We start from the raw sequence: 437324 nt of genomic DNA on the forward strand, positions 1-437324 counted from the left end.
GCCGCGGCGACCGAGGGCAAAAAACAGCAGGCGGGGTCAGTCGTCGCTCAGTCGTCGCCGCGGGCGGCCTCGAACATCGAAATCGCGCGCTCGCGGCGCTCGGCGTGGTCCACGATGGGCTCCGGGTAGTCGGGCGCGAGCCGCTCGCGTTCGAGGTCGGTCAGTTCGTGCCACTCGTGGATGGTGTTGGCCGTCACGTCCGAGAGCTCGGGGACGTACCGCTTGATGTACTCGCCGTCGGGGTCGTAACGCTCGCCCTGCGTCATCGGGTTGAAGATGCGGAAGTACGGCTGGGCGTCGGTCCCCGTCGAGGCGGCCCACTGCCAGCCGCCGTTGTCGTTTGCGGTGTCGTGGTCCGCGAGGTGCTCGCGGAAGTGCGCGTAGCCGTGTCGCCAGTCGCACAGCAGGTCCTTCGTGAGGAACGACGCGACGATCATCCGGACGCGGTTGTGCATGTACGCCTCCTCGCGGAGCTGTCGCATCCCGGCGTCGACGATGGGGTAGCCGGTTTCGCCCGCCTTCCACGCCGCGAGTTCCTCGTCGTCGTCGCGCCACGCGATGTCCTCCTCGTACTCCTTGTAGTTCTCCGTGACGACGTTCGGATGCTCTCGGAGGACGTGGGCGTAGAACTCCCGCCACGCCAACTGCGACTGGAACTCCTCGACGGACTCGTCTCTCTCGCCGCCGACGCCCTCGCGGGCCGCGGCGGTCGCCGCGTACACCTCGCGGATGCCGATGGTCCCGAACTTGAGGTCCGTCGAGAGCCGCGACGTGGCGTCCCGCGTCGGGTAGTCGCGGTCGTCGGCGTAGCGGTAGATGGCGTCCGCGCAGAACGCCGAGAGGCGCTCGCGGGCCGCCTCGGTCCCCGCCGACTGGACCGATGCCGACGGCTCCTCGAAGCCGAGGTCCGAGATGGTCGGGAGGCCGCCGACGGCGATGTCGAACTCTGCGTCGCCGTTGGTGAGGTCTTCGGCCGCGGATTCGAGCGTGGCGGCGTCGACGAGGTCGTCGGCGTCCGGCTCCGGGTACGGGTCGGGCTTGTCGCGGTCGCGCCACTTCTTCCAGAAGTAGGTGTAGACGGAGTAGGTGTCGCCAGCGTTTGTCGTGATGCTCCCCGGCGGGTGGAAGATGGCGTCGTGGACCGGCTCGCGGGCGACGCCGGCCTCGTCGAGGGCGAGCCGCACGTCCGCGTCGCGCTCGCGGGCGAGCCCGGAGTAGTCGATACCCCACACGGCCCGCTCGGCGTCGAGCGCCGCCGCCACCGCCGGCACGACCGTCCGGGGGTCGCCGCGGGCGACGAGCAGGTCGCTCCCGCGCTCTCGGTAGGCGTCGCGGAGCTCGGAAAGCGCGTCGAGCAGGTACCTGACGCGGGGCGCGCCGGCGTGGTCGAGCACGTCCCGGTCGAAGACGAAAAGCGGGGCGACGGGGCCCGCCTCCGCGGCCGTCGCGAGGCCGCGGTTGTCCGCGACGCGCAGGTCCCGGCGGTGCCAGTGCAGTTGCATGTGCGCGCCTCAGGACGGCGGCTATGTGAATGTAGCGGCAGTCGGACGCCGACGGGCCGAAAAATCGGCCGACCGGCTCGTTCGACTGAACTTAATCGCTCGCTGTCGCTGGAAACGGTGTCCTACCGCGTCTCGCGGCGGCAGTCGCTCGTGTTCGGACACCCGTTGGCATGGATGTGGTACGATAGTCGACACTCGCGGCGGCGCGACTGTCGCGGGTAATGTGATGTTATCGACCGAAGTCCGGCACGGGAGCACGTTTACGTTCTTGCTATCTGGTGTACCCGGTTCATACCTATACGGCGTCGTACCCACGGTTCTGGTATGTCCGGGCATCGCTGCCTTCCTGACTCCGGGGTCCGACAGCCGCGTCTCCGGTCTCCGCTCGTGTTTCCGCTCCTCCTCTTGACGTTCGTCTGCGGGACGCTCGGGTGGCTCGTCTGGGTCCCCTACGGCGCGTTCCTCGGCGTGCTCCCGCCCGTCGTCGTCTTCAGCTTCGCGTTCCTCGAACTCTCGTCGGCCTCGCCGTCGCCCCCGCAACTCCCGTCGGCGCGGCCGTCGCCGCCGCTCTCGCTCGACGGCCGGGTCGACCTCGCCGCCGCGTTGCACGGCGCGGGCGTCTTCGCGACCGACGCGGACGACAACCTCTCGCTGTCGCCACAGTTCGCCGACGACTGGCGAGCCCGAATGCTCGAAGCCGACGGGCGAGACGGCGACCGCGAGGCGCTCGCGGCGCTTCTCGGCGTCGACTCGGACAGAATCGAGATGGGGTGGAACGAGCGGGGGCTGTTCGCGCGACTCGACCACGGAACCGTCGGTCGGTGGTCCTCCCGCGCCGCGTTCGTCGCCGACCGCACGGCGGTCGCGACGTTCCGCCGGTACTACCCCGAGTGGTGGCGGCTCTCGACGGCCGACCGGAACCGCGTCCTCGGGGCGCTTCGGTTGTGTCTCCGGACGTGCCCGACCTGTGACGGCGCGGTCGCGGTCGAAACCGAACGGTTGCGGACCTCCGACGGGACGAAACGGCACGTCTCGGCCGTCTGCCGGGGCTGTGACGCGACGCTGTTCGACGGCGTGGTCGAGCAGTCGGCGGCCGAACAGTCCGGGTCCGACGAGGGTGCCGGCGTGCACCCGCAGAACACGCGGTAAGCGAGGCGAGAGCGCGAGGCACGCCGCGCCCGGCGAGCGCCGACGGGTCGGCGCGAGCGCGGGCCTCTCAGGGGAGCGAGTCGATGCCGTCGCGCCGCCCGTCGAGCACCGAAAAGCGCTCGTCGCGGCGTCGTTCGAGCCACCGGAGCAGGCGCTCCGCCCACCGAAGTTTCCGCGCTTTCATCGCGTCCACGGTCGGGTCGTCGAAGTCCCAGCCGGCGAAGACGAGCCGCTTTGCCCCGAGTTCGTCGGCGATGAAGACCGCCCGGTCGCCGTCGGTGAAGCCGCCCCAGTTGACGACGGGGCCGACGGGAGCCGCCTGCGTCGTCCCGAGGACGTGGTCGGCGTCGAACTGTGGAACCCACTCGCGGACCGCGGGAAGGTTGTCGCCGTGGGCGTGGGCCGCGACGGGCACGCCCGATTCGGTTAGTTCGACCGCCGTCTCGGGATTCTTGTCGAGGTCCGTCACCATCAAATCGAGGTCGAACCCGGCGTCTCGCACCGCGTCGGCTGCGGTGGAGGCGGCGACGACCACGTCCACGTCGGGGTCGTCGAGTCGGTCGAGTTCGGCGTCGAGCGTCGGGGCCGCCCCGCAGACGGCGACGGTCGCGCCCGCCCAGTTCAGCCGGTCGCGGTCGAACGGTTTCACGAGGTCCGCGAGCGCGTCTCTGGCGCGCTCGTCGCCGGTTCGGTCGAAGCCGAAGTCGTCGAGAATCCGCCCGTAGACGGGTTCCCACGTGGTGAAATCCATGGTATAGCTGTCGCTCAGAATGTAACTGTATGGGCCGGAACGGCACTCGTGTACCCCTACCCGCGTGCCCTTCCGGCGTCCACAGGACCGTTTTAGAGTCGGATGGTATAAGTTTTCTCTTAGTAGAACGGTCAACGTCTGCCGAACGTCAGACGGCGAGACGGGTCTGTGAGGGGTTCACGCACCAGTTATCGCGTCGCCCGCTCGACCGTTTCGAGGGCGGCTTCGAGGGCGTCGGAGGCGTCCGTGACGAGCGTCGAAAGCCGGGCGAGCGCGGCGGGCGTCCCGACCAGCAGCGCCCCGGTGTCGCCGGCGGCCAAGACGGCTCCCGCGTCGCCGGCGGCGGCTTCGAGGGCCTCGCGGTCGTCGACTCCGAGTCCTTCCAGTTCGAAGACGCGCGTGACGCTCTCGGCCGCGAGGTTGCGGTTCGCGCCGACCCGGTCGAGGTGTCTGGCGGCCTCGCCGGTCGTCGTCACGTCGAGTTCCTCGACCGACACGTCGCCGGGGTCGCGGACGCGGCGGCGCGCGAACTCGTGACCGATGAGGGCCGCGTCGCGGGTCTCTTTCACGTCGTGGGTCCGGACGACGTGGGCACCGCGCTCGACCGCCATCGACGTGGCGGCGAGGCTGACGGGCAGAGCCTCCTCGGTCGAGCGGCCGGCCACGTCGCGGAGGAAGTTCTTGCGGTTGATGGAGACCAGGATGGGATAGCCGTAGCCGCGGAACTCCCGCAGGCGGTCGAACGTCTCGCGGTCGTGTTCGAGCGTCTTCGCCTCCGACCAGCCGCCGAAAGCGGGGTCGAGGATGGTCTTGTCGGTGAAGCCGTTCAGTTCGAGGGCGTCGTAGATGTCGTCGACCTCCTCGATTGCACCGGGGCGGGTGAGGTCCGGGGGGCTCGCCATCTTGGCGACGGCGGCGTCGAACTCCTCGCAGACGCGAGGCATCTCCGGGTCGGCGAAGCCGCAGATATCGTTGACCATGTCGAACCCACCGTCGAGCGCCGCCTCCGCGACCTCGTGGTAGCGCGTCTCGATGGAGAAGACGGCGTCGCCGGAGACGCTGTCGAGGACCGAAAGCGCCGTGTCGAGGCGGTCGAGTTCGTCTTCGGCCGACAGCACGTCGAGGCGCTTGTTCGCGGATTCGAGGCCGATATCGACGATGTCGGCCCCCTCGTCGATGAGTTCGCGGTCGACGTACTCGGCGGCCTCGCTCGGGTCGTTGAACACGCTCGGCTTGTACGGGGACTCCTTGGAGACGTTCAGCACGCCCATGATTCGGGGCGGGTGGTCGTCGCCAATTTCGAGTCCTGCCGCATCGACGGTGCGCATACCCGTCGGTTGGACCACACGACTATATGCCGACCGGTCGCGGAAGGCGGGCAGCCAGCCCTGCGGCGCTCGTTCGCCGTCGCTCGCGGACGACTGACCGGCATCACGCCACTTTTATCCGCCGCTCGGCTACCTCGGACCATGGCGAAGGTCAGCGTCGGACTCCGCGGATGGCGCTTCGAAGAGTCCGAGATATTCACCGACGAGGGCGAGTTCAAACCGCTCGACGAGATTCCCGAGGACCCACGGGAGCGTCTCATGCGCCTCGTCTCGCTCGTCGAGGAGCCGTGCGACGCCTGCTATCTAATCCACGGCGACGAGGAGATACAGCAGTGCCGACAGGCCGCCATCGTCTACGGCGAGCCCCGCGAGGAGGTGCTTCTCTGCGAGCACCACGAGCCGGACTTCCTCTACTGGTTCCGCGAGGAGGACGGCCGCGACCTCGTCGGCGACGCGGTGTTCGCCGACGCCTTCCACGAGTGGTTCGCCGCCGGCGGCCGCGCGCCCGACGGCTACGGCGGGCTGGAGTACGTCGACACCGAACCCGACGAACTCCCGTCGCCGCCGGACGCCAACGAGATACAGCGCCGGCTGGAGGAGAACTTCGTCGAGGGCGAGCGTATCAACCTCCGCGACTACGGCCCCGGCGCGGACGACGAGGACGGGACGCCCCTGACCGAAGACGACCTCGACGGCGTCGACCTCGACACGGACTACCCGACGAAATGAGCGACGACCCAGACGCCGACGCCGTCGATGTTGTCGACGCCGCCGATACCGCCGATACCGCCAACGCCGCCACCGGTGACGCCGGGGACCGCGAGTTCGTCGTCGTCGTCGTCGAACCCGAGACGCCCGGCAACGTCGGGACCATCGCGCGGGCGATGAAGAACTTCGGCATCTACGACCTCCGCCTCGTCGACCCGCCGCCGCTCGACCCCGACGGCGAGGCCTACGGCTTCGCCGGCCACGCCCGCGAGGACGTGCTTCCGAACGCCACCGAGACGACCCTAGAGGAGGTCGTCGAGGAGTTCCACACCGTCGGGACGACCGCGGTCTCCCACGAGGACTCCACCCGGCACGTCCGCTACCCGTTCAAGACGCCGGTCGAAATCGCCGACTCGCTGGAGTCGGTGGAGACGAAGACCGCGCTCGTCTTCGGCCGCGAGGGAACCGGCCTCGACAACGAGGAGTTGGCGATGCTCGACGAGGTCTGTTGTATCCCCGCCGACGACCGCTATCCCGTGCTCAACCTCGGGCAGGCGGCGACGCTTCTCATGTACGAACTTCGCCGGTTTACGGTCGAGGAGACGCAGCTACCGGATGTGGAGCGCGAGCGCGCCTCAGAGGCGGAAATCGAGGTCGTCTACCGCTTTTTCGACGAGTTGCTCGACGCCGTGGACTACCGCGAACACAAGCGAACCAAGACCTCGCGGATGATGCGCCGACTGCTCGGCCGCGCCCACCCGACCGAGCGCGAGGCCGCGACGCTGACGGGCGTGTTCCGCCGGGCCGCCGAGGCCGTCCGCGACCCGGACCGCTTCCGCGACGACGAGAGCTGACGCGTCCGCGCTACTCCGCGTCGTCGTCCCGGCGGGCGAACATCACGTAGCTCACGAACGAACAGACTTTCTCGACCTCGCCGGACTCGCGCGCCGCGCGGGTCGTCGTCCGAATCTCCACGAGGCCGCGGCTGTCGGTCTCGACGGTCGTCTCCAGCACCTCGTTTTCCACGACGAGCGTGTCCCCCGGATACACCGGTTTCCACCAGCGAAGCTCGTCGACGCCTTTCGCGCCGAGGGCGGCCGAGTCACCGAGGAAGCCGTCAACGAGCAGGCGCATCGTCATCGCCGTGGTGTGCCAACCGCTGGCGATGACGCCGCCGTACATCGACTCGGACTCGGCGCGCTCCGGGTCGGTGTGGAACCACTGCGGGTCGTACTGTTCGGCGAACTCCAGCACCTCCGCTTCGGTCACGTCGTACGCGCCGAACTCGTGGGTGTCGCCGGCCGCGAAATCCTCGAAGAACTGCATGACTCCCCTTCGGCCGGCCCCGTGGAGAAAGTAGCGGTGTCGGCGGTCCGGGCGGCGCACGCGGCCGAGCGCACCCCGTTTTCGTTCCCCCGCCCCTGAGCGCCAGACAGCTTTTGCGGTCCGACCCCGTATCCCCACGCGAGATGGCAACGTCCCCGCGCCGCTCTCGCCTCCCGATGGTCGTCGTCGGCGTCGTCGTCCTCGCGTTCTACCTCTCGCTCAGCGCGCTCAGCGCGTTCGCGGTGGTGACGCTCTGGCGGCTTCGCCCCGACCCCCTGACCGCCGCCGTCGTCGGCGTCGCAGTCGCCGTCGTCCTCGGCTATCTGAGCTTCCGCTTCGGCACGGTGCGCCTGCTCAGCCAACTCGACGCGCGGGATATGTCGCCCGCGGAGTCGCCGTCGGTCCACCGCCTCCGCGACCGCCTCGCCGAGCGGATGGACCTCGACCCGCCGACGCTGAAGCTCGCGCGTTTCGCCGCGCCGAACGCGATGGCGCTCGACCCGATGGGCCGCGACGTGGTCGTCCTCGACGCCTCGCTGTTCCGCCTCCTCGACGCCGACGAGTTCGAGGCGCTGCTCGCGCACGAACTCGCGCACCTCGAACGGAAAGACGGGCTGGTCCAGTCGCTCGTGGCGAGCGTCCTCCAGACGGTCGTCGGCGTCGGCTACCTGTTCGTCTCGCCGGTGACGTTCCTGACGACGGGCGTCGCCCTCGGCTCGGCGTGGATGCGCGGCCGGCCGGGGTCGTGGACCGAGACGCTCGCCGGGCGGATTCGCCTCCGACTGGACGAGTTCGTCGGGCTGTTCGGCTTCGGCCTCACCGTGTTCGTCCGGTCGCAGTCGAGAAAACGGGAGTTCGCGGCCGACGCGCGGGCCGCCGAGGTGACGGACAAGCCGATGGCGCTCGCGTCGGCCCTGCGGAAGTTAGAGCGGGCCGCCCGGCCGCAACACGGCCTGTCGCCGCTGTGGGTGTACGGCGAGGTCGAGGTCGAAGACTCGGTGTCGGACCTGCTTTCGACCCACCCCTCGACCGACGAGCGCGTGGAGCGACTGGCAGCGATGGCCGACGAGTCGATGACGCGAATCGAGGTGCGCTGAGATGCCCGGCTCGCCCGACCCGGTGCTCGGTAACTGGCTTCTCACCCACATCGTCGCCGTCGCCGCCGCGCTCGGCACCGTCGCCGTCGTCTACGTGACCCGCGCCCGGAGCGCCCGAAGCTTCCTGACGCCCGCGCTCGTCGGCGGCGGCTACGCCCTCGCCACGCTCGCCGTCTGGACCGCGGCCCGACTCGTCACCGACGCGTTCCCCTCGGGGCTGGTCGAAGACCCGCTGACCGCGGCGGGCTTCCTCGGCGTTTCGTTCCTCCTGCTCGCCGGGTTCGTCGCCGTTTCGGCCCTGCTGTTCGCTCGCCGCGGGCTGGTCGCGCCGCTCGTCGGCCTGTTCGGCGTCACGGAACTCGTCTGGTGGGCGTTCCTCCACGTCCGCGGCGAGACCGATGCGCTGGGGATGTTCCTCATCTTCGGGCCGGTGCTGTTGGTGCTTCTCGTCGTCGCGGCCGGCGTCGAGTTCGCGGGGCGGTGGGGCTGGCGGCGGTTCGTCCGCCAGAGCGGGCGATCGGCGTCGTGAGAACGGAGAACGGAGAAAACGGGATGCGGTCCGAGGCCTCGGCGGTCAGGCCCGCTTTTGAATCTCCTCGCGGAGCACGTCGCTGACGACGCCGCCGTCGGCCTTGCCGCGGAGCGCGCCCATCGCCTCGCCCATGAGGGCGGAGAACGCGCCCATGCCCTGCTGTTCGACTTGGTCGGCGTTGCGCTCGACGACCTCCGCGATGGCCTCGCGGACCTCCTCTTCGGAGACGCCGGAGAGGCCGGCCTCCTCGACGGCTTCCTCGGCCGTGAGGCTCGGGTCCTCGGCGATGGTGGCGAGCACGTCGTTGACGCCCTCCTTGGCGAGGTCGCCGTCCTCGACGAGCTGCATGACCGCGAGCAGGTGGTCGTCGGTGAGTTCGGAGACGGCCACGTCGTCGCGGCGGAGTTCGGTCAGCGTCGATTCGAGCAGCCCCGCCGCGAACGTCGCGTCGATGCCGGCGTCCACGGCCTCCTCGAACAGCGGCATCGTCCGGCCGTAGGCGACCTGCTCCGCGAGGCCGGCGTCGAGGCCGAACTCGGCTTGGTAGCGGTCGACCTTCTCGGTCAGGAGTTCGGGCGTCTCCACGTCGCTCGGGTCGAGGTCGACGGGGGGTACGTCCGTCTCGGGGTACATCCGGGCCGCGCCGGGGAGCGGGCGGAGGTAGCGCGTCGTGCCGTCGTCGTTGGCCCCGCGGGTCTCCTCGGGGACCTCCTCGATGGCGACTTCGGCGCGTTCTGCGACCGCGTCGATGGCGAGGTCGGCCGTCTCGGGGTCGTCGGCGACGATGGCGACCGCGTCCTCGGGGCCGGCGTCGACCGCCTCGCGGAGCGATTCGACCTCGGCCTCGGTGACGCCGTAGGCCGGGAGTTCGTCGGTGTGGAAGATGCCGCCCGCGCCGTGGCGCTTGGCGTGGTCGGACAGTTCCGTGCCGAGGCGGCGGTCGGGCTGGAGTTCGCGGCCGACGAGGCCGTCGAAGCCGTACAGCGGGACGGCCGTGACCTTCCCGCCGGCGTCGAGCGCGCCGCGGATGACGCCGGAGTCCGAGTCCTCGAACACGTCGGTCACGTCGGCCACGCCGCCGACGGAGGCGTCGCGCGACTGGAGTTCGTCACGAATCTCGACGAGTTCCGCCTGTCGGCCGACCTCGAAGCGGACGATTTCGTCGATTTGGTCGAGCGCCTGCACGCCCTTGATTTCGACGCGCGCGCCGTCGGCGATGGAGACGTTCACGTCCTGCCGGATGGTACCGAGGCCGCGTTTGACCTTCCCGGTCGAGCGCAGGAGCATCCCGATGGTCTGGGCCGCCTCGCGCGCCTGTTCGGGCGAGGAGATGTCCGGGCCGGTGCCGATTTCGACGAGCGGGATGCCGAGGCGGTCGAGGCTGTATAGGACGCCGTCGTCTCGCTCTTCGACGCGCTGGGCGGACTCCTCTTCGAGCATGAGGTCCACGACGGAGACGGGGCCGTCTTCGGTCTGAATCTCGCCTTCCTGCGCGATGAGCGACGAGCGCTGGAACCCCGAGGTGTTCGAGCCGTCGATGACGAGCTTGCGCATGACGTGCGCCTCGTCGACGACGTTCATGTCGAGCAGTTCGGCAATCTGCATGGCGACCGTCCGCGCCTCGTGGTCGAGTTCGTGCGGCGGCTCGTCGTCCTCCTCGACCAGACAGGTCGAGTCGTAGGCGAGATACTCGAACTCGCGTTCGACGCGGCTCTCTTCGAGCGCGGCGTCGTCGAGTTCGCCCAGTTCGCTCTTGGTCGGATGGAGGAAGCGCGTGAACGTGCGCGTCGCCTCGTCGGGCTCGCGGAGGTCGGTCGGACACCCGCAGAACAGCTTCGTCTCGGTGTCGAGTTGCTGGTGAATCTCCAGCCCAGCCACGAGGCCGAGGTCCTCGTAGTCGTAGTCGTACTCGGTCATTGGTACTCCCTGCGTTCGGGGGGAGTAAAAAAGGATTCAGTCTGCCGTCAGAGGCGACGAAGCCCCTCGCCGATACCTTCGACCTGTTCACACTCGGGACAGACGTACGTCCACCCGTCGTTCGTCGCTCGTCCCTCCGGGAATACGGCCCCACAACCTCGACACTCCAACATGTCTCGCCCGCGGGCCCGCTGCTGTTGCAGTCCGGCCATACTGGTATAATCGTCAAAATCAAGCTTCAAAATACCGATTTTCGAGATTTCGTGACAGTTCTTCACTCGGGGGTGACTGTCACGGCAGCGCCGGAGTGCGATTGCTACCGCGAACCGAGTAAATATAACCGTCTTCGCGGCTGAACTGACCGAAATCGACGCGAACGCGACCCGAACCGAGCGGGTCGCCCGCTCGACTCAACGTATCAAAAAGTGGACTGTTTTTCGCCGGGGCTCAGTCGTCGCCGAGGATGCCGCGATGGGTCATCTTCTCGGGGTCGAGCACCTCGTCGGCTTCCGCCTCGGTGAGGTAGCCCTCGTCGACGGCGACCTGTCGGACGCTTTTGTCCTCAGCGAGCGCCTTCTTCGCCACCTTCGAGGCCTTGTCGTAGCCGATTGCGGGGTTGAGCGCCGTCGCCAGCGCCATCGACTGTTCGACCCGCGTCTCGCAGTGTTCCTCGTTAGCTTCGAGTTTGGCGACGAACCGCTCGGCGAAGACCTCCGAGGAGTTCGCCAGCAGCTTCGCTGATTCGAGGAAGTTGTGCGCGAGCACGGGCTTGTAGAGGTTGAGGTCGATTTGGCCCTCCGCGGCACCGGCGGAGACGGCGGCGTCGTTGCCGACGACCTGCTTGTGGACCTGATTGACCGCCTCCGCGACGACCGGGTTGATTTTCCCGGGCATGATGGAGGAGCCGGGCTGGTTCTCCGGCTGTTCGAGTTCGCCGAGCCCGTTGCGCGGGCCGGACGCGAGCAGGCGGAGGTCGTTTGCGATTTTGTTCAGGGAGCCGGCGACGGTGCGGAGCGCGCCGTGGGCCTCGCTCATCGCGTCGTGGGCCGCCTGCGCCTCGAAGTGGTTGTCGGCCTCGCGGAACTCGACGCCGGTCTCCTCGGTCATGTACTCGGCTGCCTTCGCCGGGAACTCGGGGTGCGTGTTGAGTCCCGTGCCGACCGCGGTGCCGCCGAGCGCGAGTTCGCCGAGGTGCTCGCGCACGTTCTCGACGCGGCGGATGCCCTTTTCGACCTGCGTGCGGTAGCCGCCGAACTCCTGTCCGAGGCGGACGGGCGTGGCGTCCTGCAAGTGGGTTCGGCCGGTCTTGACGACGCCGTCGAACTCGGCTTCCTTGTCGCCGAGCGCCGCGGCGAGCGTCTCCAGCGCGGGAAGCAGGTCCTTCTCGACGGCTTCGAGGGAGGCGACGTGCATGGCCGTCGGAATCACGTCGTTGGAGGACTGGCCGAAGTTGACGTGGTCGTTCGGGTGGACGACGCGGTCACCGATGCCCTCGCCCATAATCTCCGCGGCGCGGTTGGCGATGACCTCGTTGGCGTTCATGTTCGAGGACGTGCCCGAACCGGTCTGGAACACGTCGACGGGGAACTGGTCGTCGAGCTCGCCGGCGATGACCTCGTCGGCGGCCTCGACGATGGCGGCCGCGACGTCCTCGTCTATCATGCCGAGGTCGCGGTTGGCCTGCGCGGCGGCCTTCTTCACCACGCCGAGCGCGCGGACGAACCGCCGCCCGAAGGTGATGCCGGAGATGGGGAAGTTCTCGACCGCCCGCTGGGTCTGTGCGCCCCAGTAGGCGTCGACAGGCACTTCCATCTCGCCGAGACTGTCCCGCTCGATTCGATAATCATCGTCGCCCATGATTCGGGGGTCGTTTTGGCAGGAGGTAAAATCCATTGGTCCGTGCGCCTCACTGACAGCCGCGACTGTCGGCGGTCGCGCGGCGCGTCAGTCGGCGCGTCGGCTGACATGCCAACCGCGACGGCCGCGGCGACCGCGGCGGTTCGGTCACTCCTCGCGCGCCGCGTACTCCTCGGGCGTGTACGTCTTCAGCTCCATCGCGTGGATGTCCGTCGTCATGTGGTCGCCGAGGGCGTCGTAGACGAGTTGGTGCTGTTGGACGAGCGACTTCCCCTCGAAGGCGGGCGAGACGACGACGGCGGCGTAGTGGTCGTCCTCGTGGTCCTGGTCGACCGTTCGCGGCCGCGAGACCGTCGCGTCGGCGTCCTCGATGTGCGATTCGATGAGGTCCTCGATGGCGGCGAGTTCCATGTGCGTACTGGCGGCCCGCGCCGGGAAAAAGCGTCCGGGAGGTGGCGACCGCGCTCGCGGAGGTTTTTATTCGGGGACGACACACCTCGGGTCGTGACTGACGCGACACCCACCGCCGGGCCCGAGGAGGCCGTCCGCGTGCTCCGCGACGACCACGAGCGACTGCTGACCGTCGTCGGCCAGTGCGCCACCGCCGTCACCGCGGAGTGGGACGGCGATTCCGTGACGGACCGCGAGCGCGTCGTGCCCCCGTTCAGGCGCGCGCTCGACGGCTCCGGCGCGCTGTCTCGCCTGCCGCGGGCGCTCGCTGACGCGGTGACGGCTACCGGTCGACCGATGGCCGCGCCGCCCGTCGCGGCCCCGCCCTACGTGGTCGTCACCGGCGAGGGCGTCGTCCTCCGCGCCAACCTCGGTGACGGCCGACTGGTGGTGCTCCTCCGGGCGTTCGAGGTCGACCGTGGCGGCGATGGCGACGGCGACAGTGACGGCGACGGCGGCGACGGCGGCGACAGCGAACCCCACCGCTACCGCCGCATCGACGGCGTCGAAATCGAAGCCGAAATCGTCTGAGTCGGGTCTGGTCGGAGCGGGGCGGGTCGCTCTCGGCCGCGTTTACATCTGATAGCGGCGCACGTCGTCCCGCGGCGGGGCCTGCGACTGCCCGGTCATCTCGTCGTAGGTCATCCCCGCGAGGTACTCGTCGTAGGTCACGTCGTAGCCCTGCCGGAGGTGGAAGTCGAGCTGGCCGCGGTCGAGTTCCGACTGGAACAGCGCGTGGACCGCCCGGCGGACGAGTTCGTCCGCGTCGTCGGGGTCGAACAGGGCGACGAGCATGGCGAGTTCGTGTCGCGTCTCGCGGTCGAGCGACACGTCGAGGCTGTCTCCGAGGTCTCCGTAAGCCGCGTCAACGTCGTCTGTGAGTTCGTCGAGCGTCATCGCCCGGCGATGGGGCCGTCACGGGGATACGCGTTTCGACCGCGCGGGAAGGACCGCGCTCCGGCATCGCCACGGCTAAACGCCGGCCGTCCCAAGCCGGGGCGATGAGCGACGCGTCGTCCGAACTCCCCGCCGACCTCGACCGCGAAGCAGTCCAGTCCGCGCTCACCGAGTGGTACGAGGCCGACCACCGGGACTTCCCGTGGCGGCGCACCGACGACCCCTACGAGATTCTCGTCTCCGAGGTGATGAGCCAGCAGACCCAACTCGGCCGCGTGGTCGAGGCGTGGGAGGCGTTCCTCGACGAGTGGCCGACGACGGCCGACCTCGCGGCGGCCGACCGCGCCGACGTGGTCGGCTTCTGGACGGACCACCGACTGGGCTACAACAACCGCGCGAAGTACCTCCACGAGGCCGCTCGGCAGGTCGAAGAGGACCACGGCGGCAAGTTCCCCCGGACGCCCGACGGCCTCTCCGAGCTGATGGGCGTCGGCCCCTACACCGCCAACGCGGTCGCCTCCTTCGCGTTCAACAACGGCGACGCGGTGGTCGACACCAACGTCAAGCGGGTGCTGCACCGCGCCTTCGCGGTCCCCGACGACGACGCGGCGTTCGAAGCCGCCGCCTCGGAACTCATGCCCGACGGCGAGTCCCGCGTCTGGAACAACGCCATCATGGAATTGGGGGGCGTGGCCTGCGGGAAGACGCCCACCTGCGACGAGTCCGGCTGTCCGTGGCGGCGGTTCTGCCACGCCTACGAGACCGGCGACTTCACCGCGCCCGACGTGCCGACCCAGCCGAGTTTCGAGGGGAGCAGGCGGCAGTTCCGCGGGCGGGTCGTCAGAGTTCTCGGCGAGTACGACGACCTCGGCCTCTCGGAGTTAGGACCCCGAGTCCGCGTCGACTACGGCGGCGACACGGGTGCGGAGTGGCTCCGCGGCCTCGTGGACGACCTCGAATCCGACGGCCTCGTCGATGTCGCGGAGGGCGACGACGGCGTCCGCGTCTCGCTGGCGAAGTAGCGCCACCTCCGGGCGATTTCCATTACGGCACTTTCAGATAGGCGTCGCCGGCCGCCTGTCGCGTCACGAGTTCACCGACGCCCGAGGGGACCACCTCGACGCCGTCGGCCAGGCGGTCGGCGTCGAACCCGCGGCCGTCGAGGGAGTTCCGACAGGCGCAACAGCGGACGCCGGCCTCGAACAGCGAGTCGAGGCGGTCGCGGACGGGCGAGTCATCGAGAAACAGGAGCGCCGCGTCGCCGTTGGCAAGAAGGGTGACAGTGTCCGTCTCGACCGTCTCGTCGTCGAGCAGGTTTCGGACGTTGCGGATGGCGTGTCGCCAGTCACCGAGGTCGGCGCTGGAGACGTGGAAGACGACGTTCACGGTTGGTTTTCGCCCCCCGGCTCCCTGTGTGTTGCGCCCGTCCGACACGCCCGGAGGCGGCCGACGGGGTTTTCACGCAGTCACGGAGACACAGGATATGACGCAGCCACACGTGGTCGCCATCTGCGGCAGTCTCCGCGACCACAGCTACACCCGACTGGCGCTCGAACACGTCCTCGCAGGCGCGTCCGCCGCCGGCGGAACGACGGAACTCGTGGACCTCCGCGAGTACGACCTCCCGCCGCTCGACGCCGACTTCGACGAGCAGGGCGGCTCGGCCGAACTCGTCCGCGTCGTCGACGGCGCGGACGCGGTCATCCTCGGGACGCCGGTCTACCACGGCTCGTACTCCGGAATCCTCAAGAACGCCCTCGACTACTGCGGCTTCGACGAGTTCGGAGAGAAGACCGTCGGCCTACTCGCCGTCGCCGGTGGTTCCTTCCCCGTGATCGCCCTCGAACATCTCCGGTCGGTCTGCCGGTCGCTGAACTCGTGGGTGCTTCCCCATCAGGTCGCGATTCCCCGCGTCTCCTCGTCGTTCGACGGCGACGACATCACCGACGAGGACCTGCGCGAGCGGGTCGAACGACTCGGCCGCGACGCGGTCGTCTACGCCAACATCGAGCCGGAGCCGCCGACGTTCGAAAGCGGCGAAAACGTCGGCGCTGACGACTGACTCGCCGTCACGGGCCATCCGTCCACCCCGCCTGTCAGCGGCGTCGAACCGCGGAGCCGACCCGTCTCGACGCCCGACGGTCGCCGCAGATGAACAACCGTTTTGACCCTCCTCGTCCCCCTGTCAGGATATGCACGCCATCACGCAGAGCGGATGGATAGAGGTCATCTCCGGCTCTATGTTCTCGGGGAAGACGGAGGAACTCCTCCGACGCCTCCGCCGGGCCGAAATCGCCGGGCAGGAGATTTCGGTGTTCAAGCCCCAACTCGACGACCGCTACGGCGAGACGACGGTCGGCTCGCACGCCGGCCGGTCGTGGGAGGCGAGCGTCGTCCCCTCCGAGGGCGAGGGCGTCTGGCAAATCGCGGAGGAACTCAACGGCGAGGACGTGGTCGCCATCGACGAGGCCAACTTCTTCTCGGCCGAACTGGTCGACGTGTGCGAGGCGCTGGCCGCCGACGGTAAGCGCGTCGTCGTCTCGGGGACCGACCAGACGTTCCGCGCCGAGCCGTTCGACCCGCTTCCGCAACTGATGGCGCTCGCCGAGTACGTCGACAAGCTTCAGGCCATCTGCACCGTCTGCGGTGAGCCGGCGACCCGGAACCAGCGGCTCATCGACGGCGAGCCGGCTCACGTCGACGACCCGACCATCCTCGTCGGCGCGGAGGAGTCCTACGAGGCGCGGTGCCGGAACTGTCATACCCTCCGGCGGGACTAGAGGCTAGCGTGACTACTTGGGTCGAAACCCCACGGGAGGGCCGCGACCGCGGGCTGGCCGGCCTCCTCCGCGCGTGGGTCGCCGTGGTCGCTCGCCCCCGCCAGTTCTTCCGGGACGGCGTCGCTCCCGGCGACCAAGCGCCCGGGCTGGTGTTCGCCATCGCGGTGGCGCTCGTCTATCAGGGCCTCGGGTACGCCCTCGCGCCGGCGACGATTCCGGCCATCGAGGGCGGCCCGCTCGTCTCGGCGCTCGTCGCCCTGCTCGTCGTCGCGCTGTTCGTCGCGCCGGCGTTGCTCCACCTGACGGCGGCCATGCAGACGGCGCTTCTCATCCCGCTTCTGTCCCGCCGCGCGGGGGTGAGCGAGACGGTGCAGGTCATCGCCTACGCCGCCGCGCCCTGTGCCTTCGCCAGCCTCCCGATTCCCGGCGTTCGCGCCCTCTGTGCGGTCTACGGGGCGGTACTCCTCGTCGTCGGCATCAGCGAGGTCCACCAGACGACGGTGCCGAAAGCCGCGGTCGCGGCGGCCGTCCCCGCCGGCGTGGTGTTCGGCTACGCCTTCGGGGGCTTCCGCGCCCTCGGTGAACTCGCCGCCGCGCTCGCGCTCGTCTGAGCCGAACCGGCCCGTATTTCGCCCGCTTCGACCGACCGAGCGGCGATTTCTCGCCCGCGAACGCGCGAATCTTCTCTGAGCGTTTTTCGACAATCGTTTTAGTTAGGGGTTGTTTGCTCAACGCAATGGATTGGATTACGCACGAGGAGGACGTCTGGTTCGAATTCCGGGGCAATAGCCCCCACCAGCTCGTCCCCGGCCGATTTTACAAAGGCACCGTCGACGGCTACGCCGACTTCGGTGTCTTCGTCGACCTCGCTTCGAACGTGACTGGCTTACTGCACCGCAGCGAACTCGACCGCCGCCTCGAATCCCTCGACTGGGAGCCGGGCGACGAGGTGTTCGTTCAGGTGAAGAACGTCCGCGACAACGGCAATATCGACCTCGGCTGGTCGATTCGCCAGTCCGACTCCGAGTTCCGCGGCGCTCGCATCCACGACCCCGACGGCGACGCCGACGGCCAGCCCGTCGAGCAGGAAGCCGAGAGCGGCGGTCCGACGACCGTCAAGACGCGCCCGAAGACGGGCAAGACGACGAAGCCCGCCGGCGTGAGCACGTCGTCCGAGACCGCCGACTCCGAGTCCGACGCAGACTCGCAGTCCGAGCAGGAAGCCGAACCCGAAGCCGAACCCGAGCAGGACGCCGCGTCCGAGCCTGAGTCCGAGTCCGACGCCGGAGACGAGGACCGCGCGCCGACCGCCGGCGACGTCGTCGACGACATCGCCGCAAACGGCGAGTCCGAGCAGGAAGCCGACGCGGAGCCGGAGAGTGAGCCCGAGAGCGACTCGGAGTCCGAAGAGGACGCCGAAGTCGACGCCGAGCAGGAAGTCGAGACCGACGCTGACGACGCCGACGAGGCGGAGCGCGTGACGCTCGCCAGCATCGACGACCGCGTCGGCGACGTGATTCGCGTCGAGGGCGAAATCGCCAGCGTCCGCCAGACCGGCGGCCCGACGGTGTTCGAACTCCGCGACGAGACGGCCATCGCAGACTGCGCGGCGTTCGTCGAGGCCGGCGTCCGCGCGTACCCCGAAGTCGAAGTGGGCGACTACGTCCGCATCGACGGCGAGGTCGAGCGCCGCCGCGGCGAACTCCAAATCGAGACCGAGGAGCTGACGATTCTCGACGGCGACGAGGCCGACACCGTGGCCCAGCGCCTCGCGGACGCCCTCTCGGACGAGGCCCGCCCGGACGCCGTCGCGCCCCTCGCGGCCCACGAGCCGGTCGCCGCCGTCGGCAAGTCGCTGCTCGACGCCGCGGAGGCCATCCGCCGCGCCGTCCTCGAATCGCGCCCCATCGTCGTCCGCCACACGGCCACCGCCGACGGCTACGTCGCCGGCGCGGCCGTCGAGCGCGCCGTGCTCCCGCTCATCCGTGAGGAGCACCCCCGCGACGACGCCGAGTACCACTACTTCACCCGTCGCCCGCTCGAAGAAGCCGTCTACGGCATGGACGCCGCCACGAACGACGTGACGCGGATGCTCGAAGACCGCGACCGCCACGACGAGAAGCTCCCGCTCGTGCTTCTCCTCGGTGCCGGTTCGACCGCCGAGTCCCTCGACGGTCTCGGCCTGCTCGGCGTCTACGGCTCCGAGCGCGTCGTCGTCGACGCCGCGCCCGCCGACGACGAGGTCGCCGCGGAAGTCGACGTGCTTGTCAACCCCGCCCGCGAGGGGGCCGACGCCCGCGACCTCTCGGTTGGCGCGCTCGCCTCCACGCTTTCCGTCGCCGTCAACGACGACGTGCGCGACGACGTGTCGCACCTCCCCGCGGTCAGCTACTGGGAGAACTGCCCGCAGCAGTACCTCGACCTCGCGGAATCGCACGGCTTCGACGCCGACCGCGTCCGCGAACTCCGCGAGGCCGTCGCGCTGGAGGCCTACTACCAGTCGTATCAGGACAAGCGCGAACTCATCGCAGACCTGCTGTTCGACGCCGACGAGGGCCTCGCCGGCCACGTCTCCGAGCAGTTCCGCATCAAGCTCGAAGACGAAATCGAGACGGCGCAGGCGAACCTCGAACGCCGCGAGGTCGGTGCCATCTCCGCGGCCGTCCTCGACTCCGACGCTTACAGTCACCGCTTCGACTTCCCGCCGACGGGCCTGCTCGTGGACGAACTCCACCGCCGAACCCGTGAGGGCGACGCCTTCGTGACCGTCGCGCTCGGCATGGACGAACTCTACCTCCGCGCCACGGGCGACCTCGACCTCCGCGCAGTCGTCGAGTCGGCCGCCGAGAAAGCGCCCGCCGCCGGCCTCGCCGCCGCGGGCATCCGCGAAGGTCGCATCGAGTTCCTGACCGGCGCGCGCGACGAGGCGCTCGAAGCCGTCCTCGACGCCGCCGCCGAGCAGTTCTAAGCCGCAATCCAGACTCCTCCTCGCGCGGTTCGACGGAGGGCCCTATTCTAGCCTCCCGAGCGACACGCTTATCCACGAAACGACCCGATTCGCGCCCATGAACCGCCACCACGTCGCTGAACGGGAGGTGTGGCCGTGAGCGCCGAGACCGAGACGGAGTCCGAGGCGTTCGAGCGGACCTGCGAGGCGCTCGTCGAGCGCATCCTCGCGGGCGACGTCGACCGCGACGACCTCGAATCCGCAAAGCTCGACGCCTGTTCGGAACACTCCTCGCCGAAGGTCCCGAAGAACGCCGAGATTCTGCAGTACGCCCCGGAGGACCGCCGCGAGGAGGTCAAGGAGGTCGTCCAGCGCAAGCCCGTCCGCACCGCCTCCGGCGTCTCGCCGGTCGCCATCATGACCTCGCCGCACATGTGCCCCCACGGGAAGTGCCTCTACTGTCCCGGCGGACCCGCCAGCGAGTTCTCCTCGTCGCAGTCGTACACGGGCCACGAGCCCGCGGCCGCCCGCGGCGTCCAGAACGACTACGACCCCTACGGGCAGGTCACGCTCCGCCTCGAACAGCTTCGACACATCGGCCACCCCGTGGACAAGGTCGAACTCATCCTCATGGGCGGGACGATGACCGCCCGGAGCCACGACTACCAGGAGTGGTTCGTCAAGCGGGCGCTCGAAGCCATGAACGACTACGACCTCGACAAGGAGCCGGAACCGGCCGAAGACCGGTCGTTCAAGCCCGACCCCGAGGATGTCGAGTTCGAGTACATCGAGGACGTCATCGCGGAAAACGAGACGAACGACATCCGCAACATCGGGACGACGTTCGAGACGAAGCCCGACTGGTGCGACCCCGAGCAAATCGACCGGATGCTCGATTTGGGCGCGACGAAGGTCGAAGTCGGCGTCCAGACGACCTACGAGCGCATCAACCGCGAGATGCACCGCGGCCACGGCGTGCAGGCCTCCATCGACGCCAACCGCCGGCTCCGCGACTCGGCGTTCAAGGTCGGCTTCCACATGATGCCCGGTCAGCCCGGCATGACCAAGGAGATGTGTCTGGAGGACTTCCGTCAGCTGTTCGAAAACAGCGACTGGCGGCCCGACTATCTCAAAATCTACCCGACGCTCATCGTCCGCGACACCGTCACCTACGACATGTGGCGGCGCGACGAGTACGAGCCGCTGAACAACGAGGAGGCAGCCGACATCGTCGCGGAGGTCATGGGCATGATTCCGAAGTACACACGCCTCCAGCGCGTCCAGCGGGACATCCCCGCGGACTTCATCGACGCCGGCGTCTGGAAGTCCAACCTCCGCCAACTGGCCGCCCAGCGCGCCGAGGAACGCGGCATCGTCCAGCGGGACATCCGCGCCCGCGAGGTCGGCATGAACGAGGCCGACCCGGACCCGGAACGCATCGAACTCGACGTGATGACCTACGAGGTCGCCGGCGGGACCGAGCACTTCATCTCGTTCGAAGACCCCGTCGAGGACCTGCTGGTCGGCTTCTGTCGGCTCCGATTCCCCGGCAATCCGGTCCGCCGCGAGCTTCAGGACGCGGCGCTCGTCCGCGAACTCCACGTCTACGGCTCCGAGGCGGGCATCGGTGCCGACGGCGACTGGCAGCACAAGGGCTACGGGAAGAAGCTCCTCGCCCACGCCGAGGAACTGTCCCGCGACGCCGGCTACGACAAGATTTCGGTCATCTCGGGTATCGGCGTCCGGCAGTACTACAAGCAGAAGCTCGGCTACCATCAGGACGGGCCGTACGTGTCGAAGCGGCTGTAGGGAATAGTTGGATTTTTGGTCCAGATTTTTGCGAGACGAGCGAAGCGAGTCTCGGAAAAAGGTGGGACTGGGCCGTACGTGTCGAAGCGGCTGTAGGGAATAGTTGGATTTTTGGTCCAGATTTTTGCGAGACGAGCGAAGCGAGTCTCGGAAAATGGTGGGACTGGGCCGTACGTGTCGAAGCGGTTGTAGCCGACGAGCGCTCTCCTGCCGATTCTCATTCCTGAGTGTCGCTCCGTCACGCTTTTACTGTCTGACCCACCGCACACGGTAGGATGGCACCACAGGGGGGTGCGGCGGGTTCGGGGCAGGCGGCGACGTGGCTTCAGGACCTCCGCTCGACGCTCGCACAGTTCGTTTCGACAGAAGAGCGACTCGGTATCTCGGCGGCGCTCGTCGCGCTCGCGCTCGGTATCGCGGTCTTTCTCGCGCCGCGGCTCGTCTCGCGGGCGACCGCCGAACTCCGAACGCGGGTGTTGGCCCACCCGCGCGTTCCCGATGCCGTCACCGACGCGGCGTGGCTGTTTCCCGCGACGGTCGTCGTCCGGACGCTCCAACTCGCGGTGTTCGTCGGCGCTGCGCTCTCGCTGTTGCTCCTCTGGGGCTACACCGGCCTCGCCGCGGACCTCACCGAACTGCTCGCCGTCGCGGTGCCGAACGCCGCCAAACTCGGGGCCACGGTCGCGCTGTTCGCCGGGGCGCTCGTCGGGACGAACGTCCTCGAAGAGAAACTAGACTCGTACGCAACCGCATCGGACAACATCAACGCCCACCAGCAGGGCATCGTCTTCCGCGTCCTCCAACTGGTCGTCCTCCTCGCGGTCGGGATGGCGGCGCTCACGGTCTGGCAGGTCAGAATCGGCGGCCTGCTCGTCGGTGCTGGCTTCCTCGGTATCGTGGTCGGGATGGCCGCGAGACAGACCCTCGGGTCGCTCATCGCGGGCTTCGTGCTGATGTTCTCCCGACCGTTCGAACTGGGTGACTGGGTCGAAATCGACGACGCCGAGGGCATCGTCACCGACATCACCATCATCAACACCCGCCTGAGCAACGCCGACGGCGAGACGGTCGTCTTCCCAAACGACCGCGTGACCAACGCGAAGATAACGAACCGGACGAAGCGCAACCGCCTCCGGCTCCGCCTCGACGTGGGCATCGACTACGAGGCCGACATCGAACGCGCCGAGTCGGTGGCCGAGGAGGCGCTTTCCGACCTCAAGTTCGTCGAGGGGGTACCGAAGCCGCAGGTGATGCCGACGACGTTCGGTGACTCCGCCATCGGCCTCCAACTGCGTTTTTGGATTACGAGCCCCTCGGCCCCGCGCCGTGCGCAGGCGAAAGCCGAGGTGCTTCGGAGCGTGAAACTCGCCTTCGACCGCGAGGGAATCAAGATACCCTACCCGCAGCGCGAGCTGCTCGCCCGCGAGGAGGCCGACGGCTTCCAGTTACGGGAGGACCGCCGCAGTCAGCCGGTCGAGACGTCGGTTTCGGAGGATTAGGCGTCGTTACAGCGACTTCCGCATCTCGACGTGCGGGATGCCGGCCTCGTCGAACTCGTCGCTCGTCGTCTCGTAGCCGAGGCCGCGGTAGAACCCCTCGGCGGTCGTCTGGCCGTGGAGGAGAAGCGAGTCGAAGCCGCGCTCGCGCGCCTCGGCTTCGAGCGCCTCCATGAGTCGCCGCCCCCAGCCCTCGCCGCGGGCCGATTCGAGGACGGCGACGCGCTCGACTTTGCCGACGCCGGGTTCGTACTCGCGCAGTCGGGCCGCGCCGACCGCGTCGCCGTCGCGGGAGGCGACGAAGTGGACCGCCTCGGCGTCGGGGTCGTCGTGTTCGTCCCACTCCAGTTCCTCGTCGACGCCCTGTTCGTCCACGAAGACGGCCTTGCGGACGCCGAAGGCGTCGTCGCGTTCTGCGTCGCCGGTGGCGACGCGAACGTCACTGTTGGTCATCGTCGGACGTTTCGTGGGGTGCTACCTGACGATTTCGGAGCGGCCGCGCGAACTGACGCCCGACCGGGGTGCGTCACACTGGGACGGTCAGTCTGCCGACGACACGATATCCCGGAGCCCGTCTGCCGACCGTGCCCACACCCCGTCGTCGAAGTCGACTGCGTCGTTCCACTTCGCGACGACGCTCGAAACGGCCAAATCGCCGGTGACGTTGTTCATCGTCGCGATTCGGCCGAGAATCGGGTCGACACCGGCGACGAACCCGACGACCTCCAGCGGCAGCCCCACCTGCGTGAGGACGACAGTCAACATCACGAGCCCCGCACCGGGGACGCCCGCGGTCCCGATGCTAATCAACACCGCCACCAGAAGGACGAGCACCTGCTCGGAGAGCACGAGCGGTTGTCCGACGACGTTTGCGGCGAACACGACGGTTATCGCCTGTCGTATCGCAGCCCCGTCCATATTTGCGGTTGCTCCGACCGGGAGCGCAAACGAGTAGACACGCTCGTCGATTCGAAGGTCCTCCTCTGCGTTCTGCATCGTGACGGGGAGCGTCCCGCTCGACGAACGGGTGGCGAACGCCGTCACCATCGCGTCTTTCGCGCCGGCGAGGAACGCGACCGGCGAGACGTTCATCACCAGTCCCATCAGCAAGAACAGATACGTGATGACGATGTGCGCGACGACGGCGACAGCGACGGCCAGCACCAACTCACCGAGCGAGGAGAACACGCCGATGCCCTCGGTGCCGATACCGGACGCCATCAGCGCGAAGATACCGACGACACCGTATTCGAGGACACCGCGGACGATGACGAACAGCGCTTCCGTGCCGACTTCGAAGGCAGCGAAAATCGAATCGACAGTCTCGGCGAGGTCATCCTGCCGTGCTCGGACGTACGTGAGCGCGATGCCGAAGGTGATGACGAAGAAGACTGTCGCCAACAGGTTCCCCTCGGCCAGCGCAGTCACGGGGTTACTGGGGACGATTCCCAGGAGAACGTCTGTCAGCGACGGTGGCGCTTGCGATCTGGCTTCCGCATCGAGAAACTCGACTCCTCGCCCCGGTTGCAGGATGTTCGCGACGGCGAGGCCGATGAGACCGGCGATGGTCGTCGTCACCGCGTAGAGCCCGACCGTCGAGCCGCCGATTTTCCCCAGCTGAGCGGGCGAAAGTTGGCGAATCCCCGAGAGAAGTGTGAAGACGATGATGGGGATGATGAGCATGTTGAGCAACCGGATGAACAGCTCGCCCAACGGGCTGACCACGGCCATCCGTTCCCCGAAGAGGATACCCGCCGCCGACCCGGCGACGAACGCAACGAAGATACGATAGATGAGTGGGACCGAGCGATACTCGTCCCACACGGTTCGTACTGTCCCGAACATACCCCAGCAACGGCTTCCCTTTTCAAAAACGCAGTTCTCCCCATCGCTCCTGCGCCTATCTACAACGGTCACCGACCGTCGCGTTACTGCCCGTACACTGACGTTTCAGGGGCGAGACCGCCGATAGACGGGTGGTTCCGCGTCGCCCCGGTTCGCATCGAAACCTCCACCGTCGGTATCGGATACGACTACGCTTCGTAGCTATGCACAAAATTTGCTGCTTCGCCCGGCGATTCGCTGGGGGGAGCACCCAGTACGCGACCCCGTCGGACCGTGACACCACCGCCAGTCACGTCGCCGCGTCGGTGGTCCCACCGGACGGCCGACGGTCGCCGGTCCGTCCGCCGAGCGCCCAGCCGAGTCGGTAGACGAGCGACCCGGTTGCGAGCGTCACCAGCACCCAGACGACGAGCAGCACGCCGACGAACAGGACGCCGTAGCCGCCGACGGGGACCATCGGAAGCGCGAACGCCGTGGGTGCGGCGACGATGGCGAGCGACAGCAAACGCGTGCTCCCGCCGCGCCGGGCCGCGTAGCCGAGGGGCAGAAACAACACGATGGCGGTTGCCAACGCGAACGCGCTGAACGAGACCCACGGGTTCGCCCCCGGCATCGAAATCGCGGTGGCGACCGCGAGCGCGACCTGCGGGCCGACGGCGGCGGCGACGAGGCGGCGGAACCCGAGCGCCTCGGGGCGGGCCGCCGAGACGACGCCGAGCGCGACCAGTTGGAGGGCGAGGAGCCACGCCACCGCGGCGGCGCTCCCGGAGAAGGCTTGGACGACGAGGAGACAGAGCCCCCACATGACACCGAGTGCCGCGACGGGGGGTCCGAAGCGCCGCGCGCCGCGCTCGTCGTCGAACCGGCGGTCGAACTGCCGGACGAGGAGCACGCCGACGATGAGCACGAGCGTCGGGACGACCGCGACCCACGCGAGGTTCGTGAGGACGCCGGGGCCGGAGTCGGCGGCGAGGCTGGCGTAGGCCGCGGCCGTGGTGGCAAGCCCCGCGTCGGGGCCGAACGTGAGGTACGTCTGGCTCCCGATGCTCGACGCGCCCTCGTCGGCGGCGCTCCAGACGGCGGCCGTCCCGTTGGTCCGCGTCTCGGCGGGCGCGGTGAGGAGCGACGACCCCTCGGGACCGGTCACAGTGAACCGGTCGGCGTCGACGTAGACGGTGCCCCTGACCCCGTCGTCGTGGAAGTAGTCCACGACCAGCACGTCGCCGTAGCCGCGGGACGCCATCTCGGGCACCTCGAAGGTCACGACCGCGGTGTCGCCGTCCATCCGGGTTTCGAGGCGTCTGCGGTCGTCGGTGAACACGCGGTAGTCGTCGAACGTCCCGCGGACGACGCGGTCGAGTTGTTCGGGGTTCTCGCGGAACGTCGCGGCCGAGTCGTCGTCGAGTTCGACGCGGGCGGTCCACGTGCCGACGCCGTCGTCGCCGACGCGGACTCGGAGCGTGCTCGATTCGACCGTGAGCGGGACGCCGGCGGCGTCGCCCGCTTCTTCGAACGCCTCGCCGCAGACGCCGCAGACGGCCTCTGGCGGGGGTCGCGCTTCGGCCGGGGCGTTTCCGACCGGGAGTCCGGCCAGCGCGACGAGGAGGGCGAGGGTGACGAGCGCGAGGGTGCGAGAGCGCATTCACCGACAATATTCAGGGTTATTGATAAGTATCTTCTCCCCGAGTCGGGGAGGCGTCGCATTCGCGGAAACGACACCCCTTTTCGTTCGCCGCCAAAAAGCGAGTCCATGGATCCGAAGCGGGAACTCACGAGCGTCGACCTCGCGGCCCTCGTCACCGAGTTGAACCGGTACGAGGGCGCGAAGGTCGACAAGGCGTACCTCTACGGCGACGACCTGCTTCGCCTCAAGATGCGGGACTTCGACCGCGGACGGCTCGAACTCCTCCTCGAAGTGGGCGAGATAAAGCGCGCGCACCTCGCCGCACAGGAGCACGTACCGGACGCCCCCGGTCGGCCGCCGAACTTCGCGATGATGCTCAGAAACCGGCTCAGCGGGGCCGACTTCGCGGGCGTCGAGCAGTACGAGTTCGACCGCATCCTCACCTTCACGTTCGAGCGGGGCGACGAGAACACGAAAATCGTCGTCGAGCTGTTCGGACAGGGCAACATCGCGGTGCTCGACGAGACGGGCGAAGTCGTCCGCAGTCTGGAGACGGTGCGACTCAAGTCGCGGACGGTCGCGCCGGGGTCGCAGTACGAGTACCCCGCTTCGCGGCTCGACCCCCTCACCGTCAGCCGCGACGCCCTCGGCCGGAACATGGAGCAGTCCGACACCGACGTGGTGCGGACGCTCGCCACCCAGTTGAACCTCGGCGGCCTCTACGCCGAGGAGCTGTGTACCCGCGCCGGCGTGGAGAAGACCCTCGACATCGCCGACGCCACCGACGACGACTACGACGACATCTACGACGCCATCGTCGACCTCCGCGAGCAGGTGCGCGCCGGGGAGTTCGACCCGCGGCTCTACCTCGACGACGACGGCGAAGTCGTGGACGTGACGCCCTTCCCGCTGCGCGAACACCAGAACGCCGGGCTCGACGAGGAGGCCTACGACACGTTCAACGACGCGCTCGACGAGTACTTCTTCCGGCTCGATTTGACCGCCGACGAGCAGGAGGCGACCTCCGACCGCCCGGACTTCGAGGAGCAAATCGCCAAACAGCAGCGCATCATCGACCAGCAGGAGGGCGCAATCGAGGGCTTCGAACAGCAGGCCCAAGACGAGCGCGAGCGCGCCGAACTGCTGTACGCCAACTACGACCTCGTCGACGACGTGCTGTCGACCGTCCGCGGCGCGCGCGAGGAGGGCGTCCCGTGGGACGACATCGCCGCGACGCTGGAAGAGGGTGCCGAACAGGGCATCCCCGAGGCCGAGGCCGTCACGAACGTCGACGGCGCGAACGGCACGGTCACCGTCGACCTCGACGACGCGACCGTCACCCTCGACGTGTCGATGGGCGTCGAGAAGAACGCAGACCGCCTCTACACCGAGGCAAAACGCATCGAGGAGAAAAAGGAGGGCGCGCTGGCGGCCATCGAGGACACCCGCGAGGAGTTAGCGGCCGTAAAGAAGCGCCGCGACGAGTGGGAGGCCGACGACGGCGACGACGACGAAGACGACGAGGACGAAGAACCCGAGGAGACCGACTGGCTCGCGCTCGACTCGGTGCCCGTCAAGTCCACGGAACACTGGTTCGAGCGGTTCCGTTGGTTCCACACCTCCACGGGCTACCTCGTCGTCGGCGGCCGCAACGCCGACCAAAACGAGGAGTTAGTGAAGAAGTACATGAGCAAGCACGACCGCTTCTTCCACACGCAGGCCCACGGGGGGCCGGTCACGCTCCTGAAGGCGACGGGGCCGAGCGAGCCCGCCCAAGCGGTCGACTTCTCCGAGGAGACGCTCCGCGAGGCCGCGCAGTTCGCCGTCTCGTACTCCTCCATCTGGAAGGAGGGCCGCTTCGCCGACGACGCCTACATGGTCGAGCCGTCGCAGGTGTCGAAGACGCCCGAATCCGGCGAGTACATCGAAAAGGGGAGCTTCGTCGTCCGCGGCGACCGCGAGTACTTCGAGGACGTGCCCGCGAAGGTCGCGGTCGGCATCCAGTGCGAAGACGAGACGCGCGTCATCGGCGGCCCGCCGTCGGCAATCGAGACGCGCGCGGAGACGACGCTGACGCTCACCCCGGGGCAGTACGCCCAGAACGACGCCGCGAAACTGTGTTATCGTCGGCTCCGCGAGCGCTTCGCAGACAAGTCGTTCGTCAGAAAAATCGCGTCACCCGACCAGATTCAGGAGTTCCTCCCGCCGGGCGGGAGCGATATCGTCGACGAGTGAACGTCGCCGCCGCCTTCGGGTAATCGGGCGTTAGACGGCTTAATAGTCAATTATTCGGACACCTCGGGTACAAGATTATATACTTTCTCGTCGTAATGTTGCATCGAGCGCGCGTGTCAACCCGCGGTTCTCACGCGGCCGAACGGCCGGTGAGTGGGTGGTGGCGCTCGGTGAAACATCATGATTTCAGAATCACTCAATTACCTTCGAAACGGTGAGGACTGGGTAAAGACGGTCCTCATCGGCGGCGTCCTCGGCCTGTTGAGCGTCCTCATCGTCCCGACGTTCCTCGTCATCGGCTATCTCCTTCGGGTCGTTCGCGCGACCATGAAGGGCGACGAGGAGCCCCCGGTGTTCGACGACTGGGGTGAGATGGCGATAGACGGCGTGAAAGGCTTCGCAATCGCGTTCGTCTACGCGCTCGTCCCGGCCATCATCGCGGGCGTGTTCGGCTTCGCCGGCATCGTCGGCGCGGCGGCCGGCGGCTCCGACGCCGCGGGCGCGGTCGGCGGCATCGTGGCGCTCGTGGGCCTCCTGCTCGCGTTCGTCCTCGGCCTGCTCGCCGCGTACCTCATCCCGGCGGCGCTGTCGAACTACGCCGAGACCGACCGCATGGGCGCGGCGTTCGACATCGGCACGCTCCGTCCCATCCTGACCTCGGGCAAGTACGCCACCGCGTGGCTCATGTCCTTCGCGGTGCTGTTCGCGTCGTCTATCGTGGTCGGCGTCCTGAACGTCATCCCGCTTCTCGGCTTCGTCGTCGGGGCGTTCGTGACGTTCTACGCGGCCGTCGCCGCCTACTACATCATCGGCAAGACGTGGGGCGAACTCCACGAGGTCGAGATGATGGACGAAGGCCAGACGCCGGGCGAGCAGCCCGCCGTCTGAACTATCAGCGAGAATTCGAATTTTCGACGGAATATCTAAGCCGATAGCGCCGCGACACCCCAACGGTATGCTCTCCGACGCGCTGTGGTTTCTCAAACGAAGCGACGACTGGGTTGCGACGACCATTATCGGCGGGGTTCTCTGGCTGCTCTCTGTGTTGATATTCCCAGGGATTATCCTCCAAGGCTACTTCGTCAGGGCGATGCGGGCGGCCGCGAACGGCGAGCGGGCCGCGCCCTCGTTCACGGACTGGGGCGAACTGTTCGTCGACGGCCTGAAGCTGTTCGTGGTGACGTTCGTCTGGGCGTTAGTGGCCATCGTCCCGGCGATACTCCTCTCGGTCATCATCGGCATCGGCACGTTCACCGTCTCCGAGGCGGCGACGGGGAGTGCGGCGGCGTCCTCCGCTGGCGGCGTCGGGCTCGGTATCGCCTCGCTCGTCCTCGGCCTCCTCGTGTTCGTGCTCGGACTCCTCGCGGCCTACATCGGGCCGGCCGCCGGAGCGAACTTCGCCATCGAAGGCAACCTCGGGGCCGGCTTCGACGTGCGCACTATCCTCTCCGGCGCGTTCACCGGCGAGTACGCCGTCGCGTGGTTGCTCGCGCTCGTCGTCACGGTCGTGCTCGGCTTCATCGGTGGTCTCCTCTCGGCCATCGTCGTCGGCTTCTTCGTCCTGTTCTACGTGCAGGTGATGACGTACTACCTGTGGGCGCGCGGCTTCGCCGACGCCACCGGTAAGGGCCGGCAGTCGACCGGATGGTAGGGTAGCTCGGTTGCGATTGCGGGGGCCCGCGATAGCAGGACTCTTTTCCGTTCCCCGACGACCGGACGTGTATGCGCATTTCGAGCCGCGGTCGCGGCGAGGAGGGGCGCGAGCGAATCACGCTCGTCCCCGAGAACGTCGACGACCTCTGGCACCTCTCGTACGTCCTCGAACCGGGTGACCTCGTCTCCGGCGACACCACCCGGCGCATCCAGCGCGACGACGAGCAGATGCGGGACACCGGCGGCGAGCGCGAGCACCTCAACGTCACCATCGAGATCGACGACGTGGAGTTCGCCCGCTTCGCCAACCGCCTGCGCGTCGGCGGCGTCATCGTCTCCTGTTCCCGCGAGGACCAACTCGGCCACCACCACACCCTCAACGTCGAGGAGCGCGCCGAGATAACCATCGAGAAACAGTTCAAGGCCGACCAGATAGACCGCATCGAGACGGCCGAACAGGCCGCGGAAAACCCCGACGTGGCCATCGCCACCGTCGAGGAGGGCGCGGCCTACATCCACACCGTCGCCCAGTACGGCACCGAGGAGTACGCCTCGCTCACGAAGCCGACCGGGAAAGGCGAGTACGCCCGCCCGCGGTCCGAACTGTTCGACGAACTCGGGTCCGCGCTGTCGCACCTCGAGGTGGACGCCATCATCCTCGCCGGGCCGGGCTTCACGAAGAACGACGCGATGGACTACTTCGAGAACAACTTCCCCGCGGTCGCGGAGACCATCGTCACGACCGTCGACACCGCCGGCGTCGGCGACCGCGGCGTCCACGAGGTGCTCAAGCGCGGCGCGGTCGACGACGTGCAGAAACAGACCCGCATCGCCGAGGAGGCCAACCTCATCGACGAACTGATGGAGAACATCTCGACGGGCGCGAAGGCGGCCTACGGCGTCGAACAGGTCGCGGAGGCCGCGGAGTTCGGCGCGGTCGAACACCTGCTGCTTCTGGACTCGCGGCTCCGCGCGGAGCGACAGGGCGACGGCGACTGGGACGTTGACGTCAACGACATCATCGACTCGGTCGAACAGAAGGGCGGCGAGGTCACCGTGTTCTCCGCGGAGTTCCAGCCCGGCGAGCAGTTGAAGAACCTCGGGGGCATCGCGGCGGTCCTCCGGTACCGATTGCAGTAGCCGCACGCCGGAGAAACCGTTTAGCCGTCCGAAACCCACGTCTAGTCGTGATTCGGAGCGGGCTCTCGGAGGCGACGAAGCGGGTCGACAGCTGGCTCGACCGGGTGTTTTTCGCCGCGTGGGAGGTGTCGGTACTGGCGATTCCGACCCTCTGGTTTCTGCTTTTCGCGACGCCCAGAGCCGCGGTGTCGCTGTCCGGCCTCACCGCCCTCGCGGCGAGCGCCGTCGGCGTCGGCGCGCTGGCGTCCGCCTCGGTCGTCCTCGCCGGGACCGAGCGGGTCGCACGCCTGAGATGTGACCGGCCCGCGGACGCTTACTGCCCGGTGAGCGACTCGCTCGCCGGCGAGAAGTCGATGGTCGTCCCGAGTCCCTCGTCGCGCGCCTTCTCGTAGAGCATGTGGGCCGCGGCGACCGTCTCGATGCCCGTGCCGCCGCTGTCGAAGACGGTTATCTCTTCTCTGTCCTCGCGCCCGGCGGCGACGCCCGCGACGACCTCACCGAGTTCGGCGTGAATGTGGTCTTCGTCGACGACGCCGGCCTCGACGGCGGCGAGGAACGACCCGGCGTCCATCGTCGCGCGCTCGCGGAGGTCGGGGACGTACGTCGCGCGCTCGATGGTCGTCTCGTCGAGTTCGCGCTTTTCGGGGTGGTACTGGCCCATCGCGGTGACGTGCGTGCCGGGTTCGAGCAGGTCGCCGTCGAACACCGGGTCCGTGGCGGTCGTGGCCGTGACGACGATGTCCGCGCCCTCGACGGCCGCGGCGCTGGAGGCGACGGCCGCGACGCTGGCGTCGAGCGTGCGGTCCATCTCGCCCGCGAACGACTCGCGGCTCTCCTTGGTGGGCGAGTAGACCCAGACGCTGTCGAGGTCGCGGACGGCCGCGGCGGCCCGAAGCTGACCGCGGGCCTGCGCGCCGCTCCCGATGAGCGCGAGCGTCGAGGCGTCGTCGCGGGCGAGCGAGTCGACGGCGACGCCGCCGGCCGCGCCGGTCTTGAAGGGGTTCATGCTCGCGCCGTCGAGGAGCGCCAGCGGCTCGCCGCTCTCGGCGTCGAAAAGCGGCGTCATGAACCACGCGTCCTCCGCGCCGAAGCCGGCGGAGTACATGTAACCGCCCATCGCGCCCGTCTCGGGCAACACGGCCGCGTAGGAGGTGAGCATGCCCGGCGGCTCGCGGTTGAACAGCTTGGTCCGCGGCTCGGCCGGCGCGCCCTCGCCGCGCTGTCGGTAGCCCTCGCGGACGGCCTCGACGTACTCGGCCGGCGTCGCCAGTCCGCTAATCTCGTCGCTCGTGAGGAACAACGTCGCTGTCATGGTCGGAAAAACGAGACCTGCGGTCAAAACCCTGCGGGCCGGCGAACCGGCCGGGCGGGCGTGCGATGGGGGTTAGTCGGCGTCGAGGACCGACGGAGAAGGCGCGTCAGCGGCGTTGGGACCGGCGTGTTCGTTGAGGCGGGACGGAGACGGCGACGAGGGCCCGTTCACGAAGAGCGCGTGGCCGGTGAGGAGCGCGGCCACGCCCGCAGCCATCGGCACTGCCGTGGTCAACTGCAACCCGGCGACGGTAAGCGTGCCGGTGATGCCGAGGAGTGCGAGCGGGATGAGCCCAAGAATGTAGTCGTAATATCCGGTCATAATATATACCATACTACGGACGTAAGTGGTATAATTCTTTCCCATAGATGACTGATATTCTCCTTGTGGCTTCTCAATAACGTTCTTATAACTTATGAACAGATAATCGCATGACTGCGTCGGATTGGTTCCTTCGGAGAATATCACAAATCCGATACTGTGGGTTGTGCTTCCCGGTCGAACAGCCGGCTCGGTGCGCGCGTCGCCTGCCGGAACTCCACACGGTTATGGGAGTCGGTACCGTGGCCGGAGACGTGAACCGTAACGACCGCTCCATCGTCGCGTTGGTGATGCTCGCCCACGGGATGGTCCACACGTACGAACTGTCCATCCCCATCTTCGTGGCCATCTGGCTCGGGGAGTTCGCGAGTATCGACCTCGGTCTCGCGACGGTGCCAGTCACGACCGCCTCGCTGGGCGTGATGACGGGCCTCGGCTTCGCGCTGTTCGGGCTCGGGGCGCTCCCCGGCGGCATCCTCGTCGACCGCGTCGGCTCCAAGCGCCTCATCGTCGCCTGCCTCCTCGGGATGGCCGGGTCGTTCGTCCTGCTCGCGCTGTCACCGAACCTCGTCGTCGTCGCGCTCGCGCTCCTCGTCTGGGGCGCGGCGGCCAGCGTCTACCACCCCGCCGGACTCCGCCTCATCAGCACCGGCGTCGAGGAACGCGGGACCGGCTTCGCCTACCACGGCATCGCCGGCAACATCGGCATCGGATTCGGTCCGTTCCTCACCGCGCTCCTCTTGCTGTTCTTCGACTGGCATCTCGTCGCCGGCGTGCTCGCGCTCCCGGCGCTCGCGGCCGCCGCGCTCGCCACCCGCGCCAACTTCGAAGAACAGGCCGCGGTCGCCGCGGCCGACGGCGGTGAGGGGGGTGACGCCGGCGATAGCGACACCGGCGGCGACGGCAAAGCCGGCGCGGGCGTCGAGTCGTCCGCGGAACTGGTCTCGCAGTCGAAGCACCTTTTCGCCGGCGGCTTCGCGCTCGTCTTCGCGCTCGTGATGTTCTCGGGGCTCTACTACCGCGGCGTCACGACGTTCCTGCCGGACCTCCTCGGCTCGGTCATCGGCATCGAGCCGATTCCGGTGTCGGCGCTCCTGCCCGCCGGCCTCGTCTCCGGGTCGGCCGGCCGCGCGCCGACGCTCGACGTGGAACTGTTCGTCTACGCCGGCCTCCTGACGGTCGGCGTCTTCGGGCAGTACGTCGGCGGCAAGCTCACCGACCGCATCAGGACCGAGCGCGGCATCGTCGCCGGCTTCGGCGCGCTCGCCGTCATCGCCATCGCCTTCCTCCCCGTGGCGAATCTCGGCGTCGGCCCGCTTCTCGCCATCTGTGCACTGCTCGGCTTCTTCCTGTTTATGGTCCAGCCGTTCTACCAAGCGACCGTCGCGGAGTACACGCCCGCCGGGCTTCGAGGGCTCTCCTACGGCTTTACCTACCTCGGCGTGTTCGGCGTCGGCGCGCTCGGCGGCGCTATCGCCGGTTACATCCTCACGGTCGCTGATTCGACGGCGTTGTTCGCGGTCCTCGCGGGGTTCGCGGCGGCCGCGACGCTCCTGGGCGTGACGCTGTTGCGACGGCGGCCGACGCCCGCCTGACACCGGGTCGAGCGGGAGGCCCTCCGGGTCGGGGGGGACGGCCGGCAGAAAATACGGTTTCGGTCGGTTCTCCGGTGCGGTTCGAGGGGTCCGAACTCGGCGCTCGGCGTTCGACGCTCAGACGAGCTTGAAGTACAGCGTCCGCCAGACGCCGAGGGCGACGGAGCCGAGCACCAGCATGACCGCGACGAACGTGAGTTCGACGCCGCCTTCGAAAAGCGGCGTCCAGCGAATCGCCATGCCGACGACGGTCGCCGCGAGCCACGAGCGGACGCCGAGCGGGACGGCCGATTTCGCTGATTCCGCCGCGCCGGGCGAGTACGCGCCCAACAGCGGGGCGGTGACGAACCATCCGATGAGGAACGGGACCGCGGTGAGCACCCAGCCGACCGGGTCGGCCGAGAGGTACGACACTCCGTTGTGCTGAATCACGCCGACGGTGACGAGGAGGAAGATGGCGAGCACGTCGCCCACGGCGATGGGTAACGCCCCGGCATCGAGTCGCTCCTCTAAGAACGACGTCGAGGTTGCCATAGGCGTGGATTCGTCGCCCCCCTAATGGCTCTCCCGCTTTTTTCCGACCACCGTGTACTCGAAGCCGCGTTCGACCACGGCGGCCTCGAACCCGACGCGTTCGAGAAAGCGCACGAGTTCGTCGGGCGCGGCGAACGCCGACCCGAAGCCGACGACCCGCTCGGCGGCGACCAGCCCCCGGCCGAGGAGCGTCTCGGGGTCGAACTCGTTGACGGCGAACACCCCGCCGGGCGCGAGCACGCGGAAGACCTCCTCGGCGACGCCCCGTTGGTTCGGCATGTGGTGGAAGGCGTCCACGACGGTCACGGCGTCGAGGGCGTCGTCAGCGAAGGGGAGTCCCCGTGCGTCGCCGCGGACGCAGTCGAGGCCCCGCCCGCGCGCCCGGCGGAGCATCCCGACCGAGCGGTCGAGGACGATTCGCTCGGGCACGTCGAGTGCGAGAGTCGCCCGTCCGGAGCCGCCGCCGATGTCGACGACGCGCTCGACATCCCGGTCGGCGCGGTCGAGCGCCGTTTCGAGCGCGCCGGGGTCGGCCGGCGGCATCACGAGGTCGTAGACGGGTGCGAAGCGGTCGAAGAACCGAACGTCGCCAGCGCCGTGCATGGCAGACGCCACGGCCCCGCCGGGGAAGGTTCTTGCGCGCGGCGGCCCCAGTTCGGCCATGGAGTTTGACCTGCTCGGCTGGCCCGAAGACGGGCCGCGACTCCGCCTCGACTACCGGCGGTTCGCCTACGCGGGGAAGTTCGTCACCGCGGCGACGGGCAAGACGGTGCTCCGCGACCCCGACGAGTCCCTGCCGCCCCTCGACGACGACCGACCCGCGCCGACCGGCGGCCCCGACTCCCTGCCGCCGCTGGTCGAGGACGTGGTCGCCGCGGTCGCGTTCAACGAGGACCGGACGGACCCGACGACGCTCTGGTTCCGGTACGTCACGGTTCGGCGGGACCGCCGGGGCGACGGACTCGGTCCCGACCTCCTCCGCCGGACCTGCGACGCCGCCGCCGACCGCGGCTACGAGACGGTCCGCATCGCCGCGAACAACCCCTTCGCCTACGAGGCGTGCCACAAGGCCGGGTTCGGCTTCACGGGCCGCGAAACGGGCGTCGCCGAGTTGGTGCTGGAGCGCCCCGCCGGCGCGCCCGCGGCGGTCTCCCGCGAGGCGTACCAGTCCGGTCTCGACCGCTATCGCGCCCGCGACCTCGACGACCCGGAGCGGGCGTTTCTCGCGGCGCGCGAAGGAGTTGAACCCCCCGAAATCGACGCCGGTCACTCGGACGATTGAAACCCTCGGCCCCCGAAAGCCGAGCAAATGGGAAACGCAGATCTGCGGACGCTCGCCGCGCTCTCCGAGGTGTCGTTCGACGAGGTGTCCGGGAGCGTCGTCGCCGTCGACGCCCACAACTGGCTGTACCGCTATCTCACGACGACGGTCAAGTGGACGAGTTCGGAGACGTACACGACGAGCGAGGGCGAGGAGGTCGCCAACCTCGTCGGCATCGTCCAGGGACTCCCCAAGTTCTTCGAACACGACCTGACGCCCGTCTTCGTCTTCGACGGCGGCGTCACCGAGATGAAAGACGACGAGGTGGCCAAGCGCCGCGAGCAGCGCGAGAAGGCCGAAGAACGCCTCGAAGCGGCCCGCGAAGCGGGTGACTCGGTCGAGGCCGCCCGGATGGAAGCCCGGACCCAGCGGCTCACCGAGACGATTCAGGACACCAGCCGCGAACTCCTCTCGCTTTTCGACGTGCCGGTGGTCGAAGCGCCCGCCGAGGGCGAGGCGCAGGCGTCCTACATGGCCCGCACGGGCGATGCCGACTACGTGGGCAGCGAGGACTACGACACCCTCTTGTTCGGCGCACCCTACACGCTCCGACAGCTCACGAGCAAGGGCGACCCCGAGCTGATGGACCTCGACGCGACGCTCGACAAACACGACATCACCCACGGGCAACTCGTCGACATCGCCATGCTCTGCGGGACCGACTTCAACGAGGGCATCACGGGAATCGGCCCGAAGACGGCCGTGAAACTCGTCACGGAACACGGCGACCTCTGGTCGGTCCTCGAAGCCCGCGGCGACACCATCCCCAACGCCGACCGGGTGCGCGAGTTCTTCTTGGACCCGCCGGTCACCGACGACTACGACTACGACACCGACATCGACCCCGACGTGGCCGCCGCCCGCGAGTTCGTCACCGAGACGTGGGAGGTCGACCCCGAGGAGGTCCGCCGCGGCTTCGAGCGCATCGAGGAATCGGTCACGCAGACCGGTCTCGACCGCTGGACGTAGGCCGCGTTCGACCCGAGCAGACAGCCAGCCGACACGTTTACACGGGGCGGTTCGGAACTCCGGCGTGTGTCCCCCGACGACGCCCCTCCCGCGGACGACTCTCCCTCCGATGAACGCTCCTCGCTCTCGCGTCGCCAACTGCTCGGCCTCGTCGGCGGCGCGGGCGCGGTCGGCGGTATCGGCTGGTTCAGGCCGACGTGGCTTCCGGACCCGATTACCGACTGGCTGACGACGGTGTATCCAGACCCGTCGAGTAACTACGTCTGGCGGCCGCCGGTGAGCGACGAACACGCCGACGCGGCGGTGGCGAACCTCGAATCTGTGGTCGAACGTGCCGAGGAGTTGCGCTCGCAGGTCGACCTCGACTCGGTAGACGAGGATATGCGGTTTCACCTCCGCGGGTCGCCCGCCGGCGGCCACCTCGAATCCGCGAAAGAGGAACGGAACGCTCGCCACCGACTCAGGTCTGCGACCACCGGACTTCAGTACGCCGGTGAGACGGTCGGCTACGCGACCATCGCGCTCGGAGACGACGACCCCGAGTTCCTCGTCGAGCGCGGCCGCGAACTGGAACAGGAGATTGACGACCTCGCCGCGTCAGTCTCCGAGTACCGCGTTTCCGACCCCGGCCGCGACCTCGCGTTTCTCTACTCAATCGAGCGACTCCTCTCAGTCACGCGATTGACCGTCGGCTGGGGCGACTCGGACGGCGGCGAGTCGATGAACTACTCGGCACACGACTTCGCCGGCGAGTGGGGCTCGCAGTTGCAGGCACAACAGCGCCTCCGGACCGCCCGCTACCACCGCGAGCAGTACCGATCGAACCTCGGTGCCGACACGATTCCATACCGGGACCGACTCGCTGACGCCATCGACGCGTTCTGGACTCGAATCGACGAGTACCCGCGCCGAAGCGAGGTGCGGACCACGATCGAAGAAGAGCGCGACCTTGACCAATCGACGCCCTACGGGGCCGCCCGGTGGGAGTTGTTCACGCTCTGTTTCGACAACGACGCCAGATACGTCGGAGAGTACGAGCGCGGACTGACCGCGAAGCAGTTCGTCGACACCGCCCGTGCCCTCCTCGCGCGGCGTGCCCACGACTTCGCGCTCGACGCCCTCGACGTGGACCCCGGCGACACCGACTACGACTCCGGTCGGTCGTTCCGGGCGAAACGCCGTGCGATGCGCAACTTTCGGGCGACGCGCGACGAATACGACTCACCCATCGCGGGCATCGTCGCCAGCGAGGCGGCGAGTCGAATCCGCGCCGGCGACGTGAGTCTCGAAATGGGCGACGGTCCCGCGTGGAAAGAGCGCGTCGAATCGGCGGTGTACTACCTCGTCGGTGCCGGGATGATGCGCGAACTCGGGAACGTGGTCGAACCCGTCGTCAACCGCGACGCGACCTGACCGGCCGCGTTACGACACGTCCTCGATGGCGTCTACCAGCATCGTCACGCCGAGGTCGATTTCGCGGGCGGTCACGTCGAGCGGCGGGAGGATTCGGAGCACCTTGTAGCCGCACGAGAGGGTGAGGAGGCCGCGCTTGAGGGCCGCTTCCTGCACGGCGTCGCGGCGTTCGTTGGTGTCGAACTCGACGGCGAGCAGCAGGCCCTTGCCGCGCACGTCGACGACGGTGTCGGGCGCGTCGTCGCGCAGTCGCTCGATGAACTGCCGGCCGCGGGCGACGGCGTTGTCGAGCAGGTCGTACTCCTCGATGGCGTCGAGCGTGAACACGCCCTGCATCGAGGAGACGATGTCGCCAGCGCCCCACGTCGATGAGAGCCGCGAGGTCTCGTCGGGGAATATCTCGTCGTTCGAGATTGTCGCGCCGACGCGGAGGCCCTTCGCGCCGGTGATGATGTCGGGTTCGATGGGGTAGTGGTCGGAGCCCCACAGCTCGCCGGTGCGGCCGACGCCGGTCTGAATCTCGTCGGCGATGAGCGTCAGGTCGTAGTCGTCGACGACGGCGGCGAGTTCCTCGACGAAGGCGTCGGAGGGGAAGCGGTAGCCGCCCTCGCCTTGTATCGGTTCGACGATGACGTAGGCGACCTCGTCGGCGTCGATGTGGCCCGTCTTCGGGTGGAGCTTCTGTCGGAGTTTGGAGACGGCGGAGTCGGCGTCGGGGAAGAAGCCGCAGGAACACGTCTCGGGCGAGCAGGTCCGGTCGTCGCAGAACGGCACGTCGAGGACGCCCGAAATCTCGGGGAACTTGCGGCGATAGACGGACTTCGAGCGGTTGAGCGAGAGCGCGCCGAGGGTGCGGCCGTGGAACGCGCCCTCGAAGGTGACGCCGTACTTCGCGCCGTCGGCGTGGTCGTAGGCGATTTTGATGGCGTTCTCGACGGCTTCGGCCCCGGAGTTCGACAGGAACACCGTGTCCATCCCGTAGTGGCTCGTGAGGTCGGTCAGTCTGTCCATGAGCGCGGCGGGACCGGGGAGTCGCTCCTCGCCGGGCGCGGAGCCGTCGCTGACGTAGAAGTCCTGGCCGGCGATTTTCGTCGGGTCCACGAGGTCGAACTCGGCCATGCGGTCCGTGAGTTTCGGGTTGTTGTAGCCGAGCGGCGCGGCCGCGACGTGGCTCGTGAAATCGAGGAGGACGTTGCCGTCGACGTCGGTGCAGAAGGGGCCTTCCGACTCCGCGGTGATGTCCCAGACGAAGTCGTAGACGTACGTGCTCGGCGCGGCGTGTTCGTGGTGGTACGCGACCCACTCGCGCGCTTTCTCGCCGGGCATCGAATCGACGCGTGGCACCGCCGTCTCTCGGTCCATGCGACTCGGTACGGCGACACATAAGTTAAGATGTTCGTTATTATTGATGCAATATCGGCCGCCCCTCGGTCGAGTCGGTCGGTTTTCGCCGCGCGAACCGACGGCTTCGGCGGCCGGTCGTGACGGCGTTCCGTCGTGACCTGTCGCTCCCGCGATAGGCTTTTGATGCCTCCGCGTCCGTGGTTGGGTATGGCTCTCCCTGACATCCAGCGCTCCCGCGCGATGTGGTGGTCGCTCGCGTTGGTCCTCGCGGGCGCGCTCACCTACGTCGTCTACTCTTTTATCGGGACGTTCGTCTTCGGGCTCTTCATCTACTACGCCACGCGGCCCATCTACCGGCGGATTCGTCGCCGGGTGAGGCCTCCGAGCCTCGCGGCCGCCGTGGCGCTTTTCGCCCTCGCACTTCCCGTGCTCGGCCTCGTCGTCTACGCCGCGACCATCGCCCTCCGCGAGTTCCTGCGGTACGCCGACCGGCTCTCGACGGACGAGGTGCCCATCGACCTCGAAGCCTACGGCATCGACCCGACGCTGTTGGAGGGAATCGCCAGCCCGCAGGCGCTGTTGGAGTACGACTTCCGGTCGGTGCTGACGCCCGAGGCGCTCGGCTCGGTGTTCGACTCGCTGAGCGTCGCCGCCAACACGTTCGCTTTCCTCGGCGTCGGTGCGATTCACCTGTTCGTCATGATTGCGTTCGCGTTCTACCTCCTCCGCGACGGCCACCGCCTGCGACGGTGGGGCCAGTCGATGTTCGCCGACGACCACGGCATCCTCGAAGCCTACATGCGCGGCGTGGACCGCGACTTCAACAACATCTTCTTCGGCAACATCCTCAACGCCATCCTCACGGGCACCATCGGCGTCATCGCGTACTCGCTTTTGAACGTCCTCGCGCCGACTGGCGTCCGCATCCCCGCGCCGGCGCTCATCGGACTGCTCGCGGGCGTGGCGAGCCTCATCCCCGTCGTCGGCATGAAGCTCGTCTACGTCCCCATCGCGGGCTACATGGGACTCGAAGCGGCGATTGCGAACCCGCCCGGACTCTGGTTCGTCCTGCTTTTCGCCGCCGTCTCGTTCGTCATCGTGGACACGATTCCGGACCTCGTGCTCCGGCCGTACGTCTCCGGTCGGAGCCTCCACGTCGGAGCCGTGATGCTCGCGTACACGTTCGGCCCGCTGCTTTTCGGCTGGTACGGCATCTTCCTCATGCCGATGATACTCGTGTTGTTCGTGAACTTCGCCCGACTCGTCCTGCCGGAGCTCTTGGCTGGAAAACCGATTCGGCCGTACATGGTTGACCCGGGGCACTTGGTCGACGGCCCGCCGGTCGAGGAGCTAACCGCTGACGAGGCGGACGACACGCAGCGAGAGCCAGCCGAAACCGAACGGTCGTCGGAGGGCGAGTCGGACGTTCCGGAGACGTTTACCGACCGGGACGAGACGAGGTCAGGCCGAGACTCGCGGTCTCCGTCCGACGCCGGCGTCGACGGGTAGCTCGGGTCGTTCGCTCACGCCTCGAAGTCTTCGGGGACGTACTCCGCTTCCCACTCGTCGCGGGCCTTGATTTCGCGGCGACCGCGGCGGGTGAGCGTGTAGTAGTTGGTTCGGCGGTCGCGCTGGCCCTTGTCGACCAGCCCCTTCTCGACGAGCGTGTCGAGGTTGGGATAGAGCCGCCCGTGGTGAATCTCCTTTTCGTAGTAGGCTTCGAGTTCTTCTTTGATGGCGAGTCCGTGCGGCTCTTCGAGACCAGCGATGACGTACAGCAGGTCTCGCTGGAATCCTGTCAGGTCGTACATCGGTAAATTCGACTCGTATGTTACTGTCTAATTCAGATAAGCATATCGGCCTCGACCGACGATTCACCCTCGAAACCGCGCCAGTCTCCGAAATCTTCTGGACGCGATTATGTTATTCATCTTACTAATATTCCGGAGTGTCCGTTTCGAGGACTGGATATGTCCACAACTGGACGGCTCTCGCGATTTGCGCGACAATATTGTTAATTGTTATCAATGAACACGCTATGGCTGTTCGGAACGAAAATCCCGCCGGTCGAGGGAACTCCTCGACAGTTCCGGGGAGACGGTCGGCCGACTCGGAATCAGGAGTTCGTTTTCGGACGGCGAGTGAGACGGACCTGCCGGTCTCAGGTCGTAGTTTCGCGCAGAAGGAAAGCAAGCCGTGCCGGAAATCTCCGGCACGGCATGCCGCCCTGAATTGGTCCCCGCTGACGCTTCGGCCCTCCAAAGCGAAGCGTCACTTACGGCTACTGTTCGGTTTCACTTAAAGATAACGACGCGTGCCAATCGTTGACAACGATGCTAACTGTCCATCTGAGTGGTACGTACGCGCCGAATTCCGGCGTTCGTCGATTTCGTTCTGTTCGAAGAGTTATGTTTGGTTAGTCACATATGCTCTTCTTCCAACACCCAGCCGAGCGCCCGCTTGTAGTGCGTCATGAGCTTTCTGACACCTTCGTGTCGCATCTCCTCGGAGTCGAGTTCGTCCTTCAGGAACTCGTACTGCTCTCGAACTTCGGATTCGCTTCGCATACGCCGACGGTGGGCGGCCGGACGTATGTAGCCCGGCGGTCGTCTCGACTGGCGACCGCTCGCGGCCGCGTCGACTCGCCTCACTCCTGATGCTCTCCGCGTCGGGTCGCCGTGCTTTTGCGCCGTCGGAGCCAACCCGGTCGCATGGAGATACGCGGCGAGCGCGAGTGCAAGGAGTGCGACCACCGATGGTCGTACTACGAGACGGGAAGCGTATCGTGCCCGCAGTGCGGGAGCCTCCGGAGCGTCGGCGTCGGCGGCAGGGAGCGCCACACCGCCACGCAGACCGACCTCGACCTCTCGGCGCACCGCTCCGCCGTCGGCGACGGGTCGATTCGAGACGCCGCGCCGGCGTTGAAATCCGACCTCCGCGACTACGTCCGGCAGACGGGCTACATCCGCGGGGGCGAACTGCTCCCCCTCGGAGACACCCCGCTCGCGGCCCACGAACTCCTCCACGCGGTCGACGTGGTCGCCCGGTCGAACCGACCCACCGACGACGAACAGCTTTACGTCATCAGCCTGCTCCGCCGCGCCGACGAGGGCGAACGCCTCGCGCCGGACGCCGTGCCCGACTCGATGACCGACGCCCGCGGTCTCGCCTACGCCGAGGCCATCGACGCCTACTGTCGCGACCTCTCGACGTGGCTCGACGACAACCCGAACCCCGAGGTCAGGACGACGCTCGAAACCCTCTCGAACCACCGCAAACGCGTCGAGGCGCTCGACGGGGCCGTCTCGCTGTCGGAGTCCGAGGCGCTCGTCGAGGCCGCCCGCGAGATTCACACCGCGCTCGTCGACGACGACCTCGACGCGCTCGCGTCGGCCCGCGACACGCTCGCGGCGCTGTTCTGAGGCCGTCGACCGCCGCGTTCACCGAACGTTTTTGCCCCGCGGCGACCCTTCGCAGACGATGACTGCCGGATTCGACATCCACGAGGTTCGCCACCGGGTGAAACTACTCCGCGACGACGGCGACACGATGCTCGTCGAGAACCGCGACGGCGTGGCCTGTCCGGCCTGCGGCGACGACTTCTCGCAACTGCTCATCTCCGACCGAACCGCGCACAGCTTCGACGTGGACGCCGACACCCGATTCTGCGTCCGGCGGGACGGCGACCGACTGCTCGTGGCGACTCACGAGTGAGAAAAATCGGTTGGGCGGGCGTCAGCGCCCGACCGAGAGCCGAATCGGCCTGTGGACGCGGGCTCGCGTTCCGCTCCGAACTCAGGGGAGGTCGACGTCGATGCCCTCGGCCTTGGCGGCCGCCTTCACGGTGTTCCAGAGGAGCATCGCGCGGGTCATCGGGCCGACGCCGCCGGGGACCGGCGTGATGGCGCTGGCCTTCTCCTTCGCGGAGTCGAACTCCACGTCGCCGACGAGTTCGTAGCCCTTCTCGTTGTCCGCGTCGACGCGGTTGACGCCCACGTCGATGACGACGACGCCCTCCGAGAGCATGTCGCCGGTGACGAGTTCGGGGACGCCCGCGGCCGCGACGACGATGTCGGCCTCGCGGGTCTTCGCGGCGAGGTCGTCGGTGCGGGAGTGGCAGACCGTGACCGTGGCGTTGCCGCCCTCGGCCTTCTGGATGAGCAGGTTCGCCATCGGCTTGCCGACGATGTCCGAGCGGCCGACGACGACCACGTCCGCTCCCTCGGTCTCCACGTCGGCGGCGGCGAGGAGCTTCTGGACGCCGTGGGGCGTACAGGGCTTGAAGCGGGCGTCGCCGGCGACGAGGCGGCCCACGTTCTCGGGGTGGAAGCCGTCGACGTCCTTGGCGGGGTCGATGCGGCGGAGGACCGTCCGGTCGTCGACGTGGTCGGGGACGGGCATCTGGACGAGGATGCCGTGGACCTCGTCGTCGTCGTTGAGGTCGTCGACGAGCGAGTACAGCTCGTCGGCGGGCGTCTCGGGGTCGAGTTCGTAGTCGAACGCCTCGATGCCGACCTCCTCGCAGTCGCGCTGTTTCATCGAGACGTACGTCTCGCTGGCGGGGTCGTCGCTCATCAGCACGGTGGCGAGCCCCGGCTTCACGCCGGCCTCGTCGAGCGCGTCGATGGCGTCGGCCAGCCCGTCGCGAATCTCCTCGGCGACGGCGTTGCCGTCGATGATGGTCGTCATTGTCTCAGACAGCGCGCTCCGGGCATTTCAAAGATTCGAATTCGTGCGTATTCTTGGAGACGAGAGAAGCAAAATATACACGTCTGTGGCCATCTGCGGTCACCCGAACAGCAGATTCACGGCGGCCACCGCGACGCCCGCCAGCGCCATCCGCAGGCCGGCGACGTACCACCGCTGTTCCGATATCGACCCCATGTACGCGCCGAATGCAAAGAGGATGGCCGTTCCGAGGCCGACCGAGGCGAGCGTCGCCCACGTCATCGTCAGCAGCGTGCCGACCACGAGAAACGGGAGGAGCGGGACGACGATGCCGACGAGCGGGCCGAGTCCGCTTGCGGCCGCGTTGATTCCCCGCGCCGCGACTTGGTCGCGTTCGACCGCGGTCCCGCCGAGGTCGGCCAGCATGGCGTCTTCGATGCGCCCGAGTTCGGCCCGCTTTTCAGCGCGCTCTATCTCCCAGACGCTCCAGACGCCGGAGGTCGTCAGCCCCACCGCCGCGCCGACGCCGATTTCGACGACCGTCACCCCGTCCGTGACGCCGGTGAGGTATGCGCCGATGACGAGACCGATGCAGGTCAGCGCGCCGTCGAAGCCGTTCGAGACGAAGTACCGCCGGGAGATGGCGCGGACGCGGTCGTCGCGCAGGAGCGCGCCGAGTCGACCGAACATCACGACGGTGACGGGTCCTGCGGCTGGTTTCGGTACTCCACCAGCGTCTCGCCGGCGACGACTTCGTCCACCGAGTGGACCGTCCCGCCGAGGTCGCGGACGCGGCGTTCGACCTCGTCGGCGTCGATGGCCTCGCCCTCCACGACGAGCCTGAGGTTCTGCACCTCGCGGTCGGTTTCGAGGAGCGTCGCGTTCACGCCGGCCACGCCGGCCGCGTCCGCGACCTCGCGGGCGACCTCCACCGTCGAGGGGCTGTGCGGTTTCAACACGTCGAGAACGAGCCGACGAATCGGAGCCATATCGGACGGTGATACGGCGGCGCGGCTAATAGTGTTACTCGGGAGAGGGGTTTGAAAAGCCGAACGTCGGGCCGCAGTGGCCGCCTGCGAGCGTCGCTTACTCGTACAGCGGGTTGGCGTCGCAGAGTTCCTGCACGCGCTCGGAGACCTCCGCGAGCACGTCGTCGTCCTCGGGGGCGTCGACGACCTTCACGATGAGTTCGCCGACTTCGCGAATCTCGTCTTCACCGAAGCCGCGGGTGGTGAGCCCGGGCGTGCCGGCGCGGATACCGCTGGGGTTGAACGCCGAGCGCGTCTCGCCGGGGACGGTGTTCGCGTTGAGGACGATGCCCGTCGATTCGAGCGCCTCCTCGGCGGTGCCGCCGGTGAGGTCGGGGTGCGAGTCGCGGAGGTCGACGAGCACGAGGTGCGTGTCGGTGCCGCCGGAGACGACGCTGAGACCGTGGTCTTCGAACGTCTCGGCGAGAGCCTTCGCGTTGTCGACGACCTGCTGGGCGTACTCCTCGAACTCGGGTTCGAGCGCCTCTTTGAAGCCGACGGCCTTGCCGGCGATGTTGTGCATGAGGGGGCCGCCCTGCGCGCCGGGGAAGACGGCGCTGTCGATGTCGGAGGCGTACTCCTCGTCGCACATGATGATGCCGCCGCGACCGGCGCGGATGGTCTTGTGGGTCGAGCCGGTGACGAAGTCCGCGACGCCGACCGGCGAGGGGTGGACGCCGGCCGCGACGAGGCCCGTGATGTGGGCGATGTCGGCGAGGTGGAGCGCGTCAACGTCGTCTGCGACCTCCTGAATCGTCTCCCACTCGACGGCCCGCGGATACGCGGAGTAGCCGGAGACGATGATGTCCGGCTCGAACGCCGCGGCCTTCTCCGCGAGCTGGTCGTAGTCGATGTAGCCGGTTTCGGCGTCGACTTCGTACTGTTCGACGTCGTAGAGCTTGCCCGTGAAGTTCGCGGGGTGACCGTGGCTCAGGTGGCCGCCGTGGGTCAGGTCCAAGGAGAGAATCTTGTCGCCGGGGTCGAGCATGGCGAGGTAGACGCCCATGTTGGCCTGCGTGCCGGAGTGGGGCTGCACGTTGACGTGCTCCGCGCCCCAGAGTTCCTTCGCGCGCTCGACGGCGAGGGTCTCCACGTCGTCGGCGTACTCACAGCCAGCGTAGTAGCGCTTGCCGGGGTAGCCCTCGGCGTACTTGTTCGTCAGCGCGCTCCCTTGGGCTTCGAGGACCGCTTCGCTGACGTGGTTCTCCGAGGCGATCATCGCGAGCGTGTCGCGCTGGCGTTCGACCTCGCCGTCGAGGGCGTCTGCCACGGCGGGGTCGACGTCGCGGACGTGGCTGTAGTCCATACGTAGTATCCGGTCCAATCACGGCATAAATGTGTCCCATTTGGCTACGCCTGCCGGTGTTGTGTTGCACACCCATGTATATTCTGTGGCGTGCTACCGCGAACAGATACACGAACGCGCGAGACCCGCCTCTGTCGTCGTGTCTCCGGGCCGAACAGACGACTCGGGTCAGACCCCGCGGGTGACGACGACGCTCCGACCGAGTCCCTCGGTTCGGAACCGATTTTCCCACCCCACGATAGACGTAAAATTTCTGAAACTAGCAGCTCAATTCGCTCGATACAGCGTTGGTACAACTCGATTTCGAATACGTTCTGCCGGTCGTCTTGCGTTAATATTAAATATATTACCGGCGATATTCAAGCTATGGCTATTCGTTCTAATCTACTCGCTGAGGGGGTAGAAGACATCATCCAGTCCGTCCTCTCCTCGTCGGAAGACGAGGTGTTGGTCGCGAACCCGACCGCCGAGGTCATCGAGGGGCTCGTCGCCGTGGCGACAGACATCGACGGCGACCTCCCGGAAATTCGGCTCGTCGCCGACGAGGGCGTCCTGAAGGACGTGCTCGACGACTTCATCGTCGCCTCGAACGCCGCGAACCTCGTCGCCGACGGCGCGCTCTCGATGCGAACCGCCGCCGACGAAGTCGAGAACACGCTGTTCGTCACGCCGAACTCGGTCGTCGCGCTCGTCGCCGCCGGGGACAAGGTCGCCGGCCTCGTCACCGACGACGAGGCGTTCGTCGAGACGGCGTTCGAAGCTCATCAGGCCCACTGGGAGGACGCTCCCGAGTTCAAGCTCCGGACGCCGCCGCTCGCGCGCGTTCGCGAGACGCTCGGCGAGGACATCAGCGAAGAGACGCTCGCCGACTTCGACGCCGTGCTCGGCTCGCTGTCGTCGGCCCGCGGCGACGGCGACGGCCTCGACGAGGTGACCATCTCGCTGCTCGTCGCCGCCCGCAACGAGGTCCTCCTCTACGATATCTCGAAGTGGGGCGAGGACGTGGGCATCGCCAGCAAGGCGACGTTCTCCCGGACGAAGACGAAGCTCGAAGAGCTCGGCCTCATCGACACCGAGAAAGTTCCTATCGACGTCGGCCGCCCGCGACTCCGCCTGAAGCTCGGCGCGGACGAACTCGTCGCCGCCGGCGCGGACGAACTGGCCGACGAGGCCCAGAAACTGCTCGACGCGTAGCCGACCGCGACCCCCTCGCTTTTTCCCTCCGTCTCCCCTCGTCGCGCGCATGGACATCGGACTCGTCGGGAGCGGCCCCGCCGCCGAGTCGATTCGCGCGGCGTGCGCCGACATCGATGCGACGGTCGCGGAGACGACCCCCGACTCGCTCGGTTCGTTCGACCTCGGATTCGTCGTCGCCGCGGCCGGAAGCGACGCCTTCGACGCGGCCGACGAAACCGCTTCGCGGTGGCTCGCGGTCGAAATCGGCGGCGTCGGCGGACACGCCGTCCCCGACCTCGACGCGGCCGTCTCGGCGTTCGACCCCGAAAGCGCCGACTTCGCGGCCCTCCGGGCGCGGGTCGCGTCTACCACGGAGTCTGAGGGTCGCCCCGGCGGCGACCGTGCGGCCGTTCGACTCGCCGGCGCGGTGGCCGGGCAGCGCGGCATCGCGCTCCTCTCGGGCGACGACGTGGCCGGGACCGTCGTCGAAGTCCCCGGCCCCGAGCGGTCGTTTCTCCCGACTCCGTCGCCGACGGAGCGGGACCGAACTCTCGACCGCGACTTCCGCGCCGTCGAGCTAGACGACGCGCTCGCGCGGGCCGAATCGGCCGTTGACGACCGCGTCGGCATCGTCAGGCAGGTCGGGGAGCGCGAGTCGTTCCCGCTGCCGTACTACGTCGCGCAGACGGCGGACACGACGGTGTACGCCGACGCTCGGGCGGCCGAACTCGCCGGCGGCGCGGCCGCCGGCTGGGACGAGGCCTACATGAAGGCGCTCGGCGAGGCGCTCGAACGCTACTCGGCGGGCGTCTACCGAACCAGCGAGTTCGCCGTCGCGCCCGCGGCGTCCCGGCCGGCCGCGGTGCCGCCGAGTCGCTTCGTCAGACCCGACTCCTTCCGCGACCCCGACCCCGACGAACCGATTCAGTGGGTCGAAGGCGAGGACCTCGCGACCGGGGCGACCGTCTCGCTCCCGGCGGAGTTCGTCCACTATCCGCCGCCGTCGGAGCGACACAAGCCGTCGATTACGACCGGTCTCGGCCTCGGTAACTCCGGGACCGAGGCGATTCTCTCGGGGCTCTACGAGGTCGTCGAGCGCGACGCGACGATGCTCGCGTGGTACTCGACGTTCGACCCGCTCGGGCTGGACGTGACGGACGAGACGTTCGAGACGCTGGCGGCCCGCGCCCGCTCTGAGTCCCTCGAGGTGACTGCGCTCCTCGTGACGCAGGACGTGGACGTGCCGGTCGTGGCGGTGGCGGTCCACCGCGACGGCGAGTGGCCGAAGTTCGCCATGGGCTCCGGCGCGGACCTCGACGCGAACCGCGCCGCTCGGTCGGCGCTGGCCGAGGCGCTTCAGAACTGGACCGAACTGCGCGGCATGGGGCCAGAGCAGGCCGCGACGCAGGGCGGCGCGATTGCGACCTACGCCGACTTCCCGAAGCCCGCACGGACGTTCGTCTCGCCGGACACGACCATCCCCGCGGACTCGGTCGGTCCCGACGAAACCCCCGAAGGCGCGGCCGAACTCGACGCGGTCGTCTCGGCGGTCACAGACGCCGGTCTCGACGCCTACGCGGCGCGGACCACCCCGCGAGACGTGGCGCGCCTCGGCTTCGAGGCGGTCCGCGTGGTCGTGCCGGCGGCGCAACCGCTGTTTATCGGCGAGCCGTACTTCGCTGACCGCGCCGAGTCGGTGCCGCGAGACCTCGGCTTCGAGCCGCGACTGGACCGCGAGTTCCACCCGTTCCCGTAGTTGGCGGGTCACGGGGGTCGTGGGCTTCGTGGCTGACAGCCGGCACGGGCGGCCGCGCGGCAGGCGGGCCGAATCGAGTCCGCGCGGCGGTGTGCCGGACACCCGCAGGCCGCCGCGCGGCGTGCGTCACAGAATAGCGGCGGTGGCCGCGGCTCGGTACTTGAAGCTTCGCGGGAGAGAGAACGAGGGGTCGGAGAGGAAAGACAGCGGGTCGATTAGACGCCGAACGTCGCGCGGAGCATGTCGCGGCTCCCCGGTCCGAGTCCGACCGCGAGGACGGCGATGAGAAGCAAGATTGCGTAGCGCGGACTGTCCTCGAATATCTGCTCGTCGAACACCCAGACGACGGCCGTCGCGGCCACGAGTTTGACGAGCAGGAACGGCCACGCGTCGCCCGTGACGGCCAGCACCGACTCGGGGAGCGTGGAGGAGGTGAAATCGACGACCGCCTGATTCACCGGGTGCTTCGGGACGAGGTTGTGCCCCGCGCCGAGGTCGGTCATCCAGTTGAGGCCGATGACGTTCGCCACGCCGTCGATGGCGTGGCCCCAGATGACGACGAGGCCGATGTATCCCGTCCCCTCGTTGACTTCGGGGGCGAAGCGCTCGACGAGCCACCACGTCGCCGCGGCGGTGAGCGTCGCGCCGACGAGGATGACGACGAGCACCTGCGGGTAGAACGTCGCGCCCTGCGCGCCGGTGAGACCGGCCCACAGGAGGTAGCCGAGCGTGACCGCGAGCACAGCGAGACCCGCCCCGAACAGGGGTTTCACGTAGTCGTCGACCAGCCCCCGTCGCTCGGCGAGGACGCTCCCGACGACGGCGACGAGGGTGATTGCGAAGACGGTCACGTAGATGACCGGGCTGATGACGAGCGTGTTCAGCGGGTAGGTGATGAGGGCGTCGGCGACGCCGGGGGCGTCGTTGGCGTCCTCGACCACGCGGAACGCGCCGCCGAACAGCATGAACGGGAAGAGGGCGTAGAAGAACCGCGGGCGCTCACCGATGTCGAGGCGGCGGAGGAGGAACACGACGCCCGAGAGGGCGATGACGAGCGTGACCATGTAGCCGACCTCGGAGACGAGCGTGTAGCCGGGGTACGCGACGGGTTCGGCCGCGGCGGTGCACGCCGACGCCGTGTCGAGGTACTGGGTGACGCCGTCCGCGCGAACCGCGCAGACGGCCGAGTTCGCGTCGGCTTGGACGGGTCCCCAGAAGTAGTGCCAGATGAAGCCGTCGTAGACGACGCGAGGGAACGCGAGCGACCCGCCGACGAGGGCGACGAGGATGGCCGCGACGCCGAGCCCCCAGAGGCGCTCGGAGTCGAGACCCATTCGCTCTGCTACCGTTGCCATAGCCGATACCCCGACGGCGGGCCTGTTGAGGGTTCCGGTCTCTCGCACTCCCGGCGCACGCCTCGGCGGGGTGAGTCAGTTCCCGTCGCTGCGAGTCGCCCCCGCGGTGGGGTTCAGTCCTCGTCGTCCGGCTCGCGAATCGGCAACACCGGGTCGTCGTACTCAGTCCCGAGGATGACCATCGTCTGGGACCGCGAGAAGCCGTCGAGTTCGGCGATGTGGTCGAACATGAGCTCGCGCAGGGCGTCGGTGTCCTCGGCGTACACCCGGAGCATCACGTCCCACTCGCCGGTGGTGAGGTTAATCTCTTGGACGCCGTCGATGTCGCGGAGTTGCTGGAGCGCCTCCTTCTCGCGGCCCTGTTTCACCCGGAAGCCGACCAGCGCGGAGGTTCCCAGCCCGACCTGCCGCGGGTCGACGTGGGCGTGGTAGCCCTCGATGACGCCGGCGTCTTCCATCCGGCCGACCCGGTCGTGAACCGTCGCGCTCGACATATCGATTCTGCGGGCGATTTCGCTGAACGGGGTCCGCGCGTCCTCCATCAGAATCCGGAGAATCGCCCGGTCCGTCGCGTCGAGGTCCATGCTATCCTTTCTGATGGGGGGTAACTTCGCACTTGCGGATGGGAATCCGCCCGCGTCGGCGGCGGCGTTCGGCGGCCTCGGCTCGCCGGAATCGGCCGCCCGCTTCGCGCCGGTGCTACCGCCCGTCGATTTCGCGGGCCGCCTCCAGCACCGCGTCGTGGACGTGGCCGTTCGAGGCGACGAGGCCCTCCGAGTCGTGTCGCCACTCGTTGCCGTCGAGGTCGGTGACCGTGCCTCCGGCCATCCGGACGAGGTGCGCGCCGGCGACCGAGTCCCACGGGTTCGCCCGTTTGTTCGTGATAACGCCGTCGAGCGAACCGTCGGCGACGTACGAGAGCACGACCTGCATGCTCCCGTAGCGCCGCAGGTCGCCGAAGCGCGTGACGATGGCGCGGGCCGCGGCGGCGTACTCGTCGCGGGCGTCGTAGTCCCACCAGAACGTCGGACAGACCGTACACGTCTCGGGGTCGTCGCGCTGGCTCACCGAGATTTCCTCGCCGTTTCGGGAGGCCGTCTCGTCGTCGGCCGCGTAGCAGTCGTCCAGCGCGGGCAGGTAGTTGGCCGCCGCGACCGGCTCCCCGTCGCGGACGGCGGCGACCGCGGTCGCCCAGACCGGGACGTTGCGGACGAAGTTGTTCGTGCCGTCGATGGGGTCGACGACCCACGCCGGCCCCGACTCGGGAACCGATTTGCGTTCGTCTTCTTCCTCGCCGACGATGGGTTCGTCGGGGAACGCGCCGCGGATTCGCTCGACGACGCGGCGCTGGGCGTCCTTGTCGGCCTGCGTGACCACGTCCGTCTTCCCGCCTTTCGTCTCGACGGCGATGCCGGTTCTGAAGGCGCGCCGCGCGACTGCGCCGCCGTCGCGGGCCGCGCGCTGTGCCCGGTCCGCCCGGGCGTCGAGTTCGTTCATGGGCGTGACAGAACCGGCAGGTGCCTATATCCACCGACCCGGAGGCGACGCGGCCCGGTGGCTTATGTCGATGGGCGGTTTAGCTCGTGGCGTGTCAGACGCTATCGACCTCCCGGCGCGGGTCCGCGAGTCGCTCGCGGACTCGTTCGACGACGCCAGAGCGGCGGTCAGAGCCGGTGACGCCGAAACCGCGCTGGAACACGTCGAGGAAGCGTCTCGGGTGCTCGGCCACAAGGTGCCGCCGAGCCCGCTCAAGGAGAAACTGAAACACGGCGTGGCGGCCGTCGAGCGGACCGCGGCCGACGAACCGCTCGTCGCCTCGGAGTATCTCCGGCTGATGAGTCAGTTGGTGCAGCCGTAATCCGGGCGGAACGTCGCTCCCGTAACGCCGACCCGATGCGTCGCGTCGTCGTGTCGTAAACTGCGCCGCCGCGCGGGACGGCTCGCCCGCTCAGAGGGCGAACAACGGAAAAGCCAGAATCCGCAATTAGAACCCGGACGGAAGACGTTTTCCACAGCCCTCACGACCGTATTCGGCTTGCGCCGACTTCCCGAACTCCGATTCCTCGTGGTCCGGTACTTGGTCTTCCCGCCGCTCGCTCGCAGAGCGGTTACGGGGCTGTTTCGGTTCCTCTTCGGCACTTTGACCTCGTCTTCCTGTTACGAAAGACTCGGTGTTCGCGTCGATTCCATTCCTCCGCACCTTGCGATGCGTACCATCGTCGACGCCTTTCACGTCGCCCGACGGATTCGGTTTGGTCGTCCGGTACGCCCTTGCGCTTCCGGCAACACTACCGTAGGTTCGATAACATAATGAATGTTTCTGATATTTTCTGAATAGTCGGGGAACGACGATAGTCAGACCGTCCGATAGGTCAGTTGAAGCCGCCGTCAAATGTTGTCATCGGTCGGCTCTCTCCCGGCTATTTTCACCGGAAACGTGGTCTGTTCATGATGAATTGTTCGGGATGTCTCTAGAGACGCGTGGCGTCCCTGCCGCGGCGGCGTGGCCGAACAACTCACCGGAGTAGCAAAGACGGCGTCGGCGGTCGCCCGACCGGGTTTATATGGAACGGCGACCCACCTCGGCGTCCGTGTGCTCGCCCGCGGAAGGTGGGCCGCGACTTCACGGCGGCCGCTTACACGCCCGGATTCGAATCCCGCAGGACGCACCCACCGCTCATCGCGTCGCGTTTCGACAGAAGTGCGAGGGGAGGGATTTGAACCCACGGACCCCTACGGGAGCGGATCTTGAGTCCGCCGCTTTTTCCTGACTTAGCTACCCTCGCGCGTACTCAAGTACGACAGGGGGACCGCTAAAACGTTGCGAAACGTCAGACGAGGCCGCCGAACTGCTCGACGACGAGTCCGTGGTGTCGCCACCGATGGAGTTACCGGCCTTCCGGTCGCCCTGACTCACATGGACGAACACACCCGCGACCCGAGCGTCGCCCCGCCGCTCGGCAACCCGACGGGGTGGGACGACGACCTGCGGATGTGGGAGCACGCGACGCTCCGGCGGGCGGTCGAACACGGCGTCCGCCTGTTCAACGCCGGCGACTTCCACGAGAGCCACGACTGCTTCGAAGACGAGTGGTACAACTACGGCGCGGGGACCGCCGAAAGCGCCTTCCTCCACGGGATGGTGCAGGTCGCCGCCGGCGCGTACAAACACTTCGACTTCGAGAACGACGTCGGGATGCGGTCGCTGTTCGAGACGGCGCTGGAGTATCTCAGCGGCGTCCCGAGCGACTTCTACGGCGTCGACGTGGACGACGTGCGCGCGACCCTCCGGGCGGCGCTGGACGACCCGACGGCGCTCCACGGCTGGCAGATCGCCCTCGACGGACACCGCGCGACCGCCTACCCCGCCGACTACGACTACGTCGAGGGACTCGACCACTAATCGCGTCAGACCGGAGGTACCGAAGTTCCGAGGCGACCGTCTCGGCTGACACGTCCGCGAAAGCGGCGCGAACCGGGAGAATCTAAAGGTCCATTAGCGTCCAGTTCTAGGAACCGGCAATGCGAATCTACGAACTCGGTGACGGCACGCCGGAAGTCTCCGTCGTCGGGTCCATCCACGGCGACGAGCCCTGTGGTGCTCGCGCCATCGAGCGATTCGTCGCGGAGGACCCCGACGTCGAACGGCCGGTGAAGCTCATCGTCGCCAACGAAGAGGCGCTGGCGGCCGACGAGCGCTACCTCGACGATGACCTCAACCGGGCGTTCCCCGGCGACCCCAACGCCGAGAGCCACGAACGACGCCTCGCCCACGACCTCGGCCGCGAGGTCCGCGGCACCACGGCCTTCTCGATTCACTCCACCCAGTCGTACGCCGAACCGTTCGCCATCGTGGACGCCGTCGACGCCATCTCCCGGTCGATTCTTCCCCGGCTCCCGGTCGACGTGGCCGTCGAGACGAACCACTTCGCGGAGGGTCGCCTCATCGAACACGCCCACACCATCGAGGTCGAAGCCGGCCTCCAGAAGTCCGACGAGGCCGCCGACAACGCCTACTGGCTCATCCGGGCGTTCCTCACCGCGACCAACGTCCTCCCCGCGCCCGCGATTGCGAGCGACGGGGGCAGCGACGGCGGCGCACCCGACGAAACCGAGTCGCAGACCGAAGACGACCGGCTGAAACTCGGCATCCCCGAGGAACACAGCCTCGACGTGTTCCGCCTGCTCGAACGGCTTCCCAAGCCGCCGGCCGACCAGTACGAGGTCCACGCGACCAACTTCGAACCCGTCGTCGCCGGCGAGACGTTCGCCCGCGCCGACGCCGAGCAGTTCGTCGCCGACCGCGACTTCTACCCCATTCTCCTTTCGGCGTACGGCTACGCGGACATCTTCGGCTACGCCGGCGAGAAAGTCGGCACGCTCCCGTAGTCGGTCGGTTCTCTCGTTTTCCCCGTCTGTTCGTCGTCCTCCCCGCGAATCAGCGACCGCGTCGGTGGCGCGAACCGCAACGAACGCCTACTCGTCGGCGGGTTCGAACTCGACGAGCGTCAGGTTCCGGTCGAGGTGGCAGTGGTCGTGCGGGGGGTCGCCCAGCACGTCGTGGATGCGGTACTCCTGGTCGAACTCCGCCCCCTCGGGGACGCAGTACTCGTGGCTCGGGCACTCGGTGTGCGGGCAGGGACCTTGCAGGCTGGCCTTGCTCCCGGCGTACGCGCCCTTCGAGGGGACGTTCGCCGTGACCGGGGCCGGCTCGACCTCGACGGCGCGGACACCCTCGTCGTGGACGGCGCAGTCGAGGACCTGCGTGTTTTCGCGCACGTCGAGGACGCGGTAGCGGACGCCCTCGGTGAGATTGAGACACTGGCGGCGATACGGACAGCCCTCGCAGGCGCTCGATTCACCGTGGTAGACGAACTCGGTGCCGGGGTCGGTCAGGCGGGCACCGACGAGAGTGACGGAGGTCATAGCGGGGATTCTCCTGCGAGGCGGTTAAGGCTCCCGCCCGGTCAGTTCGTCGAGCTTCTCGAAGTAGTCCTCGCGGGGGACCTGGTAGGCGCTCCGGTAGTCTATCTCGCCGTCGGCAAAGCGCCCGGCGATGTCGGTCGCGCCGTCGACGGCCGCCTCGCGGGAGTCGAACTCCTCGACGACGGCCTCGATTTCGGGTTCGAGATAGAGCACCGCGTGCCACGTCTCGGTTCGTATCTGCGTCGCGCCCGGGCGGTTCGCCCGCGACCCGTTCCACACGAACACGGTCGGCATACACTCGGCGGGAAAGGCGCTCTCGTTGAACACGTCCGGGCGAAACGCGAGGATGCGCCGCCCCTCGGGTTCGTCGTTCCAGAGCGTCCACCCGTCGGGCAGGTCGGTCATGAGCGTGCTAGTCCGCCGCGCGTCCTAAGCCTTCCCGCTTCCGTCGCCACCGCCGCTCGGGCTCGACGAGTCGGTCGAGTCGGTCGCCGCGACGCCGGTTCGACGACCGTGGTTCACCTCTCGAACGTGACCGGGCGGCGACGACATGAATCCCAGCCGACCCGATTAACGGGACCGCCAACGGACTGAATCGCTGATTAAATCGCTACACTCCGGGTCGGATTCGGTTGAGAGAGACCGGTACGCATCTGGAAATCCCTGGATTCGAGACAATCAGTTGACCACTTCGGAGAAAGCGTTATATGCTAACGTCTCTCAAACACTATTAGTCTCGGTCCCCGGGCCGAGCGAGCCGTCGCGCATCGCCTGCAAATCGCCGATTCTGTTGCCCGTCGCCGACCCGTCGTGAGCGCGTAGCGGCGGCGACGCACTTCGATTCACCGCCCGCGGTCTGTCGCCGCGGGTCCGTGGCTCTGGGTGTGTCGTCTGCGACCCGCGAACGCGGGCGCGTCGCCCTCGGTCGTCTCCGGACGGCTGGTCCGACGAGGCTCCACGAACAATGACCGGCGAAATTGAAACACTCGCAGACCTGAGCAAGCACTACAAAGACTCCGTGCCCGCGGACCTCCGCGAGGCCAAGAGCTTCGAGTGGTACTTGGAAGAGGTCTACGCCCACCCAAAGATCGCTCGCAACGCCCACCAGCGCGTGGCGGACATGTTCGACTTCTACGGCACCCGTTACGACGAGGACGCGGGCGTCGTGGAGTACCTCATGGCCTCCGAAGACCCCCTTCACGACGGGGAGAACGTCTTCTACGGCCGCGAAGTGCACGAGTCGATACACGAGTTCGTCAACAAGGTGAAATCGGGGGCCCGCGGCCTCGGCCCCGAAAAACGCATCAAACTCCTGTTGGGCCCCGTCGGCTCCGGGAAGTCGCACTTCGACTGGATTGCCCGCCGCTACTTCGAGGACTACACCATGTCCGACGAAGGGCGGATGTACACCTTCCGATGGACGAACCTCGGCGACGTCATCCGCGACCAGGACCCGTCCGACGACGTGGTCAAGTCACCGATGAATCAGGACCCGCTCGTGTTGCTCCCGCAGGAACAGCGCAACGTGGTCATAGAGCAGTTGAACGAGAACCTCGACGCGCCCTACACCATCCGGAACGACCAGGCGTTAGACCCCGCCTCGGAGTTCTACATGGACCGACTGCTGGCCCACTACGACGACGACTTAGAGGAGGTCGTCGAGAACCACATCGAAATCGTCCGGCTCGTCGCCTCCGAGAACAAACGCCAGTGCATCGAGACGTTCGAGCCGAAGGACAAGAAGAACCAAGACGAGACGGAACTCACCGGCGACGTCAACTACTCGAAGCTCGCGGTGTACGGCGAGTCCGACCCGCGGGCGTTCGACTACGCCGGCGCGTTCTGTAACGCGAACCGCGGCATCTTCTCCGGCGAGGAACTGCTGAAGCTCCAGCGAGAGTTCCTCTACGACTTCCTGCACGCCTCGCAGGAACAGACCATCAAGCCGAAGAACAACCCCCGAATCGACATCGACCAAGTCATCGTCGGGCGGACGAACATGCCGGAGTACCGAGAGAAGAAGGGCGACGAGAAGATGGAGGCGTTCAACGACCGGACCAAGCGCATCGACTTCCCGTACGTCCTCGAGTACGAACAGGAGGCCGAAATCTACCGGAAGATGCTCCGCAACGCCGACGTGCCTGACATCCACGTCGAGCCGCACACGCTGGAGATGTCCGGGCTGTTCGGCGTCCTGACCCGCATCGTCGAACCCGACTCCGACACCATCTCGCTCGTCCAGAAGGCGAAGGCCTACAACGGCGAGCTGGACGACGGCGACGACGTGGACGTGCGCAAACTCCGCGAGGAGGGCGAGAAGAAAGCCGACATCGCAGAGGGCATGGACGGCGTCTCCGCCCGGTTCATCGGCGACGAAATCGCCGAAGCCATCATGGACGCGACCCACCGCGGCCGGGGCTACCTCTCGCCGCTGTCATCCTTCACCCACCTCGAAGAGAATCTCGAGAACCACGGGTCGATTCCCGAGGAGAACCTCGAACGCTACCACCGCTACCTCGAAATGGTCCGCGAGGAGTACAAAGAGCGCGCCATCGAGGACGTGCGCCACGCGCTCGCCTACGACATCGACGAGATTCGCCGGCAGGGCGAGAAGTACATGGACCACGTCATGGCCTACATCGACGACGCGACGGTCGAAGACGAACTGACGGGTCGCGACCAGGACCCCGACGAGAAGTTCCTCCGCGCGGTCGAAGAGAAGCTCAACATCCCCGAGGACCGCAAGGACGACTTCCGACAGGAGGTCTCCAACTGGGTCTCCCGGCGCGCCCGCGAGGGCACGTCGTTCAATCCGCAGGACAACGACCGCCTCCGCCGCGCCCTCGAACGCAAGCTCTGGGAGGACAAGAAACACAACATCAACTTCTCGGCGCTCGTGAGCGCGAACGAGCTGGACGACGACGAGCGCAACGCGTGGATCGACGCGCTCGTCGACCAGGGCTACTCGCGCGACGGCGCACGGGAGGTGCTCGAGTTCGCCGGTGCGGAGGTGGCGAAGACCGAACTCGAAGGGTGACCATGCGAGACTACATCCGCGAGGCGGACGAGGCGCTCCGCGGCACCTACGAGGAGCCGATGAGCCTCGGCGAGTACGTCGACGCCGCGTTCGAGTCGCCGTCTATCGCCTCCCACGCGTCGAAGTACCTCCTGGAAGCCATCGAGTCGATGGGGACCAGACAGGTGGTCGAACAGGGCGAGGAGAAACAGCGCTACCGCTTTTTCGACGACCCCGCCAACGACGGCGAGCACGCGGTCCTCGGCAACACGGAGGTGCTGAACGCCTTCGTCGACGACCTGCGGACCATCGCCGCCGACCGCGGCAAGGCCGAGAAAATCGTCTGGTTCGACGGCCCGACGGCCACGGGTAAATCCGAGTTGAAACGCTGTCTCATCAACGGCCTCCGGGAGTACTCGAAGACCGACGCGGGGCGGCGCTACACCGTCGAGTGGAACGTCGCCAACGCCGACGACACCCGCGGGCTGTCCTACGGCGGCGAGGTCGACGCCGCCGACGAGGACTGGTACGAGAGCCCGGTCCAGTCGCACCCGCTTTCGGTGTTCCCCGCCGACGTGCGCAAGCGACTGCTGTCCGACCTCAACAGCAGGAACGGCGACCACATCCCCGTCGACGTGGACGAGGACCTCGACCCGTTCTGTCTGGAGGCGTACACCTACCTCGAAGAGGAGTTCCGCCGGGCGGGGAAAACCGACCTCTTCAGCGCCGTCACCGACCCGAAACACCTCCGGGTGAAGAACTACGTCGTCGACGTCGGCCGCGGCGTCGGCGTCCTCCACTCGGAGGACGACGGCTCGCCCAAGGAGCGACTGGTGGGGTCGTGGATGCCGAGCATGCTCCGCGAGCTGAACTCCCGCGGGCGGAAGAACCCGCAGGCGTTCAGCTACGACGGCGTGCTCTCGCAGGGCAACGGCCTCCTCACCATCGTCGAGGACGCCACCCAGCACGCCGACCTGCTCCAGAAGCTCCTGAACGTCCCCGACGAGGGGCACGTCAAACTGGACAAGGGTATCGGGATGGACATCGACACCCAGCTCGTCATCATCTCGAACCCGGACCTCGACGCCGAACTCGACAAGTACGCCGACAGGAACGGCCGCGACCCGCTGAAGGCGCTCAAGCGCCGGCTCAACAAACACGAGTTCCGCTACCTGACGAACCTCTCGCTGGAGGCCGAACTCATCCGCCGCGAACTGACCAACGAGACGAGCGTCTGGACCGACGACCCCGAGGCGATGGCCGACCGCGTCGCCGAGGCCGTCGCATTGGACGTCCGCGAGGGACCGGGCGAGGTCCGCACCCGCGAACTCGCGCCCCACACCGTCGAGGCCGCCGCGCTATACAGCGTCGTAACCCGCCTCGACGACGACGACGTGCCGCGCGACCCGGACCTCGAATTCGACCTCGTGGACAAGGCGCTGTTGTTCGACCGCGGCTACCTGCAAGTCGGTGACCAGCGCCGCGAGGTGTCCGCGTTCGAGTTCGTCGGCGACGCCGAGGGAACCCACGGGATTCCCGTGACGTTCACCCGCGATGTCATCGCTGACTTGCTCCACGACCGCATCGACCGCAGACACCCCGACCTCGACGTGTCGTCGGTGGTGATGCCGACCGACGTGCTCGACGAGATGGTCGCAGAACTCTCGGACGCGCCCGTGTTCTCGCGGGCGGAGTCCTCGGAGTACGAGGGCCGCATCGCGGCCGTCAAATCGTACATCTTCGACCAGCAGGAGGCCGACGTGCTCGACGCGCTCCTCGCGGACAAAGGGGTCGAGCGCGAGACGGTCGAGGAGTACGTCGAACACGTCTACGCGTGGGCGTCCGACGGACAGATAGAGACCGAACGCGGGCCGGTCGACCCCGACCCGCTTCTGATGAAACTGTTCGAGACCGAGCACCTCGGGCGCTTCTCGCCGGACGACTACGAGGGCAACGAGCCCTCCGAGTCGGTCGAGGAGTTCCGAAACGAGAAGGTCATCACCGCGCTCAACCGCTACGCGTGGGAGAACCGCGACGAGGGCTTTACCGTCTCCGACGTGGACCTCACCGAGATTCCGGTCATCCGGACGGTGCTCGAAACCCACGACTGGGAGGACGTGCGCCGGCTGTTTGCCGACCTCGACCCCCGCCAGTGGGACGACCCGCCGGCGAACACCGAGACGGCGCGGGTGAAAGCCCGCACCATCGACGAACTGGTCGACCGCGGCTACACCGCCGCGTCGGCCGAACTGACCAGCCGTGCCGTGATGAAGGAGGTGAGCCACACATGGGACTGAGAGACGACCTCGAACGATTCCGCGAAGTGGGCGAAGAGCGCCGCGAAGACCTCAAGGAGTTCATCTCCTACGGCGACCTCGGCGCGTCCGGGTCGAAAGACATCAAGATACCAATCAAGGTCGTGGACCTGCCGGAGTTCAAGTACGACCGCCTCGACATGGGCGGCGTCGGACAGGGCAAAGGCGGCACGCCCGACGTGGGCCAGCCGCTCGGCCAGCCCGAGCCCGGCGACGGCGAGGGCGAAGACGGCGACCCCGGCGAGGAGGGGGCCGAACACGAGTACTACGAGATGGACCCCGAGCAGTTCGCGGAGGCGTTAGACGAGGAACTCGGCCTCGAACTCGAACCGAAGGGCAAGGAGGTCGTAGAGGAGGTCGAAGGCGACTTCACCGACATCACCCGGAGCGGCCCCCACAGCACCCTCGACTTCGAGCGCCTGTTCAAGGAGGGCCTGAAGCGCAAGCTGGCGATGGACTTCGACGAGGAGTTCGTCCGCGAGGCGATGAAGGTCGAGGGCACCACCGCCCGCGAGGTGTTCGAATGGTGCCGCGAGAACAACATCCTCGTCTCGATGGCGTGGATAGAAGACGAGTGGAGCCGCATCCCGGACGACGAACGCGGGGCGTGGGCCTCCTTCGCGGAGATGGAGGAGAACGTCGAGCGGACGACGGCCATCCAGCGCATCCGCCGGGAAGGGCTCCGCGAGATTCCGTTCCGCCGCGAGGACGAGCGCTACCGCCACCCCGAAGTCATCGAGAAGAAGCAGTCGAACGTCGTGGTCGTCAACATCCGCGACGTGTCGGGGTCGATGCGGGAGACGAAGCGCGAACTCGTCGAGCGCACGTTCACGCCGCTGGACTGGTATCTCACGGGCAAGTACGACCACGCCGAGTTCGTCTACATCGCCCACGACGCCGAGGCGTGGGAGGTCGAACGCGACGAGTTCTTCGGCATCCGCTCGGGCGGCGGGACGCGAATCTCGTCGGCCTACGAGCTGGCCAAGGAGGTCTTAGACGAGCGCTACCCGTGGCGCGAGTGGAACCGCTACGTCTTCGCCGCGGGCGACTCCGAGAACTCCTCGAACGACACGAAAGAGCGGGTCGTCCCGCTCATGCAGGAGATAGACGCGAACCTCCACGCCTACGTGGAGACCCAGCCCGGCGGGACCGCAATCAACGCAACCCACGCAGAAGAGGTCGAACGGAGCCTCGGAGAGCAGGGTAACGTCGTGGTCGCGTACGTCTCGGAGCCCGACGACGTCATCGACGCCATCTACACCATCCTCAGCACGGAGGCGACAGCAGAATGAGTTTCAGACGACACCGCAGAGACGCACAGCGCGAGGCCGCCAGACTCGACGAGCCCGTCCGGGAGGCCGGCGCGCTCGCCAAGAAGCTCGGACTCGACCCCTACCCGGTGAACTACTGGGTGGTCAACTACGACGAGATGAACCAGCTCATCGCCTACGGCGGCTTCCAAGAGCGGTATCCGCACTGGCGGTGGGGGATGACCTACGACCGCCAGCGGAAGACCGACCAGTTCGGCATGGGCAAGGCGTTCGAAATCGTCAACAACGACGACCCCGCGAACGCCTTCCTCCAGGAGTCGAACTCGCTGGCCGACCAGAAGGCCGTCATCACCCACGTCGAGGCGCACTCGGACTTCTTCAAGAACAACCAGTGGTTCGGGCTGTTCTCCGACGAGGGGCAGTTCGCCGCGGCCGCGATGCTCGAACGCCACGCCCAGACCATCGAGCGGTACGTCCAGAACCCCGACATCAGCCGGGACGACGTGGAGAAGTTCATCGACGCCGTGCTCTGTCTGGAAGACACCATCGACCAGCACCGGACCATCCGCGAGGCCGCCGCCGACGAGGACGGCCGCATCCCCGAGGACATCCGCGCCCAGTTGGACAGCCTCGACATCTCCGACGACGTGCGCCGCGAGGTGTTCGACGACGCGTGGCTCGAACAGGTCGAGGAGGCCGAACGCGAGGCCGCGAAGCTCACCGACCCCCGGAAGGACGTGCTCGCGTACGTCCGCGAACACGGCATGCGGTACGACGAGGAGACGGGCAAGGCCGAGGAGATGGAGCCGTGGCAGAAGGACGTCCTCGACATGCTCCGCGAGGAGGCGTACTACTTCGCCGCCCAGAAGATGACGAAGGTGATGAACGAGGGCTGGGCGGCCTACTGGGAGTCGCTCATGATGGGCGACGAGCGCTTCGCGGGCACGGACGAGTTCATCACCTACGCCGACCACCAGTCGCGCGTCCTCGGCTCGCCCGGACTCAACCCCTACAAGCTCGGCAAGGAGCTGTGGGAGTACATCGAGAACTCGACGAACCGCGCGGAGGTCGCAGACAAACTCCTGCGCGTGACGGGCGTCACGTGGCGCAACTTCCACGAGACGGTCGACTTCGACGAGGTGCAGGAACACCTCCGGGCGGACCCAGCTATCGACGGCGTCAGCGCCGACTCGCTCGACGAACTGTCCGAACTCGGCCCCGACGACCCGAGAGTCGACCACGAGACGCTCGACAGGGCGCTGTCGGGCGACGACTCGCTCGACCTCGATGCGTACCCGTGGAAGCTCCTCACCTACGAGGGGCTCGCGGAGCGACACTACTCGCTCGTCAAGTCGCAGAACCGCGGGTTCCTCAGCCGGATTCGGCGCTCCGAACTCGAACAGCTCTCGCGGTATATGTTCGACGACGAGGTGTACGACAGCGTCGAAGACGCCCTCGCCGACGTGGACAAGACCGCCGGCTGGGACCGGATGCGCGAGATTCGCGAGAGCCACAACGACGTGACGTTCCTCGACGCATTCCTCTCCGAGGAGTTCGTCCGCGCGAACCACTACTTCGCCTACGAGTACTCCCAGTCGTCCCAGCAGTTCCGCGTCTCGTCGTCGGAGTACCGCGACGTGAAAAAGAAGCTCCTGTTCCAGTTCACCAACTTCGGGAAGCCGACCATCGCGGTGTACGACGGGAACTTCGACAACCGCGGGGAACTCCTCTTGGGCCACCAGTACAACGGCGTCATCCTCGACATGAAGCAGGCCAAGGGCGTCTTAGAGCGCGTCTACCACCTCTGGGGCCGGCCGGTGAATCTGATGACCATCACGAAGGAGTTCGACGAACACGAGGTCGAAGTCGCCCGGCGACGGGGGCGCGAGCCGACGCCCGAAGAGCGAGCCATCCGGATTCGGTACGACGGCGAGTCGTTCGAGGAACACGACCTCGACCCCGAACTGGAAGCCCGCATCGCCGCCGGCGAGGTCGACTACGACACGAAGCCCGATGACTGGCTCTGAGCGGAGCGATGGACGACGCTGACTCGTCGACTCCGCCCGGAGACGAAGAGCAGGCGGACGACTCGCTCGACGAGGCCGACATCCACGACGTGCTCAGAAACGAGCGGCGACGGCTCGCGCTCGAACGGCTGCGCGACGGTGACGGGCCGGAGTCGGTCGGTGACCTCGCGGAGCACATCGCCGAGATAGAGTCCGGCGAGTCGCCGCCCCCGAAGAACGTTCGCCAGAGCGTCTACATCTCGCTGCACCAGACCCACCTCCCTAAACTCGACTCGCTCCGCATCGTCGCGTACGACTCGCGGGCGAAGACCGTCTCGCTGGGGTCGAGCGCGGCGGAACTCGACTACTTCCTGGACGACGCGGAGCCGACGCAAGCTCCCTTCGCGCTCCTGTCGCTCGCGACCTGTCTGGCTGGACTCGCGCTCCTCGTCGCCGGCTGGATGGGCGTCCCCGTCATCGACCGCGTGGACCCGCGGCTCGTCGCCGGCCTCGCGCTCACCGCCGTCGCCGTCGTCGCCGGCGCGGAGCTCGGATTGCGGACGCGAAGCCGAACGTAGCTCGGAGACACGGTCGCGGTCCGTCCTATTCCACCCGCCCCGATTCCATCAGCCCCGAATCCGCCGTTCGACTCAAGTCACCCCCATCCTAAGCGCCGCCGATGATGTCCGAGTCAACTTCGCTCGCGTGGTTCCGCCGCGACCTCCGTCTGCACGACAACGCGGCGTTCGCGGCCGCCTGCGACGCCGACCGCGTGGTTCCCGTCTACTGCGTGGACCCGCGCGAGTACGGCGACCGACCGTTCGGCGGCCCCGACTCCTTCGACTTCGAGAAGACCGGCGCGCACCGCGCCCGCTTCCGCCTCGAATCGCTGGCCGACCTGCGGGCGTCGCTCCGCGACCGCGGAAGCGACCTCGTCGTCCGCGAGGGTCGCCCCGAGTCCGTCCTCCCCGAGGTGGCCGCCACCGTCGACGCCGACTTCGTGACGGTCCACACGCGCCCGACACCCGAGGAGTCGCGCGTCGAATCGGCGGTCGAAACGGAACTTCGAGACGGCGGCGTCGAACTCCGGCGCTTCTGGGGGCACACGCTCACCCACCTCGACGACCTCCCGATGGCGCTTTCCGACCTCCCGGACACGTACACGACGTTTCGGAAGGCGGTCGAATCGGCCGCCGAAGACGCCGGGACGGGCGATGCAGCAGCCGGCGACGAGCACGCGAGCGACGGCGACCCCGGCGGCCGCGACCCGCTTCCCGAACCGACCGTCCCGCCGCTTCCCGACGACGCGCCCGACGCGGGCGACCTCCCCGCGGTCTCCGACCTCGTCGGAACCGCGGACGCGAACGCCGACCGCGCTCCCGACGACCGCGGCGTCCTCCCCTTCGACGGCGGCGAGACGGCCGCGCTCGACCGCGTTGAGTCGTACATCTGGGCGGGCGACCACCTCCGCGAGTACAAGGAGACGCGGAACGGGCTGCTCGGAGCCGACTACTCCTCGAAGTTCTCGCCGTGGCTGAACGAGGGCTGTCTCTCGCCGCGGTACGTCAAGGCCGAGGTGGACCGCTACGAGGCCCGCCGAGTCGAAAACGACTCGACGTACTGGCTCGTATTCGAACTCCGCTGGCGCGACTTCTTCCAGTTCCAGTTCGCCAAACACGGGAGCGACTGCTTCCGCCGCGAGGGCATCCGCGAACGGACCGATATCGACTGGCGACGCGACGACGCAAAGTTCGAGCGCTGGGCGGCGGGGAAAACTGGTATCCCCTTCGTCGACGCGAACATGCGAGAACTGAACGCGACGGGTTACATGTCGAACCGCGGGCGACAGAACGCCGCGTCGTTCCTCGCGAACGACCTCCGACTGGACTGGCGACGCGGCGCGGCCTACTTCGAGACGCGACTCGTCGACTACGACCCCGCGTCGAACTACGGCAACTGGGCCTACATCGCGGGCGTCGGCAACGACTCGCGGGACCGCTCGTTCGACGTGCGCTGGCAGGCGACGCGCTACGACGAGGACGCCGAGTACGTGAAGACGTGGCTCCCCCAACTCGACGCGTTACCCGCCGAATACGCTCACGAACCGTGGCAACTCAGCGGGGCCGAACAGGCGTCCTACGGCGTCGAGTTGGGCGTGGACTACCCCGAACCGATGGTCGATTTCTCCGATTAGATGCCCCACGCGTCGTCGGTCTCGCCGCCGACACGGGCCACGGCGACCGCGAGAACCGTCACGAGCGCGAACCCGATGAACGCGAGTCGGGGAATCGTCAGGAGGCCGCCGAGCATCGAATACTGGATGGACGTACACGGGCCGCCGACGGTACAGGTCGCTCCGGGCGCGACTTGCAGGTACGAATGGTAGCCCGAAAGCGCGAGGCCGCCGAGCGAGAGGGGGAGCACCGTCTTCCAGACGTCGGGTCGGTCCTCGACCGCGGCGACCCCGAGCACCACGACGAGCGGGTACATCAGGATGCGCTGGTACCAACAGAGGTCGCAGGGCGTCAGTCCGAGGCCGAGGCTGAAGTAGAGGCTCCCGCTCGTCGCGGCGAGCGCGACGAGCGTTCCCGCGGCGAGCGTGGCGCGCGTCGCGTCCGACACGGTCAGGCGCTCCCGCGACGAGGCGCGCGCCTCGCTCCGCTCGGTCCGTTCGGCTTCGGAGCCGACTGCTGTCGCTCCTCGGGCGGTTCGCCACGGTCTCGTCGAGTCGAGTTGCGTATCATCGCTCGTTGGTCGTGGCGCGACGATAGCCCTCGGCGTACCTCAAGCCATCGGCTCGCCCGGCGAGCCGTCGTCGCTCCGGTCGCACGCCCGCGGCGGTCGCTGGCTGCTCGCGTTGGGGCCGCCAGTCCCGCTCACGGCTGAAAGCCGACGGTAGTGACGATGACGACGCCGACGACGCCGGCGACCACGAGGAGCGCGCTTCGCCGGGCCACCGGCCCGAGAAGCTCCCGGTCGACGCTCGCCGCGAGCGCGACCTTGACCGCGATGCTCGCGGCGGTGCCGGCGAGGACGCCGACGACCGCGGTCGTCCCGCCGATAGTGCCGCCGTCGTAGAGCGTGACGGCGGTCGTAACGACCGAGCCGCTCGACACGAGTCCGCCGAGGAAGCTCGTCACGACGAACCCGGTCGCGCCGAAGTACTCCTGTGCCGCCGCGGAGGCGAGCAACACGAGGAGGAAGAAGACGCCGAATCGGAGGGCGCTTTCGAGGCTGAACGGCGACTCGAACGCCACGTCGAGGTCGACGTTCCACTCGCGGGAGTGCAGCGCGTAGCCCACTCCGGCGAGCGCGACGAGACCGAGTGGAACCCCCACCTCGACCGCGAGTTCCGGGACGAACACGGCGACAAGCGAGAGGTTCCGCAGCGCCATCGCCGCGTCGGCCATCAGAATCGCGGCGGCCGCGAGCGGCCGAATCGACGGGTTTCGACTGGTCCGCCCGGCTATCTCACCGATGACGGCCGTGGAGTTCACCAACCCGCCGAAAAACCCCGTGATGGCGATGCCGCGCTCGCCGTACCGGCGGATGATGACGTAGTTGACGAAGCCGATTGCGCTCACCGCGACGACGAGCAGCCAGACGGTTCGGGGGCTGACGGCGTCCCACGGACCGACCTGCCCTTCGGGGAGCAACGGGTAGACGACGAACGCGATGATGGCGAACTCGACGGCGCTTCGGACCTCGTCGGTCGTCAGTCGCCGCGCGAATCCGTGGAGTTCTCGCCGCAGAACCAACAGGAGCGACGAGGTGAGCGCGACGACGACCCCCTCGATGACGAAGCCGCTTACGACCGCCGCGCCGACCGCGTAGGCGACCAGAAGCGACGTGGACGTGGTGAGCGAGAGGCTCACGCCGAGGTCGTCTAATCGAGCGGCGCTGTCAGCGGTGCTGTCGTCGTCGCGGCGGGCATCGGACTCGTCGCCGCCTTCGGTTTCGGCGTCGTCCTGCGAGTCGGCTCCGTCGCCCCGCCCGTTCGGCCCGCGGTCGAACAGCCCGCGACTCCCGAGCAACACCGCCTGGACGACCACCAACAGGCCCCCGACCGCCAGAAGGATGTCGCTCCCGACTGCGACGGCGATGCCGCCGAGGAGGCTCGTCAGGGTGAACGTTCGAACGCCGGCGCTCTTTTTCGACCGCTCGCGCTCCAAGCCGAGGAACATCCCTAACGCCGCCGCGACGAACAGGCGGACGATGACGGGGTCGACCTGCGAGGTTAACTCTTCGACCATCACCGAACCCCTGTATCCCCGTGTTCCATGCTATCGTGTGTATTTTAATTGCTATCGTTAAAAACGTGTAAGCTAATTGGATGTGGAGATGGCGGTCGTTCACTCGCCCAACTCCGCTTGCCCCACGCAGTCACGGGGCCGAGGGACACGGACAGCTCTCGGTGGTCGGGTTCGACAGCAGCGCTCAGTGGGCGATTCCACCGACGTGGGCGCACCTCCCGCGCCGGAGAGCACCGTCGTTGACGCGAGCCAGTCCGGGCATCAGTCGAACGCGTCTGGAACGTGGTCGTCTCCCGGCGGCATTTCCGACGGAGAAACACTGCTCTCGGTTGTTTACGCTTTCCAAGCGAAGCACCGTGTAGGCATGGCCGATTCAAACCCTGAGGAGCACTGTGGTATCGGAATCCGAGGCGTCGCGATTGGAATCGATTCGTTCGTGTGGATTGCGCTGCTATTCGTTTCGATTTTGGTCGCAGGAGTGTTCACCGGACAGGTCGAGACAAGCGCACGAGGGCTGAACACGGATTTAGAAGGGGGCTCTGCGTCGATGGCGCTGGGACTGTGGCTCGTTTTGGCGCTCGGCTATCACACCGTCATGGAGTGGCAGTTCGGGAAGACGATCGGGAAGGCGCTCGTGAACATCCGCGTGACGAGTACCGGTGGGGCCGGCCTTACGCTCGGCACCGCCTCGATACGGAACGTGTTACGGCTCGTCGATTGGTTCCCCGGTTTGTACCTCGTCGGCGTCGTCGGGATTGCGGTGTCGGACCGGCAGCAGCGCCTCGGTGACAGGCTGGCGGGGACCACGGTCGTCAGTGCGTGACACGCTACGTGACCCCGTCGTAGAGGCGAATCGTAACGATACTTCCGTCCGGAGTGTTCGGCTGGAACCGAAGCTCGCCCCCCATCTGGGTGACGGCCCAGTTGACGAACCAGAGCCCGATTCCCTGACCGTGTTTGAGTTGCGTCTCGGTCCCAGCAGCGAGAATCTCCTGTTCCCGTTCGGGAAGTCCCGGCCCGTCGTCCGCCACGACGAGTTCAGCCGATGCGTCCGAACGCTCTCGAACCCGGAGTTCGACGGCCGGCGAGTCCTTGTCCGAGTGAATGATTGCGTTTTCGACTAGCTCAGTGAGCACCTGCTGAAGTACCGTTCGGTGAGCGGTGACCGAGACATCGTCGGGGGAGTCAAGCGTTATTTCGGCCGGATTGTCACCGGTTCGGAACTGGTCGGCCACCGATTTCGCAACGCCCGTAAGAGCGACCGATTCCGGTGGTTCGGTACTTGCTGACATGAGTTCCTCGGCCTCTCTGACTTTCTCACTCAGTTCGAGCAGGTCCGTCGTACTGTCTCGGATACCGGTTCGTATCTCTTCGTCATCGACGTGGTCGGCGTAGGCGAGGACGACATCCAAGTCGTTTCGCACGTTGTGACGGAGGATTCGGTTGAGGACTGTGAGCCGCTGTTCACGGGTTCGCCGGTCTGTCACGTCTCGGAAGAGGGCCGTTCTGGCGACCGGGTTGTCCTCCTCATCCGTCGCGGATTCGGTGACCGCGGAGACGCTGTATTGGAACTGTCGGCGGCCCTTCGAGGTCTGGAGTGCGACCGTTCCGCTGGCACCCACGGAGAGGTCCGCCCGTTCGAGCCCGTCGACGACCGAACGAATCGGCGCTCCGATTATCGTCGCTGCCGACCTGTCGAACAACGCCGCGGTCGTCTCGTTCACGTCGAGAACGTGGTCGTCCCAATCGAGGACGAAAATCGCCTCCTGTAAGGTTTCTACCACACGCGTCCGTGCGACGTAATCGGCTTTCGGGAAGCCGGTCATGACGGGATACCGTCGCACGGCAACCGCGAGGAGGACGCCGGCCACGAGCAGGCCAACCGTCGTACTGCCGGGGAGCGTGGCACTGTTCCCCGCGAGGCTGGGCAGGTAGGGCGCTGAAACGCCGCCGGTGAGGATTGCGACGTGTGTGTTCGACACCCTGGCGTGGTTGCCACCGAGGTCAACCAAGAGGTACGTCGCGTACAGGTACAGTGCGAACAGGTACAGGACTTCCGTGCCGATTAGCGAGGCGATCATGTATTCGACGGCCGTCTCCGACGGCCCGACCACGATGGTAAGCCCGCTCAAGAGAACCGGGAGTGCGATTCCGGCGAGCAGCGCGACTCGCTTCCACGTCAGACCGGTTCCACGACCGGTGTAGCTGAGCGCGTACACGACCCAGATACCCGGGATGACCAGTGCGGCCCCGATTTGGCCAAACGACAACAGCGTCGAAAGCACAGCGACGGACGATGCGCCCGGGAGGTCGGACCCGAAGGCGAATACGGCCCACAGCGTCAGCGCAGCGAGGAGCGAGATGAACGGTTCCGCACTGGGTTGCTCCCGAGACTGGAACGCCGTCCATGTGGTCCGGCCAAGGAGAACGACCGCCGCGGCGTTGAGAGCGAGCGCACCTAGTGTCGATTGGAACGCCATTGATTGGGAGTCTCGTGTCAATCTATCGTACAGTATTATGAACTCGGTGATGACGCGTCTCGAACTGCCCGGTGAGCAGTCTCGTTGCGGGTTCACGCGCGGTCGAATCGGACGGATTCCAAGATGCGGTTCGGAAGTGAACTCGCAGTCTGTCTTCGAAGCGAGGCCGATACGCGTTGCGGGACGAGCAGGGAGGGAGAGAGGTGGAGGCCATCCAGTCACCCGTCCGGGGGATGACGGGCAGGTAGGCCGTGTCGCCCGTTGATGATAAGAGGTTTTTCTGCGTTTCTCCGTCTGAAACAGGTGCAAATCGGCTTCTCAGCTACCCCGAGACACTAACCATCGCATCGATGCCGTTCTCGTCGAGGGAGACCGAAAGCGAGGTGGGGACGGCCTCGAACCGCTCTCGATGGTGTCCGTCCTCACAGATGGACATCTCGGTTCGCACGAGCCCTGCGTCGCGAAGGGCGTTGAGGCGGCGGTACGCCGTCGGCCGTGAGACGTCGGCGGCTTCGGCGACATCCCTGCCACACCGGGGTTGCTCGGCGACGGCTTCGTAGACGCGGCGGGTGTACTTGTCACCGAAGAGGTCGAAGAGCTCCGCCGTCGTGAGGTCGTCGGTCTCGGTGCGTTCGAGCGGCTGCTTTGACCTGGATGCTTCGGGGTGGGCGGTCATACGATTGGGGATGGCCCGTGACCTACTGGAGGGATGTGCTAGGAGTGCAGACCGCTCCACGCGGCCGACTCTAGGAGTCCAGACGAGCCTGCGAAGAGAAGGCCATCAGTTATGGGGGCTCAGTCACGACGCCCACGGTAGATAGCGAGACAGATGCCCGGAACTGATGGTGCGGCGGACGTTCGCGCGCTCATCGTGGACGACGAGCGGGAAGTAGCGGACGCGTACGCGTTGCGCTTGCGAGGCTACTGCGAGGTCGAAACCGCATACGGCGGTGAGGAGGCGCTCTCGGTTATCCGCGATTCACCGGTCGACATCGTCCTCTTAGATCGTCATATGCCGGGACTGTCCGGTGACGACGTGTTGACCGAACTCGACGAACGCGACTTCTCTGGCCGTGTCGTCATGGTGACCGCGGTCGACCCCGGAGTGGAAGTCCTGGATATGCCGTTCGACGACTACCTGTGCAAGCCCGTCGACCGGGAGGACGTGCGCGCCGTAATCGACCAGCAGCAACGGATTCTCGCCTACGAGACGCTCGGAGAATTCTTTCGCGTCGAGGCCAAGCGCGCGGTACTCGAAGCGGAACTGAGCCCGGAGCGACGCCGTGAACACGAGGGATACGATGAGACCGCAGCGCGGGCGCGACGGCTCGAACGACGAACGCGGCGGCTGTTGCCGGACGACAGCATTCTCGACCAGTTCGACGAAATCGAGCGCGAAGGCGTCTGACACTCGTCTGTTCCCGCGGAGCCCCTCTCTACGGACCCGCGTGCTGACCCCAGAGACTGAACAGACGCCACAGAGACGACGTCACATCGGCAGGTTCGCAAACGTAACCACGAGTCCGATGAGGACGAACCCAACAGACGTAACGATTCCGTACCAGACAACGCCAATTCCGAGGGCCAGTCGGGGACTCTGCCCATCCCCGGTGGGCGTCCGATGGCAACGTTCTGGCAGGACCCGGAGAACGACGAGCGCGAGGGTACTCGGGAAGAGGAGATTGACAGCGAGAACACCACCAACGATGCCGACGGCATCACCCCCCGTTACCGTCCCCGTTCCCGCGGTGAGTAACATCACGACGAGATACGAGAGAGACTGCGCCGCGAGTAGCACGCTCCCGATTAGCGGATAGTTCACGACGAGCCGGTTGGTCGGCCACCGGAACAGTTCACGGAGCCGTGTAATGGCCAGAAGCGGGGACCAAAACAGGAGAGTAACGACTGTGAAGCCGGCGACGACGCTTAGTGCTGCTCGGACCATACCCATCCACGTGCGCTTGCGACTGTATCTTTCCGGGCTGTGTTTCCATCGCTGAAGCACGAACGGACCAATATCGCACGGCTCAGACGGATGACAGCAGAGGCGTTCAACGCGTCTCGGAGGACCGCGAACTCTCGTTGAGATACGCGTCGAGGAGCTTCCGTTGTCCCGCTCGGAGGTGGTAGAGGAGCGTCGAGCCGGTGATATCGAGGGAGGCAGCGACTTCTTCGGCTGTGCTTCCACGGGGTGATTCGAAGTAGTCCGCGAAGTACGCGGTCTGAAGTGCGGTTCGTTGTCGCTCCGTCAAGGCGTCGTGCAACGCGTCTCTGAATTCACGAGCGGTGGTCACGGAGCGCTCTCGTTCCTCTTTGGCGACGAACTCCATGTTGTAGTCGCGGCTGACCGCGTCTGCGATACGCCGCACGTCGCCGTCTGGTGGCAGCTCTACGACGATTCGGCCGGTACCACTGTCGAAGTTCGCACGGCGAACAGTCCCACCGAGAGACGAGATGGCGAGCAACGGAGTGGACCCCCTGACGGTGAGTTCCACGGACCCCCCCGACTCAGACTCGCGAATGGCTCTCAAATCGTCGATACCGGCGATGTCAGCGGCAGCCCCCTCGACCGCCTGCATAGTCGAGCCCTCGACCGAGACGAAACAAAGTAGTGCGTCATCTCCGTGCGGTACGACTCCCTCCAGTCGCAACGTCGAATCCAGAGCCTTACTCAATCGAGATACGACCGACCCGTCACCAACTTCGAAGGTGAGCTCCGCGACGCTATCTGAGAGCAGTAGATTCCGGTTCCGAGCGGCGGTGACCGCGAAGCCGGCGACATCACCTAACGTCTCGAAACTGGTGTACGCTCGGTCCGAGAACGCCTCGGTTCCGCTGGCGTAGATGCCGACCACACCGTGTACGTTCGAGCCGTACACGAGCGGAACCGCGAGCGCTGATTGGACGCCGTCCGCAAATCCGGCGGTTCCGACCGACTCCGGGACTTGAGAGTCATCGACGAGCGGTTGCGCCGCTTGCAGACGCCCGGTCTCTACCGCACGCTCTTCCAGCGTCGTGGTCGTCTCGTCGTCGAGCGCGTCGCGGACGGCTGCAACGGTCTCGCCGGTGTCGCCAGCGGCGGCGTGAAGGACGAGACTGTCGCTCCCGATTTCGCGCTCACCGACCCAGGCGAACTCGTAAATATCCGTCTCTCCGAGGCTGCGGCAGATGGTCTCGGCGATTTCCGCGCGAGACGTTGCTCCGACGAGTTCTGTGAGGATTTCCGAAAGCACGGTTTCGATGACGGCCGTCCGCTTGTGCTCGATCCGCAGTTTCTCGACCGACTGCTCGTGGCGTCTCCGCTCCGTCACATCTTCGACGTAGATGGCGACCCCGTCGTCAGTAGACGCGACGGAGACGCCGAGCCAGCGTTCCAACTCGGGATAGTACTCCTCAAAGGACGTTTCCGTAATGGAACTCCCCTCGAATGCGAGCAGCAGCGAATCCTCGACGGACCGGGGGAACACCTCGGCGAGTGGGGCACCGACTACGTCTCCCGCGGCACCGATGCGCGACCGCGCGACCTCGTTGATATCGTTCACGGTCCCATCCGCCGAGACGGCGAGGACGCCGACGGGTGCGTGCCGGAGTCGGTCATCCATAGTTAGTGACTGCGTTCGTCCGACAATGGTCTATTGGTTCCGAGCCCCGCCTCGGACATCAGTGTTAGAACCATACCTCAACGCGCGTCCCGCCGTTCGCTGCGGTCGTGAGGGTCAGCTCCCATCCGTGTGCGACGACGATTCGCTCGACAATTGCGAGACCGAGGCCGGTCCCCCCCTCCCGAGTCGAGTATCCCGGTTCGAAGACGACCGCTCGCTCACCCGCGGGAATGCCCGGCCCGTCATCTGCGACGTAGAAGCCGTTTTCCAACGCGCCTACTGTGACGGTCACCGCGCGCGCCGAGTTCGCCGCCCGACTGCTCGTGGAGTCGCTCCCCGCGCTGTCATCGGACAGTGTCTGGTCGGCCGTGGCACCATGTTTCACGGCGTTCCGGAACAGATTCTCGAACAGTCGCTGGACGCGTCCAGAGTCGGCAGTCGCAGTCGGGAGTGTGTCCGCCACATCCAGCGTGGCGTACTCGGTATCGACGGATTGCCACGCATCCTTCGCGGCGGCTTCTATCGAGACGTTGCCGGTCGGGTCCAACACGGTTCGGTCCCGCGAGATAGTCAGTACGTCGCGGATGATACGTTCCATTCGCTCGTGCGCGTCGGCTACTGCGTCGAAGTGCTCGGTGTCACCTGTCTCCCGTGCTGCTCGGAGGTGGGCCTTGGCGACGTCCAGCGGGTTACGGAGGTCGTGGCTGATCACACTGCTCACGGGGTCTACGGCCGGAGTGCCCGCGATACCGGGGAACTCGTTCGCGTCTCGAAACACAACGTAGCCGGTGTCACCGTCAGAAGAGAGTATCCGAGCGAAGAACGGCCCACCCGAACCGCCCCCGTCGAGGTACATCCCGACACTGTCGCCACGAATGAGGTGCGTGACCGGGTTCTCGTCACCGGTCGAGTTGACGAGACTGAATCGCTCGAATATCGCCGTTACGGGCGTTTCGGGCGAGGGACTCTCGAACACCGACTCGAAAGCCCCGTTCGTTGCAGTGATACGAGGCTCGCCGTTCGTCACGGCGTAGGCGACGACTGGCACCCGAAATTCGTCGAGCGGGATTGCCATGGAGGTTCCGTCTGTCATCGATTCCCTACGCTCCTGCACCGTTCCAGACGCGGTTTCTCCCGACCGATGGGGGTTGGGTTGACCCATCGACGGAGAGCGTTCAGGAACCCGTGCATGCGTCATCGTTGGACTGTGGATACGTATAGTGTTTCCCGCCCGTTCTGACACAGAAACGCAGCCGGATAATCTGCCAGACCCTCAGTTTCGAAGGACCGAAACGAGCGTGCCAAGCACGAGAGCAGCACCAAACCCGGTTATGTAGAGCGGCTTAGTGCTGCTCTCATGTATCAGGAACGCGTCACCGGGGGAATTCGATGGTACGTAGGCGGTCACGGTCGCTCCTTGCTCGTAACCCCCTAACTGCGATTGAGCGTCTTCCTTCGTCTCGAATTCGCGCGAAACACCTCCGGGATACATATGTGTTGACGTATAGCGTTCGCCTTCGTAGGTGTATCTGAAAGTCGCTTGCGGTCTGTAATCGTCCGTCCCTCGTCGCTGGTTGACCTGTTCGATTGCGGTCGAAACGACAGTCGCGTCAACCGTCTCCGTGGCGTCCAACGCCGAAGATTGGGCCAAGTAACTGTACCCCCCGTACCCCATAACGCCCAGTCCTAAGATAAGGAGGAGTGCGACCCCGAGCGGTCCAGATGGGCCATTGAACTTGAATTCCATGTCCGAGGGCATGAGATGTTGAACGGTAAATGGGTAATCAGTGTTTCGCGTCCTGTAACACCGGAGCGAGCCCACCGTTCGACTGTGAGTTCAGCGGGGCTCTCATGAACGCCTCCCCCAGCGGCCGCACCTACGGTTCCGCGTGAATCCGGCGACGCTACTTGGTGGGACACAAGAGCTATCGCAGACTGCGGTAGAATGGGATGTCTGGAGGGGAGTTGAACTCCACTCGCAACACGGTGCTCGCTAGTTCTAATTCCCTGTGTCGCATTCCTGCTCCACAGTCGAAGCGACACGCAAAGCGGTCGCTTCGAAGATCGTTCAGCAAAGAAGTGCTCGGTAGGGATTTGAACCTCAGTCGCTCGCTCTGTTCGCTCCCTGTTTCAAATCCCCTACGCTCCGCTCTCTCTTCGTCACGTTGTTCCTCAGAGAAGTGCTCGGTCAGGGATTTGAACCCTGGTCCTCGGCTCGAAAGGCCAAGATGATTGGCCGGACTACACCAACCGAGCGTCTGCATTCACGAGTGGTCGTTGGACTATTTTAAGCGTTGCGTTCCATCGTGGGTGAGTGAGAGGAACCCACCCACGACGGCCGGTTACTCGCCCGTGAACTCGGGGTCGCGGTCGCTCGTGAAGGCGGCGACGCCCTCCATCAAGTCCGAGGTGGTGAACAGCAGACCGAACGCCTGCGCTTCGACTTCCAGTCCCGAATCAGTGTCTTCCCAGCCGTTGTGCATGGCGCGCTTGGTGTAGCGCTGGGCGACCGGCGGACCCTGTGCGAACCGCTTCGCGTACTCGAAGGCCCGTTCTTCGAAGTCGTCGTCGTTCTCGACGACCTCGTTGACGAAGCCGTAGTCGGCCATCGTCTCGGCGTCGTAGCGGTCGGCGCTGAAGATAATCTCCTTCGCGCGGCCGGTGCCGACGATGCGCTGGAGGCGGACCGTGCCGCCCCAGCCGGGAAGGAGGCCGAGGTCGTGCTCGGGCTGGCCGAGTTCGGAGCGCTCCGTGGCGATGCGGAGGTCGGCGCACATTGCGAGTTCCATCCCGCCGCCGAGACAGAAGCCGTCGATGCCGGCGACGACCGGCTTGTCGAGTTCCTCGAGCTTTCCGAACGTCTGTTGGCCCTTCCGCGAGATTTCGACGCCCTCGACGGGGTCACCGCCGCCCGCGGCGATGCTGGTCACGTCGGCACCGGCGGAGAACGCGCGGTCGCCGGCTCCCGTGAGGAGCACGGTTCGAACCTCGTCGTCGTCGGCACACAGGTCGATTGCCTCCGAGAGTTCGTCCATCAGTTCGACGCTGATGGTGTTGAGTCGGTGCGGCCGGTCGAGGGTGATGTGGCCGACACCGTCGCGCACCTCGACGGCGATGGCGTCGAACGCGGGAGCGTCGCCGGATTCGTCCTCGCCGCCGTCGCCGTAGAAGCCCTCGTCCGACTGGGCGAGGTCGCGGAGGTACTCGACGGCTTCGTAGCGCGCTTCGCCGGTCTCGTCGTGGAGTTCGTCGAGGGCGTCGACGAGGGCGGCGATGCCGGCGCTGTCGGCCATCTTCGCCGGGCCGTCGGGGAAGCGCCCGCCGAGTTTGACCGCGCGGTCGATGGCGGCCGGGTCGGCCACGTCGTTGCCGACGAGACCGGCGACCTCGTTCGCCATGACGCCGAGGAGTCGGTTCTTGACCGCTTCGCTCCCCTCGTCGTGGGGAATTTCAGCGCCCGCGCCGTCCTCGTAGTCGTAGAAGCCCGCACCGGTCTTCTGGCCGAGGTCGCCTTCTTCGACCTTCTCCGAGAGGAGCGGACACGGTTCGTAGGCGTCGCCGAGCACCTCGTGCATGTATTCGAGGACGTGGTAGCCCACGTCGATGCCGACGTAGTCGGCGAGTTCGAAGCTCCCCATCGGGAGGCCCATGTCGTACTTCGTCGTGGAGTCGACTTCGGCCATCGTCGCGTCGCCGGCGTGGACAATCCACGCCGCCTCGTTCATCAGCGGGACGAGGATGCGGTTCACGATGAAGCCGGGGCTGTCCTTGCGGACGCGGACGGGCGTCTTGCCCATCGACTCGGCGAGGTCTTCGACGAGGTCGAGCGTCTCGTCGGCGGTGTGCGCGCCGGAGATGACCTCGACGAGGTCCATGCGGACCGGGGGGTTGAAAAAGTGCATCCCGCAGAAGCGCTCGGGGCGCTCGGTGACCTCGGAGAGTTCGGTGATAGAGAGACTGGAGGTGTTGGTGGCGAACACCGCGTGGTCGGGGGCGTACTCCTCCAACTCGGCGTACACCTCCTTTTTGATGGCCATCTTCTCGGGGACGGCCTCGATGACCACGTCGGCGTCGGTGACGGCCTCGCCGAGGTCCACCGCGGTCGAAACGCGGGCGAGCGCGGCGTCGGCGTCGTCCTGCGACAGTCGGTCCTTCTCGGCGAGTTTGTTCAGCGACCACTCGATTTTGTCGTAGCCCTGCTGGACGAACTCGTCTTCGATGTCGCGCAGGACGACGTCGTAGCCGGCGAGGGCCGCGACCTCCGCGATGCCGTGGCCCATGTTGCCCGCTCCGAGCACGGTGATACTGTCGACGTCATCTACGTTCATGGAAGAACGTTACACTGCGTCGCGGTTTCAACGTTTCCCTCGCGTGAAATGTAAACTCAGATTGTGTTTATTCGATTGGCGGTCTACGTGGGTGCAGTCTATCGATTACTCGGACTAGACTCCGTTTCCACCCTGTCGAAGTTAGTCCACGCACCGCCAGAGATACCGACTGGCGTAGCTTCGATAGGGTGCCCATCGCTCGGCGCGCTCGCGCATCTCGCCGCGGGAGACGGCGTCCTGTTCGAACCCGAAGACGTGTTCCATCCCGCGACGAATCCCGAGGTCCTCGACCGGGAACACGTCCTCGCGGGCGAGCACGAAGATGAGGAACATCTTGGCGGTCCAGTCACCGACGCCGCGAATCTCGGTGAGCGCCGCGACGACCTCGCCGTCGTCCATCTCTCGTAACGACTCGGCCGACAGGCCGTCTCGGAACGCGTCGGCGACGTTGCGGACGTAGCCGACCTTCTGGTTCGAGAGGCCGCAGTCGCGCAGGACGTCCTCGTCGGCGGCCAGTATCCCCTCGGGCGTGACCTCGACGCGGTCGAACAGGCGGTCCCGAATCGTCGCCGCCGCGGTCGTCGAGAGCTGTTGGTTGACAATCGAGACGACCAGTCGCTCGAAGGGGTCGTCGGCGGGGTCGAGCGAGAGCGGGCCGTGTTCGTCGACCACATCGCCGAGGTGCGGGTCCGCACGGAGTTCGCGGTAGGCGTCGTCGCTCATCGACTCGTGGTTGGGTCGTCGGGGAGAAAAGTGCGCGTGTCTCGGGTGCTCGGATGCGGTCGCCCGTCGTTCGACGGCGGTGACCGCGCTGGTGGCCCGGTGTGGCGGGCCGACTTACTCTTCGAGGAGCTCTTCTTCCTCGTCGTCGCTGTCGTTTCGGTCGGCGTTGGCGCGGCGGCGCACGTCGACGCGGTAGTGTTCGAGGATGTCGCGACCGAGCAGCAGCGGGTAGTCCATGTGCGAGCGGTCCTCGACGCTGGCGGTCACGGTGTGCTGGGTGCCGCCGATACCGATGACGAGGTCGACTACGGGGCGGGCCTTCCCGCTCTTGAGGCTCCCGGACTTCACGCGCGTCATGCTCTTGATGGGCCCCGCGCCGATTTCGGCGGCGAGGCTCGTGTCGATGCTCGTTCGGGTCGCGCCGGTGTCGGACTTCGCGAGGGTCTGCTGGGAGCCGCTGGTCCCGTTGACGACGACCTCCTCGATGTAGCCGATGAGGGGCGCTTCGCCGTCGATGATGGGTGACTCGTTGGGGGCACACGAGGGGACGGAGTCGTCGAGCGTCGCCGACAACTCCTCGACGCGCGTCTCGTCGACCTCGCCGCCCGCGCGCTCGATTGCGAGCTTCGCGATGTGCGGCGCGGGGCTCTTGCCCGTCGCCTGATAGAGGCCCTTGAAGCCGGCCGTCGGGTTGGCTTCGAGGACGAACCAGCCGTCGTCGCCCTCGACGAGGTCGACGCCGACGTAGTCCATCTCCATCACTTCGGCGGCGTAGAGCGCCGTCTCCTTGGCCTCATCGGGCATCTCGTCGGTCGCGTCGAGCACGTCGCCGCCGAGGGCGACGTTGGTCCGCCAGTCGCCCTCCGGGGCGTAGCGGTACATCGCGCCGACGATGTCGCCGTCGACGATGTAGACGCGCAGGTCGCGGTGGCGGTCGCCGTCGCGGTCGATGAGCTTCTGGAGGAACGCCTGCCGGTTGCCGACCTTCGGGTTGACGGGCTCTGTCAGGTCGACCTTCCACGTCCCGCCGCCGTGGGTGCCGATGGCGGACTTGTAGACGCCCACGTCGCCGAAGCGCTCGCGGCCCTTGTTGAGCCGGTCGTTCGAGAGCGCGAGCAGCGCGTCGGGTACCTGGATGTTCCAGTTGGCGAGCGTCGCGGCCGTGGCGAACTTGTGGATGGCCGCGAGAACCGCGTCCGGCTCGTTGAGCATCGGTCGGATGCGGTTGAACGTCGTCGCCAGCCCGAGCAGTTCGGCGGGTTCCTCGGTGTTCGACAGGAGCAGTCGGTTCGCGATGATGTCCACCTCAGGCTCGACTGTCACCTCGCCGTCTTCGATGCTGACCGCCGCGTTCTCTCGACGGAGCCACACCGGCTCGTGACCGAGGTCTTCGACCGCGTTGAGGATTGCCTTCGTCTCCTTACTGTTGTGCAGAGAAAGCACGCCGACACGCACGGCGTCGTCTGTGGTGGACATACTCAGTTGATATCCTCCCGGTTTCAAAGACATGACGGTCGAGAGTTGGAGGCCTTCGGTTCGCAGCCGCGAGGACGGCGTCGGGCGGTCCGTCGCGACCGTTTATAACCCCGGCCCTCCCATCGCATCACATGGCCGACAACGAGGCCTTCACCTACAACGGCGGGAAGGTCGAGCCGGGCGAGACACAGGACATCCGGTACGGCATCTCCGAGACGTATCTCGGGGACCCGGTTCGCATCCCCGTCACCATCATCAACGGGGAGCAGCCGGGGCCGACCGTGTTCCTCTCCGCCGCCGCCCACGGCGACGAACTGAACGGTATCGAGGTCGTCCGCGAGGTGGCCTACGAGTGGGACCTCGCGGACCTCGCGGGCACGCTCGTCTGCATGCCGGTGATGAACGTCCCGGCCTTTCTCGCCCAACAGCGGTATCTCCCCATCTACGACCGCGACCTGAACCGGTCGTTTCCGGGCTCCGAGACCTCGACGGGGGCCAAGCGGATGGCCCACCGCATCTACCAGAACTTCATCGCGCCCTGCGACCTCGGCATCGACTTCCATACCTCGACGCGGGGGCGGACCAACATGCTCCACGTCCGCGCCGATATGTCCGACCCCGCGGTCGCGCGCCTCGCCAACGCCTTCGGCTCGCACGTCATCATCGACAGCTCCGGGTCCAGCGGGATGCTCCGAACCGAGTCGTCCGCGAACGGGACGCCGGCTATCACCGTCGAGATGGGCGAGGCCCACCGCTTCCAGCGCGAACTCATCGACGAGGCGCTGGCGGGCGTCGAGAGCGTCTTCGCCGAGTACGGCCTCCGAGGAACCTCGACGGTCAACTGGCCGGGCTGGCGCACCGTCATCTCCGACGAAAACGAGAAGACGTGGCTCCGCGCCGACGCGGGCGGCATCGTCGACATGCACCACGACCGCGGCGCGCTCGTCCACGAGGGCGACCGCATCTGCACGATTACGAACCCGTTCAAGGACGACAACGTGACGGTCGTCGCCCCCTTCACGGGCCTGCTCGTCGGCGTCCTCGAAAACCCGGTCGTCTACCCCGGCAACCCGCTTTGCCACCTCGTCGAACTCAAAGACAAGGTGCGGCGCGTCGTCGAGCGCGAGCAGTCCGGCTCCCCCGAAACGACGCGCTGAGACCGTTCGGCTCGACCCGAGACGCCCGGGGGCGGCGATTTTTGCCGACCCTCACGAAACACCATACACGTAAGTTCTATACCCTCCCCTTCCCGACACTCACAAGAGCATGAGTCAGTCTTACAATCGGGGCCTCATCGAGGACTTCAGCAGATGGCGGGAGTTCTCGGCCGGCATGTGGGCCTGGATATTCCACAAGTTCACCGGCTGGGTGCTTGTGGGCTATCTCTTCACCCACATCGCCGTGTTATCGACGGCCCTCTCGGGCGCGACGGCGTACACGAACACGATTCAGGCGCTGGAGAGCCTCCTGGTCGTGCGTATTCTCGAAGTCGGGCTGCTCGCGGTGGCGGTGTTCCACATCCTCAACGGGCTGCGGCTGCTGTTCGTCGACCTGGGCGTCGGGCTGGAAGCACAGGACAAGAGCTTCTACGCGTCGCTCATCCTCACGGGTGTCATCGTCGTTGCGAGCGTCCCCACGTTCCTCTCGGGGGTGAGCATCTAATGGCAGAACGATACACGTCCTTCGAGCCCGGCGGCCGGCGGTGGCTCTGGCAGCGGCTGACCGCCGCCTTCCTCGTCGTGGTGCTGGCGTTCCACTTCTTCCTGCTCCACTTCGTCAACCACGCCGACGAAGTGACGTTCGCCCTCTCGCAGGCGCGCATGGAGCAGCTGACGTACTTCTCGCTGATGATCCTGTTCCTCGTAACCGCGACGTTCCACGGGGTCAACGGCGTCTACAACGCCCTCGTCAACCAGGGTCTCTCTGGAACCCGGAAGACGGCGGTCAAGGCGATTCTCGGTCTCGCGAGCGTCCTGCTCATCGTGCAGGGCGTCCGCACGGCCCTCGAGTGGGCCGGAGGTGTTCCCATCTAATGAGCACGCAAGTTCCCGAAACTGTCGAGGAGGAATCGGCCACGGAGACGGCGTCCGCCGGCAAGCAGAAGCGCGACGCCAAAAAGCGCGAGCGCGCCGAGCGCGTCCAAGAGCAGCGCGAGGCCGAGGCGGCCGAGAAAGCGCGCTCCGCGGACGACACCTACCACCTCAAGGTCTTCCGCTACGACCCCGAGGTGCCGGAGAAACAGGAGCCCCGCTTCGACGACTTCCACGTCCCGTACAAACAGGGCATGACGATTCTCGACGCGCTCATGTGGGCACGGGACCACTACGACTCCTCGCTTACCTTCCGGCACTCCTGCCGGCAGGCAATCTGTGGGTCCGACGCGCTGTTCGTCAACGGGTCGCAGCGACTCGGCTGTAAGACCCAGCTGTCGGACCTCTCGGAGCCGATTCGGGTCGAACCGCTCCCGCACTCCGACGTGGTCAAAGACCTCGTCGTCGACATGGAGCACTTCTACGACCAGATGGAGTCGGTCGAGCCGTACTTCCAGACGAACTCGCTTCCGGACGGCGAACTCGACGAGCAGCGCCAGACGCGCGAGAACCGCGAGAAGGTCAAGATGTCCACCCGCTGCATCTGGTGTAGCGCGTGTATGTCCTCGTGTAACATCGCCGCCGGCGACAACGAGTATCTCGGTCCCGCGGCCATCAACAAGGCCTACCGCTTCGCCATGGACGAACGCGAAGGCGAGGACATGAAGCAGCGCCGCCTCGAAATCCTCGAACAGGAACACGGTGTCTGGCGCTGTCAGACCCAGTTCTCCTGTACCGAGGTGTGCCCGAAGGACATCCCCCTCACGGAGCATATCCAGGAGCTCAAGCGCGAGGCGATTAAGAACAACCTGAAGTTCTGGTGAACTTCCCGGTGAAACCCTGAAGTTCGACCAACCCTACGACACACCCAAACACACCATGTACGAACACGACGTTATCGTAGTCGGCGCGGGCGGGGCGGGCCTGCGCGCGGCGATTGCGGCACACGAGGAAGGGGCCGACGTGGCCATCGTGTCGAAGCTCCATCCGGTCCGAAGTCACACGGGCGCGGCGGAGGGCGGCATCAACGCCGCGCTCCGCGAAGGCGACTCGTGGGAGGACCACGCGTACGACACGATGAAGGGCTCGGACTATCTGGCCGACGCGCCGGCGGCCGAGACCCTCTGTAAGGACAGCCCGAAAGAGACCATCCAGCTCGAACACTGGGGAATGGCGTTCTCCCGCGACGACGACGGTCGCGTCAGCCAGCGACCGTTCGGCGGGCTCTCGTTCCCGCGGACCACCTACGCGGGCGCGGAGACGGGCCACCAGCTGCTCCACACGATGTACGAGCAGCTCGTCAAGCGCGGCATCAAGGTGTACGACGAGTGGCACGTCACCCGACTGGCCGTCACCGACGAGGAGAAGCCGGAGGACCGAACCTGTCACGGCATCGTCGCCTACGACGTCCAGACCGGCCAGGTCGAGGGCTTCCGCGCCCGCAACGGCGTCATCCTCGCCACCGGCGGTCTCGGACAGGTCTACGACCACACGACGAACGCGGTCGCCAACACCGGCGACGGCGTCGCGATGGCCTACCGCGCGGGCGCGCCGATGGAGGACATGGAGTTCATCCAGTTCCACCCGACGACGCTCCCCTCGACGGGCGTCCTCATCACCGAGGGCGTCCGCGGCGAGGGCGGCATCCTCTACAACGAAAACGGCGAGCGCTTCATGTTCGAGTACGGCTACGCGAACAACCTCGGCGAACTCGCCTCCCGCGACGTGGTCTCCCGGGCCGAACTGACGGAGGTCAACGAGGGCCGCGGCATCGAAGACGAGTACGTCCACCTCGATATGCGCCACCTCGGCGAGGAGCGCATCATCGACCGCCTCGAAAACATCGTCCACCTCTCGGAGGACTTCGAGGGCGTCAACCCCCTCGAAGCGCCGATGCCGGTCAAGCCCGGCCAGCACTACGCGATGGGCGGCATCGAGACCGACGAGAACGGCGAGACGTGCATCTCCGGCCTCTACGCGGCCGGCGAGTGCGCCTGCGCCTCCGTCCACGGCGGCAACCGCCTCGGCGGCAACGCGCTCCCCGAACTCATCGTCTTCGGCAAGCGCGCCGGCCACCACGCCGCGGGCAAGGACATGGAGGAGGCCCAAATCACGACCGGCAAGGAAGGCGAGTACGAACTCGGTGAAGTCGATTCGCCGGTCGAACTCGGTGAAGCCGGTATCGGTGAAGACGCCGTCGCGGACGGCGGGACGGCGGCGGACGCCGGCGCGTCCGTCTCCGGGGCCGACCTCGTCCAGCGCGCCGTCGAAGACGAGCGCGAGACCATCGACACCCTCCTGGAGCGCGAAGACGGCATCCAGCAGGCCGAGATTCGCGAGCGCGTCCAGAAGTCGATGACGCGAAACGTGAACGTCTTCCGCGAGGAGTCGGCGCTCAAGGACGCGCTCCGCGACATCCGCGAGGCGCGCGAACTCTACCAGCAGGTGTTCGTGGGCGACAAGTCGCGGACGTTCAACACGGACCTCCTCCAGACGCTGGAGATGCGCAACATCCTCGACATCGCGGAAGCCATCACGCTCGGCGCACTCGCGCGCAACGAGTTCCGCGGAGCCCACTGGCGCAAGGAGTACCAAGAGCGCCGCGACGAGGAGTGGCTCAAGCACACGATGCTCTCGTGGAACGACGGCCGCCCGGAACTCTGGTACAAGCCGGTCATCCTCGAAGGCGAGAACAAGACGTACGAGCCGAAGACGCGGAGCTACTGACCCGACTGCGCCCCGTCCGAGTCGCGACCAATCTCTTTCGTCGCCGCTTTCGAGCGGTGCATCACATGGAACCCAACGCCCCACAGCCGAGGGCTTCGGCCGAGTCCACCAACGCCTATTTGCCCGCTCGACCCCTACGCGCGACCGGAAGGGTGGCTCAGTGGTAGAGCACACCGGCACAGACCCTCGCGGTCGGTCCGGTGGTTTTCAATGGCTTCGCGTGGTTCGACTCCCGCCCCTTCCGTCGCTTCGGGACGGCGTCCTCCGAGAACCCGAGACGAGCGTCCTTCGACGACAGTCGAAGTTAGCGCCGTCGAACGCCGCAGCGAATCGGATATACGTTCGTGAGGGATGCGACGATTCTCCAGAATTCGTGACGTTCGCGGCCTCACTCCCGACCACCGAACTTCGACGATTGTTGTAAGAGAGTTTTATTATCGTCGAAGCAAAGAGGATGACAACGACCATGCAACAGACGGTTCCGACCATCGAAGTCCCCGGCGAACTCGAATCGCCCTCGGCCAAGCTCGTGTACCTCTATCTCACCACGCACGACGGCGCGTCCATCTCCGACTTGCAGAACGGGTTGGAGATGAAGAAAATCGCCCTTTACAGCATCCTCAGCACGCTCTCGAAGCGCGGCTTCGTCCGACAGGACGCCGAACACTACCACGTCGCTCAGTGACGGCCCGGCGAGTCAGTGATTTCTCGGTGAGCGCGCCGCCCGCACCTGCGCGCCGTCGCGGACCATATCCTCGCAGTTCGGGCAAACGCGCGGGTTCTCCATGCCATCGGGAGTGAATACTCGGGCGTATGCGGGCGTCACGAACGAACCACAGTTCTGACATTCCGGCATGGTAGCTAGTATCCTCCATGAATATCACATAAGTTTTCTCCCTATACGAGTGCGAGAAGCAGGCCGGCGACGAGGAGCGCGAAGATGAGAAGCGACACGGCGAGCATGAATTGGTCGGAGCCGTTCATACCGAACATGACGTTCCCGATAAAGATAAAATTCCGTCTCGACGCCGCGGCCCGTCGCTCTCGGCGGTGTTGTCTAATTTTCGGCCGCGATAACGAGGGGGGTAGAACTAAATTCCTCGCACCCGTCGGTCCCCTAACGGTCCCCCAATGGAGTTCGTGTACGCGCTGTCTGGGTTGTTCGCCGGGCTCTTTCTCGGAGCGGTGGCAGTCGTCACTGCGCTCACGTACACGCCCTACGGCGCGTCGCTGTTCGACACCGCGATAACGGCGCTGACCGGCGTCACGCTCCAACTGGGCAATCTGCTTTTCATCTCGGCGCTCACGGCCCTCGCGTTCGAGGGGCTGGCGATGGGCGGGATTCGGTATCCGGTCGTCGTCCCCGCGGCGTTCGCGTACGTGCTGACCCACGTCACGGTCTACTACTCGTGTATCCGAATCACCGACCTCCAGTCGGAGCCGCTCGATCCCGACGTTATCATCAAGCATAACCCGTTCCGCGCGCTCGTCCTCGGCGTTCCGGGGTCGTTGCTCCTCATCCGGGTTCGGTCTCCCACTCGACGGAACTGACGACGGTCCGGAAAACGTGAGTAAACGGCGAGAGAAGCCAGGAGTGGGATTTGAACCCACGAAGTCTCGATTACAAGTCGAGTGCATGAACCGCCCATGCTCTCCTGGCGCGTCTGTCGATTACCCGTCCTCCTTTGAGTGTGTATCGCTTCGCATCGATTTCTCCAGTTCGACGCGGTGGGGCCGATAGCCGTGTCGCCGGTAGAACCGACGGGCGGCCTCGTTGTCCGCCAGCACGTCCAACGCGACGGCGTCGACGCCGGCGTCGGCCAGCGCGTTCTCCGCCGCCGCCAGCAACCGCGTTCCGACGCCGGCGTCTCGGTACGCCGGGCGGACGAACAGATTCCGAACCATTCCGCGAGTCGCGTCCTGTTCGTACGCTCCCGCCTCGATGTCGAACATGACGAACCCGACGAGGCCGTCGGCGTCCGCGTCCTCTGCGCTGCTTCCGACCTCCGTGCCGCCATTGCTCACATCGCCCTCGCGGGCGACGAGGACGCCGTCGGCGGCGACGTGTCGAGCCAGCGCCTCCCGTATCGGTGTTCGGTTGGCCTCGGCTCGGAGGTGCGAGCCGGACGCCCGCTGGTCCGCGGCGAGTTCGACCCACAGCTCGACGAGGTCGTCGAGCTCGGAAAACGCCGCCGAACTGACGCGCATGGTCCCTGTCGGGACTCTACCCGCTTTTAAGTGTCGACGATTCGGACCGAATTCGAGTAATCGAGGTCCTGCGGGGTGTCAAGCGGGGTCAGTAAAGACGACCGATGAAGAAAGATTTATCTATGTTTATCGTCCGCACATATCATGAGGATAGTTATCAATGGGTATTGCCGAAACCTACTCCCGTGGAAGGCGGTTCGCCATCGAGCGTCCGTTCGCGCTCGTCTTGGCGGTCATCGTAGTCGTACTACTCGGTGACTTACTTCGCGGGTTAGCAACGGGGCAGACGCAGTTTGCCGACATTGGCACGCTCGTCTGGGATGGTCTGATGCGGGGGCTCGTAATCGGCCTCGCGGGCATCGGGTTGTCGATGACGTACAGCATTCTAAACTTCGCTAACTTCTCCCACGGCGACTACATCACGGCCGGGGCGTTCTCGGGGTGGGCGACGACGTACCTCATCGCCGGGTTGGGACGCGCCGATATCGGCGCGCTCCTGCTCGTCGGGGCCGGGGGGTCGGTCTACGGCGGGACGCTCGGCATCGGGATGCTCTCGACGCCGCTCGCGGTCGTCGCCGGCATCGTCGTCTCCGGCGGCTTCGCCATCGCGCTGTCGCTCGCGGTCGACCGCACCATCTTCAAACCGATTCGAAACGAGGACGGTATCACGCTTCTCATCACGAGCGTCGGCGTCGCGTTCGCGCTTCGCTACCTGATGCAGTTCGTCTTCGGCTCCGACGTGCGCGGCACGACCGCCCAACCGCCCTCGCTGTCGCTGTACTTCATCGACGGCACGGTGTTCATCAACGCCCACGACATCACGCTCCTCGTGGTCGCGTCGGCGCTGATGCTCGGCGTCCACGTGCTCTTACAGCGGACGAAACTCGGCAAGGCGATGCGCGCGATGGCCGACAACAAGGACCTCGCGCTCATCACCGGCATCTCGACCGAGCGCGTCGTCCGCGCGACGTGGATTATCGGCGGCGGACTGACCGGCGTCGCGGGCTACATGTTCATCCTCTGGAAAGGGACCCTCGGGTTCAACGACGGGTGGCTGCTGTTGCTTCTCATCTTCGCCGCGGTCATCCTCGGCGGCATCGGCTCCATCTACGGGGCCATCGCCGGCGGCCTCGTCATCGGGCTGACGGCGTCGATGTCGGTGCTGTGGATTCCCTCGGCGTTCTCGCGGGCCGCCGCCTTCGTCGTCATGATCGTCATTCTCCTCGTGAAACCGTCCGGGCTGTTCAGCGGGAGGGCGACCGCATGAGCGTCCGCGACGACTTCACCGCCCGCATCCCGGGCGGCGACGCGGGCCTCATCGTGTTGATTCTCCTCGGGACGTACCTCGCGTACGTCCTCGCGGGGCTCGTCCTCGGGTACACGCTCCGCGGACAGCTCAACTCCATCGCGACGCTGACGTTCTACATCGGCGTCTTCGCCATGCTGTCGCTCGCGCTCAACCTCCATTGGGGGTACACCGGGCTGTTCAACATCGGCATCGTCGGCTTCATGGCCGTCGGCGTCTACGTCACCGCAATCGTGACGAAGCCGACGTACGTCGCCGGCGGCGCGGCGCAGGTCGGCGGCCTCGGCCTCCCGCTTTGGGTCGGCATCCTCGCCGGGATGCTCGCGGCTGCGCTCTTGGGGCTCGTGGTCGCGCTCCCGGCGCTCCGGTTGCGGGCCGACTACTTGGCCATCGTCACCATCGCCATGTCGGAAATCGTCCGGTTCAGCTTCCTCTCGGGCGAACTCCAGCAGTTCCAGCTGTTCGGCAACCGCGTCGGCTTCGGCGGCGGGTCGGGGCTCATCCTCGACTTCGCCCCGCCGCTGGAGGCACTGCTTCGCGGCCTCGGCCTCTGGAACGCCTATCTCGGCTTCGTCGACGCCTCACAAGTGCTGATTCCGACGAACCCCAAACCCGTCGTCGACGGTCTCGTCTACGGGCTGTTGCTGCTCGGGTTCGTCGCGGCGTTCTACTGGCTGCTCAAGCGCACCGGCGAGTCGCCGTTCGGTCGCGTGCTGAAGGCCATCCGCGAGGACGAGGACGTGGCCAACGCCCTCGGCAAGAACACCGACCGGTTCAAAATCAAGTCGTTCATGCTCGGCTGCGCGCTCATGGGGCTCGCCGGCATCCTCTGGCTCGTCCCGCAGGGCGCGGTGACGCCGAACTTCTTCCGGCCGCGCGTGACGTTCTTCGTCTGGATTGCGCTCATCATCGGCGGGGCCGGCTCGAACACGGGGAGCGTCCTCGGCGGGGCCGTCTTCGCCGCGGTGCTCTACCAGGGGCCGCGGTACTTCCAGAACCTCGTGACGGCGGTGTTCCCCAACTTCGACTCGCCGTCCGGCTTCGGACAGGCCATCTCGCCGCTCATCTCGCAGTTCGACCCCGTGCCGTTCCTCCTGTACACGGTCGACAGCATCCGACAGCTCCAGTTGGTCGTGATGGGCCTCGTGCTCATCTGGCTGATGCACAACCGGCCGGAGGGGATGCTCGGCTACCGCAAGGAGACGGCGTCGGTTATCCCGCTGTCGCGGCCGCAGTCGATGGCCGCGGACGGCGGCGACGACGACTCGGTCCGCACCGACGGCGGCGTCGACGCCGCGGCCGAAGGAGGTGAGACCGATGAGTGACGCCGCCGACCAGCCCGTCGAAGACGTGGCGAACAAGGTCGACGAGGGCGCGCTCGGCGCGTTCGCCTCCGGCGTCGACACGTCGGTCGACTACCCGCTTCAGGTCGAGGGACTGGAGAAGTCCTTCGGCGGCATCACCGCCGTCGACGGCGCGACCTTCGAGGTGGAGTCCGGGACGCTCACGGGACTTATCGGGCCGAACGGGGCCGGCAAGTCGACGACGTTCAACCTCATCACGGGCATGCTCAAGCCCGACGCCGGCACGGTCACGTTCAACGGCGAGGACATCACCGGCGAGGAACCCCACCAAATCGCCAACCGCGGGATGGTCCGGACGTTCCAAATCGCCCGCGAACTGAGCGAGATGACCGTCCTCGAAAACATGATGCTCGCGCCGAAACACCAGCGCGGCGAGGCGCTGTGGCGCTCGGTCATGCCGGGCGTCCGCGACGACGTCCGCGAACAGGAAGCGGAACTGCTCGAACGCGTCTGGGAGGTGCTCGACTTCTTCGACATCGCCCACATCGCAGAGGAGTACGCGGGCAACCTCTCCGGCGGGCAGCGCAAACTGCTCGAGATGGCGCGGGCGCTCCTGACCGACCCCGACATGCTGCTGTTGGACGAGCCGTTCGCCGGGGTCAACCCGACGCTGGAGAAGAAGTTGCTCGAACACGTACACGAACTCCGCGAGCAGGGCTACACGTTCCTGCTCGTCGAACACGACATGGACCTCATCATGGACAACTGTGAACACGTCATCGTCCTCCACCAGGGCTCGGTACTCACGGAGGGGACGCCCGACGAGATTCGGAGCAACGAAGAGGTCATCGAGGCCTACCTCGGAGGCAACGTATGAGCGTCGACGCCAACACCGACGCGACGAGCGGCGCGGGCGTCGAGGGCCGCGACGACGTGCTCTTGCGCGTCCGCGACCTCGACGCCGGCTACGGCGACCTCCAGATTCTCACCGACGTCGACATGGACGTGTTCGACGGCGAGTACGTCACCATCGTCGGACCGAACGGGGCCGGCAAATCGACGACGATGAAGTCCGTCTTCGGCCTGACCGCCCACATGGGCGGCACCGTCCGGTTCAAAGACGAGGACATCACCGGCCGCCGACCCGAGGACATCATCCACGTCGGCATCGGCTACGTCCCGCAGAACGACAACATCTTCCCGACGCTGACGGTCGAAGAGAACCTCGAGATGGGCGCGTACATCCTCGACGAGGTGCCGCAGGACGCCATGGAGGCGGTCTACGAGCGGTTCCCCATCCTCAGAGAGCGGAAAGACCAGAAGGCCGGCACCATGTCCGGCGGCCAACAGCAGATGCTCGCGATGGGTCGCGCGCTCATGCTCGACCCCGACCTCCTGCTCTTAGACGAGCCGTCGGCGGGGCTCGCGCCCGACCTCGTCGAGGAGATGTTCGACAAAATCGACGAAATCAACGAGGCCGGCACGGCCATCCTGATGGTCGAACAGAACGCCAAGGAGGCGCTCCGGCGCTGTGACCGCGGCTACGTCCTCGCCAACGGACAGAACCGCTACATGGACTCCGGGACGGCGCTCCTCGACGACGAGCAGGTCCGACAGGACTTCCTCGGCGGCTAGTCCGTCTCGGCGGGCCACGCTCTTTTTCGGCGCTCATTCGCAGACGTACTGGAACGACTCGACTGAGAGACCGGAATCTCCACCGTCACCGTCGCCGCCTTCGTCCCCGTCGCCGCCACCGTCACCGCCTGAACTCCCACTGAGCGTCACCGTCGTGTTCGTGTTCCAGCAGTAGCACGCCGCGTAGGCGACTGTTTCGGACGCCGTGGCCGTTTCGATAGTGAGTTCGTACACGTCGCCGATAGGGACCCCGAATCCGACGGTCGACTCGCCGGGCGGGACAGTCCGGGCCGTCTCCGAGACGACCGCGTCACCAGAGCGAGTCCCATCCACGTCGTCACTGTCGGCGCCCGCGCCGTCGGGCCGAACGAGCGTCAGCGTCAGGTCGCGCTCCGCCTCGCTCTCGTTTTCGACGTGAACCGAGACCGTCTTGGGCCAACCGGAGCCGACCCGGAGCGAGCCATCTGCCGCGACGAGCACCGCGAGGGTCGGCCACCCCCATTTCTCCGGGATGTCCCACTCGTGGGTCGCGGTGCGGCCGTCTTCGGTCTCCACGACGACCTCGTAGGTCCCGTGGGACGCCACGAGCGGCGGCGTCGAAACCTCGCGGTCGGTCGCCGCGTCGAAGGTGCGTTCGAAAACGCGCCCCCCGTCGTGGTCGATGGCGACGGTGAGCCGAGCGTCGGCGTCGCTCCGGTTCCGAATCGTCGCCCCCGGCGGCGCGAAGATGTCCGCCGCGCCCGGAACGGTGTACGGGAGGTCGGCGTCGTCGAGTACCGGCGTCACGCGCTGCCGCGCTTCGAGGTCGGCGTCGGACGTGACGACGAGTTCGAGGCGGCGCGCCTCGTTCGTGACCGTCCACCCGTAGTCGAGCGTCGCCCCCGTTTCGAGTTCCGCGACGACGCGGTAGCTGCCGTCGCCGACGAGGTCGTTCGCGACGTTCCGGCCGTATCCGGGTCCGGCCCCGACGTCGAGCGACCCGTCGAAGTGTGTCTCGTCGCCGTCGGTCACTCGGACCGACAGCGTGTGCGGTTCGTCGTCCTCGTTGACGACTGAGAGGCCGACGCCGGGGTTCGGCTTCGGTCCCGACGTGTTCGTCTCGGTCGTCGAATCGGCCGTCGAGTCGGTCGTTGTCGTGGTCGTCCGTGGGTTCGTTGGGGTCTCGACTGACTCGTCCGAGTCGGTGAGACAGCCGGCTGCGAGCCCGAGTGCCGAACAGGCGACCGTCGAGAGGAGGGCGCGGCGCTTCATCGACGCATAGCTGTCAGCGGTCGTATGAGTGTCTTGTGTCGGCCGAGTCGTGCGCGACAGCCGAGCGCGGCCGCTCGCGTCGGCGGCGACGAAGAAAAAATCGGGTCTGTCGGGTCGGTCTTAGCTATCCGGGCCGGAGAGCGCCGTCTCGATGACGGAGGAGTACGACGACTCGCCGATGTTGAACGCGACCTGGTTGTACACTTCGCCGTCGAACGAGTCGCTGAACACGCTCGCGAAGCGCTCCGAGAGCTGCTGGCCGTAGTCGTTGTTGACGTACAGCGTCGAGACCGAACTGGCTTCGAGGCGCTCGGCCATGACCTGCGCCATGACGCGGCCCTGCAAGAAGTCCGAAGGCGCGGTCCGGAAGATGAAGTCGTTGTCGTCGAGGTTCGAGACGGACAGCGCCGTCGAGGACGGCGAGCAGCCGACGATTTCGTTCGGGATGAACGCCTGCTGCGAGACGGGGACGTTCACGCCGGACGACGCGGACCCACAGACGGACGGAACGCCCGCGGAGACGAGCGACTGCGCGGCGGAGACACCGGCGTCCGGGGACGTCTGGGTGTCTTCGATTTGGGCGTTGACCGAGAGTCCGGCCGGGTTGGCGTCGTTGACCTGCATGACCGGAATCTGACCGGCCTGAATCATCGGCGCACCGACGGCCGCGAGGTCGCCGGTCTCGGGCAGGAGGATACCGATCGACATCTCGCGGTCGGAACCGCCGGGGCCGCTGTCGGCCGCCGGTCCGGAGCCGTCAGGACTGTCGCCTTCGAAGCTCTGGACGTCCTCTTGGCTCGTCGCGTTGTTGTCGGCGTCGAACGTCCAGATGGCGTACGCGGCTTCCGCCGGGTCGCCGTTCTCGTCGAAGTTGACGGACGACGACGCGCCCTGGTAGTCGATGTCTTCGCCGTTCGCGGCGGCCTCGACGCCCTCGACGAGGTTGTCGGGGCCGACGGTCATCCCGCCGGGGTTCGCCATCCGCCGCATCTGGTCTTTGATGGCCGGCCCGGAGTTTTCCCCCGCGGCGGCGTTCGCGAGAAGCTGAATCGCGACCGAGTCGTACGTCTGCGACGTGAAGACGCCCGGCGCAGCGTCGTACTCGTCTTCGAACAGTTGATTGAACGTGTCTTGGTTCGGGCCGCCCGCTGCGGGTGCCGTCCCGGTCACGTTCGCCATGTCGTTGCCGACCTGCCCGGGCATCGACCCGGAGCGCATCCCGTCGGGAACGAGTATCTCCTCGCTCCCGTCGGACGCGCTGTAATAGTCGCGGAACAGCTGAATACCGCTTTCGGGGTAGCCGATGACGACGAGCCCTTCGGGGCCGCCGCCACCGCCACCGCCGCCACCGATGCATCCGGATAAGCCAGTCAAGCCTGCCGCGCCCGCGGCTCCCACTCCCTTGAGGAAGTCGCGGCGTACGATATCACGTACCATGTGAAAGCCAATGGCAACTCCCGCTTATAAAACTTACTTCCTGCGTTTGAAAAGCCATGATAATTGCGACCGACGGCGGCGCGAGAATCGGTTGTGTGAAACTGCCTGTCAATGTGTTTTATATACTCGTCAGTCGAAGCCGGCGAACCGCTGCGTTCAAACCCGTTCGCGGGCGTCTTTGGGACAATGACCATCCCGTCGTTCGTCATCGGTATCGCCGGGGGCAGCGGTGCCGGAAAGACGACCGTGGCTCGACTCATCACGGAGAACGTCGGTGAGTCCGTGACCCGGATTCCGATTGACAACTACTACAAAGACCAGAGTCACCTCGATATGGCCGAACGCGAGCAGTTGAACTACGACCACCCCTCCGCGTTCGAGTGGGACCTGCTGTACGAACAGCTCTCGGAGCTCATGGAGGGACGGGCGGTCGAGATGCCGCAGTACGACTTCGAGATTCACAACCGAAAGTCCGAGCGTGAGACCGTCGAGCCGACCGACGTCATCATTCTCGAAGGGATTCTCGCGCTCTACGACGAGGACGTAAACGAGATGCTCGACCTTCGGCTCTACGTCGAGACCGACGCCGACGTTCGCATCCTCCGGCGCATCCAGCGCGACGCCATCGACCGCGGGCGCGACCTCCAGGGCGTCATCGACCAGTACCTCTCGACGGTCAAGCCGATGCACGAGCAGTTCATCGAACCGACGAAGAAACACGCCGACCTCATCATCCCCGAAGGGGCAAACAGCGTCGCCGTCACGCTGCTCGAAGAGAAGGTGCAAGCCGAAGTCGAGGGCGACGAGACGCGCACCTGGGAGCGCGACGCTATCGAGCGGGAAGTCCAAGAGCGGACCTCGTTCCGCGGGTCCGGAAACTAACTCGCCGTCGCGGGTCGAACGTTCGAGCTTCGAAGACTACGCTTTCTTGCCGGTGACGAACTGGTCTGCGCCCTCGTAGAACCAGAAGTCGTTTTCGCGCATCGCCTTGCCGACGGCCTTGTGTAGTTCGACGAAGTCGCCGAACTCCTCGCCTTCGACGTGTTCGAAGATGTCCGAAAGCGAGACGACGCGCTCGGAGTCGAGTCGGATGGGGTGGTCGCCGTACTCCTCGACGAACGCCGCTTTGTTCAGCGGGAAGTCCTCGTCTTCGTCGACCTTCTTCGCGATGACCGCCTGGCCGTACTTGCGTCCGCCTTCGCTCCCCTCTTCGCCGTCCGGGTCGTGTGGCCAATCCATACCCGAGTGTTGGCAGGCCGATTCAAAGCCGTTACGCATCTGTTGATATCTGTCATGCGGAACGCCGCGTGGTCACGGTGTTTGCTACCGATGAACAAGAAATATACGCGTGGCACGCCATGGTTCTTGGAGTCATGCGAGCGACCGAGCGCCCGACGTTCGAATCCGAGGCGAGCAAGGTTATCTACGAGTACGTCGAGCGGCACGGCACCGCCAAGCGAAACGTCCTCCTCGACGTCGCGCCCGTGCCGTCCGACGAGTTCCGAACCGAACTCGACCGACTGAAATCGCGCGGCTACCTCGAAGAAGACGGCGGCACGCTCCAGTTGGCGCTCGACGTAGGCACCATCGAGGAACACGACACCGACGCCGGCATCGTCACTATCCGGCCCGGCCGTCAACGCGATTTCGAGGGCCTCATCGACGCGATTCGAGACGTGACCTCCGAGGAGACGTACGTCGTCGCCGAGACCATCGCCGAACAACTCCTCTACGACGAGGCGGTCACGCGCCACAACCGCGTCGAGTCCCGCGTGTTCTTCGTCGCGACGCTCGGCGAGGAGGTCGTCGGCTGGACGCACCTCGACCTCCCGCAGGTGTCGCGCATCCGCGAGACCGCCCAGCAGACCGTCGGCGTCAAGGAGGACTACCGCGGGGCGGGCATCGGCAGCCTCCTGTTGCGCCGCGGCCTCGACTGGGCCGAAGCCAACGGCTTCCGGAAAGTGTACAACAGCGTCCCGATGACGAACGACCGCGCGCTGGAGTTCCTCGGCGACCACGACTGGGAGACCGAAGCGATTCGCAGAGACCACTACACCATCGGTGACGAACACGTCGACGAGGTGATGATGGCGTACCGGTTCTGAACGGGTCGAGGGCTGTGGGTCGCTTTTTCGGGGTCGTTGGTGTCGCTTGGAGTGGATGCGGTGGGACTGGGAGTTGAACCTCACTCGCTCCGCTCACGGCGTTCGCTCCGCTCCCTGCTTCAAATCCCAGTCCGTCTCCGATGTCCACTCACAGAGCCGCGCAGATGCCACTGCGCGGCGTAGGGTTCGTGGAAAATGCGGTGGGACTGGGATTTGAACCCAGGATTCCGTGAGGAAACCTGCTTTCAAGGCAGGCGCGTTAGGCCACTCCGCCATCCCACCTTCACACGGGGATTTTGAGTCGGATACCTAAGAGTTGTCGCTTCGCTCAGTCGCGGACGAGTTCCAGCACGCCGTCGGTCGACTCGACCCGGAGTCCCTTCTCGAAGACGAACGTCGTCGTGTGCTCGGGGACGAGCCGCTCGGATTCGACCCGCGACCGGAGCATCGGCACGACCGTGGCGAGGTCCGCGCCGGTTTCGAGGACCGGAAGCATCGGGACGTAGTCGAGGCCGTGACCCGCGTCGTCGGCGCGGCGAGCGAGCGTCTCGACTTCCGGCTCCGCGTAGGCGTCGGTGAAGTCGATGGGGTCGAGGAAGCCCGAGAAGTAGACGCGGCCCTCCGTCGAGGGGCCGAGGACGACCGGCGTGCTCCGGAGCTTCATCGCCGCGCTGTCGAGGTGCGTGCGGCCGAGCAGCGGCGCGATGGGTCGAACGACTGCCGCCGAGTGGACCTCCTCCTCGTTGAGCAGATGCGAGACGGTGTTACCCGCGCGGGCGGAGAACGTCGAGCCGACCTGCGGTTCGAACCGCGCGTCGTCGGTGCCGCCGAGGGCGTCGGCGACGACGCTCCGAATCTCGGCTTCCGAGTCGTGGTCCCCGGCGAACTCGTCGGGGAGGTCGTCCTCGGCGCGGTAGTTGACGAGGAGGTCGCCGCCCGACCGCTCGACGGCGATACAGACGTCTTTGAGCATCGCGGCGTAGAGGTCCGCGGCTTCGGCCTCCGAGAGCGGACTCGTCTCCGCGAGTTCCGAAAGCACCAGTCCCGGCCGCGGCGGTTCGGCGAGTACGGCGATGACCGTCATACCCTCCCCTCGCGCCGGGGAACCCTTGAACCCGCCGCTTGCGGGACGCGGCCCCGGACGCGACGGGAATCGTCCGCCCGACTCAGCGACTCTGCCGTCCCTTCGTCTGCCGGTAGTCCCGGCCGAACACGGACTCGCGGACGTGTTCGACGAACGCCTCGGCGTCGGCGTCGGTCAGGCGCTCCGGCTCCTTCATCGGGACGAGTTCGAAGCCGCGGCCGCGGATGGTCGTCGCGTGCTCCGCGTCGACGTCGAAGCTGTCGGCCGCGCGCGTGGTGTAATCGAACGCGAGTGCCTCCAGCGCGGCCTGTCCGACGGGGACGATGATGTGCGGGTTTATCATCCGAATCTCCGCGTTCAGGTAGGGCTCGCAGGTCGCCACTTCGTCGTCAGTCGGCCCGCGGTCGGGGTGTCGACAGCGCGTGAGATACGTGAAAAAGACGTTCTGTACGTCCGGCTCGTCGGCGTCCGGGTCGGACCGCACGAACCCGAGGTCGCCGAGGATGCGCTGGACGCGCTTTCCGGCCTCGTCGCCGGTAAAGGGCACGCCGGTCCGCTCCGCGGCCGCGGTCGGGGCCTCGCCGACGAACAGGAACTCCGCGCCCACGTCGCCGTAGCCGTGGACGACCTGCTCGCGCGTCTCGCAGAGCCCCGAGCAGTTCGTGCAGTCGGTGTCCATCGAGAAGGGGTTCCGGAACTGGCGTTGGTGTGCGTCCACACCCTCGAATTCGGCTCCGGGACCAAAACCCGCCCGGTCCGTGCAGATAGTCCATCACTCTCGACCCCGCCCCTGCACCGTCCGTCCACCTCTCGCTGACGGGCTTCGGCCGAGCCGGCGGTGGTGCGTGGTGAAAGTGAACGCGGGACGAACAGGCGGACTCGTGGGTGAAGACGACGCTGTCGCTCGAATCGCGGAATCGGGAAAAGCGGAAGTGAACCGAGCGGAGGCGAACGCGAGTCGGTCGGCGGCAGTTCGGTGGTCAGAGCGGTTCAGCGGTCGATGCCGCCCTGCGCCTTGATGTCCATGATGTGGCGGACGTTCAGGTAAATCTCCTCGGGCGAGGTGTCGCCGTCGGGGTCGTAGAGGTCGCTGACGCGGTAGAGGATGGCCGACACCTGCCGGCTCTCGGAGGACTCGCCGTAGATGTCGTCGGCGATTTCGCGGAGGAACGCGACGCGCTCGGGGTCCGCGGGGAAGTCGGCGTCGGAGTCCGGGGCCATCTCCCAGTCGACCTCCTCGGCATCGCCGTCGGTGTCCGCCCCGGCGTCAGCGTCGGTGTCCACGTCCGCGTCAGCGTCGGTGTCCACGTCGTCGCTCATCGCTCGCTGACGCTCCGCCGCTGGACGACGCCGACCATGTCGGCGATGTTCTCGGTCATCACGCGGAACGCGTCGGCCGTCTCGTCGTCGTCTTCGAGGACGATGGGCTTGCCGCCGTCGCCGCCCTCGCGGACGGCCGGGTCGAGCGGGAGCGCCCCGAGGAACGGCAGGTCGTTCGAGGCGGCGAACTCGCGGCCGCCGCCCGCGCCGAAGATGTCGTGGCGGTTGCCGCAGTCGGGACACCGGAACGTGCTCATGTTCTCGACGATGCCGAGGACGTTCGTGTCGTGCTTGCCGAACATCCGGAGGCCCTTGTTGGCGTCGTCGAGGGCGACGTTCTGCGGGGTCGTGACGATGACCGCGCCCGTGAGCGGGAGCGTCTGGAGGATTGATAGCTGGGTGTCGCCCGTGCCCGGCGGCAGGTCGAGCACGAGGTAGTCGAGGCTGCCCCACTCCACGTCCTCGACGAGTTGGGTGAGCAGCTGGTGGACCATCGGGCCGCGCCAGATGACCGGGTCGTCGTCTCCGACGAGGAACGCCATCGACATGAGCTTCATCCCGTACTTCTCGGGCGGGACGATGGTCTGGTCTTGGGTCGCCTGCGGCGCTTCCTCGGCGGCGACCATCCGCGGGACGTTCGGCCCGTAGATGTCGGCGTCGAACAGGCCGACGCGCGCGCCGAGCTTCGAGAGGCCGGCCGCGAGGTTCACGGCGACCGTCGATTTGCCGACGCCGCCCTTCCCGGAGGCGACGGCGATGATGTTCTTCACGCCGGGGAGCACCTCCTCGTCGGGGTCGCGGTCGGTCGGCACTTTGGCGGTGAGGTCGACCTCCAGCCCGTCCTCGGCGAGCACCTCGCGGATTCGGCGGCCGATGTCCGTCTCCGCCGGGGAGTACGGCGCACCGAGCGCGAGCGAGATACGGACGGTGTCGCCGTCCACCTCGACGGCGTTCACCAGTCCGAGCGAGACGACGTCATCTCCGAGGTCGGGGTCCTCGACCGCACGCAAGCGGTCGCGTACGTCGGCTTCGTCCATGTCCGTCACTCCGGCGGTGCGGCCGATAAGGGTTTTGTAAGGTCTCGTCGCGCGGTGACGGTCGCAGGCGACGACCCGACCGACACCGGCTTCGAGACGCCGAGAGCGTAACGGATTCCAGTTACCACGCCACGGTCATCGACAGCGAATTTATCAACGTACGCTCCCAGGATTCGGTATATGGTGCTGGTGGACGACTTCGGCCGCGAGGTAACCGGCGTTCGAATCTCTCTGACCGACCGGTGTAACTTCGACTGCGTCTACTGCCACAACGAGGGGCTGGGCGACACCCGCGGGCCGATGGACGCCTCGGACGAGGAGATGAGCGCCGACGACGTGGTCCGGTTTCTCGAAGTCGTCGAGGAGTACGGCGTCGAGAAGGTGAAGTTCACCGGCGGCGAGCCGATGCTCCGCGCGGACCTCGAAGAGATTATCCGGCGGACGCCGGACTCGATGGAGACCTCGCTCACCACCAACGGGACGTTCCTCGGCGACCGCGCCGAGGACCTCGTCGCGGCCGGCCTCGACCGGGTGAACGTCTCGCAGGACGCCCTCGACCCCGAGGCGTTCGCGCAAATCACGAAGTCCGGCGCGTACGACAAGGTGATGGAGGGCGTCAAGGCCGCCGTCGACGCCGGCCTCACGCCCGTGAAGCTCAACATGGTCGTGTTCACGAAGACCGCGGGCCACGTCGAGGAGATGGTCGAGTACGTCGCAGAAAACCCGGGGTTACAGCTCCAACTCATCCAGTACATGCCCGAACTGACGGGCAAGCCGGAGTGGAACATCGACATCGAGCGCGTCCACCGGTGGCTGACCGACCTCGCCGACGAGGTGGAGGTCCGCGATATGCACCACCGCCGCCGCTACTACGTCGGCGAGGGCATGGTCGAAATCGTCGACCCCGTCGAGAACCCCGAGTTCTGCGCCAACTGCCATCGCGTGCGCGTGACGCACGAAGGATACCTGAAGGGCTGTCTCAACCGCAACGACGACCTACGCCCGATGGGCGAGATGACCCGCGAGGACATCCGCGAGACGTTCGAAGCGGTCGTCGAAAACCGCGTGCCGTACTACGGCGAGTACCTCGTCCGCGACGGCGACGACGGCTGGACGATAAACGAAGAGTACATCGGGGCCTGAGAACGCCCCTCCGACGCGCGAGTTTTTCTCCTCCGACGACCTCTCGGGGCGCATGACTGTCACCGTCGAGCGAGTGGTTCTCGCGACGGACGGAAGCGCCTCCGCGGCGACCGCCGCGGCCCACGCGCTGTTTCTCGCCCGCGTCCTCGACGCGTCGCTCCACGCCGTCTCCGCGACCGGCACGCCGCAGTCCTCCGCGACCGGCACGCCGCAGTCCTCCGCGACCGAGACGACCGAAACCGAAACCGAAACCGCCGGAGCGTCCGCCAGCGCCGCCTTCGAAGCGGAGGAAGCCGTCGGCGCGGTCACGCGTCGGGCGCTCCTCGCGGGCGTTCGTCTGACTTCGGAAGTCGTCGGCGGGCCGGCCGCGACAGCGGTCGAACGCGTCGTCGGTGACGGCGACCTCCTCGTCCTCGGCCGCCACGGCCGCTCGGGTCCCGGTCGGTTCCTCGTCGGGTCGGTCGCGGAGCGCGTCCTCGACGCGCCGCCGGTTCCGACGCTCGTCGTCCCGTCGGCATCACCCCGGCCGACGTACCGGCGGGTGGCGCTCCTCGCCGCCGACGGAGCGCCGTCCGCGTCGGCCGAGACGCTGGCTCGTCGCATCGCTGCGGCGACCCGCGGGGTTCTCGAACCGCTCGCGGTCGTCGACGAGCGCGGTGCCGAAACCGCGTCGCGCGAGGCGTGCAGGACGCTCGAAAACGAGGCGAGAGCCCGCGTGAACGCCGTCGCCGCCGCGGCCGCGAGAGACGCAGTCGAGTCAGGCGGAACCGTCCGAACCGGCGTCCCCGCGACCGAGCTGCTGGCGCACGTCAAACGGACGGGAGCCGACGCGGTCGTCCTCGGCGTCGGTGGGGACGACGAGGCTCGGCTTGCGGGGTACCGTGCCGCCGGAACCGTCGCCGGTCGCGTCGTCCGCCACGCCGAGGTTCCGACACTCGTCGTCCCACCGAGCGTGGGCGACGGCGAGACTTCCGGGCCGCGCGGGCGACGATGAAACGCCGAATCCGTTTGTAGTTCTGTTCAATTTATACGTGCGCACCACGAACCGTCGCGTGTTGCTCGGGCGTGCGGGCGGCCGCAACGGACCGCCCGAACCTCCACAAGCCGACCCGTCGAATCCGTTTACTGCTCCCCGGCCGCTGCATCGCACGCGAACTGGCTTCGGCTTCCGACCCCGACCCCACCGACGCTTTACGAACGGAACTCTCATGAGCGAATCCCAATCGAGTCCACGTATGTCCGCACTCACGAAACTCCGCCCCTGGCTCGCCGCGATACTCGGCCTCGTCATCACGGGTCTCGGGCATCTGTATCTACGACGCTGGCGGCGGGCCGCGTTCTGGGTGCTTCTCACGTTCGCGGTGTCCGCGCTGTTCGTTCCGGCGGAGGCGTTCGACCCGCTGACAGGCGGTGCGGTCATCCCACCGTCGGAGTTCGCCGCGGTGCTCAGGGAACTGGTCCCCATCCTCGTGGTGAGTTTCGCGAGCGTCCTCGACGCCTTCTTCCTCGGCTTGCGGCAGGCCGCGGCGCGGGCGGACCGCTCCGCCGTCGAAGACGCCGAGGAGTCGGCGGCCACCGTCACCGACCCCGTCGCCGACCCCGACGCGGCCACCGTTACGTGCCCCGAATGCGGTCGCGAGGTCGACGCCGACATCGACTTCTGCCACTGGTGTACGACCCCTCTCGACGACCCGGCCGACCGCTGAGATGCCACCGCGGGGTCGCAAGAGTGCCCCCGTCCGAACCCCCGACGGAGTCCACGCCGAACTGACGCGACCCGACCTTACCGCTCTTTCTCGACGAAGTCGACGACCGCCTGCGCCCCTTGGAAGCCGTCGGCGAGGCGGTCGACGAGTTCGCCGTCTTCGAACAGGAGGAGCGTCGGGACGCTCCGAATCGTGTACCGCTCTGCGACCGACATATCCGTCTGCGGGTTCAGCATCGCGACGACCACGTCGGTTGCTTTCGAGACGTTGCCGAGGACGGGTTCGATGCTCTGACACAGCGTACAGCCCTTCGTGTAGATGTCGAGGAGGACGCGGTCGTGTTCGGCCACGAGGGCGTCGAGTTCCTCGACGGTGTCGATTCGAACGGGCTTCGTCGGCGCAGTCGCGGACTCTGTCGAACTCATTGATGGAAATACGTAACCAGAGTTCTTATGATTTTGGAGAGGTGGTGTACCATACCACGATTCGGCGGCGAGCGGCGGTGACTCGGGCTGTCACGCGAGGTCCCTTTCGTGATGTTTAAGTAATGCCCCCGTCTCGTAACGGATGCAATCGATGTAGGGGAATGTCGTCCCCGAGTCCGGAAGGGCGAAACTAACACGACCGAAGTGTTGCGGTAGCCAAGCCTGGCCCAAGGCGCTGGGTTGCTAACTCAGTGGCGTCAAGCCCCCGGGGTTCGAATCCCCGCCGCAACGCTCACAACACGACTTCCAAAGTCATGAGTGCAGAAGAACCACAGGACGGCTCTCCGGAGGAGGAAGAGGACCTCCGTTACTTCATCCGAATTGGTCAGACCGACCTTGACGGAACGAAGACGGTAGAGCGCAGTCTGACGGACATGAAGGGTATCGGCAAGCGCACAGCGCGCATCATCGCCGACGCCGCGGAAGTGGACCGAACGGCGCTGTTCGGTAAGCTCCCCGAAGGCGAGATCGACTCCGTTGTCGATGTCGTCGAGAACTTCGAGGACCACGCCCCCGAGTGGATGGCAAACCGACGGAAGGACTTCTTCTCCGGTGACACCGACCACATCACGGGTTCGGACCTCGAAGAGAAGCGGCGGCATGATATCAACCGCATGAAGATGATCAGCTCCTACAAGGGCGTTCGACACCAGCGCGGCCAGAAGGTTCGCGGCCAGCGGACGAAGTCCACTGGACGTACCGAAGGCACCATCGGTGTCAACGTCGAGGAGATCAAGGAGGCGCAGGCTGAAGAATGACGACGGGTAACAACACCAAGTTCTACGAGACCCCGAACCACCCGTTCCAGGGCGAGCGCATCGCACAGGAATCGGACCTCCTCTCTCGGTACGGTCTCAAGAACAAGGAAGAGCTCTGGCGCGCGCAGTCCGAACTGCGCAACCTCCGCCGCGAGGCGCGACGCCTCCTCGGCGAGGCCCAGGGCGACGTCGAAGAAGCCGAGTCGCTCGGTGCCGAGTTCATGGCGCGCATGCGCCGCTACGGCATCCTCTCTGCGGAGGACGACATCTCCCAGACGCTGCGTCTCGACGTGACCGACATCCTCGAACGTCGGTTCCAGACGGTCGCCTACCGCAAGGGGCTCGCACAGACGCCCCAGCAGGCCCGTCAGTTCATCGTCCACGGTCACGTGACCGTCGACGGTGCGCGGACGACCGTCCCCTCCCGCAAGGTCGAGGTCGACGAAGAGGACACCGTGGCGTTCGACGAGACGTCGAAGCTCGCGGACGAACTGCACCCTGAGCGCGCGGAGGCCCAAGAATGAGCGAATCCGAAACCGGTGACAAGTGGGGCATCGCCCACGTTCACGCATCGTTCAACAACACGCTCATCACGGTGACTGACATCACGGGCGCCGAGACGATCGTCAAGTCGTCCGGTGGTTCCGTCGTCAAGCAGAACCGTGACGAGGCATCTCCGTACGCGGCCATGCAGATGGCAGAGAGCGTCGCCGACCAGATCAAGGCGGCCGGTATCGCCGGTCTGCACGTCCGCGTTCGCGGTCCCGGTGGCAACGGTAACAAAAGCCCCGGACCCGGCGCACAGGCAACGATTCGCGCCCTCGCTCGCGCCGGTCTCGAAATCGGTCGCATCGAGGACGTGACGCCGATTCCGCACGACGGAACTCGCGCGCCGAAAAACAGCCGACTCTAACACACCATGGTAAACGACTTCCAGGTCGAGTTCATCGAACGCGAAGACCGACGCGCCCGTTTCGTCGCGCGCGGTCTGACCCCGGCGCTAGCCAACGGCATTCGCCGGGCGATGGTCGCCGACGTGCCGACGTTCTCCATCGACACCGTTCGGTTCGTGGAGAACACCTCGGTCATGTTCGACGAGATGATCGGGCTTCGTCTCGGTCTGGTTCCGTTGACCACGCCTCTCGACGACTTCGAACCCGGTGACACCGTCACCGTCGCGCTCGAAGTCGACGGGCCGGCAACCGCCTACTCCGGGGATATCGAATCCGCGGACGACATGGTCGTCCCGGCGGACGAGAACATCCCCATCATCGAGCTGAAGGAGGGCCAGCGCCTCGAGTTCGAGGCCGACGCCGTCCTCGGCTACGGAAAAGACCACGCCAAGAACCAAGGCGGGGTCGCCGTCGGCTACCGACACCTCCAGCGCGTGGAGGTCGTCGGCGACGCCGGCGAGTTCGATGAACAGGAGCCGAACATCCTCCGCGGCGTCATCGAAGAGGCCGCGGCGGAGCACGCCGAGGGGGACGCCGAAGACGGCGACCTCGTCGCGACGGAGACGTTCGGCAACGACCTGACGGAGCGGTACCCCGGAAAAGAGGTCGAAGTACACGACGTGCCCGGCGCGTTCGTCTTCAGTGTGGAGACGGACGGGTCGTTCGACGTCGACGAGCTCGTGACGCGCGCCGTCGCCTCCTTGGGTGACCGCGCGGCCGAACTCGAAGAGAAGGTCGCACTGTAAGAATGAACACTGCCCCGTCTCAACACCGGCGTTCGCCCGCCCCACGAGGGGTTGCAGCCACCGATAGCGTGGCGTGTGACTCCCTCACGGCGGCGGGTCGGACCGAAGGTGTTTTTACGGGGCATGAAGTACAGCGGAATGCTTGCAGGGATAGCCAAGTCTGGCCAACGGCGCAGCGTTCAGGGCGCTGTCTCATAGGAGTCCGCAGGTTCAAATCCTGCTCCCTGCACTCCGCTTTCTCTCTGGAGGTAGACAATGAGTAAGACGAACCCGAGACTCAACAGTCTCATCGCCGAGCTGAAGGCGGTCTCGCGTGAGTCCGGTGCCAACGTCTGGCAGGATGTCGCGGACCGTCTCGAAAAGCCACGGCGCACCCACGCGGAAGTCAACCTTGGTCGTATCGAACGATACGCTCAGGAAGACGAGACCGTCGTCGTGCCCGGCAAGGTGCTGGGTAGCGGTGTGCTGCAGAAGAACGTCACAGTCGCGGCCGTGGACTTCTCGTCCACCGCTCGAAAGAAGATCGAGCAGGTCGGCGACACCGTGACGCTAGAACAACTCGCTGAACAGAACCCCGACGGGTCCAACGTACGGGTGATCCGATGAGCCTCGCAGAATTCGACGCAGACGTCGTCGTCGACGCTCGAAACTGCATCGTCGGCCGCGTCGCCTCGGAGGTCGCACAGCGCGCCCTCGCAGGCGAGACGGTCGCCGTCGTCAACGCGGAAGACGCCGTCATCACGGGCTCGGAAGAGGACGTGATGGCCAAGTACAGAAAGCGCGTCGAAGTCGGTTCGGACCAGGGTCCGTACTACCCGAAGCGTCCCGATCGCATCTTCAAGCGTGCCATCCGCGGCATGCTTCCGTACAAGAAGCCCCGCGGCCGCGAGGCGCTCTCGAACGTCCGCGTCTACGTCGGCAATCCGTACGACGAAGACGGCGAGATGCTCGAAGACACCTCGCTGGACCGCCTTTCGAACATCAAGTTCATCTCGCTCGGAGAGGTCTCCGAGAAGCTGGGTGCTAACGTCACATGGTAACGAACACGTCCGGTAAGAAGAAGACCGCAATCGCCCGCGCCACCGTGCGTGAAGGCGAGGGTCGAGTCCGAATCAACTCCCAGCCGGTCGAGCTGGTCGAGCCGGAGATGGCCCGCCTCAAGATGCTGGAGCCGTTCCGCATCGCAGGCGAGGACCTCCGCTCGCAGGTCGACATCGACGTGCGCGTCAACGGCGGCGGCGTGGCCGGTCAGGCCGACGCAGTCCGCACCGCGCTCGCTCGTGGGCTGGTGCAGTACCTGAACGACGCGGAGCTTCGCGACGCGTACATGGAGTTCGACCGCTCGCTTCTGGTCAACGACGTTCGCCAGTCCGAACCCAAGAAGTGGGGCGGACCGGGCGCGCGCGCTCGTTACCAGAAGTCCTACCGCTGAGGTGATTTAACCATGATGATTCCCGTCCGGTGTTTCACCTGCGGCACAGTGATCGGCGAACACTGGGACGAGTTCAAAGCCCGTGCTCGCGAGGGAGACGAGGACCCCGCTGACGTCCTCGACGACCTCGGGGTCACGCGTGCCTGCTGCCGGCGGATGATGGTGTCGCACAAGGACCTCGTGGACGTCGTATCCCCCTACCAATGATGCAACGGTACAACCGATACGAGAAGGCACGCATCCTCGGCGCGCGAGCGCTGCAGGTCTCCTACGGGGCCCCGGTTCTCGTCGATTCGGAACAGACAGAACCGATATTAATCGCCGCTGAGGAGTACGACGCAGGTGTACTTCCGTTCACCGTCAAACGAGAGGGTAAGTGACAACATGACTCGAATCACATCCGTAGCTCTGCGCCGCGTGCTCGACTCCCGTGGAAACCCGACGGTCGAAGCCGACGTGCTCACCGAATCCGGTGGGTTCGGTCGCGCTGCGGCCCCCAGCGGGGCATCCACCGGCGAGTACGAGGCGATCGAACTGCCGCCGACCGAAGCAATCGCCGCCGCGCGGCGACACGCGGTTCCCCGACTCGTGGACGAGGTCCACGCGGGCAACCAGCGCGAGGTCGACGCGACGCTCCGCGCCGCCGACGGCTCCGAGAACTTCTCGGAAATCGGCGCGAACAGCGCGGTCGCCATCTCGATGGCGGCGGCCAAGGCCGGTGCCGACGTGCTCGGTGCGCCCCTGTACCAGCATCTCGGCGGCGCGTTCCGCGGCGACAACTTCCCGACGCCGCTCGGGAACGTCATCGGTGGCGGTGAACACGCCAAGGAAGCGACGAACATCCAGGAGTTCCTCGCCGCGCCGGTCGGCGCGCCGAGCGTCTCCGAAGCCGTCTTCGCCAACGCGAAGGTCCACGCCCGCGCGTCCGAGATTCTCGACGAGCGCGGCGTACCCGCCGCGAAGGGCGACGAGGGTGCGTGGGCACCGCCGGTCTCCGACGCCGAGGCGTTCGAAATCATGGGCGAAGCGGTCTCCGACGTCGAGGACGAACTCGGCTTCGAGATCGGCTTCGGTCTCGACATCGCCGCCTCGGAGATGTTCGAAGACGGCGTCTACCACTACGGTGACGAGACGAAGACGACCGACGAGCAGATCGACTACGTCGCCGAGATGGTCGACGAGTACGACCTCGTCTACGTCGAAGACCCCCTCGACGAGAACGACTACGAGGGCTTCGCGGAACTCACAGAGCGCGTGGGCGACCGCACGCTCATCTGCGGTGACGACCTGTTCGTCACCAACGTTGACCGTCTGCAGGACGGCATCGACGTGGGCGCCGCGAACTCCATCCTCATCAAGCCGAACCAGATCGGGACGCTGACCGACGCGTTCGACGCCGTCGAACTGGCCTCCCGAAACGGGATGGACGCCGTCATCTCTCACCGCTCCGGTGAGACGGAAGACGCGACCATCGCACACCTCGCCGTCGCAACCGACGCGCCGTTCATCAAGACTGGCACGGTGCAGGGCGAGCGAACCGCCAAACTGAACGAACTCATCCGCATCGCGGACGACGCAGTATGAGCGACAACGAAAACGACGCGGTGGAGGTCGCAGACGAGGAACCCGAGACGGAGACCGAAGCGGTCGCCGAGACGGAACCCGCCGAGGCCGCCACCGAAGACGAGACAGCAGAGACCGCCGAGGCGGCCGACGACGCCGCCGAGGCCGAAGAAGCAGAGCCGGAACCGGCCTTCGACGAGGACGTCATGCCCGACGAAGACGCCGACCTGCTCATCCCGGTCGAGGACTACCTGGCCGCCGGTGTCCACATCGGTACCCAGCAGAAGACCAAGGACATGGTCCGGTTCATCCACCGTGTCCGCGACGACGGGCTCTACGTGCTCGACGTCAGCCAGACTGACTCGCGAATCCGCACCGCCGCGGACTTCCTCGCGAATTACAGTCCGGAGCAGATTCTGGTCACGTCCTCCCGCCAGTACGGTCGCTTCCCGGCCGAGAAGTTCGCCGACGCCGTCGGCGCTCGCGCCCGCACGGGCCGCTTCATTCCGGGTACACTGACGAACCCGGACTACGCCGGCTACATCGAACCCGACGTGGTCGTCGTCACCGACCCGATTGGTGACGCGCAGGCCGTCAAGGAGGCCATCACGGTCGGCATCCCGGTCATCGCGATGTGCGACTCCAACAACCAGACGTCGAACGTCGACCTCGTCGTCCCGACGAACAACAAGGGTCGACGCGCGCTGTCGGTCGTCTACTGGCTGCTGGCCAACGAGACGCTCGACCGCCGCGGCTCCGACACCGTCTACGCCCTCGAAGACTTCGAGGCCGAACTGTAGTTCGGGACGACCTTCCGATTCGACTTTTCTGACGCTCGCCCGGTGAGCGGCGGCGTTGTCGCTCAGTTCGGTGCAGCCACGACGACGCCGACGCGAGTCGAGTCGACGCCACGCGAGACCGCGGCCCCGAATCCGCCACAAACGGTTTTGTGCGCCGTTCCCATAGCTAAACACATGAGCAAACTCCTTCACCAGCTCACCGTGGGCGAACTCGCAGACAGGGTGGACGCGGGAGAGTCGTTCACCGTGGTCGACACGCGGCCGCCCGAGAGCTTCGAGTCGTGGCACATCGAGGGCGCGGTCAACGTCCCTTTCCACCCCGTCGACGGCCTCGGCGGCGACTGGGACTGGGACCGCGTCGGCGACCTCGTCGGTGAGGGGCCGGTCGTCGCCATCTGCGGGAAAGGGCTGTCTTCGACGTCGTTCGGGTTCGAACTGGCCGAACGCGGCTACGACGACGTGGAGGTCGTCAAAGGCGGCATGGAAGACTGGAGCAAGCTGTACGAGGTAGTCGAACTCGACACCGGCGACGACGATCTGTTCGTCGCGCAGGTCCAGCGCCGCGCAAAGGGCTGTCTCGGCTACGTCGTCGGCTCGCGGTCGGCCCGCGAGGCGGTCGTCGTGGACGCCACCCGGCAGATTCACGAGTTCGAACTCGTCGCCGCCGACGCCGGGATGACGGTCGCTGGTGTGCTCGACACGCACGTCCACGCCGACCACGTCTCGGGCGGGCGAGCCCTCGCTGACCGCCTCGGCGTGCCGTACTACCTCGGGGCGGAGGCGACCGACCGCGACGTGGCCCACGAGTTCACCGCGCTGGACGACGGGGAGACGCTGGCCGTCGGCGACTACGATATCGAGGCGATGCACGCGCCGGGGCACACCTCGGACATGACGAACTACCTCGTCGACGGTCGGTTCCTCCTCACCGGCGACACGCTGTTCGTCGAATCGGTCGGCCGGACGGAACTCCAGTTCGGTGATTCGGACGCCGCGACGGGGGCGGAACTCCTCTACGAGACGCTTCACGACACGCTGTTGTCGCTGCCCGACGAGACGCGCGTCCTCCCCGGCCACGTCTCCGTCGGGGCGGACGGGCGCTACGGCGTCGCCGCGCCGGGCGAACTCGTGAGCGCGACGCTCGGCGACCTGCGCGAGGGACTCGACTTGCTGTCGATGGACGAGTCGGCGTTCGTCGCCCGCGTCACCGAGGACACGCCCGAGAAGCCCGCGAACTACGAGCGCGTCATCGACATCAACACCGGGCGGGCCTCGGTCGGCGGCGAGGAGGAGGCGACCGAACTCGAACTCGGACCGAACAACTGCGCCGCCTGAGCCGACCGTCCGGCATCGGTCGGTGATTCGAGGCTTTTCAGGACGGAATCGGTCGGGTCAGGACAGTTCGACCGCGCCTAACCGACCGTCGAACAGGTCGTGGTCGAACCACGCCATGCGCCGGTCGCTGTATCGAATCTCGGGACCGAGCGACAGCGCGGTGCGCGCGCGGTCGAGGTCGGTGACGCCGACGAGGAACGCACACGGCCCCTCTCCGACCTCGTCGATGCGCGCGTCGAGCGCGCCGTCGCCGGGTTCGCACAGGGCGAGCGGCGTGCCCGGAAGCGTGGCGAACTCGGGAAACGGGCCGTTGATATCGACCGGCGAGGGGTACCGGTGTCGCCGGGCGAACAGCGCCGCGGTCGCCTCGCGGTCGCGGGTGGCGACGACGACGGTCTGGAGGCCGCGAAGCGACGCGTTCGGCGCGGCCTCCGGGACGCGGTAGCCCCGCGGGGTGCGGTCGTGAATGAAAAAGGGGAGTCGCTGGTCCGACCCCTCGAAACACATGTCCCACTCGACGAGGCGGCCGTCCGGTCGGGCGCGAGAGGCCTCGTGGGGGCCGTCGACGGGGAGGCCGGCGTCGATGGCGGTCTTGGCGCTGGCGGCGGCGTCGTCGGTCTCCAGACACCACGCCGCGGGGCCGGCGTCGGCAGCGAGGTAGTCGGGCCAGAAGCCGGCGTCCGTGGCGTCGGTCCCGAGCGTCGGCGCGATGAGTTCGAGGTACGATCCGTCGGGGAACGGCACGACGGCCATGTGGGTCGTCCCGGTCCCGTGTTCGCCGCCGTACGTCGGCGTCAGTCCGACCTCGCTCGCGGCCGCCCGGAGTTCGTACAGTTCGGTCCCACCGAACGCGACGTGGTCGATGGTTCGGTCCATACGCCTTCCACGTTCGACTCGGTATAGTGCTTAGGGGCGGTCCTGTCTGCGAGTTAGCGAGTCGGACCCCCCCGACCGAAGCGTTTTGCGTCCGGCCCACCACGATACGGTATGAACCTCTTTCGGAGCGTCAGAGCGGTCGCGGACGCTTCGGCAACCGGCTCCGGAACCATCGACTGGGACGCCGTCGCCGAGGCCGCGAAGTCCGCGACCGACCCCGGCTCGCTCGACCTCACGGACGCCGAGCGCGCGGGCTACGCGGCAGACGTTCGCGACGCGCGCGACCGCCTCGCGGCCGTCGCCGAGGTGGAGTTCGACGTGCCCGAGGTCGTCGAAGTCCAGAACCGACACCACTGGATCGACGCGAACGTGGCGACGTTCCGCCGGGTGATGGTCCCGTTCGAGGAACACGGCCCCACCGTGCTCCCCGGGTTCACGCGCGCCGTCAACACCGGGTCGTTCGCCTTCGTCCTCTCGTTTCTCGGCAACAACGTCCTCGGCCAGTACGACCCGCTGCTCCTCGCCGACGGCGACGACGACCACGGACTGTACTTCGTCCACCCGAACATCCGCCGGGTCGCCGACAGCCTCGACGTGGACTACCCGCGGTTCCGCCGCTGGATTGCATTCCACGAGGTGTCGCACGCCGCGGAGTTCGGCGCGGCCCCGTGGCTTTCGACGCATCTCGAATCGCGGATGCAACGCGGGGTCGACGCCCTCGTCGACGGCGACCTCGACCGCGACGCCTTCCGCGAACTCGACACGGCGATGACCGCCGTCGAGGGCTACGCGGAACTGCTGATGGACCGGGCGTTCGACGACGACTACGAGGACCTCCGCCGGAAGCTCGACGAGCGTCGGCAGGGCGGCGGCCCGGTCGCCAAACTCGCGCGTCGGCTCCTCGGACTCGGCCTCAAGCGCCGGCAGTACGAACGCGGCGCTCGCTTCTTCGAGCACGTCGCCGACGAGCGCGGCGTCGTCGCCGCGTCGCGGGTGTGGGACCATCCGGAGAACTTACCGACCGACGCGGAACTGGACGCGCCCGAGCGATGGGTCGCCCGGGTGTCGCCCTGAGGGCGGCGTCGCTACCGGCGGTTCACCGCGGTGAACTCGCGGCTCCACCGCCGCAGATACCACGTGAGGAGCCCCCCGATGACCACCCCACAGAGCAGCGCGACTGCGGCCTGAACGAGCGTCGCCCCCGCCTGCACGGCGACGAGCGCGGCCGACGCGCCGACCAGCAGGATGAAGCCGATTTTGAGTCGGTTGTTGGCGAGTCGCGTCTCCTCGTCGCTCATGCTCGAACCGACCATCGTCCCTCCGAAGTCGCGCCGTGCGGGGAGTGTCGCGACCGCCCGCCGAGCCTATCGTCCATATCCGTGTATTGGATGCCGAGGGTTTGAAACCGAGGTTCTCACTGGAAGCCGCGGTCGACGCCGTCGGACTCGATGAGGTCGTCGAGGTCCGACGAGAGCAGTTCGTCGGCGTCCGTGAACTCCTCCGTGAGGTCGTCGAGGCGGTCGGGCCGGGCGTCGAACTCGTAGTCCATCGGGCCGAACGCCGGACTGTCGAGCGCCTCCATCACGTCGGTGAAGAAGTCGTCGGCGGTGGTCGGCGCGTCGGCGTGGACCTTCACGGTCTCTTCGAGCCGCCGCGCCATCGACTCGGCCTGCGACTCGTCTTCGGGCGGGTTCTGGACGGCGAACCGGCCGGGGGTGGCCTCGCCGTCGCCGTCGTCGCGCCGACGCGGGAACAGCGGGTCGAGGTCGTCGTCGATGCGGCGGGCGACGCGAGCGCCGACGCCGCGGACCTCGTAGGGGTTCTTCGCGTACGTCTTCAGCTGGTAGACGCCGGCGTCGGGGTGGGCGAGAAAGAGGTCCTCGCCGAGGCTTCGGCGGCGATTCCCCGCGACGGCCCGCCACGCGTCGGGGTCGCGGTCGCGGTCGCGGCCCGCGTCGACGACCTCCGAGAGGATGTCCTGCCAATCTCTGACGCGCATGGATGTGCGTACCGCGCGGGAGAGAAAGAGCGTGACGGTCGCGGGGGGTTCGGGCGCGCCCCGCCCCGTCGCGGGCGCACGTCCGGTCCCCGGGTTCCACCGACGGCTATTTGCCCGCGCCTCACCGACGGTTTCGACGTGAACCTTCGCGGTCCGCTCGTCGAGGTCGGCGAGCCGCGCGACGTCGAAACGAAGTACGGCGAGCGCTCGCTGGCGGAGGTGACGCTCCGCCCCGAGCGCGGGACCGGAGAGCCAGTCACCGTCACCCTCTGGGGGAAGTGGACCCACGCCGCCGAACACGCCGAGCCGGGCATGGACATCCTCGTCACCGACGCCGAGGAGTCGGAGTACCGCGGCGAGACGACGTACTCGACGGGCTCCGAGTCGTTCGTCGTCGTCGAACCCGACTTCCTCGTCGACGTGACCGACATCCGCTCGTGGGTGCAGTGCTCGCGGATGTACTACCTGAACAAGCTCTCGGGCATCCCGCTGAACTACCCGGTGGTGAAGGGGACCATCGTCCACGACGTGTTCGGCGACCTCCTCCGCGGCCGCGACCTCGACTCGTCCATCGACGAGCGCATCGACGAGCGCGGCCTCGAACTCGGCCTGCTCGGCCGCGAGGTAGACGAAGTCGCGGACGAGGTGCGCCGCAACGCCGCCGCCATCGAGGGGTGGCTCTCGCAGGGCGTCCTCACCGACGAAGACGAGTGGCGCTCGGAGTACACCCTCATCTCACCGACGTTCGGCATCAAAGGCCGCGCCGACGCCCTCCGCCGGGGGTCGCCCGTCGAACTCAAGACCGGCAAGAACCTCAACCGCGACCCGCGGTTTCAGGACAAGATTCAGGCCGCCTCCTACGCGCTCATCCTCGACGAGCGGGGCGTCCCGGTCGACACGGGGACGCTCCTCTACACGAAGAACACGACGCTCGACCGCACCGAGGAGTCCGGCGACCTCTCGCCGGCGAAGGACTTCTCCATCGGCCGCGGCCTGCTCGAATTCGTCGTCCGCACCCGCAACGAAATCGCGGCGATGGAACACGACGCGTCGGTGCCGACCGGCTACGAGGTGAACTCGAAGTGCGAGTACTGCTTCGAGAAAGACACCTGCATGGTCGTCTCCGGCAGGCTCGACCAGGAGTCGAAAGCCGGCGCAGTCGGGAAACCGGTGCCCGAAGACGAACGCGACTACTTCGACCGGTTCTACCGCGCCGTCGAGGAGGAGCGCCGGTCGGTCCACAACGAGTACCGCAAACTCTGGGACCAGAGCGCCGAGGAGCGCGCGGACGACGACCGGGCGCTCATCGGCCTCGAACCCCTCGGCCAGACCGAGCGCGCCGACGGCACGTGGGAACTCCGGGCGAAGCAGACCGACGACGCGGTGTCGAAGCTCCGCGCCGGCGACGTGGCGCTCGCCAGCGACGGCCACCCCGTCGAGGGGCACGCCGAACTCGCGCGCATCGTCGAACTCGGCGACGAAATCGTCGTCACGACCGACGAACCCGTGCCGCTCCGCCGCCTCGACGTGTACCCGTCCGAACTCACCGTCGACCGCCTGCTCACCGCCCTCCACGACGCGGTGCTCAAGGGCTCGCCCGACCGCAAGGACGTGCTGTTCGGCCGCCGCGACCCCGACGTTTCGGACCGCTCTGCGGGCCGCACGTTCATCGACAACAACGACGCCCAGGACGACGCGGTGCGCCTCGCGGTCGACGCCGACGACCTCGCGCTCATCCACGGGCCGCCGGGGACGGGCAAGACCTACACCATCGCCCGGACCATCCGCGCGCTCGTCGAAGACGGCAACCGCGTCCTGCTGTCGGCCTTCACGAACCGCGCGGTCGACAACGCGCTCGAAGCCCTGCGCGACCAAGGATTCGAAGACATCGTCCGCGTCGGAACCGAATCGGGCGTCCGAGAGGACATGCAGGACGTGCGCCTCTCGCGGAGCGGCGACCCGAACGCGCTCGCCGCCGCCCTCCGCGACGCGCCGGTCGTCGCCGCGACCACCGCCTCCTGCGGGTCGCGCGTGATGCGCGAGCAGTCGTTCGACGCCGCGCTCGTCGACGAGGCGTCGCAGATAACCGAACCGGGGACGCTCGCCGCGGTCAACCTCGCGGACCGGTTCGTCCTCGTCGGCGACCACAAACAGCTTCCGCCGGTCGTCCGCGCCGAAAACGACCTCCAGACATCGCTCTTCCAGCGACTCATCGAGACGTACCCCGACGCCTCGGTCATGCTCGACCGCCAGTACCGCATGTCCCAGCGGATTCAGGCCTTTGCCTCGAAGGAGTTCTACGACGGCGCGCTCCGCCCGGCGACGGGCGCGGTCGCCGCCCAGCATCTCCGAGACCTCGGCGTCGACACCGCGGACCTCCCCGCCGAACTCGCGGACCAAGTCGCCTTCGTCGACCCGGGCGGCCGGCGCGTCGGCAACACCAACCCCACGGAGGCCGACCGCGTCGCGGAGGTCGTCGCCGCCTACGAGGCCGCCGGCGTCGACGCCGACGACATCGGCGTCATCGCTCCGTTCCGGGCGCAGGTCGCGGAAATCTCCCGCCGAACCGACGCCACCGTCGACACGGTCGACCGATTCCAGGGCTCCTCGAAGGAGGTCATCGTCGTCTCGTTCGTCGCCACCGGCGAGTTGGACGGCCCGCTGTTCGAGGACCACCGCCGCATCAACGTCGCGCTGACGCGGGCGAAGAAGGCGCTGTGTCTCGTCGCCGACGCCGACGCGCTCGCATCCGACCCGTTCTACGACCGGATGCTCGCGTGGGCGCGGCGGTAGGCGTCTCCGCGGCGCACCGACCGTCGAACCGCTATCCTATCAGTTGTCAGTTCACGTCGATGCCGAGGTCCGCTTGGTCGTCACCGATTTCGGCCTTGACGCGCTCGTGGAACTCCCGGAGCGCCGCGCTCTCGTCTTCGGCGAGGACCACGTCGCTCGCGGTCAGCGTGGCGAGGCCGAACGCCCGCGGCGTCGGCGACGAGACCTGCTGGCCGACCACGTCCACGTCGCCCGCCCGAATCGCCGCTATCGCGTCCTCGATGGCGGCGAGGTTCAGTTTGTCTTCGAGAATCTCGCGGTAGGTCTCCTCCATCACGGCGAACTCGTCGAGGTCCTGCGCGAACGACAGCAGCATCTCGGAGGAGACCTGCTGTTGGGCGGCGGACTTCTCGTAGCCCTTGTAGCGCTTGAGAATCATGAGCGAGCGCGTCGCGTTGATGCGGAAGTAGCGCTTCAGGAGGTCGGTCCCGTCGAGGGCGGCCCGGAGGTCGGCTTCGACTGCCTCGGGGTCGAGGTCGCGGAGGACGCCCGCGAGGTCGACTTTGCGGTTGAGCGGCATCGACAGCGAGAAGCCGTTGTCGGCAACGGCGACCCGCACGTTCGCGTTCGTCCGGCGGGCCGCGTGGTACGCGAGGAGCCGCGAGAGGCCGTCGTTGAACCGCCGGCCGTAGGTGCAGTGGACGTAGAACTGTCGGCGGTAGGCCTCGCGGTCGAGTTCGGTCTCCACGACGAGCCTGTCGGGCGTCGCCACGCTCTCGGGGCCGGCGTATCTGACCTGCTCGTCGAACATCCGGGTGACGGCGCGGACGCTGTTCTCGTCGAGCGGGAACTCCCGGAGCCACGACCTGACGGCGGGCGCGCCGCCGGCGTCGAGTCGGTCGACGAGGTCGGCCTGAAACGCCGCGAGTTCGCGGCCGAGGTCGTACGAAAGCGGCAGGCGCTCGGAGAACCACGAGGGGACCGTCGGCCGCTGTGAGGTGCGGTCCACGTACACCTTCGACCCGCGGCGGTAGCGGTAGGCGAAGTGGTCGCCGCCGAGGACGAACACGTCGCCTTTCTCCAGCGTGTCGAGGTAGCCCTCGTCGAGCGTGCCGACCCACTGGTCGGCCCCGCGGACCAGCACGTCGCAGGTGAAGGAGTCGGGAATCGTGCCGATGTTGGTCATGTAGATGACGCGGGCCATCCGGCCGCGTTTGCCGATGAGGGGTTCGCCCACGGGATACTCCTCGTAGTGGTGTTCGCCGTCCGGCGGGTCGTTGGTGTCCCGCCAGATTTTCGCGTAGACGTTCTTGTCTTCGAGGCCGTCGTAGTCGGCGGTGAGATAGCGGAACAGGCGCTCGAAGTCGTCGTCCGAGAAGTTCCGGTACGGGTAGGCCCGCCGGAGCGTCTCGCGGAGTTCCGACTCGGGGCGAATCGCGTTGATTGCCATCCCGTACACCTGCTGGGCGGCCACGTCGAAGGCGTTCTCGGGGATGAACACCCGGTCGACGAACCCTGACTCGGCCTTCGAGAGCATCACCGCGCACTCGACGAGTTCGTCTCTGTCGAGAGCGATGACGCGGCCCTCGACCGTCTGGCCGAGCTGGTGGCCCGCGCGGCCGACCCGCTGGAGGAGCGCGGCGACCGACTTGGGCGAGCCGACCTGCACCACGAGGTCGATGTGGGGCATGTCGATGCCGAGTTCGAGGCTCGTGGAGGTGGTGACGACGCGCAACTCGCCCGCCTTCAGCTTCGATTCTATCTCCTGTCTGCGCTCTTTCGAGAGGCTCCCGTGGTGACAGCCGGAGTTCGACTCGTCGATGTCGTCGAACTCCTCACGGAGGTTGTGGAGGACGCGCTCCGCGCCCGACCGCGTGTTGGTGAACACGAGCGTGTTCGTGTGCGAGGCCACGAGGTCGTGCAGGCGGTCGTAAAACCGGCTCTGGACCTCGCTTCGGGGCGTCCGAATCAGGTCGTCTGTCGGACACTCCAGTCGCACGTCGAAGTCGCGGACGAACCGCGTGTCCACGAGTTCGTAGTCGCGGGGCTCGCCGTCCTCGCGGCCGACGAGGAACTCCGCGACCGTGTCGAGCGGTTCGACGGTGGCCGAACAGCCGATGCGCGTCGGCGACGACGTGGCGAGGTCCTCCAGTCGCTCCAGCGACACCGACAGGTGGGTGCCGCGTTTGTTCTCCGCGAGGCTGTGAATCTCGTCGACGACGACGTACTCGACGGTTCGGAGCTTCTCTTTGAACTTCGGTGAGTTGAGCAGAATCGCCAGCGTCTCGGGCGTCGTGTTGAGGATGTGCGGCGTCTCCGAGAGCATCTTCTGGCGGTCCGCCGAGGAGGTGTCGCCGTGCCGGATGGCGTGTCTGATGTCCACGGTCTCGCCGCGGTCGGCGGCGATGTCGGCGATGCCCGACAGCGGCTCGGTCAGGTTCCGGTGGATGTCGTTGGCGAGCGACTTCAGCGGCGAGACGTAGAGGCAGTACACCGAGTTGTCGAGGCCGTCGGGGGATTCGCGCTCCCGGCGGAACAGCTCGTTGATGATGGCCGTGAAGGAGGCGAGCGTCTTGCCCGACCCCGTCGGCGCGCAGATGAGGGCGTTGTCGCCGTCGTGGATGCGCGGGATGGCCCCACGCTGTGGCGGGGTGAAAAAGCCGCCGTTGCCGGGGACGAACTCCCCGAACCGGTCGACCCACCACTCCTGCACGGCGGGCTCCAACAGGTCGAGCACGTCCTCGTCGGCGACCGACACCGACTCGGGGTCGAACTCGTAGTCGCCGCCTCTCGACGCGAGAAGCGAGCGGCCGCGCCGGGTCATTACCTCGGGGTTAGCCTGCGCGGGTATGAGGGTTGTGCCTGTCCCCGCGGTGGTCGGACCCGCCGCCGGGAACGAGGATTGACTCGTTTATGCGAGCACAAGGACTAACGCCGCCGCCGTGGTAGCTCTGCGCATGCGAGTCACGTTCCTCGGAACCGGTAGTGCGATGCCAGTCACCGGCCGCGCCCAGACCGGGCTCCTCCTCGAATCGGACGGTAACGCCCTCCTCGTGGACTGCGGGTCGGGCGTCCTCGCCCGACTGGCCGAGACGGAAGTCGGCTACGAGGGCGTCTCGTCGGTCCTCCTCACGCACCACCACCTCGACCACGTCTCGGACCTCATGGCGCTCGTGAAAGCCCGGTGGCTCGCCGGCGCTGACAGCCTCGAAATCGTCGGCCCGGAGGGGACCGAGAAACTCGTCGAGGGGCTGTTCGACGTCCACGACTACCTCCGAGGCCGCCTCGACATCCAGATTCGGGAGGTCGGCCCGACCGAGTTCGGCATCGCCGGCTTCGACGTGATGGGGTTCGAAGTCCGCCACTCGATGCCGACGCTCGCCTACCGCTTCAGCAACGAGCGCGGCGAGGCCGACTTCGTCTTCTCGGGGGACACCGAGGCGTTCTCCGCCCTCGGCGACTTCGCCGACGGCGCGAGCGTCCTCGCGCACGACTGCTCGTTCCCGGACGACGTGGACGTGTCGAACCACCCGACGCCGTCGCAGGTGGGCGAGGCGCTCGCCGGGCGGGACATCGACTCGGTCTACCTGACGCATCTCTACCCGCACGCCGACCGCGTCACCGACGACCTCCGGGCGAGCGTGAGCGAACAGTTCGACGGCGAGGTCCGGGTCGCAGAAGACGGGCTGGTCGTCGAACTCTGAGTCTGAGTCTGAGTCTGACTCCGAGTCTGAATCCGATCCCGACTCCTCTCACTCTCCGCGGATGACGGTTCCCGGCGACTCGCCGGCGACGAACGCCGACAGTCCCTCGGGGCCGAAGACGTGCGCCGGCGCGCCGAGCGCGAGCAGTTTTCGCACCTTCGCGGCCATCCCGCCGGTCACGTCGGTTGAGTCCGACCCGCCGAGCGCGTCGGCCGCGTCCGCGAACGCCGTAATCTCGGGAATCACGTCGCCGTCGGCGTCGAGCACGCCGGGGACGGTCGAACAGAGGCCGACGCGGTCCGCGCCGAGGCCGGACGCGAGCGACACCACGAGGTCGTCGCCGCTGACGATGGTCGCGCCCTTGCCCGCGTGCGCGATGACATCTCCGTGGAGGACCGGGACGAAGCCCTCGTCGAGCATCGTCTCGGTCGCCGCGAGCGGAAGCGACAGCGAGCCGTCGGCCTCGCGCGCGCCGGCCGAAAGCGGGTGGACCGGCAGGGCCGCGACGCCGCGCTCTTCGAGGGCGTCGAGGACGGCGTCGTTGAGGCACTTCATCGCGTCGTGGATGGCGCGCACGCCGCGGGCGTCGTGGCTCCCGGACTCCGAGGAGACGCCGTGTTCGGCGGCGTGGTGGTGGCCGAAGCTCCCGCCGCCGTGGACGACGACGACGCGGCCCGATTCAGCGAGGGTCGCAACCGCGTCCGCGGCGGCCGCCAGTCCCGCCTCGTCGACCGTCTCCGGTTCGTCCTTGTCGGTGACGACGCTCCCGCCGAGTTTGAGGACGACGAGGCTCACGACGAGTCCGCCCCCGTCTCCGTCCCGTTCCCGTCGTCGGGGTCGCGCTCGCGCTCGCCCTCGCCCTCGGCGTCCGCATCCGCGTCCGGCGGCACCTCGACTCTGACGCCCTCGGTGGCGAGTTCGGCGCGGAAGGCGTCCTCGCAACCGGGGGTGAACCGGAGCGCGGTCTGCGTCTCGGGCGTCGGGTCCAAGGAGACGATACAGCCGCCGCCGCCCGCGCCGGTCAGTTTCGCGCCGTACGCGCCGGCCTCGCGGGCGGCCCACACCATCGAATCGAGCGAGCGCGAGGAGACGCCGAGGGCTTCCAAGAGGCCGTGATTGAAGTCCATGAAGCGGCCGAGTTCGGAGAGGAGTTCTTCGGGCGGGTCGTCGGCGTCGGGGTCCGCCTCGGCCAGCAGTTCCTCGCCCCGGCGGACGATGTCACCGACGGTCGAGACGGTGTCGGCGGCGAAGTCGTACTCCTCGCGGAGCGCGCGGACGCCGGAGACGAGCGCGCCGGTGTCGCCCGCGCCGCCGTCGAAGCCGATGACGAACGGGAGGGGCGGCGCGTCGATGGTCCGGCAGTCGTCGCCCTCGACGCGGACGGCCCCGCCCATCGCGGAGCAGAAGGTGTCGGCGCGGGAGGCCTGTCCGTCTTGGACCTCGTGTTCGGCCTGGTAGGCGCGTTCCGCGAGTTCGCGCGGTTCGAGTTCGACGCCGAGTTCGCGGGTCGCGGCGTCGATGCCGGCGACGACGACCGCCGCGGAGGAGCCGAGGCCGGCCCCAAGCGGGATGTCGCTTTCGACGGTGATGTCGAAGCCGGCGTCGGGCGCGTCGGCGGCGGCGCGGGCCTGGTCGACCGCGGCGTCGATGTAGCCCATCGCGGCCTCCACGAGCGGTGCCGGAACGTCCACGTCGGGCCGGTCGCCGGTCGAGCCGCGGTACTCGACGGTGAAGCCGTTGAGACTCAGGTCCTCGGCGCGGACGCGGACGTGGTCGTCGTCGCGGGCGGAGACGGTGACGGTCGCCCGGCGCTCGACCGCGCAGGGGACCGCCGGCTCGCCGTAGACGACTGCGTGCTCCCCGAACAGATACACCTTGCCGGGAGCGCTCGAAACGGTCATACCCCGGAGTTGCTACGGGATTCGCTTAAGGGTATCCGACTGCGGTCGAACCCGGCCGCGGGCGTCGAGGGGAGCAGTCGGTGGAAACGGTCGGGAGAACCGGTCAGTGGAAACGCTCGGTGGAAACGGCCGCGGAAAAACGGTGTTCGGGATGCCGGCTCAGGCGTCGACTTCGACTTCGTCGCGCTCCTCGTCGTCGGCGTCGTCGAGGTCGGCCAGTTCGTCGAGGTCGTCGTCGCCGCGGATGTAGCGGACCGCCGCCGCGATGCCGACGAGCAGAACCAGCCCGACGAGAAGCCCCAGTCCGGGGCGGCCGCCCGACTCGGCGTCGTCGGCCTCGTCGAACTCGTCGCTTTCGTCGGCGTCGAACTCGGCGTCGTAGTCGTCGCGCGATTCGTCGTCGGCGTCGGTGAGGGCGTCGACGCCCTTGGAGAGGAGCGGCGCGCTGTTGGTCGGACTGAACTCGAAGCCGTCGTGCAGGTGAACCTCGAAGAGGGTGAAGTCGGCCATACTCATCAGTACGTTCACAAGATGGATATGCCTTGTGGCGACGGACTGATAGGGCCGTCTCGGGCCGCCGCGGGACGCTGCGAGCCACGACGCTCTGCTCGGCTTCCGGTGTGGTGTGCTGGAGTCGCTGTGTTCTTGTTTCGCCGCCCCCGAACGTCCCGTATGGACGACGACCGACGCGCCTTCCTCGAAGACCTGCTCACCACACCCAGTCCGTCCGGCTACGAGGTCGCCGGCCAGCGCGTGTGGGTGGACTACGTCTCGCAGTTCGCCGACGACGTGACGGTCGACGACTACGGCAACGCCGTCGCGGTCCACGAGGGCACCGGCGAGGGCCCCGAAATCGCCTTCACCGGCCACGCGGACCAAATCGGCTACATCGTCCGCGACATCGACGACGACGGCTTCGTCCGCATCGGCCCCATCGGCGGCGCGGACCGAACCGTCTCGAAGGGCCAGCACGTGACGGTCCACGGCGACGACGGCGACGTGGCGGGCGTCATCGGCCAGACCGCCATCCACCTCCGCGACGTGGGAAGCGAGGAGTACGACGACCTCGAAGAGCAGTTCGTCGACATCGGCGCGACGAGCAAGGGCGACGCGAAGGACCACGTCGAAGTGGGCGACCCCGTGACGGTCGAAGCGCGGGTCCGCGACCTCGCGGGCGACCGCGTCGCGGCCAACGGGATGGACAACCGCGTGGGCACGTGGTCGGCCGCCGAGGGACTGCGCGCCGCCGTCGAGGCCGACGTGGATGCGACGGTGTACGCCGTCAGCACCGTCCAGGAGGAAGTCGGCGTGCAGGGCGCGAAGATGGTCGGCTACGACCTCGACCCCGACGCGATGGTCGCCGTCGACGTGACCCACGCCACGGACAACCCCGACGTGCCCGGCAAGCGCAAAGGGCCGGTCGAACTCGGTGAGGGACCGGTCGTCTCCCGCGGGAGCGCGAACCACCCGAACGTCGTCGCGCTCGCCCGCGACGCGGCCGGAGAGGCCGACATCGGCGTGCAGTTGCAGGCCGCCGGCATCCGCACGGGCACCGACGCCGACGCCTTCTACACGAGTCGCTCCGGCATCCCCTCGCTCAACATCGGCATCCCGAACCGCTACATGCACACGCCCGTGGAGGTCGTCTCCACGAGCGACCTCGACGACGTGGCCGAACTCCTCGGGTCGATGGCCGCGCTCGCGGGCGACGTGGAGTCGTTCGGCGTCGAACTGTGAGCGTCCCCGTCGACCCGTCGGCTGGCGGGCGGTGACTCCGCCACCTGTGCGTAGTTGTCGCACACGCCTCCGGCCGAAAGAAAACCGTTAAAAGTCGCCACACGGTGTTTCCACGTATGGCTGGAACTATCGAAGTACTCGTTCCCGGCGGGAAGGCGAACCCCGGTCCGCCGCTCGGCCCGGAACTCGGCCCGACCCCCGTCGACGTGCAGGACGTCGTCAACGACATCAACGACCAGACGGCTGCCTTCGACGGCATGGAAGTCCCCGTCACCGTCGAGTACGACGACGACGGCTCGTTCAGCATCGAAGTCGGCGTCCCGCCGACGGCGGCGCTCATCAAGGACGAAGTCGGATTCGACACCGGCAGCGGCGAACCCCAGGAGAACTTCGTCGCCGACATGTCCATCGAACAGCTGAAGAAGGTCGCAGAGCAGAAGTCCTCTGACCTGCTCTCGTACGACCTCAAGAACGCCTCGAAGGAAGTCGCCGGGACGTGTGCGTCCCTCGGCGTCACCATCGAGGGCGAAGACGCCCGCACGTTCAAACAGCGCATCGACGGCGGCGACTTCGACGACTACTTCGACGACGAGTAATCGTCTCGGAACCGTCTCGGCGGTTCGAACCGCCCTTTCCGTCGGGCCGAGTCGACTCGGCCCGCTTTCTTCTCTCCACCGACCCGATTCGACCCGGAGCGGCCCGACCGTCGACGACCTCACATCGCTCGCGTGCTCGCCAGCCCGCATGTGTGGCTGTGGCACGCGAAACCCCCGAATTCGAGGGTTTCGGCTCCCGTAGTTCGACGGACTTAAGTTGAGCCTACTCGTCCTGCCGGACGAGGCAGGCAGTAGCCTGTTTCACTGACCCGTAGGAGCAATCCTGCGTACTACGGAGGTGAATAATGGCAGACACAATAGTTGACGCAGTCTCTCGCGCTCTCGACGAGGCACCCGGGCGGAACTTCCGCGAAACGGTTGACCTCGCCGTGAACTTGCGAGACTTAGATCTTAACGACCCGTCGAAGCGTGTCGACGAGAGCATCGTGCTCCCGTCTGGCACCGGCCAGGACACCCAGATTGTGGTGTTCGCGACCGGTGAAACCGCGCTCCGCGCAGAGGATGCCGCCGACGAAGTTCTCGGGCCCGATGAGCTCGAAGACTTCGGCGACGACACCGATGCGGCGAAAGACCTTGCCGACGAGACCGACTTCTTCGTTGCCGAGGCTGGACTGATGCAGGACATCGGTCGCTACCTCGGTACCGTGCTCGGTCCCCGTGGTAAGATGCCGACCCCGCTTCAGCCCGACGACGACGTCGTCGAGACGGTGAACCGGATGAAGAACACGGTGCAGCTCCGCTCGCGTGACCGTCGGACGTTCCACACGCGCGTCGGCGCAGACGACATGACGCCCGACGAAATCGCGGAGAACATCGACGTCATCGTCCGTCGTCTCGAAGCGACGCTCGAAAAGGGCCCGCTCAACATCGATTCCGTCTACGTGAAGACGACGATGGGGCCGTCCGTGGAGGTGCCCGCATGAGCGAATCCGAGGTTCGGCAGACCGAGGTCATCCCGCAGTGGAAGCGTGAAGAGGTCGACGAGCTCGTCGACTTCATCGAATCCTACGAATCCGTCGGCGTCGTCGGCGTCGCGGGCATTCCGAGCCGCCAGCTTCAGTCCATGCGCCGCGAGCTTCACGGCTCGGCCGCCGTGCGCATGAGCCGGAACACGCTCGTGAACCGCGCGCTCGACGAAGTCAACGACGGCTTCGAGGAGCTCAAGGAGTACATCGCCGGGCAGGTCGCCCTCATCGGCACGAACGACAACCCGTTCGCCCTGTTCAAGGAGCTCGAGGCGTCGAAGACGCCCGCGCCCATCAACGCCGGTGAAGTCGCCCCGAACGACATCGTCATCCCCGAGGGTGACACCGGTGTCGACCCGGGTCCGTTCGTCGGCGAACTCCAGCAGGTCGGGGCGTCCGCCCGCATCATGGACGGCTCGATCAAGGTGACGGAAGACTCCAACGTCCTCTCCGAGGGCGAGGAAGTCTCCGAGGAACTCGCGAACGTCCTGGCGGAACTCGGCATCGAGCCCAAGGAGGTCGGTCTCGACCTCCGCGGCGTCTTCTCCGAAGGCGTCCTGTTCGAGCCCGACGAACTCGCCATCGACGTGGACGAGTACCGCGCCGACATCCAGTCGGCCGTCTCCGCCGCGACGAACCTCTCTGTCAACGCGGTCTACCCGACCGCCCAGACCGCGCCGACGCTCATCGCCAAGGCGACGAGCGAGGCCAAGGCCGTCGGTCTGTTCGCCAACATCGAGAGCCCGGAGTTCATGCCCGAGCTCATCTCGAAGGCGGACGCCCAGCTTCGGGCGCTCGCGGCGAACATCGACGACGAAGAGGCGCTTCCCGAGGAACTCCGCGGCGTGTCCGCGGCTGACACGGGTGCCGCCGAGGAAGAAGAATCGACTGACGAAGAAGCAGCGGACGCCGACGAGGCAGACGCCGCCGAAGACGACGACGCCGCCGACGACGACGGCGACGACGAAGACGCTGGCGACGCCCTCGGCTCCCTGTTCTAACAACACACAAGGTACACAACAATGGAATACGTCTACGCTGCGCTCATCCTGAACGAGTCGGACGAAGAGGTCAACGAAGAGAACATCACCGCGGTCCTCGAGGCCGCCGGTGTCGATGTCGAAGAATCCCGTGTCAAGGCGCTCGTCGCCGCGCTCGAGGACGTCGACATCGAAGAGGCCATCGAGACGGCCGCCGCTGCCCCCGCGCCCGCTGCGGGCGGTTCCGCCGGTGGCGAGGTCGAGGCCGCTGACGACGACGACGAGGAAGACGCCGAAGAAGAGGCCGCTGACGAAGGCGGCGACGACGACGGCGACGACGACGAAGAAGCCGACGGCGAGGGCCTCGGCGCGCTCTTCGGCTAAACTCTCGCGAGACCCCGCCGCACCCGCGGCGACGCTCGCTTCGAAACTCCGATTTCTTTCGATGGAACCCGCAAGCGGCGGCTCCGTCCGTCTCCCGACTCGGATACTGACCGCGCCGGCAGCGCCAGCATCGCCGTCGGCGTCGGTGGCGACGAGGGCGCGCTGCGGCGCGTAGCTTCATACCCGAAGCCGCGGCCACTCCGCCTCGATGCTCCTCATCGGCGGCGCGGCCGTCACCCACCTCGGCCGAGTGGCGACGCTCGCGTCGTCCGCCGCGGCCGACCCGACGACCGCGGCCCTCCTCGGCGTGGTCGCCGGCGTCTGCCTCGGAACCTGCTCGGGGCTGGTCCCCGGTCTCCACGCCAACGCCTTTGCCCTGCTTCTCGCCGGAGTCGCCTCGGAGTTCCCCGGCCCGCCGGTCGCAGTCGCGGCGGCCGTCCTCGCCGCGTCGACCGTCCACACGTTCCTCGACGTGGTGCCGGCGTTGACGCTCGGCGTGCCCGACGCCGCGCTCGCCCCGGGCGCGTTGCCGGCGCACGAACTCGTCCTCGGCGGGCGCGGGCGGGAGGCGCTTCGGCTGTCGGCGCTCGGCAGCGGTGCGGCGCTCTGTCTGGCGGTGCCGGTCGCGGTGCCGCTCACGGAGGTGCTGGTCGAGGGCTACCCCGTCGTCCGCGACCACCTGTGGCTGGTTCTGGTCGGCGTCGCCGCCGCGCTCGTCTGGACCGAACCGAGCCGGCGGGCGAAGCTGGCGGCCTGCGTGACCATCGCCGCCTCGACGGGACTCGGACTCGCAGTCCTCGACCGGCCGTTCGGGGGGCCGCTCCCCGTCGGCGGCGTGTTGGCCCCGCTTTTGGCCGGGCTGTTCGGCGTCCCGGTCCTCTTGGCGGCGCGGCGGGGCTCCGGCGTGCCGCCGCAGGGCGACGCCGCGCTCGCAACGTCGCCGGGGTCGGTCGCGCGGAGCGTCGCCGCTGGGACCGGCGGCGGGGCGTTCGTCGGCTATCTGCCCGGCGTCTCCGCGGGGGTCGCCGGCACGCTCGCGTTGGCCGTTCTCCCCGGCCGCGACCCCGACGAATCGACGCGGGCCTACGTCACCGCGACCAGCGCCGCCACGACGGCGACGACGGTGTTCGCGCTGTTCGCGCTCGCCGGCCTGGGAACGCCCAGAACGGGCGCGCTCGTCGCGCTCACCGAAGCGGAACTCCCGACGGGACTCGGTCTCGCAGTGCCGGTGACGGTGGTCTCGGGGCTCTGCGGGGCGGGGTTGGTGCCGGTCGTCGGTGACCGGGCGCTCGCGGTCGTCGGACGGCTCGACCAGCGCCGACTCGTCGCCGCCGTCTGCGCCCTGCTCGTCGCGCTCTCGTGGGCGTTCGCGGGGGGCGGCGGCGTCGCCGTCCTCGTCGTCGCCGCGGTCGTCGGGCACCTCCCCGTCCGGTTCGGCTGTCGGCGCGTCCACCTGATGTGCGTCCTCATGGGACCGTTGGCGCTCGGGTGAGCCGTGTCCACGCGGGCCACGGATTTCCCCCGCAGGAACCCGGAAAGACAACGGTTAAAAGTCGCGCGCCGGTTTATGAGCGTATGAGCGAGTCCGAACAGCGACACGCGCACCAGTGTGTGTCCTGTGGCATCAACATCGCCGGCATGAGCGCGGCGACGTTCAAGTGCCCCGACTGCGGCCAGGAGATTTCGCGTTGCTCCAAGTGCCGCAAGCAGAGCAACCTCTACGAGTGTCCCGACTGCGGCTTCATGGGTCCATAATCATGGGAAAAGTAGCTGCTAAAATCAAGGTCATGCCGAACAGCCCCGAACTCGACCTCGACAGCCTCGAGGACGCGCTCGAAGACTCCCTGCCCGAGGGTGCGAAAATCAAGGGCTTCGAACGCGACGACGTCGCGTTCGGACTCGTCGCCCTCCTGCCGACCGTCATCGTCCCCGACGACGCCGGCGGCACCGAGGCCGTCGAGGAAGCGTTCATCGAAGTCGAAGGCGTCGAGAGCGTCTCCGTCGAGAACGTCGGCCGTATCTGAACGGACGACCGACCTTTTTCGCAGGCAAGTCCCGGAGCGACCGCGTCGCCCGTCGTCAGCGGCGCTCCATGAAGTAGACGCCGAGGACGACGCCGAACGTGAGTCCGAGCATCACGCCGATGGGTAGCGAGTTGCCGATGACGCCCGCGACGCCGCCGAGGAGGAACCCGAGAGACAGCCCGATACCGAACTGCTCGGCGCTGTGGCTCGACCCCTCGTGGTCGTCGGAATCGACCGTCACGCTGTCGGTCGGTTCGGCGTAGCTCTGTCGCTGTGCGGACTCCGCGCTCAGGGAGACTGACTCCTGGGACATACCTCACTATTCATCGTGCTATTCAATAACCCTTACTCGCGTTCCCAATCTACGGCAACGACTGGTCGACCACTGGTGCGTGAGGGTGCGCGAGGGCGGGCGCGTGCGGACGAGTCGCGGGGTCCGAGCCTCAGAACGCCGCGTCGAACGCCCGCTGGAGGTCGGCCTTCATGTCGTCGATGTGCTCGATGCCGACCGAGACGCGGATGAGGCCGTCGGTGAGGCCCGCTTCGAGGCGCTCCTCGCGGGGGATGGCCGCGTGGGTCATCGCCGCGGGCTGTTCGATGAGGCTCTCGACGCCGCCGAGGCTCTCGGCGAGCGTGAACACCTCGGTCTCCTCGACGACGGTCGAGGCCTGTTCGAGCGAGCCGTCGAGTTCGAACGAGAGCATCCCGCCGAAGTCGTCCATCTGCTCGGCCGCGAGATCGTGTTGCGGGTGGGAGTCCAGTCCGGGGTAGAACACCTCGGAGACCGCCTCGTGGTCGTCGAGCCACGCGGCGAGGTCGCGGGCGTTGTCGCAGTGGCGGTCCATCCGAACCGGGAGCGTCTTCGTCCCGCGGAGGACGAGGAAGCAGTCGAACGGCGAGGGCGTCGCGCCGACGGAGTTCTGGTAGAAGCCGAGTTCCTCGTCGAGTTCCTCGTCGTCGGTGACGAGCGCGCCGCCGACGACGTCGGAGTGGCCGCCGAGGTACTTCGTCAGCGAGTGCGAGACGATGTCCGCGCCGTGGTCGAGCGGGCGCTGGAGGTACGGCGTGGCGAAGGTGTTGTCGACGGCGCAGAGCGCGTCGACCTCGTGGGCGATGTCGGCGAGCGCGCCGATGTCGTTGACGCGCATGAGGGGATTCGTCGGCGTCTCGACCCACACGAGTTCGGTCTCCTCGCTGACGGCGTCGCGGACGGCGTCGTGGTCGGTGGTGTCGACGAAGTCGAATTCGAGGTCGTACTTCTCGTACACCTGCGTGAAGATGCGGTGGGTGCCGCCGTAGACGTCGTTGCCGGCGACGACGTGGTCGCCCGCTTCGAGGAGGTTGAGCACGGTGTTTATCGAGCCCATCCCCGAGGCGAAGGCGCGGCCGTACGAGCCGTGTTCGAGCGCCGCGAGGTTCGATTCCAGGTCGGTTCGCGTCGGGTTCCCGGTGCGGGAGTACTCGTAGCCGCGGTGGTCGCCCGGCCCGTCTTGGGCGTACGTCGAGTTCGCGTAGATGGGCGTCATGAGCGCCCCCGTCTCCTCGTCGGGCTCCTGTCCCGCGTGGATGGCGCGCGTCTCGATGCGCCGCTCGTCTTCGGACATACGAGAAGCGCCGCGCCGACTCGGGTTAAGTCCGTCCCTCCCGCGCGACCACGCGGGAGACACACACGCGCGGTTCGTAACGTGCAATTTATAATGGCGACGCAAGTATTCGTTCTCACGACTATGCCGAGCTCCAACGGTCCGATGAAGGGGACGCGAGGAAAGCTCTCGAACAAGCCGCGCGAGCGCGGCACTTCGCCGCCGCAGCGCGCCATCGCGGAATTCGAGGAGGGCCAGAAGGTCCACCTCAACATCGACCCGAGCGTTCGCGAGGGTCGTTTCCACCCGCGCTTCAACGGTCTCACCGGTGAAGTCACCGGGAAGCAGGGCCGCGCGTTCAAGGTGCAGATCAACGACGGCGGCAAAGAGAAGACGGTCATCGTCCGTCCTGCTCACCTGCGCGCCCAGCAGTAAGCGATGACCATCTTCAAAGAAAAGCTCGACGAGGAGTATCTGACGACCTCCGAGGTCAAGGAACTGCTCGCCGAGGTTGAGGCGGAACGCGCCGCCGACGAAGAGCGCGAGATGCGCTACGAACTGGCCCGTGCGATAGAACACGTCAACCGGTTCGCCCACCTCGACCCCGAGGAATCTCGCGAACTCGTCGAGGAGCTCGCCGAGCTCGAGAAGGTCGACGGTCCGACCGCCATCAAAATCGCGGACCTCCTCCCGCAGTCGCGCGACGAACTCCGCGCGGTGTTCGCCCAGCAGCGCTACGCGCTCTCGGGCGACGAACTCGACGAAATCCTCAACGTCGTCGCGAAGTACGTCTGACCGCGTGACAGCGCGGCCAACTATTTAAATATCGGCTCGCCGTAACTACTGGTATGACACGTACGGAGAGCGGTGACGCCGACGCCACGACCGAGTACGTCGTCGTACTCGACGTACTCCGCCACGGGCGTCAGGGAGACGACCGACGGCGCTTCGACGCGGCACCCATCGCGTACGCGCTCGGAGAGTCCGACTTCCGTCTCCTCGAGCTGACCCTCGTCGAAGACGCCGACGTGAGCATCGGCGACCGACTGGTCGTCTCCCCGGTCGCCGACCGCGAGCTGATTCAGTCCGTCGAAGAACTCTCGTACGGCGACCTCTCGAACACGGCGACGGCCGAAGTCGACTACGTCGTCGAGGACATCGTCGAGGCCGACGAACGGCGGTTCGTCGACTTCTACAACGACGCACAGCCCATCACGCTGCGGCTCCACCAGCTCAACTTGCTGCCCGGCATCGGTAAGAAGCTCCGCGACAAGATTCTCGAATCGCGGAAGCGACAGGGACCGTTCGAGTCGTTCGAGGACCTCGAAGCACGCGTCTCGGGGCTCCACCGCCCGAAGGAGGTCATCGTCGAGCGCATCCTCGACGAACTCCGCGACAACGACGTGAAGTACAAGACGTTCGTCGGACGCGACGGACAGTAGCGGAACGGGACTTTTACCCGCTCCCGCACGATACCTCTCCCAATGACGAGCGACGGCAGCGAACAGGTCCGCGAGGTCGCCGCGCGCGACCCGGACGCCCTCATCCGGCGGGCGGGCGCTCGCGGGAACCCGGACCACGACCAGCACTTCCTCGTCGACGACCGCGTCGTCGACCGCATCCCGACGTATCTCCCCGAGGAGGCGGACCGCTCGCACGTCCTCGAAATCGGCGGCGGGCCGGGCGTCCTCACGGACCGACTGCTCGGCGTGGCCGACCGCGTGACCGTCGTCGAACAGGACCGGACGTTCGCCGCGCACCTGCGCCGCGAGTTCGCTGACGAGGTCGAATCGGACCGGCTCACCGTCGTCGAGGGCGACGCGCTCGACGTCGACCTCCCCGAGTTCACCGCGTGCGTCTCGAACCTCCCGTACGGCATCTCCTCGGAGATTTCGTTCCGCCTGCTCCCCCGAGGCAAGCCGCTCGTGCTGATGTTCCAAAAGGAGTTCGGCGAGCGGATGGCCGCCGAGGCGGGCACCTCGGAGTACGGCCGCCTCTCGGTGAGCACCCAACACTACGGCGAAGTCGAACTCTGCGAGCACGTCCCCCGCGAGGCGTTCGACCCCAAGCCCGCGGTCCAGAGCGTCGTCGTCCGCATCACGCCGCGCGAGCCGGAGTACGAGGTCGACGACGAGGCGTTCTTCCTCGACTTCGTGAAGGCGCTGTTTACCCAGCGGCGAAAGACCATCAGAAACGGCATCCGCAACACGGCGCACATCTCCGGACTGTCGGACCCCGAAGCGGTCGTCGAGGCCGCCGACGAGGACGTGCTCCGAAAACGCGCCGGCAACATGGCACCCGCCGAGTTCGCCGAACTCGCGCAACTCGCCGCGTCGGTCGGCCGCTAATCCATGACGCTCCCCGCACTCGCCGCGGTGCTCTTCCGCCTCGCCTCGACGGCAACCCCCCTCCAGAGCGGTACGGTTCTCGACATCGCGTCGCTGTTCCCGACGTTCGAACTCCGCGTCGCCGCGAGCGTCCTCGTGACCGTCGCGGTCGTCGCCGTCTGGCGGCTCGGCGCTCGGCTCCACGACAAGGAACTCGAGGCCGTCTCGATGCCGGTGTGGCATCTCTCGGTGACCGTGCTTCGACTCGTCGTCGTCGCCGGCGGCGGGGGGTTCGTCTTCGCGCTCTGGTCGCTGTCGGGCGACATCGGCACGATTTCGGCGCAGTACGACCTCGGCAGAGAGACGTTCGTCCGCATCGCGCTGTCGGCGGCGTTCGTCGTCGGCGCGTACGTCCTCACGAGCGTCCTCGGCCGGTTCATCGGTGAAATCGCGAGCACGCGCCCGGAGATTTCGGACCACCAGCGCGAAATCATCTACCGCATCGCGCAGGTGACGACCTACCTCACCACGCTCGCGGTCATCCTCGGTATCTGGCGGGCCGACCTCGGCGGCTTCCTCGTCGGCGCTGGCTTCCTCGGCATCGTGGTCGGGATGGCCGCGAGACAGACCCTCGGGTCGCTCATCGCGGGCTTCGTCATCATGTTCTCCCGACCGTTCGAAATCGGTGACTGGGTCGAAGTCGGCGACCACGAGGGAATCGTCACCGAAATCACGGTCGTGAACACGCGTATCCAGACGTTCGACGGCGAGTTCGTGATGATTCCGAACGACGTGGTGAGTTCGGAGAGCCTCGTCAACCGGAGCCGAAAGGGGCGGCTCCGCCTCGACATCGAGGTCGGCGTCGACTACGACGCCGACATCGACCACGCCGCAGAGGTGGCGCAGGCGGCCGTCGAAGACCTCGACGAGGTGCTGTCGGTACCGAAGCCGCAGGTCGTCGCAAAGCGGTTCGGGGACTCGGCGGTCGTCCTCGGGGTGCGCCCGTGGATAGACCGCCCGAGCGCTCGGCGGTGGTGGCGCGCGCGCACCGCGACCATCTCGGCCGTCAGCGAGGCGTTCGACGAGGAGGGAATCGCGATCCCGTTCCCGCAGCGCGCGCTGTCCGAGCGCGACCCTTCGGGTCCGATTTCGCTCACGGACCAGCGACCCGAGGCGAGCCCCGAGGCCGACGGCGGCGTCGAGGGAGGCGACGAATGACCGACCTCGCCGAGCGCCGCGGGATGAACACCTCGGTCTATCAGCCCGCGGAGGACTCCGGGCTACTCGCGCAGGCCGCGGTCGGGCGCGTCTCGGGACGCGTCCTCGAAGTCGGGACTGGCTCGGGCTGGGTCGCAGAACAACTCGCGACGAAAACCGACGCCGACGTGGTCGCGAGCGACCTCAACCCCCACGCTTGCCGGCAGGCGGCCGAGCGCGCCGCCGCCCTCCGCGAGGAGGGCCACCGCGGGTTCGAGGTCGTCCGCGGGAGCCTCGTCGAACCGTTCCGCGACGACGCCTTCGACGCGGTGGCGTTCAACCCGCCGTACCTCCCCGAGGACCTCGAAGCCGCGCGCGACGACTGGATGGAGGTCGCGCTCACCGGCGGCGAGGACGGCCGCGAAATCATCGACCCCTTCCTCGACACCGTCGGGCGCGTGCTCAAACCCGGCGGCACCGTGTTCCTCCTCGTGAGTAGCTTCACCGGCTACGACGAGGTGCTCGCCCGCGCCGAGGCGAACGGCTTCGGCCACGAGGTCGTCGTTCAGGAGTCGTACCCCTACGAGACGCTCACGGTGCTCGCGTTGGAATAACTAATGCGCATATGTTGATACAGGAAATATTATACACCGTCATTTCTTAGCGAGAGGTGATGACTGAACTCGTCTCGACGACACCGGGACTGTATCCCCTCCCGGATTGGGCGAAACAGGAGCTTTCGGACCTCAAGGGCCACCAGAAACACGACCTCATCTCCGGTAACGAGGGCGGCGACATCGTGGGCGCGTACGACCGCGCCCGCGAGGAGGTCGTCTCCGAACAGACCGACGCCGGCCTCGACCGCGTCGTCGAGGGGCAACTCCGCTGGGACGACATGCTCGCGCACCCGCTGACGGTCCACGAGAACGTCGAGACCGGCGGCATCGTCCGCTACTACGACAACAACAACTTCTACCGCGACCCGCAGGTCAGCGGCGAACTCACCTTCTCCGGCGACGTCGCGGCCGAACTCGACGCCACCGCCGACCTCCTCGGCGGCGACGAGTCGCTGCAGGCGGTCCTCCCCGGCCCGTACTCGCTTTCGGACCTCGCGACCGACGAGCACTACGGCGACGAGGCGGAGTTCCTCGACGCCGTGAGCGAGTTCCTCGCGGGCGAGGTCGACGCCTTCCCCGACCACGAGACGCTGTTCCTCCTCGAACCCTCGCTCGTGTTCTCGCCGCCGGGCGAGGACGTCGACGAGCGCGTTCCCGAGGCCATCTCGGCCGTCTCCGACGCGACCGACGCCGACGTGGTCGTCCACACCTACTGGGGTGCGCTCGACGAGAAGGTCTACGCGCACCTCATGGACGCCGACGTGGACGCCATCGGCTTCGACTTCGTCGCCGGCGACCGCGACCAGACGCTCTACAACGTCAACGAGTACGGCACGAAAGACGACATCGCCCTGGGCCTCGTCGACGGCCAGAACACGCTGGTCGAAGACCCCGAGACGGTCCGCGAGCGCGTCGAGTGGACCCTCGACAACGTCCAGAGCCAGACGTTCGACACCGCCTACGTGACCTCCAACACCGAACTGTTCTACCTGCCGGAGAACCGCGCGACGGAGAAACTCGCCGCCCTCGCGGCCGCCACCGAGGACGAACTGGAGGTGGAAGCATGAGCCGCGACGCCGAGAACCGCGAGCAGTTCCGCCCCGAAGCCCACGACACCGAGCACTTCCTGCTCACCACCGTCGTCGGCTCCTACCCCAAGCCCAAGTGGCTCAACCGCGCCAACGACCTCGCGGAGGACCCCGACTCCAAGTTCACCCAAGAGCACCTCCACGAGGCTCACGACGACGCCTGTCGCGTCATCACCCGCGAACACGAGCGCTCCGGCCTCGACACCGTCGTCGACGGCGAGATGCGCCGCGAGGAGATGGTCGAGTACTTCGCCCACCGCATCCCCGGCTACGAGTTCAACGGCCCGGTGAAGGTGTGGGGCCACAACTACTTCGACAAGCCCTCCGTCGTCGGCGAGGTCGAGTACGACGAGCCGTGGCTGGTCGACGAGTTCGAGTTCACGAGCGACGTGGCCGCCAAGCCCGTCAAGGTGCCCATCACGGGCCCGTACACGCTGGCGAGCTGGTCGTTCAACGAGCACTACGACTCCGAGGCGGACCTCGCGTACGCGCTGGCCGACCTCGTCAACGAGGAGATCGAACAGCTCGTCGAGGCGGGCGCGACCTACATCCAAATCGACGAGCCCGCGCTGGCGACGACGCCGGACGACCACGCCATCGTCGGCGAGTGTCTCGAACGCATCGTCGCGGGCGTCCCCGACGAGGTCCGCATCGGCCTCCACGTCTGTTACGGCGACTACTCGCGCATCTACCCCGAACTCAACGACTATCCCATCGACGAGTTCGACGTGGAGCTCTGCAACGGCGGCTACGAGCAGATTGACGTGTTCACCGACCCCGAGTTCGAGCCGGACCTCGCGCTCGGCGTCGTGGACGTCCACACCGCCGAAGTCGAGAGCGTCGAGGAGATAAAAGAGAACATCAAGCAGGGCCTGAAAGTCGTCCCGCCGGAGAAGCTCACCGTCTCGCCCGACTGCGGCGTGAAGCTCCTCCCCCGCGAGGTCGCCTACCAGAAGATGGAGAACATGGTCAAGGCCGCCCGCGAGGTCGAAGCCGAACTCGACGCCGGCGAAATCGACCTCGACGCGCCCGTCCCGCAGGCCGACTGAGCGACCGCCGCCGCGTTCGCGTTCGTTCTTTTTCGTCCGTCACGACCCGCGACCCCAGAGCCGCGGGCCTTCACCGCGTTCGGTCGCGCCCCAGCGGACGGCGAACACCGCCGCGAGCGCGAGGGCCACGGGTTCCATCTCGACCGTGTGACACGCGGTTCGCCGGGAGGCGAGAAAACCGTTGTTCGCCGCGCGGTGGACGGTCAGGCCGCGGTGAGGGTCGGCCTCGTCCGGCCTCGCGTGGCTGGTGGTAGTATTCCGCACACCCCGTCGCAGACGACGCGATGTCCGACAGCTGGAGCGCGGACGAGAGGGGAGACGTGGCCGTCGCTCCTCTCGGAAGAAAGCGTGAGAACCGCGAGACGAGACTTACTCGTAGAGCCAGGTCTCGTCGACGCGCTCGTAGTCGACGAGTTCGTCCTCGTCGAAGAAGAGCGCGATTTCGCGCTCGTTCGCGCCCTCGTCCTCGTGGTCGGAGCCGTGGATGACGTTCCGGCCGAGGTCGAGACCGTAGTCGCCGCGGATGGTGCCGGGGGCGGACTCTGCGGGGTCCGTCTCGCCCATCATGCGGCGGACCTGTCGCGTCGCGTCCTGCCCTTCCCAGACCATCGCGAAGACGGGACCGGACGTGATGAAGTCGACGAGACCCTCGAAGAAGGGCTTGCCCTCGTGCTCGCCGTAGTGGTCGTGGGCGAGTTCCTCGTCGATTTGCATGAACTTGCCGGCGACCATCTTGAGACCGCGGTCCTCGAAGCGGGAGACGATGTCTCCGATGAGGCCGCGCTGGACGCCGTCGGGCTTGACCATCACGAAGGTGCGCTCTGCGTCGGACATCTAGTTGTCCTCCGCCTTGCCGCTCGCGCGGCGGCCGGCCTCCGTCCACTCGAGGTCGCGGGCCTCGCGGCCGAGGAAGTAGTTCTTCTCGGCCTTCGAGTCCTTGAAGTGGAGGATGGTGCCGTCGGTCTTGACGTACATCGTGCCCGTGCCGGGCTCGATTTCCTCACCGCTGTAGTCGCACGTGCGCTTTTCGACCATTGTTACTGCCCTCCGATGGAGTCGGCGTCACGCTGAGTCTCGCGGAGCTGGAGGATGTCGCCCTCGCGGACGGGACCCAGCACGTTTCGCGTGATGATACGGCCCTGGTTGGAGCCTTCGCGGATGCGGCACTTGACCTGCATGGCCTCGCCGTGCATCCCAGTCTTTCCAACGACTTCGATGACTTCGGCAGGCGTCGAGTCGCTGGCTTGTTCGTCCGCGCTCATGGTCGGTTATCGAAGGTCCTCGACCTTAGTCGCGATGTCCTCGACATCGTCGGACGCGTCGCCGGCGTCGACGATGGCGGCCGCGGCACTGCCGACTTCGAGGCCGGCGGCGTGGCCGATGTCGTCCTGCGTCTCGACGAAGATGAACGGAATGCCCTTCTCGTCGGCGAGTTCGGGCAGGTGCATGACGATTTCCTCGGGGGAAACGTCTTCCGCGATGAGGACGAGCTGGGCGTTGCCCCGCTCGATGGACTTGGTCGTTTCGTTGGTTCCTTTCTTCACGATACCAGTATCTCGGGCGACCTCGAGCGCCTCGACGGCGCTGTCAGCGAGGTCGGCCGGTACGTCGAAGTCTACGTAGACAGCCATTGTTGTTCACCTATATCCTGCTCGCGGGCTCGACTCCCTCGCCGGTATCACACCGGTCGGTCGGTCGCGACCGGTCAACGATATCCCTACGGCGAGGAGGTTCATCAACCCCGGACAGGCTGTAACCATCCTTTGCTCCGGCCCCCATAAAAGCGCTTTCAAAATCGTAGCGCCGTGCGACGCGTCCGCACGACCCGCGAATCGCCCGATTTCTCGTCGACGGGACTGTCGAAATATCCGTGTCGGTTGGTCACTAGACCCATCATGTGCTGGGCGTGACGCCCGACTGGAACCGCCGCTTCACCGACCGACGGACGAGGTCGCTCGCAGCCGACCGAAGGAGGTGAATAGCCGCGCCGACGTATCCATCCCATGACCGAACTCGGCGACGACCCCGATGTCGAGGCGCTCGCCGCCGCCCGCCGCGAGGAGGCGCTGGCGACGAACCAGCGACGCCTCCTCGTCCTCGCCGGCGACCGCGACGCCGGCATCGACGCCGCCTTCGACGCGGTCCGCGGGGCCGACGTGCCCGACGACGAGGTGACGTTCGCCACCGCCCGCGAGGGGTTTCGCTTCCACCGCGTTGAGCCGAAGCGCGCCTCGTCGCTCCTCGGGACGACCCGGACGCTCGTCGTCCTCGACGCCCACGAGGAGTTCTCGGCGAACGCGCTCGGCCGCGTCGCCGGCGCGGTCGACGGCGGCGGCCTGCTCGTTTTGCTCACCCCCTCGCTCGACGACTGGCCGACTCGCCGCGACTCGTTCGACGAGCGACTGGCCGTCCCGCCCTTTTCCGTCGCGGACGTGACCGGTCGCTTCCGCGGCCGACTCGTCTCGACGCTCCGGGACCACCCCGGCGTCGCGCTCGTCGACCTCGATTCGGGGACCGTCGAACGCGACGGCGCGTACCGACAGGGAATCAGCTTCGACGCCGCCCCGCCGCGGGTGCCGACGGAGAAAGACCGCCGATTCCCGCGGCGCGCCTACGAGGACTGCCTCACCGCCGACCAGTCCGAGGCGCTCGCCGCGCTCGAAGCCCTGACGGAACCGGGGACCGCCGTCGTCGTTGAGGCCGACCGCGGCCGCGGGAAGTCGAGCGCGGCGGGCCTCGCCGCGGGGAGCCTCGCCGCCGAGGGCAAAGACGTGGTCGTGACCGCGCCCGGCGAGCGGAACGCCGCCGAGGTGTTCGCCCGCGCCGAGCGACTTCTTTCCGAACTCGGCGCGCTCCGCGGCGGCGGCGCGGACGACTTCGACATCGCGGCCGACCGCGGCGGGCGGGTCCGTTACGTCCCGCCGACAGAGGCCGGCGACGCGGCGGCCGACGCCGACGCGCTCGTCGTGGACGAGGCCGCGGCCCTCCCCGTCGGGCTCCTCGAATCGTTCCTCGCCGCGCCCGCGGTCGCCTTCTGTACGACCGTCCGCGGCTACGAGGGCGCGGGCCGCGGCTTCGCCGTCCGCTTCCGCGACCGTCTCGACGACGCGGACCGCGAGGTGACCGACGCGCGCCTCGACGACCCGATTCGCTACGCCGCCGGCGACCCCGTCGAGTCGTGGACGTTCCGCGCGCTCCTCCTCGACGCCCGCCCGCCGGTCGACCAGCTCGTCACGGACGCGACGCCTGAGACCGTCTCCTACCGGGCGCTTTCGCCCGACGACCTACTGGCTGACGAACACCTGCTCCGCGAGGCGTTCGGCCTGCTCGTCCTCGCCCACTACCGGACCGAACCGGACGACCTCGCCCGCCTCCTCGACGCCCCGAACCTGACGCTCCGGGCGCTCACCCACGAGGGCCGGGTCGTCTCGGTCGTGCTCCTCGCCCGCGAGGGCGGCCTCGACGCCGACACCCGCCGGCAGATGTACGACGGCGGCCGCATCCGCGGGAACATGCTCCCCGACGTGTTCACGAGCCAACTCCGCGACGAGGGCGCGGGCGTCCCCGTCGGCTACCGCGTGATGCGCATCGCCACCCACCACGCGGTCCGGTCGTCCGGCCTCGGCTCGCGGCTCCTCACGGAGCTACGCGACGAGTTCGCGGACGACGCGGACTACCTCGGCGTCGGCTTCGGCGCGACCCCCGAGCTCCTCTCGTTTTGGCGCGACAACGGCTACGGCACGGTCCACCTCTCGACCACCAGAAACGACACCAGCGGCGAGTACTCGGCGCTCATGATGCGCCCGCTGTCGTCCGCCGGCCGCGACCTCCGCGACCGCCACGCGAACTGGTTCCTCGGCCGCGTCGGCGACGTGCTCGGAGACGCCCTCTCGGACCTCGACGCCGACGTGGCGCGGGCCGCCCTCGCCGCCGTCGATAGCTCCCTCTCGCCCGACCTCTCCGAGTACGAGTGGCGCGTCGTCGTGGGCGCGTCCTACGGCCCGGGGCTCTACACGACCGCGCCCGGCGCGTTCCGCCGTCTCGGACTCGCGCACCTCACGAACCCCGAACGCGCGTCGCTCACCCCCCGAGAGGAGCGACTGGTGGTCCGCAAGGTCCTCCAGACGCATCCGTGGGACGCCGTCGCGGACGAACTCGACTTCCACTCGACCGCGGGCGCGATGCGCGCGCTCGGCGACGCCTACGAACCGCTCGTGGACGAGTACGGCACCGACGCGGCACGCGAGGAACGCGAGCGATTCCGGTGAGACCCGCCCGGGGAGCGGCCGCGTCTCAGTCGCTCGCCCGCCGACACACCGATGGTCGTCGGAGCCGACGCTCTCCGTATGGCCGAGTGCAGCGAACCCGACTGCGAGAACGTCGCGGCGGTCAGGCTCCACGTGCCGTGGGACGCCGACAGGAACGTCTGTACGGCTCACGCGAGAGCGCTCGTTCAGCAGGACGGCGTCGTCGCTGAACCCCTCGACGGGGCCGAAGACGACTGGTCGTAAGCCGGTCGGGTGGTCGCGCGACCGGTCGTGGGCGGGACCCGCGAAGCCGACGCGTCGCTGGCGAGCGCGACGACGCGCAGAAAATCAGGGTCGGAGACGGAGCGAATCCGCGCTCACCGGAGCGAGACGGCCATCATCACTTCGTCGACGTAGTCGCCGTCTATCTTGTAGTGGCCGTCGCGGACGGCTTCGGTCTCCCAGCCGTGGCCTTCGAGGAACGCGATTGCCTCCTCGTTGGTCGCCGGGACGCTGTTGTAGAGCTTCTCGAAGCCGCGCTCGCGCGCCCAGTCGACGCCGCGGTCGAGGAGTTTGCTCCCGATGCCGTGGCCGCGGAACTCCGGTCGCGTACCGACGGTCAGGACGGCGGTGTGGCTCAGTTTCTCCGCCTCGGGCAGGTCGAGGTGGACCCAGCCGGCGAGTTCGTCGCCGACCGTGGCGACGAACACCATCCGGGAACTGACCTCGTTGTGTCGGAGGACGACTTCCTCGTGGTCGAGCAGGTCCGCGACCGTCTCGGCCTCGATGTACCGGCCCTCGTCCGCGACCTCGTGAATGGCGTTGACGAGGCTCTCTAAGTCGACGTTCTGGGCCATCCGAATCGTCACGTCGAGGTCACCGAGTTCGACCGTCTCCGCCTCGCCGGGCGCGTAGGCCACCTCGACGTGGTTGCCCACCTTTCGGATGTAGCCGTCGCGTCGCAGGACGGTCAGGTGCGCCCCCAGCGCCGCCGGCTCGAAGTTGAGCGCCCGCCGTACCTCGTCCTCGCGGACGGTCCCGTGACGCTCGATGTACTCGTAGATGTCTTTGCGGTCTTTGTGTCCGAAGTTGAGACTGTCAGTTACTTCCATGGTACACAATCACACTCATGATTTATAATTGTTGTTCGTGTTTGACCCGCCGACAGTCGGCTTCGCCGACGGGTGAAACGAGGACCGCGGGGCGCGGGCCGCCCTCAGCGCCGCGCGGGGACGCAGGTCAGCAGTTGGGCGGTGTCGACCACGTCGTGGGTCCGGAGCAGGACTTCGGCGGCCTCGCGGACCGTGAAGTCCGCGTCGAGGTCGACGCCGTAGCACCGGGCGTACATGGCCAGCCAGTCGTTCATCGCCCGGTGGAGCAGTTCGAACTCCTCGCCGGTAAACGAGACCTGCCGGTCGCCCGTCCGCGCGCTGACGTAGAGCGACACCGCCGGGCCGACGCCGTCGCGGGCACATTCGAGCGCGCGCCGGTCCGCGGCCGACGACGGCGGCGGCTCGAACGACTCCCGGGCCTCTCGGGCCTCGGCGGCGAGGGCTCTGGCGCGCTCCCCGAACCGAACGTCTTCGGGGTGGCGCTCCGCGGCCCCGCGGCCGTCAGCGACGGGGCGGGACTCCGATTGGGTCACGTCGCGACTCATGGGCTCACCTCGGTCATCCCCACTTGAACTCGACGCCCTTGTCGCCGCGCGGGTGGCTCCAGTCGGTGTCGGCGACGACGGCGCAGGTGCCGCACTCGACGCAGGGTTGGGTGTCGAGGCTGACGACGCGCTCCTCGGAGCCGTTGGTGCGGACGACCTCCTCGCGGTAACAGCCGCCGCCGAAATCGACCGCCGAGACCGGACAGGCCGCCACCGCGGCCCCGCTCGCCTCGTAGGACTCGTCGCGAAGCGTGATGTGCGGGTTGCCGATGTCGGTGTCGTAGGTCAGCCCGCCGATGCGGGCTTCGAGGTCCGGCGGCGTCACCGAACTCGTCTCGCGCACCCGCGTCCCCAACTCCTCGGCGATGACCGTCGGGAGCGTGACGTAGGGCGTCCGCGTGTCCGGCATCAAAGCCGACAGCGTCGGGACGTTGTAGAGGCGTTCGAGCCGCCCCGAGAGCGCCCTGATGCCGGCGCGTCCGACCGCCGAGGTGAGCACGGTGTCGACCACGTCGGTCACGCCGTCGTCCTCGGCGACGCCGCGGAGCAGTTCGTAGCCGCGGGGCCGGAGCTTCTTCATCACGCCCTCGCTCCGGAGTTTGCGGGCGTATCGCGTCCCCGCCTTCTCCGGTTCGTTGCGCGACTTGGCCTGCGCGTACGACTCCGCGGCGAGCGCCCCGGCGGTGACGGCGTGGTTCATGCCCTTGATGATTGGCCCCTGCGCCTGCATCTGCCCGGCCGCGTCGCCGACGAGGAGCAGGCGGCCGAAGTGCGGTTCGCGCAGGGCGACCTTCTTCGAGTCGGGCACGAGCTTCGCGCTGTACTCCAGTTCGGTGTAGTCGTCACCGAGCCACTGCGCGAGCAACGGATGGGTCAAGAGCCCGTCCAGTAGCTCGTGCGGTTCGGCCCGTTCCGCGACGAGGCTGTCGAGGTGGAACACCGTCCCGAGCGACAGCGTGTCGCGGTTCGTGTAGAGGAAGCCGCCGCCGCGGACGCCCTCGAACAGGTCGCCCGAGAACAGGTGCGCCGCGCCCTCGTCTTCGGCCACGTCGAACCGGTCGGCGATGGCGGCTTCCGGCATGTCGACGACGGCCTTGACGCCTTGGAACCACTCGTCTGGCTCGTCCCAGTCCATCAGGCCCGCGTCGCGGGCGAGTTCGGAGTTCACCCCGTCGGCCGCGACGATGATATCGGCGGTTATCGGGTCGAGTTCGTCCAGCGTGACGCCGACGATGCGGCCCTCCTCGCGGAGCAGGCCGTTGACGTGGACGCCCGTCAGGAGGCCGCCGCCGGTCTCGCGGGTCCGCTCGTGGACACGGGCTTCGAGCCACGAGTCCATCTTCCGCCGGAGGACCGAGTCGGACCACTCGGTGTCGTGTTCGTGGAGGTCCGTGAGGTCGAACGACTCCACCTTGTCGCCGGCGATGTTGTGGATGCGGTACTTCGTGATGGGCCGCTCGGCGGCCGCCTCGCGGAACCCCGGAAAGAGGTCGTCGATGGTGTACGGCGCGGACTCCTCGGCGTAGATGAGCCCGCCCGAGACGTTCTTCGACCCGGCCTCGACGCCGCGTTCGAGGACGAGCGTCTCGATGCCGTAGTTGGCGAACGTCGCGGCCGCCGCCGCGCCGCCGGGACCCGCCCCGACGACGAGCGCCTCGTAGTGTTCGTAGTCGCTCATCGCGACTCACCCCGGTCGTCCGCGGCCGCGCCAGCGCCAGCGCCATCGTCGGGCGTTCCGGCCGGCGGCGTCGATGCCGCGCGCCCCCCGTCGCTCGCCACCGCCGCCTCGAACCGGCCCTCCTTGAGCGCCGTCGTCAGCCTCGGCAACACCTCGAACAGGTCGCCCTCGATGAAGTAGTCCGAGAAGTCGCGGATGCGGGCGTCGGGGTCGGTGTTGACGGCGACGATGGTGTCCGACTCGTCCATGCCGACCTTGTGCTGGACCGCGCCGGAGATACCCGCCGCGATGTAGAGTTTCGGCGCGACGACCTGCCCCGTCTCGCCTATCTGTCTGTCCTCGTGGGTGTACTGCTCGACGTGGCCGTCGAAGTTGAACGACCCCGTGACGATGCCGCGGGTGACGCCCACCTCGGCGTCCTCGAACTGGTCGACGAGGTCCAAGGCGAGTTCGATGCCCTTCGTCGGGTCGTCACCGATGCCGCGGCCGACCGCGACGATGACCTCGTGGCCGGTCAGGTCGATACCCTCGTCCAGTCGGTCGTAGTCGGTGACGGTGACGCGGAACCAGTCGTCGTCGAGCGGGGCGTCGTGTTCGACGACGAGGCCCTCGCGCTCGGCGTCGGGTTCGGGCAGGTCGAAACTCCCCGGGATGACCGACGCGCCCTGCGGGTGGAACTCCCGCGTCGGGTTGTCGATACAGAGGATGGTCGAGTACTCGAAGCCGGAGAAGTCCGGGCGCTTCATGTGCAGGACGCGCTGGAACTCCTTTTTCTCGCCGGCGACGCCGGTCTTGACCGGGTTCGAGATGACCTCCTCTGTGATGTAGAGCCCCGAGCAGTCGCTGGCGAGGCCGGAGTCGAGTTCGGCCTGCACGAGCGCCGAGAGGTCCCGGCCGTTGTTCGTCGCCGGGAACAGCACGTACCGCGGCTTGTCGTAGTCGCGCCACGGTTCGTCGCGGCCGTCCGTGACCTCGAAGTTCTGGTGGGTGGCTCCCGCGCGGGCCATGTCGCAGAATATCTCGGTGTACGGCTTGTGCTGGAAGCGTTCGAGTCTGGCGTCCTCGCGGACGACGACCACGTCCGCGCCGTAGGCGATGACGTCCTCGACGTGCTTCGACACGTCGGCGCCGATGAGCACCGCGACGACCCGCTCGTCGGTCGTGTAGTCGTCGTTGTAGGTGTCCATCAGTTCGCGGGCCTTCCCGAGCATCTCCTTGGACACGTCTACGAGTTCGCCCGCCTGCGTCTCGCAGTAGACCCACATGTCGCGGTAGGTTCCCCCGTGGAGCGACCGGACGTGACGCTTGTCGCGGGTCGGGTGGTCGAGGTCCGGGTGGCGCTCCTCGGGTGTCCGGTCGTCCACCTCGACTTCCGTGTCCTCCTCGTCGCTTCCCTTCACGGAGTCGATGCGGTTTCTGATGAGTCGCTTCACCGGGTCGCGGTTCTCGCCCGCCTCCTCGCGTTCGAGGAGCGATTCGAGCTCCGAGACCTCCTCGACGCTCTGGAGGGCGTTTCCGACCTCCGCGGTGCTCATCGACGCGAGGTCCAGCCCGTCGGCGTCGGCCGGCTCCTCGTCCTCGGAGAACTTCTCGATGCGGCTCTCGATGAGCGCAACGGCCGGCGCGCGGTTCTGCCCGCGGTGTTCGGCCTGCAGAATCTCCTCTAACTCGCCGAGGTCGTCGATGTCCTTGATGGCCGGACCGAGCTCCGAAATCTCGTAGTCGCCGGGGTCGAAGTCGGTCACGCTCAGTCACCCCCCGCGGCCGCGGCGTCCCCGTCGCCGTCGCCCACCGCCGACTGCATCGCGGTCAGCACGTCCTGCATGGCTCCCGCGTCGTCGGGGTCGACCATCGTGGCCTCCCGCTCCGCCGGGGCCTTCGGAATCGGGTCGACCGACGAGACGATGGTCGGCGAGCCGTCGAGACCGATGTAGTCCGGGTCGACGTTGATGTCGGCGTGGTCCCGCACCGTCAGATGCTCCTCGTAGTTCTCGGCGCGCGCTCGGGTCTCCTCGCGGAGGTCCTTCAGCGTCAGGCGCTCGCCCGCCGTCCGATACGACGGCTCGAACTCGGGGTCCGCGACGACGAACGCCGGAAGCTCCGTCTCCACGGTCTCTATCTCCTCGATGTCGCCTTCGACCAGTCGCTTGGCGCGCAGGGTCCCCGCCTCCTCGTCGATGTCGAGGGAGATGACGTGCGTGACGAGCGGCATGTCGAGACACCAGTTCGTCTGCGGGCCGGTGTGGCCCGTCTCCCCGTCTGCGGTCTTGAACCCGGCGAACACCACGTCCGGCTCCCCGAGCACTTCGATGCCCGCGCTGAGCGTGATGGCCGTCGCCCACGTGTCGGCGGCCGCCATCTCGCGGTCCGAGACGAGGTGGAGGTCGTCGGCGTACACCGTCTCCATCGCCTCCTGTAACACCTCCTTGTACCCCGGCGGCCCCATGCTCATCACGCTCACTCGCCCGCCGTGTCGAACCCGCGTCTGGAGCGCCGCCTCCAGCGCGAAGCGGTCGTTCGGATTCATCACTGTGGGCGTCTTCCCCCGTTCGAGATGCCCGTCCTCGTCGAACGATACCTGGCCCTCCCGGAAGTCGGGCACGCCTTTGGTAAGTACCACCATGTGCATTGAGAACACTCTCCAGTTAATGCTAGCTCATATTCATAATAATCTTTTGTGCTAGGTGATTGGAACGTCTGCGCCGCTCAGCGGCGTCGTTCTCGGCGGGGCTACCCGCAAAAAATCGGGGTTTCTTCCCTCAGATGCGTCCCGCTCGCCCGGGGTCGACGTCGATGGCGTCGACCGGGCAGACGTCGACACAGAGCATGCAGTCGATGCACTGGTCTTCGTGGGTCGGTTCGGCCTTGATGTCGGACTCCGGGTGCCCCGGCGTGTCGACCCACGTGAACACGTCCACGGGGCAGTCCTCCAGACACGCCCCGTCGGCGAGACAGATGTCGAAGTCCACCGCGACGTGCGTGCCGTGGATGCCGTGTTTCTCCGGCGGGTCGACCGGTCCCCAGACGGCCACGCCGTTTTCCTCGCCGACCTTCTCCCTGTTTGCCTCGAACTGCGGGTCGATAGCCATGACTCTTAGTGACATATTCCGGTAGAGGCAATAAACTATCCCCCGAACGGGCAGAAAGCGGGCGACTCGTCGCATGAGTCGGTACCTCGACCCCCGCCGCGGCCGCGTCGGGGCCGCCACGCGCCCACTCGGTGGGGTGAATAGCCCCCGGCCCGAACCACCCCGGTATGGACGTGTTCCTCTGGGTCGCGCTCGCCCTCTTGGTCCTCGGCGTCGTCGGGAGCGTACTCCCGCTGCTTCCCGGTGCGCTCCTGTCCGTAGTCGGCGTGGTCGTCTACTGGGTGTCGACCGGCTTCTCGGAGCCCGGTCCCATCGCGTTCGTCGGGCTCACTCTCGTCGGCCTCGTCGCGCTCGTCACCGACTACGCCGGCGGGATGGTCGCCGCGCGGTTCGGCGGCGCGTCGACCCGAACCTCGATTGTCGCCGGCGTCGTCGGCTTCCTGCTCATGTTCCTCATCGGCCCGCTCGGCATCTTCGTCGGCGTCGCTGGCACCGTCTTCGCCCTCGAATACGTCGACCATCAGGACGCGGAAGAGAGCGGTCGGCGCGCCCTCGTCGCCACCGTCGGCGTCCTCGCCACCGCGGCGGTGCAGGCGCTGTTGACGTTCTCGATGCTCGTCGGGTTCGTCCTGACCGTGGTGCTCTGAGCGCAGGCCGGTTTTCGCGTTCCCGCCGACTCACCGCTCGTCTCGCCGCCGAATCAGCCCCGTCTCCGCGTCGGCGACGACCCGCGCGGGCGCGCCGTCGGCGTCCACCCGAAGCGGCATGACGTACAGGTCGAACGTCCGGTCGGTCGGGAGCGCGTCCAACCCGCAAAGGTTCTCGACGACGAGGAGCCCCGCCCCGAGAATCGCGTGGTGGGCGGGCACGCCGTCGCCGCCGGTCGGGTCCGGGCTGAGCGCGTCGATACCGACCGAGAGCCCGCGGTCCGCGCAGGCGCGCGCCGTCTCGGGCGCGAGCGCCGGGTGGTCGGCCATGCGTTCGGTCCCCCACTCGTCTTCCCAGCCGGTTCGGAACACGAGAAAATCCACGCGCGGTTCGAGGCGTTCGGGAATCGCGTCCGGGCCGATTCGACCGCGGGGTCCCGCGCCTCGACAGTCGATTGCGCGAGCGGTGAACCGGAGGTCGTCGGCCGGGAAGTCGTCGAGCGTCGCGCCGTCCGGCTCGGTGTGCGCGGGGGCATCGACGTGCGTGCCCGCGTGGGTTCCGAGTTCGAGCCGCGAGACGCGATAGCCGTCGGTCTCGAAGTCGGCGTGCGACTCGACTGCGACCGGCGGGTCGCCGGGGTACGTCGGCATCCCTGTTTCGACGCGGCGGGTGAGGTCGAGGAGGGTCATACGGCTCCTTAGGCGGGGGTGGGTAAAACGAGTGTTCGTGTCGAAAGCGACTGTCCGTCGCTCGACCTACTTGTGCGCGAAGTAGACGACCGTCTCGTCGTCGCCGCGGTCGTCCACGCGGACGAAGCCGACGCGCTCGAACTGGACGAGTTCGTCCTCGGGCGCGTCACCGAAATCGGGTTCAGCGACGCCCGTCACGTCGCCGTCCATGGTGCGCATGCGGACCGGGACGCCGTCGGTCGGTGCCCAGTGAATCACGTCTACGTCGCCCTCGCGGACCACGTCGAGGGCGTCGCCGGTGGCGACGAGCGAGTCGCCCTCGCGGCGGACCGCGCCGAAGCCCTTCAGCCAGACGCGCTCGCCCTCGGCGGGCACGTCGCCCGATTCGAGGAGGACGCTGTCGCCGACGGGGATGTCGCGGGTGCCGCGCTCCTCGAAACTCGGGTGGAGCGGCGGGTGGGCGCTGTCGGGGCCGCCCTCGACGGCGAACGCCTCCCCGTCCCGAACGAGGAAGTAGCGGTCCGTGTCGTCGTCGACGAGGTCGCGGTTGTTCGCGTAGACGGTCGACATCGAGAGGTCGACATTCGAGGTGGAGGTGCCGAGGCCGACCATCGCGTCCACTATGGCCTGCCCGCGGATGCCGCGGCGGCGGAGGCTCTTGATGGTCGGCACGCGCGGGTCGTCCCAGCCCTCGACCTCGCCCGCGTCGATGCGTTCCTTGATGCTCGACGTGGACATCTTCACGTCGTAGGCGTCGACCTGCACGTGGCCCCAGTGGACGACTTCGGGGTAGTCCCAGCCGAAGTAGTCGTAGACGAACTGCTGGCGCTTCGCGGAGTCCTGGAGGTCGATGCCGCGGATGATGTGGGTGACGCCCGTGAGGTGGTCGTCGACGCCGGACTGGAAGTCGAGCATCGGCCACGCGCGGTAGTCGGCCGCCTCCTCGCGGGGGTGCGGCGTGTCTATCATGCGGAAGGCGACCCAGTCGCGCAGCGCGGGGTTCTTGTGCTCGATGTCGGTCTTGACGCGGAGAACCATCTCGCCCGAACTGTACTCGCCTGCGACCATGTCCTCGAACTCCTCGCGGGTCGTCTCGGGGTCCTTGTCGCGGTGCGGACAGGGCTTCCCGTCGTTCTTCAGGTTCGAGAACTCCTCGCCCGAACACGAGCAGGTGTACGCGCCGCCCATCTCGATGAGTTCGCGGGCGTGGTCGTAGTACGTCTCCACCCGGTCGGAGGCGCGAATCACGTCGTCGGGCTCGAACCCGAGGTAGTCGATGTCGTCGAGGATGGCGTCGTACGCCGTCAGGTCCGGTCGCTTCGTCTCCGGGTCGGTGTCGTCGAACCGAACGATAAACGAGCCGTCGTACATCTCCTTGTACGTCCCGATGACCGCGGGCATGCGGGCGTGGCCGAGGTGCCACGGGCCGTTGGGGTTCGGCGCGGCGCGCATGCGGACCTCGTCGTACGCCTCGACGTTCGGAAGGTCGGGGAGCAGCGAGTCGTCCGCCTCTTCTTCGGCTTCCATCTCAGCGAGTTCCTCGGGCGCGAGGTCTTCGAGTCGCTCGCGCTTTTCGCCCGCCGACAGCCGGTTGACCTCGGCGACGACGGGGCCGATGAGGCCCGGAATCTCGCCGCCGTGCTGTCGGAAGTCGGGGTTTTCGCCCATCAGCGGGCCCATAATCGCGCCCACGTCGGCGTCGCTGTCGTGTTTCACCGCGTTGAGAAGCGCGTGCTTCTCGGCCTCTCGCTCGATGCGCTCTCGAAGCTCGTCGTCCATTACCGTTCGCTTCCGCGGCGCGCCTAAAAACAGGCCCGGATTGCGGGGAAGGGTCCTCGCGCGGGCAGGGGTACGGTACATGTTAGCATTTCAGAGCAGATATGAGTTGCGGCGGGGCTCGGTGGCGGACGGTCGAAAGAAAAGCCCGCACGACAGCGGTTCGCTGTGGGCTCGGGGTGCGCCGCGCGCTCAGTAGCCGCGGGTGATGAGGTAGTCCGCGATGTCGCACAGCAGGTCGCGGGCCTCGTTGTCCGGGAGGACGTCGAGCCGCGATTTGGCCTGTTCGGTGAGGTCTTCGGCCATCTCGCGGGCGTAGTCGATGCTGCCCGCCTCGTTCAGTTCGGCGACGGCGGCCTCGACGGCGTCTTCGGTGAGTTCCTCGGCCGTCTCGGCGTCGACGAGGTCGTCCACGTCGATGCCCTGCTGGCGCGCGTGAAGCGAGATGATGGTCTCTTTGTTCTCCACGAGGTCCGAGCCGCGCTGTTTGCCGAGCTGGTCGGACGGCACGGTCAGGTCGAGCACGTCGTCTTGAATCTGGAACGCGCTGCCGGACGCGATGCCGTACTGGTAGAGCGCCTCGACGACCTCGTCGTCGGCGCCCATGACGACCGCCGGAACGGCGGCCGCGGTCCCGTAGAGCACCGCCGTCTTCAGTTCGACCATCTGGAGGTACTCGTCGGGGAGCACCTCGGTGCGGCGCTCGAACTCGATGTCGAGCGCCTGCCCCTCGCAAATCTGCGTGCAGGTGGTCGCGAGCCGGCGGACGGCTTCGAGGCCGTCGGCGGGGTCCGCGCCCGTCTTCGTCAGGAGTTCGAACGCCTTGGCGTACAGCGTGTCGCCGGCGAGGATGGCGGTCGAGTTGTCGTACTCCTTGTGGACCGCCGGGACGCCGCGACGGAGGTCGTCGTCGTCCATGATGTCGTCGTGGATGAGCGTGAACGACTGGATGACCTCGATGCTCACGGCCGCGACCATCACGTCGATGGGGTCGCCCGCGAGCGTCGGGAACGCCCGGTAGTCCTCCGACATCGGTTCGACGTCCGCGAGGGACTCCGCGGTCAGGAGGGAGACGGTCGGCCGGAGGCGTTTGCCGCCGGCTTTCAGGAGGTACCGTGAGGCCTCGTAGAGCCGTTCGGGCTCGGCCATCGGTACGTCCTCGTCGAGCGCGTCGTTGACGAGTTCGCGCCGCTCGCGAATCGCCTCGAGCACCCGCTTTTCCGTCGCGTCGGGAGTCATCACTCCACCAGCTGAATCATGTTGCCGTTCCGCGTGACGTGGAGGTCGCGACCGAGGGCGTAGCCCTGACTCTCCGCGAGGTCCACGTACGGAGCGAAGCCTTTCAGGTTCTGGTGAGCCGGGATGACGTGCTGGGGCTGGAGCGCCTGGAGCATCTCGTAGTGGCCCTCCTCTCGGAGGTGGCCCGAGACGTGAATCTCGTCGTAGATGCGCGCGCCCTGCATGCGCAGGAGGCGTTCGGACTGGTAGCGCTGGCCCTCGTTCGTCGGCTCCGGGATGACCCGCGCCGAGAAGATGACCTTGTCGCCGTCGTCAATCTCGTACGGCGTCTCGCCGCGGCCCATGCGGGTGAGCATCGCGCGCGGCTCGCCCTGGTGGCCCGTGACGATGGGCAGGTAGTTCTCCTTGCCCTCCTTCATGATTCGCTTGAAGGTGCGGTCGACGGACTTGCGGTGGCCGTACATCCCGAGGTCGTCGGGGAGGTCGACGAAGCCGAGGCGCTCGGCCGTGCCGGAGTACTTCTCCATCGAGCGGCCGAGGAGGACCGGCTGGCGGCCGATATCCTTGGCGAACTCGACGAGCGAGGAGACCCGGGAGATGTGCGACGAGAACGTCGTCGCTACGATGCCGCCGTCGTAGTCCTCGACGGAGGTCATCACGTCTTTGAGGTGGCGGCGCGCGACGGACTCGGAGGGCGTGCGGCCCTTCCGGCCGGCGTTCGTACAGTCTTCGATGTACGCGAGCACGCCGTTGCCCTCGCGGCCGATTTCGCGGAAGCGCTTCATGTCGATGGGGTCTTCGAGGACCGGCGAGTGGTCCATGCGCTTGTCGAGGCCGTAGACGATTGCGCCCTCGGGCGTGTGGATGACCGGGTTGATGGCGTCGATGATGGAGTGGGTGACGTGGACGAATTCGAGTTCGACCTGTCCGGAGTCGCCGATGGACATCGTCGACCCGGCTTCCATCTTGACGAGGTCGTTGTTGACGTTGAACTTGTTCTCGCCTTCGATCTGCTGTTTCACCAGTTCGATGGTGAAGGGCGTGGCGACGACGGGGGCGTCGTAGCGGTGGGCGAGCTTGGAGATGGCCCCGATGTGGTCGAGGTGGCCGTGCGTGGGGACGATGGCCTGCACGTCTCCTTCGAGGTCGCTCATGACCCGGTCGTCCGGGATAGCGCCCATGTCGATGAGGTCGAGGCTGTGCATCTTTTCGGTCTCGACGTTGTCGTGGATGAGGACCTGCGACAGGTTGAGACCCATGTCGAAGACGACGACGTCGTCTCCGGCACGGACGGCCGTCATCTGACGGCCGACTTCTTCGTATCCGCCTATGGTTGCGATTTCGATTTCCATGGTTTGTGTGTCTCGATATTCCGAGCATCGAAAGCCACGATGTGGCGAAGGTGCTCACGGAAAGACGGGTGTCTGGGGGCCACCGGCCCCGGCGTCTTGCAGCTCGTCGGTCGAATGACCCCGCGTACGAGACGGCCCGAACCGGTCGATTTGGGCGCGCCCGCACTTACCCGCGGGTTTCTGGTACTGAGTTCTACTCGCGGGGGTACTAAAAACTACGTGGGTTCATCGCGCCCGCACGCCCGGGGTCGTGAGAGAACATCTCACGTGAGACGAGGATTCCCTCGCCCGACGACGATTTCGACCCGGACGGTCGGATTCGACGGCCATCTCGCACTGTCGGTCCGGCACATTTAAGATAACTACGAGACGGATTTGATGCATGAGCGGCCGACCTCTCGACGTCCTCGAAGCGTCACTCGACGAGCCGGTGACGGTTCTCCTCAAGGACGGAAACGCGTACTTCGGCGTCCTCGCTGGTTACGACCAGCACATGAACGTCGTACTCGAAGAAGCGCTGGACGAAGACACCGTGCCCGGGGATATCGAACTCGAGCAAGTCCAAGACACAACCATTATACGCGGCGATAACGTCGTCACCATCAAAGCATGACGGGTGCAGGAACCCCCAGCCAAGGAAAGAAGAACAAGACGACGCACGTCAAGTGCCGTCGCTGCGGCGAGAAGTCCTACCACGTGAAGAAGAAGGTCTGCTCGTCTTGCGGCTTCGGTAAGTCGAAGAAGCGTCGGAGCTACGCCTGGCAGTCGAAGTCCGGCGACAACTAACGACTCTCGACGGTCTCCGACCGTCTCTGTCTTCTCTCTCGCCGTCTGCGGCGAGAACGAACCCGCGTTCCTGACTCCCGGTTCGTCTTCGACCCCGTGACACTCGCTAGCACCGAGTACGGCGTCCCACCCCCGACCTGCGTGCAGTTCTCACCACTTTCCAGACAACCGCTACCGCCCCGAGCCGACGCTGTCGCCGCGGCCGACGAGACCAGCCCCGGGTGCGTCGCTTCCGTTCTCGTCGGGTTACGCGCCGGCTCGTAGTCGCCGCCCCGCTCCGTAAACATATGCACTAACGTGGATATTTATCGGTTGGGGACCCCGTCGTTACTGCATAAGGACGGGTTTTTTACCCCCTCGACTCTCTATCATCTTCCATGGTAACTGGGCGGGACGACTCCCACCACCACATCGGCGGACCGACCGAGAAGTGCGGTGTCGTCGGCGTCGCACTCGGCGGTCGAGACGCCGCACGGCCCCTCTACTACTCGCTGTACGCCCTCCAGCACCGGGGACAAGAGTCCGCAGGCATCGTCACCCACGACGGGTTCCAACAGCACAGTCACGTCCAGATGGGTCTCGTCGGCGACGCGTTCGGTGCCGACGACCTCGACGGCCTGAAGGGCGAAGCCGGCATCGGCCACGTCCGCTACCCAACCGCGGGCGACGTGTCGAAGTCGTGCGCCCAGCCGTTCGCCGTCTCGTTCAAGTCGGGCTCGCTCGGTCTCGCGCACAACGGCAACCTCGTCAACGCCGACGAACTCCGCGACGAACTGGAGAACTTCGGCCACGCCTTCACCTCCACGGGCGACACCGAGGTCATCGCCCACGACCTCGCGCGCAACCTCCTCGAAGAGGACCTCGTCCGCGCCGTCAAGCGAACGATGGAGCGCATCCACGGCTCGTACGCGCTCACCATCATGCACGACGAGACGGTCCTCGGCGTGCGCGACCCCGAGGGGAATCGGCCGCTCTGCATCGGGAAAGTCGACGACGGCTACGTGCTCGCCTCCGAGTCGGCCGCCATCGACACGCTCGACGGCGAACTCGTCCGCGACGTGAAGCCGGGCGAACTCGTCGTCCTCGAACCCGACGGCTCCGGCTTCGACTCGTATCAACTGGTCGAACGCGACAACACGGCCCACTGCTTTTTCGAGCACATCTACTTCGCCCGCCCGGACTCCGTGATGAACGACACGCTCGTCTACGAGGCCCGCCGGGGACTCGGTCGGAAGCTCTGGGACGAAAACGGCGTCGACACCGACGTGGTCATGCCCGTCCCCGACTCGGGCCGCGCGTTCGCCTCCGGCTACGCCGAGGCCGCACAGGAAGACGACGCGACCGTCGAGTTCGCTGAGGGGCTGATGAAGAACCGCTACGTCGGCCGGACGTTCATCATGCCGACCCAAGACGAGCGCGAGCGCGCCGTGCGCCTGAAGCTCAACCCCATCAAGAGCACCGTCGAGGGGAAGTCCGTGACGCTCATCGACGACAGCATCGTCCGCGGGACGACCTCGAATCAGCTCGTGCAACTCTTGTACGACGCCGGCGCGACCGAGGTCCACATGCGCATCGGCGCGCCGCCCATCGTCGCGCCCTGTTACATGGGCATCAACATGGCCACCCGCGAGGAGCTCATCGCCTCGGACAAGTCAGTCGAGGAGGTCCGCGACACCATCGACGCCGACAGCCTCGGTTACCTCTCTATCGACTCCGTGGCCGAAGTGCTCGAAAAGTCCCAAAGCGACCTCTGTCTCGGCTGTGTCACCGGCGAGTACCCCTACGACATCGACGGCGAGGAAACCGACCGCGACGTGAGTCGCCCCGTCGTCGGCGCCGAAGCGCCGCTGAGCGACTGAGTCTCACCGACGCCCGTCCGACCTGCCGACCCGTCCGACCCGCCGACCTCTCGACACAGAAGACAGTCACCGAGAGCCGCGATAGCATAGTCAACGCGGCCTTTCTTTTCTCTCGCGCCCGTCGTTCGGACCGTACTCCGACTCGCCGAGGACCGGGTTGCGGGCGGAGTACGGAGTGCGAATCGACGGGGCGGACGCCGCGGGAGGGCTCGCACGCCCCGTCTCTGTGACCTGCCGGTCGCACCACGTACTACCGCCCGTCCGAACTAACGGCCCTCGGGCCGCGCGCTCCGCCGCGGGCGTCGGACGGGTACTCCCTTGGAACGCCCGAGCGACGGCGCTCGCCGTCCCTCTCAGTAGATGACGTAGAGGAGGACGTAGACGACGTTTCCGAGGACGAACGAGACGAGCCACAGCGAGGCCGCGACGCGGCCGAACCGAGCGTGTTCGGTTCCGAAGACTTCGGTTATCGGTCGCGTCAGTGCCAACAGCAGGACGTAGTAGACGACGGGGACGCAGACGATAGCCAGAAGGATGTGAATCGCCAGCGTCGGGAGGTAGACGAACTGATAGACTGCGTCGGGGCCGGGGAACTCGGCGGTCCCCTGAACGACGACCTTGTAGAGATAGAGGACGAGGAACGTCGCAAACAGGAGGAACGAGGCGAGCATCATGCGCCGGTGGCGCTCGATGTCGCCGCGGCGGACGAACCGGACGCCGGCGAGGATGGTGACGATGGCGACGGTGCTGATGACCGCGTTGACGTGCGGAATCGCGTTCAGCGCGGCCGCCGGCGCGGTCGGAATCGCGGCGCGGGGAATCGCGCCGAGCGCCGCGCCGAAGACGAGCGCGAGCGACAGTACCGAGAGGAGAGCGGTCAGTCCGCGGACGTGGTCGCGTGCTCGGAACTCCATGGGCGTACTCCGGGGCCGCGAGGCCAAAATCGTTCGGTCGCCCGACCGCGGTACGACGCCTGCAAACGCCCGACATTGCCGAGTCGAAAGGAAAGTCATTTAAATTACCGCGGGGTAACGGAGAGTGCAGTAAGACACAGCGAGCGTGGGTAGCCAAGCCAGGCCAACGGCGCAGCGTTGAGGGCGCTGTCCTGTAGAGGTCCGCCGGTTCAAATCCGGTCCCACGCATCGCAAGATGCAGGTGACGTCCCTACACGGACATCACCCACGCACAATCCTTCCACGAAACTACATCCCCGAGAGGTGCTCCTCTCTGGATTTCTCTGAACCGCTCTCCGACAGCGAGAGCGCTGTCCTGTAGCGGTCCGCCGGTGAGAATCCGGCTCGCCGGATTCGAACGTCGAGACGAGCGAAGCGAGTCTCGGAAGTTCAAATCCGGTCCCACGCATCGCATGTGCGGACTCACAGTCCGCAATGAGGCGGCGTAGCCGCCGAATGATGCAGGTGACGTCCCTACACGGACATCACCCACGCACAATCCTTCCACGAAACTACACCCCGAGAGGCATCCTTCTCCGGGTTTTTTCGGTGTTCACCGGCCAGTGGCCGTGCAACCGTCGACCTCGGTCTCGGCCGCATCCCCGTGCCGCGAGTTTAAAAGGGTCGAACGAGTAACACGCGGCATGGCCAAGTACTCGACGAACCGGGGCGGTGGCGGCGGCGACGGCGACAGTTGCGAACTCTGCGGCCGAAGCACCGCGAAGCTCCGGCGTGCGAACGTGGCCGGCGCGGACCTGTTGGTCTGTCCGGACTGCGCGCCGCACGGCGAGAACCGCCACGCGGACCGAAAAAGCGGGTCGAGCGACGCCTCCCGGGACAGCTCATCGGGGAACCGCAAGAAGCGCGCCGCCCAGCGCACCGCCAAGCTGTACGACAGCGCGAAGGGCGACTCCAAACACTGGGAGGAAAAAGGGACGAACTACGAGAAAGACCGGCTTCCCTACCTCGTCTCCGGCTACGGCGGCGTCGTCGAGTCCGCCCGGCAGGACGCCGGGCTCCAGCTCGCTGAACTCGCGGACGAACTCGACCTCGACGAGAAGCAACTGCTCGCCATCGAGCAGGGCCGCGCCACGCGGGCGAACGTCGGGGGGTCGGCCATCCGCGCCCTCGAAGAGCGCCTCGGCGTGACCCTCGTCGACGAGTAGCACGATTTTTCTCGGTCGGGCGTCTCGACGCGCACATGTCCGACTCACTCGCACCCGACTCCCCGACGGTCCGGGCGTTCGACGCGACGGTGACGCGCGTCGACGGTCGGTCGGTCGTCCTCGACGAGACGTACTTCTATCCAGAAGGCGGCGGCCAGCCCGCCGACCGGGGCGTTCTCGGCGGCGTCGACGTCGAACACGTCCGCACGAACGCCGACGGCGCGGTCGTCCACGACCTCGCGGCCGACCCCGACTTCGCCGCTGGCGACGAGGTGACGGGCGTCGTCGACGACGACTTCCGGACGTACTGCATGCGGGCGCACACCGCGAGTCACGTTCTCTACGGCGCGGGTCGCCGCATCTTCGACGACCTCGGCTACGGCGGCTTCGACATCTCCGCGGAGAAGGTCCGCGTCGACTTCGAGACCTCGACCGAGGTCGACGACGACGCGCTCGTCGAACTGGAGCGCCTCGTCAACCGGGCGGTGTGGGACAGCCGCGAGGTGTCGTGGGAGGAGATTCCCGTCGCGGAGGCCCGCGACCGCGAGGAAATCGCGTTCAACGTCAAGACCGAGGAAGGCGTCTTCTCCGAGTCCGAAACCGTCCGAGTCGTCTCCATCGACGGCTGGGACTGGGCGGCCTGCGGCGGCACGCACGTCTCGAACACCGTCGAAATCGGGCCGGTCGAGGTGCTCGGCCGGTCGAACCCCGGCGAGGGTCTCACCCGCGTCGAGTTCGCGGTCGGGCCGTCGGCCGTCGACCGCCGCGCCGCGGTCCGCGGGTCCGCCTACGAGGCCGCCCGAGCGCTCGGGACGAACCTCGACGGCCTCGGAGAGTCAGCCGCCGCAGTCGCGGCCGCGCGCGAAGAACTGGAGTCCGAACTCGCGGACCTCAAGTCCGAGGTACTGCGCTCCCGACTCGCGGACTTCGAGACGGTCGAACGCGACGGGCTGACGTGGAACGTCGGTGCAGTCTCGGGCTTCGACGCGAACGAGGTCGGGGAGGCCGCCAAAGAGGCCCGCGACGGAGCGGCCGTAGACGTGTTCGTCGCCGTCGGCGAATCGGACGCGCCGTTCGTCGTCGTCGCCAGCGCCGGCGACGCGGCCGCCGGGGAGGTCGTCGCCGAGGTGACAGACGAGTTCGGCGGCGGTGGCGGCGGCGGGCCGACGTTCGCGCAGGGCGGCGGTCTCGGCGCGCCGGCCGACGAGGTTCTCGCGTACCTACGCGACTGAGTGGAGTCCCGCACAGCGACCGAGACTGTGGCGTGCTGACGCCCGACGGACGACCGGCGGTTCAATCATCTTTTTCAATGATGGTCCGTACTCATCACCATGGAAACCGTAGGGTCTGCCACGGGTCTGACCGACGAGCAACGGGCCATCCGCGACGTGGTCCACGAGTTCGCCGTCGAGGAGATTCGCCCGACTGCGCGCGAGGCCGACGAGACGGAGGCGTTCCCGGAGGACGTGTGGGACGGCCTCGCTGACCTCGACCTGACCGGCCTGACCGTCCCCGAGGAGTACGGCGGGTTCGGTGCCGACCGAGCCACCTACGCCGTCGTCAACGAGGAGGTCGCCTACGGCCAACTCGCCGTCGCCACCGCGCTCTCCGTGCACTGTCTCGCCACCGAGTGCATCGCCGAGTTCGCGACCGACGAACAGAAGGAAACGTGGCTCCCCGAGATGGTCCGCGGCCGACCGGTCGGCATGTTCGGCCTCTCCGAGCCGGACGCGGGGTCAAACCCCGCCGAGATGTCGACGGTCGCCCGGCGCGAGGGTGACGAGTACGTCATCAACGGCAAAAAGCAGTGGATAACGAACGGCCAGCGCGGCGGCGTCTGCATCCTCTTCGCCAAGACCGACCACGACGACCCCTCGTCGGTCACGCAGTTCCTCGTTCCGGAGTCGGCCGGCTACGAGGTCGGCAAGAAAGAGGAGAAACTCGGGCTCCGCGCGTCCGACACGACGGCGCTGCTCTTCGACGACGTGCGCATTCCTGCGGAAAACCGACTCACTGAGGAGGGCAAGGGCCTCTCTGCGGCCTTCCGCATTCTGACCGGCGGTCGCATCGGCATCGCCTCGCAGGCCGTGGGACTCGCGCAGGCCGCGCTCGACGACGCCATCGACTACGCGAACGAGCGCGAGCAGTTCGACAAGCCCATCTCGAAGATTCAGGCGATTCGCCACAAAATCGCGGACATGGGCACGCAGGTCCACGCTTCGCGGATGCTCGTCCGCGAGGCCGCCCGCGTCGCCGACGCCGGCGACGACCCGCGGACCGCGGCGTCTATCGCGAAGTACTTCGCCAGCGAGGCCGCGGTCGACGTGACCAACGAGGCCGTGCAGGTCCACGGCGGCTACGGCTACACCACCGACTTCGACGTGGAGCGGTACTACCGCGACTCGAAGATTACGACCATCTACGAGGGAACCAGCGAGATTCAAAAAGAGATTATCGCGCGGTCGCTCCTCGACTGAACGGGCGAGCAGACCTCTTTTTCAGCCGGTCGAGTCGCTCACGGACTCCGGGCGAGCGTCGGCAGCCTTCGCTCGCGGACCACGTCGACGGCGGCGACGCCCGCGAGGAGGAGACAGCCGACGAGCGTCACCCACGCGCCGGCCGCCGAGACGAACGTCTCGTCCCACAGCTGGATGAACCGCAGGACTGCGACGGTCCCGACGACGCCGACGACGAGTTCCGCGCGTCGGGAGCGCCGTCCGGCGAGCGCGGCCACGGAGAGCAAAACGACGGTCGGGAGGAGGACGATACCGTGGACGAGTTCCAGCCCGTTTCCCATGCCGCCGTAGTAGACGTCTATGACCGGCCCCTCGTGGGCCGGGTCGACCTGTATCCACGGGAGGAAGACGCCGGCCGCGACGACGAGCGACGGGAGGATCGGCGCGAGGCGGTCGCGGAGCGCGGATGCCATGCGGGAAGCGACGCCGGGGTCCCGTATAGGCCTTCGCCCGAAGCGTCTTTTCCCCGCGGTGCCCTACTGCGGGCAATGACGCTCCCCGACCTCTCGGCGTTCGACGCGGTCGTCTACGACCTCGACGGGACGCTCGTCGACCTCCGCGTCGACTGGAACGACGCCGCCAGCGACGCCGCGGCCGTCCTACGGAACGCCGGCGTCGATGCCGACTCGCTGGACCTCTGGAAGATGCTCGACGCGGCCGACGACGCCGGCGTCCGCGACGACCTAGAGCGAGAGCTCGCGGCCCACGAACGGGAGGGCGCGTGGCTCTCCGACCGCCTTCCCCTCGCGGACCACCTCGCCGATGACGGCGTCCCCTCCGGCGTCTGCTCGCTCAACGCCGAGGACGCCTGCCGGGTCGCGCTCGACGTGCACGACCTTTCGGACCACGTCGACGCCGTCGTCGGCCGCGACAGCGTGGCGACGCGCAAGCCCGACCCGGAGCCGTTGCTCACGACGCTCGAACGCATGGCGGTCGACCCCGACTCGGCCGTGTTCGTCGGCGACTCGGCCCGCGACGAGGTGACGGCCGACCGCGCCGGCGTCGCCTTCAGATACGTCGACGGCGGTCCCGCCGGCGTTTGAGCGAGGGTCGAAGGAACTGGACTGGTCTGAACAGAGCAGAAGCTACGACGGGAGCAAACAGGCGGCACGGTCGCTCCGCCGGGCGGCGTGCCGCGCTCCCGCGTTGCGCCCGGCGGCGATGCTCAACGCACGGGGGCGCTGGCCGCGGAATCCGTGATAAATCTCCGCACCGGCGCGGCCGTTAAGCCCGCGGAGTCCTACGCTCACCCATGGAATTCTCCGTCTCGTACTACTGTCCGCACTGCGGCGCGGTCGTCGAACTCGAACGCGACGGCTATCTGGCCGACAAGTCGGTGACGCCGTACCCGCTCGAAGGATGGGCGTACGCCGACCCGTCAGACGACTTCGAAGACGCCGAAGGCGTCCGGTTCGTCTGCGGCGAGGGCGCGGATGAGAACGCGGGTGCGAGTGAGGGCGACTCACCCCTGTCGTGGACCGGCGACGTGGTCGACGCCGACGACGTCGAACAGCCCGGAGTGGCGTCGCCCTGCGGCCGCGAGTTCTACCTTTCGTTCGTCAGATACGAGGACGGCCGCGAGGTCGAGGCGGTGCCCGAGAGCGACTACGTCGTCATCGGCGGACGCGGCCCCTCGGGGCCGCCCGGCCCGCGAGGACCGGACGCGGGGCCGCGCGGTCCCGGCGGGTTCTGAGCCTCGTCCGCGACTCGCACGCTCGTTGGCGCAACGACGACACCGCTCACCTCGTGCGAGCACGCATCAGCTCGTATTCAATAGCTCACGCGCCGACTATCCACCATGGTTCCCGTTCAGTCCTCGTTCGGTCTCGGCGACGCGCTGTTCTTCGCGCCGTTCGTCGCCCTCGCCGTCGTCATCTTCGCGTTCGCCGGCGCGGTTGTCTACCTCGAACACAGAAAAGAGATGGCGCTCATCGAGCGCGGCCACTACGACGAGGGCGACCGCGACTCGCGGGCGTGGATTCTCGGCGGCGGCCTGCTCGTCCTCGCCATCGGTCTCGGGAGCGTCGTCTCGGCGCTCCTCTCGGGCGGCGCGGTCGGTGACGGCGTGACCGCGGTGTTCGTCGGTCTCGCGGCGCTCGCGTACTACTTCTACAAGCGCCGCGCGGTCGGGACGACCGTCGCCTGAGCCGCGAAACGCGGTCGGGTCGGGGACTCAGCCCTTGATGTTGCAGACGGGGAACGTCCGCGCGACCTTGTCGCCGATGCCCAACTCGTCGGAGACGCGGACGACCTCGTCGACGTCCTTGTAGACGCCCGGCGCTTCTTCTGCGACCGTCGCGCCCGACTGGGCTTTCACGTATATCTTCTCCTGCTCGCGGAGTTCGTCCTGCACCGTCTCGCCCCAGTACTCCTGTTTCGCCTTCGTTCGGCTCATGAGCCGGCCCGCGCCGTGGGCCGTCGAGCCGAAGGTGAGGTCGAGCGACTGGTCGCCGCCGCGGAGGACGTAGCTCCCCGCGCCCATGCTCCCGGGGATGATGACCGGCTGGCCCACGTCGGCGTAGGCGGGCGGGAGTTCGGGCCGGCCCGCGGGGAACGCCCGCGTCGCGCCCTTCCGGTGGACGTAGAGTTCGCGCTCCTCGCCGTCTACCATGTGGACCTCCTTCTTGGCGATGTTGTGCGCCACGTCGTACAACAGGCGCATCTCCATGTCACGCCAGTCGCGGTCGAACACGTCCGCGAACACCTCGCGCGTGCGGTGCATGATGAGCTGTCGGTTCACCCACGCGAAGTTGATGGCGGCGCACATCGCGCCGTAGTACTCCTCTGCGAGTTCGGAGCCGGCGGGCGCGGCCGCGAGCTCCTTGTCCGGCAGGTCGTCGAGCAGGTCGGCGTGTTCTTGCTCGATGCGCCGGAGGTAGTCGGTGCAGGTCTGGTGGCCGAGTCCGCGGGAGCCACAGTGGATGAGGACGACGATTTGGTCGGCTTCGAGGCCGAACGACTCGGCCACGTCGTCGCGGTAGACGTCCGTGACGCGCTGGACTTCGAGGAAGTGGTTTCCGGAGCCGAGACTGCCGATTTGGTTGCGGCCGCGGTCTTTCGCCTTCTGGGAGACGAACTCGGGACGGGCGTCGTCGCGGAAGCCTTCGTCCTCGCAGTGGGCGAGGTCGTCGTCCGTGGCGTAACCGGCGTCGACCGCCCAGCGCATCCCGCGGGCGAGGATGTCCTCGATGGTCTCGGCGTCGCCCTTGACGACGCCGCCGCCGCCGAGTCCCGAGGGGACGGCCTCGAACAGGGCGTCGACGAGTTCCTCCTCGTGGCCCTGGAGGTCCTCGTAGGTGAGGTTCGTCGTCATCATGCGGACGCCGCAGTTGATGTCGTAGCCGACCGCGCCGGGGGAGATACAGCCGTCCGCGGTGTCGGTCGCGCCGACGCCGCCGACGGGGAAGCCGTAGCCCTGGTGGCCGTCGGGCATGCAGATGGCGTGGTTGGTGATACCCGGCAGGTGCGTCGCGTTCCGCAGCTGTTCGAGCGTCTTGTCGTCGCCGATGTGGTCGAGCAGCGCCTCGGAGGCCAGCACCCGCGCGGGGGCGTTCATCTCGCCCTCCTGCGGAATCTCCCAGACGTGCTCGCGAACTCGTCGCAGTTCGATGTCGCCGAACTCGCGTGTTTCCATACGCGGACAATCGACGCGGCGACTCAATAGGATTCCGTCACGCCGCGAGCGCCCGCGACGAGCGGCGCGCGGCGCGACCGTCGGCGCGACGGAGACGAAGCCGACAGCTCACACGTCGAAGACGACGTACGCCTCCCAGCCGGCGTCGGTCGCTTCCAGTCGCATCTCGGAGTAGGTGACTGCTTTCACGTCGCGGGCGTCCACGTCGGAGAAGGGGACGCCCCGCGCGGACGCCTCGACGACCCACTCGTCGCCCTCCCGCCGGACGGTCGCCTCGTGGGCCGCGGGGAGGACGCCGCGCACGTCGCGCTCGTAGATGAGTTGGTCGAGGTAGTCGAACAACAGCGCCTCGCGGCCCTCCGCGCGGACGGAAACGGAAAATCGGTCGCCCGTCTCGGCGGGGTCGTCGCACATCGCGGCGGTGAGGCCGTCGGCGACGGCGGCGAAGACGGCACCGAGGCTCTCGCCGTCGGCCGCGACGGCCACGTCGGCGGTGTGGTCGCGGAGCGTGAATCCCATACCGAAGGGACGGACGCGGCCGACCCTCGTCCTTTCGGTCGGCGGCGAGCGCGCGCCTCGAACCCCGTCGTCCGCGGGCGATTCGTGTCGAACGACTATCCAATCTGGCGGCGGCGGCCTCAACTAGGCGTTCTGACGGACGGTGGAGTTATATTCTCGCTCCGGCTACGACGGGACGTGAGCGTCAACGTGGAGATGCGGGTCGACGCCCCCGGCCAGCGCGAGTACGCCGAGGCGGCCTGGGACCTGAAAGAGCGGATTCGGGTCGAGGAGGGCCTCCTCAAGCAGCGACGGGGCTTTTTCATGGACGCCTACCGGCGGTCGAACACGTATCTCCTCTACGAGAACGACGCGCTCGTCGCGTTCGCCTCCACGCGGCGCGACGGCTACATCCTCTTTCTGGCGGTCTCGCCCGACGCCCGCGGCGAGGGCTACGGCAAGCGCCTCGTCGCCGAGGTCGCGGACGAACATCCGGTCGTGACCTGCCACGCCCGGACGACGAACACGAACGCCCTCGATTTCTACGAGCGGATGGGCTTCGAGGTCCGCCGCCGCATCGAGAACTACTACGAGGACGGCGGGGCCGCGTTCTACCTCCGACTCGGCGAGGAAGCAGGCCTCAGAGAGAAGCTCTCGGAGTTCCTCCGCCGGTAACGACCGACACCGTCGCGTTCGACGCCGATTCGAGAGCGCCAGCGCCCTCCTCGCTCCCCTTGCGCGTATCCTTAATTTTTATTCACTTCCTAGTATATGTGGTTGATATGTACATCGGAGTGCTCACCGTCCCGCTCGGAGACGAACCCCTCGACGACGCGCTCGACTATCTGTCGGGCATCGGCGTCGACGGCGTCGAACTCGCCGTCGGCGGCTGGCCCGGCGAGGATCACGTCGACCGGAGCGCCGTCCTCGCGGACGACGACGCGCAGGCCGACCTCCTCGATTCGGTCGAGAGCCGGGACCTGCAAATCAGCGCGCTCGCGACGCACAACAACCCGCTGCATCCCGTCGAGGAGACGGCCGCCGAGGCCGACACCGAACTCCGCGAGGCAATCGAACTCGCGGACGCCCTCGACGCGAACACCGTCACCTGTTTCTCGGGACTCCCCGCCGGCGGCCCGAACGACGAGGTGCCGAACTGGATTACCGCGCCGTGGCCGACCGAGCACGCCGACGCCCACGACTACCAGTGGGAGGTCGCCGTCGACTACTGGTCCGACCTCGCCGCGTTCGCGGACGACCACGGCGTCGACATCGCCATCGAGATGCACCCGAACATGCTCGTCTACGAGCCGACGGGGATGCTGAAGCTCCGCGAGGCGACCAACGACCGCATCGGCGCGAACTTCGACCCCTCGCACCTCTACTGGCAGGACATCTCCATCACCGACGCGATTCGGTTCCTCGGCGAGGCGGACGCCATCCACCACTTCCACGCGAAGGACACGAAGGTGTACGAGTCCGAGTCCCGAATCAAGGGCGTCCTCGACACGACCTCCTACGCGGACACCGCCGACCGCTCGTGGCTGTTCCGCTCTATCGGCTACGGCCACGACGAGGGCCACTGGAAGGACGTTGTCTCGACGCTTCGGATGGTCGGCTACGAGGGCGCGCTCTCCATCGAACACGAGGACGCGCTCACGTCGTCCACGGAGGGACTCGAAAAGGCCGTCGACGTGCTCTCGCGCGCCGTCTTCGAGACGCAACCCGGCGACGCCTACTGGGCGGAGTAATTCATGACTGACAAACTTTCCGTCGGCGTCCTCGGCTACCGATTCAGGCCCACCTTTTTCCGGTTCGGGGCCGCTTCGCAACCCACTCACCGCAAAAATCTGGACCAAAAAACGCCGCGAGACTCGGCCTCCGGCCTCGCTCGCGGTACTGCATCGGTCACGGAGGTGGCACAATGACTGAACCACTCACCGTCGGCGTCCTCGGCTACCGCTTCATGGGGAAGGCGCACTCCAACGCGCTCGCCCGCCTGCCGATGTTCTTCCCCGACGCGCCCGACGTGGAGCGCTCCGTCATCGTCGGCCGCGACGAGGAGGCGCTTTCCGACGCGGCGGAGCGCTTCGGCTTCGAATCGACCGCGACCGACTGGCGCGACGTGGTCGACGACGTGGACGTGTTCTACAACCTCGGCCCGAACCACCTCCACGCCGAACCCTCCATCGCCGCGCTCGAAGCCGGTGCCAGCGTCTTCTGCGAGAAGCCGCTCGCGCCGACGCTCGACGAGGCCGAGGCGATGCGCGACGCCGCCCGCGCGGCCGACGGCGTCGCCGGCTGTGCGTTCAACTACCGCTTCGTGCCCGCCATCCGGTACGCCAAGCGACTCATCGAGAGCGGCGAACTCGGCGATATTCGACACGTTCGCGGGCGCTACTTGCAGGATTGGCTCGTCGACGCCGACGCGCCGTGGACGTGGCGCATGGACGAAGACGCCGCCGGCTCCGGCGCGCTCGGTGACCTCGGCGCGCACACCATCGACCTCGTTCGGTTCCTCGTCGGTGACCGCGCCGGCGACATCGACCGCATCTCGGGGCATCTCCAGACGTTCGTCGACGAGCGGCCCGTCCCCGGCGAGGACGAGTACCGGCCCGTCACCGTCGACGACGCCTACACCGCGCAGGCCGAGTTCGAAAACGGCGCGGTCGGGAGCTTCGAGGCCTCGCGCTTCGCAGACGGCCACAAGAACGACCACACCATCGAGATTCACGGCTCCGAGGGCAGCCTTCAGTTCTCGCTCGAACGCCTCAACGAACTGGAGGTGAAAACCGGCGACGCCCGCGGCTACGAGACGGTGCTCGTCACCGACGAGGACGACCCCTACCTCGACCACTGGTGGCCGCCGGGCCACGTCCTCGGCTGGGAACACACGTTCGTCCACGAGAACTACGAGTTCCTGTCGGCGGTCGCCGGCGGCGGCGACTTCTCGCCGTCGTTCGAGGACGGCTACGAGGTCCAGTCGATTCTCGACGCCATCGAGCGCTCCGACGCGGCCGGCGAGTGGGTCAGCCTCGGCTGACGGGTCGAACGGCGAGAAGTCGAATCGGGCCGCGGGCGACGCGCCGCCCGCTCAGAACTCGATGACGCCCTCGTCGGTGATGACCTCGTCGATGAGGTCGACCGGCGTGGCGTCGTAGGCGGGGTTCTCCAGTTCGATGCCCTCGACGGGTTCGAGCATGACCTCGCTGGGCGAGCGAATCTCGTTTTCGAAGCGGAAGCCGCCGTCGACGACTTTCGCGCCCGAACCGACGACCGTGACCGGCACGCCGACCTCGTTGGCGGCGGCGACGAGCGGGAACGTCCCGATGCGGTTGTAGAGCGTCTCCTCGACGATGCAGTCCATGCCGATGATGACGCGGTCGCACCTCGGGAGGAACATCCCGGACGCGCCGTCGACCATCAGGTGCGGCTCGACGTCGTCGATGGCGGCGAGTTCGCGCGCGAACTTCCGGCCGAGGAAGCGCGGGCGGGCCTCCGTCACGTAGGCGGTGAGCTCCGCGCCGTCGGCGACGGCGAGTTCGACGGCCTCCATGACCGTCGAGGAGTAGTCGTGGGTGAGGAACGTCTGGCCGTCTTCGATGGTCGCGGCCGCCTGTTGGGCCGCGTGGCGCTTGCCCGTCTCGACGGTCTCGACCACGCGGTCGATGGTCGACAGGGTGAGCTCCCGCGCCTCGTCGAGGTCGTCCGCCTCGCCTTGGACGCTGTGAAGCACGTCCTGGAGGGCGTTGTACAGCGACGCGTGCGACGGGTTCGCCCGCTTGAGCGCGCCGACGTTGCGTTCGAGGTCGCGTTCGAACTCCTCGACGGTCGCGTAGTCGCGCTCGGTCAGTTCCGCGAGCGCCCGCGTGGCCTTGACGGCGACGACCGAGGAGCTGTGCGTCTGCATCTCGCGAATCTCCTCGATGGTCTCGTCTATCATACGAGAACGTCGCCGTATCGTGTGAAAGAGTTTCCGGGAGCGAGCGCCGCGCGGTCGCCGTCGCCACCGTGGGCGCGCCCCCGCGTTTGCCCGCAGTCGCCCGCTGCTCGGCCTCAGTCTTCCGCGTCGATGTCGGTGTCCAACTCCGCTTCGGGGGGCGTCCCGCCGTCGCCCGCGTTGGTCCGCTTGGCGTAGACGAACAGGGCGACGGCGGTCAGGAACCAGATAACTGCGCCGACGCGAACCGCGAACTCGGCTCGCGCGCCCCACGTCTGGAGGCCGGCGTTAATCGAGAGGACCGCGACGATGGGCGAGCCGACGAGAATCGTCGTGACGAACGTCATCTGCATGACCCACCCGTAATCGACGCCGTCCGGATTCGAGCGCTCGACTGGTTGCACGGGTAGCAGTATCACGGCGACGGCTAATGCGTGCCGGTTCGCGCTCGCGGCGCGCGCCCGACTCGCGACCCCGGGCGCTCAGCAGGCGGCGTTCGTCGCGGTCGGCTCGGTCGGAATCTCGTAGTCGACGAGGACGCTCGACGACCCGCCTTCGTGTTCGATGACGACGCGGTAGCGCTGGCCCGCCTCGCAGATGGGCCGGAGCGCGCTGTCGGAGCCGGCACCGTCGATGTGGGCGTACTCGCCGGCGGGACCGACCTCCTCGTCGCCGGTCCACACGTCCTCCCACGCGATGCGGTTGTTGGCGTCGTCGACGACGAACACCTGACTGCCGTCTTCGATGCTCCCGAACTCGTGGGTGATGTTGATGTACGCGCCGTTCGCGCCGTTGTCGACGCCGTCGGGGTGGTAGTCCACGTCGAACGACACCTGCGGTTGCGGCTCGGAGAGCACGTCTTCGAACCCCATCACCATCATCCCGACCATCGCGGCGAGGAGGACGACGATGACGACGAGAAGCGAGACGCCGACGACCGGGGAGATGCCGCGGGACGAGCGGCGCTCGGAGGGTGTTAAAGCGGGCATGCGTCGTTCGGACAGGCGCGCCCTCCTAAGTAAAGTGTTACTTCAATCGCAGGTCGGGGCGACCGGCGCGGGACGGCGCGGACCGCCGCGACTCCCGGCGACTCGCGGTCGGCGGCGCGCAAGGGTGACGCTGATAACCCGGACGCGCGAACGGCACGCATGGTCACGGTACGGTCCATTCGGGCGAAGGCTGGTAGCGAGCCCATCACGATGCTCACGGCGTACGACGCGCCGACCGCGGGCGTCGTCGACGAAGCTGGCATCGACATCATCCTCGTCGGCGACAGCATGGGTAACACGGCGCTCGGCTACGACTCGACGCTCCCGGTGACCGTCGAGGACGTGGCGAGCCGAACCGCCGCGGTGGCGCGCGCGACCGACGACGCCCTCGTCGTCGCTGATATGCCCTTCCTCTCGGTCGGCGTGGACGAGGCGTCGAGCGTCGAACACTGCGGCCGGATGCTCAAGGAGGCCGACGCCGACGCGGTCAAACTGGAGTGCGGTCCCCACACCGTCGAGTTGACCGAACGCCTCGTCCGACTCGGCGTCCCCGTGATGGCCCACCTCGGGCTGACGCCCCAGCGCGTCAAGGAGGTCGGCTACGGCAGGCAGGGCACCGACCGCGACGACGCACAGGAGATTCTCGACCTCGCGAAGGCCCACGCCGAGGCGGGCGCGTTCTCGCTCGTCCTCGAACACGTCCCGGCGAACCTCGCGAAACAGGTCACAGAGGCCATCGACATCCCGACAATCGGCATCGGCGCGGGCCCCGACTGCGACGGGCAGGTGCTCGTCGTCGACGACGTGGTCGGCATGAGCGACCGCACCCCGCCCTTCGCGGCGCAGTTCGGCGACGTGAAATCGGAGATGGAGAAGGCGGTCGGCGCGTACCGGGACGCCGTCGAGGCCGGTGAGTTCCCGGCCGACGAACACAGCCACGTCGAAGACGACCTCGACGAACTGTACTGAGCGCGCGACCCCGAGACCCGCGCTCGCCCCCGGTTGCGACGACTTATGCGACGCGGCGGTCGAGGAACGTTTTCACGGCCTCGTTGAACGCCGCCGGCCGTTCGAGCATCGCGAGGTGCGCGGCGTCTTCGACGGTCCCGAGTTCGCCGTCGGGCATCGTCTCCGCGAGGTACTCGTGGTACGACGGCGGCGTCAGGCGGTCGTACTCGCCGACGAGCGCGAGCGTCGGCACCGAAATCTCGCTCACTTCGTCGCGCACGTCGAACGTGTGACACGACAGGAAGTCGCGGCGGGTGACCGCCTGTCCGGCGTCGTACATCGCTTCTTTGGAGCCCTCGACGAGGCGCTCGTCGTCGGCGTGGAACAGTTTGTCCTCGCCGTGGAGGAAGGAGACGGCGCGGTCGAAGTCGTTTTCGAGCCAGTCCAACAGGTCCGAGAGCACGGCGAGTTTCGCGCCCGTGCCCGCGAGGACGAGCGCGTCGAGGTCGAGGTCGCGTTCGAGCGCGAGCGTCAGCGCGACCGCGCCGCCGAGCGAGTTGCCGACGAGGACGCTCGCGTCGGTCTCCTCGGCCACGGCGACCACGTCGTCGACGTAGGCCGACAGCGTCTCGTAGCCGGCGTCGGCGTCTACGTCGTCGCTGTCGCCGTGGCCGCTCAGGTCCAGTGCGGCGACCGGGTAGTCGCTCGCGAGGCGGAACTGGCCGCGCCAGACGCCGTGTGCGCCGCCGCTGCCGTGGACGCAGAGGAGCGTCGGTCCCTCGCCCCCCGCGTCGCGGTGTCGATAGGCTGTCTCCCGTCCGTGGTGGTCCACCGAAGCCGTCTCCATACCTCGAAACTGGTCGCCGCGAGCCAATAAACCCCCACGCCGGCACCGAGTTTCGGCGGCGGAGCGAGTCGGTCGACCGGGCGGCCCGCTGCCGAGGCCACTAGTTTGACGTTACTCCGCCGCGAACTACTCGGTGAGGCGTGGCGACTGTGAACCGCAATTCAACCGAAATGCGGCATATCGGTGTCGTCACCCGATTCGTCGGAGAAAGGCTTATATATTCAAAACGCTAACCTTGGGTTAGACTTACCATGAGCATGCAACAGTTCGCCGGCGGGAACGAGCGGTTCATTCGCCGGTACGAATACGAAGACAGCTGGGTCATCGCGGCCGACGTGGGTCTCTCGGAAGACGAGGTCGACGTGGACATCGTCGGGTCGACCGCCATCGTCGTGGCCGACACCGGCGACCGCGTGACCGAGACTGAGTTCGAACTCCCCGCCGGCGGCGACGCCGACGTGGCGGTTCGAAACGGCGTGCTCACCATCACCCTCACCAAGTAAATGAAACTCATCGTCAAACCCCTCAAACAGAAGGACGCCGGCCGCGGGCTCGCCGCCATCGACCGAGCCGCGGCCGCGGAACTCGACCTCGAAGGCGGGGATTTCATCCGCATCGACGGTCCGAACGACGGGACCGCCATCGCCCGCGTCTGGCCCGGCTACCCCGAAGACCAGGGGACGGGAATCATCCGCATCGACGGCCGCCTCCGCCAGCAGGCCGGCGTCGGCATCGACGAGCGCGTGGACGTGGAGAAAGCGGACGTGAAGCCCGCACAGCGCGTCACCATCGCGCTCCCGCAGAACCTCCGCATCGGCGGCAACATCGGGACCTACATCCGCGACAAGCTCTCGGGCCAGCCGGTCGCACAGGGCCAGAGCGTCCAGCTCCCGCTCGGCTTCGGCTTCATGAGCGCGTCGAACCAGTCGGTCCCCATCAAAATCGCGTCGACGGACCCCGACGGGACCGTCGTCGTCACCGACAACACCGAGTTCCAGGTGAGCCAGAAGCCCGCCGAGCAGATTTCGGAGTCCGCGCCGGGCGACGACGGCGGCCCTTCCGTCACCTACGAGGACATCGGCGGCCTCGACAAGGAGCTCGAACAGGTCCGGGAGATGATAGAGCTCCCGATGCGCCACCCCGAACTGTTCAAGCGCCTCGGCATCGAGCCGCCGAAAGGCGTGCTCCTCCACGGCCCGCCGGGCACGGGGAAGACCCTCATCGCCAAGGCCGTCGCCAACGAAATCGACGCCTCGTTCCACACCATCTCCGGCCCGGAGATTATGTCGAAGTACTACGGGGAGTCCGAAGAGCAGCTCCGGGAAATCTTCGAGGAGGCGACGGAGAACTCGCCCGCCATCGTCTTCATCGACGAGATAGACTCCATCGCGCCCAAGCGCAGCGAGGCCGGCGGTGACGTGGAGCGCCGCGTCGTCGCCCAGCTGCTGTCGCTCATGGACGGCCTCGACGAGCGCGGCGAGGTTGTCGTCATCGGCGCGACGAACCGCGTGGACGCCATCGACAACGCGCTCCGCCGCGGCGGCCGCTTCGACCGCGAAATCGAAATCGGCGTCCCGGACCGCGACGGCCGCAAGGAAATCATGCAGGTCCACACGCGGAACATGCCGCTGACCGACGACGTGGACCTCGACGAATACGCCGACAGCACCCACGGCTTCGTCGGGGCCGACCTCGAATCGCTGGCCAAGGAGTCGGCGATGCACGCCCTGCGGCGCATCCGCCCGCAGCTCGACCTCGACGCCGAGGAGATAGACGCCGAGGTGCTCGAAGGCCTCAAAGTCACGGAAGACGACTTCAAGCAGGCGCTCAAGAGCATCGAACCCTCCGCGCTCCGCGAGGTGTTCGTCGAGGTGCCCGACGTGACGTGGGAGGACGTTGGCGGACTCGAACCAACCAAAGAGCGCCTCCGCGAGACCATCCAGTGGCCCCTCGAATATCCCGAGGTGTTCCAGCAGATGGACATGGACGCCGCCAAGGGCGTCCTGATGTACGGCCCGCCGGGCACGGGGAAGACCCTGCTGGCGAAGGCCGTCGCCAACGAGGCGGAGTCGAACTTCATCTCCATCAAGGGCCCCGAACTCCTGAACAAGTTCGTCGGCGAGTCCGAAAAGGGCGTCCGCGAGGTGTTCAAGAAGGCCCGCGAGAACGCCCCGACGGTGGTGTTCTTCGACGAAATCGACTCCATCGCGACCGAGCGCGGCCGCGACTCGTCGAGTTCGGGCGTCACCGAGCGCGTCGTCTCCCAACTGCTCACCGAACTCGACGGTCTCGAAGCGCTCGAAGACGTGGTCGTCATCGCGACGACCAACCGGCCGGACCTCATCGACTCGGCGCTCCTGCGCCCCGGTCGCCTCGACCGCCACGTCCACGTGCCCGTGCCCGACGAGGACGCTCGCCGCGCCATCCTCGACGTGCACACCCGCGAAAAGCCGCTCGCGGACGACGTGAACCTCGATAAAATCGCGTCGAAGACCGACGGCTACGTCGGTGCCGACCTCGAAGCGCTCGCCCGCGAGGCGTCGATGAACGCCTCCCGCGAGTTCATCCGGAGCGTCGAAAAAGAGGAAATCGGCGAGAGCGTCGGCAACGTCCGCGTGACGATGGACCACTTCGAGGACGCCCTCGACGAAATCGGCGCGAGCGTCACCGACGACGTGCGCCGCCGCTACGAGGAAATCGAAGAGCGCTTCCAGAAAAGCGAGGTCGAACGCGACCGCGAGACGGAAGTCGGTCGCACCTTCCAGTAAGCGCCTCGTAACGCCCGCTCAGACGTATTTTTCCGAACGCGTCCCAGCCACCGAGCGATGGCGACTGTTCGCCCACCATCCGCCCGACTCAGAGGCGCGACCGTCACGTTCATATCACTCCCAACTGCTACGTAGTGGTACGCGGTTCTCGGGATACGAAATAATCAACGAGTTCTGCGTTTATTTCACCGGAAATGCGGTGTGTCACCCGTCGTTTGTAAAGAATGTACTCGGTCGGTAGTTGTCAGTTCGACGCGAGGGGGCGCGGAGTGGCCGGCCGCCCGCTCAGCCGTCGAGGTCGGCGAGGATTTCGTCGGCGTGGCCGTCGGGCGAGACGCCCTCGTAGACCCGTTCGACGGTCCCGTCGGGGCCGACGAGGTAGGAGTTGCGGAACACGCCGTCGAACGTCTTGCCGAACATGTTCTTTTCGCCGTAGGAGTCGTACGCCGCGGAGACGCTGCCGTCTTCGTCCGACAGGAGCGTAAAGGGGAGGTCGTACTTCTCGGCGAACGAATCGAGGTCAGACACGGGGTCGTCGCTGATGCCGATGACCGTCGCGTCGCGGTTTTCGAACTCGTCCCACGAGTCGCGGAAGCCGCAGGCCTCGGTGGTACAGCCCGGCGTGTCGGCGCGCGGGTAGAAGTAAACCACGACGTGTTCGCCGCGGAAGTCGGACAGTGAAACGAGGTCGCCGTGCTGGTCGGGCAGTTCGAAGTCGGGGGCGTCGTCGCCGGGTTCGAGCATGGCCACCTGTTCAGGCGGCGGAAAGAAGGGTCTTTCTCAGTCGAGTCGCTCGGCCGCGCCGCGCTCGACCAGCGGGTCGGCGTTGGCCGCCGGGAGCGTCACCACGTCCTCGGTGGCGAGGTCGTACTCGCGCTCGTCGACGCCGAGGATGGTCCCCACGTCGGCGGTGATGCGCACCGTCTCGCGCTCGTCGGCGAGGCCGGAAAGCGGGTCGTCCGCGGACGGTTCCACCGTGTCGGTGTCGCCCGCCGGCGGGGCCGCGGTCTCCGGGTCGGGGTCGTCCGGCGGAATCGCGGGGTCGGAATCCGCAGAGCCGGAGTTCGCAGCGTCGGAGTCCGAAGGCCCGGACTCACCGGAGACCGCGGCGACCTCGGTGGCCGGTCGGTCGGCGTCCGGTTGGGGCGTCGATTGCGCGTTCGAGGCGTCGCCGCCGGTTCCGCCGCCCATCGCGTCCGCGAGCACGTCGCCCGCGGCCGAGTCGCCGGTGACGGCCTCGGGAGCGCTGGCGTCGGTTCCGGGGCCGGTCGGCGCGGTCTCCGGGTCGGGGTCGTCCGGGGGAATCGCGGGCCCGGAATCCCCGGGCGCGTCCGGCTCCGCGGTCGTCACGTCGGTCGCCGCAACGTCTCCCCGCGGCGAGTCGGCGGCCGACACGTCTTCGAGCGCGGACAGCACCGTCCCGCGGTTCTCCTCGATGCGGGCGACGAGGTCGTCGAACAGCCGCTTTTCCTCGCGGGTCAGCCCGTCCGTCTCGGAGGTCATCCCCGCGGCCGCGAAGCTCGCGGCCTTGACGACCTTGCCGACGCGGCGCTCGTAGATGGAGGTGACGACCTCCTCGGCCGTCTCGATTTCGTCCGTGAGCCGCCGAATCTCCGGCGAGTAGTGGGTGCCGAGCTGTTCGGCCTTCCGTTCGCGCGTCGCCTTCTGCTCGGCGATGAACTCCGCGACGTCCTCGTAAAACGACTCGCGGAGGTGCTGTAAGCTGTCTTTCTGTCGCTCCGTCCGAAGCACGCTCCTGAGGTCGTCCACGTTCATTCTGTCACCTTCTCGGCTCGACCGCGAGTCATGAGAAACACGCCGAGGCTCTCGTCTACCGACTGCACGCCGGAGTCGAGTGTAAAGCTATCGCCGTCGAACTCGACCGCGCCGGGGTCGGTCACGTTCACGCTGATGTCGCGGCCGCGGAAGCGGTCCGGGACCGCATCGGAGAGGGGGTCGAAGCCGTCGATTTCGTCGCGGTCGAGCGGTTCGACGACGAGCCCCGACCCGCCGTGGAGGCTCTTGGGGAGGCGAATCAGCCGCTTCGTGTCGGTCGTCACGGGTTCGTCTATCGGTGAGGTCTGGTCCTCGACGGTCTCGTGTGCGAGCGCCTCGACGAGCGTCCTGACGCCGGGGCCGCCGGCCTCGACGTTGCCCTCGCGGACGGCGTCGGGGTTGTTGCGGAACGCGCCGAGAATCGTCTTCGCGCGCCCGTCGCCGATGCCGTCGAGTTCCTTCAGCCGCGAGAGCGCGGCGTCTTCTTCCATCTCCAACAGCGCGTCCACGAAGTCGAGGAGTCTCCGGTGGGTCCGCCGCCCCCATCCGCCCTCGGTTCGGAGGACGCGCTGGGTCGTCGTCCCGTGCTGTCGCGTCTCGATGAGCGCGTCGAAGTCGAGGTCGATGGCGCGGATGTAGTCCACGATTTCGCGGCGGGCCTCGCTGTCGAGGCCGCGGACCGACTCGTCGCGCACGTGGACGTGGTAGCCGCGGCCGCCGGAGAACACCGCCTGCATCTCCTCGAAGTCGAAGTCGTCTTCGAGGAGGTCGAGGAGGTCCAACAGGGCCTCCTTCCCGGCGTCGAGCATGTCGGCGTACCCCGTCGTCTCGGGGTCGACGCCGGGGAGATGGTCCGCGTCGATGTCGAAGACGAGGTCCGCCTCGCGCCAGCCCTTGTCGTCCATCGACCCCGCTCCGGGGTCCGCAAACCGGGCCGACGAGAAGTAGACGTGTCGAGGGGCGCTGCGGGCGAGGTAGTCCGAGAGGTCCCCGAGGTCGAGCAGCGACTGGTGGCGGTGCATCCGCGTGCCGCCGGCCGACCACGGGATGACGCCCCACTCTCGCTCGCCCGGCGCGGGCGGGAGCGGAACGTCGGTGCTCCGGTAGTAGTCACCGAAGCGACCTTCGAGGTACTCGCGTGTGCGCCCGTCCATACACCTCGGGTTCCGGAGGCGAGGGTAAAGCGATTACGTCTCCGCGCCTCCGTGATCGTTTCTCTCACTACCGTATTGTGAGTATGCTTATCATTGTCGTTCGTGTATGAACCGGTGTGACCGACATGGAGTACACCTACCTCGGCGACACCGGACTCGAAGTCTCGCGGCTCTGTCTGGGCTGTATGAACTTCGGTTCCAGCGCGGAGTGGATGATGAACGACAGGCAGGCGAGCCTTGACCTCCTCGACAGCGCGCTCGACGCGGGTATCAACTTCCTCGACACGGCGAACGCCTACTCCCGCGGGGAGTCGGAGGAAATCGTCGGCGAGGCCATCGCCGAGCGCGACCGCGAGGAACTCGCCATCGCGACGAAAGTCTACTTTCCGATGGGCGACGGGCCGAACAAATCGGGGCTCTCGCGCAAGCACATCATCGACCAGGCGCACGCGAGCCTCGACCGCCTCGGCACCGACTACATCGACCTCTACCAGATTCACCGCTGGGACGACGGCGTCCCCATCGAGGAGACGCTGTCGGCGCTCGACCACCTCGTCGAGGAGGGGCTGGTCCGCTACGTCGGCGCGTCCACGATGTCGTCGTACCAGTTCACGAAGGCGCTGTACACCGCCGACGTGGAGAACCTCGAACGCTTCGCCTGCATGCAACCGGAGTACAACGCGGTCGACCGCCACGAGGAGGCGAACCTGCTTCCGGTGTGCGAGGGCGAAGGCGTCGGCGTCGTCCCGTGGTCGCCGCTCGCGGGCGGCTTCCTCACGGGCAAGTACGAGCGCGACGCCGAGGTGCCGGCGGGCACGCGCGCGAACTCGGACGAGTACACGTCGAACCGCTTTACCGACGAGAACTGGGCCGTCCTCGACGCGATTCGCGCCATCGCCGACGAAAAGGGGGCGACGCCCGCGCAGGTGTCGCTCGCGTGGCTGCTCCACAAGCCCGTCGTGGACGCGCCCATCATCGGCCCGCGGCGACTCGACCACCTCGAAGAGAACGTCGGCGCGCTCGACGTGGCCCTGAGCGACGACGATATCGAGCGAATCGAGGCGCCGAAATCGCCGAGGTGGCCCGCGCCGGGCAAGGACTAAGTTTTCAGCCTACAATCATAATATACGATTGTTACAATCATTGGATTGATTGAATTTCGGGGCGCAGATACTATTATCAAGTAGTTTACTACAACACCGGTAGTGGCCAGCACCAAAACTATAAATAATCACTAATTGTAGAATACAGACTGTAATGGTTGATGCTGACTCACGCAAGGGCAAGCGTACTGGCGTCTCTCGACGTAGTTTTGTGAAGGCGGCCGGCGCATCGGGCGTCGCCGTCGGGCTGGCAGGCTGCGTCAGTACGGGTGGCGGTGACGACAACGGCGGCGGGAACGGCGAGACCGACGCCGACACCGACACGCCGATTAACACCGAGGAGACCACAGAAGAGATCACGCTTCAGTGGGCCGCCGACACCCGCGTCGCGGAAGCGGAAGCGGAAGTCGTGCAGGCCCTTCGGGACGCCGGCCTCCCGGAGAACATCTCCATCGACATCCTCGCGGGGTCGCAGGTGACGGACAACCGGCAGGCGCAGTACCAGCAGTGGCTCTCCGGCGGTCGCTCGGAGCCGACGCTGCTCATGATGGACAGCGGGTGGACGATTCCGTTCATCGCCCGCAACCAACTGCAGAACCTCTCGCAGTCGCTCCCGTCGGAACTGACCTCGACCATCGAAGAGGAGTACTTCGAGGCCAGCGTCTCGACGGCGACGGGGCCGAACGGCGACCTCTACGGACAGCCGCTGTTCCCCGACTTCCCGACGATTCAGTACCGAAAGGACCTGCTTCGAAACGCCGGCTACACCGACGACGACTTCTCGACGTGGGCGACCGAGTCGATGTCGTGGGAGGAGTTCTCGCGAATCACGCGGGAGGCGCTCGACGCCAACGAGGACATCGAGAACGGCTTTACGTTCCAGGCGGACGTCTACGAGGGCCTGTCGTGCTGTGACTTCAACGAGTTCATGACCTCGTACGGCGGCGCGTACTTCGGCGGCCGCGAGAACCTGTTCGGCCCCATCGGCGACCGCCCCATCACGGTCGAAGAAGAGCCGGTCATCAACGCGATTCGGATGGTCCGGACGCTCATTCACGGCGAGGACGACGAGTACGCCCTCGACGGCATCACGGGCGGTATCTCGCCCGAGGCGGTCCTCCAGTGGACCGAAGACCCGTCCCGCCAGCCCTTCACGACGGGCAACGCGGTCATGCACCGCAACTGGCCGTACTCCATCGTCATCAACGGCGCGGAGCCCTCGGACGAAAACGACCAGACCGGCTTCGGCGAGGACCTCGGCGTCATGCCGATTCCGTACGGCGTCACCGCCGACGAGGCCCAGTACGAGGGCACCGGCGGCCCCGTCGCCGCCCTCGGCGGCTGGCACATGACGATGAACCCCAACTCTTCGGACGAACAGAAGCAGGCCGCGGTGCAGGTGCTTCGGACGATGCAGACCGAGCAGTTCCAGCTCGATATGTTCCGCATCATCGGCTGGATTCCGCCGCGCCCGTCGCTTCTCGACTCCGACCAGGCCGCCGAGGTGCCCATCATCGGCCGCTACCTCGACGCCCTGAAGGTCGCCGGCGAGAACGCGATTCCGCGCCCGGTCTCCGTCGTCTGGCCGCAGCAGTCCGGCCGCATCGCCCAGGAGGTCAACGCCACGTTCGCCCAGGAGAAATCCCCCGAACAGGCGATGTCCGACCTCGCATCACAGCTCGAACAGATCGAGCAGAACGCGTAGAGCAACGTCTTTACCGAGACGTAACAAACATACACGTTATCATTTGACATGGCTACCGAACAACAATCAGGGGAGACACTTTCCGACACCCGGAGAAGCGGCCCGTACGCCTCGGCCGTCAACTGGATGGAGTCGCTTTCCGAGACGCAGTTCGCGTACCTGCTTTTGACGCCCGCGCTCGTCCTCTTGGGGGTTATCGCCGTCTACCCGCTGGTCTCGACGTTCAGCATGTCGCTGTTCGCAGACCAGTTGACCGGGAGCGCGCGGCTCGGCGAGTTCGTCGGACTGCAGAACTACGTCGACCTGTTCTCCGGCGCGCGCAACTACGCGCTGCCGTCGCAGTTCCTCCCGACGTTCACCTCGGAGTTCCCCTTCGTCACGAACATCTACGCCAGCGCGCTCGCGGTGACGCTCATCTTCACCGTGTTCAGCGTGCTGTTCGAAACGCTCATCGGCTTCGGTCAGGCGCTCATCTTAGACCAGGACTTCCGCGGGCGGCGGTGGGTCCGCGTCGCCATCATCATCCCGTGGGCCGTGCCCATCGTCATCCAGGGGATGATTTGGTATCTGATGTTCCAGCCGAACATCGGCTTCCTCGTCGGCACGAGCGAGAACCCGGCGCTGTTGAACCAACTCGGGCTCATCGGCACGACGCCGCTTCGGAACACCGCCGACGCGCTGTTCCTCATCATCGTGGCCGACGTGTGGAAGACCTCGGCGTTCATGGCGCTTCTCATCCTCGCGGGGATGCAGAGCATCGACCGGTCGTTGTACGACGTGGCGAAGGTCGCCGGCGCGTCGCGCTGGCAGCAGTTCAAGCTCATCACCTTCCCGCTCATCCTGCCGACGGTGCTCGTGGCGATGCTGTTCCGCACCATCGACGCGATGCGCGTCTACGGCATCATCCAGACCATGGCCGGCTGTCAGACGGTCCCGTCTTTGTCGTGTCTCGTCGTCACGACGTTCAACACGCCGCTGTACGGGACCTCCGCGACCGTGGCGTTCGTCACCGCGGGCATCATCGCCGTCGTGGTCTCGGTGTACATCGTGAACTTCGCCAGCGAGGGAATCTGAGATGGCTAGTGAAACTCCGGGAGCCGGCATCGGCTCCGACGACCCCGAGACGAAGCGCGGGCCGCTCGGCCGCTGGGTCGACTCGGCCATCAAGAACCCCGACCGGGTCTACCGCGCGATGTTCTACGTCGCGATGCTGTTCTTCCTCGTCACGACGCTGTTCCCGTTCTACTGGCTGCTCGTGCTCGCGCTCACGCCGAACAACCTCATCGCCAATATGGGGCTCGTGCCCAACGGGTTCAACCCCGAGGTGTTCATCGCGATGTTCGAACGGGTGCCGTTCCACCTCTACATGTTCAACAGCTTCGTGCTGGGCATCACGACCACCGTGCTCGTGTTGCTCATCGCCAGCCTCGCGGGGTACGTCTTCGGCCGCCTCCGCTTCCCCGGGAAGGGCGTGCTGATGCTCGGCATCCTCGCCATCAGCTACTTCCCGCCGGCGGCGTTCCTCATCCCGCTTTTCGAGCTGTTCACCGGGAACACGGCGATTAGCATCGGGATGGTGACGATATCGACGCCGGACCTGTTCAACACGCCGGCACCGATGGTGTTCCCGTTCAGCGCGCTGTTCCTGCCGCTGTCGATATTCATCCTCACGACCTTCTACGGGCAGATTCCCGACGGGTTGGAGGACGCGGCGCGGGTGGAGGGAACGACCCGACTGGGCGCGCTGTTCCGCGTCATCGTGCCGCTTTCGGCACCCGGCGTGGCGACCGCGGGCGTCCTCACGTTCATCAGCGTCTACAACGAGTTCTTCTTCTCGTTCCTGATGAACAACGGCGAGGCCGACTCGTGGGCCCCCATCGTCGCGGGTATCCTGAAGTATCAGGGGCAGTTCGACACCCCGTACAACCTGATGGCCGCCGCCTCAATCGTGGGGGTCTTACCCGTGGCAATTCTTGTCATTATCGCACAGGAACGCATCGTGAGTGGACTGACCGCAGGAGCGCTGAAGGAGTAATCATGGGAGACGTAACACTCGAACACGTAAGCAAGCACTACGACGACGTAACGGCGGTCGACGACATGAACCTCGACATCGACGACGGAGAATTCATCTGTCTCGTCGGTCCGTCGGGGTGCGGCAAGTCGACGACCATGGAGATGATAGCGGGGCTGACCATCCCCTCGGAGGGGAAGGTGTTCATCGGCGACCGCGAGGTGACGAACCTCCCGCCGAAGGACCGCGGGGTGGCGATGGTGTTCCAGAACATCGCGCTGTTCCCCCACATGGACGTCTACGACAACATCTCCTTCGGGCTCCGCCTCCGCAACTACGACAAGGAGGAAATCGAGCGCCGCGTCGAGCGCGCCGCCGAAATCGTCCAGTTGCAGGGGATGCTCGAACGCATGCCCGACGAGATGTCCGGCGGCCAGCGCCAGCGCGTCGCCATCGCCCGCGCCATCGTCCGGAACCCCGGCGTCTTCCTGATGGACGAACCGCTCGCGAACCTCGACGCGAAGCTCCGGGTCCACATGCGGACCGAACTCCAGCGCCTCCACAAGGAGTTGGACACGACCATCATCTACGTCACCCACGACCAGGCGGAGGCGATGACGATGTCCGACCGCATCGCCGTCATCGACTCCGGCCAACTCCAACAAATCGACCCGCCGCTCGTCTGTTACAACGAGCCGGCGAACCTGTTCGTCGCGGGCTTCATCGGCTCGCCGTCGATGAACTTCCTCGACGGCGAGGTCACGACTGACGGCTTCTCGTCGACCAACATCGACGTGGAGTTCGACCCCGCGGACCTCGGCGTCGAACCGGGGACGGACGTCACGATGGGCATCCGCCCGGAAGACGTGTATCTCGTCGACGAGGAGTCGCTCGTATCGAACCCGAGCCACCGCATCGACGCCGTGACCGACGTGCTCGAACCGATGGGCGACGAGATATTCGTCTACCTGAAGCTCTCGGAGTCCGCCGAGACGGACCTCGAAGACACGAGCGGCGTCGCCAACGACCAACTGCTGATGAGCGTCGCCCCCGACACCGACATCGCGGAGGACGAAGACGTGACGGTCGTCCTCGACCGCTCGCGCGTCCACCTCTTCGACACGGCGACGGGCGAGGCCATCAGCCACGGCATCGAGACGCCCGTCCAGACGAGCGGCGCGCCCGGCACGGAAGCCGAAAGCGACGACTGACGCGGCCGTAACGCGGCCCGCTCCCGGGGCTCCCGGGTTCGTCGCCGTCCCGCCTCCGACTCGCACAGCCCGCACAACGCGCACCGAACCAACCCACAGCACACTCACCCACACAATGGTCAACGAACTCGGCCTGTTCTACCTCGGCGGGATGACCGTCCTGTTTTTCTTCTGGGCCTACGGCATCGTCTCGTTCCTGCTCGACCTGAAGAACAAGTTCATCCCGAAGGGCAAGCAGTACCTCCGCGGGCGACGCCGCCTCAAGGAAGAAAAACGCCGCGAGGAAGAACGCAAAGAGCGAGAAGAACAGCTCTACTGACCCGACTCGACCCGTGTTGCTCGCCTCACCCCGCCTCTATTGCGTGCCACCCGTCACAGTGAAAACGCTCTCTGACCGGGGTCTCGCGGTCGATTCTGGCAAATCAGCCCAAAGAACGTGAAACTTAACACCACCAGTAGTTAATCATCGAATCATGAGTACCGAATCATCCGTCCGGGTCGGCATCGTCGGCCTCGGCAACATCGGACACCACCACGCGGACCGCCTCGTCGACCTCGGCGCGACCCTCGTCGGCGGCCTCGACATTCAGGCGGACGCCCGTCGCCGCTTCGCGGAGAAGTACGACGTGAACACCTACGAGGAGAAGTCGGAACTGTTCGAGGAAGTCGACGCGGTCATCATCACCACGCCGAACCGCTTCCACGAGGAGTACGCCGTCGCCGCGCTCGACGCCGGCCTCGACGTGCTGCTCGAAAAGCCGCTGGCGCACTCGCTCGAATCCGCCGAGCGAATCGCCGCGGCGGCCGAAGACGCCGACGGCTTCTGCATGGTCGGCTTCAACAACCGCTTTGCCAACCCCGTCGAGGTCGTCCGCCACCACTACGAGGAGGGCCGCTTCGGGGACGTGACCCACGTCGAGGCCAACTACGTCCGCCGCCGCGGCATCCCCGGGCGCGGGTCGTGGTTCACCTCGAAGGAAATCGCCGGCGGCGGGTCGCTCATCGACATCGGCGTCCACGCCATCGACCTCGCGCTCTACTTCCTCGACTTCCCCGAGGTCGTCGAGGTCTCCGGCGTCACCCGCTCGGAGTTCGGTGACCGCGACGACTACACCTTCGTCGAGATGTGGGGCGAGGACGTGGGCCCGGAGGCCTTCGACGTGGACGACTCCGCGAGCGCCTTCATCCGCACCGACGAGGGGACGACCATCTCCCTCGAAGTCGCGTGGGCGACGAACCGCCCGACCAACGACGAGTTCTTCCTCCGCGGCACGGAGGGCGGCGTCCGCTTCGACCGCGCGAGCCACGACCTCCAGTTCTACGAGGACGGCGTCGGCGGCGGCAACCACCTCTCGACGACGGACGTGGAGACGCAGGACAACGACACCCACAAGACCGAACAGGAGGCGTTCCTCGCGGCCGTCGCCGAGGGCGAACACCCCGGCCGCAACACGGTCGAACAGGGTCTCGCCGTCCAGCGCGTCATCGACGCCATCTACCGCTCGTCGGAGACGGGCGAGGCGGTCCGCCTCGGCGCGGCCGAGACCGAGACGCCCCCGGCGAACTGACCACCGCGAACGCACACCCCTCACAGCCCCACTGTTCACACCATGTCCGTCATCGACTCACTCAGGCGACCGGAACACACCGGCGAGAACCGCTGTCTCCCGTGTACCGCCGTCAACGTCGCACTCGTCGTCGTCGTCGGTCTCGCGGTCAGCGTGCTCTCGCCGGTCGCCGGTCTCCTCGTCCTCGTCGGCGGCGCGCTGTCGGTGTACCTCCGGGGCTACGTCGTCCCCGGTACGCCCTCGTTCGCGCCGCGGTTGGTCGCGGCGGCCGGCCTCGCCGGCGTCTTCGACCACGGCGGCGAAGGGTCGACCTCGGACCGCCGCTCGGAGTCGCTCGACGCCGACGTCGACCCCGACGCGATGCTGTCGGCGCTCCTGAACGCGGGCGTCCTCGTCGAAGAAGCAGACGGCCTGTTCCTCACTGACGACGCCCGCGAGGAGTGGGAGTCGACGATGGCGACGCTCCGGAAGACCACCGACGAGGAACTCGCCGAGGCGGTCGCCAACGCGGTCCCGTTCGAGGCGACCGTCGACGCCGAGTTCGACGGCATCTCGCTGGACGGCCCCTCGATGTCCGTGTGGATTTCCCGGCCGCAGGCCATCGCGGACGTGGCGACGCTCTACGCGGTCGTCGAGCGCGGGGTCGACCCGACGGTCGCGCTCGCGGCCACAGAGCCGATGCGGATGTTCGTCGAGGTCTGTCCGGACTGCGGCGGCCCGGTCGAGGAGACGACGACGCGCAACTGCTGCGGCGGCACCGCGGGGCTGTACGACTCGCCGGACCACGAGGTGCTCGGCTGTGCGGACTGCGGCGCGGTGGTCTACGAGTTCCCCGACGAGTAGCCGGTGGCCGGCGAGGCGAGGGGGCCCGAAAAGCTGCGTGCGGCGATGCGTGCGGTGACTGACGCTGCGAGTTCAGACGATTTCGTCGCGGTTCGGAACCTCGTCGCGGCCGAGCAGAATCTCCTGTCCTTCCACGTCTTCGAGCGCGGCGACCAGCCCGCCGACCTCGACGACGCCCTCCTCGGTCTCGATGTGGAGCGACGCGACCTCCTCCGTGTCCTCGAACGCCGTCTCGATGACGCGGCCTTCGACCACGATGGGGTCGCCCGTCTCGATGTCGCGGCCGGAGACGGAGGCGTAGAAGTCGCCGTCTATCTCGCGGATGTCCTTGACGGCCCGGCGGATAGAGGCGTAGCGCCGCGGGAACGGCCGGCGCTTGCCGTTGGCGACGATGGTCTCGGCGGTGCTCCAGAGGACGGTCCCGAAGAACCCGCTGACGAGGAAGCCGAGCGCGGAGCGGTTGAAGATGACGCCGTAGCGGTCGCGGTCGTCGCGGAGGGCGTCCTGGGTCGCGTAGATGGAGTACTCGCCGTCAGCGACCGCGAGGACGGGCGAGGTGATGCCGCGGCGGGCGCGGGCGATGGTCGCCACGTCGAGGTAGTTGAACTCCTCGGGGTCGGGCGCGCGGGAGGCGGGCGTCACGAGCAGGTCGATGCTGACGCCGCTGTCGATGGCCGCCGCGAGGTCGTCGCGGAAGCGACGGAGCAGGTCGGGCGTCAACGAGAGCACGAGTTCGTACTCCGCGGCCTCGATAATCTCCTCGATGTAGCGGAGGATGGTCGACCGCGACTTGACGAGCGAGACGGCCTCGGTGTCGCGGGCGGGGGCGGTGTAGCGCGCCTCCAGTTCCTCGATGAGTTCCTCCAGCGAGGTCTTGACGTTCGCGAAGGCGTCGTCGGGGTCGACGGCGACGATTTTCATCGGGCGCGACTCGCGGAGTTCGACGAGGCCGCGGTCCGACAGGCTTCGGACCGTGTCGTACACCCGCGGCTGGGGGATGCTGGTTCGGTCCGCGATTTCGCTCGCCGTCAACTGTCCGTGTTCGAGAACGGCCAGATACGCGTCTATCTCGTACTCGCCGAGGTTGAAGCGCTCACCGACTCGCTCCATGGTGAGCCGCAGTTCGTCAGCCATGCTCGTGACGTGTACGGCATCACCTAAATCATTTACTGAAATCCGAGTAGCACGAAATTCCGAAAACAAGTGGCACAACTGATGGCAGGGCGGCCGGCGAGCGTCGCGGGACGGCAGGGCGACGGGTGGAGCAGAGCGGAGCGGGGTGGAGCGAGTCGAATCAGGCGAAGCGGGACGAATCGGGACAAACGGGACGAAGCGCGGCGAGGCGGGCGGTCGTCGCGTCGGCCGTGCGGATACTGCGACGGCCCGACACGTAGCCGTTCACCGCGACCGAACCCCCGGAGTAACAACCCTTTTTTCGCCGCTCCCCGTTGCGGGTTCCATGCACGGAGTCGAGGGGGTTGCCGACGCGTCGGCCGCGGTCGGCGGGGTATCGACTGCGGGGAGCCACCTCGCGGTCGCCCCGCTCCAGTCGACGGCGCTCACGCCGCCGCCGTTCGTGCCGGACTACTTCCTGTTTCCGGGGTGGCGCATCGCCGTCGCCCTCGTCATCGTCGCCCTGTCGGTCGGGCTCTCGAAGTACATCGTCCGCCTGCTCGGCCGGCCGGTCGCCCGACAGTTCCGCCGGCAGAGCGTCGCCCAGACGGTGCTCCGAATCGTCCGCCTCTCTATCGTCCTCGTCGGCGTCGGCGTCGGCGCGAACGTCCTCGGCCTCGAACTCGGCGACATCGTCCTCTCGGTGACGGTGTTTTCGGCGGTGCTCGGTATCGTTCTCGCGCCCATCGTCGGGAGCATCATCAACGGGGTGTTCGTCCTCTCGGACCAGCCGTTCGAAATCGGCGACATGATAGAACTCGACGACGGCACGAAGGGCTTCATCGACGAGATTACCCTGAGCTACACGAAGATATTCACCCTCGACAACACCTTTCTCGTGATGTCGAACTCGAACATCCGCGACCGCGACGTCATCAACTACTCCGCGGAAGACGAGCGGACCCGTCTGTCGCTCGACGTGCTCGTCACCTACGAGTCCGACATCGACGCCGCCCGCGACCTCGTCGAGCGCGCCGCCCGCGACTGCGACGCGGTGGTCGAAGGCGGCCCCGACATCCGCATCGGGAGCGCCCGCTACCCGGCGAAGCCGACCGCCTACATCAACTCCTACGCCGACAACGGCGTCCTCCTGCGCCTCCGCTACTGGGCGCTGAAACCGTACAAAATCGGCCGCATCCAGTCGGAGGTCCAGACGCGGCTCTGGACGCTCGTCGAGGAGTCCGACGCGACCGTCGAGTTCGCCTACCCGCACACGCACCTCGTCTTCGACGAGACCAGCGGGAGCCTCCACGTCACCGGCGACGAGGCCGCGAACCGGCGTCACGCCACCGCGTCGCCGGCTCCGGGAGCGCCCGTCCAGTCGGTCTCCGACGGGGAGGGCGGCGAAGCCCCGGTCGATGCGGCTGATTCGGCCGACGCGACCGACGCCCCGGACTCGGCGGACGCGGAGTCAGCGGACACCGCCGAGAACTGACGGGGAACGGCGAACGCAGTCGAAGCTGGTCGCATCGAAAACGGGGAAACCCGAACTCGAATCCGAGTCCGAACTCGAACCGAACCGGTCCGTGCGCCGCCGGCTCAGTCGTCGGCGCGGACGGTGATGACCGTGCAGTCGAGCTTTTCGCGGAGGAACACGTCGATGTCGGGGTCGTCGAGGAACCGGCGGAGCATCCGCCGCCAGCGGCTCGCCTGTTTCGACCCGATGACGACGATGTCGGCCTCCTCGGCGGCGACCTCTTCGAGAATCGTCTCCTCGACGAGGAATCCCCGACGGACGACGTAGCGCGCGCGGACGAGCGGCCCGAACTCGGCTTCGACTGCCCGCTTGAGTTCGGTCCGCGTCACGCCGCGGTTCGACTGGTAGAGGTCGACGTGGAGGACCGTCAGCTCGGCGTCGCGCTCGCGCGAGACGCGGACGGCCTCTTCGAGCGTCGCCCGGGAGTGCTTCGAGAGCGGGTACCGAACCGGGACCACGACCCGTGTCATACTCCGAGACCACTCGCCGGGCGTGCGTGAACCTTTCCCTCTCCGACGGCCGCGTCGCCGTTGCTCACGCTCTTTCCGTCTCCGTCAGTCGTCGGCGCGGGTGGCCGACCGGCGCTCGATGCGCCCCTCGACGGCGGCGTCGAAGCCGACCTCGCGGGCGTAGCGCGCCAGCGCGTCGTGTTGAATCTCGAACTCGCCGCCCCGGTGGGCCTGCGTGATGGCCGGGAACTCCTGTGTGCTGTGGAGCAGGTAGTCGCTCGTGGCGACGGTGTAGCGCGCCTCCGGGTCGAGTGGCTCGCCGCCGACGAACGCCTCGACGACCTCGTTTCGGTCGTCGTCCCAGACGATGCGCGCGCCGCTGACGTGGGCGTGCCACCAGTCCGGTTCCCCGAAGCCCATCTCGGCACCGCGGGCGGCTCCGAACGCCGCTAAGAGCTCCGTGCCGGTCACGTCGGCGACGACGAGGTGCTCCTCGAAGGGGACGAGGCTCACGAGGTCGGCGTGGGTTATCTCGGGGCCGACGGGCGGGCCGGAGCGGATGCCGCCGCTGTTCTGGAGTCCCACGTCCGCGCCGGTCGCCCAGCGGTAGGCGTCGGCGATGGCGTTGCCGACGCGGCACTCGCCGGCCGCGACGGTCTCCTCGGCGCGGTCCATCGGGCGGTCGATGCGGCAGAGCACCTCGTCGAGTCCGGCGGCGTCGACCCGGCCCTCCAGCGCCGCGACGAGTTCCGCGTCGGGCCGGTACTCGGCGGTCCGGTGACGGACCGTCTCGATTCGGTCGGCGGCGACGCGGACCTCCCAGACGACGTGGCCGTTCGCGCCGGGGCGGACGATTGGCACGCCGTCGACCACGTCGTCGCGCTCGGCGTGGACGTGGCCGCCGAGGACGAGGTCCACGTCGCACCGGGCGACCAGTTCGTCGTCGCCGCTCCCGAGGTGCGAGAGCGCGACGACGAGGTCCGCGCCGTCGTCCCTGAGGGCGTCGGCCGCGGCCGAGGCGGCCGGGTAGGGGTCCGCGAAGTCGAGGTCGGTCGCCTCGGGGTTGATGGTGCCGGTCGCGGGGTCGGTGACGCCGAAGAAGCCGAGCGTCAGCCCGTCCACCTCGCGGGTCGTTCGCGGGACGCTCCCCTCGGCGGCGGCGAACCGACCGCCGTCCTCGCCGCGGACGTTGCTCGTGACCCACGTCGGCCGGCTCGCGGCGACGAGTTCGCGGGTCCGGCTCGGCCCGTAGTCGAAGTCGTGGTTGCCGAACGTTTCGAGGTCGGCGTCCACGGCGTCGTAGAAGTCGAGCGCCTGCCCGCCGCGCTCGACGAGCGAGAGGACGCCCGGCGCGGTGTTGTCGCCGGAGCCGACCACGAGGGTGTCGTCGCCGTCGAGGGCGCGGACACAGCCCGCGAGGCGGCCGGCGCGCTCGGAGTCGTCGAAGACGTTCTCGATGTCGGAGTAGTGGAGGAGCCGAGGCATTCGCTTCTCGAATGTGGCGGCGCGGGCGGATAAGAAGCCGTCGGGACGACCCGCGGGCGGGTGAGACGGCGCGGAACCGGCGCGAACCGGGGCAGCCGCCAGCGCCTCGACGCGGGCGAGTTCGCCGCTACTCGTCGTCTTTCGCTTCGAGTTCGAACGCGACTTCGACTTCGGCTTGGTACTCTCGCGTCTCGACGGACGCGAGTTCGACGCCGAGTTCCTTTACTTCGACCCAGTGGACGCCCGCGAGCGTCTCCTCCGCGCGGTTAATCGCGTCGTCGACGGCGGCGTCGAAACTCTCTGCACTCCGACCGACGAGGGTGATTTTCTTGAACACCATCTCGTCGGACCCTTCGTCGTACTATCACAAATAATCGTCCCCGATTCGGCGGCGGTGGGCGGGCGGATCATCTCGCATCGCGCTGTCGCGGGCTCACTCGTCGGGCCGATACGGGCGCGCGGTCTCGGCGCGCGCCGCGACGAGTCTGCGACCCCACGCCACGGCCGAGGGCTCGTAGCTCACGACTAGCGCCTCCGGAGCGCCCATGTGGTCGTAGACGACGAGCGTGACGGAGGCCGTCGTCGGTCGGTCCATGACCACGACGCCGAACGTCGGGTCCTCGTCGACCGCGGCCACGCGGACGCCGGCGTCGACCATGGCGTCGAGGTCGTCGGGATAGCGGTTCGAGAGCCAGTCGAGCGACTCCGCGGAGAGGACGAGCGTGACGCTGTCGCCGAGCCGGGTGAGCTGCTCGCGCGCCTCGGGCCAGTTACTGAACAGAAACGGGCCGTTGAAGCCGGCGAGCTCCGTCACCTCGTTGATATCGAAATCGAGCGGTGCGCGCCGTTCCATCTCCGAGAGGTCGCCGGTACAGACGACCGCCTCGCGGAACAGCGAGGGCGGCGGCTCGACCGACTCGGGGAGGTGGTCGAGCACGGGTACCGCACCGAGCACGTTCGCCATCGCCCGAATCGCTTCGTCGTGTGTCTCCAGCGCGACTCGACCCGCGCTCGTGGCGACGAACCTGCCGTTCGACCGCTCGACGAGGCCGAGCCCGACGAGTCGCTCGACGCCGCGGTCGACGGTGGACCGAGAGACCGAGAGCGTGCGGACCAGTTCGGCCTTCGAAAGTGACTCCGTCGAGAGCGCTTGGAGAATCTGCCGGCGACGGCCGACCGTCTCGAACGCGTCGGCGGCGTCCTCGTCTCCATCACCGATCCAACTCGACATCGGTGTGAACGTCTCAGTCCGTGTACAAATGTATATCGGGATTCGAGAGAAATCGCCTGCTGTCGGCTGATTCTGACGGCCTGGTCCCCGCCGGTTCGTGTCAGCGAGACGCCGTTTCGAACCGCCGCTGCAACGCGCCGACCACGTCCGAGAGGTGGGCGGTCCCCCAGACGGCGACGATGACGCCGCCGACGGCGTCGAACACGAGGTCCAAGAGCGTGTCGTCGAGACCGTACTGCGTCAGCACCGACGCGGTGCCGGCGAGCGAGGCGACCCCGGAGATGGCGAACTCGATGACCTCCCAGAAGACGCCGAACGCGAGGACGAAAAGCAGGATGAAGACGAACATGAACCGCGGCGGCAGGTAGATGTCCGCCGTGTGCTCGTCGACCGCGCGGACGGTCGCGTAGCCGGCGGCCGCGACGACCGACGACGACAGCGCGTGCGTGAGATGGTCCCACCACCAGACGCCCGCGTAGAAACTGGTCTCCGAACCGGGGAAGCCGACCGTCCCGAGCGCGTGGAGGAACGCCGCGGAGGATATCCAGAGCGTCAGCCCGGCGTCCATCGGGATGCGGTAGTCGCGTTCGAGTATCGCCGGCAGATAGGTCACGCCGAGACCGACGAGCGCGTTGACGACGATGCCGAGGTTCCCGCGGTCGAGGCCGATGAAGACGAGACCGACGAGGACGACCTGCATCGCCCGCGAGAGTTGGGACTGCCGTCGCTCGTCGATACGGAGGTGCGAGCGAATCTTCACGGCGACTCACCTCCCTCCGGCGCGCGGGAATCGCCGTCCGTCTCCGCCGCGTCCGACAGCCCGGCTACCTCCGCCGCCTCCGACTCCTCGGCCATCTCCGCCACCTCTTCGGGGAGTCGCTCGCGCGACCCGGCCCGGCGGCGGAAGTAGTACTCGAACAGCAATCCGGCGACGAGTCCGGCGACGGTGGCGGCGACGAAGTCCCACATCAGCCCCGCCTCGACGACGTGCTCGGGCCGCCCGTTCAACAGCAGGCGCGTCCCGAGGTAGAGGTCCGAGAGCCACTGGACGACCGCCCAGACGCCCGCGGCGGCCATCGTGGCGATGACGACGAAGAAGACGGCGAAGGAGTGGTTCATCCGGACCGGCGTGAACACGTCGAGTTCGACGGCGACGATGAGCGCGATGGCGGCCACCGCGAGATACGTCGACACGCGCCCGGTGAACGTCACGCCGCCGATGGTCTGGCCCCGAACGAGGACGCGGGCCACGAGCGGGAACGAGGCGAGCGCGACGACCTCCCACGGCAGCATCGCTCGCGGTTCGCGGAAGGCGACGGCCGGGACGACGGTGACCGCGGCCACGACGGCCGCGAACCCGCCCCAGACGAGGTCGCCGCCGGTGACGACGCTCCCGACGGCGACGGCGACGAGGAAGCCGACGAACAGCCACGCGAGCGCCGCGTTGAGCCGTCTGCTCCGGACGAATCGCGCCAACTCCGTCTGTGCGGCCTGCGACATGCTCGTCCGTTAGCGACGGGCTGAGAAAACGTTTGGGCGAAACCGCCCCGTTTCGATTACGTGTTCGTGCCGTGAACGACCTCGTAGTCGTTCCCACCACCGTTCGACACGCCGATGATTGCCCACTCGTATGGAAGGTCGATACCGCGAAGCCGCTCTCGAAGCGCGCTGATGTGGTCGTCCCACGTCACGAAGCAGCGGAACCGATACGGTGTCTCGGTGCCGCCGTCTGCGAGCACCGGACGGCATTCGGTCGCTTCGCGCGAACTCAGTGCGGTCACGTGGACCGTACGCCACTTGCGTTCGGCCAGCATATCGGGTCCGTCCCCCGAGACGGAGTAGCCGAGCCGGCCGAATATCGACCGAGCCTCCTGAACAGGAGGCATCGAAGCCTGGGCCATGCACGTCTACGTACACCCGCACTCCTGATAAAGATTGTCACGCTATACCATACCAATAATTGATGAACGGTCGCGCCGAGACGCCCGGCTACTCGTGAGCGGCGTCCCACTCCTCGGGTTTGCGGACGTTCCCGCAGTTGTTGCACTCGATGCGGGCCATCGTGTCCATCGCGGTGTCGAACGAGTCGCAGTTGCCGCAGAGATAGCCCCATCGGTTCTCGGCGTCCTCGGTCGAATAGACGACGTAGAACGGTCCCTTCGAGCCGCGTTCGGGCTCGTCGGTGGCGACGAAGACGGTCTTACCGCTCGATACGGTCTGGGTCTGGAGTTCGGCCATGCCACCGATTCGCGCGCGGGTGGCTTAAGAAATTGGTCCCTACGTCCGGAACGACTCGCCGCAGCCGCAGCTGCTCTCGGCGTTCGGGTTGTTGACGTGGAAGCCCGCGCCTTGCAGGCCGCCCTCGAAGTCGAGGGTCGAACCGCCGATGTAGTTCATGCTCGCGGGGTCGACGAACACGCGGAGGCCGTGCTGTTCGACGACTGTGTCGTCGTCTTCCGGTTCGTTGTCGAAGCGCATCCCGTAGGACAGTCCGGCGCAGCCGCCCTGCTGGACGAACAGCCGGAGTCCGGCCACGTCGGTGTCCATCGACTCCCCTTCGAGGAGGGAGACGGCTTCGTCCGCGGCCGCGGGCGTGACCGTGACCGCCACATCGCCGCCGCCACTCGCGGATTCCGTGCTCATACGTCCCACTATACTGTGGGAACGGATAACTGTGGCGCAGGCGGAACTTCGCGCGCCGTCCCGGTAGGCTGTGGCTACCCGGTGGAACGCCTCAGTTCACTCTTCGAACCGCTCGCGGACGCTCTGGGCGTGGGCGTCGAGGCCCTCCGCCTCCGCGAGCGTCGTAATCGTCTCGGAAAGCTCCGACAGCCCGTCGCGGTCGAGGCGCTGGACCGTCGTCGAGCGGACGAAGTGGTCCACCGAGAGGCCGCCCTGTCGCTTCGCGCCGCCGCCGGTCGGAAGGACGTGGTTCGTCCCGGAGGCGTAGTCGCCGGCCGCGACGGGCGTGTACGGCCCGAGGAAGACGCTCCCCGCGGAGTCGATGCGGTCCAACAGCGCCTCGTCGTCGTCGGCCTGAATCGTCAGGTGCTCGGCGGCGTACTCCTCGGCGAACAGCACCGCCTCGGACATCGACCGCGCGAGGAGGACGCCCGACGCGTCGCCTTCGAGCGCAGCCTCGATGGTCTCCGCGCGCTCGCGCTCGCCCGCCTGTCGCTCGACCTCCGCGACGACATCGGCGGCGAGGTCGGCGTCGTCGGTGACGGCGACGACCGACGCGTTCGGGTCGTGTTCGGCCTGCGCGACGAGGTCGGCGGCGACGAACCGCGCCTCGGCCGTCTCGTCGGCCACGACGAGCACCTCGGAGGGACCGGCGAGGAAGTCGATGTCAACGTCGCCGCGGACCTCGGCCTTCGCCGCGGTGACCCACTTGTTGCCCGGGCCGACGACCTTCTGGACGGCCTTCACCGTCTCCGTGCCGTAGGCGAGCGCGGCGATGCCCTGCGCGCCGCCGACCGAGTAGACCGCGTCCGCGCCCGCGACGTGCATCGCGGCGAGCGTGACGGGGTTCATCGGCTCCGCGGGCGGCGTGGCGACCGCGACGTGTTCGACGCCCGCGACCTTCGCGGGGATGACGCCCATGAGGACGCTCGACGGGTAGGCGGCGGTGCCGCCGGGGGCGTAGACGCCCACCCGGTCGAGCGGCCGGTAGCGACGCCCGAGTTCGCGGGTGCCGTCGTCACCGAACTCCTCGCGCCAGTCAGCGGGGACCTGTTTTTCGTGGAACGCGCGGACGTTCGCCGCGGCGGCCTCGATGGCCTCGCGCACGTCGTCGTCGAGTTCGTCGTAGGCGCGCTCGGCGGCGTCGGTCACGTCGATGTTGCCGACCTGGACGCCGTCGAACTCGTTTGAGAACTCCCGGACCGCAACGTCGCCCTCTCGGCGGACGCGCTCGACGATGTCGCGCACGTCGGACTGGGCCTCCCCGACGCCGGCGTCCCGCTCGAAGAAGGCGCGGCGGGCGTCGGTGCCGAGGTCGGCCAGTTCGCGAACCTCGATGTTCATACCCCGGCTTTGCGGCCGGCGCGAAAAGTCGTTGCGGAAGCGGTGGGGCCGGCGGTCGGCGGCCGTCCGGTCCTCCGGACAGTCGCGGAGCTAATCCGACGTTCGGCCGCCCCGCCCGGTCACCCGAGGAGCGTCGAGTACAGGAGCCAGCCGTTCAGGGCCACGATAACGGCGATGGCGACGCCGAGGACGCCGGTCGTGGTCGCCCGGTTGCGGAAGTTTCCCATCAGCGACGCCTCGTGGGTGAACCAGAGGAGCGGAATCAGGACGAACGGGAGCTCGAAGCTCAGCGCGACCTGCGAGGCGACGAGCACCGACGTGGGGTCGAAGCCCGCGGCGACGATGAGGAGACTCGGCACGAGCGTGACCGACCGCCGGAGCCAGACGTTGATGTCGAGGTCCAGAAAGCCGTCCATGACGGTCTGGCCGGCCATCGTCGCCACGAGCGACGACGAGAGCCCGGCGGCGATGAGCGCGACGCCGAACGCGAGGCTCGCGTTCGCCCCGAAGACGCCGCTGAGGGTGACGTACGCCTCTTCGAGCGTCTCGATGCCCGTCCCCTGAAGCGCGGCGGCGGCGACGATGAGCATCGCGGCGTTCACGAACATCGCGCCGAAGAGCGCGACGACGGTATCGAGGCGCTCCAGCCGGAAGTGGCGGCGGTGGACGGCCTCGGTGTCGCCGTCGGACTCGATGAGCCGGTCGCGGCGGTCCTGTACGATGTACGGGTGGAGATAGACGCTGTGCGGCATCACGGTCGCGCCGAGGATGCCGATGGCGACGTACAGCGCCGAGGCGTTCGGGACGGTCGGGACGAGGCCGGAGGCGACGGTCGAAGCGGTCGGTCTCGCCAGCGCCATCTCGAAGACGAACGCGAGGGCGATGACGCCGACGAGCGACATGATGGTGAGTTCGACCCAGCGGAACCCCCGTTTGTGTGCGGTCCGAACGCCGAGCAGGGCGAACGAGCTCACCGCCGCGAGGACGGCTCCGGCCCACAGCGGCAGGGAGAAAACGAGGCTGAACCCGATGGCGGCCCCGATGATTTCGGCCATGTCGGTGGCGACCATCGCCAGTTCCGCGGCGGCCCACAGGAGCACGACGACGGGCCCCGAAAAGCGCTCCCGGCAGAGCTGTGCCACGCCCTTCCCGGTGGCGATGCCGAGTTTGGCGGCGAGCACCTGAATCCCCATCGCCATGACGCTGGCGAGGACGATGACCCACAGCAGGGCGGGGCCGAACTTCGCGCCGCCCGAGATGTTTGTCGCCCAGTTACCGGGGTCCATGTAGGCGACGCTGATGATAAAACCGGGGCCGAGATACGAGAGCAGTTCGCGGAGCGAGGGGCGCATCCCCTACCGACACCTCAGTTCTTCACATACGCAAACGCTTGTATTTGCCATGTCTAAATAATAATTTCACCTGTCAAGTAAAACTGCTATCGGTCGTTTCAGACGCGAACCACAGTCACGGTGTCAGTCGGAAGCGTGACGGCCGGCCCACCAGTGACCGAAGACTATCGCGCGACGGGGACGGCGGGTGAGTTCGTCGCTCAGTCCCGCGCCGCGGCCTCTCCGACTACGCCACGTCGCGCTGTTCAGTGTACGTCAGCGTCCGGTTGTCCGTCTCGATGGTCGTCTGGACCGTAATCCAGCCGTCCGCCTGCTGGACCGCGAACGCCTCCGAGTACGACAGTTCGACGCGCTTCGTCGTCGTGTACGACTCGCCGGCCGCGAGGTCACCGACCGCTTGGGTCCCGCGCCAGACCTCGTCGTCCGGGTCGGTGTCGTTGCCGACGAAGATACGACTGTACACGGTGACGCCGGAGCTATCGGTGTCCTGTTGGTTCGTTATCGTGCTCGTCACGTCGCGGCAGGTCTGTCCGCACTCCTCGATGTCGTCGACGACGACGCCGAACGGCGGCCTCGATTGGGTCTCGGTCGCGTCACCGTCGCCGCTATCGCCGTCGCCATCGCTGTCGTTGCTCCCGGTGTCGTTCCCGCCGGTGTCACTGCTGTCCCCCCCGCCGCCGTCGGGCGACGCGGTCGTCTGCGTGGGGAACGCTCCGTCGGAGCCGTCGGCGGAGGTCGTGTCAGCGAACGGTCCGACTCCCGCCAGGAACGCGGCGGCGACACCGGCCGTGAGCAGGGCCAGCACTGTCGCGGCGACGAAAACTGTGCGTCTCATAACTGAGTTGGGACCTCATATTGGGCGGCTGTCATCTGCCACGTCGCTCGATAGCGTCGGGTCACACTTAGTTACGCACCCGAAACGTCGTTCGCGCGGTCGCTCAGCGAGCCCCCGAGCGACCCGTCGAGGGCCCCGCTCAGGAAGTCGCTCACGAGGTCGTGGACGCCTGAGACGAACTCGGGGACCGGGTCGGGGAGTTCGCCGGGCGGCCCCCGCTGGCCGGCCTCGGACGCGGGGGACGATTCGCGCGCGGTGTCGTTCGGTGCGGCGGCGGCGACGCCCGCGGTCGTGACGAGGACGGCGAGCAAGACGCCGACGAGGGAGAGTCTGCGTCGGTTCATGGTGAGTCGCTCCGGTCGCCACTCGCGGGTCGATGCTCATGAAAAGCGGACACCGTGGCGGGCGTTTTGCGTCGGTTTCGCTGAGTTTCGACGCGGTTCACGGCGAATTGCCGCCGGTTCGGAGCCGTTACTGGTTCAGCGCTTCGCGCATGGCGGCGAAGCCGGCTTCGGGGTCCACGTCCGCGCCCTGCGCTTCGAGCGCCTCACCGAGGGCGGTCAGGAGGAACGAGACGTTCTCCGGCCGCGCCGAGTGGCCCATGCAGCCGACGCGGAAGATGTCGCCCGCGAGCGCGCCGAGGCCGCCGGCGATTTCGAGGTCGTAGTGGTCGAGCACGTAGTCGATTGCCGCGCCGGCGTCCACGCCGTCGGGGACGAGCACCGCGTTGAGGCTCGGCAGCCAGTACTCGTCTTCGGGGTTGAGACCGAGGCCCATCGCCTCGACGCCGGCTTTCAGCGCGCCCGCGACCCGGCGGTGGCGCGCCCACCGCTCCTCGATGCCCTCCTCCGCGACCAGTCGGAGCGCCTCGCGGATGGCGTAGACGTTGGTGATGGGCGCGGTGTGGTGGTACGAGCGGTCGTCGCCCCAGTAGCCCTCCAACAGCGACAGGTCGAGATACCACGAGCGGGGCGGCTCCTCCCGCGAGAGCACCTTGTCCATCGCGCGGTCGTTGAGCGTCAGCGGGCTCGCGCCCGGCGGGCACGACAGGCACTTCTGCGGGCCGGAGTAGGCCACGTCGATGCCCCAGTCGTCGACTTCGAGTTCGACCCCGCCGAGCGAGGTGACGGTGTCGGCGACGACGAGCGCGTCGTGGTCGTGGGCGATGCTCGTCAGTTCGGGGACGCTCGGCTGTTTCACGCCCGTCGAGGTCTCGGCGTGGACGAACCCGAACACGTCCGGCTGGTGCTCGTCGAAGGCGTCCTGTACGTCCGCGGAGTCGAGCGGCTCGCCCCACGGCGCGTCGACGTGGACGACCTCGCCGCCGGCGCGCTCGGCCATCGACTCCATGCGCCCGCCGAAGTAGCCGTTCGTCGGGACGAGCATCGTGTCACCCGGTTCGACGAGGTTGCCGATGGCCGCCTCCATCGACGCCGACCCGGTCCCCGAGACCGGAATCGTCCACTTGTTGTCGGTGCGGAACGTGTAGCGCATGAGCTCCTGCACCTCGTTCATGACCTCGATAAACGACGGGTCGAGGTGGCCGACGAGCGGCGTGGACATCGCGCGGAGGACGCGCGGGTGAACGTCGCTCGGGCCGGGGCCCATCAGCGTGCGATTCGGCGGGGTGAGTTCGCCGACATCGGGTGCATCGGACATGGTCTGCCTTCACCTGCCACGCAAACCGGCAAAAGGGATGTGATTGCGGAACGCCGCGAGACGGATACCGTCCCGACCCGCGGGAACCCGACGACCGCGCCGACGCGCGCCCGCTCAGCCCGACAGCGCCTGCGCGACCTTCTCTATCGGGTGCGGGGGTCGCCGCGCCGCGTCGTCCCTGTCTTCGAGTTGCGTCCGACACGACGCGCCGGGAGCGACCACCTCGTCTCCCTGACTGTCGTCGACCTGCTCGAACAGGATGTCTCCCATTGCCTTCGAGAGGTCGTAGTGTTCGGCCTCGTAGCCGAAGCTCCCGGCCATGCCGCAGCAGCTCGAATCCAGCGGGTCGACCTCGTAGCCGACCCGCCGGAGGACGCCCACCGCGTGGTGGTCCTTGTTCATCGCCTTCTGGTTGCAGTGGCCGTGGTAGGTGAGGGACCCGAGCGTACCGCCGTCAGCGACCGCGGAGGCGACGGGTCCGGCCGCGTCGTCGCCGTCGGCCGAGCGCCCGCGAATCGGGAGGTTCTCGTCCAGCCGGTGGGCGTCGAGGAACTCCATGACGCCGGAGGCGGCCGCGGCGACCGGGGCGACCGCGTCGTCCGGCAGGAGGTCGGCGTACTCGTCTTGGAACATCACCGCGTCCGAGGGCTCGACGAAGACGACCGACCAGCCGGTTTCCACCGACGGGCGGAGCGTCTCGACGTTGTGACCCGCGCGCCGTCGAGCGAGGTCGAGGAAGCCGCCGGAGTAGGCGGCCCGGCCGCTCGGTCCGACGCCCTCCGCGAGGCGGACGTGGACGCCGGCGGCCTCCAGCACGCGAACCGCGGCCTTCCCGATTTCGGGCGTGACGTAGTTCGTGTAGGTGTCGGGAAACAGGAGGACGCGGTGGTCGGCCTCTCTCGCCGGGACGCGGGGCCGTCGCCCGTCCATCCACGATTCGAGCGTGTCGCGGGTGAACGAGGGGAGCGCCCGGTCGGCGGCGACGCCCGCGAGTCGCTCCATCGCGGCCCGCGCGCCCGGGAGTTCGGCCGCCCAGTTCGAGACGGGCGCGAGCGCGCTGCCGACGCCGGCCAGCCGGTCGATGTTGGCGAACAGGCGCTCGCGGAGCGACGCGCCCGCCTCGGCGTGGTGGGCGTGTTTCACCTCGGCTTTGAGCTTCGCCAAGTCGACGCCGGTCGGACAGTCGTTCTGACAGCCCTTACAGCCGACGCAGAGGCCGAGCACCTCCTCTTGGAAGCGGTCGGAGTGGATCTCGTCGTCCGAGAGGTCGCCTGAGATGGCCGCGCGGAGCATGTTCGCCCGCCCGCGGGTCGTCTCGGCTTCGTCCTTCGAGGCGCGGTAGGTCGGACACATCGTCTCCGACCCGGTCTGCCGGCAGGTACCGCAGCCGTTACAGAGTTCGACGAGGTGCGAGAATCCGTTCTCGTCCGAGAAGTCGAGCGTCGTCGCTGGCTCGATGGACCGGTAGGCCGCGCCGTACCGGAGGTTCTCGCGCATGTCCGCGCCGACGCCGCGGTCGCTGTCCGGCCCGAGATCGTCGGGGCCGTCGCGGTAGACGACGTTGCCGGGGTTCATGTGCCACTCGGGGTCGAAGGCGGTCTTCAGCTCCTTGAACGCGCCCCAGAGTTCCGGACCGTACATCTTGGGGTTCCACTCGGTCCGGGCCATTCCGTCGCCGTGCTCGCCCGAAAAGGCCCCGCGGTGGTCCAACACGAGGTCGGTCACGTCGTCGGTGATGGCGCGCATCGTCTCGATGCCCTCGCCGTCTTTCAGATTCAGGATGGGGCGGATGTGGAGCGTCCCCGCGCCGGCGTGGGCGAAGTACGCGGCCGACGTGCCGTGGTCCTCTAACACGTCTTCGAACGACTGGACGTACTCGGCCAACTCCTCGGGCGGGACGCTCGCATCCTCGATGAACGGGTAGGGTTTCGGGTCGCCCGGCAACGACATGAGAAGCGGTATCGCCGCCTTGCGGAGCTTCCAGAGGTCGGCCTGCGCCGCGGGCGTGTACGCCTCGATGGCTTCGAACGCGCCGCCGTCGCCGCCGTCGGTGGCGTCACCCGCCGCCGATTCGTCGCCCACCGCCGACTTGTCGTCCGTCGCCGCCTCGCCGTCGCCGTCCCGCAGGAAGTGGTCGTTCGCCTCACGAATCACGGCCTCGAAGTCGTCGTGGAGTTCGGAGTCGAACTCCAGCATCAGCGTCGCCGCCGTCCCGTCGGGAATCGCCTCGACGTACTGGGCGTACTCGCTGGACTCGGCGGCCATCCGCAACACCTCGTCGTCCATGAGTTCGACCGCGCTGGCGTCGAAGTCGAGCGCGTCGGGGACCGCCGCCATCGCTTCCACGAGGTCGTCGTAGGCGTAGAGGACGAGCGCCGTCTCCTCGGGGACCGTCACGAGCGACACGGTGGCCTCGACGACGACGCCGAGAGTGCCCTCCGCGCCGACGAACAGCTTCGAGAGGTTGACGACCGTCTCGCCGTCGTCGGTCTCGGAGACGACCTTGTGGAGGTTGTAGCCCGACACCGACCGCTTGAGACTCGGATACCGCCGCTCGATTTCCTCTTCGTGGTCCTCGACGAGGCCGAGAACGGTCCGGTAGAGGTCGGCCTCGCGGTCGTCCTTGCCGACGATGCGGTCCCACTCGTCGCTCCCGACGACCACGTCGCGGGTGTGGACGACCGACCCGTCCGCGAGGACGACCCGCAACTCCTCGGTGTAAGCGTCAGTGATGCCGTAGCGGACCGAGTGCGCGCCCGTGGAGTTGTTGCCGATGCCGCCGCCCACGGTCGCTCGGTTCGAGGAGGCGGGGTCCGGCGCGAACTTCAGGCCGTGGTCCGCGAGGCGGTCGTCGAGGTCGTCCTGCACCACGCCGGGTTGGACCCGCGCCCGCCGCGCGTCGGGGTCCACGCGGACGATTTCGTCCATGTACTTCGAGCAGTCGACGACGACACAGCCGGGGCCGACGGTCTGTCCCGCCAGCGACGACCCCGCCCCGCGCGGGAGCACGGGCACGTCGTGTTCGGCCGCCGTCCGCACCGCGGCGCGCACGTCGTCTTCGTCGCGGGGGATGACCACGCCCGCCGGGCGCGCCCGGTAAATCGAGCCGTCGGTCGCGTACAACACCTGCGCGTACTCGTCGAATCGCACCTCGCCGGAGACGACGTCCCGGAGGTCGGCGGCGAGGTCGGCGTGTTCGGCCACGTCCGCCACGTCGTAGTCGCGCGACTCCTGAAATCGTTGGAAGTCCCCCCGTCTCTCGCCGTCCGTCTCCGCCGTGATTCGTGTCGCCCGTGAAGGGCCGTCACCAGACATTATCATCTATAATCGTGCAGGATAGCAAAAACCTGTGTGTGGCTCGCCACGTTTGCCCGAAGCGGTAGTCGTTCGCGGTGGGTCAGCCCGCCCGCTCAGACCGCCGCACCTCCCGCGGCGGTGCCCGCCGTCGACTCCACGTACTCGACGAAGTCGGCGGCGAACGACTCGACTTCGTCCCAGTCGGTGTACTCGTAGTCCCGCGAGGCGTCCGTGTCGCCGGTCGCGTCCGCGGCGATGCGCTTCATCACCAGCCGGGTGAGAAAGCCGTACTCGGAGTACCGAAGCGCCCCGCCGAACGCGGCCATCCGCTCGGGGTGCCAGCCGCTCTCTTCGACGAACTCGTCGATGTACGTCGCGACTTCGGCGCGGGCGTCCGCGTCGTCGAGCGCCGACGACAGCGACACCTGGAAGAAGCCGTTGGGCCGCGTCTCGATGTCGTCGCGGTGCTCGCGGACGAACCCGTACACCGACTTCGAGTGCGCGCCGAGGTGAACCGACGACCCGACGAGCACCGCGTCGGCGTCGACGAGCGCCTCGGCGGCGGCGTCGTCGGTGACCGACTCGGTCCGCACGTCGTGTCCGTGGGCCGCCAGCGCCACCGCGATGCGCCCGGCTATCTTCTCGGTCTGTCCCTCCTTGCTCCCGTACGCGACGAGTATCGTCCCCATACAGCTCACCGCGCACCTGTTGGCTCGCTCACACCATAACGGCGGTCGACAGCTCTCAGCCGCCGGGAATCCGGCCGGACGACGCCCGGAGGAGGAACTATTTTGCCCGTCGCCGCATCACTCCAAAATACAACTCATGAATACTTCGATGGGAACCTATCTGGTCACGCAGTCGGACCGCTCCGGCGGGCGGTCGACGCCGGACGTGGTGCGGGCCGCGGTCGACGGCGGCATCGATGTCGTGCAACTCAGGGAGAAGCACGCGAGCGCCCGCGACCGCTACGAGGTCGGCCGCGAGCTTCGCGCCGTGACGGCCGACGCGGGCGTCCCGCTCGTCGTCAACGACCGGGTCGACATCGCGGCCGCAATCGACGCCGACGGCGTCCACCTCGGCGACGACGACGTGCCCGTCTCGGTCGCGCGCGAACAGCTCGGTGAGGGCGCAATCGTCGGCCGGTCGGTCTCGACCGTCGCGGGTGCGAGAGCCGCCGAGGAGGCCGGCGCGGACTACCTCGGCGTCGGCGCGGTGTTCGCCACCGACACGAAGGAGACGAACCCGGAGCAGTCCGAAATCGGGACCGAGCGCGTCTCCGCCATCGCGGACGCCGTCTCGACTCCGTTCGTCGGTATCGGCGGCGTCACGCCCGACAACGCCGCCGACGTGGTCGCCGCCGGAGCCGACGGCGTCGCGGTCGTGTCGGCCATCACCGCCGCTGACGACCCCGCCGACGCGACCCGCCACCTCGCTGATTCGGTCGCAGCCGGGAGGAACCGCCGATGAGCGGACGCGACGGCTCGGACGGCGCGGGTGGGTCGGGCGGGTCGGACGACGCGACCGGTGCGGGCGGCGTCCCCGACGTGGCGCTGGACGAAGCGCTCGCCGCCGTCGCGGGCGAACAACCGCTCATCAACTCGGTCACGAACGACGTGACGGTCAACGACGTGGCGAACGTCACGCTCTACTGGGGCGGCCTGCCGGTCATGTCCGACGACGAGCGCGAGGTCGGCGACATGGTCGGAATTGCGGACGGCTGTCTGCTCAACATGGGGACCGTGAGCGAGTCGGGCGAGGCGACGATGCTGACCGCCGGCCGAGCCGCGAACGACCACGGCGTTCCCCTCGTCGTCGACCCCGTGGGCGTCGGCGCGACCCCGACGCGCGACCGGGTCGCGGACCGCCTCGTCACCGACCTCGACGTGGACGTGCTCAACGGCAACTACGGCGAAATCTCCGCGCTCGCCGGCGACGACGCCGAGGTCCGCGGCGTCGAGTCGGTCGGGGAGTACGCCGAAATCGCCGCCGCGGCCGTCGAGTGCGCCCGGAAGACCGGCGCGGTCGTCGTCGCCTCCGGCGAGACCGACATCGTCGCCACCGAGGAGGCAGCTTTCGAGGTCGACACCGGCCACTCGATGATGGGCGCGGTCGTCGGCACCGGCTGTATGCTCGGCGCGACGCTCGCCGTGTTCGGGGCCGCCCTCGACGACCCGCTTGCGGCGGTGCTCTCCGGGACCGCGGCGTACGGACTCGCGGGCGAACTCGCCGCCGAGGGCGCGTTCGGGGACTACCGCGGCCCGGCGAGCTACAAAATCGCCTTCCTCGACGCGGTCGCGGGACTCGCGGACGCCTCGACGCCAGACATCGCCGACCGAATCGACCGAATCGAGGTGCGGTAGATGCCGGGAACCGCGCCCGACCCGCAGACGCCGCCGTACGCCCTCACCATCGCCTCCAGCGACTCCGGCGGCGGCGCGGGCATCCAGGCCGACCTGAAGACGATGACCCGACTCGGCGTCTACGGCGGGTCGGTCATCGTGGCCGCGACCGCCCAGAACACCCGCGGCGTCGAGGGGTCGCACGTCCTCCCGACCGAGTCGATTCGCGCCCAGTACGAGGCCGTCGCCGACGACTTCGACATCGCCGCCGTGAAAATCGGGATGCTGGCGACGGCCGAGGCCGTCGAGACGGTCGCCGGCTGCCTCGTCGACTACGACGGCCCGGTCGTCCTCGACCCCGTGATGGTCGCCACCTCCGGCGACCGACTGCTGGCCGAGGACGCCGTCGACGCCTACGACGCCCTGTTCGCGCAGGCGACGCTCGCGACCCCGAACGCCGACGAGGCCGAGGCGCTGACGGGCGTGTTTCCCGACTCCCCGGCGGCCGTCTCGGACGCGGCCGACTGGTTCTTCGACCGGGGTGCCGACGCCGTGCTCCTGAAGGGCGGCCACGTCGCCACCGACGGCGACACCGTGGTCGACACGCTCGTCACGTCGACGGAGACGACGACGTTCGTCAACCCGCGCATCGACGCGACGGCGACCCACGGCTCCGGGTGTACCCTTTCGAGCGCCGTCGCCGCCCGCCTCGCCCGCGGCGACGACCTCACAGACGCGGTCCGGCACGGCATCGAGTTCACGCGTGCGACCCTCGCTGAACCCGCCGACGTGGGCGAGGGCGCGGGGAGCGTGAACCACCTCGTCGGCGTCGGCGACGGCTGGACGCCCGACGAGTCGTAAGGGACGACCGGCGACCAACGACCGGCGACGCGGCTCTCCGACGCTCGCCACGCCCCTTTTCTGGCTACGTGTCGTATCACGAACATGGTAGCGACACCATCATCGAACGCGCTCCGCGCCCGAATCGAGGCCGGCGGCGTCGCGCTCGGCGTCCTCGACAACGCCTACTGCCCGACGCTCGTGGAGTTCTACGGCGAACTCGGTCTCGACTTCGTGTGGCTCGACCTCGAACACGGCGGCCCCAGCCCGCTCGACTCGGGCGCGATGGAAGACCTCCTCCGCGCGGCGGAACGAACCGGCATCGAGCCGCTGGTTCGGCTCCCGACGACCGACCCCGAGTTCGTCCGGAAGGCCCTCGACCTCGGCGTCAGGAACGTCTTCCTCCCGCGCGTTGAGTCGGCCGAGGAGGTGCGCAAGGCGGTTCGGTCGGCCCGCTTTACCTACGGCGACGGTCCCGGCGACCGCGGCCTCGCGTCGCCGCGCGCCCGCCGCTGGGGACTCGCAGACGACTACGTTGCAGGTGAGGACCGCGAGACGCTCGTCGGCGTGACCATCGAGACCGCCGAGTCGCTTGCGGACCTCGACGCGATTCTCGACGTGCCCGAACTGGGCTTCGTCTTCATCGGGCCGTTCGACCTCTCGGTGGCGCTCGGCCACCCCGGCGAGATAGACCACCCGGACGTGCAGGAGGCGGTCGAGCGCATCCGCTCGGCCGCGGTCGATGCGGGCGTCCCCGTCGGCGGCCTCGGCTTCGGCATGGACGACGTGAACGAGAAGGCGGAAAACGGCTATCAGCTCATCAATCTCGGCAGTACCACGGGCGCGCTCAAGGGCGTCGTCGACGGCTGGTTCGACGCCGTGACGTTCGACCGCGAGGAGTAGCGGCCGCGCCTACTCTGTCGCGTCCGTCCGCGAGTCGGACAGCCGCATCGCCACGCTGTACATCTCGCCCGCGGACTCCGATTCGACCGCGTCGGCGACGCGGTCAGCCTCGCCTGCGAGCCACCCGCCCATCTCGCCGGGGACCTCCGCCGCCAGCGACTTCGCCACCGACGCGTGCGCCTCGACGTGGCTTTCGGACCACGGGACCGGGTCGAGCAGGGTCAGTTCGCGGTCGAAGCGCCAGCCGTGTCCCGAAAAGAGCGCCCCGAGCGCGTCGGCCGGATAGAACGTCAGCGCGGGTCGCCCGCGGGCCAACTGGCTCGCCGCGTTTTCGAGCGCGAACAGCTCCCGAATCGCGGCGTCGTCGGGGAGCGGTTCGTAGTCGTCGACGACGAGGTGACAGCCGGGCGCGGCGACCCGCGTCAGCTCGCGCGCGACGGCGGCGACCGACGCTGGACCGACGAGGTTGAACAGCCCGTGAGCGGTGACGATACCGACCGAATCGTCTGCGAGCGGGAGGCTTCGAACATCCGCCTCCAGCACTGCGGTCCTCGCTCGGTCCGTCGGCGACGGGGCCACCCGGTCGCGGACGATTGTCGCGTGCTCGGGGTCGTTGGTGACGGCGTAGACCTGTTTTGCGCCCGCGTCGAGGAGTCCGGCGGTGGCGTTGCCGGTCCCCGCGCCGGCCTCCAGACAGACCGCGCCCCGGACCGGCCGGTCGTCGAGGGCGGCCGTGACGGTCGTTGGAACGTCCATTTGCGGCGGATGGAATCCGAGGCGGGAGTCGTCTCGCCTCGTTAGTGGTGCAGTTGCTCCGGCACCGGGCTCTCGTCGTGGCGGAGGCGCTCGACGAGCGACCGCTGGGCCGTCTCGTCCATGCCGTTGTACCGCGTCGCGGCGTCGAGAACCATCGCAACGAGCTTCGGGTCGCCCGGCGTGACGACGCTCGTGAGGCCCTGCGCGGCCGCGAAGTCGAACCGCTCCGCGATTTCGTTCGGGGTGTCGACCGGCTCGTACCAGTTGGGGAACGGTCGGTCGGCCTCGGGCAGTTCGTCGGTGTCGGGCCACGGGCCGCGGGCGAACGCCTTGATGCCGAGCGTGCCGATGCCGGCCTCTTCGGCCGCCTCGAAGACGCCCTCGTAGTCGTGTTCGTCGTCGCCCTTGCCGACGACGACGGGGTTCAGCGGGAACATCAGGGTTTCGAGGTCGTCGATGCGGTCGATGGCATCGCGGATGAGTCCGGGATTCCCGTGGCTCGTCAGGCCGATGTGGCCGATTTTCCCCTCGTCTTTCGCCTCGCGGAAGGCCGCGAGCGCGCCGTCGTCGGCGGTGATTTCGTCCAGTTCGGACTCGTATTCGAGGCCGTGGACCTGATAGAGGTCGATGTAGTCGACGCCGAGGCGGTCGAACGAGCGGTCGAGTTTCCGTTTCGCGCCCTCGTAGCTCCGCTCTTGGGTCTTACAGCCGAGGAAGATGTCCTCGCGGTGCTGGCGGAGCTTCGGCCCCAGTTTGAGCTCCGCGTCGCCGTAGGTCGGGGCCACGTCGAAGTGGTTGACGCCCTTCGAGAGGACGTGTTCGACCATCTGGTTCGCGCCCTCCTGTTCGAGCCAGTTGAGCGCGATAGCGCCGAACGTCGCGATGGTACTCTCGTGGCCGGTGTCGCCGAGTGCGCGTGTCTGCATACGTCGAACGTCACCGTCGATGGTCAAAAACGTGTGTCTCACCGATTCGACTGCCGGGTCCGTGCGAGCGGCGATGACGCCGCCGCGACCCGGTAACACTCGCGTCAGCGGATACTCAAGTCCTTGCGGCCCGTAGGACCGCCTATGGCAGAACCCACGCCGACACCCGGCATCCACCACGTCACCTGCATCGCGGGCGACCCGCAGGAGAACCTCGACTTCTGGGTCGAGACGCTCGGACTCCGCCTCGCCAAGCGCTCCATCAATCAGGACGACCCCAGCACGTACCACTTCTTCTTCACGGACGCGGAGGGGACGCCCGGCACGAGCATGACGTTCTTCCCGTGGGAGAACCTCTCGCGCGGGAAGGTCGGCACCGGGCAGGTCTCGCGGACCGCGTTCCGCGTGCCCGAGGGGAGCCTCGACTACTGGGAGGACCGATTCGACGAGTACGGCGTCGACTACGACGACCGAGTCGAGCGATTCGGTGAAACGGTCCTCCCCTTCAGCGACCCCGACGGTCTCCCGGTCGAACTGGTCGAAGTCGAGATTCCCGGCGACGACCCGACCGTCCCGTGGACCGAGTTCGTCCCAGAAGACGTTGCGATTCGCGGCTTCCACTCCGTGACGCTCTGGCTGGCCGACCCCCAGCCCACCGAAGACCTCCTCGAAACGATGGGCTTCGAGCGCGTCGGCACCGAGGAGGCGCAGGGCGACACCCCCGGCGACGAGCGGACGCGGTTCGCCGCGACCGGGAGCGTCGGGAAGTACGTGGACGTGCTGCCGACCATCGAGAGCAGCCGACAGGGCCTCGGCACGGTCCACCACGTCGCCTTCCAGACGCCGACCGACGAGGACCAAGAGGCGATGCGCAAGGCCGTCCAGTCGAAGGGCCTGCGCCCGACCGCCCAAATCAACCGCCACTGGTTCCGGTCGGTCTACTTCCGCGAGTTCGGCGGCGTCCTGTTCGAACTCGCCACGAGCGACCCGGGCTACACCGCCGACGAACCCCTCGACGACCTCGGCGGCCGCCTCGTCCTCCCCGGCGAGTTCGAAGGTCGGCGCGAGCAGATAGAAGCCGGCCTGACCGACGTGACGGTCCCGCGGGCCGAGTCGGCCGAAGCCGACGACTGAGCGCGGACCCGCCGCGCTCCGCGGGGGTTCTCCATCCGTCCATCCGTCGTCTGCCGGCCCGTATTGTCCCGTGTTAACACCGCCTGAGCAACTGCGACGAGTGTCGCAATCACAAGTACCATCATCGCCCACGACGCAGTGACCCGTATTCAGGTGGATGACGTGACGGAAAAACGCGAATACACGGACGACTATCAGGACAAGACGCTGTACATCCCCGGTCCGACCGAGGTGCGCGAGGACGTCATCGCGGAGATGTGCCAGCCGATGTTCGGCCACCGCATGGACCGCATGACCGACCTCTATACGACCATCGTCGAGGATACGAAGGAGTTCCTCGGCACGGACAACGACGTGATGATTCTCACGGGGTCGGGCACCGAAATCTGGGAGTCGTCGACGCTCAACCTCGTCGACGAGAACATCCTCGTGCCGACCTGCGGGAGCTTCAGCGAGCGCCACGCCAACGTCGCGGAGCGCCTCGGCAAGAACGTCGACCGCATCGAGTACGAGTGGGGGCAGGCCATCAAGCCCGAGGACATCCGCGAGGCGCTGGAATCCAGCGACAAGCAGTACGACGTGGTCGCCACCGTGATGAACGAGAGTTCGACCGGCGTCCGCAACCCCATCGAGGAAATCGGTGACGTGGTCGCCGAGTACCCCGACACCTACTTCGTCGTCGACGCGGTGTCAGCCCTCGGCGGCGACTACGTCGACATCGACGAGCACAACATCGACGTCATCTTCGCCTCGTCGCAGAAGGCGTTCGCCATGCCCCCGGGGCTGGCCATCTGCACCGTCAGCGACGAGGCCTACGAGCGCGAACTGTCGAAGGACTCCGCGTCGTGGTACGGCGGTTTCCAGCGCACCCTCGACTACTACGACCGCAAGGGCCAGACCCACTCGACGCCCGCGATTCCCATCATGCTCGCGTACCGCAAGCAGATGAAACACATGCTCGACGAGGGCCACGAGGGCCGCGACAAGCGCCACCGCGAGATGGCCGAGTACACCCGCGAGTGGGCCTACGAGCACTTCGACATGTTCCCCGAGGAGGGCTACGAGTCCCAGACCGTCGCCTGCATCGAGAACACGCAGGGCATCGACGTCGCCGCCACTATCGAGAAGGTCAACGAGGAGTACGACATGGCGTTCTCGAACGGCTACGGCTCCGCGCTCGGGGAGAAGACGTTCCGCATCGGCCACATGGGCGAACACGACGTGGAGTCCATCAAGGCGCTGACCGACGCCATCGAAGACGTGGCGGACCTGTAAGCCGCGACTCGCCGCACGTCTCGACGCCTCCCACGAGGGTTCTTTTGCGCCGCGGGCGTATCGGACGCACACGCAGATGCCGCATCTCCAGTTCGACCTCGACTTCGAGGTCACGGCGCGCGAGGCGGACCAGTTCGCGACCGAGATGGCCGAGTTGTACGCCGAACGGATGGACGCCGACACCGACTACGCCGCCGTCAGCGTCCGCGAGGCCCGGGCGATTCACCTCGGCCGGGCGACCGGAGACAAGACCGTCGTCTTGCAGGCCGACATCCGGGCGGGCCGGACGGCGGACCGGAAGCGCGACCTCGCCCTCGCGGTCATCGAGGCCGTCACCGAGCGGTTCGGCGTGCCGGAGTCGAACCAGAAGGTCGTCTTCACCGAACACGAGGGGAGCCAGATGATGGGTTACGACCGCGTCGGGGACGACTGGTCCGAGTCGGACTGACCGCCGTCGACGAGTCGGAGTTCGACCGCGAAGACGGAGCCGCTGGGGTCGTTGTCCTCGACCCACACGTCGCCGCCGTACTTCTCGACGAGCGACCGCACGAGGTACAGTCCGAGTCCGGTCCCCCGACTCTCCAGCCCCTTTTCGTCCTTGGCGAAGATGGCGTCTTTCCGCTCGTCCGGGACGCCGCGGCCGTCGTCGGCGACGCGGACGACGACGCGGTCTTCGCGCTCGGCGTGCGTGACGGACACGTCGACAGTCGGCTCGTCTTCGTCGGTGTGCTGGATGGCGTTCATCAGGAGATTTCGGAAGACGGAGCCGAGCATGTCGTCGGCGAGCACCGTGACCGGGGGCACCTCGCCGTCGACCGCCACGTTCGCGTCCGGTGCCATGTCGCGGACCGACGCGAGCTCCGCGTCCAGCACCCCCCGGAGGGGAACCGGCTTGGTCTCGACCCCTCGGGTGCTCATCATCTCGGCCATGTCGCGGGCCGTCTTCGTCAGTTCGACCGCGTGGTTCGCGCGCCTCCGGACGATTTCGACGTACTCCCGCGCGTCGCCGTCGTCGACGTACTCAGCGAGCAGTTCCGCGTAGGCGGTCACTAACTGCAGGTCGTTGCGAACGTCGTGGCGGACGACCTGATTCAGGACCCCGAGCTCGTCGCGCTGCGTTTCGAGGAGGCGATTCTGTTCGCGGAGCTCCGCTTCGTAGCGCTTCCGCGTCGTGATGTCCCGGGCGACGCTCAACACGACCGTCTCCCCCCGGTAGGTCACGAGGCTCGAACTGATTTCGACGGGTATCTCTCGACCGTCTTTCGCCCGGTGGACCGTTTCGAACACCTGCGTCCCGTCGGTCGGCATCTGGGTGACGAGCGCCGACGCCTCGTCGTCGCTGAGTCCCGCGTCGATGTCGTGGACCGTCATCGAGAGGAGTTCGTCCCGCGAGTAGCCCAGCAGCTCCACCGCGGTCTCGTTCACCGCGAGGATGTGGCTGTCGATGTCGATGACCCAGACGGTGTCGTTCATCCCGTCGATGAGCTCCTGGTACTCCTCGCGGGCGCGCTTCAGTTTCTGCTCTCGCTCCTGTCGTTCGGTGACGTCCCTCGATACGCCGATGACGCCGACGACCTCACCGGCCATCCGAAGCGGCGCGAAGCGATAGCTCAGTATCCGCGATTCGCCGTCCGGCGTGACGAGTTCGGTCTCCCCTTCGAGGGAGTCTGTCTCGCCGTCCAAGAGTCGCTGATACGGGTCGCCCGGGCGTTCCTCGCGAATCGTCTCGACGAGGCGGCTCCGCTCGCCTTCGAGTTCGGCGGGCGTCGCCCCGTAGAGTCCGGCGAGGAAGTCGCTCACGAGTATGAACCGCCCATCGCGGTCGTACAGGCACGCCCCCTCGAGTATCTGTTCGAAGACGCGTTCGTAGACGAGCGACGGGTCGACCGGTCGCCGGCCGGACGCCGCGACCGCCCGCTCGACTCGGGCGGCCACCTCGTCGTACCCCTCCGGCCCTCGGACCCGGACGTAGTCGGTGACGCCGGCGTCGAGGGCGTCGCTCGCCGTCACCTCGCAGTCCCCGCCGGCGACGACGAGAAACGGCAGCGCGGCGTCTCGCTTCCGAACCGCGGCGAGGAACTCGAGCGCGTCGGTCGCTCCCACGTCGTCCGCCGAGACGACGCAGTCGAAACCGGCGTCGGCATCGGCGTCGTCGAGCAGTGTCAGCCCCGCAGCCGCGGTTCGAACCTCGTCGATGTCGACCCGTGGTAGCCGCCGACGGACGGCCTCGGTGACCGCCGCCGCGACGCCCGAGTCAGCGGCGACGAGGAGTCTCATTGTGCCGACACCATCGTTCATTACCTATGTTTGTCGCGAACATCGGATAAAACGTCGCGTGCCACCTCCCGCGACGCGGGGAATTACTCGGTTGTAACACCCAGTAACAACACTTTTGTGACGACCGCCGAGACCACGACGGCATGAACGAACCCAGACTCGACGTATCGGCGGTGACGGGCGGCGACTGGCGGGGATATCTCTCGGAGATGGGGCCGTCGTGGGTCGCCGGCGCCGTGGCGGCGGGGCCGGCGACGATGGCGACCGTGCTCACCGCGGGCGCGACGTTCGGCTACGCGATGCTGTGGGTCGTCGTGCTCTCGGCGGTGCTCGGGGCGTCGGCGCAGTATCTCTCGATGCGGCTCGGCCTGCTCACGGAGGACGGCATCGTCTCGGTCGTGGAACGCGAGTTGGGCGACGGCTGGGCGTGGGCGCTCGTCGCCGACGCGGTGCTGGCCGCGGGGCTGGCCCAGTTGGTCATCATGCAGGGCCTCGCGAACGTGAGCGCGACGATAACCGGCGTCGACGCCCGCGTCTGGGGCGTCGTGTGGGCGGTCGTCCTCGCCGCCGGCCTCGCCGGGCGCGGCTACCGCTTCGTCGAACTCCTCGCGAAGGGACTCGTGGCGGCCGTCGTCGTCGCGTTTCTCGCGTCGCTGGTGTTGGTTCCCATCGACCCGGCGGCCGCGGCCGGCGGGCTCGTCCCGCGCGTCCCGTCCGGCGTCGACGGCGCGCTCGTCGCCGCCGGCATCCTCGGCGGCGCGGTCCACATCACGCTCATCACGATGCACTCGTACACGATGCGCGCCCGCGGCTGGACGACCCGCGACTACGGGCTGGCGACGTTCGACGTGGGCGCGTCGATGCTCGTCGCCTTCGGCGTTTACAGCCTCGCCATCTTCCTCGTCGCCGCGAGCGTCCTCCACAGCCCCGAGGTGGCCGCGGGCGACCTCACGGCGGTGGCGGCCGCGCAGGCGCTCGGCCCGATTGCGGGCGCGAACGCCAAGTGGCTGTTCCTGCTCGGCCTCTTGGGCGCGGCCGTCTCCACGCTCGGCGGCAACACCGTCGTCCCGCCGTTCCTCGTCGCCGACAAACTCGGCTGGGGGACGGACCTCTCGGACGGCCGCTACCGCGCGCTCCTCGCCGGCGTGGCGCTGTTCTCCGGCGTCGGCGCGTTCCTCGGCGGGGCCTTTTTCCCGCTTCTCGTGTTGGTGCTGGCGTTCGGCCTCGTCGGCACGCCGTTCGCCATCGCCGTCGTGCTCGTCTTACTCAACGGCGACGCGGTCTCGGAGCCGAACTCGACGCCGGCGAACCTCGGCGGCGTCGTCCTGTTCGCGGTCACGACGGTTCTCGCCGCGAACTTCGTCCGCTCGCGGGCGCTTTCCGACCTCGGCGACCCGCTTTCCGTCTTCGTCGTCGTCTTCGCCGCGGCGATGGGAGCGGCGACGCTCGGCCTGCTCGGGAAGTTCGTCCGCGAGACGGTCGGGCGACCGACCGCGGCCTGACCTGAATCCGAACCGCGGGCGACCCGGCTTACTCGCTGTAACGGCCCGACGCCCGGTCGTACTTGGAGACCATCGCGACGACGGCGGTCCCGAGTCCGCCCGCCGCGGCCCAGAACTGCCACGGGAGCGACCCCGAGGACCCGCCGCTCGGGACGTAGGGATACGACAGCGACCCCGCCTCGACGATGTCTCCCGACCCGGGCATGAGACCGGACCCCGGCTCGTTCGGAATCGCGCCCTCCTCGGCCGGCCCGCCGGGGTCGCCGCAGACGACCCGACCGACCATCCCGAGCTGCTTGTGCGGGCTACAAAAGTAGTCGTAGGTGCCCTCGACTTCGAAGGTGTACGAGAAGCTCGCGCCGGTCTCCCCCAAGAGGCCGCTGTCGAAACCGGACGCGTCCGCCGGGATGCGCTGTTCGGCCTGATTCGACTCGGCGTAGGCCGTCGCGGAGTGGTCGCCGCTTTCGAGGACCCACTCGACGGTGTCGCCGGGGTCGACGTGCAGTCCGACGGGGTCGAAATAGTACTCCCCGCCTTCTGTCACCATCTGGATAGTATGGGTGGTCGAACCGCCGCCGCCCGAACCGCCGCCGGCGTCTGTACCGCCGCCGGACTCGGCGGTCGAGTTCTCGTTCGACGCCCCGGTGACGCCCGTCGACGTCCCGAGGACGGCGACTCCACCCGCGATATTTTTCATGAACGTTCGTCTGTTCATAATGGTGTTTGAGTTCGTATTACCGCTGATACTGCCTACTATCTGACCGTTCGTCTACTATCTTGTAGTTCTGTTGGTTCTCGAACATTCCGAAACAGAAAGACAAATAACCGCTCGTCTGAACGCTTACGTGGCATCGTCGCTCCCGCGAATCCGCGGTCGGCCCACAGTCGTGGGAGCGTCAATCCGGCAGTAACGATTAGGTAAGACTATTGGTACATTCATGAAATTCGTGGTGAATCCGACCCGACGTTCGGCGGTGAGAACCGATGCGGCGTGAAACCGCAGTCATCCTGCTCCTCATCGCGGTCGTACTGCTCCCGATGTGGTACGTCGCGCTGACGAGCGGGACCGAAGGCGGGGGTATCGGCGTCGGCACCGGCGCGGAGCCGGTCGCCGTCAACACCTCGTCCGACCTCCAGCCCGCGAGCGGCTACCTCCCCGGCCCGGTCGAAGTCGGCGTCAATCAGGCCGGCGTCGTCGCGTGGGTCGCGCTGCTCGGGATGGTCGGCGTGATGGTCGGGACAAAGCGGTTCCTCGACCGCATCAGCCACCTCGGCGACTCCGTCGTCGCCGACGGCGGCCACGCGACCGTCTCCGTCCCCCCGTACATGGAGACCGAGTCCCGGCGCATTCTCGACTACGTCCCGGCCGTGTCGTCGCGGACCGGACTGCTCGTCGTGGCGCTCCTCTCGTGGGTGGACGTGTCGTTCGCCGCCCTCCTCGCGCTGGAGGGACTCGGCCCGGCGCGAACGCAGTTCCTCGGCACCTACGCCGGGATGCTGTTCCTCTCGCTCGCGCTGACCGTCCTCGCGTACACGGCGTACTTCGTCCCGAGCATCACCGTCGCAGAGACCAGAGACCACTGACCACCCGCACGGACATGAGCAAACGCACCACCGACACCGACACTGAGACCGACACCGACACAGACGCCCCGGACATCCCGCAGAGCGACGACGAACTGACGCGGCGAAACATGGCGAAGCTCCTCGCCGGCATCGGCGGCGCGGCCGCCATCGGAAGCTTCGGCGTCGACTACGCGGCCGGGCTTCCCGGTAGCCTCGACACCGGAAGCGAGACGCTCTACGTCGAGGGAACCCGCCTCGTCGACAGGGACGGCAACCCCCTGACCGCCGCCGACGCGCTCTCGACCGACGAGTTCGACAAGATGGACGTCTTTCCGGAGAAGGAAGGCGGCGGCGCGCTCGTCACCAAGCGCGCGACCACGCTCCTGCTTCGCTTCCCCGAAGACGAGTACGAAGCGCCCACGAACATCGAGGGGACGGCCAAGGGCTACGTGGCCTACTCGAAGGTCTGTACCCACGAGGGCTGTCTCGTCGCCGGCGACCAGGGCTCCGAGCTTCGGTGTCCCTGTCACGGGAGCCTCTACGACCCGACGAAGGGCGCGTCCGTGACCGGCGGCCCGGCCTCGCGATCGCTCCCGCAGCTTCCCCTCGGCATCGCTGACGACGAGGACGGGACGCTCCTGCTCGCAACGGGGCCGTTCGAGGGACCGATAGGGACGGAGGAATGAGATGACGGGGACAGCACCGAACGACGGCTCCGGCGACGACCGACCCGACGCGCGGTCGGACGGCGGCGAGGCGGGCGGCGACCTCCCGGAGACCGACCTGACGGTCCGGACCCACGAGGCGTACCCCAGAAACGCCCTGTTCGACTGGCTGGACCAGCGGCTCGAACTGGACCACACGCTCCTCGGCAAGGCGTTCCCGGAGGACGACTACGGCTCGTTCCTCCTCGGCGAAATCGCGCTTTTCACCTTCGTCATCCTCGGGCTGACGGGGACGTTCCTCGGCCTCCTGTACAATCCGGCGGTCAACAGCGTCACCTACGAGGGCAACGCGCTCCAGTACGCCGGCACGGAGGTTCCAGCGGCGTTCGCGAGCGTCCTGCACATCACCTACGACACCACCTTCGGGATGTTCGCACGCATGATGCACCACTGGGCGGCGTACCTCTTTATCGCCGCAATCGCCCTGCACATGTTCCGCGTCTTCTTCACGGGCGCGTACCGCAACCCCCACGAGCCGAACTGGTTCATCGGGAGCACCCTCCTCCTGTTCGCCCTCGTGGAGGGCTTTTTCGGCTACGCGCTCCCCTACGACAACTTCAGCAAGACCGCGACGACCATCGGCTTCCAGATGACCGGCACGATTCCCGGCGTCGGCTCGTTCTTGCAGTCGCTCGTCTTCGGCGGGGCGTTCCCGGCGGGAGCCGACCAGGTCATCCCGCGGATGTTCTTCCTCCACGTCTTTCTCATCCCGGCCGCGCTGGTCGGCGCTATCGTCCTCCACATGGCCGTGTTGATGCGGCAGAAACACACCGAACACGCGCCGAGCTCCCGCGGCGAGGGCCGCCCCGACGGCGATGACGACAGCGTCGTCGTCGGTATGCCGCTTTTCCCCCAGCAGTTCCTCGTTTCGACTATCGTCTTCCTCCTGACGGCCGCGACCGTCGCCTTCCTCGCGGGCTTCTTCCCGGTTCAGCGCATCGCCGCCATCGGCCCGGCGACGCCCACGTCGACGCCCTCGCACGTCGGCCCGGACTGGTTCTTCATGTGGGTGTTCGGCTCGCTGAAGATGATGCCCTCGTGGCTCGGCGAGTGGGGCCGGTTCGCCGGCGGCGTCGTCGTCCCCTCGCTCATCATCGGCGTGATGATGATTTGGCCGCTCCTCGATAACCCCGAACACCCGGTCCACTTCACCGCCGACCCGCTCGACCGACCGCTCCAGACGGCCCTCGGCGTCGCGGCCGTCATGCTCATCATCGTCCTCTCTATCGACGGGATGCGGGCCACCGTCGCCGCCGTGTTGGGCGTCTCCGACGCCGTCCTCTACCCGTGGCTCGTCGCGCTGACCGTGGGGATGCCGCTTTTCGACTTCGCCGTCGTCTACTGGCTCCTCAAACGTCGCAAGCGCCGACTCGGCACCGCCGGCTGACGCACAGGCTCGCGACCCGCCGACCCCGACTTCGACTATGAACGTTCCACTCTCGCCCCGCGCGTTCCGCCTCGTCGACGCCGGCTCGAAGCTCGTCGGCCTCGTGGCGATAGCCGCCGCGCTCAACGGGGCCGCGGCCCCGCACTCGCTCGCCGTCGGCCTCGCGGGCTTCGTCGTCGGCGTCGGGACCGCGTTTCTCTCGCCCCGCGAGGCCCCACCCGACGACGACCGCGGAGACGACGCCGCCCCGGCAGCCGACCCCCCCGACGACCTCCCCCGACGACCGCTCACGAGTCTCGCAAAGCGCCTGTGGCGCAGTCGGCTGGCTCGGCTGGGCGGCGCGCTCTGGCTCTCGGCGTTCGGCGTCGCGGCCGCCGGCGTCGCCCTCCGGGCCGCCGGCTCGTACCGCCTCGCGGCGACGCTGTTCGGGCTCTCCGGCCCCCTCGGACTGGTCGGCATCCTCGGCATCGTCGCCGGCGGTGGCTGGCTCGCGCTCGCCTCGCGTCGGGACTGACCGCGGTTCCGCGCGGTGGTGACTCGCGGGCGAATCAGGCGACTTATTTTCGACCTCGACAAGCGACAGAGACGCGACAGTGCCCTCCGATACACCCGACGCCGACGGTTCCGACGACCGGAGTCCCGACGCCGACATCTCCGACACCGATATCCCCGACGCCGACATCTCCGCCGCCAATATCTCTGACGCCGCGCCCGACGCCGACATCCCCGACGACGAGCGCGAGGCGCTGTTGACCATCGGGCACGGCGCGGTCGTCGCCTCCGGCGGGCAGTCGCTCCAGCGGGCGCTGACGACGGCGACCGAGTACGTGCTCGCGCAGGGCCTCGGCCCGGTCGCCTACGGCGTCTACGCGTTCGCGTGGCGCATCTCGCAACTCCTGTTTCGCCTCGTGAACTTCGGGTCGGTCGGGACGCTCCAGCGGTATCTCTCCGCGGACGACGACGACCCCGAGCGACGGGGGCGAGTGGTGGCACTGGCGTATCTCACGACTCTCGCGGTCGGGCTCGGACTCGCCGGCGGGTTGGTACTCACGAGCGGGCGGCTCAACGACGCGACGGTCTCGCACCCCGACTTCCCGCCGACGATACACCTGTTCGCGGCGCTGGTCGTCCTCGTCGGCGTGGTGCGGATTCACGCCGGCGTCCTCAGAGCCGTGCAGTCGGCCCGCGGCGAGGCGCTTTTCAATCGCGTCCTCCGCCCGGCGGTCAAGCTGGTCGGTGCCGTGGGTGCGATGGCGCTCGGGTACTCGCTGGTCGGCGTCGCCGCCGCGTTCGTCGTCGGCATGGCCGGACTCGCGGTACTCGGCTTTCCGATGGTCGTCTCGGCGAGCGGCATCCGACCGTCCGTCGGCGGCCTGCGCTCCGAGGCCCGGCGGTTCTACAACCACTCCGCGCCCATCGCGCTGAGCAGCCTCGGCAAGGTGTTCCAGAACCGCGTCGACGTGATGCTCGTCGGCTTCCTCCTGACCGCGACGGCGGCGGGCGTCTACAACGTCGTGCTCGTGTTGGTGACGCTGGCGTGGATTCCGCTCCTCTCGTTTAACATGCTCCTGCCGCCGGTCGCGTCGGGACTCTACGCGGACGACGAGATGGAGACGCTCAACGCGGTGTACACGGCGGTGACGCGGCTCATCGTCACCTGCGTCGTTCCGATTCTCGCCGTGCTCGCGGTGTACGGGCGGTCGATTCTCTCCGCGTTCGGGCCGAACTTCGCGGCGGGCTACGCCCCGCTCGTCATCTACCTCGGCGGCGTGTTAGTCGGCAGCGCCGTCGGCGCGACGGGGTGGCTGCTCATGATGACCGACCACCAGTACGCCCGGATGGCGCTCGACTGGCTTCTGGCCGTCCTCAACACGCTCCTCACGTTCGCGTTCGTCCGGGCGTTCGGCCTCGCCGGCGCGGCGCTGGGCACGGCCGTCGCCATCGCCGTCCAGAACTCGGTTCAGGTCGTCCTCCTGCGGCGCTTCGAGGGGCTGTGGCCCTTCGACGCGACGTTTCTCAAACCCCTCGGCGCGGGCGTCGCCGCGGCCGGCGTCATGTTCCTCGTCCGCGAGACGCTGGTCGGAGCCGGGACCGGCGGACTCGTCGTCGTCGCCGGCGCGGCGCTGGGCCTGGTGACGTACGTGGGCGCGCTCGTCGCCCTCGGCGTCAACGACCGCGACCGGCTCGTGGTGACGGCGTTGGCCGCCCGCTACCGCCGGGCGATACTCGTGGCTCTCGGTGGACGGTCCGGTACGTTCGGGGACCGATAGCGGTCGCTCGCGGGGGTTCTGATTCGTCACACTCGCGGGTCGGACTGGGGACCGCCGACAATCAGCGACGCCGCTCGCCGAGTGAAGATGTCGCCCAGAACACTAACGGCCGGTCTCATCCCGAGGCGGCGTGCCGCGTCGACCGGGAAACCCTCGTGCCGGGCGGTCCGTCTTTCGGGCGCGGACGTTCCGAAGTACGCCGGCGTCAGCCGGCCAGTAGCTGTCGCGCACCCGGGTTCGCCGTGCTGTCATCGCTCCCGAAGCGGGAACACTCGGCCGGGGACTTGAGGTACGCACCCGACCCTAGCGCGCCGGGGGTAAAACGAGTTCCGACCGGCGGGCGTCGTCGCCGGCGAAGAAGACGGCCCGAAGCCGGACGACCTGCCCGTCGACGCGGACGTAGTAGAGACGGTCTTCGGACCGGTCGACCGACGGGAGCGCGTCGAGGTCCGCGCGGAGGGCGTCGTAGTCGCTCAGACAGTCGGTGACGCTGGACTCGCGCGGGTGGCCCTCGGCGGCCGCCTCGACCACCTTCAGCACCCACGGGCTGTTTGCGACCCGCGGGTCGGCGGCGTCGACGACGGTCGCCCCGTCCGGGGCGTTCCCGACCAGTTCCGCCCGGAGGAAGATTTCGGCGGACGAACAGCCTCGAAGCGACGAACAGCCCGCGAGCGCGCCGGTCAGTCCGACGCCGACGGCGACGGCTCCGCGGCGGAGCAGCTGACGCCGAGAGGGTCGACCGGCCATCGACTAACAGAGCTTCGGAGAAACCGATAACTCTTCCGTCGGCTACAACGCGTACTCGTCTTCGCGCAGTTGGACGTACTTGCCCTTGCGGTACTTCACTTTCGTTCGCTGGTACTGCGTGGCGAGTTTGGCGGCGCTGAACCCGGCGCTGAGCTTCGCGGCCCCGAACGCCTTGTAGCCCTCGTCCTTTTCGAGGAGTTTCCGGGCCGCCTTGAACGTCTTGTCCCACTGGGCGGGGCCGTAGTCGTGGACGATTTCGGCCATGGCGACGTTGCGGAGAATCTCGTCGCCGATGGCCTCCTTCCAGCGCTCGTTGTAGTCGCTCAGGTCGCCCTCGGCGGCGAGTTCGCCGGCGATGGCCCCCGTCCGGACGGCGACGTGGTCGCCGCCCTCGTGGAAGGCGGAGGTCGCGCCCATCGCGCCGCCCGTGACGGCGATGCCGGCTTCCGCGGGCGAGTCGATGGGTCGCGTCGAGGAGATGGCGTACGTCTCGGTCCCCTTCGTCTTCCCGCGGTCCTCGACGAGCGGGAAGTCCTCGTCGATGTCGTACTCGTCGCCGTACTCCTGTTCGAGGAGGCGGCGGACGTACTCGCGGCCCTGCGGGATGCGCTCGTCGTCCTCGCGGAGGAGCGCGTACGCATCGCGGTCGTCGACCTCGTCGATATCGAGGCCGATTGGCATCGTGAGACCGACCCGGCAGACGTTGTCGTCGTTCGGGAACACCCACGGGTACGCCGTGTGGCCGGGCATGTAGCCCCACCAGAACTTGATTGCGCCGTCGACCTCGTCGAACAGTTCCGGCGGGAACTCGCGGTGCTCCTGATAGGCGATGTGGTTCGCCTCGGTGGACGACAGCCGGTCCGTGATGGGGAACGGAAGCAGGTCGTCGAGCACCTTGTTCGTGACCGTCCGCTGGGGGCCGTCGGCGAGGACGACGAACTCCGCGCCCACGTCCTCGCCGTTGGCGAGGCGGACGACGTGGCGGGGGTCGTCGCCCGCGGCGTCGAGGTCGGTCTCCACGTCGCGCACGGAGGCTTTCACGCGGTACTCCGCGCCGGCGTCTTCGGCGCGACTGCGGAGCCAGTCGTCGAACTTCGCGCGGTGGAAGGTGTAGCCGAACTCGTCGTACGAGGAGTCGATACCGGTGCTTCGAAGCGTCAGCGACTCGTTCGGCCCGATGAACTCCGCGCGGTCGAGGATATCGAGCACGATGTCGTCGGGGAACTCGTCGGGGTGGATGCCCATGATGTCCACCCAGTAGTCGAGGATACCGGCCGCGTCCGTCGAATCGGGCCCGAGGCCCGGTCGGTCTGCTCGGGGGACGCCCTTTTCGAGGACCACGGCGGAGGCCCCGGCCGAGGCCGCGGCGTGTGCCGCCGACGTGCCGGCCGGACCGCCGCCGATGATGGCGACATCTACGCGTTCCATACCGTTACAGCACTTTGCTCGGGTATTAAACCCCCTGAACCGACGCGGCGTCCGACGGTTTCGAGACCGCGCGCCCGAGCGCCGCTCGCCCCGTTTTCCGGCGCGTGGCGCGACCGCGACACCGACGCGCCGCCGCTCGGCCACGCTCCGAGAACGACGCCCCGACGGCCTCCGCACCGCGCCCGACGGTACGAACAGGGATAATTTCGAGAGGACGAACATCCCGGTAGTTGCTATCGATTTTGTCGGAGAATACCAACTAAATACCGCGTCTGATAACCAGAGACGGAGGTTTATAGCGGAGACCGCGGTAGCTCCGAGTCAATGACCGCAGACGAGCCGGACGAATCGCGAGAGCCCGTCGTGTTCCGCGACGAGACGGGCGACCTCGTCTTCGTCGACGGCGGCCCCGCCCCACAGGGGTATGCGCCCGTTGCGTGGAAACTCGGTGAAGACGGTTCCCGGTTCGTCGTCGACCCGACGGTCGATGCGGTCGCGGTCACCCGAACGATTTCGAAACGTCGCCCGCGGCGGCGCGAGCCCATCGAGTGAGCGGCCCCCTCCCGCCCCGCTCTGCCCCGCCCGAATCGGACAGATTCATCACCGCCTTCGAGAATCATCGAGCATGTCCGACCCAGATATCGCGGTGCTTCGGCAGAAGATTCACGGCCTGTCTGCCGAGGCGTACGCCGAAACGCTCCGCGAGCGCCTCCCCGACCGCGAGGTCGCCCTCGCAACGACGCCCGCCGAGGAGCGCGACCTCCTCTCTCGCGTCCAAGTCGCGACCGGGTTCGACGTGAGCGAAGCCGACCTCGACGCCGCCGAGAACCTCGACCTGTTCGCCTGCGTGTTCGCCGGCACGGGCCACCTCCCCATCGAGGCGTTCGAGGCCCGCGACGTGGCCGTCACCAACGCCTCCGGCGTCCACGGCCCGAACATCGCCGAGCAGGTTCTCGGCAGCCTCCTCTACTTCGCCCGCCGCTTCCACGTCGCGGAGCGACAGAAGGAGGCGAACGTCTGGCAGTCGTACCCGACGGTCGAACTGCAAGGCTCGACGGTCGCCGTCGTCGGCCTCGGCGCGCTCGGTGAGGCCGTCGTCGACCGGCTCGACCCGTTCGGCGTCGAGACCGTCGGCGTGCGCTACTCGCCGGAGAAGGGCGGCCCGACCGACGAGGTCGTCGGCTTCGACGACGAACAGGGCCTCCACGACGCCTTCGCGCGCGCCGACTACGTCGTCATCGCGTGCCCGCTGACCGACGCCACCCGCGGCCTCGTCGACGCCGACGCGTTCGCCTCGATGGCTCCCGACACCGTCCTCGTCAACGTCGGCCGCGGTCCGGTCGTCGATACCGACGCGCTCGTCTCCCAACTCCGGAGCAACGGTATCCGCGGGGCCGCGCTCGACGTGACCGACCCCGAACCGCTCCCCGCGGACCACCCGCTTTGGGAGTTCGAGAACGTCCTCATCACGCCCCACAACGCCGGCCACACCCCGAAGTACTGGGAGCGCATGGCCGACATCATCGCCGAAAACCTCGACAAACTGGACGCCGGCGACGACGACCTGCGGAACCGCGTGGCCTAAGCCGAGTCGACCCGGCGACCCCGCGGGCGCGGAGTCGGTGACATCGCAGATGCGGAGTCGGTGACGCCGCGACCGGATTCCGCACCGAAACTGTCAACTCGATAGCTGCTGTCGACTGCGCCGTGCAGTTCTCCTCGTGGCGGTGGAACCGAATCATCGCGTTCTTCGGCGGCGCTGGACTCCTCTTTTTGGTTCCGTGGTCGGGGCTCTCGCCCGTCCTCCCGGAGTGGACGATAGACGTGCTTCGGTCCGTCCCGCTCGGCCTGTGCGTCTACGGGTTCACCGAACAGCCGCGAAACGTGATTGCGATGGTTCCGGCCGGAACCGCGCTCGGAGTCGGGATTCTCGCCCTGTACCGAGCGTTCGGATCCGGCCTGTTCTGACGGCGGACGGCGGCGTCCGCGTCGCGGGAGTCGTCGCGGCGACTCGCCGTTATTCGTCGCGCGTGAGCGCCGGGTTCGTCACCGCGCCGTTCGCGGCGGAGCCGAAGTCGCGGGCGTACTTCGCCAGCACGCCGGAGGTGTACGCCGGCGGCTTGGGTTCCCAGTCTTCCTGCCGCGCGTCGAGTTCCTCGTCAGAGAGGTCCACGGAGAGTTCGCGATTCGGGATGTCGACGGTCACCTCGTCGCCGTCTTCGAGGAGACCGATGGGGCCGCCCTCGGCCGCCTCGGGAGCGACGTGGCCCACCATCGGGCCGCGCGTCGCGCCGGAGAACCGACCGTCGGTGAGAAGCGCCACGTCGTCCTCGTGGCCCTGTCCGACCACGGCGGCGGTGACGCCGAGCATCTCGCGCATGCCGGGGCCGCCGCGCGGTCCCTCGTTTCGGATGGCGATGACGTCGCCTTCCTCGATGTGGCCCTCCTGCACGTAGCGCATCGCGTCCTCCTCGTTCTCGAAGACGCGGGCGGGACCGGTGTGGTGGAAGGCGTCGTCGCCGGTCACCTTCAGCACCGCGCCGTCGGGCGCGAGGTTGCCGGTGAGAATCTTGATTGCGCCCTCGTCCTGATACGGCTCGTCGACCGTGTAGAGGAAGTCCGCTTCGAGGCCGTCGTCGTCCGGGAGGTCGAGGTGGTCGAGATCCTCGGCGATGGTGCGGCCGGTGACGGTCATCGCGTCGCCGTGGAACAGGCCGGCCTCGACGAGACGGCGGATGACGACCGGGATGCCGCCGATTTCGTGGAGGTCGTTCATGACGCGCGTGCCGCCGGGCTGGAGGTTGGCGATCTTCGGCGTGCGCCGGGAAATCTCGTTGAACTCCTCGATATCGAGGTCGACGCCGGCCTCGGCGGCCAGCGCGAGCAGGTGGAGCACGGCGTTGGTCGACCCGCCGGTGGCGACCTGGAGCGTGATGGCGTTCTCGAAGGACTTCTTCGTGAGGATGTCGGAGGGGCGGCGGTCGTTTTCGACGCAGTCGAGGACGACCTCGCCGGCGCGGCGGGCGTTCTCGTAGCGCTCGTCGGACTCGGCGGGCGCGGAGGCCGACCCGAGGGGGGCCATCCCGAGCGCCTCGGAGATGGAGGCCATCGTGTTGGCGGTGAACATCCCGCCGCAGGAGCCCGCGCCGGGGCAGGCGTGGCGTTCGAGGTCGTCGAGTTCGTCGGCGCTCATGTCGCCTTCGGCGTAGGTGCCGACGCCCTCGAAGACGTTCTGGACGGTCACCTCGCGTCCCTCGTGTTGGCCGGGCATGATGGAGCCGCCGTAGAGGAAGACGGAGGGAAGGTCCGTTCGGATGGCGGCCATCATCATGCCGGGGAGGTTCTTGTCGCAGCCGGCGACGGTGACGAGCGCGTCCATGCGCTCGCCGAAGGAGACGAGTTCGACGGAGTCGGCGATGACCTCGCGGGAGATGAGCGAGGCCTTCATGCCTTCAGTCCCCATTGAGATGGCGTCGGAGATGGTGACGGTCCCGAACTCGATGGGCATCCCGCCCGCGGCGTCGATGCCCTCGATGGCGGCGTCGGCAACGTCGTCGAGGTGGACGTTACACGGGGTGATGTCGGCGGCGGGGTTCGGCACGCCGACCATCGGCGACGAGAAGTCCTCGTCGTCGAAGCCCATGGCGCGGAACATCGCACGGTGCGGGGCCTTGTCTGGACCCTCCGTGACCTCCGTGCTGCGGAGGTTCGGGTCCTTACCGCTGGAGAACACGTCGTCCGGGTCCTCCTCGCGTGGGGACTGCTGGCTCATATCTCTTCGGAGCGCGTGCGCGAACTTAAATGGCCGCGACTGGGCAGACGTTGCAGTCGGATTCGCCCGACGACCCCCGATTCTGTGGGCGTTTTCCTACTCCGCGTCGCGCCGCGCCAGTCCGGTGAGATGCGGCGCTTCCGGGACGATTATCTCCGCGGTCCCGAGTCGGGCGGCGTTCTCGCTCCCCGGCAGACAGAACGTCGGCATCTCGTCGACGACGCCCGCGGTGGCTCGGGTGCCGACGACCTTGGTTCCGATGTCGTCGTACGAGAGCCGCCGGAACAGTTCACCGAAGCCGGGGAGCGTCTTCTCGAACAACTGCGTCGCCGCCTCGACGGTTCGGTCGTCGGGCGTGACGCCCGTTCCGCCGGTCGTGACCGTCACGTCGACGTCGCCGCGGTCGGCCATCCGCGCGACCGCGGTCTGTATCTCGTCGTAGTCGTCGTCGACGACCCGACGGACCGACACCGAGTGGCCCGCCTCGTGGAGCAGTTCCGCTATCGCGTCGCCCGCGGGGTCGTCGTCAACGTCGCGGGTCGAGGAAATCGTCAGCACCGCCGCTTCGAGGTCGTCGACGTCGTGGTGGTGATGGTCGTGGCTGTGGCCGTGGTCGTCGTCGTGGTGGTGATGGCCGTGGTCGTCGTCGCCGTCCCCCTCGCCGTGGTGCTGGTCGCGGCCGTGGTCGTCGGCCCCGTGGTGCTGGTCGTGGTCGCTCACGGCCGCGGCTTCGTCGTCTGGCGATAAAATTCCCGCGTCGCCCGGCGGTCGTCTGTCTGCGGCCGCCGGTTCACGGACACCCCGCTTCGGAGGGCGCGGCTCACCCGTCGTCTGTGACTTCGTCGAGCGAGTCGAGCGTCAGGCGGTCCGCGTTCTCGCGGAGCGCTTCGAACTGCGCTGTGGCCCACTGGACGGCGGCTTCGGTGTCGTTGCGGGCGACTCCGCCGACGCCCGTGTCGGTGTAGACGACGAGTCCCGCCTCCGCTTCGGTCACCCAGAGACCGAACCGGAACGGGACCTCCCCGCGGTAGAGCGTCACCGAGTCGTGTCGGAGCTGGTCTGCGATGACCGCGTGCGAGTCCGGGGCGGCGGCGAGCCGGTCGAACAGCTCGTCGGCGATAACCATCTCGACGACCGTCCCGCCCTCGGTGGCGGTCTCGTAGAACGGGCGAAGTTGGCCGACGAGCGCGACCGGGGCGACGCCGTAGACTCGCTCCGCGTCCTCGACGCTCGAAAACAGCTCCTGAATCGCGCTGTCCGGGATGTCCGGCGTCGACGTGTGGACCGTCGCGCCCGTCAGGAACGCGGGGTCGAGCGGCGCGTCGGCCGGCAGCATCGACAGGAGGTCCCGCGCCGCGCGGACGCCGCGGAGCGAGTCGAGACACTCGTCGTACGCACCGAGCGCGCACCGGCCGACGCAGGTCAGCCGATACCGACCCTCGGCGCGCTCGGCGAGGCCGGCGTCGAGCAGTTCGCGGACGACGCGGTCGACCGTCGACCGCGAGGTGTCGAGGTCGTCCGCGAGGCCGCGCTTGTCTCGCGGTCGCTCCGCGAGCGTCCGGATGAACGACGACCGCCTCACGAGGAGGTGCGAAAGCTGTGCTGAAGTCTCGTCTCCGTTCACGTACCTGATACTCCTTCCAACGAGTCGGACGGCTGTCGACCACCACCTGTACGGGTCGCCGGTGTAGATGTCGGCGCGCGTGACTGTCGAACTCGACTGTGTTGGGAACCCTGTGCCGTATATATCTTCGCACCGATATGATTTGAATCCACGAGGGTTCGTCGGTTGTCGAACAAGAGGAAAGACGATTGGCGTAAAAACACACTTTAGTTCCTGCCCATCCTCGGTCGGGTCGAGATGAAAGCGGTCCAATTCACGGAACACGGCGACCGAGGCGTCCTCGAATACGGCGACTTCCCGGAGCCGGGGGTCGACCCCGACGAGGTCCTCGTCGACGTGAAGGCGGCGTCGCTCAATCACCTCGACATCTGGACGCGACGGGGGCTTCCGGGCGTCGAGTTGGAGATGCCGCACATCCCCGGCAGCGACATGGCCGGCGTCGTCACCGAGGTCGGCGAGCGCGTGACCCGGTTCGAGGCGGGCGACCGCGTCGCACTCATCGCGGGCGTCGCCGGCGGCGGCGACGAGTTCTCCCGGAAGGGCGACCCGACGCTCGCGCCGGACTTCCACATCATCGGTGAACACGTCCGCGGCGTCCACGCCGAGTTTGCGGCGATTCCCGAGGAGAACCTCGTGCCCGTCCCCGAGGGCGTGCCGTGGGAGGTCGCCGGCTCCGCGTCGCTCGTCTTCCAGACCGCGTGGCGGATGCTCGTCGACCGCGGCGAACTCCGCCCCGGCGAGAAAGTGCTCGTCCTCGGCGCGTCCGGCGGCGTCGGCCACGCGGCCGTCCAAATCGCCGACTACGCGGGCGCTGAGGTGTACGCCACCGCCTCCACCGACGAGAAACTGGAGTACGCCGAGGAGTGCGGCGCGGACCACGTCATCAACTACGAGGAAGACGACTTCTCGAAGGAGATTCAGACGCTCACGGACGGCCGCGGCGTCGACATGGTCGTCGACCACATCGGCGAGGCCACCTACAAGCAGTCGCTCAAGAGCCTCGTCAAGGGCGGCCGCGTCGTCACCTGCGGAGCGACCACCGGCCCCGACCCGGGCGCGGGGCTCAACTACATCTTCTGGAACCAGCTTTCGGTCATCGGCTCGACGATGGCGACGCCCGGCGAGGCCGACGAGGTGCTCGACCTCGTCTGGGACGGCACCTTCGAACCCCGCATCCGCGAGACGCTCCCCATGAGCGAAATCGACCGCGCGCACGAACTCATCGAGGAGCGACAGGGCTTTGGCAAGGTGGTCGTAATCCCAGACAGTGAGCTCTGACACCACGGCTCAGGAGGACGCGACCGCCGAGTCCGACACCTACGTCCACCGGCCGGACGGCCCCGCGGTCGGCGGCGACGGCTCGGAGCCGGAAGCGACCGGCTTCGGAAGTCGCGGCTGGGTGCTCGTCGGCGTCGTCGCGCTCTGTTTCCTCGTCATCCCCGGCGCGGTGTACCTCGTGCCGTCGCTGCCGGCGATGGCCGGCCTACCGTACCTCGCGGCCATGCTGGCCCTGCCGATGCTCCCGGCGCTCGCGCTCGGCCTCGTCGCCGTCTGGTCGATGACCGCGGCGACCCGCGGCGACGAGTAAGACCCCCGTAACCGGCCCGTTTTCGCGACCGGCTCTCTCCCACGCGAGCCGCGTTCTCGTCTGCCGATGCCGACTGCCGTCCCCGAGTCTCGGCGGTGGAATTGCGTGTCGATATAAATGGTTCCGACAAGGCTTATCACTGTTCGTGGTTGACATTCACACGCACAGATGTTCGAACGCTTCTCCAGCAGTTACTTCCTCGGTCGGTTGTACGTCGAACCGTACGACGGGGCCGAGGCGGCGATTCACCGAACGGAACACGAGCGACTCAACGAGTGCGTCTACACGGACGGCCGCGGCGTCGAGCGAGTCGATTACCCGCTCGTGATGAAACTCGACACGGCCCACTTCCCGGTCGTCGGCGACGACGGCGTTCCCTCGGGGACGCTCGCGCTCCCCCGAGACGCCGTGGACTCCGACGCGCTCCCGGACGACCGACCGGTGCTTCTCGCCGACGCCCCGCGAGCCGCCGAGTTGCTCCGGTACGCCGGCTACGACCCCGACGACCTCGCACCCGGCGGCCCCGGCGGCTCCGGCCCCGACCGACCCGACGACAGGCTGGCCTGAGTCGCTCCGCCGCCGTCGTCGCGCTGGCGGAACGCCCGCCGCGCGCCCCGTCCCCGCGTCCGAACGCTCAAGTGGTCGGCCCGCACGCGTCCGTGTATGCTGGACGAGTTGTTGGGTCGAGCCGAACTCAAAGCGCGCATCGCCGAGTTGGAAGACGAACGCGACGCGTTAGCCGGGCGTCTGGAGGGCGAGTCCGAGCGGCGAGCGGAGGCGGCCCGCGCGCGACAGGAAGCCGAGGCGGAGGTCAACCGCCTCGAAGACCGCATCACCGAACTCGAAGACCGCGTGGAGCGCCTCTCGGGCGACGACGACTCGCTGGACTTCCGCGGGACCGAGGACCTCCGCGGCGACCGCCTCCGCGAGGTGCTGTCGCGCCTCGACTCGCTTTCGACCGACGAGGAGGGCGCGCTCACCGCCGCCGTCTCCGACGACCGCTCGCTCCCCGCGGCCGCCGAGTCCGCGTTCGGCGGCCGCGCCCCGCTCGTCCGCCGGGCCGCGCCCTGCGTCGCGCTCACCGACGACGCCGGAGTAGTGAGCGTCGCGCTCTCGCCGCCCCGCCAGCCCGACGACTTCGACCGCTGGAGCGACGGATTCGACCTCGACCCGGCGTGGTTCCACCCGACCGAGACCACCGCCGTCGCGCTCGTCCGCGGCGACCTGTTCGCCCTCGGCCGCTACGAGGACGGCGACCTCGAATTCGTCGAGGGCTTCGAGAGCGACGTGAAGTCCGCCCACTCGAAAGGCGGGTTCTCGCAGGGGCGGTTCGAGCGCATCCGCGAGGGCCAAATCGACGACCACATCGACCGCTGTCACGAGGCGCTCGACGAGTTCCTCGGCGGCGGGTCCGGCGCGGGCGAGAGAGCCGGCGACGACGCCGACCTCGTCGTGCTCGGCGAGCGAACCGTCCTCGGTGAGTTCCGCGACCGAGCCGCGCTGACCGCGACCGTCGACGCCAGCGGCGACCCCGAGACGGCGCTCACGGAGGCGTCCAGAGAGTTCTGGACCACGCGGCTCTACCGGCTCTGAGCCGGCGGCGACGCCGCGGATGTTCTCCAGAGAATACCCGAAGACACGCGGACGACTCGGCGGCGCGACCCGGCAGCCGCCGCCGAATCGCCTCCCCTTTTAGGGTGGCACGTAGTGACACCCTGTATGAACGACCCACAGCGAGTCGCCGTCCTCGCACACGAGAAGTTCCCCGACCGCGCGAAGACCGCCACGGGCGTCCTGAAGTACGCCGACTACGACGTGGTGGCCGTCCTCGACCGCGACAACCCCGGCACCTCCGCCGCCGACCACCGCCGCGACCTCCCGGACGTGCCCGTCGTCGCATCGATGGCCGACGCGCCCGACGCCGACGCCCTCCTCGTCGGCATCTCGCCCATCGGCGGCGCGTTCGACGAGACGTGGCGCGACGACGTTCGCACCGCCCTCGAACGCGGCTGTGACCTCATCTCCGGCCTCCACTACTTCCTCGCCGAAGACGAGGAGTTCGCCCGCCTCGCCGACGAACACGGCTGCGACATCAACGACGTTCGCAAGCCCCACGACGACCTCGGCGTCGCGCAGGGGAAATCCGCCGACGTGGACGCCGAAGTCGTCCTCACGGTCGGCACCGACTGCTCGGTCGGCAAGATGACCGCGACGCTCGAACTCGTCGAGGCCGCCCGCGAGCGCGGCATCGACGCGGGCTTCATCCCGACCGGCCAGACCGGCATCATGATTGCGGGCTGGGGCAACCCCGTCGACCGCGTCGTCAGCGACTTCACCGCCGGCGCGGTCGAGGAGATGATTCTGGAGAAAGGCGACGAACACGACGTGCTGTTCGTCGAGGGCCAGGGGAGCATCGTCCACCCGGCGTACTCCGCGGTCACCTGCGGCATCCTCCACGGGTCGATGGCCGACAAGCTCGTGCTCTGTCACGAGGCCACCCGCGAGGCGATTCACGGCTACGAGGAGTTCGCCCTGCCCGACCTCTCGGAGTACGTCTCGCTGTACGAGAACCTCGCCGCCCCGGTCCACGAGGCCGACGTGGTCGCCGGGATGCTCAACACCTCCCACGTCGACGACGACGTGGAGGCGGCCGAGGCCGTCGACGCCTTCGCGGACGAACTCGGCGTCCCCGCGGTCGACCCCGTCCGCTTCGGCTCGGCCGACCTCATCGACGAGGTGTTCTAGATGCTCGCGACCGAGTTCGAACGCGTCTCGATGTCGCTCGCGGAGCCGTTCGGCATCGCCCGCGGCGTCCAGACCGAGGCCGAGAACGTCGTCGTCCGCATCGAGGACGAAGGGGGCATGACGGGCGTCGGCGCGGCCGCCCCGTCGTCGCACTACGGCGAGACCGCCGACACCGTCGAGGCCGTGCTTCCCGACCTGCTCTCGGTGGTCGAGGCGGTCGGCGACGCCCACGCCATCGACCGCATCGAGCGCGAGATGGCCGAGACGGTCCGCCGCAACCCGGCCGCGCGGACCGCCGTGAGCATCGCGCTGCACGACCTCGCGGCCAAGCGCCTCGGCGTCCCGCTGTACCGCCTCTGGGGGCTCGACCCCTCGCGGACGCCCACCTCGTCGTACACCGTCGGTCTCGACGACCTCGACACGATGCGCGAGAAGACCGCGGAGGCCTACGAGGCCGGCTACGACGTGCTCAAGGTCAAACTCGGCACCGACCGCGACAGAGCTATCATCGAGGCCGTCCGCGACGAGGCTCCCGGCGTGACCATCCGCGTCGACGCCAACGAGGCGTGGACGCCCCGCGAGGCCGTCGAGATGACCGAGTTCCTCGCAGACCACGGCGTCGAGTTCGTCGAACAGCCGGTCCCCGCCGAGGACCACGAGGGCCTGAAGTTCGTCTACGACCGCGGCGCGCTCCCCATCGCGGCCGACGAGTCCTGCATCACCGCCGACGACATCCCGCGCATCGCTGACCGCGTCGATATCGCGAACCTCAAGCTGATGAAGTGCGGCGGCCTCACGGAGGCGAAACGCGCCATCCACGCCGCCCGCGCCCACGGGCTGGAGGTCATGCTCGGCTGCATGATAGAGTCGAACGCCGCCATCGCGGCGGGCTGTCACCTCGCGCCGCTGCTCGACTACGCCGACCTCGACGGCTCGCTCCTCCTCGCGGACGACCCCTACGAGGGCGTCCCGATGCCGAACGGCGAAATCGACCTCGACGCGCTCGACCGACCGGGAACCGGCGCGCAGCGTCGGTAAGGCGGGCGCGGTGACGCAGATGCGGTAACGCGGCGACACCCACCGACGCCGATTCGGGACTCGGTCCCCGTCAGGACTCCCAGTCGAGGTCGTCTTCGCGGGTCTCCGACCGGAGCACGAACGGCCCGATGGAGAGCGTCCGTTTTGCGACCGTCGAGATGCGGAGGACCGCGGACGCGAGCACCGCGAAGGGCGAAAGCGAGACGGCCACCACGAACGCCACGGTGAGAAGCAGGTTCGACACGCCGAGCGTCGCGCCCGTAATCGTCGTCGGGTCGTCGAGAAAGAGAATCGCGCCGATGCTCGCCACGAGCGCGGGGACCGCCGCGTAGAACATCGTCCGCGAGAGGTCGACCAGTTCCCACCGGAAGTAGAGCGTCTTGACGTGCTCGCGGGCGGGACCGAACAGTTCGAGCGCGTCGCGGAGCTCCGACAGCGCGGTCTTCGTCTCCGCCGAGAGGTCGGCGTCGTGGACGCGGCGGAGCCGCGCCGCCTGATAGATTTTCCACGAGTAGTTGAGGTCCAGCGCCGCCGACAGCACCGCGAACGTCCCGAACTGCCGGCCCTCCAGCCGCCCGGCGACCGCCTCGGCGTTCGACTCGACCTCCCTTGCGAACTCGCGGACGCGGGTCGTCGGGTCGCTATCGGCGTCGCTCGCGGCCGCGTCGTCGCTCTCGCCGGCGTCCCCGTTCCCACCCGCATCGAGCGTGTCTTCGACCGCCCGCGCCCGCGACGCGATGCCCTCAGCCAGCGCGCGCAGGAACGCCGACGGCTCCGGCGGCGCGACCGGCGCGTCCAGCAGGTCGGCCACGTCCTCGCGGAAGCGCATCGACCCCTCCATCCGGTCGCGCTGGTCGCCCAGCGGGCCGAGTTCCCGCGAGAGCACGAGCTGATTGATGGTGACGACGAGCGTGACGCCAGTGATAATCGCGGTGAGAAGCCCCTGCGCGAGCGTCTCGATTGGGTCCGACGACTCGACGGCGACCCGGAGCGGGGTCGGGTCCAGTTGGCCGAGGACGACGACGCTACCAAAGACGACGACGAGCGGGGCCGCGGCGACGACGCGGCGGTCCGCGTCGAGGAGGGCGCGGAGCTTCGCGCGGCTCGTCGTCCCGCGCTCTCGCATCGTGTCGTCGGGCTCGCCGGCCGACGGCCCGCCGGTGTTCGACATGACCGAAGCTATCGCGGGGTGGGGTCAAGTGCGTACTGGCGGGCGAGTCGCGGGAGCGGGTGGGCCGCGGGGGACTGCACGGCGTCGGTTCGGGCGGGCGCGCTCAGGAGGACGAGGAGTCGTCTTCGTTCTTCAGCTCTTCGAGTTCGGCTTCGACCTCTTCGTCGGCCACGTCGGTTTCGACATCCACGTCGGCGTCGCTCGCGCTCGCGCTCTCGCTCGACGACGACCCGGAGGACTTGCCCATCTCGGCCTTGAGCGTCTCCAGTTCGGTGTCGACTTCGGCGCTGGTGCGGCCGGCTTCGAGTTCGCGCTCGATGGAGTCCTTGTCCGACAGCGCGTCGTCGAACGCGCCGGAGTCCATGAGTTCGTCCATCGCGGCCGAGCGGGCCTCCATCTCGTCGGTCTGCTCCTCGGCGCGTTCGAGCGCGCGCCCCACGTCGGCCATCTCGTCGCCGACGCCGGTCATCGCCTCGGAGACGCGGCTCGACGCCTCGGCGGCCTCGTAGCGGGCCTTCATCGTCTCCTTTTTCGTGCGGAACTCCTCGATGCGGCTCTGGAGCTCGTCCTTCTTGTTGACGAGTTGGTCCTGCGTCTCCTGCAAGCTGGCGATTTGCGTCTCCAGCTCCTCGATTTGGCTCATCTTGGCCTGCTTCTTTTCGAGCGCCTTGCGGGCGAGGTCCTCGCGGTCCTGCTGGACGGCCTCGCGGGCTTGGTCGTTGTGCTTTTCGACGTTCTCTTCGAGGCGACGCTTCTGTATCTCCAGTCGCTTCTTCTGGGTGGTCAGGTCGGCGATACCCTGTTTGACCTGTTGTAGCTCGTCGCGCATCTTCTCGTAGGAGTAGTCGAGCGTCTCCGTCGGGTCCTCCGCACGGTTGAGGAGGGAGTTTATCTTCGACCGGATGACGTACGACGTGCGAGAGAGAATTCCCATACTCCATTACTACGCGACGTTCGGCTTAAAACCTCACCAGCGCAACCTGTCCCTATGACCGAGACGATTCTCGTGCCCGGCGGCCGCGACGTGCGGGCGACCCTCGACCGCGCCCGCGGCGACGGTATCGACGACGCGGACGAGACTGGCGATACCGCCGACGCGGCGGCCGGACGCGACGCGGTCGTCATCGCCTGCCCGCCCCATCCGCAACAGCAGGGTCACCGCGGCGACGCCCGCCTCGTCGCCGTCAGCGACGCGCTCACCGCCCGCGGCGTGGACTGCCTCCGGTTTGACTACGGCGCGTGGGACGAGGGCTACGGCGAGCGCGCCGACACCCTTCGGGCGGTCGAGTGGGCCGCGGAGCGCTACGACCGCGTGGGCCTGTTCGGCTTCTCGTTCGGCGGCGCGATGGCGCTCCTCGCGGCCGCCGAGGGGGCTGACGTGGGAGCCGTCTCCGCGCTCGGCCCCGCCGGGCGACTCGCCGACGACCTCGACGCGGTCGCCGCCTTCGACCGCATCCCCGTCCCCGTGCAGGTCGTCTACGGCACCCGCGACGACATCGCTGACTGGAAGCCCGTCGTCGAGCGCGCCCGCGAGTACCACCAGCCGGTCGTCGAGTTCGCGGCCGACCACTTCTTCGTCGGGCAGGAGGACAAGGTCGCGGCCGCCGTCGCTGACTTCCTCGTATCGAACCTCGGCGTCGAGTGAGAACGGAAGCGAGCGACCGGGTCGCCGCCGCCGTCAGCGACCTGCGACGAACCGCCCGACGAAAATTCGACCGAACGACATTTTTGGCTCGGCTCCGAAGCCGGGATTATGGTCCCTCGCAAGCGACTCGCCGCCGTCGTCGCCCTTCTCCTCGTCGGCATCGCGCTGAGCCAGTCGTTCGCCGTCGCCACCTCCACCTCGTCGCTCGAATCGACGTACGAAGCCGAGGAAGTGACCGCCGACTCGCCGCCCGGCCTCGTCGCCTCCTACGACGCCGACGTGGTCAACCTCGCCGCGACGGTGAACGAGACGCCGCAGCTCCGCGAGCCGGTCGCCACCGCCGCCCGGACCGGCCGGTACGACGGCGACATCGAACCCGAGGCGTACATGACTCTCTCGGACGTGAACGAAGACGCCGATTTCGCGGTCTACGACGGCCGGTACTATCGGTTCTCGCTGAACGTCTCGGGCGACCCGGTTCGCGCGACCATCGAACTCGACCCGACCGACTGGGAGACCGTCGCCGCCGGGGCGTCGTCGCCCGCCGCGAACGCCAGCGCCGACGTGCGCGAAGCCATCGACGGCGGCACCGTCACCAACAGCACCTTCGTCGTGCCCGGCGTCTACGAGCGCGGCGGCGCGCACTACCTCGTTCACCCGGCGAACGAGGGCGAGATTCTCGGGAACTTCCTCGCCCTCGTCGGCGGGTTCCTGTTCAACCCCATCGGCTGGGCGTACACCGTCGCGGGCCTCGGCCTCCTCGGCGCGTTCCGGGTTCGACGCCGCGCCCGCCCGCTGGACCGCCGAACCGCCGTCCTGGTCGTCCCCGGCACGCTCGCCGCCATGTGGCTGGGGACGACGCTCACCAACACGGGGTCGCTCGGCATGCGCTACGTCCTCATCCCCGGCATCGGCGTCGTGACCGCCTTCGGCCTGTTCGCCGGCTTCTGCATCCGTCGCGGGTCGTGGAAGTCGCTCGTCGGCTGGAGCGTCGCGCTCGCCGCCGTCGTCGTCGCGGCCGACGCCGTCGCAATCGGCCTCGTCGGCACGATTTTCGGCACGCTCGGACTCGTCGTCGGCTGGTTCGGGAGCCTGTTGCTCGTCCCCTACGGCTACGCGCTCGCGAGCGATTCGGAAGACGAGCGTGAGGAGGGGCCGGGTGCGGTGACGGCCGAGGAGTTGGGAGACGGGTGATTCGGCTCTCGGGACTTGGTTCCTGAGCGGGGAGAAAGAGGGGTTGTCAGTCTCTCAGTTGTACTCCCGCCACCGATACCCGCACTCCTGACATTTAAAGAATCGCGTCGGCGGTTCGTCGGCCGACCCGGTCTGCTTGATGGTGTACCACGCCTTCGTGTGGCCGCACTCGTCGCAGTGAACGTCTTTCGCGGTCGGCTTGCCCTCGAACTCAGCGCCCTCTTCGGTCTCGATGAGTTCGTCGCCCGACTGCGCCTCGGTGGAGACGAACTCCGCCGCGAGTTCTTCGTCGCGCTCGGCGGTCCCCCCGCAGTCGTCGTTCGTGCAGGTCATCGCGCCGTTCTGGCTCACCATCATCGAACCGCACTCGTCGCAGAACTGCATACCCGCCGGTAGCGGACCGAGGGCAAAGAAGCTGTCACTCCGCGCCGTCGGGAGAGTCAGAGCCGGCCCGCCGCGCGACCGCCGTCAGTCGTCTCGCTCGACCATCGGGCAGTTCCGCACCCGGAAGTGGTCGCTGTCTTCGAGTTCGACGATAGTCGTCCCCTCGTGGTGGCACGCGAGTTCCGGCGGCGCGGCGAAGTGCTCGCAGCGCTGGCAGAACTCGGTCTTGGGGACGACGTGGTCCGCGACGCCCTCGCCGTCGTCGACCGGGGTGGCCTCGGCGCCGACGCCGACGCCCTCCGCTTCCACGTCGTCGCCGCCCTCGACGAGCGACGTCCACACGTCGTCGCGGTCGAGTTCTCCGACTTCGACCGACTCGAACAGTTCGTCCACGTCGTCGCCCTGGTCGGAGACGTGCGAGCGGGTGCGACGCTCGGCCACGCGGCCCGCGAGGTCCGAAAGCGGGGCCGAATCGTCGTCGCGGCCGTCACGGTCCTCCCCCGGGGTGTTCTCGGCGTCGGAGGCGTCGTCTGTCGGGTCGGAGCGCTCGGGTCGTCCGTCGTCGCGGTCACCGAGGGTGAACGGCTCGTCTCTCGCCGCGTCGTCCGTGTCGTTGTCGTCGGTCATCGTCCTCGTGGGGTGTCAGTCGTCACCGTGTTCGCTCCCCGCCGCAGCGCCCTGCTGGGGCGACTCCTCCTCTCGGGGAGCGGCGGGTCGGTCGCGGTCGGTCGCGCCGCCGGTCGCGGGGTCGTCGTCGACCACGCCGGTGGGCGCCTCGTCGAGCAGGTCTTCGACCGCGTCGGTCGCGCGGGCCGAATCGGCCGACTCCAGCGCGGGGGGGCGACCGGTGTGGAGCGTCGCCGAGCCGAAGAAGCCGGGCGACGACGACAGGTCGCGGAAGGGGGTCCGACACGACGGACACCGGGGCTCGGAGAGCAGGTCCAGGTGGACGGTCTCGCCGCAGTCTTCGCACCGGGCTTTCTTCTCTCCGGTCGCGTTCGCAGTCCGGAGGAGTTCCGAGAGCGCCGTCCGTTCGCGCTCGGCGGCTTCGAGGTCCGCCGCCCTCGCGCGGAGGTCCAACAGCGTCCGCGCGACCGTCCGAAGGTTCTCGTCGACCGTCGCGGTCGTCTCGTCGAGATAGGTGAGAATCTCCTCGAAGTTCTCGAAGCCGGCGTCGACCCGCTCGTCGAGGTCGGCCATGCGGTTTCGGGTCGCGTGCACGTCGTCGGCCAGTCGGTCGAGTTCGGCGTCCAACTCCGGGTGTGCGTGGTCGCGCGGCGCTTTCTCGTCGGTCTCGCGTTTGACCTGCACGACGCGCGTCCGCACGTCGGATATTTTCTCGTCCAGTTCGCCTTCGAGCGCCTCGACGCGCCCTTCGACCCCGTCGAGGCGTTCGGGGACCGTCGCGTCGCCGTCGAGCGATTCGCCCGCGTCGCTCACGGCGAGCCGGTAGGTCCCGAGGGCCCGCGCGAGCACCGTCTCCGGGTCGACGCCCTCCTCGTCGGCGCGCGCTTCGACCCACGTGCGGAGGTCGTCTGGGAGCGACGCCCGGTCTTCCCCTTGCATCTTCGTCCCCTCTTTGTCCCTGTGGACTTAAGAACTATCCCCGAATTCTCGACAGTTCATCGCGTCCCCGTCGCGGCGGGTCGCTCAGCGAATCTTCCGCACGTCGCTCACGTCGAGGCCGCTTTCGTTGATTTCGGTCTCGAACTGCACGATGTTCTCGCTCTCCAGTCGGGCGAGCACGCCGCGGAACTCTTGGACGACCATCGTCCGCGCGCGCTTCGACCCGCCGGACTCCCACTCGAACAGCAGCGTCCCGCCGGTCGCGCCCTTGAGGACGCCGAGTTCGGTCTTCGAGAGCGCTTCGGTGCTCACGAGCACGAGGATGAGCCCGCCCCACTGGTAGGAGGCCTTCTCCAGCCCCTTGATGACCATGGCGATGTCCGACCACGTCATCTCGTCGGACTGGCTCGCCACGAGGTCGGTCAGGGAGTCGATGACGACGAGGTTGCCGGCGGCGTGTTCGCTCAGGGTGCTCCCCAGCGCGCCCAACACGGATTCGCGGTTGTGTCGGTGGCCGAGGTCCTCTAACTTCGTCGGCTGGCCGAGATACCACTCGCGCGGAATCGGGCTGAGCTGGAAGTACTCCGGCGAGAGGTCGTGAAACTCGATGTGTTCGACCGCGGACTCGACGACCTCGTCGTCCATCGTGTACCCCATCTCGCGGCGCAGGTACTCCTCGCCGGCGGTAAACGAGACGTAGTGAATCTCCGGCGGCGGCGTCGCGGTGTCCGCGAGCGAGCCGTAGTGGAGGTCGAACAGCTCCTCGTCGGTGTGCGAGAGGGCGTTCATCGTCGCGCTCGTGTAGAGGAACTCCCGAGCGCCCGCGCCGGACTCCCCCGCGAGGAGCACGACGTTCCCCGGGGGTGCGCCGCCGCCGATGATGCTGTCGAGGCGGGGGACGCCGAAGGGGATTTGAGACATACCGAAGCCGACTCGGCCGCGTCGGTTAGGCGTTTCGGGGAGCGCGACCCGGATGCCGCCGCCCTGCCGCCTGTCGCGCCGCCCCGTCACTCGACGCTCGCGCCGCGGTTCCGCCCGCGGGCGACCGAGACGGTGCCCTCGATGTCGGCGTCGGACAGCGCGGCGCGCCCCGCCTCGACCGCCTCGTCGACGTGGTCGGCGTCGGTCACGCCGTAGACGGTCGGCCCCCACGACGACTGGCCCGCGCCGTAGACGACGGGCGACTCCGACAGCGACGAGACGAGCGCACCGACCGGCGGCCGGTAGACGCCGCCTTGCTCGTCGGCGTACCACGTCCCGTTGAGCCGGCCGACGGACTCGACGGCCTCGCCGAAGCGTTCGGCGGACCCCTCGGCGAGCGCCGGGAGGAGTCGCCGGGTGACGATGCCGGCGATTCGGTCGCCGGTCTGGGCGTCCGCGCGCTCGACGACGGAGCGCATGCTCGACTCCTCGGCCGCGCCGTTGCGGCCGGGGTCGGCGTCGGGGACGACGAGCAGGAACCGCCAGCGGTCGGGCACCTGGTGTCGGGCGGCGACCGCCGGCACCGACCACGAGCCGTCTTCCGGTCTGTCGGTGGTGAAGCGCGCGGTCGGGTGGCCCGCGTCGAGGACGGCCCCGCCGGCTTCGAACGTGGCGACGCCGACGCCGGAGCGCCCGCCGCGACCCATCTCGGGGGCGAGTCGGCGTACGTCGGCCTCGCGGTCGGTGGCGGCCGCGACCGACCGCAACACCGCGAGCGCGAGCTGCGTCCCGCTGCCGAGGCCGGCGTGTCGCGGCAGGGTACGCTCGACCGACACGTCGACGCCCTCGACGCCGAGGAGGTCGACCGCCTGCTCGGCGTACTCGCGGGCGGCGGGGTAGCGACACCGAACGTCGGCGGCGGGCTCGGCGGCGACGACTACCCGCGGCTCGTCGAGCGCGACGCCGACGCCGCCGTAGAGGCGGTCGCGGGCGAGGCTCAGATTGAGGAAACCGAAGTGGATGCGCGCGCCGGTCGAGACCCGAACCATGTCACCGGCTATCGGCGGGGACGCCAAAAGGGGGTTTCGACCATGGCAACGCGGGCCGGAGTCACCCGCCGCAGTCGGGCGGTTTCGACTCTCGCGGCGGGCGGCGACCGGTATCGACTCAGCCCACGCGACAGACGTCGCCGCCGGACGGTGGCTTGGGCTTGCGAGCGGGCGAGACGGCGTCCACCACGGGCAGAACGCTGAAGCCGGGCGACCCGCCGGTGGCGAACCCGATGGCGAACACCGAGATGGTCCGGCCGCCGGGGAGCGTCGTCCCGGGGAGGTCGAGCACGACCGCCCCGTTCGACGACAGGACGACCTGGAGGTCGTACGTCCCGGCGGGCACCGTCTCGTACTGCGAAACGTCACCGAACGCCAGTCCCGAGAACAGCGTCGGGCCGTCTTTGACGACGATGTCGACCTCGGGCGCGTCGGGCGAGAAGTGCACGACGCGGACGCTGGCCTTGCCGTACGGTGCCGGGCGGTTCGTGTCCGTGAGCACGACGGGCGTGATAGCGTCGAGCACGTCCGTCGCCGCGACGGTGTAATCGCGGTTGCGCCGGAGCGTGACCTCGGCGTCGATGACCACCGTCGAGGCGTCGCCCGCGGGTGTCACCTCGACCTGATACGTCCCCGCGGGGGCGGTGAAGTAGTCGGAGAGCACGCCGAACGGGACGCCCTGCAAGCCGGGGAAGGGGTCGCCGTTCACGTACACGTCTACGGGGGGCGCGTCGGGCGAGAAGTGGCCGACTCGGAACCGCGCGTCACCCGCGGCGACGCCGCCGGGGCGTGCCGCCGCGGTCGTCGCGCCGCCTGCGAGCAGGAGGCCGGTTGCGCCGAGGCTCTTCAGCATCGTTCGTCGGGAGAGGGACGACATCTGCAACCATCATGAAGGACCGTGACGATATCAATATTTGCACAACTAGAATATTGAAAGAAAGTCTGCGCACCGAGACGGTCAGGAATCCCAGACCGTCTCAGACGAGTTCTTCGGCGACCACGTCGACCGCGAGCAGGTTCGGGTCGATGGCGAGGTCGGCCTGTCCCTTGGCGAACTCCGGAAGGGTGTCGTAGGCGTAGGTCACGACGCGCACGTCGGGGTTCTGCTCTTTGGCCACCGCGATGGCCGTCGCGTCGTCCATGTCGGTGAGCACGAGCAGGTCGGCGTCCTCGATGCCGGCCTCGCCGAGGGAGTCGGCGGAGGCGATGCCGGCGACGCGGACGACCGTCGCGCCCTCGTCTTCGAGCGCTTCACCGAGTCCGTCGGGGTCCGCCCCCGCGACGACTGCCGTCGTCATTCGTACTCGATGGTCGCCGGCGGTTTGTGGGTCACGTCGTAGACGACGCGGGCGACGTTCTCGTTCGTCCCGGTGATGCGCGACTGGATGCGCTGGAGGGTGTCCCACGGCAGTTCCTGCGCGCGGGCGGTCATGCCGTCGCGCGACTCCACGGAGCGCACGGAGACGATCCAGCCGTGGACGCGGTTGTCACCCTTGACGCCGGTGCCCTTGCCGATGACGGCGGCGAACGCCTGCCACGGGTCGTGCTTTTCGGTCTCGTCTTCGACGACGTGACACGCGTCGCGGGCGACCTGCACCTTCTCGGGCGTGACTTCGCCGAGGACGCGGACCGCCAGCCCCGGCCCCGGGAACGGCATCCGCTCGGCGATGATGGATTCGAGGCCGAGCGCGCGGGCGACCTCGCGGACCTCGTCTTTGTAGAGGTCGCGGACGGGTTCGACGATGCCCTCGAAGTCCACCACGTCCGGCAGGCCGCCGACGTTGTGGTGGGACTTGATGTTGCCCTCGGACTCGATGCGGTCGGGGTAGATGGTCCCCTGCACGAGGTACTGGGCGTCGGTCTCTTTGGCCTCGCGCTCGAACTCGCGGATGAACTGCTCGCCGATGACCTTGCGCTTTTCCTCGGGGTCGACGACGCCTTCGAGGGCGTCAAAGAATCGGTCCCGGGCGTCGACGACGCGGAGGCTCTCCATGAAGGAGAACGTGTCCGCAATCTGCTCGGTCTCGCCTTTGCGCATCAGGCCGGTGTCGACGTAGACCGGGGTGAGTTGCTCGCCGACGGCCTCGTAGGCGAGCGTCGCGGCGACGGAGGAGTCCACGCCGCCCGAGAGGGCGATGATGGCGTGTTCGTCGCCGATTTGGTCGCGAATCGATGCGGTCGCGTCTTCGATGAATTCGTCTACGTTTACCATTATGCTGTCACCTCTTCGTTGCCGAGTTCGCGCGCGTCGAGGTCGCCGAGGACCGCGCGGAGGAAGCCGAGGAACGGCGGGCTCGCGCGGTCGGGTCGGGAGCGGAACTCGGGGTGGAACTGCGTCCCGAAGAAGAACGGGTGGTCGGTCAGTTCGAGAATCTCCATGCGGTTTTCGGCACGGCCGGAGAAGCGGAGCCCCTCGGATTCGAGTTCGTCGATGAGTTCGGGGTTCACCTCGTAGCGGTGGCGGTGGCGCTCCGTACAGGAGGTGTCGCCGTACACCGCCTCCGCGAGCGTTCCGGCGTCGATGTCGGTGTCGTGCGCGCCGAGGCGCATCGTGCCGCCCATCTCGTCGACCTCGTACTGCTCCGGCAGGAGGTCGATGACCGGGTAGGGCGTCTCGGGGTCGAGTTCGGCCGAGTGGGCCTCCTCGTGGCCGAGGACGTTCCGGGCCTGCTCGACGACGGCCATCTGGAAGCCCAGACACAGCCCGAGGAAGGGCACGTCGTTCTCGCGGGCGTAGCGGATGGCCTCGATTTTGCCGCCGGTCCCGCGGGAGCCGAAGCCGCCGGGGACGACGACGCCGTCGGCGTCCTTCAGGCGCTCTTCGTGCTTGTCGAGCATCTCGTCGGAGTCGACCCAGAGGATGTTCACGTCGACGCCGCACTCGATGCCCGCGTGCTTGAGCGCCTCGTGGATGGACATGTAGGCGTCTTCGAGGGCGTACTTGCCGACGAGCGCGATGTCGACCGAGCCGGTTCGGTCGGCCGTGACGAGTTCGCGCCAGCGGTTGTCGCGCTCTGCCTTCGGTAGCGCCTCGTCGGCGATGCCGAGCCGCTCCATGACGTACTCGTCGAGGCCCTCCTCTTCGACCATCAGCGGGACGTGGTAGATGTCCGGCACGTCGGGGTTGGAGAACACGGCGGCGTCCGGCACGTCGCAGAACTGCGCGATTTTGGTCTTCGTCGCCGGTTCGAGTTTGTCGTCGGCGCGGCCGACGAGGATGTCGGGCTGGAGGCCGATGCTCCGAAGCTCCTTGACGGAGTGCTGAGTGGGCTTCGTCTTCTGCTCGCCGTTCTTCGAGTAGGGGACGAGCGTGACGTGGGTGAAAAGCACGTCGCCGTCTTCCTCCTCGGAGGCGAACTGGCGGAGCGATTCGAGGAACGGCATCGACTCGATGTCACCGACGGTGCCGCCGACCTCGACGATACACACGTCGGTGCCCTCGGCCGCCTCGCGGATGCGGCGCTTGATGTCCTCCGTGACGTGCGGGATAATCTGGACCGTCTTCCCGAGGTAGTCGCCGTCGCGCTCCTTCTGGATGACGTGCTGGTAGGTCTTGCCCGTCGTGATGTTGTGGTCGGCGGTCATGTCGACGCCCAGGAACCGCTCGTAGTTCCCGAGGTCGAGGTCGACTTCCGCGCCGTCTTTCAGGACGTACACCTCCCCGTGCTCGTAGGGGTTCATGGTCCCGGCGTCGACGTTCAGGTACGGGTCTATCTTGACCGCGGTGACGTCGAACCCGGCGTTCTTCAGGAGTCGGCCGGTGCTCGCGGCCGTGATACCCTTCCCGAGGCCGGACATGACACCCCCGGTTACGAAAATGAACTTGCGCCCCATCTCTGGGTCGTATTCGTCCGTCGGCATACTGACCGTGTGCGAGCGTACTTCAAAACCATTTCGGAGGGAACATCGTGTGCCAGAGCACCGCACGCACCCGAATCCGAGAGAATCGCGCGACTGCGACGCGGCGGCGACGCCGACGCGACGGCGCGCGCCCGGTCAGTCCAGCCGTTTAATGACTCGCGCCGGGTTGCCGCCGACGACCACCGAGTCGGGCACGTCCTCCGTGACGACCGCGCCCGAGGCGACCACCGCGTCGTCACCGATGGTGACGCCGGGGTTGACGACCGCGCGGCCGCCGAGCCACGCGTTGTCACCGATTGTCACCGGCTCGCCCGACTCAGGGCCTTTGATTCGCTCCGCGGCGTCGACCGGGTGGGTCGCCGTGTAGACGTGGACGCCCGGCCCGAGTTGGCAGTTGTCTCCGATGGTGATGGGACACACGTCGAGGAAGACGCAGTCGAAGTTGGCGAAGAACTCCTCGCCGACGCGGACGTTGTAGCCGTAATCGCAGCGGAACGGCGGCTCGATTTCGAACGACTCGCCGACCGCCCCGAACAGCTCCCGAATCAGCTCCTCGCGGCGCTCGATTCGGGTCTCGTCGGTGTCGTTGAACCGGCGCGTGAGCCGGCGCGCGCGCTTTCGCTCCGCGACGAGTTCCGGGTCGCTCGCGTCGTACGAGTCGCCCGCGAGCATCTTCTCCTTCTCGGAGGGCATACCCCAACCACTGGCGGGCCGGTGGTAAGTGTATCCACGGCTTCCGCAACCGCAGGATTTGACTCGTCAGCCCGCAATCGTTCGCCCATGAAGGACTTCCCGCGACTCGGCTTCGGGACGTACAAGCTCGAAGACCGCGACGAGTGCGTCGAGGCCGTCAAGACCGCCCTCGACGTTGGCTACCGCCACGTCGACACGGCCCAGATGTACCACAACGAGGAGTACGTCGGTGAGGGCCTCGCCGAATCCGACGTGGACGTCGACGACGTGTTCGTGGCGACGAAGCTCGACACCGACAACCTCGGCTACGACGACGTGCTGGAGACGGCCCGCGAGTCCGCCGACAAGCTCGGCGTCGACACCATCGACCTGCTGTACGTCCACTGGCCAATCGACAGCTACGACGAAGACGAGACGCTCGCGGCCCTCGACGAACTCGTCGAAGACGGCGTCATCGGCCACGTCGGCCTGAGCAACTTCCGACCCGACCAGCTCGAATCGGCCATCGAGACGCTCGACGCGCCGGTGTTCGCTCATCAGGTCGAGATGCACCCGATGCTCCAGCAGACCGAACTCCGCGAGGTCGCCGCCGAACACGACCACCGGCTGGTCGCCTACTCGCCCATCGCGCGCAATCAGGTCGCTGACGAGGAGGTCATCGTCGACATCGCCGGGAAGCACGACGCCTCGCCCGCGCAGGTCGCCCTCGCGTGGCTCATCGAGAAGGGCGCGACGCCCATCCCGAAGGCCGCCTCGCCCGACCACATCCGCGACAACTTCGCCGCGCTCGACCTCGACCTCGACGACGAGGACGTGGCCGCCATCGACGACCTCGATTCGACCCACCGCATCGTCGACTTCGAGGAAGCGCCGTGGAATCACGCCTGAGCTGAGCCGGTCCGCACCCGGCGGACGTCGGTGCCGACGAAACCCTCGTTTTCGCCGTGTTCGACCGCCCTGTGTCTCGTATTCGTTGCCACCGGCAGCCGCGGCTGAGTGGGACGTGCGACCCCGACACAAACAGGGTGAACATATATGATTGACTCGCCCGTACCGTCGAATATGGCAACGGTGGTGGTGGTGTGCCCACACTGCGGACAGCAAGTGGAATCGAGATACGAGGGCGACGCCGACTTCGACGGCGTCAGACAGCGGTTGAAAAGCGAGTATCGCGTCGCGCGGCAGACCTGTCCGGTCTGTTCGAACCCGTACGACCTCCGTCGGGCCTAGTCGGTCCCGGCGGCGCGGCGACGGTGACGGGGTCGACCTCGGCGGGTGGCCGAGGGCGTCGGCGTCGCGGTCGCGTTATCCCGTGTTCTTCATCCCGGCGGCGATGCCTTTGACGGTGAGCCGCAGGGTCCGTTCTTCCTCGTCGGTCCGGTGGGTCTGCGACAGCAGGTGGGTCTGCAACAGGTTCAGCGGGTCGACGTAGGGGTTGCGGCGGCGGAGGCTCTCTTCGAGCCACTCGCGCTTCAGGAGGCTGCTGCGCTCGCTGATGTCGAGCATGAGGTCCGCGGCGTCCTCGTACTCCTCGGTGAGCCGGGTGAAGAACTCCTCGCGGAGCTCCTCGTCGGCGAGGTTCGCGTACTCCGTGGCGATTTCGAGGTCGGTGCGCGCCAGCGCCATCGCGGCGTTGTCGAACGTGCTGCGGAAGAACGCCCACTCGTCGTACATCTCGCGGAGGTCGTCCATGTCGCCGCCGTCTTCGAGGAAGGCGTTGACGCCGGCGGCCAGCGAGTACCAGCCGGGGAGGATACACCGCGACTGGGTCCACGAGAACACCCACGGGATGGCCCGCAGGTCCTCGACGCTGCGCTCGTCGGAGCGGGAGGCCGGCCGGGAGCCGAGGTTGAGTTCCTCGATGACGGTGATGGGCGTCGCCTGCTCGAAGTAGGAGACGAAGCCGTCGGATTCGAGGAGGTCGCGGTACTCCTCGCGCGCGGCGGCCGCCATGGTGTCCATGGCGTCGACCCAGCGGTCGGGGACTTCCTCCTCGGGCGTCCGAATCGCTTGCAGGCGGGCGCGAATCTGGGCGTTGAGCATCTGTTCGAGGTTCCGCTCCGCGATGCGCGGGTTGGCGTACTTCTCGGCGATGGCCTCGCCCTGTTCGGTGAACTTAATCTGCCCCGTGACGGTCTCGTTCGGGAGCGCGAGCATGGCCTCGTTCATCGGGCCGCCGCCGCGGGAGATGGAGCCGCCGCGGCCGTGGAACAGCCGCATCGTCACGTCGAAGTCGTCGCAGATGTCCGCGAGGCGGCGCTGGTTCTTGTAGAGGTCCCAGTTGGCCGCGAGGAAGCCGTTTTCCTTGTTGGAGTCGGAGTAGCCCAGCATGATTTCCTGGACGTCGTTGCGGGCGGCGAGCGCCGTCCCGTAGGCCTCGTTCTCGAACAGCGTGCCCATGATGCGGCGCGCGCCGTTGAGCGCCGACTCGGTTTCGAGGAGCGGGACCACGTCGATGCCGCAGTGGTCGGGCAGGGAGACGACGCCCGCCTGGTCGGCGAGGAACAGCACTTCGAGGACGTGCGACGGCTCCTCGGTCATCGAGATGCAGTAGGTGTCGATAGCGCCGACGCCGTACTCGCGCTGCCACTCGCCGAGCTTGCGGAAGCGGCGGAGGACGCGCTCGGCCGTCTCGGACACGTCGCCGGGGTCTTCGAGGTCGACGACCGGCTCCTCCTGGAGAATCGCGTCCGTGAGGAGTTCGACGCGCTCCTGTTCGGAACTGCCGTAGTAGTCGAGACCCTCGTGGGCCAGCGCCTCGTGGACGGCCTCGGTGTGGTTCTCCTGGTGGTCCCGGAGGTCGAGGCTGGCGAGGGTGAAGCCGAACGTGTCGACCTGTCGCATCAGGGGCTCGACGTACACGTCCGCGACCTGCTCCGCGCCGGTCCGCCGGAGGCTGGCGTCGACGACCTCGAGGTCGGCCATGAGTTCGCTCGCGTCGGCGTAGCCGTTCGGGCGGACGTCCTCGACGCGGCGGAGCCGCTCGCGCATCAGCTTGAGCTTCTGGCGGTACGGCTCGTTGGGGTAGCGCTCGTCGGCCTCCTCGGCGACGACGGGGAGGTGTTCGCGGTCGGCCTTCAGCGAGCGTTCGAGCTCGTGTCCGGGGTCGATTCGCGTCGCGTCCTGGCTCAGCACACCGGAGAGACGCTTGAGCGCGTCGCTGTACTTTTCGAGGGCGACGCTTCGCTGGCGTTCGAGCGTGTCTTCGGTCACCTCGGGCGTGACGAAGGGGTTGCCGTCGCGGTCGGAGCCGGCCCACGACCGGAACTCGAACAGCTTCGGCACGTCGAGGCCGGGGTACTCGGCGCGGAGCTCCTCTTCGAGTTCCTCGTACACCTCGCCGACCACGTCGAACAGCGTGTTTTCGAGGTACCACTGGACGTTTCGGGCCTCGTCGGTCGGCTCCGGGCGGCGGTCGCGGACCTGCGAGGTCTGCCAGAGGCTCGTCACCTCGGCGACGACGTGCCGCCACTCCTGGTCGTGTTCGAGGTCGGTGAGGCGGCGCTCGTCGAGCGTCTCCAGCCGGTTGGCGATGGAGCGGAGCTTCGACTTCACCGTCTTCCGGCGGGCCTCGGTCGGGTGGGCCGTAAAGGTCGGCTCGATGAGCACGTCTTCGAGGACCCGTCCCAGAAGCTCCTCGTCGACCTCCTCGTCGTCCAGCGCGTCGAGCGTGTCGAGGATGCCGTCTTCGAGCGTCCCCTCCTGTGACGCCTCGCGGATGACGCGAACGCGCTCGCGCTCCTCGGCGAGGTTGATGAGTTCGAAGTAGGTCGTGAACGCGCGGGCGACGACGCTCTCGCGCTCCGGTTCGAGGTCGCCGACCACGTCGTAGAGCCGCTCGCGCGACCCGGACTCGCCCTTCCGGTAGGCGATGGCCGCCTGTCGAAGCTCTTCGACCGTCTCGAACGACGCCGTCGACGTCTGCGCTTCGAGCACGTCCCCGAGCAGCGCCCCCAGCTCGCGAACGTCTTGCCGCACGTCTCTGGTGTGCAATCGCATCCTACTCGAATACGAGTACCACATTCTAAAAGGCCACGAGTAACGCCGAAAATTTGCCCGGAGACGATTCCTCAACGAACGTTTCTAATGGTTCGTCCAGTTTTTCACTCGGTCGCTCGGCCGGCCGCACCCCCTCGCGGGCGGCCGGTTCGTCGTGCGCACTAACACGGTTGATTCGTCACGCTTTTACTGGCTGGGTCGAAGGTGAGTGTATGAGCGATAGCGACAAGTACCCCGCCGATTCGGGTCGCCGTCGGTTCGTCAAGGGCGTCGTCGGGGGAGCGGCGCTCGCGGGCGTGGGAACGACAGGCGCGGCCGCCGTCAACAGCGCAACGTCGTCCACCGGGTCCGGTGGCGGTCCGACGCAGGCGTACGCCATCGAGAACACCGGCGGTCCCGCACCGCGCGGTATGCCACAGATTCCGATTGAAATCGACGACGAGGGCTACATCAGAGGCGTCTGGCCCGAGGTTCAGACCGTCACCCAGAACGGTGTGGAAGTCGAACTCGCCATCACCGAGGACTACCAGGGAACCGGCGTCACCTACTCGCAGGACTGGTTCCAGTACTGCGGCGTGCAGTCCTACGAGGCACTCTCTCCGTCGTTCGAGTCTGACAACTACTTCCGCTCGGACAACGGGGCCTACGACTGGCAGTCCGAGACGTACAGCGCCGGCGACCGCCTGAACGTCAACGACTTCGACGAGTACGAGTCGTGGGGCAACGGCATCGGACAGTCCGGTCTCGGACAGCCCGCGACCGGTACCTGGCGCTCTCAGGACACCGAGGACACGATTCCGATTCAGGTGCTCCGTTCGACGCGCATCGAGGAGGCCGCACAGGACAACGAGTGGCTCGCCGCCTCGACGGACCAGGGCGTCATCGCGTGGCTCAACAAGTGTACGCACTTCTGCTGTGTCCCCGGCTACAAGCAGGCGGCCAGCTCCGCCACGTTCGGCGGCGAAGACGGCGTCTACTGCCAGTGTCACCAGTCCGTCTACGACCCCTTCTCCATCGTCGAGACGCTGTTTACGGCGCTGCCGCGCCCGAGCGAGTAACTCGGACTCGAAACTCGCCTTCCCGCTTCGCGACCGACCGCGACGCGTCTCTCCGTTCCGTTCTCTCTCGCGTTATCGCGTCCCGTCCCGCTGTTCTATCTCACCCAGTTCTCTCCCGTCCCGCTGTTCTACTCCCACCCTTCCATCTCGTGCTGTCGTCCCCCGTCCCGCGTACTGACGGACCGGCCGCTCGCGGGTCGTCCGTCAGGCTTCGAGAACCGATGACCGTCGCCGCGTCGGGGCGACGACCGCGCGCTAGCCGCCGCTGACCGGCGGGAACAGCGCGAGTTCGTCGCCGGCGGCGGTCGCCTCGCCGAGCGCGGCCGCCTCGCCGTTCCGGAGGACGTTGATGTGGTCGTACAGTTCGCCGTCGTCACCGAACACCCGCGATTCGAGCGCCGGATGCGCCCCGACGAGGGCGTCGAGCGCGTCGCCGACGGTCGCGTCGCCGTCGACGTCGACCCGAACGGTGCGCGAGCCGGCGACTTCCGCGAGGTCGGCGAACAGCTTCCACTCCATACTCCCGTCTCGTCGCCCGGTGCTCATGAGGATTGCGCCCCGGACGACCGCGAGGCCTCGCCGTCGGACCCGCCGGTGTCGGCTCCGTCGTCGTCGCCGCCGTCGGTGCGGCCCGTGTCGGTCGTCGCCCGGCGTTCGACCTTCCGGAGCACCTCCGGCCGGCCGACGACGTAGAGCGTGTCGCCGGCTGCCAGTTCGCGTCCCCGGCCGGGAATCGCGTCCACCGGGCGGTTCGAAGACCGGATGGCGACGACCGTGGTGTCCACGTCCGACACCGTCAGTCCGTCGAGGTCGGCACCGGGTGCGACGGTCGTGACCGCCATCGTCTCGTCGGCGTTCCGCAGGAGCGACGCGAACTCGCGGTCCACGTGGGGGTCCGCGGGAAGCGTCACGAGCCGGTAGGTCTCGCCGCTCGCCAGCCGGTCGGCGTCCTCCGCGTCGAGGGCGACGGTCGCCACGTCGTCGGCGACGCCGCGGAGTTCGCCGAAGGCGACGCGGGTCGGCTCGGCCGGCGCGTCGGTGTCGGTGCCGCCGTCCGACAGCGAACCGGGGTCGGGGCCGCCGCCGGCCGTCTCGGTCACGTCGGCGGCGTCGGGCGATTCGGTCGCGTCGGCCGCGCTCGCGATGGCGTCGGCTGCCGGGTCGTCGTCGGCCGCGTCCGGCTTCGGAACCGACCAGACCTGTACGGGGTCGCCGGCGGCCGCGCCGGAGCCGGGGTCGCCGCGAATCGCGACCGCGACGGTGCCGGGCGCGAGCGTCGGCCCGAGGCCGGCCGCGCGACTGCCGAGCGCGAGGTACGACACCTCGCTCCCGCCGGCCTCGAACTCCACGTCGACGTGGCCGACGCCGTGGTCGTCCTTGATGCGCGTCGCGAGTCGGTCGCGGAGTTCGGCCTCGCCGAGGCGTCGGGGGAACAGCAGCGTCTTCCCGCTCAGCTGGGTCTTGACGCTCTCGGCGACCGGGTCGTAGCCCTCGATGTCGCCGATATCATCGGGGAGCGTCACCGACGTGACGCGGCCGACGGTCCGGACGAGTCGGCTCACGTCGGCGTCGAGTTCCTTCGCGCCCGCGACGGCGAACACGTCGGTCGCGAGTCGGTCGCCGGCGACCCGGCCGACCGGGGCGATGAGCGCCCCGCCGGCGAGCGACGCGACGTTGAAAACCACGGTGTCCAGCTGAAACACCTCGGTTTCGGTGCCGGTTGTGAACGCGCCGAACAGCCCGATAGTGTTCAGGTAGAGCGCGACGACCGCGCCGCCGAACAGCACCGCCAGCGCCCGCGGGATTATCTCGCGGGTGTACCAGCGGTAGAGCAGCGAGGCGACCGCCGACACGACGAACGCGCCGACGACGAGGCCGACGAGCCGGAGCGCCTGCAAGACGAGCGAGTCGTCGGCCGGCGGAATCGACACCTGTCCGGCGGCGGCCGGCGACCCTCCGACCGCCGCGAACAGGTCGGCGGCGGGCGCGACCGAAACGGCGGTGCCCGCGCCGGCGGCCGAAGCGAACGCGGAGAGCAGCGCCGACATCACGCCACCGCCTCCTCGAAGCCGGTCAGGTCGGTTCTCGACCCGACCGCGTAGAGCGTGTCGCCGGCGGAGACCGCTTGGTCCCCTCGCGGCGCAATCGTCCAGTTTCCGCCGTGCCGGACCGCGAGGACGGCCACGCCGTAGGCGTCGCGGACGCCCGCCTCGCCGAGTGTCACGCCGTCGAGCGGGCTCTCGGACCGAACCGAGAGCCGAGAGAAGCGCTTGCCGGCGCGGCGGAGCAGTGAGACGAGTTCGAACTCCCGACGGACGCCGCGGGAGGTGACGACGAACCGCTCCACGTCGCTCGTGAGGAGCGGTTCGACCTGCCCCCGGTCGACCGCGAGCGTGACGCGACCCTCGCCGCCGACGGCCGTGGGGGCGCGCGGCGCGGCCTTCGGGGCGTCCGCGTCGTCGTCATCGTCGTCGGGTTCGCTCGGGACCTCCGCGACGGAGTCGACTCCGGCGACGGTCGCGGAGACCGTGCCGCCGTCGGTGACGACGACCACGTCGTCGCCCTGCGCGAGCCCCGTCGGCACGAGCGCCGTCACCGACACCGCGCGCTTGCCCGCCGGGAGGCGCTTCGAGAGGCCGCCGACCGGGGCCGCGGCGGTGACGGTGGCGCGGGCCCGCTCGTCGAGTCTGACCTCGACGGCTGCGAGGTCGAACTCGTTTTGCAGGCGGTCGGCGAACCGCGATTCGAGTTCCACGAGCGGGATGTCGGCGGGGAACGTCCACTCGCCGTTGCGGATGCCGGTGCGGATGTCGAGCGGAACCGGCGGGTAACCCTCGATGTCACCGACCTCACCGGTGACGGTGACGCTGACCTGCCCGCGGCCGCCGACGAGTTCGACCACGTCGGTCGACAGCGACCGCTCTGTGAGCTTGCGCAGCGACATCTTCCGCGGGATGTCGTTGGCGAAGGCGTCGCCGCGGTTGTGGGCGTACAACGACCCCATCAGGACGACCAACAGCGCGACCGTCAGCCTGACCTGGCTCTCCGACTGCGTAATCGTCGGGTCGGCCAGCGCCATGAGGCCGCCGCTCGCGCCCGCGATGGCGACGCTGAGGACGACGACGGCGAGGCCCGGCACGGTGACGCCGGTGACGTAGCGGAAGCCGAAGCCGAGGAGCCACGCGACGGCGGCCGGGACGAGGCCCGTGAGGACGCCGAAGTACAGCCCGTAGACGACTTCGACGGGGAGTGAAGCCATGCGCCGGTACACTCACCGACGCGATAAAGACGTGACGACGCACCCGTGACGGGCCGATACCCGACCGCTTTTGGCCTCGGACGCCAGAACTGCGAGAGACATGGCTTCGGTACGCGAGTGGGTCGGTGCCCGCGCGACCATCGGGACGGTGTTCGTCGCCGCCGTCCTGTCGGTCGCCATCGGCATCCTCAACATCAGTTCCCCGGTCGCCGGCGGCGTGCTGGCACCCTACATCCCCGACGCGGTCCGCATCACCGCCGGCTTCACCGGGACGCTGACGGGCTTTCTGCTCCTCGCGAGCGTCTTCGGGCTCCGCCGCCGCTACCGCGCCGCGTGGTACTCGACCGCGGTGTTGCTCCCGGTGACCGCCGCGCAGGGGCTCATCCAGTCGCCCGAGCGGGCGGCCCCGCTCGTCGGCCTCTCGCTTATCAGCCTCGCGCTGTTGGTGTTCAATCACAGGGCGTTCGACCGCGACCTCGACCTGACGGCGACGCAGCTGTCGGCGCTGCTCGCCATCGCGGGCGCACAGACCTACACGACCGCCGGCGCGTGGGCGCTCAGAGAGCAGTTCAACGGCATCGACACGCTGTTCGACGCGTTTTATTTCGGCGTCGTCACCGGTAGCACGGTCGGCTACGGCGACATCTACCCGCAGACCGCCATCGCCAGGCTGTTCGGCATCTCGGCGCTCCTCATCACGGTGGCGACGTTCGCCGTGGCGCTCGGTGTCCTGCTCACGCCCGCAATCGAAGCGCGACTCACCAAAGCACTCGGACGCATGACCGAATCACAACTCGACATCCTGGAGAACCACGTCCTCGTCCTCGGCTACGGGGAACTGACCGAACCGATTCTCGAAGAGCTCGGCGACCGCGCCCGCGTCGTCATCGTCACGCCCGACGAGGGGCGCGCCAAGCGCCTCACCGACCGCGGCTACGACGTGGTCACCGACGACCCGAGCGACGAGGAGGCGCTCCAGCGGACCCGCGTCGACGCCGCCCGCTCGGTCGTCGTCGCCACGAACAACGACGCCGAAGACGCGCTGGCCATCCTCACGGCGCGACAGCTCAACCCCGACGTGCACATCGTCGCGGCGGCGACCCAGCGGGAAAACGAGCGGAAACTGCGCCGCGCCGGGGCCAACACCGTCATCAGCCCCGCGGCGCTCGGCGGCCACTTCCTCGCGGAGTCCGCCGTCGGCGGGAGCGGCCTCGAAACCATCGAGGAACGGCTGCTCGACGAACAGCCCACCGAGCCGGCCGAAGACGGAACGGGCGAGGCGGACGACCCCGGAACGGGCGAGGCAGACGACCCCGGAACGGACGACCGTAACTGACGACCCCGGCGACGCCGGTCGCAACCGCGAGCCGATTCCGACGCCCGCTGCTCCGCGTCGCTCTCTCTCTCGGCGCTCAGTGCCCGCGGTCGAACACCGCCACGTCGCAGTCTATCTCGCGGATGCGCTCGAACGTCGGCGGCGAGATGAACCGCGAGGCGGGCGAGCGGTCGCCGCTGGAGCCGAGCACCACGAGGTCGTAGGAGGCGGCGTTGGAGGCGATAAACGCCGTCACCTCCGAGCGGGCGACCCGCGTCTCGATGTTCCCGTCGGCCGTCTCGACCAGATTGGCGAGCTTCGACTCCGCGGGCCGGCGTTCGACCTCCGAGGAGATGCACGTCGTGACGCTCACGCTCCCCGTCTTCCCGGCGAGACGCGTCGCGAAGTCTATCATCGCGTGGGCGGCGTCGCCGGGGCGCGCGACGAGGACGAGAACGCGCCGCCAGCGGTAGGTCTCGCCGGTCGAGCGAAACGCCACGGTGTCGTACGAGCCGCCGAACAGGCCGCGGATGTAGTCCGAAAGCAGGCCGCGGTCCTCCTCGTAGGGCGTCACCACGAGGTCGGAGTTGGTGTTCGCCGCGGCCTCGGTGGTCGCCGTCAGCGGGTCGCCGCGCGCGACGGCGATTTCCACGGGGACGCCCAACTGGGTCCGTAGGTTGTGGGCGCAGGATTCGAGGCGCTCGACCGACGCGTCGGCGTCGGCGTCGAGTTCGCCGTCGGCCGTGGTGTCCGGGGTCGCGTCGCTCTCGTCGGCCGGCGTCGCCGGGAGCACGTCGAGGAGGACGACTTTCCCGGCGCTGTGGGCGGCGGCGAGCCGGGCGGCGAAAAAGGCCGTCTGGGTCGCCGTCTCGCCGCGCATCGGGACGAGGACGTGGTCGTCGCCGCGGACGGTTCCGTAGAGGTACTCCGCGCGGCGCTCGTAGAACTGCTCGCGCCAGACGGTAAAGGCGATGGCGATGACGACGCTGGCGAAGAAGATGCTCACCACGTACTCCTCGGGGTTCACGTTGCCCGTGACGAGCGTCAACAGCGCCGTCGAAAACGCGGACGGCGCTTCCACGTCTAACGCCCACGTCGTCGCGCCCGCGAGGAAGATGGCGAGCGCCGCCGCCGACGGGTGGACGAGCGCGGTCCCGGTCGGGCCGTACGCCCAGCCGGTGAAGCCGACCGCGACGAGGCCGCAGAGCGCGCCGACCGTGAGGGCGACGACGAACTTCACGGGCGAGGCGTACCGCCCCTCGGGGTCGGAAAACAGCGTGTACGACCCGGACGCGAGCGGCGGGAACAGCAGGAACGACAGCGTGCTGACCGAGTTGGAGATGAGCGTCACCACCGCGATGAGCACGGGGATGATGAGGAGAATCGAGAGATGCAGCAGGTTGTTCGTGTTCTCTATCCAGCGGCCGAACGCCACCATCTCGCGCCGCTCTATCCGGCGAATCCGGTCGCGGAGCGCGCCGACGCGTGCGACCGCGCGGGCCGCGAGATGGCGAGGGTCCACGGCTGTCGTCTACGCGAGGTCGGCAACGGCGTCGAGCGAGATGGAGATGGCGCGCTCGACGTTGTTCTTCGCCTTCTCGGGGAGTTCCTCGTCCGAGTCGGCTCCCTTCTGCGTGCCGGCGACGAGGTTGCCGTCGACCGTGCAGATAGCGCCGGCGCGGAGCCCCCGACGGCGGGCGAGCGAGAACACCGTCGCGGCCTCCATCTCGATGGCGAGCAGGCCGGCGTCGTTCCAGTCTTCGACGTACTCGTCGGACTCGTTGTAGAACGCGTCGTCGGAGACGATGGGGCCGACGTGGACGTCCTCGTCGTTGGCTTCGGCCGAGTCGACGAGCGACGTGAGCACGTCGTAGTCGGGGACGGCCGGGTACACCTCGGACTCGTAGCGCTTCGAGGTTCCTTCCTCCTTGGCCGCGCCCGTGGCGACGATCATATCACCGACTTCGATGTCCGCTTGCAGCGCGCCGATGGTGCCGACGCGGATGAACGTCTCCACGCCGACGCGGGCGAGTTCCTCGATGGCGATGGCGGCCGACGGGCAGCCGATGCCGGTCGAGGAGATGGTGAGCGGGACGCCCTCGTACTCGGCGTTGACGACCTTGTACTCGCGGTTCTGCGCGACTTCCTCGACGTTCTCGCACTGCTTTGCGATGCGGTCGACGCGCCCGGGGTCGCCCGGGATGAGCGCGATGTCGTTCACGTCGCCTTCTTCGACGAGGAGGTGGGGCTGTTTCGCCATGTACCGACCCACTCGGGTCGCGGGCAAAAACGACGCGGTTCGACCGGGGGGCACGGACCGCGGTCCGTCGGCCGGGCTTCCGACCGAGCCGCCGTCACGCGAACCCGGTGAAAATCGCCGGCGCGAGGACCAGTAGCGTCGCCCCGAACACGAGCGAGGAGCGGAGCCACTGCCCGCGGACCGCCGTCGCGCGCTCCTCGTAGATGCGCCGGCCGGCGCGGGGGAAGATGAACCGGGCGAACGCGACGTAGATGAACGCCACGACGACCGCGGTCGCGACGAGGTGCGAGGGGAGATCGATGCCGATGCCGGCGACGCCGAGGTCCGGCGCGACGGCGTCGGTGACGAGGTAGACGACCGCGTAGAGGACGCCGGCGAGCGCGCCGGCGGCGTGGTGGGCGACGTTCGCGTCGCCGAAGCTCACCTCGTCGGGCGTCGTTCGGCGGACGACCGCCGCGGCGACGTACGCGGGGGTAAAGCCGTCGTCCTGCCGCCACATCGGGATGGCCATCACGACGGCGGCCGCGGCGCCGACGACCGCGCCGAGAAGCAGTCGCCCGGCGACTGCGCCGAGGCTCGACACGGCGTCGAGGGCGGCGACAGCGGCCGGGAGGTGGTCAAACATCGTCCCGACGAATGGCTGGTGAGGATAAAACTGGTTGGGTCGGAGCCGAGCGGCGTGGACGCGGCGGCTCAGCCCTCGACAAGGTCGTCCAGCCGCCGCCAACTGAGTTGCGTCCGCGCGCCCGGTTCGGCCGCGGTGAGCGCGCCGCAGGCGTTGGCGACCGCCAGCGCCCGCTCGTAGGTCGCCCCGTCGAGGCGGGCCGCGATGAAGCCCGAGGCGAAGGCGTCGCCCGCGCCGGTCGTGTCAACCGCGTCGATAGGGTAGCCCGGGTGGACGTGTCGGTCGTCGCCGTCTCTGACCTCCGCGCCGCGCGGGCCGTGTTTGAGGACGAGCGTCGTCTGCGCGAGCGCCTCGGCCACGTCTGAGACGGGGTCTGCGGCGGCGTCTCGTCCGCGCTGAACCGCCGCTTCACCGAGCGCGGTGGCGGCCTCGCGGTCGTTGAGAAAGACGTAGTCCACCTCGCGGAGCGCGTCGGCGTAGCCCCGGTCGCCGACGCGCCGCCCGGGGTCGAAGCTGACGGTCGTCTCGACCTCGTGGGCCCGTCTGGCGAGCGTCGCGGCCGTCTCGGGCGACTGGCTCGTCAGGTGGAGGTGGTCGGCGGCCGCGAGCGGGTCGGTCGGGAGGTCGGTCGCCTCGAACGCCTCGTTGACGCCGGGCGACCCGAGGACGAACACCTCGCCCGCGGCGTCGACGACGATGTACTTGACCGTGGTCGGGCCGCCGTCGACGCTGACGACGTGGCGGCAGTCGACGCCCTTCGAGGCGAGTTCGGCGACGGCGGCGTGGCCGTGTTCGTCGTCGCCGACGCTCCCGAGGAGCGCGGCGGGCACGTCGAGGCCGACGAGGCCGCTGGCGACGTTGGCGGCGCTGCCGCCGCCCGCGCCGACCCGCGACTCGACGGTCGCCTCGCCGTCGGGCTCCGGCAGGGCGTCCACGCGGAGGGTGACGTCCCAGTTGACGTGGCCGGCGCAGATGACACGGGACATGCGTCCGCGTAGGTCGGGTCGCCGGTGGGATAACTCTCCCGGGTCGGGCGACTACGGAGCGCGGCGCAACAGCGGGCATGCGGAGGCCGGTAGGCGGGCGGCCCAAACAGGGTCGCGGCCTCAGCCGGCGATGGCGAACAACAGGAGGTTGTGGACGCCGGGGCCGAGGCCGACGGCGGCGACGAGGCCCAACAGGAGCGACCCCTCGGTCGGGTCCTCGCGGACGTAGTCGGCGAGGAGGGCGACCACGAAGCCGGCGACGGCGAGTTTCACGAGGACGAACAGCCAGCCGACGCCGATGACCTCCGCGGTCGGGAGCGCCGCGGCGGCGTCGAGGATGACGCGCGACAGCGGCGTCCGCTCGCCGAAGCCGAGCACGTCGACGCCGACGGCGGTCGACAGCGCGTCGAGGGCGTGCCCGAAGAGTGCGAGGAGTCCGAGCGACCCCGCGGCGGCCGCCTCGGGCGCGAGTCGCGTCACGACCCGCCACGTCAGGGGAGTGACGACGACCGCGGCGACGAGGGCGAGACCGGGCCAGGCGACCGAGAGCGTCCCGGCGGCGAGGCCGGCGAAGAGCGCGAAGCCGGCGAGGCCGGCGGCGACGAGCAGCCCCGGAGCCGCGAGCGTCTGCGGCGAGGCGAGGTCGGCCGCGTCGAGCGCGAGCCACGTCGCGCCGGCGACGACGGCCACGGAGAGATAGACCGCGGGCGTGCCGGCGAGCGGTTCGACCGCGGGCGGGAGCGCGCCGACGACGTAGAGCACGTGGAGCGCCGACCCCGACACCATCCACGGGACGAGCGCGAGGACGTGCGCGGGCGTGACCGTCGGGCGCGTTCGAGTCAGTCCGACGCCGACGCCGACGAGTCCCGCGACGAGGGCGACGAGGTAGGGGAGCGGCGGGAGCGCGAACCCCTCGGGGAGGATGGCCATGCAGGAGGCGCGGCGGGGCGGCGTGAAAGCCTTACGTTCTTTAGCCTCGGGTCGCCTCGACAGGGTATGAACCGAGCCGACCTCGCCGCCCGCATCGACCACACGGTCCTCGGACCCGAGACAACGATGGCCGACGTGGAGGCCGTCCTCGACGCCGCCGCCGAGTGGGGGATGAACGCCTGCATCCCGCCGTGCTACGTCGCCGAAGCGAGCGAGTACGCCCCGGACGTGTTGCTGGCGACGGTCGTCGGCTTCCCCCACGGTCAGCACACGACGACGGCCAAGCGCGAGGAGGCCGTCGACGCGTGGCAGGCCGGCGCGGACGAACTGGACATGGTCATCAACGTCGGTCGGCTCAAAGCCGGCGACGACGAACTCGTGACCGAGGACATCTCGGAGGTCGTCGCCGCCGTCCCGGTTCCCGTGAAAGTCATCATCGAGACGGCGCTTCTCACCGAGGCAGAGAAACACCGCGCCTGCGAGGCGGCCGCCGAGGCCGACGCCGCTTTCGTCAAGACCTCCACCGGCTTCGCCGACGGCGGCGCGACCGTCGAGGACGTGGCGCTCATGGCCGAGTACCTGCCCGTCAAGGCCTCCGGCGGCGTCGGCTCCTACGACGAGGCGGTCGCCATGTTCGAAGCCGGCGCGGAGCGCATCGGCGCGTCGTCGGGCGTCGACATCGTCTCCGGCGCGCCCGAGGAGTAGGTCGGCGGTCTCGCGGTCTCGCGGTCTCGCGGTCTCGCGGTCTCGCGGTCGTCGATAGATTGTGAACGCCGCGCGCCCAACATTGATTATCCGACTCCCGGGAACTCAGTACCATGCTCAGAGGCGGACCCGTCGTTCAAATCGGCGTCATTCTCGTGTCAGTGCTCGGGCTCTGGGTCGGCGCGCGGCTGTTGGTCGACGCCGCCGTCCGGGCGGCTCGGCGGTTCGGCCTCTCGGAGCTCACCATCGGGCTGACAATCGTCGCAATCGGGACCTCGACGCCGGAGCTCTCGGTCGCGGTCGACGCCGCGTACAAGGGGTTGGGCGACATCGCGGTCGCCAACGTCCTCGGCTCGAACATCTACAACGTGGCGTTCGTGTTGGGCGTCATCTCGCTGTTCCGGGTGATTCCGGTCGCGGAGTCGCTCGTCTCCCGCGACGGCGTCGCCCTGCTGGCGAGCACGCTCCTCGGCGGACTGGTTCTGTTCGACCTCCGGGTGACGAGGCTCGAAGGCGCGCTCTTAGTCGCGGCGTTCGTCGCCTACACGGCGTACCTGCTCCGTGGCACCCAGACTGAGGCCGATGGAGCAACTGAGCAATCGGCCGACCAGTCGCTCGGAGACGGCGGCGTGACCCGCCCGATAACCGACCGAATCGACTTCCCCGGGCGGGACGCCGTGTTCCTCGCGGGCGGGTTGGCGCTGGTGGTGGTGAGCGGCGACTACATGGTGCTCGCCGCCTCGGAGCTGGCCCGCGGGGCCGGCGTCTCCGAGTGGGTCATCGGCGGCACAATCGTCGCGGCGGGGACGTCGACGCCGGAGTTCGCCGTCTCGCTCGTCGCGCTCCGACGGGGGAGTCTCGGCGTCTCGGTGGGCAACGTCGTCGGGAGCAACATCCTCAACATCACGGGTATCGTCGGCGTCGCGGCGGTCGCTCGCCCGCTCGCGGTGAGCGCCTCGGCGCTCGGGACGTTCGCGTGGCTCGTCGCGGTCACTCTCCTCATAGTCGCCGCGCTCTGGACCGGGAGGGTTCTCTCCCGGGTGGAAGGTGCCTTCTTCGCGACCTCCGAGGTCACGCGGTGGATACTGGGGCTCATCTGAGGGTCGCGGTCTCCCGAGACGACCCTGTCGAGCGCCCCCGAATCGCTCTGTTACCCGGCCCGCAACGCGACGAGTCGCCGTGGTCCGTCGTCGCCGCCGGATTCGACGACGAACAGCGCGTCGCCCGCCGGCGTCGGACCGGTCAAGGCGCGCCCCGCGAGGTCGTAGCGCCAGCGGACGCCCCCGACGCGAATGTCGTCGAGGCCGACGCCGCCCCCCGTGTCGTAGGCGACGACGCCGCCGTCGTCGCTCGTATCCGAGACGAAGACGGTGTCGCCGGCACCCGCCGGCGGGGCGAAGAAATCGTCGCCGGCCGCCCACGAGGGGGAGCCGGAACGTTTGTCGAAGGCGTCGAGGCCGGCCCCGTCGGTCGAAAAGATTCGCCGGGGGCCGACGACGAGCGAGCCGTGGGGCGAGGGGTCTTCTTGGTGCCAGGCCACCGCACCGGCGCGGAGGCCGCCGCTGAGTCGGGCGACGCCCGCGCCGAAGAAGCCCGCGAACACGTCGCCCGACCCGGCGACTGCGAGCGCCTGCACGCCGCCGGGGAGTTTGGTTCGCCACGTTCCGGTCAGGCCGCGCTTGACGCCCTCGTCGCGGAACGTGACCACCTCGCCGCCCTCCGTGCCGGCGACGACGGTGTCGTTCCGGGCCGCGAGGGACCGAACCGGGCCGAACACCTCCTCGCGCCACTCGACGCTCCCGTCGCTGGCGCGGACGCGGTAGAGGTTCCCCGCGGTGTCAGCGGTGTAGAGACAGTCGCGGTCCGGTTCGGGTCGGACGACCGGAGCCCAGACGCTCGACTCGGTCGGCGCGTGCCACGCTTCTTCGCCGTCGTGGGTGTACGCGAGCACGCCGGTTCTGGCCCCGGAATGGCCGACGTAGACGCGCTCCGAACCGACCGTCACAGACGAGCGAAAGACGCTCTGAGTGTCGCTTTCGACCGACCACAGCTCGGTGCCATCGGCGGCCGAAAACGCCCGGAGGCGCTCGCTGGTCGCGAGATACACCGTCTCGTCGAACACGACCGGGCGCGCCAGTTCGAGGCCGTTCACCTCGATGCCCCACGACTCGCTCGGCTTCGACGCCGGGCCGGTCGCACGGGGGTTGTAGCCCGTCCCTTCGGGGGAGAAGTACGGATGTTGCCAGTCGGTCCGCCCGTCGCCCGTGGAGCCCTCATCGCCGCCGACACAGCCCGCGAGACCGACGGCTGCGCCGGTTCCGAGAGTCCCGAGGAACGCCCGTCTCGATAGTCTCGCGTCGGGGTTCGTCACGACTCCGACCCGCCGGCGTCCGCGGTCGTTCCCGCGCTCGACTCGTCGGCGTCGGCGTCGGCGACGACAGTTATGCTCCGCAGGCCGTCGTCGCGGACGAGCGGGCAGAGCACCCGGCGGTCGGTCGCGGCCAGCGAGTGGCCGACGTTACGACCGAGCGAAATCGACCAGCGCTCGCGGTCACCGAACAGGCCACCGTCGCCGGTTCGGTTCAGGGCGACGAGGTCGCCGCGTCCCGTGCCGACGTAGACCGTGTCGCCGACGACGCTCGCGGCGGAGACGGTCTCGTCCGGGTAGTAGCGCCACCGCTCCTCGCCGGTCGCGCTGTCGAGCGCCCGGAGCGACCCGCGAACCGTGTAGAGGCGCTCGCCGTCGAACGCGAGCCGCTCGTGGACGCCGCGGTCGTCCTCCCAGACCACGTCGCCGCTGCGCCGTTCGAGCGCGGCGATGCGGTCCCAACCGGCGAGGTACACCCGCTCGTCGCCGACGACCGGCGCGACGGTTTCGACCGTCTCGGTCGGAGCCTGCCAGCGGGCACGTCCGTCAGTTCCGAGGCAGTAGAGCCGCTGGCCCTCGGTGACCACGAAAATCGAGTGGAGGTTGACCGCGAGGGGTCGCCGGACCGCGCCGAACAGCGACCGCGTCCATTTGACCTCGGCGGCGTCGATATCGACCGCGCAGACGCGCTCGTCGTCGAGGCCGAGAAACAGCGTCTCGCGGTCGTTGGAGAACGCCGGCGGCGTCCGCGGGCGGCCGGGGAGTTCGATAGTTCGGAACAGCCGACCGGTCCGGGCGCGGTAGAGCGCGAGTCGGTTCGGGCCGTGGACCGTCACACCGAGCGAGTAGGCGATTCCGTCGAGGACGACCGGCGCGGTCCACTCCTCGCCCTGTGCGGTCCACAACTCCTCGCCGGCGGCCGGGTCGAGCGCCCGTATCGGGTCGCTGGGCGTGTAAGCCACCCCGTCGGCGGCGACTGGCTCGGTCGAGCCCATCCCGAAGTCGGGTTCGTACTCGATAGTCGGCTCGGAGATGGCCGTTCCGTCGCGGAGGAACGCGGTGTTCGCGTCGTCGTGGGCGTAGGTCCGCCAGCCGTCTTCGAAGCGGACGCCCTCGGGGAAGTCGTCGTCAGTCTGTCCCTCGTCGCCGCCGAGGCATCCGGCGACCCCGGCGACCGCGCCCGCTCCGAGCAGGCGAAGCACGCCGCGGCGGGTGCTGGTGCCGGTGGCGGCCGAAGCCGACTCCCGAGCGCCGGCCGAAGCCGGGTCGTCGGTCCCGGCCGAGTCGCTGGCGGAGGGCGAATCGGGCGGTGTCCTGCGGGAACGCATCGACCGAAACGTCATAGCACAGTGACAAGTACTTTTTCGCCGGGCGCGGTGGCGAGGGTGCGAGTGGGAAGCGGGAGGTGAGAGGCGGAAAAAGCGGAGGGAAGACTGCGGATGCGGCGATGACGCTCAGGGAGCGCGCAGACGACCCCCGAGAGACGCTATCACGGGTCGCGGACGCCGGCAGTCTCGGGGGAGACCGCGGCGTTTTTGCCCGCTGACCCGGTACGTGGGATAACCGAATGGCCCGATACCACATCGAGACATACGGCTGCACCTCGAACCGCGGCGAGAGCCGCGCCATCGAGAGCGCGCTCCGCGACGCCGGCCACTACCGCGTCGACGGGCCCGAGGAGGCCGATGTCGCCATCATGAACACCTGTACGGTCGTGGAGAAGACGGAGCGGAACATGCTCCGTCGGGCCAAAGAGCTGGCGGCGGAGACGGCGGACCTCATCATCACGGGCTGTATGGCGCTCGCGCAGGGCAACGACTTCCGCGAGGAGGGCATCGACGCCCAGATTCTCCACTGGGACGACGTGCCGACCGCCGTCACCAACGGCGAGTGTCCGACCCCCGGCCCCGGCGTCGAACCCGTCTTGGACGGCGTCGTCGGCATCCTGCCCATCGCCCGCGGCTGTATGTCGAACTGCTCGTACTGCATCACGAAGTTCGCCACCGGCCGCGTCGATTCGCCCTCGGTCGACGAGAACGTCGAGAAGGCGCGGGCGCTCGTCCACGCCGGCGCGAAGGAACTCCGCATCACGGGGCAGGACACCGGCGTCTACGGCTGGGACAAGGGCGACCGAAAGCTCCCCGAGCTACTGGACCGCATCTGCACCGAAATCGACGGCGAGTTCCGCGTCCGCGTCGGCATGGCCAACCCCGGCGGCGTCCACGGCATCCGCGAGGAACTCGCCGCGGTGTTCGCCCGCCACGACAAGCTCTACAACTTCATCCACGCGCCGGTGCAGTCGGGCTCCGACGAGGTGCTCGAACACATGCGTCGCCAGCACCGCGTCGACAAGTTCAGAGAAATCGTCGAGACGTTCGACCGCGAACTCGACTACTGGACGCTCTCGACCGACTTCATCGTCGGCTACCCGACCGAGACCGACGCGGACCACGAGCGGTCGATGGAGCTGCTCCGCGAGGTTCGCCCCGAGAAGGTCAACGTCACGCGCTTCTCGAAGCGCCCCGGCACCGACGCCGCGGACCTGAAGGGCCTCGGCGGGACGCTCAAAAAGGAGCGCTCCAAGGAGATGTCCGAGGCGAAGATGGACATCGTCGCCGCCGCGTACGACGAGATGGTCGGCACGGAGCGCGAGGTGCTCGTCGTCGAGGAGGGTACCGGCGACTCCGTGAAATGCCGCGACGAGGCCTACCGCCAGATAATCGTCCAGAACGCCACCGAACACGGCCTCGAACCCGGCGACTTCGCCCGCGTGACGGTGACCGCCCACCAGACCGTCTACGCCTTCGCCGAACCGGTCGAGGCACAGCCCGAACCGCGGGAGCCCACCGCCGCCTGAGCGGGCGGTTGCGCGCCGAAGACGCGTCGCCCCGCCGATTCACACTCCGCTCGGTTCTCAGTTCTCGTCGCGCCCGCGGACGCCGCCCTCGCCCACTCGGAGAAACATCCCTTTCGACGCCGGCGCGGTCGGTTCGAACCCCCAGCGCTCGTAGTAGCCGTCCACGTCGGCGAGGAGATTCACGAACGCCGACGGCGGGGCCTCGTGGTCGAGGTAGTCCACGAGCGCGTCCATCACGCGGGTGCCGAGCCCACGGCCCTGATGGTCGGGGTGGACCGCTACGTCGACGACCTGAAAGACGGTACCGCCGTCGCCGACGAGCCGACCCATACCGACTATCTCGTCGCCGGTCGCCCCCTCGAAGACGACGCGCACGCCGAAAATCGTGTTCGGAACGCCGCGCTCGGCGGCCGCGAGAGACCGGGGAGGCATCCCCGCGGCGTCGCGGAGGGAAACGTACGTCTCGGGGGCGGGAAACTCGGGGACGAGGTGGTAGTCGTCGTTCACGACTCGACCGTCGCGCCACCCGGCCCTAACGGTTTCTCTCACGCCGACGCCGGCAACAAGATTGATAGCGACGCGACGGCTGACAGCACCCGTGTCCGACGACAGTCAATCGGAGGCCCGAGCGTTCGCCAGAGACGCGCTCTCGACGGTCGCGGTCGTCGTCGCGGTCGGCGCGGTGCTGTTCGCGGTGAGCGGCGTGTGGCCCCCGATGGTCGCCGTCGAGAGCGGGAGCATGCAACCGACTCTCGAACGCGGCGACCTCGTCGTCGTGACCGCGGAGGGTCGCTACGGCGGCCCCGCGGCCGACGACTACGGCGTGGTCACGGCCAACGCGAGCGAGGGCTACGGCCGGCTCGGCGGCCCGGGCGATGTCGTCGTCTACGACACGCCGTCGCGCGACGGCTCGCCCATCATCCACCGCGCGGTCTTCTGGGTCGAGGACGGAGAGAACTGGTACGACCGGGCCAACGCGTCTTACGTCGACGACGCGGACTCCTGTGCGGAACTCCTGTACTGCCCCGCGCCGCACGCCGGCTACGTCACCCGCGGCGACGACAACGACTACTACGACCAGGCGCGGGGCATCGCCCCGCCCGTCCGACCCGACTGGGTGCGGGCGAAAGGCCAGTTCCACGTGCCGTATCTCGGGGAGCTACGGCTGGAAGTCCAGAAGCTGCTTTGAACCCCCAGCGGTCGTCAGCGGTCGTCAGCGTCCGTTAGTGGCAGTTAGTGGCCGTCAGCGGTCGTCGCCGCCGTCGGGCGAGAACATGGTGTAGCGCTCGGTCTCGTCGTCTTCCTTCCACTCCCCGAGTTCCTTCGGGTCGATGTGGACGAACACGTCGTCGACCTCGTCGATGTTCCGAATCGCCTGCACGACCCACGTCTCGATGTCGTGAGCCTCGGCAATCGTCATGTCGCCTTCGACCTCGATGTGGAGGCTCACGTCGATTTCGGGGCCGACGTAGTGGGCGACCACGTCGTGTGCGCCGTACACGTCGGGGTGCGACAGGGCGGTCTGGACGATGAGCGCCCGGAGGTACTCCGGCGGGGCGGCCCCGACGAGGTAGTTCACGTTGTCGCGGACGATTTCGTAGCCGGTGTAGACGATGCCGATGGAGACGACCATGGCGGCCAGCGGGTCCAAGATGGGGTAGCCGAACTGCCCGCCGACCACGCCGACGAGCGCCGCGCCGGCGGTGAGGATGTCGTTTCGGTTGTCGACGCCGGCGGCGACGAGCGCCGGCGAGTTCTGCTCGCGGCCGACCGAGTAGCAGTAGCGGTAGAGGACGTACTTGGCCGCCGCCGCGACGACGAGGACGACGACGCCGAGCGTCCCCGCGTCTCCGCCGTAAGTCCCCGCGAGGATGCTGGACGTGCTCTGCCAGAGAATCGCCCCGCCGGCGGCGAAGATGCCGACCGCGACGAAAAGCGAGATGAACGGCTCGATACGCTCGTGGCCGTGGGGGTGTTCCCAGTCCGGCGGCTTCGTCGTCAGATAGAGGCCGCCGAGGATGATGGTGCTGTAAACCGCGTCCGCGAGGCTGTTGACTGCCTCGGACCCGAGGGCCAGGCTCCCGGTCGTCCACCACACGCCGGCCTTCCCGGCGACGAGAAGCACGTTCGCCGCGAGGACGACGAATCCGACCCGACGGATGGCCCGTTTCCGCTCCATTACCGTGGCTTTCGGGAGAGGGGTTCAAATGCGCTTCGGGCCGGAGCGGGCTATTAGATGCACTCGACGTGAGTTTTAGAGTCAGTCTAATTCGAAGCGAACCGCGTCGTCGTCGCCGTCGACGAGTGCCCCGTCGAGGCCGGCGAATGCTTCGTGAAGCTGGTCGTAGGAGTCGTCGAGGGCCTGCACGAGCACTTTCGTGTCGGAGATGACCGGCATGAAGTTGGTGTCGCCGTTCCACCGCGGGACGACGTGGGTGTGGAGGTGGTCGTCGATGGAGCCGCCGGCGGCCGAGCCGCCGAGGTTCTCGCCCGCGTTACAGCCGTCGGGGTCGAAGGCGGCGTCCAACGCGGCGAGCGTCTTCGATTTGAGCCGGGCGTGGTCGAGGAGTTCCGCGTCCGAGAGGGCGGCGAACTCGCCGGTGTGGCGGTGCGGGATGACCATGACGTGCCCCGGCGCGTAGGGGTAGTTGTTCAGGAGGACGAACGAGTGCGGCGAGCGGGCGACGATTTTGCTCTCTCTGTCGTCGTCGCGCTCGGGGAGCGCACAGAAGGGACAGCGGTCGTCGTCGTCCGGGTCGTCGGCGTCGGCGTCTTGGTCGTCGTCGCGGGCGACCCAGTCGATGCGCCACGGGGCGAACAGTTGGTCCATGGCGGCTCAATGGACCCGGACGGGCAAGCCGTTTCGGTCTCGGGGCGGTCGGTGCTGGCTCCGACCCCGGTTCCGTCCGACTATCGCGTGAGGTTCTCGTAGCCGTCTTCGGTGACGATGATGGTGTCTTCGGCCTGCCCGACCATCGCGCCGTCTTCCTCTTTCAGCACGGGGTAGCCGCGGAGGATACCCTGCTGTTCGAGCCGGCGAATCGCCATCTCTGAGCGACCGCCCTCGAACCAGCGGGCCGCGAAGGGGAGCAGTTTGTACTCCTCGCGCACCTCGTCGAGCAGTTTGCGCGACATGCGGTCGCGGACCGAGCGGTCGTTGACGAGGCTGTAAATCTCGTTTTTCGACCCCTCGGTGACCTTGCCCGTGCCGTCGGTGGCGAACGGTTCGATGGCGACCACGTCACCGACTTCGAGTTCGACGCCGCGCTCTGCGCCGCGGTTCGGGATGGTCGGGTCGGTGTGGGCGTCCCACTGCTCGACGCCGTGGCCCGAGAGGTTGAGGACGGGCGTGTAGCCGTAGCCGCGAATCACGTCCTCGATTTCCGCGCCGATTTTCCCGGTGTGCGCGCCCGCTTCGACCATGTCGAGGGCGGCGTCGAGCGCCTCCTCGGCGGACTCGACGAGTTCGTCGTTGCCCGAGAGGTCGACTGTCACCGCGGAGTCTGCGATGTAGCCGTCGACGTGGACGCCGACGTCCAGACAGACCATGTCCTCGCCGAACACGGTGTCGTCGTCGCGGCCGGGGCTGGCGTGCGACGCCTCCTCGTTGATACTGATGTTGACCGGGAACGCACAGCCGTCTGCGAGTTCGCGGATGCGCGCTTCGGCGTGTTCGGCGACTTCGAGGTGGGTGACGCCGGGTTCGACCATCTCGGCCGACTCGTCCAACACCGTGCGGAGGACCTCCCCTGCCTCTCGATACTTCTCGACCGTCTCGTCGTCGAGGGGTCCGATGCTCATGGCCGCGACTTCGCGGCCGCGCCGGAAAGCGATTGCGGGATGGCCGGCGACAGAGGGCGGGTCGTCGCCGGCGGCTCGCGCGGCGTGCGTGAGACTCGCAGCCATGTCTATATAGCACAACAGTCCGAAACTAGCAACCCTTTCTTAGGTAGCCGTCTTCAGGCAGAGGAGAGAACGTTTCCAATGAGTGTTCCGTCCTTCCACCCCGACGTCGCCGAGCACCACCTTCGAGTCGACATCGACGACTGGGACGACGTGTACGTCGTCGGCGACGTACACGGCTGTCTGCCGGCGCTCGAACGCCTCGTCGACCGGCTCGACCCCTCCGAGGACGACCTCGTCGTCTTCGTCGGCGACCTCGTGCGGAAGGGCCCCGACAGCAAGGGCGTCGTGGACTACGTCCGCGAGCGCGACAACTTCCTGACCGTCCGCGGCAACAACGAAGAAAAGCTCATCCGCGGCACGAAGGAGCTAGACGCGCTGACCGACGACGACCTCGAATGGATTTCGAACCTCCCGGTCGCCATCACGTGGGAAGACGCCATCGTCGTCCACGGCGGCGTCCACCCCGAAAAGCCGCTTTCCGAACACAGCGTCGACGAACTCGAAAACACCCGGGCGATGAACCCCGGCGACAGCTACGACGGCCCGTTCTGGTTCGAGTACTACGAGGGTCCCGAGCGCGTCTTCTTCGGGCACACCGTGATGGCCCACCCCGCCGTCTTCGAGCACGCGATGGGCCTCGACACGGGCGCGGTCTACGGCGGCGCGCTGACGGCGTACGACCTCCACGCCGACGAACTCGTCGCCGTCGACTCCGAGGTCACCCACGAGTCCCGCAAGGACTCGAAGATTCTCGAACCCCGCCAGCCCGCGCTGGTCTGAGCCCCCGAGGCGACGACGGAGGCGGCGAACTAAAGGCCGCCGCCGAACCATCTCCTCTCAAGCACATGTCCGACGACGAGGTTCGCGGCGGCGACTCGCAGGGCCGACACGCCGGTCAGTCGACCGCGCCAGTCCGCGCCCGCGAGCGCGACGGAGACGCGCCGGAGCCGGCCGACGCCGACCTCGCAGACCCCGCGCTGTATCTCAACCGCGAACTCAGCGAACTCGCCTTCCACGAGCGCGTCCTTCACGAGGCGAGAGACGACCGCAACCCGCTTTTCGAGCGCGTCAAGTTCCTCTCGATTCTCACCTCGAACCTCGACGAGTTCTTCATGAAGCGCGTCGGCGGGCTGAAACAGCAGATGGCCGCCGGCGTGAGCGAACTCTCGCCCGACGGCCGGACGCCGAGCCAGCAGTGGTCGCTCGTCCTCGACCGCGCCCGCGACCTGCTCGACCGACAGTCCGACTGCTTCCACGACCTCGTCCGCCCCGCGCTCACCGACGCCGGCATCGACATCGTCGGCTACGACGACCTCGCGCCCGACGAGCGGGCGGCCCTCCGCGACTACTTCGAGGCGTCGGTCCTGCCGACGCTGACGCCCCTGACGTTCGAGCCGGCCCATCCGTTCCCGTTCATCTCGAACCTCTCGCTGTCGCTCGCGGTCCGCACGACCGAGGGCCCGGAGGAGCCGACGAAGTTCTCGCGGGTCAAAGTCCCCGGCAACCGCCCGCGACTCGTCAACGTGGACGAGCGCGTCGGCGACGCGGGAGGGAGGGCGGACGACGACGGCCCCGCGGGACCCGTCAGGTTCGTCCCGCTCGTGGCCGTCATCGAGCGCAACATCGACCTGCTGTTCCCGAACGTCGAGGTCGTCGACACCTCCGCGTTCAGGGTGACGCGGAACGCCGAGGTCCGCCGCAACGAGGAGGTCGCAGAGGGGCTCATCGCCACGATAGAGGACGTGCTCCGCCAGCGCCGATTCGCCACGGTGGTCCGCTTGGAGGTCCAGTCGGGCGCGCCCGAGGCCGTCCGCGACCTGCTCGCAGAACAGCTCGGCGTGGACGACCGCGAGGTGTTCGAGCGCGACCTGCCGCTGGACTACGGCGCGCTCGCGTCGCTTTTCGACCTCGACCGGCCGGAACTCGAAGTCGCGCCGTGGACGCCCCAGCCCCACCCGCGGTTCGCCGGGCGCTCGGCCGACGACCCCGACTCGGTGTTCACCGAAATCGCCCGGAAGGACGTGCTCGTCCACCACCCGTACCACTCGTTTACGGGCACGGTGGGGACGTTCCTCGCGGCGGCCGCGGCCGACCCCGACGTGCTGGCCATCAAAGCCACCATCTACCGGACCGCGCCGGACTCCGAGGTCATCGAGACGCTCATCGAGGCCGCCAAGAACGGCAAGCAGGTCGCGGTGATGGTCGAACTCAAAGCGCGGTTCGACGAGGAGAACAACCTCCGGTGGGTCCGCCGGCTCGAAGAGGAAGGCATCCACGTCGCTTACGGCACTATCGGGCTGAAGACGCACACGAAGACCGCGCTCGTCGTCCGCGAGGAGGGCGACGAGGTGCGGCTGTACTCCCACGTCGCCACCGGCAACTACCACTCCCAGACCGCGAAGCTCTACACCGACCTCGGGCTGTTCACCGCCGACCCCGACATCGGCCACGACCTCGTTCGCCTGTTCAACTTCTTCACCGGCCACTCGCGGCAGGAGACGTACCGGAAACTGCTGGTCGCGCCGACGAACCTCCGCGAGGAGATGACCCGGCTCGTCCGCCGGGAGGCCGACCACGCCCGCGCCGGCCGCGACGCCCGCATCGTCGCCAAGATGAACGCGCTCGAAGACCCCGCGATGGTCCGCGAACTGTACGAGGCGTCGATGGCCGGCGTCGACATCGACCTCGTGGTCCGCGGTATCTGTCGGCTCAGACCCGGCATCGAGGGGCTCTCGGAGCACGTCTCGGTGTCGAGCGTCGTCGGCCGGTTCCTCGAACACTCGCGTATCTTCTACTTCGAGAACGGGGGCGAGCCGGACTACTACGTCGGCTCCGCCGACTGGATGACCCGCAACCTCGACCGCCGGGTCGAGGCCGTCGCGCCCGTCGAAGACCCCGAGCACCGCGCCGAACTCGACGCCGTCCTCGACGCGCTCCTGTCGGACAACCGCCGGCGCTGGGTGATGGACAGCGACGGCCGGTACGAACAGCGCCGACCCGGTGACGGCGAACCGGTCCGCGAGGCCCACCGAGAGCTGATGGACCGGGCGCTCGGCGCGGCGTACCGCGCCGGCGACGACTGAAGAAAAAAGCCCGATTCAGGCGCTCGGTTGCACCCGCGCGAGCACGTCGCCGCGGTCGAAGTCGTCGCCTTCTGCCACGACTATCTCCGTGACCGTCCCCGTCGTCGGCGCGGCCACGTCGATGCTCACCTTCTCGACCTGTATCTCGCAGAGCGTCTCGCCCGCGTCGACCGCCGAGCCCTCGCGGACGAACCAGTTGGCGAGGTAGCCCTCGGCCACGTCGTCGGCGTCGTCGGGCCAGACAGACGCCGAATCGACGTCGACGGCGTCCGTCATGCGCGACCCCCGTTCGGTTCCGACTCGCCCGTCATTCGTGGAGTTCGCGGACGGCCGCCGCGATGTCGTCGGTGCCGGGGTTGACCTCGTCTTCCAGCGGGCGGGCGTAGGGAATCGGCACGTCGGGGATGGCCAGCCGCTTGACCGCCGAGAGGTCGTCCAGCGCGCCCTCGGCGGCCCGCGCGATTATCTCGCCCGTCACGCCGAACGACCGGTAGTCCTCGTCGACGACGAGGAGCTTCCCGGTCTTGCGGACCGAGTCGAGCACCGTGTCGGTGTCGAGGGGGACGAGCGTCCGGAGGTCGATGACCTCGGCGTCGATGCCGTCGTCGTCGAGCTGTTCCGCGGCCTCCATCGCCCGGTGGACGTGCAGGCCGAGGGTGACGACGGTCACGTCGTCGCCGGGGCGCTTCACGTCGGCCTCGCCGAACGGAATCGCGTAGTCCTCCTCGGGGACGCCGGTCTTCGGCCCCGAGGGCGACGGCATCCAGCCGAGACCCATGAGACGCTTGTGGAACATGTAGACGACCGGGTCGTCGTCGCGGATGGCGGTGTGCATCAACCCCTTGGCGTCGTAGGCCGTCGAGGGGACGACGACTTTCATCCCCGGCAGGTGGGCGAAGGTCCCGTAGAGCGTCTGGGAGTGCTGGCCGGCGTCGTTGTAGGTGCCGCCGACGGCCGTGGTAAGCACCATCGGGACAGAGATGGAGCCGCCGCTCATGTAGGTGTTCTTCGCCATGTTGTTGTAGATCTGGTCCATGGCGACGCCGAAGAAGTCGACGAACATCAGTTCGGCAATCGGGCGCATCCCGGCCTGTGCGGCCCCGACGGCCGCGCCGAGGTAGGCCGTCTCGCTGATGGGCACGTCCATCACGCGGTCGCGGCCGAACTCGTCCAACAGGCCGGTCGTACTGGAGAAGATGCCGCCGTAGTCGGCCACGTCCTCGCCCATGTAGAACACGTCGTCGTTCTCGCGCATCTCCCACGCGATGGCCTCGACCATCGCCCGGCTCATGGTCAGTTCGCGGTCCGTCTCGGTCGCCTCCGTGTAGTCTCGTGATTCGGTCGCCATCAGTTGTCACCTCCCGTCTCGCCGGCGTCGCCCGGCGCGTCTGCCGCGGCCCCGCCGTCTGTCGCCGCCTGCGCCGGCGGGTTCGTGAACACGTTCTCGTACGCCTCCGCCGGCTCGGGTTCGGGCTGTTCTTTCGCCCACGAAATCGCCGCCTCGACCCGCTCGTGGGCGCGCTCCCGCATCTCGTCGATGTCGTCGTCGGTCACGCCGTGCGAGCGGAGGTCCGCGGCGAGTCGCTCGATGGAGTCGCGCTGTTTCGCGCGGTCGATGTCGGCCTCGGGGCGATAGCCCTCCGCGTCGCCCATGAAGTGGCCCATCCGGCGGTGGACCTGTACCTCGATGAGCGTCGGCCCGTTGCCGTCGCGGGCGCGCATCACGGCCTCGCCCGCGGCCTCGTACACCGCCATCGCGTCGTCGGAGTCGACGCGGACGCCCGGCAGGTCGAAGCCGTCGGCGCGCTGTGCGCCGTTCTGTACGTCGGTCACGCGGTCTTTCGGCATGCTGATGGCCCAGTCGTTGTCCTCGACGACGAAGACGACCGGGAGGTCGTGGACCGCCGCGAGGTTCAGCGATTCGAGGAAGCCGCCCTGATCGATAGCGCCCTCGCCGAGGAAGGCGACGGCCACGGCGTCCGTGTTCCGCTTTTTTGCGGCCATCGCCGCGCCGACCGCCGGCGGACAGCCCTGCGCGATGATGCCCGAACACGCGAAGTTCACGTCGGGGTCGAACAGGTGCATGTGGCCGCCCTTCCCGCGGCACAGCCCCGTTTTCCGGCCGAAAATCTCGGCCGTCATGCGCTCGAGGTCGACGCCCTTCGCGATGGCGATGTGGTGCGGTCGGTGCGGCGCGGTCACCGTGTCGTCGTCGCGGAGGTGGATACACACGCCCGCCCCGGACGCCTCGTGGCCGGCCGCGAGATGCAGTTCGCCGGGTATCGGCCCCGCCGAGATGTCGAACGCCGGCTGTTTCCCGACGAGGTACTCGTCCACCAGTCGCTCCTCGTAGTGCCGAGCGGTCACCATCTGCTCGTACATCGTCCGTAGGTCGGTAACACTCACCATGGTTGGCGTTCGGGTGTACTCCCGTAGAACTATTAACATTAATTGTGTAAGTCATGACCATCAGAACGAGCGGACTGCGAATTCACGCGAATCGACGGGTCGAGACAGGCCTAAGCCGCAGTCCGTCGTATCGTCTCGTATGAGCGACACGACGCCGAATCTCGTCTCGATAGCCGTCGGCGACGCGGTGCTGGAGGGCGACCTTCGGATTCCGGACGGCGCGTCGGGGCTCGTGGTGTTCGCCCACGGGAGCGGCAGCAGTCGGCACAGCCCGCGGAACAACTTCGTCGCGGAGGTCATCCGCGACCGCGGGGTCGGGACGCTGCTGTTCGACCTGCTCACGGAGGCGGAAGACGAGCAGTACGAGACGCGGTTCGACATCCCGCTTCTGACCGGCCGACTGCTCGGCGCGACCGAGTGGCTCCGCGGCCGCGACGACACCGCCGACCTCGACTGCGGCTACTTCGGGTCGAGCACCGGCGCGGCGGCGGCGCTTCTCGCGGCGGCCGACCTCGGCGACGAGGCGGGGGCGGTCGTCTCTCGCGGCGGGCGCGTCGACCTCGCGGAGTCGCGGCTCGGTGACGTGACCGCCCCGACGCTGTTCGTCGTCGGCGGTGCCGACGAGCCGGTGTTGAGGCTGAACCGCGACGCGTTCGCGGAACTCGACTGCGAGAAGTCGCTGGAAGTCGTCGCCGGCGCGGGCCATCTGTTCGAGGGACCGGGCGAACTGGACGCGGTGGCCGACCTCGCCGCCGACTGGTTCGAGACGCACCTCGGGTGAGCGCGGCGACGAACCGGTGTCGAAACCGCGGCCGCAGAGCATAGATGACTACCCACCTCCGACGCGGCCGAACTGTTGCAGACAGCCTGAACCGGTACGTTTAGAACGGTTTGTTCGAAAACCACCGCACCAATGACAGACCCCGAGTCGACGGAGCTCGACGAATCCGTTCGCGAGGCCGTCGAACGGTCACGAAGCGGTGCGCCGGCGGTCGGTTCGGTGGTTCGCGACCGATTTTCGTCCGACGAGGTGTTCCAGCGCATCGTCGCGGCCGCGGACGAGGAGATAACCTCCGGCGCGCGGGAGCTGTTCTTTAGCGCCCTCGCCGCGGGGTTCGCGATTACGATTACGTTCCTCCTCTACGTCTCGATGAAAGCGTCCACCGGCGGCGACCCGGTGTTAAGCGCGATGCTCTACCCGCTCGGGTTCATCTACATCATCATCGGGGGCTATCAGCTCTACACCGAGAACACGCTCCCGCCGGTCGCGCTGACGCTGGAGCGGTTGGCCAGTATTCCCGCGCTCTTGCGTAACTGGGTCGTCGTCCTCGCGGGGAACCTCTTCGGCGGGACGCTCGGTGCGGCCGCCCTCGCCTTCGGCGGCGTTCTCTCGCCGGAGGCCGCGAACGCGGCGCTCGAACTCGCTCAGAAAGGCGTCGAGACGCCATGGTGGAGTCTCTTCTTCAAGGCCGCGTTCGCCGGCCTCATCGTCGCCGGCGTCGTCTGGGTCACTTTCGCCGCCCGCGACACTATCTCTCGTCTCGCCGTCGTCTACCTCGCGTTCCTCGCGGTTCCGCTGGGTGGGCTCTTCCACGTCGTCGTCTCCTACACCGAGATGGTCTACCTCGTGATGAACGGCCAGCTGGCGTTCTCCGTCGGCCTGACCGAGTTCGTCGTCCCCGTGCTCTTGGGCAACACCTTCGGCGGCGTCGTCCTCGTCACCGTCGTCAACTACTTCCAGACGACGGAAAACCGGTTAGAATCCGCACGTTTCGAGGGTGCGAAACGCCAGCTTTCGATTCGTGAGTGGGCGCTGGGCGGACTCGCCGGTCGGTCGTACGTCCCGCTCATCGAGACCGAAGAGGGAACGGACGACCACACGGACTCCTACCGGGTCGTCGTCCCCATCGCGAACCCGCGGACCGAGTCGCACGTCGTCGAACTCGCCTGTGCGCTCGCGAAGTCGAAAGAAGACGCCATCGTCGATATCGTCCACGTGGTGCAAGTTCCCTCGCGCGTCTCGCAACGCTACGGTGCCGCACAGAACCAACGGATTATCGCACACTCCAACGAACAGCTCGAAGACGCCCGCGAACGCGTCGCCGGCTACGACATCGAAGCCCGGACGTCAACGGTCGTCTCACACCGCTCGTTCGAGGAGATATTCACCGTCGCCAGCCGCAAAGACGCCGACCTCGTCGTCATGGGTTGGAGCAACGACCGAATCTGGTCGGGAGGGCGTGCAGAACGGACGATGAGCGAGTTGACGAGTCGCCTGCCCTGTGATTTCCTCGTCCTCAACGACCGGAACTACGACACCAGTCGACTCCTCTTGCCGACGGTCGATAGCCCCCACTCGGCGCTCAGCGCCGAGGTCGCGAAATCCCTCCGCTCGGTCGTCGGGTCGGAGGTGACGCTCCTCCACGTCGTCGACGGTCCGGACGAGCGCGAACGGGGCGAGGCGTTCCTCTCCGACTGGGCGACCGAACACGACCTTCAGGACGCGACGCGAATCGTCGACGACACCGGCGACATCGAACGAGCCATCGCGGACCGGGCCGACAGCCACTCGATGGTGTTGATGGGCGCGACCGAACGGGGGCTCCTCACTCGACTCCTGACCGACTCGTTGCACCTCGACGTGGTCAACGACACCGACCACTCGGTTCTCTTGGTGGAGCGCGCCACCGAACGAAGCCTCAGACAGCGTCTGTTCGGACGCTGAGTCGGTCGGATTCCCTCCTCGCGGGCGCTTCCGCCCTGCTCTCAGTCGCGACGATATCAGTCGCGACGATATCAGTCGCGACGGTATCCGAACGTGTCGCCAGCGACCGCGTCGTTTTTGTAACCGTAGAAAAGACAAATACGCATGAGTTCAGATGCCGACCAGACGATAACGGTCTACTCGGACTACGTGTGTCCCTTCTGTTATCTCGGAAGACAGTCCCTGTCGCAGTATCAGGAGACGAGAGACGAGGAGCTCGACATCGACTGGCACCCGTTCGACCTGCGGAGTCAGAAGCGTCGCCCCGATGGAAGCATCGACTTCTCGGTCGACGACGGCAAAGACGAAGACTACTACGAGCAAGCGAAGCAGGGAGTCCGTCGGTTACAAGAACGGTACGACGTCGAGATGACGCTTGACCTCGGGACCGACGTTGACTCGCTGCCGGCGCAAATCGTCTCGTACTACCTGAAGGGACACGCCGACTACGAGACGTGGCTCGCGTTCGACGAGTCGGTCTTCGAGGCGCTCTGGCAGGACGGCAAAGACATCGGCGACGAGGCGGTGCTCGTCGAACTCGCCGAATCGGTGGGCATCGACGGCGAGGAAGTCGCGTCCGCGCTCGACGACGAAACGCTTCGGGCCGAAGTGCGCGAACGATTCAGTGAGGCCCAGCAGCACGGCGTCACCGGTGTCCCAACCTTCGCGTACGAGGGCTACGCCGCGCGAGGAGCGGTGCCGCCGGAGCAGCTAGAGCGACTCGTCGAGGGAGTGTAGACACCGAACGCGCGACGAACGGGACCGACAGCGCTCGACGAGTCGTCACGCCCGCCGGCGAGTCGATTCACCCGCCGGTGGTCGTTTCGAGCATCCGGCGGAGCGCGACTTCCATCTCCTCGAACTCCGAGAGTTCGAGTTCGTCGGTGGTGACGATGACGCCGCGGTCGCCGCCCACGACGCGGCCGACGAAGCCGTCCGAGAAGACGCGCAGGGTGAACTCGTACTCGCCGAAGTCGGAGGTCGCGCCGGTCGCGCCGGCGTTGTAGGTCTCTCGCGGGCCGAATCCGGTTCGCTCGCTCTCGACGAGTCCGGCGCTCGCTGCGCGCGCCGCGGCCTCGTCGCCGTCGTGGAGGTCCCGTCGGACGTACAGCACGTCGAAGTCGTCGCGGGTGAAGTGGACGACGCTCCGCAGGGAGTCCCCGAGGGTCGTTCGGCAGGTGGAGACGAGAGCGTCGGCGACGCTCCGGGTGATTGTCGGCGTTGATTCGGTCACGGGAGTAGATAGCACGCCGCAGTATTTGGCCGTCTCGCCTCCCGGCGCTCGTCCGAGACAGGTGGTGAATCAGGCCAGCCGGAACCGCGTGTCGGTGAGCTCCTCCGACACGTCCCAGAGCCGGGCGGCGGTCTCGGGGTCTCTGGCGCGGTCGCTCGGCTCCGCGATGCCGGGGGTGCCGCGCATGCCGAACAGCCCCTGCGGGCCGACGTACTCCCCGCTTTCGACGGCCGGCGAGGTTGCGGCGTACAGGAGCGGGAGCGCGCCCATCTCGGCCGACTGGGCGAATATCGCGTTGCCGAGCTTGCTCATCCAGTACCGGAGCGTCGACCCGGAGGCCTCGGGGCCGCGGAACTGGAGGTTCGTGGCCGCGTACCCGGGGTGCGCGCCCACGCTCAGCACGTCGTCGATGCCCGCGGCGGTCAGCCGGCGGTCGAGTTCGAACGCGAAAAGCAGGTTCGAGAGCTTGCTCTGGGCGTAGGCGTCCCACTCGTCGTAGTCGCGTTCGCCTTGCAGGTCGTCGAACTCCATCCGACCGCGCTCGTGGAGGCCGCTCGACATCGTGACGAGCCGCGTCTCGCCGGGCGTGTCGCGGAGCGTCGGGAACAGGCGGGCGCTCAGGGCGAAGTGACCGAGGTGGTTGACGCCGAACTGCGTCTCGAAGCCCTGTGCGGTCTCTCGCCGGGGAATCGCCATCACGCCGGCGTTGTTGCAGAGGACGTGCAGCGACCCGTGTTCGGCGGCGAACTCGTCGGCGAACTGTCGGACCGAGTCGAGGTCTGCGAGGTCGAGTTCCGAGAGCGTCAGCGAGGCCGCCAGCACCGACTCGCGGATGTCGGCCATCGCGTCCGCGCCGCGGTCGAGGCTTCGGCAGGCCATGACGACGTGCGCGCCCTTCTCCGCGAAGGCGCGCGTCGCCTCGAAGCCGAGGCCGCTGTTCGCGCCGGTGACGACGACGGTCTTCCCGGAGAGGTCGGGAACGTCGGCCGCGGTCCAATCGCTCATGAGAGATTCAACGGCCTGAATCGAGTAAACCGTGGCGGCGACGGCCAGCGCGACCGGAACGCGGTCGCCGCCGGCCGCGACGACCTCAGTTCGACGCGGTGCTGGTCTGCATCCCGTCGGAGTTGTACGCCGAGCCGAAGCCCTCGTCGTCGAGGAGGATGATTCCCGCCGACGACCCGGTGAGTTCGCCGAACTCCGCGATGGCGAGGTCGGCCGCGGTCTGGGCGTCGCAGCCGCGCTCGAGGTGGCCGACTGCGCGGCGCGCGAGCGTCACGCGCGCGATGTCTTCGCCCGCTCCCGTGGTCGACGCGCCGCCGGCCGGGGAGGCGTAGAAGCCCGAGCCGATTTGCGGCACGTCGCCGACGCGACCCGCGAGAGCGAACCAGCGGCCGCCGGTCGAGGTCGCGGAGGCGAACGTCTCGCCGTCGGTGGCGACCGCCCCGACCGTGTCGTGACCGGGAAGGCGAGCGTTGCGAGCCGAGCGGTCACTGCCTGCCGAGGTCTCCTCGGAATTGTCGTGACCGGGAAGGCGAGCGTTGCGAGCCGAGCGGTCACCGCTTGCTGAGGTTCCCTCGTTCGTCGGGAGGTAGCCGTCTCCCGCCTCGGCCGTCGGGTCGCTCGTGCTACCGCCGAATCGGTCGGCCAGCCACGCGAGGTGTTCGCTGGGCGAGCCGTCGGGGGCGTCCGCGTTCGCCCAGCGCTCGCGGGTCTCGTCGGTGAAGAGGTCGACGCCGGTCTCGACGCCCGCGTCGGCGGCGAACTCGACCGCCGGCTCGCCCGTCAGGAGGACGTGCGGGGTGTCTTCGAGGACCGCCCGCGCGACGGAGACGGCGTGTTCGACGCCCTCCATGCCGGCGGCCGCGCCGACTTGGCGGTCGCTCAGCATGACGCCCGCGTCGGTGCGGACGACGCCGTCGGACTGGACCGCGCCGCCGACGCCGGCGTTGAACCGGCGGTCGGATTCGAGGACGCGGACCGCGGTCTCGACCGCCGAAAGCGGGTCGGACTCGCTCGCGCCCGCGTCGGCCGCGTCGTCCAAGACGGCCTGTCTGGGCTCCGGTTCGCCGGGGATACCGCCGGCCCCGCCGTGAAGGATAATTCGCATACGCGAGTGTCTCCCGAGCGCGGGTGTAAACGTATCGACCGCCGAATGGAGCGATATTTGCAGTTCGCCGTCGATAACGGCAGGACTTTTACACCGCACTGGAAAACCCAAAATGTTCATGAGCTACGACCAGATTGAGGTTCCGGACGACGGCGAGAAAATCACGGTCGACGAGGAGACGGGCGAGCTCTCCGTCCCCGACAATCCGATTATTCCGATCATCCACGGCGACGGAATCGGAACGGACGTCGGCCCCGCCGCACAGAAGGTCCTCGACGCCGCCGCCGAAGCGACCGGCCGCTCTGTCTCTTGGATGCGCGTCTACGCCGGTTCGTCCGCCCGCGACAAGTACGACGAGAACCTCCCGGAAGACACGGTAAGCGCCATTCGCAACCACCGCGTCGCCATCAAGGGCCCGCTCACGACGCCCGTCGGTGCGGGCTTCCGCTCGCTCAACGTCGCGCTCCGCAAGAAGCTCGACCTCTACGCGAACGTCCGCCCGACCTACCACCTCGACGGCGTCCCGTCGCCCGTCAAGAACCCCTCGGCGATGGACATGGTCACGTTCCGCGAGAACACCGAGGACGTGTACGCCGGCATCGAGTGGGAAGCCGGTACCGACGAGGTCCAGCAGGTCAAGGAGTTCGTCGAAGAGGAGATGGGCGCGGACGGCGTCATCCACGACGGCCCCGTCGGCATCGGCATCAAGCCCATCACCGAGTTCGGGACGAAGCGCCTCGTCCGCGAGGCCATCGAGTACGCCCTCGAAAACGACCGCGACTCCGTCACCCTCGTCCACAAGGGTAACATCATGAAGTTCACCGAGGGCGCGTTCCGCGACTGGGGCTACGAACTCGCAGAAGAGGAGTTCGACGACGTCACCATCACGGAAGACGAGCTCTGGGAGGAGTACGACGGCGAGAAGCCCGAGGACAAGGTCGTCGTCAAGGACCGCATCGCGGACAACATGCTCCAGCAGCTCCTGACCCGCACCGCCGACTACGACGTCATCGCCACGATGAACCTCAACGGCGACTACATGTCCGACGCCGCCGGCGCGCAGATTGGCGGCCTCGGCATCGCCCCCGGTGCGAACTTCGGTGAGGGCCTCTGTCTCGCAGAGCCCGTCCACGGCTCCGCACCCAAGTACGCCGGCGAGGACAAGGTCAACCCGACCGCGATGATTCTCTCCGGCCGTCTCATGTTCGAGTACATGGGCTGGAAGGACGCCGGTAAGCTCATCCGCGACGCCGTCGAGAAGACCATCTCGGACGGCGACGTGACCTACGACCTCGAACGCCAGATCGAGGGCGGCAACAAGCTCGCCACGAGCGAGTACGCCGACAAGGTCGTCGAGAACATCAAAGAGTTAGCTTAAGCCAACTCTTTGAGCAGCCAGAAATCTTCGATTTCTGGATACATTCACGAACTCGCGTAAGCGACCACACAACTTCTCTCTCGCGGCACCGACGCCGCACTCGTTTCGCGCCGCTTACAGTCGATTCGGGTCCCGCCAGCGACGAATCCGGTTCCACAGCGGTCTGACGACGCCGAAGACGACCGCGCCGGCGGTGTCGGCGACGATATCGACGGCCGTGTCTTCCAGGTAGACCGAGCGGGGCCACTCGACCCAAAAGCCGGTGAAGAGCCGCTCGTACACCTCGAACCACGTCCCGATCGCGGCGACGGCCATCGGGAGGACGACGAGGAGCGCGAGCCGCGAGTGGAGCAGGCGGGGATTGAGGACGTAGAGAATCGCCGCGACGCCGAACCCGGAGGCGGCGTGGACGAGAATGTCCCACCACCAGATGCGCGTGTAGAGAAACAGCGCCATGCTCGTGAAGTGCGTCACGGTGACGACGCTCCCGAACACGGCGACGGCAGCCATCTCTCGGGGGCGTTCTTCCCAGCCGGCCAACACCGTCTCGTTCAGCGTTCGTCTCAGCATGCGCGGGTCGGTAGACGGGGCGGTAGGCGGGGCGGGTCGACTGCGGTGGCGGAGTGCTGTGCCGTATCTCCTGCGAGCGGACGCATAGACGAGAGATAGGACATCATCGATATGTACGTTATCTCGACGGAGCAACACGTTTGGGGTTAAATTAACCCCGCCGACGGGGGCATCGCGGTCGAGTCAGCGGTTCGAGCGGCGGTCGTCGTCCGGCGTCTCGCCGCCGTCCGAGCGGACGTGAGTTGAGCGCGGCGGCGAGTCGCCGCGGCGGGCGTCCGCCTGCCCCCGCGACCAGAAGATACCTTCGATGAAGGCGAAAAAGCCGAGGCCGCCGGCCACGTTGACCACGAGGTCTATCGCGGTGTCTTCGGCGTAGTAGGCCATCGACCAGCCCCACCAGAAGTCCTTGAACAGGTACTCGTACACCTCGAACCCCGCGCCGATGGCGAGGAGAGTGGCCGCGACGACCGCCGGGGCGCGAGCGCCGCGGAACGTCTGCGGGAACACGAGGAACAACACGCCCGCGACGCCGAAGCCCGAAAGGGAGTGGGTGAGCACGTCCCACCACCAGATGCGCGTGTAGATGTCGTACGCGAGCCCGCCGAAGTGGAGCGCGCTGACGACCGCGGCCCAGACGCCGACGAACGCCCACAGCCACGGCTCGCGCGCGAGCTTCGAGTGGCTCATCGTTGCCCGCTGCTCGACGTGCTGACCGGGGTGTTCGGCGCGCCGTACGCTGTCCATGGTGAGAGTACGCGTTGGGAGGGCATAGTTAGGGACTACCGTCTACTGAGTGATGACACGGGTTTGATAAATGCTTTCTCCTTACACGTCGCGGCTGAGCCGACCCAAGCCACTCGTTCGAGAGGCTCCAACTCCCCCGAAACGCACCGCACGGAGAGTTTAGTCCGGGTGGCGGTTCGCGCTCGACTCAGTCCAGCCACGGCGGGTTGGCCCGCGGCGGCGAGAACACGTCGATGCCGACGACGGTCTCGTCGCCGCGGTTCTCCGCGCCGTGGGGTTCGCCGCCCGCGAGCGAGTAGGAATCGCCGGGGCCGACGACGAGTTCCTCGCCCTCGTCCCCGACGAGGAACGTCAGTTCGCCGGCGACGATGTAGCCGACCTGCTCGTGGGGGTGGTCGTGAACCGGGACCGCCGCGCCGGGTTCGATGCGGAAGTGCTGGACGTTCAGCTCCTCGCCGCCCGCGAGAAGCGAGAGGAACACGTCGTCGGCCGCCTCGGCGGACGGCGCGTCGTCGACAGAAACTCGGTCCATGGTGACACGCCACGGGGAGCGAAGATAAATCCGCCGGGGAGACGCCGCCGGGGAGACTCCGCGGGGGTCGGCACCGCGTCGGGGTCCGCGGTCGCTCGCGCTCCCGAACGTTCAAATCCGCCGCCGCGGAACACCGACGTATGTACGCGGTCGTGGGGTGTACGGACTGCGCGAACATGTGGCTGCTTTCGGACCCCGACGGGTCGAAGACGGCGACGTGTCCGCGGTGCGGCAGGCGACACCAGACGAAGAAGCTCCGGCGCTTCTTCGAGTCCGACGACAGGGACGCCGCGCGACAGGCGCGGTCGGCGCTGTTGGCGAAGAAACACGGCGACAGCGAGGCGTTCGCGCAGGTCGACCACGTCTCGGAACTCGACCGGCGAGTCGAGGAGTCGGGCGTCGACGACCGCGAGTACCTCGAAGGCTCGGGGCTCGACGCCGACGAGGTGTTCGAGGCTGGCGAGGCCGCCGCGCGGGGGCGGGACTCGTCGTCGGGGTCGCCCGACCGCCTGACGGTCGTCCGCGAGGCGATACGGGACGGCGACCGGCCGACCGAAGAGGAAATCGTCGCGGCCGCGGTCGAACGGGGCGTCCCGGCGGACCGCGCCCGCGATCTGCTCGACAAACTCCGGCGGCGCGGCGAAGTGTCCGAGTCGCGGGGGCGACACCGACTGGTCTGAGATTCGGCGCGGGCGAGCGACCGGCCAGCGGGTCCGCGAGCGCGAGCACCTCAGAGCGCGCCGAGGAGCTTCGCCACGGTCAGCGCGGAGGCGACGACGCCGAGCGCCAGTTTCACCAGCCTGAGCGCGAGCGCCACCCGCCGCGCGTCGTCGTACTCGTCGGGCGATTCGGGGTCGGTACCGCGTGTGAAGAGTGGCATGGGAGGGGATGGGGTGTGGACACGCCCGCGGGTGCTCCCCGACGGACGCATTTTCATCGTTTCCGCGGAAACGGAATAAACGCGACCCACGGGTGCGGAGTGAAAGTGAAAGTAAACAGAGAGCTGCGAATACGCAGGTATAGTCCGAGAACGGGCTGAGAAACGCAGTTCAACTGTGTCCGGTGCCGGCGAAACTGAAACCGGATTCGAGTTACCGACCGAGTTCGGCGTGGGCGCTGGAGAGGTGCCGCGAGGCGAGCGCGGAGAGAAGGGAGAGTTCGCCCGCGAGGGAGCCGACGGCGATGCATTCCGCGAGGGCGTCGGCGTTGGAGCCGGCGGGGTCGCCGCCGCCGCTGACGCCGAGGATATCGAGGCCCTCGGACTGCGTCGGGAGTTTCGTGCCGCCGCCGACGGTGCCGACTTCGAGGGAGGCGATGGAGACCGAGACGTAGAGGTCGCCGTCCTGCACCTCGGCGGTCGTGATGGCGTTCGACCCCTCGACGACCTGCGCCTCGTCCTGCCCGGTGGCGAGGAACATCGCGGCGACGACGTTGGCGACGTGGGCGTTGAACCCGAGGCTCGCGGCCTTCGCGGAGCCGACCAGGTTCTTGCGTGTGTTGAGTTCCGCGACCGCTTCGGGCGTGGTGTGCAAGCGTTCTTCGACGACCTCGCGCGGGATTCGAACGTCGGCGGTGACGCTCCGGCCGCGCCCCTCGACGGCGTTGATGGCGGCGGGCTTCTTGTCGGAACAGAGGTTGCCCGAGAGGGCGACGAGCGAGGCGGCCGTCTCGTCTTCGACGACGCCGCAAGCGGCCTCGGTGGCGATGGTTGCCATGTTCATCCCCATCGCGTCCTTGGTGTCGTAGCGGAACCGCAGGTACACGGAGTTGCCGACGACGTACGGCGTCACGTCGAGGAGTTCGCCGTGGTTCGTCGTCTCCTCCGCGGCCTCCTTCAGCGCCGCGAAGTTGTCGCGGGTCCACGAGACGAGCGCCTCGGCCTCGGCAACGTCGGCGACGCGGAACACCGGCGCGCGGGTCATCCCGGACTTGAGGACGCGGGCGGTCGCGCCGCCGGCGCTGTTGATGACCGAGCAGCCGCGGTTGACCGACGCGAGGAGCGCGCCCTCGGTGGTCGCGAGGGGGAGGTACTTCTCGCCGGCGACGGAGCCGCCGTCGACGCTGACGGGGCCGGCGACGCCCATCGGCACCTGAATCGCGCCGACCATGTTCTCGATGGCCGACTCGGCGGCCTCCGCGGGGAAGCCGTAGTTCCCGACCGCGTCGAGCGACGCGCCGGACTGTTCTTCGACGAGCAACCGGCGCGCCTCGGCGGCGGTGTCGGCGTCGGCGTGCGCTTCGAGTTCGTGGAGGCGGAGTTCGCCCTCCCGAACGCGGTCTGCGAGGGACGCGGCGTCTGTCATGCCCCGACGTTTCCCGCGCCGGCCCTAACGCGTTCCGGTTCTTCCAACGGCCGCCACCGACCCGGCCGGCGTCACCCGCGACGACCGACCGCCGCTCGGCCACCCCGCCGCCTCCCGAACCGTTTTGCCCTCCCGCGTCGGGGTCGAACGTATGACCGCGGCAGCGGACCTCGTACTGACGAACGCGGAGGTACACACCCTCGGGTCGCCCGACGAGACGCACGAAGCCGTCGCCGTCCGCGACGGCGAGGTCGTCCGCGTCGGCCGCGCGTTCGACGTGGAACTGCTCGCCGGCGTCGAGACGCGGGTCGTCGACTGCGGCGGCCGCGTCGTCCTCCCCGGCTTCATCGACGCCCACACGCACCTCCCGATGGTCGGCCGCTCGCTCGTCCACGCCGACCTCTCCGCCGCCGACTCCCCGGCGGAGGCGGTCGAACTGCTCCGCGAGCGCGCCGCCGAGGTCGAATCCGACGACGAGACCGGCGACGAGGCCGGCTGGGTGCTCGGCTACGGCTACGACGAGAGCACGTGGGACGACTCGAGATACCTCACCCGCGACGACCTCGACGCCGTCTCCGAGTCGCGTCCCGTCGTGGCCTTCCGCGAGGATCTCCACACCGCCGGCGTCAACTCGGTCGTCCTCGACCGCCACGCCGACGAGATGCCCGATTCGGGCGTCCAGACCGCCGGAGACGGAGACGGCGGTGACGGCGCTGACGGCGGCGATGGCGACACCGCCGGCGAACCGACGGGCGTCGTCGTCGAGGGCGCGGTCGACGTGCTTCGCGAGGCGACCCAACCGGGCCGCGAGGAGATGGCGGACCTCGTCCGCGCGGCGCAGTCGTACGCGACCGCCCGCGGCGTCACCGGCGTCCACGACATGGTCCGGGGCTCCCGCGCGCCCGAGGTCTACCGCGACCTCGACGAGGCCGGCGAACTGGCGCTCCGCGTCCGCATCAACTACTGGTCCGACCACCTCGACGCGCTCCGCGAGGTCGGCCTGCGGACGAACCACGGGGGCGGGAGCCGCGGCGGCCTCGTCACCGTCGGGGCGATAAAGACGTTCACCGACGGGAGCTTCGGCGGGCGGACCGCGAAGCTCACCGAGCCCTACGCCGACGCCGCGGCGGACCCCGACGCGACCGACGAGGAGACGGGCCAGTGGGTCGTCGCCCCCGAGGACCTCCGCGACCTCGTCGCCGACGCCGACGAATCGGGCTATCAACTCACCGCACACGCCATCGGTGACGCGGCCGTCGACGCGGTGCTCGACGCGTACGCGGAGACCGACGACCCCGGCGCGGCCCGCCATCGGGTCGAACACGTCGAACTCGCGTCCGACGAGGCAATCGAGCGGTTCGCCGAGTCGGGCGTCGTCGCCTCGGTCCAGCCGAACTTCCTGAAGTGGGCCGACGAGGGCGGCCTCTACGACGCGCGCCTCGGGGAGCGGCGCCTGCGGACCAACCGCTACCGCGACCTGCTCGACGCCGGCGTGGACCTCGCGTTCGGGAGCGACTGCATGCCGCTCGGGCCGCTGCTCGGCGTCGACCTCGCCACCGACCACCCGAACCCAGACCAGTCGCTCACCGTCACCGAGGCGCTTCGGGCGTACACCGCCGGGGCGGCCTACGCCGGCTTCGACGAGGACCGACTGGGGACCGTCGCAGTCGGGAACGCCGCCGACCTCGTCGTCCTCGACGAGTCGCCGTGGGAGGCCGACTCGATTCGCGATATCGCGGTCTCGATGACCATCGTGGACGGTCGCGTCGTCTTCGAACGCGACTGAACGAGTAATCGCCACCGACGGCGGCGTATCTTTGAACAAAATTGTTCTTCGGACGGGCAACGACTGTATTCGGCTTCTAATGTCCCATCGGGCGTATTTACCACCAGCGAATCGATAGTGTAGAGAATTTTTACTGATGAGTGGCGAGTATTGAAGAAAAATATTTTTCAATAAGGCCCACTGATTGGACTGCTACCGTGGTGACCAATCGTGGTTGAATTACAGTCGGTCGGGTTCGAGTCGGAGCTCAGCCTGTTCAAATACGACACGCTCGAACAGCTACCGGAGAGCCACCGCGACCTCGACGAGGCCGCCCGCTCCCGGCGAATCGCCGCCGCCCGCGAGGCATTGGGTGACCGAGTTATCGTGCTCGGACACAACTACCAGCGCCGGGAAATCGTCGAGCACGCGGACTTCGTCGGCGACTCCTACGAACTCTCGAAGCGCGCCGCCGAGTCGGACGCCGACTACGTCGTCTTCGCCGGCGTGACGTTCATGGCCGAGAGCGCGGACATCATCACCGACGACGACCAGACGGTGATTCTCCCGTCGATGGAGGCGTCGTGCCCGATGGCCGGGATGGCCGAGGCCGTGCAGGTCGACTCCGCGTGGGAGACGCTCGTCGAAGAGAGCGGCGGCAAGGACATCGTCCCCGTGACGTACATGAACTCCTACGCCGACCTGAAGGCGTTTTGCGCCTCTCACGGCGGGCTCATCTGCACCTCCTCGAACGCCGCCGACGCCTTCGAGTGGGCGTTCGAGCGCGGCGACGCCGTGCTGTTCCTGCCCGACAAACACCTCGGGCGCAACACGGCCGACGACCTCGGCATCGACGAGGTGGTCGAGTGGGACCCGTGGGCCGGCGACGTGACCGAGTCGATGGGCGCTGCCGACGAGCTGGACCCCGACATCCCGGAGCTCGGCGACGCCGAAGTCATCCTCTGGGACGGCTACTGTCAGGTCCACGAACGCTTCCGCGTCGACCACGTCGAAGAAGCGCAGGCCGACGGCGCGAAGGTCGTCGTCCACCCCGAGTGCCGCCCGAGCGTCGTCGCGGCCGCCGACGAGGTCGGCTCCACGAGCCACATCTGCGACGTCGTCGCGAACGCCGACCCCGGCGAGACGTGGGCCATCGGCACCGAGGTTCACCTCGCGCGACACCTCGCGCGCTGGCATCCCGAGGTCGACGTGCGCCCCCTCTGCGGCGACGCCTGCATGGACTGCAACGCCATGCGACAGGTCGACCCGAATTACCTGACGTGGGTGCTCGAAGAGCTCGCCGCGGGCCGCGAACCCAACGTCGTCGAGGTCGCGCCCGAGGAGAAGGAACTCGCCGCGGTCGCGCTCGACCGCATGCTCGAACTATGAAGGCCGACGTGCTCGTCGTCGGCTCCGGCATCGCCGGCTGCGCCGCCGCCCTCGCCGCCGCCCGCGAGGGGGCCGACGTGCTCGTCGTCACGAAGGCGACCGAACCCGAGGACGCCGCGTCCGACTGGGCGCAGGGCGGCATCGCCGTCACCCAGTCCGCGCCCGCGGAGTTCGCCGCCGACATCCGCCGGGCGAGCGACGGCACCGCCGACCCCGAGGCGGTCGAGACGCTCGTCTCCGAATCCCGCGCCGTCGTCGAGGACGTGCTGTTGGACACGCTCGGCGTCGCGTTCGACGCGGTGGGCGAGGGCACTGACGCCGACGCCGAAGCTAATGCCGACACCGACACCAACTCCTTCGACCTCGCCCGCGAGGCGGGCCACTCCAGCCGCCGCATCCTCCACGTCGACGCCAGCACCGGCGCGCACGTCCTTCGGCCGTTCCTGAAGCACCTCTCGGCCCGCGACGGCGTGCGAATCGTGGAGGACGCGATGGCCCTCGACTTCCTGACCGAGGAGGGGACCGTCCGCGGCGCGACCGTCCTCGCGGACGGCGAGGTCGAACCGGTGTTCGCCGGGGCGACGGTCCTCGCCACCGGCGGCATCGGGGACTGTTACGCCCGGTCGACCAACCCCGCGGGCGCGACCGGCGACGGCGTGGCGATGGCCGCGCTCGCCGGCGCGACCGTCTCGGACATGCAGTACGTCCAGTTCCACCCGACGGCGTACGACCCTCGGACTGACCAACGGGCCGACGACGACGCGCAACCGTTCCTCGTCAGCGAGGCCGTTCGCGGCGAGGGCGCGGTCCTGCGCGACGCCGACGGCCGCCGCTTCATGCCCGACGTGCACGAAGACGCCGAACTCGCCCCCCGAGACGTGGTCGCCCGCGCCGTCTCCCGCGCCCGCGACCGGTCCGGCCGCGTCGTCCTCGACGTGTCCGACCTCGACTTCCGCGATGAGTTCCCCGACCTCGCGGCGCTCTGCGACGACCGCGGCGTCGACCTCGACGCCGGCATCCCGGTCGCGCCGAGCGAGCACTTCCTCTGCGGCGGCGTCGCCGTCGACGACCGCGGGAGGGCCTCCCTCCCTCGGCTGTTCGCCGCCGGCGAGTGCGCCCGCACCGGCGTCCACGGCGCGAACCGACTCGCCTCGACCAGCCTGCTCGAAGGCCTCGTCTGGGGCGTCCGCGCCGGCGAAACGGCGGCCGACCGGGGTCGCGACGAGGCCGAGACCGTCGAGTACGCGCCGCCGCGCGACTCCGACCCGGCGCTCCCCGACGCCTTCGCGGACGCGAAGTTCGACCGCCTCGGGCGGACGATGGACGAGCTCGTCGGCATCGAGCGCACGCCCGACGGCCTCGACACCGCCCGAGCGCGACTCCGTCGCCTGAAGGGCGAGGTCGACGCCTACGCCCGCACCCGCGTCTCGCGGTCCGTCTACGAACTCCGGAACGCCTGCGTCTCGTCGCTCCTCGTCGCCCGCGCGGCCGCCGACGCGCCATCGGCCGGCTGTCACTCGCTCGTCGACCCGGACGGACGCGATGGGGGCGACGGAAGCGACGGAAGCGACGACGCCGGACGGGGGGTGACGCCGAGTGCTGACGACTGAGACGGTCGAGCGCTGGCTGGCCGAGGACGTCGGCCACCGCGACGTGACGAACGACGTGCCCGGCGACACCACCGGGCGACTCGTGGCCAAAGAGCCGGCGGTCGCCGCCGGTCTCGACGCCGCCGTCGCCGTCTTCGACTCCCTCGGCGTCGAGGCCGAGAAAGCGGTCGCGGCCGGCGACGCGGTCGAATCGGGCGACGAAGTCCTGCGGGTCGACGGCGACGCCCGGAACGTCCTCCGCGGCGAGCGCGTCGCCGCCAACGTCGTCGGCCACGCCTCCGGCGTCGCCACCACGACCCGCGAGGCCGTCGCCGCCGCCCGCGAGGTTTCCGATTCGGTTCGGGTCGCCGCGACCCGCAAGACCACCCCCGGCCTCCGCGGCGTCGAAAAGCGCGCCGTCGTCGCCGGCGGCGGCGACACCCACCGCCTCACGCTCTCGGGGATGGTGATGGTCAAGGACAACCACATCGCCGAACTCGGGTTGGAGGCGGCCGTCCGCCGCTTCGCCGCGCGCAAGTCGTTCGCGACGAAACTCGAAGTCGAAGTCGAGACGCCCGAGATGGGCGAGCGCGCCGCGGCCGCCGGGGCCGATATCGTCCTGTTCGACAACCTCCCGCCCGAGGCGGTCCGCGAGGGCGTCTCCCGACTCCCCGAAGGCGTCATCTCGGAGGCCAGCGGGGACATCACGCTAGAGACGCTCCCCGCCTACGCCGACACCGGCGTCGACGTGGTGTCGATGGGGTGGCTCACCCACAGCGCGCCGAGTTCCGACTTCTCCTTCCGGACCGGGTGAACAGCGGGCGTTTCGCTCGACCCGGACACCGCCGCCGCCGGTCGAATCCACACGTTCTTTGCGTCGTGTCGAGACCATGGGACGATGACTTCGTGGCCCGTCACCGCCCGGCTGCGCTCTCCGGTCGCGAAGTACTACGCCTACAAGACGACCGAGTTCGTCTCGTTCACGACTGCCATCTGGATTCTGTTCGTCCGCTCGCGGGGCCTCTCGTTCGCTGAAGTGGGCGCGCTCAACAGCGTCTGGTGGCTCGCGCTCGTCGCGGCCGAGATACCGACCGGCTACCTCGGCGACCGACTGGGCCGCCGGAGCGCGATGGCCCTCGGCACGGCCGTCATCGCCGTCTCGACCGCGGCGATGGGCCTGTCGGAGACGTTTCTCCAACTCGCGGTCGTCTACGGCGCGTGGGCGGTCGGCCAGACGTTCCGGTCCGGCAGCGACGACGCGTGGCTCTACGACCTCTTGGCCGAGACCGACGAGACCCACGAGTTCGCCGCCGTCCGCGGGCGCGCCACCGGCGTCGGCCTCGCAATCGGCGCGGTGACAACCCTCGCCGGGGGCCTCCTCGCCGACGCGACGAACTACGCGGTCCCCTTCTTCGCCACCGCCGCGGTGACGGCGCTGGGCGTCCCGATTCTGCTGTCGGTCCCCGAGACCGGAGCCAACGGCGGCGACTTCACGCCGCGGACGGCGCTTCGGGTCATCCGCGAGAAGCTCTCGCGCCCGCCGCTCCGCGGCTTCGTCGCCTACTTCGCGCTCCTGTTCGGCGTCGCCAACATGGTGTACATCTTCGACCAGCCGATTCTCCGCGACGTGGCGCTCGACCTCGGCGTCCCCGCGACGGCGACGAACACCGCCGTCAGCGCCTCCTACGCGCTGTTCTCGCTCGTCGCGGCCGCGGCGACGTTCCGCGCCGGCTGGGTCGAATCCCGCGTCGGCGTCCGCCGGTGGTTCCTCGCCTCGCCGCTCGTGCTCGCGGTCGCCTACGCGTCGGTCCCGCTTTTCGGGCCGCTGGCCTTTCCCGCGTTCGCGGTCGCCCGCGGCGTCACGAACGTCTCGTCCGTCCTCGGGAACCAGTACGTCAACGACCGGGTGGACTCGGTCGGGCGCGCGACCGTCCTCTCGGCCGCCGGGATGCTCTACTCGCTCGCTGTCGTCCCGTTCGAACTCGCCGGCGGGGTCGTCGCCGACGCCCTCTCGCCGGCCGGCGCGCTCGCGCTCTTCGGCGGGGTGCTCGTCGTCGGTGCGGGCTTGCTCTGGACGGTCGAGCGACCCGTCTGAGGGTTCGGGGTGGGGCGGCCAGCGCGCTCGGTGCGCGGGAAGCCCGCCGCCCACGCCGAAGGGAAAACCCCTTACTGTCGGTCGTCGCACTCGCGGGCAATGGGCTTCTTCGACGACCTCCGCGACCGCATCGAGGCGACAGACAGCGTCGTCTCGGTCGGTCTCGACGCCGACATCCACCGCATCCCCGAGCATCTCCTCGACAAGGACCTGCCGCGTTGGGCGTTCAACCGCCGCATCATCGACGCGACCCACGAGCACGCTGCGGCGTTCAAGCCGAACGCGGCGTTCTACGAGGACGAAGACGGCTGGCGCTCCCTGCGGGAAACTATCGCCTACGCCCACGGGAAGGGCGTGCCGGTCCTGCTGGACGCCAAGCGCGCCGACATCGGCAACACGACCCGCAAGTACGCCGACCTGCTCGACGACGCCGACGCCATCACGGTCAACCCCTACATGGGCCGCGACTCCATCCAGCCGTTCCTCTCGCGGGAAGACAAGGGCGTGTTCGTCCTCTGTCGCACCTCGAACCCCGGCGGCTCCGACCTCCAGTCGCTCGAACTCGACACGGGCGAACCCCTCTACGAGCGCGTCGCGGCGCTCTGCGACCTCTGGAACGAACACGGAAACGTCGGCCTCGTCGTCGGCGCGACCGGTCCCGACGAACTGGAACACCTCCGCGAGCAGGTGCCCGACCTGCCGTTTCTCGTCCCCGGCGTGGGGGCGCAGGGCGGCGACGCCGAGGCCGCCGTCGAGTTCGGCCTCGCGGACGGCGTCGGTCTCGTGAACTCCTCGCGCGGCATCATCTTCGCCGGCGAGGACGACGGTGAGGACTTCGACAAGGCCGCCGGACAGGCCGCAAAGCGCCTCAAAAAGCGGCTGAACCAGTACCGCTGAGGCGACGCAAGCGGTCGATTTTCCCGGCCGAATCGTCCGGCGGTCGCCGCCCGGCGAGACGTTTACCACCGTGCGACCCTAACTGCGCCCGTGGACCGAGACCGACTCGTCATGGGGCTCGCGGCGGTGTTCGCGGGTATCACCATGCTCCTCGTCGTGTTGGCGTTCGCCTACCGACAGCTCCTGTTGCTGTTCGTCGCCGTCCCCTTCGGCGCGACGACGTACTTCATGTACGCCCACGTCAGCGGCCGCCTCCACGAGCGGTTCCGCCGGACGCGCGTCCGCGCCGACGCCGGACGCGGCGGGTTCGGTTTCCGGTCGGAGCGACGGCGAGGCGACCGCCGGGAGACCGGTGGCTTCGGCGCGGGCCCCCGCGACGACCCACAAGAGGGTCCGCGTGCCGGGCGGTTCGGCCCTAACGCCGGTCCCGACGGCGGATTCGACGGCGACCGCCGGCGGCGACAGCGAACCCGCGGTGACGGGCCGAGCGTCCGCCCGCCGCGGCGCGGCATGAGCCGACAACAAGCCCTCGACACGCTCGACCTCGACGGCGACGCCTCCGCGGACGACGTGAAAGCGGCCTACCGCGAGCGGGTCAAAGAGACCCATCCGGACTCGAAGACCGGCGACGAGGAGGCGTTCAAACAGGTCAACCGGGCCTACGAGCGCCTGACCGACTGACTTCGTCTCGGTTTCTCTCGCAGTCGACCGCCACGCGTCTCGTCGGGCGCGTCCGCGTCGCTTCCGTCTCGGTTGTGGTACAATCTCATGGCAATCGCTACCGCGGAAAGCGTTTTCACGGTCGGTTTCCTACCCGCTTCCATGAGCGCGGATCGGGCTCTCTTGGACGAGGCCCTCGAGCGCGGTGAGGAAGAAGGCGGAAACGTCGAGTTCAAAGAACGCCTCACCCGCGCCGTTCACCTGTCCGACGGCCGGATGGAGTCGCTCGCGGCTCAACTCAGACACCGAGTGCTCTCCGGCGACGGCGTGGCGACCTACGTGGTCGGCGTCACCGACGACGGCGGCATCGCCGGCATCCCACCGGACGACTTCTCCGAGACCATGGACGTGCTGTCGCTTCTGGCCGAAGAGGCCGGGGCGCACATCGAAGACGTGGAGACGTGGGGCGTCGGTGACTCGGCCGAACGCGGCCTCGTCGGCGTCGCGACCATCCGCGAGGGCGCGATGCTCGACGTCGACGACGACCACATCGTCGTCGGCACCGCGGGGCACGTCGACCACGGCAAATCGACGCTCGTCGGGTCGCTCGTGACCGGACAGGCCGACAACGGCAACGGAAGCACGCGGTCGTTCCTCGACGTCCAACCCCACGAGGTCGAACGCGGCCTGTCGGCGGACCTCTCGTACGCCGTCTACGGCTTTTCCGACGACGGGCCGGTCCACATGCGCAATCCCCACCGGAAGTCCGACCGGGCGCAAATCGTCCAGGAGGCCGACCGACTGGTCTCGTTCGTCGATACCGTGGGCCACGAGCCGTGGCTCCGGACGACGATTCGCGGCCTCGTCGGCCAGCGCCTCGACTACGGCCTGCTCGTCGTCGCCGCCGACGACGGCCCGACGCGGACGACCCGCGAACACCTCGGCATCCTGCTCGCCATGGAACTGCCGACGGTCGTCGCCATCACGAAGGTCGACGCCGTCTCCGAGGAGCGCGCCGCCGAGGTCGAACGCGAGGTCGAGCGACTCCTCCGCGACGTTGGTCGGACGCCCCTGAGCGTCGAGCGCCACGGCGTCGAGGCCGCCGTCGAGGAGATAAGCGAGTCGGTCGTCCCGCTGTTCCCGACGAGCGCGGTGACGATGGACGGTCTCGACGACCTCGACCAGTTGTTCGAGTCGCTCCCGAAGCGCAGCGCCGCCGAGGGCGACTTCAAGATGTACATCGACCGGACCTACTCGGTCACGGGCGTCGGCGCGGTCGCCTCGGGCACGGTCAACTCCGGGGCTGTCGAGGCCGGCGACGAACTCCTCTTGGGGCCGATGTCGGACGGCGAGTTCCGCGAGGTCGAGGTCCGCTCCATCGAGATGCACTACCACCGGGTCGACCGGGCCAACGCCGGCCGCATCGTCGGCATCGCGCTCAAGGGCGTCCGCGAGTCCGAAATCGAACGCGGGATGGTGCTCCTCCCGGCCGACGCGGAGCCGACGGCGGTCCGCGAGTTCGAAGCCGACGTGATGGTGCTCAACCACCCGACGCGGATTCAGGAGGGCTACGAGCCGGTCGTCCACCTCGAAACCATCTCCGAGGCGGCCGTCTTCCACCCCGACGGCGGACGACTCCTGCCGGGCGACACCGGCACGACCCGCGTGGAGTTCAAATTCCGTTCGTACTTCGTCGAGGAGGGCCAGCGATTCGTCTTCCGCGAGGGCCGGTCGAAAGGCGTCGGAACCGTGACGAAAGTCGACTAGAAACAGAGACGAGTCCCGGCGGCCGCTTCGACGCCGGCGACCGGTCAGGCCGAGTGCTCGACCGCGACGTAGCCGTCCGATGTTCTCGCCGCCACGTCGAACAGCACCGCCCAGTCGAGGAGGCGGGCGACTCTGTCGCGCCAGCGCGACTCCCACCCCTCCGGGTCGCGGTGACGCTCCCAGTTCGGGACGGTCGGCTCGAACGCCTCGAACACCGCGTCCGCCGACATCGGCTCGTCGTTGAGCGCGTCGAGCGCCTCGCGCGCGCCGAAGACGTTCTCCTCGAACGCGCGCCGCAGGTCGTCTGGGTCGGGGTCGTCGCGGACGCGCTCGAAGCCGCGGCTCACCTCGCGGGCGAGCCCGAGCGACTGACAGAACACGAGCCAGTCGCGTCCCTCGTCGGGCGTCACGTCGAGTCGGGTCGCCACTCGGCCGCAGCAGTCGTCTTCGGAGCCCGGAATCAGCGGAACGGCGCGGTGGGCGTCCCACAGCCGGTCGAGGGCGTCCGGCGCGGGCGGGACCGGCTTGCGCCTCACAGTCCGAACGAGTCGGCGAGCACGTCCTCGTCGGTCTCGCCGAGAGTGTACGTCGGGCCGTCGACCACGTCGACCGTGACCTGCGCCGGGCCGAACACGTCGGGGTCGACCGCGCCGAAGTCCCAGTCGGCGTCCTCGAACAGCTGTTCGAACGGGACGCCGTAGTCCGGGCCGGCCGTGGAAATCGCGCGGTCGAACTCGTCGAAGTCCTCGCTGACGGTGACGTGGACGCGCCCGCCGTAGGCGACGGCGTCGTTCGTCCGGCCCATGGCGACGCTCTCGTCGTAGCTGACGGGCGCGAGCGGGGCGGAGCCGTTGATAGAGAGGACGTTCGTCGGGTCGTAGCCCGCTTCGAAGAGGTTGAACACGGCGAGTTCGGCGGCGCGGGCCGCGCCCGTGACGCTCCCGACGAGCGAGCCGGTCGCGTAGGTCGGCAGGAAGACGGCGCTCGGTTCGAGGCCGGTCGTCTCCGCGACGTGTTCCGCGACTTCGTCGGTCGGGAGGTCGATGCTCTCGACGGCGAGGACCGTCAGGTCGAACTCGTCGTAGTAGCCGAGGTGGTGGAACTCCTCTTCCTCGCCGACCAGCGCGCGCGCCGGGCCGGAGCCGAGGCCGTCGAAGTCGTCGAAGGTGAGCTCCCAGCCGGCCTTCTGCGAACAGAGCAGGGCCAGCGCGGGGCGGTCGGTGGAGAGTTCGACGTGCGGACGGGGCGTGCCGGCGACCTCGCCCATCCGCGTCTGTACCGTGGCGAGACCCGCGGTCTGAATCTCCGCGAGGAGCATCCCCGCTTCGACACCGCCGTCGGCGTCGACGCCGAAGTCGATGACCGTCGCACCCGAGTCGAGTTCGTAGCCCTCGATGCCGAGCTCTCCGGCGAAGTCGAGTGCCTCGTCGACCAGTTCGATGGCCATCCGATTGATGCTGTCCATGCGAGGCGATTGCGCGCCTTCGGCTAAAGGGTTTGTCAGTCACCCACTGCTGCGGGTCGCGTGGACGTGTCTCGTGTCTCGAACGCCGGACCCGCGCGACGGGTCCGCGGGCCGTGACCGTGAGCCGCGACGCTACTCGCGGTCGCTTCTCGCTTCCCGTCCGAGATGGGCTTCGACGGCGTCGACCTTGTCGGCGGCCGTCTGGTCTTTCGTGCGCTTGTCGTCTATCTTCAGGAACGTGCTCACGCGGTCGCCGTCGACCGCCTTGTGGGCCGCGCCGACCGCCGCGAGCAGTTCGTCGATGTCGTCGGCCTCGATGACCGTCCCCATCGGGTTCGTCTCGTAAGACACCTCGAAGTCGTCGAGGGCCGCGACGGCCTTGGCGACCTCGCCCGACATGCTCCCTTCGACGACCGGTGCGACGCTCAACATGGCGATGACTGTCATGGCCGAACCAACGCGCCACGCGGTAGTAAAACGGGGTGACCTGTCGGCCGAATCGACGACGGAACCGACGAGGCTATCCCCTCGAACAGCCACAGATTCCGATATGTTCCAGAGCGAACTCACTCGGATGGCGCTCGTCGCGGGAGCGAACGTCGCCGGCGGGGTGACTCTCGGCTCGGCCATCGGCGGAGCGGTCGGCTACGCGGTGGAGTGGACCGTGACGGGTGCCGTGTTGGGGCTGGCGGTCGCCGTCTTCGCCGCCCGTCGGTAGCTCCCACCGCCGAGGGCCGCCACCACCGACAGCCGCCACCACCGACAGCCGCCACCGCTGACCCGACCGCGCAGCGCGCTTTTCTCGTCTGCCGACGTATCAGCGCCCATGAATCCGCGCATGACGAGAGCGCTCACGCTCGGCCGGGCTATCGTGTACGAGGTGCGCACCGAGCGGCTCACTTTCATGGCGGGAAGCATCGCCTACGGGGCGTTCGTCTCGCTGTTACCGCTGTTTCTGCTCGTCCTTGCAGCCGTCTCCGCCACCGGCGACAGCGGTCTCCGCGAGGGCGTCATCGCCGTCATCCAGTCCGTCCTGACCCCCGGCGCGGGCGACGTTATCGTCGCCGAACTGGAGTCGTCGACCCAACTGGCGAGCCTCTCCGTCGTCGGGGCGCTCGTGTTGGTGTGGGGGACGCTCCGCATCTTCCGCGGTCTCGACACCGCCTTCTCGGACATCTACGAGTCGGAGGCGGCCAACACCTTCGCCGACCAGCTTTCGGACGGCATCGTCGTGCTCGTCACCGTCTCGCTCGCCGTCGTCGCCGGCGCGCTCATCGAGTCCGCGCTCCCGGCGCTCGACGGCGCACTCGGCTGGGTCGTCTACCGCGGCCTCCTCGTCGCCGTCCTGTTCGTGACGTTCTACCCGATGTACTACATCTTCCCCGACGAGGACGTGACCTCCCTCGAAGTCGTTCCCGGAACGCTCGTCGCCGCCGTCGGGCTGACGACGTTCGAGTCGCTGTTCCGGCTCTACGTCGAGTTCAGTAGCCGCGCCCCCGAGTCGAGCGTCGTCGCCGGCATCCTCGTCCTCCTGACGTGGCTCTACTTCAGCGGGCTCGTCATCCTCCTCGGCGCGGCCGTCAACGCGGTGCTGTCGAACCGCTCGCGCGACGTGAACGTCCGCCCGCTGTTCGGCGGCGTCCCCCTCGATTCGCAGACCGATGCGGTGACTCGCGGCGAGGTGACCGCGGCCATCGAACGACTCGACCGCCTCGTTGCGGCCGCTCCCGACGAGGACCTGACGCTCCGCGTCGGCGACGAGTCCGTCACGCTCCCCCGCCCAGAGCGGGTCGTCACCGACACCGAGACCAGCCGTTTCCTCCCGGAGGGACCCGTCAGACTGGAACTCAGATGGTCCTCGTGGCCTGACAGTCACGAGGAGTGACGACGGGCGTTTATGCGACTGGCGTGCGTATGCGACACTATGGCAATAAAGACACCTGCGCGACCGACCGAGCCGGCGCAACCGCTCGACGACGAACGAGCGCGGTGGGAGGCCGTCGAGACGACCGCCGAGACGGCGTCTCGAGCGGTTCGACCGCGGACCGTCGTCGAACATCAGCGACTGCCCGAGAAGGACTTCGGCGAGGCGCGACTCGTCTGGCGCTGCGACGACTGCGGCGAACTCGGCTCGCTGACGGCGTTCCCGTCGGCGTGTCCCGACTGCGGCGCGGGTCGCGAGGCGCTGTTCTACTTCACCGAGGACTGACCCGCTTCCCTCGGTCGACGGCGGCCGGCCATCGGCCGACCGCGACCGTTTTCCCGCCGGGCGACGACCGCCGGGTATGTATCTCTCTCACCCCGTCCGCCGGATGCGCGACGACCCGCTCGACGACGAGGTCGCGGCACTCCGCGTCGAACCCGCCGACGACGACGCCCGCACCGCGCTCGAAAGCCGCGTCGAGTCCCTCGGCGGCAGCCTCGAACGCGAACTCCAGTTCGGCGGCATCGTAGTCTCGCTCGCTGAGTCGGCCGTCTCCGACCTCTGCGAACTCGACGGTATCGAGCGAATCGAGACGATCGATACGCTCGGGTACTGATTCTTCGCCCACGCGTGCGGGGCCGGCGTCCCTCGGGGCGAATGGTGTCAACTCTTTAGTGTGTTCTCTGCGGAGGTGGCGTATGGTCCCTCTCCCTTCCCGCGCCGCTCCATCCGGATTCGGCGTACTGCTCGCCGGCTTCGCGACTGTGATTCCCCTCGCGGTGTTCCCGACGGAACCGTGAGCGTGCTCGCCGACTTCGGGGGCGTTCCCCTGCTCGTCGCGTACCTGTTGCTCCTCGCAGGCACGGCCATCCAGCACCGGCGCGGGAAACTCTCCGGCACGCGGGCGGTTCTCCTCGTCGGGATGTGTCTCACGTGGCTCTCGTACGCCCTCTTACAGGTGACGCAGTCCGGGACCGTGCCGACGGGAACGCCGCTCAACTACGCCCTCGACGCGCTCGCCGTCGTCGTCCTCGTCGTCGGCGTGGCCGCGATGGGCTGGTGGTGGCGGGCGCGGGACGAAGCGTGAGTTTTCGGGACGCGTCGGTGACTGAGTCGAGTTCAGAGAGAAGTGCGTCGGCTGGGAGTTCACCGAACACTGTGGGGTGAACTCAGGAGCACCGGCGAGGCCAGCGGCCGAGTCGGTGAGACGGGATTTGAACCTCAGTCGCTCTGCTCACTCCGTTCGCGTCGCTCCCTGATTCAAACCCCAGCGTCCAGCATTCACAACTCACAGTCCGAGCGACACGCACAGCGGTCGCTCGGAAGGTAGGTTCGTTGTAGAAGTGCGTCGGCTGGGATTTGAACTCCACTCGCTCACTCGCGTTCGCTCGCTAGTTCAAATCTCAGCGTCCCGCACGCAGCCTCGCAAGACCGAGAGACACAGAGGTCTCTCGGAGGTTTGTGTTCGGCAGAAGTGCGTCGGCTGGGATTTGAACCGAACCCAGACGTGCTCGCTCACTTCGTTCGCTGTGCGCGACTGGTCGGGTTCAGAATCCCTCTTGGCCGCACTTCTTCACTCCACGGAAACTCGGAGTCCGGCGACTCCTCGTTTGGTTCCGTTCAGAAAGTGCGTCGGCTGGGATTTGAACCCAGGTTGTGACCATGGCAAGGTCACGTGATACCACTACACTACCGACGCATGTGGTGGAAGTGCGCTGGCTGGGATTTGAACCCAGGTTGTGACCATGGCAAGGTCACGTGATACCACTACACTACCAGCGCATTCCGTGTGTATCGTGGCGTGCTGCTGCGTTACTCGATAGTGTCGGGTTGATAAATAAGACTTGCGAAACGGGGGAGAAATCGGGCGACGGCGCGCCACCTGCTACCACGTGAGATTCGCCTTCGACGACCTGTCGCCGGCCGTGTAATTATGTACCACGCGACGTTCGCCAATCCCCCGCAAACTGGGTCGTGGGACGCTCTATCACCCCAGAATGGATTCGCTACTCTTTTAGGTAGGCCCCCGGTAGAAACGCCACAGTCTAGACGAGACGAGGATGAACCCGGCATGAAACTCAGCGTACTCGTGCCGTCCTCACTCGTCCGGGAAGCCGAAGACAAACGCGAGGCAACTCGCAAACTCGGCTACGTCGCCCGCGCGGCGGCGGTCTTCCGGGCGAACGAACTCGTCGTCTTCCCCGACGAAGACGGCGAGAACAACTGGGGCGGCGAGTTCGTCGAAACCGTACTTCGGTACGCCGCGACGCCCCCCTACCTCCGCAAAGAGGTCTGGGGCAAGCGCGACGAACTCCGCTACGCTGGTATCCTGCCGCCCGTTCTCGTCGCGTCTACGACCGCGGACGACTCCGACGAGTCGCCCGCGTTGCGAGAAGGAATCGTGACCGAGGTCGGACCTGACGACCGCGTTCGGGTCAATTGCGGAATGCAACACCCGATCTCCCTGTTCGTCCCTCCCGGGATGGACCTCACAGAGGGAGAGCGCGTCGCTGTCAGGATCTCTTCGCGAGAACCGGTCCGTGCGCGGATCGTCGACGAGCCCCTCCCGGGCTTCGACGTATCCCGCATGGACCTCACGGAAGCACTCGGCAGGCCGGATGCGGGCGTGCGAATCGCCACGTCTCGCTATGGCGAACCGCTGTCGGTCCCCACATTGGGCGACTTGACGGCCCGCATCACCGATGCCGGCGGCATGACCGTCGTCTTCGGGTCGCCGGGCCGTGGGCTTCCGGACATGCTCGGGATGCCTCCCGAGGATGTTGCAGACGTCGAACCTTCCGTTGGTCCGGGGTTCGACCTCTGGCTCAATACGATTCCGCGACAGGGCAGCGAGGTCGTGCGAACGGAGGAAGCGATGTTCGCCTCCCTCGCCTCCCTGACACTCACGGAGTGAATCCATGCCACAACCAAGCAGACCACGAAAAGGCTCGATGGGCTTCAGCCCGCGCAAGCGAGCAGTCAAGGAGGTTCCACGCATCAAGTCGTGGCCGTCCGACGACGGCTCCCCAGCGCTGCAGGGCTTCGCCGGTTACAAGGCCGGTATGACCCACGTGATGATGGTCAACGACGAGGCAGACTCCCCCCGCGAAGGAATGGAGGAGTCCGTCCCGGTGACCGTCGTCGAGACGCCGCCGATGCGCGCCGTCGCCCTTCGCGCCTACGAGCAGACGCCGTACGGTATGAAGCCGCAGACCGAGGTCTGGGCGGGCGAGTTCCACGACGAACTCGACCGCGTCCTCGACCTGCCGGCAGAAGACACGTTCGACTCGGACGCCGACGCGCTTCGCGAGGCCGTCGAGGCCGGCGAAGTCGATGACCTTCGCGTCATCACGCACACGGTGCCTTCCGAGCTCGCGAACGTGCCCAAGAAGAAGCCCGACGTGATGGAGACTCGCGTCGGCGGCGGCTCCATGGTGGAGCGCGCCGACTTCGCCCTCGACCTCGTTGCCGAGGGCGGCGAACACGAGATGTCCGACGTGTTCCGCGCCGGCGAGTACCTCGACGCCGCGGGTGTCACGAAGGGTAAGGGTACGCAGGGTCCCGTCAAGCGATGGGGCGTCCAGAAGCGTAAGGGCAAGCACGCCCGCCAGGGCTGGAGACGCCGTATTGGCAACCTCGGCCCCTGGAACCCGTCCCGTGTCCGCTCTACGGTTCCGCAGCTCGGTCAGACCGGTTACCACCAGCGCACCGAACTCAACAAGCGCCTCATCGACCTCGGTGAGGGCGACGACGCCTCCGTCGAAGGTGGCTTCGTCAACTACGGCGAGGTCGACGGCTCGTACGCGCTCATCAAGGGCTCGCTGCCGGGCCCCAACAAGCGCCTTCTGCGGTTCCGCCCGGCCATCCGGCCGAACGACCAGCCGCGCCTCGACCCCGAGGTGCGCTACGTCTCTACCGCATCGAACCAGGGTTAAACCATGCAGGCAACTATCCGAGACCTGAACGGCGACGACGCGGGCAGCATCGACCTGCCCGAGGTCTTCGAGACGGCTTACCGTCCGGACCTCATCAAGCGTGCCGTCATCGCCGCGCAGGCAAACCGAAAACAGCCGTACGGTGCCGACCCCTACGCCGGACTTCGAACCCCGGCAGAGTCCATGGGCAGCGGCCGTGGGATGTCCCACGACCCACGCCAGAACGGCGTCGCCCGACGCGTCCCGCACGCCGTCTCCGGCCGTCGCGCTCACCCGCCGAAGGCCGAGAAGGACCAGGGGAAGGAGATCAACACGAAGGAGCGTAAGCTCGCCGTCCGCTCGGCGCTCGCCGCCACGACGGACCCCGAGCTGGTCGCCGAGCGCGGTCACCGCTTCGACGACGACGTCGAACTCCCCCTCGTCGTCTCCGACGACTTCGAGGACCTCGTCAAGACGCAGGAGGTCGTCGACCTCCTGCAGTCGCTCGGCGTCTACGACGACATCGAGCGCTCCGAGGAGAACAAGAAGGTCAAGAGCGGCCAGGGCAAACTCCGCGGTCGCAAGTACACCCGTCCGAAGTCCATCCTCTTCGTGACGGCCGACGAGCCCTCGAAGGCGGCTCGCAACCTCGCCGGCGTCGACGTCGCCACCGCGGCGAACGTCTCCGCCGAGGACCTCGCGCCCGGCACCCACGCCGGTCGCCTCACGCTGTTCACCGAGAGCGCGCTCGAGGAGGTCGCAGAACGATGAGCATCATCGAACACCCGCTGGTCACGGAAAAGGCGATGAACCAGATGGACTTCGACAACAAGCTCCAGTTCATCGTCCACATCGACTCGACGAAGTCCGACGTCAAGTCGGAAGTCGAGTCGCGCTACGACGTGACCGTCGAGAAGGTCAACACGCAGGTCACGATGAAAGGCAAAAAGAAAGCAACAGTTCGTCTCTCTGAAGACGACGACGCGCAGGAAGTCGCGTCGCGTATCGGGGTGTTCTAACCATGGGACGCCGAATTCAGGGCCAGCGTCGCGGTCGCGGTACGTCCACGTTCCGGGCGCCGTCGCACCGCTACAAGGCCGAACTGTCGCACAAGAAGTCCGAAGACAAAGACACCATCTCGGGGACGGTCGTCGGCATCGAGCACGACCCCGCACGCAGTGCGCCCATCGCCCTCGTCGAGTTCGAGGACGAACAGCGCATGATTCTCGCGCCCGAGGGCATCAGCGTCGGCGAAGAGCTTCAGATCGGCGTCTCCGCCGAGATCAAGCCCGGCAACACGCTGCCGCTCGCCGAGATTCCCGAGGGTGTTCCCGTCTGTAACGTCGAGCACCAGCCCGGCGACGGCGGGAAGTTCGCCCGCGCCTCCGGCGTGAGCGCGCAGCTGCTCTCGCACGACCGCAAGGTCGCTATCGTGAAGCTCCCGTCGGGCGAGGTCAAGCGCCTCAACCCCAACTGCCGAGCCACCATCGGCGTCGTCGCCGGTGGCGGCCGCACGGAGAAGCCGTTCGTCAAGGCAGGGAAGAAGTACCACAAGATGAAAGCGCGCGGTATCAAGTGGCCGCGCGTGCGTGGTGTTGCTATGAACGCCGTCGACCACCCGTTCGGTGGCGGCGGCCGGCAGCACCCCGGTCAGCCGAAGTCCGTCTCGCGGAACGCTCCGCCGGGCCGGAAGGTCGGTGACATCGCCTCCAAACGCACCGGTCGCGGTGGCAAGGGAGGTAAGTAACCATGAGTACGCAATACCGCACCGGCCGCGAAGGTGAGTTCACCTACCGCGGCTACACGCTCGACGAGCTGCAGGAGATGGAGCTCGACGAGGTCGCGGAACTGCTCCCCGCTCGTCAGCGGCGAACCATCACCCGAGGCCTGTCGGCCGAGCACGAGAAGCTGCTCGCGAAGGCTCAGGACAAGACGGAAGAGGAGACGGCCAACGCGCCCATTCGAACGCACCTGCGCGACATGCCGATTCTCCCCGAATTCGTCGGTCTCACCTTCGCCGTCTACACCGGTCAGGAGTTCGAGCGCACCCAGATTCAGCCCGAGATGATCGGTCACTACCTGGGCGAGTTCCAGCTGACCCGTAGCTCGGTCGAGCACGGTCAGGCCGGTATCGGCGCGACCCGGTCTTCGAAGTTCGTGCCCCTCAAGTAAACCATGGGAATCAACTACAGCGTCGAGGCCGACCCGGACACCACGGCCAAGGGTATGCTCCGGGACCGGCCCATCAGCATCAAGCACAGCAAGGCCATCTCCCGAGCCATCAAGGGGATGCCCGTCGCCGACGCAGAGGAGTACCTCGAAGCCGTCATCGACGGCGAGCGGTCGGTTCCGTTCAAGCAGCACAACTCCGGCGTCGGTCACCGAAGCGACATCGACGGCTGGGACGCGGGACGGTATCCCGAGAAGGCGTCCAAGGCGTTCCTCGAACTCCTTGAAAACGTTCGCAACAACGCGACCGAACAGGGCTTCGACGGACCGGCCATGGAGATCAAGCACGTCGCCGCCCACAAGGTCGGCGAGCGTCAGGGTCGCAAGCCCCGTGCCTTCGGTCGGGCGGACCCGTGGAACACCCCAATCTGTGACGTCGAACTCATCATCGAAGAGGTCGAGGAATAATGGCTGACGAACACCAATTCATCGAGAACGGACTGCAGCGGTCCCAGATCGACGAGTTCTTCGCAGAAGAACTCGGTCGAGCGGGCTACGGCGGCATGGACGTCGCCAAGACGCCGATGGGCACCCAGATCGTGCTCAAAGCCGAAAAGCCCGGGATGGTCATCGGGAAAGGCGGGAAGAACATCCGTAAGGTCACCCGCGAACTCGAAGAGCGATTCAACCTCGACGACCCCCAGATCGACGTGCAGGAAGTCGACGAGCCGGACCTCAACGCCCGGATCGTCGCCGACCGCCTCGCCAACGCGCTCGAGCGCGGCTGGTACTTCCGTAAGGCGGGCCACACGACCATCGACCGCATCATGGACGCCGGCGCCCTCGGTGCCGAAATCGTCCTCTCCGGTAAGGTCACGGGCGCTCGCTCCCGCGTGGAGAAGTTCAACCGCGGCTACATCAAGCACAACGGCGAGCCCGCACAGGAGATCGTCGACGAGGGCCAGGGCGTCGCAGTCATGAAGCTCGGCACCATCGGCGTGACGGTCAAGATCATCCCGCCGGGTGCCCGCCTCCCCGACGACTTCGAAGTCGAGGAAGACGCCAACCCCGACGCGGTCGAACAGATCGAAGAGACCGAAAGCGTCGAGGACCTCCTCGAAGAGGAGCCGGAAGAGGTTCCGGACGTCTCCGAGGACGCCGACGCCGACGCCGAGACGGACGCCGTCGACGAAGACGTCGTCGAGGAAGCGGCCGTCGAAGCCGTCGAAGAGGAAGTCGTCGACGATGCCGACGACGAGGAAGCGGTCGAGGAAGTCGTCGACGACGACGAAGAACTCGACGAAGACGTCGCCGAAGAGGCGGCCGACCTCGTCGCGGAGATGGAAGACGAAGACGACGACGAAACGGAGGAAGAATAAATGGCGATCCTCTACACCGAAGAGATTCGCGACATGACGCCCGCAGAGCGCACCGCCGAGCTCGAAGAGCTCGAGACGGAGCTGCTCAACGCGAAGGCCGTGCAGGCCGCGGGTGGCGCGCCGGAGAACCCCGGTCGCGTCTCTGAACTGAAGAAGACCATCGCCCGAATCAAGACGATTCAGGGCGAAGAAGGCGACCTCGACGAAGAATAATGCCACTGACACCCGAGACCCTCACGCGACACGAACTCAACGGCCTCCACGTGGAGGTCGTCGACGCGGCGAACCCCGACCTCGTCGGAATAGCCGGTCGCATCGTCGTCGAGACGATGCACACGTTCATGGTCGACGACGGGTCTCGGGTGCGGCAGGTGCCAAAGCGAGGGGCGACCTTCGAATTTGCGATTCCGCGTACAGATGAAGCCGCCGACGCTGCGAAGGCGTCGGGGACCGCGTCCAAACTTCGGTCGGATACTACTGGCGGATTTGATGCCAGTCAGTCTGATCGGCTCGCCGACTCATCATCGGCGGCTTCCCCCTCGGGGAATTGCGAGGGCGTGGCCTACGTTACGGTGGATGGCGCACAACTGCTCTCACGACCCGCCCTGCGCACCGAAACTACTGGTGACTCGAAATGGCGATAGGACTTGACGTTCCAATGCCTCCGGAACCTGACGATTCCGAGGCTTACGACTACGAAAAATGTCCGTTCTACGGCTCGCTCTCCGTCCGGGGTCAGACCCTGGAGGGGACGGTCGTCTCGACGGACATGGCAAAGACCGTCATCGTCGAGCGGGAGTACGACGTATTCGTTCCGAAGTACGACCGCTACATGAAGCGACGTTCCCGCATCCCGGCACACGTGCCGGGCGTGCTCGACGACGTCGCTGTCGGTGACGAAGTAACGATTGCGGAGACCCGACCTCTCTCGAAGACGAAATCTCACGTCGTCGTCGAGATTATGGGAGGTGACGAGTGATGGAAGCGCTCAAAGCGGACATCACCAAGGGTGTCGCCCGTGGCTCGCTGGTCACGTGCGCCGACAACACCGGCGCTCGTGAACTGAAGATTATCAGCGTCGCGGGTTACTCCGGCACGAAGAACCGCCACCCCAAGGCAGGCATCGGGGACAAGGTGACCGTCTCGGTCACCAAAGGTACCCCCGAGATGCGCCGCCAGGTGCTCGAAGCGGTCATCGTCCGCCAGCGGAAATCCATCCGCCGGCCCGATGGCACGCGTGTGAAGTTCGAGGACAACGCCGCCGTCATCATCGACGAGATGGAAGAGCCTCGCGGGACCGAAATCAAGGGTCCCGTCGCACGCGAAGTCGCCGAGCGCTTCGGGAGTATCGCATCGACGGCTACGATGATCGTATAGTATGACTCGACAACCGCGCAAACAGCGAACCCAGATTCGCGACGCGCCGCTCCACGAGCGGCAAAAGCAGGTCCGCGCACCGCTGTCGGCCGACCTCCGCGAGGAGTACGGCAGCCGTAACGTCCGCGTCAACGCGGGCGACACGGTCGAGGTGCTCCGCGGCGACTTCGCCGGCGAAGAAAGCGAAGTCACCGAGGTCGACCTCACCGACGCCGTCATCTACGTCGACGGTGTCGTCGTTGAGAAAGCCGACGGCGAGGAGGTCCCACGCCCCCTTCAGGCCAGTAACGTCCGCGTGACGGAACTGGACCTCGAAGACGACGTGCGCGAGGCCCGACTCAAGGAGGATAACGAATGACTCGACACCAGAAGCGACTGTCCGTACCGAAGTCCTGGCCGGTCGAGCGCAAGACAGGCACGTTCACGGTCAAGGCCGGAGCGGGTCCGCACGGCGAGGCGGGGGTTCCCCTCATCATCGTCCTGCGCGACGTGCTCGGCTACGTTGACTCGAAGAAGGAGGCCCAGTACGCCCTCAACCACCAGAGCATTCTGGTCAACGGCGACGTGGCCTCCGACGTCCGCCGTCCCATCGGGATGTTCGACATCCTGGCGTTCGTCCAGCGAGAGGAGTACTACCGCGTCTTCCCCGACGAGGGAGGCCGCCTGGCGCTGACGCCCATCGACGCCGACTCGGCATCCAGCCGTCTCGGCAAGATTGTGAACAAGACGCAGGTCAGCGGTGGCGACTTCCAGCTGACGCTCCACGACGGAGCGACCCTCGTCGTCGAGGACGCCTCGGAGTACAGCGGCAAGGACTCCATCGTCGTCGACAACGAGACGAAGGATGTCGTCGCGCACTTCCCCTACGAGGAAGGCGCGCTCGTCACGGCCGTCAACGGCCAGCACGCCGGCGAAATCGGCGAGGTCACCGAGATCATCGTCACGCCCGGCAGCGGAAACAACTCCGTTGTCGTCGAGACCGAAGACGGCGAGTTCGAGACGGTCGAACAGTACGTCGTCGTCATCGACGAGAACTTCACGGGTTCGGACGACGAGTCCGAAGCACGTCAGGCTGCTGACGGCGGTGATGACGAATGAGCGAGGCTGACTTCCACGAGATGCGCGACCCGCGCATCGAGAAGGTCGTCGTCCACATGGGCGTCGGCGAAGGTGGTCGCGAACTCGCCAAGGCCGAAGACATCCTCGAAGAGATCACCGGTCAGGAGAGCGTTCGCACGATCTCCGGCCGCGCCTCCCAGGACTTCGGCGTTCGCCGCGGCGAACCCGTCGGCGCGAAGGTCACCCTTCGCGGTGACACCGCCGTCGAGTTCCTCGAAACCGCACTCCCCATCGCGGACCTCTCTGTCTCGTCGTTCGACGAGACCGGCAACTTCGGCTTCGGCGTCGAAGAGCACACGGAGTTCCCGAGCCAGGAGTACGACCCGCAGATCGGTATCTACGGGCTGGACGTGACGGTCAACCTCGTCCGCCCCGGCTACCGAGTGAAAAAGCGCGACAAGCGTTCCCGTCAGATTCCGTCGTCCCACCGGATGACCGTCGAGGACGCCGTCGCGTTCATCGAGTCCACGTTCGACGTGGAGGTTGAAGAATGAGCGATAGCGAAACAGAACAGACGGGCGAGCACGCGTCCCGCCGCACCGGCCAGGAGAACGAGTGCCGGCGCTGCGGTCGAAAGCAGGGACTTGTCAGCAAGTACGACATCAACCTGTGCCGCCAGTGCTTCCGAGAGATCGCCCGCGAGATGGGATTCAAGAAGTACCGATAAGCAATGGCTGACAACGACCCACTCAGTAGCGCGCTCTCCGGTGTGGACAACGCCGAGAGCGTCGGACACCTGTCCCACGAGATCCAGCCCGCCTCCAACATCATCGGCTCCGTCCTCGAGGTCTTCTACGACCGCGGGTACATCGACGGCTTCGAGTTCGTCGACGACGGCAAGGCCGGTCTGTTCGAGGTTGAACTGAAAGGCGCAATCAACGATTGTGGCGTCGTCAAGCCCCGGTATTCCGCCGGAGCCGACGACTTCGAGAAATGGGAGAAGCGATTCCTCCCCGCCCGTGACTACGGCGCGCTCATCGTCACGACGAGCCACGGCGTCATGAGCCACTACGAGGCCCGCGAGAAGGGCATCGGTGGCCAGATCATCGCCTACGTCTACTAGTACAATGAGCCGAATAGAAATCGAAATCCCGGACGAGGTATCCGCCGAGGTCAAGAACCTCGAGCTCACCATCGAGGGCCCCAACGGAAGCGTCACCAAGCGCCTCTGGTACCCGAACGTCTCGGTCTCCGCCGAAGACGGCGCTGTCGTCATCGAGAGCGACGTCGAGAACGCGAAGACCAACGCGACCATCGGTACCTTCGAGAGCCACGTGAACAACATGCTTCACGGCGCGACCGAGGGGTGGGAGTACAAGATGGAAGTCCACTACGCTCACTTCCCGATGCAGGTCAGCGTGGAAGGCAGCGACGTGGTCATCAAGAACTTCCTCGGCGAGAAGTCCCCGCGACGAGCGCAGATTCGCGGCGACACGGACGTACAGGTCGACGGCGAAGAACTCACCCTGACGGGCTCCAACAAGGAGGACGTCGGGCAGACCGCCGCCGACATCGAACAACTCACCCGCGTCAAGGACAAGGACACTCGCGTGTTCACCGACGGCGTGTACATCACCCAGAAACCGCAGACTGGTGATGCCTAATGTCGGAAGAAATCACCGAACTCGAAGACATCAGCGGCGTCGGCCCGTCGAAGGCCGACGCACTTCGCGAAGCCGGCTTCGAGAGCGTCGACGACGTACAGGCCGCGAGCCAGTCCGAACTGGCCGAGGTCGACGGCATCGGGAACGCGCTCGCCGCGCGTATCAAAGCCGACGTCGGTGGCCTCGAGGTCTCCGACGAGGCCGAGGCCGAAGTCGAAGACGAGTCCGAAGCCGAGCCTGAGGAAGAGGAAGCCGAAGCAGTCGAGACGGAGCTTCAGCCCCGCGGTCACGCGGACAAGAAGCCCCAGCTCGACGACGAAACCGCGGAAGCCCTGGCGCAGAAGCGCCGCGAGGGCAAGCCGCAGTTCAACCGGCAGGACTACCACAAGAAGAAGCGCACGCCCACGTCGTGGCGTCGCCCCCGTGGTGGTCTCTCCAAACAGCGTATCGGCATCAAGGGCAAGGGCGCCAAGGTCGAGGCGGGCTACCGCACGCCGAAGGCCGCCCGCGGCCTTCACCCGTCGGGCTTCGAGGAGGTCCGCGTGTTCAACACGGACGACCTCGAAGGCATCGACGGCGATACGCAGGCAGTTCGCATCGCCTCCTCGGTCGGCGCGCGCAAGCGCGAGCGCATCGAGGAAGCGTGTGAGGACCGCGAGATTCGCGTCCTCAACCCCACCTACGTCGAAGTCGAGGTGGATAACTGATGACGGACCTCAAAGCGCAGAAGCGAATGGCGGCCGACGTCCTCGACGTCGGCAAGAGCCGAGTGTGGTTCGACCCCGAAGAACAGGCCGAAATCGCGGAGGCCATCACGCGCGAAGACATCCGTGAACTCGTCGACGAGGGCACGATTCGCGCCAAGGACGCCAAGGGCAACTCGAAAGGTCGCGCACGCGAGCGCGCCGCCAAGCGTTCCTACGGTCACCGCAAGGGTGCCGGCTCCCGCAAGGGCCGTTCCGGCGCTCGACAGAACAAGAAGGACGCATGGGTCAGCCGAATCCGCGCCCAGCGCCGTCGCCTGAAGGAGCTTCGCGAGGACGGAACGCTCGACCGTTCCCAGTACCGCACGCTCTACAACAAGGCGTCCGGTGGCGAATTCGATAGCGTGGACCGGCTCGAAGCATACATTCAGAACAACTACCAGGTGGAGATTCAATAATGGCGACCGGACCACGATACAAGGTTCCGATGCGGCGTCGCCGCGAAGTCCGGACCGATTACCATCAAAGGTTGCGCCTGCTGAAATCGGGCAAGCCCCGCCTCGTTGCTCGCGTGAGCAACAAGCACGTCAGGGCGCAGCTGGTCACTCCGGGCCCGCAGGGCGACGAGACCCACGCTGCAGCGACCTCTGCCGACCTCGACGAGTACGGCTGGGAAGCCCCCACGGGCAACCTCCCGAGCGCGTACCTCACGGGGTATCTGGCAGGTAAGCGGGCGCTGGCCGCCGGCGTCGAGGAAGCGGTCCTCGACATCGGCCTCAACACGGCCACGCCCGGAAACAAGGTCTTCGCGGTGCAGGAGGGTGCTATCGACGCTGGCCTCGAAATCCCCCACAACGATGCAGTACTCGCTGACTGGGACCGCAACCGCGGTGTCCACATCGCCGAGTACGCAGAGCAGCTCGACGAGCCGCTCTACAGTGGAGAGTTCGATGCCACGAACCTCCCCGACCACTTCGACGAAGTGCTCGGGAACCTTCAGGAGGACGAATGAGCAGCAATAACAACGGCTGGGAGCCGCGAACGCGGCTCGGCCGCATGGTGCAGAACGGCGACGTCACGTCGATGGACCAGGCGCTCGAGACGGGACTTCCGCTCAAGGAACCCCAGCTCGTCGACCAGCTCCTTCCCGGACTGGACGACGAGGTGCTCGACATCAACATGGTCCAGCGCATGACCGACTCCGGCCGCCGGGTGAAGTTCCGGTGTGTCGTCGCAGTCGGGAACCGTGACGGCTACCTCGGCTACGCTGAGGCCCGCGACGACCAGGTCGGCGGTGCCATCCAGAAAGCCATCGAGGTGGCGAAACTGAACATCATCAAGGTAGACCGCGGCTCGGGGTCGTGGGAAGACCGCGCAGGCGGCCTCAACTCCCTCTCGCGCAAGGCAGAGGGGAAGGCCGGCTCCGTGACGGTCCGTATCATCCCCGCCCCGCAGGGTCTCGGCCTCGCGGCCGCAGAGACCGTCCGGAACATCCTCGAACTCGCCGGCGTCCAGGACGCCTGGACCAAGAGCGACGGGAACACCCGGACCACGGTCAACCTCGCGAAGGCGACCTACAACGCACTCAAGAACGCGTCGCAGTCCCGTACTCCGCAGCGCGCTCGTGAAGTCCGTCAGGAGGTGCGCGAATAATGCAGGCTATCGTTCAGCTTCGCGGTGAGGTCAACATCGCACAGGACGTCCGCGACACGCTCACGATGCTCAACATCCACCGCGTGAATCACGCGACGTTCGTGCCCGAGACCGACGCCTACCGCGGGATGATTTCGAAGGTCAACGACTTTGTCGCGCACGGCGAGCCGAGCGTCGACGTCGTCGAGACCCTCATCAGCACGCGCGCCGAGCCCGAGGAGGGCGACGGCGACATCACCGACGAGTGGGTCTCCGAGAACACCGACTACGACGACGTGGCTGCGCTCGCGCAGGCCATCGTCGACGAGGAGACGACGCTGCGAGAGCAGGGCGTCTCCCCCGTGCTTCGTCTGCACCCGCCGCGCGGCGGCCACCGCGGACAGAAGCACGTCACCAAGGAAGGCGGCCAGCTCGGTAAGCACAGCACCGAACAGATCGACGAACTCCTGGAGGACATGCGATGACGTCCAAGAAGCGACGCCAACGCGGTTCCCGCACGCACAGCGGCGGTACGCACAAGAACCGACGCGGTGCCGGTCACCGCGGCGGTCGCGGCCGCGCCGGACGCGACAAACACGAGTTCCACAACTACGAGCCGCTCGGCAAGCACGGCTTCAAGCGACCGGACGTCCTGCAGGACGACGTCGCTGAAGTCAAGGTCCAGAAGCTCGACGAGGACGCGGCGCTCCTCGCGGCCGACGGAGTCGCCGAGAAGGACGGCGACACCTACGTCATCGACGCCCGCGACGTGGCCGAGGACGGCTGGGAAGCGGACGTCGTGAAGGTGCTCGGCGGCGGGCAGGTTCGCAACGAACTGCACGTCGTCGCCGACGCCTTCACGGCCGGTGCCGTCGAACTCATCGAAGAGGCCGGCGGCGACGCCGAACTCTCCGAACGCGCGGAAGAAGCGGCTGAAGCCGAGGAATCGGCCGACGCCGACGAAGACGACGAGGAATAAATCATGGGATGGAAGGACGCCGCCGAACCAGTGCTTTCGCGGATGCCCGCAGTCGCCCGACCGGAGGGACACGTTCCGTTCCGCCGGAAGCTCGGGTGGACCGGCGGCATTCTCGTCTTGTACTTCTTCCTGACGAACGTGACGCTGTTCGGCCTCGACGCCGCGACCGCGAACGACCTGTTCGGTCAGTTCCGGTCCATCTTGGCCGGCCAGCAGGGTTCGGTGCTCCAGCTGGGCATCGGTCCCATCGTCACCGCGAGCATCGTTCTACAACTGCTCGGCGGTGCTGACCTGCTCGGGCTCGACACGGACAACAACCCGCGCGATCAGGTCCTCTATCAGGGACTGCAGAAGCTGCTCGTCGGGGTCATGATCTGCCTGACGGGCCTGCCGATGGTGTTCGCCGGCAACTTCCTGCCGGCCGACCAGGCCGTAGCGACATCGCTCGGTATCGGCACGGTCGGCGTGAAGGGACTCATCTTCGCGCAGATCGCCGTCGGTGGCGTCCTCATCCTCTTCATGGACGAGATCGTCAGCAAGTGGGGCGTCGGATCCGGGGTCGGCCTGTTCATTATCGCCGGCGTCAGCCAACAGCTCGTCGGCGGGCTGTTCAGCTGGCAGGGCCTCGGCGGCACGTCGGGCTTCTTCGCGACGTGGATCGGCATCATCACCGGTGCCATCGAACTACCGGCCTCGCCGACCGACCTGCTGTCGACGGTCTTCCTCGGTCAGGGACAGCTGCTCGCGCTCATCACGACGTTGCTTATCTTCGGCATCGTCGTCTACGCCGAGAGCGTCCGCGTCGAGATTCCCCTCTCGCACGCCCGCGTGAAGGGTGCCCGCGGCCGCTTCCCGGTGAAGCTCATCTATGCGAGCGTCCTGCCGATGATCCTCGTTCGCGCCCTGCAAGCGAACATCCAGTTCCTCGGGCGCTTCCTCAACTCCTCGTGGGTCGGCATGCCAGCGTGGCTCGGCCAGTACACGAGCGGACAGGTCACAGGTGGCCTGTTCTACTATCTCGCGCCCATCCAGTCGCGGTCCGACTGGATGTGGTTCCTCGGACTCACGTCGGCCGACCCGCTCGATATCGCCATCCGCGTGCTCATCGACCTGATCTTCATGATCGTCGGTGGCGCGGTGTTCGCGATATTCTGGGTCGAGACGACGGGAATGGGTCCGGAATCGACCGCGCAGCAGATTCAGAACTCCGGGATGCAGATTCCCGGGTTCCGCCGTAACCCGCAGGTCATCGAGAAGGTCATGGAGCGGTACATCCCGCAGGTGACCGTCATCGGTGGCGCGCTCGTCGGCCTGCTCGCCGTCATGGCGAACATGCTCGGCACCATCGGCGCAGTCTCCGGGACGGGGCTGCTCCTTACGGTCTCCATCACGTACAAGCTGTACGAGGAGATCGCGGAGGAACAGCTCATGGAGATGCACCCGATGATGCGCAACATGTTCGGCTCCGAGTAGCGAGCCGAGCCCCGACGCGCTCGACTGCCGCCGCACACCCGCGGCGAACGTCACTTCCACTTCACTTCATTTCTGCCGCGCTCGACCGGATAGCGGCGCGTTCGTCTCGGACCGCCCGACTCGCCGGATAATCCGGCCACTTTTGACTCCCGCCGGCGGAACAGCGGGGTATGCACGAGGGGCGACTCGCGGTCGACATCGAGACGGCAAGCCCGAACGGTCAGCCGAGCGACTTCCGAAACACCGACGACTTCGAGTTGGTCGCCGTCGGTCTCGGCCACCGCGCCGGCGACGACGCTCCCGTCGACGTCGAGGTGCTCCTCCGCGACGGCGACTGGTCGCTCGACCACACCGCCGACCTCCTCCGGCGGGTCGTCGAGTGGTGCGAGGCCCGCGGCGCGGGCGGCGAGGGCGTCGTCACCTACAACGGCGAGTACTTCGACGAACACCACCTCCGCGCGTGGGCCGACCGCGTCGCCGACGCCGGCGTCTGGGCGGACGCGCCGCGTCGAATCGACGCGCTGTTCGCGGACCACGTCGACCTCGGGACGCTCGCGGCCGAGGCGTACCCGGAGGCGGTCCGGCCGAACCGCGACATCCCGGCGCTGTGGAAGGCGTGCAAGGAGGCGGGCGTCGACCAGCCGACCGTCTGGTACGACGACTACGACCTCCCGGCGGGCTACCTCGACCGCCTCGGCGTCGAGGCCGACCACGTCAAGGGCGCGCACGTCGGCGAGGCGCTGGGCGAGGCGTACGTCGAGGGCGTCGTCGCGGAACTCGACCACACGCGGACGCACGCCGAACTCACTCGACTCCTCGTCGACTACGCCGCCGGCGACATCGAGCCGCTGTTTTCGCTCCACGACGCGCTTCGCCGGGCCGACGCGAGCGCGGACTGACCCGGTTCGTCCCCGTCGAGCCGACGCGACGCCGTCGGTCGGACCCGCGCGTCGTTCTGTCTCGCGGCAAACGTTTAGCCGCCGGCAGTCGTATCGCGTGGTATGAACGACCTCGAACCGGCGACCGCCGTCGAGGAGGCGCTCCGCGGCAACGGCATCAGCGTCGAATCGGTCTCGCTCGACGACGCCGTCTCGCTGACGTATCTCACGGCGTTCCCGGACGTCGAACCCGATCACGGCGAAGTGGGCCGCGCGGTCACGGCCTTCCTCGAACTCGCCCGCGACGACGAGTTCGAACCGAGAACCGTCGAGGCGACGGTGCTCCGAAGCGAGGGCGACGTGCAGGCGACGTGGACGCTCGAAGCCGACTGGATTCGCGCGTACAACGATTACGCGCTCGACGACGAGGAGTTGTCCCAGCGCGTCCTCGACAGCCTCTACGAGGAGGGCGACGCGTGAGCGCGTGGCGACACCGCGGCGAGCCGCCCGCCGCGCGCGGCCCGCGTCGGCCCTCGCACTTCGAGTACTCGCGCGTCGCGCTGACGTTCGACAGCGAGGGGTCGAACTGCGCGGGCTGGCTCTACCGTCCCGACGGCGTCGAGTCGCCGCCGGTGGTCGTCATGGCCGGCGAGCTCGCGGCGGAGCGTCGCTTCGGCCTCCGCCCCTACGCCGAGCGGCTGGCCGAGGCGGGCTACGCGGCGTTCCTCTTCGACTATCGCAACACCGGCGACTCCGACGGCGAGCCCCGGAACCTCGTCGACCCCGACTCGCAGATTGCCGACTGGCACGCGGCGCTCTCCGGCCTCCGCGGGCGCGACGAAATAGACTTCCGGTCGCTCGTCCTCTGGGGCGCGAGCCTCTCCGGCGGCTACGCGCTCCGAGCGGCGGCCGAGGACGGTCGCGTCGCCGCCGTCGTCGCCCAGAACCCGATGCTCGACGGGACGGCCGTCACGCGGGGCCGCGGCGTCAAAGGCACGCTCGCCGCACTCGCGGCCGGCGTCCGCGACAGACTCCAGTCGCGGTTCCTCGGCCCGTATCGCGTCCCGGTCGTCGGCGACGGCTCGTCGATGGCCGTCTTCGAGGACCCCGGCGTGCGAGCCGCCTACCGCGACCTCGTGCCGCCGGGAAGCGCGTGGCGCGACGAGACGCCCGCTCGGCTGTTCCTCTCGTTACTTCGCTACCGAGCGCTTCCCGACCCGGACGCGGTCACCTGCCCGACGCTCCTCGTTTCGGGAACTCGCGACGACCTCGCGCCCGCCGACGCGGTCGCCGCCCTCGCGGACGAACTTCCGGACGCGACGCTCGTCGAACTCCCCGCGGGTCACTTCGACCACTACGACCGGGCGTTCGAACAGACGTTCGGCCATCTCCTGTCGTTCCTCCGAACGGTTCGCTGACGGAAGCCGTCAATCCGTTGAACGCTCGCGCGAACCATTATGACCTCGGCAGGCCTATACCACACAGAAATGTCCACATCCACCCGTCTCGTCTCGTTGTTCCTCGCCGTCGCGCTCGTCACGGTGGCCGCGTCCGCGCCGGTGGTCGCACAGGAGTCGGAGGCGCCGAGCGACGCCGACACACAACGGCTCCTCGAAGAGGGGGTCGCGCTGTACAACGACAACGTCGAAGAGTTAGACGTCTCGTTCGCCCGGAGTCTCGTCGCGGGGCGAACGGTGAACGTCTACGTCGAAGACGGGGGCGAGACTCGGGTGTTCTCCGCGTCGGTGCGAGACGATATGCGAATCGAGGACCTGTCGACCGGCCCCGACAGCGAGGCGTCGACCCGAATCACGACGGACCGAGAGACGCTCGAAACCATCGCCGAGTCGCCCGAGCCGATGTCCGAGGTGCGAAGCGCCCTCTCCGACGACCGCATCCGCGTCAACGGCGAGCGGGGCCACCCCGTCGACCAGGTCGTCTGGACCGTCGCCAACACGTTCAAGAGCTTCTTCCTCTGAGCCCGACCCGAACTGGACGCAACTGGACGCCGACCGACCCCGGCTTTTCTCAGCGTCGCCCCGTCCGCGCGTCCGTAACCCACTTTGCCGCCTTCCCCCTCTCTCCGTCGATGACGTTCACGCGCACGGTCGAACTCGACGGCCACATCATCGACTCGGGGATGATGCAACGGGCCATGGGCATCGTGATGGACCTCGGCGGCGACTTCGACGTCGAGCAGTTCGACGTCGGCCGGCAGAAAGACGAGCCCTCCTACTGCCGGATGTCGGTGTCCGCGGACGACCGCGAGACGCTCCAGGAGATACTGCACGAACTCCACCAAATCGGCGCGAACCTCACGGACCCCGTCGACGCCCGCGTCGAGGCCTCGCCGGCCGACCGGGTCGTCCCCGTGGGCTTTTACTCGACGACGAACCACCCGACCGACGTTCGGTATCAAGGCGAGTGGCTCCCGGTCGAGGACATCGAGATGGATTGTGCGATAGTCATCGAGGAGACCGACGACGGCCCGCGGGCCTCCACGAAGGTCCTCAACGGCATCGAGGAGGGCGACCTCGTCGTCACCGACGAGGCGGGGATTCGCGTCAAGCCGCCGGAGCGCCCCCGCGACGCCTCCGGTCCCTTCGGGTTCATGCAGGGCGGCGTCTCCTCGGAGCGCCCCTCGGAGTCGCTCATCGGAGAGGTTGCCGAGGCGCTCCGCGAAACCAAAGCCGACGGCGGAAACGTCCTCGTCGTCGCCGGGCCGGCGCTCATCCACTCCGGCGGCGGCGACGCCCTCGCCGAACTCGTCCGCGAGGGCTACGTGGACATGATTTCGGCCGGCAACGGCTTCGCCACCCACGACATCGAACGCGGGCTGTACGGCACCTCCCTCGGGATGGACATGGAGACGATGGAACACCCCCGGAAGGGCCACAAACACCACATCTACACCATCAGCGAGGTCATCCGAGCCGGCGGCATCGCCGAGGCCGTCGAGGAGGGACTCATCGAATCGGGCGTGATGTACGAGTGCGTGAAACACGACGTGCCGTACGTCCTCGCGGGGTCGATTCGGGACGACGGCCCGCTGCCGGACACCATCACCGACACCATCGAGGCGCAAAACGCCATCCGCGAGCAGGCCCACCGCGCCGACATGGTGCTGATGCTCTCGACGCTCCTGCACTCTGTCGCCGTCGGCAACTGCCTGCCGTCGACGGCGAAGACCGTCTGCGTGGACATCAACCCCGCGACCGTCACGCAACTGCTCGACCGCGGCTCCTCGCAGGCCATCGGGATGGTCACGGACATCGGGACGTTCGTGCCGACGCTCGCCGAGAAGGTGCTCGAAGCCGACGACGACAACGACGACAACTGACCGGGTCGTCCCTGCCCGTTCCGCCGCGCCGCCGCGTCGCGCCGTCTGACGTGTCTATTATGACCCCGGGTGGTCTCTCGTGTCCTGTATGCAACCCAAAGCAGCGCGAGTGCTCCTCGCCGCGGTCATGGTTCTCCTCGCCGGGTGCGGGGGCGGCGTCGGCGGCGACGCCACGGCCGCGACCGAACCGACGACAGACGCGACAGACGCGACGACGACCGCCGACGGCGAGTCGGCCAACCAGAGCGGCAACGCCGCCGAACGCACCTCAGTCACGTTCAACGAAACGTGGGACCAGCGGTACCGGGCCGGGCAGTACTACCGCTACGATATCGAGAGTCGGGGCATCGACGGCACCGCGACCTACGAGTGGGAGGTCGTCTCCGCGACCGACGACGAGGTGACGGTTCGGACGAAACTGGTCACGCCCAACGGGACGACCGAACAGACCGTGACCGCGCCGCCGGACGAGGTGTACGGCGAACTCGCCGGGACGCCGTCGGGGTCGGTCGCCACCCTCGGATTCGACTCGCCGTACTACAACGGCGTCGACGGCGAGACCCTCAGCGTCGGCGACAGCTGGGAGTCCTCGGGCCCCAACGGGACCGTCAGCTTCGAAGTCGAAGCGCTATCGACCTACGCCGGCTTAGAGTGTGCGGCGTTCGTCGTCCGGACGAACGGGAGCGTCTTCTGGGAGAGTTGCGTCACCCCGGAGAGCCCGCTGCCGGGCTACGTGGCGTTCTACGAGGAGGAAGGCGACGACACGCCGGCGTTCGAGATGGAACTCGTCGAGTACCGGGCCGGCGACTGAGCCGGCCGCGGCCAGTCTCGGGCGCGCCACTCAGACTGTTTCGAGCGGGACGACCGCCATCGGGATGTTCGAGTGTAACAGCACGTCCTGTGCCGTGCTCCCGAAGACGATTTTCGAGGTCGGATTACGCTTTCGGATGCCGATGACGATTTCGTCGGCGTCGTGTTCGTCGGCGCACTGGAGGACGTCGTCGGCGGCGTCGTTGCCGCGGATGTACTGGTGGGTCTCTACGTCCACGAGGTCACCGAGTCGGGAGACGACGACGTTCAGCGCGTCTTCGCCGTCGCGGACGTCCTCGCTGTCGGTGTCGTCGCCGCCGGGGTGGGAGTTGACGACGTGGACCACGTCGCCGGCGTCGATGCGCCGCGAGAGGTAGTCGCAGACTTCGGCGCTCGTGTGGACCGAGTTCGTCCCGATAACGTATGTTGCCATGTCCCATATCGCTACGCCGTCCTATAAAAATCCACGCCCGACCGCGCTCGTCAGGCCTGCTTCATCATCGCCAGCACGTCGTCTCTCGTCATCTCTTTTCCGTGTTCGTCGTGGGCGTGTTCCTGAATCACTTTCACCACCTCGTTTCTGTTCTCGGATGTCACGCTGAACCCGCACGAACACGTCGCCTGTTGCATCGCCTTCGACATAGCGGTACAGATACGCGCTCCGAGGGCAAAGCGTGTGTTCACACTCACCATGACACTCTCGGTGGCGGGGCGGTTCCCGCGGCCGCGGCGTCTCCGTCGCGTCGCCCGCGCCGTCACCCTGTCGGGGACAAAACATTTACCCAATCGTAAATGTCAGTCGGGTATGGAAAGAAACGCCCTCCTTACCGCCGGAGCGGTCGGCGTCGTCGTCGTGGCGCTCGTCGCCGCCGCCGTCGTTCCGGGGGTCATCGCGGACCCCACCGACGACGGGCCCGTCCGTCCCGGACCGGTGGACGTCGCCGGCGTCTCCATCGCGGCCGGGGAGGCGACGGGGGAGACGGTCACCCTCGAAATCGAGACACGAATCGACCACCGAGGCAATCCCACGCAGAACGTGAGCGTCCTCGTCCGCGCCGTCGACGCCGAGTCGGGACTGTTGACGACGACGCAGGAACTCGACGTGGGGACGCTCTCGAAGGACGGTGAGACGGCGGCGACGACCAACCTCACGGTCCCCCGCGAGGGCGGCTACGACGTCGAGGTCGTCCTATACAGCGACGACGAGCGGGTCGACGAGGCGCGAAAGAGCGTCCGCGGCGTCTCGGCTATCAAGCCGCCGTACCTCCAGTCGACCACCTCGTTCACCGACAGCGAGGCGCTTCCGCCCGTCTCCTTCGCCATCGCGGAGACCGGCGAGGACCGGACGACGCTCGACCTGACGGCGACGCTGACGAACGCCGGCGACGACCCGGCCGAGGACCTCTCGGTGCTGTTCGTCCTCCGGCAGGCCGAGTCCAACATCGTGGCCTCTCGGACGACGGTGGACGCGGGGACCATCGAGGCCGGGCGAACCGAGACGGTGGACGCGTCGGCGAGCGTCCCGAACGACTACAACTACTACATCGACGCCGTGTTGCTGCGCGACGGGGTCGTCATCGACACCGCCCGCGGCGCGGCGAACCTGAACCCAACGAGGACGATTAGCGTGAACCAGACCAGAGAGGACGTGGAACTCCGCGTCGAAGACTTCGAAAGCGACGGCGGCGACGCACCGCGGGAAACCGCGTACGAACCGACTGAGACCTCCTCATCGGCACCCGGATTCGGCCCGCTCGTGGCGGTCGTGGGGCTGCTCGCGGCCGTCCTCGTCGCCCGGAGGTGGTCGAAATGAGCGAGCGCGACGACTCGACGACTGCCGACGAAGCCGACATCGAGACGATGGTATCGACTGACTCGACGCCAGAGCCGACCGAGAGTACCGAGGACGCGATAGACGACGAGGAAACCGAGAACCGCGAGTTCGCGGAGCGGATGCGCCGCTTCCTCGACTACGCCGTCCTCGCGGGACTGCTGTTGCTCGCGCTTATCGCGGCGTTGCAGTTCTACCTCAACGCCAGCCAGACTATCACGACGTGGGTGAATCCCGAGTACCGCGCGCCGTTCCAGATGGCGTTTAACCTCGTGTTGCTCCTCGGAGCGGCGCTCGGCGTCTCCGTCCAACTTCGCCGGCTGACGAGCGACTGAGCGGCCCGCGCTACCTCTCACCACGCACACAGTTTTCAGGCCGCCGCCCGAGTCGAGAGATATGAACTTCCTCTTCGTGTCGGCGGACGCCGCGCTCATCACCGACCTCGCGTGGCAGGTCCGCAGAGAGGGCCACGACGTGCGGTACTACATCGAGGCCGAGCACGACAGGGAAATCGGAGACGGCTTCGTCCCGAAGACCGACGACTGGCGCGCGGAGGTCGAGTGGGCCGACGTCATCGTCTTCGACGACATCTGGGTCGGCTCGGACATCGACACCGGCGCGCTCGCTCAGGAGCTCCGCGAGGAGGGCCACGCCGTGGTCGGCGGGACGCCGAACACCGACCGCCTCGAAGAGGACCGCGGCTACGCGATGGACGTGCTCGAAGAACACGGCGTCAACACGGTCGAACAGCGCGTCTTCCGCGACTTCGACGAGGGAATCGAGTACGTCCGGCGGAACCGCGCCCCCTACGTCATCAAGCCGCTCGGCGAGGTGCAGAACGTCAAGCGACTCCTCTACGTCGGCAACGAGGACGACGGGAGCGACGTGGTCGAGGTGCTCCGCGCGTACAAGCAGGCGTGGGGCCACCGGATGAAGGGCTTTCAGCTCCAGCGGAAGGTCGAAGGCGTCGAAATCGCCGTCTGCGGCTTCTTCGACGGGGAGACGTTCGTCGACCCGGTGAACTTCAACTTCGAGCACAAGAAGCTCTTTCCGGGCAACATCGGCCCCTCGACCGGCGAGATGGGCACGTCGATGTTCTGGGCCAGGCGGAACCGACTGTTCGAGGAGACGCTGGGCCGGCTCGAACCGTGGCTCGCCGAGGAAGGCTACGTCGGGAGCATCGACATCAACTGCATCGTCAACGAACACGGCATCTATCCGCTGGAGTTCACCCCGCGGTTCGGCTACCCGACGATTACGCTCCAAGAGGAGTCGTTCGAGTCGTCGACGGCGCAGTTCTTCTTCGATCTCGCCCACGGCAACGACCCCGAGCTTTCGGTCCACGGCGGCTACCAAATCGCGGTCCGCATCGTCCTGCCGCCGTTCCCCTTCACCGACGAGCAGACCTACGACGAGAACTCGCGGAACGCGGCGGTCGTCTTCGAGACCGACAGCCGCGAGGGCGTCCACATCGAGGACGCGAAACTCGTCGACGGGCAGTGGCGCGCCGCCGGCGAAAGCGGCATCCCGCTGGTCGTCACCGGGAAGGGCGAGACGATGCAGGAGGCGAGAAAACAGGCGTACGACCGCGTCGACGACATCGTCATCCCGAACCTGTACTACCGCGACGACATCGGCGAGCGCTGGATAGCCGGCGACGGCGACCGACTGCTCGCGTGGGGCTACCTCGGGCCGGCGAGCGAACGAGAGATTAGTTGAGCACCAGCCACGCGGCGAAGACGGCGAGGCCGCCGACGCCGGTGCTCAGCGCGGCGTGGACCCGGAGGCGGTCGAGAATCGCGTGGGCGTGGCCGTCTTCGACCGACAGCAGTTCGTGAATCTCGCTGCCGATTTCGCAGCGCGGGAGGAAGTCCATGGCGACGTGGAGGAACACACCCGAGGCGAAGCCGAAGACGACTCCGCGGAAGGCGTCGGTCGCGGGGAGCGACACCGCGCTGGAGATGATGGCGGCGATACCGAGGCCCGCCGCGGGGAGGAGCAACGGCGCGACCGATTCGCCCCGACCCGAGAGCCGCCGAGCGGCCGCGTACCCGGCCGGTCCCTTGTGCGAGACGATGGCGAGGCCGAGGCCGACGCCCACGTCGATGTTCCCGTAGACGATACCGATAATCGCGCCCGCGGAGACGGCGTGCGCCGAGAGTTCGGTCACGGTGCGGTCCACGGGGAACTCCATGTGGGCGAAGCGGTGGCCGACGGTGTGGGCGGCGAAGCCCGCGAGGATGCCGAAGGCGATGCCGAAGCCGCCGAACTGGGGGTGATGGCCGAGCGCCTGCGGGACCAGAAACACCGCGGCGCTCGTCACCATCGCGCCGCTGGCGAGGCCGTAGCCCCAGACGAGGCCCTCGGCGTGCTCGGCCCGACTCCACGCGCCGAGGGGGGCGGCGAGCGCCATCGCGCCGAAGGCGGCCCACGAGACGACGAGGAGCTTCCACGCCTCGACGCTCGCGGCGTACGCGGAGAGCGCGACGAGTGCCGCGACGCTCCCCGCGCCGATGGCCGTCGCCGTCGAACGGTTCATATTGTGAACGAACCGATTGGGATTAATAAGGGGCGCGGTTCCGGCGGAACGGGTGGGTCGAAACGGCGGGAGGCCTCAGCGCGTCGCCCGTTTCCACGCCTTGAGGTCCGCGATGTCGCCGTCGAACTCGGCGGGGTCGGCGTCGGTCGCCGCCCAGACGAACAGGTCGGCCACGTCGTCGGGGTCGCGGCCCTGCCCGCCGGTGAGGTCGGTGGCGACGAGGCCGGGGTCGACGACCGTCACGGTCCGGTCGCAGTCGGCGGCGAACTGCCGGACGAGCGCCTCGGCGGCCGCCTTGGAGACGGCGTACGCGCCCATCCCCGGTTTCGCCTCGCGGGCGATGGAGCCGGAGGGGACGAGGATGCGCCCGTCGTCGGCCATGTGCGGCAGCGCCTCTTTGACCGCCGCGAAGACGCCGCGGACGTTGGTTCTGAGGGTGTCGTCGAACGCCGCGTACGAGTCCTCGGGCGCGGGCATCTCGCCGGGCGTCCCGTGGGCGACGGCGGCGTTGGCGACGAGTACGTCGATGCGTCCGCCGGCGCGGGCCGCCGTCTCCATCAGGCGCTCCATGTCGAGTTCGTCGCGCACGTCGGCGCGGACCGCGCTGGCGCTGCCGCCGTCGCGTTCGATATCGTCGACGACCGACTGGAGGGCGTCGCCGTCGCGGGCGCAGGCGACGACCGTCGCGCCGGCGCGACCGAGGGCGCGCGCGACCGCCGCGCCGATGCCGGAACTCGCACCCGTGACCACCGCGGTGGTGTCGTTCATGCGGGGCCGTAGGGAGGGACCGAGCCTAAAGCTACCCCCCGACGGCGGTCGATTCGGTCAGTCGATTTATGCCCTCAACGTCCGTACGAACGGACATGAATTCTGTCTCGGCCCTCGACTCTCTCGCCGGCGAGTCCGTCGTCGTCGTCGGCGGCGGCTTCGGCGGCCTCTCGACGGCGTGCTATCTCGCGGACGCCGGTGCCGACGTGACGTTGTTGGAGAAGAACGAACAGCTCGGCGGCCGAGCCAGCACGCTCGAACGCGACGGCTTCCGGTTCGATATGGGGCCGTCGTGGTATCTCATGCCCGACGTGTTCGAGCGCTTCTTCGCCTACTTCGGCAAGCGGCCCGAGGACTACTACGAACTGACGCGGCTGGACCCCCACTACCGCATCTTCTTCAAGGACGGCGACCGCGTCGATATGCTCCCCGACATCGCGGCCAACAAGGCCACCTTCGAGTCCTACGAACCCGGCGCGGGCGACAGGCTCGACGACTACCTCCGGAAGGCAGAGCGGAACTACCGAATCGGGATGGAACACTTCGTCTACACCGACCGCCCGGCCCTCACCGACTACATCGACCTCGACGTGTTTCGGTACTCGTGGGGGCTGTCGCTCGTCGGCTCGATGCAGGACCACGTCGAGAACTACTTCGACCACCCGAAGCTCCAGCAGATAATGCAGTACACGCTGGTGTTCCTCGGCGGCGCGCCGAACAACACCCCGGCGCTCTACAACCTCATGAGCCACGTCGACTTCAACATGGGCGTCTACTACCCCGACGGCGGCCTCGCGGGCGTCGTCGACGCCATCGTCGACCTCGCCGGGGAGTTGGGCGTCGAGTTCCACACCGACTCGCCCGTGGCCGAAATCGCCGGTCGCCGCGGCGGGTTCGCCGTCCGCACCGAAGACGGCCGCGAGTTCCTCTGCGACCAGGTCGTCTCCGACGCCGACTACGCCCACACCGAACAGGAACTCCTCCCGGAGAAGAAGCGCCAGTACGACGCCGACTACTGGGACTCCCGAACGTACGCCCCCTCGGCATTCCTGCTCTACCTCGGCGTCGAGGGCGACGTGGACGAACTCGCCCACCACACGCTCGTCCTCCCCACCGACTGGGACGACCACTTCGAGACGATATTCGACGACCCGGCGTGGCCCGACGACCCCGCGTACTACCTCTGTGTGCCGTCGAAGACCGACGACTCGGTCGCACCCGAGGGTCACAGCAATCTGTTCGCGCTCGTTCCCATCGCGGCCGGGTTGGAGGACACGCCGGAACGCCGCGAGCGCTACCGCGACCTCGTCCTCGACGACATCGCCGAGAACACCGGCGTCGACCTCCGCGACAGAATCGTCGTCGAGGAGACGTTCTGCGTGAACGACTTCAAGGAGCGCTACAACAGCACGCAGGGCACGGCGCTCGGCCTCGCGCACACGCTGTTCCAGACGGCGCTGCTCCGCCCGCCCCACGGCTCCGACGCGGTCGACGGCCTCTACTTCACCGGCTCGTTCACCACGCCGGGCATCGGCGTTCCGATGTGTCTCATCAGCGGCCAGCTCACCGCCGAGGAGATGGCCGACGACGCGAGGTGAGCGCCGACATGGCCGCAGGGACCGAGGCCGGTGAAGGCGGTAAGGACCGCGAGGACCGCGAGGGTGGCACACCCGGCGGTAGCGGACCCGAGAACGGCGGGCTCCGCGACCGCCTCGTCTACCTCGCGGTCCTCTCGCGACCCCGCTTCTGGCTCTACCTCGCCGGCCCCGTCGTCGTCGGCGTCGCGGCCGCCGCGAGCGCCCCCGCCGACCTGTTCGGCCGCCAGTCGGTCGCCCTGTTCGCGTACTTCCTCGTCCCCGCGAACGTCTTTCTCTACGGCGTCAACGACGTGTTCGACGCCGACGTTGACGAGGCGAACCCGAAGAAGGACGACCGCGAGGCGCGCTGGCGCGGCGACCCGGTGAACACCGCCGTCGTCGCCGCGAGCGGCCTGCTCGGACTCGGCCTGTTCGCCGTCGTCCCGCGGGTCGCGTGGCCGTGGCTGGCCGCGCACTTCTTCCTCGCCGTCGAGTACAGCGCGCCGCCGCTTCGGTTCAAGACGACGCCGCTTCTCGACTCGGTGTCGAACGGGCTGTACGTCCTGCCGGGCGTCGCCGCCTACGCGGCCGTCTCGGGGTCGAACCCCCCGATGCTCGCCGTGGCGGGCGCGTGGCTGTGGACGATGGGGATGCACACGTTCTCCGCGATTCCGGACATCGAACCCGACCGCGAGGCCGGGATTCGGACGACCGCGACGGCCCTCGGCGAGCGCCGGACCTACTGGTACTGCGCCGCGACGTGGGCGCTCGCCGCCGTCGCCTTCGCCGCGGTCGACCTCCGACTCGGCGCGCTGTTGGCGGCCTATCCGGTCGTCGTCTTCGGCATCGTCGCCGCCGGCGTCGACGTGGACCGGGCGTACTGGTGGTACCCCGTCATCAACACCGTCGTCGGCATGCTCATCACCCTCGGGGCGCTCTGGAGGCTCGTCAATGGGTAACGGCGAGTCCCCAGAGGTGCGCCCGTGAGCGCGAGCGACCTGCGAGCGCGGCTCCCTTCTAGCCGCCGCGAGGCCGAAGACGCGCTCGACCGGCTGGTGCGCGACAACCGCTTTACCATCTCGGTGTTCTTCCCGCTGAACGGCGCGGTGCTCCTCGTCGCCAGCGCGATGGGCTGGCTCCCCGACCCGCTCGCGTTCAACGCGTTTCTCATCCTCCTCGGGACGCTCGTGATGCGCTCGCCGCTCATCGTGGGCGTCCTCCCGCTCGTGACGCGTCGGGCGGCCCTCGGCGTCGGCGCGCTCACCACCTACGCCTACGCCATCGAGTACACCGGCGTCACCACGGGCTGGCCGTACGGCTGGTTCCACTACGGCGTCGACCTCGGGCCGACGGTCGCCGGGGTTCCAATCGGCCTGCCGGTGTTTTTCATCCCGCTCGTGATGAACGCCTACCTGCTGTGTCTGCTGTTGCTGGGCGACCGCGCCCGCAACGGGGCCGTCCGCCTCGGCGTCGTCACCGCGGCCGTCCTCGCCATGGACGTGGTGCTCGACCCCGGCGCGGTCGCGCTCGGCTTCTGGGAGTACTACCGCCTCGGCGACGACGCACTGTTGTTCTACGGCGTCCCGCTTTCGAACTACGCCGGCTGGGTCGTCAGCGCGACCGTCGCCGTCGTCGCGCTCGACCGGTCGTTCGACCGCGAGGCGCTTCTCGCCCGCCTCGACCGCACGGAGTTCATGCTCGACGACCTCGTGAGCTTCGTCATCCTCTGGGGCGGCATCAACGCGTGGTTCGGCAACTGGATTCCCGTCGCGGTCGCGGCGCTGTTCGGCGTCGGCCTGCTCAAAACGGACCGGTTCGACTCGCGGCTCCTCCGGCTCCCGCGGCGGTTGCCGTGGCGTTCCTGAGCGCCGGGAATCGCTCGCGCTCGTGCTCGTGCTCGTCTGGCGCGACTCCTGTGCTGTCCCTCAGTCAGACTCGACGCCGCGACGCCGGCCACGGTAGACGGCCCCGAGTCGTTTCCACTTGAGCAGGCCGAAGCCGAGCAGGATGAGCCCGAAGCCGAGAAGCGTGGTCGGGGTCACGGGCTCCGTGAACAGGAGCCAACTGTACACCGTCCCGAAGCCGGCGACGGCGTAGGTGACGAGGTTGAGTTCGACCGAGCCGAGCCGCGGGAGCAGCGAGAAGTACAGCAGGTAACTGACCGCGCTCGCGAAGACGCCGAGGTAGACGAGGCCGGCGATGCCAGCCAGCGACACGTCGACCTGCGCCAGCGACTCCGTCGGACTCGCGGCGCTGGCGAGGTGGGTCGCGGCGGCCCCGACGACCATCGCCCACGCGGTCTGGGCGGCGAACGGCAGGTCGGTCTCGATTCGTTGGGTGAGCACGCCGCCGAGCGCGAACGCCGCCGCGGCGAGCACCAGTATCGCCTGTCCCGTCGCGTTCGCTCCGAGGAGGTTCGCCGGCTCCGGGTCGGTGACGACGACGAGTCCGAGGAAGCCGACGGCGACGCCGAGCAGTTCGACCGGGCCGAACCGCTCGTCGGGAAGCCACAGCTTCGCGAAACCGACGGTCAGTATCGGAATCAACCCCGCGAGCACCGACGCGACCGCGCTCGGGACGCTCTGCTGACCGATGTTTTGGAGGGCGCTATACCCCGCGAGCGACAGGAGCCCGGCCGCGGCGACGACCGCCCAATCGCGTCTCGTCCGGGGTCGCCAGTAGTCGGCGCGCCACGCCGCGTACGGCAACAGGAGCGCCGCGCCGATGTCGAGTCGGAGCGCGGCGTACAGAACCGGCGGGAACGACTCCAGCCCGAGCGTCACCACGGGGTACGCTCCGCCCCACAGCGCCGCCAAGACGACGAACAGGGCGGCGCTCCGAGAGCGACCGGCGGGAAGCGACTCACCGACCATGGCGCGTGAAGATGGGAGACAGCGGGGTCGCGGGCGTGAGCGAGTCGGCGGTCTGTGGGTGCGTCTCTGGTGTCGGCTTCGGTCCGTCGGCGGTCGAGAGCGGTGCGTCGGCGTGTGCGCTCATCACCGAGACCTACGCCGGCGACCCCGGAGAACCGGAGGGTTAGGATGCTAACCCCCGCCGTCGGGTCGCGCGTTCGTCGAATTGGGGTCGGAGCTGGAATCGGAGTCGGGGTCGGAATCGAACCCATCGAGGCCGGCGAGCGCGGAGACGGCGGCCCCGAGGAGTTTTCGCTCAGCGCGGCGGAGCGTCTTCGAGATGGCCACGTCGGAGACGCCGCAGCGGTCACCGAGAGAGGCGAGCGATTCGCTCCGCGGCGTCTCGTAGTAGCCGTGTTCGACTGCGGTTCGGAGCACTCGCGCCTCCGTGTCGGTGAGTCGGTCGCAGCCGTCGAGGAGCGTCGCGGCCTCGTGGAAGTGTCGGAAGACGTCGGTCGGAATCGAGTCGTCGAGCGGCGTCTGCTCGACGACGGCGAGTTCGTAGCGACGGTCGAGCGAGTCGAGGGTGGCTGCCGCGGCGTCGGCGTCGGCGAACCCGAGATGCCACCGCTCCCAGCCGTCTCTGTCGCGGAGCGGGCCGATGACCGCGCCGCCGTTGGCGAGGACCGTTTCGATGGCGACCGTCTCTTCGAGCACCACGTGGGCGGTCGCGTGCGAGCCGCGCTTCCGCTTGAGTTCGAAATAGCTGACGCCGTCGGCGTCTCTGAGCGCCCGGATGCCGGACTCCAACTGCGACCGCCCGGGCGACGAGGCTTCGACCCAGAGGTCACACCGACCCGTCTCGGGCGAGAGATTCCAGTACGGCGTGGTAAGCGTCACGTCGTGCGCGGCGGTCACCCGTCCCAGCGGACAGTCTAACCGGGTGTCGAGGGTGACGCGGTACATGGAGAGGACTCCGTCGGCCACCCAGTAAATCGTTTCACTCGCGGAGAAATTACGCCGTCAGTCCGAGCCCCAGCGGCTCAGCGACCGAAGCCACCCCGAGACGCGCCCGCTCCGCCGCGAGTGGTCGACCGGCGTCGAACCGGGGCCGAACTCCGCGTCGAGTTCGTCGTCATCGGGGTACGGGACGACGCTGACGGCCTTGAACACGGCGACGGGGTCGCGCCAGACGGCCCAGTACGCCGCGGTCTTCGCGAGGAGCGTGAGCTTCCGGCCGAAGCCGAGTTCGGGCGTCGTCGTGAGGGTGTCGTAGTCGAGCTTTCGAATCGACCGGTGGTGGTCGGCGTACAGCACCGCCGACAGCAACACCGGAAACTGGCAGTCCGCCGGGAGGTACTCGATGCCGGCGACGCCGTCACGGTACAGCGACTCCGTTCGGCGGAGTTCGTCGCGCATCACGTCGGCGACGCGCTCGTCGAAGTCGAGGTCGAGAATCTGTTCGGTGTCGACGCCGTGGCGGTCCAGCGTCGTCTGCGGGAGGTAGACCCGGTCGCGCTCGACCACGTCTTCGCCCACGTCGCGGAGGAAGTTCGACATCTGGAACGCCTGCCCGAGCGCCGTCGCGTGCGGGAGCGCCGCCTCGGGTTCGTCGGGCCGCATGACGGCGGTCATCATCCGGCCGACCGCCGAGGCCGACCCGTCCATGTACGTCTCTAACTCCGCGTACGTCTCGTAGCGGTCCTTCTCGATGTCCGACTCCATCGCGTCGATGAAGACGTTCACGTCGTCGGGGTCGATACCGTAGCGCGCTCTGAGTTCGGCAAACGCCGACAGGACGGGGTCGTCGGTCTCGACCACGCCGAGCGCCTCGGCGCGGAGGCGTTCGAGCCGGTCGCGCTGTTGTGCCGGCGGCGCGGTCTCCTCGGCGTCGACGACCTCGTCGGCGACGCGGAAAAACGCGTACAGGACGTACGTGGCGTGTCTGACGCGCTCCGGAAGGAGCCGCGTCGCGAAGTAAAACGTCTTTCCCGTCCGCTGTTGGATGTCTTTTCCCGCCTCGACCTGTGATTCGTTGAGCATCGTTTCGTGTGCGTGGGCGCGTCCGACTCGGGACCAACTGAACTGACCGTGGAGGACGGCCGTTTGTTAGGCCGCCGCCGACATAACGCTTCGTGCCGTCGTGAAATCAACCCGCGAATCCCCCGACTTCGCGGCGGTTCCATCTCAGGCGGCTTCTGTCAGCTTTCGTTACCAGAACGTGTCGCTGCAATCGTAGACGACCCCGTGTTCCGGGCAGACGTACTTGCAGTGGCGGTGGTCCATCGACGTGCCGCAGAAGGGGCAGGGTCTGCCCTTCGGGGATTCGATAGCGCACGCGTTCCGTCCGGCGTCGTCGTCCATACGAGGTTTCGTAGGACGCGACCGACATATCCCTTACTGCCGTCGGCAGCGTCACTCGGAGATTTCCCCGGGCTCGTTCGATTCCGTCCAGTTCGGTCCAGTTCGGTCCGGTCCGGTTCGGCTCGGGCCGACTCGGTCCACCCCGGTGCCGGCAGCCTCGGACAGCCGACGACACCGCTGCACTCGGCGCGGCGGAGGCCCCACCCGAAGTAGTCGCTCGGACGGCGACTCTCGACCGGCGGGCGCGTCGCTCACGGGTCACAAACGGCGGTAGAGAACGAACAACCGAGGCGTGGACGCCGTCGGAAGCGAACGACCGGGGGCGGTCGTCCGGTGAAACCACGTAGCGTACCACGCGGCGAGTGCGGGGACCTCGACCGCGCGATGCTGGTGCAGTGCGTCTACCCGTTGTCGGAGCGCGTTGAACCGCTCTGGTGGTGATGGTGGTGGTGGGGGGCATTCGGTCGGCGAGAGACCGACGCGAACGGGAGGGTCTCTGACAACGGCGATTACCAGTTCGTTATCACCTATCAAAGCTGTACCGGTGGTTCGGGAACCGCGTCACCGGAGACGAAACGAGGCGAACTCCCCCGTGAGACGGCGTGTCGCCGCTCGTGCAGTCCGTCACTCGTCGCCATCCCCGAACTTCGCGTACGGGCTCCGGTGGGTGTTCCGAATCAGGTCCTCGTCGGAGACGCGGAGGCCCAGTTCGTCTAACTCCTCGCCGATGCGGCTGAGGTCGTCGCCGTCGACGCCGATGGCCCGGACCATGACGTTCCGCTCGCCGGTCATCACCTCCTGTACTTCGACGACGCCCGGAACCGCGGCGGCGGCCTCGGCCAGTTCCTCGCGCTCCGGAATCGGTGCCGTACAGACGATAAGTGTGTACAGCTGGTAGCCCGCCCGCTCGTAGTCCACGTCGGCGTGATAGCCGCGGAGCACCCCGTCGGCTTCGAGCCGCTGGATGCGGTTCCGGACGGTGCTCGCCGAGGCGTCGAGCGAGTCTGCGATGTCGGTCGACGACGTGCGGCGCGCCTCCGCCTGCAACGTGTACAGTATCCGCCTGTCCAGCGCGTCGAGTTCTCGACTCGTCATTCACGTGGTCGTCTGTCGGCCGCGACATTAACCTTCCCGACAAGATTATCAGAACAGCAGTTTTCCTCAATTTATAACCGACTCCCGACAACTGGTTACATATATATTCGGACGACCGATGCTTTCTAACCGGTCGCGCTCGAACGGACGGGACACCGACACAGATGAACCCAACAGAGATCGGTATACGACTCGTCGCGGGGGTACTCCTCATCCTCGCGAACGGTTTCTTCGTGGCCATCGAGTTCGCGCTGACGCGCGCCCGACAGTTCACCGAGTCCGAGTTCGTCGACGGCGACTCTCGGCTCGAACGCGCCTGGGAGATGACCCAAGAGCTCGAACTGTATCTCACGACCTGTCAGGTCGGAATTACGGCGTCGAGCATCGCCGTCGGTATCGTCGCCGAGCCCGCCCTGGCGGCGCTGTTCGAGCCGCTGTTCGCCGGCACGACGCTCGCGACCATCGGGGCCGGCGCGCTCATCGCCTACCTGATTATCAACCTCCTGCACCTCACCCACGGCGAGCAGACGCCGACGTACCTCGGCGTCGAGCGCTCCCGGATGGTCTGTCGCTACGGCGCGACGCCGCTGCACTGGTTCTACGTCGCCATCTCGCCGCTCATCAAGTTCGGCGACTGGGTCGCCAAGTGGACGCTCAAGCTCTTCGGCATCGAGATGACGGGCGCGTGGCTCGAAACCGAGACCGACGTCATCGAGTCCCGCGGCCAACTCCGCGAGCGCCTGCACTCGCTGCTTCAAGAGGGCGAACTCCCCGAGGAGCGCCGCGACGAGGTGCTCAACGCGCTCGACGTGGACGAACTCTCCATCAGCGAAATCATGATTCCCAGTTCCGACATCGTCGCGCTCTCGACGACCGCGACGCCCGGCGAGAACTTCGAGCGGATTCGGAACACCCCCCACACCCGCTTCCCGCTCGTCGGTGAGTCGCTCACCGACTTCCGCGGCGTCGTCTACGCGCCCTCCATCATCGACAACTTCGAGGCGCTCCGCGCCGGCGAGCGCTCGTTCGACGAGATTGCCGCGCCGACGATGACGCTCGCCGCCGACACGAACGTCAGCGACGCGTTCGACCAGTTCCAAGCCGAGGACCAGGAACTCGCGCTCGTCCTGCGGGACGGCGAGGTCGTCGGCCTCCTCACCGCGACCGACGCCCTCGAAGCGGTCATGGGCGAACTCGACGATCCGCTCGACTAGCGCTCTCGACGCTCCCCCTCGAATTTTTTCGGCGTGCGGCCGCGCCCCGCGGACGAGCCGACCGCGTGACGACTGCCCGAGTGGTTCTCGACACCGCCAGTGACGACCCGACGTTTTCGTCGACCCCCCGGGGGTTGCGGGTGTATTGAGGGTCGACGGAAACACTCTTTTGAATTCGGGTGATACACGTCATTGTACCCGTGAATTCGGGATGGTTTCAGACGAACCCTTGTGGGGTTGAAGCTCCATCGGGCCAGACGAAGTCGCGGACTTTGACCTGTTTCAGACGAACCCTTGTGGGGTTGAAGCCACTCTCGCGGCCGCTGAAACAAGCTGTCCGATAGTTTCAGACGAACCCTTGTGGGGTTGAAGCTGGTGGACAATCCCCGTCGAAGCCGGCGACACGTAGTTTCAGACGAACCCTTGTGGGGTTGAAGCTCGGGGTCGAGCGTTTCGACGGTGCGGAACTCGTGTTTCAGACGAACCCTTGTGGGGTTGAAGCGTCCTCGCCGGTGGTCGACGACGGCCGGAAGTCGATGGTTTCAGACGAACCCTTGTGGGGTTGAAGCTCCGATGACGGCAACTCCCTGTCCGCACTCGTCACGGTTTCAGACGAACCCTTGTGGGGTTGAAGCTCTGGGCTGTTGTAGGTGCATCGGAGTCGTTGACGTAGTTTCAGACGAACCCTTGTGGGGTTGAAGCATTGCTAACCCAATACTTAACTCTGGGTCAATATGGGTTTCAGACGAACCCTTGTGGGGTTGAAGCCTCATCACACGCGGCAAGTGCGTGGTCGATGGCGTCCAGTTTCAGACGAACCCTTGTGGGGTTGAAGCCGTCTGTCTCAAGAGTCATTGTTCTATCTCCTCTGCGAGTTTCAGACGAACCCGTATCGAAGTGAAGAATCAGGAGACGGCATTGCGATGCCCGTATTAGTCAATCACGTACTGAAGTCGAAGAATGCCCGGGGTGGGCTCCGAACCCACGATCTCCGCATGTCCCAGGTGCGAGGCCGGCATGACCTCGCGGGGGGCGGAGGCTTCCAAGGCGTTCCGCACCGATTGTGAAACCCTATGAGTGCGGCGCTATGTCCAGCTAAGCCACCCGGGCTCAACTTCCCGTTGTGTGCTGGTTGTATTTAAGCTTCTCATCTCCGACGACCGCGGGACGGGTCACCACGGCACTCGATTCGAGTCATCACCCGCGGATTTATGTCCCAACACCGGGTGCACACACGCATGAGCCAACCGGAGATCGTCCAGTCCGTCCTCGGAGAGGAAGACGTGGTGACCCGCGTCCACCTCGGGGGCGAGGACGAACTGTTTGTAACTCCGACGCGGACGCTCGTCTATCGGGCCGAAGGCCTCCTCTCGGACGAGTCCGTCGACGAGTTCTCGCACGCTGCCGAGCAACTGTCCGTCAAGGAGGGGCGACGAAAAGCGAAGATATCGCTGGACTACGGTCTCGACGGAAGCGAGACGTTCTCGCTGTCCGCGAAGCGACTCGACGACGCGCTCCAGCCCATCGTCGAGGGCGTCCTCTCGGCCGCCGGCGTGACCGACGAAGACGGCGAGCGTCTGGTTCAGGCGTTCCGGTTCAGCGAACTCACGTTCGTTATCACCGACGCCCGCGTCGTCCGGCACATCGGGAGCGCGGTCTGGGACGAGGACTACGAGGCGTACCGCTTCGCTGACGTGACCGACCTCGAATTCGAGTCGGGAAGCGTCGCCACGACGGTCGTACTCACCGTCGACGGCCGCCAAGAGCGGTTCAAGATTCCCAACGAACAGGCGCGACTCGTTCGCGAGAAACTCGCGCGGGCGCTGTGTGACTACCACGGCGTCGGCAGCCTCGAAGAGTTCCGCGTCCAGATGGAACAGGCACAGGCGGCCGCCGAGGGCGCCGACACGGAGCGCGACAACACCGACTTCGGTGCGGGGCCGGACCCGCTGAGCGCGAACCCCGGCGAGCTATCCGACGAGCCGGCGAACGCCACTCGCTCCGAGGACGCCGCGCCCGCCGAGCCGACCCAGCAGGCCGCTCGGAACCAGTCCACCGGGTCCGCCGAGGCTGCCGCCGCGACCGGCGCGGTGGCGGAAGCGAAGGCGGCCGAGGCCGCGACGACCCAGTCGGCCGCCGAGTCGCCGGCCGCCGAGCAGTCGTCCGGCAACGTCGCCGGCGCCGACGACCTCGGATTCGAAGGGTCGGGCTTCGAATCGGCCGCCGAGTCCGAGGCGGGCGATACCGCCACCGCGGACGCTGACTACGCCGCTCTCGCTGCCGAAGTCGAGTCGCTCCGCGAGGTCGTCGAGGCCCAAAGCGAGCAGATTCGCCACCAGCAGGAGCTGGTCGAACAGCTCATCGAAGAACTCCGCCGCGGGCGGTAACGCGGTCGCGCGACCGGCGACGACCGCGGCGACCTACTCCCGCCCGAGTACTTTTCTCACACACGACGAGCCGAACGGCCCGAGTTCGCCGGAGTCGAACCGCACGAAGTGGCCCGTCGAGATGGACGCGCCGCAGCGGCGGCAGTCGAAGTCGCCCTCGCGTTGGACGACCTGACTCTCGAACCGAACGAACGTGCCGCCGCGGTTGTGACGGATGCGGCCGCCCTCGCGCTCGATGATGCCGCGAAGCTCCGCCGCGTCGAGGATGTCGCGGGTGAGCGTCGGGTCCGTGGTGACCGTCTCGATGCGGTCGACGACCTCGGCGAGGGAGAGTTCGTCGGCTTCGAGGTGCGCGAGGAGGTCGAGCGCGAGTTCGACGCGCTCGTCGCGTGTGGGCTCGGTCACGGTTCGAGAGCCACTCGAACGGGGGCGGGCTAAAGCCCTCCGAAGCACAAAGCGTTTGGTCGCGGCGCGACGACCGACTCCAGAGCTTCCGTGCCCCGTCCGCGTCTCGCCGCCGGCCTCGCGCTCGCGGCCGTCATCGCCGGTCTCCTGTTCGCGTCGCCAGACGCCGTCATCGCACACGCGACGTGGGTCGCCGCCGACCCCGTGCGACTCGTCGTCGTCGTGAGCGCGCTCGCGCTCGTGCGCCCGCTTCTCGCGTGGCCGACGACGCTCCTCGCGCTCGTCGTCGGCTACGGGCTCGGCCCGGTCGGCGTGCCGTTCGCGCTGGCACTTATCGTCCTCACGAGCGTCCCGCCGTTCCTCTTCGCGCGGCGCTACCGCGGGGCGACCAGATTTGCCGGCGTCGGCGAGCGAACCGTCGAACAGACGGGGTCGGTGAAGGGCGTGGCCGCGAGCCGTCTGCTGCCGGTTCCCTCCGACGTGGTGTCGGTGGCGGCGGGCGTCGCCAACGTCCGACTCGGCGCGTTCGCGCTCGGGACCGCCGCCGGAGAGCTTCCGTGGGCCGTCGCGGGCGTCGTCGCCGGCGCGTCCGTCGAGACGCTCACGACGGACTCGCTCGCTGCGGCCGTCCGCCCGGAGTTCGTCGTCCTCGCCGCTATCGCAGGCGTGTCGATGCTCGTCCCGACCGCGTACCGCCGCTACTGGGGCGAGTCCGGCGCGTAGGAAAACAGCGACGGAGAAAGAAAACGCGAGAATCGGTGCGCGAGCGGCGGCGTCTTATTCTAATCTAACAGCGACTCGCCGGTCATCGCGGACGGCTGGTCGACGCCGACGAGTTCGAGGATTGTCGGCGCGATGTCGCACAGCGAGCCGCCCTCGCGGACGGTCCGGCCGCCCGAAAGCGGGTGGTCGGGGTCGACTTCGTCCTGCTCGGCCTCGGCGTCGTTCTCCGCGGCCGCCTCGTCGTCGCGGTCGGCCGCGAGGTAGACGAACGGGACGGGGTTGAACGTGTGGGCCGTGTGCGGGTCGTCTTCGGTGCCCATGTCGTCGGCGTTGCCGTGGTCGGCGGTGATACAGACGTGGCCGCCGCGGGCGCGGACGCTTTCGACGAGCCGCCCGAGCTGTTCGTCGACGGCCTCGACGGCGTCGATGGCGGCCTCGTAGTCGCCGGTGTGGCCGACCATGTCGGGGTTGGCGTAGTTGAGCACCATCACGTTCGGGTCGTCGGACTCGATGATGTCGATGGCCGTGTCGGTGAGCTCCACCGCGGACATCTCGGGCTGGAGGTCGTAGGTCGGCACGTCGGGGCTCTCGACGATGTTCCGAATCTCGCCGTCGAACTCGACCTCGCGGCCGCCGTTGAGGAAGTAGGTGACGTGGGGGTACTTCTCGGACTCCGCCATCCGAAGCTGCGTCATGTCCGCCCCGGCGAGCACCTCCCCGAGCGTGTCTTCGGGCTGTTCCGGCGGGTAGGCCACGGACACGTCGAACGTCTTGTCGTACTGCGTCATCGTCGTCATGAGAAGCTCCGGCGGCGTCGTCTCGAACTCCCAGACGGGCTCGATGTCGCAGAGCATCCGCACGAGCTGTCGCGCGCGGTCGGCGCGGAAGTTGAAGAAGACGACCGAGTCGCCGTCTTCGAGCGCGGGCGCGTCGTCGACGACGGTCGGCTCGACGAACTCGTCGGTGTCGCCGCGGTCGTACGACTCGGTGACGGCGTCGACGGCCGTCTCGGCGGTCCACTCGGCCTCCCGCTCGACGATGGCGTCGTAGGCGCGCTTGGTGCGTTCCCAGTTCTGGTCGCGGTCCATCGCGTAGTAGCGCCCGGAGACGGTGGCGACCCCGCCGGTTCCCTGCTCGTCGGCGACGGCTTCGAGGTCGGAGAGGTATTCCTCGCCGCCGGTGGGGCTGGTGTCGCGGCCGTCGGTGAAGACGTGGGTGACGGCCTCGACGCCGCGGTCGGCGGCGAGTTCGATGAGCGCGTGGAGGTGCTGTTGGTCGGAGTGGACGCCGCCGTCGGAGACGAGGCCCATGAGGTGGACGCGCCCGTCGTGTTCGTCGGCGTGGTCGTAGGCGGCCGTGATGGCGTCGTTCTCGTAGAACGAGCCGTCGTCGATGCTGTCGCCGATGCGGGTGTACGCCTGCTTGACGACGCGGCCGGCCCCGATGTTGAGGTGGCCGACCTCGCTGTTGCCCATCTGGCCGTCCGGGAGACCGACGCGCCGGCCGTCGACGATGAGCGTCCCGAACGCGCCCGCGTCGCGGTAGCGGTCGAAGTTCGGCGTGTCCGCCGCCTTGATTGCGTCGCGGCGGTCGTGGTCGCCGAGTCCCCACCCGTCGAGGATGATGAGTGCTGCATCCATACGTCGCCGTTCGGCGCGCCGGGCTAACTGTCCTTTGCTCCCGACATGGGGTGACAACGTGTCGCGTACGGAGCCATCGACCCCGGGGTGTCGCCCCGACGGTCTTTTCTTTCGGCGCGCCGTCCGACTCGGCGATGGGTCTGCGCGATTTCGACCTCGACGCGGCGGTCGACGACTGGACGGAGTACTACCTCGGAAACGGCCCGAGCCTCGTCGTCTTCCTCGTCCTCAACGCCGCCGCGTTCCTCGTCGGGGTGAGCTTCTACGTCCACTCCGACCCCGCGCTGTCGGACCTGCCGACGTTTCTCTACCCGCTTTTCGGTGACTCGCCGGCCGCCCTCGCGCTGATGACGCTGTCGGCCGCGACGCTGCTTCCGAACCTCGGTCGCCGCGTCGCCGACGCACCCGTCAACCGACCGCTCGCGTACCTCCACACGCTCGCGTTCGTCTGGCTCGTCAAATACGGCGTCTGGACGGTCGTCGCGCTCAACCTCCGCCCCGACCTCTACGTCGGCTTCTCCGGGGCCGCGCTGTGGGACTACTGGGGCATCATGCTCACTCACGCGGGCTTTCTCGCGCTCGCGCTCGTCGTGCCGCGGTACGGCGCGACCACGAAGGGCGCACTCGGGTTCGCCCTCACGCTCGCGCTCGTCAACGACGTGTTCGACTACGGCCTCGGCTACTACCCGCCGCTGAAGTACGAGGCGGGGGCGCTCCTCGCGGGCATCACCGTCGCCCTCTCGTTTCTCGCGGTGTTCCTCGCGTCGCGGGCGTTCGACCGCCTCCCGGACGCCACGGAGACCGCCCGTGAACGCCCCGCGAGTCACAATCGCTAATCGCACGACGGCGCGGAGTATCACATGAGTCAGGCTTTTCCCCACCGGCAGTCTATGACCTCGTAATGGACTCCGCGGTACTGCTCGACCTACTCGGGAACGAAAACCGCCGGCGCATCCTGCGGTTGCTCTCGCACAAACCGTGCTACGTCACCGAGATAAGCGAGTACCTCGGCGTCAGCCCCAAGGCCGTCATCGACCACCTCCGAAAGCTGGAGGACGCGGGGCTCATCGAGTCGCGCACCGACGACCAACGGCGCAAGTACTTCCACATCTCTCGAAATCTCCGACTGGAGGTGAACGTCTCGCCGTACGGCTTCGGCGCGAAGAGCGCCTACCCGCCGAGTCCGAGCCTCGACATGGCCGGGCGCTGTCCGCACGTGACGCTCGAAGTTGAGAACGCCGGCACCGACGACGTCTCCGAGTTGGCGCGCGAACTCGGGAAACTGGAGGAGCTCGACAACGAACTCTCCTTGGCTCAGCGGTGGGTGCAGGGCCGCATCACCGACGTGCTCGACCGCCTCAACGACCGCCTCGGCGTCGACGCCGACAGCCGCTTTTACGCGGAGATTCTGGCCGCGCTCGCCAACGGGTCGAACACCGTCCGCGGCATCGCAAAGGAACTCAACGCGGACCCCGCGGTCGTCGACAGCGCGCTCCACCACCTCGCCGAAGGCGGCCTCGTCGCCCACAACGGCGACCGCTGGCGAATCGACTGACGCTTACAGCTCCTGGGTCAGCCCGTTTCTGAGGTCGCGGCCGAAGTAGTGACCGACCAGCCCCGCGAGCCCGCCGCTCGCCGCGCCGACGCCCGCGATAGCGACGCCGTAGTCCGCGAGCAGTTGGACCGCGAAGGGCGCGAACACGGCGAACAGCGTCGAGAGGACGAACGCGAGGCCCGCCGCGATTGCACCGGCGAGGACGACCTCCGTGTAGTATCGCTTCGAGCCGACGACGCCGAGGACGAAGCCGGCGGCGGCGATGCCGACGAACCGGCCGATGAAGCCGACGAGGGGAATCGCGCCGCCGACGAGCAGTCCGCCGATAGAGAGCAGGAGCGCCGCGAGGAACACGCGCGGGGAGAACAGCCCGCCGAGGCGACCGCCGCCGCCGGACGAGGCGGAACGCTCCGCCTGCGTCGCCTCGTCGCGCTCGCGGTTCACCCCGGAGAGCAGGTCGTCGACGGACTGCTCAGACTCCCGTTGGTCCGACCGTTGCATGCGTACAGGGTCGCGGGCGAGCCTGATGGCTCTTGTGCCGGTGAGTCGGTCGTGGTGAGTGTTCCGGCGCGCGACGGTGCGCCGGTCGTCTCGGTCCTACGCGTTGCGGCCGAGGATGAAGTACAACACGAGTCCCAGAAGGGGCGCGAGGAAGACGACGACGGCCCAGAGGAACGCCGGGTGACTGCTGTTTTGCCGCGCGTCGCTGTACGTCCACACTACCATCCCGAGGAACAGGAGGAAAAACAGCAGGCCGATTACGAGCGCGCCTGCACCGCCCGACTGGAGGAGTATCGTGGGGAGCATACGCTGGCCGACGGACGGTCGGGTAAAATGTCTTGTGTTCGTTATGTCGTGGGAGCTAACATCACCTCTGTCACGCTCGTGGGTCGGGTATGAATCTGTGATAATCGTGGCCAGCGATCGCACCGAACGGTGAGCATAGCGAACCGTTCGGCATTTTTGGTCCAGATTTTTGCTCCGAGCGGGTCGCTACGCGACCCCGAGGAGGAAAAAGGTGGAATGGTGGGTTTGAAGTCTGCCCCCGCGGTATCCCGCGATATGAACGCAGGGGACCGCGTCCGCGTCACCCGCGCGGACGTCACGAACGAAGGCGTGCTCATGCCGTCTTCCACCGAGGACCACCTCGTCGTCAAACTCGACGGCGGGTACAACGTCGGCATCGCCCGCGAGGGGGCCGACGTGGACGTGCTCGAAACCGACGTGTACGACATCGAAGACGCGCAGTCCGAGGGCGACGGCACCTCCGAAATCGAGTTCGACGACGACCTGCCGACGATCTCGCTCATCTCGACCGGCGGGACCATCGCCTCGACGGTCGACTACCGCACGGGCGCGGTGACCGCGCAGTTCGACGCCGAGGACGTGCTTCGGGCCGTCCCCGACCTCGCGGGGCGGGCGAACTACCGCGGCCGCGTCGTCGCCAACATCCTCTCGGAGAACATGACGACCGACGTGTGGGTCGACCTCGCCGAGGCCGTCGCCGAGGAAATCGAGGCCGGAGCCGACGGCGTCGTCGTCATGCACGGCACCGACACGATGCAGTTCTCCGCGTCGGCGATGTCGTTCATGCTCGACACGCCCGTTCCCATCGTCTTCACGGGCAGTCAGCGCTCGGCGGACCGCCCCTCCTCCGACAACGTGATGAACGCCGTCTGCGCCGTCGAGGCCGCGAAGGCCGACGCCGCCGAGGTGATGGTTTGTATGCACGCCTCGGAGTCAGACGACGTCTGCGCGCTCCACGAGGGGACGCGCGTCCGCAAGAACCACACCTCCCGGCGCGACGCGTTCGAGACCGTCGGCGCGAAGCCGCTCGGCGAGGTCGACTACGAAGCCGAGGAGGTCACGTTCCGCCGCGACTACACCCCCCGCGGCGAGGCCGACCTCGCGCTCCACGCCGACATCGAGTCCGAGGTGGAACTCGTGAAGTTCACGCCGGGGATGGACCCCGCGGCGCTCGACTACCTCGACGAGAAAGCCGGCGTCGTCATCGAAGGGACGGGCCTCGGCCACGTCCACACCGACCTCATCCCGCGGTTCGAGGAACTCGTCGAGGGCGGCACGGTCGTCGCCATGACCTCGCAGTGTCTCGAAGGCCGCGTCTGCGACCGCGTCTACGACACCGGGCGCGACCTGCTCGACGCCGGCGTCGTCGAGGCGGGCGACACGCTCCCCGGCACGGCGAAGGTGAAGCTCATGTGGGCGCTCGCCAACGTCGCGGACCCGACCGACGCGATGGGTCGGAACCTCGAAGGCGAACTGACCCAGCGCTCGGTCCCGTGGGAGTGAACTGATGGAGATTCGACCCGCCCGACCCGAGGACTACGACGCGGTCGCCGCGTTCACCCGCGACACGTGGGCCGACCGCGGCGGGTCGGACTACATCCCCGACATCTACCACGACTGGATTTCCCCCGGCGAGTTAGCGCAGGCGACGCTCCTCGTCGACATGGGCGAGGAGACGCCCTCCGACGACGTGGCCGCCATCGCGCAGGTCGTCATGCTGTCGGAGTACGAGGGGTGGGCGCAGGGTATGCGAGTCGCGCCCGACTACCGCGAACAGGGTCTCGCGACCCGACTGTCGCACGCGCTTCTCGACTGGGCGCGCGAGCGCGGCGCGCGGCGTGTCCGCAACATGGTCTACTCGTGGAACGTCCCGAGCCTCGCCAACGCCCGCACGGTCGGGTTCGACCCCGGCATCGAGTTCCGCTGGGCGACGCCCGACCCGGACGCGACCGCCGACCCGGCGGCAGCCATCCGCGACGACGCCGACGCCGCGTGGACCTACTGGACCGGGAGCGAGGCGCGAACCGCGCTGTCAGGGCTCGCGCTCGACCCCGTCGAGACGTGGGCGCTCTCCGAGTTGACCCGCGACCGCCTCCACGACGCCGCGGCCGACGACCGACTGTTCGTCGTCGGGGACGACCGCGCGACCGGATTCACCTATCGCAACCGGACCTACTCGCGCGAACGCGACGACGAGGGCGAGGGCGAGGAGACGTGGGCCGAGTACGCGGTCGCCGCGTGGGACGACGCGTCGGCCTGCGAGTCGCTGTTGGACGCGATTCGACGCGACGCCGCTTCGGTCGGCGCGGACCGGACGCGCGTCCTGTTCCCCGAGCGCATCGACTGGATTACCGACGCCGCACTCGCTCGGAGCGACCTCGCCGAGGAGCCGACGTTCGTCATGGAAGCCGACCTCTCCTGACGGGCGCGCAAGTGCGCGCTTTCGACGACCGTCGACCGCCGACCGCCGACCGCCGACCGTCGGTCAGTTCCAGTCGACGCCGCGGACTTCGAAGCGCGCCCCGCCGAGCTCTGAGTCGCCCACGTCGAACTGCCAGCCGTGCAGGTCAGCGATTCGCCGCGCCGTCGAGAGATGCGTGGCGTCGTAATCGACGCCGAGCAGCTGGTTCGAATCCGCGGTCACCGCCGCGAGCTCTTCCGGTGACGGGCGGGGGCCGTCGTCGTCGACGTAGAAGCCGTCGGCTGTCGTCCCGACGACGACGCTGGACGACGAACCGGACGACGCGTTCCGCTCGTAGCAGTTCGTGAGCACCGCGACCAGAAACAGGCCGAACAGGTGGGTGTCGGCCGAGAGCGACCCGTCGCCGACGACCCGGAGCGAAGCGTCGTCCGCGCCATCGGGCGACGCGAGGGCCCGTGCTTGCGCGACGTGCGGGCGGAACTCCACCGCCCCGAGGTCGAGCGTGCTCGGTTGCCCGGCGACGGCGATGCCCCACTCGACGAGCGAATCGATGCGCGAGAGGCTTTCGGAGAGCGTCACCGCGGCGTCGCCGTCGACCGCGGCGAGTCGCTCGACGGACGCGGTGGCCGACGCGAGCTGGGCTTTGAGTTCCGAGGCGAGCACGCTGACGAGCGCCGCGAGGTGCTCGTTTTTCTCGTTGACCTGCAGCTCCGCGAGCCGCCTGTCGGTGATGTCGAAGTGGGAGACGAGCGCGAAGCTCCCGTGCCTCGGCGTGTCTATCGGGACGACCCGGAGCGCGAACCACCGGTAGACTGCGGGCGAGTGACACGGATACTCGGCGGTAAAGAGGTCGCGGTCACCCCTGAGAACCGCGCGGATGCCGTCGGCGACGACGCCCGCGATTTCGTCGGTCTCGCGGGCCGCGTCGCACACTGCAAGGTAGTTGACACCCGTCGAATCGGGGTCGCCCGCGTAGTCGTTCGCGTCGGCGAACGCCCGCCACGACCGGTTCGTGTAGACGATGTCGCCGCGGCTGTCGAGGAGCGCAATCGTCGCCGGGAACTCCTCGAAGCCGCGTTCGATGAGCGATACGTCGTCCATCACAGAGCGTACGCTGGGAACCCGTTTGACAGTTTCTACCACGGCGGGGAACGACGAACCGCCCGCTCGCGGCGCGAGATATTCGAAAAGCGGTGTTCGGCCGCCGGCGGTCGTGGTGCAGTCGACCGGGCGTCTGGAATCGGGTCAGTCGCGGTTGCGATTGTGGTCGCGGTCGCAGTCGCGGCCGCGGTGGTCAGTCCGAGGCGACGGCTCGGGGCTTATGCTCGTTTCCCTCCGTACCCGCCATGGCGAGCACGTCGTCGAAGAAGCCGAGCGAGTCGTGGGGGCCGGGGTGGGCTTCGGGGTGGTACTGGCGCGTGATGACGCTCAGTTCCTCGCTGGCGAGGCCCTCGGCGGTGTCGTCGTTGACGTTGACCTGCGTCACGTCGAGTTTGTCGCCGGGGTCGGCGACGGTGTAGCCGTGATTTTGGGTCGTCATGACGACCTTGCCGGTCTGGAGGTCGCGGACGGGCTGGTTGACGCCGCGGTGGCCGAAGGCCATCTTTTCCGTGGTGCCGCCGAGCGCGCTGGCGACGATTTGCTGGCCGAGGCAGATGCCCGCCAGCGGGACCTCGCCGGCGAACTCCTCGACGAGGTCGTGCGTCGCGGTGTAGTTCTCGGGGTCGCCGGGGCCGTTCGAGATGAACAGCACGTCGGGGTCGAGCGCGGACACGTCCTCGGCGTCCGCGTCGTAGGGGAGCACGTGCACCGTCGCGCCGCGGTCGACGAGGGAGTCCACGATGGAGCCCTTCGCGCCGCAGTCGACGAGCGCGACGGTGGTGTCGCCGTCGCCCTCGAACGTCGTCAGTTCGGTCGTAGTGACCTGCGCGCCGATGTCGACGTGCTCGCTCATGCCCTTACACTGCGCGAGTTCCTCCTTCGCGTCCTCCGGAGTCACGCCCTCGCCGACGGCGATGCCGACCTTCATCGCGCCCTCCTCGCGGATGGACGTGACGAGGTCGCGCGTGTCGAGGTGGTCGACCGCCGGGACGCCCTCGTCTGCGAGCCACTCGACGACCTCCTCGGTGAACTCGCGTGCGACGGCCGCCCGAGGGTGGACCCGGTCGGACTCGAATCGCTCGGCTCGGACGCCGTAGTTCCCGATGAGGGGGTACGAGAAGGTGAGGACTTGTTCTTCGTACGAAGGGTCGGTCAGACTCTCTTCGTATCCCGTATATGCGGTTGTGAACACCAGTTCACCGCGTGTGCGCCCCGGAACACGGCCACGCGCTTCGACCACGCGTCCGTCTTCCAGCGCCAGATAGGCGTCCGACATTACGAGAAACGAACGGAACACGGGTGCATAAGTGTTACTTTCGAAGTCGAGTTACGAAATTCGTAATCGGTAAGTCGCTGGGGTGGGCACGTGGTGTATGGACGAGCTTGACCGACGCATTCTCGATATCCTTCGACGGGACGCTCGGACCCCCAACACGGAGATTGCGGCCGAGGTCGGGACCTCCGAGGGGACCGTCAGAAACCGCGTCGAGCGGTTGGTCGAGGAGGGCGTCATCGAGCGCTTTACGATTTCGACCCGCACGGGGAACCTGAAGGCGATGATAGAGGTGACCGTCGCGGTCGACGTGGACACCAACGACGTGTCCGAGCTGATGGCCGACTGGAAGGACGTGGACTTCGTCTGGCAGGTCTCCGGCGAGGAGGACATCGTCCTCGTCGTCGACGCCGCCGACACCCGCGCCGTCAACGACCTCATCACCCGCGCCCGCGAGCACGACGACGTGAAAAGCACGAAAACCCGCCTGATTCTCGACGAGCGCCTCGGCTGACGCCGCGCCGCCGCGTGGTCCGCGATTCGCATCGAAGCTTAGTTGACCCCCGACTCCGACGGAAGGCACATGAGCAACGCAGCGGCCGACGAGGCTACTGAACTCCACAAGAACGCAGCGCAGGACGTCATCGCCGTCGACTCCGACGACAACGCGGAGGGGACGGTCAACCGACTCGACGCCCACACGGGCGACGGCATCCGCCACCGCGCCTTCACCTGCCTCGTGTTCAACGAGGAGGGCCAGATTCTCCTCGCCCAGCGCGCCCCCAACAAGCGCCTGTGGGACACTTCTTGGGACGGCACCGTCGCCTCCCACCCCGTCGAGGGACAGACCCAAGAGGAAGCCACCCGAGAGCGCCTCGAAGAGGAACTCGGCATCAGCCCCGACCAGTACTCCGACCTCCGCGTCACGGACAAGTTCGAGTACAAGCGCTACTACGAGAGCGCCGGCCTCGAATGGGAGGTCTGTGCCGTCCTGAAGGTCACGCTCGAAGACACCTCCCTCGACCCCGACGAAGAGGAAATCGCGGGCATGCTCTGGGCGGACTACGAGCACCTCCACGACAACCCCGAGTGGTACCGCCAACTGCGCCTCTGCCCGTGGTTCGAAATCGCCATGCGCCGTGACTTCGAGTAGGCTCTCGCTCGCAGCCGACGCGCGAGCGGCGATGCTCTCGCACGCCCGCGAGGGTGCCGCCCGCGACCCGCCCGCGGAGGTCTGCGGCGTCCTCGCCGGCGACGGCGACGCGCGCACCGTCACCGCCGTCCACCCCGTTTCGAACGTCGCCGCCGAGCCGCGGGTCGCCTACGAACTCGACCCCGAGGAGACGGTTTCGATTCTCGAAGCGGTCGAGGCCGCCGGCGACGACGCGGTCGGCTTCTACCACTCGCATCCCGAGTCAGACCCGGTCCCGAGCGCGACCGACCGGGAACGGGCCTCGTGGCCGGGCTACGTCTATCTCATCTGCTCGCCCGACGGCCGGCTGTCCGCCCACGAGTGGACCGGCGACGAGTTCCGCGAACTCTCCGTCGCCGTCGAGTGACTCGGTCCTCGGCCAGTCGCCGCCGAGTGACCTGCCGCCCCTCCGACCGGTCGCCCGCGCTCGACCCGCGCCCGACACGCTTCGGTGAGAATATCCTTTCTCAGTTCGCAGACGCAGCCATGGAACCCGACCGCTACGACGACCTCGACGGACAGGTCGCGCTCGTCACCGGCGCGAACCGCGGCATCGGCCGCCAGATAGCCGCCAACCTCCGCGACCGCGGCGCGACGGTGTACGCGGGCTCCCGAAGCGTGACGAACGAGACGCCCGAGGGTACCGAACGCGTCCTCCTCGACGTGACCCAAGAGGGCGACATCGAGGAGGTCGTCGACGGCATCTTCGCCGACCAGAACCGCCTCGACGTCCTCGTCAACAACGCCGGCGTCGGCGGCGAGGGCGAGGACATCGTCGCCGAACCGACCGAGCGAATCGACCGCACGCTCGGCGTCAACCTCCGCGGGCCGATGCTCCTGTGCAAGCACGCCGTTCCCCTGCTCCTCCAGACCGACGGCGGCCGCGTCGTCAACGTCTCTTCGGGCATGGGCGCGCTCGGTGAGGAGCAGTCCGGCGGGTCGCCCGCGTATCGAATCTCGAAGACCGGCCTCAACGGCCTCACGGCCTACCTCGACGGCCAGTACGGCGACGACGGCCTCATCGCCAACTCGGTGTGTCCCGGCTGGGTCCGCACCGACATGGGCGGCGAGGAGGCGAACCGACCGGTCGAGAAGGGCGCGGAGACGCCGACGTGGCTCGCCACGTTCAAGCCCGGCGCGCCCTCGGGGAAGTTCTGGCGCGACAAGGAAGTCATCGACTGGTAAGCGACCGACACCCCGCCGGCGCGCCCCTCACGTCACGCCGCCGCGCTGCCTCTCGAACGCCTCGTATTCCCCGTCGTCCAGAATCTCGCGGAAGTGCTCGACCGCCCGGTACACGTCCTCGAAGCCGACGTACGCCGGCGCGGGAGCCACGCGGACGACGTTGGGCCGGCGGAAGTCGACGACGACGCCGCGCTCCTTGAGCGCGAGGCTGACGCGGTAGGCCTCGGGGTGTTCGACCGCGACGTGGCCGCCGCGGGCCGCGGGGTCACGCGGCGTGCCGACCTCGCACTCGGGCAGTCGCTCGTCCACGAGGTCGATGAGGTAGTCCGTGAGCGCCAGCGACTTCTCGCGGAGGGCGGTCACGCCGCCGGCGTCCTCGACGATGTCGAGCGCGCCGTCGAGGGGGGCCGCGGACAAAACCGGGACCGTCCCGGACTGGAACGCGCCGGCCGACTGCGCCGGCTGGTAGGTCATCGCCATGTCGAACTGCGTCTCCTTGTCGTTGCCCCACCAGCCGGCGAGCGCGGGCGTGACGCCGAAGTGGCGCTCGTTGACGTAGAGGCCGGCGATGGAGCCGGGGCCGGCGTTGAGATACTTGTAGTGACACCAGACGGCGAAGTCAACGCCGACCTCGGAGAGGCTGTGGGGGACCGCGCCGACCGAGTGCGCGAGGTCGAAGCCGGCCAGCGCGCCGGCCTCGTGCGCCGCCTCGGTGAGCGTCTCGATGTCGAACAGCTGACCGCTCCGGTAGAGGACCGAGGGGAGAAACACCATCCCCACGTCGTCGTCGACGGCGTCGAGCACGTCCTCGGTCTCGATGGTCCGCCCGTCGCGGCTCTCGACCACGCGGAGCGCCTCGTCGGGGTCGCGGCCGGCCGCCCGGAGTTGCGCGCGAATCGCGTAGTGGTCCGTCGGGAAGTCGAGGTCGTCGACGACGATTTTCTCGCCGCGGGCGGGGTCGTAGAACGTCCCGACGAGCGCGTGGATGTTGACCGTCGTGGAGTTGGCGACGACGACCTCCTCGGGCTTTGCGCCGACGAGCGGGGCGAGTCGGTCGCCCAGTCGCTCGCCGTAGCTGAACCACTCGGGGTCGGCGTCGGTCCACCCGCGGATGGCGAGGTCGCGCCACTCGTCGACGACGCGGTCGAGCGCCGCCTCCGCGTCGACCGAGAGCGGGCCGAGCGAGTTGCCGTCCAGATACAGTTCGCCGTCGGGGACGAAAAAGCGGTCGCGGAGGTCCGAAAGCGGGTCCGCCGCGTCCATCTCGCGGGCGGCGTCGACGGCGGGGTCGCTGGAGTCGCTGGGGTCGTCGGGGTCGCTGGAGTCACCGAGTTCGTCGGAGTCGCCGGAGTCACCGAGTTCGTCGGGGTCGCCGGAGTCAGTCATACGCGACCTGAAGCGCCCGCGCGACAAGTAGTGCGAGGGCCGAGGCGGCGCCCCTTATTCGTCGGCGTCCGACTCGTCGGCCTCGCGGGCGAGTCGCTCGTAGGCGGCCCACGAGGGGTCCACGTCGGGGTGTTCGATGCGCTCGCCGTCGACGACGACGCCCTCGCCCGCGACGACGGTGCCGGCGACGCCGACGGGGGTGCCGCGGGCGTCGAGCGCGGCGACCACGTCGTCCGTGACCGAGGGGTCCGTGGCGACGACGAGCGACCCGGCGGTGGTCGAGCGCCACGGGTCGATGCCGAGGTACTCGCAGGTCTCGCGGACGCCGGGACGGAACGGGACGCTCGACTCGTCGATTTCGAGTTGGACGCCGGCGCTCCCGGCGACTTCGTTGAGCGCGCCGTGGACGCCGCACTCGGTGGCGTCGTGCATGGCGTGGACGCCGCGGCCGCCGGCGGCCGAGACGGTCATCGCGTCGCGGACGGCGTCGGTCTCGTCGAGTCGGTCCTGCGCCGCGGCGAGCACGTCGGCGTCGAGGTCGGAAAAGGCGTCGGGGAACAGCGTCGTCAGGAGGCCGGTGGCCTCGACGCCCGGCCCCTTCGTCACGAGCACGTCGTCGCCGGGGTTCGCGCCGTCCGGGCGGACCACGTCGTCGTGGTCGCCGACGGCGAGGGCGGTCGCGCCGCCGACCCACGGGTACGAACAGCCGGCGTAGCGGGCGGTGTGGCCGGTGACGATGCTGACGCCGAGGTCGTCGGCCTCATTGTGCATCGCTTTCCAGAGTTCAGCGAACTGGTCGTCGGTCATCTCGGGCGGGAGCGTAAAGGAGACGGCGAGATGCGAGGGGTCCAGCCCGGAGACGGCGATGTCCGAGAGGACGATGTCGATGGCGAACCGCCCCGCGCGCTCGAAGCCGAGGGCGGGGAGCACGGAGAGTGGGTCGGTCGCGATGGCGACCGCGGTGCCGTCGATATCGAGGAGACCGAAGTCGACGCCGTGGGTCGGGCCGAGCGCCACGTCGTCGCGGGCCGCGCCCAACCGCGGGTAGATGTACTCGTCGAAGAACTCGCGGTCGACCTTTCCGAGGTCGGTCATACGCGACCTCCGGTGGCCGCGAGTAAGAACGTACTCATCCGTCGCCGGCGGGGCCGGGACGGATTGCGGTTTCGGTCTCGGTTTCGGTCTCGACGCGGGTCGCGCTCGCCCGGTTGGTCGGCGCGGTCACTCGCCGGTCGAAAGGTGGGACGGTCCCCCGTCCCTGCTCATGAAGAGACGCGGAGACGGTTCGAAGGGGCATGGAAAGTCCCACCACCGGACTGCTCCCGCGTCGGTTCGACCTGAACGCCGGACGTACAAGAACCTCGCTAAGTTCCCTCGATGGACCTATATAGCTCCATCGAGGATGCGGAGAATATAGCCGCTTTAGAAACATCGCCTTCCGGCGGTCAGACCGGTCGGTGGCCCGCCTCGTCGGGGGTGTTGTTCGGGGTCCGCCACGCGTCGTCGAGGTGTTCGACGACCGCGCGGGCGACGGCGACCGGCTCCTCGTGGTGGACCCAGTGGGTCGCCTCCTCGAACGTCTTGAGGTGGCCGTCGTCGCAGAACGCGAGGCTCTCGCGCGCCATCTTCGGCCGGAGGAACCGGTCGCGGTTTCCCCAGACGACGAGCGTCGGCACCTCGACCGTCTCGGCTCGGGGGCGCGGGCGCTCGCGGACAACCGCCCGGTACCAGTCCACCATCGAACCGTAGGCCCCGGGCACCGACCACGCGGCGCGGTAGCGGTCGAGGTCGGCCGCCGAGAACGTGCCGGGGAGCGCGGAGCCGGTCATCGCCCGCTCCAAAACGGCCCAGTCGCCGACGGGGGCGACGAGCTCGGGGAGCTTCGGCAGTTGGAAGAACAGGACGTACCAGCTCCGAAGCTGTTGGCCCGGGTCGCGTCTGAGGTGTCGGGCGAGCACCGTCGGATGCGGGAGGTTCATCGCGGTGAGCGAGCGCACCCGGTCCGGGTGGTGCAGCGCGGTCCACCACGCCACCGCGCCCCCCCAGTCGTGGCCGACGACGTGGGCCGTCTCGTGACCGAGCGCGTCCGCGACGCCGACCACGTCGCCGGCGAGTTCGTCGATGCTGTACCACTCGACGCCCGGGGGACGGTCGCTCAGGTTGTAGCCGCGCTGGTCGAGCGCGACGACCCGGTAGCCCGCCTCCGAGAGCGGGCGGAGGTAGTCCGCCCACGCGTACCAACACTCCGGGAAGCCGTGGAGGAGGACGACGAGTTCGCCGTCTTCCGGCCCGGCTTCGACCGCGTGGAGCGTGACTTCGCCCGCGTCGATGCGGCGGCTCGTCGCCTCGACGGACAGCTCCACGTCGTCCCACGACAGTCCCGATTGCTTCGCCATACCCCTCGCTACGGCGGCGAGAGACAAATGTACCGCGGCGACTGGCGACCGCCGTCGTCCGCGGTCCGCGAGAAGCGAGTCGGTTCCGCGGGGCTGACGGGACGGCGAAGGGCGGTGAGAGGGGTGCGGAACGGGGCGAGTCGGATCGGGGCGCGAGCGGGTCGGAGCGGGTCGGAGCGGACTACCCGAACAGGCGCTTTCTGATGCTCCGAGCGCGACTCTGTTCGGCCATGAGCACCGAACACTCCACGTCGTCGACGACGTCCATGACGACGGTTCCGCCGACGAGCCGCGAGAGGAGGCCGCGTTCCGTCGCGCCGACGACGAGCAGCGACGCGTCGGTCGCGTGGGACTCGATGGCCGCCTCGACGTCGCCGGTCTCGACGGTGAGCGTGGCGTCCCCGAGGTCGCGTTCGTCGGCCCACTCCCGGAGGAAACGCTCGCCCTCGGCCGCGTCGTCGGCGACGTGCAGGAGTTCGATTTCCGCGTCGCAGAACTCGCGGAGGACCGAGGCGATGGACGCCGAGAGGTCGGAGTCCGGGCCGCCGGCGGTCGGCACGAGTACGTGCGAGGGGTCGAAGCCGCGGTCCTTCAGCACCAACACGTCGTAGGGGAGCGCGTTGGTCATCTCCTCGACCGCGCTCTCGGCGCGGCCGGGCGACCCGTGGCTGTCGGGGCCCCAGCCCATGACGACGAGGTCGGCGTTGTACGTCTCCGCCGCGTCGAACACCTCCTCGAACGACCGGTGGGAGAGGACGGTGTGGGTCTCGATGTCCACGTCGAGTTCGTCGGCGTCGACGCGGGCCTGTTCGAGCAGGCGGTCGGCCTCGGCGAAGTCGTACTCCTCGCGGGCCGATTCGAGGGCGGTCTGGTCCGGCACTTTCACGATGTGGACGCCGACGAGCGTCCCGCCGTTTGCCTTGGCGACCGCGCCGCCGAGCGACACGAGGTCGCGCTCGCTTTCGGGGTTCGAAAGCGGGACCATGACGCGGTAGCCGCCGTCGGGCTGGACCGTCGAAGCCGCCGACACCGCGGCGTCGGGCATCTCGCTCGACCGAGAGAGCACGTACCGCGAGAGGATGCCCCGCTTGTCGGTGCGCTCGCGGGCGTAGAACAGGTACCAGACGATACCGAAGACGACGAACAGCACCGACAGCCCGATTTCGATGGGGTCGAGGAAGGCGATGAGTCCGAAGGAGAACACCGCACCGAGAATCGGCGTAATCGGGTAGAGCGGAACCGTGAACTCGGGGTCGTAGTCGGGCGCGTCTGACTCGCGCATCACGATGAGCGCGAGGTTGAGAAGCCCGTAGACGATGAGGTGGAGTGCGCTCCCGGCCTTCGCCAGCACCTTGATGTCGTCGACGGCGACGAGCGAGAAGACGATGATGAAGCCCGTGACCGCGATGGAGCGGTACGGCGTCGCGAACCGCGGGTGAATCTCGTTGAGCCACGCCGTGACGAGTTTGTCGCGGCCCATGGCGAAGTTGATGCGCGACGACGCGAGGATGGAGGCGTTCGCGCTCGACGCGGTGGCGAGGAGGCCGCCGAAGATGATGAGCCCCGCCCCGAGCCCGCCGAGGCCGAGCGCGGACTCGAACGAGAGTTGCGCGACCTCGACGACGGGGTCGGCACCGGCGGCCGACAGCTCCTGCCACGGCTTGACCGACGCCATGACGATCATCAGGATGGCGTACATCGTCGTGACGATGACGACCGAGCCGACGACCGCGAGCGGGAGGTTGCGGCCGGGGTTCTTTATCTCCTCGGCGACGGTCGTGATTTTCGCGAAGCCGAGGAAGGAGACGAAGACGAGCGCCGTGCCGGGGAGCACCGCGCCGTAGCCGCCGAGTTCGCTCGGCGCGAACGGGCGGAGCGTCGTGAGGTCGGCTTCGAGGAAGCCGAGTATCGAGAAGGCGGTCAGGATGACGACGAGCGTGATGACGATGACGACCTGGAGCGCGCCGGTCTCCTTCGCGCCGACGTAGTTGACGCCGATGAACAGGAGGCCGGCGAGTATCGCGGCCACCTGCACCGCAGACAGGGAGACGACGCCGAGACTCACCGCCGGTATCGACACGACGCTGACGAGGAAGTCACCGAAGCCGATGACGTAGAACGCCGAGGCGAACGCCAGCCCCATCCAGTTTCCCATGCCCGCGATGGAGCCGAAAAGCGGGCCGAGGGCGTGGTTGACGTAGTAGTAGCTCCCGCCGGCTTTCGGCATCGCGGTGCCGAGTTCGGACGCCGACAGCGCCGTGAAAAGCGAGATGACGCCGCCGACGACGAACGAGAGCGCGACGGCCGGGCCGGCGATGCCGTACGCCTCGCGGGGGAGGACGAAGATGCCCGCACCGATCATCGTTCCGACGCCGATGGTGAGCGCGGCGACGGGTCCGAGGTCTTTGGCGAGTTCCTCGTCGGTCATGTTTCACCCCCGGCGTCGCCGTCGTCGTCCGCTCCGGCCGGCAAAACGACCACGGGGCGGTCGCTGTGCCGGACCAGTTGGTCGCGGACCGCGCCCGAAAACAGGTCCCACCACGAGCGACCGCCGCGCGGGGTGAAGACGATTGCCGTCGCGTCGGCCTCGGCGGCGGCTTCGAGGATGGCGTCGCCGACATCGGTCGCAAACCGGAGGTCGGTGTGGAGGTCGATGCCGGCGTCGTCCGCGGCGCGGCGGGCGACATCGAACAGTTCGTCGGCGACCTCCTCGCGTTGTTCGACGCTGGCTTTGTCCGGCGCGCCGCCCGCCTTCTCGATGACGTGGACGACGGAGGCCCGACCGCCGGCCGCGGCGATGCGCGGGAACGCCGCGGCGCAGGTGAGCTCGGCGTCGTCCGCGTTCGCAATCGGCAGCAGGGGACGCGAGAACAGCGGTTCGACGTGTTCAGTCATCTGTCGAACCCACGGGAGTGGTGTGACAAAAGCGGTTCCGCCCGGCGGAACGGGATTGTGCGGGGACGACTGCGCCCGATTCACAACGTGACCGTCGGGAATTCATGTGCCGGGATTGTGCGCCAATCGGTTTAGAAGTTCGCAAACCGGGGTACGGTGTCGGGCGAATCGACGCGGGAGAGACGGAGGCCTCAGACGGCGGTGACCCACGCCCGGTAGCCCTCGTCGCGGCCGTAGACCGCCTGAAAGACGCGGTCCGCGAAGCCGGCGAGGCGGTTGGCGTCCGAGCGGGCGGTGATGCGGACGTTCGTCCCCTCGGCCTCCTCGGGGCTCTCCAACTGGTCGATGCGGAACTCGGGGAACTCCGAGAGCAGTCCCTTGAGCCGGTCGAGTTCGGCTTCGGTCACGTCCATGTTGAACGTCTGGTCGGCGAACTGAATCCACGGGCCGGGCCCCTCGCCGTCGATGTCGTCGAGGCGCTCGGCTTCGATGGTGAGAAAGGCGCTGCCGCGGTCGCGGTGCGCCGACACGGCGTCGGCGAAGAGCTTCCGGCGCTCGCGGGCGGTGTCGGCCTCGAATCGAGTCATGCGGGTCGATACAGCCGCGCGGTACAAAAGCGACCCGCGTCGGGGCGGGTGCGGCGTCAGTCGGACGGCGACCGAGACGGCCGCCGGCGCATCAGAACAGCGCGAGGACAGCGGCGAGCGCGAGCGCGCTGACGGTCAGTAGTTGCACGCCGAGGACGGCGAGCGGGGCCGCGCCCGTCCGCCGCATCGCGTCGAGTCGAACGTCGAGGCCGAGGCCGACGAACGCGAGCGCGAACAGGGCGTCGCTGGCGGTGCCGACGGTGGCGAGCGTCGCGTCCGAGAGCAGCCCGAGGTTGGCGACGGCGGCGACGGCGACGAAGCCGACGAGGAACCGCGGGACCCCGTCGAAGACGGCGCGCAGGCCGGTCGCGGCCTCCTCGGCGCGCCCGGCGTAACGGACCGCGTAGGCGACGGCGACGAAGCCGAGCATGGAGTTGCGCGCGAGTTTGGTCACGGTCGCCCAGCGGCCCGCCACCTCGGAGTGGGCGAAGCCCGCCGCGGTGACGGGGCCGGTGCTGAACATGCTCAGGCCGGCCCAGATGCCGAACTGGCGGCCGGACAGCGGGAGCAGGTCGCCGGCGATGGGGAACGCGGCGAGCGTGAGCGCGTCGAACAGGAGGACCGCGGCGACGACGTGGGCGAGCGACTCGCCGTCGGCGTCGATGGTGCCGGCGATGGCGGTGGCCGCGGAGACGCCGCAGACGCTCGCGCCCGCGGCGAGGAGCGACCCGGTCTTGTCGGCGAGGCCGAACACGCGCCCGGCGACGGCCTCGACGAGGAGCACGCCCGCGGCGACGGTGACCACGACGAGCGCGACCAACACGGGGCCGGAGGCGACGAGTTCGTCGACGGCGATGCGAGCGCCGAGCAGGACGATACCCGTTTCGAGGAGGAGTTTCTGCGTGTCGACGCCGGGCCGCGCCCAGTCGGGGACGCCGACCGTGTTGGCGACGGCGGCCCCGAAGAAGACGCCGAGCAGGAGCGCGTTGACGCCGGGGACGAAGCCGGCGACGAGGGTGGCCACCCCCGCGAGGGCGACGAGGACGCCGACGCCGGGAGCGAGTCGCGCGAGCCGAGCGACGCCGGCGTCCGAACCCTCCCCGGCGCTCACGGCCCGAGCGCCGCGAGGACGGTCACGACGACGAATCCGAGGGCGGTCGCGCGCCAGCCGCGTTCGAGCGTACACCACAGTCTGTACGCGCGCTCAACGGCGGTCGCGCCGAGCGCGTCGCGCATGAGGGACGAATCGCGCATTTGTCGGAATCACGAGGGCCGCGCCGTTGAACGTGTCGCTTCCGTCTGCGAAACCGGCAACAAACACCTCGAACACCGCGGTGAGACGGCCGAACGAGCGGTAGGACGACGAACAAGGAGCAACATTTTCTTGTTCCTCTGACCATCGTCGTCGCAGAACTCAGTACGTATCTTCAACACTATATGCTCTCGCCGGATGGGGTCAGATATGGCAAAGCGCATCCTCTTGCTCGGAGCGCCGGGCGCAGGTAAGGGCACACAGTCGAAGCGACTCGCCGAGACCTACGGCGTCGAACACGTCACTACCGGCGACGCGCTGCGCGCGAACAAGGACATGGAGACCGAGTACGGGACGCCCCGCTCGTTCATGGAGAAGGGCGAACTCGTCCCCGACGCGGTCGTCAACGAAATCGTCGAGGCCGCGCTGGAAGACGCCGACGGCTACGTCCTCGACGGCTACCCGCGGAACCTCTCGCAGGCGGAGTACCTCACCGAAATCACCGACCTCGACGCGGTCATCTACCTGAACGTCGCCGAGTCCGAACTCGTCGAGCGCCTCACCGGCCGCCGCGTCTGCGACGACTGCGGCACGAACTTCCACGTGAAGTTCAACCAGCCCGAAGAGGAGGGCGTCTGCGACGACTGCGGCGGCGAACTCGTCCAGCGCGACGACGACACCGAAGAGACCGTCCGCGAGCGCCTGTCGGTGTTCGAGGAGAACACCGAGCCGGTCATCGAGCACTACCGCGACGAGGGCGTCCTCGTCGAGGTCGACGGCGAACAGACCCCCGACGAGGTCTTCGAGGACATCCAGTCCGTCGTCGACGACGCGTAAACGCGGACTCGACGCGCGAACCGCCTCATCGACGCAGTTCGGCGCGACGTTTTTCACCGACGAAACGGGAGCGCCAGCGTCGCCGCCGACGCGCTCGCTGTCGTCCGCAGAGTAAAACCTTGATAACAGCCGGTTGCTAAAGAGCCGGTAATGGCACGAATCGAATCTCGGGTGCGCGACCTCGTCGGCTCCGACGCCGACATGCGCGCCGCCGTCGAAACCGTCCTCGACCGGGCGGACGACGGAGAAGTCGAGTGGGCCGACGTCCGCGACGAGCTCACGAGCGGCCAGTGGGGTCGCCTCATCGAGAAGGGTATCCTCGTCGACGGCGACGAGGGGTTCCGGCTCGCCGACGCAGGGGAGACCCGCGCCGGCCTCGAAGACGACACGTCCGGCTCCGGCGGCTCGTCGTCCTCGTCGACCGACGTCGACACCGGCGACTCGTCGTGGTCGAAGTACGACAAGGGCGCGGCCGTCGTCACCGTCGGCCTGTTCCTCGGCTACTCCGTCTCCGAGGTTCGGAACGTCATCGGCGGCGTGATGGACGCGGCGCTCGGCCCGCTGGCCGAGATGCTCCCGTTCTACGCCGTCGTGATGGTCCTCGCGCTCGCGACCGGCCTCTACTCCACGCTCTTGCAGGCGAACCTCATGGACATGGAGAAGATGGGCAAGTACCAAGAGCGGATGAAGGACATCCAACAGCGACAGAAGGACGCCAAGGAGCGCGGCGACGACGCGGAGCTCGAAAAGATTCAAGAAGAGCAGATGGAGGCGATGGGCGACCAGATGGGCATGTTCAAAGAGCAGTTCCGCCCGATGGTCTGGATCATGTTCCTCACCATCCCGGTGTTCCTCTGGATGTACTGGGCCATCGGCGTCGGTGGCGGCTCCGACCCGCACATCGTCACCGAGAACATCGTGCTCCCGCTCGTCGGCTCCGTCGGGTGGAAGCAGGGCGTCCTCGGACCCATGCAGGCGTGGATTGTCTGGTACTTCCTCTGCTCGATGGGCTTCACCCAGATCATCCGCAAGAGCCTGAACATCGACATGTCGCCGTCGGCGTCGTAAGCCAACTGGGCGACAGTCGACCCGGGCGATTCGAGTCGAATCGACCCGCTTCGAAGCAACCTCGTTTCTCTCTCCGTTCCGACCCTCGCCAGCCGCGCATCAGCCGCCGGATGCTCCCTCGGTGCGCCGCCGCGAGGCTCCGCCCGTACCCGTGAGAACCCTCCGCAGGGGTCGTCGGCAACGATAACACCTTTTAGCCGACCGCACCCAGCATGGATATGTTACTGACCGTCTCCGGACCACCGGGCAGCGGAAAGAGTACGACCGCCGCCGCGCTCGCCGAGGCGTTCGACCTCGAACACATAAGCGGCGGGGACATCTTCCGCGAGCTCGCCGCCGAGCGCGACATGACCGCCGTCGAGTTCAACAAACTCGCCGAGGAGGACGACCAAATCGACCGCGACCTCGACCGCCGCCTCCGCGACATCGCGCTCGACCGCGACGACGTGCTCCTCGAATCCCGCCTCGCCGGCTGGCTCGCCGGCGACGCCGCAGACCTCCGTTTCTGGCTCGACGCCCCCGTGGACGTCCGCGCCGAGCGTATCGCCGACCGCGAGGGCAAGCCCGTGGACGTCGCCCGCGAGGAGACGACGACCCGCGAGGCGAGCGAGGCCAAGCGGTACGACGCCTACTACGACATCGACATCACTGACCTCTCTATCTACGATATCGCGCTCAACACCGCCCGCTGGGGTCCCGACGAAGTGACCGCCGTCTGCATCGCCGCGGTCGATTCCTACGATCCCGAGGCCGACGAGGGCAAATACCCGGTCGACGGCGTCCGCTACGACTTCTGACCATGCTCCGAGACCCGCCCGAACACCGCAGCGTCGACGACCTGCTCTCGTTCGGCGTCGTCAACCTCGACAAGCCGCCGGGGCCGTCGGCCCACCAGGTCACCGGCTGGGTCCGCGACATGGCCGACGTCGACCGCGCCGCCCACTCGGGGACGCTCGACCCGAAGGTGACCGGCTGTCTCCCCACGCTCCTCGGCGACGCGACCCGCATGGCGCAGGTGTTCCTCGAAGGCTCGAAGGAGTACGTCTCCGTGCTCGAACTCCACGGCCCCGCGCCGGCCGACATCGACTCGACCGTCGCCGAGTTCGAATCGAAGCTCTACCAGAAGCCCCCGCGGAAGTCCGCCGTCTCGCGCCGCCTCCGCGTCCGCGAAATCCACGACCTCGACCTCCTCGAAGTGAAAGACAGACAGGCGCTCCTGCGCATCCGCTGTGAGTCGGGCACGTACATCCGAAAGCTGTGTCACGACCTCGGCCTCGCGCTCGGCACCGGCGGCCACATGGGCCACCTGCGCCGGACCGCGACCGACCCCTTCGACGACGCGGACCTCGCGACGCTCCACGACCTCAAAGACGCCCTCGCGTTCGCCGCGGAGGGCGACGAGTCGTGGCTGCGCGACGTGGTCTCGCCCGCCGAGCGAGCGCTGTCGCACCTCCCGTCCGTGACCATCGCCAACAGCGCGGCCCGCGAGGTCGCCAACGGCGCGCCCGTCTACGCCCCCGGCGTCTTCGACGTCGACGCCGACGCCGCCCGCGGCGACCTCGTCGCCTGTTTCACCGACGACGGTTCGGCCGTCTGTCTGGGCGAACTCGTCGGCGACGCCGACGCCGACTCCGGCGAGGTCGTCTCGCTGGAAGCCGTGTTAGTCTGAAGCGAGATACTACTTTCTCCGGCGCTTTTTGTCCGCGTCCGCGAGCGTCTCCGCCTGCTCGTTGACCGACGCGACCTCCCGTTTGGCGTCCGATTTGTCGAGGTCGTAGACGTAGCGCCACGACGCCAGCGGGTAGCCGTGCGACTCCTCGGAGCGGTCCGCCGACGGTTCGGACTCGCTCCCGCGGCGTATCGACCACCACCGAACGGCCGCGACGCCCAACGCGACGAAGACGAGGAGCATCGCGACGAACGGGAGGAGTCCGAGCGGGAGGCTCTGGAGGGGCAGAGTCATACACCGTTGTTGCCCGCGGAGAGACAAAAGCGTACTCGCGGGGCAGCGTCGACGAGCCGGAGGGGTTCGAACCGCACGACGACGGTGCGATACCGTGGCACGCCAGCGCCTCGCGTCGCCGCGACGAAACGAAGGGCTTAACCGCGAGACACGCATCGGTTTGAATGCACCCCGGGACCGTGGGGTAGTGGTATCCTCTGCCGATGGGGTCGGTAGGACCTGAGTTCGACTCTCAGCGGTCCCATACCACCTTTTTACTTCGTCAACTGTCGCTCTCTGAGCGACAGTCTCCTCGCAAAAAGCTGGACCAAAAACGTCCCGCGAGGGCTCGCTTCGCTCGCCTCGCGGTGCAGTACCTGAGTGCGGTGGTGGTTCGTTCACGTATCGACTGAGTGGCTCGGATGGCAACGGGACGGCCGACCGCACCACCCGACGCTCCTCTCCCGTAGAACAGATACGAAAACGCCAGAAACGCCAGCACCGACCCGACGAACACGGCGGAGACGCCGCCGCCGAGCGCCGGACCAAGGACGAGAAACGCGCTCCGTTGCCACTCCTCGACGAACTCGACCATATCCTTTTCAGCCATACAACAGCTCTCGTCGGAGAAAAACCTCGTAGCGACTACGAGACCAACAGCTCGAATCCTCGTCACTCACGGGCAACAGCCGCAAAAAATCGGTCGAGAACCGCTATTCAGGTCGAGACGGCATCGCAGGTCCAGCCGGGGTCGCTCCCCGTCCGCCGGATGAGGTCCGCGCGGCACGCCGGACAGTAGTCGGGGACCGTCGTTTCGCCCCGCGGGACATAGACGCCACCGCCGCATTCCACGCACGCATCGGCGACGACTGTGGTGCAGTCCGCACACAGATTGAAGTCGTCAACCGTGAGGTCGCGCAGCACTTCGAGCTTTTTGTCCAGGATGTACTCGTCGATAACCGCCTGACAGCTGTGGCACGGCTTCATAGCGATACAGCGTGTCAATTGAGACCATGCCACATATACCTGTCGTCGCCGGTGTCTCTTGACGCGGAATATCGGCCGAGGGGGACCGTCTCCGAGTACGGATACTGTCACGAGTACGCGCGAGCGACGCTAGCGCGCCCGGTGCGAACGTGTTTCACAGAATTCATAAGTAACTCGGTGACGAGTTAGTATTTGCTGCTGTCAGAGGCACATCGGGGTGGCGAACGGAATCAGTCACCCACCACACACCCATTCTCCCGCATCTACCGGTTCGCGTACCGCTCCGAGGACCGAAGTTCAGCTCCTCGCGCCCATGTCGGCGGGGTCGTCTCCGTACATCTCGGTGAGCATCGCGTCCGCCACCTGATGTGCCCCTACGAGAATCACGACGCTCCCGACGATGGTCGCGACCGACTGCGGCGTCGAGAGCAGGCCGAGCGAGACGATGAGCGTCGTCGCGCACGCCGGCGGGTGGACCGCGTCGAGTTCGACCATCCCCCAACTCGTCGCGGCAACCGAGATGGCACCGCTCGTGACGAGCCGCAACGTGTCCGTCGATGCGACCGACAGTGACGGGCTAATCGTCACGCCGGAGGCGATGAGCGCGTAGGCCGCGAAGCCGACGACGGCACCGACGGCGTGGCCGCCGACGATGCGAGTCGAGCGGGGCCGCGTGCCGCGCCGCCGAAACGCCAGCGCGAACGCCGTGGGGCCGAGGCTCGGAAAGACGAACGGCTGGCCGGTGGCCCACGCGACGCCGCCGAGCGCGGCGACGAGCAGGCCGGCGGAGAGCCCCGTTTCGAGGCCGCGACGAGACATGCGACACGCTCTGTCGGCGTCGGGGGAAAACGCTGTCCAATTCGAGCGGGAACAGCGTCGGCGGCGACGCCGAGCGCCGGCCCGGAAGCGACGCCGACGGGCGAGGAGAGCCTAAATCCAGCCCTCTTGGGCGAGCAGTTCGCCGTTGAGGACCGACGCGCCGGCCGCGCCGCGAATCGTGTTGTGCGCGAGGCAGTTGTACTTCACGCCGTGGTCGGTCGACTGGATGCCGCCGGCCGAAATCTGCATCCCGTCGCCGCGGTCGCGGTCGAGGCGGGGCTGCGGGCGGAACTCGTCCTCGAAGACGTGGATGAGCTGTTCGGGCGCGCTCGGGAGGTCGACGCCGGGGTACTCGCGCATCGCGGCGGCGACGTCCTCGGGGGAGGCGTCGTCGGCGAGGTCCGCGAAGACGCTTTCGAGGTGGCCGTCGAGCGTCGGGATGCGGTTACACGAGGCGTTGACCTCCGCGCCGTGGAGCGCGACCTCCGCGCCGTCGAACGAGCCCAGAAGCTTGCGGGACTCCGTCTCCATCTTCTCGTCTTCGCCGCCGATGTGCGGGATGGCGTTGTCGATAATCTCCATCGAGGTGACGCCGTCGTAGCCCGCGCCGGAGACGGCTTGGAGGGTCGTGACGTCGACGCGTTCGAGGCCGAACTGGTCGAGCGCGGCGAGCGTCGGGACCATCGTGATGGTCGAGCAGTTCGGGTTCTTCACGAGCGCGCCGTCCCAGCCGCGCTCGTCGCGCTGGACCTCGATGAGGTCGAGGTGCTCCGGATTTATCTCCGGAATCGTGAGCGGCACGTCGGGGGCCATGCGGTCGTTCGAGGAGTTCGAGGAGACGACGTAGCCCGCTTCGAGGAACGCGGGTTCGACCTCGGCGGCGACCGACGACGGGAGCGACGAAAACAGGAGGTCGATATCATCGGGCACGGCCGCGGGGTCGGTGCTGCCGACTTCCATCGCGGCCACGTCGTCCGGGATGGGCGTGTTGACGCGCCACTTCGCGGCCTCGTCGTATCGCTTGCCCGCGCTCTCTTCGCTCGCGGTCAGCGCCGCGAGTTCGAACGTCGGGTGGTCGTCGAGAAGCTGGATGAATCGCTGTCCGACTGCGCCGGTTGCACCGAGGATGCCGACTCGTACTGCCATTACCCGTGTCGTAGTGTGGCACACGCATAAGGCCGTTTGGATTTGAACCAGTATTCGCGGCGTATAGTGCCAGAGAACTGTAACCTCGGCCGTTCCTTCACGGTCGAACACGTAAATCGTCGTCTGTCGAATCGGCCACCGACGTGCGTTGGGAAAATCGATAGAATAACGTGTGGTTCCCTGAAAGACTACCGCAAATGTTCAGCAAGGTTCTCGTCGCCAACCGAGGCGAGATCGCGGTGCGCGTCATGCGCGCCTGCGAGGAGCTCGGAGTCCGAACCGTCGCCGTCTACAGCGAGGCGGACAAACACGGCGGGCACGTGCGGTACGCCGACGAGGCGTACAACATCGGTCCCGCCCGCGCGGCCGATTCCTACCTCGACCACGAGTCGGTCATCGAGGCCGCGCGAAAGGCCGACGCCGACGCCATCCACCCCGGCTACGGCTTCCTCGCGGAGAACGCCACGTTCGCCCGGAAAGTCGAGGAGTCCGAGTTCACGTGGGTCGGCCCGTCGGCCGACGCGATGGAGCGCCTCGGCGAGAAGACGAAGGCCCGCGCGCTCATGCAGGACGCCGACGTGCCGGTCGTCCCCGGGACGACCGAGCCCGCCGACTCCGCCGCGGACGTGAAGGCCGTCGCCGACGAGTTCGGCTACCCGGTCGCCATCAAGGCCGAGGGCGGCGGCGGCGGCCGCGGCCTGAAGGTCGTCCACTCCGAGGACGAGGTCGACGAGCAGTTCGAGACGGCCAAGCGCGAGGGCGAGGCGTACTTCGATAACGCCTCCGTCTACGTCGAGAAATACCTCGAAGCGCCGCGCCACATCGAGGTGCAGATTCTCGCCGACGAGCACGGCAACGTCCGCCACCTCGGCGAGCGCGACTGCTCGCTCCAGCGCCGCCACCAGAAGGTCATCGAGGAGGCCCCGTCGCCGGCGCTGTCCGACGACCTCCGCGAGCGCATCGGCGAGGCCGCCCGCCGCGGCGTCCGCGCCGCCGACTACACCAACGCCGGCACCGTGGAGTTCCTCGTCGAAGACGGCGAGTTCTACTTCATGGAGGTCAACACGCGCATCCAGGTCGAACACACCGTCACCGAGGAAGTGACGGGCCTCGACGTGGTGAAGTGGCAACTGCGCGTCGCCGCCGGCGAGGAACTCGACTTCTCGCAGGACGACGTGGACATCGAGGGCCACTCGATGGAGTTCCGCATCAACGCCGAGGCCCCCGAAAAGGAGTTCGCGCCCGCGACGGGCACGCTCGCGACCTACGACCCGCCGGGCGGCATCGGCGTCCGCATGGACGACGCCGTCCGCCAGGGCGACGAAATCGGCGGCGACTACGACTCGATGATTGCCAAGCTCATCGTCACCGCCTCGGACCGCGAGGAGGTCCTCGCCCGCGCCGAGCGCGCGCTCGCCGAGTTCGACATCGAGGGGCTCCGCACGGTCATCCCGTTCCACCGCCTGATGCTCACCGACGAGGCGTTCCGCGAGGGGAGCCACACGACGAAGTACCTCGACGAGGTGCTCGACCCCGACCGCATCCAGGCCGCCGTCGAGCGCTGGTCGCCCGAGGCCGCCGCCGACGATGACGACGACGACGAGGTCACGGAACGCACCTTCACCGTCGAGGTCAACGGCAAGCGCTTCGAGGTCAGCCTCGAAGAGCGCGGTGCGCCCGCCATCCCGGTCGGTGACGCTTCGGCGGGCGGCTCGAACTCCTCCGGCCCGCGCAAGCGCCGCGACGACGGCGACGACGACTCCCAGCAGATTATCGAGGGCGACGGCGAGTCCGTCACCGCCGAGATGCAGGGGACCATCCTCTCCGTCGAAGTCGCGGAGGGCGACGAGGTCGAACCCGGCGACACCGTCTGCATCCTCGAAGCCATGAAGATGGAAAACGACGTGGTCGCCGAGCGCGGCGGCACCGTCTCGCAGGTGCTCGTCTCCGAGGGCGACAGCGTCGACATGGGCGACGTGCTGCTCGTCCTCGAATAGTCGGCTCGGAGCGTCGAACCCAACGCTGAACCGCGAACCTCTTTTCCCGTGCGCCGGTACCGACCACCATGAGCGACACGCGACGCACCCTCCTCGACGCACTCGCTGCGGGCCCCGTCTCCGGGCCCGACCTCGCTGACCGACTGGGCGTCTCCCGCGCCGCCGTCTGGAAGCACGTCGAAGCGCTCCGCGACGAGGGGTTCGGCGTCGAGAGCGCCGGCGACGGCTACGTCGTCACCGACGTGCCGGAGTACGGCGGCCCGGCAATCGAGTACGGCCTCGACGCCGACTACGACGTGGAGTTCCACGAGACGCTCGACTCCTCGAACGACCGCGCCCGCGACCTCGCCGCCGAGGGCGCGAGCGACGTGGTCGTCGTCGCCCGCCAGCAGACCGCCAGCAGAGGCAGGAAAAACCGGGAGTGGTCCGCGCCCGACGGCGGCGTCTGGCTGAGTCTGCTCGTCCGCCCGGACGAACCGCCGGCGTACGCCCCGCTGTACACGCTGGCGATGGCCGTCGCCGTCTGCGACGCGGCGCGCGAGGCCGGGGTTGACGCGAAAATCAAGTGGCCGAACGACGTTATCGTGAGCGAAGCGAGCGGAGGTTCACCGGCTCACGCCGGTGACCGTTCGACCGACGCCGACGCGCCCGCCGACCGCGGCTACCGAAAGCTCTGCGGCATCCTCACCGAGATGGAGGGCGAGGCCGACCGCGTCTCGTGGCTCGTCATCGGCCCCGGAGTCAACGTCAACCTCGACCCCGCGGAGCTCCCCGAGGGCGCGACGAGCGTCGCCGCCGAGGCCGGCCCCGTCGAGCGTCGCGTGTTCGTCCAGCGGGTGCTCGAACGCTTCGACGAACTGCGCGGCGACCTCGGCGCCGTCCTCCCCGCGTGGCGCGAGCGGGCTGACACGCTCGGCAGGCGGGTCCGCGTCCACACCGCGAGCGGCGTCATCGAGGGCGACGCCGTCGATATCGAACACCCCGGCACGCTCGTCGTCAGCACCGACGCGGGCGAAAAACGAGTCCACGCCGGCGACTGCGAACACCTGCGCCCGGCCGACGACGGGCGCTGAATCCGCGACCGAACCTGCACCGCTGTTTCTGCTGTTCCGCTACTCTCCGCCGTCGGCGGTCGCCGTCGAATCGGCGGGCGCGTCCGCCTCCGCCTCTGCGGGCGAATCGATGGGCGTCTCCGGCGCAGCGTCGTCCGGCACCTCGACGGCGTGCTCGTCCGCGTCGTCGCCGCCCTCGATGCGGACGGTCAGGACGGGAACTTTCGACGCGCGGACGACCTTTTCTGCGACCGAGCCGAGGAGGAAGCGGTCGATGCCGCCGCGCCCGTGGGTCCCCATCACGATGAGGTCGCACTCGCCGCGCTCGGCGAACTCGACGATTTCGCGGCTCGGCGTCCCTTCGAGGACGTGCGTCTCGACGGGGACGCCCTGCGACTCGGCCGCGCGCTCGACTTTGTCGAGCGCCGATTCGGCGTCGGCGCGAAGCATGTCGTCGAGCCCCTCCCACGACGATTCCATCGGGAGCCCCGCGAAGCTCCCCGCGTTCACCACGTACACACCGTGGAGTTCCGCACCGTGGACGGCCGCTAACGCCGCCGCGTGGACCGCGACGCGCTCGGAGCCGGCGGAACCGTCGATGGGAACGATGATTCGGTCGTACAACACCATGACACTTGATAACATATTCTCGGGGTCGGTAATAACCCTTTGCTACGGGAGGAGTACTGCGAGAATAGGTCGGCGTTCGTGAGCGTTTCGCGGCCCAACGGCCGACGGTCGCGGGTCGGCGGTCGCGAGCCGGCGATGCGTCCGCCGCCCGACTCAGAGATACACGTCTTTCACGTCCGCCTGTCCGGCGCGGCGGACGACGGCGCGGACCACGTCCTCGACGCCCGCGAGGTTGTCCGTGTCGCCGTCGAGGACCAGCAGCTTGGCGTCGCGCCCCTCCTCGACGAGGCCGTAGTTCAGCCCGGCGATGTCGGCCCCGTTGACGGTCGCCATGCGGAGGACCTCGGCGGCGGAAACGTCCGCCAGCTTGGAGGTGAACTCCATCTCGCGGAACATCGAGGGGCTGTTGAGCATCACGTTGTCCGTGCCGAGCGCGACGGTGGTGCGGTCGACCAGTTCGCGAATCGGCGCGACGCCCGCGTCGGTGACGAGGTTCGACCGCGGGCAGATGACGATGGGAATCTCGCTGTCCTCGACGCGCTCGAGGTGGAGCGCCTCGGGGTGGACCATGTGGACGAGGAAGTCCGGGTCGAGGTCCAGCGCGGCGTTGATGTCGTGGGCGTCGCGCTCGCCCGCGTGGATGCCGAACAGCTTTCCGGCGGCCTCGGTCGCGTTCCGAAGCGCGCCGAACTCGCCGTCCCGCGCGCCCGACGCGCCGAAGCCGTCTGCGATTTCCATCGCGTCCGCCGTCTCGCGCCCGAAAACGACCGCCTCGATGTCGCGGCCGTCGAGCGCCCGCCGGATGACGTCGACGCCCTCGACGCCGCCCTCGCGGAACTCCAGACAGGCCGCCGTCCCGCCGGCCTCCATCATGCGGAGCGACCGGTGCATCGCGGCGGCTTTCTCCTCGGTGCTGGCCGCGCGGAGGAGCCGGTGTTTCAGCCCGTCCGGCGGCGCGACGAGGTCGTCGAGCGACAGCCCCTCGCCGGCCTCCTTGGCGATGGAGTCACCGAGGTGGGTGTGGGCGTTGACGAACGCGGGGAGGATGATGTCCGTCGACTCGGTCGCCGTCTCCTCGACTGCGGTTATCGTGCCCTCTTCGACGACGACCCGCCCCTCGACCGGGTCGAAGTCGCGGCCGCGGAGTATCGTACCCTCGAGTTGCATCGCTCTCGACTGCGTCTCGGCGGTGCTTGAACCTCCCGTCTCGGGACGGCGGCTACTCGAACTCGTCGAGCGTCGCGTTGAGGCCGCTTCTGACCTCGGCGACGAGCGCGCCGTCCGCGTCGAGGCCGAGCACGTCGGCGGCCGCGCGGCCGACGCGCTCCGTCTCCTCGCGCGGGGCGTAGACGCCGAGTCGCCACTGCTGTTCCTGTGCGGTCCGGAGCGCCTGCACGAGCGGCGACTCGCGCTCCAACTGCCGCATCTCGCCGTTGACCATCACCCGCGACGACGACTCGGTCATCGACGGGCGCGAGGGCACGTCGAGGATGACCGACTCGGGCGACACGTCGGCGGCGGCGGCGATGTCCCGCTCGAACGCCGCGAGCGCGTCGTGTTCGGCGTCGATAATCGAGTCGGGGACGTTCGGCAGCTCCGCCCAGACGGCCCGCTTGTAGAGGTCGCGGGTGGCCAGCCGCTTGGCGAAGGCGCTCGTCGAGTCGGTGAGGCGGAGCGCGACGAGCAGGTCGGGGTCGTCCATCCGGCGAAGCTCCTCGGCGTCGATGTCGGGCTCGTCGAGCAGTCGCTCCGACGCGCGACGGAGCATCGCCTTCGAGATGCGCGCGACGTGGTGCTGGTAGACGGTCGGGTTCATGAGCGCGCGGGCGAGAAGCAGCGACTCGGCGGTCTGAACGTTCCCCTCCGCGAGGACCAACTCGCCGTCGACGAACGTCAGCTCTCGAATCAGGCGCTCGTGGTCGATAGTGCCGTAGGGGACGCCGGTGTGGTGGGCGTCGCGGACGAGGTAGTCCATCCGGTCGACGTCCAACTCCCCGGAGACGAGTTGACCGAACTCGCCGTCGCCCTCGACCAAGGCGGCGACGCGTTCGGGGTCCAGCCCCTCGTCCTCCAGCGTCTCACCGACGGTCCCGCGGGCGACGAGTCCCTCCACGTCGTCGTGGTACTTGCCGGTGTGGCGATGGGTCACGTCCTCGATGTTGTGGCTGTACGGGCCGTGGCCGACGTCGTGGAGGAGCGCCGCGGCCTCGACGTGGGCGGCGGCGTCGCCCTCGATGCCGAGATGCGAGAGGGCGCGGGAGGCGAGGTGGTAGACGCCGAGGCTGTGTTCGAACCGCGTGTGGTTCGCGGAAGGGTAGACCAGCTGGACGGTTCCCAACTGCTTGATGTGCCGGAGGCGCTGCATCTCCGGCGTATCGAGGAGGGCTTCGGCCGCGCCCTCGACCTCGATGTGGTCGTGGACGCTGTCCTTGATGGTCGTCATTGTGGGTGAATCGGCCGCCATCGGTGAAAAAGGGTCGGTGGGGTAGAGTGGGGTGGGCTGGGGTGGGGCGGTATGCCTCCGCTCTCAGGCGGGCGTCGTCACGCGAACCGGAAGTCCGAGGGCGTCCACGGCGGCCGCGGCCACCTCGTCGCGGACTGCTTCGGGCGCGTAGACGCCGAGTCGCCACTGCGTCCGCTCGGCCGACCGGAGCGCGCCCACGAGTTCGGAGGCGTCTTCGAGGCGTCGGACGACGCCGTTGACGACGACGCGCGACCGGGACTCCTTGATTCGCGGCCGCGACGGGGCGTCCACGATGACCGACTCGGGCGGCACGTCGGCGGCGTCGGCGATGTCCCGCTCGGCCGCCCGCGTCCCCTCGAAACCGAGTTCGACCACGTCGGTCGGCACGGCGTCGATTGGTGCCCAGACGGCCCGCTTGTAGAGGTCGCGGCGCTCGATTCGGCGGCCGAGGTCGGGCACGCGCTCGCCGAGGGCGACGAGCAGGTCGTGGTCGGCCATCCGGACGAACTCCTCGATGGGCACGCCGTCGTCGACGAGGCGCTCGGAGGCGCGTTCGAGCATCGCGCCCGCGATGCGGGAGACGTGGTGGCGGTAGACGGTCGCGTTCATCAGCGCCCGGGCGAGAAGCAGGGATTCCGCCGTCTGGACGTTCCCCTCGGCCAACACGAGTTCGCCGTCCCGGTACCGGAGTTCGCGGACGAGGCGGCCGTGGTCGATAGTGCCGTAGGGGACGCCGGTGTGGTGGGCGTCGCGGACGAGGTAGTCCATCCGGTCGACGTCCAACTCCCCGGAGACCAACTGCCCGAGGCCGCCCGCGCCGTCGACCACGTCGGCGACGCGGTCCGGGTCGAGACCGTGGTCGGTCAGCACGTCTCCGACCGCGGTCCCGTCGAGCAGGTGGTGAATCTCGTCGTGGTCGCGGCCGGTCCGCCGGCGGATGAGGTCCTCGGTCTGGTGGCCGTAGGGGCCGTGGCCGATGTCGTGGAGGAGCGCGGCGGCGCGGACGTGGGCGGCGCGGTCGCCGTCGACGCCGAGATGCGAGAGGGCGCGGGAGGCGAGGTGGTAGACGCCGAGGCTGTGTTCGAACCGCGTGTGGCTCGCGGAGGGGTAGACGAGTCGAACCGTCGAGAGCTGTTTGATGTGTCGAAGCCGCTGGAACGCGGGCGTATCGACCAGTTCGGCGGCCACGGGGTCGAGCGAGATGTAGTCGTGGACGCTGTCCTTGACGGCGGTCATAGCGGGTGTTGTGCGAGAGGCATCAAATAGCCGAGCATTCGCGTCGTCGGAGGGTCGAAAGGCGGGGACGACTCGGAAGCCGCTGCGCCCACAAACCGTTTCACGCAGGGGCGACGATGCGGGACTATGAGTCTCCGCTCGGCCCTCGGAAGCGCCCTCGGTTACGCTCTTCTCGGCCTCGCGTGCCTGTTCGTGGTCTTCGCGGGGTACTGGGCCGCCGTGAGCGCCCTGACCGGCGCGACCGCCGGGCGCGCGATGTTCGTCGTCTTCGGCCTCGGCGCGGCCGTGACGACCGGTTTTTTCGGCTACTTCGTCAGGAAGGCGGTCGCCGGACAGGTGATGCCGTCGGAGTTCGACGTGTCGGTGGCCTATCGCGGCGGTCGCTGACGAGGGTTTCGCCGGTCTCCGCGGCCGTCCCGCGCTCGTCGTCCGCGACCGGCCGGCGTCTCCGGTGAAGGAACTTTCAAACGGGCACTCGCCGTACGGCGCACCATGATTACGTTTCTCGCCGGGGGGACGGGCACCCCCAAACTCCTCGACGGGGCCGCCGGGGTGTTCGACCCCGCCGAGACGACCGTCGTCGCCAACACCGGCGACGACGTGGAACTCGGCGGCCACCTCGTCTGTCCCGACGTGGACACCGTCCTCTTCGCCGGCGGTGGCGTCCTCGACACCGACCGCTGGTGGGGAATCGCCGGCGACACCACCGCGACCGACGACGAACTCCACCGCCTCGCCGACGCGGCCGGCCTCGAATCCGGCCCGCGATACCTCCCCGAGTCGGCCCAGACGGCCGGCCGCGACATCGCCCGCTGGCGGCGCTTCTCCGGCGTCGCGGCGTTCATGGAAATCGGCGACCGCGACCGCGCGGTCCACATCACCCGCACCTCGCTGCTCGACGAGGGCGACACACTCACCGAAGTCACTCAGACCCTCGCCGCCGCCTTCGACCTCGACGTGTCGCTCCTTCCGATGAGCGACGACCCCGTGGCCACCCTGATTCACACCGACGAGGGGACGATGCACTTCCAAGAGTACTGGGTCCACCGCCGCGCCGACCCCGCCGTCCGCGACGTGGAGTTCCGCGGCGCTGACGACGCCACAATCACCGACGCGGTCGCCGACGCCCTCGAAGAGCCCGTCGTCGTCGGCCCTTCGAACCCCGTCACGAGCATCGGGCCGATGCTCGCCATCGACGGCTTCGCGGACGCCCTCGACGACACGCCGGTCGTCGCCGTCTCGCCGTTCGTGGAGGACACCGTGTTCTCCGGCCCCGCCGCGGACCTCATGGCGGGCGTCGGCTACGAGCCGTCGACTGCGGGCGTCGCCGCGGCCTACCCCTTCGCCGACGCGTTCGTCCTCGACACGGACGACGGGACCGACCTCGACCGCCCGGTCGTCAGGACCGACACCCGAATCGACGGTCCCGACGACGCCGAGCGCGTCGCCCGCGCCGTTTCCGAGGCGCTCGCGGAGGTGTCGTGATGTTCGCCCCGCGGGTCGCCGTTGCGAGCCTCAGCGGCGAGTCCGACGCCGCGTGGGCCGACGCCGCGGTCCCCCACGTCGGCGCGGCGTTTCTCGGCGGCGTCGCCCTCGACGAGCCCGCACAGGCGGCGGCCCGCGACCTCGTCGCCCGCGGACGCTCGGAGTTCCTCGCCGACGACCCGGTCGGCTTCGTCGCCGCCCAACTGGATTCCCTCGACGAGTTCGGCGGGGAAGACCGGTTCGTCGCCGTCAACGTCAGAGCGACCTCGCCCGACCCGATTCGGGCGGTCGCCGCCGTCTGCGCCGACCGCGGCGCGGGCGTGGAGATAAACGCCCACTGCCGACAGGACGAACTCTGCGCCGTCGGCTGCGGCGAGACGCTCCTGCGAGATTCCGACCGGCTGGCCGCGTACGTCGCCGCGGCCGCCGAGTCGGGCGCATCCGTCGGCGCGAAAGTCCGCGCCGAAATCGACGGCGTTGACCTCCCGAATCTCGCGGCCACCCTCGCCGACGCGGGGGCCGACTGGCTCCACGTCGACGCGATGGACTCCGAGGCCGTGATTGCCGACGTGGCCGCCGCCGCGCCCGACCTCTTTCTCGTCGCCAACAACGGCGTCCGCGGCCGCGAGACGGCGACCGAGTACCTCGACTACGGGGCCGACGCCGTGAGCGTCGGGCGGCCGAGCGACAATCCGCGGGTCCTCTGCCGGGTCCGAACCGCCGTGGACGACTGGTTCGCCGGCCGCGAGGACGCCGCCGAGTCGGGCGACGAAAGCGAGGTGTCCGCCTGATGGTCGCGCCCGTCTCCGACCGCGGGTTCGGCCCCGCGCGGCACGCCGAACTCGCGCTCCTGCTCGAAGTCGCCGGGACGCCCAAACCGGGGAACGTCGACCGCCGACGCGACCTCTCGGACCTGCACTTCGAACAGTTCCTGACCGGGGCGGTCGGCTCCGCGGCCGGCCTCGAACTGGCCGAATCGGGCGCGCCGGTCGGCGAGGCGTTCGAGGAGGCGGTCGCCGGCATGAGCCGACAGGGCGGCGGCAACACCCAGTTCGGCTGTCTCCTGCTTCTCGTCCCGCTCGTCCGGGCGGCGGCCGACGACGACCGCGACCTCTCGCCCGCCGGCGCGACCGCCGTGGTCGAATCGACCACCGTCGCCGACGCGGTCGGGTTCTACCGCGCGTTCGAACACGTCGACGTGGCCGTCGGCGACGTGCCCGACGACGCCCCGGACCTCGACGTTCGGCGCGGCGGCGACGCGGCGGACGCGCTCCGAGACCGCGGATGCACGCTGTACGACGTGATGGGCCTGAGCGCCGAGCGCGACGCCAACGCCCGCGAGTGGACCGGCGGCTTCGCCCGAACGTTCCGCGCGGCCGAGACCATCCTCGATGACGACGGCCCCGTCACCGACCGCGTCGCCCGCGCGTTTCTCGACCTCCTCGCGGAGGAGCCGGACACGCTCGTCGCCACGAACCACGGCGAAGCCGTCGCCCGCGACGTGATGGCCCGCGCGGCCGACGTCTCCGACCTCGACGAGGCCGAGGAGCTGGCCGAGGCGTTCGTCGCCGAAGGAATCAACCCCGGGACGACCGCCGACATCGTCTGCGCGGCGACGTTCGTCGCGCTGGAGCGGGGGGTGCCGCTGTGAGCGACGAGCGCGAGCCCGAATCCGAACCGGAATCCGCGACCGACTGGCCGGTCGAACTCCGCGGCGTCACCGAGACGGTCGTCGCCACGCTCGGGCCGAACGACCGGTGGAACTTCGCGGCGCTCGGCGTCCACGCGCCGGCGGCCGGCGGCGATGGCGACGGCGCGTCTTCCGGGTCGTCCGGGTCGTCCGGGTCGTCCGGGTCGTCCGGGTCGTCCGGGTCGCATCTCCCCGCCACCGCCACGACGTGGGGCAACACCCGAACTCGCCGGAACTTCCACCGGCAGGGCGGCGGCGTCGTCCAGTTCGTCTCCGACCCGCGGGCGTTCGTCGAGGCCGCGATGACTATCTACGAGCGTGACTCGCCGGTCCTCGACTCGGCGGACGCGTGGGCCGAAGTCGAGGCGACGCCGGTCGATTCGGGCGAGGACGGCGGGACCGAGTGGGAATCGTGGGAGCTCCGGCCCGTCGATGCCGCGGTCGAGCGGACCCGGCCGTTCACCATCAACCGCGGCTTCGGCGCGGTCATCGACGCGACGGTTGCGGCCTCGCGGCTCGACGTGCCCGCCTTCGACACCGACGACCTGTTGGCCCGACTCGACTACTTCGCCGAGACGGTCGAGAAATGCGGCGGGAAACGAGAGCGCGAGGCGTTCGCGCGAATCGACGAGTTGACGGGCTGGCGCGAGCGGGCGGCCGCGAGACGGAACGAATCGTTTTAGTGTTCGTCCGGGGAATCTTCCGACATGGCAATCAAGCCCAAGTACGTCAAGCAGCTTGGTAACATCCTGCTGGAGCGATACCCGCAGGCGTTCAACACGGACTTCGAGACGAACAAGGACAGCGTCGAGGAACTGACCACGGTCGAGTCGAAGGGCGTCCGCAACCGCATCGCCGGCTACATCACGCGCAAGAAGGGCGGCCAGGGCGCGTAAGTTCGAGTCAGTCGATTCTCTCTGCGAACACATCTTCTCCAGCCCGCGCGGAGCGGCCGCGCCGGTTCGTGCGCGACGAGCGCGTGCGACGGGCGCGCGACCCCCGCGCGGCTCGGTCCCCAGTCCACTATACCCGAACGAACCGCTCCCGAGCGCTTTCGACCGGTCCGGAGGAAGCGTTTAGGCCGCCCTCCCGCGACGTACCGACATGCGCGTCATCGGTCACCGCGGCTGTCCCGTCCTCGCCCCCGAGAACACGCTCGCCGCCTTCGACGCGGCCGCGACGCGACTCGACTGGGTCGAACTCGACGTTCGACGCTGCGGCTCCGGCGAACTCGTCGTCTTCCACGACGAGACGCTCGACCGCGTGACCGGCGCGCCCGGCCGCGTCGCCGAGGCGACTCTCGCGGAGTTGCAGGCACTCACAATCGACGACTCCGACGAGTCGATTCCGACGCTCGCCGCGGTGTTCGACGCCCTGCCGGACCGCGTTTCGGTCAACGTCGAACTGAAAGAACGCGGCCTCGTAGACGACCTCGCCGCCGTCGTCGGCGGCGCGGAACACGAGATACTCGTCTCGTCGTTCGACGCCGAGGCGCTCCGCGAGGTGCGCGAGGCGACCGCGCTCCCGGTCGCGTTCCTCTTCGCGTCCGACTGGGCGGAGTCGCTGTCGATCGCCGCCGACCTCGACTGCGCGGCCGTCCACCCGCACTACGACCTGCTCTCGTCGGCGCGGGTCGAGGAGGCGCACGACCGCGGCTTCGAGGTCAACGCGTGGACGGTCCCCGACCGCGAGATAGTTCGGCGGCTCCGGGAGTGCGGCGTCGACGGCGTCGTCGTCGACGACCCGGCGCTCGCGGAGTGAGCTACCGAGACCGAGCGCCGCCGCGGAACGCCTGAAACGCCGTCTGGTCCCGTCGCACGCCGAGTGCGAACGAGACGAGCGCGACGACGACGCAGACACCGACAACGGCGGTCGGGAGAACCCCGTCCGGGAGGTAGCCGTTCGCCGTCCCGAGTTCGACGCAGGTCCCGGCGAAGACGGCGGCGAGCGCCGCGGAGACGAAGTCGGGTTCCCCCTCGTCGGCGTAGTGTGCCGCGACAGCGACGGCGGCGAAGCCGGCGAGAACGGCGTTGAGAAACAGCCAGCCGAGCGCGGTTTGGACCATGTTGGCCCGGTTGACGTCGGACGAGAATGTGAATGTTCTGTCGTAAATCCGCAGGCCCCCGATTCAGAACCGGTCGACGCGGCCCGAGGCGGCCCACGCGTCGGTCGGCGCGCCGGAGGGGACGCGGTGGCCACAGCCCGTGACCGATTCGAGACGGCCGGCGTACCGCCAGCGCTCCTCGTTCCACGTCTCCTCGCCGTCCCCTGCGGCCGCGGCGGCCGCGGCGACCGACTGGTCGTGGAGGTGCGCGCCGACGGCGGCGGCGATGGCCGCGGCCTCCTCGGCGTCGGCGTCGTCCGGAATCGACAGCCCCGACAGCAGTTCGCCGCTCATAGCGGGATATTGCCGTGTTTCTTGTCGGGTTGGGACTTGCGCTTGGAGTTCAGCATCCGGAGGTCGGAGATGAGGCGCTCGCGGGTCTCGCCGGGTTCGATAACGTCGTCGATGAAGCCGCGGTCCGCGGCGGTGTAGGGGTTGGCGAACTCCTCGCGGTACTCCTCGATGAGTTCGTCGCGGCGGGCGTCGGGGTCGTCCGCGGCCTCGAGTTCGTCGCGGTAGAGGATGTTGACCGCGCCCTGCGGGCCCATCACGGCGATTTCGGCGGTCGGCCACGCGTAGTTCACGTCCGCGCCGAGGTGCTTCGAGGCCATCACGTCGTACGCGCCGCCGTAGGCCTTGCGCGTGATGACGGTCATGAGGGGGACCGTCGCCTCGGAGTAGGCGTACAGGAGTTTCGCGCCGTGGCGGATGATGCCGTTGTGCTCCTGGTCCGTGCCGGGCAGGAAGCCGGGCACGTCCACGAACGAGAGGATGGGGATGTTGAACGAGTCGCAAAAGCGGATGAAGCGCGCGCCCTTCTCCGATGCCTCGATGTTGAGGGTACCGGCGTTCACGCGGGGCTGGTTGGCGACGATGCCGACCGAGTGACCGTCGAGGCGACCGAAGCCGACGACGATGTTCTTGGCGAAGTCCTCCTGGACGCCGAAGAAGGAGCCCTCGTCGAGGACGCCGTCGAGCACGTCGTGGATGTCGTAGGGCTTGCGCGGCTGGTCGGGCACGACTCCGGCGAGGTCGTCGTCGACGCGCTCGGGGTCGTCCCACGGCTCGACGCGCGGCGGGTCCTCGACGTTGTTCTGCGGGAGGTACGAAAGCAGGTGGCGGATGTCGTCGAGCGCCTGCTCTTCGGTGTCGGTGGCGAAGTGGGCGACCCCGCTCGTCGAGGTGTGGGTCGTCGCGCCGCCGAGTTCGTCGAAGGTGACCTCCTCGCCCGTGACCGTCTTGATGACGTCCGGGCCGGTGATGAACATGTGGCTCGTGTCGCGGACCATGAAGGTGAAGTCCGTCAGCGCGGGGGAGTACACCGCGCCGCCCGCGCAGGGGCCCATGATGGCCGAAATCTGCGGGATGACGCCCGACGCCTCGGTGTTTCGGCGGAAGATTTCGCCGAAGCCGCCGAGCGACTGGACGCCCTCCTGAATCCGCGCGCCGGCGGAGTCGTTGAGGCCGACGACGGGCGCGCCGACCTCCATCGCCTTGTCCATCACCTTACAGACCTTCTCGGCGAACACCTCACCGAGCGAGCCGCCGAAAACGGTGAAGTCGTGGGCGAAGACGAAGACGGTTCGACCGTCAACCTCGCCGTAGCCGGTGATGACGCCGTCGCCGGGGAGCTTCGTCTCCTCCATCCCGAACTTGTGGTTGCGGTGGGTTCGGAACTGGTCGAACTCCCGGAAGGTGCCGTCGTCGAGGAAGTAGTCGATGCGCTCGCGGGCGGTCATCTTGCCCTTGTCGTGCTGCGAGGCGATTCGGTCCTCGCCGCCGCCCTTCAGGGCTTTCTCGCGCTTCTCGCGGAGTTCGTCGATCCGGTCTTCCATCGTCATGCCAGACCACCTTCGCTCATTGACTCGTCGGTCCGCAGTCCTCGGTCAAAGGAGTTCCGCAATCCGGCAACCCTTACTTCGACAGTTGTCGAATAATAGGTGGAACAATCATCATGGTTGGTGGCGCGAACGCGGGTCGCTTCTCGGAACGGGTCGGCGGAAAACGAAGGGTTCGGAGGCGAGTTATCGCCCGAATGCGGCGGGCTGGTCGCCGGTTAGACGACCGAATCGGGCTGTCGAAGGCCGAAGAAGGCGGCGGCGGACCCGACGACGGCGACGCCGACGGTCGGCCAGAAGCCGATGGTCGTGTCCACGCCGAAGTGCGTGAGGAGCGTGAAGACGAGGAACAGCGGGAGGACGACGCCGACGGCGAAGAGCCACGGCGTGCCGAGGGACTTCGAGAACTCGCCCGCGCCGGCGGCGAACTCTTCGAGCGCCTCGCGGCCCATGACCCAGCCGACGAACAGGAGGAACGCCGCGAGCCCGGCGGTCAGGAGGACGTTCACGAGCGGCCCGGCGACGAAGCCGAAGATGCCCGGGTTGAACGCGCAGACGCCCCCGGTGACGGCGACGAACGCGGTCATCCCGGAAACGGCGCGTCGGCGTGAGACGCCGTACTCGTCGACGAGGAACGCGACGGGGATTTCGAGCATGCTGATGGAACTCGACAGCGCCGCGAGCGTCACGACGCCGAAGAACGCGGTGGCGATGAGCGTCCCCGCGGGGAGTTGCGAGAACGCCCCGGCGAGACCGACGAACAGCGCGCCCGGCCCGGTGCCGGTCTCGGTCGGGTTGATTCCCTGCGAGAACAGAAGCGGGAAGACGACGAGGCCGGTGATGACGCCGACGCTCGTGTTGAGGACCGCGATGGCGCTCCCGTCGAAGGGAAGCGAGCGGTCCTCACCGAGGTACGAGGAGTACGTTATCATCGTGCCCGCGCCGAGCGAGAGGGTAAACAGCGCCTGTCCGGCGGCGGGACCGAGAATGGCGAAGAAGTTCTCGGTGATGACCGAGGGGTCGAATCGGAGGAAGAAGGCGTAGCCCGCGGCCGCGTTGGGCTGGGTCGCGGCCCAGCCGGCGAGGCCGACGAGGAGCACGAGCACGGCGGGCATCATGACTTTCGTGCCGAGTTCGATGCCCTTGCGGACGCCCGCGAAGACGATGAGCGCGGTCAAACCGAGGAACAGGAGGTGGTAGAGCGCCGCGTCGACGCCGGCGGAGACGCCGCCGAAGTACTGCCCCGGATTCGTGAAGTACGCGGGGTTGCCGCCGGCGAGCGCGGCCGCGCTTTCGAGGAGATAGCGGATAATCCACCCGCCGACGACGCTGTAAAACGAGAGCAGCGAGATGCCGGTGACGACCGAGAACGCGCCGACGATACCCCATTTTTTCGACCCGGAGAGGTCACGGAGCGCGCCGACCGGCGACTTCTTCGCGCGGCGGCCGATGACGAACTCGCCGAGCAGTCCGGGGACGCCGACGAGGAGGACGATGCCGAGATATACGACGAGGAACGCGCTGCCGCCGTTTTCGGCGGTCTGCCACGGGAACCGCCAGATGTTCCCGAGGCCGACCGCGCTGCCGACGGCCGCGAGGATGAACCCGAGCCGTGTTGCCCATGTTTCTCGTGTCATTGCCACCCATTGACAGCCCACCGGTAAAAGGGCTTTCGAACCGACGATACGTCATCGGAGAAATTTAACGGTTTTGAGTGGTCTACGCGTGAAAATTGCCGTCGAATAGTCGAGGAAGACGCGTCGCTACCGACGATTCCTAACCGCTCGAAAAGCGGGAGCGTTCGCCGCCTCAGAGGGGCGGGACGATGGCCGGGCTCTCGCCGAGGAACAGCGTCTGGAGGCCGAGGGCGAGCGTCGCCACGACGGCGACGATGACGAGCGTGCGGGCGAGCCAAAGCCACGTCAGCCCGACGCCCTCTCCGAGTCCGCTGCCCTTCATCAGTTCGTCGATGGCGGGCGCGCCGTAGACCCACGCCGCGAAGACGAGGATGCCGAGGACCGAAAGCGGGAGGAGCAGCTGGTAGGCGAGCGTGTCGAACCAGCCGAGCCACGCGGAGTCGATAGCCGACGGGACGCCGAGCAGGAAGATGGTCCCGCCGAGGCCGATGGCCATCTGCGGGCGGGACACGTCGTAGTTGTCGATGGCCCACGAGACGACGACTTCGAGCAGGCTGATGGCCGACGAGAGCGCCGCGATGAGCACGACCGCGAAGAAGACGAAGCCGATTATCTGGCCGCCGGGGATGTCACCGAACGCGCCGGCGACGCTGATGAACACCGCGCCCGCGCCGCTCGTGTTGGGGTCGATGCCCTGTGCGAACAGGAGCGGGAGGACGACGAGGCCGGCGAGGATGCCGACGAAGCTGTTCAGGAAGACGATGGTGATGCCGTCGCCGAACAGGCTCTGGTCGCCGTCGATGTAGGAGGCGTAGGTAATCATCGCGCCCATGCCGAGCGACAGCGAGAAGAACGCCTGCCCGACGGCGAAGGGGACGATTTCAGCGAAGTTCTCCGACAGCGCGTTGAAGTCGGGCGAGAGGAAGTACGCGTAGCCCGCCGACGCGCCGGGGAGCGTGAAGGCGAAGACGGCGAGCGCGGCGAGGATGACGACGATGCTCGGCACCATGAGCTTCGTCGCCTTCTCGATGCCGTCTTCGATGCCGGCGGCGACGATGCCGACGACGAGCGTCATAAAGACGGCGTGGAGCGCGAGCGCCTCCATGCCGGCGGACACCTGACCGAAGTACTCCGCGGGGGCGGCGAAGTACGCGCCGGTCAGACTGCCGCCGATGTACCGGAGGACCCAGCCGCCGACGACGCTGTAGTACGACAGAATCCAGAAGCCGGTGAACAGGCCGATAGCGCCGACGACGCGCCACTCCTTGTAGCCGAGTTTCTCGAAGGCGCTGATGGTGTTCAGGTTGGCTTTGCGTCCGATGACGAACTCGGCGAGGATGGCCGGGAGGCCGATGCCGAGCGCCGCGACGATGTAGACGATCAGGAAGGAGGCACCGCCGAACTGGGCGGTCTTGAACGGGAACTGCCAGATGTTCCCGAGGCCGACCGCGCTGCCGACGGCCGCGAGGATGAACCCTGCCCTGGTTGCCCACGTTTCACGTTCGGTCATGTCTATCACCCTGTTGCCGATGTGGGTGTGATAAATGACGCGGTATGCCGTCGCATATCGGAGCAAAATTCGACACAATTTTCTAACTAACTATAATATGTGGTTCGTTCGTCCGAATTCGCCCCCCGAATAGCCTCATTTTTCTAACGAGTGTCGTGTTCGTGAATCACTTGCGTACCGTGTAAAAATTCGTGCGCACCGAAACGAATGTCATCCCTTATCGTGGCGAATGTTGCCACGAATCAGAGAGAGAGAGGAGTCGGGTCAGGCCGCGCCGTACACCGGGACGGCCGCGCCGCTCGTCACGGGCGTCGCGTCCGAACAGAGCGCGAGGACGGTCCGGGCGATTTCCGCGGGCTTCACCCACGAGTCGAAGTCGGCGTCGGCCATCATCTCGCGGTTCATCGGCGTGTCGATGACGCTCGGCATCACCGCGTTCGCGCGCACGTCGCCGCGGTTCTCCTCGGCGATGGTTTCGGTGAGTAGACGGACGCCCGCTTTCGAGGCACGGTAGATTCCGTCTCCCTCGCCGCCCTCCAGCGACGAGCGGGCCGAGACGCTCACGACGGAGCCCTCGGTCTCCCGGAGGTGCGGAATCGCGTGTTTCGACGCGAGGAACATCGTCTTGAGGTTCACGTCGAACAGGAAGTCGAAGGTGTCGGCGTCGGTCTCGTCGACCGGCGTCCCGCCGCGCCACGTCCCGGCGATGTTGGCGAGGTGGTCGAGGCGGCCGAAGTCGGAGACGACCTCGTCGACGACGCGCGCCACGTCGTCCTCGTCGGTGAAATCGCCCTCGTAGAACCGCACTCCTTCGGTCTCGAAAAAGTCGTCTTCGTCGTCGGGTTCGACCACGTCCGCGGCCGCGACCGACGCGCCCGCCTCGTGGAACGCGCGAGCGATTGCGCCGCCGAGCGCGCCGCTCGCACCGGTCACGAGAGCGACGGTTCCGTCGAAATCGAATGTCACGTCCATGTACGTGCGGTACGTGCGCACGGGACATAATTCGGTCGCGGCTGTGCGCCCGCCGGCGACCGGGCGCGGTGATGTGCTGCGTCCTCACTTTCCGCGGCGGCGGCCGCGTCAGGGCGTGATGACCAGTTTGCCGAGGACGCTGTCTTCCATGACGGCGCGGTGGGCCTCGGCGGCCTCGTCGAGGTCGTAGGTCCGCGCCACGTCGATTTCGAACTCGCCCGCGCCCATCTGGCCGGCGAGTTCCCGCAGGGGCGCAGAGAGGTCGGGCGTGTTGAACATGCTCATCATCGTCAGCGAGAGGTCCTTCCCCCGGGCCGACGACGACAGGTCGAAGCCGACTTCGGGGTCGTTCTCGCCGATGCCGACGACGCGACCGCCGTGGGCGGCCACGTCGGCGTCGAACTGGAGGTAGTCGTCCAGCCGGTGGTCGAGCGTCAGGTCCACGCCGTCGCCAGTCGCCGCGGCAACGACGGCGTCCGCGAGGTCATCGCGGTCGTAGTCGAGAACCACGTCCGCGCCGAGTTCGGCCACGCGGTCGTGGTAGTCGGGCGCGGCGGTGGCGATGACGCGAGCGCCGGACGCGGCGGCGAGTTGGACCGCGGCGTGGCCGACGCCGCCGGAGCCGCCGTGAATCAGCACCGTGTCTCCGAGTTGCATTCCGCCGTGGTCGACGAGGGCGCGCCACGCGGTGACGCCGGCGACGCCCGCGCCGCCGGCCGCGACGAGGTCCACGTCGTCCGAGAGGACCGCGAGCCGGTCGGTCGGGACCGCCGCGAACTCGGCGTAGCCGCCGTAGTGGTCCTTGCCGATGCCGGTGCCGACGACGTGGTCGCCCGCCGCGAAGCCCTCCACGTCGGCCCCGACCGCCGCGACCGTTCCGGCCACGTCGACGCCGGGAATCATCGGCATCGCGAACGGCTGGTACGACCCCTCGCGGAAGTACGTGTCCACGGGGTTGACGCCCGCGGCCGCGACTTCGACGAGGACCTCGCCCGCGGCCGGCTCGGGCGTCTTGATGTCGTCTACCTGAAGCACGTCGCGTCCGCCGTGGTCGTGGAATCTGACAGCGCGCATAGATACACAGAAGTTCTTATCCTATTACGTATTTTCCCTACACCATGGACCGAAACCTCGCGCCGTGGCAGAAACGAGACGGTCCAATGTACCTCTCTGAGAAACGACTCTTGAACCGGCTAGTAGAGCGTGGGGTTTCCACGCCCGCGGACCTCGCGGAAGACCGGTTTCGAGAGAACGTAATTCGGCTTCAATGCCGCTTGCTCGCCCGTGTAGGGGCAGTCGTGGAAGTCGCTGAAGATACATTCGAAGCGACCGCACCTGGCGAGGCCATCTTCACCGAGGAGGGTTGTTCTCCCTGGTTCTCTGGGGAAGATCTCGTCGTCGATGAGGAACTCTGTGTCTCTGACTGGCGTCTCACCGACTTTTCGAAGCTGGACCCGACAGACATCAAGCAGGTTAATCTGCAGTTCTTCGAAGACCCAGAGAACGACTATCGAATCCTCGATGAGTCGCCAGCATATACCCGACGAAAGATTCTCGGAGCCACCGATTGGAAACTAAATCGCTTGCTCCGCGAGTCTCCACAGACAGAGTCACTCTCACAGCAGTGCGCGCATTGGATGCGTGCGTTCGCTGGGATTCACACGTTTCCGGATGCGAACCACCGAACAGGAATGGCTTCCTTGTACGGTTTACTGAAGCAGAACGATGTCGATTTCCCTGACGAGGAGTGGCCCGGAAATCACATCGAGCGTGCCGTACTGCATTCCAAGATAATTCGTGGCCTCCATTCGAATGTGAAATACAATTCTCTGTGGCTGAAAGACGAGCTATACGTTAGTTGGCATCGCTATTTCAGAAATTTCCTCTTGGACTGCGAGAATCGCCTGCCGATGAAGCCGACGCTCGAACAGCTACGAAGCGTGATCAACCACGGCCGGGAGAACGGGTTTTAGCTCAGTCTTTGTCCTCGGTGACCTCACCGGGTGAACCCATCGCCACGTATTTATCGTGGTTTCTCTCGATGTTCTCGCTGATTAGATCCAGCGTATCTGGGTTCATCTCTGTGTACCATAGAGGGTTGCATATATCCAAAAGTGTTTTCCTATCCAGAGCGTCGAGTTCATCTGCCTCTACGTGTGCTACTCAGACCTCATAGACCGCATATATGCAAAACGAGTGAGCTATGAGGAGAGTCTGACACCGTCGACCCTGAACGTAGATGAATGGGATTTAAGCGCGTGCCTTTCCCTCCCACGCATGGTAATGAAGCTTCACGAATACCAGGCGAAGGACATCTTCGCAGAGGCTGGGATTCCGGTGCCAGAGTCCCGTCTCGCGTCGTCGGTAGAGGAGGTCATGGAGGCGGTCGAGGAGATCGGATACCCCGCCGCCATCAAGGCGCAGGTACACGTCGGTGGGCGTGGCAAGGCCGGTGGCATCAAAATCGCCACGGACGAGGACGAGGCGCGACAGGCCGCAGAGGACATCCTCGGGATGGACCTCAAGGGCTACACGGTCGACCGAGTGCTCGTCGAGGCCGGCGTCGACTTCGAGAACGAACTGTACGTCGGCGTCACGATGGACCGAAGCGAGGGCAAGCCCGTCGCGATGGTCTCGACGGAGGGTGGCGTCAACATCGAGGAAGTCGCAGAGGAGAACCCGGACGCAATCGCCCGCGAACACATCGACCCCGCGTTCGGCCTGCACCCCTATCAGGCCCGCAAGGTCGTCTTCGAGGCGGGCATCCCCCGCGACGTGGCCTTCGACGTGGCCTCGTTCCTCACGACGCTGTACGACCTCTACGAGTCGAACGACGCCTCGGACATCGAAATCAACCCCGTCATGATCACGTCCGACCGCGACATCGTCGCCGCGGACGCCGTCATGAACATCGACGACGACGCCCTGTTCCGCCACGACGACCTCGCGGCGATGGAAGAGGACGCCTACGAGAACGACCTCGAAGCCAAGGCCGGCGAGTACGGCTTCGACTACGTCCGCCTGTCGGGTAACGTCGGCATCATCGGCAACGGTGCCGGGCTCGTCATGACGACGCTCGACCTCGTGGACTACTTCGGCGGCGAACCCGCCAACTTCCTCGACATCGGCGGCGGCGCGAAGGCCGAGCGCGTGGCGAACGCGCTGGACATGGTGTTCTCCGACGAGAACGTCGACTCCGTCGTGTTCAACATCTTCGGCGGCATCACCCGCGGCGACGAGGTCGCCAAGGGTATCAACGAGGCGCTGGAGAGCTTCGACGAGATTCCCAAGCCGGTCGTCGTCCGCCTCGCGGGCACGAACGCCGAGGAGGGGATGGAGATTCTGAACACGGACCTCGTACAGGTCGAAGGGACGCTGGAGGACGCCGTCCAGCGTGCCGTCGAGAACGCACAGGAGGTGTCCCAATGAGCATTTTCGTCGACGACGACACGCGAGTGGTTGTACAGGGTATCACGGGTGGCGAAGGCAAGTTCCACACCCGGCAGATGGTCGAATACGGTACGAACGTCGTCGCCGGGACCTCCCCCGGAAAGGGCGGGCAGGACGTCGACGGCATCCCCGTCTACGACACCGTCGAAGAGGCGGTCGACGAGGAAGACGCCAACGCCTCGGTCGTGTTCGTCCCGCCGGCGTTCGCCGGCGACGCCATCTTCGAGGCGCTCGACACGGACCTCGACCTCGTCGTCGCCATCACCGAGGGCGTCCCGACGCAGGACATGGCCAAGGTCAACAAGCGCCTGTCTGAGACCGACACGCGCCTCATCGGCCCCAACTGTCCGGGCATCATCACGCCCGGCGAGGCCAAACTCGGCATCCTCCCCGGCAACATCTTCGAGGAGGGTAACGTCGGCCTCGTCTCTCGCTCCGGCACGCTCACCTACCAAGTCGTCTCGAACCTGACCGAGCGCGGCATCGGCCAGACCACCGCCATCGGCATCGGCGGCGACCCCATCATCGGCACGTCGTTCGTCGACGCTCTCGAAGCGTTCGAGAACGACCCCGACACGCACGCCGTCGTCATGTGCGGCGAAATCGGCGGCGAAGACGAAGAGCAGGCCGCGAAGTACATCGCGGAGAACATGGACACGCCCGTCGCCGGCTTCATCGCCGGCCGCACGGCACCGCCGGGCAAGCGCATGGGTCACGCCGGCGCTATCGTCTCCGGGTCGGGCACGGGCACCGCTGAGTCCAAGATTTCCGCCCTCAACGACGCGGGCGTCCCCGTCGGTGACACTCCCAACGAGGTCGCCGACCACATCGAAGACTTCCTCTAACTTCGCCCGAAGCGGCTTTCGGTTTTGTCGTCTTTTTTGCGCTATCGCAACCCAGCCCCGCACGGCCCACAGCGCTCGCCGTCGGTCGCGGTCGGCGCGCCGCACTCCCGGCAGACCGCCGTCCGCCGACGCGACCGCTCCCCTGCGGACCGCAGGAACGCCGTCGGGTCGAGCGCCGTCCCGGTCGGCCCGTCGCCCTCGTCGACCCTGTCGAGGACGCGCTCGACGAGGGCGTCCTCGCGCATGGCGTCGAGCAGTCTGACGAAGCCGACGAACAGCAGCGACGGCGCGACGATGCAGAAGCCCGCCACGAGCAGGCGGAACTCGGTTTCCATGTAGGTTGTTAGCGCCCAACAGGCGTATGGCTGACGCTTGGTTCGGGGCGGTCTGGCCCACCCGGCCCGTGTTCTGCGCTCGTCGGTGGCTTTTCGACCGTCGCCGCGACGGCCTATTATCTCGTTTGATACTCTGACGCGCGGATTTATACATCGCATTCGGGTCGGTACGGTAATGGCCGAGAATCTCGTTTTGGAGGTCGAATCACGGCTTCCTGATGCGATTACGGAGAGCTACACGCGGCGACTCGTCGCCGCGATGCTGCTCGTTTCAGTCCTCGTCGCCGGCGTCGGAATCGTCCAGTATCAACAGACGGCGTCCACGATAGACGCGGACGCCCGCGCCGACCTGCTCACCGAGGCCGAACGCGAGGCCTTGCAGGTGAACACCTGGTTCGACGAGCGCGAACGTCTCGTGGGCATCGTCGCCGACGACCCCTCCGCCGGCAGCACCCTCGACGGGCGCTCCTCGGCGACGCTGACGGCCGCGAAAGAGGACATGCCCGCGGACGTGGCCGCGCTCCACTTCGTCAACACCGAGACGACGGCGGTCATCGGCTCGTCCGAGGAGGGCGCGGTCGGGACGACGCTGTTCGAAGACGGGTCGCTTCCGCTCCCCGCGAGCGCCGACCTCTCGGACGACGGCGTCGAACGAACGACCGTCTACGTCGAAGACGGCGTCGCCTACATGGGCTTCGTCGCGCCGCTCCCGTCCATCGAACCCCGCGCAATCGTCCTCGTCGCCGAGGCGTCCTCGCTCGGGGCCGCGCTCGACGGGAACCACATCGACGGCGGCTTCACCCAACTCGTGACGACCGACGGGAACGTCCTCTACGACGGGGGCGGCGGCCGGTCGAACGTCGCCTATCCCGCCGCCGAGGCGTCCGAACTCGACGCCGCCTTCGCCGGCGAGACGGGCGTCACCCGCCTCGCCCCCGTCAAGGGCTTCGTCTCCTCGCCGCACGTCGTCGCGCACGTCTCCGTCTCCGGCGGCGTGCTCCTCCTGCACGCCCCCGCGAGCAGCGTCTTCGCGCTCTCCCGAAGCGTCGGTCTCGGGATTGCGACGCTGCTCGCACTCTCGGTCCTCGGATTCGTCGTCTTCGCGCTCATCATCCGCGGGAACACCGCGCGCCCGCTCGTCGACCTCGCGTCGACCGTCTCCGCGCTCCGCGACGGCGACCTCGACGTGGCACTCGAAACCGACCGCACCGACGAGTTCGGACAGGTCGTCCGCGGCATCGACAACCTCCGGGACGACCTCCGCGACCAGCGCGCCGACGCTCGCGCTTACAGCGAGGCGATGACCCGCGCGGCCGACGGCGACCTGCGCGTCCGCCTCCCGACCGACTCCGAGAGCCGCGACATGGCGACCGTCGCCGCCGCGTACAACGAGATGATGGACGATATCGAACAGACCGTCGGCACGGTCAAGACCTTCGGCGAGGACGTGGCGACGCTCGCGGACCGCGTGGCCGACCGCGCCGACGACGTGTCCGCCGCGAGCGAGGAGGTGTCGGCGTCGGTCCAGCAGATTTCCGAGGGCGCGAGCGAGCAGACCGACAGTCTCGTCGCCGCCGCCGACGAGATAAACGACCTCTCGGCGTCCATCCAGCAGATTGCCTCGTCGGCCGACGAACTCGTCCGACTCACCGAGGAGGCCGAGGCCCGCTCGCTCGACGGTCAGACCGCCGCCACCGACGCCCTCGACGACATCGACGCCGTGCGCGCCGAGACGGAGGCGACCGTCAGCGAGGTCCGCGAACTCGACGACCGCCTCGCCCAAATCGAGGAAATCGTCGAGGTCATCACCGACATCGCGGAACAGACCGACATCCTCGCGCTCAACGCGAACATCGAGGCCGCCCGCGCCGGCGAGGCCGGCGAGGGGTTCGCCGTCGTCTCCAACGAGGTCAAACAGCTCGCACAGGAGACGAAATCCTCGGCGGGCGACATCGAGTCGCTCGTCACCGAAATCGAGGCCCAGCGCGACGCCGTCGTCTCCCGCATCGAGCGCATGCAGGCGCAGGTCGAAGAGAGCGCAACCTCGGTCGACGAGGCGCTGTCCTCCTTCGACGGCATCGTCGAGCGCGTCGAGGAGACGACCGCGAGCGTCCACGAGATTTCCGACGCCACGGGCAGTCAGGCCGACTCCTCCCAAGAGGTGCTCTCGATGACCGACGAAATCGCGGGCATCTCCGAGGAAACCGCCGCGGAGGCCGAGAACGTCTCCGCGACCGCCCAAGAACAGAGCGCCGCGCTCGTCGACGTCAACGGGGACGTGCGCGAACTCTCGTCGCACGTGAGTCACCTCGACGACCTCCTCGACGCGTTCGAGGTCGACGACGGCGGCGACGTGGCCGCGACCGTCGACGACGTGCTCGGCGACGAGGCGGACGCGGAGGCGGCCACCGACGCGGACCGGGGTCGTCCCGCACCCGAGTCGAACCCCGACCGAGAACCCTCGCCCGCGGACGACTGAGATGCGCGTCGACGACATCATGACCGAGGAGGTGGCGACCGTCGAACTGGGGTCGAGCGTCGCGGACTGCGCGCAGACCATGCTCCGCGAGGGCGCGGGGAGCGTCGTCGTGATGGCCGACGGCGGTCCGGCGGGCATCGTCACCGAATCGGACGCGCTCCGCGCCGGCGTGGCGAGCGGGAAGCCGCTTTCTGCGGTCCCGACCCGCGCGGTCATGTCGAGTCCCATCAAGTGGATTCGGCCGGACTCCACGACGCGCGTGGCCGCCGAGCAGATGCGCGAAAACAGGGTGAAAAAGCTCGTCGTCGTCGACGGCTCGGAGATGGTCGGCATCGTGACCGCCACGGACATCGCCTTCCACCTCTCGGACGTGGCCCGCGGCGTCGGCCAGATGATAGAACTCAAGGACAAGTGGGAGTCGGACCGCCGATTCCGCTGACCGCCGCCCGTCGCCCGCCGGTATCCGGTCGCCGGTCGCCGGTCGTCCCACGGCAACCGCTATTACTACCCATCCCCGGCGAAGCGTTGATAACGCCGTCTCGCATCTAGTCACGTCGAGTGTACGACCGTCTCGCGTCGATTCGTCCCCGCGTCAGGTCCGGCCTCGAACGAGCGTTCGCGGCGGACCACACACCTCACGAGGTGGCCGCCAGCTTCGCGTTCGGCGTCTTCTTCGTGGCCATGCCGACCGCAGGGACCGCCCTCGCGCTGTTCGCCCTCATCGGCTACTTCGTCGAGCGGGCGAGCCGACTCGCGCTCGTCGCCACGCTCGTCGTGTTCAACCCGCCCGTCAAGTGGGCGGTCTACGGCGCGAGCTTCTGGCTCGGCTCGCATCTGCTCGGGCCGGTTTCGGGAGCCTCGGTCGCAGACGTGTCGCTCAGTTCCGGCCTCGATATCCTCCTCCGACAGCTCGTCGGCAACACGATTCTCGCCGCCGTCCTCGCCGTCGTCGGCTACGCGGTGACGCTCCAACTGGCGCGTCTGCACCACCGGCGACAGCGGTCGGCGTCGCCGGCGGGAGCCGCCGAGAGTCGAAGCGACGACGCCCGACCCGACGTGCCGTCGTGACTACCGCTGTGACTGTTCCTCTCTGCCCTCCTCGAACGCCCGGAGCGACTGGACGAGCTTGTAGCCCAGATAGACGAGCGCGAGCGGGATGAGGAGCAACAGCGCCAAGATAACGAGTTCGGGGCCGCCGGGAATTTGCAGGAGGGCCATGGGCGGGGTTCGCGGGCGGGCGGCATAGTGGTTGGTGGTGCGGGAGGCCGTCTGTTCGATTGGATGCTGTGGTGTGCTGTGTCGGGTGACACGCTCGCTTCGCTCGCGTGAACCACACTCGCTCACTGCGTTCGCTCGCTGGTTCAAATCTGCCCGGAACCACGTACACGACGCCGACGCGAGAGACACAGAGGTCTCTCGCGGCCGTGGCGTCGGAGAGAAGTGGGTTGGGGCAGATTTGAACTGCCGGCCTCCTCCATGTCAAGGAGGTGTCATAACCAGACTAGACCACCAACCCGGTGTGTTGCGAACATCGTCGAACGTCGAAACGCGGGAAGAGGAGTGGGTTGGGGCAGATTTGAACTGCCGGCCTCCTCCATGTCAAGGAGGTGTCATAACCAGACTAGACCACCAACCCGGTTACGGTGCTTCCCGCGTCCGTTCGGACGCATCTCTCCGTTGTCCGGGGTTACAATTTAAGCTTTCGAATCGGACTACGTGCGGCGATTCGGGTCACAGCGCGGTCCCGCCGTCCGAGGCGGTCGATTCGACCCGCGCGCCGACCGGCCGATGCCGGCGATTTTCGCCAGCCCGACACGCTTAAGCCGATGTACGAATTTGTACATCGTAACCCGAAGAAGTACATCGGTGATTACCAATGCAGGATTATATCGAACGTGTGACCGGCGGTGCGGACCTGACTGTCGAGGAGGCGCGCGACGCCGCGCGGGCGGTCTTCGAGGACGCGACCGAGGCGCAAATCGGCGCGCTCCTCGCCGCGCTCCGGGCGAAAGGCGAGACCGAGGCCGAAATCGCGGGGTTCGCGCAGGGGATGCGCGACGCCGCCCTGACCATCGAGCCCGACCGCGGCCCGCTCGTCGACACCTGCGGCACCGGCGGCGACGACTACAACACCATCAACGTCTCGACCACGAGCGCGCTCGTCGCGGCCGGCGCGGGCGCGGCGGTGGCCAAGCACGGCAACTACTCCGTCTCTTCGTCTTCTGGGAGCGCCGACGTGCTGGAGGTCGCCGGCGTGAACGTCGAGGCCGAGCCCGAGTCCGTCGAGGCGTGCATCGAGGACAACGGCGTCGGCTTCATGCTCGCACCCGTGTTCCATCCCGCGATGAAGGCCGTCATCGGCCCGCGGAAGGAACTCGGCATGCGGACGGTCTTCAACGTCCTCGGCCCGTTGACGAACCCCGCCGGGGCCGACGCGCAGGTCCTCGGCGTCTACGACGCCGACCTCGTCCCCGTCATCGCCGAGTCGCTGTCGCACATGCCCGTCGAGCGCGCCCTCGTCGTCCACGGCTCCGGCATGGACGAAATCGCGCTCCACGACGCGACTACGGTCGCCGAAATCGACGGCGACGAAATCACCGAGTACACCCTCACGCCCGCCGACCTCGGCCTCGAACGGGCCCCCATCGAGGCGGTCGCCGGCGGCACGCCGCAGGAGAACGCCGACGACCTCGAAGGCATCCTCACCGGCGACGTGACCGGGCCGAAGCGCGACCTCATCCTCGCCAACGCCGGCGCGGCAATCTACGTCGCCGGCCTCGCGGACTCGCTGGAGGGGGGCGTCGAAGTCGCCCGCGACGCCATCGACTCCGGTGCCGCGAAAGCCAAACTCGACGCGCTCCGGGAGGCGTGAGATGACCCGCGTCAAAGTGTGCGGCGTCACCGACGAAACCGACCTCGCCGCCGTCGACGCGGCCGGTGCCGACGCGGTCGGTGCCATCTGCGACGTGCCCGTGGACACGCCCCGCGAGATTCCCCGCGAGCGCGCCCGCGAACTGTTCGCCGCCGCGCCGCCGTTCCTCACGACCACTCTCGTGACGATGCCCGACTCCGTCGACCACGCCCGCGACCTCGCCCGCGAGGTCGGCCCGGACGTGCTCCAACTCCACGGCGACTTCGCGGCCGACGACCTCGACTCGCTCCGCGCGACGGGCGTCGGCGTCGTCCCGGTCGTCGACGCGACCGACCTCGCCCGTGCACGCGACCTCGCGCCCGTCGTCGACGCTATCCTCGTCGACACGCCCTCCGACTCGGGCGCGGGCGGCACCGGCGAGACCCACGATTGGGACGCCTCGCGCGACCTCGTCGCGGCGGTCGACGCGCCCGTAATTCTCGCGGGCGGCCTGACGCCAGACAACGTCGTCGAGGCGGTTCGAACCGTCGAACCTTACGGCGTCGACGTCGCGAGCGGCGTCGAGGCCTCCGGCGGGGTCAAGGACCACGACGCGGTCCGCGCGTTCGTCGCCGCGGCGAAGACGGCTCGCGGAGCGGTCGACGACCACGAGGAGGTCGTCGCGTGACGGCCCCCGACACCGACCGCGAGGAGTTCGTCTCCCTCGCCGGCGACGCGGACGGACCGGTCGTGACCCACCTCGTGGCCGACCTCGACGTGTCCGTGGACCCGCTGGCCGCGTACACGACGCTCGCGGACCGCAGCGACTACGGCTTCCTCTTGGAGAGCGCCGAGAAGGTCTCCTCGAGCAACCCGCAGGGCGCGTTCTCCGCGCCCGCGACGGCCGCCGACTCCCACGCGCGCTTCTCGTTCGTCGGCTACGACCCCGAAGCGGTCGTGACGGTCGGTCCCGACGGCGTCGACGTGACCGACCTCGGCGGCCCCGCCGCGGAGTTCGTCGGCGCGGGCGACGGCGACGTGCTCGACTCCCTGCGCGGCGCGCTCCCCGACCTCCCGCGCGTCAACTTCCCCGAGACGGACCGCCAGACGCTCACCGGCGGGCTGGTCGGCTTCCTCGCCTACGAGGCCGTCTACGACCTCTGGCTCGACGAGGTCGGCCGCGAGCGCCCCGACACGGACGACCCGGACGCCGAGTTCGTCCTCACGACCCGGACCCTCTCGTTCGACCACCGCGAGGACGCCGTCCGCCTCGTCTGTACCCCCGTCGTCTCGCCCGACGACGACCCCGGCGAGGTGTACGACAGCGTCGTCGCCGAGGCCGAGCGCGTCGCGGAAAAGCTCCGCGCGGCGGACGACCCCGCCCCCGGCGGCTTCGAGCGGACCGGCGAGGACGCCGGCTCCCGCGAGGAGTACGAGGCCGCGGTCAGGCAGACGAAAGAACACGTCCGCGACGGCGACATCTATCAGGGCGTCATCTCGCGTACCCGGAAACTCCGCGGGCAGGTCGACCCCGTCGGCCTGTACGCCTCGCTGCGCGAGGTGAACCCCTCGCCGTACATGTACCTGCTCCGGCACGGCGACCGGCGCGTCGTCGGCGCGAGCCCCGAAACGCTCGTCTCCGTCAGGGGCGACCGCGTCGTCGTCAACCCCATCGCGGGGACGTGCCAGCGCGGGTCCGGCCCGGTCGAGGACCGCCGCCTCGCCGGCGAACTCCTCGCGGACGCGAAAGAGCGCGCCGAGCACACGATGCTCGTCGACCTCGGCCGCAACGACGTGCGCCGGGTCTCGACGCCCGGGAGCGTCCGCGTCGAGGACTTCATGAGCATCATCAAGTACAGCCACGTCCAGCACATCGAATCGACCGTCTCGGGGACGCTCGACCCCGATTCGGACGCTTTCGACGCCACGCGAGCGACGTTCCCCGCGGGGACGCTCACCGGCGCGCCGAAGGTCCGCGCGATGGAGATTATCGACGACCTCGAAGCCGAGCCCCGTGGCGTCTACGGCGGCGGCGTCGGCTACTACTCGTGGACCGGCGACGCCGACGTGGCAATCGTCATCCGAACCGCGACGGTCGACTCCGGCGGCGCGGACGACGCCATCACCGTCCGCGCGGGTGCCGGCATCGTCGCAGACTCCGACCCGACCGCGGAGTACGAGGAGACGGAACAGAAGATGGGCGGGGTGCTCGACGCCGTCCGCCGCATCGAGTACGGGACCGAGGAGGCGTCGCAATGATTCGGCTCGTCGTCGTCGACAACTTCGATTCGTTCACGTACAACCTCGTGGAGTACTTCTCCGAGCAGACCGTCGAGGGCGAACCGCTCGACATCGAGGTGCGCAAGAACACCGCGTCGCTCGACGAGATACGCGACCTCGACCCCGACGCCATCGTCATCTCGCCGGGGCCGGGCCACCCGAAAAACGACCGCGACGTGGGCGTGACGAACGACGTGCTCACGGAGCTGTCGACCGAGATTCCGACCCTCGGCGTCTGTCTCGGCCTCGAAGCCGCGGTGTACGCCTACGGCGGCACCATCGGCCACGCGCCGGAGCCGATTCACGGGAAGGCGTTCCCCGTCGACCACGACGGCGCGGGCGTCTTCGCCGGCCTCGAAGACGGCTTCCCGGCCGGGCGCTACCACTCGCTCGTCGCCACGGACGTCCCCGACTGCTTCGACGTCTCGGCGACGACCGACCACGACGGCGAGGCGCTGGTGATGGGCGTCCGCCACCGCGACTACCCCATCGAGTGCGTCCAGTTCCACCCCGAGAGCGTGCTCACGGGGTCGGGACACGGCGTCGTCAGAAACTTCCTCACGGCGGTCGCCGGCTTCGACGTGGCCTGAGACGAAGGCGCGTCAGCCACGTCGGTTCGGCCGCGACCGCGGCCTTCGCGGCTTTCGCGTGGTCGCGGACCGGAGCCTGTTCTCCCGCAGTTACAGGACGTTGATGCCGAAAAACGAGAGCAACAGCAGCGCGCCCACGACGATGGCGGCGATAGTGACCAGTCGCCACGCGATTTTGAGGAACAGCCGGCCGACGAGGATGACGACGGCGACGGCCGCGAGCACCACGAGCATCTGACCGAGCGGCCCGGACAGCAGGCCGCCGAGCTGTAACGGGGTGAGCGCGAGGGGAGTCAGTACCATACCCCGATATGACACCCGTAGAGCGGATAAGCTTGTGGGCGGTCTCGTCGCGCGGTTCCGGTGTGGTTTTCCCGCCGAAACGACCGATTTCGGCACCCCTGAGCGACTGCGAAATTCGAACATACGAATTCTGATAGTTGTGTGGCTGTCGACTGTCCGGGATTCCTTTATATCCTCTCCGGTGATGCGAGACAGTTCACCATGTGACGGGTTCAGACGCCCTGGCTCCCCCCTCACGTTCTACTGGATATCACCGCCAAGTCTTGCGATTTTTGCGTCACAATTTCACTTCCACTCCGCTCTACCTACGGTTATGTGGTTTCCGTCCGTCGTATGAATCCGTGCAGTTCGGACCCGGTCGTCGGCCGTCGTCGTAATTGAACTAATTATGATACGTTCGGCGGTCGAACCTCCGAGTTCGAAGCCCTTAACCAACCACGCAACACACACCAATATCGTCACCAATGAGCGGAATTTCCGGACACTATCGACGCGACCTCGCTCGAACGCGGCTCGGGCGGGAGGGACAGTAAGATGAGCGACGCGAACCTCTCGACGGACGAACTCGTGCTGCCGGTCAAGCGGACCGAAGGCGAGACCCTCGAAGCGCGGATGACGGGCAACGCCTACAACAACATTCTCCCCGCCCGCTACCTCCGCAAGGACGCCGACGGCGACCTCGTCGAGACGCAGGAGGACCTGTTCCCCCGCGTCGCGAAGAACATCGCGCTCGCGGAAGCCGTCTTCGAGGCCGAAAAACGCGACATCGAACTCACGGTCACGCCCGACCTCATCAAGCCGGATCACCCGCGCCGCGACGAACTCGCCGCGGAGGTCTTCGGCAAGGGCGTCACGGCCGACGACGACGAGGCCGAGACGACGCTTTCGGTCTACAACGTCAACAAGTTCGCCTACGACACCCTCGTCCCCGAACTCCCCGAGGAGGTACGCGAGGTCGTCGTCGAGAAGCGCGAGACGTTCGAGGAGCTGATGGAACAGCTCTCCTTCATGCCGAACTCGCCGACGCTCATGAACGCCGGCGACGAACTCCAGCAGCTCTCGGCCTGTTTCGTCGACTCACCCGCCGACGACATCACGGACATCCACCAGACGGCCAAGGAGGCCGCCGAGGTGTTCCAGTCCGGCGGCGGCATGGGCTACGCCTTCTGGAAGCTCCGCCCCTACGGCGACGCGGTCGGCTCGACCGGCGGCATCGCCTCCGGCCCCATCACGTTCATGCGGACGTTCGACCAGATGTGCGAGACCATCGCGCAGGGCGGCGCGCGCCGCGGCGCGCAGATGGGCGTCATGCGCGTCAGCCACCCCGACGTCATCCAGTTCCTCCACGCGAAGAACAAGGACGTGTCGCTCGCGCACACGCTCCGCCTGAACGACCCCGACGACTTCACCCACACCAAGTTCGTCGACGCGCTCGACGAGGCGCGCGAACTCATCGACGAGGACGGCCGCGTCCCCAAGCACCTCCGCAACGCCGTCGAGGGCCACCTCTCGAACTTCAACATCTCCGTCGGCATCACCGACGGCTTCATGGAGGCGCTGTACAACGACGAGGAGTTCGTCTTCACGAACCCCCGCACCGAAGAGCCGCACGTCGCCACGCCCCAGACGAAAGAGATCTACGACATGTTCGGTCTCGGCGAGTACGTCGAGGTCGGCGAGGTGCTTTCGGTCCCCGCGAAGGAACTCTGGGACCAGATTATCGAGGGCGCGTGGGAGAACGGCGAACCCGGCGTCGTCTACCTCGAACGCGCGAACAAGGAGCACTCCTTCGACGTCGAGAAACACCCCGACCACCAGATTCTCGCCACCAACCCCTGCGGCGAACAGCCGCTGGAGGAGTACGAGGCGTGTAACCTCGGTCACATCAACCTCTCGACGCTCGTCGCGGAGGATTCGCCCGACTGGCGCGTCTGGTACGACGCCCACGGCGACGAGTACGACTCGCTGGAGGCCGCGACGGAGGCGTTCCTCGAAGACGCCGTCGACTGGGAGGAGTTCAACCACCGCATCGAAAGCGGCACGCGCTTCCTCGAAAACGTCGTCACGATGTCGGACTTCCCGGTCGAGAAAATCGAGGAGAAGGTCCGCGAACTCCGCAAAATCGGGCTCGGCATCATGGGTCTCGCTCAGCTGTACATCCAGCTCGGCGTCCGCTACGGCTCCGACGAGGGCAACGAAATCGCCCAGCAGCTCATGACCCACATCAACCACGGGTCCAAGCGGGCGTCCCACGAACTCGCCGAAGAACGCGGCCCGTTCGAAGCGTGGGAGGACTCGAAGTACGCGAACCCGACCGAGTACCGCGAGTGGTTCGAACACCACACCGGCGAGTCCGCTGACGACTGGGAAGACGGCTACCCCATCCGCAACCACAACACGACGACCATCGCCCCGACGGGCACCACGTCGATGGTGTCGAACACCACCGGCGGCTGTGAGCCCATCTACAACGTCGCCTACTACAAGAACGTCTCCGACGACGTGCAGGGCGACGAGATGCTCGTCGAGTTCGACGACTACTTCCTCCGCGTGCTGGAGGCCAACGACATCGACGTCGAGGCCGTAAAGGAGGAGGCACAAGAGCAGATGGCGAGCAACCAGTTCGACGGCCTCTCCTCGCTGTCGACGGTTCCGGACGCCATCTCCGAACTGTTCGTCGTGACCTCGGACCTCGCGGGTATCGAGCACGCGGGCGTCCAGTGCGCCCTCCAGAGCGGCGTCGACTCCGCCATCTCGAAGACCTGTAACTTCCCGAACAGCGCCTCGAAAGAGGACATGGACGAGGTCTACCGCTACATCTACGACCACGGCGGCAAGGGCGTCACCGTCTACCGCGACGGCACCCGCTCGAAGCAGGTGCTCACCACGCGCGCGAAGAACACCGAGTTCTCCGACGACGAGGAGGCCGCCGAGGCCATCGTCTCGCAGATTCGCGACGTGTTCGGCGACGTGGAGGCGTTCCTCGACTCCGAGGAGGTCTCGGACCTCATCGGCAGCGAACTCGAACTCGCCTTCGCCGACTCCCCGAGCGACGTGGGCAAGAAGCGCCCCCGTCCGGACGTGCTGTACGGCGTCACCCAGCGCATCGACACCGGCTACGGGAAGCTCTACGTCAACATCAACGAGGACGAACACGGCGAGCCGTTCGAGCTGTTCGCCAACATCGGCAACTCCGGCGGCTTCACCGCCTCCTTCACCGAGGCGCTCGCCAAGACCGTCTCGACGTCGCTCCGCTCGGGCGTCGACCCCGAGGAGATTGCGAACGAACTCAAGGGTATCCGGAGCCCGAAGGTCGCCTGGGACAAAGGAGAGCAGATTAACTCCATCCCGGACGCCATCGGGACCGCGATGCGGCGGTATCTCGACGGCGACATCGACAAGGGCTACCCGCAACAGCAGAACCTGACCGAGGTCGAAGCCGAGGCCGCCGCGGCCGAGGACGCCAACGCGGACACCGACGGCGGCGTCGCCGTCGACGACGGGTCCGACAACGACGCCGTCGCGGACCTGCTCGCGGCGGGCGAGAGCCCCGAGTGTCCCGAGTGCGGCGAGATGGACCTCTACTACTCCGAAGGCTGTAAGACCTGCCAGAACTGCGGCTGGTCCGAGTGCTGAACGCGAGGTAGTACCCCGTCGCAGTCGCGGTCTCGTCACGTTCGTTCCGCGTTTTTCTTTTGTGTCTCCGCTCCGCGAGTTCATACTATCTCGTCTCTCGTCGCCGTGTTCGACGCGGTCGTGAACGGGGACAGCCGGGGTCGTGACCGACCGGTAAGCACGGCGACGAACACGGGATAGAAAAGAAACCTCCGAGAACGTGTCAGACGTTCTTTAAAATTCTCTCTCGAAGGGAGTGGTTAGGGACTTAAACACAATATAAACACTATATTAATGCCCGAATTCGAGGGCGAAATTGACCATTAATCTGGTACGTAGATTTAAGTTATCCCGGGGATACGAGTCGGGTGGACACACCGCGACGGGTGCCGGGCAGGGATGCTGGTCGCGCAGCGACGACCGCGCCACCGGCGTCTTCGGCGAGCGATACCGTCCGGGTGTCGGACATAACGCATGCAACTCAAACATCTCTTCACGGAAGACCGTGCAGTCAGTCCCGTCATCGGGGTTATCCTGATGGTGGCGATTACAGTGATTCTCGCGGCCGTCATCGGGACGTTCGTCCTCGGCCTCGGGGACCAAGTCAGCGAAACGTCGCCGCAGGCGAGCTTTAGCTTCGATTACAACGGAGAAGGAAATCTGACCATCACCCACGAGAGTGGCGAACAGATTGCCGCAAATCAGGTGACAGTGACTGGTGATTTCGACGACTCCGGTAGTAACTGGACCGATCTCGGTGGTTCCGACCCGATCACAGCAGGAGGGTCCGCCATTGCAAACAAGTCTGGTGGATTCGCTGACGGCGACACCGTTCGCGTCGTCTGGAACTCGCAGAGTGGCAGTACGTCCTCTACGCTCCAGCAGTGGACCTACAACGGATAGATGAATTTCAAACACCTCCTCGCGGAAGACGACGCGGTGTCGCCGGTCATCGGCGTCATCCTCATGGTCGCGATTACCGTCATCCTCGCGGCCGTCATCGGGACGTTCGTCCTCGGCCTCGGGGACCAGGTCGGCGACACTGCTCCGCAGGCGAGCTTCGGCTTCGACTACAACGGCACCGCCCTCACGGTCACCCACGAGAGCGGGACGTCAATCGACGCCGCGCAGGTCAACATCACCTCCTCGGTTGCCCTGAACGACTCCGCGGGTCAACTCGCAGGGGCGAGCGGGACGACCGAGACCTGGGAATCGATAACCTCGGATTCGGAGATTACCGCCGGGAGCCAAGCGACGGTTGTCGAGCAGAACGCCGACGACCTCTCGACCGCGACTGTTCGAGTCATCTGGACCTCCGAGAGTGGCAGTAACTCCGCCACCCTCCAGAGCTGGTCCGGCCCCGACGCCTGAACGCGACACAGCCTTCGCGGCATCGTTTTCTTCCGACTGGCCGACCCACCGAGCCGCGGCTGATTCGACTCCTGCGGCGCGCGTCCGGCCGCGTCGCTGACACCCGATCAGACGGACAAACTACGTCGTCGCGAGAACAGCCGATTCTTCGCCGTTACAACGGGGAACGCGCCGGTCTCAGACCGGGCGGCCGTCCTCGGACGTGCCGACCATCCACGTTCCGAGGGTGAGCGCGCCGGCACCGACGACGAGTGCGTAGGACATCACCTGCGCGGAGTTCGGCAGCATTCCCGGCAGCATAGCGAGCGTCCCGACGATCATCAGCACCATCCCGATGACGGCTTTCTTCGAACTGAGCAGTCCCATGTCGGTCTCTCCGGAAGCGTCCGATATGGAACTTGCGCTTTTGATTCGCCGGGTTACTCGTAGTCCCGTTCGCCAGCAGGAACGACCACGTCGAGCCAGTTCTCCTCCGGCGGAAGCGGACATTCGAAGGTCTCGGTGAACGCGCAAAACGGGTTGTACGCGAGGTTGAAGTCGACGACGACCTCCTCCAACTCGTCGAGGGGCGCGTCGGGCGTGAGTTCCATGTACCGACCGCCGTTGTAGGTCTGCTGTCCCGTCGTCTTGTCGCGGAAGGGGACGAACAGCGTCGGCGAGTCGTCGTGTTCCTGACGGTACGCGCCGAGGGTGAGGTCGGTGTCGCGGAGTTCGAAGTGGAACGTGGCGACGCGGAGATACCGGACCTCGCCGTCGGTCGAGGTGTCCATCGTCACCGGTTCGGGGTCGGCGTGCGTCTCGACCGACGCGGTCACGCGGTAGTCGGGGTCGGGGTCGAAGTAGTCGAGGCCGTCGAAGTCGTCCCGTTCCTCCGGCGGAATCGGTGACTGCGGGTGCGACCCGAAGAAGTCGTCTTTCTCCTCGCGCTTCGCCCGGAGCTCGGAGACGTAGGCGTCGGCGTCGAACGCGTCGTCGGTCATACGCGTCGATACCCGCCGACGACACCTACACCTGACGGTTCGGGGCCGCTTCCGAAGCTGTTACGCGGACAAGTGACGCTTGGCGACCGAGATGCGTTCGAACTGGTCGGGCGTGAGGTCGATGTCCGCGGCCACGACGTTCTCGCCGAGCTGGTCGACCGTTCGCGCGCCGACAATCGGCGCGGTGACCTGCGGGTGATGCATGAGCCACGCGAGGCTGACCTGCGCGGGCGACGCGCCGACCGCCTCGGCGACCTCCTCGACCTGTTCGAGCGCGTCGAAGTTCGCCGGCGTGAGATACGAGTCGGCGAATCGCTGGTCGTTCGCCGCTCGGGAGTCCGCGGGCGGGCGCTCGTCGCGGGCGTACTTGCCCGTGAGGAAGCCGCCGGCCAGCGGCGACCACGGGACGATGCCGATGTCGTAGTCGGCGCACATATCGAGGTAGTTCCCCTCTATCTCGCGGTTGACGGCGTTGTACCGCGGCTGGGCGACTTTGAACGGCTCGTAGCCGCGCTTGTCGGCGAGTTCGTTCGCCTTGACGACCTTCCAGGCGTTGGGTTCGAGCGTCGAGGTGCCGAGGTAGTTCACCTTCCCGTCGCGGACGAACCCGTCGAGCGTCCGCATGAACTCCTCGACTGGCGTCTCGTCGTCCCACCGATGGATGTACAGCAGGTCGACGTAGTCGGTGCCGAGCCGGTCGAGAATGCGGTCTATCTGGCGGCGGAGATGCTTCCGGTTGAGCCCGCGGCCGTTGGCGTCCTCGCGGGTGGGCCAGAAAACCTTGGACGCGACGACGAACTCCTCGCGGTCGCGCTCGGCCAGCCACTCGCCGATGTACGTCTCGCTGGCACCGTCGCCGTACATATCGGCGGTGTCGATGAAGTTCCCGCCGGCGGCGGCGTAGGCGTCGAGCAGCTCGTGGGCGCGGTCGCGTCCGACCTCGACCGCGCCGTCGTCGTTCTGCCGACCGAACCGCCACGTCCCGAACGCGAGCTCGGAGACCGTCGTTCCGGTCCGTCCCAGTGGAACCATCGAAAGCGACATACTGACTCCGAAGACCGGACCGCGGTAAAGCGACTCGGTTCCCGATGGTCGAACGTGAGGGACATCCGGCAGTGGCCGGATGGCCGCACAGAGCCCGAGAGACGGGAAACGAGAGGACGGCCGCGGAGATGGAGGGAAAACGCAGTTCGTTGTCGTAAACCACGACCCGCGCCGGTGTACGACCGCGTCTACGAACGGGCGTAGTTGTGGCCGATGACGAGCGCGAGCGCGTTGACTGCGAGAAGCGCTCCGAAGACGGTGAACTCGCTGGCTTCGAGGCCGCCGAACAGCAAGGGAAGATACAGGAACGGGAGGGCGACTGCGGCCCAGAAGCCGACGAACCGAAGCGGTGCGGCGACGAGTTCGAAGCCGAGGCGGAGCGGCCGTTCTTCCGTTACGACCTCGCGGAGTTGGGAGAGGCGTTCACGGGGGACCGTGGATGGGGAGTTCGACATTGGTTGGGGGGCACCTACGACTACAACATGGAGCGGAGGGGTCATAATTAGGTGCGAGAATTCGACTCGTTTCATACTCGTTTACCCACGACTATCCGGTAAATGTGAAGTTTCATCGATAGACGAGCGGCCGCCTAATACTTCATAACCTCGCCTAACTCTTTTATTCACGGAATAGTCACGCGTTCTTGAACGGTCGTCGAACCCTGAATTTCCGCGGGTTTTCTCCGGTTCGAACGCGGCGCTCGATACGGTCGGGAGCCCGACACGTCGCCCGCGGTCCGACGGATGGTTCGGTCGGCGTCGCTCCCGCAGGGATTTAGCCCGCGGGCGCAACTGTCGGGGTATGCCCGACCTCAATCGCGTCGCAAAGCGCATGTACAACATCCACCCGAACGCTATGCGCCTCGTCGTCGGCGAGGAGATAGACGGCACGTTCACGCTGGAGAGCGCGGAGTTCTTCCAGACCGACTTTCAGGCCGAAGGCGGACTCGACGGCGACGACGCAGTCTATCGGTTCGCGACGACGGAGCACAACGACGCGGTCGTCGTCGGTCGACAGCGTCCCGGCGAAGACGGCTGGACGATGATCGGAGAAGTGGAGACGGTCGAGCGGGTTGACGCGACGGACGCGACGGACGCGTAGCCGCGCGCCCACTCAGTCGGTCGCGCGGGCACCGTCACCGAATCGATAGCGGAGTTCGCGCCGAATCGCCCCGCGCTTCAGGAGGACGAACCCGAGGAAGATGAGGGCGAACCCGCCGACCGTGGACGGTGTCGGAACCTCGCTCAGGAACGCCCAGCCGGAGAGCGCCGCGAAGACGGGGGCGACGTACGAGACGAGGTTGATTTCGATGGGACCGAGGCGGGCGAGCAGGTCGAAGTAGATGAGGAAGCCGAGCGCGCTCGCCGCGAGTGAGAGATACGCGAGCGCCGCGACCGACTGGACGTTAAGGACGACCGCCCCGGGGCGCTCGCCGAGGCCGACGGACGCAACGTGCATCAGACCCGCGCCGAGGAGCATCGACCACGCCTCCATCGTCTCGATAGGCAGCTCCGAGTCGACCCGACGTGTCAGGACGGAGCCGAGGGCGAAGGCCGCGGCCGCGCCGAAGATGAGGAGTTTCGCGACCGTACCGCCGGCGAGGAGGTTGCTCGGGTCGAGTTCCGAGAGGACCGCGACGCCGACGAGTCCGAGGAGGAGGCCGACGACGCCGAGGGGGGTGAGTCGCTCGCTCGGAAGCAGGAGTCGCGCGAATCCGGTCGTGAGCACCGGACTGAGGCTCACGATGACGGCGGCGGCGGCGCTCGTCACGGTGGGGTCGGTCTCGCCGATAAACAGGAGCGCGTGGTACGCGGCGATAAGGAACACCGCGCCGATGGCGACTTCGGTCCACTCGGCTCTGCCGCGCGGGAGCGGCGAGTCGGTGGCGTACAGCGCGTAGGCGAGCATCACGACCCCCGCCACGTCGTACCGGAGCGCCGCGAACAGCACCGGCGGGAAGAACTCCAGCCCGGCTTTGATCGCCATGAACGCGGACCCCCAGACGGCGGCGAGGACGACGAACAGACCGACGTTTCGATACCGTGTCACAGCGATGGTGCGCCCGGTAGGGGCCTGAACGTTTCGTTACGGGGCGGTTTCGCCGGTGCCGCGAGGGCGGCGTCGGCCGAGGCCAGCACTCGTCGCCCGCTGGACCCGAGTCAGTCGTCGGCTTCGGCGGCCGTGCCGGCGTTCGTCTCGACGACTATCACCTCGTCCGAACCCTCGTAGAGGTGGCAGGCCGCGGGATGCGGCACGTCACCGACGCCGGGGCGTCGCGTCTCACAGGGGCTCTCGAAGCGGTCCCGAAGCGTCTCGCTGGCGCGGTCGACCTCGCCCTCCGCGAGGTGGCCGAGCGCCGTGTCGACGACGCTCGCGACCTCGTCGTGGAGCTCGTCGTCGACGTGTCGCGCGCGCGCCTCCTCGATGAACGCCTCCGTATCCTCCCGGTCGGGGTCGGCAGCGTCCCAGATATGGTCTTGGTTCACGTCACCGACCGCGAGAGCGTCCCGAAGGTCCATCACGGCGCGGTAACTCCCCTGTTCGATGGCGAGGTCGTCAGGGGGGATGACCTCCGGACACCGAGTCCGGAAGCGACAGCCGGACGGCGGGTTTCGCGGCGACGGCACGTCACCCGGCAGCGCCTCGACCCGTCGGCCGTGTTCGGCCGTGGAGGGTCGGGGAACGCTCTCCAACAGCGCCTTCGTGTAGGGGTGTTTCGGAGACTCGAACAGGTCGTCGGTCGGACCGAGTTCGACGATGTTGCCGAGGTACATCACGGCGACGCGGTCGCAGATGTGGCGGACGACCGAGAGGTCGTGCGCGATAAACAGATACGTCAGCCCGAACTCCTCCTGCAAATCGTCGAGCAGGTTCAACACCTGCGCCTGCACGGACACGTCGAGCGCCGACACCGGTTCGTCGAGGACGATGAACTCCGGTTCGAGCGCGAGCGCGCGAGCGATGCCGACGCGCTGGCGCTGGCCGCCGGAGAACTCGTGGGGGTAGCGGTCGAAGTGGTTCGCGGAGAGGCCGACCCGCTCTAACAGGTCCGTGACCCTGTCGCGCCGCCACTCGCGTTTGGACTCGCCGTCGGCGGACTCGGGAATCCCGTGAATCTTCAGCGGTTCGGCGACGATGTCGCCGACGGTCATCCGCGGGTCGAGACTCGAAAACGGGTCCTGGAAGACGATTTGGGCGTCCCGGCGGAACGCCTTGAGTTCGTCGTCGTCCATCTCGAAGACGTTCTTTCCGTCGAACGTGACCGCGCCGCCGGTCGCCTCGCGGAGTCGGAGCAGCGTCTCTCCGGTCGTGGACTTCCCACAGCCGGATTCGCCGACGAGGCCGAGCGTCTCGCCGCGTTCGACCTCGAAGGAGATGCCGTCGACGGCCTTGACGCTCGTCGGGTCGCGCCCGAGGAGGCTGTCGACGAACGAGTCCTGTTCGAAGTAGTACTTCTGGAGGTCCCGAACCGCGAGGAGCGGCTCAGTCATCGGCGCTCACCTCCCCGGCCGCCTCGCCCCCGTCGACCGAATCGACGGCGTCGGCGGGGTCGTACTCCTGTTCGGCGAGGACGCACCGGACGCTGTGTCGGCCGTCCAGTTCGTACTCTGGGATGCGGGTCAGGCAGTCGGTCATGGCTTTGGGACACCGGTCGGCGAAGTAACACGCGTCGGGCATCTCCGAGTCGAGCAGGCTCGGCACGTTGCCCGAGATGGGTTCGAGGCGGCCCGAGGGGTCGTCCACGTCCGGAATCGACCCCAACAGTCCCTGCGTGTACGGGTGGACGGGGTCGTCGAAGATGTCGGCGAGCGGGCCGCGCTCGACGACCTCGCCGGCGTACATGACGCCGACGCGATCGCACATCCGGGCGATGACGCCCAAGTCGTGGGTTATCATCAGGATGCTCATCCCCTCCTGTTCCTGCAAGTCGCGCAGGAGGTTGAGAATCTGCGCCTGAATTGTCACGTCGAGCGCGGTGGTCGGCTCGTCGGCGATGAGTACGTCCGGTTCGCCGGCGAGCGCCTGCGCAATCATCGCGCGCTGGAGCATCCCGCCGGAGAACTGGTGGGGGTACTCCTCGGCGCGGTCCTCGGGGTCGGGGATGCCGACTTGGTCGAGCAGTTCGACCGCGCGGTCCATGCTCTCGTCGTCGACGTAGCTCTTCGAGGGGAGAAGCGAGTCCACGAGGAGCGAGCCGAGGCCGTAGCCCTGCGTCCGCGAGCGCGTGCTGCGCGGGTTCGACCGGGCGCGGCGCTGGACCTCGACCGCCTCGGCTATCTGCTCGCCGACGGTTATCGAGGGGTTGAAGCTGCTCATCGGGTCCTGAAACACCATGCTGAACGACGGGCCGCGGAGCGACCGGCGGACGCCCTCCGGGAGCCGTCGGATGTCCACGAGGTCGCCGTCGACGGCGTCCGGTTTCGACTCGCGGAACTCCTCGGCGAGGTCGGCGTTGCGGTACCATATCTCGCCTTGCGTCACGCGGCCGGGCGACTCGATGAGGTCGATGACCGACAGCGCGGTCACGGACTTGCCGGAGCCGGACTCGCCGACGATGCCGAATATCTCGCCGTCTTCGACGTCGAACGAGACGTGTTCGACCGCGTTGACCTGCCCCTCCTCGGTGAAAAACCGGGTGGAGAGGTCGCGGACGCTGAGAATCGTGTCGGCCATCTCAGACGCCCCCCTCCCCTTCGATGCCGGGGTCGAGCGCGTCTCTGAGCCAGTCGCCGACGAGGTTCAGCCCGATGACCGTCACGACGATGGCGAGGCCGGGCATCGTCGAAATCCACCACGCGGTGGACTGGTACTGCCGGCCGAGGGCGATGTCGAAGCCCCACGACACGTCGGCCCCGGAGAAGCCGAGGAACGACAGCGCCGATTCGAGCAGGATGATGGCGGCCACCTGAATCGTCGCCAACACGAGGATTGGCGTGATGGCGTTCGGGAGGACGTGTCTGAGCACCGTCCGTCCGTCGCTCGCGCCGAGCGCCTTCGCGGCCTTCACGTACTCCTCCTCGCGGATGGAGAGCGCCTCGCCGCGGGCGACGCGGGCGAACCACACCCAGTTGACGAGCGCGACGACGACGATGACCGTCCCCGGGAGGACGACCGTCTCCGGCATGCCCGTCGGTAACCCGACCGCCGAGCGGAACGCCGGGGCGATTCCGGTGGCGACGAACGGGTCGGGGATTGGCGCTTGCGCCTGCCCCCAGACGCCGACGAGGGCGATTGCGAGGACGAGCGAGGGGAACGCGAGCATGATGTCCGCGCTCCGCATCAGCACGTCGTCAACGCGCCCGCGATAGAACCCCGCCGACAGCCCGACGAGGACGCCGATGAGCGCCGCGAGCGACGTGCCGAACAAGCCGACGAGGATGGACGTTCTCGCGCCGTAGATGATGCGCGAGAGGATGTCTCGCCCGTTGCCGTCGGTGCCGAGCGGGTGGGCGAGCGTCGCGTTCGTGTAGACGGTCTGCGTCTCGGTGACAACCTGCCCGTCTTCGATGACGACGCTCCCGTTTTCCATCTGCGTCACCTCTCTGGTCTCCGTCGTGCTGAAGCCGAGCGGCGGTTGCCGGGCGTTGTCGAGGTCCTGTTGAGACGGGCTATACGGCGAGATAAACGGGGCAAAGATGGCCATCGCCACCATGAGGACGACGACGACGATGCCGAGTTTCGCGAGGAGACTCCGTCTGAGTTCCCGGCGAAGGTTTCTGCGTGTGCGTTCCGATATCATAGAGCGTTAATCGTAGGCCACCTGCGGGTTGACGTAGGCGTACAGGGCGTCAACGAGGATGTTCACGAGGACGAACCCGACCGCGACGACGATGAGCGAGCCCTGTAAGACCGGCCAGTCGCGGGCGTTGATGCTGTTGATGATGAGCGACCCGAGTCCCGGCCACGCGAAGACGGCCTCCGTGATGACGGCCCCACCGATGAGGGTGCCGAGTTGGAGTCCGATGACGGTGATGACCGGGATGAGCGTGTTCCGAAGCGCGTGCTTGTAGCGGACCAGCGTCTCCGGGAGCCCCTTCGCCCGCGTCGCGCGGACGTAGGTCTGTCCGAGTTGGTCGAGCATTCCGCTGCGGGTGAGCCGCGTGATGAGCGCGGTGAAGTACGTCCCGAGCGTGATTGCGGGGAGCGTGATATGCCACAGCCACGTCCCGAAGCCGCGTATCGCCGCGCCCACGTCGCCGCCGGCGAGAAGCACCGCGATGCCGTCGAGGCCGATGGGGCGCTGACTGGTCGGGAACGCGTCCAACTGCACCGCGAGCACGAGGATGAGCATCACGCCCAGCCAGAAGTTCGGCGTGCTGATGCCGACCAGCGAGAACACGGTCGCGCCGTAGTCCGCCGGCTCGTGACGCCGCGTGGCAGAGAGGACGCCGAGCGGAATCGCGATGACGACGGCGACGACTGTCGCCGCGATGGCGAGTTCCAGCGTCGCCGGGAGTCTCGCCACGACGCGGGCCGAGACCGGCGTCCGGGTGACGAGCGACAGGCCGAGGTCACCGAACGGGATGCCCGAGATGAACTCCCAGTACTGCACGTACAGGGGCTCGTTCAGCCCGAGTTCGGCGATGACCTGCGCTCTGACCTCCGGGTCGACGTCGGGCGGCAACAGCACGTTCGCCGGGTCCCCCGGCGAGATGAACCGGAGGCCGAAGACGACCGTGATGACCCCCCAGATGACGAACAGCCCCTGGAGCGAGCGTTTGATGAGGAACCTCGACAGCGACATCGACTACTGCTGGCTCATCGCGTACGCGTCGATGCGCTCGTCGGAGCGGGCCTCCCACGCGATGGCGTCGTTGACGCCGTAGACGCTGTACTGCTGGTTCAGGAATATCCACGGGCACTGCTCGTGGGCCATCGCGTTCGCCTCTTGGAGCGTCGCTTCGCGCTCCTCGCCGGACTGGTTGCCGGCCTGTTCGAGCAGCGCGTCGAACTCCTCGTTTTGCCACGTCGTGAGCGTCCCGTCGGAGGAGAGAAGCGCCTCCATGACGAGGCCGCCGTCGAACGTCGCCTCGCCCCAGCCGATGAGGAACCACGGCGGGCGGGCCTCGATACTGCCCGCGAGCAGTTCGTCGACGAGCGACCCGAAGTCGCGCTGGCGGACCGTCGCCGTGACGTTCGGGAGTTCGTCGATGTAGCCCGCGACCGCCTGCGCGACTTCGAGGTCCTTCAGGTAGCGACCGACCGGCGTGTGAAGCTCGATTTCCGCGCCGGCGTAGCCGGAGTCTTCGACCAACTGCTCGGCTTGGTCCGGGTCGTACGGGTAGGGGTCGAGGTCGGGGTTGTGCCCGACGAACTCGGGGAGGGTTGGCTGGCCTGTCTGCGTGCCGAAGCCCTCAAGCACGTTCTGGACGATACTTTCGAGGTCGATTGCGTAGTTCATCGCCTGCCGGAACTCCATCGAGTCGAACGGTTCGACGTCGTAGCGCATCCCGTTGTAGATGATGCGGGTCGACGGGGACGCGGCGACGCGGGCGTTGTCGGAGTTAGTGACGCGCTGGACCTCCTGCGGAGGGACGTTGACGATGAGGTCCGTCTCGCCCTGCAAGAGTTGGTTGACGCGCGTGCTGGCCTCGGACGCGGCGCGGAAGGTGAGCGTGTCGACCGCCGCGGGCTCCCGCCAGTAGTCCTCGTACGCCGTGAGGACGACCTCCTCGTCTTCGGTGTACGAGTCGAGTTGGAACGGCCCCGTACCGTTCATGTGCTGACTGATGTACGCCTTGTCGTTCTCCTCGACCCACGACCGCTGCATCACGTCGAGGTAGGTCGCGAACTCGGAGAACACGATGGGGTTGAGAGACGCGTTGTTGACCCTGACGGCGTTCTCGCCCTCGATGACCTCCGCGCCGGAGACGCCGGCGAGTTGGTCGCTCTGCGGGCTGGCGAAGCCGACCTCCTCGTCGACGACGCGGTTGATGCTGTACGCGACGTCCTCGGGGGTGAGTTCGTCGCCGTTGTGGAACGTGACGCCCTCGCGGAGGTCGAAGCGGACCGCGTTCTCCCCGTCGATGCGCTCGTAGTTCGTCGCGAGCGCGGTCTGAATCGACCCCGCCGCGTCGCGGGTCAACACGCCCTCGTACGCGTGGAGGACGACGATATCCGTCGACGTCTCGCGGTGGTCCTGGGGGTCGAGGCCGGAGGGCATCTGACCCTGCGTGATAGTCACGTCGAACGAACCGCTGTCCTCGGTCGTCGTCGTCTCGGCGGTCTCCGTCTCGTCTCCGCCGGTCGTCGTCTCCGCGGTCTCCGACTCCTCCCCGCCGTTACCGGTACAGCCCGCGAGCGCCGCTGCCGCCGCCGCGCTGCCTGCCAACTTAATGTATGAACGTCGACTAGTATGCGAAGTGTTGTCAGCCATCGAAGGCACATTGAGTTGACCGTTCTTATATCCATTGCCTGTGCCCCGACTTCGTATAGCGTTCTGAGAATATATTACAGATAGTTATCCCACTGAGGCATCGACTTCTGACACGGGCGCATCGCACCTCAGATACGGGGTACGTTTATTACGCCCCATCTCCGAAACGTTCGTATGGCCGTGACCGGCCGTCCCACACTTCGGGACTTGTTCGACGAGTCGCCGACGCCTCACATCGCACACCCGCCGCGCACGCATCAACGGCACTTCTACGTCGCGACGGACGGGTCGTATCGCCCGAACGGCGGTGGACTCGGTGCGGTGATAGAGACCCGCGACGGCGAGCGAGTCGCCCGTATCGCACTCCCTGACGTGCCGCCGGACAACAACGTCTCGGAGTATCGCGCACTTCACCTCGGACTGGACGTGCTCGCCCATCGCGCGCCCCCCGGCGCTCGGGTCGGCGTCCTCGTCGACCACGACGACCTCGCCGCGAACGTCAACAACGCCGTCCTCGCCGGCGACCACCCCGACTGGAAGTCACCGAAGCGAATCGTCGTCCCCGCCGGCAGCGAACACCACTGGCGGGGGATTCAGGCCCGTATCGCCGGCTTCGGAGAGCTTCGCGCCGCGCGAATCGACAGCCGAGAGAACCCCGCGCACCCGCTGGCGAACGCGCCGAACGAGTACGAACACGTCAACCGGCGGGCAGACCGCTGCGTGCTCCCCGACCCCCCGGAGTTCGAAGCCGACTCCGGCACCGACGTGAGCTACCTCCCGCCCTCGCGGTTCGAAGGGCGCGCGAGCGACTGAACGCAGGCCGTCGTCGACGACCCCACGTTCGCCCCGTCCATCGAGTGGGCCGCCGAGCGCGAGCAGTCCCACCGGGGCGGCGCCGTTCCGGGCCGCTACCGTCGGGCTACCGTCCCCTCTCCGGCCGGTCACTCCTCCATCAAAAAGTTGACAACACGGAGCGACGACGCCGGACGTATGGACCCCGCGGAGACCGTCGGCGCGTTCGACCCTCGGAGACGCGGGCTCTCGCCGCTCGGTGCGACCGCGCGCCGCCACGCGCGCCGACTGGTCATCACCTCACTCTTGACGGCCGTCGTCGTCGTCGTCGCCGTCCGCGACCCGGGGCTCCTCTCACCGACCGCCGGTGTTTCGACAACTGTCGTCGGCGTCGGCGGCCCGACCTTCCTCGTCCGGCTCGAACTGGGCGCGCTCGCCGGCGCTCTCGCCGCCGGCGTCTCGCTCGTCGCCCTCGTCGACCGCGACCCGGCGGTCGACCTCCGCGCCGCCTCGGGGTGGCTCGCGCTCGCCGCCGCGGGCTTCCTCGTCGGAACCGTCGCCGCGCGGCAGCTCGCGCCGGGCCTCGTCGACGTACTGGTCGAGTGGGGCCGCGTAGCCGCCGATTCCCGACAGTCGACGCTCGAACTCGAACTGTTCTTCCCGGTCGCGGTCGGCGGCGGCGCGGCCGTCGCCCCGCTTCTGCTCGGATTACGCCGCGCCGGCGCGCTCTCGCGGCGACTCGCCGGGCGGACGAGAGGGCTGTCGCTCCTCTGTCTCGTCGCCTTCGCCGCGTGCTTCTCGCCGCCGGATTCGACGACGTTCGCGCTCTACGCGGCCCCGCCGGCGGTCGGGCTGGGCGTCGCCGTCGCGTGGGCCGAGTTCGGGTAGGGATTCGAAGAAAAACTGGCGGCGAACTTCGCGTTACTCTTCCTGCGCGTCCACGACCGCCGTCGCCGCCAAGTTCACGATGTCTTTGACCTCGTCGCCGCGCTGGAGGACGTGGACGGGTTTGTCCATGCCGACGAGCATCGGGCCGATGGCCTCCGCGCCGCCGAGACGCTGGAGCAGTTTGTAGCCGATGTTGCCCGCTTCGAGGTTCGGGAACACGAGGACGTTCGCGGGGCCGTCGAGCTCAGCGAAGTCGTAGGTTCCTTCGAGGATGTCCTCGACGAGGGCGGTGTCGGCCTGCATCTCGCCGTCGACCGGGAAGTCGACCTCGGGGTCGTCCTGCAGGAGCGCCGCGGCGTCGCGGGGCTTGCGCGTCCCCTCGTTCGTGACGCTGCCGAAGTTGGAGTACGAGAGGAGCGCCGCGCGGGGTTCGACGTTGAACTGACGGGCGAGGTCCGCGGTGTGCTTCGTAATCTCCGCGAGAACCTCCTCGTCGGGGTCGAGGTTGACCGTCGTGTCGGCGCAGAAGACGACGCGGTTCTTGAACGTCATCATGTAGACGCCGGCGGCGTAGTCGGCGTCGTCGGCCGTGCCGATAATCTGGAGCGGCGGGCGCAGCGCCGACGGGTAGTGGTGCGTGAGGCCCGTCAGCATCGCGTCCGCGTCACCGACTTCGACCATCACGCTGGCGAAGTAGTTCGAGTCGCGGCGGACGAGCTCCTCGGCCTCGGAGTTCGTGACGCCTTTCCGCTGTCGAAGCTCGTAGAGACGGTCGACGTAGTGGTCCCACTCGCCGTCGCGGGGGTTGGCGATAGTCGGGTCGAAGTCGAGACCCAGCTCTTCGGCCTTGCGCAGAATCGTCGTCGTCTCTCCGACGAGGATGGGTTCGGCGATACCCTCCTCCTGCATCTGGTAGGCGGCGCGAATCATCTTCTCGTCTTCGCCCTCCGCGAGGGCGACCCGCTTTGGGTTCGACTTCGCCTTGTTGAGGACGACGCGCATCATCTCGCGGGACTTCCCGAGGCGGGCTTCGAGGCGCTCGCGGTACGCGTTCATGTCGAGGCGCTCGCGGGCCGCGCCGGAGGTCATCGCCGCCTGCGCGACCGCGGGGGCGACTTCGAACAGCACGCGGGGGTCCAGCGGCTTGGGGATGACGTAGTCGGCACCGAACTGGAGCGGGTGGTCGCCGTAGGCCTTGACGACCGCGTCGGGCACGTCCTGGCGGGCGAGTTCGGCGAGCGCCTCGGCGGCGGCGCGCTTCATCGCCTCGTTAATCTCGGTCGCGCGCACGTCGAGCGCGCCGCGGAAGATGAAGGGGAACCCGAGAACGTTGTTCACCTGATTCGGGTAGTCGGAGCGCCCGGTGGCCATGATAACCGTGTCGTCGCGGGCCTCCTTCGCGTCCTCGTAGGTGATTTCGGGGTCCGGGTTCGCCATGGCGAAGATGACCGGGTTGTCGGCCATCGACCGCACCATCTCCTGACTGACGATGCCGCCGACCGAGAGCCCTGCGAGCACGTCCGCACCCTCCATCGCGTCCGACAGCGAGCCCTCGTCGACCGGCTTGGCGAACTCGGCTTTGTACTTGTTCACGTCGCCGTCCTCGACGCGCGACTCGGTGATGATGCCCGAGGAGTCGCACATCGTGATGTTCTCCTTTTTCGCGCCGAGGGAGACGTAGAACCGCGCCGTCGCGAGCGCGGACGCGCCCGCCCCCGAAAAGACGATGTCGAGTTCGTCGAGGTCCTTGTCCACGATGTCGGCGGCGTTCAAAAGCGCCGCCCCGGAGATGATGGCCGTGCCGTGTTGGTCGTCGTGGAACACGGGGATATCCATCTGCTCGCGGAGCTGTCGTTCGATTTCGAAACACTCCGGGGCCTTGATGTCCTCTAAGTTGATGCCGCCGAACGTCGGCTCCATGGCCTTCGTCGCCGCCACGAAGTCGTCCACGTCGGCGATGTCGAGTTCGACGTCGAACACGTCGATGTCGGCGAAGCGCTTGAACAGCACGCCCTTGCCCTCCATCACCGGCTTCGACGCCTGCGCCCCGATGTCCCCCAGCCCGAGGACGGCGGAGCCGTTGGAGACGACGCCGACGAGGTTGCCCTTCGCGGTGTACTCGTAGGCGGCGTCTTCGTCCTCCGCGATGTCGAGACACGGCGCGGCCACGCCCGGCGAGTACGCCAGACTCAGGTCGCGCTGGGTGTTCGTCGGCTTCGTCGTCGCAATCTCGATTTTTCCGGGCGGGTCCTGTCTGTGATATTCCCGTGAGTCGTCGTCCAGTCCCATGACCCACACGTCCTCACGCAGGGGGCAAAAAGCTATTCAACAACGTCGAATTTTGACTTCGACAATAGTCGAATCCCCGACGGACGGCGGCGAGGTCGCGGCGACGAATCGACGCCGCTCCGCTCGAAAAATTACTCCGGTTCGATGTGAAGAATTTCCGGCCGTTCGAGTTCGACCGTCTCGTCGGCGTCGGTCACGGTCCGTGTCGGCCAGCGGCCGGTCATGGTCAGCGGCTCGACGCCCTCGTCAGTGACGAGCGCGGTTCCCTCGCTCTTTGCGCCCTGAATGGTCGGGTTGTAGGCGTAGCCCATCGGCGCGTGGACCTCGTCGTCGGCGTCGGGCGTGGCGAACCACTCGCGGCCGGCGAACCCGGCCGCGCCGCCTTGATGGTGGTTCAGCCACTCCTCGGACTCGCCAACCGAGTCGTAGGCGTCGCGGATGGCGTCGAACACGTCGCCCGCAGTACCGCCCTCCGCGGCCGCTTTTCGGGTCGCCGCCAGCGCCTCCGTCTCGACCTGCATCGCCCCCTCGTGGCGGGTTTCGAGCCACTCGGGCGCGTCGAACGCGACGGTCCGCGTGCAACTCGCGTAGAGGCCGCCGCGCTGAGCCGTCACCGAGACGAGCGCGTAGTCACCGAGTTCCTCCTGTTTGGGCGTGTAGTGGCGGTAGTTCTGGGCGCGTCGTCCGCCCCCGACGAGCACGACCGGAGCTTCGATGCCCATCGCGCTGAGCGTGACTTTCAGACCGGAGGCGACCTCGTGTTCGGTGTCGCCCGGCGCGAGTTCGCGGCAGACCCGCTCGACGGCGCTCGCCGCGTCGCGGCCGAGTTCGCGGTAGGCCTCGATGTCGGCGTCCGAAAGCGGCTGGCGGACGGCCGCGGCGTCGACGTCCTCGAAGCCGGGCACGTCGAAGTCGGCGGCGGCGGGGGTCGGCGAGACGGCTTCGACGCCGGACGCCAGCGAGCCCTCGTACCACTGGAAGCGGTGGACGCGGACGTCCTCGTGGGGGACCTCCTCGTGGAGCAGGCGGGTCGCTTCGATGTTGTCTGTCACGACGTGGAACTCGTCGCCATCGTAGCCGGCGGCGGCGACGCCCAACGGCGAGTCGCGGTCGACGACGTTGTCGCCGCCGAGGAGCCACGCGAAGGAGTTCGGTCGGGCGAACCAGACCGCTTCGAGGCCGTTGTCGTCGAGGTAGCCATCGAGTCGGTCCGCTCGGGATTCGAGTCGCTCGTCCATGTTCGCGCGTCCAACCGAACGGACTTGAATGGGACGGCTCCGCTCTGTGACGCCTTCGAGGACCATACCGACGAAATATAAGTTCGCTCGGTCCTGACCCACGCGTATGACACCTCGGCTTCGCCGCCTCCTCGCGGGGGCCGCCGCGATGACCGGCGTCCTGATGGTCCTCGGCGTGTACACCGCCGCCGCGGGCGCGGGTCTCACCTGCGCCGGGCGCTGGCCGTTCTGCGACGGCTTCCTCGGCCTGTTCCCGGCCAACTGGGGCAGCTTCCTCGAATGGTTCCACCGCCTCGTCGCCATGCTCACCGGCTTTCTCATCCTCGGGACGACCGTGCAGGCGTGGCGCGAAGGCGTCGCAAAAGGGGTCCGCTACGCGCTCGTCGTCGCCACGGTCATCCTCCCGTTCCAAATCGTCCTCGGGGCGCTCACCGTCACCGAGTACGAGTGGGTCATCCTCACCGCCCACTACGTGGTCGCGACCTCCATCTTCACCGCCGTCGTCGCCGCCGCCGCGTGGGGACTCGTCGACCGCGGCGTCCCCCGCATCGCCGACGCGGTCAGGCTCGCGCTCGTCGGCGCGCCCGTCATGCTCGTCCTCGCGCCCCACGCGTTCGTCTCCTTCGGCCCGACGACGCAGGCCGTCTACTACGTCGTCGGCCTCGCCACCTACGCCGCGCTCCTCGCCGTCACGCTCTGGGCGAACGCCGCCCACGGCCCGCGGGCGGACGCCTACGGCCGGCTCAGGTTCGTCACCGCGCCCGCGAGCGTCGTGGTCGTCGCGCTCCTCATCGCCGGCCGGCAGGTGTACGGCCCGGTGCTCGAACTCGCCCACCTCGGCGGAACCGTCCTCGCGCTCGTCCTCGTCGTCGGCGCGGCGGTCCTCGTCCGCGGCGGCCTCCCCGTGCCGCAGGCTGGCGAGCTGAACGACGCCGACTGACGACGGGCATCGGCGCGGCTCACTGCTCCTCGCGGCTCCTCGCAGTCACTCTTTGGGCAGCTCGGTTGGTTCCGTCGGCAACGATTCCGCCGTCTACCCCAGCAGAGACAATATCTCACGTGATAGTTGTAGATTAATCCGAGAATACGATAGTGTGGTGAAGATGTTTCAGTTAGACATATATCTCACCCATCCACACAATTTCCGGATATTTTTCGTCAATATCGACACGAATTGAGGAGCGGACCGAAGAAGTGTTATATGGTGCTGTGCTACCTGAGGGCTGTTATGGAACGTCGCACCTTTCTGAAGGGCTCCGCCGGAGCCGCGGCCGCGTTCACGCTGGCCGGCTGTCTCGGCGGCGGCGAAGGCGAGAGCGAATCGACCGAGACGACCTCGACGACCGAGGCCGAAACCACCGACTCGACCGACTCGACCGAAACTACCGAATCCGGCGAGGCGAGCGAGCTGCCCGAGACGATTACTATCGGTTCGGACATTCCGTACCGTCCGTTCGAGTACGAGACGACCGAAGGCGACCTCACCGGGTTCGACGTCGACATCGCAGAGGCCGTCTTCGATGGTCAACTCGGCATCGACTACGAGTTCAAGCCGACGAGTTTCGACTCCATCATCCCCTCGCTGAACAACAACAACTTCCGCATCATCATGTCCGCGATGACCATCAACGACCAACGCGCGCAGGAGGTCGACTTCTCGGACCCCTACTTCACCGCGTACCAGACGGTCATCGTCCGGCAGGACAGCGACATCCAGTCCAGAGAGGACCTCCGCGGGACGACCGTCGGCGTCCAGAAGGGCACCACCGGCGCCGACGCCGCCCTGGAGTTACAGGAGGAGTTCGACGGCGAACTGGAACTCAACCAGTACGACCAGGTCACCGGCGCGTTCCAGGCCCTCGTCAACGGGCAGGTCGTCGCCGTCATCAACGACAACACCGTCAACGCGGAGTTCGTCAACAACCAAGGCGAAGGGGAGGTCCGCTTCCTTCAGGGCGAGGGCGCGGCCGCCGAGTCCGGCGAGAACGCCCCCGATTACCTCACGCTCACCGTCGAGAACTACGGCATCGCGTTCCGTCAGGACGACGACGAGTTCCGCCAGCGGGTGAACGAGGCGCTCGCCGCTATCAAGGAGAACGGGACGTACGACGAGATATACGCCGAGTACTTCGAGGGCTGAACGCGGCCCCCTTTTTTATCGACTGACAGAGACACTCGAACTCATGGCAGACACATACTCAGGGGCGACCGCCGAGGACGGTGACCACGGGAGCGGCGGGTTCATCGACGACACGAGCCTGAAGTGGCTCGGCGTGGGGCTGTCGAGTCTGTTCGCGCTCGCCGTCTTGGCGCTCGTCGCTTACATCGTCGCCACGCAGGTCGACTTCGCGCTGATGCGGACCATCCTTCCGCAGTTCGTTGATGCGTACCTCTTGGTGCTCCAAATCGTCGTCATCGGCGGTATCCTCTCGGTGACCGCCGGCGTGTTCGTCGGCCTCGCGCGCGTCTCGAAGACGGCGATAACGAACGGCATCGCGACGGCGTACGTCCAGTTCTTCCGCGGGACGCCCCTTCTGTTCCAGATATTCGTCATCTACTTCGGCATCCCGACGCTGTGGCCGGGGACGTTCCCGGTACAGAACTGGGGGTTCCCGACGGCCATCATCGCGCTGACGCTGAACCACGCCGCCTACGTCGGCGAGGCGGTCCGCGGCGGTATCGGGGCCGTCCCCGACGGGCAGATGGAGGCGGCCCGGTCGCTCGGCATGGGCTACATCCAGGGGATGCGCGAGGTGGTCGTCCCGCAGGCGTGGCGCAACGCCCTCGCGGCCATCGGTAACGACCAGGTCATCCTCGTGAAGGACACCTCACTGCTCACCATCATCGCCATCCCCGAACTGATGCAGGCGTTCCGGAGCGTCAACAGCGCGACGTTCGACCCGTGGACGCCGCTCGTCCTCGTCGCCATCGCGTACCTCTCGATAACGCTGCCGCTGATGCGACTCGTGACCTACTTGGAGGAGCGCTCGGATTGGGGAGGTGACCGCCGATGAGTCTGCTTGAATTCGACGAGGTGAACAAGTACTTCGGCGACACGCACGTCCTGAAAGACGTCGACCTGAACGTCGAAGAGGGCGAAGTGTGCGTCGTCATCGGCCCCTCGGGGTCCGGAAAGTCGACGCTGCTTCGCTGTGCGAACCGCCTCGAAGAGATTCAGGGCGGCGAGATTCGCCTCGAAGGCCAGTCCATCTCCGCGGCCGACGCTGACATCAACCGCCTGCGCCAGCGCATCGGCATGGTGTTCCAGAGCTTCAACCTCTTTCCCCACAAGACGGCGCGGGAGAACGTGACGCTCGCACCCACGAAGGTGAAAGGGCTCAAGAAAGGAGACGCCGAGCGCCGCGCCGACGAACTGCTCGACCGCGTCGGCCTCGGCGCGCAGTCGAACTCCTACCCGAACCAACTGTCCGGCGGCCAGCAACAGCGCGTCGCCATCGCCCGCGCGCTCGCCATGGACCCCCACGTGATGCTGTTCGACGAGGTCACGAGCGCGCTCGACCCCGAACTCGTCGGGGAGGTGCTCGACGTGATGCACGACCTCGCCGACGAGGGCATGACGATGCTCGTCGTCACCCACGAGATGGGCTTCGCCCGCGAGGTGGGCGACCGCATCGTCCTCATGGCCGACGGCGAAGTCGTCGAGGACTCGCCGCCCGAGGTGTTCTTCGAGAACCCGAAGACCGACCGCGGCAAGCAGTTCCTCTCGAAACTGCTCTGAGCCGAGGTAGCCGGGCACACACCCGGAATCTTCCAACAAGCTTATCCCCCGAAACGCCGCTTCCTGCGGCATGAACTACGCTCCCCGCGAATTCAGTCACGAACCGCCCGATTGCGAACACACCAAGGCCGTTCTCTTCTGTCAGACCTGCGGTCGCGCCGCCGATATCGACGAGTGGCCCGAACAGACGCACGACGGCCGGACGGTCCGACTCGACTGCCCGGACTGCGGCGAGGTCGTCTGGCGCGGGCTAGATGATGAGGCCTCTGAAGAGCGTCGAGCGCCGACGCCGACGCCCTGACCCGGTACCGAGCCGAGTCAACGAGCGCGAACCGCCCAACCCCGATTTTACGGAACCATCACTTCGACGCCGACGGTGTCGTAGTCGGTCATCGCGGCCAGTCGCTCGGGCACCTCGTCGAGCGAGACGGTTTTCGTCACGAGCGACCCGGGGTCGACAGCGTCCGACGCGAGCAGCGAGAGCAGGTCGTCGGCGTTCGTCGGCGGCATCCCGCGCGCGCCGAGGAACGACACCTCGTGTCGCGTCATCCAGTCGGTCGGCAGCGACACGTTCCCCTTTTCGGCCTCGGTCGTCAGCCCGACCTGTACGTGCGAGCCCCGCGGCCGGACCGAACGAACCGAGTTCCGGCAGGTCTCCGCGACGCCGAGCGCGTCGAGCGAGACGTGCGCCCCGCCGTCGGTCAGTCCGCGGATGGCGTCAACCGGGTCCTCCGCGGAGCCGTCGACGACGGCGTCAGCGCCGAGGTCGGCCGCGGCGTCGAGCGCGGACTCGCGCACGTCGACCGCGACGACGCGCGCGCCGAGGACGTTCGCCACCTGAATCGTCGAGAGGCCGACGCCGCCGCAGCCGTGGACGGCGACCCACTGGCCGGCGCGGAGGCCGGCGCGGGCGTCGAGGGCGTTGTACGCCGTCATGAATCGGCAGCCGAGCGCGGCCACGTCGGTCGGTAAGACATCCTCGGGGAGCTGAATCGCGTTGTAATCGGCGGACGGGAGATGTACTAACTCCGCGAACGCGCCCTGCGCGGCGGGTTCGAAGCCGAGGGCGTGGGGGTGGTCGCCCGTACAGACGTTGCCGTGGCCGGTCTGGCAGTAGCCGCACGAACCGCAGGCGAGATTGAAGGGTAAGGCGACGCGGTCGCCCTCCCGAATCGTCTCGACGCGGTCGCCGGCCTCGACGACGCGGCCGGCGGGCTCGTGGCCGAGAATCTGCCCGGACGGGACCGCGTCGTCGGCCCACTCGCCGTGCCCCATCCACGAGTGCCAGTCGCTCCGGCAGATACCGCAGGCCTCGACTTCGACGACGACGCCGTCGGCGTCGCACGTCGGGTCGGGTACTTCCGTCACGTCGAGCGGTTCACCGTGTTCGCGGAGGACTGCGGCTCTCATACGCGCGGTTCGTCGGGCGGCCCCAAAAAGCTCCGCGTGGCGTCAATCCCGCCTGTCGTGCAGCGGACAAAATGCGGCGCAGTCCCGTTCAGAAGAAGTCGTCGAGGCCGGACTGCCCGTCGTCGGTCGAGGCGTCGGTGTCGTCGCTTTCGGCCGACTCGTCGGCGTCGGCGTCGCGGTCGAGTACGTCGTCCGTTCCGTCGTCTGCTCCGTTACCATCGTCGCCGTCGGCCGCGGCGTCGTCGTCGACGGATACGCCTTCCATGCCGGCGAACGCGCCGGCGGCGTGTTCCTCGACCAGTTCCTCGCGGAGTTCGCCGGCATCCTCGACGATTGACTGGACCTTGTTCGTCGTCTCGCCGCTCCCGGTGACGAAGGAGACGTGCGACTCGTCGAACTCGTAGTAGGCGGCCATGGCGACGGTCAGTTCGCGGGGCTTGCAGTGGTGGGTGATGGCCGAGAGGTACGGCAGGACCTCGCGGCGGGCGGTCGCCATGCTGAAGCCACCCTGTGCCGCGATTTTCCGGACGACGGTGTCGCGGGTCTTGTCGCGGGTCGAGCGGTAGGGCGCGCCGCCGTAGCGGGTCCACCCGCCGCGGGTTCGGTCGCGGGAGGCCGCGACGCCGGCGGCGAGGTTGTCGGTCGCGTAGCGCCAATAAGAGTAGTTCTGCGTGGCGCGCACGCGGCCGAGCCAGCGGTCGGCGTTGGCGAGGAAGTCGTAGGCGCGGGCGAGTTCGTCGGGTTCGTAGACGAGCGACACCTTGTCCTCGACCCACTTCGTGAGGTCGTCGGGCGTCTCGTCCACGTCGTAGGCGGTGTACAGCGCGTCCTGCGCGGACTCCTCTTTGAGGACGGCGTCGAGGAACTCGAACAGGCCGACAGAGCGGTCGCGGTCGCCCATGACCACGTCCTCTTCGGTGATTTTCTCGCGGCCCTCGGCGATGGCTTGGAGGTCGTTGACGGCCGAGCGCAGGTCACCGCTGTTCATCTCGGCGATGCGGTCGAGCGCGTCGGACTCGAACTCCAGTCCCTCCTTGCGGCAGATGTCGCGGAGGACGGGGACGATAGAGCGGGCGGACACGTCGCGGAACTCGATTTCCTGACAGGCGTTCCGGAGCCCGCGGCTCATGTCGTAGAACTCGTTGGCGATGAGGACGATGGGCTGGCTCGACGACTTGACGAGGCGGGTGACGGCGCTGGCCCCGCCGCGGTCGTAGTTGCCGTGGATGTTGTCGGCCTCGTCGAGGATGACCAACTGCCGGGTGGACGTGCCCGCGGAGGAACCGGCGAGCGTCGCGTTCTTCGCGGCGCGGCCGGCGAAGCGTTCGATGACGTCGCCGGTCCGCTGGTCCGACGCGTTCAACTCGACCGTCTCCCAGCCCATGTCGGCGGCGAGCGCGTGGGCCGCGGAGGTCTTTCCGATGCCCGGGCTCCCGTGGACGACGACGGCCTCCCGGTGGTCGTCCCACGTCTTGGCCCACTCCGCGAGGGCGTCGCGGGCCTTGTTGTTGCCGCGGACCTCGGAGAGCGTCGATGGGCGGTACTTCTCCGTCCAGTCTACCATTACCGGAAGGAGGACCGAGGCGCGTTTAGTGGTTGCGGAGCGCCGCGCGCCGGCCGGACGCTCCCACCGGAAGCGCCCGAACTACCGGGGCGGCTCACCGGCTCAGACGCCCCACCGCGCCGTCTTACCGCGCCGTCTCACCACGCCGACCGCCGCGCCCGGTTCCGGGCGTCGACGAGCGACCAACCGAGCGCCGCCAGCGTGGCGAGGCAGACGACGAAAAGCGCCACGACGACGCCGACCCGCCCGACGCCGGCGTAGTAGCCGGCGCTGTCGATGACGCCGGCGAAAAGCAGGCCGAAGGCGACGAGACTGAGCGGCCGCGCCCACAACTGTCTCCGAACGAGACCCATGCCCGTCGCCAGAAGCGACATCCCGGTCAGCCCCCCCAACACGAGCGACGCGAACAGCGAAAACGGGTCGGTCCGCGGTTCCATCACCGGACCGCCGTCGACGGTCAACACCCAGATGGCCAGCGTCACGGCTCCCGTGACGAGCGCGTAGCCGCCCACCGTTCGCTCCCAGTCCATCTCGTTGCACTCCGTTCCCGTCCTCGCTAGACGCGCTCCCGCCACAAATACGCATCTCCGGGTTCTCGCGCGGGAGAACGTGTGTGCGCTCGGAACGTGTTCGAATCCGACGGGTTCGAGAGCGGCGACCGTCCCGGGCGTGTTCCACGCAATCATATGTCAATGTTCAGAAAACTTATTAGCGCCCTCCGAGTGGACTCCGTTCCATGTTCCCCGACGAAATCGTCACCCCGCGGCTCAGGCTCCGCGCCCTGTCGCGGGCGGTCGTCGACCCGTTGGACGCCTACGACCACTTCGCCGCCTCGCGGTCGGACACCATCGAAGAGGAGACGAAGTTCGTCACGTGGGGCCCCCACGAGACGCCCAAGGAGACGCTGGAGTTCCTCGAACGGGCCGAAGAAGGCCACGAGTCCGCGGAAAACGCCGTCTACGCCGTCATCCCCCGCGACGGCGAGGACGGCGCGGGCGAGTTCGCCGGCACCGCCGGGTTCAACCCCGAGTGGGACAAGCGCCGGGCCGTCTTCGGGATGTGGCTCCGCAAGGAGTTCTGGGGCCGCGGCTACTCCGGCGAGCGGGCGGCCGCGTTCTTCGCCGCGGTCTTCGACGTGCTCGACCTCGACGTGGCGCTCGCGTACGCCATGCCCGAAAACGAGGCGTCGTGTCAAGCAATCGAGAAGTACACCGACCGCTTCGGCGGGGGAGAAGACGGCCTGTTTCCCAACGAGACCGTCGACGCCGGCGGCACCCCGCGCGACGTTCGCGGCTGGTCCGTGACCCGCGAACAGTGGGAGGCCGCCACCGGCGGCGACTACGACGCCGAGTTCCGCTGGGAGGGCCGCGAGTGAGCGACCTCTACCCCGCGGTCGTCGAGACGCCGCGGCTTCGATTGGTCGCCCGCCGCCCGAAACACATCGGCGTCCACGAGGCGTACGAACTCTGTTCGGCCCCCGAGATGGACGACGTGACGCGGCACATGCCGTGGTCGCGCCACGAGACGCCAAAGGTGACGAAGGAGTTTCTCGACCGCGGGGAGTCGAGTTGGACCGACGCCGAGAGCGCCGACTACGCGATTATCCCGCGCGAGAGCGAGGACGGCGCGGGCGAGATTGCGGGGTTCGGCGGACTCCACACGGAGTGGGACCGCCGCGTCGGAGAACTCGGCTTGTGGCTCCGCCCGCGCGACTGGGGCCGCGGTTACTCGGGCGAGCGCGCCGCGGCGCTGGCGGCGCTCGCGTTCGACGTACTCGACCTCGACGTCGTCTCGGTGTCGCACGTCGCGGACAACGAGAAATCGAAACGCGCTATCGAGAAGTACATGGCGGCGCTCGGCGGCGACCGCGACGGCCGCGAGCGAAACAGCATCGTCATCGACGGCGAGCCGGCCGACGAACTCCGATACAGCGTCGCCCGCGAGGACTGGCTGGCGACGACCGGCGGCGACTACGACGCCGAGTTCCGCTGGAGCCTCGACCCCGACGACGTTCGCTGAGCCGACTCGATTCGCCGCCGGGGACTGCACCGAGGACCGCGCCGGCGACGACGCGGCCGCCCTCCAGACCGCCGTGAGCGCGGGTCGCGGTGTGGACGCCTCGTCTCGTCACATCGTACCGCGAGACGACCACTCACGGCGGCCACGAGACATTTACGGGAGAACGACAATCGGTTCCGACACGATGTCAACGACACCTGAATCGACGCCCGGTTCCACACCATCGACGCTTCGGTCGGTCGGCAGCGGCGGCGTCGCCGGTCTCGGGGCGGCCCTGTTCGGCTACCTCGTGACCTACCTTTTGACCTCCTCGACTATCGAGAACTCGACGGCCAGTCAGGTGCTCGAAGCCCTCGGCTCCGACGTCTCGACGTGGAAGGTCGTCGGTTGGGTGTTCATGAGCGCCCACGGCGTGACGACCCGGTTCCCCGGCCTGTTCGGAACGACCTCCAGCGCGAACCTCATCGAAGGCGTCGAGGCGTTCTCGCCGGTGCTCTACGTCGTGCCCGTGGTCGCGCTGCTCGCTGCGGGCGCGCTCGCGGCCGTCGTCGGCGGCGCGTCCTCGCCGCGGGAGGGCGCGCTGGCCGGCGCGGGAACCACGGTCGGCTACCTCGTCTTCGCGCTCGCCGGTATCGCACTTTTCACCGTCTCCGTCGGCGACGCGGCCGTCAGCCCCGACCCGGTCACGTCAGCGCTCCTCGCGGGCGTCGCATACCCCGCCGTTCTCGGCACCGTCGGCGGCGTCGCGGCCACGGCGCTCCGGTAGTCACGGACGCCCGCCCGTTCGGTTCTCCGTTCTCCGGTCCCGCACGTGTTCCGGCTCAGAGGTCGCGCGCGACCAGTTCGCCCCAGTGGTCGAAGCCGTAGCGCTCGTAGAACGCTCGCGCCCGACCGTTCGCCTCGTCCACGTCGAGGACGATTCGGTCCAAGGGGAGGTCCTGCGAGCGCGCGTGGGCCAACACAGCGTCCATGAGTTCGTCGGCGGCGCCCGAGCCGCGGTAGTCGGCGTCGAGAAACAGTTCGTTGAGGACGGCGGCGTCCCAGATGAACGTCATCTCCTCGGGGAGCGCGAAGGCGTAGCCGACGAGCGTCGCGTCCTCGCTCTTGCCGCTCTGTTCGCCGTCCGACACCGCTTCGGCGACGACGACGCAGCCGGGGTCGTCGGTCGCACAGCGCTCGACCCACGAGAGATATCGCTCGCGGTAGTCGTCCGTGAGTTTCGCCTCGTACGTGGAAAGCTTGTCGTCGCCGCCGGTCCCCGCGCCGAGACCGAGTTCGAATCCGCGTTTCAGTTCCCAGAACGCGGCCGCATCGCCCGGTTCGTACGGCCGCACCTCGACGCCGTCCGGTGTCTCGCTCATGCACGCGGATGGGTCGCCGTCGGTTATGAACGCTCGGAGTCGCGGCCGCGTTCCCGGCTCGCCCCAATTCGGTCGTCGGCTCGCCCCGTCACTCAGCCGGTTCGCCCGCCGGCCCGCGAAGCCGCTCCGACAGGAGCCGTCCGCCGACCACGCCCGCGCCGAGCACGACGAGCATCAGTTCCGTCCCCGACGAGGCGAGGGGGGCCACCCGCTCGACGGTTTCGGGCTCCGCGCCCGGCGACGGGTCGACCACGGTGCTGTAATGGAGCGTCTCCGTCGTCGGCGGCGGCGACGCGGGCCGTAGCTCGACGAACGTCTGGACGAACCCGCGCGTGCTCGACCACTCGGCGCGCCCGCTAATCGAGTAGAACGCGTCGTGAAGCGGGTAGAAGGCGTTGACGCCGTTGGTGAACAGGTCGGGGAAGATGCCGCCGCAGAGGAGCGCGGCGACGCCGACCCACGCGACTGCGACCCCCCGAGCGCCCCAGCGACCGCGAATCGCGGAGCGTTCGGGGTCCCGCATCCGCGTGTCGTAGGCCACGAGCGCGGCGAGGACGAGCGGGAGCAACAGCGTGTGGAGGAGCGCGCGGTGACTGCCGGGCAGGAGCGTGCTGGTGAACGAGTCGAGGTCGGGGACCGCGGCGGCGACGAGCGCGACGCCGACCGACCGGGCGTCGAACCAGCGACCGAGGAGGCCGGCACCGACGAGTCCGCCGACGGCGACGTGGACGAGGGTCGATGGCATACCGCGTAGTGGTCGGCCGACGACCTTCAGAGTTCCCACGGGGTTCGTCACGCGACGACTACCACTTTCGACATCCTTTTGCGGGATACTCACGCAGGTTGTCCCATGACTCACTCGTCGGACGGGCCGAGGTGTTCGCGATGACCGCGGCACCGCGCGACGACCTCGCCCGCCGCATCGCGGGCGAGATTACCCTCTCGGACGACCCCGGCGCGACGCTCCGGAAGTGGCGGACCGACTTCGACATCTCCCAGACGGCGCTCGCCGAGCAGTTGGACGTGTCGTCGTCGGTCGTCTCCGACTACGAGAGCGGCCGCCGCGAGAGCCCCGGTATCGGCGTCATCCGCCGGATGGTCGAAGCGCTCCTCGACATCGACGAGGCCCGCGGCGGCAGTCGCATCCGGCAGTACGCCCGCGTCCTCTCGGCCGGCTTCGAGAGCGACATCGTCCAGGACCTCCGGGAGTACCCCACGTCGATTCCGCTCGATAGCTTCTACGACGCCATCGGCGCGACCCCCATCGTCGACGGCGACCAAGACCGCATCAGCGGCCACACCGTCATCAACAGCATTCAGGCAATCACGCGGCTCTCCTCCGAGGAGTTCTACCGGCTCTACGGGCAGTCGACGAGTCGGGCGCTCGTGTTCACCGGCGTCACCCGCGGCGAGTCGCCGCTCGTCGCCATGCGCGTCGTCACACCGACGCCGAACGCCGTCGTCCTCCACGGCCTCTCGGAGGACGACCTCTGGGAGCACGCGCCCGCGCTCGCCACCATCGACGGCTTCGCCCTCGCCGTGACCGACCGCGACTTAGACGAGATGCTCGAAGACCTGCGGAAGCTTCCCTGAGAACGCCGTAGTACCCGTACCCGTTTTCGGTCCGTCTGACCCGATTCGTTCGATTCGTTTCGCTCCCCTTCGGTTCGCATTTCCAGAGTGTCCGCCTGAGGGCGAAAAAAGCCGAAGGGCGGCCGCGACGATGTCCGACCATGGACATTCGCGCCCTCCAATCGCACCTCGAAACGGCGTTCGAGTACCCGGTCACGACCGAGCGCGTGCTGGAACGCGCCGGCGACGTCGAGGTGACCGCGCCGAACGTCGACGACGCGGAGACCGTCGAGACCATCCTCGCCCCGCTCGGCACCGAGACCTACGAGTCGGCCGCCGACCTGTACAACACGATACTCGGGAGCGTGAGCGACGACTACATCGGCAGAAAGTTCTACGACGACCGAGGGGCGGACCCGGCGGATTCGTGGTCGATACTGCCCGACCAGGCGCGGTCGTTCTGACGACCCAGCGCGAACGCGGGCGCTCGCCCGTCGCTCGGCCGTGCGGTCGGTCTGTTATTCGACGTATTCGTAGCGGCGCTCGTTCATCCGCCCCCAGCCCGTGAAGACGAACTCGGCTTCGGGTTGGGTGAACTCCTCGACCTCGATTTCCTTTTCGTGGTTGTGCACGTCGTGGATGAGCTCGTAGTCGTCGAAGGAAATCTCGGTACGGGCCGCGAGCTGGTCGTCCACGTCCACGGCCTCGATTTCGTCGAGCCACGTCTCTTGGACCCGCTCGGCGTGAATCTCGGCCTGCGCGCCGGAGCCGTACGAGCCGACGAGCAGCTGCTTGCCGGTCATATCTTTACCTTCGTCCGCGGCGGCCTTCAGGGCAGACAGTCGGGCGATGTGGACCGAGCCGGTGTACCAGTTGCCGACGCGGCTGGAGATGTCGAGCGTCGGCTCGATGACGCGACCGTACCAGTCGCGGTACTGCTCGGTCGTCTTCAGTTCGTCCATGTAGCCGCGGATGGCCTCCTCGTAGTCGTCCCACGTCTCGAAGTCCTCCTCGCGGGGCTGGCGGCCGATTTCGCTTTCGAGGTCGTCTTCGATGTCGGTGTCGCGGGTCATGTGGCGGAAGCCCAGAAGCGCCGCCTTCCGGACCATGCCGGGGAACGGCGTGTGGAACGGGATGTACTCGAACAGGTCGGGGTGGGTGCGACCCGCGACGCTCTCGTAGTCCTCGAGCGCCTCGCGCATCCGAGCGAGATACACCTGCATGGAGCGCTTGCCGTCCACCGAGGGGAACTGCTGGTTCGGCTTGAGGAAGTCCGTCTCGTCCATGCTGCCGTAGCCCTGTTCGGTCGAGAGTTCGACGAGGTCCGGGTCCTCGTCGATGAGCATCGCGACCGCGCCCGCGCCCTGCGTCGCCTCGCCGGGGTCGCCGCGCTCGTAGAGGGCGGTGTCGGTGGCGATGACGAGCGCCGCGCGCCCGCGGTTGCGACCCGCCTTAATCCAGTTGTAGGCGTCGTCGAGGCTCTGGGTGCCGGCGATGCAGGCGAACTTGCGCTCGCCCTTGTTGGCGTGGCGGAAGTCGCCGTCGTACACCTGTTCGAGACAGCCGGCGATGTACGTCGACACCGGTTTGGAGTTGTCGAACGCCGACTCGGTCGCCACGTCGATGCGGCCGATGTCCGCGGGCGTGAGGCCCTTTCGGTCCATCAGTTTCTTGGCGGCGTTCGCCCCCATCGTGACGATGTCCTCGTACACGTCCGGGAACGACGACGTGTGGAGACCCAGCCCCTTCGTGTACTTCTCCGGGTCTTCGCCCTTCACCGGCGCGAAGGTGTTGGGGAGGTCTAACACGAGTTTGCCCGTCCAAATCTCCATGGCGTCGATGCCGACGGAAGTCATGGTCGATGTTACAGAACCGAGGGATAAGGTTTTGTCGATGGGGAGTTACGTCGGTTGTCGAACTACGGGCCGTTCCCGTCCGCGACGTCGTCGACGGTCTGGATATCGACGACGGCACCGGTGTCGTCGTACACCAGTATTCCGACCCGATAGTCGGTCTGTGCGCCGTCCCGCCGCTCGATGATGTCGACGTTGTTACGGCTTCGGTCGGTACGTTGGGTCGTGGTCGTCGCCCCGTTGCCGTTGAGATTGAGCGCCACCAGTTCGACCCGGCTGAAGTCGCCGGACGACACGTCGTAGTCGGCGCGGTACCAGACCTCGTTTCTCCTGGTGTTTGTCCGGTCTTCGACGTCGAACGCGTCGATGGACGCGCTACTTCCGAGCGACAGGTCGGCGTTGCCGTTCCGGTTCCGCGCGTCGGCCACGTCGGTCACGGTCCGTGAGCTCTCGACGTATTCGCCGTTCGGCCCGTCGTAAATCACGTCAATCGTGACCTCGAACGTCTGTCTGACTCCGTATCCGGGCTGGAACCGAACGCTGCCGCGCGATGTCGACTGCTGTGCGAAGCCCGAAGCGGAGCCCTCCGTCGAATCGGCCCTGACCTCGACGCGCTCGAACGACGCGTTCGTGTCCCCGATGTCGTAGGAGACGACGAAGTCGGGGTTGTTCGTTTGGATGTCGGTGAGGTCGTCGACACGCATCGAGACGGACGGAGACGGCGTGCCGTCCGTGTCCGTGACGGTCACGGTCGTCGTTCTCCTACTCGTCGCCCCGTCGTCGTCGGTCACCGTTAGTTCGACGGTCACGTCGGTGTCGCCCGAGACGCTGTCGGGCGCGTTGAACGTCGGCCGCGCGGAACTGGGGTTCGACAGGCTCGCCTGCCCCGTCGGGTCGTCGGTGATGGACCAACTGTAACTGGTAATCGACCCGTCGCTGTCCGAACTCCCGGAGCCGTCGAGCTGTATCGACTCGCCTTCGGGGACGCTGTACGGCCCCGTCGTCCGAGGGGTCGGCGGGGCGTTCACGCCGCCTTCCGGCTGAGCGTTGGCTTCGAACGAGAACGTCTTGGCATCGACGAGGCCCGACGGGAGGCGGTAGGTCACGCGAACGGAGAGCCACTCGCCGGTCATGTCGACGTTCGTGCCGCCGAAGCCACCTGTCTCGTAAAACTCGTACACGTAGAACCGCGCGGACTCGCCGCTGCCGACGACGGGGTTCGACCCGCCGATGTCACCGCTCTCGTCGATGTCGATTGCGAGCCCGTCTTCGGGCACGTCGACGAACTCGTTCTGGGTAATCTGGTAGTCGACGAGGGCGTCGCCGCTCGGTGACTCGACGTACAACTCCGTCTCGCCGGGGTCGTCGTCCCCGCCGTCGACCCGGTCTGAGAGTCCATCGATGCTGTCGTCGTGCGGGTTCACCACGACGCTCAGGAGTTCGACGGAGTCGGAGCCGACGTTCCGCAGCGAGAACTCGACGCCACCCGGCGTCGAGAAGCTATCGTCGCCGTCGCGGGCGACCGCGTCGTTCTCGTAGAGCAGGCCGCCGACGCCGCCGCTCTCGGCGGCCTCCCCGCTCGACACGCTGACTTCGACACCCGCGTCCTGTCGCGTGCTCGGAGTGAACGTCGCGTCGTCGAAGCTGCCGAGCACCTCGGCGGTTCCCGCCGACTCACCCGTCACCGTCACGCGGATTCGACCCTCGGAATCGGTCGTCGGTCCCTCCGGGTCGATTGAGACCGAACCACCGCTCGCAGAGAAGTTCACCGAGACCCCGGAGACGGGGTTGTTGTATCGGTCCCGAACTTCGAAGGTGAGCGTCTCGGTGTCTCCCGACCCGATGCTTCGAGGCGAGGCTCCGTCGACGACCGTCAGGTAATACGCGGCCGGTTCGTCGACGCCCGACCCCACTTCGACCGCTCCGACGCGGAGGTCGTACGTCACGCTGTCGCCACCTTCCTCCCCTTGCATCTCGATTTCGACCCTGTCGCCGGAACGGTCCACGCTGTGGACGTAGTCGTCGTTCCCCTCTGCGAGAAGCTCACGCCACGCGTCCTCGGACAGCTCCGTCGGCACGGAGATGGTCACGTTCCCCGACGCGTCCCTAGTCACCGGAACGGTCCGCGTCGCGGGGCTGACCGCCTGCGCGTCGACGGTCGCGGAGCCGACGCCGTTTTCGGAGTAGTCGCCTTGGAGGAGAACGAGCGAAATCGTCCGGCCGTTGATGAGTGATTGTCCGTCGTTGAGCGTCCCCTCGTACCCGGTGTCGAACCGATTGTACGAGACGGTGTTTTCGTACACGGTCGTCGGGGCCGACTGCAAAACGTTGTAGTCCGGCCGGTATTCGAGCGATTTGGTCTCGTACGAGAGGCCGCCGTTAACGTAGTCGCTCGTCTCGGCTTCCGTCGTCTCGACGTTCGTGACGGTGAGACTGCCGAGTTCACGCGTCTGCAACGTCCCCGAGACGGGGCCGGGGTTGACGAACAGCGTCCGACTCGGATACCGCGTTCCGAGAGAGACCGTCGACGGACGGGGGGTCGTCTCCGACGAGCTTTCGATGATGGCACCGCGAAGCGATTCGAACTGGTCGTGAACCTCCTGGTTGTGTAGGAACTCGACCTGTTCGTTCTGATTCGGGACGACGGTCGCTTGGTACATCGACATCGAGATGATGATGATACCGAACAGCAGCACTGCGCCGATTTGGACAGTGACCGCTCTCTCGTCCCCCCGAAAGTCCATATGACGTGAAGATATCCGAAACGGGAAAAAGACTCCTACAAAAGCGAGAGGCCGGATTCAGTCTTCTTCTTCGACGACTTCGGGCTCCGAGAGGCCACTCTGGAGGCTGTCGAGACCGTTGACCCACTCGGTGACGAGCCCGAATTCGAGTTCGTCGAGCACCTCGATGTCGAGGTCCTCGCCGTCGATGACGCGGGTGCCGACCTGGACGATGTAGCCGAGCGCGCTGTCGAGGTCGTCGGCGGCCTCGGCGTCCGCGGCGGCGCGGATGTAGGCGTCCATGTCGTCTTCGAGTTCGGCGGGGCCGGCGACGATGAACTCCTCGGCGGCGAAGAAGGCGCACGAGAGGCTCGTCTGGACGCTCCCGACGAGGATTTCGGCCTCCTCGTTCTCCGTCTCGAACTCGGGTTCGGCCATGACGATGTCGTGGACGGTCGACAGCTCGTCGAGCGCCTCTTCTTCGCCCAGCGTGTCGTCGTCGTAGGCGGTCAGAATCTTGGCGATGGCGATGGCCGCGTCGTTCTGGATGTTCATCAGGAGACGGCCGGTCTCCTCGCTTTCGAGGTCCAGGTCCTCTTCTTCGACGCGCGTCAACCAGTTCTGCCAGCGTTCCGGCGAGTAGTATCGTTCCTCGGCCTCGGTCATACCTACAACCTCCCGTGCCGGACTCAAATGCCTTTCTTATCCTGCCTGTAACCGTGTGAGACGACGACGTGGAAGGAGACGGCGCGATTCGGCTCGTGCGTCGGTTTCGGCGGCCGGTCCGGCTCCCGCGTCAGTCGGTCCGCCTCACCCGCCTCTCGTTCTCCCTCCGGCTATCGGTCGAGCGTCGCTTCGGTGTCGATGCCGTAGACCGACGCGGGCGTCTCGACGTGTGCGTTCCTGACGGCGTCGTCGCGGCCCGCGTCGAGGAGCCAGTCGACGCGCCGGGGGACGGTCTTCGGACCCATCACCGCGCCGGGGCGGTCGGGGTCGTCGATGAAGTCGGTCTCCATGAAAAACGGGTCGCCCCGCTCGGCGGCGTCTTCGAGGCGGTCCTTGTCGCTCATGACGCTCGGCGTGCCGCCGGTCAGGTGGCCCTGCGCGTAGTGTTTGACCACGCGCTCGCCGGGGACGCCGCGCTCGTCGGCCCACTCGGCCACGTCCGAGAGGTCGGTGGTCGACTCGGTGTGGAGCTGGAGCGCGCAGTCGCAGTCGGCGGCGAGGTCGAGGCCGTGTCTGAGGACGGCGTTCGAGGCCTCCCAGACGGCGTCGGTGACCTCGTAGTGCGGGCGGCCGGACTTGAGCGCGAGCGCGTCGCCCTCGCGGACGAACTCGGCGGCGGTGTCGAGACCGGCGCACATCAGGTCGCGGGCGGCCTCGGGGTCGTAGCCGCGGTCGTCGACGAGCTTCGAGACGAGACC

The 437324-nt window shown here is 67.8% G+C and carries 467 protein-coding genes, 14 tRNA genes and 1 CRISPR repeat array (1 of these 482 running past the window's edge); of the genes, 257 read left to right on the forward strand and 224 right to left on the reverse strand.

Translation table 11 applies throughout. From position 1 onward, the window contains the following. Positions 1–47 precede the first annotated feature (47 nt). Positions 48–1502 (reverse strand): cryptochrome/photolyase family protein, encoded by a 1455-nt coding sequence (locus tag DEQ67_RS08805; RefSeq protein ID WP_115891513.1) that lies wholly within the window; start codon positions 1500–1502, stop codon positions 48–50. Positions 1503–1889: 387 nt separating this feature from the next. Between DEQ67_RS08805 and DEQ67_RS08810 the strand changes: the two genes are divergently transcribed. Then, the gene (locus tag DEQ67_RS08810) at positions 1890–2651 is read left to right on the forward strand and encodes a hypothetical protein (protein ID WP_115891512.1); all 762 of its coding nucleotides are present in this window, start codon (positions 1890–1892) and stop codon (positions 2649–2651) included. A 67-nt stretch (positions 2652–2718) separates the two neighbouring features. Here the strand turns inward: DEQ67_RS08810 and DEQ67_RS08815 are convergent, their stop codons facing one another. Then, on the reverse strand, positions 2719–3402 hold the full coding sequence (locus DEQ67_RS08815; RefSeq protein ID WP_006601580.1) for a 6-hydroxymethylpterin diphosphokinase MptE-like protein: 684 nt from the start codon (positions 3400–3402) through the stop codon (positions 2719–2721). Between the two features lie 188 nt (positions 3403–3590). Then, a complete protein-coding gene (gene folP / locus DEQ67_RS08820) occupies positions 3591–4730 on the reverse strand; it encodes a dihydropteroate synthase (RefSeq protein WP_115891511.1) in 1140 nt (379 codons plus the stop codon). Between the two features lie 141 nt (positions 4731–4871). Between folP and DEQ67_RS08825 the strand changes: the two genes are divergently transcribed. After that, complete coding sequence (locus DEQ67_RS08825) at positions 4872–5459, forward strand: hypothetical protein (RefSeq protein ID WP_004044724.1); 588 nt, start codon at positions 4872–4874, stop codon at positions 5457–5459. Next, complete coding sequence (locus DEQ67_RS08830; protein ID WP_115802745.1) at positions 5456–6292, forward strand: RNA methyltransferase; 837 nt, start codon at positions 5456–5458, stop codon at positions 6290–6292. Before DEQ67_RS08825 ends, DEQ67_RS08830 begins: the two co-directional genes overlap by 4 nt. Before the next feature lie 10 nt (positions 6293–6302). Here the strand turns inward: DEQ67_RS08830 and DEQ67_RS08835 are convergent, their stop codons facing one another. After that, positions 6303–6764: a MaoC family dehydratase gene (locus DEQ67_RS08835; protein ID WP_115861664.1), complete on the reverse strand. Its 462-nt coding sequence runs from the start codon at positions 6762–6764 to the stop codon at positions 6303–6305. Positions 6765–6940: 176 nt separating this feature from the next. On the opposite strand from DEQ67_RS08835, the gene DEQ67_RS08840 reads away from it, so the two are divergent. Together DEQ67_RS08840 and DEQ67_RS08845 are read left to right on the forward strand one after the other, a co-directional pair. After that, positions 6941–7861, forward strand: coding sequence for a M48 family metallopeptidase (locus DEQ67_RS08840; protein ID WP_115803309.1), 921 nt, complete (start codon positions 6941–6943; stop codon positions 7859–7861). 1 nt (position 7862) lies between these two features. Next, on the forward strand, positions 7863–8390 hold the full coding sequence (locus DEQ67_RS08845) for a hypothetical protein (protein ID WP_115802747.1): 528 nt from the start codon (positions 7863–7865) through the stop codon (positions 8388–8390). Between the two features lie 45 nt (positions 8391–8435). On the opposite strand, the gene gatE is transcribed toward DEQ67_RS08845, so the two are convergent. From gatE to DEQ67_RS08865, 4 genes are all read right to left on the reverse strand, one after another. Further along, positions 8436–10310: a Glu-tRNA(Gln) amidotransferase subunit GatE gene (gatE, locus tag DEQ67_RS08850; protein ID WP_008608558.1), complete on the reverse strand. Its 1875-nt coding sequence runs from the start codon at positions 10308–10310 to the stop codon at positions 8436–8438. A gap of 47 nt (positions 10311–10357) precedes the next feature. Then, a complete protein-coding gene (locus DEQ67_RS08855; protein WP_013035362.1) occupies positions 10358–10522 on the reverse strand; it encodes an HVO_2901 family zinc finger protein in 165 nt (54 codons plus the stop codon). Between the two features lie 235 nt (positions 10523–10757). Beyond that, entirely contained in the window at positions 10758–12167 is a 1410-nt protein-coding gene (locus tag DEQ67_RS08860; RefSeq protein WP_006601578.1) for a class II fumarate hydratase, read from the reverse strand. Positions 12168–12314: 147 nt separating this feature from the next. After that, on the reverse strand, positions 12315–12578 hold the full coding sequence (locus tag DEQ67_RS08865; RefSeq protein WP_004044717.1) for a BolA family protein: 264 nt from the start codon (positions 12576–12578) through the stop codon (positions 12315–12317). Positions 12579–12671: 93 nt separating this feature from the next. Here DEQ67_RS08865 and DEQ67_RS08870 point away from each other — a divergent pair, with 93 nt between their 5' ends. Then, a complete protein-coding gene (locus DEQ67_RS08870; protein WP_115802749.1) occupies positions 12672–13148 on the forward strand; it encodes a hypothetical protein in 477 nt (158 codons plus the stop codon). A 42-nt stretch (positions 13149–13190) separates the two neighbouring features. Here the strand turns inward: DEQ67_RS08870 and DEQ67_RS08875 are convergent, their stop codons facing one another. Continuing rightward, positions 13191–13514, reverse strand: a complete 324-nt coding sequence (locus DEQ67_RS08875; protein ID WP_004044715.1) for a hypothetical protein — start codon at positions 13512–13514, stop codon at positions 13191–13193. 104 nt (positions 13515–13618) lie between these two features. On the opposite strand from DEQ67_RS08875, the gene DEQ67_RS08880 reads away from it, so the two are divergent. Then, complete coding sequence (locus DEQ67_RS08880; protein WP_115802750.1) at positions 13619–14536, forward strand: A/G-specific adenine glycosylase; 918 nt, start codon at positions 13619–13621, stop codon at positions 14534–14536. Between the two features lie 22 nt (positions 14537–14558). Here the strand turns inward: DEQ67_RS08880 and DEQ67_RS08885 are convergent, their stop codons facing one another. Next, positions 14559–14900 carry a DsrE family protein gene (locus tag DEQ67_RS08885; RefSeq protein ID WP_004044711.1) on the reverse strand — a complete coding sequence of 114 codons (342 nt, stop codon included), beginning with the start codon at positions 14898–14900 and terminating at the stop codon, positions 14559–14561. A 97-nt stretch (positions 14901–14997) separates the two neighbouring features. On the opposite strand from DEQ67_RS08885, the gene DEQ67_RS08890 reads away from it, so the two are divergent. From DEQ67_RS08890 to DEQ67_RS08915, 6 genes are all read left to right on the forward strand, one after another. Further along, entirely contained in the window at positions 14998–15576 is a 579-nt protein-coding gene (locus DEQ67_RS08890; protein WP_004061201.1) for an NADPH-dependent FMN reductase, read from the forward strand. A gap of 130 nt (positions 15577–15706) precedes the next feature. After that, positions 15707–16294, forward strand: coding sequence for a thymidine kinase (locus DEQ67_RS08895; protein WP_004061202.1), 588 nt, complete (start codon positions 15707–15709; stop codon positions 16292–16294). An 83-nt stretch (positions 16295–16377) separates the two neighbouring features. Continuing rightward, entirely contained in the window at positions 16378–16905 is a 528-nt protein-coding gene (locus DEQ67_RS08900) for a YIP1 family protein (RefSeq protein WP_004061204.1), read from the forward strand. Positions 16906–17030: 125 nt separating this feature from the next. Beyond that, the gene (locus tag DEQ67_RS08905; RefSeq protein ID WP_115802751.1) at positions 17031–19262 is read left to right on the forward strand and encodes a DHH family phosphoesterase; all 2232 of its coding nucleotides are present in this window, start codon (positions 17031–17033) and stop codon (positions 19260–19262) included. Positions 19263–19391: 129 nt separating this feature from the next. Then, the gene (locus DEQ67_RS08910; RefSeq protein ID WP_004044705.1) at positions 19392–21050 is read left to right on the forward strand and encodes a tRNA uridine(34) 5-carboxymethylaminomethyl modification radical SAM/GNAT enzyme Elp3; all 1659 of its coding nucleotides are present in this window, start codon (positions 19392–19394) and stop codon (positions 21048–21050) included. Positions 21051–21325: 275 nt separating this feature from the next. Continuing rightward, positions 21326–22549 carry a mechanosensitive ion channel family protein gene (locus DEQ67_RS08915; RefSeq protein WP_004061225.1) on the forward strand — a complete coding sequence of 408 codons (1224 nt, stop codon included), beginning with the start codon at positions 21326–21328 and terminating at the stop codon, positions 22547–22549. Between the two features lie 6 nt (positions 22550–22555). Here the strand turns inward: DEQ67_RS08915 and DEQ67_RS08920 are convergent, their stop codons facing one another. The 3 genes from DEQ67_RS08920 to DEQ67_RS08930 all read right to left on the reverse strand — a co-directional run bounded on the left by DEQ67_RS08920 (position 22556) and on the right by DEQ67_RS08930 (position 26033). Then, complete coding sequence (locus DEQ67_RS08920; RefSeq protein ID WP_004061227.1) at positions 22556–22999, reverse strand: GNAT family N-acetyltransferase; 444 nt, start codon at positions 22997–22999, stop codon at positions 22556–22558. Between the two features lie 87 nt (positions 23000–23086). Beyond that, positions 23087–24391 carry a dicarboxylate/amino acid:cation symporter gene (locus DEQ67_RS08925; RefSeq protein ID WP_013035604.1) on the reverse strand — a complete coding sequence of 435 codons (1305 nt, stop codon included), beginning with the start codon at positions 24389–24391 and terminating at the stop codon, positions 23087–23089. 289 nt (positions 24392–24680) lie between these two features. After that, entirely contained in the window at positions 24681–26033 is a 1353-nt protein-coding gene (locus DEQ67_RS08930; RefSeq protein ID WP_115891510.1) for a hypothetical protein, read from the reverse strand. A 108-nt stretch (positions 26034–26141) separates the two neighbouring features. Between DEQ67_RS08930 and rqcH the strand changes: the two genes are divergently transcribed. The 5 genes from rqcH to DEQ67_RS08955 all read left to right on the forward strand — a co-directional run bounded on the left by rqcH (position 26142) and on the right by DEQ67_RS08955 (position 31435). Then, the gene (gene rqcH / locus DEQ67_RS08935; RefSeq protein WP_004061232.1) at positions 26142–28250 is read left to right on the forward strand and encodes a ribosome rescue protein RqcH; all 2109 of its coding nucleotides are present in this window, start codon (positions 26142–26144) and stop codon (positions 28248–28250) included. A 180-nt stretch (positions 28251–28430) separates the two neighbouring features. Further along, a complete protein-coding gene (locus DEQ67_RS08940; protein WP_006601571.1) occupies positions 28431–29138 on the forward strand; it encodes a DUF4013 domain-containing protein in 708 nt (235 codons plus the stop codon). 67 nt (positions 29139–29205) lie between these two features. Next, positions 29206–29901 carry a DUF4013 domain-containing protein gene (locus DEQ67_RS08945; protein ID WP_008605286.1) on the forward strand — a complete coding sequence of 232 codons (696 nt, stop codon included), beginning with the start codon at positions 29206–29208 and terminating at the stop codon, positions 29899–29901. Positions 29902–29972: 71 nt separating this feature from the next. Next, the gene (locus DEQ67_RS08950) at positions 29973–31043 is read left to right on the forward strand and encodes an mRNA surveillance protein pelota (RefSeq protein ID WP_115891509.1); all 1071 of its coding nucleotides are present in this window, start codon (positions 29973–29975) and stop codon (positions 31041–31043) included. Positions 31044–31093: 50 nt separating this feature from the next. Beyond that, the gene (locus DEQ67_RS08955) at positions 31094–31435 is read left to right on the forward strand and encodes a hypothetical protein (protein ID WP_233506107.1); all 342 of its coding nucleotides are present in this window, start codon (positions 31094–31096) and stop codon (positions 31433–31435) included. On the opposite strand, the gene DEQ67_RS08960 is transcribed toward DEQ67_RS08955, so the two are convergent. Then, positions 31357–32355: an ornithine cyclodeaminase family protein gene (locus tag DEQ67_RS08960; protein ID WP_004061236.1), complete on the reverse strand. Its 999-nt coding sequence runs from the start codon at positions 32353–32355 to the stop codon at positions 31357–31359. The two genes, DEQ67_RS08955 and DEQ67_RS08960, sit on opposite strands and share 79 nt — an antisense overlap. A 72-nt stretch (positions 32356–32427) precedes the next feature. Next, the gene (locus DEQ67_RS08965) at positions 32428–32676 is read right to left on the reverse strand and encodes a hypothetical protein (RefSeq protein ID WP_004044694.1); all 249 of its coding nucleotides are present in this window, start codon (positions 32674–32676) and stop codon (positions 32428–32430) included. Between the two features lie 227 nt (positions 32677–32903). On the opposite strand from DEQ67_RS08965, the gene DEQ67_RS08970 reads away from it, so the two are divergent. Further along, positions 32904–34271: an MFS transporter gene (locus tag DEQ67_RS08970; RefSeq protein ID WP_115861680.1), complete on the forward strand. Its 1368-nt coding sequence runs from the start codon at positions 32904–32906 to the stop codon at positions 34269–34271. Positions 34272–34388: 117 nt separating this feature from the next. On the opposite strand, the gene DEQ67_RS08975 is transcribed toward DEQ67_RS08970, so the two are convergent. Together DEQ67_RS08975 and DEQ67_RS08980 are read right to left on the reverse strand one after the other, a co-directional pair. Further along, positions 34389–34805 carry a DUF3054 domain-containing protein gene (locus DEQ67_RS08975; RefSeq protein ID WP_115861682.1) on the reverse strand — a complete coding sequence of 139 codons (417 nt, stop codon included), beginning with the start codon at positions 34803–34805 and terminating at the stop codon, positions 34389–34391. 21 nt (positions 34806–34826) lie between these two features. After that, complete coding sequence (locus tag DEQ67_RS08980; protein ID WP_006601566.1) at positions 34827–35408, reverse strand: class I SAM-dependent methyltransferase; 582 nt, start codon at positions 35406–35408, stop codon at positions 34827–34829. Between the two features lie 58 nt (positions 35409–35466). On the opposite strand from DEQ67_RS08980, the gene DEQ67_RS08985 reads away from it, so the two are divergent. From DEQ67_RS08985 to DEQ67_RS08995, 3 genes are all read left to right on the forward strand, one after another. After that, positions 35467–36087, forward strand: coding sequence for a GNAT family N-acetyltransferase (locus DEQ67_RS08985; protein ID WP_006601565.1), 621 nt, complete (start codon positions 35467–35469; stop codon positions 36085–36087). Positions 36088–36114: 27 nt separating this feature from the next. Continuing rightward, complete coding sequence (gene fen / locus DEQ67_RS08990) at positions 36115–37095, forward strand: flap endonuclease-1 (protein ID WP_115802759.1); 981 nt, start codon at positions 36115–36117, stop codon at positions 37093–37095. 66 nt (positions 37096–37161) lie between these two features. Next, a complete protein-coding gene (locus tag DEQ67_RS08995; protein ID WP_115891508.1) occupies positions 37162–38508 on the forward strand; it encodes a transcriptional initiation protein Tat in 1347 nt (448 codons plus the stop codon). Positions 38509–38517: 9 nt separating this feature from the next. Here the strand turns inward: DEQ67_RS08995 and DEQ67_RS09000 are convergent, their stop codons facing one another. Then, positions 38518–39870, reverse strand: a complete 1353-nt coding sequence (locus DEQ67_RS09000; RefSeq protein ID WP_115861688.1) for an aspartate aminotransferase family protein — start codon at positions 39868–39870, stop codon at positions 38518–38520. A gap of 222 nt (positions 39871–40092) precedes the next feature. On the opposite strand from DEQ67_RS09000, the gene DEQ67_RS09005 reads away from it, so the two are divergent. After that, positions 40093–41361, forward strand: coding sequence for an AI-2E family transporter (locus DEQ67_RS09005; protein WP_004061249.1), 1269 nt, complete (start codon positions 40093–40095; stop codon positions 41359–41361). A 14-nt stretch (positions 41362–41375) separates the two neighbouring features. Here the strand turns inward: DEQ67_RS09005 and DEQ67_RS09010 are convergent, their stop codons facing one another. Next, a complete protein-coding gene (locus DEQ67_RS09010) occupies positions 41376–41663 on the reverse strand; it encodes a PadR family transcriptional regulator (RefSeq protein WP_004044685.1) in 288 nt (95 codons plus the stop codon). Between the two features lie 609 nt (positions 41664–42272). Then, entirely contained in the window at positions 42273–42419 is a 147-nt protein-coding gene (locus DEQ67_RS09015) for a hypothetical protein (protein ID WP_004061251.1), read from the reverse strand. Positions 42420–42563: 144 nt separating this feature from the next. Here DEQ67_RS09015 and DEQ67_RS09020 point away from each other — a divergent pair, with 144 nt between their 5' ends. Both DEQ67_RS09020 and DEQ67_RS09025 read left to right on the forward strand, forming a co-directional pair. Next, positions 42564–43274, forward strand: a complete 711-nt coding sequence (locus DEQ67_RS09020; RefSeq protein WP_115861690.1) for a DUF7117 family protein — start codon at positions 42564–42566, stop codon at positions 43272–43274. Between the two features lie 58 nt (positions 43275–43332). Beyond that, positions 43333–43566 carry a DUF7385 family protein gene (locus DEQ67_RS09025; protein WP_004044682.1) on the forward strand — a complete coding sequence of 78 codons (234 nt, stop codon included), beginning with the start codon at positions 43333–43335 and terminating at the stop codon, positions 43564–43566. An 81-nt stretch (positions 43567–43647) separates the two neighbouring features. On the opposite strand, the gene folD is transcribed toward DEQ67_RS09025, so the two are convergent. The 4 genes from folD to glyA all read right to left on the reverse strand — a co-directional run bounded on the left by folD (position 43648) and on the right by glyA (position 46854). Next, complete coding sequence (folD, locus tag DEQ67_RS09030) at positions 43648–44541, reverse strand: bifunctional methylenetetrahydrofolate dehydrogenase/methenyltetrahydrofolate cyclohydrolase FolD (protein WP_115861692.1); 894 nt, start codon at positions 44539–44541, stop codon at positions 43648–43650. Positions 44542–44640: 99 nt separating this feature from the next. Then, on the reverse strand, positions 44641–45210 hold the full coding sequence (locus DEQ67_RS09035; protein WP_115861694.1) for a VIT1/CCC1 transporter family protein: 570 nt from the start codon (positions 45208–45210) through the stop codon (positions 44641–44643). Next, on the reverse strand, positions 45210–45509 hold the full coding sequence (locus DEQ67_RS09040; protein ID WP_004044679.1) for a DUF211 domain-containing protein: 300 nt from the start codon (positions 45507–45509) through the stop codon (positions 45210–45212). Before DEQ67_RS09040 ends, DEQ67_RS09035 begins: the two co-directional genes overlap by 1 nt. A 97-nt stretch (positions 45510–45606) precedes the next feature. Further along, a complete protein-coding gene (glyA, locus tag DEQ67_RS09045; protein ID WP_004061258.1) occupies positions 45607–46854 on the reverse strand; it encodes a serine hydroxymethyltransferase in 1248 nt (415 codons plus the stop codon). Positions 46855–47220: 366 nt separating this feature from the next. Here glyA and tbsP point away from each other — a divergent pair, with 366 nt between their 5' ends. Next, on the forward strand, positions 47221–48048 hold the full coding sequence (gene tbsP, locus DEQ67_RS09050) for a transcriptional regulator TbsP (protein ID WP_004061260.1): 828 nt from the start codon (positions 47221–47223) through the stop codon (positions 48046–48048). A 49-nt stretch (positions 48049–48097) separates the two neighbouring features. Further along, on the forward strand, positions 48098–49786 hold the full coding sequence (locus DEQ67_RS09055; protein WP_115891507.1) for a YcaO-like family protein: 1689 nt from the start codon (positions 48098–48100) through the stop codon (positions 49784–49786). Between the two features lie 215 nt (positions 49787–50001). On the opposite strand, the gene DEQ67_RS09060 is transcribed toward DEQ67_RS09055, so the two are convergent. The 3 genes from DEQ67_RS09060 to DEQ67_RS09070 form a co-directional block, all read right to left on the reverse strand. Next, positions 50002–51120 (reverse strand): DUF63 family protein, encoded by a 1119-nt coding sequence (locus DEQ67_RS09060; protein ID WP_199519424.1) that lies wholly within the window; start codon positions 51118–51120, stop codon positions 50002–50004. Positions 51121–51254: 134 nt separating this feature from the next. After that, on the reverse strand, positions 51255–51725 hold the full coding sequence (locus DEQ67_RS09065; protein ID WP_004044674.1) for an Lrp/AsnC family transcriptional regulator: 471 nt from the start codon (positions 51723–51725) through the stop codon (positions 51255–51257). Between the two features lie 115 nt (positions 51726–51840). Further along, complete coding sequence (locus DEQ67_RS09070) at positions 51841–52638, reverse strand: inositol monophosphatase family protein (protein WP_115861700.1); 798 nt, start codon at positions 52636–52638, stop codon at positions 51841–51843. Between the two features lie 91 nt (positions 52639–52729). Between DEQ67_RS09070 and DEQ67_RS09075 the strand changes: the two genes are divergently transcribed. Next, positions 52730–52999: a hypothetical protein gene (locus DEQ67_RS09075; protein ID WP_004044672.1), complete on the forward strand. Its 270-nt coding sequence runs from the start codon at positions 52730–52732 to the stop codon at positions 52997–52999. Positions 53000–53843: 844 nt separating this feature from the next. Here DEQ67_RS09075 and DEQ67_RS09080 read toward each other — a convergent pair. After that, positions 53844–53927, reverse strand: a tRNA-Leu gene (locus DEQ67_RS09080). Positions 53928–54058: 131 nt separating this feature from the next. Here DEQ67_RS09080 and DEQ67_RS09085 point away from each other — a divergent pair. Both DEQ67_RS09085 and DEQ67_RS09090 read left to right on the forward strand, forming a co-directional pair. After that, positions 54059–54544, forward strand: coding sequence for a DUF309 domain-containing protein (locus DEQ67_RS09085; protein WP_004044671.1), 486 nt, complete (start codon positions 54059–54061; stop codon positions 54542–54544). A gap of 119 nt (positions 54545–54663) precedes the next feature. Further along, positions 54664–55530 (forward strand): succinylglutamate desuccinylase/aspartoacylase domain-containing protein, encoded by an 867-nt coding sequence (locus DEQ67_RS09090; protein ID WP_115861702.1) that lies wholly within the window; start codon positions 54664–54666, stop codon positions 55528–55530. 87 nt (positions 55531–55617) lie between these two features. On the opposite strand, the gene DEQ67_RS09095 is transcribed toward DEQ67_RS09090, so the two are convergent. Together DEQ67_RS09095 and DEQ67_RS09100 are read right to left on the reverse strand one after the other, a co-directional pair. After that, positions 55618–56067: a UPF0179 family protein gene (locus DEQ67_RS09095; RefSeq protein WP_004061267.1), complete on the reverse strand. Its 450-nt coding sequence runs from the start codon at positions 56065–56067 to the stop codon at positions 55618–55620. Between the two features lie 24 nt (positions 56068–56091). Next, positions 56092–56472, reverse strand: coding sequence for a DUF5820 family protein (locus tag DEQ67_RS09100; RefSeq protein ID WP_004061268.1), 381 nt, complete (start codon positions 56470–56472; stop codon positions 56092–56094). Between the two features lie 559 nt (positions 56473–57031). On the opposite strand from DEQ67_RS09100, the gene DEQ67_RS09105 reads away from it, so the two are divergent. From DEQ67_RS09105 to DEQ67_RS09130, 6 genes are all read left to right on the forward strand, one after another. Further along, the gene (locus tag DEQ67_RS09105; protein WP_115891506.1) at positions 57032–59104 is read left to right on the forward strand and encodes a PrkA family serine protein kinase; all 2073 of its coding nucleotides are present in this window, start codon (positions 57032–57034) and stop codon (positions 59102–59104) included. Positions 59105–59106: 2 nt separating this feature from the next. Next, a complete protein-coding gene (locus tag DEQ67_RS09110) occupies positions 59107–61380 on the forward strand; it encodes a PrkA family serine protein kinase (protein WP_049896334.1) in 2274 nt (757 codons plus the stop codon). Beyond that, positions 61371–62690, forward strand: coding sequence for a YeaH/YhbH family protein (locus DEQ67_RS09115; RefSeq protein ID WP_004044665.1), 1320 nt, complete (start codon positions 61371–61373; stop codon positions 62688–62690). Before DEQ67_RS09110 ends, DEQ67_RS09115 begins: the two co-directional genes overlap by 10 nt. Then, positions 62687–64696 (forward strand): SpoVR family protein, encoded by a 2010-nt coding sequence (locus tag DEQ67_RS09120; RefSeq protein WP_115802772.1) that lies wholly within the window; start codon positions 62687–62689, stop codon positions 64694–64696. The genes DEQ67_RS09115 and DEQ67_RS09120 overlap by 4 nt, the downstream gene beginning before the upstream one ends. A gap of 8 nt (positions 64697–64704) precedes the next feature. Further along, a complete protein-coding gene (locus DEQ67_RS09125) occupies positions 64705–65253 on the forward strand; it encodes a DUF7344 domain-containing protein (RefSeq protein ID WP_008605649.1) in 549 nt (182 codons plus the stop codon). 104 nt (positions 65254–65357) lie between these two features. After that, positions 65358–66869, forward strand: a complete 1512-nt coding sequence (locus DEQ67_RS09130; protein ID WP_115861872.1) for a DASH family cryptochrome — start codon at positions 65358–65360, stop codon at positions 66867–66869. Here the strand turns inward: DEQ67_RS09130 and DEQ67_RS09135 are convergent. Next, positions 66866–67297, reverse strand: a complete 432-nt coding sequence (locus tag DEQ67_RS09135) for a disulfide bond formation protein B (protein WP_004061283.1) — start codon at positions 67295–67297, stop codon at positions 66866–66868. The genes DEQ67_RS09130 and DEQ67_RS09135 overlap by 4 nt on opposite strands. Positions 67298–67551: 254 nt before the next feature. Further along, positions 67552–68928, reverse strand: a complete 1377-nt coding sequence (locus tag DEQ67_RS09140) for an MgtC/SapB family protein (protein ID WP_115802774.1) — start codon at positions 68926–68928, stop codon at positions 67552–67554. 364 nt (positions 68929–69292) lie between these two features. Here DEQ67_RS09140 and DEQ67_RS09145 point away from each other — a divergent pair, with 364 nt between their 5' ends. Next, the gene (locus DEQ67_RS09145; RefSeq protein WP_004061287.1) at positions 69293–69751 is read left to right on the forward strand and encodes an RDD family protein; all 459 of its coding nucleotides are present in this window, start codon (positions 69293–69295) and stop codon (positions 69749–69751) included. 4 nt (positions 69752–69755) lie between these two features. Here the strand turns inward: DEQ67_RS09145 and DEQ67_RS09150 are convergent, their stop codons facing one another. Continuing rightward, the gene (locus DEQ67_RS09150; protein ID WP_115802776.1) at positions 69756–71408 is read right to left on the reverse strand and encodes an ATP-binding protein; all 1653 of its coding nucleotides are present in this window, start codon (positions 71406–71408) and stop codon (positions 69756–69758) included. A 322-nt stretch (positions 71409–71730) separates the two neighbouring features. Beyond that, positions 71731–72084, reverse strand: a complete 354-nt coding sequence (locus DEQ67_RS09155) for a winged helix-turn-helix domain-containing protein (protein ID WP_004044657.1) — start codon at positions 72082–72084, stop codon at positions 71731–71733. 153 nt (positions 72085–72237) lie between these two features. Here DEQ67_RS09155 and DEQ67_RS09160 point away from each other — a divergent pair, with 153 nt between their 5' ends. After that, entirely contained in the window at positions 72238–72816 is a 579-nt protein-coding gene (locus DEQ67_RS09160) for a response regulator transcription factor (RefSeq protein WP_004044656.1), read from the forward strand. A gap of 81 nt (positions 72817–72897) precedes the next feature. Here the strand turns inward: DEQ67_RS09160 and DEQ67_RS09165 are convergent, their stop codons facing one another. The 8 genes from DEQ67_RS09165 to DEQ67_RS09200 all read right to left on the reverse strand — a co-directional run bounded on the left by DEQ67_RS09165 (position 72898) and on the right by DEQ67_RS09200 (position 81537). After that, on the reverse strand, positions 72898–73359 hold the full coding sequence (locus DEQ67_RS09165) for a hypothetical protein (RefSeq protein WP_008605297.1): 462 nt from the start codon (positions 73357–73359) through the stop codon (positions 72898–72900). 100 nt (positions 73360–73459) lie between these two features. Beyond that, positions 73460–75010 carry a bacterio-opsin activator domain-containing protein gene (locus DEQ67_RS09170; RefSeq protein WP_115861706.1) on the reverse strand — a complete coding sequence of 517 codons (1551 nt, stop codon included), beginning with the start codon at positions 75008–75010 and terminating at the stop codon, positions 73460–73462. A gap of 64 nt (positions 75011–75074) precedes the next feature. Then, complete coding sequence (locus DEQ67_RS09175; protein ID WP_115861874.1) at positions 75075–76085, reverse strand: sensor histidine kinase; 1011 nt, start codon at positions 76083–76085, stop codon at positions 75075–75077. 198 nt (positions 76086–76283) lie between these two features. Beyond that, complete coding sequence (locus DEQ67_RS09180; protein WP_006601545.1) at positions 76284–76769, reverse strand: DUF3592 domain-containing protein; 486 nt, start codon at positions 76767–76769, stop codon at positions 76284–76286. A 422-nt stretch (positions 76770–77191) separates the two neighbouring features. Further along, positions 77192–77266: transfer RNA gene (locus DEQ67_RS09185), tRNA-Glu, on the reverse strand. A gap of 86 nt (positions 77267–77352) precedes the next feature. After that, positions 77353–79338 (reverse strand): 3-hydroxyacyl-CoA dehydrogenase/enoyl-CoA hydratase family protein, encoded by a 1986-nt coding sequence (locus tag DEQ67_RS09190; RefSeq protein WP_008605300.1) that lies wholly within the window; start codon positions 79336–79338, stop codon positions 77353–77355. Between the two features lie 141 nt (positions 79339–79479). Further along, entirely contained in the window at positions 79480–80061 is a 582-nt protein-coding gene (locus tag DEQ67_RS09195; RefSeq protein WP_004061298.1) for a DNA-3-methyladenine glycosylase family protein, read from the reverse strand. A 114-nt stretch (positions 80062–80175) separates the two neighbouring features. Next, positions 80176–81537, reverse strand: a complete 1362-nt coding sequence (locus tag DEQ67_RS09200) for a RimK/LysX family protein (RefSeq protein WP_004061299.1) — start codon at positions 81535–81537, stop codon at positions 80176–80178. Positions 81538–81668: 131 nt separating this feature from the next. On the opposite strand from DEQ67_RS09200, the gene DEQ67_RS09205 reads away from it, so the two are divergent. The 7 genes from DEQ67_RS09205 to DEQ67_RS09235 all read left to right on the forward strand — a co-directional run bounded on the left by DEQ67_RS09205 (position 81669) and on the right by DEQ67_RS09235 (position 87039). Further along, a complete protein-coding gene (locus tag DEQ67_RS09205; RefSeq protein WP_004061300.1) occupies positions 81669–82694 on the forward strand; it encodes a succinylglutamate desuccinylase/aspartoacylase family protein in 1026 nt (341 codons plus the stop codon). A gap of 109 nt (positions 82695–82803) precedes the next feature. After that, a complete protein-coding gene (sdhC, locus tag DEQ67_RS09210; protein WP_004043053.1) occupies positions 82804–83199 on the forward strand; it encodes a succinate dehydrogenase, cytochrome b556 subunit in 396 nt (131 codons plus the stop codon). Then, the gene (locus tag DEQ67_RS09215) at positions 83199–83570 is read left to right on the forward strand and encodes a succinate dehydrogenase hydrophobic membrane anchor subunit (protein ID WP_004043052.1); all 372 of its coding nucleotides are present in this window, start codon (positions 83199–83201) and stop codon (positions 83568–83570) included. The genes sdhC and DEQ67_RS09215 overlap by 1 nt, the downstream gene beginning before the upstream one ends. Beyond that, complete coding sequence (locus DEQ67_RS09220; protein ID WP_004061303.1) at positions 83570–84451, forward strand: succinate dehydrogenase/fumarate reductase iron-sulfur subunit; 882 nt, start codon at positions 83570–83572, stop codon at positions 84449–84451. The genes DEQ67_RS09215 and DEQ67_RS09220 overlap by 1 nt, the downstream gene beginning before the upstream one ends. Positions 84452–84506: 55 nt before the next feature. Beyond that, the gene (locus DEQ67_RS09225; protein WP_115802780.1) at positions 84507–86354 is read left to right on the forward strand and encodes an FAD-binding protein; all 1848 of its coding nucleotides are present in this window, start codon (positions 84507–84509) and stop codon (positions 86352–86354) included. Positions 86355–86500: 146 nt separating this feature from the next. Continuing rightward, a tRNA-OTHER gene (locus DEQ67_RS09230) sits at positions 86501–86598 on the forward strand. 222 nt (positions 86599–86820) lie between these two features. Then, on the forward strand, positions 86821–87039 hold the full coding sequence (locus DEQ67_RS09235; RefSeq protein WP_004043049.1) for a helix-turn-helix domain-containing protein: 219 nt from the start codon (positions 86821–86823) through the stop codon (positions 87037–87039). A gap of 12 nt (positions 87040–87051) precedes the next feature. Here DEQ67_RS09235 and DEQ67_RS09240 read toward each other — a convergent pair whose 3' ends face one another. Continuing rightward, positions 87052–87210, reverse strand: a complete 159-nt coding sequence (locus DEQ67_RS09240) for a DUF7563 family protein (RefSeq protein ID WP_013035319.1) — start codon at positions 87208–87210, stop codon at positions 87052–87054. Between the two features lie 275 nt (positions 87211–87485). On the opposite strand from DEQ67_RS09240, the gene DEQ67_RS09245 reads away from it, so the two are divergent. Continuing rightward, positions 87486–87905 carry a hypothetical protein gene (locus DEQ67_RS09245; RefSeq protein ID WP_004061307.1) on the forward strand — a complete coding sequence of 140 codons (420 nt, stop codon included), beginning with the start codon at positions 87486–87488 and terminating at the stop codon, positions 87903–87905. A gap of 35 nt (positions 87906–87940) precedes the next feature. On the opposite strand, the gene DEQ67_RS09250 is transcribed toward DEQ67_RS09245, so the two are convergent. Continuing rightward, positions 87941–88014 (reverse strand) — tRNA-Thr (locus DEQ67_RS09250). A gap of 11 nt (positions 88015–88025) precedes the next feature. Beyond that, positions 88026–88562: a GNAT family N-acetyltransferase gene (locus tag DEQ67_RS09255; protein WP_115802781.1), complete on the reverse strand. Its 537-nt coding sequence runs from the start codon at positions 88560–88562 to the stop codon at positions 88026–88028. 328 nt (positions 88563–88890) lie between these two features. On the opposite strand from DEQ67_RS09255, the gene DEQ67_RS09260 reads away from it, so the two are divergent. From DEQ67_RS09260 to DEQ67_RS09275, 4 genes are read left to right on the forward strand one after another with little or no spacing between them, the layout of a single operon-like run. Beyond that, positions 88891–89829 (forward strand): branched-chain amino acid ABC transporter permease, encoded by a 939-nt coding sequence (locus DEQ67_RS09260; RefSeq protein WP_004061308.1) that lies wholly within the window; start codon positions 88891–88893, stop codon positions 89827–89829. After that, positions 89826–91193 (forward strand): branched-chain amino acid ABC transporter permease, encoded by a 1368-nt coding sequence (locus DEQ67_RS09265; protein ID WP_004061309.1) that lies wholly within the window; start codon positions 89826–89828, stop codon positions 91191–91193. Before DEQ67_RS09260 ends, DEQ67_RS09265 begins: the two co-directional genes overlap by 4 nt. Next, positions 91186–92049: an ABC transporter ATP-binding protein gene (locus DEQ67_RS09270; RefSeq protein WP_004061310.1), complete on the forward strand. Its 864-nt coding sequence runs from the start codon at positions 91186–91188 to the stop codon at positions 92047–92049. The genes DEQ67_RS09265 and DEQ67_RS09270 overlap by 8 nt, the downstream gene beginning before the upstream one ends. Further along, positions 92046–92807: an ABC transporter ATP-binding protein gene (locus DEQ67_RS09275; RefSeq protein WP_006601538.1), complete on the forward strand. Its 762-nt coding sequence runs from the start codon at positions 92046–92048 to the stop codon at positions 92805–92807. Before DEQ67_RS09270 ends, DEQ67_RS09275 begins: the two co-directional genes overlap by 4 nt. Before the next feature lie 33 nt (positions 92808–92840). Here the strand turns inward: DEQ67_RS09275 and DEQ67_RS09280 are convergent, their stop codons facing one another. Both DEQ67_RS09280 and DEQ67_RS09285 read right to left on the reverse strand, forming a co-directional pair. Continuing rightward, complete coding sequence (locus tag DEQ67_RS09280; RefSeq protein WP_115802782.1) at positions 92841–94058, reverse strand: hypothetical protein; 1218 nt, start codon at positions 94056–94058, stop codon at positions 92841–92843. Between the two features lie 120 nt (positions 94059–94178). Beyond that, on the reverse strand, positions 94179–95495 hold the full coding sequence (locus DEQ67_RS09285; RefSeq protein WP_115802783.1) for an ABC transporter substrate-binding protein: 1317 nt from the start codon (positions 95493–95495) through the stop codon (positions 94179–94181). A gap of 186 nt (positions 95496–95681) precedes the next feature. Between DEQ67_RS09285 and udk the strand changes: the two genes are divergently transcribed. Next, complete coding sequence (gene udk / locus DEQ67_RS09290) at positions 95682–96377, forward strand: uridine kinase (protein WP_115802784.1); 696 nt, start codon at positions 95682–95684, stop codon at positions 96375–96377. A 36-nt stretch (positions 96378–96413) separates the two neighbouring features. Here udk and DEQ67_RS09295 read toward each other — a convergent pair whose 3' ends face one another. After that, positions 96414–96734 carry a DUF5785 family protein gene (locus DEQ67_RS09295; protein WP_004061318.1) on the reverse strand — a complete coding sequence of 107 codons (321 nt, stop codon included), beginning with the start codon at positions 96732–96734 and terminating at the stop codon, positions 96414–96416. 134 nt (positions 96735–96868) lie between these two features. Between DEQ67_RS09295 and DEQ67_RS09300 the strand changes: the two genes are divergently transcribed. After that, the gene (locus DEQ67_RS09300) at positions 96869–97600 is read left to right on the forward strand and encodes a GNAT family N-acetyltransferase (protein WP_004043038.1); all 732 of its coding nucleotides are present in this window, start codon (positions 96869–96871) and stop codon (positions 97598–97600) included. A gap of 198 nt (positions 97601–97798) precedes the next feature. Here DEQ67_RS09300 and DEQ67_RS09305 read toward each other — a convergent pair. The 5 genes from DEQ67_RS09305 to DEQ67_RS09325 all read right to left on the reverse strand — a co-directional run bounded on the left by DEQ67_RS09305 (position 97799) and on the right by DEQ67_RS09325 (position 101041). After that, a tRNA-Ser gene (locus DEQ67_RS09305) sits at positions 97799–97882 on the reverse strand. A 46-nt stretch (positions 97883–97928) separates the two neighbouring features. Further along, positions 97929–98684, reverse strand: coding sequence for a hypothetical protein (locus DEQ67_RS09310; protein ID WP_004061319.1), 756 nt, complete (start codon positions 98682–98684; stop codon positions 97929–97931). A gap of 82 nt (positions 98685–98766) precedes the next feature. Continuing rightward, positions 98767–99402, reverse strand: a complete 636-nt coding sequence (locus tag DEQ67_RS09315; protein ID WP_115861710.1) for a uracil-DNA glycosylase — start codon at positions 99400–99402, stop codon at positions 98767–98769. A 272-nt stretch (positions 99403–99674) separates the two neighbouring features. Further along, positions 99675–100004, reverse strand: coding sequence for a hypothetical protein (locus tag DEQ67_RS09320; RefSeq protein ID WP_115891505.1), 330 nt, complete (start codon positions 100002–100004; stop codon positions 99675–99677). After that, complete coding sequence (locus DEQ67_RS09325; RefSeq protein ID WP_115861712.1) at positions 100001–101041, reverse strand: Mrp/NBP35 family ATP-binding protein; 1041 nt, start codon at positions 101039–101041, stop codon at positions 100001–100003. The genes DEQ67_RS09320 and DEQ67_RS09325 overlap by 4 nt, the downstream gene beginning before the upstream one ends. Positions 101042–101221: 180 nt before the next feature. Between DEQ67_RS09325 and moaA the strand changes: the two genes are divergently transcribed. From moaA to DEQ67_RS09340, 3 genes are all read left to right on the forward strand, one after another. Further along, entirely contained in the window at positions 101222–102184 is a 963-nt protein-coding gene (gene moaA, locus DEQ67_RS09330) for a GTP 3',8-cyclase MoaA (RefSeq protein ID WP_008576166.1), read from the forward strand. 52 nt (positions 102185–102236) lie between these two features. Further along, positions 102237–103178, forward strand: a complete 942-nt coding sequence (locus tag DEQ67_RS09335; RefSeq protein WP_115891504.1) for a universal stress protein — start codon at positions 102237–102239, stop codon at positions 103176–103178. Between the two features lie 241 nt (positions 103179–103419). Next, positions 103420–103890 (forward strand): zinc ribbon domain-containing protein, encoded by a 471-nt coding sequence (locus DEQ67_RS09340; RefSeq protein ID WP_004061325.1) that lies wholly within the window; start codon positions 103420–103422, stop codon positions 103888–103890. 77 nt (positions 103891–103967) lie between these two features. Here DEQ67_RS09340 and DEQ67_RS09345 read toward each other — a convergent pair whose 3' ends face one another. Continuing rightward, positions 103968–104315 carry a thioredoxin family protein gene (locus DEQ67_RS09345; protein ID WP_004043030.1) on the reverse strand — a complete coding sequence of 116 codons (348 nt, stop codon included), beginning with the start codon at positions 104313–104315 and terminating at the stop codon, positions 103968–103970. A gap of 206 nt (positions 104316–104521) precedes the next feature. Between DEQ67_RS09345 and DEQ67_RS09350 the strand changes: the two genes are divergently transcribed. The 14 genes from DEQ67_RS09350 to DEQ67_RS09415 all read left to right on the forward strand — a co-directional run bounded on the left by DEQ67_RS09350 (position 104522) and on the right by DEQ67_RS09415 (position 111962). Beyond that, positions 104522–104606: transfer RNA gene (locus DEQ67_RS09350), tRNA-Ser, on the forward strand. Between the two features lie 23 nt (positions 104607–104629). Beyond that, the gene (locus DEQ67_RS09355) at positions 104630–105133 is read left to right on the forward strand and encodes a 30S ribosomal protein S13 (RefSeq protein ID WP_004061326.1); all 504 of its coding nucleotides are present in this window, start codon (positions 104630–104632) and stop codon (positions 105131–105133) included. Then, positions 105130–105657, forward strand: coding sequence for a 30S ribosomal protein S4 (locus DEQ67_RS09360; RefSeq protein ID WP_004043028.1), 528 nt, complete (start codon positions 105130–105132; stop codon positions 105655–105657). Before DEQ67_RS09355 ends, DEQ67_RS09360 begins: the two co-directional genes overlap by 4 nt. Continuing rightward, complete coding sequence (locus DEQ67_RS09365; RefSeq protein ID WP_004043027.1) at positions 105654–106046, forward strand: 30S ribosomal protein S11; 393 nt, start codon at positions 105654–105656, stop codon at positions 106044–106046. Before DEQ67_RS09360 ends, DEQ67_RS09365 begins: the two co-directional genes overlap by 4 nt. Before the next feature lie 6 nt (positions 106047–106052). Continuing rightward, positions 106053–106832 (forward strand): DNA-directed RNA polymerase subunit D, encoded by a 780-nt coding sequence (locus tag DEQ67_RS09370; protein WP_004061327.1) that lies wholly within the window; start codon positions 106053–106055, stop codon positions 106830–106832. Positions 106833–106976: 144 nt separating this feature from the next. Further along, a tRNA-Leu gene (locus DEQ67_RS09375) sits at positions 106977–107061 on the forward strand. A 26-nt stretch (positions 107062–107087) separates the two neighbouring features. Beyond that, entirely contained in the window at positions 107088–107438 is a 351-nt protein-coding gene (locus DEQ67_RS09380) for a 50S ribosomal protein L18e (protein ID WP_004043025.1), read from the forward strand. Further along, positions 107435–107872, forward strand: a complete 438-nt coding sequence (locus tag DEQ67_RS09385) for a 50S ribosomal protein L13 (protein ID WP_004061328.1) — start codon at positions 107435–107437, stop codon at positions 107870–107872. The genes DEQ67_RS09380 and DEQ67_RS09385 overlap by 4 nt, the downstream gene beginning before the upstream one ends. Then, positions 107866–108264 (forward strand): 30S ribosomal protein S9, encoded by a 399-nt coding sequence (locus DEQ67_RS09390; protein WP_004043023.1) that lies wholly within the window; start codon positions 107866–107868, stop codon positions 108262–108264. Before DEQ67_RS09385 ends, DEQ67_RS09390 begins: the two co-directional genes overlap by 7 nt. A gap of 12 nt (positions 108265–108276) precedes the next feature. Beyond that, positions 108277–108471: a DNA-directed RNA polymerase subunit N gene (locus DEQ67_RS09395; protein ID WP_004061330.1), complete on the forward strand. Its 195-nt coding sequence runs from the start codon at positions 108277–108279 to the stop codon at positions 108469–108471. Then, on the forward strand, positions 108468–108644 hold the full coding sequence (locus tag DEQ67_RS09400) for a DNA-directed RNA polymerase subunit K (RefSeq protein WP_004043021.1): 177 nt from the start codon (positions 108468–108470) through the stop codon (positions 108642–108644). The genes DEQ67_RS09395 and DEQ67_RS09400 overlap by 4 nt, the downstream gene beginning before the upstream one ends. Before the next feature lie 4 nt (positions 108645–108648). Then, complete coding sequence (gene eno, locus DEQ67_RS09405) at positions 108649–109848, forward strand: phosphopyruvate hydratase (RefSeq protein WP_004043020.1); 1200 nt, start codon at positions 108649–108651, stop codon at positions 109846–109848. After that, on the forward strand, positions 109845–110627 hold the full coding sequence (gene rpsB, locus DEQ67_RS09410; protein ID WP_004043019.1) for a 30S ribosomal protein S2: 783 nt from the start codon (positions 109845–109847) through the stop codon (positions 110625–110627). Before eno ends, rpsB begins: the two co-directional genes overlap by 4 nt. Before the next feature lie 174 nt (positions 110628–110801). Continuing rightward, complete coding sequence (locus DEQ67_RS09415) at positions 110802–111962, forward strand: MBL fold metallo-hydrolase (protein ID WP_115802789.1); 1161 nt, start codon at positions 110802–110804, stop codon at positions 111960–111962. Positions 111963–112019: 57 nt separating this feature from the next. Here the strand turns inward: DEQ67_RS09415 and DEQ67_RS09420 are convergent, their stop codons facing one another. Then, entirely contained in the window at positions 112020–112838 is an 819-nt protein-coding gene (locus tag DEQ67_RS09420) for a VOC family protein (RefSeq protein ID WP_115802790.1), read from the reverse strand. 111 nt (positions 112839–112949) lie between these two features. Between DEQ67_RS09420 and DEQ67_RS09425 the strand changes: the two genes are divergently transcribed. Then, positions 112950–113912, forward strand: coding sequence for a zinc-dependent metalloprotease (locus DEQ67_RS09425; protein WP_115891503.1), 963 nt, complete (start codon positions 112950–112952; stop codon positions 113910–113912). A gap of 11 nt (positions 113913–113923) precedes the next feature. Here the strand turns inward: DEQ67_RS09425 and DEQ67_RS09430 are convergent, their stop codons facing one another. Both DEQ67_RS09430 and DEQ67_RS09435 read right to left on the reverse strand, forming a co-directional pair. Next, a complete protein-coding gene (locus DEQ67_RS09430; protein ID WP_004043015.1) occupies positions 113924–114151 on the reverse strand; it encodes a hypothetical protein in 228 nt (75 codons plus the stop codon). A gap of 101 nt (positions 114152–114252) precedes the next feature. After that, complete coding sequence (locus DEQ67_RS09435; protein ID WP_115802792.1) at positions 114253–114837, reverse strand: hypothetical protein; 585 nt, start codon at positions 114835–114837, stop codon at positions 114253–114255. 138 nt (positions 114838–114975) lie between these two features. Between DEQ67_RS09435 and DEQ67_RS09440 the strand changes: the two genes are divergently transcribed. After that, a complete protein-coding gene (locus tag DEQ67_RS09440; RefSeq protein WP_115861716.1) occupies positions 114976–117630 on the forward strand; it encodes an AAA domain-containing protein in 2655 nt (884 codons plus the stop codon). A 46-nt stretch (positions 117631–117676) separates the two neighbouring features. Here DEQ67_RS09440 and DEQ67_RS09445 read toward each other — a convergent pair whose 3' ends face one another. Then, positions 117677–120433 carry an ATP-dependent helicase gene (locus DEQ67_RS09445; protein ID WP_115861718.1) on the reverse strand — a complete coding sequence of 919 codons (2757 nt, stop codon included), beginning with the start codon at positions 120431–120433 and terminating at the stop codon, positions 117677–117679. Positions 120434–120566: 133 nt separating this feature from the next. On the opposite strand from DEQ67_RS09445, the gene DEQ67_RS09450 reads away from it, so the two are divergent. After that, a complete protein-coding gene (locus tag DEQ67_RS09450) occupies positions 120567–121313 on the forward strand; it encodes an MBL fold metallo-hydrolase (protein ID WP_115802795.1) in 747 nt (248 codons plus the stop codon). 48 nt (positions 121314–121361) lie between these two features. Here DEQ67_RS09450 and DEQ67_RS09455 read toward each other — a convergent pair whose 3' ends face one another. The 3 genes from DEQ67_RS09455 to DEQ67_RS09465 form a co-directional block, all read right to left on the reverse strand. After that, positions 121362–122108: an isopentenyl phosphate kinase gene (locus DEQ67_RS09455; protein WP_115802796.1), complete on the reverse strand. Its 747-nt coding sequence runs from the start codon at positions 122106–122108 to the stop codon at positions 121362–121364. Beyond that, positions 122105–123214, reverse strand: coding sequence for a mevalonate kinase (gene mvk / locus DEQ67_RS09460; protein WP_115802797.1), 1110 nt, complete (start codon positions 123212–123214; stop codon positions 122105–122107). Before mvk ends, DEQ67_RS09455 begins: the two co-directional genes overlap by 4 nt. A gap of 159 nt (positions 123215–123373) precedes the next feature. Continuing rightward, entirely contained in the window at positions 123374–123724 is a 351-nt protein-coding gene (locus DEQ67_RS09465) for a hypothetical protein (protein WP_115802798.1), read from the reverse strand. 162 nt (positions 123725–123886) lie between these two features. On the opposite strand from DEQ67_RS09465, the gene DEQ67_RS09470 reads away from it, so the two are divergent. The 8 genes from DEQ67_RS09470 (at position 123887) to DEQ67_RS09505 (ending at position 129921) form a co-directional block, all read left to right on the forward strand. Continuing rightward, a complete protein-coding gene (locus tag DEQ67_RS09470; protein WP_115861725.1) occupies positions 123887–124951 on the forward strand; it encodes a M42 family peptidase in 1065 nt (354 codons plus the stop codon). Positions 124952–125067: 116 nt separating this feature from the next. After that, complete coding sequence (locus DEQ67_RS09475) at positions 125068–125547, forward strand: 50S ribosomal protein L11 (protein ID WP_004043005.1); 480 nt, start codon at positions 125068–125070, stop codon at positions 125545–125547. 305 nt (positions 125548–125852) lie between these two features. Next, the gene (locus tag DEQ67_RS09480) at positions 125853–126491 is read left to right on the forward strand and encodes a 50S ribosomal protein L1 (protein ID WP_004043003.1); all 639 of its coding nucleotides are present in this window, start codon (positions 125853–125855) and stop codon (positions 126489–126491) included. Then, on the forward strand, positions 126488–127534 hold the full coding sequence (locus DEQ67_RS09485) for a 50S ribosomal protein L10 (protein ID WP_115891502.1): 1047 nt from the start codon (positions 126488–126490) through the stop codon (positions 127532–127534). Before DEQ67_RS09480 ends, DEQ67_RS09485 begins: the two co-directional genes overlap by 4 nt. A 21-nt stretch (positions 127535–127555) precedes the next feature. Further along, entirely contained in the window at positions 127556–127897 is a 342-nt protein-coding gene (gene rpl12p, locus DEQ67_RS09490; RefSeq protein WP_004043001.1) for a 50S ribosomal protein P1, read from the forward strand. 208 nt (positions 127898–128105) lie between these two features. Next, positions 128106–129389 carry a tripartite tricarboxylate transporter permease gene (locus tag DEQ67_RS09495; RefSeq protein ID WP_115861727.1) on the forward strand — a complete coding sequence of 428 codons (1284 nt, stop codon included), beginning with the start codon at positions 128106–128108 and terminating at the stop codon, positions 129387–129389. 83 nt (positions 129390–129472) lie between these two features. Next, on the forward strand, positions 129473–129652 hold the full coding sequence (locus DEQ67_RS09500; RefSeq protein WP_004042997.1) for an HVO_2753 family zinc finger protein: 180 nt from the start codon (positions 129473–129475) through the stop codon (positions 129650–129652). Positions 129653–129654: 2 nt separating this feature from the next. After that, positions 129655–129921 carry an elongation factor 1-beta gene (locus DEQ67_RS09505; protein WP_004042995.1) on the forward strand — a complete coding sequence of 89 codons (267 nt, stop codon included), beginning with the start codon at positions 129655–129657 and terminating at the stop codon, positions 129919–129921. Between the two features lie 55 nt (positions 129922–129976). On the opposite strand, the gene DEQ67_RS09510 is transcribed toward DEQ67_RS09505, so the two are convergent. Both DEQ67_RS09510 and DEQ67_RS09515 read right to left on the reverse strand, forming a co-directional pair. Next, positions 129977–130234, reverse strand: coding sequence for a hypothetical protein (locus tag DEQ67_RS09510; protein WP_004042994.1), 258 nt, complete (start codon positions 130232–130234; stop codon positions 129977–129979). Positions 130235–130364: 130 nt separating this feature from the next. Beyond that, on the reverse strand, positions 130365–131525 hold the full coding sequence (locus tag DEQ67_RS09515) for a cystathionine gamma-synthase (RefSeq protein ID WP_115861729.1): 1161 nt from the start codon (positions 131523–131525) through the stop codon (positions 130365–130367). A gap of 123 nt (positions 131526–131648) precedes the next feature. Here DEQ67_RS09515 and DEQ67_RS09520 point away from each other — a divergent pair, with 123 nt between their 5' ends. The 8 genes from DEQ67_RS09520 to DEQ67_RS09555 are packed head-to-tail and all read left to right on the forward strand — an operon-like array spanning position 131649 to position 137782. After that, positions 131649–131939 (forward strand): 50S ribosomal protein L21e, encoded by a 291-nt coding sequence (locus tag DEQ67_RS09520; protein WP_004061361.1) that lies wholly within the window; start codon positions 131649–131651, stop codon positions 131937–131939. Positions 131940–131942: 3 nt separating this feature from the next. Next, entirely contained in the window at positions 131943–132299 is a 357-nt protein-coding gene (locus tag DEQ67_RS09525) for an RNA polymerase Rpb4 family protein (RefSeq protein ID WP_004042989.1), read from the forward strand. Positions 132300–132352: 53 nt separating this feature from the next. Next, a complete protein-coding gene (locus tag DEQ67_RS09530) occupies positions 132353–132946 on the forward strand; it encodes a DUF655 domain-containing protein (protein WP_004061364.1) in 594 nt (197 codons plus the stop codon). 42 nt (positions 132947–132988) lie between these two features. After that, complete coding sequence (locus tag DEQ67_RS09535) at positions 132989–133852, forward strand: 16S ribosomal RNA methyltransferase A (protein WP_004042983.1); 864 nt, start codon at positions 132989–132991, stop codon at positions 133850–133852. A 3-nt stretch (positions 133853–133855) separates the two neighbouring features. Further along, the gene (locus tag DEQ67_RS09540; RefSeq protein ID WP_115861735.1) at positions 133856–135049 is read left to right on the forward strand and encodes a mechanosensitive ion channel family protein; all 1194 of its coding nucleotides are present in this window, start codon (positions 133856–133858) and stop codon (positions 135047–135049) included. Then, the gene (locus tag DEQ67_RS09545; protein ID WP_004061368.1) at positions 135046–135642 is read left to right on the forward strand and encodes a HemK2/MTQ2 family protein methyltransferase; all 597 of its coding nucleotides are present in this window, start codon (positions 135046–135048) and stop codon (positions 135640–135642) included. The genes DEQ67_RS09540 and DEQ67_RS09545 overlap by 4 nt, the downstream gene beginning before the upstream one ends. A gap of 59 nt (positions 135643–135701) precedes the next feature. Further along, on the forward strand, positions 135702–136712 hold the full coding sequence (locus tag DEQ67_RS09550; RefSeq protein WP_006601523.1) for a vitamin-B12 independent methionine synthase: 1011 nt from the start codon (positions 135702–135704) through the stop codon (positions 136710–136712). Beyond that, positions 136709–137782: a methionine synthase gene (locus DEQ67_RS09555; RefSeq protein ID WP_006601522.1), complete on the forward strand. Its 1074-nt coding sequence runs from the start codon at positions 136709–136711 to the stop codon at positions 137780–137782. The genes DEQ67_RS09550 and DEQ67_RS09555 overlap by 4 nt, the downstream gene beginning before the upstream one ends. Before the next feature lie 39 nt (positions 137783–137821). Here the strand turns inward: DEQ67_RS09555 and DEQ67_RS09560 are convergent, their stop codons facing one another. The 5 genes from DEQ67_RS09560 to rpl7ae form a co-directional block, all read right to left on the reverse strand. Beyond that, on the reverse strand, positions 137822–138046 hold the full coding sequence (locus tag DEQ67_RS09560) for a hypothetical protein (RefSeq protein WP_115802804.1): 225 nt from the start codon (positions 138044–138046) through the stop codon (positions 137822–137824). A gap of 105 nt (positions 138047–138151) precedes the next feature. Next, on the reverse strand, positions 138152–138616 hold the full coding sequence (ndk, locus tag DEQ67_RS09565; protein WP_004042970.1) for a nucleoside-diphosphate kinase: 465 nt from the start codon (positions 138614–138616) through the stop codon (positions 138152–138154). Next, positions 138617–138817, reverse strand: coding sequence for a 50S ribosomal protein L24e (locus tag DEQ67_RS09570; protein ID WP_004061377.1), 201 nt, complete (start codon positions 138815–138817; stop codon positions 138617–138619). Between the two features lie 2 nt (positions 138818–138819). Continuing rightward, a complete protein-coding gene (locus DEQ67_RS09575; RefSeq protein ID WP_004042966.1) occupies positions 138820–139044 on the reverse strand; it encodes a 30S ribosomal protein S28e in 225 nt (74 codons plus the stop codon). 6 nt (positions 139045–139050) lie between these two features. Then, positions 139051–139413 carry a 50S ribosomal protein L7Ae gene (rpl7ae, locus tag DEQ67_RS09580; protein ID WP_004042964.1) on the reverse strand — a complete coding sequence of 121 codons (363 nt, stop codon included), beginning with the start codon at positions 139411–139413 and terminating at the stop codon, positions 139051–139053. Between the two features lie 372 nt (positions 139414–139785). Between rpl7ae and tmcA the strand changes: the two genes are divergently transcribed. Further along, positions 139786–142050: a tRNA(Met) cytidine acetyltransferase TmcA gene (tmcA, locus tag DEQ67_RS09585; protein ID WP_115861739.1), complete on the forward strand. Its 2265-nt coding sequence runs from the start codon at positions 139786–139788 to the stop codon at positions 142048–142050. A gap of 78 nt (positions 142051–142128) precedes the next feature. Beyond that, complete coding sequence (locus DEQ67_RS09590; protein ID WP_169331103.1) at positions 142129–142293, forward strand: hypothetical protein; 165 nt, start codon at positions 142129–142131, stop codon at positions 142291–142293. Positions 142294–142406: 113 nt separating this feature from the next. Here DEQ67_RS09590 and DEQ67_RS09595 read toward each other — a convergent pair whose 3' ends face one another. From DEQ67_RS09595 to DEQ67_RS09620, 6 genes are all read right to left on the reverse strand, one after another. Continuing rightward, the gene (locus DEQ67_RS09595) at positions 142407–143141 is read right to left on the reverse strand and encodes a GNAT family N-acetyltransferase (protein WP_008611747.1); all 735 of its coding nucleotides are present in this window, start codon (positions 143139–143141) and stop codon (positions 142407–142409) included. A 104-nt stretch (positions 143142–143245) separates the two neighbouring features. Next, on the reverse strand, positions 143246–143686 hold the full coding sequence (locus DEQ67_RS09600) for a hypothetical protein (protein ID WP_115861741.1): 441 nt from the start codon (positions 143684–143686) through the stop codon (positions 143246–143248). A gap of 13 nt (positions 143687–143699) precedes the next feature. Then, positions 143700–145364 (reverse strand): FAD-dependent monooxygenase, encoded by a 1665-nt coding sequence (locus tag DEQ67_RS09605; RefSeq protein ID WP_008610359.1) that lies wholly within the window; start codon positions 145362–145364, stop codon positions 143700–143702. Further along, positions 145361–147109, reverse strand: coding sequence for an electron transfer flavoprotein subunit alpha/FixB family protein (locus DEQ67_RS09610; protein ID WP_115891501.1), 1749 nt, complete (start codon positions 147107–147109; stop codon positions 145361–145363). The genes DEQ67_RS09605 and DEQ67_RS09610 overlap by 4 nt, the downstream gene beginning before the upstream one ends. Positions 147110–147111: 2 nt before the next feature. Beyond that, positions 147112–147993 (reverse strand): electron transfer flavoprotein subunit beta/FixA family protein, encoded by an 882-nt coding sequence (locus DEQ67_RS09615; protein WP_115891526.1) that lies wholly within the window; start codon positions 147991–147993, stop codon positions 147112–147114. Positions 147994–148123: 130 nt separating this feature from the next. After that, entirely contained in the window at positions 148124–148453 is a 330-nt protein-coding gene (locus DEQ67_RS09620) for a 4Fe-4S dicluster domain-containing protein (protein WP_004042948.1), read from the reverse strand. A 167-nt stretch (positions 148454–148620) separates the two neighbouring features. On the opposite strand from DEQ67_RS09620, the gene DEQ67_RS09625 reads away from it, so the two are divergent. Then, positions 148621–149100, forward strand: a complete 480-nt coding sequence (locus tag DEQ67_RS09625) for a DUF456 domain-containing protein (protein ID WP_004042946.1) — start codon at positions 148621–148623, stop codon at positions 149098–149100. A 30-nt stretch (positions 149101–149130) separates the two neighbouring features. Here DEQ67_RS09625 and DEQ67_RS09630 read toward each other — a convergent pair whose 3' ends face one another. The 4 genes from DEQ67_RS09630 to DEQ67_RS09645 form a co-directional block, all read right to left on the reverse strand. Continuing rightward, on the reverse strand, positions 149131–149790 hold the full coding sequence (locus DEQ67_RS09630; RefSeq protein ID WP_006601519.1) for a cyclase family protein: 660 nt from the start codon (positions 149788–149790) through the stop codon (positions 149131–149133). 66 nt (positions 149791–149856) lie between these two features. Continuing rightward, a complete protein-coding gene (locus DEQ67_RS09635; RefSeq protein ID WP_115891500.1) occupies positions 149857–151569 on the reverse strand; it encodes a glutamate--tRNA ligase in 1713 nt (570 codons plus the stop codon). Positions 151570–151758: 189 nt separating this feature from the next. Continuing rightward, positions 151759–152805: a geranylfarnesyl diphosphate synthase gene (idsA3, locus tag DEQ67_RS09640; RefSeq protein WP_004042941.1), complete on the reverse strand. Its 1047-nt coding sequence runs from the start codon at positions 152803–152805 to the stop codon at positions 151759–151761. Next, positions 152805–154157 (reverse strand): ribonuclease J, encoded by a 1353-nt coding sequence (locus tag DEQ67_RS09645; RefSeq protein WP_004061394.1) that lies wholly within the window; start codon positions 154155–154157, stop codon positions 152805–152807. Before DEQ67_RS09645 ends, idsA3 begins: the two co-directional genes overlap by 1 nt. Positions 154158–154539: 382 nt before the next feature. On the opposite strand from DEQ67_RS09645, the gene DEQ67_RS09650 reads away from it, so the two are divergent. The 3 genes from DEQ67_RS09650 to purF all read left to right on the forward strand — a co-directional run bounded on the left by DEQ67_RS09650 (position 154540) and on the right by purF (position 156802). Beyond that, positions 154540–154770, forward strand: coding sequence for an LSM domain-containing protein (locus DEQ67_RS09650; RefSeq protein ID WP_004042938.1), 231 nt, complete (start codon positions 154540–154542; stop codon positions 154768–154770). Continuing rightward, positions 154767–154943: a 50S ribosomal protein L37e gene (locus DEQ67_RS09655; RefSeq protein WP_004042936.1), complete on the forward strand. Its 177-nt coding sequence runs from the start codon at positions 154767–154769 to the stop codon at positions 154941–154943. The genes DEQ67_RS09650 and DEQ67_RS09655 overlap by 4 nt, the downstream gene beginning before the upstream one ends. 377 nt (positions 154944–155320) lie before the next feature. Then, positions 155321–156802 (forward strand): amidophosphoribosyltransferase, encoded by a 1482-nt coding sequence (purF, locus tag DEQ67_RS09660; RefSeq protein WP_004061396.1) that lies wholly within the window; start codon positions 155321–155323, stop codon positions 156800–156802. A 353-nt stretch (positions 156803–157155) separates the two neighbouring features. On the opposite strand, the gene DEQ67_RS09665 is transcribed toward purF, so the two are convergent. Then, on the reverse strand, positions 157156–157716 hold the full coding sequence (locus DEQ67_RS09665; protein WP_004042923.1) for a DUF420 domain-containing protein: 561 nt from the start codon (positions 157714–157716) through the stop codon (positions 157156–157158). A 143-nt stretch (positions 157717–157859) separates the two neighbouring features. Here DEQ67_RS09665 and DEQ67_RS09670 point away from each other — a divergent pair. From DEQ67_RS09670 to DEQ67_RS09685, 4 genes are all read left to right on the forward strand, one after another. Next, a tRNA-Leu gene (locus DEQ67_RS09670) sits at positions 157860–157944 on the forward strand. 455 nt (positions 157945–158399) lie between these two features. Beyond that, the gene (locus DEQ67_RS09675) at positions 158400–158921 is read left to right on the forward strand and encodes a helix-turn-helix domain-containing protein (protein ID WP_115802811.1); all 522 of its coding nucleotides are present in this window, start codon (positions 158400–158402) and stop codon (positions 158919–158921) included. A 35-nt stretch (positions 158922–158956) separates the two neighbouring features. Continuing rightward, a complete protein-coding gene (locus DEQ67_RS09680; RefSeq protein WP_115802812.1) occupies positions 158957–160153 on the forward strand; it encodes an alanyl-tRNA editing protein in 1197 nt (398 codons plus the stop codon). Positions 160154–160252: 99 nt separating this feature from the next. Next, complete coding sequence (locus DEQ67_RS09685; RefSeq protein WP_115891499.1) at positions 160253–161398, forward strand: acyl-CoA dehydrogenase family protein; 1146 nt, start codon at positions 160253–160255, stop codon at positions 161396–161398. A gap of 38 nt (positions 161399–161436) precedes the next feature. On the opposite strand, the gene DEQ67_RS09690 is transcribed toward DEQ67_RS09685, so the two are convergent. Continuing rightward, positions 161437–161850, reverse strand: a complete 414-nt coding sequence (locus DEQ67_RS09690) for a hypothetical protein (RefSeq protein WP_115861749.1) — start codon at positions 161848–161850, stop codon at positions 161437–161439. A 75-nt stretch (positions 161851–161925) separates the two neighbouring features. Between DEQ67_RS09690 and DEQ67_RS09695 the strand changes: the two genes are divergently transcribed. The 3 genes from DEQ67_RS09695 to DEQ67_RS09705 all read left to right on the forward strand — a co-directional run bounded on the left by DEQ67_RS09695 (position 161926) and on the right by DEQ67_RS09705 (position 163583). Then, entirely contained in the window at positions 161926–162480 is a 555-nt protein-coding gene (locus DEQ67_RS09695) for an HAD family hydrolase (RefSeq protein ID WP_115861751.1), read from the forward strand. A gap of 209 nt (positions 162481–162689) precedes the next feature. After that, on the forward strand, positions 162690–163130 hold the full coding sequence (locus tag DEQ67_RS09700) for a hypothetical protein (protein WP_115861753.1): 441 nt from the start codon (positions 162690–162692) through the stop codon (positions 163128–163130). 105 nt (positions 163131–163235) lie between these two features. Further along, positions 163236–163583: a hypothetical protein gene (locus DEQ67_RS09705; protein WP_004042910.1), complete on the forward strand. Its 348-nt coding sequence runs from the start codon at positions 163236–163238 to the stop codon at positions 163581–163583. Positions 163584–163610: 27 nt separating this feature from the next. Here DEQ67_RS09705 and DEQ67_RS09710 read toward each other — a convergent pair whose 3' ends face one another. Then, positions 163611–165071 (reverse strand): RtcB family protein, encoded by a 1461-nt coding sequence (locus DEQ67_RS09710; RefSeq protein ID WP_115802814.1) that lies wholly within the window; start codon positions 165069–165071, stop codon positions 163611–163613. Positions 165072–165179: 108 nt separating this feature from the next. Continuing rightward, positions 165180–165590: an archease gene (locus DEQ67_RS09715; protein WP_004061413.1), complete on the reverse strand. Its 411-nt coding sequence runs from the start codon at positions 165588–165590 to the stop codon at positions 165180–165182. A 177-nt stretch (positions 165591–165767) separates the two neighbouring features. On the opposite strand from DEQ67_RS09715, the gene DEQ67_RS09720 reads away from it, so the two are divergent. From DEQ67_RS09720 to DEQ67_RS09730, 3 genes are all read left to right on the forward strand, one after another. Next, on the forward strand, positions 165768–166244 hold the full coding sequence (locus DEQ67_RS09720) for a GNAT family N-acetyltransferase (RefSeq protein WP_004061415.1): 477 nt from the start codon (positions 165768–165770) through the stop codon (positions 166242–166244). 107 nt (positions 166245–166351) lie between these two features. Beyond that, on the forward strand, positions 166352–167320 hold the full coding sequence (locus DEQ67_RS09725; RefSeq protein ID WP_008608883.1) for a sugar phosphate isomerase/epimerase family protein: 969 nt from the start codon (positions 166352–166354) through the stop codon (positions 167318–167320). 173 nt (positions 167321–167493) lie between these two features. Next, complete coding sequence (locus tag DEQ67_RS09730) at positions 167494–168612, forward strand: Gfo/Idh/MocA family protein (protein ID WP_115861757.1); 1119 nt, start codon at positions 167494–167496, stop codon at positions 168610–168612. A gap of 51 nt (positions 168613–168663) precedes the next feature. Here DEQ67_RS09730 and DEQ67_RS09735 read toward each other — a convergent pair whose 3' ends face one another. From DEQ67_RS09735 to DEQ67_RS09745, 3 genes are all read right to left on the reverse strand, one after another. After that, complete coding sequence (locus tag DEQ67_RS09735) at positions 168664–169512, reverse strand: translation initiation factor eIF-2B (protein WP_004061420.1); 849 nt, start codon at positions 169510–169512, stop codon at positions 168664–168666. 113 nt (positions 169513–169625) lie between these two features. After that, positions 169626–169862, reverse strand: a complete 237-nt coding sequence (locus DEQ67_RS09740) for a DUF5822 domain-containing protein (protein ID WP_006601514.1) — start codon at positions 169860–169862, stop codon at positions 169626–169628. A 129-nt stretch (positions 169863–169991) separates the two neighbouring features. Continuing rightward, the gene (locus tag DEQ67_RS09745) at positions 169992–170498 is read right to left on the reverse strand and encodes a type IV pilin (protein ID WP_115861759.1); all 507 of its coding nucleotides are present in this window, start codon (positions 170496–170498) and stop codon (positions 169992–169994) included. Between the two features lie 159 nt (positions 170499–170657). Between DEQ67_RS09745 and panB the strand changes: the two genes are divergently transcribed. Beyond that, positions 170658–171467, forward strand: a complete 810-nt coding sequence (gene panB / locus DEQ67_RS09750; RefSeq protein ID WP_115861761.1) for a 3-methyl-2-oxobutanoate hydroxymethyltransferase — start codon at positions 170658–170660, stop codon at positions 171465–171467. A gap of 43 nt (positions 171468–171510) precedes the next feature. Here the strand turns inward: panB and DEQ67_RS09755 are convergent, their stop codons facing one another. Then, entirely contained in the window at positions 171511–172293 is a 783-nt protein-coding gene (locus tag DEQ67_RS09755; RefSeq protein WP_115861763.1) for an alpha/beta fold hydrolase, read from the reverse strand. 251 nt (positions 172294–172544) lie between these two features. Here DEQ67_RS09755 and DEQ67_RS09760 point away from each other — a divergent pair, with 251 nt between their 5' ends. Both DEQ67_RS09760 and DEQ67_RS09765 read left to right on the forward strand, forming a co-directional pair. Continuing rightward, a complete protein-coding gene (locus DEQ67_RS09760) occupies positions 172545–172796 on the forward strand; it encodes an Hsp20/alpha crystallin family protein (protein WP_004042888.1) in 252 nt (83 codons plus the stop codon). After that, positions 172797–175061: a CDC48 family AAA ATPase gene (locus DEQ67_RS09765; protein WP_115891498.1), complete on the forward strand. Its 2265-nt coding sequence runs from the start codon at positions 172797–172799 to the stop codon at positions 175059–175061. It abuts the gene before it with no gap. A 285-nt stretch (positions 175062–175346) separates the two neighbouring features. Here the strand turns inward: DEQ67_RS09765 and bcp are convergent, their stop codons facing one another. The 3 genes from bcp to priS are packed head-to-tail and all read right to left on the reverse strand — an operon-like array spanning position 175347 to position 177991. Continuing rightward, entirely contained in the window at positions 175347–175805 is a 459-nt protein-coding gene (gene bcp, locus DEQ67_RS09770) for a thioredoxin-dependent thiol peroxidase (RefSeq protein WP_115802821.1), read from the reverse strand. Between the two features lie 36 nt (positions 175806–175841). After that, complete coding sequence (locus DEQ67_RS09775) at positions 175842–176837, reverse strand: DNA replication protein (protein ID WP_115861765.1); 996 nt, start codon at positions 176835–176837, stop codon at positions 175842–175844. After that, a complete protein-coding gene (gene priS / locus DEQ67_RS09780) occupies positions 176834–177991 on the reverse strand; it encodes a DNA primase small subunit PriS (protein WP_004061437.1) in 1158 nt (385 codons plus the stop codon). Before priS ends, DEQ67_RS09775 begins: the two co-directional genes overlap by 4 nt. Before the next feature lie 125 nt (positions 177992–178116). Here priS and DEQ67_RS09785 point away from each other — a divergent pair, with 125 nt between their 5' ends. From DEQ67_RS09785 to DEQ67_RS09820, 8 genes are all read left to right on the forward strand, one after another. Further along, complete coding sequence (locus tag DEQ67_RS09785) at positions 178117–179094, forward strand: aldo/keto reductase (RefSeq protein WP_115861878.1); 978 nt, start codon at positions 178117–178119, stop codon at positions 179092–179094. Between the two features lie 154 nt (positions 179095–179248). Continuing rightward, a complete protein-coding gene (locus DEQ67_RS09790) occupies positions 179249–180799 on the forward strand; it encodes a substrate-binding domain-containing protein (RefSeq protein ID WP_115802824.1) in 1551 nt (516 codons plus the stop codon). A gap of 126 nt (positions 180800–180925) precedes the next feature. After that, complete coding sequence (locus DEQ67_RS09795) at positions 180926–181873, forward strand: carbohydrate ABC transporter permease (RefSeq protein WP_004061442.1); 948 nt, start codon at positions 180926–180928, stop codon at positions 181871–181873. Position 181874: 1 nt separating this feature from the next. Continuing rightward, positions 181875–182834: a carbohydrate ABC transporter permease gene (locus DEQ67_RS09800; protein ID WP_004061444.1), complete on the forward strand. Its 960-nt coding sequence runs from the start codon at positions 181875–181877 to the stop codon at positions 182832–182834. A 2-nt stretch (positions 182835–182836) separates the two neighbouring features. Then, positions 182837–184024: an ABC transporter ATP-binding protein gene (locus tag DEQ67_RS09805; protein WP_115861767.1), complete on the forward strand. Its 1188-nt coding sequence runs from the start codon at positions 182837–182839 to the stop codon at positions 184022–184024. Positions 184025–184139: 115 nt separating this feature from the next. Beyond that, complete coding sequence (locus DEQ67_RS09810) at positions 184140–184343, forward strand: hypothetical protein (protein ID WP_004042869.1); 204 nt, start codon at positions 184140–184142, stop codon at positions 184341–184343. 154 nt (positions 184344–184497) lie between these two features. Continuing rightward, entirely contained in the window at positions 184498–185592 is a 1095-nt protein-coding gene (locus DEQ67_RS09815) for a Gfo/Idh/MocA family protein (protein ID WP_115861769.1), read from the forward strand. 42 nt (positions 185593–185634) lie between these two features. Then, positions 185635–186435: a hypothetical protein gene (locus DEQ67_RS09820; protein ID WP_115891497.1), complete on the forward strand. Its 801-nt coding sequence runs from the start codon at positions 185635–185637 to the stop codon at positions 186433–186435. Between the two features lie 72 nt (positions 186436–186507). Here DEQ67_RS09820 and trmB read toward each other — a convergent pair whose 3' ends face one another. Beyond that, positions 186508–187569, reverse strand: coding sequence for an HTH-type sugar sensing transcriptional regulator TrmB (trmB, locus tag DEQ67_RS09825; protein ID WP_004062257.1), 1062 nt, complete (start codon positions 187567–187569; stop codon positions 186508–186510). A 325-nt stretch (positions 187570–187894) separates the two neighbouring features. On the opposite strand from trmB, the gene DEQ67_RS09830 reads away from it, so the two are divergent. Then, positions 187895–189043 carry a mechanosensitive ion channel family protein gene (locus DEQ67_RS09830; RefSeq protein ID WP_115802826.1) on the forward strand — a complete coding sequence of 383 codons (1149 nt, stop codon included), beginning with the start codon at positions 187895–187897 and terminating at the stop codon, positions 189041–189043. Between the two features lie 104 nt (positions 189044–189147). Here DEQ67_RS09830 and DEQ67_RS09835 read toward each other — a convergent pair whose 3' ends face one another. From DEQ67_RS09835 to DEQ67_RS09910, 16 genes are all read right to left on the reverse strand, one after another. Next, positions 189148–189555, reverse strand: coding sequence for a universal stress protein (locus DEQ67_RS09835; protein ID WP_004042855.1), 408 nt, complete (start codon positions 189553–189555; stop codon positions 189148–189150). 84 nt (positions 189556–189639) lie between these two features. After that, on the reverse strand, positions 189640–191019 hold the full coding sequence (locus DEQ67_RS09840) for a bifunctional metallophosphatase/5'-nucleotidase (RefSeq protein ID WP_115861773.1): 1380 nt from the start codon (positions 191017–191019) through the stop codon (positions 189640–189642). A 127-nt stretch (positions 191020–191146) separates the two neighbouring features. After that, positions 191147–191359: a dodecin gene (locus DEQ67_RS09845; protein ID WP_004062268.1), complete on the reverse strand. Its 213-nt coding sequence runs from the start codon at positions 191357–191359 to the stop codon at positions 191147–191149. 93 nt (positions 191360–191452) lie between these two features. Beyond that, a complete protein-coding gene (locus DEQ67_RS09850; protein WP_004042849.1) occupies positions 191453–192250 on the reverse strand; it encodes a helix-turn-helix transcriptional regulator in 798 nt (265 codons plus the stop codon). 100 nt (positions 192251–192350) lie between these two features. Then, positions 192351–193010: a hypothetical protein gene (locus tag DEQ67_RS09855; RefSeq protein WP_006601505.1), complete on the reverse strand. Its 660-nt coding sequence runs from the start codon at positions 193008–193010 to the stop codon at positions 192351–192353. Beyond that, the gene (locus tag DEQ67_RS09860) at positions 193007–193750 is read right to left on the reverse strand and encodes a hypothetical protein (protein ID WP_004062278.1); all 744 of its coding nucleotides are present in this window, start codon (positions 193748–193750) and stop codon (positions 193007–193009) included. The genes DEQ67_RS09855 and DEQ67_RS09860 overlap by 4 nt, the downstream gene beginning before the upstream one ends. Positions 193751–193806: 56 nt before the next feature. After that, complete coding sequence (locus tag DEQ67_RS09865) at positions 193807–194151, reverse strand: DUF7116 family protein (RefSeq protein WP_013035460.1); 345 nt, start codon at positions 194149–194151, stop codon at positions 193807–193809. Between the two features lie 88 nt (positions 194152–194239). Next, positions 194240–194488, reverse strand: coding sequence for a DUF5816 domain-containing protein (locus DEQ67_RS09870; protein ID WP_004042840.1), 249 nt, complete (start codon positions 194486–194488; stop codon positions 194240–194242). Positions 194489–194527: 39 nt separating this feature from the next. Beyond that, on the reverse strand, positions 194528–194893 hold the full coding sequence (locus DEQ67_RS09875; protein ID WP_004062279.1) for a HesB/IscA family protein: 366 nt from the start codon (positions 194891–194893) through the stop codon (positions 194528–194530). A gap of 96 nt (positions 194894–194989) precedes the next feature. Beyond that, positions 194990–196270, reverse strand: coding sequence for a histidinol dehydrogenase (hisD, locus tag DEQ67_RS09880; RefSeq protein ID WP_188148685.1), 1281 nt, complete (start codon positions 196268–196270; stop codon positions 194990–194992). 125 nt (positions 196271–196395) lie between these two features. Beyond that, on the reverse strand, positions 196396–197628 hold the full coding sequence (locus DEQ67_RS09885) for an Nramp family divalent metal transporter (RefSeq protein WP_115802829.1): 1233 nt from the start codon (positions 197626–197628) through the stop codon (positions 196396–196398). 226 nt (positions 197629–197854) lie between these two features. Continuing rightward, complete coding sequence (locus DEQ67_RS09890; RefSeq protein ID WP_233509317.1) at positions 197855–198463, reverse strand: hypothetical protein; 609 nt, start codon at positions 198461–198463, stop codon at positions 197855–197857. Positions 198464–198534: 71 nt separating this feature from the next. Further along, complete coding sequence (locus DEQ67_RS09895) at positions 198535–198807, reverse strand: hypothetical protein (RefSeq protein WP_115802831.1); 273 nt, start codon at positions 198805–198807, stop codon at positions 198535–198537. Between the two features lie 127 nt (positions 198808–198934). Next, positions 198935–200071 carry a pyridoxal-phosphate-dependent aminotransferase family protein gene (locus DEQ67_RS09900; RefSeq protein WP_004062285.1) on the reverse strand — a complete coding sequence of 379 codons (1137 nt, stop codon included), beginning with the start codon at positions 200069–200071 and terminating at the stop codon, positions 198935–198937. Positions 200072–200236: 165 nt separating this feature from the next. Continuing rightward, positions 200237–203437, reverse strand: a complete 3201-nt coding sequence (locus DEQ67_RS09905; protein WP_115891496.1) for an FAD-binding and (Fe-S)-binding domain-containing protein — start codon at positions 203435–203437, stop codon at positions 200237–200239. Positions 203438–203532: 95 nt separating this feature from the next. Continuing rightward, positions 203533–204108 (reverse strand): flavodoxin domain-containing protein, encoded by a 576-nt coding sequence (locus DEQ67_RS09910; protein ID WP_004062289.1) that lies wholly within the window; start codon positions 204106–204108, stop codon positions 203533–203535. Between the two features lie 148 nt (positions 204109–204256). Here DEQ67_RS09910 and thiE point away from each other — a divergent pair, with 148 nt between their 5' ends. The 4 genes from thiE (at position 204257) to DEQ67_RS09930 (ending at position 207504) form a co-directional block, all read left to right on the forward strand. Further along, on the forward strand, positions 204257–204889 hold the full coding sequence (gene thiE, locus DEQ67_RS09915; protein ID WP_004062291.1) for a thiamine phosphate synthase: 633 nt from the start codon (positions 204257–204259) through the stop codon (positions 204887–204889). After that, positions 204886–205782 (forward strand): hydroxyethylthiazole kinase, encoded by an 897-nt coding sequence (thiM, locus tag DEQ67_RS09920; protein WP_115802833.1) that lies wholly within the window; start codon positions 204886–204888, stop codon positions 205780–205782. The genes thiE and thiM overlap by 4 nt, the downstream gene beginning before the upstream one ends. Beyond that, positions 205783–206622 (forward strand): bifunctional hydroxymethylpyrimidine kinase/phosphomethylpyrimidine kinase, encoded by an 840-nt coding sequence (thiD, locus tag DEQ67_RS09925; RefSeq protein WP_115891495.1) that lies wholly within the window; start codon positions 205783–205785, stop codon positions 206620–206622. Positions 206623–206706: 84 nt separating this feature from the next. After that, positions 206707–207504, forward strand: coding sequence for an HpcH/HpaI aldolase family protein (locus tag DEQ67_RS09930; protein WP_004042805.1), 798 nt, complete (start codon positions 206707–206709; stop codon positions 207502–207504). Between the two features lie 9 nt (positions 207505–207513). Here the strand turns inward: DEQ67_RS09930 and DEQ67_RS09935 are convergent, their stop codons facing one another. Continuing rightward, positions 207514–208260: a class I SAM-dependent methyltransferase gene (locus tag DEQ67_RS09935; RefSeq protein WP_115891494.1), complete on the reverse strand. Its 747-nt coding sequence runs from the start codon at positions 208258–208260 to the stop codon at positions 207514–207516. 41 nt (positions 208261–208301) lie between these two features. Continuing rightward, a complete protein-coding gene (locus DEQ67_RS09940; RefSeq protein WP_004062305.1) occupies positions 208302–209186 on the reverse strand; it encodes an aldo/keto reductase in 885 nt (294 codons plus the stop codon). A 144-nt stretch (positions 209187–209330) separates the two neighbouring features. On the opposite strand from DEQ67_RS09940, the gene DEQ67_RS09945 reads away from it, so the two are divergent. From DEQ67_RS09945 to DEQ67_RS09955, 3 genes are all read left to right on the forward strand, one after another. Continuing rightward, the gene (locus DEQ67_RS09945) at positions 209331–210320 is read left to right on the forward strand and encodes a ring-cleaving dioxygenase (RefSeq protein ID WP_004062307.1); all 990 of its coding nucleotides are present in this window, start codon (positions 209331–209333) and stop codon (positions 210318–210320) included. 162 nt (positions 210321–210482) lie between these two features. Then, positions 210483–211595: a pyridoxal-phosphate-dependent aminotransferase family protein gene (locus DEQ67_RS09950; RefSeq protein ID WP_115891525.1), complete on the forward strand. Its 1113-nt coding sequence runs from the start codon at positions 210483–210485 to the stop codon at positions 211593–211595. Between the two features lie 76 nt (positions 211596–211671). Further along, positions 211672–212043, forward strand: a complete 372-nt coding sequence (locus DEQ67_RS09955) for a tautomerase family protein (RefSeq protein ID WP_004042795.1) — start codon at positions 211672–211674, stop codon at positions 212041–212043. On the opposite strand, the gene DEQ67_RS09960 is transcribed toward DEQ67_RS09955, so the two are convergent. Continuing rightward, on the reverse strand, positions 212004–213872 hold the full coding sequence (locus DEQ67_RS09960; RefSeq protein WP_115891524.1) for a PAS domain S-box protein: 1869 nt from the start codon (positions 213870–213872) through the stop codon (positions 212004–212006). The two genes, DEQ67_RS09955 and DEQ67_RS09960, sit on opposite strands and share 40 nt — an antisense overlap. A 143-nt stretch (positions 213873–214015) precedes the next feature. On the opposite strand from DEQ67_RS09960, the gene DEQ67_RS09965 reads away from it, so the two are divergent. Beyond that, positions 214016–215374, forward strand: a complete 1359-nt coding sequence (locus tag DEQ67_RS09965) for an NRAMP family divalent metal transporter (protein WP_115802837.1) — start codon at positions 214016–214018, stop codon at positions 215372–215374. A gap of 28 nt (positions 215375–215402) precedes the next feature. Here DEQ67_RS09965 and DEQ67_RS09970 read toward each other — a convergent pair whose 3' ends face one another. Next, on the reverse strand, positions 215403–216089 hold the full coding sequence (locus tag DEQ67_RS09970; RefSeq protein ID WP_115891493.1) for a plastocyanin/azurin family copper-binding protein: 687 nt from the start codon (positions 216087–216089) through the stop codon (positions 215403–215405). A gap of 269 nt (positions 216090–216358) precedes the next feature. Here DEQ67_RS09970 and DEQ67_RS09975 point away from each other — a divergent pair, with 269 nt between their 5' ends. The 5 genes from DEQ67_RS09975 to DEQ67_RS09995 all read left to right on the forward strand — a co-directional run bounded on the left by DEQ67_RS09975 (position 216359) and on the right by DEQ67_RS09995 (position 221322). After that, on the forward strand, positions 216359–216958 hold the full coding sequence (locus DEQ67_RS09975) for a hypothetical protein (protein WP_004042787.1): 600 nt from the start codon (positions 216359–216361) through the stop codon (positions 216956–216958). Between the two features lie 14 nt (positions 216959–216972). Then, positions 216973–217626: a ubiquinol-cytochrome c reductase iron-sulfur subunit gene (locus DEQ67_RS09980; RefSeq protein WP_004062316.1), complete on the forward strand. Its 654-nt coding sequence runs from the start codon at positions 216973–216975 to the stop codon at positions 217624–217626. A gap of 1 nt (position 217627) precedes the next feature. Beyond that, on the forward strand, positions 217628–219052 hold the full coding sequence (locus DEQ67_RS09985; RefSeq protein WP_004042783.1) for a cytochrome b: 1425 nt from the start codon (positions 217628–217630) through the stop codon (positions 219050–219052). Positions 219053–219089: 37 nt separating this feature from the next. Next, positions 219090–219566, forward strand: a complete 477-nt coding sequence (locus tag DEQ67_RS09990; RefSeq protein ID WP_006601491.1) for a hypothetical protein — start codon at positions 219090–219092, stop codon at positions 219564–219566. 79 nt (positions 219567–219645) lie between these two features. After that, positions 219646–221322, forward strand: a complete 1677-nt coding sequence (locus tag DEQ67_RS09995) for a lipopolysaccharide biosynthesis protein (protein ID WP_199522547.1) — start codon at positions 219646–219648, stop codon at positions 221320–221322. A gap of 303 nt (positions 221323–221625) precedes the next feature. Here the strand turns inward: DEQ67_RS09995 and DEQ67_RS10000 are convergent, their stop codons facing one another. Both DEQ67_RS10000 and DEQ67_RS10005 read right to left on the reverse strand, forming a co-directional pair. Further along, a complete protein-coding gene (locus DEQ67_RS10000) occupies positions 221626–222069 on the reverse strand; it encodes a hypothetical protein (RefSeq protein WP_006601489.1) in 444 nt (147 codons plus the stop codon). A gap of 42 nt (positions 222070–222111) precedes the next feature. Continuing rightward, positions 222112–223497 (reverse strand): NAD(P)/FAD-dependent oxidoreductase, encoded by a 1386-nt coding sequence (locus DEQ67_RS10005; protein ID WP_115861789.1) that lies wholly within the window; start codon positions 223495–223497, stop codon positions 222112–222114. A gap of 324 nt (positions 223498–223821) precedes the next feature. Between DEQ67_RS10005 and DEQ67_RS10010 the strand changes: the two genes are divergently transcribed. The 3 genes from DEQ67_RS10010 to DEQ67_RS10020 all read left to right on the forward strand — a co-directional run bounded on the left by DEQ67_RS10010 (position 223822) and on the right by DEQ67_RS10020 (position 225465). Further along, complete coding sequence (locus DEQ67_RS10010; protein ID WP_004062324.1) at positions 223822–224049, forward strand: hypothetical protein; 228 nt, start codon at positions 223822–223824, stop codon at positions 224047–224049. A 73-nt stretch (positions 224050–224122) separates the two neighbouring features. After that, complete coding sequence (locus DEQ67_RS10015; RefSeq protein WP_004062327.1) at positions 224123–225082, forward strand: D-2-hydroxyacid dehydrogenase; 960 nt, start codon at positions 224123–224125, stop codon at positions 225080–225082. A gap of 122 nt (positions 225083–225204) precedes the next feature. Continuing rightward, entirely contained in the window at positions 225205–225465 is a 261-nt protein-coding gene (locus tag DEQ67_RS10020) for a hypothetical protein (RefSeq protein ID WP_006601487.1), read from the forward strand. A 49-nt stretch (positions 225466–225514) separates the two neighbouring features. Here the strand turns inward: DEQ67_RS10020 and ilvD are convergent, their stop codons facing one another. From ilvD to DEQ67_RS10035, 3 genes are all read right to left on the reverse strand, one after another. Next, a complete protein-coding gene (ilvD, locus tag DEQ67_RS10025) occupies positions 225515–227269 on the reverse strand; it encodes a dihydroxy-acid dehydratase (RefSeq protein WP_115891492.1) in 1755 nt (584 codons plus the stop codon). A gap of 96 nt (positions 227270–227365) precedes the next feature. Next, complete coding sequence (locus tag DEQ67_RS10030) at positions 227366–227989, reverse strand: MogA/MoaB family molybdenum cofactor biosynthesis protein (RefSeq protein ID WP_008607243.1); 624 nt, start codon at positions 227987–227989, stop codon at positions 227366–227368. 100 nt (positions 227990–228089) lie between these two features. After that, positions 228090–228893 (reverse strand): helix-turn-helix transcriptional regulator, encoded by an 804-nt coding sequence (locus DEQ67_RS10035; protein WP_115861791.1) that lies wholly within the window; start codon positions 228891–228893, stop codon positions 228090–228092. Positions 228894–229130: 237 nt separating this feature from the next. On the opposite strand from DEQ67_RS10035, the gene DEQ67_RS10040 reads away from it, so the two are divergent. From DEQ67_RS10040 to DEQ67_RS10065, 6 genes are all read left to right on the forward strand, one after another. Beyond that, on the forward strand, positions 229131–230171 hold the full coding sequence (locus tag DEQ67_RS10040) for a zinc-binding dehydrogenase (protein WP_115861793.1): 1041 nt from the start codon (positions 229131–229133) through the stop codon (positions 230169–230171). Then, positions 230161–230481, forward strand: coding sequence for a hypothetical protein (locus tag DEQ67_RS10045; RefSeq protein ID WP_115891491.1), 321 nt, complete (start codon positions 230161–230163; stop codon positions 230479–230481). Before DEQ67_RS10040 ends, DEQ67_RS10045 begins: the two co-directional genes overlap by 11 nt. Positions 230482–230649: 168 nt before the next feature. Further along, on the forward strand, positions 230650–231048 hold the full coding sequence (locus tag DEQ67_RS10050) for a DUF5802 family protein (protein ID WP_004062338.1): 399 nt from the start codon (positions 230650–230652) through the stop codon (positions 231046–231048). A gap of 96 nt (positions 231049–231144) precedes the next feature. Next, positions 231145–232074: a Vms1/Ankzf1 family peptidyl-tRNA hydrolase gene (locus tag DEQ67_RS10055; protein WP_004062340.1), complete on the forward strand. Its 930-nt coding sequence runs from the start codon at positions 231145–231147 to the stop codon at positions 232072–232074. A gap of 126 nt (positions 232075–232200) precedes the next feature. Then, complete coding sequence (locus DEQ67_RS10060; RefSeq protein WP_004062342.1) at positions 232201–233226, forward strand: DUF1611 domain-containing protein; 1026 nt, start codon at positions 232201–232203, stop codon at positions 233224–233226. Next, entirely contained in the window at positions 233227–234264 is a 1038-nt protein-coding gene (locus DEQ67_RS10065) for a dipeptide epimerase (protein ID WP_115802842.1), read from the forward strand. Between the two features lie 70 nt (positions 234265–234334). Here DEQ67_RS10065 and DEQ67_RS10070 read toward each other — a convergent pair whose 3' ends face one another. Together DEQ67_RS10070 and DEQ67_RS10075 are read right to left on the reverse strand one after the other, a co-directional pair. Then, positions 234335–235435, reverse strand: a complete 1101-nt coding sequence (locus DEQ67_RS10070) for a hypothetical protein (RefSeq protein ID WP_115802843.1) — start codon at positions 235433–235435, stop codon at positions 234335–234337. Between the two features lie 103 nt (positions 235436–235538). Continuing rightward, positions 235539–236369: a PspA/IM30 family protein gene (locus DEQ67_RS10075; RefSeq protein ID WP_115802844.1), complete on the reverse strand. Its 831-nt coding sequence runs from the start codon at positions 236367–236369 to the stop codon at positions 235539–235541. A gap of 54 nt (positions 236370–236423) precedes the next feature. Here DEQ67_RS10075 and DEQ67_RS10080 point away from each other — a divergent pair, with 54 nt between their 5' ends. Further along, positions 236424–237080, forward strand: a complete 657-nt coding sequence (locus DEQ67_RS10080) for a dienelactone hydrolase family protein (RefSeq protein ID WP_006601481.1) — start codon at positions 236424–236426, stop codon at positions 237078–237080. Between the two features lie 108 nt (positions 237081–237188). Then, positions 237189–238274, forward strand: coding sequence for a hypothetical protein (locus tag DEQ67_RS10085; RefSeq protein ID WP_115861797.1), 1086 nt, complete (start codon positions 237189–237191; stop codon positions 238272–238274). 54 nt (positions 238275–238328) lie between these two features. Here the strand turns inward: DEQ67_RS10085 and DEQ67_RS10090 are convergent, their stop codons facing one another. From DEQ67_RS10090 to DEQ67_RS10135, 10 genes are all read right to left on the reverse strand, one after another. After that, entirely contained in the window at positions 238329–238658 is a 330-nt protein-coding gene (locus DEQ67_RS10090; protein WP_004062350.1) for a transcription factor S, read from the reverse strand. Positions 238659–238742: 84 nt separating this feature from the next. Then, on the reverse strand, positions 238743–239285 hold the full coding sequence (locus tag DEQ67_RS10095) for a hypothetical protein (RefSeq protein ID WP_115861799.1): 543 nt from the start codon (positions 239283–239285) through the stop codon (positions 238743–238745). 15 nt (positions 239286–239300) lie between these two features. Further along, a complete protein-coding gene (locus tag DEQ67_RS10100; protein ID WP_115802848.1) occupies positions 239301–240224 on the reverse strand; it encodes a hypothetical protein in 924 nt (307 codons plus the stop codon). Positions 240225–240308: 84 nt separating this feature from the next. Continuing rightward, positions 240309–241145, reverse strand: a complete 837-nt coding sequence (locus DEQ67_RS10105) for an RAD55 family ATPase (RefSeq protein WP_004062353.1) — start codon at positions 241143–241145, stop codon at positions 240309–240311. Positions 241146–241231: 86 nt separating this feature from the next. Next, positions 241232–242194, reverse strand: coding sequence for a beta-ribofuranosylaminobenzene 5'-phosphate synthase family protein (locus DEQ67_RS10110; protein ID WP_115861803.1), 963 nt, complete (start codon positions 242192–242194; stop codon positions 241232–241234). Positions 242195–242312: 118 nt separating this feature from the next. After that, positions 242313–243047, reverse strand: a complete 735-nt coding sequence (locus DEQ67_RS10115; protein WP_115861886.1) for a DUF4397 domain-containing protein — start codon at positions 243045–243047, stop codon at positions 242313–242315. A gap of 124 nt (positions 243048–243171) precedes the next feature. Then, positions 243172–243492: a DUF7126 family protein gene (locus DEQ67_RS10120; protein ID WP_006601476.1), complete on the reverse strand. Its 321-nt coding sequence runs from the start codon at positions 243490–243492 to the stop codon at positions 243172–243174. After that, positions 243489–244406, reverse strand: a complete 918-nt coding sequence (guaA, locus tag DEQ67_RS10125) for a glutamine-hydrolyzing GMP synthase (protein ID WP_004042733.1) — start codon at positions 244404–244406, stop codon at positions 243489–243491. Before guaA ends, DEQ67_RS10120 begins: the two co-directional genes overlap by 4 nt. Next, positions 244406–246055, reverse strand: a complete 1650-nt coding sequence (gene pyrG / locus DEQ67_RS10130) for a glutamine hydrolyzing CTP synthase (protein ID WP_004062357.1) — start codon at positions 246053–246055, stop codon at positions 244406–244408. The genes guaA and pyrG overlap by 1 nt, the downstream gene beginning before the upstream one ends. Positions 246056–246190: 135 nt before the next feature. Further along, positions 246191–246748 (reverse strand): sugar O-acetyltransferase, encoded by a 558-nt coding sequence (locus tag DEQ67_RS10135; RefSeq protein WP_115802851.1) that lies wholly within the window; start codon positions 246746–246748, stop codon positions 246191–246193. Positions 246749–246835: 87 nt separating this feature from the next. Here DEQ67_RS10135 and DEQ67_RS10140 point away from each other — a divergent pair, with 87 nt between their 5' ends. Then, complete coding sequence (locus tag DEQ67_RS10140; protein WP_115802852.1) at positions 246836–247636, forward strand: aldo/keto reductase; 801 nt, start codon at positions 246836–246838, stop codon at positions 247634–247636. Between the two features lie 174 nt (positions 247637–247810). After that, positions 247811–247978, forward strand: coding sequence for a hypothetical protein (locus tag DEQ67_RS10145; RefSeq protein WP_155821702.1), 168 nt, complete (start codon positions 247811–247813; stop codon positions 247976–247978). Between the two features lie 75 nt (positions 247979–248053). Here DEQ67_RS10145 and ppc read toward each other — a convergent pair whose 3' ends face one another. After that, positions 248054–250747 carry a phosphoenolpyruvate carboxylase gene (ppc, locus tag DEQ67_RS10150; RefSeq protein WP_004062362.1) on the reverse strand — a complete coding sequence of 898 codons (2694 nt, stop codon included), beginning with the start codon at positions 250745–250747 and terminating at the stop codon, positions 248054–248056. Positions 250748–250959: 212 nt separating this feature from the next. Between ppc and DEQ67_RS10155 the strand changes: the two genes are divergently transcribed. After that, positions 250960–251805: a cytochrome bc1 complex Rieske iron-sulfur protein gene (locus tag DEQ67_RS10155; protein ID WP_004062363.1), complete on the forward strand. Its 846-nt coding sequence runs from the start codon at positions 250960–250962 to the stop codon at positions 251803–251805. 255 nt (positions 251806–252060) lie between these two features. Here DEQ67_RS10155 and samp1 read toward each other — a convergent pair whose 3' ends face one another. The 3 genes from samp1 to DEQ67_RS10170 are packed head-to-tail and all read right to left on the reverse strand — an operon-like array spanning position 252061 to position 255064. Continuing rightward, on the reverse strand, positions 252061–252324 hold the full coding sequence (gene samp1, locus DEQ67_RS10160) for a ubiquitin-like modifier protein SAMP1 (protein WP_004042720.1): 264 nt from the start codon (positions 252322–252324) through the stop codon (positions 252061–252063). 23 nt (positions 252325–252347) lie between these two features. After that, the gene (locus DEQ67_RS10165) at positions 252348–253853 is read right to left on the reverse strand and encodes a cation:proton antiporter regulatory subunit (protein ID WP_115802853.1); all 1506 of its coding nucleotides are present in this window, start codon (positions 253851–253853) and stop codon (positions 252348–252350) included. Continuing rightward, positions 253853–255064 carry a potassium channel family protein gene (locus DEQ67_RS10170; protein ID WP_004042717.1) on the reverse strand — a complete coding sequence of 404 codons (1212 nt, stop codon included), beginning with the start codon at positions 255062–255064 and terminating at the stop codon, positions 253853–253855. Before DEQ67_RS10170 ends, DEQ67_RS10165 begins: the two co-directional genes overlap by 1 nt. A 100-nt stretch (positions 255065–255164) precedes the next feature. Here DEQ67_RS10170 and DEQ67_RS10175 point away from each other — a divergent pair, with 100 nt between their 5' ends. Next, positions 255165–256400: an NAD-binding protein gene (locus tag DEQ67_RS10175; RefSeq protein ID WP_004062367.1), complete on the forward strand. Its 1236-nt coding sequence runs from the start codon at positions 255165–255167 to the stop codon at positions 256398–256400. 76 nt (positions 256401–256476) lie between these two features. On the opposite strand, the gene DEQ67_RS10180 is transcribed toward DEQ67_RS10175, so the two are convergent. From DEQ67_RS10180 to DEQ67_RS10200, 5 genes are all read right to left on the reverse strand, one after another. Beyond that, positions 256477–257901, reverse strand: a complete 1425-nt coding sequence (locus tag DEQ67_RS10180; protein ID WP_115802856.1) for a universal stress protein — start codon at positions 257899–257901, stop codon at positions 256477–256479. Between the two features lie 9 nt (positions 257902–257910). Then, a complete protein-coding gene (locus DEQ67_RS10185) occupies positions 257911–258639 on the reverse strand; it encodes a nucleoside phosphorylase (RefSeq protein WP_004042710.1) in 729 nt (242 codons plus the stop codon). A gap of 94 nt (positions 258640–258733) precedes the next feature. Beyond that, positions 258734–259264 carry a hypothetical protein gene (locus tag DEQ67_RS10190; RefSeq protein ID WP_115802857.1) on the reverse strand — a complete coding sequence of 177 codons (531 nt, stop codon included), beginning with the start codon at positions 259262–259264 and terminating at the stop codon, positions 258734–258736. A 68-nt stretch (positions 259265–259332) separates the two neighbouring features. Beyond that, the gene (locus DEQ67_RS10195) at positions 259333–260250 is read right to left on the reverse strand and encodes a carbohydrate kinase family protein (protein ID WP_004062370.1); all 918 of its coding nucleotides are present in this window, start codon (positions 260248–260250) and stop codon (positions 259333–259335) included. Positions 260251–260370: 120 nt separating this feature from the next. Next, a complete protein-coding gene (locus DEQ67_RS10200; protein WP_115802858.1) occupies positions 260371–261180 on the reverse strand; it encodes a DUF63 family protein in 810 nt (269 codons plus the stop codon). Between the two features lie 66 nt (positions 261181–261246). Here DEQ67_RS10200 and deoC point away from each other — a divergent pair, with 66 nt between their 5' ends. Both deoC and DEQ67_RS10210 read left to right on the forward strand, forming a co-directional pair. Further along, positions 261247–261885: a deoxyribose-phosphate aldolase gene (gene deoC, locus DEQ67_RS10205; RefSeq protein ID WP_115802859.1), complete on the forward strand. Its 639-nt coding sequence runs from the start codon at positions 261247–261249 to the stop codon at positions 261883–261885. Positions 261886–261998: 113 nt separating this feature from the next. Next, a complete protein-coding gene (locus DEQ67_RS10210; protein ID WP_115891490.1) occupies positions 261999–262985 on the forward strand; it encodes a calcium/sodium antiporter in 987 nt (328 codons plus the stop codon). 50 nt (positions 262986–263035) lie between these two features. Here the strand turns inward: DEQ67_RS10210 and DEQ67_RS10215 are convergent, their stop codons facing one another. Together DEQ67_RS10215 and DEQ67_RS10220 are read right to left on the reverse strand one after the other, a co-directional pair. Next, positions 263036–264256 (reverse strand): PQQ-binding-like beta-propeller repeat protein, encoded by a 1221-nt coding sequence (locus tag DEQ67_RS10215; protein ID WP_115802861.1) that lies wholly within the window; start codon positions 264254–264256, stop codon positions 263036–263038. Continuing rightward, complete coding sequence (locus DEQ67_RS10220; RefSeq protein WP_115861888.1) at positions 264253–265455, reverse strand: PQQ-like beta-propeller repeat protein; 1203 nt, start codon at positions 265453–265455, stop codon at positions 264253–264255. Before DEQ67_RS10220 ends, DEQ67_RS10215 begins: the two co-directional genes overlap by 4 nt. A 365-nt stretch (positions 265456–265820) precedes the next feature. Between DEQ67_RS10220 and DEQ67_RS10225 the strand changes: the two genes are divergently transcribed. Continuing rightward, the gene (locus tag DEQ67_RS10225; RefSeq protein WP_115861811.1) at positions 265821–267110 is read left to right on the forward strand and encodes a tRNA (N(6)-L-threonylcarbamoyladenosine(37)-C(2))-methylthiotransferase; all 1290 of its coding nucleotides are present in this window, start codon (positions 265821–265823) and stop codon (positions 267108–267110) included. A gap of 57 nt (positions 267111–267167) precedes the next feature. Here DEQ67_RS10225 and DEQ67_RS10230 read toward each other — a convergent pair whose 3' ends face one another. After that, the gene (locus DEQ67_RS10230) at positions 267168–267617 is read right to left on the reverse strand and encodes a GNAT family N-acetyltransferase (RefSeq protein WP_115861813.1); all 450 of its coding nucleotides are present in this window, start codon (positions 267615–267617) and stop codon (positions 267168–267170) included. 91 nt (positions 267618–267708) lie between these two features. Between DEQ67_RS10230 and DEQ67_RS10235 the strand changes: the two genes are divergently transcribed. Then, positions 267709–268299: a S26 family signal peptidase gene (locus DEQ67_RS10235; RefSeq protein ID WP_004062378.1), complete on the forward strand. Its 591-nt coding sequence runs from the start codon at positions 267709–267711 to the stop codon at positions 268297–268299. A 54-nt stretch (positions 268300–268353) separates the two neighbouring features. Here DEQ67_RS10235 and DEQ67_RS10240 read toward each other — a convergent pair whose 3' ends face one another. The 3 genes from DEQ67_RS10240 to map all read right to left on the reverse strand — a co-directional run bounded on the left by DEQ67_RS10240 (position 268354) and on the right by map (position 270911). Further along, positions 268354–269289: a cation diffusion facilitator family transporter gene (locus tag DEQ67_RS10240; protein ID WP_004042686.1), complete on the reverse strand. Its 936-nt coding sequence runs from the start codon at positions 269287–269289 to the stop codon at positions 268354–268356. Positions 269290–269370: 81 nt separating this feature from the next. Continuing rightward, positions 269371–269940, reverse strand: a complete 570-nt coding sequence (locus tag DEQ67_RS10245) for an HIT family protein (protein WP_115861815.1) — start codon at positions 269938–269940, stop codon at positions 269371–269373. A gap of 80 nt (positions 269941–270020) precedes the next feature. Then, positions 270021–270911, reverse strand: coding sequence for a type II methionyl aminopeptidase (gene map / locus DEQ67_RS10250; RefSeq protein WP_013035297.1), 891 nt, complete (start codon positions 270909–270911; stop codon positions 270021–270023). 183 nt (positions 270912–271094) lie between these two features. Here map and DEQ67_RS10255 point away from each other — a divergent pair, with 183 nt between their 5' ends. Together DEQ67_RS10255 and ppk1 are read left to right on the forward strand one after the other, a co-directional pair. Continuing rightward, positions 271095–271796, forward strand: a complete 702-nt coding sequence (locus DEQ67_RS10255; protein WP_115861817.1) for a metallophosphoesterase family protein — start codon at positions 271095–271097, stop codon at positions 271794–271796. A gap of 65 nt (positions 271797–271861) precedes the next feature. Continuing rightward, a complete protein-coding gene (gene ppk1, locus DEQ67_RS10260; protein ID WP_115861819.1) occupies positions 271862–274099 on the forward strand; it encodes a polyphosphate kinase 1 in 2238 nt (745 codons plus the stop codon). A 15-nt stretch (positions 274100–274114) separates the two neighbouring features. Here ppk1 and DEQ67_RS10265 read toward each other — a convergent pair whose 3' ends face one another. From DEQ67_RS10265 to DEQ67_RS10275, 3 genes are read right to left on the reverse strand one after another with little or no spacing between them, the layout of a single operon-like run. Further along, positions 274115–274375: a lipoyl domain-containing protein gene (locus DEQ67_RS10265; RefSeq protein ID WP_004062383.1), complete on the reverse strand. Its 261-nt coding sequence runs from the start codon at positions 274373–274375 to the stop codon at positions 274115–274117. A gap of 31 nt (positions 274376–274406) precedes the next feature. Next, entirely contained in the window at positions 274407–275447 is a 1041-nt protein-coding gene (locus tag DEQ67_RS10270; RefSeq protein ID WP_004062384.1) for an alpha-ketoacid dehydrogenase subunit beta, read from the reverse strand. Next, entirely contained in the window at positions 275447–276481 is a 1035-nt protein-coding gene (locus DEQ67_RS10275; RefSeq protein ID WP_004062385.1) for a thiamine pyrophosphate-dependent dehydrogenase E1 component subunit alpha, read from the reverse strand. Before DEQ67_RS10275 ends, DEQ67_RS10270 begins: the two co-directional genes overlap by 1 nt. A 166-nt stretch (positions 276482–276647) precedes the next feature. Between DEQ67_RS10275 and DEQ67_RS10280 the strand changes: the two genes are divergently transcribed. The 3 genes from DEQ67_RS10280 to DEQ67_RS10290 all read left to right on the forward strand — a co-directional run bounded on the left by DEQ67_RS10280 (position 276648) and on the right by DEQ67_RS10290 (position 280010). After that, on the forward strand, positions 276648–277289 hold the full coding sequence (locus tag DEQ67_RS10280; RefSeq protein WP_115861821.1) for a dienelactone hydrolase family protein: 642 nt from the start codon (positions 276648–276650) through the stop codon (positions 277287–277289). Positions 277290–277421: 132 nt separating this feature from the next. Next, the gene (locus tag DEQ67_RS10285) at positions 277422–279233 is read left to right on the forward strand and encodes a formate/nitrite transporter family protein (protein WP_004062387.1); all 1812 of its coding nucleotides are present in this window, start codon (positions 277422–277424) and stop codon (positions 279231–279233) included. Between the two features lie 144 nt (positions 279234–279377). Then, entirely contained in the window at positions 279378–280010 is a 633-nt protein-coding gene (locus DEQ67_RS10290) for a DsbA family oxidoreductase (RefSeq protein WP_004062388.1), read from the forward strand. A gap of 67 nt (positions 280011–280077) precedes the next feature. Here DEQ67_RS10290 and DEQ67_RS10295 read toward each other — a convergent pair whose 3' ends face one another. The 3 genes from DEQ67_RS10295 to DEQ67_RS10305 all read right to left on the reverse strand — a co-directional run bounded on the left by DEQ67_RS10295 (position 280078) and on the right by DEQ67_RS10305 (position 282616). Then, positions 280078–280506: a DUF7522 family protein gene (locus tag DEQ67_RS10295; RefSeq protein WP_115861823.1), complete on the reverse strand. Its 429-nt coding sequence runs from the start codon at positions 280504–280506 to the stop codon at positions 280078–280080. Positions 280507–280575: 69 nt separating this feature from the next. Beyond that, positions 280576–281511, reverse strand: a complete 936-nt coding sequence (locus DEQ67_RS10300) for an oxidoreductase (protein WP_115891489.1) — start codon at positions 281509–281511, stop codon at positions 280576–280578. An 85-nt stretch (positions 281512–281596) separates the two neighbouring features. Continuing rightward, positions 281597–282616 (reverse strand): isoaspartyl peptidase/L-asparaginase, encoded by a 1020-nt coding sequence (locus tag DEQ67_RS10305; RefSeq protein WP_004062391.1) that lies wholly within the window; start codon positions 282614–282616, stop codon positions 281597–281599. 118 nt (positions 282617–282734) lie between these two features. Between DEQ67_RS10305 and icd the strand changes: the two genes are divergently transcribed. Beyond that, entirely contained in the window at positions 282735–283994 is a 1260-nt protein-coding gene (gene icd / locus DEQ67_RS10310) for an isocitrate dehydrogenase (NADP(+)) (protein WP_004062392.1), read from the forward strand. A 114-nt stretch (positions 283995–284108) separates the two neighbouring features. Here the strand turns inward: icd and DEQ67_RS10315 are convergent, their stop codons facing one another. From DEQ67_RS10315 to DEQ67_RS10325, 3 genes are all read right to left on the reverse strand, one after another. Next, the gene (locus DEQ67_RS10315) at positions 284109–284564 is read right to left on the reverse strand and encodes a hypothetical protein (protein WP_008575886.1); all 456 of its coding nucleotides are present in this window, start codon (positions 284562–284564) and stop codon (positions 284109–284111) included. A 183-nt stretch (positions 284565–284747) separates the two neighbouring features. After that, on the reverse strand, positions 284748–285251 hold the full coding sequence (locus DEQ67_RS10320; RefSeq protein ID WP_115803318.1) for a hypothetical protein: 504 nt from the start codon (positions 285249–285251) through the stop codon (positions 284748–284750). Between the two features lie 244 nt (positions 285252–285495). Continuing rightward, positions 285496–285840, reverse strand: a complete 345-nt coding sequence (locus DEQ67_RS10325; protein ID WP_115861826.1) for a cupin domain-containing protein — start codon at positions 285838–285840, stop codon at positions 285496–285498. 140 nt (positions 285841–285980) lie between these two features. Between DEQ67_RS10325 and DEQ67_RS10330 the strand changes: the two genes are divergently transcribed. Further along, on the forward strand, positions 285981–286520 hold the full coding sequence (locus tag DEQ67_RS10330; protein WP_008608001.1) for a DUF5817 domain-containing protein: 540 nt from the start codon (positions 285981–285983) through the stop codon (positions 286518–286520). A 50-nt stretch (positions 286521–286570) separates the two neighbouring features. Here DEQ67_RS10330 and DEQ67_RS10335 read toward each other — a convergent pair whose 3' ends face one another. After that, entirely contained in the window at positions 286571–286720 is a 150-nt protein-coding gene (locus DEQ67_RS10335) for a hypothetical protein (protein WP_155821820.1), read from the reverse strand. 211 nt (positions 286721–286931) lie between these two features. Further along, positions 286932–288143 (reverse strand): hydroxymethylglutaryl-CoA reductase (NADPH), encoded by a 1212-nt coding sequence (gene hmgA / locus DEQ67_RS10340; protein WP_115861828.1) that lies wholly within the window; start codon positions 288141–288143, stop codon positions 286932–286934. Between the two features lie 151 nt (positions 288144–288294). Between hmgA and DEQ67_RS10345 the strand changes: the two genes are divergently transcribed. The 8 genes from DEQ67_RS10345 (at position 288295) to DEQ67_RS10380 (ending at position 298305) form a co-directional block, all read left to right on the forward strand. Further along, complete coding sequence (locus tag DEQ67_RS10345) at positions 288295–289929, forward strand: amidohydrolase (RefSeq protein WP_115891488.1); 1635 nt, start codon at positions 288295–288297, stop codon at positions 289927–289929. A gap of 210 nt (positions 289930–290139) precedes the next feature. Further along, on the forward strand, positions 290140–291297 hold the full coding sequence (gene nadA, locus DEQ67_RS10350) for a quinolinate synthase NadA (RefSeq protein ID WP_004062399.1): 1158 nt from the start codon (positions 290140–290142) through the stop codon (positions 291295–291297). Further along, a complete protein-coding gene (locus DEQ67_RS10355; protein ID WP_115861830.1) occupies positions 291294–292907 on the forward strand; it encodes an L-aspartate oxidase in 1614 nt (537 codons plus the stop codon). Before nadA ends, DEQ67_RS10355 begins: the two co-directional genes overlap by 4 nt. After that, the gene (gene nadC, locus DEQ67_RS10360; RefSeq protein WP_008608656.1) at positions 292894–293700 is read left to right on the forward strand and encodes a carboxylating nicotinate-nucleotide diphosphorylase; all 807 of its coding nucleotides are present in this window, start codon (positions 292894–292896) and stop codon (positions 293698–293700) included. The genes DEQ67_RS10355 and nadC overlap by 14 nt, the downstream gene beginning before the upstream one ends. Positions 293701–293784: 84 nt before the next feature. Further along, entirely contained in the window at positions 293785–294981 is a 1197-nt protein-coding gene (locus tag DEQ67_RS10365) for an MFS transporter (protein WP_115891487.1), read from the forward strand. A 99-nt stretch (positions 294982–295080) separates the two neighbouring features. Continuing rightward, a complete protein-coding gene (gene pyrF, locus DEQ67_RS10370; protein ID WP_115802873.1) occupies positions 295081–295878 on the forward strand; it encodes an orotidine-5'-phosphate decarboxylase in 798 nt (265 codons plus the stop codon). Between the two features lie 90 nt (positions 295879–295968). Then, positions 295969–296559: a J domain-containing protein gene (locus tag DEQ67_RS10375; protein ID WP_115802874.1), complete on the forward strand. Its 591-nt coding sequence runs from the start codon at positions 295969–295971 to the stop codon at positions 296557–296559. A gap of 141 nt (positions 296560–296700) precedes the next feature. Continuing rightward, positions 296701–298305 carry a GTPBP1 family GTP-binding protein gene (locus tag DEQ67_RS10380; protein WP_115802875.1) on the forward strand — a complete coding sequence of 535 codons (1605 nt, stop codon included), beginning with the start codon at positions 296701–296703 and terminating at the stop codon, positions 298303–298305. Between the two features lie 44 nt (positions 298306–298349). Here DEQ67_RS10380 and DEQ67_RS10385 read toward each other — a convergent pair whose 3' ends face one another. The 3 genes from DEQ67_RS10385 to DEQ67_RS10395 form a co-directional block, all read right to left on the reverse strand. Beyond that, positions 298350–298841, reverse strand: a complete 492-nt coding sequence (locus DEQ67_RS10385; RefSeq protein WP_115891486.1) for a hypothetical protein — start codon at positions 298839–298841, stop codon at positions 298350–298352. Continuing rightward, on the reverse strand, positions 298838–299770 hold the full coding sequence (gene mch, locus DEQ67_RS10390) for a methenyltetrahydromethanopterin cyclohydrolase (RefSeq protein ID WP_004062407.1): 933 nt from the start codon (positions 299768–299770) through the stop codon (positions 298838–298840). Before mch ends, DEQ67_RS10385 begins: the two co-directional genes overlap by 4 nt. Before the next feature lie 132 nt (positions 299771–299902). Beyond that, positions 299903–300217 carry an MTH1187 family thiamine-binding protein gene (locus tag DEQ67_RS10395; protein WP_004062408.1) on the reverse strand — a complete coding sequence of 105 codons (315 nt, stop codon included), beginning with the start codon at positions 300215–300217 and terminating at the stop codon, positions 299903–299905. Positions 300218–300320: 103 nt separating this feature from the next. Here DEQ67_RS10395 and DEQ67_RS10400 point away from each other — a divergent pair, with 103 nt between their 5' ends. The 5 genes from DEQ67_RS10400 (at position 300321) to DEQ67_RS10420 (ending at position 302781) form a co-directional block, all read left to right on the forward strand. Further along, positions 300321–300488 (forward strand): hypothetical protein, encoded by a 168-nt coding sequence (locus DEQ67_RS10400; RefSeq protein ID WP_155821754.1) that lies wholly within the window; start codon positions 300321–300323, stop codon positions 300486–300488. A 108-nt stretch (positions 300489–300596) separates the two neighbouring features. Further along, a complete protein-coding gene (locus DEQ67_RS10405; protein ID WP_115802877.1) occupies positions 300597–301655 on the forward strand; it encodes a YihY/virulence factor BrkB family protein in 1059 nt (352 codons plus the stop codon). Between the two features lie 39 nt (positions 301656–301694). After that, positions 301695–301979, forward strand: a complete 285-nt coding sequence (locus tag DEQ67_RS10410; protein ID WP_115891485.1) for a DUF7130 family rubredoxin-like protein — start codon at positions 301695–301697, stop codon at positions 301977–301979. A gap of 76 nt (positions 301980–302055) precedes the next feature. Beyond that, the gene (locus DEQ67_RS10415; protein WP_115891484.1) at positions 302056–302310 is read left to right on the forward strand and encodes a hypothetical protein; all 255 of its coding nucleotides are present in this window, start codon (positions 302056–302058) and stop codon (positions 302308–302310) included. 180 nt (positions 302311–302490) lie between these two features. Beyond that, a complete protein-coding gene (locus tag DEQ67_RS10420) occupies positions 302491–302781 on the forward strand; it encodes a hypothetical protein (protein WP_004062412.1) in 291 nt (96 codons plus the stop codon). A 541-nt stretch (positions 302782–303322) separates the two neighbouring features. On the opposite strand, the gene DEQ67_RS10425 is transcribed toward DEQ67_RS10420, so the two are convergent. Both DEQ67_RS10425 and DEQ67_RS10430 read right to left on the reverse strand, forming a co-directional pair. Beyond that, positions 303323–303393 (reverse strand) — tRNA-Gly (locus tag DEQ67_RS10425). A gap of 12 nt (positions 303394–303405) precedes the next feature. Continuing rightward, positions 303406–303476: transfer RNA gene (locus tag DEQ67_RS10430), tRNA-Gly, on the reverse strand. 289 nt (positions 303477–303765) lie between these two features. On the opposite strand from DEQ67_RS10430, the gene DEQ67_RS10435 reads away from it, so the two are divergent. The 31 genes from DEQ67_RS10435 to DEQ67_RS10585 all read left to right on the forward strand — a co-directional run bounded on the left by DEQ67_RS10435 (position 303766) and on the right by DEQ67_RS10585 (position 323073). Then, the gene (locus DEQ67_RS10435) at positions 303766–304608 is read left to right on the forward strand and encodes a putative RNA uridine N3 methyltransferase (protein ID WP_004062413.1); all 843 of its coding nucleotides are present in this window, start codon (positions 303766–303768) and stop codon (positions 304606–304608) included. A 4-nt stretch (positions 304609–304612) separates the two neighbouring features. After that, a complete protein-coding gene (locus DEQ67_RS10440) occupies positions 304613–305629 on the forward strand; it encodes a 50S ribosomal protein L3 (protein WP_004062414.1) in 1017 nt (338 codons plus the stop codon). Between the two features lie 3 nt (positions 305630–305632). Then, a complete protein-coding gene (rpl4p, locus tag DEQ67_RS10445) occupies positions 305633–306379 on the forward strand; it encodes a 50S ribosomal protein L4 (RefSeq protein ID WP_115802880.1) in 747 nt (248 codons plus the stop codon). Continuing rightward, entirely contained in the window at positions 306376–306627 is a 252-nt protein-coding gene (locus tag DEQ67_RS10450; protein WP_004042614.1) for a 50S ribosomal protein L23, read from the forward strand. Before rpl4p ends, DEQ67_RS10450 begins: the two co-directional genes overlap by 4 nt. Before the next feature lie 2 nt (positions 306628–306629). Continuing rightward, the gene (locus DEQ67_RS10455; RefSeq protein WP_004042612.1) at positions 306630–307355 is read left to right on the forward strand and encodes a 50S ribosomal protein L2; all 726 of its coding nucleotides are present in this window, start codon (positions 306630–306632) and stop codon (positions 307353–307355) included. 2 nt (positions 307356–307357) lie between these two features. Further along, on the forward strand, positions 307358–307780 hold the full coding sequence (locus tag DEQ67_RS10460; RefSeq protein WP_004042610.1) for a 30S ribosomal protein S19: 423 nt from the start codon (positions 307358–307360) through the stop codon (positions 307778–307780). Positions 307781–307783: 3 nt separating this feature from the next. Continuing rightward, positions 307784–308245 (forward strand): 50S ribosomal protein L22, encoded by a 462-nt coding sequence (locus tag DEQ67_RS10465; RefSeq protein WP_004042608.1) that lies wholly within the window; start codon positions 307784–307786, stop codon positions 308243–308245. Continuing rightward, positions 308245–309156 carry a 30S ribosomal protein S3 gene (locus DEQ67_RS10470; RefSeq protein ID WP_004062416.1) on the forward strand — a complete coding sequence of 304 codons (912 nt, stop codon included), beginning with the start codon at positions 308245–308247 and terminating at the stop codon, positions 309154–309156. The genes DEQ67_RS10465 and DEQ67_RS10470 overlap by 1 nt, the downstream gene beginning before the upstream one ends. Then, complete coding sequence (gene rpmC / locus DEQ67_RS10475) at positions 309157–309369, forward strand: 50S ribosomal protein L29 (RefSeq protein WP_004062417.1); 213 nt, start codon at positions 309157–309159, stop codon at positions 309367–309369. It begins immediately after the preceding gene. Next, complete coding sequence (locus DEQ67_RS10480) at positions 309369–309800, forward strand: ribonuclease P protein component 1 (RefSeq protein WP_004042600.1); 432 nt, start codon at positions 309369–309371, stop codon at positions 309798–309800. Before rpmC ends, DEQ67_RS10480 begins: the two co-directional genes overlap by 1 nt. Further along, positions 309791–310135 carry a 30S ribosomal protein S17 gene (locus DEQ67_RS10485; RefSeq protein WP_013035359.1) on the forward strand — a complete coding sequence of 115 codons (345 nt, stop codon included), beginning with the start codon at positions 309791–309793 and terminating at the stop codon, positions 310133–310135. Before DEQ67_RS10480 ends, DEQ67_RS10485 begins: the two co-directional genes overlap by 10 nt. After that, on the forward strand, positions 310135–310533 hold the full coding sequence (locus DEQ67_RS10490; RefSeq protein ID WP_004042597.1) for a 50S ribosomal protein L14: 399 nt from the start codon (positions 310135–310137) through the stop codon (positions 310531–310533). The genes DEQ67_RS10485 and DEQ67_RS10490 overlap by 1 nt, the downstream gene beginning before the upstream one ends. A 1-nt stretch (position 310534) precedes the next feature. After that, a complete protein-coding gene (gene rplX / locus DEQ67_RS10495) occupies positions 310535–310891 on the forward strand; it encodes a 50S ribosomal protein L24 (protein WP_004042593.1) in 357 nt (118 codons plus the stop codon). After that, the gene (locus DEQ67_RS10500) at positions 310888–311631 is read left to right on the forward strand and encodes a 30S ribosomal protein S4e (RefSeq protein WP_115802882.1); all 744 of its coding nucleotides are present in this window, start codon (positions 310888–310890) and stop codon (positions 311629–311631) included. Before rplX ends, DEQ67_RS10500 begins: the two co-directional genes overlap by 4 nt. Continuing rightward, the gene (locus DEQ67_RS10505; protein ID WP_004042589.1) at positions 311628–312146 is read left to right on the forward strand and encodes a 50S ribosomal protein L5; all 519 of its coding nucleotides are present in this window, start codon (positions 311628–311630) and stop codon (positions 312144–312146) included. The genes DEQ67_RS10500 and DEQ67_RS10505 overlap by 4 nt, the downstream gene beginning before the upstream one ends. Continuing rightward, the gene (locus DEQ67_RS10510) at positions 312143–312319 is read left to right on the forward strand and encodes a 30S ribosomal protein S14 (RefSeq protein WP_004042587.1); all 177 of its coding nucleotides are present in this window, start codon (positions 312143–312145) and stop codon (positions 312317–312319) included. The genes DEQ67_RS10505 and DEQ67_RS10510 overlap by 4 nt, the downstream gene beginning before the upstream one ends. Positions 312320–312322: 3 nt before the next feature. Next, positions 312323–312715, forward strand: coding sequence for a 30S ribosomal protein S8 (locus DEQ67_RS10515; protein ID WP_004042581.1), 393 nt, complete (start codon positions 312323–312325; stop codon positions 312713–312715). Positions 312716–312719: 4 nt separating this feature from the next. Next, a complete protein-coding gene (locus tag DEQ67_RS10520) occupies positions 312720–313256 on the forward strand; it encodes a 50S ribosomal protein L6 (RefSeq protein WP_004042575.1) in 537 nt (178 codons plus the stop codon). Continuing rightward, positions 313256–313963, forward strand: coding sequence for a 50S ribosomal protein L32e (locus DEQ67_RS10525; protein WP_004042573.1), 708 nt, complete (start codon positions 313256–313258; stop codon positions 313961–313963). Before DEQ67_RS10520 ends, DEQ67_RS10525 begins: the two co-directional genes overlap by 1 nt. Further along, on the forward strand, positions 313963–314418 hold the full coding sequence (locus tag DEQ67_RS10530; protein ID WP_004042571.1) for a 50S ribosomal protein L19e: 456 nt from the start codon (positions 313963–313965) through the stop codon (positions 314416–314418). The genes DEQ67_RS10525 and DEQ67_RS10530 overlap by 1 nt, the downstream gene beginning before the upstream one ends. After that, positions 314418–314972, forward strand: a complete 555-nt coding sequence (locus DEQ67_RS10535; RefSeq protein ID WP_004062419.1) for a 50S ribosomal protein L18 — start codon at positions 314418–314420, stop codon at positions 314970–314972. Before DEQ67_RS10530 ends, DEQ67_RS10535 begins: the two co-directional genes overlap by 1 nt. Then, complete coding sequence (locus DEQ67_RS10540) at positions 314969–315613, forward strand: 30S ribosomal protein S5 (protein WP_008605703.1); 645 nt, start codon at positions 314969–314971, stop codon at positions 315611–315613. The genes DEQ67_RS10535 and DEQ67_RS10540 overlap by 4 nt, the downstream gene beginning before the upstream one ends. Beyond that, complete coding sequence (locus DEQ67_RS10545) at positions 315613–316077, forward strand: 50S ribosomal protein L30 (RefSeq protein WP_004062421.1); 465 nt, start codon at positions 315613–315615, stop codon at positions 316075–316077. Before DEQ67_RS10540 ends, DEQ67_RS10545 begins: the two co-directional genes overlap by 1 nt. Beyond that, positions 316074–316571: an uL15m family ribosomal protein gene (locus DEQ67_RS10550; protein WP_004042560.1), complete on the forward strand. Its 498-nt coding sequence runs from the start codon at positions 316074–316076 to the stop codon at positions 316569–316571. The genes DEQ67_RS10545 and DEQ67_RS10550 overlap by 4 nt, the downstream gene beginning before the upstream one ends. A 3-nt stretch (positions 316572–316574) precedes the next feature. After that, positions 316575–318044: a preprotein translocase subunit SecY gene (gene secY, locus DEQ67_RS10555; RefSeq protein WP_004062422.1), complete on the forward strand. Its 1470-nt coding sequence runs from the start codon at positions 316575–316577 to the stop codon at positions 318042–318044. A gap of 170 nt (positions 318045–318214) precedes the next feature. Then, positions 318215–318943: a hypothetical protein gene (locus DEQ67_RS10560; RefSeq protein WP_115802883.1), complete on the forward strand. Its 729-nt coding sequence runs from the start codon at positions 318215–318217 to the stop codon at positions 318941–318943. Between the two features lie 102 nt (positions 318944–319045). Then, positions 319046–319402, forward strand: a complete 357-nt coding sequence (locus DEQ67_RS10565) for a hypothetical protein (protein ID WP_008605701.1) — start codon at positions 319046–319048, stop codon at positions 319400–319402. Continuing rightward, positions 319399–320340: an alpha/beta hydrolase gene (locus DEQ67_RS10570; protein WP_115891483.1), complete on the forward strand. Its 942-nt coding sequence runs from the start codon at positions 319399–319401 to the stop codon at positions 320338–320340. The genes DEQ67_RS10565 and DEQ67_RS10570 overlap by 4 nt, the downstream gene beginning before the upstream one ends. Positions 320341–320409: 69 nt before the next feature. After that, the gene (locus DEQ67_RS10575) at positions 320410–320901 is read left to right on the forward strand and encodes a hypothetical protein (RefSeq protein WP_004062425.1); all 492 of its coding nucleotides are present in this window, start codon (positions 320410–320412) and stop codon (positions 320899–320901) included. A 110-nt stretch (positions 320902–321011) separates the two neighbouring features. Then, the gene (locus tag DEQ67_RS10580) at positions 321012–322262 is read left to right on the forward strand and encodes a TIGR00300 family protein (RefSeq protein ID WP_115802885.1); all 1251 of its coding nucleotides are present in this window, start codon (positions 321012–321014) and stop codon (positions 322260–322262) included. 109 nt (positions 322263–322371) lie between these two features. Further along, positions 322372–323073: a hypothetical protein gene (locus DEQ67_RS10585; protein WP_115861890.1), complete on the forward strand. Its 702-nt coding sequence runs from the start codon at positions 322372–322374 to the stop codon at positions 323071–323073. Positions 323074–323103: 30 nt separating this feature from the next. Here DEQ67_RS10585 and DEQ67_RS10590 read toward each other — a convergent pair whose 3' ends face one another. Both DEQ67_RS10590 and DEQ67_RS10595 read right to left on the reverse strand, forming a co-directional pair. Next, positions 323104–323505 carry a universal stress protein gene (locus tag DEQ67_RS10590; RefSeq protein WP_006601445.1) on the reverse strand — a complete coding sequence of 134 codons (402 nt, stop codon included), beginning with the start codon at positions 323503–323505 and terminating at the stop codon, positions 323104–323106. 50 nt (positions 323506–323555) lie between these two features. After that, positions 323556–323714: a DUF1059 domain-containing protein gene (locus DEQ67_RS10595; protein WP_158250835.1), complete on the reverse strand. Its 159-nt coding sequence runs from the start codon at positions 323712–323714 to the stop codon at positions 323556–323558. A gap of 163 nt (positions 323715–323877) precedes the next feature. Between DEQ67_RS10595 and DEQ67_RS10600 the strand changes: the two genes are divergently transcribed. The 3 genes from DEQ67_RS10600 (at position 323878) to DEQ67_RS10610 (ending at position 326622) form a co-directional block, all read left to right on the forward strand. After that, positions 323878–324885, forward strand: coding sequence for a DUF7490 domain-containing protein (locus tag DEQ67_RS10600; protein WP_115891482.1), 1008 nt, complete (start codon positions 323878–323880; stop codon positions 324883–324885). Further along, a complete protein-coding gene (locus tag DEQ67_RS10605) occupies positions 324873–325238 on the forward strand; it encodes a hypothetical protein (RefSeq protein ID WP_004062431.1) in 366 nt (121 codons plus the stop codon). The genes DEQ67_RS10600 and DEQ67_RS10605 overlap by 13 nt, the downstream gene beginning before the upstream one ends. 61 nt (positions 325239–325299) lie before the next feature. Next, positions 325300–326622 carry a phosphoribosylamine--glycine ligase gene (locus DEQ67_RS10610; protein WP_115861840.1) on the forward strand — a complete coding sequence of 441 codons (1323 nt, stop codon included), beginning with the start codon at positions 325300–325302 and terminating at the stop codon, positions 326620–326622. Here the strand turns inward: DEQ67_RS10610 and DEQ67_RS10615 are convergent. Beyond that, positions 326615–327442 (reverse strand): hypothetical protein, encoded by an 828-nt coding sequence (locus DEQ67_RS10615; RefSeq protein WP_006601442.1) that lies wholly within the window; start codon positions 327440–327442, stop codon positions 326615–326617. The two genes, DEQ67_RS10610 and DEQ67_RS10615, sit on opposite strands and share 8 nt — an antisense overlap. A 75-nt stretch (positions 327443–327517) precedes the next feature. Further along, positions 327518–328210 (reverse strand): SDR family NAD(P)-dependent oxidoreductase, encoded by a 693-nt coding sequence (locus DEQ67_RS10620; protein ID WP_115861842.1) that lies wholly within the window; start codon positions 328208–328210, stop codon positions 327518–327520. A 95-nt stretch (positions 328211–328305) separates the two neighbouring features. Here DEQ67_RS10620 and DEQ67_RS10625 point away from each other — a divergent pair, with 95 nt between their 5' ends. From DEQ67_RS10625 to cruF, 3 genes are read left to right on the forward strand one after another with little or no spacing between them, the layout of a single operon-like run. Beyond that, complete coding sequence (locus tag DEQ67_RS10625) at positions 328306–329808, forward strand: phytoene desaturase family protein (protein WP_004062435.1); 1503 nt, start codon at positions 328306–328308, stop codon at positions 329806–329808. Next, a complete protein-coding gene (locus DEQ67_RS10630) occupies positions 329805–330746 on the forward strand; it encodes a prenyltransferase (RefSeq protein WP_115861844.1) in 942 nt (313 codons plus the stop codon). Before DEQ67_RS10625 ends, DEQ67_RS10630 begins: the two co-directional genes overlap by 4 nt. A gap of 24 nt (positions 330747–330770) precedes the next feature. Beyond that, entirely contained in the window at positions 330771–331652 is an 882-nt protein-coding gene (cruF, locus tag DEQ67_RS10635) for a bisanhydrobacterioruberin hydratase (RefSeq protein WP_115802888.1), read from the forward strand. Between the two features lie 60 nt (positions 331653–331712). Here the strand turns inward: cruF and DEQ67_RS10640 are convergent, their stop codons facing one another. Next, positions 331713–332660 (reverse strand): DMT family transporter, encoded by a 948-nt coding sequence (locus tag DEQ67_RS10640; protein WP_115891481.1) that lies wholly within the window; start codon positions 332658–332660, stop codon positions 331713–331715. A gap of 11 nt (positions 332661–332671) precedes the next feature. Here DEQ67_RS10640 and DEQ67_RS10645 point away from each other — a divergent pair, with 11 nt between their 5' ends. Continuing rightward, positions 332672–332827 (forward strand): hypothetical protein, encoded by a 156-nt coding sequence (locus tag DEQ67_RS10645; RefSeq protein WP_158543170.1) that lies wholly within the window; start codon positions 332672–332674, stop codon positions 332825–332827. 4 nt (positions 332828–332831) lie between these two features. Here DEQ67_RS10645 and DEQ67_RS10650 read toward each other — a convergent pair whose 3' ends face one another. From DEQ67_RS10650 to DEQ67_RS10665, 4 genes are all read right to left on the reverse strand, one after another. After that, entirely contained in the window at positions 332832–333605 is a 774-nt protein-coding gene (locus tag DEQ67_RS10650) for a helix-turn-helix domain-containing protein (RefSeq protein ID WP_115861848.1), read from the reverse strand. A 57-nt stretch (positions 333606–333662) separates the two neighbouring features. Then, on the reverse strand, positions 333663–334682 hold the full coding sequence (locus DEQ67_RS10655) for a phytoene/squalene synthase family protein (RefSeq protein ID WP_004062440.1): 1020 nt from the start codon (positions 334680–334682) through the stop codon (positions 333663–333665). A gap of 168 nt (positions 334683–334850) precedes the next feature. Beyond that, positions 334851–335003 carry an HVO_2523 family zinc finger protein gene (locus tag DEQ67_RS10660; protein ID WP_004042510.1) on the reverse strand — a complete coding sequence of 51 codons (153 nt, stop codon included), beginning with the start codon at positions 335001–335003 and terminating at the stop codon, positions 334851–334853. Positions 335004–335627: 624 nt separating this feature from the next. Continuing rightward, positions 335628–336098: an Lrp/AsnC family transcriptional regulator gene (locus DEQ67_RS10665; RefSeq protein WP_004042506.1), complete on the reverse strand. Its 471-nt coding sequence runs from the start codon at positions 336096–336098 to the stop codon at positions 335628–335630. Positions 336099–336262: 164 nt separating this feature from the next. On the opposite strand from DEQ67_RS10665, the gene DEQ67_RS10670 reads away from it, so the two are divergent. Next, on the forward strand, positions 336263–337312 hold the full coding sequence (locus DEQ67_RS10670) for a CNNM domain-containing protein (RefSeq protein WP_004062441.1): 1050 nt from the start codon (positions 336263–336265) through the stop codon (positions 337310–337312). A gap of 214 nt (positions 337313–337526) precedes the next feature. Then, positions 337527–338148: a CRISPR direct-repeat array (repeat unit 30 nt; unit sequence GTTTCAGACGAACCCTTGTGGGGTTGAAGC). A 125-nt stretch (positions 338149–338273) separates the two neighbouring features. Here DEQ67_RS10670 and DEQ67_RS10675 read toward each other — a convergent pair. After that, positions 338274–338422 (reverse strand) — tRNA-Met (locus DEQ67_RS10675). A gap of 128 nt (positions 338423–338550) precedes the next feature. On the opposite strand from DEQ67_RS10675, the gene DEQ67_RS10680 reads away from it, so the two are divergent. Next, positions 338551–339699, forward strand: coding sequence for a DUF7115 domain-containing protein (locus DEQ67_RS10680; RefSeq protein WP_115802892.1), 1149 nt, complete (start codon positions 338551–338553; stop codon positions 339697–339699). A 33-nt stretch (positions 339700–339732) separates the two neighbouring features. Here the strand turns inward: DEQ67_RS10680 and DEQ67_RS10685 are convergent, their stop codons facing one another. After that, positions 339733–340104 carry a DUF5830 family protein gene (locus DEQ67_RS10685; protein ID WP_006601439.1) on the reverse strand — a complete coding sequence of 124 codons (372 nt, stop codon included), beginning with the start codon at positions 340102–340104 and terminating at the stop codon, positions 339733–339735. Positions 340105–340194: 90 nt separating this feature from the next. On the opposite strand from DEQ67_RS10685, the gene DEQ67_RS10690 reads away from it, so the two are divergent. Next, positions 340195–340827 (forward strand): TVP38/TMEM64 family protein, encoded by a 633-nt coding sequence (locus DEQ67_RS10690; protein ID WP_115802893.1) that lies wholly within the window; start codon positions 340195–340197, stop codon positions 340825–340827. Positions 340828–340886: 59 nt separating this feature from the next. On the opposite strand, the gene gpmI is transcribed toward DEQ67_RS10690, so the two are convergent. After that, positions 340887–342467, reverse strand: coding sequence for a 2,3-bisphosphoglycerate-independent phosphoglycerate mutase (gene gpmI / locus DEQ67_RS10695; protein WP_115861852.1), 1581 nt, complete (start codon positions 342465–342467; stop codon positions 340887–340889). 134 nt (positions 342468–342601) lie between these two features. On the opposite strand from gpmI, the gene DEQ67_RS10700 reads away from it, so the two are divergent. Next, on the forward strand, positions 342602–343303 hold the full coding sequence (locus tag DEQ67_RS10700) for a DUF1405 domain-containing protein (protein ID WP_004042494.1): 702 nt from the start codon (positions 342602–342604) through the stop codon (positions 343301–343303). A 65-nt stretch (positions 343304–343368) separates the two neighbouring features. Continuing rightward, positions 343369–344022, forward strand: a complete 654-nt coding sequence (locus DEQ67_RS10705; RefSeq protein ID WP_004042493.1) for an ArsR/SmtB family transcription factor — start codon at positions 343369–343371, stop codon at positions 344020–344022. 3 nt (positions 344023–344025) lie between these two features. On the opposite strand, the gene DEQ67_RS10710 is transcribed toward DEQ67_RS10705, so the two are convergent. Together DEQ67_RS10710 and DEQ67_RS10715 are read right to left on the reverse strand one after the other, a co-directional pair. Beyond that, positions 344026–344523, reverse strand: a complete 498-nt coding sequence (locus tag DEQ67_RS10710; protein ID WP_004042491.1) for a hypothetical protein — start codon at positions 344521–344523, stop codon at positions 344026–344028. Between the two features lie 96 nt (positions 344524–344619). Beyond that, on the reverse strand, positions 344620–344829 hold the full coding sequence (locus DEQ67_RS10715; RefSeq protein WP_004042489.1) for a PLDc N-terminal domain-containing protein: 210 nt from the start codon (positions 344827–344829) through the stop codon (positions 344620–344622). A gap of 255 nt (positions 344830–345084) precedes the next feature. Between DEQ67_RS10715 and gatD the strand changes: the two genes are divergently transcribed. After that, the gene (gatD, locus tag DEQ67_RS10720; protein ID WP_115802895.1) at positions 345085–346332 is read left to right on the forward strand and encodes a Glu-tRNA(Gln) amidotransferase subunit GatD; all 1248 of its coding nucleotides are present in this window, start codon (positions 345085–345087) and stop codon (positions 346330–346332) included. Positions 346333–346336: 4 nt separating this feature from the next. Next, positions 346337–347251, forward strand: coding sequence for a GNAT family N-acetyltransferase (locus DEQ67_RS10725; protein ID WP_115891480.1), 915 nt, complete (start codon positions 346337–346339; stop codon positions 347249–347251). A gap of 63 nt (positions 347252–347314) precedes the next feature. Here the strand turns inward: DEQ67_RS10725 and DEQ67_RS10730 are convergent, their stop codons facing one another. Next, complete coding sequence (locus DEQ67_RS10730; RefSeq protein WP_115802897.1) at positions 347315–348352, reverse strand: PAS domain-containing protein; 1038 nt, start codon at positions 348350–348352, stop codon at positions 347315–347317. A gap of 193 nt (positions 348353–348545) precedes the next feature. Continuing rightward, a complete protein-coding gene (gene carA, locus DEQ67_RS10735) occupies positions 348546–349628 on the reverse strand; it encodes a glutamine-hydrolyzing carbamoyl-phosphate synthase small subunit (protein WP_115861858.1) in 1083 nt (360 codons plus the stop codon). Positions 349629–349725: 97 nt separating this feature from the next. Here carA and DEQ67_RS10740 point away from each other — a divergent pair, with 97 nt between their 5' ends. From DEQ67_RS10740 to DEQ67_RS10755, 4 genes are all read left to right on the forward strand, one after another. Then, the gene (locus DEQ67_RS10740) at positions 349726–350139 is read left to right on the forward strand and encodes an Lrp/AsnC family transcriptional regulator (protein WP_004042482.1); all 414 of its coding nucleotides are present in this window, start codon (positions 349726–349728) and stop codon (positions 350137–350139) included. 69 nt (positions 350140–350208) lie between these two features. Beyond that, complete coding sequence (locus DEQ67_RS10745) at positions 350209–350778, forward strand: NUDIX hydrolase (RefSeq protein ID WP_004062449.1); 570 nt, start codon at positions 350209–350211, stop codon at positions 350776–350778. Next, the gene (locus tag DEQ67_RS10750; RefSeq protein ID WP_049896316.1) at positions 350765–351184 is read left to right on the forward strand and encodes a desampylase; all 420 of its coding nucleotides are present in this window, start codon (positions 350765–350767) and stop codon (positions 351182–351184) included. Before DEQ67_RS10745 ends, DEQ67_RS10750 begins: the two co-directional genes overlap by 14 nt. Before the next feature lie 119 nt (positions 351185–351303). After that, the gene (locus DEQ67_RS10755; protein WP_115891479.1) at positions 351304–352002 is read left to right on the forward strand and encodes an SDR family NAD(P)-dependent oxidoreductase; all 699 of its coding nucleotides are present in this window, start codon (positions 351304–351306) and stop codon (positions 352000–352002) included. 27 nt (positions 352003–352029) lie between these two features. On the opposite strand, the gene kynU is transcribed toward DEQ67_RS10755, so the two are convergent. The 8 genes from kynU to DEQ67_RS10795 form a co-directional block, all read right to left on the reverse strand. Beyond that, positions 352030–353388: a kynureninase gene (gene kynU, locus DEQ67_RS10760; protein WP_115861862.1), complete on the reverse strand. Its 1359-nt coding sequence runs from the start codon at positions 353386–353388 to the stop codon at positions 352030–352032. Between the two features lie 54 nt (positions 353389–353442). Further along, the gene (locus tag DEQ67_RS10765; protein WP_115891478.1) at positions 353443–354483 is read right to left on the reverse strand and encodes an AIR synthase family protein; all 1041 of its coding nucleotides are present in this window, start codon (positions 354481–354483) and stop codon (positions 353443–353445) included. Positions 354484–354833: 350 nt separating this feature from the next. Further along, positions 354834–355784, reverse strand: coding sequence for an alpha/beta fold hydrolase (locus tag DEQ67_RS10770; RefSeq protein ID WP_115802902.1), 951 nt, complete (start codon positions 355782–355784; stop codon positions 354834–354836). Positions 355785–355965: 181 nt separating this feature from the next. Beyond that, a complete protein-coding gene (locus DEQ67_RS10775) occupies positions 355966–358212 on the reverse strand; it encodes an amino acid permease (protein WP_115802903.1) in 2247 nt (748 codons plus the stop codon). Further along, entirely contained in the window at positions 358209–358679 is a 471-nt protein-coding gene (locus tag DEQ67_RS10780) for a universal stress protein (RefSeq protein WP_115802904.1), read from the reverse strand. The genes DEQ67_RS10775 and DEQ67_RS10780 overlap by 4 nt, the downstream gene beginning before the upstream one ends. A gap of 191 nt (positions 358680–358870) precedes the next feature. Further along, complete coding sequence (locus DEQ67_RS10785) at positions 358871–359266, reverse strand: hypothetical protein (RefSeq protein ID WP_004042461.1); 396 nt, start codon at positions 359264–359266, stop codon at positions 358871–358873. Positions 359267–359357: 91 nt separating this feature from the next. Then, entirely contained in the window at positions 359358–360377 is a 1020-nt protein-coding gene (locus DEQ67_RS10790; protein WP_115861866.1) for a YeiH family protein, read from the reverse strand. Further along, a complete protein-coding gene (locus DEQ67_RS10795; protein ID WP_158543169.1) occupies positions 360374–360520 on the reverse strand; it encodes a hypothetical protein in 147 nt (48 codons plus the stop codon). The genes DEQ67_RS10790 and DEQ67_RS10795 overlap by 4 nt, the downstream gene beginning before the upstream one ends. Before the next feature lie 208 nt (positions 360521–360728). Between DEQ67_RS10795 and DEQ67_RS10800 the strand changes: the two genes are divergently transcribed. From DEQ67_RS10800 to DEQ67_RS10815, 4 genes are all read left to right on the forward strand, one after another. After that, on the forward strand, positions 360729–361355 hold the full coding sequence (locus tag DEQ67_RS10800) for an adenylate kinase (RefSeq protein ID WP_004042457.1): 627 nt from the start codon (positions 360729–360731) through the stop codon (positions 361353–361355). Positions 361356–361505: 150 nt separating this feature from the next. After that, entirely contained in the window at positions 361506–362423 is a 918-nt protein-coding gene (locus DEQ67_RS10805) for a DUF106 domain-containing protein (protein ID WP_004042456.1), read from the forward strand. A gap of 218 nt (positions 362424–362641) precedes the next feature. Next, entirely contained in the window at positions 362642–363220 is a 579-nt protein-coding gene (gene cmk, locus DEQ67_RS10810) for a (d)CMP kinase (RefSeq protein ID WP_006601431.1), read from the forward strand. 2 nt (positions 363221–363222) lie between these two features. Then, positions 363223–364092: an RNA-guided pseudouridylation complex pseudouridine synthase subunit Cbf5 gene (locus DEQ67_RS10815; RefSeq protein WP_008610943.1), complete on the forward strand. Its 870-nt coding sequence runs from the start codon at positions 363223–363225 to the stop codon at positions 364090–364092. A gap of 9 nt (positions 364093–364101) precedes the next feature. Here DEQ67_RS10815 and DEQ67_RS10820 read toward each other — a convergent pair whose 3' ends face one another. Continuing rightward, positions 364102–364386: a hypothetical protein gene (locus tag DEQ67_RS10820; RefSeq protein ID WP_004042450.1), complete on the reverse strand. Its 285-nt coding sequence runs from the start codon at positions 364384–364386 to the stop codon at positions 364102–364104. Between the two features lie 173 nt (positions 364387–364559). Between DEQ67_RS10820 and DEQ67_RS10825 the strand changes: the two genes are divergently transcribed. Further along, positions 364560–364630, forward strand: a tRNA-Pro gene (locus DEQ67_RS10825). Between the two features lie 18 nt (positions 364631–364648). On the opposite strand, the gene DEQ67_RS10830 is transcribed toward DEQ67_RS10825, so the two are convergent. From DEQ67_RS10830 to asd, 4 genes are all read right to left on the reverse strand, one after another. Then, positions 364649–364975, reverse strand: coding sequence for a hypothetical protein (locus DEQ67_RS10830; RefSeq protein ID WP_115860819.1), 327 nt, complete (start codon positions 364973–364975; stop codon positions 364649–364651). 107 nt (positions 364976–365082) lie between these two features. Further along, complete coding sequence (locus DEQ67_RS10835) at positions 365083–365352, reverse strand: DUF7571 family protein (RefSeq protein WP_004042445.1); 270 nt, start codon at positions 365350–365352, stop codon at positions 365083–365085. Positions 365353–365649: 297 nt separating this feature from the next. After that, entirely contained in the window at positions 365650–366171 is a 522-nt protein-coding gene (locus tag DEQ67_RS10840; RefSeq protein ID WP_008605371.1) for an HPP family protein, read from the reverse strand. Positions 366172–366282: 111 nt separating this feature from the next. After that, positions 366283–367317 (reverse strand): aspartate-semialdehyde dehydrogenase, encoded by a 1035-nt coding sequence (asd, locus tag DEQ67_RS10845; protein ID WP_004042439.1) that lies wholly within the window; start codon positions 367315–367317, stop codon positions 366283–366285. A 197-nt stretch (positions 367318–367514) separates the two neighbouring features. On the opposite strand from asd, the gene pccA reads away from it, so the two are divergent. Continuing rightward, positions 367515–369314: a propionyl-CoA carboxylase biotin carboxylase/biotin-carboxyl carrier subunit gene (gene pccA, locus DEQ67_RS10850; protein WP_115802914.1), complete on the forward strand. Its 1800-nt coding sequence runs from the start codon at positions 367515–367517 to the stop codon at positions 369312–369314. Positions 369315–369382: 68 nt separating this feature from the next. Next, a complete protein-coding gene (locus DEQ67_RS10855; RefSeq protein ID WP_115860821.1) occupies positions 369383–370387 on the forward strand; it encodes a biotin--[acetyl-CoA-carboxylase] ligase in 1005 nt (334 codons plus the stop codon). A 39-nt stretch (positions 370388–370426) separates the two neighbouring features. Here DEQ67_RS10855 and DEQ67_RS10860 read toward each other — a convergent pair whose 3' ends face one another. From DEQ67_RS10860 to DEQ67_RS10875, 4 genes are all read right to left on the reverse strand, one after another. After that, positions 370427–370996 carry a universal stress protein gene (locus DEQ67_RS10860; protein ID WP_115860823.1) on the reverse strand — a complete coding sequence of 190 codons (570 nt, stop codon included), beginning with the start codon at positions 370994–370996 and terminating at the stop codon, positions 370427–370429. 153 nt (positions 370997–371149) lie between these two features. Then, positions 371150–372163 carry an amidohydrolase family protein gene (locus DEQ67_RS10865; protein ID WP_115802916.1) on the reverse strand — a complete coding sequence of 338 codons (1014 nt, stop codon included), beginning with the start codon at positions 372161–372163 and terminating at the stop codon, positions 371150–371152. 52 nt (positions 372164–372215) lie between these two features. Next, the gene (locus DEQ67_RS10870) at positions 372216–373439 is read right to left on the reverse strand and encodes an HD domain-containing protein (protein ID WP_115860825.1); all 1224 of its coding nucleotides are present in this window, start codon (positions 373437–373439) and stop codon (positions 372216–372218) included. 84 nt (positions 373440–373523) lie between these two features. Next, positions 373524–374696 carry an HD domain-containing protein gene (locus DEQ67_RS10875; protein WP_115860827.1) on the reverse strand — a complete coding sequence of 391 codons (1173 nt, stop codon included), beginning with the start codon at positions 374694–374696 and terminating at the stop codon, positions 373524–373526. Between the two features lie 126 nt (positions 374697–374822). Between DEQ67_RS10875 and DEQ67_RS10880 the strand changes: the two genes are divergently transcribed. The 7 genes from DEQ67_RS10880 to DEQ67_RS10910 all read left to right on the forward strand — a co-directional run bounded on the left by DEQ67_RS10880 (position 374823) and on the right by DEQ67_RS10910 (position 379632). Then, positions 374823–375083 carry a hypothetical protein gene (locus DEQ67_RS10880; protein ID WP_004062505.1) on the forward strand — a complete coding sequence of 87 codons (261 nt, stop codon included), beginning with the start codon at positions 374823–374825 and terminating at the stop codon, positions 375081–375083. 105 nt (positions 375084–375188) lie between these two features. After that, positions 375189–376181 carry a 2-phospho-L-lactate transferase gene (gene cofD / locus DEQ67_RS10885; protein ID WP_115860829.1) on the forward strand — a complete coding sequence of 331 codons (993 nt, stop codon included), beginning with the start codon at positions 375189–375191 and terminating at the stop codon, positions 376179–376181. After that, on the forward strand, positions 376181–376972 hold the full coding sequence (locus DEQ67_RS10890) for a tRNA-dihydrouridine synthase (RefSeq protein WP_115802921.1): 792 nt from the start codon (positions 376181–376183) through the stop codon (positions 376970–376972). The genes cofD and DEQ67_RS10890 overlap by 1 nt, the downstream gene beginning before the upstream one ends. Beyond that, the gene (locus DEQ67_RS10895) at positions 376972–377832 is read left to right on the forward strand and encodes a triphosphoribosyl-dephospho-CoA synthase (protein WP_006601420.1); all 861 of its coding nucleotides are present in this window, start codon (positions 376972–376974) and stop codon (positions 377830–377832) included. The genes DEQ67_RS10890 and DEQ67_RS10895 overlap by 1 nt, the downstream gene beginning before the upstream one ends. Continuing rightward, the gene (locus tag DEQ67_RS10900) at positions 377829–378554 is read left to right on the forward strand and encodes a DUF447 domain-containing protein (RefSeq protein ID WP_115860831.1); all 726 of its coding nucleotides are present in this window, start codon (positions 377829–377831) and stop codon (positions 378552–378554) included. The genes DEQ67_RS10895 and DEQ67_RS10900 overlap by 4 nt, the downstream gene beginning before the upstream one ends. 24 nt (positions 378555–378578) lie before the next feature. Beyond that, entirely contained in the window at positions 378579–378767 is a 189-nt protein-coding gene (locus DEQ67_RS10905) for a 30S ribosomal protein S17e (RefSeq protein WP_004042417.1), read from the forward strand. Positions 378768–378975: 208 nt separating this feature from the next. Further along, positions 378976–379632 (forward strand): glycerophosphodiester phosphodiesterase, encoded by a 657-nt coding sequence (locus tag DEQ67_RS10910; RefSeq protein ID WP_115891477.1) that lies wholly within the window; start codon positions 378976–378978, stop codon positions 379630–379632. Between the two features lies 1 nt (position 379633). On the opposite strand, the gene DEQ67_RS10915 is transcribed toward DEQ67_RS10910, so the two are convergent. The 7 genes from DEQ67_RS10915 to DEQ67_RS10945 form a co-directional block, all read right to left on the reverse strand. Beyond that, positions 379634–379936 carry a hypothetical protein gene (locus DEQ67_RS10915; protein ID WP_004062511.1) on the reverse strand — a complete coding sequence of 101 codons (303 nt, stop codon included), beginning with the start codon at positions 379934–379936 and terminating at the stop codon, positions 379634–379636. Positions 379937–379999: 63 nt separating this feature from the next. Beyond that, entirely contained in the window at positions 380000–380269 is a 270-nt protein-coding gene (locus DEQ67_RS10920) for a hypothetical protein (RefSeq protein WP_004042408.1), read from the reverse strand. Continuing rightward, entirely contained in the window at positions 380266–381810 is a 1545-nt protein-coding gene (locus DEQ67_RS10925) for an acyl-CoA carboxylase subunit beta (RefSeq protein ID WP_004062513.1), read from the reverse strand. Before DEQ67_RS10925 ends, DEQ67_RS10920 begins: the two co-directional genes overlap by 4 nt. Before the next feature lie 221 nt (positions 381811–382031). Then, positions 382032–383450, reverse strand: a complete 1419-nt coding sequence (locus tag DEQ67_RS10930; protein ID WP_004062514.1) for a sodium-dependent transporter — start codon at positions 383448–383450, stop codon at positions 382032–382034. 172 nt (positions 383451–383622) lie between these two features. Next, positions 383623–384960: a sodium-dependent transporter gene (locus DEQ67_RS10935; RefSeq protein WP_006601415.1), complete on the reverse strand. Its 1338-nt coding sequence runs from the start codon at positions 384958–384960 to the stop codon at positions 383623–383625. 264 nt (positions 384961–385224) lie between these two features. After that, positions 385225–385932, reverse strand: a complete 708-nt coding sequence (locus DEQ67_RS10940) for an SDR family oxidoreductase (protein WP_115860835.1) — start codon at positions 385930–385932, stop codon at positions 385225–385227. Between the two features lie 108 nt (positions 385933–386040). Continuing rightward, positions 386041–387006, reverse strand: a complete 966-nt coding sequence (locus DEQ67_RS10945) for an NADPH:quinone reductase (protein ID WP_115860837.1) — start codon at positions 387004–387006, stop codon at positions 386041–386043. A 44-nt stretch (positions 387007–387050) separates the two neighbouring features. Between DEQ67_RS10945 and DEQ67_RS10950 the strand changes: the two genes are divergently transcribed. From DEQ67_RS10950 to sucD, 3 genes are all read left to right on the forward strand, one after another. Continuing rightward, positions 387051–387905, forward strand: coding sequence for a hypothetical protein (locus DEQ67_RS10950; RefSeq protein WP_233509315.1), 855 nt, complete (start codon positions 387051–387053; stop codon positions 387903–387905). Between the two features lie 310 nt (positions 387906–388215). Beyond that, entirely contained in the window at positions 388216–389361 is a 1146-nt protein-coding gene (gene sucC / locus DEQ67_RS10955; RefSeq protein ID WP_004042383.1) for an ADP-forming succinate--CoA ligase subunit beta, read from the forward strand. Continuing rightward, positions 389358–390227, forward strand: a complete 870-nt coding sequence (gene sucD, locus DEQ67_RS10960; RefSeq protein ID WP_004062518.1) for a succinate--CoA ligase subunit alpha — start codon at positions 389358–389360, stop codon at positions 390225–390227. The genes sucC and sucD overlap by 4 nt, the downstream gene beginning before the upstream one ends. A 41-nt stretch (positions 390228–390268) precedes the next feature. Here the strand turns inward: sucD and DEQ67_RS10965 are convergent, their stop codons facing one another. Next, positions 390269–390562 (reverse strand): zinc ribbon domain-containing protein, encoded by a 294-nt coding sequence (locus DEQ67_RS10965; protein WP_115860839.1) that lies wholly within the window; start codon positions 390560–390562, stop codon positions 390269–390271. Positions 390563–390737: 175 nt separating this feature from the next. Between DEQ67_RS10965 and DEQ67_RS10970 the strand changes: the two genes are divergently transcribed. The 3 genes from DEQ67_RS10970 to DEQ67_RS10980 all read left to right on the forward strand — a co-directional run bounded on the left by DEQ67_RS10970 (position 390738) and on the right by DEQ67_RS10980 (position 394109). Next, positions 390738–393041, forward strand: coding sequence for a methyl-accepting chemotaxis protein (locus tag DEQ67_RS10970; RefSeq protein WP_115891476.1), 2304 nt, complete (start codon positions 390738–390740; stop codon positions 393039–393041). 1 nt (position 393042) lies between these two features. After that, entirely contained in the window at positions 393043–393480 is a 438-nt protein-coding gene (locus DEQ67_RS10975) for a CBS domain-containing protein (RefSeq protein ID WP_115802927.1), read from the forward strand. A gap of 119 nt (positions 393481–393599) precedes the next feature. After that, a complete protein-coding gene (locus DEQ67_RS10980; RefSeq protein ID WP_115802928.1) occupies positions 393600–394109 on the forward strand; it encodes a DUF2062 domain-containing protein in 510 nt (169 codons plus the stop codon). On the opposite strand, the gene DEQ67_RS10985 is transcribed toward DEQ67_RS10980, so the two are convergent. From DEQ67_RS10985 to DEQ67_RS10995, 3 genes are all read right to left on the reverse strand, one after another. Next, a complete protein-coding gene (locus DEQ67_RS10985) occupies positions 394110–394259 on the reverse strand; it encodes a hypothetical protein (protein ID WP_004042373.1) in 150 nt (49 codons plus the stop codon). A gap of 223 nt (positions 394260–394482) precedes the next feature. Next, positions 394483–394557 (reverse strand) — tRNA-Val (locus tag DEQ67_RS10990). A gap of 45 nt (positions 394558–394602) precedes the next feature. Further along, a tRNA-Val gene (locus DEQ67_RS10995) sits at positions 394603–394677 on the reverse strand. Positions 394678–394917: 240 nt separating this feature from the next. On the opposite strand from DEQ67_RS10995, the gene trpD reads away from it, so the two are divergent. From trpD to trpG, 4 genes are read left to right on the forward strand one after another with little or no spacing between them, the layout of a single operon-like run. Then, the gene (gene trpD, locus DEQ67_RS11000) at positions 394918–395913 is read left to right on the forward strand and encodes an anthranilate phosphoribosyltransferase (RefSeq protein ID WP_115802929.1); all 996 of its coding nucleotides are present in this window, start codon (positions 394918–394920) and stop codon (positions 395911–395913) included. Between the two features lies 1 nt (position 395914). After that, positions 395915–396580 carry a phosphoribosylanthranilate isomerase gene (gene trpF, locus DEQ67_RS11005; RefSeq protein WP_004042369.1) on the forward strand — a complete coding sequence of 222 codons (666 nt, stop codon included), beginning with the start codon at positions 395915–395917 and terminating at the stop codon, positions 396578–396580. Further along, positions 396577–398151 (forward strand): anthranilate synthase component I, encoded by a 1575-nt coding sequence (gene trpE / locus DEQ67_RS11010; RefSeq protein ID WP_115891475.1) that lies wholly within the window; start codon positions 396577–396579, stop codon positions 398149–398151. The genes trpF and trpE overlap by 4 nt, the downstream gene beginning before the upstream one ends. Beyond that, entirely contained in the window at positions 398148–398762 is a 615-nt protein-coding gene (gene trpG, locus DEQ67_RS11015; protein ID WP_004042365.1) for an anthranilate synthase component II, read from the forward strand. The genes trpE and trpG overlap by 4 nt, the downstream gene beginning before the upstream one ends. 90 nt (positions 398763–398852) lie before the next feature. Here the strand turns inward: trpG and DEQ67_RS11020 are convergent, their stop codons facing one another. Then, on the reverse strand, positions 398853–399065 hold the full coding sequence (locus tag DEQ67_RS11020; RefSeq protein ID WP_004042362.1) for a hypothetical protein: 213 nt from the start codon (positions 399063–399065) through the stop codon (positions 398853–398855). 534 nt (positions 399066–399599) lie between these two features. On the opposite strand from DEQ67_RS11020, the gene DEQ67_RS11025 reads away from it, so the two are divergent. The 3 genes from DEQ67_RS11025 (at position 399600) to DEQ67_RS11035 (ending at position 404051) form a co-directional block, all read left to right on the forward strand. Then, positions 399600–402701: an adenosylcobalamin-dependent ribonucleoside-diphosphate reductase gene (locus DEQ67_RS11025; protein ID WP_004062527.1), complete on the forward strand. Its 3102-nt coding sequence runs from the start codon at positions 399600–399602 to the stop codon at positions 402699–402701. Between the two features lie 453 nt (positions 402702–403154). Beyond that, positions 403155–403583: a type IV pilin gene (locus tag DEQ67_RS11030; RefSeq protein WP_115802933.1), complete on the forward strand. Its 429-nt coding sequence runs from the start codon at positions 403155–403157 to the stop codon at positions 403581–403583. Beyond that, entirely contained in the window at positions 403584–404051 is a 468-nt protein-coding gene (locus DEQ67_RS11035; RefSeq protein WP_115802934.1) for a type IV pilin, read from the forward strand. 177 nt (positions 404052–404228) lie between these two features. Here the strand turns inward: DEQ67_RS11035 and DEQ67_RS11040 are convergent, their stop codons facing one another. The 4 genes from DEQ67_RS11040 to DEQ67_RS11055 form a co-directional block, all read right to left on the reverse strand. Beyond that, a complete protein-coding gene (locus DEQ67_RS11040; protein ID WP_004042355.1) occupies positions 404229–404417 on the reverse strand; it encodes a hypothetical protein in 189 nt (62 codons plus the stop codon). 53 nt (positions 404418–404470) lie between these two features. Then, the gene (locus tag DEQ67_RS11045; protein ID WP_115802935.1) at positions 404471–405031 is read right to left on the reverse strand and encodes a DUF1684 domain-containing protein; all 561 of its coding nucleotides are present in this window, start codon (positions 405029–405031) and stop codon (positions 404471–404473) included. Between the two features lie 60 nt (positions 405032–405091). Beyond that, positions 405092–406075 carry an aldo/keto reductase gene (locus tag DEQ67_RS11050; protein WP_004062530.1) on the reverse strand — a complete coding sequence of 328 codons (984 nt, stop codon included), beginning with the start codon at positions 406073–406075 and terminating at the stop codon, positions 405092–405094. Positions 406076–406263: 188 nt separating this feature from the next. Continuing rightward, positions 406264–406530, reverse strand: a complete 267-nt coding sequence (locus DEQ67_RS11055; protein ID WP_004062531.1) for a hypothetical protein — start codon at positions 406528–406530, stop codon at positions 406264–406266. A gap of 346 nt (positions 406531–406876) precedes the next feature. Here DEQ67_RS11055 and DEQ67_RS11060 point away from each other — a divergent pair, with 346 nt between their 5' ends. Then, positions 406877–407176 (forward strand): hypothetical protein, encoded by a 300-nt coding sequence (locus DEQ67_RS11060; protein ID WP_004042347.1) that lies wholly within the window; start codon positions 406877–406879, stop codon positions 407174–407176. A gap of 12 nt (positions 407177–407188) precedes the next feature. Here DEQ67_RS11060 and DEQ67_RS11065 read toward each other — a convergent pair whose 3' ends face one another. The 6 genes from DEQ67_RS11065 to DEQ67_RS11090 form a co-directional block, all read right to left on the reverse strand. Beyond that, the gene (locus DEQ67_RS11065; protein WP_115860845.1) at positions 407189–408124 is read right to left on the reverse strand and encodes a DMT family transporter; all 936 of its coding nucleotides are present in this window, start codon (positions 408122–408124) and stop codon (positions 407189–407191) included. Positions 408125–408234: 110 nt separating this feature from the next. After that, positions 408235–409566: an ABC transporter ATP-binding protein gene (locus tag DEQ67_RS11070; RefSeq protein ID WP_115860847.1), complete on the reverse strand. Its 1332-nt coding sequence runs from the start codon at positions 409564–409566 to the stop codon at positions 408235–408237. Continuing rightward, positions 409559–410749 (reverse strand): ABC transporter ATP-binding protein, encoded by a 1191-nt coding sequence (locus DEQ67_RS11075; RefSeq protein ID WP_004062534.1) that lies wholly within the window; start codon positions 410747–410749, stop codon positions 409559–409561. The genes DEQ67_RS11070 and DEQ67_RS11075 overlap by 8 nt, the downstream gene beginning before the upstream one ends. 1 nt (position 410750) lies before the next feature. Further along, the gene (locus DEQ67_RS11080) at positions 410751–411815 is read right to left on the reverse strand and encodes an ABC transporter permease (RefSeq protein WP_004062535.1); all 1065 of its coding nucleotides are present in this window, start codon (positions 411813–411815) and stop codon (positions 410751–410753) included. 6 nt (positions 411816–411821) lie between these two features. Next, entirely contained in the window at positions 411822–412820 is a 999-nt protein-coding gene (locus DEQ67_RS11085) for an ABC transporter permease (protein ID WP_004062536.1), read from the reverse strand. 3 nt (positions 412821–412823) lie between these two features. Continuing rightward, positions 412824–414407 carry an ABC transporter substrate-binding protein gene (locus tag DEQ67_RS11090; RefSeq protein ID WP_233506039.1) on the reverse strand — a complete coding sequence of 528 codons (1584 nt, stop codon included), beginning with the start codon at positions 414405–414407 and terminating at the stop codon, positions 412824–412826. 219 nt (positions 414408–414626) lie between these two features. Between DEQ67_RS11090 and DEQ67_RS11095 the strand changes: the two genes are divergently transcribed. After that, entirely contained in the window at positions 414627–415265 is a 639-nt protein-coding gene (locus DEQ67_RS11095; protein ID WP_004062538.1) for a hypothetical protein, read from the forward strand. A gap of 177 nt (positions 415266–415442) precedes the next feature. Next, entirely contained in the window at positions 415443–416132 is a 690-nt protein-coding gene (locus DEQ67_RS11100) for a hypothetical protein (protein ID WP_115802939.1), read from the forward strand. A 33-nt stretch (positions 416133–416165) separates the two neighbouring features. On the opposite strand, the gene DEQ67_RS11105 is transcribed toward DEQ67_RS11100, so the two are convergent. Further along, positions 416166–418421 carry an NADP-dependent malic enzyme gene (locus tag DEQ67_RS11105; protein WP_115891474.1) on the reverse strand — a complete coding sequence of 752 codons (2256 nt, stop codon included), beginning with the start codon at positions 418419–418421 and terminating at the stop codon, positions 416166–416168. A 131-nt stretch (positions 418422–418552) separates the two neighbouring features. After that, positions 418553–419659 carry a M24 family metallopeptidase gene (locus DEQ67_RS11110; protein ID WP_115891473.1) on the reverse strand — a complete coding sequence of 369 codons (1107 nt, stop codon included), beginning with the start codon at positions 419657–419659 and terminating at the stop codon, positions 418553–418555. A 148-nt stretch (positions 419660–419807) separates the two neighbouring features. Between DEQ67_RS11110 and DEQ67_RS11115 the strand changes: the two genes are divergently transcribed. From DEQ67_RS11115 to DEQ67_RS11135, 5 genes are all read left to right on the forward strand, one after another. Further along, on the forward strand, positions 419808–420599 hold the full coding sequence (locus tag DEQ67_RS11115) for a COX15/CtaA family protein (RefSeq protein ID WP_188148678.1): 792 nt from the start codon (positions 419808–419810) through the stop codon (positions 420597–420599). A gap of 288 nt (positions 420600–420887) precedes the next feature. Then, entirely contained in the window at positions 420888–421799 is a 912-nt protein-coding gene (locus DEQ67_RS11120; protein WP_115802943.1) for a basic amino acid ABC transporter substrate-binding protein, read from the forward strand. Positions 421800–421842: 43 nt separating this feature from the next. After that, on the forward strand, positions 421843–422673 hold the full coding sequence (locus tag DEQ67_RS11125) for an amino acid ABC transporter permease (protein WP_004042323.1): 831 nt from the start codon (positions 421843–421845) through the stop codon (positions 422671–422673). Then, positions 422670–423398 carry an amino acid ABC transporter ATP-binding protein gene (locus DEQ67_RS11130; protein ID WP_004042321.1) on the forward strand — a complete coding sequence of 243 codons (729 nt, stop codon included), beginning with the start codon at positions 422670–422672 and terminating at the stop codon, positions 423396–423398. Before DEQ67_RS11125 ends, DEQ67_RS11130 begins: the two co-directional genes overlap by 4 nt. A gap of 70 nt (positions 423399–423468) precedes the next feature. Further along, on the forward strand, positions 423469–423699 hold the full coding sequence (locus DEQ67_RS11135) for a hypothetical protein (protein WP_115802944.1): 231 nt from the start codon (positions 423469–423471) through the stop codon (positions 423697–423699). A 47-nt stretch (positions 423700–423746) separates the two neighbouring features. On the opposite strand, the gene DEQ67_RS11140 is transcribed toward DEQ67_RS11135, so the two are convergent. The 3 genes from DEQ67_RS11140 to DEQ67_RS11150 form a co-directional block, all read right to left on the reverse strand. Continuing rightward, positions 423747–424808 (reverse strand): zinc-binding dehydrogenase, encoded by a 1062-nt coding sequence (locus DEQ67_RS11140; protein ID WP_004042318.1) that lies wholly within the window; start codon positions 424806–424808, stop codon positions 423747–423749. Positions 424809–424896: 88 nt separating this feature from the next. After that, positions 424897–426372, reverse strand: coding sequence for a replication factor C large subunit (locus DEQ67_RS11145; RefSeq protein ID WP_115802946.1), 1476 nt, complete (start codon positions 426370–426372; stop codon positions 424897–424899). Between the two features lie 137 nt (positions 426373–426509). Next, on the reverse strand, positions 426510–426902 hold the full coding sequence (locus tag DEQ67_RS11150) for a hypothetical protein (protein WP_115860853.1): 393 nt from the start codon (positions 426900–426902) through the stop codon (positions 426510–426512). A 206-nt stretch (positions 426903–427108) separates the two neighbouring features. Here DEQ67_RS11150 and DEQ67_RS11155 point away from each other — a divergent pair, with 206 nt between their 5' ends. From DEQ67_RS11155 to DEQ67_RS11165, 3 genes are all read left to right on the forward strand, one after another. Beyond that, complete coding sequence (locus DEQ67_RS11155; RefSeq protein ID WP_115860855.1) at positions 427109–427747, forward strand: GNAT family N-acetyltransferase; 639 nt, start codon at positions 427109–427111, stop codon at positions 427745–427747. Beyond that, positions 427744–428391: a GNAT family N-acetyltransferase gene (locus DEQ67_RS11160; RefSeq protein ID WP_008607112.1), complete on the forward strand. Its 648-nt coding sequence runs from the start codon at positions 427744–427746 to the stop codon at positions 428389–428391. The genes DEQ67_RS11155 and DEQ67_RS11160 overlap by 4 nt, the downstream gene beginning before the upstream one ends. A gap of 184 nt (positions 428392–428575) precedes the next feature. Next, on the forward strand, positions 428576–429157 hold the full coding sequence (locus DEQ67_RS11165) for a transporter (protein WP_115802949.1): 582 nt from the start codon (positions 428576–428578) through the stop codon (positions 429155–429157). A 55-nt stretch (positions 429158–429212) separates the two neighbouring features. Here the strand turns inward: DEQ67_RS11165 and DEQ67_RS11170 are convergent, their stop codons facing one another. Then, the gene (locus DEQ67_RS11170; RefSeq protein WP_115802950.1) at positions 429213–429752 is read right to left on the reverse strand and encodes a GNAT family N-acetyltransferase; all 540 of its coding nucleotides are present in this window, start codon (positions 429750–429752) and stop codon (positions 429213–429215) included. An 88-nt stretch (positions 429753–429840) separates the two neighbouring features. Next, positions 429841–430497, reverse strand: coding sequence for a metal-dependent hydrolase (locus DEQ67_RS11175; protein ID WP_115802951.1), 657 nt, complete (start codon positions 430495–430497; stop codon positions 429841–429843). Positions 430498–430637: 140 nt separating this feature from the next. On the opposite strand from DEQ67_RS11175, the gene DEQ67_RS11180 reads away from it, so the two are divergent. Next, positions 430638–431345 (forward strand): helix-turn-helix domain-containing protein, encoded by a 708-nt coding sequence (locus DEQ67_RS11180; protein ID WP_004062555.1) that lies wholly within the window; start codon positions 430638–430640, stop codon positions 431343–431345. A gap of 140 nt (positions 431346–431485) precedes the next feature. Further along, complete coding sequence (locus DEQ67_RS11185; protein WP_115860857.1) at positions 431486–431788, forward strand: DUF5789 family protein; 303 nt, start codon at positions 431486–431488, stop codon at positions 431786–431788. 54 nt (positions 431789–431842) lie between these two features. Here DEQ67_RS11185 and hmgB read toward each other — a convergent pair whose 3' ends face one another. From hmgB to DEQ67_RS11205, 4 genes are all read right to left on the reverse strand, one after another. Next, positions 431843–433180, reverse strand: a complete 1338-nt coding sequence (gene hmgB / locus DEQ67_RS11190; protein WP_004042308.1) for a hydroxymethylglutaryl-CoA synthase — start codon at positions 433178–433180, stop codon at positions 431843–431845. Positions 433181–433242: 62 nt separating this feature from the next. Beyond that, positions 433243–435921, reverse strand: coding sequence for an Ig-like domain-containing protein (locus DEQ67_RS11195; RefSeq protein WP_115891472.1), 2679 nt, complete (start codon positions 435919–435921; stop codon positions 433243–433245). Positions 435922–435978: 57 nt separating this feature from the next. Beyond that, complete coding sequence (locus DEQ67_RS11200; RefSeq protein ID WP_004042306.1) at positions 435979–436566, reverse strand: DUF2150 family protein; 588 nt, start codon at positions 436564–436566, stop codon at positions 435979–435981. A 170-nt stretch (positions 436567–436736) separates the two neighbouring features. After that, positions 436737–437324 carry the 3' portion of a TatD family hydrolase gene (locus tag DEQ67_RS11205; protein ID WP_004042305.1) on the reverse strand. It continues 261 nt past the right edge of the window, so only the last 588 of its 849 coding nucleotides appear in the window; its start codon lies off the right edge, out of view; it ends in the stop codon at positions 436737–436739.

The sequence above is a fragment of the Haloferax sp. Atlit-48N genome (assembly GCF_003383015.2).
GTDB lineage: Archaea > Halobacteriota > Halobacteria > Halobacteriales > Haloferacaceae > Haloferax > Haloferax volcanii.

Excerpts from the sequence above, each read along its gene's own strand:
- DEQ67_RS08805 (WP_115891513.1), bottom strand. The coding sequence starts at position 1,502 with ATGCAACTGCACTGGCACCGCCGGGACCTGCGCGTCGCGGACAACCGC.
- DEQ67_RS08815 (WP_006601580.1), bottom strand. The coding sequence starts at position 3,402 with ATGGATTTCACCACGTGGGAACCCGTCTACGGGCGGATTCTCGACGAC.
- folP (WP_115891511.1), bottom strand. The coding sequence starts at position 4,730 with ATGCGCACCGTCGATGCGGCAGGACTCGAAATTGGCGACGACCACCCG.
- DEQ67_RS08825 (WP_004044724.1), top strand. The coding sequence starts at position 4,872 with ATGGCGAAGGTCAGCGTCGGACTCCGCGGATGGCGCTTCGAAGAGTCC.
- DEQ67_RS08830 (WP_115802745.1), top strand. The coding sequence starts at position 5,456 with ATGAGCGACGACCCAGACGCCGACGCCGTCGATGTTGTCGACGCCGCC.
- DEQ67_RS08835 (WP_115861664.1), bottom strand. The coding sequence starts at position 6,764 with ATGCAGTTCTTCGAGGATTTCGCGGCCGGCGACACCCACGAGTTCGGC.
- DEQ67_RS08840 (WP_115803309.1), top strand. The coding sequence starts at position 6,941 with ATGGTCGTCGTCGGCGTCGTCGTCCTCGCGTTCTACCTCTCGCTCAGC.
- DEQ67_RS08845 (WP_115802747.1), top strand. The coding sequence starts at position 7,863 with ATGCCCGGCTCGCCCGACCCGGTGCTCGGTAACTGGCTTCTCACCCAC.
- gatE (WP_008608558.1), bottom strand. The coding sequence starts at position 10,310 with ATGACCGAGTACGACTACGACTACGAGGACCTCGGCCTCGTGGCTGGG.
- DEQ67_RS08855 (WP_013035362.1), bottom strand. The coding sequence starts at position 10,522 with ATGGCCGGACTGCAACAGCAGCGGGCCCGCGGGCGAGACATGTTGGAG.
- DEQ67_RS08860 (WP_006601578.1), bottom strand. The coding sequence starts at position 12,167 with ATGGGCGACGATGATTATCGAATCGAGCGGGACAGTCTCGGCGAGATG.
- DEQ67_RS08865 (WP_004044717.1), bottom strand. The coding sequence starts at position 12,578 with ATGGAACTCGCCGCCATCGAGGACCTCATCGAATCGCACATCGAGGAC.
- DEQ67_RS08875 (WP_004044715.1), bottom strand. The coding sequence starts at position 13,514 with ATGACGCTCGACGAACTCACAGACGACGTTGACGCGGCTTACGGAGAC.
- DEQ67_RS08880 (WP_115802750.1), top strand. The coding sequence starts at position 13,619 with ATGAGCGACGCGTCGTCCGAACTCCCCGCCGACCTCGACCGCGAAGCA.
- DEQ67_RS08890 (WP_004061201.1), top strand. The coding sequence starts at position 14,998 with ATGACGCAGCCACACGTGGTCGCCATCTGCGGCAGTCTCCGCGACCAC.
- DEQ67_RS08895 (WP_004061202.1), top strand. The coding sequence starts at position 15,707 with ATGCACGCCATCACGCAGAGCGGATGGATAGAGGTCATCTCCGGCTCT.
- DEQ67_RS08905 (WP_115802751.1), top strand. The coding sequence starts at position 17,031 with ATGGATTGGATTACGCACGAGGAGGACGTCTGGTTCGAATTCCGGGGC.
- DEQ67_RS08915 (WP_004061225.1), top strand. The coding sequence starts at position 21,326 with ATGGCACCACAGGGGGGTGCGGCGGGTTCGGGGCAGGCGGCGACGTGG.
- DEQ67_RS08920 (WP_004061227.1), bottom strand. The coding sequence starts at position 22,999 with ATGACCAACAGTGACGTTCGCGTCGCCACCGGCGACGCAGAACGCGAC.
- DEQ67_RS08925 (WP_013035604.1), bottom strand. The coding sequence starts at position 24,391 with ATGTTCGGGACAGTACGAACCGTGTGGGACGAGTATCGCTCGGTCCCA.
- DEQ67_RS08930 (WP_115891510.1), bottom strand. The coding sequence starts at position 26,033 with ATGCGCTCTCGCACCCTCGCGCTCGTCACCCTCGCCCTCCTCGTCGCG.
- rqcH (WP_004061232.1), top strand. The coding sequence starts at position 26,142 with ATGGATCCGAAGCGGGAACTCACGAGCGTCGACCTCGCGGCCCTCGTC.
- DEQ67_RS08940 (WP_006601571.1), top strand. The coding sequence starts at position 28,431 with ATGATTTCAGAATCACTCAATTACCTTCGAAACGGTGAGGACTGGGTA.
- DEQ67_RS08945 (WP_008605286.1), top strand. The coding sequence starts at position 29,206 with ATGCTCTCCGACGCGCTGTGGTTTCTCAAACGAAGCGACGACTGGGTT.
- DEQ67_RS08950 (WP_115891509.1), top strand. The coding sequence starts at position 29,973 with ATGCGCATTTCGAGCCGCGGTCGCGGCGAGGAGGGGCGCGAGCGAATC.
- DEQ67_RS08960 (WP_004061236.1), bottom strand. The coding sequence starts at position 32,355 with ATGACAGCGACGTTGTTCCTCACGAGCGACGAGATTAGCGGACTGGCG.
- DEQ67_RS08965 (WP_004044694.1), bottom strand. The coding sequence starts at position 32,676 with ATGACCGGATATTACGACTACATTCTTGGGCTCATCCCGCTCGCACTC.
- DEQ67_RS08970 (WP_115861680.1), top strand. The coding sequence starts at position 32,904 with ATGGGAGTCGGTACCGTGGCCGGAGACGTGAACCGTAACGACCGCTCC.
- DEQ67_RS08975 (WP_115861682.1), bottom strand. The coding sequence starts at position 34,805 with ATGGCAACCTCGACGTCGTTCTTAGAGGAGCGACTCGATGCCGGGGCG.
- DEQ67_RS08980 (WP_006601566.1), bottom strand. The coding sequence starts at position 35,408 with ATGCACGGCGCTGGCGACGTTCGGTTCTTCGACCGCTTCGCACCCGTC.
- DEQ67_RS08985 (WP_006601565.1), top strand. The coding sequence starts at position 35,467 with ATGGAGTTTGACCTGCTCGGCTGGCCCGAAGACGGGCCGCGACTCCGC.
- fen (WP_115802759.1), top strand. The coding sequence starts at position 36,115 with ATGGGAAACGCAGATCTGCGGACGCTCGCCGCGCTCTCCGAGGTGTCG.
- DEQ67_RS09000 (WP_115861688.1), bottom strand. The coding sequence starts at position 39,870 with ATGGACCGAGAGACGGCGGTGCCACGCGTCGATTCGATGCCCGGCGAG.
- DEQ67_RS09005 (WP_004061249.1), top strand. The coding sequence starts at position 40,093 with ATGTGGTGGTCGCTCGCGTTGGTCCTCGCGGGCGCGCTCACCTACGTC.
- DEQ67_RS09010 (WP_004044685.1), bottom strand. The coding sequence starts at position 41,663 with ATGTACGACCTGACAGGATTCCAGCGAGACCTGCTGTACGTCATCGCT.
- DEQ67_RS09015 (WP_004061251.1), bottom strand. The coding sequence starts at position 42,419 with ATGCGAAGCGAATCCGAAGTTCGAGAGCAGTACGAGTTCCTGAAGGAC.
- DEQ67_RS09020 (WP_115861690.1), top strand. The coding sequence starts at position 42,564 with ATGGAGATACGCGGCGAGCGCGAGTGCAAGGAGTGCGACCACCGATGG.
- DEQ67_RS09025 (WP_004044682.1), top strand. The coding sequence starts at position 43,333 with ATGACTGCCGGATTCGACATCCACGAGGTTCGCCACCGGGTGAAACTA.
- folD (WP_115861692.1), bottom strand. The coding sequence starts at position 44,541 with ATGACGACCATCATCGACGGCAACGCCGTCGCCGAGGAGATTCGCGAC.
- DEQ67_RS09035 (WP_115861694.1), bottom strand. The coding sequence starts at position 45,210 with ATGTTCGGTCGACTCGGCGCGCTCCTGCGCGACGACCGCGTCCGCGCC.
- DEQ67_RS09040 (WP_004044679.1), bottom strand. The coding sequence starts at position 45,509 with ATGGCTCCGATTCGTCGGCTCGTTCTCGACGTGTTGAAACCGCACAGC.
- glyA (WP_004061258.1), bottom strand. The coding sequence starts at position 46,854 with ATGGACTACAGCCACGTCCGCGACGTCGACCCCGCCGTGGCAGACGCC.
- tbsP (WP_004061260.1), top strand. The coding sequence starts at position 47,221 with ATGGCTATTCGTTCTAATCTACTCGCTGAGGGGGTAGAAGACATCATC.
- DEQ67_RS09055 (WP_115891507.1), top strand. The coding sequence starts at position 48,098 with ATGGACATCGGACTCGTCGGGAGCGGCCCCGCCGCCGAGTCGATTCGC.
- DEQ67_RS09060 (WP_199519424.1), bottom strand. The coding sequence starts at position 51,120 with ATGGGTCTCGACTCCGAGCGCCTCTGGGGGCTCGGCGTCGCGGCCATC.
- DEQ67_RS09065 (WP_004044674.1), bottom strand. The coding sequence starts at position 51,725 with ATGGACCTCGACGCGACGGACCGGGCGATTCTCCGGATTCTGATGGAG.
- DEQ67_RS09070 (WP_115861700.1), bottom strand. The coding sequence starts at position 52,638 with ATGAACGAACTCGACGCCCGGGCGGACCGGGCACAGCGCGCGGCCCGC.
- DEQ67_RS09085 (WP_004044671.1), top strand. The coding sequence starts at position 54,059 with ATGGACGAACACACCCGCGACCCGAGCGTCGCCCCGCCGCTCGGCAAC.
- DEQ67_RS09090 (WP_115861702.1), top strand. The coding sequence starts at position 54,664 with ATGCGAATCTACGAACTCGGTGACGGCACGCCGGAAGTCTCCGTCGTC.
- DEQ67_RS09095 (WP_004061267.1), bottom strand. The coding sequence starts at position 56,067 with ATGACCTCCGTCACTCTCGTCGGTGCCCGCCTGACCGACCCCGGCACC.
- DEQ67_RS09100 (WP_004061268.1), bottom strand. The coding sequence starts at position 56,472 with ATGACCGACCTGCCCGACGGGTGGACGCTCTGGAACGACGAACCCGAG.
- DEQ67_RS09105 (WP_115891506.1), top strand. The coding sequence starts at position 57,032 with ATGACCGGCGAAATTGAAACACTCGCAGACCTGAGCAAGCACTACAAA.
- DEQ67_RS09110 (WP_049896334.1), top strand. The coding sequence starts at position 59,107 with ATGCGAGACTACATCCGCGAGGCGGACGAGGCGCTCCGCGGCACCTAC.
- DEQ67_RS09115 (WP_004044665.1), top strand. The coding sequence starts at position 61,371 with ATGGGACTGAGAGACGACCTCGAACGATTCCGCGAAGTGGGCGAAGAG.
- DEQ67_RS09120 (WP_115802772.1), top strand. The coding sequence starts at position 62,687 with ATGAGTTTCAGACGACACCGCAGAGACGCACAGCGCGAGGCCGCCAGA.
- DEQ67_RS09125 (WP_008605649.1), top strand. The coding sequence starts at position 64,705 with ATGGACGACGCTGACTCGTCGACTCCGCCCGGAGACGAAGAGCAGGCG.
- DEQ67_RS09130 (WP_115861872.1), top strand. The coding sequence starts at position 65,358 with ATGTCCGAGTCAACTTCGCTCGCGTGGTTCCGCCGCGACCTCCGTCTG.
- DEQ67_RS09140 (WP_115802774.1), bottom strand. The coding sequence starts at position 68,928 with ATGGTCGAAGAGTTAACCTCGCAGGTCGACCCCGTCATCGTCCGCCTG.
- DEQ67_RS09145 (WP_004061287.1), top strand. The coding sequence starts at position 69,293 with ATGGCCGATTCAAACCCTGAGGAGCACTGTGGTATCGGAATCCGAGGC.
- DEQ67_RS09150 (WP_115802776.1), bottom strand. The coding sequence starts at position 71,408 with ATGGCGTTCCAATCGACACTAGGTGCGCTCGCTCTCAACGCCGCGGCG.
- DEQ67_RS09155 (WP_004044657.1), bottom strand. The coding sequence starts at position 72,084 with ATGACCGCCCACCCCGAAGCATCCAGGTCAAAGCAGCCGCTCGAACGC.
- DEQ67_RS09160 (WP_004044656.1), top strand. The coding sequence starts at position 72,238 with ATGCCCGGAACTGATGGTGCGGCGGACGTTCGCGCGCTCATCGTGGAC.
- DEQ67_RS09165 (WP_008605297.1), bottom strand. The coding sequence starts at position 73,359 with ATGGGTATGGTCCGAGCAGCACTAAGCGTCGTCGCCGGCTTCACAGTC.
- DEQ67_RS09170 (WP_115861706.1), bottom strand. The coding sequence starts at position 75,010 with ATGGATGACCGACTCCGGCACGCACCCGTCGGCGTCCTCGCCGTCTCG.
- DEQ67_RS09175 (WP_115861874.1), bottom strand. The coding sequence starts at position 76,085 with ATGGCAATCCCGCTCGACGAATTTCGGGTGCCAGTCGTCGCCTACGCC.
- DEQ67_RS09180 (WP_006601545.1), bottom strand. The coding sequence starts at position 76,769 with ATGCCCTCGGACATGGAATTCAAGTTCAATGGCCCATCTGGACCGCTC.
- DEQ67_RS09190 (WP_008605300.1), bottom strand. The coding sequence starts at position 79,338 with ATGAACGTAGATGACGTCGACAGTATCACCGTGCTCGGAGCGGGCAAC.
- DEQ67_RS09195 (WP_004061298.1), bottom strand. The coding sequence starts at position 80,061 with ATGAGCGACGACGCCTACCGCGAACTCCGTGCGGACCCGCACCTCGGC.
- DEQ67_RS09200 (WP_004061299.1), bottom strand. The coding sequence starts at position 81,537 with ATGTCCACCACAGACGACGCCGTGCGTGTCGGCGTGCTTTCTCTGCAC.
- DEQ67_RS09205 (WP_004061300.1), top strand. The coding sequence starts at position 81,669 with ATGGCCGACAACGAGGCCTTCACCTACAACGGCGGGAAGGTCGAGCCG.
- sdhC (WP_004043053.1), top strand. The coding sequence starts at position 82,804 with ATGAGTCAGTCTTACAATCGGGGCCTCATCGAGGACTTCAGCAGATGG.
- DEQ67_RS09215 (WP_004043052.1), top strand. The coding sequence starts at position 83,199 with ATGGCAGAACGATACACGTCCTTCGAGCCCGGCGGCCGGCGGTGGCTC.
- DEQ67_RS09220 (WP_004061303.1), top strand. The coding sequence starts at position 83,570 with ATGAGCACGCAAGTTCCCGAAACTGTCGAGGAGGAATCGGCCACGGAG.
- DEQ67_RS09225 (WP_115802780.1), top strand. The coding sequence starts at position 84,507 with ATGTACGAACACGACGTTATCGTAGTCGGCGCGGGCGGGGCGGGCCTG.
- DEQ67_RS09235 (WP_004043049.1), top strand. The coding sequence starts at position 86,821 with ATGCAACAGACGGTTCCGACCATCGAAGTCCCCGGCGAACTCGAATCG.
- DEQ67_RS09240 (WP_013035319.1), bottom strand. The coding sequence starts at position 87,210 with ATGCCGGAATGTCAGAACTGTGGTTCGTTCGTGACGCCCGCATACGCC.
- DEQ67_RS09245 (WP_004061307.1), top strand. The coding sequence starts at position 87,486 with ATGGAGTTCGTGTACGCGCTGTCTGGGTTGTTCGCCGGGCTCTTTCTC.
- DEQ67_RS09255 (WP_115802781.1), bottom strand. The coding sequence starts at position 88,562 with ATGCGCGTCAGTTCGGCGGCGTTTTCCGAGCTCGACGACCTCGTCGAG.
- DEQ67_RS09260 (WP_004061308.1), top strand. The coding sequence starts at position 88,891 with ATGCGGGGGCTCGTAATCGGCCTCGCGGGCATCGGGTTGTCGATGACG.
- DEQ67_RS09265 (WP_004061309.1), top strand. The coding sequence starts at position 89,826 with ATGAGCGTCCGCGACGACTTCACCGCCCGCATCCCGGGCGGCGACGCG.
- DEQ67_RS09270 (WP_004061310.1), top strand. The coding sequence starts at position 91,186 with ATGAGTGACGCCGCCGACCAGCCCGTCGAAGACGTGGCGAACAAGGTC.
- DEQ67_RS09275 (WP_006601538.1), top strand. The coding sequence starts at position 92,046 with ATGAGCGTCGACGCCAACACCGACGCGACGAGCGGCGCGGGCGTCGAG.
- DEQ67_RS09280 (WP_115802782.1), bottom strand. The coding sequence starts at position 94,058 with ATGAAGCGCCGCGCCCTCCTCTCGACGGTCGCCTGTTCGGCACTCGGG.
- DEQ67_RS09285 (WP_115802783.1), bottom strand. The coding sequence starts at position 95,495 with ATGGTACGTGATATCGTACGCCGCGACTTCCTCAAGGGAGTGGGAGCC.
- udk (WP_115802784.1), top strand. The coding sequence starts at position 95,682 with ATGACCATCCCGTCGTTCGTCATCGGTATCGCCGGGGGCAGCGGTGCC.
- DEQ67_RS09295 (WP_004061318.1), bottom strand. The coding sequence starts at position 96,734 with ATGGATTGGCCACACGACCCGGACGGCGAAGAGGGGAGCGAAGGCGGA.
- DEQ67_RS09300 (WP_004043038.1), top strand. The coding sequence starts at position 96,869 with ATGCGAGCGACCGAGCGCCCGACGTTCGAATCCGAGGCGAGCAAGGTT.
- DEQ67_RS09310 (WP_004061319.1), bottom strand. The coding sequence starts at position 98,684 with ATGACGGTCATCGCCGTACTCGCCGAACCGCCGCGGCCGGGACTGGTG.
- DEQ67_RS09320 (WP_115891505.1), bottom strand. The coding sequence starts at position 100,004 with ATGAGCGACGACGTGGACACCGACGCTGACGCGGACGTGGACACCGAC.
- DEQ67_RS09325 (WP_115861712.1), bottom strand. The coding sequence starts at position 101,041 with ATGGACGAAGCCGACGTACGCGACCGCTTGCGTGCGGTCGAGGACCCC.
- moaA (WP_008576166.1), top strand. The coding sequence starts at position 101,222 with ATGGTGCTGGTGGACGACTTCGGCCGCGAGGTAACCGGCGTTCGAATC.
- DEQ67_RS09335 (WP_115891504.1), top strand. The coding sequence starts at position 102,237 with ATGACTGTCACCGTCGAGCGAGTGGTTCTCGCGACGGACGGAAGCGCC.
- DEQ67_RS09340 (WP_004061325.1), top strand. The coding sequence starts at position 103,420 with ATGTCCGCACTCACGAAACTCCGCCCCTGGCTCGCCGCGATACTCGGC.
- DEQ67_RS09345 (WP_004043030.1), bottom strand. The coding sequence starts at position 104,315 with ATGAGTTCGACAGAGTCCGCGACTGCGCCGACGAAGCCCGTTCGAATC.
- DEQ67_RS09355 (WP_004061326.1), top strand. The coding sequence starts at position 104,630 with ATGAGTGCAGAAGAACCACAGGACGGCTCTCCGGAGGAGGAAGAGGAC.
- DEQ67_RS09360 (WP_004043028.1), top strand. The coding sequence starts at position 105,130 with ATGACGACGGGTAACAACACCAAGTTCTACGAGACCCCGAACCACCCG.
- DEQ67_RS09365 (WP_004043027.1), top strand. The coding sequence starts at position 105,654 with ATGAGCGAATCCGAAACCGGTGACAAGTGGGGCATCGCCCACGTTCAC.
- DEQ67_RS09370 (WP_004061327.1), top strand. The coding sequence starts at position 106,053 with ATGGTAAACGACTTCCAGGTCGAGTTCATCGAACGCGAAGACCGACGC.
- DEQ67_RS09380 (WP_004043025.1), top strand. The coding sequence starts at position 107,088 with ATGAGTAAGACGAACCCGAGACTCAACAGTCTCATCGCCGAGCTGAAG.
- DEQ67_RS09385 (WP_004061328.1), top strand. The coding sequence starts at position 107,435 with ATGAGCCTCGCAGAATTCGACGCAGACGTCGTCGTCGACGCTCGAAAC.
- DEQ67_RS09390 (WP_004043023.1), top strand. The coding sequence starts at position 107,866 with ATGGTAACGAACACGTCCGGTAAGAAGAAGACCGCAATCGCCCGCGCC.
- DEQ67_RS09395 (WP_004061330.1), top strand. The coding sequence starts at position 108,277 with ATGATGATTCCCGTCCGGTGTTTCACCTGCGGCACAGTGATCGGCGAA.
- DEQ67_RS09400 (WP_004043021.1), top strand. The coding sequence starts at position 108,468 with ATGATGCAACGGTACAACCGATACGAGAAGGCACGCATCCTCGGCGCG.
- eno (WP_004043020.1), top strand. The coding sequence starts at position 108,649 with ATGACTCGAATCACATCCGTAGCTCTGCGCCGCGTGCTCGACTCCCGT.
- rpsB (WP_004043019.1), top strand. The coding sequence starts at position 109,845 with ATGAGCGACAACGAAAACGACGCGGTGGAGGTCGCAGACGAGGAACCC.
- DEQ67_RS09415 (WP_115802789.1), top strand. The coding sequence starts at position 110,802 with ATGAGCAAACTCCTTCACCAGCTCACCGTGGGCGAACTCGCAGACAGG.
- DEQ67_RS09420 (WP_115802790.1), bottom strand. The coding sequence starts at position 112,838 with ATGGACCGAACCATCGACCACGTCGCGTTCGGTGGGACCGAACTGTAC.
- DEQ67_RS09425 (WP_115891503.1), top strand. The coding sequence starts at position 112,950 with ATGAACCTCTTTCGGAGCGTCAGAGCGGTCGCGGACGCTTCGGCAACC.
- DEQ67_RS09430 (WP_004043015.1), bottom strand. The coding sequence starts at position 114,151 with ATGGTCGGTTCGAGCATGAGCGACGAGGAGACGCGACTCGCCAACAAC.
- DEQ67_RS09435 (WP_115802792.1), bottom strand. The coding sequence starts at position 114,837 with ATGCGCGTCAGAGATTGGCAGGACATCCTCTCGGAGGTCGTCGACGCG.
- DEQ67_RS09445 (WP_115861718.1), bottom strand. The coding sequence starts at position 120,433 with ATGACCCGGCGCGGCCGCTCGCTTCTCGCGTCGAGAGGCGGCGACTAC.
- DEQ67_RS09450 (WP_115802795.1), top strand. The coding sequence starts at position 120,567 with ATGCGAGTCACGTTCCTCGGAACCGGTAGTGCGATGCCAGTCACCGGC.
- mvk (WP_115802797.1), bottom strand. The coding sequence starts at position 123,214 with ATGACCGTTTCGAGCGCTCCCGGCAAGGTGTATCTGTTCGGGGAGCAC.
- DEQ67_RS09465 (WP_115802798.1), bottom strand. The coding sequence starts at position 123,724 with ATGGCCGACTTCACCCTCTTCGAGGTTCACCTGCACGACGGCTTCGAG.
- DEQ67_RS09470 (WP_115861725.1), top strand. The coding sequence starts at position 123,887 with ATGGACGACGACCGACGCGCCTTCCTCGAAGACCTGCTCACCACACCC.
- DEQ67_RS09475 (WP_004043005.1), top strand. The coding sequence starts at position 125,068 with ATGGCTGGAACTATCGAAGTACTCGTTCCCGGCGGGAAGGCGAACCCC.
- DEQ67_RS09480 (WP_004043003.1), top strand. The coding sequence starts at position 125,853 with ATGGCAGACACAATAGTTGACGCAGTCTCTCGCGCTCTCGACGAGGCA.
- DEQ67_RS09485 (WP_115891502.1), top strand. The coding sequence starts at position 126,488 with ATGAGCGAATCCGAGGTTCGGCAGACCGAGGTCATCCCGCAGTGGAAG.
- rpl12p (WP_004043001.1), top strand. The coding sequence starts at position 127,556 with ATGGAATACGTCTACGCTGCGCTCATCCTGAACGAGTCGGACGAAGAG.
- DEQ67_RS09495 (WP_115861727.1), top strand. The coding sequence starts at position 128,106 with ATGCTCCTCATCGGCGGCGCGGCCGTCACCCACCTCGGCCGAGTGGCG.
- DEQ67_RS09500 (WP_004042997.1), top strand. The coding sequence starts at position 129,473 with ATGAGCGAGTCCGAACAGCGACACGCGCACCAGTGTGTGTCCTGTGGC.
- DEQ67_RS09505 (WP_004042995.1), top strand. The coding sequence starts at position 129,655 with ATGGGAAAAGTAGCTGCTAAAATCAAGGTCATGCCGAACAGCCCCGAA.
- DEQ67_RS09510 (WP_004042994.1), bottom strand. The coding sequence starts at position 130,234 with ATGTCCCAGGAGTCAGTCTCCCTGAGCGCGGAGTCCGCACAGCGACAG.
- DEQ67_RS09515 (WP_115861729.1), bottom strand. The coding sequence starts at position 131,525 with ATGTCCGAAGACGAGCGGCGCATCGAGACGCGCGCCATCCACGCGGGA.
- DEQ67_RS09520 (WP_004061361.1), top strand. The coding sequence starts at position 131,649 with ATGCCGAGCTCCAACGGTCCGATGAAGGGGACGCGAGGAAAGCTCTCG.
- DEQ67_RS09525 (WP_004042989.1), top strand. The coding sequence starts at position 131,943 with ATGACCATCTTCAAAGAAAAGCTCGACGAGGAGTATCTGACGACCTCC.
- DEQ67_RS09530 (WP_004061364.1), top strand. The coding sequence starts at position 132,353 with ATGACACGTACGGAGAGCGGTGACGCCGACGCCACGACCGAGTACGTC.
- DEQ67_RS09535 (WP_004042983.1), top strand. The coding sequence starts at position 132,989 with ATGACGAGCGACGGCAGCGAACAGGTCCGCGAGGTCGCCGCGCGCGAC.
- DEQ67_RS09540 (WP_115861735.1), top strand. The coding sequence starts at position 133,856 with ATGACGCTCCCCGCACTCGCCGCGGTGCTCTTCCGCCTCGCCTCGACG.
- DEQ67_RS09545 (WP_004061368.1), top strand. The coding sequence starts at position 135,046 with ATGACCGACCTCGCCGAGCGCCGCGGGATGAACACCTCGGTCTATCAG.
- DEQ67_RS09550 (WP_006601523.1), top strand. The coding sequence starts at position 135,702 with ATGACTGAACTCGTCTCGACGACACCGGGACTGTATCCCCTCCCGGAT.
- DEQ67_RS09555 (WP_006601522.1), top strand. The coding sequence starts at position 136,709 with ATGAGCCGCGACGCCGAGAACCGCGAGCAGTTCCGCCCCGAAGCCCAC.
- ndk (WP_004042970.1), bottom strand. The coding sequence starts at position 138,616 with ATGTCCGACGCAGAGCGCACCTTCGTGATGGTCAAGCCCGACGGCGTC.
- DEQ67_RS09570 (WP_004061377.1), bottom strand. The coding sequence starts at position 138,817 with ATGGTCGAAAAGCGCACGTGCGACTACAGCGGTGAGGAAATCGAGCCC.
- DEQ67_RS09575 (WP_004042966.1), bottom strand. The coding sequence starts at position 139,044 with ATGAGCGCGGACGAACAAGCCAGCGACTCGACGCCTGCCGAAGTCATC.
- rpl7ae (WP_004042964.1), bottom strand. The coding sequence starts at position 139,413 with ATGGCTGTCTACGTAGACTTCGACGTACCGGCCGACCTCGCTGACAGC.
- tmcA (WP_115861739.1), top strand. The coding sequence starts at position 139,786 with ATGACCGAACTCGGCGACGACCCCGATGTCGAGGCGCTCGCCGCCGCC.
- DEQ67_RS09590 (WP_169331103.1), top strand. The coding sequence starts at position 142,129 with ATGGCCGAGTGCAGCGAACCCGACTGCGAGAACGTCGCGGCGGTCAGG.
- DEQ67_RS09595 (WP_008611747.1), bottom strand. The coding sequence starts at position 143,141 with ATGGAAGTAACTGACAGTCTCAACTTCGGACACAAAGACCGCAAAGAC.
- DEQ67_RS09600 (WP_115861741.1), bottom strand. The coding sequence starts at position 143,686 with ATGAGTCGCGACGTGACCCAATCGGAGTCCCGCCCCGTCGCTGACGGC.
- DEQ67_RS09605 (WP_008610359.1), bottom strand. The coding sequence starts at position 145,364 with ATGAGCGACTACGAACACTACGAGGCGCTCGTCGTCGGGGCGGGTCCC.
- DEQ67_RS09615 (WP_115891526.1), bottom strand. The coding sequence starts at position 147,993 with ATGCACATGGTGGTACTTACCAAAGGCGTGCCCGACTTCCGGGAGGGC.
- DEQ67_RS09620 (WP_004042948.1), bottom strand. The coding sequence starts at position 148,453 with ATGGCTATCGACCCGCAGTTCGAGGCAAACAGGGAGAAGGTCGGCGAG.
- DEQ67_RS09625 (WP_004042946.1), top strand. The coding sequence starts at position 148,621 with ATGGACGTGTTCCTCTGGGTCGCGCTCGCCCTCTTGGTCCTCGGCGTC.
- DEQ67_RS09630 (WP_006601519.1), bottom strand. The coding sequence starts at position 149,790 with ATGACCCTCCTCGACCTCACCCGCCGCGTCGAAACAGGGATGCCGACG.
- DEQ67_RS09635 (WP_115891500.1), bottom strand. The coding sequence starts at position 151,569 with ATGGACGACGAGCTTCGAGAGCGCATCGAGCGAGAGGCCGAGAAGCAC.
- idsA3 (WP_004042941.1), bottom strand. The coding sequence starts at position 152,805 with ATGACTCCCGACGCGACGGAAAAGCGGGTGCTCGAGGCGATTCGCGAG.
- DEQ67_RS09645 (WP_004061394.1), bottom strand. The coding sequence starts at position 154,157 with ATGGAAATCGAAATCGCAACCATAGGCGGATACGAAGAAGTCGGCCGT.
- DEQ67_RS09650 (WP_004042938.1), top strand. The coding sequence starts at position 154,540 with ATGAGCGGCCGACCTCTCGACGTCCTCGAAGCGTCACTCGACGAGCCG.
- DEQ67_RS09655 (WP_004042936.1), top strand. The coding sequence starts at position 154,767 with ATGACGGGTGCAGGAACCCCCAGCCAAGGAAAGAAGAACAAGACGACG.
- purF (WP_004061396.1), top strand. The coding sequence starts at position 155,321 with ATGGTAACTGGGCGGGACGACTCCCACCACCACATCGGCGGACCGACC.
- DEQ67_RS09665 (WP_004042923.1), bottom strand. The coding sequence starts at position 157,716 with ATGGAGTTCCGAGCACGCGACCACGTCCGCGGACTGACCGCTCTCCTC.
- DEQ67_RS09675 (WP_115802811.1), top strand. The coding sequence starts at position 158,400 with ATGGCCAAGTACTCGACGAACCGGGGCGGTGGCGGCGGCGACGGCGAC.
- DEQ67_RS09680 (WP_115802812.1), top strand. The coding sequence starts at position 158,957 with ATGTCCGACTCACTCGCACCCGACTCCCCGACGGTCCGGGCGTTCGAC.
- DEQ67_RS09685 (WP_115891499.1), top strand. The coding sequence starts at position 160,253 with ATGGAAACCGTAGGGTCTGCCACGGGTCTGACCGACGAGCAACGGGCC.
- DEQ67_RS09690 (WP_115861749.1), bottom strand. The coding sequence starts at position 161,850 with ATGGCATCCGCGCTCCGCGACCGCCTCGCGCCGATCCTCCCGTCGCTC.
- DEQ67_RS09695 (WP_115861751.1), top strand. The coding sequence starts at position 161,926 with ATGACGCTCCCCGACCTCTCGGCGTTCGACGCGGTCGTCTACGACCTC.
- DEQ67_RS09700 (WP_115861753.1), top strand. The coding sequence starts at position 162,690 with ATGGAATTCTCCGTCTCGTACTACTGTCCGCACTGCGGCGCGGTCGTC.
- DEQ67_RS09705 (WP_004042910.1), top strand. The coding sequence starts at position 163,236 with ATGGTTCCCGTTCAGTCCTCGTTCGGTCTCGGCGACGCGCTGTTCTTC.
- DEQ67_RS09710 (WP_115802814.1), bottom strand. The coding sequence starts at position 165,071 with ATGGAAACACGCGAGTTCGGCGACATCGAACTGCGACGAGTTCGCGAG.
- DEQ67_RS09715 (WP_004061413.1), bottom strand. The coding sequence starts at position 165,590 with ATGGGATTCACGCTCCGCGACCACACCGCCGACGTGGCCGTCGCGGCC.
- DEQ67_RS09725 (WP_008608883.1), top strand. The coding sequence starts at position 166,352 with ATGTACATCGGAGTGCTCACCGTCCCGCTCGGAGACGAACCCCTCGAC.
- DEQ67_RS09730 (WP_115861757.1), top strand. The coding sequence starts at position 167,494 with ATGACTGAACCACTCACCGTCGGCGTCCTCGGCTACCGCTTCATGGGG.
- DEQ67_RS09735 (WP_004061420.1), bottom strand. The coding sequence starts at position 169,512 with ATGATAGACGAGACCATCGAGGAGATTCGCGAGATGCAGACGCACAGC.
- DEQ67_RS09740 (WP_006601514.1), bottom strand. The coding sequence starts at position 169,862 with ATGCAGATGACGTTCGTCACGACGATTCTCGTCGGCTCGCCCATCGTC.
- DEQ67_RS09745 (WP_115861759.1), bottom strand. The coding sequence starts at position 170,498 with ATGCCCGCTTTAACACCCTCCGAGCGCCGCTCGTCCCGCGGCATCTCC.
- panB (WP_115861761.1), top strand. The coding sequence starts at position 170,658 with ATGGTCACGGTACGGTCCATTCGGGCGAAGGCTGGTAGCGAGCCCATC.
- DEQ67_RS09755 (WP_115861763.1), bottom strand. The coding sequence starts at position 172,293 with ATGGAGACGGCTTCGGTGGACCACCACGGACGGGAGACAGCCTATCGA.
- DEQ67_RS09760 (WP_004042888.1), top strand. The coding sequence starts at position 172,545 with ATGAGCATGCAACAGTTCGCCGGCGGGAACGAGCGGTTCATTCGCCGG.
- DEQ67_RS09765 (WP_115891498.1), top strand. The coding sequence starts at position 172,797 with ATGAAACTCATCGTCAAACCCCTCAAACAGAAGGACGCCGGCCGCGGG.
- bcp (WP_115802821.1), bottom strand. The coding sequence starts at position 175,805 with ATGCTCGAACCCGGCGACGACGCCCCCGACTTCGAACTGCCCGACCAG.
- DEQ67_RS09775 (WP_115861765.1), bottom strand. The coding sequence starts at position 176,837 with ATGAACGTGGACGACCTCAGGAGCGTGCTTCGGACGGAGCGACAGAAA.
- priS (WP_004061437.1), bottom strand. The coding sequence starts at position 177,991 with ATGGACGGGCGCACACGCGAGTACCTCGAAGGTCGCTTCGGTGACTAC.
- DEQ67_RS09785 (WP_115861878.1), top strand. The coding sequence starts at position 178,117 with ATGGAGTACACCTACCTCGGCGACACCGGACTCGAAGTCTCGCGGCTC.
- DEQ67_RS09790 (WP_115802824.1), top strand. The coding sequence starts at position 179,249 with ATGGTTGATGCTGACTCACGCAAGGGCAAGCGTACTGGCGTCTCTCGA.
- DEQ67_RS09795 (WP_004061442.1), top strand. The coding sequence starts at position 180,926 with ATGGAGTCGCTTTCCGAGACGCAGTTCGCGTACCTGCTTTTGACGCCC.
- DEQ67_RS09800 (WP_004061444.1), top strand. The coding sequence starts at position 181,875 with ATGGCTAGTGAAACTCCGGGAGCCGGCATCGGCTCCGACGACCCCGAG.
- DEQ67_RS09805 (WP_115861767.1), top strand. The coding sequence starts at position 182,837 with ATGGGAGACGTAACACTCGAACACGTAAGCAAGCACTACGACGACGTA.
- DEQ67_RS09810 (WP_004042869.1), top strand. The coding sequence starts at position 184,140 with ATGGTCAACGAACTCGGCCTGTTCTACCTCGGCGGGATGACCGTCCTG.
- DEQ67_RS09815 (WP_115861769.1), top strand. The coding sequence starts at position 184,498 with ATGAGTACCGAATCATCCGTCCGGGTCGGCATCGTCGGCCTCGGCAAC.
- DEQ67_RS09820 (WP_115891497.1), top strand. The coding sequence starts at position 185,635 with ATGTCCGTCATCGACTCACTCAGGCGACCGGAACACACCGGCGAGAAC.
- trmB (WP_004062257.1), bottom strand. The coding sequence starts at position 187,569 with ATGGCTGACGAACTGCGGCTCACCATGGAGCGAGTCGGTGAGCGCTTC.
- DEQ67_RS09830 (WP_115802826.1), top strand. The coding sequence starts at position 187,895 with ATGCACGGAGTCGAGGGGGTTGCCGACGCGTCGGCCGCGGTCGGCGGG.
- DEQ67_RS09835 (WP_004042855.1), bottom strand. The coding sequence starts at position 189,555 with ATGACACGGGTCGTGGTCCCGGTTCGGTACCCGCTCTCGAAGCACTCC.
- DEQ67_RS09840 (WP_115861773.1), bottom strand. The coding sequence starts at position 191,019 with ATGCCTCGGCTCCTCCACTACTCCGACATCGAGAACGTCTTCGACGAC.
- DEQ67_RS09845 (WP_004062268.1), bottom strand. The coding sequence starts at position 191,359 with ATGGTGTTCAAGAAAATCACCCTCGTCGGTCGGAGTGCAGAGAGTTTC.
- DEQ67_RS09850 (WP_004042849.1), bottom strand. The coding sequence starts at position 192,250 with ATGTCGAGTTGGATCGGTGATGGAGACGAGGACGCCGCCGACGCGTTC.
- DEQ67_RS09860 (WP_004062278.1), bottom strand. The coding sequence starts at position 193,750 with ATGTCGCAGGCCGCACAGACGGAGTTGGCGCGATTCGTCCGGAGCAGA.
- DEQ67_RS09865 (WP_013035460.1), bottom strand. The coding sequence starts at position 194,151 with ATGGCCCAGGCTTCGATGCCTCCTGTTCAGGAGGCTCGGTCGATATTC.
- DEQ67_RS09870 (WP_004042840.1), bottom strand. The coding sequence starts at position 194,488 with ATGGCCGAACTCCAGACCCAGACCGTATCGAGCGGTAAGACCGTCTTC.
- DEQ67_RS09875 (WP_004062279.1), bottom strand. The coding sequence starts at position 194,893 with ATGAGCACGGAATCCGCGAGTGGCGGCGGCGATGTGGCGGTCACGGTC.
- DEQ67_RS09885 (WP_115802829.1), bottom strand. The coding sequence starts at position 197,628 with ATGCGCCCCTCGCTCCGCGAACTGCTCTCGTATCTCGGCCCCGGTTTT.
- DEQ67_RS09890 (WP_233509317.1), bottom strand. The coding sequence starts at position 198,463 with ATGAGACGCACAGTTTTCGTCGCCGCGACAGTGCTGGCCCTGCTCACG.
- DEQ67_RS09895 (WP_115802831.1), bottom strand. The coding sequence starts at position 198,807 with ATGAACCGACGCAGACTCTCCCTCGTCGGCGTCTTGCTCGCCGTCCTC.
- DEQ67_RS09900 (WP_004062285.1), bottom strand. The coding sequence starts at position 200,071 with ATGGGCCCCGGCCCGAGCGACGTTCACCCGCGCGTCCTCCGCGCGATG.
- DEQ67_RS09905 (WP_115891496.1), bottom strand. The coding sequence starts at position 203,437 with ATGTCTGGTGACGGCCCTTCACGGGCGACACGAATCACGGCGGAGACG.
- DEQ67_RS09910 (WP_004062289.1), bottom strand. The coding sequence starts at position 204,108 with ATGGGGACGATACTCGTCGCGTACGGGAGCAAGGAGGGACAGACCGAG.
- thiE (WP_004062291.1), top strand. The coding sequence starts at position 204,257 with ATGGGAACCTATCTGGTCACGCAGTCGGACCGCTCCGGCGGGCGGTCG.
- thiM (WP_115802833.1), top strand. The coding sequence starts at position 204,886 with ATGAGCGGACGCGACGGCTCGGACGGCGCGGGTGGGTCGGGCGGGTCG.
- thiD (WP_115891495.1), top strand. The coding sequence starts at position 205,783 with ATGCCGGGAACCGCGCCCGACCCGCAGACGCCGCCGTACGCCCTCACC.
- DEQ67_RS09930 (WP_004042805.1), top strand. The coding sequence starts at position 206,707 with ATGGTAGCGACACCATCATCGAACGCGCTCCGCGCCCGAATCGAGGCC.
- DEQ67_RS09935 (WP_115891494.1), bottom strand. The coding sequence starts at position 208,260 with ATGGACGTTCCAACGACCGTCACGGCCGCCCTCGACGACCGGCCGGTC.
- DEQ67_RS09940 (WP_004062305.1), bottom strand. The coding sequence starts at position 209,186 with ATGCAGACACGCGCACTCGGCGACACCGGCCACGAGAGTACCATCGCG.
- DEQ67_RS09945 (WP_004062307.1), top strand. The coding sequence starts at position 209,331 with ATGGCAGAACCCACGCCGACACCCGGCATCCACCACGTCACCTGCATC.
- DEQ67_RS09955 (WP_004042795.1), top strand. The coding sequence starts at position 211,672 with ATGCCGCATCTCCAGTTCGACCTCGACTTCGAGGTCACGGCGCGCGAG.
- DEQ67_RS09960 (WP_115891524.1), bottom strand. The coding sequence starts at position 213,872 with ATGAGACTCCTCGTCGCCGCTGACTCGGGCGTCGCGGCGGCGGTCACC.
- DEQ67_RS09965 (WP_115802837.1), top strand. The coding sequence starts at position 214,016 with ATGAACGAACCCAGACTCGACGTATCGGCGGTGACGGGCGGCGACTGG.
- DEQ67_RS09970 (WP_115891493.1), bottom strand. The coding sequence starts at position 216,089 with ATGAACAGACGAACGTTCATGAAAAATATCGCGGGTGGAGTCGCCGTC.
- DEQ67_RS09975 (WP_004042787.1), top strand. The coding sequence starts at position 216,359 with ATGCGGCGTGAAACCGCAGTCATCCTGCTCCTCATCGCGGTCGTACTG.
- DEQ67_RS09980 (WP_004062316.1), top strand. The coding sequence starts at position 216,973 with ATGAGCAAACGCACCACCGACACCGACACTGAGACCGACACCGACACA.
- DEQ67_RS09985 (WP_004042783.1), top strand. The coding sequence starts at position 217,628 with ATGACGGGGACAGCACCGAACGACGGCTCCGGCGACGACCGACCCGAC.
- DEQ67_RS09990 (WP_006601491.1), top strand. The coding sequence starts at position 219,090 with ATGAACGTTCCACTCTCGCCCCGCGCGTTCCGCCTCGTCGACGCCGGC.
- DEQ67_RS10000 (WP_006601489.1), bottom strand. The coding sequence starts at position 222,069 with ATGGCCGGTCGACCCTCTCGGCGTCAGCTGCTCCGCCGCGGAGCCGTC.
- DEQ67_RS10005 (WP_115861789.1), bottom strand. The coding sequence starts at position 223,497 with ATGGAACGCGTAGATGTCGCCATCATCGGCGGCGGTCCGGCCGGCACG.
- DEQ67_RS10010 (WP_004062324.1), top strand. The coding sequence starts at position 223,822 with ATGACCGCAGACGAGCCGGACGAATCGCGAGAGCCCGTCGTGTTCCGC.
- DEQ67_RS10015 (WP_004062327.1), top strand. The coding sequence starts at position 224,123 with ATGTCCGACCCAGATATCGCGGTGCTTCGGCAGAAGATTCACGGCCTG.
- ilvD (WP_115891492.1), bottom strand. The coding sequence starts at position 227,269 with ATGAGCCAGCAGTCCCCACGCGAGGAGGACCCGGACGACGTGTTCTCC.
- DEQ67_RS10040 (WP_115861793.1), top strand. The coding sequence starts at position 229,131 with ATGAAAGCGGTCCAATTCACGGAACACGGCGACCGAGGCGTCCTCGAA.
- DEQ67_RS10050 (WP_004062338.1), top strand. The coding sequence starts at position 230,650 with ATGTTCGAACGCTTCTCCAGCAGTTACTTCCTCGGTCGGTTGTACGTC.
- DEQ67_RS10055 (WP_004062340.1), top strand. The coding sequence starts at position 231,145 with ATGCTGGACGAGTTGTTGGGTCGAGCCGAACTCAAAGCGCGCATCGCC.
- DEQ67_RS10060 (WP_004062342.1), top strand. The coding sequence starts at position 232,201 with ATGAACGACCCACAGCGAGTCGCCGTCCTCGCACACGAGAAGTTCCCC.
- DEQ67_RS10065 (WP_115802842.1), top strand. The coding sequence starts at position 233,227 with ATGCTCGCGACCGAGTTCGAACGCGTCTCGATGTCGCTCGCGGAGCCG.
- DEQ67_RS10070 (WP_115802843.1), bottom strand. The coding sequence starts at position 235,435 with ATGTCGAACACCGGCGGGCCGTCGGCCGGCGAGCCCGACGACACGATG.
- DEQ67_RS10075 (WP_115802844.1), bottom strand. The coding sequence starts at position 236,369 with ATGGGAATTCTCTCTCGCACGTCGTACGTCATCCGGTCGAAGATAAAC.
- DEQ67_RS10080 (WP_006601481.1), top strand. The coding sequence starts at position 236,424 with ATGACCGAGACGATTCTCGTGCCCGGCGGCCGCGACGTGCGGGCGACC.
- DEQ67_RS10085 (WP_115861797.1), top strand. The coding sequence starts at position 237,189 with ATGGTCCCTCGCAAGCGACTCGCCGCCGTCGTCGCCCTTCTCCTCGTC.
- DEQ67_RS10090 (WP_004062350.1), bottom strand. The coding sequence starts at position 238,658 with ATGCAGTTCTGCGACGAGTGCGGTTCGATGATGGTGAGCCAGAACGGC.
- DEQ67_RS10095 (WP_115861799.1), bottom strand. The coding sequence starts at position 239,285 with ATGACCGACGACAACGACACGGACGACGCGGCGAGAGACGAGCCGTTC.
- DEQ67_RS10100 (WP_115802848.1), bottom strand. The coding sequence starts at position 240,224 with ATGCAAGGGGAAGACCGGGCGTCGCTCCCAGACGACCTCCGCACGTGG.
- DEQ67_RS10105 (WP_004062353.1), bottom strand. The coding sequence starts at position 241,145 with ATGTCTCAAATCCCCTTCGGCGTCCCCCGCCTCGACAGCATCATCGGC.
- DEQ67_RS10110 (WP_115861803.1), bottom strand. The coding sequence starts at position 242,194 with ATGGTTCGGGTCTCGACCGGCGCGCGCATCCACTTCGGTTTCCTCAAT.
- DEQ67_RS10115 (WP_115861886.1), bottom strand. The coding sequence starts at position 243,047 with ATGCTGAAGAGCCTCGGCGCAACCGGCCTCCTGCTCGCAGGCGGCGCG.
- DEQ67_RS10120 (WP_006601476.1), bottom strand. The coding sequence starts at position 243,492 with ATGACGACGGCAGTCGTCGCGGGGGCGGACCCCGACGGACTCGGTGAA.
- guaA (WP_004042733.1), bottom strand. The coding sequence starts at position 244,406 with ATGGTAAACGTAGACGAATTCATCGAAGACGCGACCGCATCGATTCGC.
- pyrG (WP_004062357.1), bottom strand. The coding sequence starts at position 246,055 with ATGCCGACGGACGAATACGACCCAGAGATGGGGCGCAAGTTCATTTTC.
- DEQ67_RS10135 (WP_115802851.1), bottom strand. The coding sequence starts at position 246,748 with ATGCCCTCCGAGAAGGAGAAGATGCTCGCGGGCGACTCGTACGACGCG.
- DEQ67_RS10140 (WP_115802852.1), top strand. The coding sequence starts at position 246,836 with ATGAAGGACTTCCCGCGACTCGGCTTCGGGACGTACAAGCTCGAAGAC.
- DEQ67_RS10145 (WP_155821702.1), top strand. The coding sequence starts at position 247,811 with ATGGCAACGGTGGTGGTGGTGTGCCCACACTGCGGACAGCAAGTGGAA.
- ppc (WP_004062362.1), bottom strand. The coding sequence starts at position 250,747 with ATGCGATTGCACACCAGAGACGTGCGGCAAGACGTTCGCGAGCTGGGG.
- DEQ67_RS10155 (WP_004062363.1), top strand. The coding sequence starts at position 250,960 with ATGAGCGATAGCGACAAGTACCCCGCCGATTCGGGTCGCCGTCGGTTC.
- samp1 (WP_004042720.1), bottom strand. The coding sequence starts at position 252,324 with ATGGAGTGGAAGCTGTTCGCCGACCTCGCGGAAGTCGCCGGCTCGCGC.
- DEQ67_RS10165 (WP_115802853.1), bottom strand. The coding sequence starts at position 253,853 with ATGTCGGCGCTGCTCTCCGCGTTCGCTTCGGCCGCCGGCGCGGGCACC.
- DEQ67_RS10170 (WP_004042717.1), bottom strand. The coding sequence starts at position 255,064 with ATGGCTTCACTCCCCGTCGAAGTCGTCTACGGGCTGTACTTCGGCGTC.
- DEQ67_RS10175 (WP_004062367.1), top strand. The coding sequence starts at position 255,165 with ATGGCTTCGGTACGCGAGTGGGTCGGTGCCCGCGCGACCATCGGGACG.
- DEQ67_RS10185 (WP_004042710.1), bottom strand. The coding sequence starts at position 258,639 with ATGGCGAAACAGCCCCACCTCCTCGTCGAAGAAGGCGACGTGAACGAC.
- DEQ67_RS10190 (WP_115802857.1), bottom strand. The coding sequence starts at position 259,264 with ATGTTTGACCACCTCCCGGCCGCTGTCGCCGCCCTCGACGCCGTGTCG.
- DEQ67_RS10195 (WP_004062370.1), bottom strand. The coding sequence starts at position 260,250 with ATGTCCCGTGTCATCTGCGCCGGCCACGTCAACTGGGACGTCACCCTC.
- DEQ67_RS10200 (WP_115802858.1), bottom strand. The coding sequence starts at position 261,180 with ATGGCCATCCTCCCCGAGGGGTTCGCGCTCCCGCCGCTCCCCTACCTC.
- deoC (WP_115802859.1), top strand. The coding sequence starts at position 261,247 with ATGAACCGAGCCGACCTCGCCGCCCGCATCGACCACACGGTCCTCGGA.
- DEQ67_RS10210 (WP_115891490.1), top strand. The coding sequence starts at position 261,999 with ATGCTCAGAGGCGGACCCGTCGTTCAAATCGGCGTCATTCTCGTGTCA.
- DEQ67_RS10225 (WP_115861811.1), top strand. The coding sequence starts at position 265,821 with ATGGCCCGATACCACATCGAGACATACGGCTGCACCTCGAACCGCGGC.
- DEQ67_RS10240 (WP_004042686.1), bottom strand. The coding sequence starts at position 269,289 with ATGGAGCGGAAACGGGCCATCCGTCGGGTCGGATTCGTCGTCCTCGCG.
- DEQ67_RS10245 (WP_115861815.1), bottom strand. The coding sequence starts at position 269,940 with ATGGACCAACTGTTCGCCCCGTGGCGCATCGACTGGGTCGCCCGCGAC.
- map (WP_013035297.1), bottom strand. The coding sequence starts at position 270,911 with ATGAGCATCGGACCCCTCGACGACGAGACGGTCGAGAAGTATCGAGAG.
- DEQ67_RS10255 (WP_115861817.1), top strand. The coding sequence starts at position 271,095 with ATGAGTGTTCCGTCCTTCCACCCCGACGTCGCCGAGCACCACCTTCGA.
- ppk1 (WP_115861819.1), top strand. The coding sequence starts at position 271,862 with ATGTCCGACGACGAGGTTCGCGGCGGCGACTCGCAGGGCCGACACGCC.
- DEQ67_RS10265 (WP_004062383.1), bottom strand. The coding sequence starts at position 274,375 with ATGACGGACGCCGTCGACGTCGATTCGGCGTCTGTCTGGCCCGACGAC.
- DEQ67_RS10270 (WP_004062384.1), bottom strand. The coding sequence starts at position 275,447 with ATGGCGACCGAATCACGAGACTACACGGAGGCGACCGAGACGGACCGC.
- DEQ67_RS10275 (WP_004062385.1), bottom strand. The coding sequence starts at position 276,481 with ATGTACGAGCAGATGGTGACCGCTCGGCACTACGAGGAGCGACTGGTG.
- DEQ67_RS10280 (WP_115861821.1), top strand. The coding sequence starts at position 276,648 with ATGAGCGACACGACGCCGAATCTCGTCTCGATAGCCGTCGGCGACGCG.
- DEQ67_RS10285 (WP_004062387.1), top strand. The coding sequence starts at position 277,422 with ATGACAGACCCCGAGTCGACGGAGCTCGACGAATCCGTTCGCGAGGCC.
- DEQ67_RS10290 (WP_004062388.1), top strand. The coding sequence starts at position 279,378 with ATGAGTTCAGATGCCGACCAGACGATAACGGTCTACTCGGACTACGTG.
- DEQ67_RS10300 (WP_115891489.1), bottom strand. The coding sequence starts at position 281,511 with ATGAGCGATTGGACCGCGGCCGACGTTCCCGACCTCTCCGGGAAGACC.
- DEQ67_RS10305 (WP_004062391.1), bottom strand. The coding sequence starts at position 282,616 with ATGCGAATTATCCTTCACGGCGGGGCCGGCGGTATCCCCGGCGAACCG.
- icd (WP_004062392.1), top strand. The coding sequence starts at position 282,735 with ATGAGCTACGACCAGATTGAGGTTCCGGACGACGGCGAGAAAATCACG.
- DEQ67_RS10315 (WP_008575886.1), bottom strand. The coding sequence starts at position 284,564 with ATGCTGAGACGAACGCTGAACGAGACGGTGTTGGCCGGCTGGGAAGAA.
- DEQ67_RS10320 (WP_115803318.1), bottom strand. The coding sequence starts at position 285,251 with ATGAGCCACTCGAAGCTCGCGCGCGAGCCGTGGCTGTGGGCGTTCGTC.
- DEQ67_RS10325 (WP_115861826.1), bottom strand. The coding sequence starts at position 285,840 with ATGGACCGAGTTTCTGTCGACGACGCGCCGTCCGCCGAGGCGGCCGAC.
- DEQ67_RS10330 (WP_008608001.1), top strand. The coding sequence starts at position 285,981 with ATGTACGCGGTCGTGGGGTGTACGGACTGCGCGAACATGTGGCTGCTT.
- DEQ67_RS10335 (WP_155821820.1), bottom strand. The coding sequence starts at position 286,720 with ATGCCACTCTTCACACGCGGTACCGACCCCGAATCGCCCGACGAGTAC.
- hmgA (WP_115861828.1), bottom strand. The coding sequence starts at position 288,143 with ATGACAGACGCCGCGTCCCTCGCAGACCGCGTTCGGGAGGGCGAACTC.
- DEQ67_RS10345 (WP_115891488.1), top strand. The coding sequence starts at position 288,295 with ATGACCGCGGCAGCGGACCTCGTACTGACGAACGCGGAGGTACACACC.
- DEQ67_RS10355 (WP_115861830.1), top strand. The coding sequence starts at position 291,294 with ATGAAGGCCGACGTGCTCGTCGTCGGCTCCGGCATCGCCGGCTGCGCC.
- DEQ67_RS10365 (WP_115891487.1), top strand. The coding sequence starts at position 293,785 with ATGACTTCGTGGCCCGTCACCGCCCGGCTGCGCTCTCCGGTCGCGAAG.
- pyrF (WP_115802873.1), top strand. The coding sequence starts at position 295,081 with ATGGGCTTCTTCGACGACCTCCGCGACCGCATCGAGGCGACAGACAGC.
- DEQ67_RS10380 (WP_115802875.1), top strand. The coding sequence starts at position 296,701 with ATGAGCGCGGATCGGGCTCTCTTGGACGAGGCCCTCGAGCGCGGTGAG.
- mch (WP_004062407.1), bottom strand. The coding sequence starts at position 299,770 with ATGGACAGCATCAATCGGATGGCCATCGAACTGGTCGACGAGGCACTC.
- DEQ67_RS10395 (WP_004062408.1), bottom strand. The coding sequence starts at position 300,217 with ATGACAGTCATCGCCATGTTGAGCGTCGCACCGGTCGTCGAAGGGAGC.
- DEQ67_RS10400 (WP_155821754.1), top strand. The coding sequence starts at position 300,321 with ATGTTCCAGAGCGAACTCACTCGGATGGCGCTCGTCGCGGGAGCGAAC.
- DEQ67_RS10405 (WP_115802877.1), top strand. The coding sequence starts at position 300,597 with ATGAATCCGCGCATGACGAGAGCGCTCACGCTCGGCCGGGCTATCGTG.
- DEQ67_RS10410 (WP_115891485.1), top strand. The coding sequence starts at position 301,695 with ATGGCAATAAAGACACCTGCGCGACCGACCGAGCCGGCGCAACCGCTC.
- DEQ67_RS10415 (WP_115891484.1), top strand. The coding sequence starts at position 302,056 with ATGTATCTCTCTCACCCCGTCCGCCGGATGCGCGACGACCCGCTCGAC.
- DEQ67_RS10435 (WP_004062413.1), top strand. The coding sequence starts at position 303,766 with ATGAAACTCAGCGTACTCGTGCCGTCCTCACTCGTCCGGGAAGCCGAA.
- DEQ67_RS10440 (WP_004062414.1), top strand. The coding sequence starts at position 304,613 with ATGCCACAACCAAGCAGACCACGAAAAGGCTCGATGGGCTTCAGCCCG.
- rpl4p (WP_115802880.1), top strand. The coding sequence starts at position 305,633 with ATGCAGGCAACTATCCGAGACCTGAACGGCGACGACGCGGGCAGCATC.
- DEQ67_RS10450 (WP_004042614.1), top strand. The coding sequence starts at position 306,376 with ATGAGCATCATCGAACACCCGCTGGTCACGGAAAAGGCGATGAACCAG.
- DEQ67_RS10455 (WP_004042612.1), top strand. The coding sequence starts at position 306,630 with ATGGGACGCCGAATTCAGGGCCAGCGTCGCGGTCGCGGTACGTCCACG.
- DEQ67_RS10460 (WP_004042610.1), top strand. The coding sequence starts at position 307,358 with ATGAGTACGCAATACCGCACCGGCCGCGAAGGTGAGTTCACCTACCGC.
- DEQ67_RS10465 (WP_004042608.1), top strand. The coding sequence starts at position 307,784 with ATGGGAATCAACTACAGCGTCGAGGCCGACCCGGACACCACGGCCAAG.
- DEQ67_RS10470 (WP_004062416.1), top strand. The coding sequence starts at position 308,245 with ATGGCTGACGAACACCAATTCATCGAGAACGGACTGCAGCGGTCCCAG.
- rpmC (WP_004062417.1), top strand. The coding sequence starts at position 309,157 with ATGGCGATCCTCTACACCGAAGAGATTCGCGACATGACGCCCGCAGAG.
- DEQ67_RS10480 (WP_004042600.1), top strand. The coding sequence starts at position 309,369 with ATGCCACTGACACCCGAGACCCTCACGCGACACGAACTCAACGGCCTC.
- DEQ67_RS10485 (WP_013035359.1), top strand. The coding sequence starts at position 309,791 with ATGGCGATAGGACTTGACGTTCCAATGCCTCCGGAACCTGACGATTCC.
- DEQ67_RS10490 (WP_004042597.1), top strand. The coding sequence starts at position 310,135 with ATGGAAGCGCTCAAAGCGGACATCACCAAGGGTGTCGCCCGTGGCTCG.
- rplX (WP_004042593.1), top strand. The coding sequence starts at position 310,535 with ATGACTCGACAACCGCGCAAACAGCGAACCCAGATTCGCGACGCGCCG.
- DEQ67_RS10500 (WP_115802882.1), top strand. The coding sequence starts at position 310,888 with ATGACTCGACACCAGAAGCGACTGTCCGTACCGAAGTCCTGGCCGGTC.
- DEQ67_RS10505 (WP_004042589.1), top strand. The coding sequence starts at position 311,628 with ATGAGCGAGGCTGACTTCCACGAGATGCGCGACCCGCGCATCGAGAAG.
- DEQ67_RS10510 (WP_004042587.1), top strand. The coding sequence starts at position 312,143 with ATGAGCGATAGCGAAACAGAACAGACGGGCGAGCACGCGTCCCGCCGC.
- DEQ67_RS10515 (WP_004042581.1), top strand. The coding sequence starts at position 312,323 with ATGGCTGACAACGACCCACTCAGTAGCGCGCTCTCCGGTGTGGACAAC.
- DEQ67_RS10520 (WP_004042575.1), top strand. The coding sequence starts at position 312,720 with ATGAGCCGAATAGAAATCGAAATCCCGGACGAGGTATCCGCCGAGGTC.
- DEQ67_RS10525 (WP_004042573.1), top strand. The coding sequence starts at position 313,256 with ATGTCGGAAGAAATCACCGAACTCGAAGACATCAGCGGCGTCGGCCCG.
- DEQ67_RS10530 (WP_004042571.1), top strand. The coding sequence starts at position 313,963 with ATGACGGACCTCAAAGCGCAGAAGCGAATGGCGGCCGACGTCCTCGAC.
- DEQ67_RS10535 (WP_004062419.1), top strand. The coding sequence starts at position 314,418 with ATGGCGACCGGACCACGATACAAGGTTCCGATGCGGCGTCGCCGCGAA.
- DEQ67_RS10540 (WP_008605703.1), top strand. The coding sequence starts at position 314,969 with ATGAGCAGCAATAACAACGGCTGGGAGCCGCGAACGCGGCTCGGCCGC.
- DEQ67_RS10545 (WP_004062421.1), top strand. The coding sequence starts at position 315,613 with ATGCAGGCTATCGTTCAGCTTCGCGGTGAGGTCAACATCGCACAGGAC.
- DEQ67_RS10550 (WP_004042560.1), top strand. The coding sequence starts at position 316,074 with ATGACGTCCAAGAAGCGACGCCAACGCGGTTCCCGCACGCACAGCGGC.
- secY (WP_004062422.1), top strand. The coding sequence starts at position 316,575 with ATGGGATGGAAGGACGCCGCCGAACCAGTGCTTTCGCGGATGCCCGCA.
- DEQ67_RS10560 (WP_115802883.1), top strand. The coding sequence starts at position 318,215 with ATGCACGAGGGGCGACTCGCGGTCGACATCGAGACGGCAAGCCCGAAC.
- DEQ67_RS10565 (WP_008605701.1), top strand. The coding sequence starts at position 319,046 with ATGAACGACCTCGAACCGGCGACCGCCGTCGAGGAGGCGCTCCGCGGC.
- DEQ67_RS10575 (WP_004062425.1), top strand. The coding sequence starts at position 320,410 with ATGTCCACATCCACCCGTCTCGTCTCGTTGTTCCTCGCCGTCGCGCTC.
- DEQ67_RS10580 (WP_115802885.1), top strand. The coding sequence starts at position 321,012 with ATGACGTTCACGCGCACGGTCGAACTCGACGGCCACATCATCGACTCG.
- DEQ67_RS10590 (WP_006601445.1), bottom strand. The coding sequence starts at position 323,505 with ATGGCAACATACGTTATCGGGACGAACTCGGTCCACACGAGCGCCGAA.
- DEQ67_RS10595 (WP_158250835.1), bottom strand. The coding sequence starts at position 323,714 with ATGTCGAAGGCGATGCAACAGGCGACGTGTTCGTGCGGGTTCAGCGTG.
- DEQ67_RS10600 (WP_115891482.1), top strand. The coding sequence starts at position 323,878 with ATGGAAAGAAACGCCCTCCTTACCGCCGGAGCGGTCGGCGTCGTCGTC.
- DEQ67_RS10610 (WP_115861840.1), top strand. The coding sequence starts at position 325,300 with ATGAACTTCCTCTTCGTGTCGGCGGACGCCGCGCTCATCACCGACCTC.
- DEQ67_RS10615 (WP_006601442.1), bottom strand. The coding sequence starts at position 327,442 with ATGAACCGTTCGACGGCGACGGCCATCGGCGCGGGGAGCGTCGCGGCA.
- DEQ67_RS10620 (WP_115861842.1), bottom strand. The coding sequence starts at position 328,210 with ATGAACGACACCACCGCGGTGGTCACGGGTGCGAGTTCCGGCATCGGC.
- DEQ67_RS10625 (WP_004062435.1), top strand. The coding sequence starts at position 328,306 with ATGAATTCTGTCTCGGCCCTCGACTCTCTCGCCGGCGAGTCCGTCGTC.
- DEQ67_RS10640 (WP_115891481.1), bottom strand. The coding sequence starts at position 332,660 with ATGGTCGGTGAGTCGCTTCCCGCCGGTCGCTCTCGGAGCGCCGCCCTG.
- DEQ67_RS10645 (WP_158543170.1), top strand. The coding sequence starts at position 332,672 with ATGGGAGACAGCGGGGTCGCGGGCGTGAGCGAGTCGGCGGTCTGTGGG.
- DEQ67_RS10650 (WP_115861848.1), bottom strand. The coding sequence starts at position 333,605 with ATGTACCGCGTCACCCTCGACACCCGGTTAGACTGTCCGCTGGGACGG.
- DEQ67_RS10655 (WP_004062440.1), bottom strand. The coding sequence starts at position 334,682 with ATGCTCAACGAATCACAGGTCGAGGCGGGAAAAGACATCCAACAGCGG.
- DEQ67_RS10660 (WP_004042510.1), bottom strand. The coding sequence starts at position 335,003 with ATGGACGACGACGCCGGACGGAACGCGTGCGCTATCGAATCCCCGAAG.
- DEQ67_RS10665 (WP_004042506.1), bottom strand. The coding sequence starts at position 336,098 with ATGACGAGTCGAGAACTCGACGCGCTGGACAGGCGGATACTGTACACG.
- DEQ67_RS10670 (WP_004062441.1), top strand. The coding sequence starts at position 336,263 with ATGAACCCAACAGAGATCGGTATACGACTCGTCGCGGGGGTACTCCTC.
- DEQ67_RS10680 (WP_115802892.1), top strand. The coding sequence starts at position 338,551 with ATGAGCCAACCGGAGATCGTCCAGTCCGTCCTCGGAGAGGAAGACGTG.
- gpmI (WP_115861852.1), bottom strand. The coding sequence starts at position 342,467 with ATGGATGCAGCACTCATCATCCTCGACGGGTGGGGACTCGGCGACCAC.
- DEQ67_RS10700 (WP_004042494.1), top strand. The coding sequence starts at position 342,602 with ATGGGTCTGCGCGATTTCGACCTCGACGCGGCGGTCGACGACTGGACG.
- DEQ67_RS10705 (WP_004042493.1), top strand. The coding sequence starts at position 343,369 with ATGGACTCCGCGGTACTGCTCGACCTACTCGGGAACGAAAACCGCCGG.
- DEQ67_RS10710 (WP_004042491.1), bottom strand. The coding sequence starts at position 344,523 with ATGCAACGGTCGGACCAACGGGAGTCTGAGCAGTCCGTCGACGACCTG.
- DEQ67_RS10715 (WP_004042489.1), bottom strand. The coding sequence starts at position 344,829 with ATGCTCCCCACGATACTCCTCCAGTCGGGCGGTGCAGGCGCGCTCGTA.
- gatD (WP_115802895.1), top strand. The coding sequence starts at position 345,085 with ATGAACGCAGGGGACCGCGTCCGCGTCACCCGCGCGGACGTCACGAAC.
- DEQ67_RS10725 (WP_115891480.1), top strand. The coding sequence starts at position 346,337 with ATGGAGATTCGACCCGCCCGACCCGAGGACTACGACGCGGTCGCCGCG.
- DEQ67_RS10730 (WP_115802897.1), bottom strand. The coding sequence starts at position 348,352 with ATGGACGACGTATCGCTCATCGAACGCGGCTTCGAGGAGTTCCCGGCG.
- carA (WP_115861858.1), bottom strand. The coding sequence starts at position 349,628 with ATGTCGGACGCCTATCTGGCGCTGGAAGACGGACGCGTGGTCGAAGCG.
- DEQ67_RS10740 (WP_004042482.1), top strand. The coding sequence starts at position 349,726 with ATGGACGAGCTTGACCGACGCATTCTCGATATCCTTCGACGGGACGCT.
- DEQ67_RS10745 (WP_004062449.1), top strand. The coding sequence starts at position 350,209 with ATGAGCAACGCAGCGGCCGACGAGGCTACTGAACTCCACAAGAACGCA.
- DEQ67_RS10755 (WP_115891479.1), top strand. The coding sequence starts at position 351,304 with ATGGAACCCGACCGCTACGACGACCTCGACGGACAGGTCGCGCTCGTC.
- kynU (WP_115861862.1), bottom strand. The coding sequence starts at position 353,388 with ATGACTGACTCCGGCGACCCCGACGAACTCGGTGACTCCGGCGACTCC.
- DEQ67_RS10765 (WP_115891478.1), bottom strand. The coding sequence starts at position 354,483 with ATGACCGACCTCGGAAAGGTCGACCGCGAGTTCTTCGACGAGTACATC.
- DEQ67_RS10770 (WP_115802902.1), bottom strand. The coding sequence starts at position 355,784 with ATGGCGAAGCAATCGGGACTGTCGTGGGACGACGTGGAGCTGTCCGTC.
- DEQ67_RS10775 (WP_115802903.1), bottom strand. The coding sequence starts at position 358,212 with ATGACCGACGAGGAACTCGCCAAAGACCTCGGACCCGTCGCCGCGCTC.
- DEQ67_RS10780 (WP_115802904.1), bottom strand. The coding sequence starts at position 358,679 with ATGACTGAACACGTCGAACCGCTGTTCTCGCGTCCCCTGCTGCCGATT.
- DEQ67_RS10785 (WP_004042461.1), bottom strand. The coding sequence starts at position 359,266 with ATGACTCGATTCGAGGCCGACACCGCCCGCGAGCGCCGGAAGCTCTTC.
- DEQ67_RS10795 (WP_158543169.1), bottom strand. The coding sequence starts at position 360,520 with ATGCGCGATTCGTCCCTCATGCGCGACGCGCTCGGCGCGACCGCCGTT.
- DEQ67_RS10800 (WP_004042457.1), top strand. The coding sequence starts at position 360,729 with ATGGCAAAGCGCATCCTCTTGCTCGGAGCGCCGGGCGCAGGTAAGGGC.
- DEQ67_RS10805 (WP_004042456.1), top strand. The coding sequence starts at position 361,506 with ATGGCACGAATCGAATCTCGGGTGCGCGACCTCGTCGGCTCCGACGCC.
- cmk (WP_006601431.1), top strand. The coding sequence starts at position 362,642 with ATGTTACTGACCGTCTCCGGACCACCGGGCAGCGGAAAGAGTACGACC.
- DEQ67_RS10815 (WP_008610943.1), top strand. The coding sequence starts at position 363,223 with ATGCTCCGAGACCCGCCCGAACACCGCAGCGTCGACGACCTGCTCTCG.
- DEQ67_RS10820 (WP_004042450.1), bottom strand. The coding sequence starts at position 364,386 with ATGACTCTGCCCCTCCAGAGCCTCCCGCTCGGACTCCTCCCGTTCGTC.
- DEQ67_RS10830 (WP_115860819.1), bottom strand. The coding sequence starts at position 364,975 with ATGGCTGAAAAGGATATGGTCGAGTTCGTCGAGGAGTGGCAACGGAGC.
- DEQ67_RS10835 (WP_004042445.1), bottom strand. The coding sequence starts at position 365,352 with ATGAAGCCGTGCCACAGCTGTCAGGCGGTTATCGACGAGTACATCCTG.
- DEQ67_RS10840 (WP_008605371.1), bottom strand. The coding sequence starts at position 366,171 with ATGTCTCGTCGCGGCCTCGAAACGGGGCTCTCCGCCGGCCTGCTCGTC.
- asd (WP_004042439.1), bottom strand. The coding sequence starts at position 367,317 with ATGGCAGTACGAGTCGGCATCCTCGGTGCAACCGGCGCAGTCGGACAG.
- pccA (WP_115802914.1), top strand. The coding sequence starts at position 367,515 with ATGTTCAGCAAGGTTCTCGTCGCCAACCGAGGCGAGATCGCGGTGCGC.
- DEQ67_RS10855 (WP_115860821.1), top strand. The coding sequence starts at position 369,383 with ATGAGCGACACGCGACGCACCCTCCTCGACGCACTCGCTGCGGGCCCC.
- DEQ67_RS10860 (WP_115860823.1), bottom strand. The coding sequence starts at position 370,996 with ATGGTGTTGTACGACCGAATCATCGTTCCCATCGACGGTTCCGCCGGC.
- DEQ67_RS10865 (WP_115802916.1), bottom strand. The coding sequence starts at position 372,163 with ATGCAACTCGAGGGTACGATACTCCGCGGCCGCGACTTCGACCCGGTC.
- DEQ67_RS10870 (WP_115860825.1), bottom strand. The coding sequence starts at position 373,439 with ATGACGACCATCAAGGACAGCGTCCACGACCACATCGAGGTCGAGGGC.
- DEQ67_RS10875 (WP_115860827.1), bottom strand. The coding sequence starts at position 374,696 with ATGACCGCCGTCAAGGACAGCGTCCACGACTACATCTCGCTCGACCCC.
- DEQ67_RS10880 (WP_004062505.1), top strand. The coding sequence starts at position 374,823 with ATGAGTCTCCGCTCGGCCCTCGGAAGCGCCCTCGGTTACGCTCTTCTC.
- cofD (WP_115860829.1), top strand. The coding sequence starts at position 375,189 with ATGATTACGTTTCTCGCCGGGGGGACGGGCACCCCCAAACTCCTCGAC.
- DEQ67_RS10890 (WP_115802921.1), top strand. The coding sequence starts at position 376,181 with ATGTTCGCCCCGCGGGTCGCCGTTGCGAGCCTCAGCGGCGAGTCCGAC.
- DEQ67_RS10895 (WP_006601420.1), top strand. The coding sequence starts at position 376,972 with ATGGTCGCGCCCGTCTCCGACCGCGGGTTCGGCCCCGCGCGGCACGCC.
- DEQ67_RS10905 (WP_004042417.1), top strand. The coding sequence starts at position 378,579 with ATGGCAATCAAGCCCAAGTACGTCAAGCAGCTTGGTAACATCCTGCTG.
- DEQ67_RS10910 (WP_115891477.1), top strand. The coding sequence starts at position 378,976 with ATGCGCGTCATCGGTCACCGCGGCTGTCCCGTCCTCGCCCCCGAGAAC.
- DEQ67_RS10915 (WP_004062511.1), bottom strand. The coding sequence starts at position 379,936 with ATGGTCCAAACCGCGCTCGGCTGGCTGTTTCTCAACGCCGTTCTCGCC.
- DEQ67_RS10920 (WP_004042408.1), bottom strand. The coding sequence starts at position 380,269 with ATGAGCGGCGAACTGCTGTCGGGGCTGTCGATTCCGGACGACGCCGAC.
- DEQ67_RS10925 (WP_004062513.1), bottom strand. The coding sequence starts at position 381,810 with ATGGAAGACCGGATCGACGAACTCCGCGAGAAGCGCGAGAAAGCCCTG.
- DEQ67_RS10930 (WP_004062514.1), bottom strand. The coding sequence starts at position 383,450 with ATGACACGAGAAACATGGGCAACACGGCTCGGGTTCATCCTCGCGGCC.
- DEQ67_RS10935 (WP_006601415.1), bottom strand. The coding sequence starts at position 384,960 with ATGACCGAACGTGAAACGTGGGCAACCAGGGCAGGGTTCATCCTCGCG.
- DEQ67_RS10940 (WP_115860835.1), bottom strand. The coding sequence starts at position 385,932 with ATGGACGTGACATTCGATTTCGACGGAACCGTCGCTCTCGTGACCGGT.
- DEQ67_RS10945 (WP_115860837.1), bottom strand. The coding sequence starts at position 387,006 with ATGCGCGCTGTCAGATTCCACGACCACGGCGGACGCGACGTGCTTCAG.
- DEQ67_RS10950 (WP_233509315.1), top strand. The coding sequence starts at position 387,051 with ATGGACCGAAACCTCGCGCCGTGGCAGAAACGAGACGGTCCAATGTAC.
- sucC (WP_004042383.1), top strand. The coding sequence starts at position 388,216 with ATGAAGCTTCACGAATACCAGGCGAAGGACATCTTCGCAGAGGCTGGG.
- sucD (WP_004062518.1), top strand. The coding sequence starts at position 389,358 with ATGAGCATTTTCGTCGACGACGACACGCGAGTGGTTGTACAGGGTATC.
- DEQ67_RS10965 (WP_115860839.1), bottom strand. The coding sequence starts at position 390,562 with ATGGAAACCGAGTTCCGCCTGCTCGTGGCGGGCTTCTGCATCGTCGCG.
- DEQ67_RS10970 (WP_115891476.1), top strand. The coding sequence starts at position 390,738 with ATGGCCGAGAATCTCGTTTTGGAGGTCGAATCACGGCTTCCTGATGCG.
- DEQ67_RS10975 (WP_115802927.1), top strand. The coding sequence starts at position 393,043 with ATGCGCGTCGACGACATCATGACCGAGGAGGTGGCGACCGTCGAACTG.
- DEQ67_RS10985 (WP_004042373.1), bottom strand. The coding sequence starts at position 394,259 with ATGGCCCTCCTGCAAATTCCCGGCGGCCCCGAACTCGTTATCTTGGCG.
- trpD (WP_115802929.1), top strand. The coding sequence starts at position 394,918 with ATGCAGGATTATATCGAACGTGTGACCGGCGGTGCGGACCTGACTGTC.
- trpF (WP_004042369.1), top strand. The coding sequence starts at position 395,915 with ATGACCCGCGTCAAAGTGTGCGGCGTCACCGACGAAACCGACCTCGCC.
- trpG (WP_004042365.1), top strand. The coding sequence starts at position 398,148 with ATGATTCGGCTCGTCGTCGTCGACAACTTCGATTCGTTCACGTACAAC.
- DEQ67_RS11020 (WP_004042362.1), bottom strand. The coding sequence starts at position 399,065 with ATGGTACTGACTCCCCTCGCGCTCACCCCGTTACAGCTCGGCGGCCTG.
- DEQ67_RS11025 (WP_004062527.1), top strand. The coding sequence starts at position 399,600 with ATGAGCGACGCGAACCTCTCGACGGACGAACTCGTGCTGCCGGTCAAG.
- DEQ67_RS11030 (WP_115802933.1), top strand. The coding sequence starts at position 403,155 with ATGCAACTCAAACATCTCTTCACGGAAGACCGTGCAGTCAGTCCCGTC.
- DEQ67_RS11035 (WP_115802934.1), top strand. The coding sequence starts at position 403,584 with ATGAATTTCAAACACCTCCTCGCGGAAGACGACGCGGTGTCGCCGGTC.
- DEQ67_RS11040 (WP_004042355.1), bottom strand. The coding sequence starts at position 404,417 with ATGGGACTGCTCAGTTCGAAGAAAGCCGTCATCGGGATGGTGCTGATG.
- DEQ67_RS11045 (WP_115802935.1), bottom strand. The coding sequence starts at position 405,031 with ATGACCGACGACGCGTTCGACGCCGACGCCTACGTCTCCGAGCTCCGG.
- DEQ67_RS11050 (WP_004062530.1), bottom strand. The coding sequence starts at position 406,075 with ATGTCGCTTTCGATGGTTCCACTGGGACGGACCGGAACGACGGTCTCC.
- DEQ67_RS11055 (WP_004062531.1), bottom strand. The coding sequence starts at position 406,530 with ATGTCGAACTCCCCATCCACGGTCCCCCGTGAACGCCTCTCCCAACTC.
- DEQ67_RS11060 (WP_004042347.1), top strand. The coding sequence starts at position 406,877 with ATGCCCGACCTCAATCGCGTCGCAAAGCGCATGTACAACATCCACCCG.
- DEQ67_RS11070 (WP_115860847.1), bottom strand. The coding sequence starts at position 409,566 with ATGACTGAGCCGCTCCTCGCGGTTCGGGACCTCCAGAAGTACTACTTC.
- DEQ67_RS11075 (WP_004062534.1), bottom strand. The coding sequence starts at position 410,749 with ATGGCCGACACGATTCTCAGCGTCCGCGACCTCTCCACCCGGTTTTTC.
- DEQ67_RS11080 (WP_004062535.1), bottom strand. The coding sequence starts at position 411,815 with ATGATATCGGAACGCACACGCAGAAACCTTCGCCGGGAACTCAGACGG.
- DEQ67_RS11085 (WP_004062536.1), bottom strand. The coding sequence starts at position 412,820 with ATGTCGCTGTCGAGGTTCCTCATCAAACGCTCGCTCCAGGGGCTGTTC.
- DEQ67_RS11095 (WP_004062538.1), top strand. The coding sequence starts at position 414,627 with ATGGCCGTGACCGGCCGTCCCACACTTCGGGACTTGTTCGACGAGTCG.
- DEQ67_RS11100 (WP_115802939.1), top strand. The coding sequence starts at position 415,443 with ATGGACCCCGCGGAGACCGTCGGCGCGTTCGACCCTCGGAGACGCGGG.
- DEQ67_RS11105 (WP_115891474.1), bottom strand. The coding sequence starts at position 418,421 with ATGGGACTGGACGACGACTCACGGGAATATCACAGACAGGACCCGCCC.
- DEQ67_RS11110 (WP_115891473.1), bottom strand. The coding sequence starts at position 419,659 with ATGGACGAGCGACTCGAATCCCGAGCGGACCGACTCGATGGCTACCTC.
- DEQ67_RS11115 (WP_188148678.1), top strand. The coding sequence starts at position 419,808 with ATGACCGGCGTCCTGATGGTCCTCGGCGTGTACACCGCCGCCGCGGGC.
- DEQ67_RS11120 (WP_115802943.1), top strand. The coding sequence starts at position 420,888 with ATGGAACGTCGCACCTTTCTGAAGGGCTCCGCCGGAGCCGCGGCCGCG.
- DEQ67_RS11125 (WP_004042323.1), top strand. The coding sequence starts at position 421,843 with ATGGCAGACACATACTCAGGGGCGACCGCCGAGGACGGTGACCACGGG.
- DEQ67_RS11130 (WP_004042321.1), top strand. The coding sequence starts at position 422,670 with ATGAGTCTGCTTGAATTCGACGAGGTGAACAAGTACTTCGGCGACACG.
- DEQ67_RS11135 (WP_115802944.1), top strand. The coding sequence starts at position 423,469 with ATGAACTACGCTCCCCGCGAATTCAGTCACGAACCGCCCGATTGCGAA.
- DEQ67_RS11140 (WP_004042318.1), bottom strand. The coding sequence starts at position 424,808 with ATGAGAGCCGCAGTCCTCCGCGAACACGGTGAACCGCTCGACGTGACG.
- DEQ67_RS11145 (WP_115802946.1), bottom strand. The coding sequence starts at position 426,372 with ATGGTAGACTGGACGGAGAAGTACCGCCCATCGACGCTCTCCGAGGTC.
- DEQ67_RS11150 (WP_115860853.1), bottom strand. The coding sequence starts at position 426,902 with ATGGACTGGGAGCGAACGGTGGGCGGCTACGCGCTCGTCACGGGAGCC.
- DEQ67_RS11155 (WP_115860855.1), top strand. The coding sequence starts at position 427,109 with ATGTTCCCCGACGAAATCGTCACCCCGCGGCTCAGGCTCCGCGCCCTG.
- DEQ67_RS11165 (WP_115802949.1), top strand. The coding sequence starts at position 428,576 with ATGTCAACGACACCTGAATCGACGCCCGGTTCCACACCATCGACGCTT.
- DEQ67_RS11170 (WP_115802950.1), bottom strand. The coding sequence starts at position 429,752 with ATGAGCGAGACACCGGACGGCGTCGAGGTGCGGCCGTACGAACCGGGC.
- DEQ67_RS11175 (WP_115802951.1), bottom strand. The coding sequence starts at position 430,497 with ATGCCATCGACCCTCGTCCACGTCGCCGTCGGCGGACTCGTCGGTGCC.
- DEQ67_RS11180 (WP_004062555.1), top strand. The coding sequence starts at position 430,638 with ATGACCGCGGCACCGCGCGACGACCTCGCCCGCCGCATCGCGGGCGAG.
- DEQ67_RS11185 (WP_115860857.1), top strand. The coding sequence starts at position 431,486 with ATGGACATTCGCGCCCTCCAATCGCACCTCGAAACGGCGTTCGAGTAC.
- hmgB (WP_004042308.1), bottom strand. The coding sequence starts at position 433,180 with ATGACTTCCGTCGGCATCGACGCCATGGAGATTTGGACGGGCAAACTC.
- DEQ67_RS11195 (WP_115891472.1), bottom strand. The coding sequence starts at position 435,921 with ATGGACTTTCGGGGGGACGAGAGAGCGGTCACTGTCCAAATCGGCGCA.
- DEQ67_RS11200 (WP_004042306.1), bottom strand. The coding sequence starts at position 436,566 with ATGACCGAGGCCGAGGAACGATACTACTCGCCGGAACGCTGGCAGAAC.